The organism is Mucilaginibacter aurantiaciroseus (assembly GCF_024055595.1).
Taxonomy (GTDB): domain Bacteria; phylum Bacteroidota; class Bacteroidia; order Sphingobacteriales; family Sphingobacteriaceae; genus Mucilaginibacter; species Mucilaginibacter aurantiaciroseus.
Window position 1 is genome coordinate 57,672 of record NZ_JAMXOF010000003.1, and the last position, 461,373, is coordinate 519,044.

General features: G+C 42.6%; 406 protein-coding genes, 4 tRNA genes and 6 pseudogenes (2 of these 416 running past the window's edge). 202 read left to right on the plus strand and 214 right to left on the minus strand.

Features of this window, described 5'->3' with window-relative positions; genetic code table 11:
• On the plus strand, window positions 1-171 hold the end of the coding sequence (gene greA, locus NAF17_RS13595; protein WP_252758551.1) for a transcription elongation factor GreA. It extends 303 nt beyond the left edge of the window; 171 of the gene's 474 nt are visible here — the last part of the coding sequence; the start codon falls outside the window, past its left edge; the stop codon is at window positions 169-171.
• A 98-nt stretch (window positions 172-269) separates the two neighbouring features.
• Window positions 270-677, plus strand: a complete 408-nt coding sequence (locus tag NAF17_RS13600; RefSeq protein WP_252758552.1) for an HIT family protein — start codon at window positions 270-272, stop codon at window positions 675-677.
• A 91-nt stretch (window positions 678-768) separates the two neighbouring features.
• Here the strand turns inward: NAF17_RS13600 and NAF17_RS13605 are convergent, their stop codons facing one another.
• Window positions 769-1,704: a hydrogen peroxide-inducible genes activator gene (locus NAF17_RS13605; RefSeq protein ID WP_252758553.1), complete on the minus strand. Its 936-nt coding sequence runs from the start codon at window positions 1,702-1,704 to the stop codon at window positions 769-771.
• A gap of 91 nt (window positions 1,705-1,795) precedes the next feature.
• On the opposite strand from NAF17_RS13605, the gene NAF17_RS13610 reads away from it, so the two are divergent.
• Window positions 1,796-3,289 (plus strand): catalase, encoded by a 1,494-nt coding sequence (locus NAF17_RS13610; protein WP_252758554.1) that lies wholly within the window; start codon window positions 1,796-1,798, stop codon window positions 3,287-3,289.
• An 86-nt stretch (window positions 3,290-3,375) separates the two neighbouring features.
• On the opposite strand, the gene NAF17_RS18150 is transcribed toward NAF17_RS13610, so the two are convergent.
• From NAF17_RS18150 to NAF17_RS13625, 4 genes are all read right to left on the minus strand, one after another.
• On the minus strand, window positions 3,376-3,507 hold the full coding sequence (locus NAF17_RS18150) for a hypothetical protein (protein ID WP_256474523.1): 132 nt from the start codon (window positions 3,505-3,507) through the stop codon (window positions 3,376-3,378).
• Between the two features lie 172 nt (window positions 3,508-3,679).
• The gene (gene glmS, locus NAF17_RS13615) at window positions 3,680-5,515 is read right to left on the minus strand and encodes a glutamine--fructose-6-phosphate transaminase (isomerizing) (RefSeq protein ID WP_252758555.1); all 1,836 of its coding nucleotides are present in this window, start codon (window positions 5,513-5,515) and stop codon (window positions 3,680-3,682) included.
• Window positions 5,516-5,657: 142 nt separating this feature from the next.
• Window positions 5,658-7,028: a DUF4270 family protein gene (locus tag NAF17_RS13620; protein ID WP_252758556.1), complete on the minus strand. Its 1,371-nt coding sequence runs from the start codon at window positions 7,026-7,028 to the stop codon at window positions 5,658-5,660.
• A 15-nt stretch (window positions 7,029-7,043) separates the two neighbouring features.
• Window positions 7,044-7,868 carry a glycogen/starch synthase gene (locus NAF17_RS13625; protein ID WP_252758557.1) on the minus strand — a complete coding sequence of 275 codons (825 nt, stop codon included), beginning with the start codon at window positions 7,866-7,868 and terminating at the stop codon, window positions 7,044-7,046.
• Between the two features lie 156 nt (window positions 7,869-8,024).
• Between NAF17_RS13625 and panC the strand changes: the two genes are divergently transcribed.
• The 4 genes from panC to NAF17_RS18340 all read left to right on the plus strand — a co-directional run bounded on the left by panC (window position 8,025) and on the right by NAF17_RS18340 (window position 10,050).
• On the plus strand, window positions 8,025-8,855 hold the full coding sequence (gene panC, locus NAF17_RS13630) for a pantoate--beta-alanine ligase (protein ID WP_252758558.1): 831 nt from the start codon (window positions 8,025-8,027) through the stop codon (window positions 8,853-8,855).
• Window positions 8,856-8,969: 114 nt separating this feature from the next.
• A complete protein-coding gene (panD, locus tag NAF17_RS13635; protein ID WP_252758559.1) occupies window positions 8,970-9,320 on the plus strand; it encodes an aspartate 1-decarboxylase in 351 nt (116 codons plus the stop codon).
• Window positions 9,321-9,737: 417 nt separating this feature from the next.
• Window positions 9,738-9,941, plus strand: coding sequence for a recombinase family protein (locus NAF17_RS18335; protein WP_370341335.1), 204 nt, complete (start codon window positions 9,738-9,740; stop codon window positions 9,939-9,941).
• On the plus strand, window positions 9,919-10,050 hold the full coding sequence (locus NAF17_RS18340; RefSeq protein WP_370341337.1) for a helix-turn-helix domain-containing protein: 132 nt from the start codon (window positions 9,919-9,921) through the stop codon (window positions 10,048-10,050). Before NAF17_RS18335 ends, NAF17_RS18340 begins: the two co-directional genes overlap by 23 nt.
• Window positions 10,051-10,246: 196 nt before the next feature.
• Here the strand turns inward: NAF17_RS18340 and NAF17_RS13640 are convergent, their stop codons facing one another.
• The gene (locus tag NAF17_RS13640) at window positions 10,247-11,833 is read right to left on the minus strand and encodes a carboxylesterase/lipase family protein (protein ID WP_252758560.1); all 1,587 of its coding nucleotides are present in this window, start codon (window positions 11,831-11,833) and stop codon (window positions 10,247-10,249) included.
• 932 nt (window positions 11,834-12,765) lie between these two features.
• Here NAF17_RS13640 and carB point away from each other — a divergent pair.
• Together carB and NAF17_RS13650 are read left to right on the plus strand one after the other, a co-directional pair.
• A complete protein-coding gene (carB, locus tag NAF17_RS13645; protein ID WP_252758561.1) occupies window positions 12,766-15,582 on the plus strand; it encodes a carbamoyl-phosphate synthase large subunit in 2,817 nt (938 codons plus the stop codon).
• Window positions 15,583-15,667: 85 nt separating this feature from the next.
• Window positions 15,668-16,360 carry a hypothetical protein gene (locus NAF17_RS13650; protein WP_252758562.1) on the plus strand — a complete coding sequence of 231 codons (693 nt, stop codon included), beginning with the start codon at window positions 15,668-15,670 and terminating at the stop codon, window positions 16,358-16,360.
• Between the two features lie 201 nt (window positions 16,361-16,561).
• Here NAF17_RS13650 and NAF17_RS13655 read toward each other — a convergent pair whose 3' ends face one another.
• Complete coding sequence (locus NAF17_RS13655; RefSeq protein WP_252758563.1) at window positions 16,562-17,026, minus strand: DUF4920 domain-containing protein; 465 nt, start codon at window positions 17,024-17,026, stop codon at window positions 16,562-16,564.
• Between the two features lie 131 nt (window positions 17,027-17,157).
• Between NAF17_RS13655 and rnhB the strand changes: the two genes are divergently transcribed.
• The 4 genes from rnhB to NAF17_RS13675 all read left to right on the plus strand — a co-directional run bounded on the left by rnhB (window position 17,158) and on the right by NAF17_RS13675 (window position 20,957).
• Window positions 17,158-17,775 carry a ribonuclease HII gene (gene rnhB, locus NAF17_RS13660; RefSeq protein WP_252758564.1) on the plus strand — a complete coding sequence of 206 codons (618 nt, stop codon included), beginning with the start codon at window positions 17,158-17,160 and terminating at the stop codon, window positions 17,773-17,775.
• Between the two features lie 38 nt (window positions 17,776-17,813).
• Window positions 17,814-19,007 (plus strand): glycosyltransferase family 4 protein, encoded by a 1,194-nt coding sequence (locus NAF17_RS13665; protein WP_252758565.1) that lies wholly within the window; start codon window positions 17,814-17,816, stop codon window positions 19,005-19,007.
• A 54-nt stretch (window positions 19,008-19,061) separates the two neighbouring features.
• Window positions 19,062-20,141, plus strand: coding sequence for a glycine cleavage system aminomethyltransferase GcvT (gene gcvT / locus NAF17_RS13670; protein ID WP_252758566.1), 1,080 nt, complete (start codon window positions 19,062-19,064; stop codon window positions 20,139-20,141).
• 96 nt (window positions 20,142-20,237) lie between these two features.
• A complete protein-coding gene (locus NAF17_RS13675; protein WP_252758567.1) occupies window positions 20,238-20,957 on the plus strand; it encodes a 2-phosphosulfolactate phosphatase in 720 nt (239 codons plus the stop codon).
• Here the strand turns inward: NAF17_RS13675 and NAF17_RS13680 are convergent.
• Together NAF17_RS13680 and NAF17_RS13685 are read right to left on the minus strand one after the other, a co-directional pair.
• On the minus strand, window positions 20,944-21,879 hold the full coding sequence (locus tag NAF17_RS13680) for a DUF4349 domain-containing protein (protein ID WP_252758568.1): 936 nt from the start codon (window positions 21,877-21,879) through the stop codon (window positions 20,944-20,946). The genes NAF17_RS13675 and NAF17_RS13680 overlap by 14 nt on opposite strands.
• A 109-nt stretch (window positions 21,880-21,988) precedes the next feature.
• Entirely contained in the window at window positions 21,989-22,315 is a 327-nt protein-coding gene (locus NAF17_RS13685; RefSeq protein WP_252758569.1) for a nucleotide pyrophosphohydrolase, read from the minus strand.
• 290 nt (window positions 22,316-22,605) lie between these two features.
• On the opposite strand from NAF17_RS13685, the gene pdeM reads away from it, so the two are divergent.
• Window positions 22,606-23,271: a ligase-associated DNA damage response endonuclease PdeM gene (gene pdeM / locus NAF17_RS13690; protein ID WP_252758570.1), complete on the plus strand. Its 666-nt coding sequence runs from the start codon at window positions 22,606-22,608 to the stop codon at window positions 23,269-23,271.
• Between the two features lie 82 nt (window positions 23,272-23,353).
• On the plus strand, window positions 23,354-23,788 hold the full coding sequence (locus NAF17_RS13695) for a CBS domain-containing protein (protein WP_252758571.1): 435 nt from the start codon (window positions 23,354-23,356) through the stop codon (window positions 23,786-23,788).
• Between the two features lie 8 nt (window positions 23,789-23,796).
• On the opposite strand, the gene NAF17_RS13700 is transcribed toward NAF17_RS13695, so the two are convergent.
• Window positions 23,797-24,777 (minus strand): CBS domain-containing anti-phage protein, encoded by a 981-nt coding sequence (locus tag NAF17_RS13700; protein WP_252758572.1) that lies wholly within the window; start codon window positions 24,775-24,777, stop codon window positions 23,797-23,799.
• Window positions 24,778-24,934: 157 nt separating this feature from the next.
• Here NAF17_RS13700 and NAF17_RS13705 point away from each other — a divergent pair, with 157 nt between their 5' ends.
• Together NAF17_RS13705 and NAF17_RS13710 are read left to right on the plus strand one after the other, a co-directional pair.
• On the plus strand, window positions 24,935-26,893 hold the full coding sequence (locus NAF17_RS13705) for a beta-galactosidase trimerization domain-containing protein (RefSeq protein ID WP_252758573.1): 1,959 nt from the start codon (window positions 24,935-24,937) through the stop codon (window positions 26,891-26,893).
• A gap of 39 nt (window positions 26,894-26,932) precedes the next feature.
• Window positions 26,933-28,210 (plus strand): DUF3472 domain-containing protein, encoded by a 1,278-nt coding sequence (locus NAF17_RS13710; RefSeq protein ID WP_252758574.1) that lies wholly within the window; start codon window positions 26,933-26,935, stop codon window positions 28,208-28,210.
• On the opposite strand, the pseudogene NAF17_RS13715 reads toward NAF17_RS13710, so the two are convergent.
• Window positions 28,211-28,579, minus strand: a pseudogene (locus tag NAF17_RS13715) (DUF2569 family protein); the annotation flags it as partial.
• Between the two features lie 67 nt (window positions 28,580-28,646).
• Window positions 28,647-28,790 (minus strand): hypothetical protein, encoded by a 144-nt coding sequence (locus NAF17_RS13720; protein WP_252758576.1) that lies wholly within the window; start codon window positions 28,788-28,790, stop codon window positions 28,647-28,649.
• A 224-nt stretch (window positions 28,791-29,014) separates the two neighbouring features.
• Here NAF17_RS13720 and NAF17_RS13725 point away from each other — a divergent pair, with 224 nt between their 5' ends.
• Window positions 29,015-31,219, plus strand: coding sequence for an ATP-binding protein (locus NAF17_RS13725; protein ID WP_252758577.1), 2,205 nt, complete (start codon window positions 29,015-29,017; stop codon window positions 31,217-31,219).
• Window positions 31,220-31,337: 118 nt separating this feature from the next.
• Here the strand turns inward: NAF17_RS13725 and NAF17_RS13730 are convergent, their stop codons facing one another.
• A complete protein-coding gene (locus NAF17_RS13730; RefSeq protein WP_252758578.1) occupies window positions 31,338-31,898 on the minus strand; it encodes a biliverdin-producing heme oxygenase in 561 nt (186 codons plus the stop codon).
• A gap of 460 nt (window positions 31,899-32,358) precedes the next feature.
• Window positions 32,359-32,835: a class I SAM-dependent methyltransferase gene (locus tag NAF17_RS13735; protein WP_252758579.1), complete on the minus strand. Its 477-nt coding sequence runs from the start codon at window positions 32,833-32,835 to the stop codon at window positions 32,359-32,361.
• A 294-nt stretch (window positions 32,836-33,129) separates the two neighbouring features.
• Between NAF17_RS13735 and NAF17_RS13740 the strand changes: the two genes are divergently transcribed.
• From NAF17_RS13740 to NAF17_RS13830, 19 genes are all read left to right on the plus strand, one after another.
• Complete coding sequence (locus tag NAF17_RS13740) at window positions 33,130-35,460, plus strand: glycoside hydrolase family 3 protein (protein WP_252758580.1); 2,331 nt, start codon at window positions 33,130-33,132, stop codon at window positions 35,458-35,460.
• A 130-nt stretch (window positions 35,461-35,590) separates the two neighbouring features.
• The gene (locus NAF17_RS13745) at window positions 35,591-37,123 is read left to right on the plus strand and encodes a carboxylesterase/lipase family protein (protein WP_252758581.1); all 1,533 of its coding nucleotides are present in this window, start codon (window positions 35,591-35,593) and stop codon (window positions 37,121-37,123) included.
• A gap of 448 nt (window positions 37,124-37,571) precedes the next feature.
• Window positions 37,572-38,327, plus strand: coding sequence for an ROK family protein (locus NAF17_RS13750; RefSeq protein WP_252758582.1), 756 nt, complete (start codon window positions 37,572-37,574; stop codon window positions 38,325-38,327).
• Window positions 38,328-38,342: 15 nt separating this feature from the next.
• Window positions 38,343-40,349 carry a transketolase gene (gene tkt, locus NAF17_RS13755; protein WP_252758583.1) on the plus strand — a complete coding sequence of 669 codons (2,007 nt, stop codon included), beginning with the start codon at window positions 38,343-38,345 and terminating at the stop codon, window positions 40,347-40,349.
• Window positions 40,350-40,421: 72 nt separating this feature from the next.
• Window positions 40,422-41,120 (plus strand): ribose 5-phosphate isomerase A, encoded by a 699-nt coding sequence (gene rpiA / locus NAF17_RS13760; protein ID WP_252758584.1) that lies wholly within the window; start codon window positions 40,422-40,424, stop codon window positions 41,118-41,120.
• Window positions 41,121-41,326: 206 nt separating this feature from the next.
• Window positions 41,327-42,421: a transaldolase gene (gene tal, locus NAF17_RS13765; protein WP_252758585.1), complete on the plus strand. Its 1,095-nt coding sequence runs from the start codon at window positions 41,327-41,329 to the stop codon at window positions 42,419-42,421.
• A 5-nt stretch (window positions 42,422-42,426) separates the two neighbouring features.
• Window positions 42,427-43,050: an HAD family hydrolase gene (locus NAF17_RS13770; RefSeq protein WP_252758586.1), complete on the plus strand. Its 624-nt coding sequence runs from the start codon at window positions 42,427-42,429 to the stop codon at window positions 43,048-43,050.
• A 1-nt stretch (window position 43,051) separates the two neighbouring features.
• Window positions 43,052-44,482, plus strand: a complete 1,431-nt coding sequence (gnd, locus tag NAF17_RS13775; RefSeq protein ID WP_252758587.1) for an NADP-dependent phosphogluconate dehydrogenase — start codon at window positions 43,052-43,054, stop codon at window positions 44,480-44,482.
• 105 nt (window positions 44,483-44,587) lie between these two features.
• Window positions 44,588-46,105 carry a glucose-6-phosphate dehydrogenase gene (gene zwf / locus NAF17_RS13780; protein WP_252758588.1) on the plus strand — a complete coding sequence of 506 codons (1,518 nt, stop codon included), beginning with the start codon at window positions 44,588-44,590 and terminating at the stop codon, window positions 46,103-46,105.
• Window positions 46,106-46,195: 90 nt separating this feature from the next.
• Window positions 46,196-46,915 carry a 6-phosphogluconolactonase gene (gene pgl / locus NAF17_RS13785; RefSeq protein ID WP_252758589.1) on the plus strand — a complete coding sequence of 240 codons (720 nt, stop codon included), beginning with the start codon at window positions 46,196-46,198 and terminating at the stop codon, window positions 46,913-46,915.
• 1,621 nt (window positions 46,916-48,536) lie between these two features.
• The gene (locus NAF17_RS13790) at window positions 48,537-49,883 is read left to right on the plus strand and encodes a reverse transcriptase domain-containing protein (protein WP_252758590.1); all 1,347 of its coding nucleotides are present in this window, start codon (window positions 48,537-48,539) and stop codon (window positions 49,881-49,883) included.
• 231 nt (window positions 49,884-50,114) lie between these two features.
• Window positions 50,115-50,648 carry a YfiT family bacillithiol transferase gene (locus tag NAF17_RS13795; protein WP_252758591.1) on the plus strand — a complete coding sequence of 178 codons (534 nt, stop codon included), beginning with the start codon at window positions 50,115-50,117 and terminating at the stop codon, window positions 50,646-50,648.
• Between the two features lie 294 nt (window positions 50,649-50,942).
• Entirely contained in the window at window positions 50,943-51,278 is a 336-nt protein-coding gene (locus NAF17_RS13800) for a tRNA-binding protein (RefSeq protein ID WP_252758592.1), read from the plus strand.
• Window positions 51,275-51,649: an SdpI family protein gene (locus NAF17_RS13805; RefSeq protein WP_252758593.1), complete on the plus strand. Its 375-nt coding sequence runs from the start codon at window positions 51,275-51,277 to the stop codon at window positions 51,647-51,649. Before NAF17_RS13800 ends, NAF17_RS13805 begins: the two co-directional genes overlap by 4 nt.
• On the plus strand, window positions 51,649-52,119 hold the full coding sequence (locus NAF17_RS13810; protein WP_252758594.1) for a nucleoside deaminase: 471 nt from the start codon (window positions 51,649-51,651) through the stop codon (window positions 52,117-52,119). The genes NAF17_RS13805 and NAF17_RS13810 overlap by 1 nt, the downstream gene beginning before the upstream one ends.
• 192 nt (window positions 52,120-52,311) lie before the next feature.
• On the plus strand, window positions 52,312-52,923 hold the full coding sequence (locus NAF17_RS13815) for a superoxide dismutase (protein ID WP_252758595.1): 612 nt from the start codon (window positions 52,312-52,314) through the stop codon (window positions 52,921-52,923).
• 113 nt (window positions 52,924-53,036) lie between these two features.
• Window positions 53,037-54,035, plus strand: a complete 999-nt coding sequence (locus tag NAF17_RS13820) for a quinone oxidoreductase family protein (RefSeq protein ID WP_252758596.1) — start codon at window positions 53,037-53,039, stop codon at window positions 54,033-54,035.
• Between the two features lie 152 nt (window positions 54,036-54,187).
• On the plus strand, window positions 54,188-55,642 hold the full coding sequence (locus tag NAF17_RS13825) for an amino acid permease (RefSeq protein ID WP_252758597.1): 1,455 nt from the start codon (window positions 54,188-54,190) through the stop codon (window positions 55,640-55,642).
• A 6-nt stretch (window positions 55,643-55,648) separates the two neighbouring features.
• On the plus strand, window positions 55,649-56,671 hold the full coding sequence (locus tag NAF17_RS13830) for a ferredoxin--NADP reductase (RefSeq protein WP_252758598.1): 1,023 nt from the start codon (window positions 55,649-55,651) through the stop codon (window positions 56,669-56,671).
• Window positions 56,672-56,941: 270 nt separating this feature from the next.
• Here NAF17_RS13830 and NAF17_RS13835 read toward each other — a convergent pair whose 3' ends face one another.
• Both NAF17_RS13835 and NAF17_RS13840 read right to left on the minus strand, forming a co-directional pair.
• Entirely contained in the window at window positions 56,942-58,120 is a 1,179-nt protein-coding gene (locus NAF17_RS13835; protein ID WP_252758599.1) for a PepSY-associated TM helix domain-containing protein, read from the minus strand.
• A 2-nt stretch (window positions 58,121-58,122) separates the two neighbouring features.
• Window positions 58,123-60,546 carry a TonB-dependent receptor domain-containing protein gene (locus NAF17_RS13840; RefSeq protein WP_252758600.1) on the minus strand — a complete coding sequence of 808 codons (2,424 nt, stop codon included), beginning with the start codon at window positions 60,544-60,546 and terminating at the stop codon, window positions 58,123-58,125.
• Between the two features lie 177 nt (window positions 60,547-60,723).
• On the opposite strand from NAF17_RS13840, the gene NAF17_RS13845 reads away from it, so the two are divergent.
• Window positions 60,724-61,248, plus strand: a complete 525-nt coding sequence (locus NAF17_RS13845) for a 5' nucleotidase, NT5C type (protein WP_252758601.1) — start codon at window positions 60,724-60,726, stop codon at window positions 61,246-61,248.
• A 6-nt stretch (window positions 61,249-61,254) separates the two neighbouring features.
• Here the strand turns inward: NAF17_RS13845 and ruvC are convergent, their stop codons facing one another.
• Both ruvC and aat read right to left on the minus strand, forming a co-directional pair.
• Window positions 61,255-61,854, minus strand: coding sequence for a crossover junction endodeoxyribonuclease RuvC (ruvC, locus tag NAF17_RS13850; RefSeq protein WP_252758602.1), 600 nt, complete (start codon window positions 61,852-61,854; stop codon window positions 61,255-61,257).
• Between the two features lie 21 nt (window positions 61,855-61,875).
• Complete coding sequence (gene aat, locus NAF17_RS13855) at window positions 61,876-62,514, minus strand: leucyl/phenylalanyl-tRNA--protein transferase (RefSeq protein ID WP_252758603.1); 639 nt, start codon at window positions 62,512-62,514, stop codon at window positions 61,876-61,878.
• A 336-nt stretch (window positions 62,515-62,850) separates the two neighbouring features.
• Between aat and NAF17_RS13860 the strand changes: the two genes are divergently transcribed.
• Entirely contained in the window at window positions 62,851-63,000 is a 150-nt protein-coding gene (locus NAF17_RS13860; protein WP_252758604.1) for a hypothetical protein, read from the plus strand.
• Between the two features lie 350 nt (window positions 63,001-63,350).
• Window positions 63,351-65,201, plus strand: coding sequence for a PAS domain S-box protein (locus tag NAF17_RS13865; protein WP_252758605.1), 1,851 nt, complete (start codon window positions 63,351-63,353; stop codon window positions 65,199-65,201).
• 4 nt (window positions 65,202-65,205) lie between these two features.
• Here NAF17_RS13865 and hisS read toward each other — a convergent pair whose 3' ends face one another.
• The 17 genes from hisS to NAF17_RS13950 all read right to left on the minus strand — a co-directional run bounded on the left by hisS (window position 65,206) and on the right by NAF17_RS13950 (window position 82,508).
• Window positions 65,206-66,642: a histidine--tRNA ligase gene (gene hisS / locus NAF17_RS13870; protein ID WP_252758606.1), complete on the minus strand. Its 1,437-nt coding sequence runs from the start codon at window positions 66,640-66,642 to the stop codon at window positions 65,206-65,208.
• A 125-nt stretch (window positions 66,643-66,767) separates the two neighbouring features.
• On the minus strand, window positions 66,768-67,448 hold the full coding sequence (locus NAF17_RS13875; RefSeq protein ID WP_252758607.1) for a YiaD family glycine zipper/OmpA-like lipoprotein: 681 nt from the start codon (window positions 67,446-67,448) through the stop codon (window positions 66,768-66,770).
• Between the two features lie 206 nt (window positions 67,449-67,654).
• Window positions 67,655-68,995, minus strand: coding sequence for a sensor histidine kinase (locus tag NAF17_RS13880; RefSeq protein ID WP_252758608.1), 1,341 nt, complete (start codon window positions 68,993-68,995; stop codon window positions 67,655-67,657).
• A gap of 4 nt (window positions 68,996-68,999) precedes the next feature.
• Window positions 69,000-69,683, minus strand: coding sequence for a response regulator transcription factor (locus NAF17_RS13885; RefSeq protein ID WP_252758609.1), 684 nt, complete (start codon window positions 69,681-69,683; stop codon window positions 69,000-69,002).
• A gap of 1 nt (window position 69,684) precedes the next feature.
• Window positions 69,685-70,563: a hypothetical protein gene (locus tag NAF17_RS13890; RefSeq protein WP_252758610.1), complete on the minus strand. Its 879-nt coding sequence runs from the start codon at window positions 70,561-70,563 to the stop codon at window positions 69,685-69,687.
• Window positions 70,563-70,871 carry a hypothetical protein gene (locus NAF17_RS13895; protein ID WP_252758611.1) on the minus strand — a complete coding sequence of 103 codons (309 nt, stop codon included), beginning with the start codon at window positions 70,869-70,871 and terminating at the stop codon, window positions 70,563-70,565. Before NAF17_RS13895 ends, NAF17_RS13890 begins: the two co-directional genes overlap by 1 nt.
• A gap of 199 nt (window positions 70,872-71,070) precedes the next feature.
• The gene (locus tag NAF17_RS13900; protein ID WP_252758612.1) at window positions 71,071-72,018 is read right to left on the minus strand and encodes an FAD:protein FMN transferase; all 948 of its coding nucleotides are present in this window, start codon (window positions 72,016-72,018) and stop codon (window positions 71,071-71,073) included.
• A gap of 184 nt (window positions 72,019-72,202) precedes the next feature.
• Complete coding sequence (prfA, locus tag NAF17_RS13905; protein WP_252758613.1) at window positions 72,203-73,276, minus strand: peptide chain release factor 1; 1,074 nt, start codon at window positions 73,274-73,276, stop codon at window positions 72,203-72,205.
• A 288-nt stretch (window positions 73,277-73,564) separates the two neighbouring features.
• Window positions 73,565-74,323 carry a UDP-2,3-diacylglucosamine diphosphatase gene (locus tag NAF17_RS13910; RefSeq protein ID WP_252758614.1) on the minus strand — a complete coding sequence of 253 codons (759 nt, stop codon included), beginning with the start codon at window positions 74,321-74,323 and terminating at the stop codon, window positions 73,565-73,567.
• A 146-nt stretch (window positions 74,324-74,469) separates the two neighbouring features.
• The gene (locus NAF17_RS13915; RefSeq protein ID WP_252758615.1) at window positions 74,470-75,024 is read right to left on the minus strand and encodes a DUF922 domain-containing protein; all 555 of its coding nucleotides are present in this window, start codon (window positions 75,022-75,024) and stop codon (window positions 74,470-74,472) included.
• Between the two features lie 24 nt (window positions 75,025-75,048).
• On the minus strand, window positions 75,049-75,990 hold the full coding sequence (locus tag NAF17_RS13920) for an SPFH domain-containing protein (protein ID WP_252758616.1): 942 nt from the start codon (window positions 75,988-75,990) through the stop codon (window positions 75,049-75,051).
• A gap of 145 nt (window positions 75,991-76,135) precedes the next feature.
• Window positions 76,136-77,125 (minus strand): L-histidine N(alpha)-methyltransferase, encoded by a 990-nt coding sequence (gene egtD, locus NAF17_RS13925; protein ID WP_252758617.1) that lies wholly within the window; start codon window positions 77,123-77,125, stop codon window positions 76,136-76,138.
• Between the two features lie 17 nt (window positions 77,126-77,142).
• Entirely contained in the window at window positions 77,143-78,297 is a 1,155-nt protein-coding gene (gene egtB, locus NAF17_RS13930) for an ergothioneine biosynthesis protein EgtB (protein WP_256474524.1), read from the minus strand.
• 2 nt (window positions 78,298-78,299) lie between these two features.
• Complete coding sequence (locus tag NAF17_RS13935; RefSeq protein WP_252758618.1) at window positions 78,300-79,871, minus strand: ABC transporter permease/substrate-binding protein; 1,572 nt, start codon at window positions 79,869-79,871, stop codon at window positions 78,300-78,302.
• Entirely contained in the window at window positions 79,864-80,829 is a 966-nt protein-coding gene (locus NAF17_RS13940; RefSeq protein ID WP_252758619.1) for an ABC transporter ATP-binding protein, read from the minus strand. The genes NAF17_RS13935 and NAF17_RS13940 overlap by 8 nt, the downstream gene beginning before the upstream one ends.
• Window positions 80,830-80,835: 6 nt before the next feature.
• Window positions 80,836-82,227, minus strand: coding sequence for a mercuric reductase (locus NAF17_RS13945; protein WP_252758620.1), 1,392 nt, complete (start codon window positions 82,225-82,227; stop codon window positions 80,836-80,838).
• The gene (locus NAF17_RS13950; RefSeq protein ID WP_252758621.1) at window positions 82,227-82,508 is read right to left on the minus strand and encodes a DUF427 domain-containing protein; all 282 of its coding nucleotides are present in this window, start codon (window positions 82,506-82,508) and stop codon (window positions 82,227-82,229) included. The genes NAF17_RS13945 and NAF17_RS13950 overlap by 1 nt, the downstream gene beginning before the upstream one ends.
• A gap of 238 nt (window positions 82,509-82,746) precedes the next feature.
• On the opposite strand from NAF17_RS13950, the gene NAF17_RS13955 reads away from it, so the two are divergent.
• Window positions 82,747-82,821 (plus strand) — tRNA-Glu (locus tag NAF17_RS13955).
• A gap of 107 nt (window positions 82,822-82,928) precedes the next feature.
• A complete protein-coding gene (locus NAF17_RS13960; protein ID WP_252758622.1) occupies window positions 82,929-83,264 on the plus strand; it encodes a hypothetical protein in 336 nt (111 codons plus the stop codon).
• Window positions 83,265-83,472: 208 nt separating this feature from the next.
• Here the strand turns inward: NAF17_RS13960 and NAF17_RS13965 are convergent, their stop codons facing one another.
• The 9 genes from NAF17_RS13965 to susR all read right to left on the minus strand — a co-directional run bounded on the left by NAF17_RS13965 (window position 83,473) and on the right by susR (window position 100,945).
• Window positions 83,473-84,771, minus strand: coding sequence for a DASH family cryptochrome (locus NAF17_RS13965; RefSeq protein WP_252758623.1), 1,299 nt, complete (start codon window positions 84,769-84,771; stop codon window positions 83,473-83,475).
• An 846-nt stretch (window positions 84,772-85,617) separates the two neighbouring features.
• Window positions 85,618-87,525 (minus strand): alpha-amylase family glycosyl hydrolase, encoded by a 1,908-nt coding sequence (locus NAF17_RS13970; RefSeq protein WP_252758624.1) that lies wholly within the window; start codon window positions 87,523-87,525, stop codon window positions 85,618-85,620.
• A 46-nt stretch (window positions 87,526-87,571) separates the two neighbouring features.
• Window positions 87,572-89,554, minus strand: a complete 1,983-nt coding sequence (pulA, locus tag NAF17_RS13975; protein ID WP_252758625.1) for a type I pullulanase — start codon at window positions 89,552-89,554, stop codon at window positions 87,572-87,574.
• A complete protein-coding gene (locus NAF17_RS13980; RefSeq protein ID WP_252758626.1) occupies window positions 89,555-90,961 on the minus strand; it encodes an MFS transporter in 1,407 nt (468 codons plus the stop codon). It lies immediately after the preceding gene.
• Window positions 90,958-92,811, minus strand: a complete 1,854-nt coding sequence (locus NAF17_RS13985; protein ID WP_252758627.1) for a glycoside hydrolase family 13 protein — start codon at window positions 92,809-92,811, stop codon at window positions 90,958-90,960. Before NAF17_RS13985 ends, NAF17_RS13980 begins: the two co-directional genes overlap by 4 nt.
• Before the next feature lie 104 nt (window positions 92,812-92,915).
• A complete protein-coding gene (locus NAF17_RS13990) occupies window positions 92,916-93,977 on the minus strand; it encodes a SusE domain-containing protein (RefSeq protein WP_252758628.1) in 1,062 nt (353 codons plus the stop codon).
• Between the two features lie 80 nt (window positions 93,978-94,057).
• Complete coding sequence (locus NAF17_RS13995) at window positions 94,058-95,638, minus strand: RagB/SusD family nutrient uptake outer membrane protein (RefSeq protein ID WP_252758629.1); 1,581 nt, start codon at window positions 95,636-95,638, stop codon at window positions 94,058-94,060.
• 40 nt (window positions 95,639-95,678) lie between these two features.
• Window positions 95,679-98,690 carry a SusC/RagA family TonB-linked outer membrane protein gene (locus NAF17_RS14000; protein WP_252758630.1) on the minus strand — a complete coding sequence of 1,004 codons (3,012 nt, stop codon included), beginning with the start codon at window positions 98,688-98,690 and terminating at the stop codon, window positions 95,679-95,681.
• A 656-nt stretch (window positions 98,691-99,346) separates the two neighbouring features.
• A complete protein-coding gene (susR, locus tag NAF17_RS14005; protein WP_252758631.1) occupies window positions 99,347-100,945 on the minus strand; it encodes a SusR family glycan utilization regulator in 1,599 nt (532 codons plus the stop codon).
• A 932-nt stretch (window positions 100,946-101,877) separates the two neighbouring features.
• Between susR and NAF17_RS14010 the strand changes: the two genes are divergently transcribed.
• From NAF17_RS14010 to NAF17_RS14025, 4 genes are read left to right on the plus strand one after another with little or no spacing between them, the layout of a single operon-like run.
• Entirely contained in the window at window positions 101,878-102,624 is a 747-nt protein-coding gene (locus NAF17_RS14010) for a DUF547 domain-containing protein (protein ID WP_252758632.1), read from the plus strand.
• Complete coding sequence (locus tag NAF17_RS14015) at window positions 102,617-102,952, plus strand: arsenosugar biosynthesis-associated peroxidase-like protein (RefSeq protein WP_191165255.1); 336 nt, start codon at window positions 102,617-102,619, stop codon at window positions 102,950-102,952. The genes NAF17_RS14010 and NAF17_RS14015 overlap by 8 nt, the downstream gene beginning before the upstream one ends.
• Window positions 102,952-104,001: an arsenosugar biosynthesis radical SAM (seleno)protein ArsS gene (gene arsS / locus NAF17_RS14020; RefSeq protein ID WP_252758633.1), complete on the plus strand. Its 1,050-nt coding sequence runs from the start codon at window positions 102,952-102,954 to the stop codon at window positions 103,999-104,001. Before NAF17_RS14015 ends, arsS begins: the two co-directional genes overlap by 1 nt.
• 2 nt (window positions 104,002-104,003) lie before the next feature.
• Window positions 104,004-104,615 carry a TIGR04282 family arsenosugar biosynthesis glycosyltransferase gene (locus NAF17_RS14025; protein ID WP_252758634.1) on the plus strand — a complete coding sequence of 204 codons (612 nt, stop codon included), beginning with the start codon at window positions 104,004-104,006 and terminating at the stop codon, window positions 104,613-104,615.
• On the opposite strand, the gene NAF17_RS14030 is transcribed toward NAF17_RS14025, so the two are convergent.
• A complete protein-coding gene (locus NAF17_RS14030) occupies window positions 104,612-105,304 on the minus strand; it encodes a TIGR04283 family arsenosugar biosynthesis glycosyltransferase (RefSeq protein WP_252758635.1) in 693 nt (230 codons plus the stop codon). The two genes, NAF17_RS14025 and NAF17_RS14030, sit on opposite strands and share 4 nt — an antisense overlap.
• A gap of 73 nt (window positions 105,305-105,377) precedes the next feature.
• Between NAF17_RS14030 and NAF17_RS14035 the strand changes: the two genes are divergently transcribed.
• The gene (locus tag NAF17_RS14035; protein ID WP_252758636.1) at window positions 105,378-105,854 is read left to right on the plus strand and encodes a TlpA family protein disulfide reductase; all 477 of its coding nucleotides are present in this window, start codon (window positions 105,378-105,380) and stop codon (window positions 105,852-105,854) included.
• Here NAF17_RS14035 and NAF17_RS14040 read toward each other — a convergent pair.
• A complete protein-coding gene (locus NAF17_RS14040) occupies window positions 105,838-106,827 on the minus strand; it encodes an NAD-dependent epimerase/dehydratase family protein (RefSeq protein WP_252758637.1) in 990 nt (329 codons plus the stop codon). The genes NAF17_RS14035 and NAF17_RS14040 overlap by 17 nt on opposite strands.
• Window positions 106,828-106,839: 12 nt before the next feature.
• Window positions 106,840-107,811 (minus strand): arsenosugar biosynthesis arsenite methyltransferase ArsM, encoded by a 972-nt coding sequence (arsM, locus tag NAF17_RS14045; RefSeq protein WP_252758638.1) that lies wholly within the window; start codon window positions 107,809-107,811, stop codon window positions 106,840-106,842.
• 190 nt (window positions 107,812-108,001) lie between these two features.
• Between arsM and NAF17_RS14050 the strand changes: the two genes are divergently transcribed.
• On the plus strand, window positions 108,002-108,724 hold the full coding sequence (locus NAF17_RS14050; protein WP_252758639.1) for a sterol desaturase family protein: 723 nt from the start codon (window positions 108,002-108,004) through the stop codon (window positions 108,722-108,724).
• A 1,116-nt stretch (window positions 108,725-109,840) separates the two neighbouring features.
• Here NAF17_RS14050 and NAF17_RS14055 read toward each other — a convergent pair.
• A complete protein-coding gene (locus tag NAF17_RS14055) occupies window positions 109,841-111,067 on the minus strand; it encodes an ROK family transcriptional regulator (protein ID WP_252758640.1) in 1,227 nt (408 codons plus the stop codon).
• A gap of 341 nt (window positions 111,068-111,408) precedes the next feature.
• Between NAF17_RS14055 and NAF17_RS14060 the strand changes: the two genes are divergently transcribed.
• The 14 genes from NAF17_RS14060 (at window position 111,409) to NAF17_RS14115 (ending at window position 131,770) form a co-directional block, all read left to right on the plus strand.
• Window positions 111,409-112,548, plus strand: coding sequence for a discoidin domain-containing protein (locus NAF17_RS14060; protein WP_252758641.1), 1,140 nt, complete (start codon window positions 111,409-111,411; stop codon window positions 112,546-112,548).
• 67 nt (window positions 112,549-112,615) lie between these two features.
• Window positions 112,616-114,232 carry a discoidin domain-containing protein gene (locus NAF17_RS14065; protein WP_252758642.1) on the plus strand — a complete coding sequence of 539 codons (1,617 nt, stop codon included), beginning with the start codon at window positions 112,616-112,618 and terminating at the stop codon, window positions 114,230-114,232.
• 95 nt (window positions 114,233-114,327) lie between these two features.
• Entirely contained in the window at window positions 114,328-115,899 is a 1,572-nt protein-coding gene (locus tag NAF17_RS14070) for a discoidin domain-containing protein (protein WP_252758643.1), read from the plus strand.
• 144 nt (window positions 115,900-116,043) lie between these two features.
• Window positions 116,044-119,193, plus strand: coding sequence for a SusC/RagA family TonB-linked outer membrane protein (locus tag NAF17_RS14075; protein WP_252758644.1), 3,150 nt, complete (start codon window positions 116,044-116,046; stop codon window positions 119,191-119,193).
• A gap of 10 nt (window positions 119,194-119,203) precedes the next feature.
• The gene (locus tag NAF17_RS14080) at window positions 119,204-120,802 is read left to right on the plus strand and encodes a RagB/SusD family nutrient uptake outer membrane protein (RefSeq protein ID WP_252758645.1); all 1,599 of its coding nucleotides are present in this window, start codon (window positions 119,204-119,206) and stop codon (window positions 120,800-120,802) included.
• Window positions 120,803-120,865: 63 nt separating this feature from the next.
• Window positions 120,866-122,287 (plus strand): DUF4434 domain-containing protein, encoded by a 1,422-nt coding sequence (locus NAF17_RS14085; protein WP_252758646.1) that lies wholly within the window; start codon window positions 120,866-120,868, stop codon window positions 122,285-122,287.
• A gap of 25 nt (window positions 122,288-122,312) precedes the next feature.
• Window positions 122,313-123,500: a n-acyl-d-glucosamine 2-epimerase gene (locus tag NAF17_RS14090; protein ID WP_252758647.1), complete on the plus strand. Its 1,188-nt coding sequence runs from the start codon at window positions 122,313-122,315 to the stop codon at window positions 123,498-123,500.
• A 9-nt stretch (window positions 123,501-123,509) separates the two neighbouring features.
• Window positions 123,510-124,766 carry a sugar MFS transporter gene (locus tag NAF17_RS14095; protein WP_252758648.1) on the plus strand — a complete coding sequence of 419 codons (1,257 nt, stop codon included), beginning with the start codon at window positions 123,510-123,512 and terminating at the stop codon, window positions 124,764-124,766.
• A 626-nt stretch (window positions 124,767-125,392) separates the two neighbouring features.
• Complete coding sequence (locus NAF17_RS14100) at window positions 125,393-125,686, plus strand: hypothetical protein (protein ID WP_252758649.1); 294 nt, start codon at window positions 125,393-125,395, stop codon at window positions 125,684-125,686.
• A gap of 26 nt (window positions 125,687-125,712) precedes the next feature.
• On the plus strand, window positions 125,713-125,943 hold the full coding sequence (locus NAF17_RS18345) for an ABC transporter permease (protein ID WP_370341339.1): 231 nt from the start codon (window positions 125,713-125,715) through the stop codon (window positions 125,941-125,943).
• A gap of 304 nt (window positions 125,944-126,247) precedes the next feature.
• The gene (locus NAF17_RS18350) at window positions 126,248-126,517 is read left to right on the plus strand and encodes an ABC transporter permease (protein WP_370341341.1); all 270 of its coding nucleotides are present in this window, start codon (window positions 126,248-126,250) and stop codon (window positions 126,515-126,517) included.
• A gap of 555 nt (window positions 126,518-127,072) precedes the next feature.
• Complete coding sequence (locus NAF17_RS14105; RefSeq protein WP_252758650.1) at window positions 127,073-127,618, plus strand: helix-turn-helix domain-containing protein; 546 nt, start codon at window positions 127,073-127,075, stop codon at window positions 127,616-127,618.
• A 153-nt stretch (window positions 127,619-127,771) separates the two neighbouring features.
• Entirely contained in the window at window positions 127,772-129,769 is a 1,998-nt protein-coding gene (locus NAF17_RS14110; RefSeq protein ID WP_252758651.1) for an ice-binding family protein, read from the plus strand.
• Window positions 129,770-129,859: 90 nt separating this feature from the next.
• The gene (locus NAF17_RS14115; RefSeq protein WP_252758652.1) at window positions 129,860-131,770 is read left to right on the plus strand and encodes an outer membrane beta-barrel protein; all 1,911 of its coding nucleotides are present in this window, start codon (window positions 129,860-129,862) and stop codon (window positions 131,768-131,770) included.
• 451 nt (window positions 131,771-132,221) lie between these two features.
• Here NAF17_RS14115 and NAF17_RS14120 read toward each other — a convergent pair.
• Window positions 132,222-132,522: pseudogene (locus tag NAF17_RS14120) on the minus strand (IS630 family transposase); the annotation flags it as partial.
• Between NAF17_RS14120 and NAF17_RS14125 the strand changes: the two are divergent.
• On the plus strand, window positions 132,511-132,669 hold the full coding sequence (locus NAF17_RS14125) for a hypothetical protein (protein ID WP_252759017.1): 159 nt from the start codon (window positions 132,511-132,513) through the stop codon (window positions 132,667-132,669). The pseudogene NAF17_RS14120 and the gene NAF17_RS14125 overlap by 12 nt on opposite strands.
• 340 nt (window positions 132,670-133,009) lie before the next feature.
• Here the strand turns inward: NAF17_RS14125 and NAF17_RS14130 are convergent.
• Both NAF17_RS14130 and metG read right to left on the minus strand, forming a co-directional pair.
• Window positions 133,010-133,081, minus strand: a tRNA-Arg gene (locus tag NAF17_RS14130).
• A 74-nt stretch (window positions 133,082-133,155) separates the two neighbouring features.
• Window positions 133,156-135,222, minus strand: coding sequence for a methionine--tRNA ligase (gene metG, locus NAF17_RS14135; RefSeq protein ID WP_252758653.1), 2,067 nt, complete (start codon window positions 135,220-135,222; stop codon window positions 133,156-133,158).
• A 131-nt stretch (window positions 135,223-135,353) separates the two neighbouring features.
• Here metG and NAF17_RS14140 point away from each other — a divergent pair, with 131 nt between their 5' ends.
• A complete protein-coding gene (locus tag NAF17_RS14140; RefSeq protein ID WP_252758654.1) occupies window positions 135,354-136,271 on the plus strand; it encodes a S66 peptidase family protein in 918 nt (305 codons plus the stop codon).
• A 68-nt stretch (window positions 136,272-136,339) separates the two neighbouring features.
• Here the strand turns inward: NAF17_RS14140 and NAF17_RS14145 are convergent, their stop codons facing one another.
• Genes NAF17_RS14145 through NAF17_RS14155 form a run of 3 tightly spaced genes read right to left on the minus strand, consistent with a single transcriptional unit; the run spans window position 136,340 to window position 141,944 of the window.
• Window positions 136,340-137,263, minus strand: coding sequence for a DUF1735 domain-containing protein (locus tag NAF17_RS14145; RefSeq protein ID WP_252758655.1), 924 nt, complete (start codon window positions 137,261-137,263; stop codon window positions 136,340-136,342).
• A gap of 14 nt (window positions 137,264-137,277) precedes the next feature.
• Complete coding sequence (locus NAF17_RS14150; protein ID WP_252758656.1) at window positions 137,278-138,726, minus strand: SusD/RagB family nutrient-binding outer membrane lipoprotein; 1,449 nt, start codon at window positions 138,724-138,726, stop codon at window positions 137,278-137,280.
• Window positions 138,727-138,746: 20 nt separating this feature from the next.
• Complete coding sequence (locus NAF17_RS14155; RefSeq protein ID WP_252758657.1) at window positions 138,747-141,944, minus strand: SusC/RagA family TonB-linked outer membrane protein; 3,198 nt, start codon at window positions 141,942-141,944, stop codon at window positions 138,747-138,749.
• A gap of 185 nt (window positions 141,945-142,129) precedes the next feature.
• On the opposite strand from NAF17_RS14155, the gene NAF17_RS14160 reads away from it, so the two are divergent.
• The gene (locus NAF17_RS14160; protein WP_252758658.1) at window positions 142,130-142,468 is read left to right on the plus strand and encodes a PadR family transcriptional regulator; all 339 of its coding nucleotides are present in this window, start codon (window positions 142,130-142,132) and stop codon (window positions 142,466-142,468) included.
• Window positions 142,469-142,488: 20 nt separating this feature from the next.
• On the plus strand, window positions 142,489-144,162 hold the full coding sequence (locus tag NAF17_RS14165; protein ID WP_252758659.1) for a PspC domain-containing protein: 1,674 nt from the start codon (window positions 142,489-142,491) through the stop codon (window positions 144,160-144,162).
• A gap of 431 nt (window positions 144,163-144,593) precedes the next feature.
• Here NAF17_RS14165 and NAF17_RS14170 read toward each other — a convergent pair whose 3' ends face one another.
• Window positions 144,594-147,095 (minus strand): M14 family metallopeptidase, encoded by a 2,502-nt coding sequence (locus tag NAF17_RS14170; protein WP_252758660.1) that lies wholly within the window; start codon window positions 147,093-147,095, stop codon window positions 144,594-144,596.
• A gap of 99 nt (window positions 147,096-147,194) precedes the next feature.
• On the opposite strand from NAF17_RS14170, the gene recQ reads away from it, so the two are divergent.
• Entirely contained in the window at window positions 147,195-149,336 is a 2,142-nt protein-coding gene (gene recQ / locus NAF17_RS14175) for a DNA helicase RecQ (protein WP_252758661.1), read from the plus strand.
• A gap of 19 nt (window positions 149,337-149,355) precedes the next feature.
• Window positions 149,356-150,690 (plus strand): UDP-N-acetylmuramoyl-tripeptide--D-alanyl-D-alanine ligase, encoded by a 1,335-nt coding sequence (locus tag NAF17_RS14180; RefSeq protein WP_252758662.1) that lies wholly within the window; start codon window positions 149,356-149,358, stop codon window positions 150,688-150,690.
• A gap of 91 nt (window positions 150,691-150,781) precedes the next feature.
• On the opposite strand, the gene NAF17_RS18355 is transcribed toward NAF17_RS14180, so the two are convergent.
• From NAF17_RS18355 to NAF17_RS14190, 3 genes and pseudogenes are all read right to left on the minus strand, one after another.
• Window positions 150,782-150,913 carry a type II toxin-antitoxin system YoeB family toxin gene (locus tag NAF17_RS18355; RefSeq protein ID WP_370341225.1) on the minus strand — a complete coding sequence of 44 codons (132 nt, stop codon included), beginning with the start codon at window positions 150,911-150,913 and terminating at the stop codon, window positions 150,782-150,784.
• 34 nt (window positions 150,914-150,947) lie between these two features.
• Window positions 150,948-151,100: pseudogene (locus NAF17_RS14185) on the minus strand (DUF2683 family protein); the annotation flags it as partial.
• A 109-nt stretch (window positions 151,101-151,209) separates the two neighbouring features.
• On the minus strand, window positions 151,210-152,346 hold the full coding sequence (locus tag NAF17_RS14190; protein WP_252758664.1) for an NAD(P)/FAD-dependent oxidoreductase: 1,137 nt from the start codon (window positions 152,344-152,346) through the stop codon (window positions 151,210-151,212).
• A 487-nt stretch (window positions 152,347-152,833) separates the two neighbouring features.
• On the opposite strand from NAF17_RS14190, the gene NAF17_RS18155 reads away from it, so the two are divergent.
• A complete protein-coding gene (locus NAF17_RS18155) occupies window positions 152,834-152,968 on the plus strand; it encodes a hypothetical protein (protein WP_256474525.1) in 135 nt (44 codons plus the stop codon).
• A 98-nt stretch (window positions 152,969-153,066) separates the two neighbouring features.
• Window positions 153,067-153,201, plus strand: a complete 135-nt coding sequence (locus NAF17_RS18160; protein ID WP_256474526.1) for a P-loop NTPase family protein — start codon at window positions 153,067-153,069, stop codon at window positions 153,199-153,201.
• 72 nt (window positions 153,202-153,273) lie between these two features.
• Here NAF17_RS18160 and apaG read toward each other — a convergent pair whose 3' ends face one another.
• The gene (gene apaG / locus NAF17_RS14195; protein WP_252758665.1) at window positions 153,274-153,660 is read right to left on the minus strand and encodes a Co2+/Mg2+ efflux facilitator ApaG/CorD; all 387 of its coding nucleotides are present in this window, start codon (window positions 153,658-153,660) and stop codon (window positions 153,274-153,276) included.
• A 48-nt stretch (window positions 153,661-153,708) separates the two neighbouring features.
• Window positions 153,709-154,701, minus strand: coding sequence for a tRNA dihydrouridine synthase DusB (gene dusB / locus NAF17_RS14200; RefSeq protein WP_252758666.1), 993 nt, complete (start codon window positions 154,699-154,701; stop codon window positions 153,709-153,711).
• 41 nt (window positions 154,702-154,742) lie between these two features.
• Between dusB and NAF17_RS14205 the strand changes: the two genes are divergently transcribed.
• The 4 genes and pseudogenes from NAF17_RS14205 to NAF17_RS14220 all read left to right on the plus strand — a co-directional run.
• Entirely contained in the window at window positions 154,743-155,684 is a 942-nt protein-coding gene (locus NAF17_RS14205) for a CPBP family intramembrane glutamic endopeptidase (protein ID WP_252758667.1), read from the plus strand.
• Window positions 155,665-155,877 carry a hypothetical protein gene (locus NAF17_RS14210; protein WP_252758668.1) on the plus strand — a complete coding sequence of 71 codons (213 nt, stop codon included), beginning with the start codon at window positions 155,665-155,667 and terminating at the stop codon, window positions 155,875-155,877. Before NAF17_RS14205 ends, NAF17_RS14210 begins: the two co-directional genes overlap by 20 nt.
• The gene (locus tag NAF17_RS14215) at window positions 155,874-156,686 is read left to right on the plus strand and encodes a phosphatidate cytidylyltransferase (protein ID WP_252758669.1); all 813 of its coding nucleotides are present in this window, start codon (window positions 155,874-155,876) and stop codon (window positions 156,684-156,686) included. Before NAF17_RS14210 ends, NAF17_RS14215 begins: the two co-directional genes overlap by 4 nt.
• Before the next feature lie 26 nt (window positions 156,687-156,712).
• Window positions 156,713-157,366 (plus strand): annotated as a pseudogene (locus NAF17_RS14220) (phosphatidylserine decarboxylase family protein); the annotation flags it as partial.
• 527 nt (window positions 157,367-157,893) lie between these two features.
• On the opposite strand, the gene rplS reads toward NAF17_RS14220, so the two are convergent.
• From rplS to NAF17_RS14270, 10 genes are all read right to left on the minus strand, one after another.
• Complete coding sequence (gene rplS, locus NAF17_RS14225; RefSeq protein ID WP_256474527.1) at window positions 157,894-158,241, minus strand: 50S ribosomal protein L19; 348 nt, start codon at window positions 158,239-158,241, stop codon at window positions 157,894-157,896.
• Between the two features lie 200 nt (window positions 158,242-158,441).
• The gene (gene trmD / locus NAF17_RS14230; RefSeq protein WP_252758670.1) at window positions 158,442-159,116 is read right to left on the minus strand and encodes a tRNA (guanosine(37)-N1)-methyltransferase TrmD; all 675 of its coding nucleotides are present in this window, start codon (window positions 159,114-159,116) and stop codon (window positions 158,442-158,444) included.
• A gap of 97 nt (window positions 159,117-159,213) precedes the next feature.
• Complete coding sequence (locus NAF17_RS14235; RefSeq protein WP_252758671.1) at window positions 159,214-159,414, minus strand: helix-turn-helix transcriptional regulator; 201 nt, start codon at window positions 159,412-159,414, stop codon at window positions 159,214-159,216.
• Window positions 159,415-159,557: 143 nt separating this feature from the next.
• Entirely contained in the window at window positions 159,558-159,773 is a 216-nt protein-coding gene (locus NAF17_RS14240) for a hypothetical protein (protein ID WP_252758672.1), read from the minus strand.
• 174 nt (window positions 159,774-159,947) lie between these two features.
• Window positions 159,948-160,478 (minus strand): ribosome maturation factor RimM, encoded by a 531-nt coding sequence (gene rimM / locus NAF17_RS14245; protein ID WP_252758673.1) that lies wholly within the window; start codon window positions 160,476-160,478, stop codon window positions 159,948-159,950.
• 132 nt (window positions 160,479-160,610) lie between these two features.
• Window positions 160,611-161,162, minus strand: coding sequence for a 30S ribosomal protein S16 (locus NAF17_RS14250; RefSeq protein WP_252758674.1), 552 nt, complete (start codon window positions 161,160-161,162; stop codon window positions 160,611-160,613).
• 275 nt (window positions 161,163-161,437) lie between these two features.
• Window positions 161,438-162,415 (minus strand): 6-phosphofructokinase, encoded by a 978-nt coding sequence (gene pfkA, locus NAF17_RS14255; RefSeq protein WP_252758675.1) that lies wholly within the window; start codon window positions 162,413-162,415, stop codon window positions 161,438-161,440.
• Between the two features lie 118 nt (window positions 162,416-162,533).
• Entirely contained in the window at window positions 162,534-164,261 is a 1,728-nt protein-coding gene (locus NAF17_RS14260; RefSeq protein ID WP_252758676.1) for a protein-disulfide reductase DsbD family protein, read from the minus strand.
• Window positions 164,262-164,278: 17 nt separating this feature from the next.
• A complete protein-coding gene (locus NAF17_RS14265; RefSeq protein ID WP_252758677.1) occupies window positions 164,279-164,731 on the minus strand; it encodes a protein-disulfide reductase DsbD N-terminal domain-containing protein in 453 nt (150 codons plus the stop codon).
• Window positions 164,731-165,459 carry a biotin--[acetyl-CoA-carboxylase] ligase gene (locus NAF17_RS14270; protein WP_252758678.1) on the minus strand — a complete coding sequence of 243 codons (729 nt, stop codon included), beginning with the start codon at window positions 165,457-165,459 and terminating at the stop codon, window positions 164,731-164,733. Before NAF17_RS14270 ends, NAF17_RS14265 begins: the two co-directional genes overlap by 1 nt.
• A 92-nt stretch (window positions 165,460-165,551) precedes the next feature.
• On the opposite strand from NAF17_RS14270, the gene rsfS reads away from it, so the two are divergent.
• The 3 genes from rsfS (at window position 165,552) to NAF17_RS14285 (ending at window position 168,829) form a co-directional block, all read left to right on the plus strand.
• Window positions 165,552-165,926 (plus strand): ribosome silencing factor, encoded by a 375-nt coding sequence (gene rsfS / locus NAF17_RS14275; RefSeq protein WP_252758679.1) that lies wholly within the window; start codon window positions 165,552-165,554, stop codon window positions 165,924-165,926.
• Between the two features lie 61 nt (window positions 165,927-165,987).
• Window positions 165,988-168,096, plus strand: a complete 2,109-nt coding sequence (gene ftsH / locus NAF17_RS14280) for an ATP-dependent zinc metalloprotease FtsH (protein WP_252758680.1) — start codon at window positions 165,988-165,990, stop codon at window positions 168,094-168,096.
• A 94-nt stretch (window positions 168,097-168,190) separates the two neighbouring features.
• The gene (locus NAF17_RS14285; protein WP_252758681.1) at window positions 168,191-168,829 is read left to right on the plus strand and encodes a LutC/YkgG family protein; all 639 of its coding nucleotides are present in this window, start codon (window positions 168,191-168,193) and stop codon (window positions 168,827-168,829) included.
• A 64-nt stretch (window positions 168,830-168,893) separates the two neighbouring features.
• On the opposite strand, the gene NAF17_RS14290 is transcribed toward NAF17_RS14285, so the two are convergent.
• Genes NAF17_RS14290 through NAF17_RS14300 form a run of 3 tightly spaced genes read right to left on the minus strand, consistent with a single transcriptional unit; the run spans window position 168,894 to window position 171,224 of the window.
• Window positions 168,894-169,985 (minus strand): metallophosphoesterase, encoded by a 1,092-nt coding sequence (locus tag NAF17_RS14290; protein ID WP_252758682.1) that lies wholly within the window; start codon window positions 169,983-169,985, stop codon window positions 168,894-168,896.
• A gap of 43 nt (window positions 169,986-170,028) precedes the next feature.
• Window positions 170,029-170,508, minus strand: coding sequence for a hypothetical protein (locus NAF17_RS14295; RefSeq protein WP_252758683.1), 480 nt, complete (start codon window positions 170,506-170,508; stop codon window positions 170,029-170,031).
• A gap of 35 nt (window positions 170,509-170,543) precedes the next feature.
• Window positions 170,544-171,224 (minus strand): porin family protein, encoded by a 681-nt coding sequence (locus NAF17_RS14300; RefSeq protein WP_252758684.1) that lies wholly within the window; start codon window positions 171,222-171,224, stop codon window positions 170,544-170,546.
• A 232-nt stretch (window positions 171,225-171,456) separates the two neighbouring features.
• Between NAF17_RS14300 and NAF17_RS14305 the strand changes: the two genes are divergently transcribed.
• The 6 genes from NAF17_RS14305 (at window position 171,457) to NAF17_RS14330 (ending at window position 175,531) form a co-directional block, all read left to right on the plus strand.
• Entirely contained in the window at window positions 171,457-171,831 is a 375-nt protein-coding gene (locus NAF17_RS14305; RefSeq protein WP_252758685.1) for a lipocalin-like domain-containing protein, read from the plus strand.
• Window positions 171,832-171,930: 99 nt separating this feature from the next.
• On the plus strand, window positions 171,931-172,380 hold the full coding sequence (locus tag NAF17_RS14310; RefSeq protein ID WP_252758686.1) for a hypothetical protein: 450 nt from the start codon (window positions 171,931-171,933) through the stop codon (window positions 172,378-172,380).
• Window position 172,381: 1 nt separating this feature from the next.
• Window positions 172,382-173,023 (plus strand): hypothetical protein, encoded by a 642-nt coding sequence (locus tag NAF17_RS14315; protein ID WP_252758687.1) that lies wholly within the window; start codon window positions 172,382-172,384, stop codon window positions 173,021-173,023.
• A gap of 26 nt (window positions 173,024-173,049) precedes the next feature.
• Window positions 173,050-173,823 (plus strand): sensor histidine kinase, encoded by a 774-nt coding sequence (locus NAF17_RS14320; protein WP_252758688.1) that lies wholly within the window; start codon window positions 173,050-173,052, stop codon window positions 173,821-173,823.
• A complete protein-coding gene (locus NAF17_RS14325) occupies window positions 173,792-174,430 on the plus strand; it encodes a response regulator transcription factor (RefSeq protein ID WP_252758689.1) in 639 nt (212 codons plus the stop codon). The genes NAF17_RS14320 and NAF17_RS14325 overlap by 32 nt, the downstream gene beginning before the upstream one ends.
• A gap of 30 nt (window positions 174,431-174,460) precedes the next feature.
• The gene (locus NAF17_RS14330) at window positions 174,461-175,531 is read left to right on the plus strand and encodes a PA0069 family radical SAM protein (protein ID WP_252758690.1); all 1,071 of its coding nucleotides are present in this window, start codon (window positions 174,461-174,463) and stop codon (window positions 175,529-175,531) included.
• Window positions 175,532-175,707: 176 nt separating this feature from the next.
• On the opposite strand, the gene NAF17_RS14335 is transcribed toward NAF17_RS14330, so the two are convergent.
• The 7 genes from NAF17_RS14335 to NAF17_RS14360 form a co-directional block, all read right to left on the minus strand.
• On the minus strand, window positions 175,708-175,941 hold the full coding sequence (locus NAF17_RS14335; protein ID WP_252758691.1) for a hypothetical protein: 234 nt from the start codon (window positions 175,939-175,941) through the stop codon (window positions 175,708-175,710).
• Window positions 175,942-176,172: 231 nt separating this feature from the next.
• Window positions 176,173-176,916: a zinc ribbon domain-containing protein gene (locus tag NAF17_RS14340; RefSeq protein WP_252758692.1), complete on the minus strand. Its 744-nt coding sequence runs from the start codon at window positions 176,914-176,916 to the stop codon at window positions 176,173-176,175.
• On the minus strand, window positions 176,916-178,013 hold the full coding sequence (locus tag NAF17_RS14345; protein WP_252758693.1) for a Nif3-like dinuclear metal center hexameric protein: 1,098 nt from the start codon (window positions 178,011-178,013) through the stop codon (window positions 176,916-176,918). The genes NAF17_RS14340 and NAF17_RS14345 overlap by 1 nt, the downstream gene beginning before the upstream one ends.
• A gap of 238 nt (window positions 178,014-178,251) precedes the next feature.
• On the minus strand, window positions 178,252-178,377 hold the full coding sequence (locus tag NAF17_RS18165) for a hypothetical protein (protein ID WP_256474529.1): 126 nt from the start codon (window positions 178,375-178,377) through the stop codon (window positions 178,252-178,254).
• Window positions 178,378-178,428: 51 nt separating this feature from the next.
• Window positions 178,429-178,800 carry a TM2 domain-containing protein gene (locus NAF17_RS14350; protein WP_252758694.1) on the minus strand — a complete coding sequence of 124 codons (372 nt, stop codon included), beginning with the start codon at window positions 178,798-178,800 and terminating at the stop codon, window positions 178,429-178,431.
• Between the two features lie 136 nt (window positions 178,801-178,936).
• Complete coding sequence (locus tag NAF17_RS14355) at window positions 178,937-179,242, minus strand: DUF2752 domain-containing protein (protein ID WP_252758695.1); 306 nt, start codon at window positions 179,240-179,242, stop codon at window positions 178,937-178,939.
• Entirely contained in the window at window positions 179,232-179,648 is a 417-nt protein-coding gene (locus NAF17_RS14360) for a DUF4199 domain-containing protein (RefSeq protein WP_252758696.1), read from the minus strand. Before NAF17_RS14360 ends, NAF17_RS14355 begins: the two co-directional genes overlap by 11 nt.
• Before the next feature lie 138 nt (window positions 179,649-179,786).
• On the opposite strand from NAF17_RS14360, the gene mfd reads away from it, so the two are divergent.
• Entirely contained in the window at window positions 179,787-183,137 is a 3,351-nt protein-coding gene (mfd, locus tag NAF17_RS14365; protein ID WP_252758697.1) for a transcription-repair coupling factor, read from the plus strand.
• A 6-nt stretch (window positions 183,138-183,143) separates the two neighbouring features.
• Here mfd and NAF17_RS14370 read toward each other — a convergent pair whose 3' ends face one another.
• Both NAF17_RS14370 and hpt read right to left on the minus strand, forming a co-directional pair.
• Window positions 183,144-184,247, minus strand: a complete 1,104-nt coding sequence (locus NAF17_RS14370; protein ID WP_252758698.1) for a toxin-antitoxin system YwqK family antitoxin — start codon at window positions 184,245-184,247, stop codon at window positions 183,144-183,146.
• 35 nt (window positions 184,248-184,282) lie between these two features.
• Window positions 184,283-184,819 carry a hypoxanthine phosphoribosyltransferase gene (gene hpt, locus NAF17_RS14375; RefSeq protein ID WP_252758699.1) on the minus strand — a complete coding sequence of 179 codons (537 nt, stop codon included), beginning with the start codon at window positions 184,817-184,819 and terminating at the stop codon, window positions 184,283-184,285.
• A 60-nt stretch (window positions 184,820-184,879) separates the two neighbouring features.
• Between hpt and NAF17_RS14380 the strand changes: the two genes are divergently transcribed.
• Window positions 184,880-186,109, plus strand: a complete 1,230-nt coding sequence (locus NAF17_RS14380) for a M16 family metallopeptidase (RefSeq protein WP_252758700.1) — start codon at window positions 184,880-184,882, stop codon at window positions 186,107-186,109.
• A 21-nt stretch (window positions 186,110-186,130) separates the two neighbouring features.
• Window positions 186,131-186,703 carry a peptide deformylase gene (def, locus tag NAF17_RS14385; protein ID WP_252758701.1) on the plus strand — a complete coding sequence of 191 codons (573 nt, stop codon included), beginning with the start codon at window positions 186,131-186,133 and terminating at the stop codon, window positions 186,701-186,703.
• 210 nt (window positions 186,704-186,913) lie between these two features.
• On the opposite strand, the gene NAF17_RS14390 is transcribed toward def, so the two are convergent.
• From NAF17_RS14390 to NAF17_RS14405, 4 genes are all read right to left on the minus strand, one after another.
• Window positions 186,914-188,041, minus strand: coding sequence for a Fic family protein (locus NAF17_RS14390; protein ID WP_252758702.1), 1,128 nt, complete (start codon window positions 188,039-188,041; stop codon window positions 186,914-186,916).
• Between the two features lie 91 nt (window positions 188,042-188,132).
• Window positions 188,133-188,753: a carboxypeptidase-like regulatory domain-containing protein gene (locus NAF17_RS14395; RefSeq protein WP_252758703.1), complete on the minus strand. Its 621-nt coding sequence runs from the start codon at window positions 188,751-188,753 to the stop codon at window positions 188,133-188,135.
• Between the two features lie 104 nt (window positions 188,754-188,857).
• On the minus strand, window positions 188,858-189,136 hold the full coding sequence (locus tag NAF17_RS14400) for a NifU family protein (protein ID WP_252758704.1): 279 nt from the start codon (window positions 189,134-189,136) through the stop codon (window positions 188,858-188,860).
• Between the two features lie 88 nt (window positions 189,137-189,224).
• Entirely contained in the window at window positions 189,225-190,331 is a 1,107-nt protein-coding gene (locus tag NAF17_RS14405) for an Mrp/NBP35 family ATP-binding protein (protein WP_252758705.1), read from the minus strand.
• Window positions 190,332-190,434: 103 nt separating this feature from the next.
• On the opposite strand from NAF17_RS14405, the gene NAF17_RS14410 reads away from it, so the two are divergent.
• The 4 genes from NAF17_RS14410 to NAF17_RS14425 all read left to right on the plus strand — a co-directional run bounded on the left by NAF17_RS14410 (window position 190,435) and on the right by NAF17_RS14425 (window position 194,364).
• The gene (locus NAF17_RS14410; RefSeq protein ID WP_252758706.1) at window positions 190,435-192,714 is read left to right on the plus strand and encodes a transglycosylase domain-containing protein; all 2,280 of its coding nucleotides are present in this window, start codon (window positions 190,435-190,437) and stop codon (window positions 192,712-192,714) included.
• A gap of 2 nt (window positions 192,715-192,716) precedes the next feature.
• Window positions 192,717-193,109 (plus strand): hypothetical protein, encoded by a 393-nt coding sequence (locus NAF17_RS14415; RefSeq protein ID WP_252758707.1) that lies wholly within the window; start codon window positions 192,717-192,719, stop codon window positions 193,107-193,109.
• Window positions 193,110-193,204: 95 nt separating this feature from the next.
• Window positions 193,205-193,834: an NAD(P)H-dependent oxidoreductase gene (locus tag NAF17_RS14420; protein ID WP_252758708.1), complete on the plus strand. Its 630-nt coding sequence runs from the start codon at window positions 193,205-193,207 to the stop codon at window positions 193,832-193,834.
• Between the two features lie 164 nt (window positions 193,835-193,998).
• On the plus strand, window positions 193,999-194,364 hold the full coding sequence (locus tag NAF17_RS14425; protein WP_252758709.1) for a response regulator: 366 nt from the start codon (window positions 193,999-194,001) through the stop codon (window positions 194,362-194,364).
• Window positions 194,365-195,092: 728 nt separating this feature from the next.
• On the opposite strand, the gene ligD is transcribed toward NAF17_RS14425, so the two are convergent.
• The 4 genes from ligD to NAF17_RS14445 form a co-directional block, all read right to left on the minus strand.
• A complete protein-coding gene (gene ligD / locus NAF17_RS14430) occupies window positions 195,093-197,837 on the minus strand; it encodes a DNA ligase D (protein ID WP_252758710.1) in 2,745 nt (914 codons plus the stop codon).
• 45 nt (window positions 197,838-197,882) lie between these two features.
• A complete protein-coding gene (locus NAF17_RS14435; RefSeq protein WP_252758711.1) occupies window positions 197,883-198,299 on the minus strand; it encodes a VOC family protein in 417 nt (138 codons plus the stop codon).
• A 98-nt stretch (window positions 198,300-198,397) separates the two neighbouring features.
• Window positions 198,398-199,588, minus strand: coding sequence for a threonine synthase (locus NAF17_RS14440; protein WP_252758712.1), 1,191 nt, complete (start codon window positions 199,586-199,588; stop codon window positions 198,398-198,400).
• A 110-nt stretch (window positions 199,589-199,698) separates the two neighbouring features.
• The gene (locus tag NAF17_RS14445) at window positions 199,699-200,160 is read right to left on the minus strand and encodes a hypothetical protein (protein WP_252758713.1); all 462 of its coding nucleotides are present in this window, start codon (window positions 200,158-200,160) and stop codon (window positions 199,699-199,701) included.
• A gap of 159 nt (window positions 200,161-200,319) precedes the next feature.
• Between NAF17_RS14445 and NAF17_RS14450 the strand changes: the two genes are divergently transcribed.
• Complete coding sequence (locus NAF17_RS14450; protein WP_252758714.1) at window positions 200,320-201,186, plus strand: OmpA family protein; 867 nt, start codon at window positions 200,320-200,322, stop codon at window positions 201,184-201,186.
• Window positions 201,187-201,250: 64 nt separating this feature from the next.
• Here the strand turns inward: NAF17_RS14450 and NAF17_RS14455 are convergent, their stop codons facing one another.
• Complete coding sequence (locus NAF17_RS14455; protein WP_252758715.1) at window positions 201,251-201,931, minus strand: response regulator transcription factor; 681 nt, start codon at window positions 201,929-201,931, stop codon at window positions 201,251-201,253.
• Window positions 201,932-201,991: 60 nt separating this feature from the next.
• On the minus strand, window positions 201,992-203,254 hold the full coding sequence (locus NAF17_RS14460) for an MFS transporter (protein ID WP_252758716.1): 1,263 nt from the start codon (window positions 203,252-203,254) through the stop codon (window positions 201,992-201,994).
• Window positions 203,255-203,439: 185 nt separating this feature from the next.
• Here NAF17_RS14460 and NAF17_RS14465 point away from each other — a divergent pair, with 185 nt between their 5' ends.
• The 4 genes from NAF17_RS14465 (at window position 203,440) to NAF17_RS14480 (ending at window position 208,187) form a co-directional block, all read left to right on the plus strand.
• The gene (locus tag NAF17_RS14465; protein ID WP_252758717.1) at window positions 203,440-206,763 is read left to right on the plus strand and encodes a DUF4175 family protein; all 3,324 of its coding nucleotides are present in this window, start codon (window positions 203,440-203,442) and stop codon (window positions 206,761-206,763) included.
• Entirely contained in the window at window positions 206,741-207,184 is a 444-nt protein-coding gene (locus NAF17_RS14470; RefSeq protein ID WP_252758718.1) for an ATP-binding protein, read from the plus strand. The genes NAF17_RS14465 and NAF17_RS14470 overlap by 23 nt, the downstream gene beginning before the upstream one ends.
• Window positions 207,184-207,609, plus strand: coding sequence for an rRNA maturation RNase YbeY (ybeY, locus tag NAF17_RS14475; protein WP_252758719.1), 426 nt, complete (start codon window positions 207,184-207,186; stop codon window positions 207,607-207,609). Before NAF17_RS14470 ends, ybeY begins: the two co-directional genes overlap by 1 nt.
• A gap of 62 nt (window positions 207,610-207,671) precedes the next feature.
• Window positions 207,672-208,187, plus strand: a complete 516-nt coding sequence (locus NAF17_RS14480; RefSeq protein ID WP_252758720.1) for a glutathione peroxidase — start codon at window positions 207,672-207,674, stop codon at window positions 208,185-208,187.
• 58 nt (window positions 208,188-208,245) lie between these two features.
• Here NAF17_RS14480 and NAF17_RS14485 read toward each other — a convergent pair whose 3' ends face one another.
• From NAF17_RS14485 to NAF17_RS14500, 5 genes and pseudogenes are all read right to left on the minus strand, one after another.
• Window positions 208,246-209,040 (minus strand): MlaD family protein, encoded by a 795-nt coding sequence (locus tag NAF17_RS14485; protein WP_252758721.1) that lies wholly within the window; start codon window positions 209,038-209,040, stop codon window positions 208,246-208,248.
• Window positions 209,037-209,819 carry an ABC transporter ATP-binding protein gene (locus tag NAF17_RS14490; RefSeq protein WP_252758722.1) on the minus strand — a complete coding sequence of 261 codons (783 nt, stop codon included), beginning with the start codon at window positions 209,817-209,819 and terminating at the stop codon, window positions 209,037-209,039. Before NAF17_RS14490 ends, NAF17_RS14485 begins: the two co-directional genes overlap by 4 nt.
• Before the next feature lie 2 nt (window positions 209,820-209,821).
• The gene (locus tag NAF17_RS14495) at window positions 209,822-210,598 is read right to left on the minus strand and encodes an MlaE family ABC transporter permease (protein WP_252758723.1); all 777 of its coding nucleotides are present in this window, start codon (window positions 210,596-210,598) and stop codon (window positions 209,822-209,824) included.
• Window positions 210,599-210,673: 75 nt separating this feature from the next.
• Window positions 210,674-210,905 (minus strand): annotated as a pseudogene (locus tag NAF17_RS18360) (pirin family protein); the annotation flags it as partial.
• Between the two features lie 41 nt (window positions 210,906-210,946).
• A complete protein-coding gene (locus tag NAF17_RS14500; RefSeq protein WP_370341343.1) occupies window positions 210,947-211,186 on the minus strand; it encodes a pirin family protein in 240 nt (79 codons plus the stop codon).
• Window positions 211,187-211,485: 299 nt separating this feature from the next.
• Between NAF17_RS14500 and NAF17_RS14505 the strand changes: the two genes are divergently transcribed.
• The 5 genes from NAF17_RS14505 (at window position 211,486) to NAF17_RS14525 (ending at window position 217,917) form a co-directional block, all read left to right on the plus strand.
• Window positions 211,486-212,139: an oxidoreductase gene (locus NAF17_RS14505; RefSeq protein WP_252758725.1), complete on the plus strand. Its 654-nt coding sequence runs from the start codon at window positions 211,486-211,488 to the stop codon at window positions 212,137-212,139.
• Window positions 212,139-214,007: an ABC-F family ATP-binding cassette domain-containing protein gene (locus NAF17_RS14510; protein WP_252758726.1), complete on the plus strand. Its 1,869-nt coding sequence runs from the start codon at window positions 212,139-212,141 to the stop codon at window positions 214,005-214,007. The genes NAF17_RS14505 and NAF17_RS14510 overlap by 1 nt, the downstream gene beginning before the upstream one ends.
• A 4-nt stretch (window positions 214,008-214,011) precedes the next feature.
• Entirely contained in the window at window positions 214,012-214,257 is a 246-nt protein-coding gene (locus NAF17_RS14515) for a CBU_0592 family membrane protein (protein WP_252758727.1), read from the plus strand.
• A 38-nt stretch (window positions 214,258-214,295) separates the two neighbouring features.
• Window positions 214,296-216,158: a tRNA uridine-5-carboxymethylaminomethyl(34) synthesis enzyme MnmG gene (gene mnmG / locus NAF17_RS14520; protein WP_252759013.1), complete on the plus strand. Its 1,863-nt coding sequence runs from the start codon at window positions 214,296-214,298 to the stop codon at window positions 216,156-216,158.
• A 115-nt stretch (window positions 216,159-216,273) separates the two neighbouring features.
• Window positions 216,274-217,917 (plus strand): Ig-like domain-containing domain, encoded by a 1,644-nt coding sequence (locus tag NAF17_RS14525; protein ID WP_252758728.1) that lies wholly within the window; start codon window positions 216,274-216,276, stop codon window positions 217,915-217,917.
• On the opposite strand, the gene NAF17_RS14530 is transcribed toward NAF17_RS14525, so the two are convergent.
• Window positions 217,907-218,419, minus strand: coding sequence for a gamma carbonic anhydrase family protein (locus NAF17_RS14530; RefSeq protein ID WP_252758729.1), 513 nt, complete (start codon window positions 218,417-218,419; stop codon window positions 217,907-217,909). The genes NAF17_RS14525 and NAF17_RS14530 overlap by 11 nt on opposite strands.
• Window positions 218,420-218,507: 88 nt before the next feature.
• Here NAF17_RS14530 and NAF17_RS14535 point away from each other — a divergent pair.
• A tRNA-Gly gene (locus NAF17_RS14535) sits at window positions 218,508-218,580 on the plus strand.
• Window positions 218,581-218,595: 15 nt separating this feature from the next.
• Window positions 218,596-219,024, plus strand: a complete 429-nt coding sequence (locus tag NAF17_RS14540) for a hypothetical protein (protein ID WP_252758730.1) — start codon at window positions 218,596-218,598, stop codon at window positions 219,022-219,024.
• A gap of 9 nt (window positions 219,025-219,033) precedes the next feature.
• On the opposite strand, the gene nadB is transcribed toward NAF17_RS14540, so the two are convergent.
• A complete protein-coding gene (gene nadB / locus NAF17_RS14545) occupies window positions 219,034-220,626 on the minus strand; it encodes an L-aspartate oxidase (protein WP_252758731.1) in 1,593 nt (530 codons plus the stop codon).
• A 407-nt stretch (window positions 220,627-221,033) separates the two neighbouring features.
• On the opposite strand from nadB, the gene nadA reads away from it, so the two are divergent.
• Complete coding sequence (gene nadA / locus NAF17_RS14550; RefSeq protein WP_252758732.1) at window positions 221,034-222,026, plus strand: quinolinate synthase NadA; 993 nt, start codon at window positions 221,034-221,036, stop codon at window positions 222,024-222,026.
• 358 nt (window positions 222,027-222,384) lie between these two features.
• Here nadA and NAF17_RS14555 read toward each other — a convergent pair whose 3' ends face one another.
• On the minus strand, window positions 222,385-222,636 hold the full coding sequence (locus tag NAF17_RS14555) for a hypothetical protein (RefSeq protein ID WP_252758733.1): 252 nt from the start codon (window positions 222,634-222,636) through the stop codon (window positions 222,385-222,387).
• A 288-nt stretch (window positions 222,637-222,924) separates the two neighbouring features.
• Here NAF17_RS14555 and thiL point away from each other — a divergent pair, with 288 nt between their 5' ends.
• The gene (thiL, locus tag NAF17_RS14560) at window positions 222,925-223,971 is read left to right on the plus strand and encodes a thiamine-phosphate kinase (RefSeq protein ID WP_252758734.1); all 1,047 of its coding nucleotides are present in this window, start codon (window positions 222,925-222,927) and stop codon (window positions 223,969-223,971) included.
• Between the two features lie 14 nt (window positions 223,972-223,985).
• Here the strand turns inward: thiL and NAF17_RS14565 are convergent, their stop codons facing one another.
• Window positions 223,986-225,248: a DNA recombination protein RmuC gene (locus NAF17_RS14565; RefSeq protein WP_252758735.1), complete on the minus strand. Its 1,263-nt coding sequence runs from the start codon at window positions 225,246-225,248 to the stop codon at window positions 223,986-223,988.
• On the opposite strand from NAF17_RS14565, the gene NAF17_RS14570 reads away from it, so the two are divergent.
• Window positions 225,247-225,384, plus strand: a complete 138-nt coding sequence (locus NAF17_RS14570; RefSeq protein ID WP_252758736.1) for a hypothetical protein — start codon at window positions 225,247-225,249, stop codon at window positions 225,382-225,384. The two genes, NAF17_RS14565 and NAF17_RS14570, sit on opposite strands and share 2 nt — an antisense overlap.
• A gap of 41 nt (window positions 225,385-225,425) precedes the next feature.
• Here NAF17_RS14570 and NAF17_RS14575 read toward each other — a convergent pair whose 3' ends face one another.
• The 6 genes from NAF17_RS14575 to NAF17_RS14600 form a co-directional block, all read right to left on the minus strand.
• Entirely contained in the window at window positions 225,426-226,727 is a 1,302-nt protein-coding gene (locus NAF17_RS14575) for a tetratricopeptide repeat protein (RefSeq protein ID WP_252758737.1), read from the minus strand.
• 61 nt (window positions 226,728-226,788) lie between these two features.
• Window positions 226,789-227,037 (minus strand): hypothetical protein, encoded by a 249-nt coding sequence (locus NAF17_RS14580; RefSeq protein WP_252758738.1) that lies wholly within the window; start codon window positions 227,035-227,037, stop codon window positions 226,789-226,791.
• 2 nt (window positions 227,038-227,039) lie between these two features.
• Window positions 227,040-227,297: a hypothetical protein gene (locus tag NAF17_RS14585; RefSeq protein ID WP_252758739.1), complete on the minus strand. Its 258-nt coding sequence runs from the start codon at window positions 227,295-227,297 to the stop codon at window positions 227,040-227,042.
• A 71-nt stretch (window positions 227,298-227,368) separates the two neighbouring features.
• Window positions 227,369-227,848 (minus strand): gliding motility lipoprotein GldH, encoded by a 480-nt coding sequence (locus NAF17_RS14590; protein WP_252758740.1) that lies wholly within the window; start codon window positions 227,846-227,848, stop codon window positions 227,369-227,371.
• The gene (ricT, locus tag NAF17_RS14595; protein WP_252758741.1) at window positions 227,849-229,405 is read right to left on the minus strand and encodes a regulatory iron-sulfur-containing complex subunit RicT; all 1,557 of its coding nucleotides are present in this window, start codon (window positions 229,403-229,405) and stop codon (window positions 227,849-227,851) included.
• Between the two features lie 3 nt (window positions 229,406-229,408).
• Window positions 229,409-230,554: a DNA polymerase III subunit gene (locus tag NAF17_RS14600; RefSeq protein WP_252758742.1), complete on the minus strand. Its 1,146-nt coding sequence runs from the start codon at window positions 230,552-230,554 to the stop codon at window positions 229,409-229,411.
• 146 nt (window positions 230,555-230,700) lie between these two features.
• Here NAF17_RS14600 and ruvX point away from each other — a divergent pair, with 146 nt between their 5' ends.
• The 7 genes from ruvX (at window position 230,701) to NAF17_RS14635 (ending at window position 235,615) form a co-directional block, all read left to right on the plus strand.
• Window positions 230,701-231,111, plus strand: coding sequence for a Holliday junction resolvase RuvX (gene ruvX, locus NAF17_RS14605; RefSeq protein WP_252758743.1), 411 nt, complete (start codon window positions 230,701-230,703; stop codon window positions 231,109-231,111).
• A gap of 235 nt (window positions 231,112-231,346) precedes the next feature.
• Window positions 231,347-231,985, plus strand: coding sequence for an O-methyltransferase (locus NAF17_RS14610; RefSeq protein ID WP_252758744.1), 639 nt, complete (start codon window positions 231,347-231,349; stop codon window positions 231,983-231,985).
• 2 nt (window positions 231,986-231,987) lie between these two features.
• A complete protein-coding gene (locus NAF17_RS14615) occupies window positions 231,988-232,539 on the plus strand; it encodes a glucosaminidase domain-containing protein (RefSeq protein ID WP_252758745.1) in 552 nt (183 codons plus the stop codon).
• A 47-nt stretch (window positions 232,540-232,586) separates the two neighbouring features.
• On the plus strand, window positions 232,587-233,417 hold the full coding sequence (locus NAF17_RS14620; protein ID WP_252758746.1) for a glucosaminidase domain-containing protein: 831 nt from the start codon (window positions 232,587-232,589) through the stop codon (window positions 233,415-233,417).
• A 62-nt stretch (window positions 233,418-233,479) separates the two neighbouring features.
• Window positions 233,480-234,235: a hypothetical protein gene (locus NAF17_RS14625; RefSeq protein WP_252758747.1), complete on the plus strand. Its 756-nt coding sequence runs from the start codon at window positions 233,480-233,482 to the stop codon at window positions 234,233-234,235.
• Window positions 234,214-234,543, plus strand: a complete 330-nt coding sequence (locus tag NAF17_RS14630) for a hypothetical protein (RefSeq protein WP_252758748.1) — start codon at window positions 234,214-234,216, stop codon at window positions 234,541-234,543. The genes NAF17_RS14625 and NAF17_RS14630 overlap by 22 nt, the downstream gene beginning before the upstream one ends.
• A 43-nt stretch (window positions 234,544-234,586) precedes the next feature.
• A complete protein-coding gene (locus NAF17_RS14635) occupies window positions 234,587-235,615 on the plus strand; it encodes a DUF3078 domain-containing protein (RefSeq protein ID WP_252758749.1) in 1,029 nt (342 codons plus the stop codon).
• 230 nt (window positions 235,616-235,845) lie between these two features.
• On the opposite strand, the gene ffh is transcribed toward NAF17_RS14635, so the two are convergent.
• Window positions 235,846-237,174, minus strand: a complete 1,329-nt coding sequence (ffh, locus tag NAF17_RS14640) for a signal recognition particle protein (protein WP_252758750.1) — start codon at window positions 237,172-237,174, stop codon at window positions 235,846-235,848.
• Window positions 237,175-237,406: 232 nt separating this feature from the next.
• Here ffh and NAF17_RS14645 point away from each other — a divergent pair, with 232 nt between their 5' ends.
• The gene (locus NAF17_RS14645; protein WP_252758751.1) at window positions 237,407-239,863 is read left to right on the plus strand and encodes a DUF5916 domain-containing protein; all 2,457 of its coding nucleotides are present in this window, start codon (window positions 237,407-237,409) and stop codon (window positions 239,861-239,863) included.
• Window positions 239,864-239,954: 91 nt separating this feature from the next.
• Here the strand turns inward: NAF17_RS14645 and NAF17_RS14650 are convergent, their stop codons facing one another.
• On the minus strand, window positions 239,955-240,656 hold the full coding sequence (locus NAF17_RS14650; protein WP_252758752.1) for an alpha/beta hydrolase: 702 nt from the start codon (window positions 240,654-240,656) through the stop codon (window positions 239,955-239,957).
• A gap of 105 nt (window positions 240,657-240,761) precedes the next feature.
• Here NAF17_RS14650 and NAF17_RS14655 point away from each other — a divergent pair, with 105 nt between their 5' ends.
• From NAF17_RS14655 to NAF17_RS14665, 3 genes are all read left to right on the plus strand, one after another.
• Entirely contained in the window at window positions 240,762-242,381 is a 1,620-nt protein-coding gene (locus NAF17_RS14655) for a M1 family metallopeptidase (RefSeq protein WP_252758753.1), read from the plus strand.
• Between the two features lie 193 nt (window positions 242,382-242,574).
• Window positions 242,575-242,952 carry a hypothetical protein gene (locus tag NAF17_RS14660; protein WP_252758754.1) on the plus strand — a complete coding sequence of 126 codons (378 nt, stop codon included), beginning with the start codon at window positions 242,575-242,577 and terminating at the stop codon, window positions 242,950-242,952.
• 180 nt (window positions 242,953-243,132) lie between these two features.
• Window positions 243,133-244,671, plus strand: coding sequence for a YifB family Mg chelatase-like AAA ATPase (locus tag NAF17_RS14665; RefSeq protein ID WP_252758755.1), 1,539 nt, complete (start codon window positions 243,133-243,135; stop codon window positions 244,669-244,671).
• Window positions 244,672-244,837: 166 nt separating this feature from the next.
• Here the strand turns inward: NAF17_RS14665 and NAF17_RS14670 are convergent.
• The 6 genes and pseudogenes from NAF17_RS14670 to NAF17_RS14695 all read right to left on the minus strand — a co-directional run.
• Window positions 244,838-245,186: pseudogene (locus tag NAF17_RS14670) on the minus strand (elongation factor P); the annotation flags it as partial.
• Between the two features lie 81 nt (window positions 245,187-245,267).
• Window positions 245,268-245,888 (minus strand): ABC transporter ATP-binding protein, encoded by a 621-nt coding sequence (locus tag NAF17_RS14675; protein WP_252758756.1) that lies wholly within the window; start codon window positions 245,886-245,888, stop codon window positions 245,268-245,270.
• Window positions 245,889-245,979: 91 nt separating this feature from the next.
• Window positions 245,980-246,765 (minus strand): acyl-ACP--UDP-N-acetylglucosamine O-acyltransferase, encoded by a 786-nt coding sequence (lpxA, locus tag NAF17_RS14680; RefSeq protein WP_252758757.1) that lies wholly within the window; start codon window positions 246,763-246,765, stop codon window positions 245,980-245,982.
• Window position 246,766: 1 nt separating this feature from the next.
• Complete coding sequence (locus NAF17_RS14685) at window positions 246,767-248,164, minus strand: bifunctional UDP-3-O-[3-hydroxymyristoyl] N-acetylglucosamine deacetylase/3-hydroxyacyl-ACP dehydratase (RefSeq protein ID WP_252758758.1); 1,398 nt, start codon at window positions 248,162-248,164, stop codon at window positions 246,767-246,769.
• An 85-nt stretch (window positions 248,165-248,249) separates the two neighbouring features.
• The gene (lpxD, locus tag NAF17_RS14690) at window positions 248,250-249,296 is read right to left on the minus strand and encodes a UDP-3-O-(3-hydroxymyristoyl)glucosamine N-acyltransferase (protein ID WP_252758759.1); all 1,047 of its coding nucleotides are present in this window, start codon (window positions 249,294-249,296) and stop codon (window positions 248,250-248,252) included.
• Between the two features lie 133 nt (window positions 249,297-249,429).
• Window positions 249,430-250,656, minus strand: coding sequence for an HD domain-containing protein (locus NAF17_RS14695; protein WP_252758760.1), 1,227 nt, complete (start codon window positions 250,654-250,656; stop codon window positions 249,430-249,432).
• Window positions 250,657-250,795: 139 nt separating this feature from the next.
• Between NAF17_RS14695 and porX the strand changes: the two genes are divergently transcribed.
• The 3 genes from porX (at window position 250,796) to NAF17_RS14710 (ending at window position 254,166) form a co-directional block, all read left to right on the plus strand.
• Window positions 250,796-252,349 carry a T9SS response regulator signal transducer PorX gene (gene porX, locus NAF17_RS14700; protein ID WP_252758761.1) on the plus strand — a complete coding sequence of 518 codons (1,554 nt, stop codon included), beginning with the start codon at window positions 250,796-250,798 and terminating at the stop codon, window positions 252,347-252,349.
• Window positions 252,350-252,470: 121 nt separating this feature from the next.
• A complete protein-coding gene (gene tsaE, locus NAF17_RS14705) occupies window positions 252,471-252,890 on the plus strand; it encodes a tRNA (adenosine(37)-N6)-threonylcarbamoyltransferase complex ATPase subunit type 1 TsaE (protein WP_252758762.1) in 420 nt (139 codons plus the stop codon).
• A 49-nt stretch (window positions 252,891-252,939) separates the two neighbouring features.
• Window positions 252,940-254,166, plus strand: a complete 1,227-nt coding sequence (locus NAF17_RS14710) for an alanine dehydrogenase (protein WP_252758763.1) — start codon at window positions 252,940-252,942, stop codon at window positions 254,164-254,166.
• Window positions 254,167-254,247: 81 nt separating this feature from the next.
• On the opposite strand, the gene NAF17_RS14715 is transcribed toward NAF17_RS14710, so the two are convergent.
• Complete coding sequence (locus NAF17_RS14715) at window positions 254,248-254,859, minus strand: phosphoglycerate mutase family protein (protein ID WP_252758764.1); 612 nt, start codon at window positions 254,857-254,859, stop codon at window positions 254,248-254,250.
• A 59-nt stretch (window positions 254,860-254,918) separates the two neighbouring features.
• Here NAF17_RS14715 and NAF17_RS14720 point away from each other — a divergent pair, with 59 nt between their 5' ends.
• The 3 genes from NAF17_RS14720 to NAF17_RS14730 all read left to right on the plus strand — a co-directional run bounded on the left by NAF17_RS14720 (window position 254,919) and on the right by NAF17_RS14730 (window position 259,956).
• Window positions 254,919-255,950, plus strand: a complete 1,032-nt coding sequence (locus tag NAF17_RS14720) for a YihY/virulence factor BrkB family protein (RefSeq protein ID WP_252758765.1) — start codon at window positions 254,919-254,921, stop codon at window positions 255,948-255,950.
• A gap of 78 nt (window positions 255,951-256,028) precedes the next feature.
• A complete protein-coding gene (locus tag NAF17_RS14725) occupies window positions 256,029-257,267 on the plus strand; it encodes an aspartyl protease family protein (protein WP_252758766.1) in 1,239 nt (412 codons plus the stop codon).
• 79 nt (window positions 257,268-257,346) lie between these two features.
• Window positions 257,347-259,956, plus strand: coding sequence for a zinc-dependent metalloprotease (locus tag NAF17_RS14730; RefSeq protein ID WP_252758767.1), 2,610 nt, complete (start codon window positions 257,347-257,349; stop codon window positions 259,954-259,956).
• Window positions 259,957-260,038: 82 nt separating this feature from the next.
• Here the strand turns inward: NAF17_RS14730 and NAF17_RS14735 are convergent, their stop codons facing one another.
• Window positions 260,039-260,311 carry a hypothetical protein gene (locus NAF17_RS14735; RefSeq protein ID WP_252758768.1) on the minus strand — a complete coding sequence of 91 codons (273 nt, stop codon included), beginning with the start codon at window positions 260,309-260,311 and terminating at the stop codon, window positions 260,039-260,041.
• 204 nt (window positions 260,312-260,515) lie between these two features.
• Here NAF17_RS14735 and NAF17_RS14740 point away from each other — a divergent pair, with 204 nt between their 5' ends.
• Window positions 260,516-261,388 (plus strand): collagen-like protein, encoded by an 873-nt coding sequence (locus NAF17_RS14740; protein ID WP_252758769.1) that lies wholly within the window; start codon window positions 260,516-260,518, stop codon window positions 261,386-261,388.
• Between the two features lie 234 nt (window positions 261,389-261,622).
• Complete coding sequence (locus NAF17_RS14745; protein WP_252758770.1) at window positions 261,623-264,580, plus strand: outer membrane beta-barrel protein; 2,958 nt, start codon at window positions 261,623-261,625, stop codon at window positions 264,578-264,580.
• 61 nt (window positions 264,581-264,641) lie between these two features.
• On the opposite strand, the gene NAF17_RS14750 is transcribed toward NAF17_RS14745, so the two are convergent.
• From NAF17_RS14750 to NAF17_RS14765, 4 genes are all read right to left on the minus strand, one after another.
• A complete protein-coding gene (locus tag NAF17_RS14750; protein ID WP_252758771.1) occupies window positions 264,642-265,016 on the minus strand; it encodes a response regulator in 375 nt (124 codons plus the stop codon).
• A 134-nt stretch (window positions 265,017-265,150) separates the two neighbouring features.
• A complete protein-coding gene (locus tag NAF17_RS14755) occupies window positions 265,151-265,918 on the minus strand; it encodes an exodeoxyribonuclease III (RefSeq protein ID WP_252758772.1) in 768 nt (255 codons plus the stop codon).
• A gap of 216 nt (window positions 265,919-266,134) precedes the next feature.
• Window positions 266,135-266,845, minus strand: coding sequence for a peptidylprolyl isomerase (locus tag NAF17_RS14760; RefSeq protein ID WP_252758773.1), 711 nt, complete (start codon window positions 266,843-266,845; stop codon window positions 266,135-266,137).
• A gap of 19 nt (window positions 266,846-266,864) precedes the next feature.
• The gene (locus NAF17_RS14765) at window positions 266,865-267,218 is read right to left on the minus strand and encodes a hypothetical protein (protein ID WP_252758774.1); all 354 of its coding nucleotides are present in this window, start codon (window positions 267,216-267,218) and stop codon (window positions 266,865-266,867) included.
• 205 nt (window positions 267,219-267,423) lie between these two features.
• Here NAF17_RS14765 and NAF17_RS14770 point away from each other — a divergent pair, with 205 nt between their 5' ends.
• Window positions 267,424-267,684, plus strand: a complete 261-nt coding sequence (locus tag NAF17_RS14770; protein ID WP_252758775.1) for a hypothetical protein — start codon at window positions 267,424-267,426, stop codon at window positions 267,682-267,684.
• 61 nt (window positions 267,685-267,745) lie between these two features.
• Window positions 267,746-270,046: a TonB-dependent receptor gene (locus tag NAF17_RS14775; protein ID WP_252758776.1), complete on the plus strand. Its 2,301-nt coding sequence runs from the start codon at window positions 267,746-267,748 to the stop codon at window positions 270,044-270,046.
• Window positions 270,047-270,148: 102 nt separating this feature from the next.
• Here the strand turns inward: NAF17_RS14775 and NAF17_RS14780 are convergent, their stop codons facing one another.
• The 5 genes from NAF17_RS14780 to thrA form a co-directional block, all read right to left on the minus strand.
• Window positions 270,149-270,763, minus strand: a complete 615-nt coding sequence (locus NAF17_RS14780) for an HAD family hydrolase (protein WP_252758777.1) — start codon at window positions 270,761-270,763, stop codon at window positions 270,149-270,151.
• Window positions 270,764-271,273: 510 nt separating this feature from the next.
• On the minus strand, window positions 271,274-271,690 hold the full coding sequence (locus tag NAF17_RS14785; RefSeq protein WP_252758778.1) for a hypothetical protein: 417 nt from the start codon (window positions 271,688-271,690) through the stop codon (window positions 271,274-271,276).
• A 10-nt stretch (window positions 271,691-271,700) separates the two neighbouring features.
• Window positions 271,701-273,011, minus strand: a complete 1,311-nt coding sequence (gene thrC / locus NAF17_RS14790; RefSeq protein ID WP_252758779.1) for a threonine synthase — start codon at window positions 273,009-273,011, stop codon at window positions 271,701-271,703.
• A gap of 147 nt (window positions 273,012-273,158) precedes the next feature.
• Entirely contained in the window at window positions 273,159-274,145 is a 987-nt protein-coding gene (locus NAF17_RS14795) for a homoserine kinase (RefSeq protein ID WP_252758780.1), read from the minus strand.
• 98 nt (window positions 274,146-274,243) lie between these two features.
• Window positions 274,244-276,694 (minus strand): bifunctional aspartate kinase/homoserine dehydrogenase I, encoded by a 2,451-nt coding sequence (gene thrA, locus NAF17_RS14800; RefSeq protein ID WP_252758781.1) that lies wholly within the window; start codon window positions 276,692-276,694, stop codon window positions 274,244-274,246.
• Window positions 276,695-277,045: 351 nt separating this feature from the next.
• Here thrA and rsgA point away from each other — a divergent pair, with 351 nt between their 5' ends.
• Both rsgA and dtd read left to right on the plus strand, forming a co-directional pair.
• Window positions 277,046-277,963, plus strand: coding sequence for a ribosome small subunit-dependent GTPase A (rsgA, locus tag NAF17_RS14805; RefSeq protein WP_252758782.1), 918 nt, complete (start codon window positions 277,046-277,048; stop codon window positions 277,961-277,963).
• 99 nt (window positions 277,964-278,062) lie between these two features.
• On the plus strand, window positions 278,063-278,515 hold the full coding sequence (dtd, locus tag NAF17_RS14810) for a D-aminoacyl-tRNA deacylase (protein ID WP_252758783.1): 453 nt from the start codon (window positions 278,063-278,065) through the stop codon (window positions 278,513-278,515).
• Window positions 278,516-278,703: 188 nt separating this feature from the next.
• On the opposite strand, the gene NAF17_RS14815 is transcribed toward dtd, so the two are convergent.
• Complete coding sequence (locus NAF17_RS14815) at window positions 278,704-280,239, minus strand: Do family serine endopeptidase (protein WP_252758784.1); 1,536 nt, start codon at window positions 280,237-280,239, stop codon at window positions 278,704-278,706.
• A gap of 185 nt (window positions 280,240-280,424) precedes the next feature.
• Here NAF17_RS14815 and dapF point away from each other — a divergent pair, with 185 nt between their 5' ends.
• Together dapF and NAF17_RS14825 are read left to right on the plus strand one after the other, a co-directional pair.
• Entirely contained in the window at window positions 280,425-281,210 is a 786-nt protein-coding gene (gene dapF, locus NAF17_RS14820) for a diaminopimelate epimerase (RefSeq protein ID WP_252758785.1), read from the plus strand.
• Window positions 281,211-281,463: 253 nt separating this feature from the next.
• Window positions 281,464-284,364, plus strand: a complete 2,901-nt coding sequence (locus tag NAF17_RS14825; RefSeq protein ID WP_252758786.1) for a DEAD/DEAH box helicase — start codon at window positions 281,464-281,466, stop codon at window positions 284,362-284,364.
• Between the two features lie 320 nt (window positions 284,365-284,684).
• Here NAF17_RS14825 and NAF17_RS14830 read toward each other — a convergent pair whose 3' ends face one another.
• Window positions 284,685-285,896: a PQQ-dependent sugar dehydrogenase gene (locus tag NAF17_RS14830; protein ID WP_252758787.1), complete on the minus strand. Its 1,212-nt coding sequence runs from the start codon at window positions 285,894-285,896 to the stop codon at window positions 284,685-284,687.
• A 259-nt stretch (window positions 285,897-286,155) separates the two neighbouring features.
• On the opposite strand from NAF17_RS14830, the gene NAF17_RS14835 reads away from it, so the two are divergent.
• The 3 genes from NAF17_RS14835 (at window position 286,156) to NAF17_RS14845 (ending at window position 289,571) form a co-directional block, all read left to right on the plus strand.
• The gene (locus tag NAF17_RS14835) at window positions 286,156-287,130 is read left to right on the plus strand and encodes a lysylphosphatidylglycerol synthase domain-containing protein (protein WP_252758788.1); all 975 of its coding nucleotides are present in this window, start codon (window positions 286,156-286,158) and stop codon (window positions 287,128-287,130) included.
• The gene (locus NAF17_RS14840) at window positions 287,114-288,244 is read left to right on the plus strand and encodes a glycosyltransferase family 2 protein (RefSeq protein WP_252758789.1); all 1,131 of its coding nucleotides are present in this window, start codon (window positions 287,114-287,116) and stop codon (window positions 288,242-288,244) included. Before NAF17_RS14835 ends, NAF17_RS14840 begins: the two co-directional genes overlap by 17 nt.
• 88 nt (window positions 288,245-288,332) lie before the next feature.
• Window positions 288,333-289,571 carry a PP2C family protein-serine/threonine phosphatase gene (locus NAF17_RS14845; protein WP_252758790.1) on the plus strand — a complete coding sequence of 413 codons (1,239 nt, stop codon included), beginning with the start codon at window positions 288,333-288,335 and terminating at the stop codon, window positions 289,569-289,571.
• A gap of 79 nt (window positions 289,572-289,650) precedes the next feature.
• Here the strand turns inward: NAF17_RS14845 and radA are convergent, their stop codons facing one another.
• Window positions 289,651-291,096, minus strand: a complete 1,446-nt coding sequence (radA, locus tag NAF17_RS14850) for a DNA repair protein RadA (RefSeq protein ID WP_252758791.1) — start codon at window positions 291,094-291,096, stop codon at window positions 289,651-289,653.
• A 406-nt stretch (window positions 291,097-291,502) separates the two neighbouring features.
• Between radA and NAF17_RS14855 the strand changes: the two genes are divergently transcribed.
• Window positions 291,503-291,802, plus strand: coding sequence for a hypothetical protein (locus tag NAF17_RS14855; protein WP_252758792.1), 300 nt, complete (start codon window positions 291,503-291,505; stop codon window positions 291,800-291,802).
• A gap of 97 nt (window positions 291,803-291,899) precedes the next feature.
• Here the strand turns inward: NAF17_RS14855 and NAF17_RS14860 are convergent, their stop codons facing one another.
• From NAF17_RS14860 to NAF17_RS14875, 3 genes are all read right to left on the minus strand, one after another.
• Window positions 291,900-293,450: an Rne/Rng family ribonuclease gene (locus tag NAF17_RS14860; RefSeq protein ID WP_252758793.1), complete on the minus strand. Its 1,551-nt coding sequence runs from the start codon at window positions 293,448-293,450 to the stop codon at window positions 291,900-291,902.
• A 227-nt stretch (window positions 293,451-293,677) separates the two neighbouring features.
• Window positions 293,678-294,529 carry a tetratricopeptide repeat protein gene (locus NAF17_RS14870; protein WP_252758794.1) on the minus strand — a complete coding sequence of 284 codons (852 nt, stop codon included), beginning with the start codon at window positions 294,527-294,529 and terminating at the stop codon, window positions 293,678-293,680.
• A 5-nt stretch (window positions 294,530-294,534) separates the two neighbouring features.
• Window positions 294,535-294,837 (minus strand): HU family DNA-binding protein, encoded by a 303-nt coding sequence (locus NAF17_RS14875; RefSeq protein WP_252758795.1) that lies wholly within the window; start codon window positions 294,835-294,837, stop codon window positions 294,535-294,537.
• Between the two features lie 174 nt (window positions 294,838-295,011).
• Between NAF17_RS14875 and mutY the strand changes: the two genes are divergently transcribed.
• The 3 genes from mutY (at window position 295,012) to NAF17_RS14890 (ending at window position 298,296) form a co-directional block, all read left to right on the plus strand.
• A complete protein-coding gene (mutY, locus tag NAF17_RS14880) occupies window positions 295,012-296,055 on the plus strand; it encodes an A/G-specific adenine glycosylase (RefSeq protein ID WP_252758796.1) in 1,044 nt (347 codons plus the stop codon).
• A 23-nt stretch (window positions 296,056-296,078) separates the two neighbouring features.
• A complete protein-coding gene (locus tag NAF17_RS14885) occupies window positions 296,079-296,501 on the plus strand; it encodes a single-stranded DNA-binding protein (protein WP_252758797.1) in 423 nt (140 codons plus the stop codon).
• A gap of 259 nt (window positions 296,502-296,760) precedes the next feature.
• A complete protein-coding gene (locus tag NAF17_RS14890) occupies window positions 296,761-298,296 on the plus strand; it encodes a serine hydrolase domain-containing protein (RefSeq protein ID WP_252758798.1) in 1,536 nt (511 codons plus the stop codon).
• Window positions 298,297-298,789: 493 nt separating this feature from the next.
• Here the strand turns inward: NAF17_RS14890 and NAF17_RS14895 are convergent, their stop codons facing one another.
• The 8 genes from NAF17_RS14895 to aspS all read right to left on the minus strand — a co-directional run bounded on the left by NAF17_RS14895 (window position 298,790) and on the right by aspS (window position 304,544).
• A complete protein-coding gene (locus tag NAF17_RS14895; protein ID WP_252758799.1) occupies window positions 298,790-299,269 on the minus strand; it encodes a nucleotidyltransferase in 480 nt (159 codons plus the stop codon).
• Complete coding sequence (locus NAF17_RS14900) at window positions 299,266-299,469, minus strand: hypothetical protein (RefSeq protein WP_252758800.1); 204 nt, start codon at window positions 299,467-299,469, stop codon at window positions 299,266-299,268. The genes NAF17_RS14895 and NAF17_RS14900 overlap by 4 nt, the downstream gene beginning before the upstream one ends.
• Before the next feature lie 212 nt (window positions 299,470-299,681).
• Window positions 299,682-299,918 (minus strand): protein tyrosine phosphatase, encoded by a 237-nt coding sequence (locus tag NAF17_RS14905; RefSeq protein WP_252758801.1) that lies wholly within the window; start codon window positions 299,916-299,918, stop codon window positions 299,682-299,684.
• 83 nt (window positions 299,919-300,001) lie between these two features.
• On the minus strand, window positions 300,002-300,658 hold the full coding sequence (locus tag NAF17_RS14910) for a hypothetical protein (RefSeq protein WP_252758802.1): 657 nt from the start codon (window positions 300,656-300,658) through the stop codon (window positions 300,002-300,004).
• 1 nt (window position 300,659) lies between these two features.
• On the minus strand, window positions 300,660-301,967 hold the full coding sequence (locus NAF17_RS14915; RefSeq protein ID WP_252758803.1) for an amidohydrolase: 1,308 nt from the start codon (window positions 301,965-301,967) through the stop codon (window positions 300,660-300,662).
• 79 nt (window positions 301,968-302,046) lie between these two features.
• Window positions 302,047-302,169 carry an FKBP-type peptidyl-prolyl cis-trans isomerase gene (locus tag NAF17_RS18170; protein ID WP_256474530.1) on the minus strand — a complete coding sequence of 41 codons (123 nt, stop codon included), beginning with the start codon at window positions 302,167-302,169 and terminating at the stop codon, window positions 302,047-302,049.
• Window positions 302,170-302,301: 132 nt separating this feature from the next.
• A complete protein-coding gene (locus tag NAF17_RS14920; protein ID WP_252758804.1) occupies window positions 302,302-302,769 on the minus strand; it encodes an FKBP-type peptidyl-prolyl cis-trans isomerase in 468 nt (155 codons plus the stop codon).
• Window positions 302,770-302,789: 20 nt separating this feature from the next.
• Window positions 302,790-304,544: an aspartate--tRNA ligase gene (gene aspS, locus NAF17_RS14925; protein WP_252758805.1), complete on the minus strand. Its 1,755-nt coding sequence runs from the start codon at window positions 304,542-304,544 to the stop codon at window positions 302,790-302,792.
• A gap of 423 nt (window positions 304,545-304,967) precedes the next feature.
• Here aspS and NAF17_RS14930 point away from each other — a divergent pair, with 423 nt between their 5' ends.
• The 5 genes from NAF17_RS14930 to NAF17_RS14950 all read left to right on the plus strand — a co-directional run bounded on the left by NAF17_RS14930 (window position 304,968) and on the right by NAF17_RS14950 (window position 311,763).
• Entirely contained in the window at window positions 304,968-307,433 is a 2,466-nt protein-coding gene (locus tag NAF17_RS14930; protein ID WP_252758806.1) for a TonB-dependent receptor, read from the plus strand.
• A 3-nt stretch (window positions 307,434-307,436) separates the two neighbouring features.
• Window positions 307,437-308,051 carry a nicotinamide riboside transporter PnuC gene (pnuC, locus tag NAF17_RS14935; protein WP_252758807.1) on the plus strand — a complete coding sequence of 205 codons (615 nt, stop codon included), beginning with the start codon at window positions 307,437-307,439 and terminating at the stop codon, window positions 308,049-308,051.
• Window positions 308,041-309,138 (plus strand): acyl-CoA dehydrogenase family protein, encoded by a 1,098-nt coding sequence (locus NAF17_RS14940; protein ID WP_252758808.1) that lies wholly within the window; start codon window positions 308,041-308,043, stop codon window positions 309,136-309,138. Before pnuC ends, NAF17_RS14940 begins: the two co-directional genes overlap by 11 nt.
• A 179-nt stretch (window positions 309,139-309,317) precedes the next feature.
• Complete coding sequence (pafA, locus tag NAF17_RS14945; RefSeq protein ID WP_252758809.1) at window positions 309,318-310,976, plus strand: alkaline phosphatase PafA; 1,659 nt, start codon at window positions 309,318-309,320, stop codon at window positions 310,974-310,976.
• Between the two features lie 163 nt (window positions 310,977-311,139).
• The gene (locus tag NAF17_RS14950) at window positions 311,140-311,763 is read left to right on the plus strand and encodes a thiamine phosphate synthase (protein WP_252758810.1); all 624 of its coding nucleotides are present in this window, start codon (window positions 311,140-311,142) and stop codon (window positions 311,761-311,763) included.
• A 165-nt stretch (window positions 311,764-311,928) separates the two neighbouring features.
• Here the strand turns inward: NAF17_RS14950 and NAF17_RS18365 are convergent, their stop codons facing one another.
• Together NAF17_RS18365 and NAF17_RS14955 are read right to left on the minus strand one after the other, a co-directional pair.
• Window positions 311,929-312,087 (minus strand): GNAT family N-acetyltransferase, encoded by a 159-nt coding sequence (locus NAF17_RS18365; RefSeq protein WP_370341346.1) that lies wholly within the window; start codon window positions 312,085-312,087, stop codon window positions 311,929-311,931.
• A gap of 9 nt (window positions 312,088-312,096) precedes the next feature.
• Window positions 312,097-312,408: a GNAT family N-acetyltransferase gene (locus NAF17_RS14955; RefSeq protein WP_252758811.1), complete on the minus strand. Its 312-nt coding sequence runs from the start codon at window positions 312,406-312,408 to the stop codon at window positions 312,097-312,099.
• A gap of 62 nt (window positions 312,409-312,470) precedes the next feature.
• On the opposite strand from NAF17_RS14955, the gene NAF17_RS14960 reads away from it, so the two are divergent.
• The 6 genes from NAF17_RS14960 (at window position 312,471) to infB (ending at window position 320,797) form a co-directional block, all read left to right on the plus strand.
• Complete coding sequence (locus NAF17_RS14960; protein ID WP_252758812.1) at window positions 312,471-314,843, plus strand: S9 family peptidase; 2,373 nt, start codon at window positions 312,471-312,473, stop codon at window positions 314,841-314,843.
• A 297-nt stretch (window positions 314,844-315,140) separates the two neighbouring features.
• On the plus strand, window positions 315,141-315,386 hold the full coding sequence (locus NAF17_RS14965) for a hypothetical protein (protein WP_252758813.1): 246 nt from the start codon (window positions 315,141-315,143) through the stop codon (window positions 315,384-315,386).
• Window positions 315,387-315,433: 47 nt separating this feature from the next.
• Window positions 315,434-315,880, plus strand: coding sequence for a hypothetical protein (locus NAF17_RS14970; protein ID WP_252758814.1), 447 nt, complete (start codon window positions 315,434-315,436; stop codon window positions 315,878-315,880).
• A gap of 139 nt (window positions 315,881-316,019) precedes the next feature.
• A complete protein-coding gene (gene rimP / locus NAF17_RS14975; protein WP_252758815.1) occupies window positions 316,020-316,484 on the plus strand; it encodes a ribosome assembly cofactor RimP in 465 nt (154 codons plus the stop codon).
• 3 nt (window positions 316,485-316,487) lie between these two features.
• Window positions 316,488-317,723, plus strand: coding sequence for a transcription termination factor NusA (gene nusA / locus NAF17_RS14980; protein ID WP_252758816.1), 1,236 nt, complete (start codon window positions 316,488-316,490; stop codon window positions 317,721-317,723).
• Between the two features lie 59 nt (window positions 317,724-317,782).
• Window positions 317,783-320,797: a translation initiation factor IF-2 gene (infB, locus tag NAF17_RS14985; RefSeq protein ID WP_252758817.1), complete on the plus strand. Its 3,015-nt coding sequence runs from the start codon at window positions 317,783-317,785 to the stop codon at window positions 320,795-320,797.
• A 198-nt stretch (window positions 320,798-320,995) separates the two neighbouring features.
• Here the strand turns inward: infB and NAF17_RS14990 are convergent, their stop codons facing one another.
• Window positions 320,996-323,596: a ligase-associated DNA damage response DEXH box helicase gene (locus NAF17_RS14990; RefSeq protein ID WP_252758818.1), complete on the minus strand. Its 2,601-nt coding sequence runs from the start codon at window positions 323,594-323,596 to the stop codon at window positions 320,996-320,998.
• A gap of 210 nt (window positions 323,597-323,806) precedes the next feature.
• Between NAF17_RS14990 and NAF17_RS14995 the strand changes: the two genes are divergently transcribed.
• Complete coding sequence (locus tag NAF17_RS14995; protein WP_252758819.1) at window positions 323,807-323,977, plus strand: hypothetical protein; 171 nt, start codon at window positions 323,807-323,809, stop codon at window positions 323,975-323,977.
• A 388-nt stretch (window positions 323,978-324,365) separates the two neighbouring features.
• On the opposite strand, the gene NAF17_RS15000 is transcribed toward NAF17_RS14995, so the two are convergent.
• The 4 genes from NAF17_RS15000 to NAF17_RS15015 form a co-directional block, all read right to left on the minus strand.
• Window positions 324,366-327,230, minus strand: coding sequence for a M16 family metallopeptidase (locus tag NAF17_RS15000; RefSeq protein ID WP_252758820.1), 2,865 nt, complete (start codon window positions 327,228-327,230; stop codon window positions 324,366-324,368).
• A gap of 62 nt (window positions 327,231-327,292) precedes the next feature.
• Window positions 327,293-327,754: a DUF2059 domain-containing protein gene (locus NAF17_RS15005; protein WP_252758821.1), complete on the minus strand. Its 462-nt coding sequence runs from the start codon at window positions 327,752-327,754 to the stop codon at window positions 327,293-327,295.
• A 23-nt stretch (window positions 327,755-327,777) separates the two neighbouring features.
• Window positions 327,778-328,257 carry a hypothetical protein gene (locus NAF17_RS15010; protein ID WP_252758822.1) on the minus strand — a complete coding sequence of 160 codons (480 nt, stop codon included), beginning with the start codon at window positions 328,255-328,257 and terminating at the stop codon, window positions 327,778-327,780.
• Window positions 328,258-328,261: 4 nt separating this feature from the next.
• Window positions 328,262-330,181 (minus strand): glucosamine-6-phosphate deaminase, encoded by a 1,920-nt coding sequence (locus tag NAF17_RS15015; protein ID WP_252758823.1) that lies wholly within the window; start codon window positions 330,179-330,181, stop codon window positions 328,262-328,264.
• Window positions 330,182-330,295: 114 nt separating this feature from the next.
• On the opposite strand from NAF17_RS15015, the gene NAF17_RS15020 reads away from it, so the two are divergent.
• The 6 genes from NAF17_RS15020 to hflX all read left to right on the plus strand — a co-directional run bounded on the left by NAF17_RS15020 (window position 330,296) and on the right by hflX (window position 336,996).
• Window positions 330,296-331,486 (plus strand): anhydro-N-acetylmuramic acid kinase, encoded by a 1,191-nt coding sequence (locus NAF17_RS15020; protein ID WP_252758824.1) that lies wholly within the window; start codon window positions 330,296-330,298, stop codon window positions 331,484-331,486.
• A 38-nt stretch (window positions 331,487-331,524) separates the two neighbouring features.
• On the plus strand, window positions 331,525-331,971 hold the full coding sequence (locus tag NAF17_RS15025) for a cytochrome B (protein WP_252758825.1): 447 nt from the start codon (window positions 331,525-331,527) through the stop codon (window positions 331,969-331,971).
• Between the two features lie 221 nt (window positions 331,972-332,192).
• Entirely contained in the window at window positions 332,193-333,602 is a 1,410-nt protein-coding gene (locus NAF17_RS15030) for an anthranilate synthase component I family protein (protein WP_252758826.1), read from the plus strand.
• Between the two features lie 79 nt (window positions 333,603-333,681).
• On the plus strand, window positions 333,682-334,248 hold the full coding sequence (locus NAF17_RS15035; RefSeq protein ID WP_252758827.1) for an anthranilate synthase component II: 567 nt from the start codon (window positions 333,682-333,684) through the stop codon (window positions 334,246-334,248).
• A 162-nt stretch (window positions 334,249-334,410) separates the two neighbouring features.
• Window positions 334,411-335,193 carry an indole-3-glycerol phosphate synthase TrpC gene (gene trpC, locus NAF17_RS15040; RefSeq protein WP_252758828.1) on the plus strand — a complete coding sequence of 261 codons (783 nt, stop codon included), beginning with the start codon at window positions 334,411-334,413 and terminating at the stop codon, window positions 335,191-335,193.
• Window positions 335,194-335,811: 618 nt separating this feature from the next.
• Entirely contained in the window at window positions 335,812-336,996 is a 1,185-nt protein-coding gene (hflX, locus tag NAF17_RS15045; protein ID WP_252758829.1) for a GTPase HflX, read from the plus strand.
• A gap of 144 nt (window positions 336,997-337,140) precedes the next feature.
• Here hflX and pepT read toward each other — a convergent pair whose 3' ends face one another.
• Window positions 337,141-338,394: a peptidase T gene (gene pepT, locus NAF17_RS15050; RefSeq protein ID WP_252758830.1), complete on the minus strand. Its 1,254-nt coding sequence runs from the start codon at window positions 338,392-338,394 to the stop codon at window positions 337,141-337,143.
• A gap of 87 nt (window positions 338,395-338,481) precedes the next feature.
• Between pepT and NAF17_RS15055 the strand changes: the two genes are divergently transcribed.
• From NAF17_RS15055 to NAF17_RS15070, 4 genes are read left to right on the plus strand one after another with little or no spacing between them, the layout of a single operon-like run.
• A complete protein-coding gene (locus tag NAF17_RS15055; protein ID WP_252758831.1) occupies window positions 338,482-339,201 on the plus strand; it encodes a hypothetical protein in 720 nt (239 codons plus the stop codon).
• A gap of 1 nt (window position 339,202) precedes the next feature.
• Window positions 339,203-339,556: an MmcQ/YjbR family DNA-binding protein gene (locus NAF17_RS15060; RefSeq protein ID WP_252758832.1), complete on the plus strand. Its 354-nt coding sequence runs from the start codon at window positions 339,203-339,205 to the stop codon at window positions 339,554-339,556.
• Window positions 339,557-339,560: 4 nt separating this feature from the next.
• Window positions 339,561-341,303: a M14 family zinc carboxypeptidase gene (locus NAF17_RS15065; RefSeq protein WP_252758833.1), complete on the plus strand. Its 1,743-nt coding sequence runs from the start codon at window positions 339,561-339,563 to the stop codon at window positions 341,301-341,303.
• A complete protein-coding gene (locus NAF17_RS15070) occupies window positions 341,300-341,905 on the plus strand; it encodes a rhomboid family intramembrane serine protease (RefSeq protein WP_370341271.1) in 606 nt (201 codons plus the stop codon). Before NAF17_RS15065 ends, NAF17_RS15070 begins: the two co-directional genes overlap by 4 nt.
• Here the strand turns inward: NAF17_RS15070 and NAF17_RS15075 are convergent.
• Entirely contained in the window at window positions 341,902-342,891 is a 990-nt protein-coding gene (locus tag NAF17_RS15075; protein WP_252758834.1) for a hypothetical protein, read from the minus strand. The two genes, NAF17_RS15070 and NAF17_RS15075, sit on opposite strands and share 4 nt — an antisense overlap.
• A 55-nt stretch (window positions 342,892-342,946) precedes the next feature.
• Between NAF17_RS15075 and NAF17_RS15080 the strand changes: the two genes are divergently transcribed.
• Window positions 342,947-343,957, plus strand: a complete 1,011-nt coding sequence (locus NAF17_RS15080) for a dipeptide epimerase (protein WP_252758835.1) — start codon at window positions 342,947-342,949, stop codon at window positions 343,955-343,957.
• A 197-nt stretch (window positions 343,958-344,154) separates the two neighbouring features.
• On the opposite strand, the gene NAF17_RS15085 is transcribed toward NAF17_RS15080, so the two are convergent.
• The 3 genes from NAF17_RS15085 to dinB all read right to left on the minus strand — a co-directional run bounded on the left by NAF17_RS15085 (window position 344,155) and on the right by dinB (window position 347,200).
• Window positions 344,155-345,465, minus strand: coding sequence for an ammonium transporter (locus NAF17_RS15085; protein ID WP_252758836.1), 1,311 nt, complete (start codon window positions 345,463-345,465; stop codon window positions 344,155-344,157).
• Between the two features lie 79 nt (window positions 345,466-345,544).
• Window positions 345,545-345,886 carry a hypothetical protein gene (locus NAF17_RS15090; protein WP_252758837.1) on the minus strand — a complete coding sequence of 114 codons (342 nt, stop codon included), beginning with the start codon at window positions 345,884-345,886 and terminating at the stop codon, window positions 345,545-345,547.
• Between the two features lie 255 nt (window positions 345,887-346,141).
• The gene (gene dinB / locus NAF17_RS15095; RefSeq protein WP_252758838.1) at window positions 346,142-347,200 is read right to left on the minus strand and encodes a DNA polymerase IV; all 1,059 of its coding nucleotides are present in this window, start codon (window positions 347,198-347,200) and stop codon (window positions 346,142-346,144) included.
• A 197-nt stretch (window positions 347,201-347,397) separates the two neighbouring features.
• On the opposite strand from dinB, the gene NAF17_RS15100 reads away from it, so the two are divergent.
• The 5 genes from NAF17_RS15100 (at window position 347,398) to NAF17_RS15120 (ending at window position 351,719) form a co-directional block, all read left to right on the plus strand.
• Window positions 347,398-347,967 (plus strand): thiamine pyrophosphokinase, encoded by a 570-nt coding sequence (locus NAF17_RS15100; RefSeq protein WP_252758839.1) that lies wholly within the window; start codon window positions 347,398-347,400, stop codon window positions 347,965-347,967.
• Between the two features lie 143 nt (window positions 347,968-348,110).
• Window positions 348,111-349,238 carry a DUF6515 family protein gene (locus tag NAF17_RS15105; protein WP_252758840.1) on the plus strand — a complete coding sequence of 376 codons (1,128 nt, stop codon included), beginning with the start codon at window positions 348,111-348,113 and terminating at the stop codon, window positions 349,236-349,238.
• A gap of 150 nt (window positions 349,239-349,388) precedes the next feature.
• Window positions 349,389-349,691 carry a four-helix bundle copper-binding protein gene (locus NAF17_RS15110; RefSeq protein ID WP_252758841.1) on the plus strand — a complete coding sequence of 101 codons (303 nt, stop codon included), beginning with the start codon at window positions 349,389-349,391 and terminating at the stop codon, window positions 349,689-349,691.
• The gene (locus tag NAF17_RS15115; protein WP_252758842.1) at window positions 349,688-350,290 is read left to right on the plus strand and encodes a flavodoxin family protein; all 603 of its coding nucleotides are present in this window, start codon (window positions 349,688-349,690) and stop codon (window positions 350,288-350,290) included. The genes NAF17_RS15110 and NAF17_RS15115 overlap by 4 nt, the downstream gene beginning before the upstream one ends.
• Before the next feature lie 241 nt (window positions 350,291-350,531).
• Window positions 350,532-351,719: a class I SAM-dependent rRNA methyltransferase gene (locus tag NAF17_RS15120; protein ID WP_252758843.1), complete on the plus strand. Its 1,188-nt coding sequence runs from the start codon at window positions 350,532-350,534 to the stop codon at window positions 351,717-351,719.
• A 117-nt stretch (window positions 351,720-351,836) separates the two neighbouring features.
• Here NAF17_RS15120 and NAF17_RS15125 read toward each other — a convergent pair whose 3' ends face one another.
• Entirely contained in the window at window positions 351,837-352,313 is a 477-nt protein-coding gene (locus NAF17_RS15125; RefSeq protein ID WP_252758844.1) for an Lrp/AsnC ligand binding domain-containing protein, read from the minus strand.
• A 729-nt stretch (window positions 352,314-353,042) separates the two neighbouring features.
• The gene (locus NAF17_RS15130) at window positions 353,043-353,630 is read right to left on the minus strand and encodes a porin family protein (protein WP_252758845.1); all 588 of its coding nucleotides are present in this window, start codon (window positions 353,628-353,630) and stop codon (window positions 353,043-353,045) included.
• A gap of 124 nt (window positions 353,631-353,754) precedes the next feature.
• Between NAF17_RS15130 and NAF17_RS15135 the strand changes: the two genes are divergently transcribed.
• The 3 genes from NAF17_RS15135 to NAF17_RS15145 all read left to right on the plus strand — a co-directional run bounded on the left by NAF17_RS15135 (window position 353,755) and on the right by NAF17_RS15145 (window position 356,498).
• Window positions 353,755-353,970 carry a hypothetical protein gene (locus NAF17_RS15135; RefSeq protein WP_252758846.1) on the plus strand — a complete coding sequence of 72 codons (216 nt, stop codon included), beginning with the start codon at window positions 353,755-353,757 and terminating at the stop codon, window positions 353,968-353,970.
• Between the two features lie 78 nt (window positions 353,971-354,048).
• Complete coding sequence (locus NAF17_RS15140; protein ID WP_252758847.1) at window positions 354,049-355,764, plus strand: S41 family peptidase; 1,716 nt, start codon at window positions 354,049-354,051, stop codon at window positions 355,762-355,764.
• Window positions 355,765-355,961: 197 nt separating this feature from the next.
• Window positions 355,962-356,498, plus strand: coding sequence for a hypothetical protein (locus NAF17_RS15145; protein WP_252758848.1), 537 nt, complete (start codon window positions 355,962-355,964; stop codon window positions 356,496-356,498).
• 64 nt (window positions 356,499-356,562) lie between these two features.
• Here NAF17_RS15145 and NAF17_RS15150 read toward each other — a convergent pair whose 3' ends face one another.
• The 5 genes from NAF17_RS15150 to NAF17_RS15170 all read right to left on the minus strand — a co-directional run bounded on the left by NAF17_RS15150 (window position 356,563) and on the right by NAF17_RS15170 (window position 361,898).
• A complete protein-coding gene (locus NAF17_RS15150; protein WP_252758849.1) occupies window positions 356,563-356,871 on the minus strand; it encodes a hypothetical protein in 309 nt (102 codons plus the stop codon).
• A 15-nt stretch (window positions 356,872-356,886) separates the two neighbouring features.
• Window positions 356,887-357,081, minus strand: a complete 195-nt coding sequence (locus NAF17_RS15155; RefSeq protein WP_252758850.1) for a hypothetical protein — start codon at window positions 357,079-357,081, stop codon at window positions 356,887-356,889.
• A 215-nt stretch (window positions 357,082-357,296) separates the two neighbouring features.
• Window positions 357,297-358,982, minus strand: a complete 1,686-nt coding sequence (locus NAF17_RS15160; protein WP_252758851.1) for a sodium:solute symporter family transporter — start codon at window positions 358,980-358,982, stop codon at window positions 357,297-357,299.
• Between the two features lie 48 nt (window positions 358,983-359,030).
• A complete protein-coding gene (xylA, locus tag NAF17_RS15165; RefSeq protein ID WP_252758852.1) occupies window positions 359,031-360,359 on the minus strand; it encodes a xylose isomerase in 1,329 nt (442 codons plus the stop codon).
• 15 nt (window positions 360,360-360,374) lie between these two features.
• A complete protein-coding gene (locus tag NAF17_RS15170) occupies window positions 360,375-361,898 on the minus strand; it encodes a xylulokinase (RefSeq protein WP_252758853.1) in 1,524 nt (507 codons plus the stop codon).
• 176 nt (window positions 361,899-362,074) lie between these two features.
• On the opposite strand from NAF17_RS15170, the gene NAF17_RS15175 reads away from it, so the two are divergent.
• Window positions 362,075-362,148: transfer RNA gene (locus NAF17_RS15175), tRNA-Asp, on the plus strand.
• 251 nt (window positions 362,149-362,399) lie between these two features.
• Window positions 362,400-363,617: a site-specific integrase gene (locus NAF17_RS15180; protein WP_252758854.1), complete on the plus strand. Its 1,218-nt coding sequence runs from the start codon at window positions 362,400-362,402 to the stop codon at window positions 363,615-363,617.
• 533 nt (window positions 363,618-364,150) lie between these two features.
• Here NAF17_RS15180 and istB read toward each other — a convergent pair.
• The 5 genes from istB to NAF17_RS15205 form a co-directional block, all read right to left on the minus strand.
• Window positions 364,151-364,882, minus strand: coding sequence for an IS21-like element helper ATPase IstB (gene istB / locus NAF17_RS15185; RefSeq protein ID WP_252758855.1), 732 nt, complete (start codon window positions 364,880-364,882; stop codon window positions 364,151-364,153).
• A 14-nt stretch (window positions 364,883-364,896) separates the two neighbouring features.
• Window positions 364,897-366,465: an IS21 family transposase gene (gene istA / locus NAF17_RS15190; protein WP_252758856.1), complete on the minus strand. Its 1,569-nt coding sequence runs from the start codon at window positions 366,463-366,465 to the stop codon at window positions 364,897-364,899.
• Window positions 366,466-366,921: 456 nt separating this feature from the next.
• The gene (locus NAF17_RS15195) at window positions 366,922-368,778 is read right to left on the minus strand and encodes an AAA family ATPase (RefSeq protein ID WP_252758857.1); all 1,857 of its coding nucleotides are present in this window, start codon (window positions 368,776-368,778) and stop codon (window positions 366,922-366,924) included.
• On the minus strand, window positions 368,775-372,230 hold the full coding sequence (locus NAF17_RS15200) for an Eco57I restriction-modification methylase domain-containing protein (protein WP_252758858.1): 3,456 nt from the start codon (window positions 372,228-372,230) through the stop codon (window positions 368,775-368,777). Before NAF17_RS15200 ends, NAF17_RS15195 begins: the two co-directional genes overlap by 4 nt.
• Window position 372,231: 1 nt before the next feature.
• Window positions 372,232-375,483: a helicase-related protein gene (locus tag NAF17_RS15205; RefSeq protein ID WP_252758859.1), complete on the minus strand. Its 3,252-nt coding sequence runs from the start codon at window positions 375,481-375,483 to the stop codon at window positions 372,232-372,234.
• A 343-nt stretch (window positions 375,484-375,826) separates the two neighbouring features.
• Here NAF17_RS15205 and NAF17_RS15210 point away from each other — a divergent pair, with 343 nt between their 5' ends.
• Window positions 375,827-376,012 carry a hypothetical protein gene (locus NAF17_RS15210; RefSeq protein ID WP_252758860.1) on the plus strand — a complete coding sequence of 62 codons (186 nt, stop codon included), beginning with the start codon at window positions 375,827-375,829 and terminating at the stop codon, window positions 376,010-376,012.
• On the opposite strand, the gene NAF17_RS15215 is transcribed toward NAF17_RS15210, so the two are convergent.
• The 9 genes from NAF17_RS15215 to NAF17_RS15255 form a co-directional block, all read right to left on the minus strand.
• Window positions 375,988-376,884, minus strand: a complete 897-nt coding sequence (locus NAF17_RS15215; RefSeq protein ID WP_252758861.1) for a DUF5712 family protein — start codon at window positions 376,882-376,884, stop codon at window positions 375,988-375,990. The two genes, NAF17_RS15210 and NAF17_RS15215, sit on opposite strands and share 25 nt — an antisense overlap.
• Before the next feature lie 16 nt (window positions 376,885-376,900).
• Window positions 376,901-377,461, minus strand: coding sequence for a BfmA/BtgA family mobilization protein (locus tag NAF17_RS15220; RefSeq protein WP_252758862.1), 561 nt, complete (start codon window positions 377,459-377,461; stop codon window positions 376,901-376,903).
• A 235-nt stretch (window positions 377,462-377,696) separates the two neighbouring features.
• Complete coding sequence (locus tag NAF17_RS15225; protein ID WP_252758863.1) at window positions 377,697-378,020, minus strand: hypothetical protein; 324 nt, start codon at window positions 378,018-378,020, stop codon at window positions 377,697-377,699.
• Entirely contained in the window at window positions 378,017-378,280 is a 264-nt protein-coding gene (locus tag NAF17_RS15230; protein WP_252758864.1) for a helix-turn-helix domain-containing protein, read from the minus strand. Before NAF17_RS15230 ends, NAF17_RS15225 begins: the two co-directional genes overlap by 4 nt.
• 13 nt (window positions 378,281-378,293) lie before the next feature.
• Entirely contained in the window at window positions 378,294-378,563 is a 270-nt protein-coding gene (locus tag NAF17_RS15235; RefSeq protein ID WP_252758865.1) for a helix-turn-helix domain-containing protein, read from the minus strand.
• 173 nt (window positions 378,564-378,736) lie between these two features.
• On the minus strand, window positions 378,737-379,498 hold the full coding sequence (locus NAF17_RS15240) for a hypothetical protein (RefSeq protein WP_252758866.1): 762 nt from the start codon (window positions 379,496-379,498) through the stop codon (window positions 378,737-378,739).
• A gap of 54 nt (window positions 379,499-379,552) precedes the next feature.
• A complete protein-coding gene (locus NAF17_RS15245; RefSeq protein ID WP_252758867.1) occupies window positions 379,553-380,503 on the minus strand; it encodes a HipA domain-containing protein in 951 nt (316 codons plus the stop codon).
• Window positions 380,496-380,828 carry a HipA N-terminal domain-containing protein gene (locus tag NAF17_RS15250; RefSeq protein ID WP_252758868.1) on the minus strand — a complete coding sequence of 111 codons (333 nt, stop codon included), beginning with the start codon at window positions 380,826-380,828 and terminating at the stop codon, window positions 380,496-380,498. Before NAF17_RS15250 ends, NAF17_RS15245 begins: the two co-directional genes overlap by 8 nt.
• A complete protein-coding gene (locus NAF17_RS15255) occupies window positions 380,825-381,058 on the minus strand; it encodes a helix-turn-helix domain-containing protein (RefSeq protein ID WP_252758869.1) in 234 nt (77 codons plus the stop codon). The genes NAF17_RS15250 and NAF17_RS15255 overlap by 4 nt, the downstream gene beginning before the upstream one ends.
• 682 nt (window positions 381,059-381,740) lie before the next feature.
• Here NAF17_RS15255 and NAF17_RS15260 point away from each other — a divergent pair.
• Window positions 381,741-382,958 (plus strand): site-specific integrase, encoded by a 1,218-nt coding sequence (locus NAF17_RS15260; RefSeq protein ID WP_252758870.1) that lies wholly within the window; start codon window positions 381,741-381,743, stop codon window positions 382,956-382,958.
• Between the two features lie 212 nt (window positions 382,959-383,170).
• Window positions 383,171-384,850 (plus strand): RNA-binding domain-containing protein, encoded by a 1,680-nt coding sequence (locus NAF17_RS15265; RefSeq protein WP_252758871.1) that lies wholly within the window; start codon window positions 383,171-383,173, stop codon window positions 384,848-384,850.
• 465 nt (window positions 384,851-385,315) lie between these two features.
• Here the strand turns inward: NAF17_RS15265 and NAF17_RS15270 are convergent, their stop codons facing one another.
• The 17 genes from NAF17_RS15270 to NAF17_RS15350 form a co-directional block, all read right to left on the minus strand.
• Complete coding sequence (locus NAF17_RS15270; RefSeq protein ID WP_252758872.1) at window positions 385,316-386,707, minus strand: caspase family protein; 1,392 nt, start codon at window positions 386,705-386,707, stop codon at window positions 385,316-385,318.
• 93 nt (window positions 386,708-386,800) lie between these two features.
• Window positions 386,801-388,051 (minus strand): McrC family protein, encoded by a 1,251-nt coding sequence (locus NAF17_RS15275; protein WP_252758873.1) that lies wholly within the window; start codon window positions 388,049-388,051, stop codon window positions 386,801-386,803.
• Window positions 388,035-389,636, minus strand: coding sequence for an AAA family ATPase (locus NAF17_RS15280; protein WP_252758874.1), 1,602 nt, complete (start codon window positions 389,634-389,636; stop codon window positions 388,035-388,037). Before NAF17_RS15280 ends, NAF17_RS15275 begins: the two co-directional genes overlap by 17 nt.
• Window positions 389,637-389,672: 36 nt before the next feature.
• Complete coding sequence (locus NAF17_RS15285) at window positions 389,673-390,053, minus strand: hypothetical protein (protein ID WP_252758875.1); 381 nt, start codon at window positions 390,051-390,053, stop codon at window positions 389,673-389,675.
• Window positions 390,054-390,101: 48 nt separating this feature from the next.
• Window positions 390,102-390,539, minus strand: coding sequence for an AlbA family DNA-binding domain-containing protein (locus NAF17_RS15290; protein ID WP_252758876.1), 438 nt, complete (start codon window positions 390,537-390,539; stop codon window positions 390,102-390,104).
• A gap of 7 nt (window positions 390,540-390,546) precedes the next feature.
• Complete coding sequence (locus NAF17_RS15295) at window positions 390,547-394,326, minus strand: Eco57I restriction-modification methylase domain-containing protein (RefSeq protein ID WP_252758877.1); 3,780 nt, start codon at window positions 394,324-394,326, stop codon at window positions 390,547-390,549.
• A gap of 9 nt (window positions 394,327-394,335) precedes the next feature.
• On the minus strand, window positions 394,336-397,596 hold the full coding sequence (locus tag NAF17_RS15300; RefSeq protein WP_252758878.1) for a helicase-related protein: 3,261 nt from the start codon (window positions 397,594-397,596) through the stop codon (window positions 394,336-394,338).
• A gap of 327 nt (window positions 397,597-397,923) precedes the next feature.
• A complete protein-coding gene (locus tag NAF17_RS15305; RefSeq protein ID WP_252758879.1) occupies window positions 397,924-398,820 on the minus strand; it encodes a DUF5712 family protein in 897 nt (298 codons plus the stop codon).
• Window positions 398,821-398,836: 16 nt separating this feature from the next.
• Window positions 398,837-399,397 (minus strand): BfmA/BtgA family mobilization protein, encoded by a 561-nt coding sequence (locus NAF17_RS15310; protein WP_252758880.1) that lies wholly within the window; start codon window positions 399,395-399,397, stop codon window positions 398,837-398,839.
• A 272-nt stretch (window positions 399,398-399,669) separates the two neighbouring features.
• Window positions 399,670-399,990 carry a hypothetical protein gene (locus NAF17_RS15315; RefSeq protein ID WP_252758881.1) on the minus strand — a complete coding sequence of 107 codons (321 nt, stop codon included), beginning with the start codon at window positions 399,988-399,990 and terminating at the stop codon, window positions 399,670-399,672.
• Window positions 399,987-400,250 carry a helix-turn-helix domain-containing protein gene (locus NAF17_RS15320; protein ID WP_252758882.1) on the minus strand — a complete coding sequence of 88 codons (264 nt, stop codon included), beginning with the start codon at window positions 400,248-400,250 and terminating at the stop codon, window positions 399,987-399,989. Before NAF17_RS15320 ends, NAF17_RS15315 begins: the two co-directional genes overlap by 4 nt.
• Before the next feature lie 149 nt (window positions 400,251-400,399).
• Entirely contained in the window at window positions 400,400-401,158 is a 759-nt protein-coding gene (locus NAF17_RS15325) for a hypothetical protein (protein ID WP_252758883.1), read from the minus strand.
• A gap of 588 nt (window positions 401,159-401,746) precedes the next feature.
• Entirely contained in the window at window positions 401,747-403,297 is a 1,551-nt protein-coding gene (locus NAF17_RS15330) for an argonaute/piwi family protein (protein ID WP_252758884.1), read from the minus strand.
• Complete coding sequence (locus tag NAF17_RS15335) at window positions 403,269-404,735, minus strand: toll/interleukin-1 receptor domain-containing protein (protein ID WP_252758885.1); 1,467 nt, start codon at window positions 404,733-404,735, stop codon at window positions 403,269-403,271. The genes NAF17_RS15330 and NAF17_RS15335 overlap by 29 nt, the downstream gene beginning before the upstream one ends.
• The gene (locus tag NAF17_RS15340; protein WP_252758886.1) at window positions 404,704-405,630 is read right to left on the minus strand and encodes a DUF4145 domain-containing protein; all 927 of its coding nucleotides are present in this window, start codon (window positions 405,628-405,630) and stop codon (window positions 404,704-404,706) included. Before NAF17_RS15340 ends, NAF17_RS15335 begins: the two co-directional genes overlap by 32 nt.
• Before the next feature lie 3 nt (window positions 405,631-405,633).
• The gene (locus NAF17_RS15345; RefSeq protein ID WP_252758887.1) at window positions 405,634-406,107 is read right to left on the minus strand and encodes a hypothetical protein; all 474 of its coding nucleotides are present in this window, start codon (window positions 406,105-406,107) and stop codon (window positions 405,634-405,636) included.
• 5 nt (window positions 406,108-406,112) lie between these two features.
• Complete coding sequence (locus tag NAF17_RS15350) at window positions 406,113-406,478, minus strand: hypothetical protein (RefSeq protein ID WP_252758888.1); 366 nt, start codon at window positions 406,476-406,478, stop codon at window positions 406,113-406,115.
• A gap of 187 nt (window positions 406,479-406,665) precedes the next feature.
• Between NAF17_RS15350 and NAF17_RS15355 the strand changes: the two genes are divergently transcribed.
• The 7 genes from NAF17_RS15355 (at window position 406,666) to NAF17_RS15380 (ending at window position 418,886) form a co-directional block, all read left to right on the plus strand.
• On the plus strand, window positions 406,666-409,170 hold the full coding sequence (locus NAF17_RS15355) for a hypothetical protein (RefSeq protein ID WP_252758889.1): 2,505 nt from the start codon (window positions 406,666-406,668) through the stop codon (window positions 409,168-409,170).
• Between the two features lie 153 nt (window positions 409,171-409,323).
• Window positions 409,324-410,475, plus strand: coding sequence for a PIN domain-containing protein (locus tag NAF17_RS15360; protein ID WP_252758890.1), 1,152 nt, complete (start codon window positions 409,324-409,326; stop codon window positions 410,473-410,475).
• A 754-nt stretch (window positions 410,476-411,229) separates the two neighbouring features.
• Window positions 411,230-411,424 (plus strand): Arm DNA-binding domain-containing protein, encoded by a 195-nt coding sequence (locus NAF17_RS18370; RefSeq protein ID WP_370341290.1) that lies wholly within the window; start codon window positions 411,230-411,232, stop codon window positions 411,422-411,424.
• A 410-nt stretch (window positions 411,425-411,834) separates the two neighbouring features.
• Window positions 411,835-413,430, plus strand: a complete 1,596-nt coding sequence (locus tag NAF17_RS15365; protein ID WP_252758891.1) for a vitamin K epoxide reductase family protein — start codon at window positions 411,835-411,837, stop codon at window positions 413,428-413,430.
• Between the two features lie 422 nt (window positions 413,431-413,852).
• The gene (locus tag NAF17_RS15370; RefSeq protein ID WP_252758892.1) at window positions 413,853-415,328 is read left to right on the plus strand and encodes a TlpA family protein disulfide reductase; all 1,476 of its coding nucleotides are present in this window, start codon (window positions 413,853-413,855) and stop codon (window positions 415,326-415,328) included.
• Between the two features lie 39 nt (window positions 415,329-415,367).
• The gene (locus NAF17_RS15375; protein WP_252758893.1) at window positions 415,368-417,545 is read left to right on the plus strand and encodes a peptidase domain-containing ABC transporter; all 2,178 of its coding nucleotides are present in this window, start codon (window positions 415,368-415,370) and stop codon (window positions 417,543-417,545) included.
• 48 nt (window positions 417,546-417,593) lie between these two features.
• Window positions 417,594-418,886: an HlyD family secretion protein gene (locus tag NAF17_RS15380; protein ID WP_252758894.1), complete on the plus strand. Its 1,293-nt coding sequence runs from the start codon at window positions 417,594-417,596 to the stop codon at window positions 418,884-418,886.
• Between the two features lie 137 nt (window positions 418,887-419,023).
• On the opposite strand, the gene NAF17_RS15385 is transcribed toward NAF17_RS15380, so the two are convergent.
• From NAF17_RS15385 to NAF17_RS15395, 4 genes are all read right to left on the minus strand, one after another.
• Window positions 419,024-419,857: a TlpA family protein disulfide reductase gene (locus NAF17_RS15385; RefSeq protein WP_252758895.1), complete on the minus strand. Its 834-nt coding sequence runs from the start codon at window positions 419,855-419,857 to the stop codon at window positions 419,024-419,026.
• A gap of 1,007 nt (window positions 419,858-420,864) precedes the next feature.
• Window positions 420,865-421,056, minus strand: coding sequence for a helix-turn-helix domain-containing protein (locus NAF17_RS18380; RefSeq protein WP_370341296.1), 192 nt, complete (start codon window positions 421,054-421,056; stop codon window positions 420,865-420,867).
• A gap of 203 nt (window positions 421,057-421,259) precedes the next feature.
• Complete coding sequence (locus NAF17_RS15390) at window positions 421,260-421,952, minus strand: TonB-dependent receptor (RefSeq protein ID WP_252758896.1); 693 nt, start codon at window positions 421,950-421,952, stop codon at window positions 421,260-421,262.
• A gap of 160 nt (window positions 421,953-422,112) precedes the next feature.
• Window positions 422,113-423,972, minus strand: coding sequence for a carboxypeptidase-like regulatory domain-containing protein (locus NAF17_RS15395; RefSeq protein WP_252758897.1), 1,860 nt, complete (start codon window positions 423,970-423,972; stop codon window positions 422,113-422,115).
• 208 nt (window positions 423,973-424,180) lie between these two features.
• Between NAF17_RS15395 and rlmF the strand changes: the two genes are divergently transcribed.
• Window positions 424,181-425,092, plus strand: a complete 912-nt coding sequence (rlmF, locus tag NAF17_RS15400) for a 23S rRNA (adenine(1618)-N(6))-methyltransferase RlmF (RefSeq protein ID WP_252758898.1) — start codon at window positions 424,181-424,183, stop codon at window positions 425,090-425,092.
• 115 nt (window positions 425,093-425,207) lie between these two features.
• Here rlmF and NAF17_RS15405 read toward each other — a convergent pair whose 3' ends face one another.
• Entirely contained in the window at window positions 425,208-425,720 is a 513-nt protein-coding gene (locus NAF17_RS15405; RefSeq protein WP_252758899.1) for a DinB family protein, read from the minus strand.
• A gap of 136 nt (window positions 425,721-425,856) precedes the next feature.
• Between NAF17_RS15405 and NAF17_RS15410 the strand changes: the two genes are divergently transcribed.
• Window positions 425,857-426,012 (plus strand): hypothetical protein, encoded by a 156-nt coding sequence (locus tag NAF17_RS15410; protein WP_252758900.1) that lies wholly within the window; start codon window positions 425,857-425,859, stop codon window positions 426,010-426,012.
• A gap of 11 nt (window positions 426,013-426,023) precedes the next feature.
• On the opposite strand, the gene NAF17_RS15415 is transcribed toward NAF17_RS15410, so the two are convergent.
• Together NAF17_RS15415 and NAF17_RS15420 are read right to left on the minus strand one after the other, a co-directional pair.
• The gene (locus tag NAF17_RS15415) at window positions 426,024-426,230 is read right to left on the minus strand and encodes a helix-turn-helix domain-containing protein (protein WP_252758901.1); all 207 of its coding nucleotides are present in this window, start codon (window positions 426,228-426,230) and stop codon (window positions 426,024-426,026) included.
• Window positions 426,231-426,462: 232 nt separating this feature from the next.
• On the minus strand, window positions 426,463-426,678 hold the full coding sequence (locus NAF17_RS15420) for a type 1 glutamine amidotransferase family protein (RefSeq protein WP_252758902.1): 216 nt from the start codon (window positions 426,676-426,678) through the stop codon (window positions 426,463-426,465).
• Window positions 426,679-427,114: 436 nt separating this feature from the next.
• Here NAF17_RS15420 and NAF17_RS15425 point away from each other — a divergent pair, with 436 nt between their 5' ends.
• From NAF17_RS15425 to NAF17_RS15450, 6 genes are all read left to right on the plus strand, one after another.
• The gene (locus tag NAF17_RS15425; protein WP_370341348.1) at window positions 427,115-427,492 is read left to right on the plus strand and encodes a VOC family protein; all 378 of its coding nucleotides are present in this window, start codon (window positions 427,115-427,117) and stop codon (window positions 427,490-427,492) included.
• 43 nt (window positions 427,493-427,535) lie between these two features.
• Window positions 427,536-427,916: a DoxX family protein gene (locus tag NAF17_RS15430; RefSeq protein ID WP_252758904.1), complete on the plus strand. Its 381-nt coding sequence runs from the start codon at window positions 427,536-427,538 to the stop codon at window positions 427,914-427,916.
• 2 nt (window positions 427,917-427,918) lie between these two features.
• Window positions 427,919-428,464 carry an SRPBCC family protein gene (locus NAF17_RS15435; protein WP_252758905.1) on the plus strand — a complete coding sequence of 182 codons (546 nt, stop codon included), beginning with the start codon at window positions 427,919-427,921 and terminating at the stop codon, window positions 428,462-428,464.
• Between the two features lie 27 nt (window positions 428,465-428,491).
• Complete coding sequence (locus tag NAF17_RS15440) at window positions 428,492-428,869, plus strand: DoxX family protein (RefSeq protein ID WP_252758906.1); 378 nt, start codon at window positions 428,492-428,494, stop codon at window positions 428,867-428,869.
• An 85-nt stretch (window positions 428,870-428,954) separates the two neighbouring features.
• The gene (locus NAF17_RS15445; protein WP_252758907.1) at window positions 428,955-429,389 is read left to right on the plus strand and encodes a hypothetical protein; all 435 of its coding nucleotides are present in this window, start codon (window positions 428,955-428,957) and stop codon (window positions 429,387-429,389) included.
• Window positions 429,390-429,471: 82 nt separating this feature from the next.
• Window positions 429,472-430,047, plus strand: coding sequence for a pentapeptide repeat-containing protein (locus NAF17_RS15450; protein ID WP_252758908.1), 576 nt, complete (start codon window positions 429,472-429,474; stop codon window positions 430,045-430,047).
• A gap of 213 nt (window positions 430,048-430,260) precedes the next feature.
• On the opposite strand, the gene NAF17_RS15455 is transcribed toward NAF17_RS15450, so the two are convergent.
• Both NAF17_RS15455 and NAF17_RS15460 read right to left on the minus strand, forming a co-directional pair.
• Window positions 430,261-431,145, minus strand: coding sequence for a TIM barrel protein (locus tag NAF17_RS15455; RefSeq protein ID WP_252758909.1), 885 nt, complete (start codon window positions 431,143-431,145; stop codon window positions 430,261-430,263).
• An 82-nt stretch (window positions 431,146-431,227) separates the two neighbouring features.
• Window positions 431,228-432,475 (minus strand): DEAD/DEAH box helicase, encoded by a 1,248-nt coding sequence (locus NAF17_RS15460; protein WP_252758910.1) that lies wholly within the window; start codon window positions 432,473-432,475, stop codon window positions 431,228-431,230.
• Between the two features lie 166 nt (window positions 432,476-432,641).
• Between NAF17_RS15460 and NAF17_RS15465 the strand changes: the two genes are divergently transcribed.
• The 4 genes from NAF17_RS15465 (at window position 432,642) to NAF17_RS15480 (ending at window position 436,952) form a co-directional block, all read left to right on the plus strand.
• Entirely contained in the window at window positions 432,642-433,634 is a 993-nt protein-coding gene (locus tag NAF17_RS15465; protein WP_252758911.1) for a hypothetical protein, read from the plus strand.
• 243 nt (window positions 433,635-433,877) lie between these two features.
• Window positions 433,878-434,537, plus strand: coding sequence for a 3-keto-disaccharide hydrolase (locus NAF17_RS15470; RefSeq protein ID WP_252758912.1), 660 nt, complete (start codon window positions 433,878-433,880; stop codon window positions 434,535-434,537).
• Between the two features lie 39 nt (window positions 434,538-434,576).
• Complete coding sequence (locus NAF17_RS15475) at window positions 434,577-436,313, plus strand: GMC oxidoreductase (protein WP_252758913.1); 1,737 nt, start codon at window positions 434,577-434,579, stop codon at window positions 436,311-436,313.
• Window positions 436,314-436,319: 6 nt separating this feature from the next.
• Window positions 436,320-436,952 carry a gluconate 2-dehydrogenase subunit 3 family protein gene (locus tag NAF17_RS15480; protein ID WP_252758914.1) on the plus strand — a complete coding sequence of 211 codons (633 nt, stop codon included), beginning with the start codon at window positions 436,320-436,322 and terminating at the stop codon, window positions 436,950-436,952.
• Between the two features lie 33 nt (window positions 436,953-436,985).
• On the opposite strand, the gene NAF17_RS15485 is transcribed toward NAF17_RS15480, so the two are convergent.
• Together NAF17_RS15485 and NAF17_RS15490 are read right to left on the minus strand one after the other, a co-directional pair.
• Entirely contained in the window at window positions 436,986-437,657 is a 672-nt protein-coding gene (locus tag NAF17_RS15485; RefSeq protein WP_252758915.1) for a response regulator transcription factor, read from the minus strand.
• Between the two features lie 110 nt (window positions 437,658-437,767).
• Window positions 437,768-438,280, minus strand: coding sequence for a hypothetical protein (locus NAF17_RS15490; protein WP_252758916.1), 513 nt, complete (start codon window positions 438,278-438,280; stop codon window positions 437,768-437,770).
• Between the two features lie 350 nt (window positions 438,281-438,630).
• Between NAF17_RS15490 and NAF17_RS15495 the strand changes: the two genes are divergently transcribed.
• Both NAF17_RS15495 and NAF17_RS15500 read left to right on the plus strand, forming a co-directional pair.
• Window positions 438,631-439,374, plus strand: coding sequence for a YdcF family protein (locus NAF17_RS15495; RefSeq protein WP_252758917.1), 744 nt, complete (start codon window positions 438,631-438,633; stop codon window positions 439,372-439,374).
• Between the two features lie 4 nt (window positions 439,375-439,378).
• Window positions 439,379-440,380, plus strand: coding sequence for a glycoside hydrolase family 43 protein (locus NAF17_RS15500; protein WP_252758918.1), 1,002 nt, complete (start codon window positions 439,379-439,381; stop codon window positions 440,378-440,380).
• Between the two features lie 380 nt (window positions 440,381-440,760).
• Here NAF17_RS15500 and NAF17_RS15505 read toward each other — a convergent pair whose 3' ends face one another.
• Complete coding sequence (locus NAF17_RS15505) at window positions 440,761-442,158, minus strand: Gfo/Idh/MocA family protein (RefSeq protein ID WP_252758919.1); 1,398 nt, start codon at window positions 442,156-442,158, stop codon at window positions 440,761-440,763.
• Between the two features lie 225 nt (window positions 442,159-442,383).
• Here NAF17_RS15505 and NAF17_RS15510 point away from each other — a divergent pair, with 225 nt between their 5' ends.
• Window positions 442,384-444,285: a beta-N-acetylhexosaminidase gene (locus tag NAF17_RS15510; protein ID WP_252758920.1), complete on the plus strand. Its 1,902-nt coding sequence runs from the start codon at window positions 442,384-442,386 to the stop codon at window positions 444,283-444,285.
• Between the two features lie 110 nt (window positions 444,286-444,395).
• Here NAF17_RS15510 and NAF17_RS15515 read toward each other — a convergent pair whose 3' ends face one another.
• Entirely contained in the window at window positions 444,396-445,259 is an 864-nt protein-coding gene (locus NAF17_RS15515) for an alpha/beta fold hydrolase (RefSeq protein ID WP_252758921.1), read from the minus strand.
• Window positions 445,260-445,355: 96 nt separating this feature from the next.
• On the opposite strand from NAF17_RS15515, the gene NAF17_RS15520 reads away from it, so the two are divergent.
• On the plus strand, window positions 445,356-446,513 hold the full coding sequence (locus tag NAF17_RS15520; RefSeq protein WP_252758922.1) for an alpha/beta hydrolase: 1,158 nt from the start codon (window positions 445,356-445,358) through the stop codon (window positions 446,511-446,513).
• Window position 446,514: 1 nt separating this feature from the next.
• Here the strand turns inward: NAF17_RS15520 and NAF17_RS15525 are convergent, their stop codons facing one another.
• Window positions 446,515-447,291 (minus strand): molybdopterin-dependent oxidoreductase, encoded by a 777-nt coding sequence (locus NAF17_RS15525; protein ID WP_252758923.1) that lies wholly within the window; start codon window positions 447,289-447,291, stop codon window positions 446,515-446,517.
• On the minus strand, window positions 447,281-447,976 hold the full coding sequence (locus tag NAF17_RS15530) for a cytochrome b/b6 domain-containing protein (RefSeq protein ID WP_252758924.1): 696 nt from the start codon (window positions 447,974-447,976) through the stop codon (window positions 447,281-447,283). The genes NAF17_RS15525 and NAF17_RS15530 overlap by 11 nt, the downstream gene beginning before the upstream one ends.
• 118 nt (window positions 447,977-448,094) lie before the next feature.
• Here NAF17_RS15530 and NAF17_RS15535 point away from each other — a divergent pair, with 118 nt between their 5' ends.
• Complete coding sequence (locus tag NAF17_RS15535; protein ID WP_252758925.1) at window positions 448,095-448,604, plus strand: hypothetical protein; 510 nt, start codon at window positions 448,095-448,097, stop codon at window positions 448,602-448,604.
• Window positions 448,605-448,788: 184 nt separating this feature from the next.
• Here NAF17_RS15535 and NAF17_RS15540 read toward each other — a convergent pair whose 3' ends face one another.
• From NAF17_RS15540 to modA, 3 genes are read right to left on the minus strand one after another with little or no spacing between them, the layout of a single operon-like run.
• Complete coding sequence (locus NAF17_RS15540; RefSeq protein ID WP_252758926.1) at window positions 448,789-449,409, minus strand: ATP-binding cassette domain-containing protein; 621 nt, start codon at window positions 449,407-449,409, stop codon at window positions 448,789-448,791.
• Window positions 449,406-450,077, minus strand: coding sequence for a molybdate ABC transporter permease subunit (gene modB / locus NAF17_RS15545; RefSeq protein ID WP_252758927.1), 672 nt, complete (start codon window positions 450,075-450,077; stop codon window positions 449,406-449,408). The genes NAF17_RS15540 and modB overlap by 4 nt, the downstream gene beginning before the upstream one ends.
• A 3-nt stretch (window positions 450,078-450,080) precedes the next feature.
• Complete coding sequence (gene modA, locus NAF17_RS15550) at window positions 450,081-450,839, minus strand: molybdate ABC transporter substrate-binding protein (RefSeq protein ID WP_252758928.1); 759 nt, start codon at window positions 450,837-450,839, stop codon at window positions 450,081-450,083.
• A gap of 137 nt (window positions 450,840-450,976) precedes the next feature.
• Between modA and NAF17_RS15555 the strand changes: the two genes are divergently transcribed.
• The gene (locus NAF17_RS15555) at window positions 450,977-452,209 is read left to right on the plus strand and encodes a glycoside hydrolase family 5 protein (protein ID WP_252758929.1); all 1,233 of its coding nucleotides are present in this window, start codon (window positions 450,977-450,979) and stop codon (window positions 452,207-452,209) included.
• Between the two features lie 117 nt (window positions 452,210-452,326).
• Here NAF17_RS15555 and NAF17_RS15560 read toward each other — a convergent pair whose 3' ends face one another.
• The 3 genes from NAF17_RS15560 to NAF17_RS15570 form a co-directional block, all read right to left on the minus strand.
• On the minus strand, window positions 452,327-453,232 hold the full coding sequence (locus NAF17_RS15560) for a prohibitin family protein (protein ID WP_252758930.1): 906 nt from the start codon (window positions 453,230-453,232) through the stop codon (window positions 452,327-452,329).
• Window positions 453,233-453,302: 70 nt separating this feature from the next.
• Window positions 453,303-453,491: a DUF6358 family protein gene (locus NAF17_RS15565; RefSeq protein ID WP_252758931.1), complete on the minus strand. Its 189-nt coding sequence runs from the start codon at window positions 453,489-453,491 to the stop codon at window positions 453,303-453,305.
• Window position 453,492: 1 nt separating this feature from the next.
• Complete coding sequence (locus tag NAF17_RS15570; RefSeq protein WP_252758932.1) at window positions 453,493-453,807, minus strand: rhodanese-like domain-containing protein; 315 nt, start codon at window positions 453,805-453,807, stop codon at window positions 453,493-453,495.
• 120 nt (window positions 453,808-453,927) lie between these two features.
• Here NAF17_RS15570 and NAF17_RS15575 point away from each other — a divergent pair, with 120 nt between their 5' ends.
• The 4 genes from NAF17_RS15575 to ypfJ all read left to right on the plus strand — a co-directional run bounded on the left by NAF17_RS15575 (window position 453,928) and on the right by ypfJ (window position 459,267).
• Complete coding sequence (locus NAF17_RS15575; RefSeq protein ID WP_252758933.1) at window positions 453,928-455,046, plus strand: DUF4407 domain-containing protein; 1,119 nt, start codon at window positions 453,928-453,930, stop codon at window positions 455,044-455,046.
• 132 nt (window positions 455,047-455,178) lie between these two features.
• A complete protein-coding gene (locus NAF17_RS15580) occupies window positions 455,179-457,026 on the plus strand; it encodes a M61 family metallopeptidase (RefSeq protein WP_252758934.1) in 1,848 nt (615 codons plus the stop codon).
• Window positions 457,027-458,331, plus strand: a complete 1,305-nt coding sequence (locus tag NAF17_RS15585) for a M20/M25/M40 family metallo-hydrolase (RefSeq protein WP_252758935.1) — start codon at window positions 457,027-457,029, stop codon at window positions 458,329-458,331. It abuts the gene before it with no gap.
• Window positions 458,332-458,415: 84 nt separating this feature from the next.
• Complete coding sequence (ypfJ, locus tag NAF17_RS15590; protein ID WP_252758936.1) at window positions 458,416-459,267, plus strand: KPN_02809 family neutral zinc metallopeptidase; 852 nt, start codon at window positions 458,416-458,418, stop codon at window positions 459,265-459,267.
• A gap of 154 nt (window positions 459,268-459,421) precedes the next feature.
• On the opposite strand, the gene NAF17_RS15595 is transcribed toward ypfJ, so the two are convergent.
• The 3 genes from NAF17_RS15595 to NAF17_RS15605 all read right to left on the minus strand — a co-directional run.
• Window positions 459,422-460,159: a lysophospholipid acyltransferase family protein gene (locus NAF17_RS15595; protein WP_252758937.1), complete on the minus strand. Its 738-nt coding sequence runs from the start codon at window positions 460,157-460,159 to the stop codon at window positions 459,422-459,424.
• A gap of 45 nt (window positions 460,160-460,204) precedes the next feature.
• Window positions 460,205-460,765 carry an NUDIX domain-containing protein gene (locus NAF17_RS15600; protein ID WP_252758938.1) on the minus strand — a complete coding sequence of 187 codons (561 nt, stop codon included), beginning with the start codon at window positions 460,763-460,765 and terminating at the stop codon, window positions 460,205-460,207.
• A gap of 154 nt (window positions 460,766-460,919) precedes the next feature.
• A protein-coding gene (locus NAF17_RS15605; RefSeq protein ID WP_252758939.1) for an EamA family transporter crosses the window boundary here: on the minus strand, window positions 460,920-461,373 show its 3' end. It continues 476 nt past the right edge of the window; 454 of the gene's 930 nt are visible here — the last part of the coding sequence; the start codon falls outside the window, past its right edge; the stop codon is at window positions 460,920-460,922.

A 461,373-nucleotide genomic window follows, 5' to 3' on the forward strand; every position in this document is an offset into this window, starting at 1 on the left:
ACCATGAGCTACCAGCTGGTATCAGAAAGCGAAGCGGATATGAAAGCCGGCAAAATCTCGGTAACATCACCCATTGCAAAAGGCTTGCTGGGTAAATCGGTAGGCGAAGTAGCCGAGATAACTGTACCCGCAGGTAAAATAGAATTTGAGGTAATGGAAATTAGTAGATAGTGTATGGTTGATTGGGTGAGTGGTTCTTATTGGCTATTCACTCAATCTATTCCATTCTTTTAACTACTCACCACTCACATAATCAACCACTCAACAACATGAGCATCTTTTCAAAAATCATATCAGGCGAAATAACCGCGCATAAAGTGGCCGAAACCAACGAATTTTTGGCGTTTTTGGATATCAGCCCGCTGGCCGAGGGGCACGTATTAGTAATCCCTAAAACAGAAGTTGATTATATTTTTGACCTGGATGATGAAGTTTATATAGGCTTGCATATGTTCGCCAAAATTGTGGCAACAGGTATCAAGAAAGCCATTCCGTGCAAAAAGGTTGGCGTTGCGGTGATCGGGCTTGAAGTACCCCATGTACACATCCACCTGATACCGATGAACCGGGTTGATGATATGAACTTTTCGCGCCCTAAGCTTTCGCCAACCGCAGATGAACTTGCTGGAACAGCTTTGAAAATTGTTGAAGCATTAAGGGAAGTGACCAATAAGTAACCAGCCTGTCCCGATTGTCAAAGTGAGCCTATCGAACCATTCGCAATTGTATAAGTCTTCGATAAGCTCAGACTGACATTTGCAGCGGTTACTATATTTCCATTATCTCTTTCTTCTTTTTTGTCCGCAATCGTTTCGGTAAAAAATCTAATATCTCAACCCTCAGGGCTTCTATCATGCGGCGTTTTAAAAAGTTGCGGTGTACCACGATGCTTACTTCGCGGGCCGGTTCGGGGCTTTTAAAATAGCGTACACGGTCGCGCTGGCGGTCGCTCATGTCGGCAAGGGCCAACTCGGGTAATATGGTTGCGCCGTTGTTCATATCCACCATGCGTTTAAGCGTTTCCACGCTGCCGGTATTATACTCAAAATGCTGGAAGCCCTTGGTGGCCTTGCGGCGCTGGCAAATATTTAGCACCTGTTCGCGCATACAATGGCCTTCGTTAAGCACCCAAATCTCTTCCATATCGATATCATCGGGGGTAATGGTTTTCTTTTTGTAAAGCTTGCTATTTTTTGATGCGTAGGCTACAAAGTTCTCGTAAAATACAGGGATCTCCGTCAGGTTGCTTTCATGCAGCGGGGTTGATAGGATGCCGCAATCCAAAGTGCCCAGTTTTAACTGCTGGACGATCTGCTCGGTGGTTTGCTCCCAAACGATTAGTTTTACCTGCGGATATTTTTCGATAAAGCCGTTCAAAATCTTAGGTAATATATAGGGGGCTACTGTTGGGATGATGCCCACTTTTAACTCACCGGATAGCTCTTTTTGCCTGTCGGTAATAATTTCTTTAATCTTTTCGCTCTCGGCCAATAAAACCCTTGCCTGGGCTATAATCTCCTCGCCTATCTCGGTAGGGATAACGGGCTGATGGCTGCGGTCGAAAAGTTTTACGCCGAGGGTATCTTCCAGCTTTTGGATCTGCATACTAAGCGTAGGCTGGGTAACAAAACATTTGTTTGCGGCGGCCACAAAACTGCGGTATGTATCAACCGCTATCACGTATTCAAGCTGAGTTATAGTCATTATCAATATAATCTATCTAAAGATAGTAATTATTGATTTTTTCTATTGAAGTTTTTTATTGAAGTTTGAATTTTACAAAACTGTTACTCTCATGGAACCTATAAAAAAGAAGCTTACCACTGCATCGGGCAAGCCTTATGCAGAAAACGAGAACTCTCAAACAATAGGACCTCGTGGCCCTATCCTTCTGCAGGATTTTATCCTGCACGAAAAAATGGCCCACTTTAATCGCGAGCGTATCCCCGAACGTGTTGTACATGCAAAAGGCTCAGGCGCTTATGGCACGCTAACCATTACCCACGATATTACTAAATACACCCGCGCCAAAGTTTTTAGCGAGATTGGTAAAGAAACCCGCACTTTTCTGCGCTTTTCTACCGTTGGTGGCGAAAAAGGGTCTGCCGATACCGAGCGCGACCCGCGTGGCTTTGCCCTTAAATTTTATACCGAAGATGGTAACTGGGACCTGGTTGGTAACAATACCCCGGTTTTCTTTATAAAGGATCCTAAAAAGTTTGGTGATTTTATCCATACTCAAAAACGCGACCCATATACCAATTGCAAAAGCCCAACCATGATGTGGGATTTTTGGTCGCTTAACCCCGAGAGCCTCCACCAGGTAACTATTCTGATGAGCGACCGTGGTACGCCATATGGTTACCGCCATATGGACGGCTTTGGCAGTCATACCTTCTCCTTTATTAATAATGATAACGAACGCTTCTATGTAAAATTCCACTTTAAAACCCAGCAGGGCATCAAGAATTTCACCGACGAGGAAGCAAGCGACATGCGCAGTAAAAATCCCGATTTTGCACAGCACGATCTGCTATCACATATCGATAACGGCGATTTCCCGAAATGGGACCTGAAGATCCAGGTAATGCCCGAGGCGAAAGCCGCTACCTATCATATCAATCCATTCGACTTAACAAAAGTTTGGCCGCACGGCGATTATCCGCTGATAGATGTAGGTGTTTTAGAGCTTAACGAAAATCCCGACAATTACTTTGCGCACGTTGAGCAGGCTGCCTTTGCACCCGCGCACGTTATAGATGGCATAGGCTACTCACCAGACAAGATGTTACAGGGCCGCATACTTTCTTACCCCGACGCACAACGTTACCGCCTTGGTGCTAATTACGAGCAAATACCGGTAAACCGTTGCCCGTTTATGGTGAGCAATTACCAGCGCGACGGCCAAATGCGTGTTGACGGCAATGGTGGTAAAAACCCTAACTATTTCCCAAATAGTTTTGATGACATCCACGCCGACCCAAGCTATAAAGAACCAGCCTGGGATGTGAACGCGCAGGTTGCAGATTGGTACGATCGCAACGCCGAAGGCGAGAACGACCATTACACTCAACCGGGCAACTTATACCGCCTGATGAGTGATGAAAGCAAAAAAGATCTGATCAAAAATATTGTACATGCTATGAGTGGTATAGCCGGCCCAAAAAAGGACGAGATTACCAACAGGCAGCTTTGCCATTGGTTTCGTGCCGATATTGGATTAGGCATGGCCGTAGCACAAGGCCTACAGCTTGACCTGAGCGAAACCATGAAGCATATGCCTGCTTAAATTTAGGGTCGGGACTACAAGAATCAAGAGATAAGACAAAAAATAGTGCTGATAAAAAGCCGCCCGTTGTTTTGCGGGCGGCTTTGTTATTTCTTAGATTTTCTTTTTGATGATGAAGCTGATTTGATACAATTGGGCACTTTTTTGCCATTTTTTTTCTTCATCCCTGCTATTTTGTAGCCTGCCCAGCATGGGCCACGTTTTCCCCGATGTGCCATAATAATTAGATTTAATTTAATAGGTTATTGCAAAGATTGTTCCAAGTTTAGATGTGAGATATGAGATAGAAAACCAAAAAATCAATCACAAAAAAATGTGAGATCCGAAACCCTGTTGGTCTCAAATCTCACATCTAATATCTCATCCCGATAGCTATCGGAACTGAGTTTACTACTCTACCGTCACCGATTTCGCAAGGTTACGTGGCTGGTCAACATTACAACCGCGCATAACCGCTATATGGTATGATAAAAGCTGCAATGGTATAGTAGCCAATAACGGTACAAACGTTTCGCCGGTTAAAGGTATTTCAATAATGTAATCCGCCATCGCTTTAACTTCAGTATCACCTTCAGAAACAATAGCAATAACGTGCCCGCCTCGTGCTTTCACTTCTTGTATATTACTTACTACCTTCTCGTATGACGAATTTTTGGTAGCGATGAACACAACCGGCATATCCGCATCAATTAACGCGATAGGGCCGTGTTTCATCTCGGCAGCAGGGTAACCTTCGGCGTGTATGTAGGAAATCTCTTTCAGTTTAAGGGCCCCCTCAAGCGCAACCGGGAATGAACTGCCACGGCCAAGGAACAAGCAATTGGTAGAATCTTTAAAACGCTCGGCAATGGCTTTAACCACATCGTTACATTTTAAGGTTTGCTCAACCAAAGCAGGTATCTCGTCAAGCTCCGTCAGGTATTCAACAAATTTGCTTTGGGTAATGGTGCCACGCTGCTGGGCGATGTAGAAGGCAATAAGCGTTAACACGGTAACCTGGGCAGTAAATGCTTTGGTAGATGCCACACCAATCTCCGGGCCGGCATGGGTATAAACACCCGCATGCGTAATACGTGGGATAGATGCACCCACAACGTTACAAATACCAAATATGGTAGCGCCTTTTTCTTTAGCCAGCTCAATAGCGGCCATAGTATCGGCAGTTTCGCCAGACTGTGAAATGGCTATAACCAGATCTTTTGAAGATATGATAGGGTTACGGTACCTAAATTCAGAAGCGTATTCAACTTCAACAGGTACGCGTGCAAATTCCTCAATTAAGTATTCGCCCACCAAGCCGGCGTGCCATGATGTACCACAGGCTACAATAATAATGCGGTCTATATTCTTTAATTTTTCAATATATTCTTTTATACCACCTAAGGCAACCAAACCCTGCTCAGGATAAATACGCCCACGCAGACAATCACGTATAGAACGTGGCTGCTCGTAGATCTCTTTAAGCATAAAGTGGTCGTAGCCGCCTTTTTCAAGCATTTCCAGCTTAAGCTCAAGCTCCTGTATGTATGGGGTTTGTATAGTATTGTCGATGTGTTTGATCAACAGGTCATCGCGCCTAACGTAGGCAATTTCGTTATCGTTTAGGTAAATAACGTTTTTAGTATACTCAACAATAGGCGTAGCATCAGATGCAATGAAGTATTCACCTTTACCAACGCCAATAACCAACGGGCTGCCTTTGCGGGCCGCTATCAGTTCATCGGGCTCATCCTCGCTCATAATAACAATGGCGTAAGCACCAACCACGCGGTTTAGGGCAAGCCTTACGGCTTCGCGCAGGCCAAGGCCGGTAACGTCCTTTATCTCTTCAATAAGGTGTATTAAAACCTCGGTATCGGTATCGCTTTTAAATTCGTGCCCTTTAGATGATAGGGCCTCCTTTAAAGTTGAATAGTTCTCAATAATACCATTATGGATAATGGTAAGCTTGCTGTCACCTGATGAATGCGGGTGCGAATTTCTGTCGCTTGGGGCACCGTGGGTAGCCCAGCGGGTGTGGCCCATACCTACCGAACCGGCAAGATCTTCGCCCTCAACATGGGCTTCCAGATCACTCACCTTTCCGGCCTTTTTAAAAAGTTTTAACCCGTCATTTGCAAGGGCAATACCGGCACTGTCGTAACCACGGTATTCAAGTCTGTGAAGTCCTTTTATTACTATTGGATAGGCGTCTCTGAAACCTATATAACCTACTATGCCGCACATAAATAAATAGAATTTGTATTGTAATTAATAGAAATAGATATGCGACAAAAGTAAGTAGATAAATAGCATTATCAAGGCTAAAAATTAGATATAAAAAAAACACCTCAAATGAGGTGTTTTTAAATAATTTTAAAAAGTTTTTTTATTGATTTAGCTTGGTGTAAATAATATTAAGCTTAATATTATATAGCGCAGCATCCTTGCCGCCAACAATGCCCCTTTCGGCAAACGTTGCAGCTGGGCTGATGCTAATACCCGTGGTAATTGTAGGATCAACAGGTGAAAGGTAGGTGCCGTAATCAATAGTTTTGCCGGTTATCAGATCCTGTAGAAAAGCAGTTACTATAAAGTGGTACTCCCCTTTTGTAGCATTGTAATTACCACCAAAAACGGAAGCCCTTGGGTCGGTTGTTGATGCATCTTGTAGTGTTACACGCTGATGCGCAATATCATACTTGTACAACGTTAGCCTTTTGGCCGGCATGTAAGGGATGCCACTTGTAGGTTTTACAGTAATTACCAATTCGGCACGGTTTATTACAACTTTGTTATTCTGCGCAGCAAAAATATTCTTTACATCGGGGAACGATATCTTAGCCCTTAAACCTGCAAGCCCCTGCAGATATACTAAGTTATCTGTTGAAGTACCGGCAATTGCTGCTTTAACATTGGCTGTGTAGGTATGCTTAATTTCGGTAACCGTTGTAGCAAACGGGAGGGATACGTTAGAGGTATCTATAACACCTGCATTATTACGACGGTAATAATATTGTACCCTTGCAGAGTCGAGCCTGAAAAATACATTGCCCCCAGCCCCTGCACTCTTACTAAGTGTTAACGACAGGCCTTTAAATGTATTTTGGAAAACAGTGTTATTGGCTAATGAAGAAGGTGCTGCTTCAAAAAATTCAAAGAACATGGCATTAGGATCAAGTTTTACGCGTACTTGTGGCCTTACCTTTATAGGGGCATCAGGTTTACCTACCGTCATACTTGTTATGTATAAACTGTCGTTATAACGCGGTTTAAATTCTTTAGAACCCAAAACGGTCGGCTTTGATAGAAAGTGCTTGGTGTTATAATATGATTTTGTAGGCAAGATCCGCTCGTCAAGCTGGCGCACGTCAACTTTGAAAGTTGATGCTGTGGAATCCCCATAGAAACCATTAGCTGCATACGGCAAAACCAAAACGGCAGAATCTACTGTAATTACGCCGGATGGCACAGTATAAGCAACAGAACCGGGTAATGATAACACAGCCGCCACACCAGCCTCTGTAAGGCCAAACTCCGGGTCTTCAAAATAAGCTAATGGCGACCTGATGCTTAAATTGTTGGTGATGATAGAATCCTCGTACGCGGTAGTAGCTACTACTCCATTGTTTGTTAATAGGGTACCGTTGATCTGGTTAGCAGGGTCAACATCTAAGCCTATACCATCCTGGGTTTTACAGCTATCTAAAATAAAAAGACTTATTAACAGGGTTAATAAGCCTAATTTGTAAAATTTCATATATAATTTTAAAGCTTAAGCAACATCCACCAATTGTTCGTTGGTGATTTCTTCGTAAAAATTGTAATAATTTTCGAAATCTGAAGTGGAAACGTATTCCATAACCGATTTATTGCTGTTTTTAACATTATTTAACACATCTGCATCAATATCGGCACTGCCTAGCACAATACCATCACTATAATGGATAGCACCTGCATACATTGCTGTGTTGGTACCCTCTTTGTAAACTTCGGTGTTAGCCTCTGTCATGTCGCCCATTACGGCTTTACGCGCAAAATCGGCATCCATTTTCTCGGTAAACTCATTCCCGTAGATAGAGTAAACAACTTTCGAGTTTTTAAATGTTGGGTCGTCCTTGTATGTTGTTTTTAAATAAGCCGGCACTAAAGCGCTCATCCAGCCGTGGCAATGAATAACATCCGGCGCCCAGCCAAGTTTTTTAACGGTTTCTAAAGCACCTTTGCAGAAGAAGATCATGCGCTCATCGTTATCGGCATAAAATTTACCGTCTTTGTCGTTAAACACATGCTTGCGTTGAAAATACTCTTCATTATCTAAAAAGTAAACCTGCATACGCGCTGCGGGGATAGAAGCTACCTTGATGATCAGCGGATTGTCGTTATCATTAATAATGATATTCATCCCTGATAAACGGATAACTTCATGTAAACGGTTCCTGCGCTCATTAATGTTCCCGAAACGTGGCATCAAAATGCGAATCTCGAAACCCTTATCCTGCATAGCCTGCGGGAGTTGGCGCGTTATCTCAGCAATTTTTGTAAGTTCAAGAAAGGGAGACATTTCATGAGTTATGAACAGTAGTTTTGATTTACCCATCACTAATCTATTTATAATATGTATAAGAATTTCAAAAAATTTGAGTTTGCAAATATAAGCATTATTATATGAACCGGCAACCACTTGTACAACAGCGTTTGGTAGTTTTTAAGTAATTGTACACCTTTGCCAAATTTTTGCAATCTTTATTTTAGTTTGAAAACATTTACCACCCGCCGGGCTATCCGCGAATATTTATGTGCACAAGGCAGTGCAACCATTGGCTTTGTGCCCACTATGGGCGCGTTGCATAATGGCCACCTATCGCTAATTGCGCAGGCAAAGCAGGCTAATGATATTACCGTTTGCAGCATATTTGTAAACCCCACCCAGTTTAACGACGCCAAAGACCTTAAAAAATACCCCCGCCCTATTGAAGCTGATATGGCCAAACTGGAGCTTGCCGGGTGCGACATTTTGTTTAACCCCGCGGTTAATGAGATGTATGACGGTAATGAGCAATGGCATTTGGATGTAGGCCGGCTTGAGTATTTACTAGAGGGCGAATTTAGGCCCGGCCATTACCAGGGCGTTATGCAGGTGGTATTTAAGCTGCTTGACATAGTTAAGCCAACTAACCTATACATGGGGCAAAAGGATTACCAGCAAATTATGGTGGTTAATAAAATGATAGAACTGCTAAACATCCCCGTAAACATAGTGATGTGCCCGATAGAGCGCGAGGCCGACGGTTTAGCTATGAGTTCGCGCAATGTTCATTTAACCGCCGAAGACAGGCAGCATGCACTTGTATTATCAAAAACATTAAATTGGGTAAAGGATAATTTTGACAGACTAAACATAGCTGAGTTGCAACAGCAAGCCATGGACAAATTAGCTGCTGAAGAGGGTGTTGAACCGGAATACTTTAGGATTGTAGATGGCAAAATGCTATTACATGCCAGCGAAAACACGCAAATCATTGTCGCCCTAACCGCAGCCCGTGTAGGCAAAACAAGGCTGTTAGATAATGTGTTGATTAGATAGGTAGCAGTTGATGGTTGATGGATCATTGAACCATTATACAGATATTACAAACGCGAAACATTACCATCGACTACCAACTATGAACCATCAACCAAATATTCCTACCTTTGCACCATGATTATTGAGGTATTAAAATCAAAGCTTCATCGCGTTAAGGTTACACAGGCCGAATTGAACTACGTTGGCAGTATAACTATTGATGAAGATCTTATTGAAGCGGCTAATATCATCCCGAACGAAAAGGTACAAATTGTTAACAATAACAACGGCGCCCGTTTCGAAACCTATGTTATTAAAGGCGAGCGTGGCAGCGGTACCGTATGCCTTAACGGTGCAACCGCGAGGCTTGCCCAGGTTGGCGATATCGTGATCATCATGTCGTACGCTTACATGGAAGCCGATGAGGCCCGTGCCTACGAGCCAATATTAATATTCCCCGATGCTAATAATAAACTGATAAGGTAAAATGATAGTATCTTACACCTGCTAATAAAGCGCCTATTTCTAATTAATTTTCTTTTACTTACTACTTTTGCTTGCATTGCTCAGCGCCAGAATATCTATTTTTTTAGGATGATGGTCGGTAGGTAAAAAGCAAAGACAGTGCTAGTGAGCGAACCTAATTCAGGCTTGACAATCTAAAACGTGATTGAGTTTTACTCAACCGATTAAAAAAGTTAATTGGTACATCAAAAGTTATTGCGTACAATTATTTTAATGGCATTTGCCTGTCGTTTTACAAAAACCGAAAAAAAACAGCAGAAACCCATGTAGATGGATGGCATTTAAAAAATTACGACAGCTACTATTTAAATGATAAGTTATATATCCGTAGGAAGATCACGACTATAGAAGAGACATCTTCGAGGAAAACTCGACCAACTGGGCAGATCTTTAAAACACTTATTGGAATTGACATCTTATTTTGAGAAGAAAGGAGTCGGGCTGATATCGTTAGATGATCACATTTATACAGACACAACCCGGTCTGGAAGCAGCCCGAGCCCGTGGAAGAAAAGAAAGCAGAAGCAAAGGTTTGTCGAAAGAGGCCGAGCGTACAACCATGCTTGCACAAAGCTTATATAATGAACGAAAACCCGGAGTAGTTGCTATTGCCAAACAATTTTTGATTTCTAAAATGACCCTTTATAAATATCTAAGACCCCAAGAGGTCAAAACTCATAGGAAAGTTTAGAAGGGTTTATAGTGCCGTAAAGGCTTATTTTTAATTGCCTGATAGCGGGCTTTTATAAACGATATTGTTTTTGAACCATTTTAAAAGCTATCTGCATTTAAAGAAGACGTACCAATTTCCGCAAAGCAATTTAATCACTTTTACTTTTCTCAATTTTGGGCAATGAGTAGATGGGTTTTGGAACTTTTAAATTTATTTATTTGTCCCTTACTCCATCCCATGCTGACAGTATTTTAGCATGCGGGTTAGTTTGCAATACCCATGTTTTATTTATAAGCATAGTTCTACGCTGTTTATTGTCATAGGCTTCCCAGCCGGGGCTCCCGGTTTTAGCAAATTGAACCCATGCATCCTGCATTTTGTTAGCTAATTCTGCTGGTCCGCCATTTGGGCCAAGCATACCTCTTTGTCCTGTCACTATATCCAAATTATTAAAAACAAAAGGAATCTCTAAACCATGATAAGCGCCATATGTTCCATTAGCAACGGATGATGGCCATGCAAATTCATACATGTATGTTTTTCCTGTAAGTGCGTGCGCATTTGCGAAACGTATGGAAGGAACTTGTGCCTGATACGAGGTGAGCACCGCAGAAAACAGTTCTCCGAGGTTTTTCTCGGGATATTCATTTTTATATATCGAGATCAATTTTGCCGGTGCTGGATGTACCTTTTTGACTGCAAAATTCAATATTAAATTTAGTTTTATTTTCTTGAGCACACCCGTAGGCACCAAAAAATAATTCATCTCGTCTGTATTGTACCCAATCAATAGATTGTAATCGCTCCCAGCACCATTACGTGCATTTGCCAATGGCACTTTTGGAACGATATCCTGATCAATTACTGGAAAATAAAGACTTACCCCACCAGAAGGATCTGAAAAATCTTCCGTTTCAAGTTTTACCATTTTTGGAGTTACTTTAGGTTGGTATGCCACCAATTGCTCGGGTGTAAATTTCATGTAAGCTTCTCTGGTATTTTTTATTTGAAGCGTTGTTGCATATTTTTTCGCGATCCGGTCTGCCTGTTCACCGCTTAGTACTGCCTGACCAGATCCACTTTGCATAATAGCGTTTTTAAATAAGCCTTTGGCAGCAGGGCTTGTTACCAGTACGCCCACACTTATTGCCCCGGCCGATTCTCCAAAAACAGTGACATTACTGGGATCCCCGCCAAAAGCTTTAATATTTTTCTGCACCCATTTCAGGGCTGCTATCTGATCACGTATACCAATATTGGTAGGCACACCGTCTATTTTCAGAAACCCTTCAATGCCCAGGCGATAATTAAAAGAAACAAGCACGACTCCTTTTTTAGCAAAACTAGTTCCATCAAAAATAGGCACATTGCTTGTACCCAAAACAAATGCTCCCCCATGAATATAAACCATCACCGGGAGGCGGCCAGTTTTTACATTTGGTGTCCAAACATTCGTGGTAAGGAAATTATCACCTTTAACCCAACCCTTTCCAAATGTGGGCTTTCCATCAATATCAGCATCTTTAGGCGTAGGAAATGGAGCGGTTGGTCCGGAAGCGATTGCATCTCGTACACCTTGCCATGGCGTAGGTTTTACCGGAGCCGCAAAGCGAAGGCTACCTACGGGCGGAGCAGCAAACGGTATGTTTTTAAAAATGTAAACGCTTTTATCAAACTTGCCACGAATCTTGCCAGCTTCAATATGCACAATAGTGTTATCTGTTGAATAACTTTGCGCCTTTGCCGAGTAATAAGCAAACAGTACAAATGTGGCGATAAAAAATAAACTACTTTTTTTCATAACGAATATATTATTGTGCTTTTTATTATTTATTAATTTTTCACTGCTATTGCAGTACCAAATATAAAACAATCCTTGACGTATACCCAGTCCTTAACAAACAACGGAAATCTTTTTATTTGGGACCACCTGAATATTGAATGAACTTGCCGAAGAGCTTGTAAGGGTGTAGTCACTCTGGCCCCGTTAACAATAAAATACTTGAAGTCCGGATTACGGTTATTAAATATTTGAGGGTAACGGAAACGTGAAATAAAAAAATTTAAAATACTTTTCATGAAATTGTCTTAATTAAATTCACGAATTCGTTTTAACCGTTACACAGAATAACAATATTAAAACATGCTAGAATGGTGTATTAAAGTCCGGAAAGGCCGTAATTAATGGCGTAAGTACCACTCATACAGACAGGTTAGTTATGCCAAAATTTGTTAATAGTGAAAATAAATTCGGTTAATTTCTGGCCACGACAATTAAATATCCTGCAAAAGAGAGGGGAAAAGTTATTCAAGACCAGGTTGTTTTAAAATTCATGGTTGAAAACGACGGAAAACTCACCAATTTTATAATTCTACGTTCGCCAAATATTAGCTGCTGAAGCCATAAAAGCGCTATGACTTAGTCATGATTGGGACCCTGGCTATAGGCATGCTGTTCCGTTAAGAATAACATATGCCTTACCAATAAAACTTTAGAATGGCTAATGAATAAAACCATGCATAATGTGAACGGTTTACTTATTATTTAATTCTCTATTTAATTTATAAATTAAAATCCCCTAATCTCTACAATTTGCTATCTTTGCACCCCGACGCTGAGGTCGGGATTTTTCGCCTTTCAGCGCATAGAAATTAGTTAATTGTTGCTGGTTAATAGTTCATGGCAAAACAATCTATGAACAATGATCCATCGGCCATAACCCACAAAGTGCTATGCCAAGAGATACTTCCATCAAATCCGTTTTAATTATTGGTTCGGGCCCTATTATTATAGGCCAGGCGTGTGAGTTTGATTATGCCGGTTCGCAGGCTGCCCTTTCGTTGAAAGATGAAGGCATCATCGTATCCATCATCAACAGCAACCCCGCCACCATCATGACCGATAAGGTTATTGGCGACCATGTTTACCTGCTGCCGCTTAATGTAGAAAGCTTAGAAAAAATACTCATCGAACAGAAAATTGACGCCGTACTGCCTACTATGGGTGGCCAAACCGCGTTGAATCTCTGTATTGAGGCTGATGAGCAGGGCTTATGGAAAAAATACGGGGTTAAAATTATAGGGGTTGATATTGCCGCTATCGAAAAAACAGAGAACCGCGAAGCCTTCCGCCAGTTAATGGTTGATATAGGCATAGGGGTTGCTCCCTCAAAAATTGCCAACTCTTTCCTGGAGGGTAAAGAAGCCGCGCAAGAAATTGGTTTCCCGCTGGTTATTCGCCCAAGCTATACCCTTGGTGGTAAAGGCGCGGGCTTTGTACATAAAAAAGAGGAATTTGACGCTGCTTTAAGTCGCGGCCTGCAGGCATCTCCAACCCACGAGGTTTTGGTAGAGCAAGCCGTTTTAGGGTGGAAAGAATACGAATTAGAGTTATTAAGGGACGGTAATGATAACGTTATTATCATCTGTTCTATCGAAAACTTCGACCCGATGGGTATCCACACCGGCGACTCGATAACCGTGGCCCCAGCCATGACCCTGAGCGACCGCTGCTACCAGGAAATGCGTAACCAGGCCATCAAAATGATGCGTGCCATTGGTAACTTCGCAGGTGGCTGTAATGTACAATTTTCTGTCAACCCGGCAGATGAAAGCATTATCGCTATAGAGATCAACCCTCGTGTATCGCGCTCATCAGCATTAGCATCAAAAGCAACAGGTTACCCAATTGCCAAAATAGCTGCAAAGCTGGCCATTGGTTACAACCTCGATGAAATAGAGAACCAGATCACCAAAACAACTTCGGCTTACTTTGAGCCAACTTTGGATTATGTGATCGTGAAGATCCCCCGCTGGAACTTCGATAAATTTAAAGGCGCTAACCGCGAACTTGGCCTTACCATGAAATCGGTAGGCGAGGTGATGGGTATTGGCCGTAGCTTTATAGAAGCTTTACAGAAAGCTTGCCAGAGTTTAGAGATTGGCCGTGCCGGCCTTGGTGCCGATGGCCGCCAAAGCCGCAACCTGGACGAGATTATGCATAGCCTGGAGCATCCAAGCTGGGACAGGTTGTTCCACATTTACGATGCCATGAGCCTGGGTGTGCCAATAGAGTCTATCCGTAAGGTAACTAAGATCGACCGTTGGTTCCTGAACCAGATCCAGGATGTAGTGAATGTAGAAACTGAACTGCGCCGTTACTCGCTAAATAATATTCCAGAAGATTTCTTTTTCACCCTTAAACAGCGTGGTTTCTCGGATACACAAATTGCCTACGTTTTAGGGAATGTAACCGAAGAGGATGTTTACCAGCGCCGCAAAGCACTGGGTATAAAACGTGTTTATAAAATGGTGGATACCTGCGCGGCTGAGTTTGCTGCCAAAACACCGTACTATTACTCAACTTACGAAGGCGAAAACGAATCGATCGTATCTGATAAAAAGAAGATCATCGTATTGGGATCGGGCCCTAACCGTATTGGACAGGGTATCGAGTTTGATTACAGCTGTGTGCATGGTTTATTGGCCGCTAAAGAAAGCGGTTACGAAGCCATCATGATCAACTGTAACCCCGAGACCGTATCTACCGACTTTAACATGGCCGACAAGCTGTACTTTGAGCCCGTTTTCTGGGAGCATGTACGCGAAATCATCGACCTGGAGAAACCGGAAGGTGTGATCGTACAGCTTGGTGGCCAAACAGCCCTTAAAATGGCCGAGAAGTTGCATGAGCATGGCATCAAGATCATCGGTACATCATTTAACGATATGGATGCTGCCGAAGACCGCGGCCGTTTTAGCGATCTGTTAAAAGAATTAGAGATCCCTTACCCTAAATACGGTGTTGCTGAAAGTGCAGAAGAAGCACTGATTGTAGCGCACGAAGTAGGCTACCCGGTATTGGTACGCCCAAGCTACGTACTTGGCGGCCAGGGCATGAGCATCGTGATAAACGATGAGGACCTGGAGAAAGCTGTGGTAAACCTGTTGAAAAACTTACCTGGAAATAGGGTATTAATTGACCACTTCCTGGATCGCGCTTCCGAAACTGAGTCGGATTCTATCCACGATGGAGAGGATGTGCATATTATTGGTTTGATGGAACACATTGAGCCTGCCGGAATCCACTCGGGAGACTCTTTCGCGGTATTGCCACCATTTGATCTGAGCGATAATGTTATCCGGCAGATGGAAGAATATACTGCCAAAATAGCACGTGCATTAAATGTTCGCGGCTTGCTTAATATCCAGTTCGCAGTTAAAGAAGATAAGGTATTTGTGATAGAGGCAAACCCGCGTGCATCACGTACAGTGCCGTTTATAGCTAAGGCTTACGATGTACCTTACATCAACATTGCCGCCAAAGTAATGCTTGGCGTTAACAAACTAAAAGACTTTACCATTGAGCGCAAGCTTATAGGATATGCAATAAAAGAACCTGTGTTTTCGTTTGATAAGTTCCCGGAAATAAACAAAGAGTTAGGACCCGAAATGAAATCTACAGGCGAGGCGATCAGGTTTATACCCGACTTGCAGGACCCGTATTTTAGGCATCTGTATAAAGAAAAATCAATGTATTTGAGCAAGTAATACAAAAACTGGCATCAGTTTTGAATTTAAGGTTAGCGCCGTATATTTTTGTGGCGGCTAAATGGTTTAATTTAGTACTATAAGATTGAAAGTTAGTTTAAAGAATACGCCGGTCGTTAATCTGAGCAATATCGACCCGGAGGATGTAAGTGATGTTTTGTTAAAGATCGAAAGATCGTTCAATATCCGGTTCACAGACGAAGACCTTACCCACGTGAAAACTTTTGGCGCCATGTGCGACATGGTTGTAAATAAGGTTAAACAAGTTCAAAGTGACAGTTGCACTACCCAGCAGGCTTTTTACAAATTGCGTAATGCAATTAACGCTAAAAAACCAATTGAGAAATGCGACCTTAAGCCACAAACTAAACTGTGCGAGCTTTTCCCACGCGATAACCGCATAGAGGTTGTTGCCGATCTGGAAAACGAGATGGGTTTACACATGAACCTGTTGCGCCCCAAACCGGGTGTAGTATGGGCATTTTCCGTAGCACTTTTGGCCTCTGTTACTGTTAGCTTTATGTTTGGTATAATTGGTTACATAGGTATGGTAATTTCTATCACAGGCTTAATATTGGCAGGCAAATTTGGACGCGAGCTTAAGGTAAAAACCCTTGGTGACCTGTCAGAAAAAATTGCCCGCGAGCATTTTCTTAAATGCCGCCGCGACGCTTCAACCGTTAACCGCGCCGAAGTAGCAGATAAAGTAAAAGAATTGTTTGCCGATTACCTTCATGTTGAACCTACATCTTTAAGAAAAGAGGCAAGGTTTGCGTAAAGAATATTTAATGAATATTTGAGATAGCGATGGGTTTGATACCATCGCTATTTTTTTTTAATCGCACTCAGCGCGTCATTGCGGTGGCGATATGGACGTGGCAATCTTCGATAGTTATGAAGCAGAATTTCTATTGAATATTGCCACGCTACCCTCGTAATAACGAGCTGGGAATACGAGAATTAGATTGACCGCTGCCAACTATCTATCCACCATCAAACCCCAAACTTCAAATGTTATCCTCGCTTTGGGATTAACTTTTTCCTGATGCTGTTTACTGCCAACTACCGTATCCCCGGCAAAGTGTTGCATATCATCGGCAATTAAAGCACGCTGGGCTACGCCTTGTATAATTACGCCGCGGCCTTTTAATTGGGTTGGCAGGGTGATGTTGTAGTTTTTAAAATGTGCGGCAATGATCTTTCCGCCGCCGGCATCCATTTCAAACCAGCCACCTTTTTCTTTGGTTACACGGATGAGTGTGCCTGTTAAGGCTGTGGTTTGCCTTATTTTCTTGCCCATAAAGTCTTCAATTTTTGTGGCAGGAACGGGTGCTATACCATTTGGCTTATGGCCAAACACCATACCATGTGGCAGGTGCACATGCTTTTGAGCAAAGCCAGCAAAGCCGCAAAAAATAAAAAAGGCGAATACTATTTTCTTCATTACCCTGTTTTAACATTCTTAGTAGTTGTTAGTTTGAAATATTTAGCCTCAAGGCTTTATTTTTCAATAGCTATTGGGCACAGGCCACTTATTTTAAGATATTTGTACTACAGCAAGAAAAGAGCAAACGGATGTTATTAGCAAGTTACCAACACGAATTTATTGAAGCAGGATGTGACGAGGCCGGTCGTGGCTGCCTTGCCGGGCCTGTATTTGCTGCGGCCGTTATTCTGCCGCGCGGTTTTGACCACCATTTGCTTAATGATTCTAAACAGCTAACCGAAGACGTGCGCTACCAGCTTCGTGAAGAAATTGAAGCAAAAGCTGTAGCCCACGCCGTTGCCTGGTGCGATAATATCGAGATAGATGAGATCAACATCTTAAATGCGTCCTTCCTGGCGATGCACCGCGCTATTGATAAGCTGCTTTGCATCCCCCAGTTTTTAATTATCGATGGTAACCGCTTTAACAAATACCGCGAAACACCTCACCATTGTATTGTAGAGGGCGATGCCAAATACTTCAGCATTGCGGCAGCATCTATCCTTGCCAAAACCTACCGCGATGATTATATGAAGCAAATTGCATTAGAGCACCCCGAGTACGAATGGCACAGCAACAAAGGCTACCCAACCATCATTCACCGTAAAATGGTGTTGCAGCATGGGCATACGCCATACCACCGTAAAACCTTTAAGGTAACCCAGCCCCCGGTACGTATTTCTAAAGAGATAATTGATAAAGCTTAAAGGGTTTTATACCTTTGGTTAACCAATTACGCTAACGCTTGAGGATATTAATATTAACGCACCGCGCACCGTTCCCGCAAAATGGCGGCTACCCCATTGTGGTAGGTAATACCATAAAAGGTTTGGTAGCACTTGGGCATGATGTTACGCTGATATCCCTCAACATAAAAAAGAAAAGCGCCCCGCGGGAGCGCGATGAGCTGCTCGAAAAAATAAATTATACCGAGTACGACATTGATACCCGCGTAACCATGATAGAGGCGGTAAGCAATCTGTTCACCAATAACTCTTACAATATTGATAAGTATTATAATGCCGGGTTCGAAAAGTTACTGTTCAGGCACTTGACGGATAATAAGTACGACATCATCCAACTGGAAGGCATCTTTGTAGCGCCTTACCTCGATATCATCCGCAGGAACTCTAAAGCCAAAGTAATTTTTAGGGCACATAACATCGAGCACCAGGTTTGGCAAAAGCTTGCCCGGCAAAAAAGCGACCCCTTTAAACGATGGTACCTGAGATTACTTGCCCGGCGCATTAAAAACTACGAGCTGGAATTGCTGAATAAATTTGATGGTATAGTAGCATTTACCGAGCAGGATAAAACTTCTATACTGTCATTCGGCACTAAAATACCGCTTACCGTTTTGCCTATCGGGATAGACCTGTCGCTATACAAACCAGACCATTCTAAAGAAGACTTTCCGAGCCTTTTTTTCCTGGGCTCACTCGATTGGTTACCCAACCGCGAGGGAATAGAATGGTTTATCGATAACTTCCATAAAGACCTTACCGACGGCGACCTGAAAGCTAAATTCTATGTAGCCGGCCATAACATCCCCGAGCAGTTTGACGATTATGAGGTGCTGGGCAAGGTGTTCATTCATGGGGAGGTTGACGATGCATTGGAGTTTGTGAACAGCAAATCTATCATGATAGTGCCGCTCCTTTCGGGTGGTGGTATGCGGGTGAAGATAGTTGAAGGTATGGCCATGGAAAAATGCATCATCTCTACCTCACTTGGTGCCGAGGGGATTAACATCCAAAATGGTAAAAATATCATCATCGCTAATGATACCGACGAATTTCATAATGCCATGCGTAAATGCATTACAGATGAACATTATTGTCATGAGATTGGCCGCAATGCCCGGCGCCTGATAGAGCAGCAGCACGATGTAAATACCATAACACATCTGCTTGCCGAATTTTATCAATCAATTATATAATCTGCCTGCGTACTACAGCTATTTTGCTATTTTTGCCCCGATATAATTTTCACCATGAAAAATACAGCTTTAACACAAGTACATACCAACCTGGGTGCCAAAATGGTGCCGTTTGCGGGCTACAACATGCCTGTACAATACGTTGGCATCAATGCCGAACATGATACCGTGCGCAAGGGCGTAGGTGTATTTGATGTGAGCCACATGGGTGAATTTATTTTGAAAGGCGATAAAGCGCTTGACCTGATCCAGCGTGTTACCAGTAATGATGCCTCTAAACTATATGATGGAAAAGTGCAATACTCTTGCCTGCCAAACGAAAATGGCGGTATTGTAGATGACCTGTTGGTTTACCGCATGGATGAGAAAACATACATGCTGGTTGTTAACGCTTCAAACATCGAAAAAGACTGGAACTGGATAAGCAAATTTAATACTGAAGGTGTGGATATGAAAGATATCTCAGACCGTACTTCGTTACTTGCCGTACAAGGCCCTAAAGCGGCTGACGCGCTGCAAAGCTTAACGGACATCGACCTGGCTTCGATGGAGTATTATACTTTTACAAAAGGCAAATTTGCAGGTATTGATAATGTGGTGGTATCCGCAACTGGGTATACCGGTGCAGGTGGCTTCGAAATTTATTTTGATAACGAGCATGCCGATTTCATCTGGAGCGAAGTGTTTAAAGCAGGCGCGCCTTTCGGTATAAAGCCAATTGGCTTAGCTGCACGCGATACCCTGCGTTTAGAGATGGGCTTCTGCCTTTACGGAAACGATATTGATGATACCACATCGCCGTTAGAAGCCGGCCTTGGCTGGGTAACTAAATTCAGCAAGGCGTTTACCAATTCAGAGGCCCTGCAACAACAAAAAGCAGCAGGTGTAGAACGCAAGTTAATTGGCTTTGAAATGATAGATCGCGGCATCCCACGCCACGATTACCAGATAGTTGACGCTGATGGTAACGTTATTGGCAAAGTAACCTCGGGCACCCAATCGCCATCGCTGCAAAAAGCAATCGGCCTGGGCTACGTAAAAAATGAATTTGCCAAAGAAGGCACCGAAATCTTCATCCTTATCCGCGATAATAAAGTAAAAGCGCAGGTTGTAAAACCACCGTTTTATAAATAACAGGGCTTTGCCCGTCATTGTATCATTAGGTCATTGCGTCATTTTTTTGACCCATGACCTAATGATTTTCCAATAACCTAATGACACATTGACCCAATGACTGCGAAAGCTTTAGATGTTTGCCTTACTCCCGCCCTTATCCCATTATATAACGTGTCGGATTATGTTGTCGTGGTAATAGATATTTTCAGAGCTACGTCGTCTATTTGCTATGGCATCGAAAATGGTGCCGAAGCTATTATCCCGGTATCTGAAGTTGAAGAATGTGCCGCCTACCGCGAAAAAGGGCTAAACTACCTCATCGCTGCCGAACGCGATGGCAAAGTGGTAGAAGGGTTCGATTTTGGCAACTCTCCGTTCTCATACACTATCGAAAAGGTATCAGGCAAAACCGTGGTGCTTACTACTACTAACGGTACACACGCCCTGCATTTATCGCGCAGTGCAAAAAAGATCGTCATCGGCTCTTTCCTTAATTTAACCGCGCTTTGCAACTGGTTAAAAACGCAGCAGGAAAACATCCTGCTGGTTTGCGCCGGGTGGAAAAACAACTTTAACCTGGAGGATACCCTTTTTGCAGGTGCGGTTGTAGAACAACTAAAAAGCAGCGGCTTTATCCTCGATGATCCCGCCATTGCTGCTAACGATCTGTTCCAAATAGGCAAAAGCAATATCGGCCAATATCTCAGCAAAACATCCCACGGCGAACGCCTCAAAAAACTCGGCATCGAAAAAGATATTGAATTTTGCCTGCAGGTTGATCTGACGACTGCCATACCAGTTTTGGATGGCGATAGGCTGGTTAAGCTTGTTTAGCCAACCTCCTTTTATTTCTCCATCTTCTTATCCACACGATTATCACCGCTATTATCAATAGTAAATACCAGCTCGATAATAAACCAAAGAATAAGCCCTGTAAAGACTCCCATCCGCTTATCAAAGCACTCTTAAGTTTATAGCCAAAGCCATTACCTACGGCAACTTGCTCAGGCTGTTTAGTGTAAAATGTAATGGTTAAGGAACTATACTCAACCTGTTTACTCATGTAATTTAACTGGCCCTGTGTCGATTCTATCTCACTGCGGACCTGGGTAAGCTTTTCTTCGATATCTAACAAGTCGCGCATTTTGCCGGCGCGGTTAAGCAAGTTCAGGTAGCGTTTTTCCAGTTGTAGTTTATTATCGAGGCGGGTTTTGGTATCGATAAATTGGGTGGTAACATCCTTTATACGAATATTGCGGCTATCGATCTTGGTGGCAGTAGAAGATACCGTGCCCAAGAAGCTATCGAAATTTTTTGCCGGGATACGGATGCTGAGCGTGTATTCTTTAGTGCCATACGAACCGTCGGTTGTTTCGCTATCATCTTCGGCATAACCACCAAAGTGCTTTAACGAGCTGATGATGAGCTTGCGGGTTTCGGCAACATCGCTTGTCTCAAAACGGATATCACCTTCTTTTATGATTTTCTTTTGGATTGCCGCAGGTTTTTGTTCAACTACTTGTTTAATATCGGCGTTGCCAACGGGTTCATCGATGGTAACTGCTTCACTTACGCCAGACCCTTGCGCTTTACCGTTGACTACAACAGGAGGCGCGTACTGCTGACTTGTAACCGATTTTTCTGCTGGCGGCGGCGGCAGTATCACCTCGGTAACTTTTAATTTCTCCTCAGGCTGGTGTTTGCATGCGATAACTCCGATCGCTAATATAAATAAGATAGTAAAATACTTTTTCACAATATAGATTTGGTTAGTTAATAATAAATATACATTATTATATTTTGATTTAACAAATAAAACAGAATATTATTTTGTTTGTTATTATAGAATTATATAACGTAGATTGCTATTTCAGTTTCTCATTATTCTGGTGCCTGTCTGCATCGCGGATGCTTTTCTTTTGCATGTTTTTCTCCAGCGCGTCAGTCAGGTCTATCCCGGTTTGGTTAGCCAGGCAGATCAGTACAAACAGCACATCGGCCATTTCATCTGCCAGGTTAACTTCCTTGTCAGATGCTTTAAACGATTGCTCGCCGTATTGCCTTGCCATGATGCGGGCAACTTCGCCCACCTCTTCCATTAACATGGCGGTATTGGTTAGCTCGTTAAAATATCGTACACCGGTTGTTTTGATCCAGTTATCTACAAGATGCTGCGCTTCCTTAATTTCCATAAACAATATTACATAATTAGTAACCGAATAACATATCGCTTTGCGAGTTACTCACTCCGCGGCATTTCATGTGCGACACTCTCTGCTCCGCGAAGAGGGTAAGAGTTTTACGCCCTCTCCTTTGGAGAGGGTTGGGGAGAGGCTTTCTTCCCCTCTTTCCGCGCAGCGAAGAGAGGAGCGACCAGCGAAGCGATGTCAGGGTGAGTACATCTCAGCCCCAAAAAACCCACACACCTAATCAACCATTCTCCGCTCATCAAATCCTCAAAACCCTTATCTTTGCCCTCGATATGACGATGAGTGCGGGTACACCTTTCCAATTTTTAGATCAGGATCTTTTACTGTTACCACAAAAGGCTATTTATTGGGCGCAAGAAAACGCCCTCATCATAACCGATGTGCATTTTGGTAAAGTTGGGCATTTTCGCAAGGCCGGTATTGCTATCCCCCGCAATATGGAGCAGGATGACCTGGCCATGCTTTCCGATCTCATCCATGAGCATCGCCCCGACAAATTATTCTTCCTCGGCGATCTGTTCCACAGCGACATGAATAACGATTGGGATTGGTTTGTGCTTTGGCGGAGCCAGTTCCCCAAATTGGAGATCATCCTGATAAAGGGCAACCACGATATCATCAGCGATAAACATTATACTGCCCTGCGCGTCATTTTACATAAGAGGTTGGTTGTTGGCCCTTTCCTGATGCTGCACCACCCGCTGCCCGATCCGGAGACGAAAGAGGAAGACGGTTACGTTTTATGCGGGCACATTCACCCTGGTATTAGTTTGGTTGGCCGGGGCAGGCAGCGCGTTACGTTGCCATGTTTCGCTTTTGGTAAGCATCAAGCCATATTGCCTTCCTTTGGCAAATTTACTGGTAAAGTGGCTATCCTGAGCCGCAAGGCCGATAGGATTTTTGGCGTGCTGGCGGATAAGGTTATCGCCATAAGCTAACCGGCGCATTATTATTTTAATATAACTTATTGCTTTTCTTATAGTTATTTGTAAATTGAGGTCTCCAATAACCTCAATTTATATGAAAAGCGTAAAACACATCCTTGCCCGTAAGGGGAGCAATGTTATTGCTGTACCTGCCACAACCATTGTTTTAGATGTATTAAAGCTGATGTCCGAAAAAAATATCGGCTCGGTAGTGGTAACCGAAAATGACGAATATATTGGCCTGGTAACCGAACGCGATTACGCCCGTAAAATCATATTGATGGGTAAACACTCTGACGAAACCACCGTTGGCGAAATTATGAGCAATAGCTTCCCACACATCACGCCGGATTCTTCTGTAGATGACTGTATGCTGATCATGAGCGAGCGCAACATACGCTACCTGCCCGTGTTTGATAAGGAACAGAACCTCAGCGGCATCATTTCCATCAACGACCTGGTTTACGAAACCATACACTCGCAAAAAGAAACTATAGAGCAGCTGCAGAGCTATATTCATTCGACATAAATCCGCCTTTAAAACTTTCGAGTGAGCATAAGGAATTTTGCCATTTTAGTCAAATCTTCACGTTGCTCTTTGGTAATGCCTTCCGGATCGAAATGCATGATATCGTTTCGTATAATTCTTACTTTATCTAACATTTTTATAAAATGGGATCGTTCAAAAGAAAGGTTTAATTTTTCCCAGTAATCAGGATTGCTAAAGATTTGTAAATAATCTCCGAACGCTAAATCATCTATAAATTCAATATCTCTTTCTATATCCCCTATTTTACAAAACTCGCGCAAGTCATCGACTAAAAATTTACTGTCTAAAATTTGCCTTAAATGTTTTTCTATTTGTTCAAGTAATAAAAAAGGTTCCGTAACAGTAATAAATTGCGTGCTGATATCAGCGAGGGTAACGATACCGCTAATTGTTTTGTCATTCTTTTGAACCAAAGCAAACTCCTTTTCTATAATAACGGATATTGCCTCTAACAAAGGGGTATCGTAGTCTAATATGGCGTAATATTTTGACGTGTAATCTTTAATATCGTCAGATTTACAACCGTTTGCCAATGCAAAACCTATAGTATCCCAGTTAACTACACCGTATACGTTTCTTGTACTACTCATCACGGGTAATTGTGAATAGTTATTTAACATCATTAAAGTAATAGCCTCTTTAAGAGTTGATTCTTTTTGAACCGTTACCAATTCTTTATTTGCCGCTGGTAGTAACTTCAATCTTTGAATAGGGTCGCTTTCATTTTTAGCTTTTGCCCGTTTCCTATGCCTTAATATTATATCACCATCGAACCATCCATTTCTATAATCCGGTTCCGTCTCAAGTTGATTTTCAAATAAGTATTGGTCAACTCGAGCTTGATTGCCAGATGTTCGCTTTTCACACCAAAATGCGTCTAATAAAGTTCTTGGAGTAATCTCAAATTCTTTGTCGTTTTCTTTAATTTCATTTACGAGTTCTGCAAACTCTTCTTTAACTATTGACATCTTTGATAAGGTTTATGTGCACTAACTTACAAATTAATTATTGTATTATTTATATAATACTGTACAGCTACATCCATTCTATCTAAACCCGACTTTAAAACCATTCCTGCTTTAAAAAGTTACTCCTTTACGGTGCGTTGATGCCCGGCAGATTATTATGCAGTACACTTCCAAACAGCAGGCTACCCCTATAATGATAGGTGCCGAGGTTTTTATAGAACCCGGGCAAACACCCAAAGAAATTGACCTTTGGTTTAAACGGCTGCAGGAAGCCGGGATGACGGTTACCCGCATCCGCCTGTTTGAAACTTATATGCATAAGGCTGATGGAAAATGGGATTTTACCCTGTTTGATGAAGCCTATAAAGCCGCCGATAAATATGGCATTAAAGTTTATGGCAACCTGTTCCCGGCTACGGCGTTTACCGACTTGGGAGGGCTAAAATTCCCGAAGGATGAAAATCATCTTGTCGCTATAGAACGATATGTAGAGAATGTTATCAGTCATTTTAAACAGTTCAACTCCTGTTATGGCTGGGTACCGGTAAATGAACCGGGAGTTGGGCATTTTCCGCAAGACCAGCATGCGACCGATAAATATAGCGAATGGAAAGCCGCCCAGGCACATCCGGAATACACGAGCGGCGGTTATGATCATTTTGATTTTGCGGATGAGCGCTTCCATCTCTATTACAACACCTGGTTCCTGCAATGGCTTACGGGTGAGATCTATAAACACGACCCGGAAAGCATCATCCATGTAAATAACCACGCCATATTTAAAAACGTGGCCGAATATGATTTTACAGCCTGGCGCGATTTTTTGACCAGTTTGGGTGGATCGGCGCATGCCAGCTGGCACTTTGACAACTTTAGTCGCCAACAATATGCTTTGGCCATAGCTGCTAACTGCGAGATCATCCGCTCGGGCGCAGGCGAAACCCCCTGGTTTATGACCGAATTGCAGGGTGGTAACAATACCTACAGCGGCTTTTTAGCCCTGTGCCCCACCAAAGAAGAAATTGCCCAATGGCTTTGGATTGCCATCGGCAGCGAAAGCAAGGGCGCTATCTTTTGGTGCCTAAACCCACGTTCATCAGGTATCGAAGCCGGCGAATGGGGTATGCTAAATTATCATAACGAACCATCCGACAGGTTGCAGGCTACAACCGAAGTTATCAATACCCTTAATGAACAGATTACCTTTTTTGAGGATGCGAAGGAATTACAATCCGGCATCAACATCATTTACATCCGCGAGTCATTATGGATAGAGAAAAAGCTGCAAATGGGTGGCAAAAGCTACGAGGGGCGTGACGAAGGTGGGGTTATGAAATCGGCTATCGCTTATTTTGAGGCATTGAGCGAGGCCGGAGTGCAAGCCAATTTAAAAGAGATAAGTGAATTTGACTTTTATAAAGATGATTACATCGGGGCGGTTATTATTTTGGCGCACCAAATCTCCATTCCATCAAAATATTGGATATTATTGGAAACATTTGTACTAAAAGGCGGTAAACTAATTGCCGACGGACTAACCGGCTATTACGATGAAAATGCCGTTGGCACCATGCGCTTAAATTTCCCTTTACGTAACTTGTTTGGAGCGGATGTGTTGGAATATATAGCCATTGATGAGATGGAAGAACTGATGGCTGATGGTATTGCCTTGCCGGCCTATCAATGGCGCGGTGAGTTAAAAACCACTACAGCAACGGCATTGGCATGCCGCGGAGAAAACTTAACTGCTACGCAAAATATGATTGGCAAGGGCACAGTTTACTGGTTGCCGTCACTCATTGGTTTAGGAAGCAGGATACTGGGCGATTATAACCACCTGAACATGTTTCTTGCCAAAGCGATAAATTTGGATACACTAAACCTGCCCTTTGTTTTTGAGGAGCCGCAAAAAGGTATACTGATGAAAGTAATGGGCAATGCTACGGAATGGGTAACCATCATCATTAATAAATCAGAAACACATCGCGAATTTAAGCTGATCCTTCGGGAAGCCACCTTGCAACCCATCGTTATTTTTGCCAATAACGGCGGTAAGGTTGGCGGCAACCACATCAGTATAGAGGCCGAAAAAACTTTGGTGATCAAATGGGTGTAGGTTTATCTTTTTATATTAGCCATTCCAATATCAAAGGAAATGAAAAAACTAATGTTACTGGCTACTTTAATATATTTCAATACCGTTATTGTTAGTGCACAGTCGACAAAAGCCATTATCCCGCTTGGTGGCAATGCCTGGGCTAAAGGCGCGGCTATTGTTTCCGATGAAGGCATAATTAATTGGAAAAGCCCGCAAGATATAACAAGCATATATTTCAGGGTTTCAACGCCGCAAACTTTTAAACTGGCGCTACGCTTGCGTGTACCAAAGGGTAATAGTGCAATAAGCATTTCCTCCGGTAAAATGGTTTTCACCAAAAAGCTTAGCAATGCTGCTTTTGACACAGTAAGCATGGGTAACATATCTATACTTAAACCGGGCTATGTAAAGCTCAACCTGAAAGGCATCAGCAAAACAGGAAGTGATTATGCAGATGTTACCGACTTAATTGTAGACGGCGTAAATGCTGATAACCAACTTACCTATGTAAAACCCGGCTCATCATTCCATTTTGGCAGGCGCGGGCCATCGGTGCATTTACGGTATGGGATACCCGATAGCATTAAAAACCAGGTAAAATGGTTTTATAACGAGATAACCGTTCCGCAAAAAATGGATGTTGTTGGTTCCTATTTTATGGCCGATGGTTTTAATGGCGGGTATTTTGGTATGCAGGTAAATTCGGCTACAGAGCGCAGGGTGTTGTTCTCCGTTTGGAGCCCTTTTACTACTGATGACCCTAAGAGCATTCCCGATAGCCTGCGTATCAAGCTGTTAAACAAAGGCCCAACCGTACACGGCGGGGCCTTTGGTGATGAGGGATCGGGTGGGCAAAGCTACCTGCAGTACCCTTGGCAGGCAGGTAAAACCTACGCGTTTTTATTAGAAGCCGACCCTAATCCTACAAAAGACGCAACTATGTACACCGCCTGGTTTAAAGAGAAAAGCAGTAATACATGGTTGCTTATCGCAAGCTTTCTTCGCCCAAAAACTAACCTTTATCTAAACGACTTGTACTCCTTTGTAGAAAACTTTGAACCTGATAATGGCGACAAAACCCGCATGGCCTACTTCACCAACCAATGGCTGGGCGATACGCTGGGGTATTTTTCCGCTACAGGCAACGTCACTTACACCGGCGATGAAACCGCCCGCAAGAACTATCGTAAAGATTATTCGGGTGGTATAAAAGACGGTGTATTATACCTGCGCAACGGCGGTTTTTTTGACGATCTGGCGCCTTTAAACCAGAAATTTTCACCAAAAAACACATTTCATCCGCCTTTAATTGACTTCAAAACGCTGCCGAGGTAACTATTCGTCATTGTTCCTTTTTTCAGCTTCCTCAGGCTCTGACAGTAGTTCCACGTAGGTATAAAAAGCGTATTTGTTCACCGGGTATAGTACAATAAAAGTTTTTTGTACAAAAGTGCTTTTAATAAAATAGGGGATCCGAATGGCGGCTACAATAATTGACCGCATTAAAGCTTTACCATCATCGGTGTCAGTTTTCGCACCTGCCGATTGTAATAAAATAAGAACTAACAAATGGAACACCACCCAATACGCATTTAAGCCAATGATGAATTTGGGGAATATATCGCGCCTTTTTATCATTAGGAAAAAGCAAAAGGCGGCAAAGCATATTGTAAACACATTGCCAAATGTTTCGAATGTAAAAGCGGCATTGTAAAAAGCTTTAGAAGATCCCGGGAGTTTTAAATCTCATTTGCTCATGTCGAACGATCCGTTATTTATAACGGTAGCAAATACCTTTATCTCCAACAACAAGCGGTGCCATTTTATCGTTGCTGCCGAAACCATCCTTAAAAGAAAAGCCAATGGCGTTGAAAAATTCTCTCGAACGGTTAAGATCCTTCACCGGTAGGTTCATCCAAAGTTCTTTTGTAATGATGGTTAGTTTGATTGGTTAATAAATATAAACAAATGTATGCCGGTTTTGCAATTGTAACAGGGTGGTAATGCGACCATTTAAAGGGTAGATGCCGCCATGGCAACTCCTGCAAATATTGTTTAATATTTATATTTCACTTCAATATGCGAAAATGCCGGATAATGTTTCATATTTGTTCAAGTATTGTGCTATAAATTAATCTCATGAATGTTGATCTTACCAACTGCGACAGAGAACCTATTCACATTCCCGGTAAAATACAATCGCACGGGTTTTTATTCGTTATCAATCAGGACAATGTCATCGTTTATCACAGTGATAATATTACTGTGTTTTTACCGGATATTTCTCCAAATTTATTGGGTAAGCACATCAACATTATCGAGCCTATCATCGGTAAAAACGAGCCGCCTAACTTTATAAGTCAACTTTTATCCTTCGGAAAAATTAAAGGATTTGACCAAACCAACCCTTTTAATACGAACATACGAGGAGTTGCATTTCATTTGATCATATCTGTATCAGCGGATTTTTATTTGCTGGAGTTTGAGCCTGCGCATTCTGACAGCGCTACCGATGTGCAAAAAATGATAGGCCGGTCTATCGCGGAAATGTTGGCCGATAAAAACCTGCAAAACCTTTTAAGTAATAGTGCGGTACAGGTTAAAAACGTAATAGGGTATGATAGGGTAATGGTTTACCGCTTTGCGGAGGACGGGCATGGCGAAGTTATTGCCGAAGCAAAAAATACAGAATTACCCTCATGGCTTGGCCTGCACTACCCTGCATCGGATATCCCTAAACAAGCACGCGAGCTTTACAAACTAAATTTAACCCGCTTAATTGCCAATGTACATGCCGAGCCATCGGCTATTTTAACCATAGCAGCTAACGAACTACCGCTGGATATGACCAACTCCGGCCTGCGCGCGGTATCGCCCATCCACATTCAGTATTTAAAAAACATGGGGGTCGAATCCAGCTTCAGTATCTCCCTGATGTACAAGGGCGAGCTTTGGGGTTTGATAGCGTGCCATAATTATTCGCCACGGTTTATAGATTACAGGTCGCGGGAGTCGGCAAAATTAATAGGCCAGATACTATCGTCTGCCCTTGAGTTTAGGCAGGACGAAGAGAACCAGCACACACAAGCGCTTTTTAAAAGTGCTGTTGCCCAACTAAGCCGGTTGATGTTAAAGGATACCAATATCGATCATGCCTTAACCGCCCATAGTGTTAACCTGCTTAACGCGGTTGAAGCCCCGGGCGCGGCCCTTATCTTTGAAAACCACATACATACCCTTGGCATTACACCAACCGATTTGCAGATAACCAGTGTGGTTGCCTGGTTAAAAAATAATGTAAGCGATAATTTTTACTACACCAACCAGCTACCGGTTGAATTTCCAGAATCTGCATTATTCAAGAACGTTGCATCGGGTATAATGGTAACTACGCTATCCCGCGAGCTTGGCGAATACGTGATATGGTTTAAGCCCGAGCAACTGGAGACCATTACCTGGGCAGGCACCCCCGATAAACCGGTAGAGACAACGGTTGATGGGGTAGCGCAATTATCGCCCCGGCATTCGTTCGAGGCCTGGTCGCAAACGGTATCGGGCACATCAAAAAACTGGACTAACGAGGAGGTGAAATCTGTAATGCGCCTGCGTAGCGAAATCACTTACGCCATCAACCAAAAAGCAGGGGCCATCCGCCTGCTTAACGAAAAGCTGAAAGAGGCCTATGAAGAGCTGGATACCTTTAGTTTCACGATATCGCACGATCTGAAGAACCCGATATCAACCGTTAAAAGCTATGCGCAAATTTTGCTGCGCGATAAGGGAATGAATCCGCAGTCTGTTAAAATTTTAGAACGCATCAACAAGGGTGCCGATAAAATGAATAACATGATCAACGAGGTATTGGATTACTCGCGCATTGGGCGGTTGGAATTGACATTATCTAACATCGATCCCAAACCTATCATACAGGATATTGTGCGCGATCTGCTACTCATCTACGATTTTGATGAAAGCTGCATAACCATTGGTAAAACCCCAAGGATCCAGTGCGACCCGGTAATGATATCGCAGGTGTTTTCTAACATCATTAGCAACGCAATTAAATACTCCATGCACTCTAATCCGCCTAAGGTGACCATATCGGGTACCAAAAACAACCATGAGGTAGTTTATTCAATTACGGATAATGGCCTGGGTATAGATATTAAACAGCGGCCAAGGATATTTGAATTATTCCACCGCACGGATAATGTGGGTGATATCGAAGGATCAGGCGTAGGGCTTGCCATTGTAAAGCGCATAATAGACAAACACAAGGGCAAGGTTTGGGTAGAGAGCGAGCTGGGCAATGGCTCAACCTTTAACATCCTGTTTAATAAGTAATAACGCTTTGTCATGCTGCCGTTAGCCAACGAATCAGCATCTCTCATGCAAATTATCACCGCTAATTATCCTGCGGCATCCCAATCCGTTGGCTAACAGATCCGGATGCCGGATGCTATTATTTAGCCTTCTCAAACCATTCGCCAAACTTGAAAAAGGTTTCGTTGGCGGCAGCTATTATAACGGCTTCCTGTTCCGGGTTTTCGGCCTGGCTATCCAAAGCGTTTTTAAACGTATCCCACATGGTTACTGTGTTATCACCATAGCTGGTAAAAAACGACAGGCCTTTATCCAAACTTAATTGCTGCTGCATCATTTTGCTGATGATCTTGCCCCCCAGGGTAGATCCCTCTATTACGTACAATGCGCCCAAGGCTTCTAAATGGTTTTTAATGCGCGGCAGTGCATCACAGTCGGCTTTTGCCGGCACATCGCCGCCAAGTGCGGTTATATCATCGGCAATGGCTTGTGTTTTACGCCGCTCATCATTATCGGGCAATAGGTTTTTATCTATCGCCTGGTTTATTTTAACTTCCAGCCCCCCAAAGTAGCCGTAGAATAATTTTAAAAGGTTGGCATATTCCTGCTGCGAGCGGATGGCCTTAAGCTGGCTCACAAGTCTCTTTTCTAAGATCTGGTGATTGGCTTTAGTTTCTTCTTTTAATTTATCTGATAACATATTTCTTAATAAGCCGGCCTTTTGCAAAGCCAATTTGTTTACACAGCTTAAATAGCTGATCGCATTACTTTTTATATAAATAAAGCCGGGCCGGGTTTCCACGCTGTTTAGCATTTAATGCTACAGACCTTTTCCCGAATCCGTCAAGTTCATCCGGTGTAAATATTTCTTCGATCGGGTACATTTGATGGGTGCGCGGTAGTGTTAACGGGATATCCCGTTCATACAATTCGCTTCCCAAAAATTGAAATGCTGCCGAATCAAAATTGTTTTGGCCACTGTAAAGCCGGTTTTTTCTGCTAAAATACCCATGCTTTTTTTAGTGTGCAACACAAAATGCCCGGGCGCGTATAACTGCACCCGGTTTTCTTAGTAAATATCCCACGCCTCGCCAAGCACCGGCACGCATACCAAAAATATACCGCAACTTTTTTAATAGCCTGTGGTATTGTTCCATTTCCTATACCTGTTGATCCATATGTTCTAACACATGGTGGGTAATAAGCGCATCATACGTGTTGGAGGGCATTTCAGACAGGTCTATTTTTAATACCTCAACATTAAACCCGTGATGTATTTCGTTACCTATAAATTTATTAACGCCGGTAACGTGTTCAAAACCGAGGTTAAATAATTCGCAAATGAGCCGGCCTTTTCCACAACCAATATCCAAAATTTTTGCCCCCGGCATGGTCTTAATGGGTTTTAATAAAGCAAAAGCCCTACTGCCTGATGTTGTATGTTTTTTCTTCATCCGGATGCCGCTTATCAACCGATTTAGCAATGGCTGCCTTTTAAGCTTTGGCACAATTTGGTTAAACGATACGTAGTACGGCGGGTAATGCTTATTGATATCAACAGGCACTTCCATAATTTGAATGCAACCACAATTAAGGCACTCGCCATACCCAAACTGTTCTCGGGCCCCAAACATCATTTCTTTAAAAACGTGCTATGGCTCAACAGGAGTATTGCGTATCCTGCAATTTATTGAATTTGTCATAAGGAGGTGTAGCAAGTAGGTTTATTTTAACCCTTACGTGGTAAACTGTATGGGTATAATAATGTAACAATGTTATGTTAAATGTATTATTAAAAAACGGCATTTGCTATTTCAAATTATAATATTTAGTATTGTGTACCGATGACACAATAGCCACATATTGTGTTGATAACCAATTATAAATAGTTTATAGCCTTAACCGGACTGTATTTAATTGAAGTGATTTTTATGAGGAAAAATTATCTAATGCTGCTTGCGCTGTTTCCTGCTTTGGCATCGGCACAAACCAAATGGAGCGAAACCAAAAATGGCGACATCGCTTTTGTAAGCAACACCGGCGGGCGCAGCCTGGGTTACTCCACCACATCCGGCGTTAAAATACTTACCATTGACGGCCTGGCATTTAAAGACCTGAACAAGAACGGCAAGCTGGATAAATACGAAGACTGGCGCTTACCCATTGATGTACGCGCTAAAGACCTTGCCTCGAAACTTAGCGTTGAGCAGATAGCGGGCTTAATGCTATATAGCCGCCACCAAATGATCCCGAGCATCCCGGATGGGCCGTTCGCGGCCACTTATGGCGGCAAGCCTTTCTCAGAAAGTGGCGCAAATGCTTACGACCTGTCAGATCAGCAAAAACAATTCCTTTCCAAAGATAATGTGCGCCACGTGCTGGTAACATCGGTAAAAAGCCCCGAGGTAGTTGCGCGATGGAACAATAATGTGCAGGCATATACCGAGGGTACAGGCATGGGTATCCCGGCTAATAACAGTTCGGACCCTCGCCACGGCACGGTTGCCACTGCCGAGTTTAACGGTGGTGCGGGTGGTATTATTTCTATGTGGCCCGGCTCATTAGGTATGGCCGCGACCTTCAACCCTGCCGAAACAGAAAAATTTGGCCATATAGCCGCGCAGGAATATCGTGCGCTTGGCATTGCCACAGCGTTATCGCCGCAGGTTGATATGACCAGCGACCCGCGCTGGAACCGCGTAAGCGGTACTTTTGGCGAAGACCCGCAACTGGCGGCAGATATGGCAAGGGCCTACATAGATGGTTTCCAGACATCAACTGGGGCTAAAGAACTAGCCAACGGCTGGGGATATAATAGTGTAAACGCCATGGTGAAACACTGGCCGGGCGGTGGCGCCGGCGAAGGTGGCCGCGATGCGCACTTCGGTTTTGGTAAATATGCCGTTTACCCCGGCAAAAACTTTAACGAAGCTTTGATACCTTTTACACAAGGCGCGTTTAAGCTTGCCGGCAAAACAGGGATGGCTGCCGCGGTGATGCCCTACTATACCATTAGCTTTAACCAGGATACCAGGAACCACGAGAACGTGGCGAACAACTATAACAAATACATTATTACCGACCTGCTGCGCAACAAATACCATTATGATGGTGTGGTTTGTACCGACTGGATGGTAACAGGCGACGAAACGGTGATTAACAGCTTCCTGTCGGGTAAATCATGGGGGATGGAGAAAGCTACCATCGCCCAGCGCCATTACAAAATACTGATGGCCGGTGTTGACCAGTTTGGCGGCAATAACAATATGGCCCCTGTTTTAGAGGCTTACCAAATAGGCATTAAAGAACATGGCGAAACGTTTATGCGCGCCAGGTTTGAGCAATCTGCCGTGCGTTTGCTAAGGGGTAGTTTCCGTACCGGTTTGTTTGAGAACCCGTACCTGGATGTTGAAGTAACCAAAAAAACCGTGGGCAACCCCGAATTTATGAAGGCGGGTTACGATGCGCAACTAAAGTCGATAGTGATGCTGAAGAACAAGGCTAACGTGCTGCCTTTGCAAACAGGCAAAACTGTTTATGTGCCTAAGAAATTTACCCCGGCGGGTAAAAACTTTTTGGGCAGGCCTTATCCTGAAAAACTGGAGTACCCGTTGAATATGGATATTGTTAAAAAATACTTTAAAGTAACCGAAAACCCCGATGAAGCCGACTACGCCCTGGTATTTATTGCGAGCCCAATTGGTCACGGTGGATATGACGAGGCTGATGTGAAGGCAGGCGGCAATGGCTACTTACCGGTATCATTACAATACGGTAAATACACTGCCGAAACGGCCCGTGAAACCAGCCTTGCCGGTGGCGACCCGCTGGAGAAATTTACCAACCGTAGTTATAAAAACAAATCAGAGATCTCGACCAATGTTACCGACCTGGCAATGGTGAACGATACCTACGCCAAAATGAAAGGCAAGCCGGTTATCGTATCTATAAACGTAAACAACCCGCTGGTATTTGGCGAGTTCGAGAAAAACGCCAACGCCATCATCGCCGATTTTGGTGTGCAGGGCCAGGCAAGTCTGGATATCTTAACCGGTAAAGCAGAACCATCGGCTTTATTGCCCCTGCAGATGCCATTGGATATGAAAGTTGTAGAAGCCCAATACGAAGATGTACCACACGATATGAAGTGCTATACCGATTCTGAAGGCCATGTATACGATTTTGCTTACGGGTTGAACTGGAAAGGCGTAATTAAAGATGCCCGCACAGCCAGGTATGGCAAACCAGCTGTAAAACATTAATTTGCAATAGTTTATATTTAACCAAAAAGTACACAGAGATTTCACAAAGGGCACAAAGTGGTTCAATATCTCTTTGTGAGCTTTGTGGTTTTCCTTTGTGCTCTTTGTGGTAACCTTTTAACCTTAGATCATGAAACGCATCTTCACTTTATCCCTGTTGTTAATCACCTATTGTGCTTTCTCGCAAGAGGCCTTTAATGTTATACAAACCACTGCCGGTAAAATATCCGGCACGGTTAGCGAGGATAAAAGTGTTCAGATCTTTAAAGGCATCCCTTTTGCCGCGCCGCCGGTTGGCGATTTGCGCTGGAAAGCCCCACAGCCTGTAAAACCATGGGCCGGCGTAAAAGAATGTACCCAATTTGCCAAAAGCCCCATGCAGGCAAAGCCCAACGAGTTTGGCGTTTACACCCGCGAGTTTTTGATAAAAGATGAACCGTTGAGCGAAGATTGCCTGTACCTGAACATTTGGACGGCTGCAAAATCACCTGCCGAAAAACGCCCGGTAATGGTGTGGATCTATGGTGGTGGCTTTGTAAGCGGCGGTACCAACGTGCCTATTTACGATGGCGAAGCGCTTGCTAAAAAAGGAATTATACTGGTGAGCATCCCATACCGTGTGGGCATATTAGGTTTCTTTTCCCACCCTGAACTAACGAAAGAATCGCCTAACCATGCATCGGGTAACTACGGGTTAATGGACCAGCTTGCAGCCTTGAAGTGGGTAAAGCAAAACATTGCCGCCTTTGGTGGCGACCCAAACCATGTAACCATTGCGGGGCAATCGGCGGGTTCTATGGCGGTGAATAGTCTTGTGGCATCACCATTAGCAAAAGGCCTTTTTAACAGGGCAATTGCCGAAAGCGGTGCAAGTTTTACTACGGGCCCGTTTGGTGGTTTAACCTTACAACAGGCGGAAGAAGCAGGTGTAAAAACTGCCGAGGCCCTTGGCGCAAGATCATTAGCCGATTTGCGTAAACTGCCCGCCGAATACCTTTTAAAACAGTTTGGCGGCCGCCCAATTGTTGACGGGTATGTATTGCCGCAAAGCATAGCAGCAATATTTGTAGCAAATAAAGAGAATAGCGTACCCCTGCTTACCGGCTGGAACGCTGATGATGCCTTTATCGGCAAGTTAAAAAATGCGGCTGATTACCGCACCGATGCACAGAAAAAGTATGGTGACAAAGCGGCTGCGTTTTTAAAACTATACCCGGGTGATACCGATGAACAAGCAGCCAAATCGCAAATAGCCATCAATCGCGACCAAACCTTCGGTACGCAAAATTATACCTGGGCAAATGTTCAAAGCGCAAAAGGTAAGGCTAAAGTTTACCTGTACCGCTTTACCCGCCGCCTGCCGGCAACCGAAGCGTTTAAGAAGTACGGCGCCTTCCACACCGGCGAGGTGGCATACGTGTTTAACAACTTGAAGTTCCTGAACCGGCCACTCGAACAGGTGGATCATGATCTGGCCAATACTATATCGCAGTACTGGGTAAACTTTGTTAAAACCGGCAACCCCAAAGGTTACCAACTCCCGGCATGGCCTTCGTATAACACTACCACGGCAAAAACCATGTACCTGGGCGAAACGCCTGCGGCCAAATCATTAGTAGATAAAGCGGCATTGGAGTTTATGGTGAAGAATATAACGAAGTAGTATTTGGATCACACCGAGCTTGTTGAAGGGCGTTCGCGGGGCGGTAATGGAACGATTTGGGTATAAGAATTTATTGACACGAGGTGGTGGCACTATTTTGTCAGTAGCGCAATTTTTAAACAACTGATTGTATGGTATTTAGAAAAATTCGTGTGTGTTCACAAACGTGAACGTGAACATTTTGGGTTGTTTTTTCACCTGCGGATTGGTTTTAACTTTCTATCGCCTAAATGTCATAAAACCCAGTCTGTAAAAACTCGGCAGCTTTAAATGGGTTCATAATACAACGTGTTTGCATAAAAAGTAACACAGGCATTACACCTATATTATTCGTATAATGTTTATTTGGCGTTTAATATTATAGTTGAATAGTATCTATTTATTATTTAAAATGTGATATTTACAGCGCGATACCTGAATACATGTTCAACACATTATCACCGGTTCTATGAAAACTACTCCTTCTACGTTAAAGATCCTTTCCATTGACATCGGTGGCTCAAGCATAAAAGCTACTATTCTGAACAGTAAAGGCGACCTCACCATGGACTATAAAAAAGTAGCCACGCCAAAGCCGGCTAATCCGGATAGCGTGATCAAAGCTATTAACGGCCTTATAAAAGGCTACCCTGCCTATGATAAGGTATCGGTAGGCTTCCCCGGTTATGTACGTAACGGTATTGTAAAAACCGCCCCAAACCTTGGTAACGATTTTTGGAAAGATGTAGATTTCCGTAAGAAACTGGAAAGCGCTTTAGGCAAAGACGCAAAAGTTGTGAATGATGCCGACATGCAGGGCCTTGGCGTTGTTAGCGGCAAAGGCCTGGAAATGGTGATAACCCTTGGCACAGGCTTCGGCACCGCCCTATTAATGGACGGCCACTTATTGCCGCATTTAGAGGTATCGCATCACCCGGTGTCAAAAGGCCGCGATTACGATCAGTATATTGGTGATAAAGCGCTTGAAGAAGTAGGCGAAAAAAAATGGAACCGCCGCATGGAAAAAGTTTTTGAAATATTAAAAACTGTATTCAACTACGACTATTTATATATAGGCGGCGGCAACTCAGATCTGCTTGATTTTAAGCTGGACAAAAACATGAAAATAGTAACCAATGCCGATGGCATTAAAGGCGGGGCGAAATTGTGGCAGGAAGATAAACATCCGGTTACACACACAGCAATGGCAACCCCAACAAAATAATAATTACGCACAACAATGGAAAAAGAAAACAAAGAACTTGAAAAATTAGCGATAGATACCGTAAGGATCCTTTCGGCAGATGCAGTACAAAAAGCAAACTCGGGCCACCCGGGCACAGCAATGGCTTTGGCACCAATGGGCCACGTACTTTGGACCAAGTTTTTAAATTATAACCCTAAAAATCCTGATTTTGCAAACCGCGACAGGTTCATCCTTTCGGCAGGCCACGCTTGTATCTTACAATACAGCTTTTTATACTTAACAGGGTACGATCTTTCATTAGATGATATCAAGGCATTCCGCCAGTTAAACAGCAAAACCGCAGGCCACCCGGAATACGGATTGGCACCGGGTGTTGATGTTACTACCGGCCCGCTTGGCCAGGGTTTTGCAAACGGTGTTGGTTTCGCCATCGCCCAGAAGCACTTAGCGGCGCGTTACAACAAACCAGGTTTCGACCTTTTCAATTACAACATCTACACTATCTGCAGCGATGGTGATATGATGGAAGGTGTAACATCTGAAGCAGCTTCATTAGCAGGCCACTTACAGTTAGGCAACCTGATCTACCTATACGATGATAACCACATCTCTATCGAAGGTAGTACCGACATCGCCTTTAACGAGGACGTAAGTGCCCGTTTCCGTGCCTACGGATGGCAGGTGCAGGAGGTAGCTGACGTTAATGATACCCATGCATTAGAGCTGGCTTTGATCAACGCTAAAACCGAAACACAGAAACCATCGCTGATACGCGTTCGTTCGCTTATCGCTTACGGTAGCCCAAACAAATCGGGTACTGCTGGTTCACACGGTTCGCCGCTTGGTGCCGATGAGATCAAATTGGTAAAAGAATTTTTTGGTTTCGATCCTGAAAAATCATTTAACGTACCTGCCGAAGTATTAAAATACTACAACGAAAAAGGTGCACGTGGTGAAAAAACCGAAGCTAAATGGAACGAGCTGTTCGCTAAATACAAAGAGAAATTCCCTGAATTAGCTACCGAATACGAAGTTGCGTTTGCAGGCGAATTGCCAAAAGGCTGGGCAGATAAATTGCCGGTATTTAAAGCATCCGACCCTAAAATGGCAACCCGCCAGGCATCGGGCAAGGTATTAAATGCGGTTGCTGCAGGCTTGCCAAACCTTATTGGTGGTGCTGCCGATTTAGCACCATCTACAGAAACTAACTTAAAAGAATACGATTCATTCACATCAGAAAACCGCGCAGGCCGTAACTTCCACTTCGGGATCCGCGAACATGCAATGGGTTCGGCTTTAAATGGTATGGCTTTAACAAAAGGCCTGTTACCTTTTGGCGCTACCTTCCTACAATTTGCAGATTATATGCGCCCGCCAATCCGTTTGGCGGCCATTATGAAGATAAGCCCGATATTTGTTTACACCCATGATAGTATTGGCCTTGGCGAAGATGGTACCACCCATCAGCCGATAGAGCATTTATCAACATTACGCGCAATACCAAACGTTACCGTTATCCGCCCTGCGGATGCAAACGAAACCGCGTTCGCGTGGAAAGTAGCTATCGAGAAAAAAGGCGGACCAACTGTATTGGTGTTCACCCGCCAGGGATTACCCATCCTTGACCAGGACAAATACGGTAAAGCAAGCGGTCTTGAAAAAGGTGCTTACATCTTATCAGAAGCCAGCAAAAATGTTGACCTGATATTGATGGCAACCGGTTCTGAAGTAGCCCTGATCATGGAAGCACAAGCCAAGCTTGAGGCAGAAGGTATTTCTACACGTGTGGTAAGTATGCCATCGTGGGAGTTGTTTGAGAAACAGGATGCTGCTTACAAAGAAAAGGTATTCCCTAAAGCAAGCCGCAAACGTTTGGCAGTAGAAATGGCATCACCAATGGGATGGCATAAATACACCACCGACGAAGGCGATATTTTAGGCATGACCACCTTTGGTGAGTCGGCCCCGGCAGAAGACCTTTACAAACACTTCGGCTTTACAGTTGAAAATGTAGTTAACAAGGCGAAAGCGCTTTTGTAAGACATTAGTATCAAGTAGCACGTACATAGATTTTTCTTTGTCTTGCTACTTGATACTTGATACTAATCACAAATGGATAGTTTAATCAGTACGCTGGAGTGGTCATCACAGATCATCAACGCGGCCGGCAAACAAAAAGTAGCGCAGCAAATTGCCCAAAAGGTAAAGGATGGCGATGTACTTGGCGTGGGTTCGGGCTCTACGGTATATATGGCGCTACTGGCAATATCTGAAAGGATAAAGGCCGAGGGGTTAAAGATCCTGGCTATCCCCACGTCGTTAGAGATAACGATGTTTTGCAGTAAGCTGGGGATACCGCTTACTACTTTGTTTGAGCATACTCCCAACTGGCTCTTTGATGGCGCCGATGAGGTTGACCCTAACAACTGGCTGATAAAAGGCCGCGGCGGGGCGATGTTTAAAGAGAAACTATTGATCAGGAGCTGTCCGCTAAATTATATTATTATTGATGACAGCAAACTGGTATCAAAATTGGGTACTAATTTCCCGGTACCGGTAGAGGTTTATCCGCAGGCATTATTGCATGTAGAATCCGAACTGAAAAAGTTGGGTGCTAACAGTGTCGCTTTAAGACCTGCAAAAGGCAAGGACGGCCCAATAGTAACCGAGAATAACAATTTGATATTGGATTGTTATTTTGATGAATTAAAAGACAGCCTGGAGCACGATATAAAAAGCATAACAGGCATAATAGAGAGCGGCCTTTTTATAGGCTATAACTTGCAGATATTAACAGCGGAAAATGACTAATAATTTTTGACGTAAGCTTAACCTAATAAGGAGATTAAGATTACACTATTCGGAGCATTAAAACTGAGATTTGCGCAACAAAAATTAATACCCTGATCCTTTTGGAAGAGAGGGTTTTAAAAGTCTCCCCTTCCGGGGGAGATTTAGAGGGAGCTAAAACGAATTAAATATTAATACAATTAAAAACCACAATACATACATTTATCATGGCAAACAACGTAAAACAAATACATGATTTCGGCCAAAGCATCTGGCTTGATTTTATTGACCGCGAGATCATCGCATCAGGTAAATTACAAAAACTGATCGACGAAGATGGCGTGAGAGGCGTTACCTCGAACCCGGCGATATTTGAAAAGGCTATAACCAGCAGTTCTGATTATGATGCAGATATAAAAACACTTGGCGCTGATGCCAAAACTACAGAAGAACTGTTTTTTAAGTTAGCGATCAAAGACATCCAAGCCGCTGCCGACCTGTTTAGTGATGTATATAACGAAGGTATTAAAGGATCGGACGGTTACGTTAGCCTTGAAGTTTCTCCGTTTTTAGCTTTAGATGCCGAAGGCACTGCCAAACAAGCAGAGTTGCTTTGGAAACAAGTCGACCGTAAAAATGTAATGATCAAAATTCCTGGTACTAAACCAGGTTTAAAAGCCATCCGCGAATCTATCGCCAAAGGCATCAATATTAACGTTACTTTACTATTTGGTTTAGAGCGTTACGAAGCCGTTACCGAAGCTTATATCTCCGGTTTAGAAGACCATTTAGCCGCAGGCCATAACATTGAACACATTTCATCAGTAGCCAGCTTTTTCTTAAGCCGTATTGATGTGGTTGTTGACCCATTATTACAGGAAAAAGGCGAAAATGGCCTTGTTGGCGAAGTTGCCATCGCGTCAGCCAAAAAAGCTTATGAAATTTACAAACGCGTATTTAGCACCGAGCGTTGGAAAGCATTAGAAGCAAAGGGTGGTAAACCGCAACGTTTGCTTTGGGCAAGCACAGGTAGTAAAAACCCTGCGTTTAAAGATACCAAATACGTTGAGGCCCTTATTGGCCCGGACACTGTTGATACCGTTCCTTTAGAAACTATTGAGGCTTTCCGCGATCATGGTATAGCAGCTGATACGTTGATATTAGGCTTAGACCAGGCTACCGAAACTTTAGCCAGGTTAAAATCTTTAGGTATCGATTTGGATAAGATCACACAAGATCTTGAAGATGAAGGTATCGATAAATTTAACAAGCCTTTCGAAAAATTGCTTAAAGCTATCGAAGACCAAAAAGCTAAAGTATAACCCCTGTGGAAGCTACATCGGTAAAAGTCCTATTTTTTGACATCGGCGGTGTGTTGCTCACCAATGGCTGGGGGCATGAATCCCGGCAAGAGGCTGCCCGGCTGTTTGGGCTAAACTATAAAGAGCTAAGCGAGTTGCATACGTTTATATTTAACGTATACGAAGCCTCTGGTGTTGACCTTGACGAGTACCTGGACACCGTTATCTTTAATCATCCGCGCGATTTTACACGCGAGGACTTCAAAAACTTTATGTTCAAGCAGTCTAAAGAATTGCCTGATATGTTAAAGTGGTTAAAGGAATGGAAAAAAGATTGTGGTTTCCGCATCATAGCCATTAATAACGAGGGCAAGGAACTGAATGACTACCGTGTGAAGAAGTTTAAGCTGCATGAGGTTTTTGACGCGTTTGTCTCATCCTGTGAAGTAAAGATACGGAAGCCGGACCCCGCCATATTTAAGCTTGCTATGGGCGTAGCCCTTGCTAGCCCGCAGGAATGCGTGTATTTTGACGACCGGAAGATGTTTGCAATGGCCGCCGATAAATTAGGTATGGAGGCCCACCAGCATACCTCGTTTGAAGAAACAAAGGAAATATTAGAAAACTTAAAGAAAGAAAACCTCAAATAACATGAGCGCAACAACAGATAAATATGCTTTTGGCATGATAGGCTTAGGTGTAATGGGCCGCAGCCTGCTCCTAAACATGGCCGACCATGGTTTTGCAGTAGCAGGGCACGATAAAGATGCCGGCAAGGTAGATTCGCTGAATAAAGAAGGCAGCGACCTGAAGGTGAAAGGATTTTTAGACGTTAAAGAATTTATACAAAGCCTTACCACGCCACGCGCCATTATGATGCTGGTACCCGCCGGCAAACCGGTTGATAGCGTAATTGCAGAACTTTCTCCCCTTTTGGATAAGGGCGATATTTTAATAGATGGTGGTAACTCGCACTTTACAGATACCAACCGCCGTGTAGAAGAATTAGAGGCTAATGGCCTGCACTTTTTTGGAATGGGTGTATCTGGTGGTGAAGAAGGCGCGCGCCGCGGCCCAAGCATGATGCCGGGTGGTGATAAAGATGCCTACACGGTGATGAAGCCGATCTTCGAAGCCATTGCCGCTAAGGTTGATGGTGTACCTTGTGTAACCTATATAGGTCCCGGTGCATCTGGTCACTTTGTGAAGATGGTGCATAATGGTATCGAGTACGGTATTATGCAATTGCTTGCCGAGACCTACGAGATCATGAAAAAGGGCTTAAAGCTGAACGGTGATGCCATTGGTAAGATCTTTACCAACTGGAACAATGGCCGCCTACAATCGTTCCTTTTAGACATTACAAAGGATATTTTCGCCTATAAAGCACCCGGAACCGACCATTTGCTTTTAGACGATATTAAAGACGAAGCCCGCGCGAAAGGTACCGGTAAATGGACTTCGCAAAGCGCGATGGACCTGCAGGCACCTATCCCAACGGTAGACACTGCCGTTGCCATGCGCGACCTATCTAAATACAAAGCCCTGCGTACGAAAGCTGCGGGCATCTACAGTAAAAATGAGAACCAAACTATCGAAGGCAGCGTTGATGAATTGTTAACCGCTTTAGAGCAGGCCTTCTACTTCACCATGATCATTAGCTACTCACAAGGTATGCAAATGTTATCACTTGCTTCTGCCGAGTACAAATACGATCTGAAGCTTGACGAGATTGCCAAGATCTGGAGGGGTGGATGTATCATCCGTTCTAAATTCCTGGAGAATATTTACGGTGCTTACGGTAAAGATAAAAACCTGGAGCACTTGTTATTGGACAGCGATGTAGCCGAAATAGTTAAAGGTACGCTTCCGGGCATCCGCAAGGTGGTTTCATCGGCAGTTAATGCCGGTATTGCTATCCCTGCTTATGCGGCATCGTTAGAATACTTTGACAACTTCCGTAACGAGCGCATGCCATCAAACTTAACCCAGGCGCAACGCGACTACTTTGGCGCGCATACTTACGAACTGATAGGCAAAGAAGGCACGTTCCACACACAGTGGGCACCGGCTGGCGAATAATAGAGAGATACAAGACAACAAGATGCAAGAACCAGGACATTTAAAGAAGCTAATCTTGCTTCATGGCCCCTGAGTTCTTGCTTCAAAATATAAAACATTACTATCATGAGTAATAATAGCACAAAACCAGAACCAACCATTTTCATCATATTTGGTGGTACGGGCGATCTAAATTCCCGCAAAATTGCGCCGGCCTTATACAATTTGTTTTTAGATGGATGGTTGCCAGAGCAATTCTCTATCATTGGCACGGGCCGTACAAAACTTACCGACGAACAATTTAGGAGTAACCTACATAACGATATTAACCAGTTCTCGCGCAGCGGTAAAGCCGACGCCAAGAAATGGGCCGAGTTTGAGAAAGGCATCTACTACCAGGTTTCTGACGCTACTGATGCTGAGACCTACAAAGAGTTTGGCAAGCGGATAGATGCGCACAACGCCGAATGGAAAACCACCGCTAACGTGCTATTCTACCTTGCCGTAGCGCCAAACTTCTTCCCGATAATCGCCTCAAACATATCTAAAGCCAAACTGGCCGAGGATAAAAACAAGGTGAGGATCATCATCGAAAAACCATTCGGTCACGATTTGGAAACTGCCAAAGAACTGAACGAATTGCTTAAAAGCATCTTTGATGAGTGCCAGATCTACCGTATCGACCATTATCTTGGTAAAGAGACCGTACAGAATATTATGGCCTTCCGCTTTGCCAACTCTATTATGGAGCCGTTGTGGAACCGTAATTATATAGAGCACGTGCAGATCTCGGTTACCGAGCAGCTGGGTGTGGAAGACCGGGGCGACTACTACGATGGCTCGGGTGCTATGCGTGATATGATCCAGAACCACTTGCTGCAATTGCTTTGTACCATAGCCATGGAGCCACCGGTAAGCTTTAACGCAGATGAAGTGCGCGACCGTAAGGTTGATGTGCTGAAATCAATGCGCAAGTTTACTGCGGAGGATGTGCGTAACTCGGCCGTTAGGGGCCAGTATGGCAGCGGGTGGATGAAAGGCCGGGAAGTACCCGGCTACCGCGAAGAACCTAAGGTTGACCCGCAATCAAACACCGAAACTTTTGCCGCCATCAAATTCTTTGTGGATAACTGGCGCTGGCAGGGTGTGCCGTTTTACCTGCGTACAGGTAAGCGCATGCACCAATCGTCATCGGTTATTACCATCCAGTTTAAGGATGTGCCGCACTTGGTATTCCCTGCCGAAGCTACCGAAAGCTGGCAGCAAAACAGGCTGATCATTAGCATCCAGCCCGAAATGAGCATCCGTTTACAGGTACAGGCCAAACGCCCGGGTATTGATATGGTGCTGAACGCAGTTGATATGGTGTTCGACTATAAAGGCACTTATACCAACCAGGCGCCGGAAGCTTATGAAACTTTGATACTTGACACCATGCTGGGCGACCAAACCCTGTTTATGCGTGGCGACCAGGTAGAAGCTGCATGGGAACTGGTGATGCCTATACTAAACACCTGGCAAAACAAAAAGAGCCTGAACTTCCCTAACTATAGCGCCGACTCTTGGGGCCCTGAAGCTGCCGAGGCATTAATTGCCCGCGACGGTTATAACTGGTTTACCCTGCCGGTAAGTGGCAAAAAATAATATTGATTTGAAAATTTGAAGATGCGCTGATTTGAAAATAAGATCGGCTCATCTTCAAATCTTCAAATAACCAAATCTTCAAATTGAAGCATGAAACTGAACATATTTGATACGGATACCAAAGTACTGGCCTCATTAACCAAATACTTTGCCGATTGCGCTAAAGGAGCCATTGCCGACCGCGACCGCTTTACCGTGGCCCTTAGCGGCGGTAGTTCGCCCAAAAAATTGCACGAGCTATTGGTAAGCGAATACCGCGAAACCATTGAATGGGATAAAGTATTTTTCTTTTTTGGTGATGAGCGCGATGTGCCCCTTACCGATTCGCAAAGCAATTACCTGATGGCCAAGCAAACCTTGTTTGACCCGCTGGGGATAGATCCATCGCATGTTTACGCGGTGCAAACCGCCCTGGGTGCCGAAGAAGCCGCTAAAGATTACACCCGCCACCTGATCGGTTTTTTCGATGGCGAGAACGCGAGTTTCGACCTCATCATATTAGGCCTTGGCGATAACTCGCACACGGCTTCCCTGTTCCCGCATACCTCGGTATTGACGGACGAAAGCGCATCGGTGCAGGCTTTGTATATAGACGAGGTAAAAATGAACCGCATTACCTTTACCGCCCCGCTCATCAACAACGCGCACCATATCGCGTTCCTGGTGTATGGCGCCGGCAAGGCAGAGGCTGTAAAACACATCCTCGAAGACCCGAAAAACATCCGGGAGTACCCTGCCCAACTCATCACAGGCACCGATCTGCAATGGTTCCTCGACGAACCGGCAGCAAGTAAACTGCAAAACAAATAACCAAAAAGCCTCCGTAATTGCGGAGGCTTTTTGGTTAAATTTAAGGTGGGTTTCTACCCCAAATGTTCACGTTCACACTCGTGACACACGGCGGATATCCTCAACACGTTAATAACCAACGTATTAAGAATTTAGGTGCTGACAAAACTGCGCCACCATGCGTTATGTAAAAATTACAGTTGTTTTTACGCCCCTGAATGACTTTTAAACGCCCTTCTTTCGCAGGGGAGCAGACTATTTGCTGAGCAAAACGGGGCAATATAGGTTCTTCTATGTATGCACCCTAAAATTATATTTACCGGCTTGGTTTGGGTGGGAAATGTATTGCGTAATGCCACAAGTGGAATGCTTGCGGTAGCAGGAGGAGAAATCTTATTAGATAAGACAAGCCGCCAATCAGTTCTTCGTTAGCCGCGCCAGTAAGTAACCACCAAGCCTGTGGATGTTACTTTTCTTTGTCTTGGCCACAAAGAAAAGTAACCAAAAGAAAAGGCCAAGTCAGAGCAACGCTTCTGCCCGCCCTGCAGGTTCTTAACCCTTTCTCGCCGCATGCGCGGACTTCGACGCTAAACCCTCATTCCCGCCACCGCCGGCCCGCATGCTCTGACGTTAGGGCCAACGCTTCTAAGAAATAAAACCTTCCGTCTTTGCGAGGTACGAAGCAATCTCTTTAGGACAAGTAACCACCCTGCCACCCCGCGCGTCCTTACGAGCGATAGCGTGGCAATCCCCTACTTACAAAGCCGGATACAAGTCTATCGCTAATTAGTTCTTCGTTAGGTGCGGCAGTAAGTAACCACCAAGCCTGTGGATGTTCATTTTCTTTGTCTTAGCCACAAAGAAAACGAACCAAAAGAAAAGGCCAAGTCAGAGCAATGCTTCTGCCCGCCCTGCCGGTTCTTAACGCTTTCTCGCCGCATGCGCGGACTTCGACGCTAAACCGACATTCCCGCCACCGCCGGCCCGCCTGCTCTGACGTTAGGGCCAACGCTTCTAAAATAAAACTACCCGTCTTTGCGAGGTACGAAGCAATCTCTTTAGGACAAGTAACCACCCTGCCACCGTCATGCCGAATTTATTTCGGAATCCCACGTGTTTAGTGTGCTGCTTTGCGGTACCCAATGCCCTTGCCACCCAAAAAGTCACAATGCTTATTCCCGCTTTCAGGCGAAGCTGCTCTGCTAACGGGAAAAAAAGCATATTAAATAATAACACCGTGAAGTCATGGTTCAAATAAGAAGCTAACCTGGAATCTTACAGTACACCCAATTTAAGGTTTTAGATTTCTACGATAGCTATAATATGCTAATTAAGAAAAAGTTATATATTTGAGTACGGCTAAAGACATATGTTTAGCATGGATTGTATTTGATAACTCGAAAGGTTTGATTAGATATATTTCTATTAACCCAACCGCAGCATGTGCAATTAGTAGTACTAATCCAGTAAAGATGTATTTCATTACTTCTGATACTAAGGTACAACAACAATTTGGAAATAGGGGGAGGCGGTAGTTAATGACTACGCGACAACTGCAAGCCATGGCACAAGATTATCTTGTAAAGGAGTGCCCTCGGAAGAATTACCTTCTATCCGCCACTGGCTTTTTGTTATTCATAAAATGGATTTATTAAACTTATGGTTTAAACCTAAACCGTATATACATTTTTCTCCAAAAATTATAAAATCCGATATACGTTGGTTACAGGGTTCGTTACGCGACAGTAATTGGGTAGCTAAACATGCCTTTTTTCCATTAATTCATAAAATATTATACCAAAGGAAATTTAGAAGGCATTCTAATAAATCGATTAAACGTCGCATCAAATTAGAAACCAAAAAGCGGCATATCTATTACGCAACTCACTTAGATACGCATGTATATGCTTATTACGCTAATAAACTTAACGAATTATACATAACTGAATTAGAAGAAGACGATCAACTTTCGTCGAGTGTAATCGCTTACAGAAGAATTGCCAAAGAAAACTCAAAAGGTAATAAAAGCAATATTGAGTTTGCGCATGAGGTTTTCAAATATATAAAAGATAGCAAGCGCGATTGTATGGCTCTTACATTTGACATCAAAAGTTTTTTTGACGATTTGGATCACAAAAAATTAAAACAGGCTTGGTGTAAATTATTAGGACTTAAAAGCTTGCCGGAAGACCACTTAAATATATATAGGTCGCTAACAAATTTTAAATATGTCGAAGAGAGTGACTTACTGTTAAAATATAATATCAAGCACAGAAATGACCTAAGACAATTAAAAACAAAATCTTTAGGTCTAAACAAAGATTTCAGAGTAAAATTTGTTGATCAAAAGCTTATTAAAAGCAATAGTAAAGTCAATCCCTCAAACAAAATAATCGGCATTCCGCAAGGTACTCCACTAAGCGCATTTTTGTCTAATTTATATCTTTTAGAGTTTGATAGAGAAGTATTGAGATTTCTATCAAATTTTGATGCGTCTTTATATAGAAGATATTCTGATGATATTGTTATTATTTGTAATCCATTATCTCGTGACGAAATAGAGAGTTTTATCTATGATAAAATACACAAAGACTATAATCTAATAATTCAACCCGAAAAAACTGAATGTGTTAATTTCACGCTTTCAAACGATGAATTAGTAAGTGATAAAGCGCTCAATTATTTAGGGTTTTCTTTTAATGGTACAACAACTTTTCTAAAACCAGCAAGTTTAGCGGGCTATTACAGAACAATTAAAACTTATATTAAGCAAGCGGCGAGAAGGGCGAATAGAAGAAAGGCTGGAAAGAATGATACAATTTTTAAAAAGAAAATTTACAAACTCGGCCACTTATATAAAAGAAATTACTTCAACTATGCAAAGCGTGCTTCGTTAGTTATGGATGATGAGCAATCTCAGATTAGAGGTCAAGTTAAAAATCATTGGAAAATTATCCATAAAGAATTGGCTAAAAGAAGCAAAAGCTAATCCTCCCCCCCCTAAACCAGATAGCAGCGATACCCACCCCGCGCCCAACGCCTGTGCCATGAAGAGCATAGCGGCACTATCCTAACAAAAGCACTACTAACATTACTTTATGAAACCGTAATTCACCAGCCAACATTAAATTTTTAACCAGGCAAACCTAAATAACCGCAAAATGTTAATTTAGGCAATTACTTGTTTAACCATTACATTATAACATAGCTACCAAACCATATGCTTACAGACGAACAAATGCGCTACCCTATTGGCAAATTCGTGCCGCCGGTATCTTATACCGATCAGGACATGCGCCAATGGATCCACGATATTGCCACCCTGCCCGGCCGAATCCGCGAAGCCATCATTGGCCTCACGTACGAACAGCTGGACACCCAATACCGCACCGGAGGGTGGTCGTTGCGCCAAGTGGTGCACCACGTTGCAGATAGCCACATGAACGCCCTATGCCGTTTTAAACTGGCCCTTACCGAAGATAACCCTACCATAAAACCATACGACGAGGCTGGCTGGGCCATTCAGCCCGATTACCGCCTGCCGGTAGAGCCGTCGCTAAAAATAATCGACGGTATCCACCAGCACCTCGTAGCCCTGTTCGAAAGCTTCACCGACGACCAGTGGAACCGCACGTTTACCCATCCCGAAAGTGGCAGCGTGATCCCGCTTAAAAAGAACCTGGCTACCTATGCATGGCACAGCAACCATCATTTGGCACATTTAACGGAAACGGTGAAGAGGTTGAAAGCGTAAAGCCTCACCCAAACCCTCTCCAAAGGAGAGGGCTTAAAAAGCAGTTGCCCTTTGGCTCCCTCTCCAAAGGAGAAGGCTTAAAAAGCAGTTGCGCTTTGGCTCCCTCTCCAAAGGAGAGGGCGAGAGGAGAGGCTTCATCGGGCGGGCCGCCTTCTCCGAGCGTCATTGCGGCGATAGCGTGGCAATCCCCTACTTACAGAGCCGTATACAACTCTATCGAAGATTGCCGCGCTATCGCTCGCAATGACGCGGTGGGGACATAACACGACCATTTTTTTAAATACCTTTGCCATTATGGAAACCATAACCTGGAACGATTTTGAAAAGGTGGAACTGCGTGCCGGTACCATTTTGGAAGTGGCCGATTTCCCGGAGGCGCGTAAACCCGCTTACAAGCTGACGGTAGATTTTGGCCCGCTGGGGGTAAAACAAAGCAGCGCGCAAATCACCAGGCACTATACAAAAGAAGAGTTACCGGGCAAACAGATTTTGGGAGTAATTAACTTCCCCAAGAAACAAATCGCTAATTTTATGTCGGAATTTTTGGTGACCGGCCTTGCAGATGAGCATGGAGACATTGTACTTACCGCCATAGATAAACCCGTACCTAACGGTAGCAAACTGATATGATTTTCGTAAACTGGGTAGTAGGCCCGCACCTCATCGGCTTGATATTTATCCTGGCAGGGCTCATCCAAAAGCGCTATCCACCAAAAGAGATCAACAGCCTTTATGGTTACCGTACCGCACGGTCCATGAAAGATCAGCAAAACTGGGACGAGGGCAATAAATATTCTACCCAACTTATTATAAAATGCGGGGTGGTGCTATTCGTAACCGGGTTTATCATCATCGTAGGCATGGCACTTTTACATATAACGCCCGAGTTAAGAACGCTGATCAAAGTGATCATCATGCTGGTGGGGGCAGTCGGCACGGTTGTGGTGCTGTTTACCTTGACAGAAAAACATTTAAAACGAACATTTCCTGATACCATATAATGCGATATTACAATTTTAGCGATGAGCAGCCCGCAATCTCTCCCGACGATTTTTTTATGAACGAGGCCCTGAAGGAAGCCCGCCAGGCCCTGGCCGAGGACGAGATCCCGATTGGTGCTGTGGTGGTTTGCAAGGGGCAGATCATCGGCCGCGGCCATAACCTTACCGAGCGCCTTAATGATGTTACCGCCCATGCCGAAATGCAGGCCCTTACGGCGGCAGTAAATTCGATGGGTGGCAAATACCTGCCCGAGTGTACGCTGTATGTTACCATGGAGCCCTGCGTAATGTGCGCCGGTGCAAGCTACTGGTTCCAGGTGGGCCGGATTGTTTTTGGCGCTTACGATGTGCAGCGCGGGTTTGGCAGGCTTAACCAAAGCATTACCCACCCCAAAACGTTGATTACCGGCGGCATCCACGAAAATGAGTGCTCGCAGCTGATGAAGGATTTTTTTAAGAGTAAGAGATGATTAGTCGGGAAGTCCGATGTCCGAAAGTCCGTAGTCGATTTATATTCTTCGCATTTTCGTCTTTTCCGGCTTCCGCACTTCGCTAACTTACCGACCACTTAACAAAAACTTGACATTGATATAGAACAAAAACATACCTCAACGCTTATATTTGTTCTATCACGAAACGTTTAACCTTAAATTTTAAATATTATGGCATTTACACTACCGGCGTTATCTTACGCTACCGATGCTCTGGAACCACACATTGATAAACTTACTATGGAAATTCACCATGGTAAACATCACCAGGCTTATGTTACCAATTTAAACAAAGCTTTGGAAGGTAAACCAGAGGCTGATGATAAAATTGAGGATATTATCAAAAATATATCAAAGTTCCCTGCTGCTGTGCGTAACAACGGTGGCGGCCACTTTAACCACACCATGTTTTGGACGTTGCTTTCGCCAAGCGGTGGCGGCGAGCCTACAGGCGCGTTGGCCGATGCTATCAAAAGCACATTCGGTTCGGTTGCTGATTTCAAAACTAAAGTTAACGAAGCAGGTGCAACCCGTTTCGGTTCTGGCTGGGCATGGCTTATTGTTACTGCCGATAAAAAACTGGCGGTTACATCAACCCCTAACCAGGATAACCCTTTAATGGATATTGCCGAAGTAAAAGGTACCCCAATTTTAGGTATTGACGTATGGGAACATGCTTACTACCTAAAATACCAAAACCTGCGCCCGGCTTACCTTACCGCTATCTGGAATGTAATTAACTGGAACCACGTTTCAGAATTATACACTAAAGCTATCGCTTAATTAGCGAAACCCTTACATTAGCCCCCTCTAAATATTATCCGGGAAGGGAAACTTTATTTATAAAGCCCCCCCTTCCGGGGTAGGTTTGGGTGGGGCTTTTATTAATTTATCCCATGAAAGCCATCGTCCTCGAATCCGCAGAAAACCCTTTGGTTATAAAAGAAGTTGCCAAACCTACACCCGGCCCGGGCGAAGTATTGGTGCAAATAAAGGCCGCAGCACTAAACCGCCGCGACTGGTGGATAACCATAGGCAAGTACGCCGGCATAAAATACCCAACTATTTTAGGTGCCGATGGTGCGGGCATTGTTGCCGAAGCTGGCGAAGGCGCAAGCGATTGGCTCAACAAAGAGGTTATCATTAACCCATCCCATAACTGGGGAGAGCACCCGCAATTTCAGGGAAAAGAGTTTAAAATATTAGGCCTGCCCGATGATGGTACCATGGCAGAATATGTACTGGTTAAAGCCGAATATCTTTACCCAAAACCTGCCCACTTAACGTTTGAACAAGCCGCCGCTTTGCCTTTGGCAGGGATAACCGCTTATAGGGCCTTGTTCATCAAGGCGCATATCAAAAAAGGCGACAAGGTTTTGGTGGTGGGTGTTGGCGCGGGTACAGGTTCATTTACCTTGCAATTTGCCGTAGCAGCAGGCGCGCAGGTTTTTGTAACATCCAGCACGGATGAGAAAATTGAGCAGGCTAAACAACTTGGTGCAGCTGCAGGCGTAAACTACAAAGCGCAGGACTGGGCGCAGGAACTTAAACACCTTAGCGGCGGCGGTTTTGATATTGTGGTGGATAGCGCCCTCGGCCCCGATTTTAATAAGATCCCCGATTTGTGTAATCCTGGCGGGCGCATCGTATTTTTCGGTGGCACTGCAGGTAATATTCCCGAGCTGGATGCACGGCCTTTATTTTGGAAACAGTTACAGCTATTAGGCACCACCATGGGTACGCAGGGCGATTTTAAAGCCATGCTTGCCTTTGTAAACGAGCACAGGATTGTCCCGGTTGTTGATGAGATATTCCCGCTGGCGGATGCTAAAAAGGCTTTTGATAAGATGGGCGCGGCTAAACAGTTTGGGAAGATCGTGATAAGCCTCACCTAATCCTATCCTTTGGAGAGAACTAAATATTTTTTGCTGCCTCCCCTTCAGAGAGGGCTGGGAGAGGCCTGTCATAACCACACCCCTTTCAACTTACCTCACTATTAATTAGGGTTTAAAATTAAATCTACTAATTTTGTGGACTTTATTTAAGCATGATCAGAAAACCCATCGAACTCCTACTGAAAGAATCTGAAGAAGTAGGAGAAAACTCGCTCAAACGTTCGCTTGGCCCGGTTAACCTTATCCTTATCGGGATAGGCATTATTATTGGCGCGGGCTTGTTCTCTTTAACAGGCCTCGCCGCAGGCCAGCACTCGGGCCCGGCGGTTACCATATCTTTTTTAATTGCCGCTTTAGGGTGTACGTTCGCCGCGTTGTGTTATGCTGAGTTTTCGGCCATGATACCGGTTGCCGGCAGTGCCTACACCTATTCTTACGCCACCATGGGCGAGCTTTTCGCCTGGATCATCGGCTGGGACCTGATGCTGGAGTATGCGGTTGGCGCGGCAACGGTTGCCATCAGTTGGTCGCAATACTTAACTAAATTTTTATCCTGGTTTGATCTGTACCTGCCCCCGCAGCTTATCCTGTCGCCGTTCGAAACTTCTAAAGCGGCCAATGGCGATGTGGTGCGCGGCATTATTAACCTGCCTGCGGCTTTAATTGTGGTGCTGGTTACCAGCATTATCATCCGTGGCACAAAAGGCTCTGCACTTATTAATGCCATTATCGTAAGTTTAAAGGTTGGCGTGGTATTGGTATTCATAGCTGTGGGATGGTCATTCATTAATCCGGCAAACTATCACCCTTACATACCGCAAAATACGGGCGTGTGGGGCGATTACGGCTGGTCGGGAATATTTAGAGGTGCCGGACTGGTATTCTTCGTGTTCATCGGCTTTGATGCTGTATCTACCGCCGCGCAGGAAGCTAAGAACCCGCAGCGTAATATGCCAATAGGTATTATAGGTTCATTGGTAATATGTACCATCCTGTTTGTGATCTTCGCCCACGTGATGACAGGGATGGCCAACTATAAAGAGTTCATCGGCTCGGGTGCGCCCGTTGCCATCGCTATCGAAAAAACGCATTACCAATGGTTAAGTAAAGCTATTGTACTGGCGATATTGATTGGCTACACCTCGGTGATATTGGTTGATCTGTTGGGCCAGTCGCGCGTGTTCTTCTCCATGTCGAAAGATGGTTTGCTGCCTAAAGTGTTTTCTGAAGTTCACCATAAATTTCGCACCCCGTGGAAATCAAACATGCTACTTTGCGGGTTCATATCCATATTCGCGGCTTTTGTACCCATCCGTGTAGTGGGTGAAATGACCAGCATTGGCACTTTACTTGCTTTTGTGATGGTATGCGCCGGAGTGCTTATATTGCGCAAGCAACAGCCCAATGTGCACCGCCCGTTTAAAACACCGTTGGTGCCTTTGGTGCCGATACTGGGTATTTTAACCTGCTTTGCCATGATGACGTTTTTACCGGGCGATACCTGGTTAAGGCTCATTATTTGGCTGGCGATAGGTTTGGTAATTTACTTTACCTACGGCAAAAAGAACAGTGTGCTGGGCAAAGCGATGGCTGCAAAAAAAGAATGATCATAAATGGCAGACTTACTGCAATTACGTGTTGATGGAATAAAATGGGAACTGCCGAATACGGCTACCTTCTATTTAGTAAGAGCCGTTGGCTACAAGCCGGTTTATAAAGCCGGGCAATTTATTACGCTGGTATTTGATCATCATAACCAGGAAGTGAGGCGCTCTTACTCACTAAGCTCTTCGCCGGATGATGAGCGGCTTACCATTACCGTAAAACGCATCAGCAACGGCGAGATCTCGCGCTTCCTGCTCACCAAAGTTAACGTAGGCGATATATTGAACGTGGTTGAACCTGCCGGGGTGTTCACCGTTAAGGAATACGAGGCTGAGAAAGACCTGGTGTTCTTCGCGGCAGGCAGCGGCATCACCCCGATATTTTCGCAAATAAAATACGTGCTTAACCGCCCGGGCAAAAGCAAGCTTCACTTGATCTATAGCAGCAAAAACAAGCAAACCATTTTGTTTAATAATGAGCTGAACGAGTTGCTGTCAAACTATCCCGATAGGTTTACCGTTACCCATTTGCTAAGCAACGAAGCCAACCGCCTTACCAATATCCGGGTAGAGCAGTTGGTAAATGAGCGATTAAACTTCGATAAAAGCAAAGCCGACTTTTACCTGTGCGGGCCATTCGTGTACATGCGCATGATCCGGCTTACGCTGATGTATATGGGGATCCACCCACAACAGATCCACAAAGAAAACTTTGTGTTGGAAACGGTACCCGTTACCGGTAGCCAAACCAATTATCCGCCCAAAAATATCCGCATCAATTTTGAGGGAGCGGTACATAATATTGTTGCAGGAGAAAATCAGTCTATCCTGCAAGCGGCCTTACAAAACAAGATTAAGCTGCCCTACAGCTGCCGAAGCGGCATCTGCTCGGCATGCGTGGCTTTCTGTAAAACCGGCAAAGTAGAAATGGCGAAGAACGAGGTGCTTACAGATGAAGACATTGCCAAAGGCTGGATCCTCACCTGCACGGGGCACGCATTGACGGATGATGTGGAGGTGGAGTATAAGTAGTTTGCCGTTGGAAGTAGGTAGTTTGCAGCTTTACACGATTTGTAGAAACACAATATCTTTCGTTTCCCGCTTGCAAAGAAGATCTTGCGCTTTTACGTGCTTAAAGAAGACGCGAAGTATCGCGTGTCTACGTTTCATTATAAAAACAACCTGTAATATCAAACGTTAGTGAGAAATCTGGTTAGATAAGAATGGCGGACTTGCATGTAGCCGACTTTGTTTATCTAACCAGATTTCTCCTCGTACCTCGTTCGAAATAACATGATTATACTAAGCACCCTGCACAGCACGCCTGTGCGCTTTATGATGAACGGCGCCGCGTACTTTGGTGGTTTTTGATTTGTTCTGTTTGCGTTTGCCCAGCCAGATAATAAAGCCGGTAACCGGTAAACTGGCGCAGATCAGGCTCACCAAAAACGCGATGATCTTGGTGGTAAGGCCAAAAATCTGCCCTACGTGGATATCGTAGTTCATCTCGTTCAGCTTTAGGCCCCGGCTTTTCTTATCGTAAGCATAGGTTTTTAGTAGTTTGCCATTGTACTTGTCAAACTCGTAACCACTTGCACCGGCATAATGCATCGACTGGGGATACGCACCCACACCTATTGCACCCGATACCGCCGGATTGTTATGGATCAAAAACATTTCGGCCTTTGGCGATTGCTGCCTGGCATGCGCGAATGCGATATCGATAACAGGCTGTTTGGCAAGTCCGGCTTTCTTAAGCGAATCCGACTTGGGTTCGCTTACTTCATCTTTGTAACTGATATTAGTGCCAACGTTTGCGGTGGCGTAAATGGCTTTACTTACCGGTTCAAATGCTATGGCAAGTCCGCTTATGGCTAATATCATCGCGATAGCGGTTGCATAAAAGCCCAGTACATTATGCAGATCGTAATTAACCCTGCGCCAGCGGCCACCCCATTTTATGGTAAAGCTGCGCTTGCGGTCGGTTTTACGTTTGGGCCACCAAAGGATAAGCCCCGTAACCATAATCACCATAAAAATAATAACCGATACGCCTACTATCCACTTACCAAAGGCCGGCGGCAGCAGCAGGTAAAGGTGAATGTATTCTACAAAAATGAAAAAGTTGGTCTGCGGCTTTTCGTGGTAAGTGATCTTGCCAGTGTATGGGTCTAAAAAAACGTATTCATAACCTTCTTTACCCAGGTTAGCCAAAACACCGGCCGGGCGCCCGGCACCGTAATAATAAATAAAATCGGGGCTTGCCTTAGGGTAGGCCTTTTTAACCTCGTTTATTAGTTGCGATGGCTGTACGTATGGCTTACCTGTATTTTGCACGGTACGGTAATCGTAAATGGCATCCTGGATCTCGTCCTGGAAACAGAAGATACAACCGGTGATGCTTACAATAAACACCACAAGCCCGGAAATTAATCCGAGCCAGCGGTGGCAAAAAAGTAATACTTTTTTAAATGGGGCCATGCTTATAATTTATACGATGCACTTAACACAAACTGGCGTAACCTTTGCGGATTGATGGTTGTGAAACCTGTGTAGTAATGTTTATCAGTAAGGTTATTGCCGCTTAAACCAAAGCGGTATTTAGGCCTATCCAAATATACCGATGCATTAAGCAATGTATATGAGGGCAATTCAAAACTACCCTGGCTAACGCTGTTGATCACTTTGTTAGCGCTTGCGTAGTTACCACCAAAGCCAACACCTAAACCTTTAACCAAGCTTTGTGGTAAACGGTAGCTTACATAAAGGTTAGCTAAGTATGGCGAACCTGCGGTGTTTGGGCGCAAGCCTAAAACGTCAGGGTCGCCGGCGGTGAATTTAGAATCGTTATATGAGAAACCGGCTACTATGTTAATAGCTGATACCGGGTTTGCAACAAACTCCGCCTCGAAACCTTTACTGGTTTGTGTACCATCCTGTATCGAACCAAATACCGGCGAATTAGGAATAGAACGGATAGTGTTTGTTACCTTAATGCGGTAAACACTTAAGGTACCGTTTAACTTACCATTAAACAGTGCCATTTTTACGCCACCTTCGGCCTGGTTTGCATTTTGTATCTTTGGTATAACAGCGGTACCGTTACCATCGGTAAATACATCAGGGTTTTTAAAGCCATTTTGGTAGTTAGCAAAAATAGAAAGGACTTCTTTTATTGGCTGATAGATCAACCCTAATTTTGGCGAAAAGCCTGTTTGGGCAAATGGTTTCACGGTTTGTAAACCATCAAGGTTGTAAGTTCCTTTATTCTCAAAACGGTCTGCACGTGCACCAATAGAAGCAATTAACCTATCGGTGATGTTTATTACATCAGCCAGGTAAACACCGTAAGTATTTTTTTTGTAGATGTATGGGTAAGTGTTGGCAGATGTAAGCGGGTTAGCTGCGTTTGTTTGGTCTACCAACAATTTGTTAAATACGCTGTAATCATAACCGGGTTGGTTAATTGGCGCTATGCCGTAAGCATTACCGAAGAAGATCTGGTTTGAGTTTTGGCGTTGAAAATCTAAACCAAACACAAAGCGGTGGCGGATAGACCCTGTTTTGAAATCGCCATTGATGTTTTCCTGGATCTCGGTAGCGCCAAATTTACTGTTAGAGGTCGATTGGTCATTACGGAAGATGTAGTTGTTATTGCCCGGAGGATCTTGTATGCCCGGTGCAATTGCCTGTGCGGTAGCATCGGTAATTAAGTAATAGTAAGGGCTTGGGCCGTTAGAGAAACTGTTTGAGTTAGAGAAGATTGTTTGTGAAGTAAACTTATCAGAGATTTTGTACTTAGCCTCGGCAAAGTAGTTGATACTGCGTGAGTATGAAGTAATGTCGCCGGCTGAATATGCGTTCATGTAATCGATATTCAGATCGCTAACCTTGCTTACGCCCATAGTTTTTGGCGAATCGTAGAAGAAGAAAAATGGCTTAGCCGAGTTGCGGCCGTAAAACATTTCAGCCTCTACTAAGAACGACAATTTGTCGTTTGCTTTTATAGATAAACTTGGTGCGGCAGCAAACGTGCGGCTTTTACCATAGTTTTGGAAGCTGCCTTCGTAGTTGTAAGCCGTGTTTAAACGGAACGCCACCTTTGAACCAAGCGGGGTGTTCAGGTCAAGCGTGGTGCGGTTTAAATCATAGCTGCCTACTGTGTGGCCAATTTCGGCACCAAAGGTTTCGTAAGGTTTTTTGGTAACCCTGTTGATAAGCCCCCCAAATGAAGTTACCGTACCACCAAATAAGGTAGATGACGGGCCTTTTATTACTTCAACTTTATCAACGTTAACGGCATCGATACCGCTGGTAACAATACCGGCTACACCGTTACGTACACTTATTTGGGTTACAAAACCACGTTGGGTAAAGTAACCGCCACCATCGCCTGCGCGGCTGGTAGCATCCCACATTTTCTGGATGCCGGGGGCATTCCTTAATGCCTCGTCTACACTAAAGATCTGTTGTTCTTTAATAAGTTCGCTGCTTATGGTGGTATAGCTTTGCGCGTTTTCCAGGTTATCCAAAGGGATTCTGCCAACGTCGGTACTAACCTTGCGGGCAAAACGGTTAGATCTGTTCGCGATAACGTTAACCTCGGTCAATTGCGAAAGATTTGCGTTAATGATGATAGCAGGCACTGTAGTTACCTGATTGGATACAACAGTTACAGGCACTTCAACACTTTGTACACCTACGTATGATATTACAATGGTGTAAGAACCTGCTGGTGCTTTAAAAGAGAAATCGCCGTTATCTAAAGTGCTGGTACCTATCTTGGTACCGCTAAGCCCTATTGACACGTTGCCGGCGGCCTCTCCTTTATTGGTTGTAACTTTGCCTTGTATAGTTCCCCTGTTTTGCGCAAACAGGCTGGCGGGGTTTATCAGGGTGAGCAGCACGATGCCCGCTAAAAATATTTTAAATAGATTAGGTTGCGATTTCTTAATTCTTATTAAGACTAATTATAAATAATGGCGCAAATGTATAAGATAACATCATGTTACACAAGTTATTTAGAATAATTACAAACAACTTGCTGGTTTAAAGGGGCTATATTTGTGTATAATTGAGACTACATGAAAAGAATAGCTATTGACATGGATGAGGTTGTTGCCGATGCCCACGCACGTTTTGCAGAATGGTATAAGCGCGATTATGGCACCCTATTTACGCCCGAACAACTCCACGACCATACCTTTGAAGACTTGATAGATTCTATTCATCGCGGTATCTCCAAAAAATATGTTTTTCATGACGACTTTTTTAAAGACCTGGCTGTAATCCCCGGCTGTAAGGAAGTAATTAAGGATTTACACGAGCAATACGAGATCTTTTTCACCACAGCCGCTATGGAATTCCCCAACTCGCTGTTACCAAAACTGGCCTGGCTTGGCGAACATTTCCCTTACATCTCCTGGACCAATATTGTTTTTTGCGGCGATAAAAGCATCATTAATGCCGATTACCTGATAGACGATAATGTAAAGCATTTTAAACGTTTTATTGGGCAGGGCATTTTGTATACCGCAGCGCATAACCACCATGTGGAGTGGGATGTACGGGTAAACAACTGGGATGAAATACGTAAAATGTTGCTGTAAAGACGCTTACTTTTTAGGGGCGATGCTTACCCGGCTGGCATTATCTTTCACAAAAGCTTCCCAGCCCGAGTGGCTTTTTTTGCTGGTTACTTTGCCACCACGTGCAACCGTTATCTTTTGGAACGAATGGCAAACGGCAACAGCCAAGCCATCGGTAGCATCCAAAAATTCGGGCGTTTCGTTAAACTTCAGTATGGTTTGCAGCATGGCAGATACCTGCTCTTTGGTAGCATTACCATTACCTGTAATAGATTGTTTGATCTTACGGGGAGCGTATTCGGTAATAATGATGTTTCGGGATAGCGCTGCGGCCATACACACACCTTGTGCACGGCCAAGCTTCAGCATCACCTGGATGTTTTTTCCATAAAAGGGTGCTTCAATAGCCAGGCAATCGGGTTTGTAGTTATCTATTAGGGCAACGGTTTTCTCGAAAATACGCTGCAGCTTCAGCATGTGGTCGTCAATCTTGTCCATCTTCACTACACCCAGGCTTATCAGTTCAATCTTTGGGCCTTTCTCCAGCACAAGGCCGTAACCCATTACAGAAGTACCGGGGTCAATACCTAAAATTATGCGTTCTTTGTGGTTTGCCTGCTCTATCATCTCTGTTTACAAAACTAATGTTTAGGCAATGGTTTTTTGCAGTATGGCAATATATTCTTCGCGGGGTATCATCCGGGCGCCCAAACTCTCCAAATGTTCGGTGTAAACCTGGCAATCTATCAGCAGGTGTTTTTTGGCGTTACAAAGGTGGATTAAAGCCGTTTTTGAGGCGTTGCTTGCCGTGCTAAACATGCTTTCGCCGCAGAAAACTTCACCCACTTCCACACCGTATAATCCCCCTACCAATTTATCATTTTGCCAAACTTCTACTGAATGTGCATGACCTTCGTGGTGTAGTTTTGAGTAAGCGGCTTTCATATCATCGGTGATCCAGGTGCCATCCTGGCCTTCTCGCTTAACGGCAGAACAGGCTGCAACCACCTCGTCGAAGCAGGTATCGGTAGTAATCGAAAAAACATCCGAACGCAAAACCTTAACCATTGATTTAGAAACCCTTAACTCCTCAGGGAGCAATACAAACCGCTCATGCGGCGAGTACCACAAGATCGGTTCATCCTCGCTGTACCAGGGGAAAATGCCATTTTGATAGGCCAGTAACAAACGTTCGGTAGATAGGTCTCCGCCAACGGCTAATAAGCCATCTTCCTCCGCAAGGGCGGGGTTAGGGAATAGTAAACGATCATCAAGCCTGAATATCATCAGGGCAAAATTAAGGTTAAGCCGGCTTTGTTTCAGAAAAATAATAACCCATAGCTAAAAACACTTGTCCTTCTTAAGCGACGGGCGGGTACGATATTAGTAAACTTTTAAAATTGGTTTTTACTGCCGATTGGGTTTTATACCGATAAAAATATAGGCACCCTTATTAAATCGCCCGTTGATTTTATTGTGGGGCTTAATCGGCAGTTTTTACATCAACTATAAAAACCCCGATGTAATAATGCAGTTTGAGCGCGCTCTTGGGCAGGTGCTGTTTTATCCCCAAATGTTGCCGGCTGGCCCGGTGGCAAAAGCTGGAAAGACAGTTCATCGCCGATGTTCCGCTTAAAGATCCCATTTACCGTTTTAAATGGTGGCGAAATATATTTTAAAGGCAAGGCCGACCCGGAAGATGAGGCCTTTTTGGCCATGAACGTTAACAAACGCAAAGCTGTAAATACGCAGGTGCAATCGCAACTTAACTGAGACTTTCTCTGAATTTGGCCGCCGGGTTTAACAAAATGCCAGCAACGGTACCGACCATGGCACCGCTAATAACGTAATGATATTTGGTGGCAAGCTAAATAAGCCGGGCATTTATAACAACGCCAAACCTATCTGCCTTAGATAAAGGCGACCTTAAGTACGAGGTGGATTTTAGGGATGTGTACGCCACCCTGCTTGATAAATGGCTTAACGTTAACAACAGCCAAATCTTGAATAAGAATTTTGCGGGATTAAACTTTCTATAGCTACGAGCGTAGCGCTAACGATTATATATATTGCCAATTAATTGTATATTGGGTGGCCGTTAATAATACGCGATACTCTAATTAATGGAGAACATTTATAAGATAATCCTGGAGGAAACCCTTGCCGGTTACTGGGACTGTTATCTGCAGGAAGATAAGATGATTTTAAGTGCCGCCTTTAAGGCCATGTTTGGCTACCAGGACCACGAACTTGAAAATACCACCGCAACATGGGCCCGGCTTATTGTTCCCGGGGATGTTCCGCGTATGGATGCCTGCCTTAAAGAGCATTACGACAGCCACGGCAAAAAACCTTTTAACATTGATGTAAGGTACACCCACAAAAATGGGTCGATAGTTTGGATAAACACTACAGGCCGGGTTATTGAATGGAAAGATAACACGCCCATTCGCATGGTGGGTTGCCACATTGATATCACCGAGAAAAAACGTACCGAGCAAACGCTCGAAATAAGCGAAGAAACTTTTAGGAATGCTTTTGATTACTCGCCCATTGGTGTGGTGCTGGTATCTACCGGAGGTAAATTCCTGAAGACGAATAAAAGCATCTGCGAGATGCTGGGTTATTCGGCCAACGAATTAATGGCTAAAACCTTCCAGGAGATAACCCACCCCGATGACCTGGAGGCCGACCTTACCCTGCTGCAGCGTACCCTTGATAAAGAGATAGACTCCTACAAAATGGAGAAGCGTTACATTAAAAAGGATGGGGGCATTATTTGGATCGTACTAAATGTAGCGATTGTACGTGATAAAGCCGAAAAGCCCTTATACTTTGTATCGCAGATAAAAGATATTACCAAACGTAAACATGCCGACGAGCTATTGAGAGAAAGCGAGCGCCGCTGGATCTTCGCGTCCGAAGGTTCGGGTGGGGGTATTTGGGACTTCGACCTGGTAAATAATACCATCTTCCACTCTAAACAATGCCTGAGCATGATAGGGCTGGCGGAGCACGAGTTTAACAACGTACCCGGCCAATGGACAGCACGTGTACATCCTGAGGACAGGGAGAAATACGTTGCAGATGTTAATGCTTGTATTGCGGGGAAAACAGAAATACACTCTAACCAGCATCGTGTACTATGTAAGGATGGCACTTACAAATGGATCCTCGACCGGGGGAAGGTTATTGAGTATGATAAGGATAACAAACCAACCCGCATCATTGGTACCCACACCGATATTACCGACCAGAAACAACAGGAACAGCACTTGCGCGAAACCCTGGACGTGGTAGGCGGACAAAATAACCGTTTGTTAAACTTCGCCTATATTGTATCCCATAACCTGCGAACGCATGCCAGCAACTTTAAAATGATTATGGATGTACTTGCCGACCCTGCTATCACCGAAGATGAGAAACAGGAACTATCAGGTCTCCTAACAAAGGTATCCGACCAATTGAATGATACTATTAACAACCTGAACGAGGTGGTATCGATACAAACTAACATAGATATCCAGACATCCGAACTTGACCTGCTTAGCTATTTTAACCGCGCCACCGAATTGCTAAACAACGATATCATCCTTTGGAAAGTTAACATCGATAATCAGATCCCTAACGGTAAAACATTAATTTATAGCCCCGCTTATCTGGAGAGCATCGTGTTTAACCTGATAAGTAATGCTATAAAATACCGCTCGGTAACAGAGCATCCTACAATAACCATAAAGTATTTTGAGGAAAACGGAAGGCAAGGCTTTACAATTGTTGATAACGGCATAGGCATCGACCTGAAAAAACACGGTAGCGACTTATTTGGCATGTACAAAACCTTTAATGGTAACCTTGATGCCAAAGGCATGGGCCTTTTTATCACTAAAAACCAGGTAGAAGCCCTTGGTGGTAAAATTGACGTAGAAAGCAAGCCGGGTAAAGGCACAACGTTTAAGGTGTTCCTTACTTAAGGCTCTATTTCTTAACCCTTTTCAAAATATCATTTACAGATAGCTTTTCCTGCTCGCCGTTTTCCATGTTTTTGAAGGTAAGCAGACCGCTTTCCATTTCGTCGCTGCCTATTAACACGGTATAAGGAATCTGCTTGTTGTTGGCATACTCCATCTGCTTTTTAATTTTAGCACCTGCGGGGTAAAGCTCGGCACTGGTGTTTTGGCTGCGCAGGCTTTGCAACAGTGGCAAGCCGTATTTTTCGCCCTGCTCATCAAAGCAGCAAATAAGCACCTGGGTACTTTGCTCTGCCGATTGCGGGAACAGGTTTAATTCTTCTAAAACGTCGTAAATACGGTCGGCACCAAAAGAGATCCCGGCACCGGTAAGCCCTTTAAGTCCGAACATGCCCGTAAGGTCATCATAACGGCCACCGCCACCAATGCTGCCCATGGCAACCTCATTGGTTTTCACCTCGAAGATGGCACCTGTATAATAGTTTAACCCGCGTGCAAGAGTAATATCCAATTCCAGTTTTGCTGTTAGCGGTTTGCAGGCGGCAACATAATCAAACACAGTTTGGATCTCATCACATCCCCTTAGGCCTATCTCAGAGTTTTGCAAAGCCGCACGCAGACTATTAAGCTTTTCGTCGTTACTGCCTTCTAACAGAATAATGGGTTTTATGGTATCAATATCTTCCTGTCTAAAGCCACGCTCAAGCAGTTCTTTTACCACGCCATCAAAACCTATTTTATCAAGTTTATCGATAGCCACCGTCATGTCTATAATATTGTCGTGCTTATCTATCACCTGGGCAATGCCCGACAGGATCTTGCGGTTATTAATTTTAATGCTGAAATCTTTTAAACCAAGCAGGCAAAGGGCTTCGTCGTAGATTATAATAAACTCCGCCTCGTTCAATAACGATGGTGAGCCAACAACATCTGCATCGCATTGGTAAAACTCGCGGTAGCGGCCTTTCTGTGGCCTGTCGGCACGCCATACCGGCTGCACCTGGAAACGTTTAAATGGAAATGTTATCTCATTTTGGTGTTGTACAACGTAACGTGCGAAGGGCACGGTAAGATCGTAGCGGAGGGCCTTTTCGGAGATTTGTTTAAGCAAGCTTTTCGTGGTAAACCCCCCAAATATTTCCTTTAATCCAATGGGTTGAATATTAGCCCAATCATTAGTTTCATTTTTTGATAAAAGTTTGGCAATATCTGTTTTTTCGATAACGTCTCCACTATCCAATATCTTAAAAATCAGCTTATCACCCTCATCGCCATATTTGCCGGTAAGGGTGCTTAGGTTTTCCATCGAAGGGGTTTCTATCTGCTGATAACCGTATTTGCGGAATACACCTTTTATGGTATCGAAAATAAAGTTTCGCTTTGCCATTTCGGCGGGAGAGAAATCGCGGGTACCCTTAGGTACAGATGGTTTGATGGATGCCATGCGGCAAAGGTACAAAAAAGCAGGCCTCACCCAAACCCGCATTAACGGAGAAGGCTTTAATTAGAAAAACGCCCCCCGATGCGTCGGGGAGCGTTTTCCTGATTAACTATTAAATTATCTTAGTATTAATTAGTGGCGCTTTTAGCCTGGTTTTTCATGGCATCGTTTGCTACGATAACAATCTCAACCCTGCGGTTTTGAGAACGACCCTCAACGGTGTTGTTATCACCAATTGGCTCGCTTTCGCCTTTACCACTAGTGCTTAAACGCGAGTTACCTACTTTGTTTGCAGCAATATATGCTTTTACAGATTCGGCACGGCGTACAGATAAATTTTGATTATACGCGTCGGTACCGGTATTATCTGTGTGGCCCACAACAAGGATGTTGGTTTGCGGGTTGTTTTGTAATGATGTAGCCAGGTTAGCCAGGTTTGTACGTGCAGCCGGTTTTAAGTCTGATGAATTGGTATCAAACAGAATGCCTGAATCAAATTTCACTAAAATACCTTCGCCTTCGCGGGTTACAGTTGCACCCGGTACCGTATTTTTAATCTCAGCAGCTTGCTTGTCCATATTACGGCCAATAAATGCACCTGCTGTACCACCAACGGCACCACCTATAATTGCACCTAATGCAGTATTACCTGCGGCTCTACCAATAAAAGCACCAATTGTACCACCGGCACCGGCGCCAATTGCGGTACCTTTTTGGGTTTTGGTAAGGGAATCACAGCCCGAAGCTAATATGCCTAACGAAGCTAATACAATACTGTATGTAGCGATTTTTAATTTTAGTGTTTTCATGTTTAAGTTGCGTGTTTGTTTAATAGATTATTTGCAAAGCGAGTGCCAAAAACTAAAACTGCACATTATTATACCAAAGCCGATATTTTGAAAATCAATAAATACTATAACAACATATTTTTAAGATTTGAGAAAACAATCCTCCGTTTAACATAAAACCCTAAAATAATACGTTATGTAATGCTGCCTTTTTTTTAGTACAGCACTTAGTTAACAAACGAATTGCCGGTAACTTTTACGGGGAAGATTAAGGTAAATGTACTGCCAATCCCTTGCTCGGAATTTACAGTGATCCCTATTCTATGGAAAGACGCGATAGACTTTACAATAGGAAGCCCCAGGCCAAAGCTATCTTGCGAGAGCGACTGCTTCATCTTTTTAAACCTGTTGAATATAAATGGCATTTCTTCATTAGGGATGCCTATGCCGGTATCTGCAATGCTAATGGTGTAGCTATCTTTAACCCATAGCGCGGTAACGGTAATATCACCTTCGGGTTTGTTGTATTTAATGGCATTATTGATAAGGTTAAAAAGCAGGTTAAATAGCAGGAACTTGTTTACGCCCGTTAACTCAACATCATCGGTTATTACAATATTAAGGCTGATGTTCCTGTCCTGTAAACGAATGGAGATCTCCTCGTTAACGTCTTCTATCAGTTCTTTAACGGTTATCTTATCTTCTTTCAGGAACTGGTCGTTCTCTATCTGCGATATCAGGAGCAGGGTTTTGGTGATGTTTTTTAACCGGTTCAGGATCTTTTGCATCTCCATAAGGCGCAGCTTTAGCTCGTCGGCAATATCATCCTGCTCAAACATGTTCTCTATTTTAGATTGCAGGATAGAGATGGGCGTCATTAATTCATGCGACGCGTTCGATATAAATTCACGCTCTTTCTGGAAAGCCGTTTCAATAGTTTCTACCATCCGGTGGATGCTAAGATCGAGTTGTTGAAAATCCAGCGTACTCGTTTTTACCTCCTTGTACACCGTAAACTTCGGAAACTTATTCCCTATCAGCTTGGTGCGGATAATGATGCTTAACGGGCGCAGGATATAGGTAGAGAAGATCTGATCGGCAAGGATGGTCAGCAAGATCATCCCCAGTAAGATCTGGAAGGCGATGTTTTGCAGCGGGCCTGTGGTTTCGCCAATGGTTTCGGTACTCTTGCCAATCTCCAGCAGGTAGTTTTTTTTTCCGGAGTTAAAGGTGTGGCTTAGTATGCGATAGCCGATGGTGTCGCGCTCTACCAGACGCTGCTCGTTCTTAATAGTATCCAAATGGTAGTCGGGCTGGACTTCCTCAAGGCCAATAAATTCCTCTTTTAACGGGAGGTAGCTACCATAGCTTTGGCCATCTTCGATATAGTTTTTTATGCCTTCGTTTCGTACCTGCTGTAAAAATTTATCTTTCTGTTTTATCAGGCGGTTATCTGTATAACTTTTGTTGATGTTTTCGATAATATTGGGCAGGAGCAATATAAACAAGGTTACAATAACCAGTTTCGATATCGCATTAAACAGCGTTAATTTGGTCCTGAGTTTCAAATATCTAAACGGTTGATTTTATTCTGTAGCCAAGCCCGCGTACGGTTTCCAACCAATCGGCAGGGGCAAAAAAACTTAATTTTTTACGAATGTTTTTAATGTGGGCGTCAATAAAGTTAGAGTCATAATCATCGTTAATAAGGCTGCCCCAAATATGCTCGCTCAGTTGGGCGCGGGTAAGCGTGCGGTTCTTATGCAACAGCATGTAGGCGATCAGGTCGAACTCCTTTTTTGTAATGGTGTTAACGGGGTTAACATGGTACATAATGGTACGGTCAGTAATGTTCACCAAAAAACCATCCAGGTCAATAATATTTTGAAGCACGCCAAACTTCCTGCGGATAATAGCCTGCATCCGGCTCTGCAGCTCTAACAGCGAGAATGGTTTAGCAAGGTAATCATCGGCACCAAGGTCAAGGCCTTTAACGCGGTCGTTAACCTCCGCACGGGCGGTTAGGATAATGCAGGCAACTTCGGGATTAGCTTTCTTGGCTTCGCGCAACAGATCAAGGCCTTCATAATCGGGCAGGCCAAGGTCAAGCAAAATAAAGTCGTAAAGGTTTACGGCCAATTTCTCTGACGCGGATGCGCCGTTATAACAGATCTCGCAGATGTAGTTATTCTTTACCAGGAAAAGTTCCAGTTCGTGGGCAAGCGCCTTTTCGTCTTCTACGATCAGTATGTTCATCTTAATAAAAGACGTAATAAAAGGTGAAATTAAAAAATGATTCGCGGCGGTTTTTTAAAGCGCCTTCCACATTAACCGGGATAGAGTACTTGTATGAGGCCTCCAAAGTATAATGGGGCATGTTATAGGCCAGCGGGATCTTAAAGCTATAATTAAGCATGTTAAACTTAGCGTTTGCCCGGGCACGGCGGCCGTTCTCGTTTTCTAAGAAAATGTTATCAATTTCAACCCAGTATTGATGGTCTAAAGTATAACGCTGCACAAAATTTTGTGTGCCAAATATCAGGTTTACCGATGGATTGATAGATAGGAAATCCTGGTCGTTAAAAATATTAAAGCTGCTCTCAAAATATTTGGAGTTGCTTATTGTGGTAAAAATATCGTACGATTTACCAAAAAGATAATCTACTGTTGCGCTGGTTTTCAGGTATTTCCAATCCAGCGTGTTTTTCCAGTTGATGTCGTTAGATGCCGATGACTTAATGATGTTGGCTTCTTTATTAAATATAAAACGAGTGTAGCTTACCGTGCCGGTGAATTTTTTAGATAAGCGGTAATAGTAACCACCACCCAAATCTATCTCATCAACCAACGGTTTATAACCCAATACCTTTAATGCCGAGCCGTAAATGAAAAAGCCCGATTTTGTATTAAAAATAATATCGGTAGTCATAAACGGATACTTGATAGGCCCGGTACGGCCAAAGAACAACGCATCGCTGCCGTAAGTTACCCCGGCCGATACCGAGTTTTTGCGTACAACCGAATCTGTATCCGAAATGGCATGGGTATCCCGGTATGCCCTTAAATCCGGCTTAGGTATGGCCGCATTTACTGCATTACAGGTAAGTATAAATATCAGGGCGCTAAGGTATCTCATTAGTCGTTTCTCCTTGGTATTTCTGGCGGGCGTTCCAAGCCTTCGGGCCTGCGCTGGCGTTTTGGTTTAGCTTTTGCCGGGTCAACATTTTCTATTTTTTCGGGCTTGGGCATTTTTTTGGCCTTTGCAACCTCTTTAATTTTCTTCTTGTCTTCTTCAGATTGGCGTTGCTTACGTTTTGTTACAGTTGTATCACGCTGTTGTAACGTTAAATTGGCGTTAACTGATACAATATTAAAGGCGGGTGAAGATTTATCGCGATATGCGAAATTATTTTTAGCGTATGACAGGCGTGGCGCTGATATCATTAAGAGTACAATATACAAAAACCACTTCGTCATTTTAGAGGAAAGAAACGCTAATTATCTGCAAAGATATGCCGCGGCATTTACTTGCAATTCAATTAAAAATAAATCTATATAAAGTGCGCAAAATATCAGGGGCTTTATCCCTTTTAGCTGGCGCGGAAAAAATTATAATAGGTTATGGCTAAATATAAGCAAAAGCTTACATCATCAAACTAATATCTTTCGAAGTATAAACGCGGGCCTGGTCGTCAACTATTACACAAGCTATTTGGTTTAGTTTGTTTATTAAGTATAAGCTGCTGTTTATGCCCATGGCAATAACAGGGTTTGCCATAGCATCGGCCAGTTCTGCACCCGGGGTAATAATGCTTACGCTCTTAATTTTGCTAACCGGGAAACCATTCTCCGGATTTATATCGGCAGCTTTTATATTAAGGCTGGTGTATTTATCGCTGTTGTACGATGTAGCAACCGCCATGTTGCTGATGTTTAAATTAGCATAAGGCTGGTTTGTCAACGACGGATCTGCAGATGCGATGGTCCACGGGGTATTGTCTGGCTGCAAGCCCCAGGTAAGCAAATTGCCACCGGCATTAATAACGCCGCTGCTAATGCCTTCCAATTGTAATATATATTTAGCCCTGTCGGCAGCGTAACCGCGGCTTAAAGCGCCAAAACCAATACGCATGCCTTTGTTTTTAAGGAACACGGTTTGGGCAACCTGGTCTAACACAACGTTGGTATAGTTGGTTAACCTGATTTTCTTTTTTAGTGTTTTAACAGCAACAACTTCAACGTCCGCCTTTTCATCCATGCTAATGGTGCTTGCTGCCGCGTAAGTAATATCAAAAGTGCCGAAAGTAAGTGCCGAGATCTGCAAAGCCCTATCAATTAAACGGAAAACCTCCGTATCAACACGTACCGGTTTAATGCCCGCGTTGCGGTTAATTTGGTTAAGGATGCTGTCTTCAGGGAACGCGCTAAGAAGTTTTTCAATACGGCTTATCTCGGCAAAGGCGCTGTCTATACGTGCAAGTGCCCATACGGCATCGGTAGCTACTAAGCTTATTTCAAACCTGTTGCCCATTAAGCGCGTTTCGCGGCTGATAATGGTTGACGCCCCTGTTAAATTTTTTACTGCCAGCATAAATAATTAGCGTTACGTAATTTAAACCTGTTGTATCAAAACATTACGCAATGTAATGCCCGGGTGCAACTCCACAAACGCTAAATTAGTTGGGCAACATGAAATTGGCATGAAAAGCCATTTTCAATAAATGAAAAAAGCACCATAAAAGTGCTTTCTAATGTGTATTATTTTTAATAAAACCTTAAGCAGCAGTACCTTCCTTTAACCTTTCAGCGTTCTCGGCAAATTGCAGGGCTTCCATTATCTCTTGCAAATCGCCGTTCATAACGCCTGTAAGGTTGTAAATGGTTAAGCCAATACGGTGCTCGGTTAAACGGCCTTGCGGGTAGTTGTACGTACGTACTTTTGCACTTCTGTCACCGGTGGCAACCATGGTTTTACGTCTCTTAGATGTTTCTTCCAGGTGCTTTTGTAGCTCCATTTCGTATACTCTGGAGCGTAGAACGCCTAATGCCTTATCATAGTTTTTCAGCTGCGATTTTTGATCCTGGCACTGGGCAACAATTCCTGTAGGGATGTGTGTCAAACGCACGGCAGAATACGTGGTATTCACCGACTGGCCGCCCGGACCAGACGAGCAGAACAGATCCTTACGGATATCACTTACCTGCAGATCGATATCAAACTCATCAACCTCGGGCAATACCACTACCGATGCGGCAGATGTATGCACACGGCCCTGTGTTTCGGTATCGGGCACGCGTTGTACACGATGTACACCACTTTCGTATTTAAAGTTACCGTAAGCATCCTCGGCGTTTACGCTGAAAACAATCTCTTTATAACCACCGGCAGTACCTTCGGTATAATCAACCAGTTCGGTTTTCCAGCCGCGGCGTTCGCAATACCGCATGTACATGCGGTAAAGATCGCCTGCAAAAAGCGAAGCCTCATCACCGCCCGTACCACCACGGATCTCTATCATGGCGTTTTTAGAATCCTCAGGGTCTTTAGGTATCAGCATCAAACGGATAACTTCTTCCATCTCATCCTGTTTAACCAAAAGCTCATCCAATTCGGCTTTAGCCATTTCGCGGAACTCATCGTCCTTCTCGGTAGCTAAAATTTCTTTGTTGCTATCAATATTGCTCATAATATTCTTGTAAATATTATACTGATCAACAATTTTGGCAAGGTCTTTATATTCCTTGTTCATCTGGGCAAAACGCTTCATGTCAGCCATGGCGTCAGGGCTGCTCAGGTCGCCTTCTACGGTTTTCCAGCGTTGGTATATTAACTCTAATTTCTCTAACATCTTCTTATTTGAAAATCAATTGCAGCGTAAATGGGTGCTGCAGTCCCGCTTTTCATTCCAAGCATTTTGCCCGGCAATATCCAATCACACAAAAGCTTTTTATTACAATCGGGTTTAGGCTTGTTACTGCGCTACAAAAAACATGCAAAAATACGCATTTATCGGCACATAATAAATTCAGCTGATTGTAAAGAGATGAGGCCTCTGATATATCGAATATTGAACGCCCAATTTTGAATGTCGAAATTCACTTCACTTCATTATCAGATATTTAACATTCGGTTTTTGTTATTTCCCGTCCTTTTCAAACCACTTCAACTCCAAATCAACTCCGTCAAACATCGCGTAGGTATTGTAATTTACCCATTCGCCAAGGTTAACGTAGCGGCTGTTATCGGGCAGGGATATATCCAATGGCAGGTGCCTATGCCCAAATATGAAGTAATCGAAAGGCTGCGTTTTTAAAACTTCGAGCGAATAGGCTTCCAGCCATTCCTGCTGATGTTGGATCTTGTCGGTGTCCGTAGCGCCTGCAATACGGCTTTTTTGTGACCATTTATTCGCGATACCCAAACCTAAATTAGGGTGTAGCCTTGCAAAAAGCCACTGGCAAACCCTGCTGCGAAAAAACTTTTTCAGAAACTTATAAAGCTTATCACCGGGGCCAAGGCCATCGCCGTGATGCAGGTAGAATTTTTTGCCCCCGCGCTCAATCTCCAACTCATTAGTAATGATGGTTGCGCCAAGTTCCTGTACAAAATAATCGAACATCCACATATCGTGGTTGCCTTTAAACAGGTAGAGCTTTACGCCGGCATCGGTCAATTGTGCCAGTTTTCCCAGGAAACGGATGTAACCCTTGGGCACCACCGTTTTGTACTCGAACCAAAAATCGAACACATCACCCATTAAAAACAGTTCGGCAGCATCCTCTTTGATCAAATCCAGCCAGCGGATGATCCGGTCTTCCCGCTCGCGAGATGAGGCGTAGCTGTTGGCACCTAAATGAAAATCGGAAGCAAAGTATAAATTTTTACCCGTTGGCATATTGGTTCAAAAGTACGGGAATAATTGGCAGATGGCAAATGGGTGTTTACCGCCATAAAATACAAATTGTCAGCCTGAGCCTGTCGAAGACTTCTGCGCCTTGCCTCTAATTGGCAAATGGTTCAACAAGCTCTTTTATGAATTAATTACAAACTTGCGTTCTCTGGCATAAATTGCAGGCGCTTGGCAAAATAAATATCCCAGCTGCGTTGTTGCTGTTTATCTACCATATGGTGTGTGTCCTGGTCGTAGTTACTATTAAGCTGTTTATACTTGGCATCAATTCGGTTGAAAATATTCATGGCCTCGTACTGATAGTTAGCCGTAAAACGGGTTCGCTCAATAGCCCTTAACACTTCTTGCTGCTCTAAATAAGCAATGGTATAATGGCCCTGTTCGTGTTTTAAAATCTCGGTAAGCTGTTCATAACTGGTTATCCGTGAGCGGTCTATCCACGATTTATCGTTGTTCATAGACAGCCTTACATTGGCGTGTAGGATGTAATTGCCATCGCCGCGACTAGCCTGGTATTTAAAATCGATAGTGCAATTGGTGTAGGCGATAACGCCCCTGCCATTTGGCTGGGGCGCCCCCTGGAAATCGTTGACAGTTAGCAGCCTATGAGGTTGCGCCAAAGCCGGATTGAACGCGAAACACAGCAAAGCTATGGCGCAAATAGTGCGTAAATAGTTGAATATCATTTATGCCAATGGTAAAGTAAAACTTTACTTTTTGACTTTATCTGACTGCAAAAGGTTTAAAGCCATCATTTCTTTCATGGTATGCTGCATACCCTCGGTAGAACCATCCAGGAAAATAACGTTACCATTGGAGTTTTCGGCGAAGTGTTTGATAGATTCCGTCCACATGGTGAAGAGGATTACCGAGGTATCCATATTGGCTTCCTTCATCTCTTTGGCTGCAACCGTCATACCCTTGGCCACTTCCTCGCGGAACAGGGCTATACCTTGCCCGCGTAATTGTGCCGCCTGGCGCTCGGCCTCGGCAGAAATTTTTATGGCATTACCCTCAGCCTCAGCGGCTTTGGTTTTGGTGATCAGTAAAGCCTGGCCTTCGTTCTCGGCGGCGGCTTTCAGGTTATTTGATGCCACAACCTGGCTCATCGATTTCATGATGATGTCGTCGAACGTAATATCGTTCAGTTGAAGATCCTGCAGGTGGTAGCCCCAGCCTTCCAGTATGGTATCTAACTGTTCTTTAACATGTTCCACAATATCTCGGCGCAATATCAACACCTCACTTTGGCGTTTTGTAGCCACAAATGCACGGATAGAGCCTTCTACCGTGCGGATCAATGCCTGCATCAGGTTACGCTCATCCACAAACTTAAAAGCTACATTTTTGATGCTTTCTTCCTGCTGATCTAGCACCGAGTATAGCAGCATGGCCTTGAAATACACATTGGCCTGATCAAATGTAACCGCCTGAAATTCAAGCTCTACAGATCGGTTTTGGATTGATATTTTGGAGTAGATCTGCTCTACCAGTGGGATTTTAAAGTTAAGGCCCGGCGTAAGAATGCGGCGATATTTACCAAAAATGGTTACTACCGCTACGGTTCCCTGCTTTACGGTAACAAACGACGAGAGCGCTACAATGATGATAAAGAATACAAGCAGGTAGGCTACAATTGATGATGATGTCATTAGGCTAAATATTTTTAATAAATATAGGCTTAATAACAATAGGTGCAACAGGCAATTTTAAACTCAAAATCCGCGCATTTTTTTCACCAAAAAACGGCCTTGAATCACCATTTTTCGACAGGTAAATAGCCCGTAAAATCTATTTTTATTCCGCCGTCCAAACCGCATCCACAAACCATTTTTTGTTGTCGAAAAACCGATCCAATGGTTTAAAGCCCGACTTGCCGGCCATCTCATTTACCTGCTCCACGGCATATTTTTGCGAGATCTCCATGTAAATGTATTCATCCTTTTGGAACGATATGATTTCCTGACCGATCTTCACTTCCTGGTCGGCGAGACTAATGAGGTAACTTTTGCATGAACCGGTTTCCGGGTCGTACATGGCGTAGTGGTCAAACTGGCGGGTGTTAAAATCGCCACCAAGCTCGCGGTTAATGCGTTCCAGCAAATTGATATTAAAACGTTTGGTAATGCCTTCGCTATCGTTATAGGCAGCCAATACAGTCGCGGGGTTTTTCTTGAGGTCGACACCAATCAGCACCATATCACCAGTTGATAGGTTGTTGCGCAATTCCTTGCAAAAACCTTCTGCATCTGCTACCTGCATGTTACCGATGTTCGATCCAAGAAACATTACCACTTTGCGTTTATTAGAAATAGCCGCAGCTTTTTTCAGCATGTCAAAATACTCGCCGTTAAGGCCTTCTATTTTAATGCCGGGCAGGGTTACGGGTAACGTAATATTGAGGTACGAGATTACATTATCCGATATATCAATCGGCAGGTAGGTAAAATCGGCTTCGTTGTCTATCAGGTATTTTAGTAACTGGGTAGATTTTGTAGCATCGCCGGCACCAAGTTCTATCAGGTCGAAGGCATCTCCATCGGCAATGATCGCTTTACAAATTTCTGCCGTTTGCGAGGTAAAGATCTCCATTTCGCAATTGGTGGGATAGTATTCTTCGCAGTTCATAAGTTCCTGGAAAATCTTATCGCCCTGGGCATCATAAAAATATTTCGACTCCAGATGCTTTGGAGTGGAGGTTAAACCAGCCACAACGTCCTGTAAAAAACGATCGTCGATTGAGGTATTTGCTGTGGTTTGTTGTGTTACTGTACTGGTATATTCCATAATGTTGTATTGTGAGCTTACTTAGCAAGACGGATGCCAGTAAATTGCCAGCGCAACTCCGGCTGGAAGAAATTACGATATGTAATGCGGCTATGGTTTGGCGAGGTTACTTCTGATGCACCCCTCAGCACTTTTTGCCCTACCATAAATTTACCATTGTATTCGCCAATGGCGCCCGGTGCTTTCGCAAAACCAGGGTAAGGCAGGTAGGCGCTTTCTGTCCATTCCCAGCACTTGCCCCATTTAAATTGGGAAGCCGCGGCTTCCCACTCAAATTCGGTGGGCAAACGCATGCCTTTCCATGAGGCGTAGGCGTACGCTTCATAATAGCTAATGTGGCGCGCGGGCTCGTGCAGGTTTAGCTTCTCTAAACCATTGTAGGTGTAGTTGTGCCATTCACCCTCGATGCTATGCCAGTACATTGGGGAATTTACCTTATTGGTATTTACCCAATCCCAGCCGGCGGCATGCCAGTGGCGGAAATCGTGATAGCCGGCATCATTTATAAATTCTAAATATTCGGCATTGGTTACCAGGTCCGGACTTATCTCAAATGCATTCAGGTACACCTTGTGGCGGTTCAGTTCATTGTCAAATGAGAAACCTTCGCCCTCAAAACCTATCTCGTAAACACCTTCTTTTAACTTGATAAATGGCGCGCCCATTTTCTCTGACTTTGGCGAAATGTAACTATGCGAGTAAGCCGGGAACAGCGGGTTATTACCCAATATAAATTTTATATCGGTCAGCAACAATTCCTGGTGTTGCTCCTCGTGGTTAAAACCAAGGATCAATAATTCTCTCACATCATCACTTACATCGCCGCAGGCCAAAAAGTTGTACATGGCATCATCCACATACTTTCGGTAGCGCTTAATGTCTATTACCGTAGGGCGACTTAAATTACCACGATCCGTGCGGATAACGCGGTTGCCCACGGTTTCGTAATAGCTGTTAAAAACGTAATTGTAGTTAGTGTCAAACTCCTGGTATTCGGCAAAGTAGGGTTTCAGGATAAAAGTTTCGAAAAACCAGGTGGTGTGCCCGATATGCCATTTAGGTGGGCTAACATCTACCACGGGTTGTACCACATAATCTTCGGTTTGCAGGGGTTCGCAAATGGCGTCGGTACGCTGGCGAACTTTTTTGTAACAGTCGGCTAAATCAATCATAATTACTTCCTTTCCAAATACCTCTTAAGGTCTGATATTGTTTTAATGTGCAGCTCATTTGCCTGCTTTTGGCGCATCATTAATGCATACGCATTATTAAACCCAATTGGTTTTAGCCATTTTATCTGGTAGCGCTTCGCAAATTCATGCTGCACGTAGTTGTAGGTACTATCCTTACTCACCTGCAGCCGGGTAACCGTTTGGGGCGACGCCTTTAAAATAGCCAATAAACCTGTGCCGGTATACTCCGGGTAAAAGTCTATCTGGTCGTTCGTCATGGCGTCAAAAACTATTTTGGTTCCGCCCAAGCCTGTTTTGGTAGCTACGCTATAATTCGTATAACCTTTAATTAGCATGGTGTACATGCTGGCCAAGATGTATTGCTCACCAAAAATTTTTGAGCCGATGCGCACCGTACCTTCGTTGCCGCCACGCTCGGGTCTGTACAGTTTTTTTGAAACCAGAAAATCTTTAGCCACTCGCTCCGGCGTTTGGTGAAGGTAGTCAGTCCGGTAATTTAATTCGGTCATTACCGAGTCAGTAATTTTGCCGGCCAGCAGGTTCAGCGTTTTTTCTAGCTCAGGAAATTTTCTAAGGGCATCTTCCCTCACAATCGGCGCGGCATAATATGGCGGGAAGATCTTTTTATCATCATTTAACACCACCAGATCGTAAGCCTTTAAGCGTCCGTCCGTACTGTATCCGCTTATTACATCCAGTTCTTTTTCCTGCGCGGCCTTGTACATTACGGCATCATTTATCACAATGGTGTGGATCTTTAACCCATACTTGCTGATGAGGCCCAGGTTACCATCCTGTCTGCCCATAAACTCGGGCGTAAAGCCTGCGGTTAGTTTACTGCCATAGGCAGATGGGATAAAGTACAGGCACGATAAAAAGATCAGCAACACAGGGGCGAACTTCACCGCGCCTTTTATCTTTTTAAAATTCAGTTTTTGCAATCGCGACAGCAGGAAATCAAACAATATAGCCAGCATAGCAGCCGGGATAGCGCCTGCCAGGATCATGTTGGTATTGTTTAGCGAGATGCCGCCAAAAATAAATTCGCCCAGGCCACCTGCTGCGATGTAGGATGCAAGGGTAGCCACACCTACGTTGATAACCGTGGCTGTACGTATACCCGCTAATATTACGGGCATAGCCAAGGGCAATTCTACTTTAAACAATACCTGCCATTTGTTCATACCCATGGCAACAGCGGCTTCCTTAACGGTTGCATCAACCCCGGTAATACCGGTATAGGTATTACGGATGATGGGCAGCAAAGCATAAAGTAATAGCGCCACAATTGCAGGTTTTGCACCGATGCCTAAAACCGGGATCATGAAACCAAGCAGGGCAATACTGGGGATGGTTTGCAGGATGCCGGCAATGCCCAGCACAATGCCCGACAGCTGTTTTTTACGGGTGATGTAAATGCCCAAAGGCAACCCCACCAGCACAGCGATGAACAACGAGATAAACGTTAGCCCAATATGCTGCATGGTTTGCACCCCAAGCTTATCGGCCTGCTGCTGCATAAATTCCCATAAAGTTTGCTGATGCTCATTCATGGGATTGGTGATTTTTATATTTTGAAAACGCGGCCATCAACTGGTCGAACGTGATGGGTCTTACTTCTTTATTTTGCTGGTTTAGCACGTTAATGTTTTCCCGCGGGTAAAATTTAAAGTTCTCTAAAGCCTCCCAAACGCCGGATGATGCCGGGATTAGCGAAGTGTTTATTTTTTTACCGCCCTCCGGCAGGTACTCCCAAATATCGCTTAGTTTAATGGTTTTAAACTCCAGCTGCAGGTGCTGCTCTTTTAGGAAATTGCGCACAAAATCGTTAACCGGGTTAAACAACAGATTGGCCGGTGAGCCTATCTGTATAATTTTACCTTTATCCATCAAGGCAATGCGGTCGGCCAGTTCAAAGGCTTCCTGCACATCGTGGGTTACCATAATAATGGTTTTGCGTTTCAGTTCGTCCAACGCTAAAAATTCGCCATGAATTTTTGAACGGGTAACGTTATCTAAGGCGCCGAAAGGCTCGTCCATTAGCAATACGGGCGGGTTGGCCACCAAAGCCCTTGCCAAGCCAATACGCTGCTGCTGGCCACCGCTTAGTTCGTTAGGGTAAACATTCAGATAATTTTTATCGAGGTGGAGCTTTTCCAGTAGCTCGGCGACACGTGCTTGCGTTTTGGCCTTATCCCATTTAAGCAGGTTGGGCACAATGGCAATGTTTTCTGCAACGGTGTAATGCGGGAATAGGCCGTTGTTTTGCAGCACATACCCAATGCTACGCCGTAAGATCTCGGCGGGTTGGCCGATGATGTTTTTGCCATCGATAGCAATTGACCCGCTGTCGGGTTCTATCAACCGGTTAAGCATTTTTAGCGTAGTGGTTTTGCCGGAGCCGCTTGTACCCAAAAGTACCATATTCTCACCCTCGTTCACCTCAAAGGAAATATCATCAACCGCGTGTGTTGTGCCAAAGGTTTTTACAAGATGCTCAACTTTTATCATCGGGCGTTATTCATCTAAAGTCATGAATAAATTATTCAGCGACTCCGAATAGGTGGGGTGCGCAAACACACAATACCTGATTCTGTCGTAAGTGATGCCACCCTCCATCGCCATTTGCAATACGCTCATCACCTCGCCCCCTTCGCTACCAATGATGGCCGCGCCCAGGATCTTTTTGGTTTTGGCATCTACTACAGCTTTCATCATGCCACGGGTGTCTCCGGTCTCGATAGCGCGGGCAACGTGCGCCATAGGCAGGGTTGCTATTTTATAATCCAGCCCTTGCTCTTTAGCCTGCGCTTCGGTAATGCCTACGCGGCCCAGTTCGGGGTCGGTAAACATACAATAGGGTACTGGCCTATCGTTAATATTCAGGTTCTGTTTTTCGATGAGGTTGCGGTAAACAATGGTGTAATCGTTATAAGAGATATGCGTAAACACCGGGCCGCCTTTAACATCGCCAAGGGCATAAATGCCTTTAACATTTGTTTCCAGCTTGCTGTTTACCTTGATGTTGCCTTTATCGTCCATCTTAACGCCGGTTTTATCCAGGCCAAGCGTATCCGTTTGCGGCGCGCGACCGATAGCGATCAACACATGGCTGCATTTGATCTTTTGCTCTTTGCTACCCACGCTTACCGTAGCAGTAATTTTGCCTTTGCCCTTTGTTTTAAATTTGATGGCTTTGGCATTAGCGTGGATAGTAATATCTTCCTGCTCCAAAATTTGGGTGATCTCGGTAGAGATATCCTCGTCCTCGCGGGATAATAACCTGCTTGCTTTTTCCAAAATGGTAACCTTGCTGCCAAACCTGCGGAACATCTGCCCAAATTCCAGCCCTATGTAGTTACCCCCAATGATGAGCAGATGCGCGGGCACTTTCTCCAGGTCGAGGATAGTGGTTGATGTCAGGTAATCTATTTCATCCAGTCCCTCAATATCATTAGGGATTATGGTTTTAGCACCTGTATTGATAAAAACTAAAGGGGCCTTAAACTCCTGCGCCTTGCCCTTTATATTAGGCGTTACACTGATGGTTTTTTTATCGATAAAGGTAGCGTTGCCAAAAAGCAGATCGAGGTTTGGGGTTTCCTCTACCGCCGCTTGCCCGCCGTTGCGCGATTTCAGGACGATATCATCCTTATGTTTTTTAACCTGGCGCATGTCAACCCTGTACCCTTTTATAGTTACGCCCATCTCGGTGCATTTACCTGCCAGATACGCTACGCGCGCGCTGGCAACCATGGTTTTGGTAGGCGTACAGCCATCGTTAACACATGTGCCGCCAATGAAGCGCTTTTCTACAAGCAGGGTTTTTTTACCAGAAATAGCCAGTTTTTTGGCAAGCGGCATCCCCGCCTGGCCAGATCCTATTACTATACAATCGTATTCCTTCATTATTGGGTTATTTTAACACCTTTCCAAAAGGCTATATAATTGGTGATATTGGCGGCTGCCAATTTTGGCTTGGGGTAATACCAGGCCGCATCTTTGTTTTGTTGCCCATCCACCTCAATGGTGTAATAAGAGGCAATGCCTTTCCAGGGGCAGGTGGTGTGGGTACTGCATTCCCTCAAAAATTCGGGCTTTACGCTGTCATTAGGGAAATAATGATTGTTTTCAACTACAATGGTGTCATTGCTTTCGGCGATAATCTGGTTGTTCCAAACGGCTTTCATAAGGCTAATTGTTTATATAAAGGTACTTTATAAGTATTGGATTTATAAATAGCCAAACAGGTTTTTTGTTTGCCATATTCTAAATTGATGTGCTAATAATTAATAGACGCGCGGGGTCAAAAAACCTTTCTAAAAATTTTTGTGAAAAAATATTTTTAATTTATCCGGAAACGTATATCTTTGCAATCCCAAAATAAGGGAAAATAAATTTAAAATATCGGATTTATAACTCTAAAATGGCCCGTTCGTCTAGGGGTTAGGACGTTAGATTTTCATTCTAGAAACAGGGGTTCGATTCCCCTACGGGCTACCAAAGGAAACGTACATAATTGTATGTTTCCTTTTTTTATGCAGTTACCTTTTTGACTATGATGAAATTAGAACATTAATGTAAGCCCGAAAAAGATGTTCGATGTTTTAATGAAAATTTTTGATAAACTTTACTCTTTAAAAAAAGCTACTGCATATAATACCCATACGCTGAATAATTCAGTTTATGAACCGGTTAATCAAATTCATCAAAATCATGTTTGGGCAGGCAAGGAAATCGACAAAACGAAAGCCAATATAAAGTTCTTCCAAGCCGCCGCCGATGTGACTGGTTTGTCTTCCGTTGGAGCTGCGTACGGCAATCCTTTTGTTAACGATAGGGTTCAGGAATCCTTAGCTGGTGTAAATAAAAAATATATTGTTACACCTTTTTTTAATCTCAACTATTCTAATTTTCATAGAAAAAAAAGCATCAAAAACTCGTAAGCGGGTGTAAGCCAATGTTACATATATGTAACAAAAAATTTATCTCTGAGGCTGAATTAAACAGGGTTAAAAAAAGGTTTGAAACAGAAGTATTAAAAAAAGCGGAAGATTACGGTAAAAATCACCACTTGGCAGATTCTGTATTATATAATTTGAAATAGTATAATCATGTTGCGCACTTGTAGCCTAACCAAAATACCTGAATTTGTCATGTAAGCCAAAGGTGTTGAAAAGTATTGTCGGGGTCGTAGGTTGCTGCTTGTTTGTTTATATTGAAAACACGATTCGTCCTGGGATCGTTTCCTACGCCGGCAAGATAGGCCCAGTTTCCCCAGTTATTGCAAACATCATAGTCAATCAGCTGCTGCTCAAAATAGGCAGCGCCATAGCGCCAGTCTAAACGTAGGTTATTGCATAAATAGCTGGCTACATTTTGCCTACCCCGGTTGCTCATAAAGCCGGTAAGTTTAAGCTCTTTCATATTAGCATCTATGAATGAAACCCCGGTTGTACCGTTTATCCAATTTGTTAGCGCGGTTTCAAAATGTTCTTGACTCATTGACCCGGAAGATAAGCTGTCTGAATTCAAAAAATAACGTTTCCCATTTTTTTCCATGCAAAAACCAAAATAGTCACGCCATAGTAATTCAAACACCAACCAGTAAGTGGATTCATTGGACCCATATATTATTTCATATCTTTTTATTTCTCGATAAATTTCTTTTGCAGAGATACAGCCCAAAGCCAGCCACGCAGAAAACTTGGAAGAAAACCTTTCACCAACCATCCCATTACGTGTTTCTTTATAAGAGGATAAAGCTTGTGTTTGGAAAAAATAATACTGCAAACGCTGGCGAGCCGCTTGCTCTCCCCCTTTAAATTGTATCGAAGCCCGCTGATCTATTGATATGCTTATCGAATTTAGTTCATCAGGCAGTGTTAAATTTAACGCCGCAATTGGTGGTGATTTAATAACTGATGGCGCTGGAAATACCGGCCTTACAGCGACTGTCTTTTCTGTTATTTTTCGGAAATCAGTAAATATATCAGGTAATCGTTCGATAGAAAACGGCAAATCGGACGAGTGAAAAAGGTTACGACATTCAAACGTAGAAATAGCGCAATTTAGAATTAACAGCTCATCTGTTACTTTTTTTTGTGTGGTTAACTCTTCGGGGGCAACCTCTTTTTCTGCATATATTTTTTGGGCACCATGTTTATTTGCAAGCCAAAATATTTCCTTTTCTATCACTCCTTTTAATAATAACAGCCCCGAACCTACCCCGCGTAAATCTGAATCGAGTTGCTGCAAACTCTCCCTTAAGAATTTCAACCTAAAATCGCCCGCTTTTTTAAACCCAAACTTGGTAGTTCGCAACAATTGATCGTCCAGGCAATAAAACGGTATCACTTCATCATTTTCTGCTACTGCCCTCAACAAACATTCGTTATCGCGTAAACGGAGATTTGTTTTAAACCATACCAATGCAATTTTCTTTGTCGCCATATTTATACTACTGATATTTTGATACTTACCTAACAACTCCTCCGGAATTATAAAAACCTTTGCAGACCCCAGCGTCAGCGATTGGAAGACTTTTTAAAAACGCTGTAAATTAATATTTAATAATCATCAAAATGCGGCTAACAACTTTAAATCTTCTAAAAAGAAGCTCGAAAAGCTTCACCTACGGGGTACTAAAATCATTATAAAAACGCTGACACCCTGCAAATTAAAATTTGCAGGTGTTACTATTGGCTTAAAAACACCATATTAAGCACCGAAACGCAACAAAACCGATCGTAATTCGATGCGATTGCTGACCATCATTGTGGGAAAAGACCCACTAAAATCAAACTTGGCAACTGAGGCATTAGCATAGCCGTACTCACTATTGGTAATGGTTGTGGTAGTACCATAAGCAATATTAGGTACAGCCCCTTAGGTGTAAGCAGGCTTAGTTGGCGTTATGCCACCGCCTTGCTTGTAAGAAACGATATTATTTGTACAACTAATGGCCGGGGGGCAAGCTTAACAACTGCTTTAATGTAGTTTAATGTAGCTATGCGGTATAAATCGCAGCACGAAGCTGCGATAAGAGGGGTCGCCTAAGCTTTGAAAAGTGCCTTATTTAAACAATGTTTTAACAGAAAAATAAAGGCCGTTACGATTTCTCATAACGGCATCATTTGGGGGGGGGCAGGAGCAGGACTACTATTGAACCGTCTAATGAGGGACTTGAAAATGTTCGCATGCATTTAAACTATGATTCGATTTTAATGGAGACCACGCCTAAGAACGATAACGCCGTGATTTTTGTGCTTGTGCTGATGCCCCACCAAAGCTGGGTTATTATTTCAATACAACATTACTATAAATATGGTATTCTCCGGGTCCGTAAGTTACCGTATAAGGCAATGTTACGTTAACGGAACCACCTGTCATGTAATCGTACCAAGTACCTGCGCTTGGGAAGGCTATCGTTGCCGATTGACTGTTGACATCGAAGTTCCCGGCTACTACAACATTTTCAGCAGTACCATTTAGGTAAACCGTTTTTATAGAGCCGGATGAACTCGAGCTGATAGATGACGTTGCAAATACCGGGTTTCTGATCTTCATCCTAATTAGCCTGGCGTAGGTGGCATAAAGCCTATGCCGCAAAGGGTCTTTATTATACTCCCAATGAATCGGCTTTTCGCCTGTGCGGCCATTCTGGTCAATACTAATATCATATCCTAACTCTCCAAACTGCCAGATCATTTTAGGCCCAGGCGCCGTTAGCAGGAATGCGGCAGCGGCTTCCTCACGCGCCAATGCAGTTGGGAGTGTTTTAACGCTGTAGCTGCCCGATACATTACCATATTGCAGGTTTTTATACATCAACCTTTCCTCGTCGTGGCTCTCCATGTAGGTAACCAGGTTATCGGGCTGGGTAAAGCCGGTGTGGCTGGTAAAGTACAAGCGAGAAAAATTAGAAGTAGGCACATAGCCCATTGTTGCCTCATTAAAGTTGTAATTGATGTTACACCACAACATCATGCCCGCATCTGATAGCTCTTTTTCTTCGCGGTCGCCGCCAAAAAATTCAAGAATGTTGTAAAAGTTATTGTTATCAATACTTTTAATAAAGCTATTATATTCATTCCAAATGGCAACTCTGCTTGCATCGTAAGCAGCAAAGGATGCATCGTCGTTACTTGTTTTTTGGGTGAAGCCTTTAGCAAGGTCGAACCGGTAACCATCAATCTTATATTGCTGCATATAAAATTTCATCACGTTTTTAGCAAAGTATTTGGTAGCCGGGCTTTCGTGATTAAAATCGTAACCCACGTTGTAGGGGTGGGTAGGATTAACATTGAACCATGGGCTGGCGCTCCGCGGCTTTTGCGTTGCTTTGTCAAAATAAAGCTGCACCATCGGCGACTGGCCGAAGGAATGGTTCAGCACCATATCTAAAATTACCGCAATACCACGGGAATGGCACTCGTCAACTAAAGCTTTTAAATCGTTTTTTGTGCCATAGTATTTATCAACCGCGAAATAAAATGAAGGGTTATATCCCCAAGACGAGTTGCCTTCAAACTCGTTTATCGGCATTAATTCAATAGCGTTAATGCCTAGGTTGGTTAAATAACTAAGTGTATCTTTCAAGGTTTTGTAACTGTGGGTGCCTACAAAATCGCGCATATGAAGTTCGTAGATAACCAGCTTGTTTTTATCAGGACGCGTAAAACTAGCGTTTTTCCAGGCGTACGCCGCTTGGTTGCCCTGCATCACGCTAACGATACCCGTTTGACCGGCAGGATAGGGTTTCAGATCCGGGTAAACCGACGCAGGTATATATTTGTCGTTATCAGGATCTAACACCTTTTCGCAATAGGGATCAGCGACTTTTAAGGTACCGTCAGACAGGAATTGATACGCATATTCTTTATTAGCGTCAAGGTTGTCAATTTGCACCCACCAGTTATTGCCGTCGGGCGTAACCGTCATGGCCGTTGGCAACCAGTTATTAAATTCGCCGATTACCGCCATGGATGTTTTTCCCGGTGCGTAGATATTAAATATAGCCGAGGCACCCGAGTTGATATAAGTTACCCCATCGCCGGCACCGGCAGGCAAAGCCTTACCATTTGTAATGGGCGGAGGTGTTACTGTGCCACCACCGCCCGCCGGAGGATCTACACTTTTTTTGCTGCAACTTACGGTACCCAATAGCAGCCCAATAATTCCCGTTAATAAAATGATATTTCTCATAAATACTGGTTGTTTTTTGCAGCGCGAAGCTGGATAGTAATGCTGTTTATTGTTGATATAAAATATATGCAGTTGTAGCCGGTAAAGTAACACTGTTATTTGCCTTAGCAATGCCTTGCCGGCTAACTCTGTAGCCATTGGCAACCATTGTCCAGATACCTGCGGGCAACGTTAGTGATTGCGGAGCTGTACTGCCATTGAGGATAACCATAATTGTTTTCCACGAATCCCCGTTGGCGTTACCATTTAGGGTGTAGGCAATAAGGCCTTCGATACCTGTATTTTTAAAAACAAGATGCTGTTGGATCATCTCCGCTGTCGGCATCCGGAAAGCCGGATGGCTTTTGCGCAGGGAAATTAATCCTTTATAATAATCATAAACGCCTTTATATTGCGCTTTGCGATGCCAATCGATCCGATTAATACTATCAGGTGATTTAAAGGAATTGGCAATGCCTTTCTTTGTCCGCAAAAATTCTGCGCCGGAATGTAAAAACGCAACGCCCTGTGCGGTAAGCACTGCCGTATTGGTCAGCTTATCCATTTTAATAATCTCCGCTTCGCTGGCATCCGGGTTAGCGATTTTTAAGCGGTCGAATAAGGTATTGTCGTCATGACAAGAAGCGTAACTTATAGCCTGGCCCGGTTGTGCAGCCCATGGAGCCTTCGAGTAATTCACCTCCCGGTAATTGATTTGCGGATGCTGTACAGCCCCTGCTATACCAAACTTCACACTTTCGGCAGTGCCCGGCTGGGCGCTTACGAAACCTTTAGATTTCACATCGCTAAAACCACCTTTTAAACCGTCGCGCATGTCATCGCCAAAGGCGGCAATTTGATGCAATTGGGAAACGTGGGCCTTAGTAGCGCGCAGGCTGTCCGGTAAAACGCTGTCACCAGCAGTCCAGCCTTCGCCGTAAATAAATATCGTTGGATCATATTTGTGTAAGGCATCGCTAAGGGCATTCATGGTAGCGATATCATGCACCCCCATCAAATCAAACCGGAAGCCATCTAAATGATATTCTTTCGCCCAGTACAGCACCGACTCGATCATGAATTTACGCATCATTGGCATTTCAGATGCCGTTTCGTTCCCGCACCCCGTACCGTTTGAGTACTGCCCGTTCGCTGTTTTCCTATAAAAATATCCCGGGGCAAACTGGTTAAATACCGAGTGCTCTGTATCGTTGGTATGGTTATAAACCACATCCAACACAACGCGCAATCCGTTTGCATGCATGGCTTTTACCATCTGCTTAAATTCGCGGATACGCACGTTGCCATTGTAAGCATCGGTCGCGTAGCTTCCCTCCGGTACATTATAGTTCTGTGGGTCGTAGCCCCAGTTGTACTGCCCGTTTAACGGTTTAGTTTCGTCGACCGTTGCGAAATCAAAAGAAGGTAGCAGGTGCACATGGGTTATACCCAGTTCTTTTATATGACTTAACCCTGTAAATAATCCATCGGGGCTTTTTGTCCCGAACTCGGCAAGGCCCAAAAATTTTCCCTTGTGTTTAATGCCGGAGTTGGGATCAACAGAAATATCGTGTACATGCGTTTCGTACAAAACAATGTCGGTAAAATTCTTCAGTGCAGGCTTTTTATCAATAGCCCAGCCAGTAGGGTTGGTTTCTGACAGGTTTACTACCATACCGCGCTTGCCGTTAGCACCCACCGCTTTTGCATACATATCGGGCTTTTCCAGCAGCCATTTCCCATCTTGCATAACCTGGAAAGTGTAATAGCGGTTTTTGATGTTTTTAATTACGCTGGTTGCCCACGTTCCGTGATCTTTTTTTTCCAGATCAATGGCTTGCAGTGGTTGCCCGCCTAGGCCTGCTGCATACAAGCGCAATTTTACAGATGATGCCGCAGGTGCCCAGACCTTGAAAGTTGTTATTTTTGGCGAATATGTTACGCCGAGATCAGTACCGGTATAAACCGGGTAAACTACATCGGCCGGTTTAAAGGACGTAAGGGTGGTAGTTAGCAAGAGTATTGCTCCATAAAACTTGGGTAACTTCATCTAATCCTCTATATTGAATTTAGCATACTTCAAATCTTTGTTATCCTGCACGTAAATGACAGATACTGCCGCGCAAAGCATAAAGATGCCCGCTATTACCAATGCGTAAATGGCTTGCCCTCCAAAAATATTTTTCACTATCCATCCGCCGAAAAACCCGTTAATGATCTGCGGGAAGGTGATAAAAAAATTGAAAATGCCCATATAAACGCCCATTTTTTTAGCCGGGATTGATCCGGAAACTATAGCATAAGGCATTGAAAGTATGCTTGCCCACGCCAGGCCGATGCCAACCATGCTTATAATGAGCATATTGGGATTCGTTACAAAAAAAATAGAAATAAGCCCTAAACCCCCTGCAATCAGCGAAAACGAGTGCGCCAGCTTGCGGCTGGTTGCCCTGGCAATAGCGGGCAGGCAAAGTGCATAAAGCGCAGACACGCCGTTATAAACACCAAACATAAGCGCGACCCAATCGCCGGCTTTTGCGGCTTTTATCGATGTGGAGTCCTTAAGATCGACATGAAAAACATGCGATGCTATTGCAGGTGATGCAAATACCCACATAGAGAATAGCGCAAACCACGAAAAAAACTGCACCAGTCCCAACTGGCGCATAGCCATTGGCATGTTTTTAAAATCTTTAAATATCTCTCTTAAACCATTCCTCTGCTCTTGTTCGTCTTCTTCGAGATGAAATTTGGCATACTCAGCAGGAGAATATTCTTTAGTGCGGATAACCGACCAAAGCAAACAGACCAACATTACAACAGCGCCAACGTAAAAGGAATAAATTACGTTTTGCTGCACGTGACCTGCTTCGGCCGTTTTGATCCCCGTAAAATGGCTAATAGCCCAAGGCAGTACAGAGCCTGTAACAGCGCCAATGCCAATTAAAAATGTTTGTACCGAAAAGCCCAGGCTGCGTTGGCTATCCGGCAAATTATCTCCTATTAACGCACGGAAGGGTTCCATCGCTACGTTAAAAGAAGCATCCATGATCATCAGGACACCCGCGCCTACCATCACCGGAGGCAAAAACATAATCAGCCCGGCGTTTGGCATAAACAACAATGCCAAAGCAGATAAGACCCCGCCTACCAAAAAATAAGGCTTGCGCCTACCTAAACGGTTCCAGGTACGATCGCTGTAATGGCCAATGATGGGCTGAACGATAATACCTGTGATGGGCGCTGCAAGCCAAAAGAGAGAGAGGTGTTCTACATCGGCACCAAAACTTTGCAGTATGCGCGATGCATTACCGTTTTGCAGCGCAAACCCAAACTGGATTCCTAAAAAGCCAAAGCTCATGTTGAAGATCTGCCAAAAAGTTAGTTTTGGGCGCTCAGCAACCTTACGCGTTTTTGATGCAGATTGTTCTTTAATAGGTTCTTTTAAAGCTGTCATTTGCTTAATTCAATAATTAATGTTGTTTTTGCAGGTATAGTTAATTGATTTAAGCTACCTATTTTTAGTTTTGTTATAACATTAGTGCCGCTATTAAACCCGGCCATACGTTCGTTAAAAAAACCGGTGTTCAATACAGCTTCTTTATCGTTACCGTTATAAGCAACCATTACCGTGTTTTTAGTATCATAACGGAAGTAAGTATAGATACCGCTTCGCGGAATGTACTGCATTAATTTACCGGTTTGCAGTGCCGTGGTATTTTTGCGGTAATTGGCCAGGGTGCGCACATAATTAAACGCATCATTTTCGCTACTATCACGGCCTTCTGCGGTAAACTTATCCTTTTTATCCCCTTCAAAACCACCGGAGAAGTCCTCACGAACCAAGCCATCAGGATTAGAGTAACCCTTCATCAATATCTCATCACCATAATAAATTTGCGGTACGCCACGCATTGTAAGCAGTAAGGCCATACCCGATTTAAACTTGGTAATATCTTCATTTACTACCGAAAAGAAACGGCTCATATCGTGGTTATCCAAAAAGATGGTATTGCGGGTTACATCCTGGTACATAAAATCTTGCGCTACAATATTATACAGCCTGTATACGCCGTCAGTCCAGCCTTCTTTACCATTCAGGGCTTCGGTAATGGCCTCTTTAATTTGTGCGTCTGTAATGCCCGGCAGTTGGGTATCAAAGCCCCGGTTCACGGTATTGCCTTGCGTAAAGTAAGCCTGGTTAGCCACCGACCATACCAGCGTTTCGCCAAATATGGACAAGTGCGGAAACTCCGCTTTCAGTTTCTTTGCCCAGTCCGCCATATAAGCGGCATCATTATAAGGATAGGTATCCAAACGAAGTCCGTCAATCCCGGCGTACTCTATCCACCAAATATGGTTTTGGGTAAGGTAATTTTGTACGTAGGGGTTGTTTTGGTTTACATCCGCCATGCGCCTGTCGAACCAGCCATCCAGCATTTGCTTTTTATCTGCAGCGGCTCCGTGCGGGTCCATTACCGCAGCGTCGCGAAAGTTAGAGTTGGTGTAATTTGGCCACTGATGTACCCAGCTTTTCATCGGCATATCCTGTATCAGCCAGCTTTCGGTGCCAATATGATTGTGCACCAGGTCTTTGATTACCTTTAGGCCCATCTTGTGGCTTTTTGCCACATAAGTTTTAAACAGGTCGTTGGTACCGTAGCGGCGGTCAATCTTATAATAATCGGTTACCGCGTAACCATGATAGGAAGCACGCGGCTCGTCGTTCTCAATCTCCGGCGTCATCCAAATGGCCGTTACACCCAAATCTTTCAAATAGCCCAGATGATTGATCAACCCCTGAATATCTCCTCCATGGCGCGAATACATAGAATCGCGGTGTAAGCCTGTTTCCAGCATGCCCGGCACCACATCGTTGGATGGGTCGCCGTTGGCAAAGCGATCGGGCATCAGTAAGTAAATAAGATCCTTACTGGTTACACCCTGTGCCCATTCGGCACTTTTATTGCGCTGTTTAAGCTCGTAGGTATAAATGAGGTCTTTTTTTCCTGCCTGTTTAAAAGTAATAGGAAATTTGCCGGGACGGGTTTCGGCAGCGATGGTAAGATCGAGAAACAAATAATTGCTGTTCTCTACCTTGTGTACAGCGGAAAGCTTTACCCCGGGATATTTCAAACTGACTATGCTACCTGCAATTTTATCGCCGTGTACAATCAACTGCACTTTTGGGTTGTGAAAACCCACCCACCAAAAGGAAGGTTCTATGCGTTCCAGCGCAGGAACTTGCGCTAGCAGACAACCCGAAAGCAGTAAGAAGCCCAGTGTTAAATGTAACCTTAATCTCATAGGTGAAATAGTTGCTTGTCGCGGTTGATTGGATGCGCGGCAAAATAAACAGGATTGTAAAAATGGTCGGCGCGCTTAATAGCAGGCCGACCATTCATTTAAGGTTATTGTTTAACTAAAGTGTATGCCGCCTTAGCATCATCAGCACCTTTAAGTACAAACGTAAACTTGTAGGTGCCTGTACTTGCAACCGGAATGTTATCTGCATCACTTTTGGCTAAAGTAGCGCCATCTGCACCCGCTTTTGGCACACCGTAGCTAGTTCCCCAATCATGATTTTTCCTTACTTTGAATTGACCTGTAGAAGCCAATGAAGCCGTAATTTCCCAGATGTTGGTTCCGTTATTGTATTTCATATCCGTATCGCTGCCCCAGCCACCTGCCGTAGCATCGCCTATTATGCTGTAATATACAGCAACAGGCTCTATAGTGTAGGTATTGGCGTTCAGGTCGACAGTAATCTGGTACTGGCCTGCGCCAGGCGACGCAAAGTTAGCTCCCGATGTACTTATTTTACCCCCTCCTGCGTCACCATAGGCTACATCCCATTTTTTTTGCGGGGTTATTTTAAATCCTGTATTACCAGGTGTGAAATTGATAATCCCGGTATATACGCCGTTACCGTTTGCAGACTGCAAGCTATCGGCAGTCGGTGGGTTCCAGCCTTGGTAAGCACCGGGTACATAAATGTAAGATACCAAAGCAAACGGTGTAGCGGTTACAGTGACCACGTTTGAGTAGACAGTACCTTCGGTAGCTGTTGCACTTAATGATGATTTCACGCGCATTTCTAATTGCGCAGGCTTACCGCTTGGCAAATTTAAAGATAACAGCAGGTTATTGAAATCCTTAACGGTATAGCTTTTGCTGAGCGCTCCTGTTGCCAGGGCTACCTCCGTTGGCGAAGCAAAAGCCGTACCTTTCACAGCTATTTGCAGGGAATTAGTGGCCGCCGAAGTATAGCCGTAATTTTGTGTAGTAGCGGTAACCGTAATAGCGGTTTCCATTAAGTTAGATTTTGACAATGCCGGCGTGGTAGTTGATGCCGTTAAAGCACCGCCAGTAGCAGGCTGGGCAACCGTACGCACTTCGTCCTTTTTGCATGACGCCAATACCAGCAAGGCGAGGCAGCTAAATGCTAAAAATTTGGTCATAAAATTTTTCATTTTTTATATTTTTAAAAAATAGATACATATTTATAAATAAGATACAGGCAGGTACGCCTAAACGGGCCTGCCTGTATGTTTTAATACCCTGGATTTTGCTTTAATGTAGGGTTAGCAGTGATATCGTCAGTCGGGATTGGGTAAATATTCCTAAAATCTTCCACGCCCTTGCCATTTGCAACGCCACCCTTGAATGGCCACAGGTACGCCGCTGTAGTGAACCTGCCATAACGCACCAAATCGGTACGGCGGAAACCTTCCCAGTATAACTCGCGCGCCCTTTCGTCTAAGATAAAATCAAGTGTGATACCAGCAACATTACCGCTGACATTACCATAAGCGCGGGTACGAATATTGTTAATATACGTTGTAGCAGTAATTAAATCGCCACCGGCACCGCCGCGCAATACCGCTTCTGCGTAAATAAGGTACATTTCTGATAAGCGGAATATAGGAAAATCAACATCAGCAAAATCAAGGCTCTTGCCGGGTAAACCGTTGCGGTCTACATTGCGGTATTTGGTAACTGCAAAACCATCTGTAAAGGCACTTTGATCCTTAATTTCCAGGTTTTGCCCATTTGTATAGAACTGAGCGCGTTTATCTGCCGAGCCGGTATAATCAGGGAAAAGATTAGGAAGGTTCTTGGTGGTACGCGCACCGCTCCAGCCACCGCTGATACCAAAATTGCTGGCAGATTCGGAGCCGCCAACCGGCGCATGGGTTAAAAACGTGGTACCGCCGTAGCTTTGTGTACGTAAACCATCATAGTTGATAGTGAAAATGTTTTCACTGGTATTTTGCTGGTTATCAGCAAGCATTATCCATTTATAATTGCTTACCAACGAGTAACCTGCGCCGATAACTTTTTTAGAATAGGTGATAGCATCGTCATATCTTTTGGTGCCTGTATAAACCTCTGCGTTTAGATATAACCTGGCCAACAATGCCCATTCAGCCGCCTGATCTGCACGGCCATACTCATTAGTCCTCGGAGCTGCTAAACCTGGCTCAATAGCTTTCAATTCTGATTCAACATAGTTAAACAATGTTTTACGGTCTGCCTGTTTTGGTACAGTTACACCAATAAGGTCGGTTTCTTTAACCAAAGGTGTGCTGCCATAAGCATCAAGAAGTACCCAATATTGGAACGCCCTTAAAAACCTTGCTTCTGCGCGAAACTGGCGGATTTTATCGGCATCGGCCCCGGAAATACCACGACTGCTCAATTGGTCATCGGCAGACTGCCTGATGAATTCATTAGCCAGCGTAATTTGGTATAAACTTCGGTAATATAAACCCTTTAAAAAAGAGTTAGCCGGAGACCAGTTCATATTATGGAAATCCTGGATACCTACGTCGCCCCATGCAATTACGGCTTCGTCTGTACTCAATTCTTGCGCCTTCCAAAACAGGCGCAAAAAATCAGAAGTACCCTCATCAATCCCTTGCACATCACCATTGCCAGCCGGGCCCTGGTTGCCAGTTAAGGCAAAAGAGCCATAAACTTTAGCAAAAACTTGTTTGTAACCTTCGGCACTGGTATATACGGTAGCCGAGGTGATGTCATTTGTTGGCAGTAAATCAAGTTTCTTATTACAAGAAACCAAACTGCCGGTCAGCATTAATATTACAAATGCTTTAATAAAGTTCTTTTTCATATCGCTTTTTTTTAGCTGTTTATGTTACTATACGAATGATTTAAAATTTCAGATTTAAGCCAAGTACGTAAGTACGCGGGCGCGGATAAATATTATTGTCGATGCCGCCATTCACCTCCGGGTCTACGCCTTTATATTTAGTGATAGTAAATACGTTTTGTACGTTACCGCTAAGGCTAAGCTGGGTAGAGCCACCGAATAGTTTGCCAAAGTTATAACCAAGGCTTGCGTTATCCATTTTTAAGAATGAAGCATTTTGCACATAATAGTCAGATAAAACATTTTTATCATTACCACCTATCAAACCGCTTTCGAGTACGTTGGTTGAACCATTATTTAGATAACCAAGCGGGTTGAGGATACTGCGCTGTACACCGGTGCTGGAAAACACATTGTTGTAGGCATAATTACCTAAATTAGCACGCATCACTACGCTTAGATTAAATTTTTTGTAGGTAACGTTGCTGGAAAAACCAAAAATATATTTTGGATCGGGCTGTTTGTAAAGATAAAGATCTTTGTCATTAATAGAGCCATCGTTGTTCCTGTCTACATAAACGTTATCAAGAGGTTTGCCATCTGTGCCGTAAACTTGTTGGTAAACATAGTAAGCACCACGAGGTTGACCAACGATAAAACGCTGTACGCTCGAGCCTGTTCCGCCCGATACACCACCTGTAGACAAGCCTGTATTATTAGGGTCATTTACAAAGGTAAGTTTAGTAATCTTGTTTTGATTGTAGGTAGCGTTTAAAGCAACATCCCAGGTTACCTCTGCGCTTTTAATTAGCTGGGCGTTTAACGATATCTCAATACCCTTATTGGTCATGGTGCCTACGTTTGTGATAAAAGTATTAGAAAAGCCGCCACCTGCGGGCACGTTAACCGGAGCTAAAAGATCTTTGGTCTCCTTATAATAAGCATCGATGCTACCTGTTAAACGGCCGTTCAAGAACCCAAAATCTATACCGGCGTTTGTGGTTGCGCTTTGCTCCCACTTGCGTTTAGGATCGTAAGCAACCGGGCGGTATAACTGGTAAAAAGCATTACCAAACTGGTAAGAGGCCGTCTGAGAACTTAGCGAATAATACGAGGTGTAAGCGTAATTAGACAAGCCATCCTGCTGGCCGGTCAAACCATAACCAACCCGTAATTTAAGATCAGATAACACGGTATTATCTTTTAAGAAAGATTCTTCCTTAATCTTCCAGGCTAAAGCACCCGATGGGAATACGGCATAGCGGTTAAGCGGACTGAACCTCGAAGACCCGTCGCGGCGGACGGTACCGGTAAGTAAATACTTATTAGAAATGGTTAAGTTAAGGCGACCATAGTACGATAAAAGCCTATTTCTCGGGATATCAAAAGGATACGTAGGGTTTGATACCACCGTTCCATCCGTTGTGAGGTCGGGATAATTGGTTACGGTTGTTTTGTAATCGTAGTACGCATAACCGGCAACCGCATCAATACGTGTATTTATAGCTTTTACTTCTTTTACATAATTTAAATAACCTTCAAATGTAGTGTTCAACGCTTTGTTGTCATACTGGTTATTTACACCGCTATGTAGTACATTGTTGGCGTCTTTATACCGCCTGAAGCTTGAGGCAGCATAATCAGGCTGTACGATAGTGCCCTTACCTTCGGATGCATCGTAACCAAAATTAACATTGGCGTGCAGATCCGGCAGGAAGTGTAATTTATAATCGAGTTGCAAGTTACCGATACTTCTTTTTACATCGCTTTTATCTTCGCGCTCCTCTAATAAGCCTACGGGATTACGCGGTGCAAGTTGCTTTAGGCCAGTTGCCGATGACGGGTCACTATCCAGATATTCAAAGTAACCGCCGTAATTGCTGTTACCCGATGTTACCGGTTTTGTAGGGTCGAAGCTAACTGCAGCACCAATGGCGCCTTGGTTAGCAAAGCGTGCTTTACTTGCAGATCCCCGTACGTTCAGATCAATTTTTAAGTGATTGTCAAATAATTTTGGTGACAGGTTTATCGATGCAGATGCCCTGTTGAGGTAACCGGTTCTCAATATGCCTTTCTGATCTAAGTAACCCACAGAAATACGGTAAGGAACATTTTTAAACCCGCCCGAAATGCTAAGGTTATTGTCGTTACTGATAGCGGTTTTGTAAATCTCTTTTTGCCAATCGGTATTTTCGGCACCTAAAAGTCCCTGATAAGTGGCATTTCCGTTAGCTTTTACATAGGCGCGTAACTGGTCTGCAGACAACACGCTTACTTTTTTTGTTAATACAGCTGCTGATACCTGCGTATTTAAGTTGATGACTGGTTTGCCTGCCAAGCCTCTTTTTGTAGTAATGATGATGACACCGTTAGATGCTCTCGACCCATAGATAGCTGTTGCAGAAGCGTCTTTAAGCACGGTAAAGGTTTCAATATCGTTAGGATTGATCAGCGAAAGTGCATTTGGCGCACCAGCAATACCATCATTGCTCAACTGAACGCCATCCACCACTATCAAGGGATCATTACTGGCGCTGATTGATGCACCACCCCTAATGCGGATAGTGCTCCCTGCACCTGGTGCACCGCCGTTTGACGTAATTGATACCCCGGCAACTTTACCGGCAATTAATTGCTCGGGAGATGTGATATTACCGGTTTGAAAATCTTTTGAACTTACGGTGGTTACAGAACCGGTAAGATCTTTCTTTTTAACAGTACCATACCCAATCACCACAATTTCGTTTAGTGATTTTGATGATGATTGCATGCTGAAATTAACAGATAAAGGGCCGGTGCCCACAGTAACAGATTTTGGATCGGTGGTGTAACCTATAAAGCTGGCGGTTAAGGTGTAAGTGCCGGCTTTTACACCGTTAATTCTGTAAACGCCGTTTACATCTGTTGCGCCGGCAATTGTGGTGCCTACTACCAACACCGTTGAGCCTGGTAATGGCTGATTATTTTCATCGACCACTTTGCCGGTGATGCTTCCCGTTTGTGCTAATATCGCTTGAGATATAAATAGCACTGCAAAAAGGAGCATGAACTTTTTTAAGTAATTGTTTCTCATTTAATTAATTGGGTTAATAGTGTAAATTGGTGTTGCTTGGATTTAAGTGCTTATTTTCTTACCCTGCCCAAACAATATTAGTACAGGTTAAAATGTATTCATTATTGATTATTCCGCATTGAAAATCTCAAAATCGACTCGCTAAAACGCTCTTATCGTGTAACGTCCCGGCTTCAACAGTGCTTAAGGTTGTTTCCAGCCCTTGGTGCAAACATTAAAAAAATTCAATACAAAAAATATAATTGGTTAATTCACCGTAGCGGAGCTATGTATAAATAGATCAACGATGCTGCGAATACACAAAGTAAGGCAGCCGAACTTTTACGAACTATTTATTTATAAAAAATTTAACGAAATAGCGCTTTATTTAAATTTATGCTGTTGATAATCAAATAATTAAAATTTAAAAAAGTCCAAAAATTTAACGGATGTAGCAGGTTTTTGATACACTAAGGGCATTTATTAAGCTTTTACGCTTCAAATAATACGGCAAAAATTGGGTTTTCTGTCTGTCCGGTACCAGCCTGCCAAACAGCCGCCTTAGAGAATGGACGCTACAGGCATAACGGACATACAACCGAATTGGAAAACAGGCTTAGTGTATCAGGTACAATAAGTGTGAACTTTTTAAAGGCGGGATTAACTCATTAAAAAAATTAAGGTTTAGCCCCGATATCGACCGCTTTAATTGCCATGATGCGCTGGTCGAATTCGTCGCCATGAATGATTGCTTTGGCTTTAATACGCATTTTGTAAACGTAGATAGTTTTTTCGGAGTATTCTAATATCTTAGCAATGGCCTCTGTACCAGTTATACCCATTCGCATCAGCGCAAAAATGCGAAGATCTGTAGTGAGCACTTCATGCTCTTTGGGCCAAATCTGGTTTTCTTTCTTAAACAGCGTATTGAATTCTTCAACAAAATTGGGGAAGATTTTGAGGAAAACCTGGTCGAAAGTGTTGAATAATGTCTCCCGTTCCTTTTTAATATTGATATTATTGCCCATCAATTGGATATCATCATACTTTTTGGCCGGCAATTTTGTGTCTATAGATCGTTTAATTCGCTCCAATTGAAGGATATAGCCCGATATTACGTTAAAAAAGTAACCGATGTAATCTTCTTTTATCTTGGTGCCTTCCATCAATTTTTCGTTAACCTTTTCTATTATCTTTTCTTTTGCTTTTAATTTTTTGTTGCGTTTGTATAAAAGTATAGATACCAGGATTACTGCTGCGGTCAGTACCGTAATCAGGCTGAGGCTTCTGATGTAAAGCTTCTCCTCCCGTTCTATAAAAAGCAATTTTTCAGAAGCAACTATTGGCAGTAACGACCCGATTTGTACTTTTCTTTGCCTGGCGCCATAAAATTCAGCGTCGGCAAGCGCATGCTCCAATGCTGTGTAAGCATTTTTAATGTCTCCTTTTTTGTAGAGAATCTCGGCCAGCCAAAACAGCGCAACTGTTTCCTTTGTAGACGACCGGATATCGCTTATGGTTGCTTTTATCAGTAATTCGATACTTTTATCTGACTGTGACGTGTTTTGAAAAACGTTGCTAAGCGTAGATTCCACAATAGCGTTCTGATGTTCGGTGAGCGTTTTAAGTTTTAGCAGTTTGTAAAAAAATACTGTGGCAGCGTCATTAAAGTTGTTTTTATATTTTTTATATCCCGACAGGTAAAGGTTATCATACGAACCCGGCTTACTTAGGAGTATGGCAGAATCGATATACTTATTTGCGAGTGAAGTATAAACCGGGGTATAGTGCTTATCGTTATTGTAGGTAGCCAAATCATAATAAGCCCTCATTATGATAGAGTAGTATTCAACTTTAACTGAGTCATTCAGGCTTTGCACATTTATACCGTGAATGCTCTCGAAAGTTTCTTTAAACATTCCGGACGAAAGCAATATAAATCCCATCTTTATTTTGCTGAAATCCTGTTTAGATTTATCATGAAGGACCTGGCTAACCGATAAAAGTTTGTTGGCATAAACATAAGCAGAATCGTATTGGTAAGATTTGTACTCGTCATATAATTTGTTCCCTACCGCGAATTGGTTTTGAAGATCCGATAAGGGCAATTGTTTAAGTTCCTTTTTAAGGGCGGTGATACGCGCTTCTTTTTGATGATCGTAATCTCTTTTTTTGTCAAAAGCAACTTTCAACTCGTCGAAAAGGTCGTTTGTGTTAGGCACTGCTGCCAGCGCCAACGGTGATAAAATAAACAAAAACAAAAAAAATACTCTCATAATTAGGTAATACCAGCGTAATGGGTAACGATAAATCTGCACGAAGATATGCGGATTTTAAAAAACGAAATAAAGATAACGATATGGTGCAGCAATTATGCTGAAAACTTTAAATCAAGATTATTTTTATTGATGTCTGATACGGCGGCCAATTACCAGATGCCTGAATATTTCTCTTTTGGCAACTATATTGGCTCGTAAGCAAAGGCTTAATGGGCTGTTCCATGGTAAAGTAAATACGGCAAGGTGCACAGGTAAATTGTACTGCGTAAGCACAGCAGGTTGCTAACATAGCCCAGTTGTAGCAAACATGACCTATTGGTATCAGCTCTCAAGCTGTTTGTGCCTTGCTGACCTATAGCTGCTGGCTTAACAATAAAACCTGCGGATGGTTATTAAAAGCGGTGTTTGCGATAGCGGGATTCGGTTGCTTAAAGGCAATAGCTTCGGGCCTGTAGTTATGCTGGTATTTAGTAAACACTCAAAGGTTAACGGCGATCACCCGGTCTGCGTTCACCATTTCTTTTTGCCTGGCGATTTGTCCCCTTTACGTTTCAGCAGTAGTTTTCTCCAGGATATTGCTTTCTCTTTTCTCAAACTGCAGGTTACCATTTTTTAATAAAAAGCGCATAGGTGCTGTCCGCACTAAATAGCAACTCCAATTTAAGTTTCAGCTACAGAATGTTAGCCGGGTTTATCGGCAGCCATTTTCCCGGACAAGATTTATTATGCAGCGGAATTATTTCCTTGGTGCTTTTAGGCATGACCGTTTTATTAATAAAAAGGAACAATCGCCGCGTAAGCATGTGGATTTAGATTTCAAAATCAATTCTTATTTCAATTTCATAAAGCTGTAAGAAATTTTATTACGTAATTTATATATGCGTTTGAAATATTTTTTTAAAACAGGGTTTATCGTGTTTTTCCTGTTAATGACAGCACTTGCAAGTGCTCAGCTTAAAAGGATCAAGGCCCCGGACTATATCCAATTATCGCAAAACTTCTTATACGCAGCTAAAACAGGTGATTCCACAACTGCATTTATTAATACCTTAAAAAATGCAGATCAAAATATTTTAGCGAAACAGTTAAATAATGACCATAAAAAACTTGCATTTTGGCTAAATCTTTATAATGGTTTTACGCAGGTGATCTTAAAGAAAGACCCTGATCAGTATAAAACGCGCGGTTCTTTCTTTTCCAGTAATCAGATCTACATTGCCGGGCAGAAATTAAGCCTTGACCTGATCGAGCATGGGATATTGCGGCATAGTAAGGTTAAATGGAGCGAAGGTTATTTAGATAAGCTCTTCCCTTCCGGGTTTGAAAGAAAGTTCCGTGTGGAAACGCTGGATTATCGTATCCATTTTGCGTTAAACTGCGGAGCCAAAAGCTGCCCACCCATTGCATTTTATGAACCGGAGCAATTAGAAAAGCAATTAAATGTGGCCGTTAAAACCTATTTAAAGGGAGAAGTAACCTACGATAAAGAGCAGAATACGGTAGATTGTCCTGCGTTAATGGGGTGGTTCCGTCATGATTTTGGAGGAAAAAAGGTTATGTTGGCGCTTTTAATAAAAAATAAGATCATCCCCGAAGGGACCAAACCAACGATTCATTTTAAAAAGTACGACTGGAGTTTATATTTGAATAATTATAAATCTGAAAACAATGGCTGATCATTATTACAATGCTGAAGACCTCGGTAAATTTGGGAACATCGGGGAATACCAGAAAGAAATGGCCGATAAGTTCTTTGCCTACTACGGTGAAGTTTTTAAAGATGGCGCATTAACCGCGAAGGAAAAATCATTGATTGCTTTAGCGGTGGCCCATGCTGTGCAGTGCCCTTACTGCATAGACGCCTACAGCAGCGATGCCTATGAAAAAGGCTTTAGCGAGGCCCAAATGATGGAGGCCGTACACGTTGCATCTGCCATAAAAGGCGGCGCGGTATTGGTACATGGTGTACAAATGATGAACAAAGTGAAAGAAATTAGCATGTAATGATCAAATCTCTCAAAGTTCTGCAAAACCCTTTAGCAAATAGTGCCTATCAGCTGGATATTTTAGAATATAATCCGAAACACAAGCATGCTTCATTCCATGAAAAAGTTTCAAGCTTGGGTATGTTTCCCTTATTGACTGTTGGTGTCGAGATCTTCCAGGTGAACATGGGTAAAATGTGCAACCAGGTTTGCAAGCATTGCCATGTAGACGCCGGGCCGGATCGCAAAGAAATCATGACAAGGGACATCATGCAGCTATGCCTTAATGTGTTAGCCAATTCACCGATCAAAATAGTTGACCTGACGGGTGGTGCCCCTGAACTCAATCCTGATTTCCGCTGGTTTGTGGAGCAGATCAAAGCTTTAGGTAAGCATATTATTGTTCGGTGTAACCTGACCATTATATTGGCAAATAAACGTTTCCACGATTTGCCTGAATTTTTCAAAATGCACCGGATAGAGGTGGTATCCTCCTTACCCAGTTTTACACAAGGCAGGACGGATAAACAGCGTGGTGACGGTGTTTTTGAAGACTCCATCAAGGCACTTCAAATGCTGAATGCGGTTGGGTACGGATTAGCGGATACCGGGCTAACGCTAAACCTGGTTTACAATCCGGCAGGTGCTTTTCTGCCACCATCGCAGGATGCGTTGGAAAAAGAGTATAAGTTTGAATTGATGAAAAAATATAACATCCGTTTCAACAAACTTTTTGCTATTACAAATATGCCCATCAGCAGGTATCTGGATTATTTGTTGACAACTGATAATTACGATAAGTATATGGAAAAGCTGATCGGTGCTTTTAACCCCGCCGCTGTCAATAATGTAATGTGCCGCAATACGATCTCCGTTGGATGGGATGGCTATCTGTACGATTGTGATTTCAACCAAATGCTTGACCTCAAAGTTACTCCGCCAATTTCGCAGCATTTAGCAGATTTTGATTTGAGTTTATTACAAAACCGCGAGATTATTTTAAAACAACATTGCTACGGGTGTACAGCGGGTGCCGGTTCAAGTTGCGGCGGTGCAGTTACAGAATAATTATGAATGATATAACTCCTTTAAATACCGCTCTTGTCATATTTGTCCGCCACCCGGAATTAGGTAAAGTTAAAACCCGGTTGGCGAAGGTTATCGGCGATGAGAAAGCATTGTCTGTTTACAATTTATTATTAAGCCATACCCGCCAGATCACTATTCCATTAAACTGCCGAAAATTTATTTATTACACCGATCAGGTCATCGAACACGATCTCTGGACTTTCCCCGGCTATACCAAAAGGCAGCAATTTGGCGAGGATCTGGGCGCACGGATGTCTAATGCTTTTAAAGAACTATTTGACCAGGATTTTAAACGGGTGATGATCATTGGCAGCGATTGTTATAAGTTACAAACGACCATAGTTGAACAAGCGATAGCCGCACTGAACGATAAAGACGTAGTGATTGGGCCGGCCTTTGACGGTGGGTATTACCTTTTAGGTTCAAACCGGTATGTGCCTGAATTGTTTACCGATAAAGCCTGGAGTACAGATGAAGTTACAAACCAAACTTTAGCTACAGTTAACCAATTGGAACTAACGTATAGTTTGACCGAAAGATTGCACGATGTTGATGAGGTAGCGGATCTGGAATTAAACGGAATTCGCGTTTAACGATAGTTCAGCATCTCTTTATATTTCAAAACCATACTTTCCTGGCTTGCGCCTTTTTGATACATCCTTACAATGGCATAGTTAGCCTTTTGAACCGTAAACCAACCATTAGTATCGTATTTCCTGGCAGAGATTAGTACAGGTTTAGTAATAATCTTATATTTCCCGCGCTTCCTTGCCCTTGTGCAAAACTCAAATTCTTCCATGATCTTCATCGTTCCGTCAAAACCGCCGGTTTGTTGAAATAGATTTTTGGTAATTAAGAGTGTTTGATCGCCACCCATACCACCAAAGGTATCAAGCCTGCTTAACAAGGCATTCAGTTTCAGCAACCAGCTTTTGCTATCATAAATAGAAAGATATCTGCCCATATCATACCCGGCTTTAACTACATTTACAATATCGGTAATATAGGTTTGAGGAGGTAAAGTATCTGCATGGACAAAATAAAGCAAGTCGCCTTTTGCGAGTGATGCGCCAAAATTCATTTGTGCTGCCCGCCCTTTTTCAGGAGAGATTACTGCTACCGCACCAGCTTTTTTTGCATAAACCAGCGAATCATCGGTACTGCCACCATCAACAACGATAATCTCTTCTAAATTATCATTGCCAAATGCTGTTAAATACCTGATCAACCTGCCGATATTATCAGCTTCATTAAAAACAGGAACAATAATGGTTACTTTCATGAATAACTAATTCTCATCTGCACTGTTTAAACCTACGTATATAAATAAATAATGCATAAAATTAACAAAAGGCATGACAAATAAAATTTTATATACCATCGCTGTATTCTTGCTGTTATCATTCAACTTAAAAGCCCAGCTGGTTAAATTCATTACGGTTTCACAACTGGAAAGCCGTATCAAACAAGGGAAAGACACTACTTACGTGATCAACTTTTGGGCAACATGGTGCAAACCATGTGTAAACGAACTCCCTGAATTTGAAAGGTTTAAAATATCGGTAAAAGGAAAACCCGTTAAAGTGATCCTGATCAGCGCCGATCTGAAATCCAAACTGGAAAGCGGTGTACAGCCTTTTGTAAAAGCCCACCGGTTAACCGGCGAAGTTTACTTGCTGAATGAAGCGCCCAATTCTTATAATGAAAAGATCAGTGCTGATTGGTCGGGCGCGCTGCCCGGAACCCTCATCGTGAAAAACGGCAAAAAGAAATTTCACGAAGCGGCATTTTCTTATGATGAATTAGTGGCAGCTGTTAAACAGATTGATTAAGCCAATTAAGCGTTTTACTGACGCCTTCTCTTAAAGGAATAATAGTGTACCCTATTTCCTGCTCGGCCTTATTAGAACTGACGACCCAGTGCTTGTTGTACTTCCTGACAAATGGCGGGGTTATCATGGGTTGTTTCCCAAATAATCGAGCCATCAATAACTGTATCCGGGAAAGGAATAGCATCACCGGCAAGGGAACATTATACATTTTTCTTTTCACACCGGTAAGTTCATCCACCAGGCTAAAGAATTCATTGTAGGTTGCATTAACACCACCCAACAGATAACGTTCACCAGGTTTGGCTTTTTCCATAGCGGCTATCAATCCTTTTATCGTGTCATCAATGTAAACGTAGTTGCCGATACTTTTCCCATTACAAGGTTTGATTTTCCAATGTCCACTGATGTACATTTTCATTAAGCGCGTAAAGCCATTGCTTTCGGTTAATAATCCAGGGCCATATACCCGGCTGGGGTTGACAATAATACCCCGGATACCTTTAGGGATATAAGCTTTGAGCAGTTGCTCAGCGTCTACTTTACTTTGCTCATAAAGCGTTTCCAGTTTGGGATTAGGATTGGTCAATTCGCATACGGGTTTTCCGTCTTCGGAATCTCCGACTACTCCTGCAGTTGAGGTGAATAGCACGTCCTTGATATCCAATTTCAGGCAGGCATCTAAAACGTTCTGCAACCCTTTCACATTTATTACTTGAAAACTTTGTGGGATTTCATGCCATACCGATGCCAGCGCAGCCAGGTGGTAAACCTGATCGCAGCCTGCCATGGCATTTAATAAGGAAACAGGATCTAAAATATCCCCTTGAAATAATACAATTTTGTGATGATGTAACAGGGCCTTTCCTTTTTTTTCGTTACGAACCAAGGCATGTATAGTATGGCCGTCGGCAGCTAATTGCAGAGCCAGCTTTTGGCCGATATAACCGGTAACACCCGTGATAAATATTTTCATCGGCAAAATTAATTAGCAACAGCCACCGCCGTCATAAAACCAAGTTGAGTTTGATATAAAAATATCACCACGTTTCAATGCTGCTAAATTTCCGGCTGTTTTATCGCAAACAGCTAAAGGCTGGTTAGGCATTAAAATATGTCCTTTCTCATCATCAAAATATTCCTTTTCGCCATAATAGATCGCGGCTTTGCCTGTAAATACACAAGGACCATCGGCGGGCATAAGGTCTTTAATGGCACAAACCTCCACGCTTTCAATATAAAGCAAATCATCTGTCGGATATTGGCCGGGAGCCAAAATGCGGTATGGCCTTTTAGCTCTTATTTCTATGGTGCCAAAGCCGATATCAGTTATGCTTTTGACATAATCATTTAAGGTTAACGACCCGGTTAAGCATAAAGCCCGTAACCTGTCGTCGTTGCGTAAGGCTTCGTTCATTGGCTGGTCGCAAACCGGATCAGACATCACTAAGCGGCCGCCAGGCTTTAACACCCGGTATATCTCGGTTAACGCCTGTTTCAAGTCGTTTTCCTTAAAAATATTGAACAGGCAATTTTGCCCGGCTACATCTATGGAATTGTCCGCCACAGGAAGTGCCAAAGCAGAGCCTTTGCGCAGATCAATAAATTCCTTTTTGAACCAGGGGTTTAACTTTTCCGCCTCTACTAAATTTTCAGCGCAGCTTTGCAGCATTTCGTCCACAATGTCAACGCCTATAACGCCTTGCTCCTTTCGGTTAAAATAGGAAAATTGCAAAAGCTCCATACCCCCGCCAACACCAACATAAAGTATCGTTGGATCATTAGCGAGATCATTGGCGCTTACGATGGAACCGCAGCCATAATTCATTTCCTGCATGATCTTCGGACTTTCCAGCCCTGGAAAGGCGTTCATTGGAGTTGTGGTACAGCAAAGGCCTACATCAGGTTTTAATGCGGCATCGCGATATAGGTTGATCGTTTCATCAAGATAACTATCCATATTTCTTTATATTATAAGATATATACGTGGCTTATCGGGCGACGGCTTTTTAAATGGCCGAATCCCCTGCTATTTTTAATTGGCTAAAACTCTTTATTAGAATTTTATCGTAAATTTAGTGATTGAAGATATAGGTTAAAAATAGATTTATGAAGCAGAAAGTGATGTTCATTTACCATATAATTTTGTCATGCAAAATATAGGCTTCCAAATAAATACTATTTTACAGCCACTGGCGGTCGGATTTGTCTTTTTACTAACTTACCTTGCGGAACATCTCTTCCCGCAACGAAAAGAGTTATTACAAAACAATCATGACTTGAAAAACATCATGGTGGGCGTGGTTAATCTGCTATTTTCATTTGCAAGTGGCTATTATTTACAAAAGTTAATGGTATATGCGTCCGGGCAGAATTTTGGATTGATCCCTTTTGCCAAAATCCCTACCTTGTTATCCTTAGTGCTCCAAATAATTTGTATCGATCTTTTCGTTTACTGGTGGCACCGCGTCAATCATCATATTCCCTTATTTTGGAAATTCCATAAATTCCACCATGAAGATGAAAATATGAATACCACCACAGCAGTTCGATTTCATACCGTAGAGCTCTTTTTTGCAGTTATCGCAAAAGCGGTATTTCTTACACTAATGGGTATTACTGTTACCGGGCTGATTGCTTACGGTATTTTGTTTTTTCCGGTAGTATTACTGGTTCACTCCAATATCAGGATAAATCAAAAAACAGACTTTTTATTAAGGAAAATAATCATTAGCCCGTTGATGCACCGGATACATCATTCAAATGTTATTGTTGAAACTAACTCCAACTATGGTTCCGTTTTCCCTTTTTGGGACCGCATTTTCAAAAGCTATCGAAAAAAGCCAATTGGCAGGATCAAATTTGGATTGTAATGCCGCTTTACAATCTAAGGTGCCAGTTAATTTAAAATTTATTAGAAATACTTAATTTAACCCGCCAATCACTTCAAATATTTAAGAAAATGGTTCGAGATTATTCCCCTACGGGCTACCAAAGGAAATACCAGACAATGGTTGTTCCTTTTTGTATACCCATACATATTTGACGCACAATTGGTTAGGACCAAATCTTATTTAGTTAGATATTTACCGGTAAAATTTGTTGATTTTCTCCCCCTGGGTCCAAAAATGGTTTTAATATAGCATAGCCTGTTTTTTTCGAGTTCGATTTCCCCTTCAGGTTGTCGTATTTTCTGTCTCTTTCACGTTTGTTGGAAGTCTTTTTAATAAGGTAGAGAAAATTCAATATAATAACCGCCTCATTATCATCAACCTCGATGCTATTTTATCTAATATAGCAATAGCGCGTTTAATCGAAATTGTTTTATCTACAAAATTAGGTGTTATGTAATTCTAGTTATTCTTGATACAAGTTTAAATAACCTTTTGACGTTAGTGGATTGTACAAGGTAGCAACAGATAGCTCCATCCTTGTTTTTTAATAATTGCGAATAAAAAATCATATAAGAGTTTGGCCATTATTTATAGACGAACGCTTGTAAGTTTGCTACGTGGAAAAATACGAGGGTATAAAAAAAAGTCTATTTTTAATCATTTAACCGGTAAATAACTGGCCGAACTATCGACGAAATTTTTTTAAATTTCCAATAAAAAATCGCTGATTAAGGCAATCCGAGCTAAAAACTTCTAATAAAATAACTTATAGACTCACTGAATTATTCGTATATAAGTATATACTAAAAATAACCCTTACTGTCCAGATCTCTTCAAGTGCGCAAAGAACATCAAATATCGCCCATTGCAATATAGAAACGCCCAATTATCTTTAGTAGTGAGCAGTTTAACAATAGTGTTATAAATTATGACGTATAAGAGTGTGTATTTGTAAAACAAATTACAGATGATACGCTATACGATAAAACTTACAAAAGAGGAAGTTGAAGGGTTATACTCAATAATCAACAAAAGGTTCTTATAGTTCTCAAACATTACGGAAAGCCTATTTAAGCGTCTTTGTATTAAATTCTTTTAATGCAAAGACAATAACCTCTTTCTCACAAGCAAACAAGCCCCTATGATACCAGCATGTTTGCCTAATTGTGATAGTCTGAGTTGAGTATCATTATTAACCAAGCTTAAAGAGTATTTATTAATGGCACTTTTAATGGGAAGGCGTATATACTCGCCGGTTTGGGCCAAACTTCCACCCAATATAACTAACTCAGGATTAAATATATTAATGAGTAATGCGATACCGCGACCAATATTTCCGCCAATTTCAGCTATTAGTTCTATGGCCAAAACATCATCATTATTGGCAGCCTTTATCACATCTTCCATTTGTATCTCTTCTCCCTCGCCTTTTTCTTCAAAAAGGATTGATGAAGAGCCTTCTTGCATCTTTTGTTTAACCATTCGAGCGAGCGCCCAACCAGATGCTTCAGTTTCGAGGCAGCCTTTTTTGCCGCAGTGGCATAGTATTTCGTTATCAAATAGTGGAATATGGCCAAATTCGCCCGAATATCCCGATTTGCCATAATACAATTGCCCGTTTATTAGTATTCCCAACCCTATTCCGTAATCTATATTAAGAAATAGTACATCTTTTTCTCCTTTTACTATGCCTGAACTAAATTCGCCAAATGCCATAGCGCGCGAATCGTTTTCTAAAAACACCTTTATACCAACCTTCGATTCAATGATCTTGCTTAATGGCTCTTCGCTAAAATTAAAAAAGCTGTAGCTGTAACCAGTAGCGTAATTAACCCGCCCCGAAATATTGATACCTATACCCAGAATTTTATCCTTGGGAATAGGGAGTTCCTTTATAAAGGTATTTATCAATTGGCACAATGTTTCCAACGATTCTTTATTGTTCTCCAGCTTATAAGATATCTTTTCGGCAACTTTAACCAGATTTTTTTGCAGATCAGACAGTGCTACATTGATATATCTTTGGTTTATATCAACCCCGATAAAAAACGCGGACTCTGGCAGCAACCCAAATAAGTTTGGTTTACGCCCGCTTTTTGACTCTACCTTACCGTAATCCTGTACTATACCATCCTGTATAAGATCGTTCAAAACTGCAGTCATCTTCGGCACGCTTATGTTTAACTCTTTAGCCAGATCAGCTATCGTAGCATCGCTCACATTAGCAAAGTAACCTAATATGCTTTTTTTAAGGTTCAGATTTTTATATGCTACACCAGTAGCGCTTTCGTTATTTAACTCTTCAAAAAATGTTTTACCCATTGGTTATACTTTATTACACTGTGATAAGGTTTTTTACGCCGTAAAATTAATATAAATCTACAAAAAAGAGCTTCTATTTTTAATAGTAACCAATACCTTACAATTACTTATTAAAATATTTTAATTATTATTTGCTTATTATTAATTTTTTTTATTACTTAGTGCTTTCTAAGATACAGTACAATATCCTGTAAAATAAATCATTAGTAGAATAATGCACACGTAAAGCATTCTATTAACAAATATTAGCCTGACTTTAATCACAAAACAGGCGAATCTGTTAAATTATTTTTTTAATAAATAGTTCTTAATTAGTTAAAATATTAAATAGCCTAATAATCATGAGGAAAATTTTACTATCAACCATTATGTTATGTTTTATCATAGCAAGTTCATGCAAAAAAAACGAGGGTGCCAACCCTTATGACCCTAACACAAAAATTACAGTATCGGTTGTGCCGAAAGTTATATCGTTTGCGCCGTTAACTGGCAAAACCGGCGATATTGTAGAAATCAGCGGATCGAATTTTACAGGCGCCACTGCTGTTACTTTTGGCAACAAGCCCGCAGCCTCTTTTAAAGTGAATTCAGACACTAGCATAACTGCCGTTATTGGCGAGGGCTCAACAGGCACTGTAAGCGTAACAAATACAAAAGGCACTAAGGCACTAATTGGCTTTACATACATTCCACCTGTAGTTGTGGTTGAGAATCCGAATCTGGCACTGAATAAACCCGCAACAGCTTCGACAAGCTTTAATGATCCCGGATTGTCAGTAGACGGCAATCTTGGAACACGCTGGTCTATTGCCGCAGCAACAGAACACGAGTGGTACAAGGTTGATTTGCTAACAGTAAAAAAAATTAACAGAATTGATATAAAATGGGAAGGTGCCTACGCCACTGATTATGCCCTACAGGTATCAATTGATAACGTAAATTTCACTACGGTGTATGCAACCTCAACGTTTACAGGTGGTGACGGAAGCAACAGTTTTCCTGCGGTAAATGCCCGCTATGTTAAAATATTACTAAACAAAAGCGCATTGCCTTACCCAATGTCGTTCTGGGAGTTTGAAGTATATGCAGATGCGCCGCCGATTAATTTGGCTTTAAACAAAACAGCGACGGCATCAACAAGCTTTAATGCCGAAAGCCTTTCTATTGACGGAAATTTAGGAACCCGATGGTCGTTAGCGGCAGCTACTGAAAATGAGTGGTATAAAGTTGATCTTGGTAAAGTTGAAAACATTGGCCGTGTAGATATTAAATGGGAGGGTGCCTACGCCACCAATTATGCATTACAGGTTTCAACTGATAATGTAAAATTCACCACTGTTTTTGCAACGTCAACCTTTACTGGTGGTGACGGAAGTAACAGTTTTCCTGCGGTAGATGCGCGGTATGTAAAAATATTGCTGATTAAAGGTGCGTTGCCTTATCCAATGTCATTCTGGGAGTTTGAAGTGTATAAAAAATAGATTTAGTTAGATTAGTTTGGCATACCGCACATGAGAGCGGTATGCCTTTATTAAACACACAATCGTGATGAAAAAAAGCATCTTTACAATAATAATAGTTAGCTTGATAGGCATCGTTAATGCCTGTAAAAAAGAGCAGCATCCGGGTAAAGTCCCTATAACAGACAGCACAGTTATAAAGCCGGAAGAGTCTGTTGCCTCAAATATATATGATTCGGTAATAAATAATCAGGTGCGATATATACTTGCCGCCCAAATGCCAAGCGGTGCTTTAAAGGATAATCAAGAATCTAACAGCAGGATATGCGGATATTTTGCCAACATATCCTGCCGTGCTTTGCTCAAAAAACCTACCGCTGATAATGTTGCTGCGGTAAAAAAGTATATGGCATGGTACATGAGCAAACTTAACGGTAGCGTAAACCCCATAACTGGTAAGCCCGAAGTACCGGGCTCGGTATATGATTACTTCGCCCCCGCAGAAAGTACAAAAGGGACGTATGATTCGGTAGATTCATACGCTGCTACATTTTTATCATTAGCTAAAGAACTGGCCGCTTTATCGCCAGCTGATAAAGCCTGGGTAGCAGGGTATTCTGTGCAACTTACCTTAATTGGCTCGGCGATGGAAAAATGCATTGATAATTCGGATAATAGTATACCCATTGGATTTACCCCCGATGATAATGACGGTCTGTCGATTGATTCGTATGTTCATGGTGCTAAGTATGCTATGGATAATTCTGAAGTTAACGAAGGGCTAAAATCCATGATTTGGCTACAAGTTCAAGTATTAGGTGGTTCAAAAACCGCACATTTTCAAAACTTGTTAGATGTTAATACCAGTGCTATTGAAAGCCAGTTATGGCGTGGAAACAGGTATAACTGGAATGATGATGGCAGCACCGGTGCAAGTATTTCCAAATGGTCTAATTTTTATGCTGACGCTACCTGCCAGCTATATCCGGGGCTATTTGGTGTTATTGATCCCTTGTCCCCACGCGCAAACCTGCTGTACAGCACATTTAATGTGAATTACCCGGCTTGGTCTAACGGCACAATATACTCTGGTGCATACCCGTGGGCTGTAATATGTTATGCCGCTGCTGTGCTTAACGATAAAGCAAGGGTTGACGAATATATAAAACATATCCTGGCACTAAATAAAGCTGGTAAGCAGAAAGATAACTGGTATAATGCTGAGGCCGCGTTTGTAATACTGGCCGCAGATAAGATAAAGAACCAGGGCAATAATGCAATTTTTATCCCTACACCAGTTGCCACAGATCCACCTATTGACGATAAAGGCAATCTTGCTTTAAATAAAACAGCCACTGCATCAAGTAGCTTTAATGCCGAGAGCTTGTCTGTTGATGGTAATCTAGGAACACGTTGGTCTACTAAATTAGCTACTGATAACGAGTGGTTTAAAGTTGACCTTGGTGCGATAAAAAATATAAGCCGGGTAGATATAAAATGGGAGGGTGCATACGCAAGCGATTATGCGTTACAAGTGTCAACCGATGACGTCAAATTTATTACTGTGTTTGCAACCAGTACAAGTAAAGGCGGAGATGTAAGCAACTCTTTTGCTTCGGTAAATGCGCGGTATGTAAAAATACTACTTAACAAAGGCGCATTGCCATACCCAATGTCATTTTGGGAGTTTGAGGTGTATAAATAAATGTAATGCCGTATCGCATAGTTATCATAAAAAGTAATTCAACTATATTATAATTAATTCACGCAATATATAAAACCTTATAATACACACAAATTATGAACCCATTATTAAAAAAAACACTCACACTTGGCTTCGCCTCAAGTATGCTTCTATCCTGTCAAAAAGGGCAATTGCCGTCGGGCAAAGCGGACGTAGCAAACCAACCTGGCATCAATACTAAAACTGTTCGTTTAAATGCAACTGCGGTTAATTATTCAACTATTATTACCAAACAAATCAACTTCATCCTTGCAGGCCAGTTGCCATCAGGGGCTATGATGAATACATCGGTACCCGGCAGCAGAATATGCGGTTATTTTGGAAATATTGCCTGCCTCGGCGTACTCGAAGCTCCCACTGCCACTAATCAAACAGCCGTAAAAAATTGGATGATTTGGTATATGGGCAAGCTAAATGGCACTACAAATCCTGTAACAGGAAAATCCGAAGTAGCCGGTTCGATATACGACTATGCTGGCTCGGCCGAAACAACTAATGGCACTTATGATTCGGTAGATTCTTACGCGTCAACATTTTTAATGTTAGCAAAGCGTTATGGTGAATTGTCTGCAGCTAACAGAACATGGCTTGCGGGCTATTCGTATCAATTAACGCTTATTGGTAATGCGTTAATGGGGTGTATGGATAATTCTAGCAATAGCATTCCTACACTTTATACTCCTGACGATAACGATTGGCTTACTATTGACTCGTATGTGCATGGAGCCAAGAACTTGATGGACAATGCCGAAACGAACCAAGGGTTAAAAGCAATGGTTTGGTTACAAAGCAACGTAATTACTAATGGTAACCCTGCTTATTATTCAAGCGTTTTAACATCCAATACTAGTGGTATCGAAAGTCAGTTATGGCGCACAACCATGTACAATTGGAACGATAACGGTACCACAGGTGCAACTATGTCAAATTGGGCTACCTGGTATCCCGACGCTGTATCCCAGCTGTATCCCGCTATGTTTGATGTGATAGCACCAACATCTGCCAGGGCAGCTAGTTTATACGGTACGTTTAATACCAAATACGCCACTTGGTCAACCGGGTTTGTGAATGATCCATCCGGCTTTCCTTGGGCTGCAGTAAGCTATGCCTCGGCTAAAATGAGTGATTTTAGCCGCACAAATTCGTATTTAACATATCTGGATAGTTTTGCGGGCACTACACAGCCAAATAACTGGTACAATCTCGAAGCAGGGTTTGCCATACTCGCGGCAAAAATTGCAAGCACAGCACCGGTTAATTTAGCCCTAAGCAAAACAGCAACGGCTTCATCAAATACAACTAGTGCAGGCAACTCAAACGATGGGGATTTAGGGACAAGGTGGTCAAGCGCAGTTGCCGATAACGAATGGTGGAAAGTTGATCTGGGTTCGAACAAAACGGTTAGTAAGGTAATTATTAGGTGGGAAGGGGCTTATGATACTAACTACTCCATACAAACTTCTGTAGATGATGTAACTTATACTAATGCTTACAACACAACAATTGGCGATGGAGGTGATGATGTGATAACATTTAACGCAACTACTGCACGCTATGTAAAAATATTATGTACCACGCGCGTACAACCTTTGTGGGGATCGTCCTTTTGGGAAGTCGAGGCTTATTAAGCCTGTCTAATTCGCTACAAGCTCTGGTGTATTGAGAGAAAATAAATAATCTAATAGGTTATATAATAATTATCCATCATAAACAATATGCCAGGGCTTTAATTCTACGCCCTTTTTAATGCAAACTATTTAACATGATATGAAATGAAAGAAATTTTTACTAATAAAAAAAAACTATTGAGCTTTATAGCAGTACTACTTATGATGGTGTGCGGCCAGCAAGCAATGGCTCAAGCTCAGAATGTAACAGGCCAGGTAATTGATATGAGCGGATTGCCGCTACCGGGTGTAACCGTATCTATAAAAGGGACAACGAAAGCTATTGCCACCGATGCAAACGGCAAGTTTCAGATACAAGTAGCGCCCGGCGAAAACACCCTCTCGGTAATGATGATGGGCTTTACAAGTAAAACTTTAATCGTTAAAGGCGGGCAGGATGTAAAAATAGCTTTGGAGGTTACTATGTCTGACCTGAAAGAGGTTGTTGTTGTAGGTTACGGTTCTATAACAAAAAAGGAAATTACCGGTGCTGTATCAGTAATAAAAGGCAGCCAGGTAAATAATATGCCGGTGAGTAGTGTAGCAGACATATTGCAGGGTAAGGCAGCGGGCGTAACTGTTTCGCAAAGCAGCGGTAGCCCAGGTTCCGCATCGGTAGTGCGTATAAGGGGCATTGGCTCAATAAACGGCAGTACCGACCCATTGTACATAGTTGATGGTTTACCGCAAACAGACATCAACTATTTAAATCCTAATGATATTGAAAGTATTGCTATACATAAAGATGCATCAGTAGCTGCCATTTATGGTTCAAGGGCTTCTAATGGCGTAATTATTGTAACCACCCGGTCGGGCGCAAAAAACGAGAAAGTGGTTATTTCTTATGATGGTTATTATGGCTTCCAGTCGCCCTGGAAGCGGCCACAAATGCTAAACGCACAGCAATTTATCTCTTACAAAAATTTGGCGGCAACTAACGCAGGGGCGGTTAAGCAATTCGACTTTTCTACACAGACCAATATAGATTCGGTATTGCGTTTTGTTGGCGCAAATACCGGGCCTAACGGCACCGACTGGTGGAACGAGATAACCCGTTACAATGCTCCGGTGCAAAGCCATAATATCAGTGTAAGCGGGGGCGGAAAAGACGTTAGTTTCTTATCAAGCCTTGCATACCTCAATCAAAAAGGCATTATAGCTGGCTCGGACTATGAGCGGGTATCTTGGCGGAACAATGTAAATGCACAAGTTAGTAAACGCGTTAAGTTAAGTACCAATTTAGGTTTGATATACGAAGGCCGCCGTACTGTTGATGAAAACAACCCATTTACCGGTACCATTTTCAGCGCTATGACGGCCGACCCAATAACACCTGTATATCGCAATAATCTACAGGGATTGCCTTCGTTCTTAAACATAATTAACTCAGGTTACGAGCCTACTAATCCATTCTCGCAGTATTCGGGCCTGTTGTACTCAAATAAGCGCAACCCTGTTGCGCAGATAGAAAGGCTGCGCCAAAGTAATTTCGAGAATTTAAGTATAAAGGGTGGTATCACTGCCGATATACAAATATTAAAAACGCTTAGTTTTCAAAGCCGTGGCGGGATGGATTTGCAGCGCGCCTTATCAAAAGGCTTTTCGCCGCAGTATTACTTAAACGCGTTTGATAATGCTAACACCAATACAGTTAGTAATTACTCATACACTACTAATTATTTTGTGACAGAAAACACCCTGAACTACGATCAAACCTGGGGTAAATACCATTTAACAACCTTAGGAGGTGTATCTGCCGAAGCAACAAATGTATCGCAGTTTGGCGCATCCATACAAGGGTTTGTAAATAATGATGTTGATATGCGGGTTATAAGTGCGGGTACCATTAACCCACAGGTTTCGGGTTACCCATACGGAAATTCAATTGCATCATATTTTGGCAGAATTGGGTTTGATTACAATGGTAAATACATTGTTGCAGGTAATATACGCCGCGATGGGTCATCGCGCTTTGCCGATGGCTATCGCTGGGGTACTTTCCCTTCTGCATCGGCAGCATGGCGTTTTACCGAAGAAAATTATTTTAAAGATAAACAAAGCAACTGGTTAAGTGATGGTAAATTAAGGGTAAGCTATGGTTTAATAGGCAACCAAAACATTGGTGGTGGTGCTTATTTATCTACTTATGGTAGCAGCATTTATGATCGGTATGAGTTTGGAAACGAAAACACACCTTTCATAGGGGCCGGCCGCCAATCCACGGGTAACACGGTTTTGAAATGGGAAACTTCCAAACAATTAGATATCGGTTTGGACCTATCGTTTTTTAATGGTAGACTAAACTTGGCAGCCGATTATTTTGATAAGAAAATTGACAATATGCTACTAATAGTGCCCTTGCCAACTACATTGGGCTATCCAACTTCGCCGTACTCAAACGCTGGAAATATGCAAAATAAAGGCTGGGAATTTGAGTTGGCCTATAACAACAATATTGGTGCATTTAAGTATAGCGTAAACGGTAATATATCCGCATATCGAAATAAGGTTACAAAATTGGGTAATGGCGAACCGATATTTGCTACCGCGCACTTAGGCGAGGTATTTACCAAAACAGAAGTAGGCATGCCGGTGGGTTATTACTACGGTTATAAAACTAATGGCATATTCCAAAATGCAAAGCAAGTAGAGGACGGCCCCCAACGGGAAACCGCGTCGCCCGGAGATATCCGCTTTAAAGACATGAACGGCGATGACGTAATTGATGCTAAAGACCGTACGATGATAGGTAACCCATGGCCTGATTTTGTATACGGTTTAACCATGAACGCGTCGTACAAAGGTTTCGACCTGAGCGTATTTTTCCAGGGTTCGCAGGGAAATGACGTAATGAACATACAGCGTTACGATACCGAATCGGGCACAGGCTATTACAATGCTACCAAAGGCTTTCTCGAAAAATCATGGAGCGGCGAAGGCAGTACAGATAAGTATCATAAAATATCGCAAAAACAAGGGCTTAACAACAGCGTTTCTGACTATTTTGTTGAAGACGGCTCTTACCTGCGTGTAAAAAATGTGCAATTGGGCTACAATTTTGCCAATACTTTTTTACAGAAGCTAAAGATGAAACAGTTTAGAGTTTATGTAGGTGCGCAAAACCTGTTTACAGTTACTGGTTATTCGGGGCTCGATCCTGAGATAGGCTCGGCAGATCCTAAACTTACCGGGATAGATCAGGGATATTATCCACAAGCAAGAACATTCATGATAGGCATCAACGCAAAATTCTAATTTAAAAAAAATGAAAAAAATATTATATATCACCCTTTGCATTACCCTGCTGGCAGCCGGCTCATGTAAAAAAGATTTCTTAAACCGCCCTCCGCTAGGCGTTCAAACAGAAGAGAACTTTTATAAATCGCGAGATGCTGGTTTAAGAACTTTAGTAAAATGCTATCAGGTATTTAATGATGCATATGGGTATGAAGCGCCCCGTGCAGAACTTGGCAACATGGCTACAGACGATAGTGAAAAAGGTGGAGGAGACGCCGGTGACCGACCCTTTGTAACCGATTTGGGTTATGGCAGGGCATTGTCAAGCAATCCGTCGCTACAGTCCGATTGGGCAACACATTACCAGGGCATAGGTAACTGTAACGTAGCTTTAGAAAATTTACCTGTGAATGAATTGATAGATGCTGCCGGAGCAAAAGTAACCGCCAATACAAAGGCCCGCTACCTGGCCGAAATTAGATTTATACGGGCATACTTGTATTTTGAACTTGTAAAAACATTTGGTGGTGTCCCTCTTTTGGACAAAACACTAACCGTTAACAATGCCAATAAATTAAAACGTGCAACAGCAAAAGAGATATTTGAATTTATTGCAAAGGAGCTTGACGCTGTTGCGGCAGAAACCAGCTTGCCCGGAAAGAACGGGATGGATTATGACAAAGAAGCCGGGCGTGTTAATAAAGAAGCCGTGTGGGCTATGCAGGCGCGAGTTTACCTATATTTTGCAAAGAATGATAACGGCCTGTTTGCCAAAGCAAGGGATGCAGCCAAAAAAGTTATTGATGCCAATGTCTATTCGTTAGACAAGCAATTTCAGGATCTGTATTTAGTAAATAGTTATAAAACACAAGAGCCTATATTCTCGATCATAAAGGGCGATAATGCGGCTTCGAACATTTATGGCGCGTTTACCCCTCTTTATACTTCTCCGCGTGGGCCAACAGGTGCTTACGGATTCGACACCCCAACACAAGATCTGGTAAGTGAGTTTGAACCCGGTGACCCGCGTTTGTTATTCACTATTATTGAACCTGGGGATGCTTTTCCAAAAGCATCGGGGCAGGAAGTATTAAATTTCTCGTCGTATCCAAATACTGGTTTTCATAACCGTAAATCTTATCTGACTCCGTTAAGGCGCGGCCCTGGCTTTGGCGATGATGCCTGGACTTTTCACCTGATACGCTACGCTGATGTATTGCTAATGTATGCTGAGGCCGTATTAGAAAGTGGCGGTGATAAGCAAACTGTTGCTAATTACATTAACATGATAAGGCAAAGGGCCAGTAACTCAACCCGTACCGATGCTGAAGCTGTTAGTCGGGTTCGCACCATTGCTAACACGCCTTTACCTGATGTTACAGTAGGTGCTGACCTAAGAGTGGCAGTAAGGCACGAGCGCCGTATTGAGTTTGCAATGGAATACCAACGCTTGTTTGACCTTCAAAGATGGAACAACTATATCGAAACAATGAATAATTATGCAGGCAAACCCGGTTCAAATGGCAAAGGTGCTGCATTCAAAAAAGGCATTAACGAGTTGTTCCCTATCCCGCAAGCAGAAATCGACCGTTCGGGCGGATCAATAGTACAAAACCCAGGATATTAACATTATTGGCAGGGCGTTGCACTACTCCCTGCCAATATATATAGAGACATAATTTTTATAGATATGAATGCATACAAATTGGCAATACGGGTTATTATATTTCTCGTAGTTATTAGCACATTTGCCTTTGCAACACCGCCGGGTACTGCCAAACCCGAGATTAGCCTTACACTCATTCCTCCATCGCCGGTAACCGACCAGGTAACCCTTGATGTACGGGCTGGGATATGGAATAATACCACTGCCAAAAAAACCATATATGTTTTATTTTACCTGGATAAAGTGGCAAAGGGAAACCTGTTGCACCAACAAACCTTAATCCTTGCAGCAAAATCAAACGGCTGCGTAAAGTTTCCGTGGTCGACTCGAAATATGGCTGGTAAGCATAAAATAATATTGGTTACCAAATCGGGCAAAAAAGTTTTATGTAAGGAACGCCCTATGCAGGTACTGGCATCAAACATCCGCTCAACCCGACGGGTTGACGGGGCATGGCTGGGCTTTTATCATTGGAGCGAAGCGGAAGGTAAATTTTGGAATCCTGAGCTAAAAAAAGCAACCGATGAACAATGGGGCGAAATGATGACCGCACAACACGCGCTCGAAATGAATATAATTGTTATTCAGGATGTTGTCCGTAATCCAACTGAATATGCAGGAAAGCATAACATTGAGAAGGATGGCTACAAAGGCGTTCCTTATTACCCCTCAAACCTATTTCCAGGGCATGTACCGATAGCGGCCGTTGATCCGTTGGAAGCAGTGCTGGCAGCCGCGGATAAGAATGGCATGAATGTTTTTATAGGTGTGGGTTCGTATGCCTGGTTCGATTTTACTAATGGTTCGTTAGAATGGCATAAAAAAGTTGCCGATGAGCTGTGGGAAAAATATGGTCACCATGATTCATTTTACGGCTGGTATGTTAGCGAAGAACAGGATGGAGGACTTGGCGACGCGCAGGCAAGAAAAGATATTGTGCATTTTTTTAAAGAATTTAAGGCGTATGTTAATAAAATAGCCCCTGATAAACCGGTTATGCTCGCTACAAATTCGCATAATGTAGGCAGCGCTATCGATACTTATCGTAAACTGCTCCCTAATTTGGATATTTTGTGCCCGTTTGGATTTCACCGCATGCCCAGTACCGATTTTACTGGTGAACAATCTGCCAATAAGTTACAGGAATTGTGCAACGAAGCGGGCTCCCACCTTTGGATGGATATGGAAGTATTTGATTTTGCCGATGGCAATGCATTAGTACCGCGCCCGATCAATGGATTACTGAGTGATCTGCACCGATTCCCAAATTTTGAAAAAATAATTTGCTACCAATTTACCGGCTTGTTAAATAGCCCAACGAGTTCGATCAAACCGGGAGGCCCTAATACGGTAAAACTATACCTTGATTATAAACAATATCTCGACTCCATTACTACCCCTTTACAGAACTTAAAAGGCGGTACCAACATACCTATCCATAAATAGAAATAATACAATTTATACTGCTATAATGAACATATTTGAATACCAAGAGATATATCGCGCCAACTTATTAGACAGCGTGGTGCCTTTTTGGGTTAATAACTCAGAGGATAAAGAATACGGCGGCTTTTTTACCTGCCTTGACGAAAAAGGGGAAGTTTACGACACCGATAAATTTATGTGGCTGCAATGCCGCCAGATATGGACACTTTCCATGCTTTATAACCAAGTAGAAAAGAAACAGGAATGGCTGGATATGGCTATACGTGGGGCCGAGTTTGTTAAAAATAACGGACGCGATGCCGAAGGCAACTGGTATTTTTCACTAACCCGCGAAGGGAAACCGATTACGCAGCCCTACAATATCTTTTCGGATTGTTTTGCGGCCATGGGTTTTGCCCAGCTTTATACAGCTACCAAAAACGAAGAATATAAAGCGATTGCCCTAAACACATTTTACAATATCCTTAAAAAGCGCAACGATAGTAAGGGCATCTATAACAAGCAAGTCCCTGGTACACGTCCGCTTCAAAGTTTTTCATTACCTATGATACTGTGCAATTTGGTATTGGAGCTGGAACATATACTTAAACCAGAACTTGTTGAGGAAACCATACAACTGGGTATTCACTCGGTAATGGATGTTTTTTACAAGCCCGAATTTGGTTTGATATTGGAGAATGTTGCTCCGGATGGTAGTTTTGTAGATTCGTTTGAAGGCCGTTTGGTAAATCCGGGCCATGCAATTGAATCCATGTGGTTTATTATGGATTTGGCTTCGCGCGCGGGCGATAAGCAATTGATAAAGAAGGCTGTTGATATAACCATTGACACGATTGAGTACGGCTGGGACAGACAGCATGGCGGTATATTTTACTTCCTCGATGTAAAAGGGAATCCGCCACAGCAGCTTGAATGGGACCAGAAATTATGGTGGGTACATATTGAAGCCGTCATCAGCCTTTTAAAAGGGTATTATTTTACCGGCGACGAAAGATGCTGGCAATGGTTTGAAAAAATACATGCCTATATCTGGAAACATTTTGTTGATGACAGGAATGGCGAATGGTTTGGCTACCTTAACAGGCGTGGCGAAGTGCTGCTGCCTGCAAAAGGTGGGAAATGGAAAGGTTGCTTCCACATCCCCAGAGGGTTATATCAAGGCTGGAAGGTACTGCAGGCAATAGAAGAAAAACGTAGTGTTTTGCACCGATAGAAAAATAACATGGCTATATTACAAGTACAAACAACAGTTATCGAGGAAAGTGTTAACCAGCAAAAACAGAATTATATACCGGCGCTTGTTGCATTAGGTGTACTCTATTTTATGATGGGGCTAATCACCTGCTTAAATGATACCCTAGTGCCTTTTTTTAAGAGTGGTTTTACCCTTAGTTACGCCCAATCATCATTGGTGCAATTCTACTTTTTCTTAACTTATGGTATTATGTCTATCCCGGCAGGTAAGGTGGTTGAAAAAGTAGGATATAAAAAAGGCATGGTGCTGGGTTTCTCCATTGCAGCTGTCGGCGCTATTTTATTTTTCCCTGCCTCAATTTTGCATATATATGCCTTGTTTTTGGCTGCTTTGTTTATAGTGGCAATAGGTATTGTTATATTACAGGTGGCGGCCAACCCCTATGTTACCGTCTTAGGGCCCGCCAAAACCGCGTCTTCGAGGTTAACTATGGTACAGGGGGTCGGCTCAATAGGCACCACCGTAGCTCCAATATTAGGTTCGTATTTTATCCTCTCGCAATTAAGTAATTCACATGGTTCAAGCGAGGCTGTACGTTACCCATACCTGGGTATTGCCGTTATGCTAATACTTATTGCGTTCACGGTTTCGCGATTAAAATTGCCGATTATAAAAACACTCGGCAGCCAGCAGATAGCCCAACATGATGATCAAACTAAAAGTGTATTCTCATTTCGTAACCTAAATTTCGGAGCAATAGCAATATTTTTATATGTTGGTGCGGAGGTATCAATCGGTACTTTCCTAACCAACTACGTATCAGATATATTGAAGATAGGTATAAAAGATTCCAATACTTATGTGGCTTTTTACTGGGGCAGCATGGTAGTGGGCCGTTTGCTGGGTGCATTGCTTTTAAAAATAATTAAACCCTCTTACGTATTATCAATATGTGCAGCAATCTCAATTTTTTTAATTGTCTTTTCTGTAACAAATACAGGGCAACTTGCTATTTGGAGTATGATTTCAATAGGCTTTTTTAACTCGGTAATGTTTGCAATCATATTCTCACTATCAGTAAATGGTTTGGGTAAATATACCACGAAGGCATCAGGTATCCTATCTACAGCAATTGTAGGTGGGGCTATTATTTCCTTTACACAAGGCCTATTAATTGATCATTTTACTTGGCCAATAGCTTTTATGCTCCCTTTGTTATGTTATCTGTATATCCTGTTTTATGGGTTAAACGGTTATCGCTCTAAATACAACTCTGCAACCTGAAATTAACGATCCCTTTTAGACATGCCGTCATTTAACTAAAAATCAGGAAGGATATAGTTATTCAGAATTAACTAAGTCACGTGAAATTCATGTCGCGGCTTGAGACCGTTGCAAGTGCCATTATCGAAGCAGTTGAAAAATTATTGGGGCTTAATTTCGCTCTGTGCCGTTTCTAATTATCCGCATGCCGGTATCGGCATGCGGTATTTTCTAAAAATTCATTTTTTGGCTACGAAAGCAGAGCGGCTTTTTGCTTGTTATACTTATTCGCAACAATATAACAAACCGGCGAAACCAATGCCCCTACCCACCCCAAAACCGAACCTCCTATGTTCGCTTCCGTTACAGCAAAACATATTTATCATCGCATAATTTTGTAAATGTCAATATGTTGTAAATTTAAAATAGCCTTAGGGGAATTTGAATTACTTGAATCCTAATATATTCCATATTAACCTTTACCATGTGGCCGACATGGTAACCCTGTTTTCGGGGTTTACACTTGCGCTGCTTTTAGCATTCTCAAAAAGGGAAGGCCGAGTAGCCAACCTGTTTTTAAGTGCCGCTTTAGCTGTAATTGTACAGAAGACTGTCAGGCTTTCGCCGATTTTTTTACCGTTGCTTTTGTGCTTATTGGCGTTGCCGCCGAAGTGATGCTAAAACGGAATAGCAGTACACAACTGGCCACCCCGATAACAGATAGATATGATGCAAAGGAAAAATGCCGCAGGCTAAAAGAAGCCGTAGCCGCAAACTGCCTTTACAAGGATGTCGAACTGGTATTGACCGCCCTGGCAGTAACGCTAAATATCCATCCGCACGATTTATCGCAGATCATTAATGTGGGAATGGAAAAGAACTTCCGTTACTTTATTAATGAGTTCAGGATTCGTGAAACTGCCCGGAAGATGAGACTATAAGCGAGAATAATTGTTTTTATGCAGACATTGCATTCTTTGATGTGTTTACATTACCTATGATTGCGGGCGATGCTAAAAGTGCTTTATCACATATCCATTCGTTGGTAATTTTAGAGAAAATCGCAAGAAAATATTTTAACAGTACTGATGTGATAGGTAAAACGATGCATCTGGATAATACATCTGACTACCAAATCACAGGAGTAATCGAAAATATACCGGTACAGTCCTATTTGCATTTTGCTTTTATCAAATAAATGAATTACCGGATAGAAATTTTCCTGATTGAAGTAATGTATGCTATATCACCTATGTATTAGCAATACCTGGTGTTAATCAAAGCGCATTACACAATTCCCTCCGAGAGGCGACAAAAAAATATGCGGAACCTGTTTTGTTAAGAGACCTTCATCGTTCATTTCCGGAACTCGGAAAGAACGGCGGCCATTTTAGGAACATTACGACGCCCCTTAAAAAAATTCATCTATACTCTCTACATTAACAGATGAACAAGAGCCATCGGGTAACGCACTGTATGTCTATATATTTACGGTAATCGCCATTTTTATATTATTAATCGCCTTTATTAATTTCATGAACCTTTCAACAGCCCAGGCTGCCGGCCACGTAAAAGAAGTGGGGATTAGAAAGGTTCTGGAATCTGATAAAGCCCCGTTACTTAGCCAGTTTCTAATTGGATCATTCACAACAAGCTGCTTAGCGGTAATTCTTGCTAGCGCTTTTAGTTACTTAACGATTGGAATAAGGTATGGCTGTTCAATGGATTATAAAGTAAAATCTAAATATTTATTAACAGCTTTCTGTAAATGATTGAACTCGTTAATTTATTAATGAAGGCGCACTGAATCATTTTGATATTGATAAAGCTATTTATTATTAAGCAATCAGGCAAAAAAATGTAGTATCCTATATGAGTCGTTAGCTTTGGGGTTAATATTCCCTTTACATAAATTTTATGTTATGCGTTTTATGCCATACAAAACTTAGTCGTCAGACTACAGTTTTTAAAGTAAAAAGAAAAGCTATCGACCAGTTTGCTACCTCTTCATTTTTTTATTTTACTTTCAGCAAATAAGGGGTGAACTTTAACTTACATCTACCCAATTATTTCTTTTAAAGAATTAATATTATTTCCGCCAAAATATAATTGCTCATTACTGTTGTTTTACGGCGTATCGTGTCAAATTAAAAGCAATTTTTTTTTATTATTAAACAGTATCTATTCGCGTAAATAAGCCATTTAACAGGTTCAGGGTATTATTATCAATAAGTTATTAAAACGCTGACAGACTATTTAGCGGTAAATCAATACGGGGCACTTGCTTTGCAAGTATCATTGAGAATATGGTATTATTTATAAAAAATATGATTGGGCTTCAGTGCCGCATGTTAGCGAAAAACGAGTTAGAAAAACTTGGCATGTATTGTATTGCTGTGGAGACCGGGCAGGTAGAAGTATTGGGCAATCTTTCTGACAACCAGTTGCGCCATTTTAAAGCCGCTTTATTAAATGCCGGATTGGAATTGATTGAAGATCGAAAAAAGATATTAATTGAAAGGATCAAAAGTATTGTCCTTGATATGATAGACAACTCAGATTATCCCTTAAAAAACAACTTTTCGTTTCATTTAAGTCAGAAGCTGAACCTGGATTATACATATCTGGCCAACGTTTTTTCAGCAATGCAAGGTACTACCATTGAACATTTTATTATAGCAAATAAAATACGCCGTGTAAAAGAATTGATTTGTGTTAAGGACCTGAACCTTACCGAAATTTCCAGGAAACTTAATTATAGTAGTGTTGCCCATTTGTCAACCCAATTTAAAAAAGTTACCGGCGTAACTCCTTCCCACTTTAAGTACATTAAACTTGCCGGTACATTTCTTCCTGCAATGTGTGAATTATAGAACTTATTTAAATAATTGTATAACATATCCGGCCAATACTCCGGTAAATTTGTACTATACCAAACTCTGCCTATTAAGTTGGCGGCGCTAACAACTAATATTAAAAAAACTTTTATGAAAAAAAGAATTACTCCGACTATTTATAGCACTCAAATGCCTAAAAGCAGAGGCTATACAAAAACATTTACCGCCATGTGGGCGATGGTTTTACTGCTAACGGTATTTATTGCTGGCTGTAAAAAAGATAAATTTATAGCTGAGCAAGGCGTATGCCCCGTAGTAGTAACCGACCCCATGGATAAGGCGGTTGATGTAGTACTACCTAAAGTTATTACTGCAACATTTAATACCGATATGGATGCGGCTACTATTACTAAATCAACATTTATAATTAAGCAAGGCGCTAATGCGGTAAGCGGAACAGTTGCTGCCACTACAAACGCCCGTGTTTATACTTTTACACCAGACGTACCGCTACTTCCATTTGTAGTATATACAGGTACGATCACCAAAGGTGCTACCGATAAATTCCATACAGCCCTGGCTAATGATTACGTTTGGACATTTACTACTATTCCACAAATCACAATATCTGTGTTGCCGGCTGCCAGCGGTACAACTACAGGCGCTGGTACGTTTGCAGAAGGGTCTACTGCATCGGTAACAGCGACAGCGGCGACCGGATTCGTATTTGTTAACTGGACAGACGGTTCGACCGTAGCCTCAACCAGCCCAAGTTACCAGTTTACAGTGGCAGGTAACAGGGCGCTAATAGCTAATTTTGCCGCCATATCAGCTGGCAAAGTGGCTTTAAACTTAGCTGCAAACCCTGTAGCTGGTGGCACAGTTGCCGGGCAAGGACAATTTAATATTGGCTCAACGGTTACCGCATCGGCAACACCAAGAGCAGGATATGCATTTGTAAACTGGACTGATAATGGCACCGTGGTTTCCACGAGCTCAAATTATCAATTTGTTATAATTGTCAACAAAACATTAACGGCTAATTTTAGTGCTACACCAGTATCTCAATTTGCAGTTGTATTATCATCAAACCCGGTAGCTGGTGGTTCAACAAACGGCTCAGGTTCATTTGCAGCAGGAACTTCGGTAACAGTAACCGCAATGCCTAATGCAGGCTATACCTTCGTTAACTGGACGGATGGCGCGACAACAGCATCAACAAGCCCGGCCTATACATTCCCGTTAAGCGCGAACCGGACATTAGTTGCTAATTTCTTATTGAACACTTACACGTTAACTGTAAATGCAAATGCGTTGATGGGCTCGGTTACAAAAAATCCAGATCTGGCCGTTTACAATAGCGGAACTAACGTGCAACTTACAGCTACAGCAAAACCCGGATTTATATTCTCGTCATGGAGCGGCGATGCTACAGGATCTGTAAACCCTTTAACGGTTAACATGAACAGCAACAAAAACATTACCGCAAACTTTACAGCTGTGGTAGCGCTTGGCCCAATATTACCAAGCCTTGGTTCTGCTGCTACCTTTAGCATATTAACCGAATCCGGAATATCAACTACCGGTACTACTTCAATAACCGGTAATATCGGCGTAAGCCCGATAACATCAACAGCCATAACAGGCTTTGGATTGATAATGGATACCAATGGTCAAACATCTCATACACCCATAGTAACCGGAAAAGTTTACGCGGCTGATTATGCCGTGCCAACGCCGGGTAATTTAACAACAGCTATAGGCGATATGGAAACGGCTTATACCAATTCGAATAACCTGGTAACACCTGCACCAGTAGTTGGATTAGGCGCAGGCGATATCAGTGGTTTAACATTGCCTCCCGGCTTATATAAATGGAGTACGCAGTTATTAATAACAAACGCAGGGGTAACACTTGCAGGCGGGCCTAATGATACCTGGGTTTTACAAATAGCCGCAGATTTGATTGTAAATAATACCGCCATCATCCATTTAAAGGGAGGTGCGCAAGCCAAAAATATCTACTGGGTTGTTGCAGGCCAGGCCACGCTTGGTACAGCGGTTGACTTTAGTGGTAATATCCTAAGTAAAAACCTGATCTCTTTAAATACCGGTGCCAAGGTTACCGGCAGGTTATTGGCTCAAAAAGCGGTTACTTTAAATGCTGCTACAGTAATAATCCCTTAATATTAATCTTCCTTAAAGTACACTCCCTGTGGGAGTGTACTTACTTAATTCACTTACATTAAAAAGAAACATATGTTACTACAATATAAAATGATAAAAAGGGCCATCCTGCTTTCGGCGATGGTTATCCTTTCACAAGTTGCCGCACAGGCACAAGTTACCCCACCTACCTGGTGGTGGGGTTTATCGGGGGCTGCAAATTTTAACTTTTACGATGGTACAACCCAAACGCTTAATAGCAGCCTAATGGTTCCTACCGCTTTTCATAAAGGGTTTGGTATAAGACCATATGGCTCTGTATTGGTGGAGTACCGCCCGGCGGGTGTCTGGGGCATCATGCTTAACGTAGGTTATGATGGCCGTGGTGGCAAATTTAATGACGTTGTAGCGCCTTGTAACTGCGATGCAACCTTGCGTACCAATGCTGCCTACATCGCTGTCGAACCAAGTTTACGTTTAGCGGTACCGGCATCAAACCTATACTTTTTTGCAGGTCCGCGCTTAGCGTTCAATATCCAAAAAAGTTTTTCGTACACACAAGTTAAGCAGCCGAATACTAATGGCGAATTAAGTAATATGCGCAAAACATTAGTATCCGGACAAGTAGGCATTGGTTATGAGATACCATTGGCAGCTGCCACTAATCCTAATAAGATTAGCCTTTCGCCATTTATTTCTTACCAGCCTTATTTTGGCCAAGCGCCACGCAGTATTGAAAGCTGGCAAATAACAACTGTACGTGCAGGTATTGCCCTTAAATTCGGCAAGGGCCGTAAAAAAGTTATGGAAATACCAGCAGTTGCGATAATGCCGGCTGATGTTACATTTGCCATACGTGCCCCCAAGACGGTACCGTTAAAACGCCAGGTAAGCGAAACTTTACCTTTGCTTAACGCTGTATTTTTTGATGATGGTGCCAACACTATACCCAACCGTTACGTAGCGCTTAACAACGCGCAGGCTGGTACCTTTAGAGAAGAACAATTGCAGGCAGAACAATCAGTATCCATGTCTGGCCGTTCTGCAAGGCAGTTAAACGTTTATCATAATATCTTGAACATTTTGGGTGACCGTATGCGCGCCAATCCGGGTACTACTATATCATTAACCGGCGCTCCCGCAGATGATGGTAAAATAATGGCCGAATCAATAAAAATGTACCTGACTGGCACATTTGGCATTAATGGTTCACGTATCACTACGCTGGCCCGCAAAAAACCGGCTAATCCTTCAGAACAACCGGGTGGTAACAAAGAGCTTGTTTTACTACGTGCGGAAGACAGAAGAGTTGATATTGCCAGCACATCGCCTGAATTGCTTATGGAAGTTGGCGGCGGAATGATGAAACCTGTACATATTAACACCATGCAAACAGATCCATTGGATAGCTACGTAATCTTAAATGTTGATGGCGCTAAAAAACAGTTTAACAGCTGGTCGATAAATGCAACTGATGACAGGGGAGTAACTCAACATTTTGGTCCGTTCACCAATGACCAGGAAAGTGTGTCAGGCATAACGATGATTGGTAATAACCCTGAGGGAAACTACAAAATCACGATGACAGGCGAAACTAAAAACGGAACAATCGTTACTAAAGAAAGCACTGTTCATTTAATACCCCAGGACGCTACTATCCAAAAGGGGTTCCGTTACAGTGTAGTATTTGATTTTGATAAAGCGATAGGCATAGCATCATACAATAAATTGTTAACTGATGTTGTATCGCCTTTAATTACCGATGGATCGACTGTTATTGTACATGGCCATACCGATATTATTGGTGAAGAGGATTATAACCAAAAATTATCTGAAAACCGTGCACAACAAACACAAAAGGTGCTTGAAAACAGCTTGTCGGCAACCGGCAAAAACAATGTTAAGTTTGAAACACTTGGCTTCGGTGAAGACATCAATCATTCGCCATTTGAAAACACGTTTCCTGAAGAACGTTTTTATAACCGTACGGTTATCATAGACATTATCCCGGCAAATAAATAATATACGGGTTATTGCTCAGTATTTATAAAAGAAAAACCCACCGCTGGTGGGTTTTTCTTTTATGTTTAACTGGATATTATGAAAGCTATATAAAAAAAGTAGTTGTGGTTACTTTTATTGGCCCGACCTTGACATTTTACCTAGTTCGCCCCGTTCATTATTTCCGTGATGAATAAGGCATTATGTTTTCATATCTGTCCGATGAAAATGGATATTTAAAAATTAGTAACAATTAAATTTTAACCTTTGTAATGTTTTGCAAATTGCGAGGTAAGATTTGTAATTAATCTGCATCAAAAAGTGGTTAGTAATTCGGTGAGTAGTATATCGAAAACCATATAAAGTATTGTGAATCAATTGTATTTTAATCATGTTCAGATCCCCTGCGGGCTAAATTAAAACTGCAAAATCCCATACAAATCGTGTAAGAGAACAACTACCTATTGTTAAGTTAAACATGTAATGACGGATAAAGTCTTTTCAGTTTTATGCGCGCATCCTTATTTTCAAACTGGCTGTTAATTTTGCTATTCTTATTATTTCTGCTGTTCTGCCATGCCGCCACTTCTTCCTTGATTTTTTGCATTGTTAAAATATGCCTATAAGCATTGTCCATTCAATACATGCAATTCTATCTCGGCCATGTTTAACCAGCTGCCGTGCTTAGACGTATAAACAAACTCAAACCTATCCCATAGCCTTTTGGCTTCGGCAGGTTCAAATGTTTCGTAAAATACAGAATGACTATTCAATTTCCAGAAAAGGAAGAGGCTAAAGGAACTGTTTATTTAACCACCTATTTTCGAATGAGTGAGTTTTATGGTTTAATTGGCTTAAGTATAGGTGTAACTATTACTGTTAATGCACATAGATATTTTAATGAACCTTACTTTGTTTAAGTAAGCCTATTATGGGCACTAATGACCCTTTTAAATTATTTGATAACATGTACAGCAACGTATAATTCCAAAAAAGAATGGAATACGGCGAACAGTATCATGTAAATTGTAATCTTAAAAAGGGTTTTTAGATCAAATGGAGCACTTAAAAGAGTAGGGGGTAATTATTACTTCTGCTGTAACAACAACTGTAGGAGAAAAATTCCTTTCAAATTCAATGTCAATTGATGATTTATTTAAATATAAAAATGGCGAATAACCTTTTGTATGGAATCTTATATGTGAAAAAAAGAAAATCCGCAAAATTACGTTGAATTTCGCGGATTTCGGTGAAAGTTAGTGGTCCTGACGAGAATCGAACTCATATCTAAAGTTTAGGAAACTTCTATTCTATCCGTTGAACTACAGGACCCGTATTTTCAGGAATTGCAAAGGTGCAAATTTTGAATGAGTTAGTCAAACCAATTTGCACATCTGCATGGGCGCTTATCTAATTACCGATCCGTTGGCCATTTCATCTGCCGGGGCAACAAAACTTAGCTTGCCTTCGGCGTTTTCGGCCATCAATATCATCCCTTGCGACATGATGCCTTTTATCTCCCTAGGCTCCAGGTTTACCAATATGCTTACCTGTTTACCAATAATGGCGTCGGGCTCGTAATGCTCTGCAATGCCCGATACTACGGTGCGTTGGTCAATACCCGTATCTATGGTTAATTTTAATAGTTTTTTTGTTTTAGCAACTTTCTCGGCAGTCAATATAGTGCCGGTACGGATATCCATATTTACAAATTCATCGAAAGTAATATTGGCTTTTGCAGGTGTAATAACCGGTTGTGCAACTACTGCTGAGGCTGCTTTTTTATCGGCCAGTTTTTGGATCTGTTTTTCTATGGCTTCGTCCTCTACTTTCTCAAACAATAAGGTTGCAGGGTTAAGCTGATGGCCATTGGCAAATTCAAGTTCCTGGTCAAATGCAACCGCATCCAAATTAAGCATACCAAATATTTTGGCGGCTGTTGCCGGTAAAAATGGCTGTAAGCAGGTTGCAATATGGCCTATCAGTACTAAACTGTTATGTAAGGCTGTTTTAGCGGCCTCAGCATCACTTTTTATAGTTTTCCATGGCTCTTGTTCGGTAAGGTAACGGTTGCCAAGGCGGGCCATATCCATCACGTTCTGCAAAGCCGCGCGGAAACGGTAGCTCTCCAGGTTTTTACCCAGGTCATCATAGTATCCGCCTAACTCTGCATTGACTTTGGCATCGGTAAATTTGACAATAGCGATATCGCTTTCTACCTTGCCATCGTAATACTTGTGCATCAATATCATTACACGATTAACGTAGTTACCCAAAATGGCAACTAATTCGTTGTTTACGCGTGCCTGGTAATCTTTCCAGGTAAATTCGCTGTCACTTGTTTCTGGTAGTATCGATGTTAGTACATAACGTAACTCATCCTGCTTACCCGGGAACTCCTCCAGGTATTCGTGCAACCAAACCGCGTGGTTGCGGGATGTGGAAAGCTTATCGCCCTCCAAATTTAAAAACTCGTTGGCCGGCACGTTCTGGGGTAATATATAATCCCCATGTGCCTTCAATATCGCCGGGAATATGATGCAGTGGAACACAATGTTATCCTTACCGATGAAGTGCATCAGGCAGGCATCATCCTCGGTATTTGCTTGCTTTTTCCAGTATTGCTGCCAATCCTTCCCGTTATCAGTAGCCCATTGTTTGGTGGCTGATATGTAGCCTATCGGCGCATCCATCCACACGTAAAGTTTTTTGCCTTTGGCTTCTTTTAATGGTACGTCAATTCCCCAATCCAGGTCGCGGGTCATAGAGCGTGGCTGCAGGCCCGATTTTAACCACGAGCGGCATTGGCCAAATACATTAACCTTCCACTCGCCCTCTTTTTCGTCAATCCATTTCTCTAACCAGGGTTGATATTTATCAAGCGGTAAGTACCAGTGTTTGGTAGGTTTAAGAATCGGTTTTTTGTTACTCAGGGTCGATATCGGGTCGATAAGATCTGTCGGGTTTAAAGATGTACCACAGTTTTCGCATTGGTCGCCGTAGGCCTTATCGTAACTGCAAACAGGGCAGGTACCGGTAATATATCTGTCGGCCAAAAACTGGTCGAAATCTTCATCGTAGTATTGTTCAGAGTATTTTTCTATGAACTCACCTTTCTCGTACAGATTCAGGAAAAACTCTTGTGACAGATCGTGATGTATAGGTGATGAGGTGCGGTGGTAAATATCAAATGCAATCCCAAATTCCTCAAAACTCTCTTTAATCTGGTTGTGGTATTTATCAATAATAGCCTGTGGCGTGGTACCCTCTTTTTTAGCTTTGATGGTAATAGCTGCGCCATGCTCATCAGATCCGCAGATGTACACAACATCCTTTTTCATTAGCCGCAGGTAACGTACAAAAATATCTGCCGGCAGGTATGCGCCCGCCAAATGGCCAATGTGCAGCGGCCCGTTTGCGTATGGCAAAGCCGATGTAATGGTGTATCTTTTATATTTATTAAGTTGCGACATTAAACAGGGATGTTTATTAATTTGCAAAGATAATTTTTTTAAGTCAGAAAGTTGGGAAAGACGGAAAGTCCGCAAGACAAGAAGACAGCATTTAAATTACCTTCAAATAGTACAATTAATCTTTCGGACCTATGCCGACCAACGGACTTTCGGACTCATCCATTACCCATCTAAAAAAAGGCGACAAGGTGGCTATTACCTGCCCTGCCAAAAAGCTTCCCATCCCTATGACTGATGCGGTAAATTTGCTTGAATCATGGGGGCTCGAAGTTGTATTGGGTAATACCGTAAACGCCAGCTATCACCAGTTTGCGGGCGACGATGCCTTCCGCGCGGCAGATATGCAACGCTTTATTGATGACGATAGCATTAAGGCCATCTTTTGCGCCCGCGGCGGATATGGCGCTATCCGCATGGTTGACCTGGTTGATTTTAGCCACATGGCCACAAGCCCGAAATGGATGGTTGGCTTTAGCGACATTACTTTGCTGCATTCGCATATTATTAGCAATTATAACTTGCCTTGTATACACGGGCAAATGCCGTTAACCATACCGGATGCTTCGGCACATTCATTAGAAACTTTAAGGCAAGCCCTATTTGGCGAAGAGTTGATCTACCGGATAGCTCCTAACCATTTAAACAGATTAGGTACAAACAGTGGTATACTTATCGGTGGTAACCTTTCTCTTTTACTCGCTGTAATTAATTCGGTTAGTGATATGGATTACAATGGCAAGATCCTTTTTATAGAGGATGTTGGCGAATACCTATATGCCGTTGACCGAATGCTCCGCGCGCTTAAACGTGCAGGCAAACTGAAGAACCTGACGGGTTTAATAGTAGGCGGCTTTACCGATCTGAAGGATAACGACATCCCATTCGGACAGACCTTGCCCAAGATTGTAATGGATGTTGTGGTTGAACATGATTATCCTGTTTGTTTTGATTTCCCGGCGGGGCATGTATCTAATAACTGCAGCCTGGTATTGGGCAGGGCCTTAAACCTAAGCGTTAATACAGAAGGCGTAGAAATAAGTTACTTATAAATATAAATGACTGATTTTCTTATCGAAAACCAGTCATTTATTAACAAAGTTAACTTAAAGCTAATGTGCTATTTTTTGTATTGATCATGATTAACTCTTGATCCTGATGAACCAAGAACAGAGTATTGAAAACCATTATCGAATAATACTGATGCTTCTGCAAAGGTATACTCTTTCTCGGTGTAACCAATAATTATTGGTTGCGCCGTTATTGCAATTTTATTAGCAGCAATTCTGTCAACGTCATCTTGATTAATTGCTATTGAAAAGTGTGAATAAGTTGCACCTGAACCTGTTCCGGTTTTGGTAAAATTAACCACGTAACGTATGTCTTGAGTGTAATAACCGCCAGCAACTTCAAACTGGGTAGGTGAATCTGGAAAAAATGTTGATGATTTACCATCAGCGTAGGTATAATTACTGGTTGCTGTAGCCGGAACTCTTGTAAATTGGTGTTTATAAGCCCCAGCAAAGTCATTTCCTATAAAGTGAAAATATCGGGTATTATAAATACCACTTATAATCTGCCCACCACCATCTTTAATAGTTATCGGTAACATATAACTTTTAGAAGGATCCAATTTGCTTTTGTAAAAGGTAACCGATAATATCTGCGTACGTGTCCCTTTCGGAATAGTCACTTTAGCATCTGCAAACTTATAAGAGTCAGTTGGCAACGGTAAATAATCAACTGAACTATTCGTAGCTTTATATTTATCAATTATCGAGTTATCTACTCCTACAGTGACTACCAAATCTTGACCTAATTCAGTAGGGGAGGCAAGATTAACTGCAAATTGCTTCACAATAGTATCTTTAGAATCTGTAATAGCATCACTAGTAAAATTTGATAAACCACCTAACGGTAATTCAATGATAGGCTTAGATGCACCAAAGTCCTCAAACCTCTTATCTTTAAGACAAGAAGTTAATGAAGTTATACCTGCTAACAATATTAATACAGTTAGCTTTGAATATATTATTTTTTTCATATTGATCAGTTTAATTATTTAGCCCAAAAAATCTTGGTACCAAACGGGTTAATAATACCTTCAGCACCAACATTGTCCGGATTTTGCTGATACTCCGTAGTGGGATAAAATATCCTTGTTGGTAAACCAGTACCTATTGCCTTATTGTCAATAGATCTAGGCACACCAGCAGGATAACCAGTCCTTCTGAGTTCATTATAAGACTCTAAACTTGAATAACCTGTCAAAGAAATCCATTTTTGAGTAACAATAGCCTGCTGCTTATTAGTGCTTGCAACCCAACTAACGTTATCTTTTGCTTGCGTATAATATGTGGTAGCATTAACTGCCGTTAAACCAACCGACATAAATGATGCTGTAATACCCGATTGATACAACTGTTGTGCATCACCGGTGATAAACCCATTAGTTACACCTTCTGCTTGTAAGAACAATGCTTCTGCTGATGACATAAGCACCCCTGCCATTGTAGGATCTTTTAACAAACCGGCACCAATGGCACTTGTTCCGGAATTAGGGATTGCAGTATTATCTCCGAGAATAATTCCAACAATTTTGCCTCCAGAGGTAGTGGCGTAAAACTTTGATATTCTTGGATCACTGTAGCTATTTAACAAGCCAACTTCAAAGGCACTTGCGCGATAGTATGCGTTATTACCTGTTGGATTTCCATTTTGATCAAAACCAAAACTTCTATAAAAAGGGCTTTGCTGACCGTTAAGTGCATCACTATTAGCATAACCAGGCTGAGTTGCAGCCAAAGTAGATGCGTCAAGATAATCGGTTCCAGCGGCCGGTAGGCCGGCGACTTTAACATTTGTACGTATAGCCATACGAAGTTTCAATGTAAGGGCAAATCGCCTCCATTTAATCATATCACCTTTAAATACGATATCAGATACATCTGGGCTTAAAGCTGATGTACTACCATCAATTAAAGCAACTGCTGCATCTAATTGTTTTATCAAGTCTGTATAAATCGCTTGACCTTTATCGTATTTTGGGAAAAACGTTTTAGATTGTTGAAAAGCTTCAGTATACGGAACATCACCATAATTATCTACCAACTGCTCAAAATCATAGGCTTTCATGATTTTAGCTATCGCTTGAAATTTAGTTAAAGTGGGATCACTTTTAGCAAGAACTTCAAGATTGTTAAAGTTTGATAGATTAAGATATAATGGTGTAAACACCTGATAATTATCAGTTGTAAACTGATATTGCTGCAATTGAGGACTTGGTACATAGTTACCACTTGGAGATAACTGACCAGCCCATACACCATAATGCGCATAGTTTATATTAACTATATCTGCCGCTGTTTTTAAGGCCCCTGTTAATAAAAACTGAGGTGTAGTAACAGAAGGTGTATTTGGATTTTCCTCCAAGCTAAGGAAGTCCTTTTTACAACCGGATGTTCCGATTATAAACAGACCTAATATTATTATAATATGTTTTTTCATTTCTTTATTTTTAAAACTAATTAAAATGTTACTCTTAAATCAGCACCATAAATCCTTGTCGCCGGCGTTTGTGAAGCACTGTTTGTACCAGCATCGTTACCAACAGAATTACTAAATTCCGGGTCTCCAAATGTATTACTTTTAGGAGTCCATAAAGCAAGATTACGGCCTGTTAACGCAAATGATAAGCCTTTCATAAAGCCTGTTTTATTAATAAATTTAGTTAAATCAAATGCAAGTGCAATTTCGCGGATTTTCCAAAAGGCTGCACTTGATACTCTTGGGCCATTTGCGGTGTTATAGGGAGAACTTTGCCAAAAACCGTAATTACCATCAAGTACTGTAATATTAGTGTTAGGTGTATATACACCAGGAGCAGTTTGTATAACAGAATTGGGATAAACAAAATTTTGACGACCAGCTGCAGCTGATATTAAGGATGAACCACCAAAATTCAATGTAGATCCTACGCCGTTATATATAATATAACCGCCACGATACTCACCAACACCTGATAATGTTAAAATATCATAACTTACACCAAGGTTGACCCCTAATATATATTTAGGCGCAGTTCTGCCAAAATTCTGTTGCGTACTGTTTACGGAAGGTAATCCTGTTGAACCATTAACTACTACCCTTCCTTGTGGATCGCGAACAAGGTCAGTGCCTTTATAAATCGGAAAAGGTTGGCCAACTTCAGCAAACACACTGTTTCCAATTTGCAAAGAGTTAATGCCTGGTAACAAAGCCAGTACTTTAGAATCATTAATAGATAAATTACCGCCTAGTCTTAATCCAACTTTATTCTGTGCCTTTGTCAACACATCTCCTATTAATTCAAACTCTTTACCGGTTGATTGTATTTCTCCGGCATTAATTAGAGCTGCTGCATAACCTGTAGCAGCCGAAGTGCTAATTTGTAAAGTTTGGTTTTTACTGTTTTGTTTGTAATAGGTGCCTTTTGCAGAAAGGCGACCATTGAAGAAGGACAATTCAGCACCAAATTCAATTTCATAAATTGACTCTGGTTTTAAATTTGGGCTGTAATTTATTGAACTTGTTGTTAAAGCACCTAAAGAACCATATGGGAAGCCATTTGTTACAGAATATGTATTGTTTAGTCTATATGCACCAATAGATATATTACCTACACGGCTTACAGAACCAAATAATTTTGCATAGCTTAAAATTTTGTTGCCTTTTAAAAAGTCAATTGCTTCTGTAGGAATAAAGGAAACTTTACCTGATGGATAAAAGAAAGAACGATTTTGAGCATTTAGTCGCGAGTCTCTTTCATTCCTCAAAGTACCTTCTAAAAATAAATACTCTTTATAGCCAATGTTTAACGCCCCAAAGTAAGCTATTTGACGTATTTTGGTTTCCCCTTCGCTGGCATTAATAACACCACCAATCGTATTTATATTATAAAAATCTTTAATAAGCAAATTGTTGCTACCTGTTGATTGTCCTTTACGATATTGCTGACGTATTGTGTTACCTAAAAGCAGACTTGTTTTAAAGTCATTAAAAAAGGTATGATGAAGATTAATGATTGCATCACCTTGTAACCTTGCAAAACCATCGGCATCACCAAAATTGCTGGTACCATCTCCATATTGATAGTAATCAGATACCTGACCAGGCGCGACACCTGATTTATACGTGCTTTGTACACTTCCTGCACCAAGCGGGTCACCAATACTATAAGGAGTAAAATTAACTTGTCGACGGGTATATCGTTCCTGAGTAATACCAAAATTTTGTGAAACTGTATAACTTAGATCCATCCATTTTGTAGCCTGGAAAGATAATCTTAAGTTGGACAAGAAAACATCCCTTTGTTTGTTAATTCTCGAATTATCAGTTATCCAGTAAGGGTTAATTGCATAAGCGTCATAAAAGTCACTTGGATTAGCAAAAGTACCGTTATTAGAATCTTTAAACTTTTTAATATCTAAAAAAGATGGCCATTGAATTAAATTAGTAAATAAATTTGACCCATTATAGCCAGATCCGTATGTACTTACATCTGTTCTGGTATAACCTGCAGAAAAGTCTGCTTTGAAATTTCCATAGGTTTTCGATCCGCGAACGCTTACAGCTGTACGATTATTTTTATCACCAGGAACTACACCCTTGCTATATGCATTTTGCGCAGAAAGATAAAGTGAATTCTTTGCATCTCCCTGTGAAAAAGATATACTATTTTGTTCAATAAAACCAGTATTAAAAAAAGATTCTATAGGGTTTTTATCAAGGGCTTTATATGGCACTTTAAGTACAGGGCCGGTAGCACTACCTGCCGGGTAACCTACTGTTACGCTGTCGCCATTATATTTAGGGCCATATTGCTGATTTTCATATGGTACGTAGAGCGAAAAACCAGTAACTGGGTCAATATAAGGATCGCCTTCACCACCATACATACCAAACTGGTTTTGGAACTTAGGGAAGTAAGCAACCTGTTGAGCTTGAAACGAATTACTATAAACGATTGTTGGCTTACTACCAGATCCTCTTCTAGTTGTAATTATTAACGCACCATTTGCAGCTTCAGAACCATATAACGCCGCCGCACCAGCACCTTTCAAGATGTTAATATCGGCTATATCATTAGGATTAATAGAAGAAAGGGCCCCTCCCGGAATAGGCACACCATCTACAACAATTAAAGCAGTATTGTTTCCCAAGGCTGAACGGTTACCGCGCAAGGTAATTCTTACTTGAGGATCAATACTATTATCAATTGTTGATACTGCCAAACCCGCTACCTTTGCGGTTAAACCGTTTGCAACGTTTGTAACATTCGATTGTGTAAGATCTTTAGCACCCACCCTTGTTGATGAATAGCCAAGTTCTTTAGAGGTTCTTCGGATACCTAAAGCCCCTGTTACTACAACCTCTCCCAGTTGATTACTTGCCGTTGTAAGTACGGCGTTTACTACACCGCCAGCGCCAATTGGCTGCGCGATTGGAGAAAACCCGATAAATGAAAAGCGAAGTGATTTTGCCGATACCGGCACACTTAGGGAGAATTTACCGGATGCATTGGTTTGAACACCAATTGTGGTCCCGGCTACTGTGACACTTACTCCTGGCAACGGTAAACCGTCATCCTTTGAAGTAACTGTACCAGTAATTGTACGATTTTGTGCATACACCTGCGTTACGCATAACATCAGGAAACACAAACTTACTAGTAGAAGTTTTTTCATGTTTGTTAATAATAAGATCAGTTAATAGTTAATTAATTATAAAAGTAATGTTCCACTATCAATAAATCAAATTAAAAATTAAAAAAAAATGCTTTATCGTAAAAATAATTTGAAAAAATAAAAAATATTAATAAAAACAGTACTATGTATTGCATAATACATTCCAAAACATATATCTTTGCATTATGATTGTTGAAAATACACAAACCCAAATGAGGAAAGGCATACTGGAGTATTGCATCCTTTCTGTTATAGCAAAGGGCGAGATCTACGCATCAGATATTATTGCTGAGTTGAAGAAGGCCCGCCTGCTTGTTGTTGAAGGTACGCTATACCCTTTATTAACCCGATTAAAGAACAATGGCCTGCTCTCTTATAACTGGGTGGAGTCAACTTCCGGGCCGCCCCGCAAGTACTATGTGCTTAGCGACGAAGGCCGCAAGGTGCTACAGCAGCTCGACGGCACCTGGAAGGAACTGGCATTTGCCATAGAAACCGCAATTGGCGACAGAAACAATAAATAAACCACAAATCATCACCCATCATGAATAAGACCATCATCATAAACATAAACGGCATCGTTTTCCATATAGAGGAGGACGCTTACGAAATACTTAAAAGCTACATGACCGATGTGCAGCGCCATTTTCTAAACTCGGCCGATAGCCTGGAGATCACAACCGATATTGAGAACCGTATAGCAGAAATGTTTAACGAGATTCTGCTAAGGGAAGGCAAACAGGTTGTTGTTGAGCAAGACGTTAAAACCGTTGTTGAGCAAATGGGCTCGGTAGAAGACTTTGAGATAGAAGAGGATGGCGCAAAGCCACATGCGCAACAGGCTTTTAACTACGGTTCTGAACACCGCCGCCTATTCCGCGACCCGGATGACCACCTCGTAGCCGGTGTATGCTCGGGCATTGCCAATTACTTTGATTTTAACCCGGTTTGGGTACGCTTATTATTTGCAATAACCGTTGCTTTTGCCGGTACAGGCGCTATACTATATGCTATACTGTGGATAGTTGTACCTAAGGCCGTTACCCGTGCCGACCGCATGGCTATGAAAGGTCAGAAACTGGATTTGCAAGGCTTCAAAACAAACTTCGAAGAAGAGTTGAACACAGTAAAAGGCCACCTGCACAACTTCCAAAACGAGGCACGTCCCTTTGTATACAAAACCCGAGATTTTGCCGGAGATGTTTTTAGCCACTTCGGTAATTTTTTAGGTGGCGCAGGTAGGGTTATGGGTAAACTGGTGGCTATTGCGCTTATCGCAAGTGCTTTTGCCGGCATTATTGCCCTTGTTGTATTGGTAATATCGGCTTTTGCATACGGTAACCGTAATATGGGCATCTACCACATGTTCCCGTTCAACATTGCCGACCAGCATATTAATAACATTTTTATAGTATGCGCAACGTTAATGGGGATCATTCCGTTGCTTGCCATTATATTGACACTTATCCACTACGTGTTTCGTGGTAATGTAATAAACCGTACAGCCGGCTCGGCATTGTTAATGACCTGGATCATCGCGCTAAGTATTGTTATTTATTATACCGCTAAAACATCTGCCGACTTTAAAGAATACGCCAGCTTTAGCCAAACCATAAACATCAAACCATCTGCCGATAGCACTTATTATTTAAAGCTTAACGATATCAAATTCCTAACAAAAGAAGACAGCGTTCGCCTGCGGGTAAAAGAAGATTTTGGCAACCGGGTTATTTTGGATGACGACAATGATAATAACATGGATATGCCCGATAAAAACATTAGCATATATGTTGAAAAAAGCGATGTGAAGCAACCTGTGCTTGTAGAATCGTTCAGCGCCCGCGGCAGCGATTACCAGGAAGCGCTTTACAACGCCCGCGGCACTAATTACCAGTTTAAACAGGAAGGCAACGTGCTAAAATTTAACCGCCGTTTAGAAAAACAAATAGACAGGTTATGGCGCGCCCAAAGGTTACACCTAACGCTTAGGATCCCCCTAAATTCAAAAGTTGTAATTGATGGCCGGGTTGAACGTTTTGTGAGGGACATCAGTGTGCACGACTGTAACGAGATAAATAAAAAAGAAAATGCAGTAGCAGCAATCTTCGTCATGACAGATAACGGTTTGCAATGTAAAGTTGATACCGTGGTTATCCCACAAACACCGCAACAAAAAGCAGTAGCGGATAGCGTCGCCAAGGCAAATGCCAATCAATAATGATCGCCTTTACAAAACATATAAGCCTGCTGTTATTCAGCGGGCTTATCTTGTAAACTAACATTTGTCTGTACCCTTTTACCATCTTATACCAAAGACAACAACATGTTGGTAAATTGCCCGCATACAACATAAACCATATCCCTATGCATACAATTTCACTACTCGGATACCAACCTAAGCCTGGTGCAGAAAAACGAGAATCGTATTGCCCGCATAACCTTTACCTACAATTTTGGTAACATCAAAATAAAAGCCCGCCAGCACCAAACCGGCGCCGAAGACGAAAAAGGCAGGGTGTAAAGCGGAGATTAAGGAAGGGATACAAGATAAGACGTAAGATTTAATACAAAGAAGGCCGCCTATTACTAAGCGGCCTTCTTTATTAAATAAGCATCTTGATTTCTGATTCTAAACTTCTTGCCTCTTTTTTACTGCCCTACCATAAACACAGCATTACTAAACAGCAATTTACCATTCTCCCAAAAACTACGGAACAATGGGTCATCAACCAAATAAACTACCGAGCCGTGGCCTAAAGATTGTACGCCAAGCAACATACCGTTATTAACTTTTTGTTTGGATTTCACACCGGCAAAGCCTGCTACATAGCCATTATTTTCAATAGTGCCCACGTTCCAGTCATCATCGCCAAGTAATTCGTAAATATCATCGCTTAGTTTTAACGAGTAATAATAGTTAGGGAATCCGAAGCCAAGCGGATGGGTATTATCCATGTTCAGCTTAAATATAGCCCCCGGTATACTCGAACGGATGGCGTCGCGGTTACGATCAACATAAAGCTTGATGCTTTGTTTGGCCTTTAAATCCGGCTTATCGTCCTTTTTGCTTTCTTTCTTTTTAATGTCGAAGCCTTTTTTATCAACCAATGATGCAACGGCGTTTTCCATGGCTATAAGCTTGCCCCCGTCGCTAACCCACTTTTGCAGATTATCTGATGTAAGGTCGTTATACCTGCCGTCGGGCATGATCAATACATCATAATCTGCCAGTTTAATGCGGTTTATATCCTGGTAGCGGATCAGGTTGATAGGGTATCCGATTTGCTGCTCAAAAAAGTGCCATACCTCGCCCATTGCTTCTGAGTTGATGCCATCGCCGGTAAACAAAGCCACGTGTGGCTGTTTAATGAATTTCACATCGAAAGAGCCAATATCAGATCCCTTATCTACAAAGCCTGAAGAAAGCGGGGTGATCTCGTGACCCATATCCGCGGCCAGCTGGGTAACTACTCTGTCAAAATCTATCTTCTCGTTCCCTGCACGGGTCACCAATAAGGAGCCTGCGGTAAACTTTTTGCCCTTAGCCTCAAAAGGCAACTCGGAATAACGAACCTTGATATTCCTTTTCAGCAAGGCTGATAAAAACCTTACATCGGCAATTGATTGCCATGCAGAAACATAAGCATATCCCTTAGTATTACTTAAAGCGGCGGGCTTAACCACACTGGAGTTGGTATTGGCCGCTTTGTAAGATTCTTTTACGCCATAAGCCTTTAAACCATAAGCGTAAGGCAGCGCCCAAGCGGTAATATCATACGTAGCCGAATCAGGGATGAATGTTTTGGGCTCCAGCAAAACATGCAGTAATACCGATTTGGGCTGATAAGCATTCACCACCAAGTCATTCGGCTCTACATTATATTGCTCGGTAGCGCCGGTAAAATAGTTATATCCGGTAACCGATTTGTTAGCCAGGCCATATCCAAACTGGATACCGTTGCGGGTAAGCATTTTGGCCAGTTCGTTCACCTTTTCGTTGTTATCGTTTTTAATAACATAGGTTTTGTACTGCCCCGGGGGATTTTGGCGGCTGTTATCATAAAACTTCTTAAACTCATCAACCACCTTTTGGGCATTTGCCGATACGACCTCTACGGTGCTTAACCCTGTGGTGTGGTGGTGCGCTATCCTTTGTACTAACGTAAGCGTATCCCCGCTGCGGGTAACAACGGCAAGGCCCGCGCTGATGCCCCCCTGCTCGTAGGTCATCCCTATCGAACCGTTATAAAGTGGGTAGGTGTCACCGTATGATGGATAAAGCAGGTCAAACTCCTGTTTGGTAAAATACATCCAGCCATTCTGGTCGAAGTATTTGGCGTTGTTTTTACCTATCACCACCTGAAAATCGCGCTGCCATTGGGTAATATCTTTATGGTACGGCTCGGCAGCCGGGGCAAAATAGTACGGGTTATTATAGCCCTGCTCGTGGAAATCTACATGCACTTCGGGCAGCCACTGGTTAAACAGGCCAACACTTGCCTGCGTTTCTTTTTGTGCCTGCCATGCCCAATCTCTGTTCAAATCAAAGTAGTAATGGTTTACGCGCCCGCCCGGCCATGGTTCCGTATGCTCGCGCGATGATGGGCTGGCATCGGGCGTAACGCCGCGTACCGAGTTATAAAAGTTAACATAACGGTCGCGCCCATCCGGGTTTAAGCATGGGTCGATAACTACTACGGAGTTCTTTAGCCATTCTTTCGACTTTGCGTTTAATGGATCGGTAAGGTCAAACAATGTCCACATAGCAGCCTCGCTCGATGCGGGCTCATTACCATGCACGTTATAACTTAGCCAGGTAATTACGGGTGAGTTTGGTATAACAGCGCCGCTTTCTATCCCCGCGATGCGCAGGTTATTATGGCGGATCTCTTCCAGTCGTTTAATATTATCATCTGATGCGATGAACATTGCCAATAATGGGCGGCCTTCGTTGGTAGTGCCAAATTGCTGCAAATGTGTGTTCTTTGCGGTTTGGGCAACGTATTTAAAATACTCAACCACACGGTAATGCGGGGTAAATTTATCGCCTAACTTATAACCTAAAAATTGTTCGGGCGATTGTAGTTCCTGCGCAAAAACAGGGATGCCGCAGAGAGCGGCTATAATAACAAAGAGTAGCTTTTTTATCATGTACAAAATGCTTGTGTCACTAAAGGCTAATCTAAAATATTTTTTTGAGGTTTCATCATCAGGCTATTAATTCAAATCTGCACTTTTGCATACCACACCATGACGCCCATACAAGCACTTCAAAAATATTTCGGATACTCAGAGTTCCGGCTTTCGCAGGAAGCTATCATCGCCAATGTTCTCGACAAAAAAGATACACTGGCGCTAATGCCAACCGGGGGAGGTAAATCGCTTTGTTACCAGTTGCCAGCCGTTTTGCTGGATGGATTGACCATTGTGATATCCCCGCTGATAGCCCTCATGAAGGACCAGGTGGATAGCCTGAACCTTACCGGCATCCCCGCGGCGTTCCTAAACTCCAGCCAAAGCCCGGAAGAGCAAAAAAACATTGCCATTAAGCTAAAGAATAACGAACTGAAGTTGCTTTATGTAGCCCCCGAACGTTTGTTTGGTGCCGATAACCGTATGATGGCATTTTTGCATACGCTTAACGTAGTGCAAATAGCTATTGACGAAGCGCACTGTATCTCGCAATGGGGCCACGATTTTCGCCCGGAATATTTGATGCTGGCGGGATTGAAAAAAGAGTTTCCCGGAGTGCCGGTGATAGCCCTTACCGCTACCGCCGATAAGCTTACTCAAAAAGATATTTTAGAAAAATTAAACCTGCACCAGCCCGCGGTTTTTATCTCATCATTTAACCGCGAAAACATCACGTACCGCGTCATCCCCAAAAAAAACAGTTTTAATCAACTTTTGGGCTTTTTAGAGGCGCGTAAAGACGATTCGGGGATTATTTATTGTCTTTCGCGAAAGTCGACAGAGGCCCTTGCCGATGACCTTAAAAAAGAAGGTTTCGCAGCCGCAGCCTACCATGCCGGGTTGACCAACGAAATAAAATCCCGCAACCAGGAAGCTTTTTTAAAGGACGAGATCAAGATCATTGTGGCAACCATCGCCTTTGGCATGGGCATCAACAAAAGCAATGTGCGTTACGTGGTACATATGGATCTTCCTAAAAATATCGAAGGCTACTACCAGGAAACCGGCCGTGCCGGCCGTGACGGACTGGCTTCTAATGCGTTATTACTATACTCGCCCGGGGATGCTATTAAACTACGTGGTTTCGCCACAGTAGAAAACAACAAGGAACAAAGCGCCATAATGCTTAAAAAGTTGGACGATATGGTAAATTATTGCCAGCTACATGCCTGCCGCCGCCAGTTTTTGATGCACTATTTTGATGAGCCATTCCCCGACAATTGCGGCTCTTGCGATTTCTGCTTGAGTGAGTTTACCAAGTTTGATGGTACGCTTATAGCGCAAAAGGCATTATCGGCCGTTGTGCGGTTGAAAGAGCGTTTTGGTGCAACCTATCTAATTGATTTTTTGCGCGGTTCCAGAAGCGAAAAAATCTGGACCGAGCATAAAGCGCTTAAAACCTACGGTGCCGGTGCTGATATCAGCAAAGCCGATTGGCAGCGATACCTGCGCGAACTGATCTCGAAAGGGTTTTTGCAAAGCGTTGATGAAGGTTTCCCTACTATCCGCCTCACCTCAAAAAGCGAAGCCGTTTTAAAGGGCGATTTTAAAGTTGAGTTGATTGCAAGCCAGGTTACCGACGAGCAGGAACAGGAAGTGCTGAATTACGAAGCCGAGCTATTGGCCAACCTGCGCCAAAAACGCCAGGAAATTGCCATTGGCGAAAACCTGCCGGCATATATTATCCTGTCGGATGCTACCTTGTTGGAAGTAGCCACCTACCTGCCTCAAAAAATGGATGAGTTGAGGCTTATCTCCGGTTTTGGTGATGTTAAGCTTGCTAAATACGGCCGCGAATTTTTGGCTATCGTAAATAGTTACAGCGAGGCAAAAGGGCTGCCATCCCGCATCAAAAAAAAGTCGGCCAAGCGCGAACGCAAGGCGAAAATTAAGAAAGGGAAATTATCAGATACTTTTCAGTTTACGTATAATTTATACAAAGAGGGCAAAAGCGTTACCGAGATCTCGCACGAGCGCGGCCTCTCAGCAACCACAATTGAAGGCCATTTAAGCCGCTTTATACAAACCGGAGAACTGGATGTCTTCGAATTTGTTAATGAGAACAAGATCCCGGCTATAAAAGATGCGGTTGAAGGTTATGGTAGTGCCATGCTATCACCTATTAAAGAGGTTTTGGGCGATGCCTATACTTACGGCGAAATTAAAGCCGTTATTGCCTGGATGAACCGAGAAGCGTAATTTAGTTTACAATTTAACCATGAAAACAACCACCGAACAATTATATCAGCTATTTACACAATACCCGGTTATTAGTACCGATACCCGCAAAATAGCGCCCGGCAGCCTATTCTTTGCGCTAAAAGGCGATAAGTTTGATGCTAATACCTTTGCCGCGCGGGCAGTTGAAGCAGGTGCAGCCTATGCGGTAATAGATACCCCGGAATATGCCACCGGCGAAAAGTTTTTATTGGTTGATGATGTGCTTACCGCACTACAGGAGCTGGCAAGGTATCACCGTAAGCAATTAAGGCTCCCGGTAATTGGCCTTACCGGCACTAATGGCAAAACTACTACCAAAGAATTGATCAATGCTGTGCTATCTCAAAAGTTTAAAACGCTGGCTACACAGGGTAATTTGAATAACCATATTGGTGTGCCGTTAACCATCCTGACTATTGATAATTCGCACGAAATGGCGGTGATAGAAATGGGCGCCAACCACCAAAAAGAGATTGCATTGCTTTGTAGCATTGTGCAGCCTACCCACGGATTAATTACTAACGTAGGCAAAGCGCATTTAGAGGGGTTTGGGGGCGTTGAAGGGGTGAAAAAAGGTAAGGGAGAGTTGTATGATTATTTAGCCCAGGCCGAAAGTCGCGTTGCTTTTGTAAATAGTGATGATGCTACCTTGCTTGAAATGCAAAAAGCGCGCGTATTGAATGATGTGGTTTACTATGGTAAAAACAGCAATTCTGATAACTTAGTAAGCGGAAAGCTGGTAGAGAACTCCCCGTATTTAACCTTAAAATGGCACGACAAAGCAAGTTCATCATACAACGTAAAATCACAGCTTACGGGTTCTTATAATTTAGATAATATACTGACTGCGATTTGTATAGGCCGTTATTTCGGGTTATCATCCGATGAGATAGACCAGGGGATCGAGGCGTATCAACCTAAAAACAACCGTTCACAGATCACCAAAACGGCAACCAACACCCTCATTTGCGATTTTTACAACGCCAATCCGAGCAGCATGTTCGTTGCTATCGAAAACATGGACAAGGTACAAGCCGACCATAAGGTGATGATATTGGGTGATATGTTTGAGATGGGTGCAGAATCGGCAGTGGAACATACCGCTGTTATCCAAAAATCCATGGCCGCTAATGTCGACGAGCGAATTTTTATAGGCAAAGATTTTTCGAGCCAGCAAACTGAGGTGGATAATACAAACTTCATCAACACCACATTTTACATGACTGCCGAAGATGCCATGATAGGCCTAAAAGAAAACCCAATTACCAATGCAACTATCCTCATAAAAGGATCGAGAGGAATGGCTTTGGAAAGGTTGGTGGCATTGTTTTAGGGTACGGTTTCTAATAATGCCCTTTTAAGGAATGGATAATAATTAAGCCATTTGGTATCTCGTAGATCATTCTATGTTCTAAATTAATCCTTCAACGCCATAGACCTTTCCAATTATATTTTAATTCTTCGGGTTGCGCTACTCCAGCATAGGGGTCAATTTGTATTGCATCTATTAGGTGCGCAATTTTCTTTTGTGCCTGTATGTTTCCACTCTTTTCCAATAAGCAATATCAGATAATGCTTTATCCATATACTTTACTTCAACAGATCTTCTGTTTTGATAATAGTTCCTTTACTCGTCCTTGCCTGTTTTCGGCATTCTTCTATTTTAGCCATAAATGCCAGGTTATAAGGAGTTTCCACATCCGGTTCTACCTGATATGGTACTTGCAAAGCATCTAAAACGGCCTTAACTGCTTTTTCCTATGCTTCGTTTGCTGGGTGTACTGCGTATGTCATCTGCTAAAAAAATATATTCTAATTTACGATCATTTTTTTTACGGCTTGAGATCTAATTTTATCTTAAAGCCAACTCCGCCACTTCCTCTCCCACCAAACTACCCATGGCTACGCCCATACCATTGCAGCGCACAGCGCAAAACATGTTCGGCTCAAGCCGCTTTACAATTGGGCTTATTTCTTCATTAAACCCCATAATGCCGCTCCACCAGTAATCTATTTCCACATTTTGGCCGGGTAGGATAACCTGGTTCAAATATTTGGTTAGTTTTTGTTTTACGGCATCCGTATGGCCAAATTCAGGCGTTTCTTCAGCAGCAAAATCAAGGTTGCGACCGCCGCCAAAAAGCACCCGGCCATCTATATTGCGGAAGTAATAATATCCGCTTTGGAAATGGTATGTGCCCTTTAATTTTAAGCCAGGGATCGGTTTCGAAATCAACACCTGCCCGCGGCCCGGGGTAACTTTCAGTTCGGGGTAAAGTTGTTTGGCAAAGGCGTTGGTTGCCATGATCACCTTTTTAGCCGTAAAGTTCCCCTGCGGAGATGTCAGGTCAATATGATCTCCGTTATTATAAATGGCTGAGATCTCACATCCATTCAAAACAATTATATCCTTTTGATAACATTTATTAAGCAGCGCCCGCATCATTTTACCTGTATGTATCTGCCCCTCAAAAGCATTGTAGATCATCCGGCTAACGCCGTTAAAACCAAAACCTGCTATTTTTGCATCAGCAGCCGTATAAATGTTATGCCCATCGATAGCGGGTTTTAATAAATTATTTAGGCGGGAAATGTTGTCAATAGCTTTCTCTGCGTGTGCTTCTTCGCCGGTCATGAACAACTCGTAACCTCCATGCTGCTGGTAATCGATATTGGCATCGCCAAGGTTTTGGCGCAGGCGTTGCAAACCCCGCCATTTGTAATTAGCAAGTCGGGCAACGTCTTCTTCGGATGTATGTTTCAGGGCCTCTAAATGTTCAGAGACTGTCCCGAAACAGGCAAAACCCGCATTTTTAGTGCTTGCACCGCTTGGTAAAAAACCACGCTCTAATACCAATACTTTTAAATTGGCCTCACGGGTTTTTAAATGCAGGGCTGCACTAAGGCCCACAATGCCACTACCGATAATGATGACATCGGCATTATCAATAAACGCGGCACGCTCCCAGTAAGAGAAGTTGTTTGACATCAATTCAAATGTAAAAATTAATCCTTCAACCTTTAAAAATAAATAAATTGTTTGTAGCGTTACGGGCAAGGCCTGCGTAATACAATTGATCGTTCTATTGATTTTGCATTACAACGTATTGCATATGCCTCCACAAGATGGCCGGCCAGCTTTTTCAAAAGGCAGAATAATCTGATAGTTTGATTGTTGTTTAGAAGAGGCTGCCTTAGGGCAGCCTCTTGTTTTTAGTGGGCTACGGCGTATAAAAATTTACTGTACTCTTAAACCCTGTACTAAGATTTTAATCTTATAAATAAATAAAGCAACTAAACCTTGTACAAAATGCCTTTTAAACGCGCGCTTTTATCCTCCTTATTAGTAATTATCCGCTTATTATGCCGCGCGCAGGACAACTATCACCTAAATGTAAGGGTTACGGGCAGTAATGCCTATATACCTTCAATCCACTTCAAGGCAAATGGGTTAACAATTTAGATTGAGCCGGATTATGCAAGGTTACGATAGCCGTATATTTTATGTTGACGATGACGGACAAGACATCCACTTTAATAGCATCACCAACCTCAATGTTGAATACTACGACAATTTCGACCAGGACGAGCTTAAGGGTAAAGTAAAATAGTTAAGCGGCGTTACCATTACTTATTATAACCAGTTTGACCGGGATGAATTACTTGGCAAAACAAAATCACCTAATATGACCGGTTTGATCTTAATAGAATGATAGGCAAGCTAAAAAGCGTTGGTAATACCACAGTTACTTATTACGACAGGTTTGATAGCGGCTTTAATACCGGACGGGTTAAAGCTATAAACGGCACAACAGCAAACGTTATCTGGCATCGTCGAATTTAATTTCAAAAAAGCACCCAAAAACACTACTGGGGCCGTATATCTTAGTTCTTGAATCTTAAAATCTTGCTTCTCTTAATTCAGCCTGTAAGGCGCAATTAAATAAAACTCCGGGATCTGTACGTTAAATACGGAATTATCCAAAAGGCGCTCCATTTGGTATTCGCCTTTCATGCTGCCCATATCGGTTTTTAGATTGCAGCCGCTTACATATTCGTGTGAACTGCCTGGCTCTATAATGGGCTGTTGCCCTACTACACCTTCGCCCTCAACTTCGCGCTTTGCGCCATTAGAATCGAAAATGTACCAGTGGCGGCTTACCAAACGTACGGCATAATTGCCCATATTCTCTATACTCACCCTGTAGGCAAACATAAAGTGATCGTTCATCGGGTTAGAATATTCGGGCTGATAAATTGTTTCCACTGAAACCTTAACACCTTCAGTTATGATAGTGGTCATTTCTTATTGTCTTCGTTATATTTCAAATATATAGCATGTATACAAATATTACGCCATTTCAAAAGCATATTTTTTGTCTACCTGATCCAATATATCCATAATTTCTTCTACGGTTGCCGCGGTTACAAGTTTCATGCGGTACTCCTTAAAATCGGGCACGCCTTTAAAATAGTTACTGTAATGGCGGCGCATTTCAAAAATGCCAGTACGCGGACCTTTCCACTCCATTGATTTTTCGAGGTGGGTTTTGCAAACCTCAATACGCTCGGCAATGGTTGGTTTGTCCAAGTGTTCACCAGTTTTAAAATAGTGCTTTATCTCGCGGAAGATCCACGGGTAACCTATAGCCGCACGGCCAATCATCATGCCATCCACCTCAAATTGCGTACGCCATTCGGCAGCTTTCTCGGGGGAATCTATATCACCATTCCCAAAGATCGGGATCTTGATGCGTGGGTTCTTTTTAATATCGTGGATCAGCGTCCAGTCGGCAACACCTTTGTACATTTGCGAACGGGTACGGCCATGTATGGTTAGTGCCTTTATACCTACATCCTGCAGGCGTTCGGCAACTTCGTAAATGTTTTTGGTGTTATCGTCCCAGCCTAAGCGGGTTTTAACGGTAACAGGCAAATGAGTGGCATTTACAACCGCTTTTGTCATGGCTACCATTTTATCAATATCCTGCAAAAGACTTGCGCCTGCACCACGGCATGCCACCTGTTTAACAGGGCAGCCGTAATTTATATCCATCAGGTCGGGGCCTGCAAGTGATGCTATTTCGGTAGCCTCGCGCATGTGGTCGATATCGCTGCCGAAGATTTGGATGCCTATCGGGCGCTCGTACTCAAAAATGTCGAGTTTTTGGCGGCTTTTGGCGGCATCGCGGATCAATCCTTCTGATGAAATAAACTCGGTGTACATCATATCCGCGCCGTTTTGCTTACACACATAACGAAATGGCGGATCGCTCACGTCCTCCATCGGTGCCAGCAACAGCGGGAATTCCCCTAAATCAATATTTCCTATTTGTACAGACATGCTTATATTTAACCCTGCAAATTTACGAAATATTAAGCAATATGATGAAAAGCCCTGTAAATCAAATGTCCCCGGCAAAACAGTTCTTGCTTTTTGTGGCTGTTTTTGGAGGGATATTTTTAGCTGGCAACCTTTTAGGCTTTGGGATGATAGCCGCCATGTACGGAATAGACATATTATTGGATATAGCCAAGCTAAACTTTAGCCACCCGCAAAGTATAAATGCCTTATACATTTTACAGGTGGTTACCACCACAATCCCGATCTTTTTGGCACCGGTTGTTTTTGCAAAATGGATTGTAAGGGATACTAACGATTATATTAAACCTACTTTTCGTTTCCCCTGGCTGCTGTTTGTCATAGCCTTTTTTATAATGGCTTTAACAATGCCTTTAATAGAGTTTTTAAGTAATGTAAACCAGCAGATGATTTTGCCAAAATGGCTTGGTGGCTTAGAGAAATGGATGAAAGACAGCGAAGAAAGTGCACGCCGCGTTACCGAAGCCATCCTTAAAATGGATTCGATATGGGATTGTATAAAAAATGTATTGCTGATAGGGTTTTTAACTGCCGTTGCCGAGGAGTTTATGTTTCGTGGTGTACTGCAAACCATATTTAAAAAATGGACCAAAAACACGCACATAGCTATCTGGGTAGTCGCCGTGCTTTTCAGCGCTTTCCATATGGAATTTTATGGCTTTTTTCCGCGTACATTGTTAGGCGCAATATTCGGTTATTTTGTAGCCTACAGCGGCAGCATTTGGCCTGCGGTTTGGGGGCATTTCTTAAATAATGCAACAGCGGTGATAAGCACTTACCTATATCAAAAAAACCTTATTACATTAAACCCCGACAAAACCAACGTATTTAACACACCAGGCTACCTGTTTAGCCTGATAATTATTATAAATTTGCTGATGGTTTACAAAAAAGTAGCACAGGGCAGGCAAAAGCCCCTATTAAATGGAGAAGAACTGGGTTAAAATTTTTACATCGTCAAACTTTTATCAGTCAGAAATTGTGAAGCAGGTGCTTACCGGGTACCAGATTGATGCCGTGTTGCTTAATAAGCAGGCGTCATCTCACCAGGCATTTGGCGATATTGAAGTTTACGTGCACCAGGAAAACTTTAGCAATGCTATCGAAATAATGATATTGAACCAGATAAATTTATGAAGACACGCGCCATAACAGGCTTCTTTTTTATTATAGTGATGATCGGGTCCGTATTATTGGATCATAACGTTTTCGGGGCATTTTACCTCATCTTAAGCCTGCTTTGCCTGCACGAGTTTTATGGCCTTAATATTAAAAGCGGCATTCAGCCAAATCGTACATCAGGCTTTATAAACGCGGTTTTCATCTACTCACTTTTTGCTGTGATAGTGTACCACAACAGGCCAATTTACCATAGCCTGCTTTTTTTACTTACGCTTAGCTTTAGCGCCATTTTTATTCAGGAGCTCTTTAAGATTTCGGTGGCGCCGCTAACCAATATTGCTTATACCATATTAGGTTTAGTTTTTGTAACCGTTCCATTTACCTTTTTCCACGCCCTTGCGTTTATCAAAGGCTCCTATAATTTTCACTTCCCTCTGGCTTTTTTACTGATGCTTTGGAGTAACGATACGGGGGCATATTTAACCGGGCGGGCATTTGGCCGCATCAAACTATTTGAGCGCCATTCCCCTAAAAAAACCTGGGAAGGCTTTATTGGTGGTGTGGTTATCAGCGGCGGGGTGGGTTATATCATTAGCCTGTACTTCCCCGAGCTGGACTGGAAGCAATGGATATCTGTAGGGATACTGATATCGTTCTTTGGTACGCTGGGTGATTTGGTAGAATCGATGTTTAAGCGCAGCATAAATATTAAAGATTCGGGCAGTTTATTGCCGGGCCATGGCGGCCTGCTGGATAGGTTCGACGGATTTTTATTGGCCGCACCCATTGTTTATACATACTTGTACTTTGTTGTAAATGTTTAGTTTTGTAAAAACTTATTAGCCTATATATGACTTTTCATAAAGAAGGATATACATCACTTGCCTTAACCATACTGGTTATAGCACTACTTAATGCTGCTATATCATTTTACTTTTCCGATGCCCACGCGGTAAAATGGATAGTTTACATCCTGTCGTTTTTACTGTTTGTAACCATCGTACAATTTTTCCGCAACCCTAAATTTGTTATCACTACCAGCGAGAACCATATTTTGTGCCCTGCCGATGGTAAAGTGGTTGTTATTGAAGAGGCAGACGAGACCGAATTTTTGAAAGACAGGAGGATTCAGCTATCGGTATTTATGTCGCCCGTAAACGTGCATGTAAACCGGAACCCTATAAGTGGTGTAGTAAAGTATTTTAAATACCACCCGGGTAAATACCTGGTGGCATGGCACCCAAAATCATCTACCGAGAACGAGCGTACAACGGTTGTAACCGAGAACAGCCAAGGTGTACAAGTATTGTTCCGCCAAATAGCCGGCGCGCTTGCACGCCGCATTGTATGGTATGTTAAAGAAGGCGATGTAGTTGAGCAAGGCCAGCAGTTTGGCTTTATTAAATTTGGGTCGAGGGTAGATCTGTTCCTGCCATTGGGTACTAAGATCAATGTGGAGCTTAACCAGGTTGTTAAAGGTGGCCGTACTATATTAGCCGAACTAACCAGCATGGCTACTACTACCGAAGTATCATCTGATGTTTTAGAAGACACCCATATTCCAGATGTAGAAACACCACTATCTAACGGGCATGGCGAAGAGATATTGGTAATTGAGCATGATCTAAAGAATGAGCAACCCGTTGTAGTAAAAGCTCCCGCACCTGCCGCTGCTAAAAAACCTGCTGCAAAAGTACCTGCAAAACCAAAAACTGCCGTTAAGAAAACTGATAACAAATAACATTTTCGATATATTTAAAAGCCCTGGTGTAAACACATCGGGGCTTTTTTGTTCCTTCATGTCATTGCGAGCGATAGCGTGGCAATCTCAACATATCCGCCAGTCTCTTAAATTATTGCGCTATTATCATCCCCCGCAATAACATGGATTACTTTGTCGCAATAAAAATGGTTCAACAGGCTCACAATGACAATTCTGAGTAAAATCTCAATCAACGCAAAAAAACCCGCCCGTATTACAGGCAGGTTTGGTATGCTTTTTATGGTATCCGCCTTGCGGCGAAAAGATAATTAAACCCTTTTTGATTTGATACGAGCTGCTTTACCGGTAAGGGCGCGCAGATAGAACAATTTAGCGCGGCGTACTTTACCAACGCTGTTAACTTCGATTTTATCGATGTTTGGAGAGTTGATAGGGAATATACGCTCAACACCAATACCGTTAGAAACTTTACGTACTGTAAAGGTTTCGCTGTTACCAACACTGTTGCGTTGTAAACAAACACCCTGGTAAAGTTGGATACGTTCTTTGTTACCTTCTCTGATCTTATAATACACGCTAACAGTATCCCCAGCCTTAAACGACGGGAAGGTATTCTTAACTACTGATTGCTCTTCTACAAATTTTACTAAATCCATGATTTTTAGCCCTTAAAGCGATTTTTAACCCGTAAAAATCGGAGTGCAATTATAAGGATATTTTTTGAATTTTTAAAACCTATTTTAAAAATTTCCACAAATTGTTTTTTGTCCACACATCATGTGAGTTTTGGTTAATTATATGAATAGTTTTAAGGCGGTTAACTATACGCCACTTAACTATACAACCACAAATCCGTTTACTCCAATAGATCGGGCCGGCGGGTTTTAGTGCGCTCCAATGCTTGTTCAAAACGCCATTTTTCCACCTCGGGGGTGTTGCCGCTTAGTAAAATTGCCGGTACCTTATGTCCGTTCCAATCGGCTGGGCGCGTGTAAACGGGGGCATCCAGCATATCATCCTGAAAAGAATCGGACAGGGCCGAGGTCTCATCGCTTAGCACACCCGGTATCAGCCTCACCACGGCATCAACCAGTACAGCTGCGGGCAGTTCGCCACCCGAGACCACATAGTCGCCTATAGAGATCTCGCGTGTAACATAGATATCCCTGATGCGCTGGTCTATCCCCTTATAATGTCCGCAAAGTATAATTACGTTTTGTTTAATGGATAACTGGTTGGCTATTCCCTGGTTCAGCGTTTCGCCATCTGGCGACATAAAGATGATCTCGTCATACTCACGCTCACTTTTTAATTTTTCAATACAATCTGCAAAAGGCTGTATGGTCATCACCATTCCGCTGCCGCCGCCATACGGGTAATCGTCAACGCTTTTTTGTTTTGCTGTGGAGTAATCGCGCAGGTTATGCACCACAATTTCGGCCACCCCCTTTTTTTGGGCGCGCTGTAAAATAGAATGGGCGAACGGGCTTTCCAGCAAGCCGGGCAAAACAGATATGATATCGAAACGCATGGAGCAAAGATACTTTTATTAGACACAGGAGTAAAGGATCAAGAACCAAGACTTTTTCTCTTGCTTCCTAATTCCACCACCACCCCCGGGCCTCTGTCTAATCCCCCTCTTCAAGTTCAAATATCGCTTCTACGGGTTTGCCAAATACGCGGGCTATTTTGAGGGATAGTACGGTTGATGGTACGAATTTATTACTCTTGATGGCATTGATGGTTTGGCGAGATACGCCGATGGCCTCTGCCAGGTCGGCTTGGGTTATATTTTTTATGGCGCGTTCTACACCCAGTGTGTTTTTCATGATGCGTCATTATTTAAATTATTTCTTTTCCTGCATCCTTGTTCAGGCGAAAGATCATCCAGCGAAAACGGATGATAAAAAATATAAGGGGAACCCACACAGCTGTTAAGATAACATGTATCAATTCGTTGATATTAGTAAAATCACATAAACGGCCAGTTCAAATAACTTAAATATACCACCCATTGTAACGACTCTAATCTAATAAATGAGATATGTTCATCTTCTATTTTTTCTTTAGAAAATGCGATAAATATCAACCCAAAAAGCAATAGCAGTGCGGTAATATCATGCGAGAGTTTCATACCCGGCTCAAGGTCGTGATGTAGTTCCTGTGCAAAACAATGCGGATGCAACATTTTAAAAATGATTGCAAACAGTAAAATTGCTACAAAACAGAAGTAGCCAATACTTCGATAATAATGTGAAAACAAGAATCGTGAATTCATATTTGTAAAGTATTTTTGACAAATATTTTTCAAAATAAAAAAAGCGCTACAATGAGCGCTTTAAAATATGTTGTTAAAAGAATGCTATTCTGATAAGTAAACATCCAGCAAGCCATCCGGCAGGGCAATATAGATCTCGCCGCTTTCAACATCAATACCTTTTATAATATCCACATTTAGGGGGAACAACACTTCCTTACTTTTATAATTTACAGACGCGATCAATTGCTGCGGATATTCTACCACATCCAGTATCTCGCCAAGTTCGCCATGGTTTTCATCAACCGCAATAAAGCCTTTTACATCTTTAAGTGTAAATTCTTCCTTTTTCTTTTTAGGCTTTACCTTATTTGGCAGGTAAATATCCTTTTTCACCAGCATACTCGCCTTTTCAATGGTATCTACATCTTCGAGGTTTAAATATGCCTGGCTTTTTTGCAAATATTTGATAGAGCTAACAAAATATGGCACCAGCTTACCGGCAATGTCTATAAATAGCGATTTAATCTTGATGGCCTCTGCATCCTCAAAATCAATATAAACCTGCATTTCGCCTTTAAGGCCTTTGGTTTTCAAAATGCTGCCAAGCCTAAAATATTCTGCCGTGTTTGTCATATATAAATACGTTTAAATAACAATGGCGAAAGACACTTGTCTTTCGCCATTGTAGAATCAAGACCTCCGGATTCAGGAACCAAGACGCTTTGTCTTGTCTCTTGCTTCTTTATTTCTTGCTTTTTCTAATAATTATTCAGCTTTTTCTGCTTCGCCTTCAGTATCAGCAGCTGCTTCTTCTTCAGCTGGTGCTTCAGAAACTTCTTCTTCTACTTCTTCGGCAACAGGAGCATTTTTAGCAGCAATAGCTGCAGCTTTATCTTCTTTCTTTTTCGCTTCAGCAATTAAAGCCAATTTACGGGCTTCGTCTTTTGCAGCGTTAAGGTTTGATTTTTTACCTGTTATTTTACCGTCTTTTTGGTCTAACCACTCAGCAAATTTAGTTTCTGCCTGCTCTTCGGTTAAAGCACCTTTTTTAACACCACCTTGTAAGTGTTTTTTGTATAATACGCCTTTGTAAGATAGTATTGCACGGCAAGTGTCTGTTGGTTGTGCGCCATTGTTTACCCACTCAAGCGTTTTCTCGAAGTTGATATCAATTGTAGCCGGGTTTGTGTTAGGGTTGTATGAACCTACACGCTCAATAAAACGACCGTCTCTTGGAGCACGGGCATCTGCTACTACGATGTAATAAAAGGGCTTACCTTTTTTACCGTGTCTTTGCAGTCTAATTTTAGTTGCCATTCTTTTGTTTTTATGTATTCAACATTGTCCCCGGAGTTCTTTCTGCGGGGATGCAAAGGTATAAATTATTATTTATATTTAAAAGGCTTATAATTAATTAGGTGAAGGTTTTAAACTTGCCGAAAGCGGAGCAATGCATCAATTCCTCCTTGGGACGGGTGCGGTAGGAATGAGAAGTGGCCCGGAGGGATTAGCAGCTTTACAAGCTCATTTTGCGCTTTAAAGATAACGGCCGCTTAAATTGAGCGGCTGTTATCTTGTATATCAGTCCAACCTTAAATCGCCAGTATCTCTACTATCTTTAAAAAGTCGGGGTTAATTTCCACGTTATGCTTGCAGGCATGCTCAAACGGAGTGTATGAAATTTCGTTGTGGATAACGCCAATCATTTCGTTACGGTGCCCATCTTTTAATGCTTCAACAGCAGCAACGCCAACACGGCTTGCTAATACCCTGTCCTGGCATGACGGGCGGCCACCACGCTGAATGTGACCAAGGATAGAAACCCTGGTATCGTAATGTGGGAAACGCTCCTTAACATGCCTACCTATCTCGAACGCACCACCGGCATCGTCACCCTCGGCAACAATAACAATTTTCGATAGCTTGTCTTTACGGCCATGTTCAAGGCGTTCGCAAAGGGCATCGATATTGGTTTTACTTTCGGGGATCACAATGGCCTCTGCGCCCGATGCAATACCTGTACGCAGGGCAATTAAACCCGAATCGCGGCCCATTACTTCTACAATAAACACACGGTCGTGAGATTCTGCAGTATCGCGGATCTTATCAACAGCGTCAATAACCGTATTAATGGCCGTATCGTAACCAATGGTAAAATCGGTACCAAAAAGGTCGTTATCAATAGTACCGGGTAAACCAACGATAGGGAAATCGTATTCTTCGCCAAAAATATGCGCACCGGTAAAAGTACCGTCGCCGCCTATGCCCACAAGGGCATCAACACCATGTTTTATTAATTGATCGTAAGCCAATTTGCGGCCTTCAACAGTCCTGAATTGCTCACTGCGGGCTGTTTTAAGAATAGTACCGCCGCGCTGAATGATGTTAGAAACAGATTTCCTGTCCATGGCAAAAAACTCGCCATTTATCATCCCCTCGTACCCCCTGCGGATACCGGTAACTTCAATGCCATAATAGATTGCGGAGCGTACTACCGCCCTGATAGCGGCGTTCATACCCGGTGCATCACCACCTGATGTAAAAACTCCAATGTTTTTGATCTGCGTCATTTTAAAAGGCGCTGTCGCTTTATAAGTGAAAAAAAAAGAACTTTACAAAAACCCTGTAGGTTAGCTACATCATTTTGGTAAAGTTCCGCGAATTTACATTAATTTTTTTAGTGCCTGCCTATTTTTTGTAAGCAGCAATACCACTATCGAGGTATTTTACAAAACTTTCAATGTTTGTTGCGCCTATCGGTTTAACCAGGGCTTTGCCCTTTTCGTTAATGATCACGTAGTAGGGCTGTGCGTTTGTGTCGTACTTAGATATCTCCAGATCGAGCCATTTACCGCCCAATGTGGTTATCTCCTTTTGTTGCACAGGTGAAGTGTACTGTTCTGCTTTTGGTAATTCTGTTTTATCATCAATTACCATCTGTAATATCACAAATTCGTTTTGCAGGCGCTTAAGCACTTCCGGGTTGGGCAATACATTTTGCTCCATTTCGCGGCAATTAACACAGTTCCATCCGGTAAAATCAATCAGGATGGGTTTATGCAATTCTTTCGAAAGCTGTATGGCCTGGTCGTAATCGTACCATTCGTCCAGCCCTTTTACCTTTGGCAGGCGTTTAAATAACTCTTCGTATTTTTTTATTTTGATGCTTGATGTATTCGCCGGTGTTGCAACAGCTGTACCACCACCACCGGATATATCAAAATCCTGCGTACTCAAAGGCGGCAGTAACGCGCTAATGGCTTTTAAAGGCGCGCCCCAAAGGCCGGGGATCATGTAAACAGTGAAGGCAAACATACCCATAGCAATAAAAGTACGTGTAACAGTTAAGTGCTGCACATCGCTATCATGCGAGAATTTGATCTTACCTATGAGGTATAAGCTCATTAATATGCCAATGGCTATCCACAACGATAACACAACCTCGCGGTCAATCAGGTTCCAGTGGTAGGCAAGGTCTACGTTCGATAAGAATTTTAAAGCAAAGGCGATCTCTATAAAACCCAAAATAACCTTAACGCTGTTTAACCAGCCGCCAGACTTTGGCAGGCTTTTAAGCGCCGATGGGAACATGGCGAATATGGTGAACGGTAACGCAATTGCTAACGAAAAGCCGAACATCACCACCGCCGGCCCAAGCCTGTCGCCTTTTGTAAAAGCGCTTGATAGTACACCACCTATAGCAGGCCCAGTACATGAAAAAGAAACCACTACCAATGTAGCCGCCATAAAGAAGATGCCGGCAAGGCCGCCTTTATCAGAGTTTGCATCCAGCTTGTTGGCTAACGAGCTTGGCAGCGTGATTTCAAACGCCCCCAGGAATGAAGCCCCGAACACGATCAGCATCAAAAAGAAAAAGAAATTGAAGATGCCGTTAGTAGCCAGGCCGTTCAATGCTGCCGGGCCAAAAATGATGGTGATCAGCAAGCCAAAAACCACATATATAAATATGATGGATAAGCCATACAGGCAAGATTGCCATATCGCGTTAGCCCTTGTGCCCCCCCTTTTTGTGAAAAAGCTAACCGTTAAAGGCAGCATTGGGTAAACACATGGCAGTAAAAATGCAGCGAAACCTCCTAAAAAGCCAATAATGAACAACTGCCAAAGGCTGGCAGACGCCTCAGTTGCAGCCTCGTCTTTTAATGTGGTATTTGTATCCGCAACCGATGTTTTTGCTGAATCCCCTTTTACTTTATCAAGCGAGTCTGCTTTTTTCTTATTAGCGATGATTTGCTGCGATGCCGACGGTACATCCGTAAACTCCACATCGTTTGTAAACACGGTGTCGGCAGTTTGCGCTTTGGCTTGCTGTGGTGTTAGGGCCACAAAAGAAAACAGGATAACTAAAAATAGGAGCGCGTACTTAAAAGAGCCGAGCGGGGTAGCTGAAGTCATTTGTCTTATCTTAAATATTATTTACCTAACGGGATAGAAAACTCAACCTCGTCTGGTGGAAGACATTTGGAATCGTTACAGGTCATAAACTCCAGCTTGCCTTTAACAGCAGAAGCCTTTGGCGATTTTAATTTAATTTTTTGTTGGAATATAACCGAGTTCTCAAAATAGCCCACATTCATGTTAAACACCTTTTCGAAATGGGTAATGGGTTTTGGCTCGCTCGGTGTACCAACTATAGCATATTCTTTTGATGGCGCAAAGGTAAAGCTGGTTTTTATCGGGCCGCCTTCTTTAACGGTTTGCGAGTAAATGTGCCAGCCTTTGTCAATAGTGGCTTTTATTAAAACAACGGCTTCGGTAGCACTGGTTTTTTTGGCCGCGTATGACCATCTCACGTGCGATTCTACCTGTGCCTTGGCGGCAAAAGTGATCATTAATGCGGTAACCGCTAAAAGTAATTTTCTCATTATGGTTTATTTAAAAATTCTATTTCCTTTAAATTGTATGTTTCGTCCTTACCGTTTTTTTCAATAACCAACATCCCGGCAGGCTCAACGCTTTTTATAATACCTTCAAAAATCTCCCCGTTCGACTTAAACGCGTGCTGTTCGTTTAACCAATATAGTCGGCTTAAATATAAATTTCTTACAAAATCAACCCGGCCGGCCTTAAGGTGTAGGTAATAAGCCTCAATATGGTTACAAATTTCAGCTAATATATTTTTTAATTCATAATCCCTTTGTAATATCTTGCTGATAGATGTAGCATTAACCGCCCCCTGCGGGAAGTTTTGCTGATTTATATTCAATCCAATACCTATAACCGAGTGCTTGATCTGGCTGCCCTGCAAAATGTTCTCTATCAGCATGCCGCCAAGCTTTGCATCGCCATAATAAATATCATTTGGCCATTTTATCTTTAGGCTGTCACGCAAAAGGGGGTACAAAGCGTCATATACACCCATGCTAATGGCGCGGGTAAGGTCAAACTGCTGCTGTGCCGATAAAAAAGTGGGATTTAAAAGAATACTGAAAGTTAAATTTTTGCCGGGTTCGGCGTGCCAGGTGTTATCACGCTGCCCGCGGCCGGCAAATTGGTCTTCTGCCATAATGACCGTTCCCTCAGGTACTGGCTTGGAATTTGACAAGATATCTTTGAGAAATGTGTTTGTAGAGTCAACTTCTTTTAGTGACACTAAGTTTTGTCCAACAAATAATCCTGAAAATATGTTATTTTGCAAAGTATAATATTATTAAACCCAAAATTGACCAAAACTAAATCTTTTTAATGGTAAAAAGTAAAGTGATAAATGAATCTACCTATATTTCTGAACTTGCCATCCACGGCATGCAGGAAAAAAAAGGCAATGATCTGGTAAGGCTCGATCTCCGTAATATCAACAGTTCGGTAACAGACTACTTTGTAATTTGCCACGCCGATTCTACCACACAAGTAAAAGCAATTGCAAATAGTGTTGAAGAAGAAATTTATAAAGTTATGCAACAGGACCCCTGGAGGAAAGAGGGACTAGAGCATGGCGAATGGATACTACTGGATTATGTAGACGTTGTCATACACATCTTCAGGACCGATAAACGCGAGTTTTATGGTGTTGAAGACCTATGGGGTGATGCTGAAATAAAAAGCTACAAAAGCGCTTAAACAAAAGCGCTGGAAAACAATACCCTTTTAAACTATTATTTATAAGTTGAGCTTGTAGAACATGGAAATTAACGATAAAAAAGAATCCCAGAAACCTTTACGCAAGGTTCCGAATAAAAAAGTTACGCCGAAGCCGCCTAAATTTAACCTGATGTGGCTTTACGCCATTGCTATTATAGGAATATTGGTTGTGCCTACTTTAATGAGTGGTAACAGCGGCAAAACCATCGATTTTCAAAGGTTTAGCAGCCAAATGCTGCGCAACGGTGATGTTGAAAAAATTATTGCTTACAAAAATGGCGACCTGATAACGGCCGAGGTTTTTATTAAAAAAGGCAGTGTTGGCAAATCTGAATATGCTGATGCCAACAAAGCACAGCGCAGTTTAGGTATAGCGGCAAACGAACCGCAGTATAATTTTACGGATGCATCATACGAAAGCTTAAAACAATCTGTAGCGGCAGCACAAAAAGACATTCCTGACGCTAACAAAATTGCTATAGAATACCAGCAGGGTAAAGAAAGCCTGTTGAGCAACTGGCTTGTACAATGTGTGATAATGGCTATACTGCTTGTTGGCGTATGGTTGTTTATTATGCGCCGCATGGGCGGCGGTGCGGGCGGTGGCGCCGGTGGCCAGATCTTTAACATTGGTAAATCAAAAGCTACCTTGTTTGATAAAGAAGCCCAGGTATCAGTAACGTTTAACGATGTTGCCGGCCTGGAAGAAGCTAAACAAGAGGTGATGGAGATTGTTGATTTTCTTAAAAACCCTAAAAAATACACCAATCTGGGTGGTAAAATTCCTAAAGGCGCGTTGCTGGTAGGTTCGCCGGGTACAGGTAAAACGTTATTGGCCAAAGCTGTGGCTGGCGAAGCACAAGTTCCTTTCTTCTCCCTTTCAGGGTCTGATTTTGTGGAGATGTTTGTGGGCGTAGGAGCATCACGTGTTCGTGACTTGTTTAAACAGGCAAAGGAAAAAGCACCATGTATCATTTTTATTGATGAGATTGATGCTATTGGCCGCGCCCGTGGTAAAAACAACATGATGGGCGGTAACGACGAACGCGAAAACACCCTAAACCAGTTATTGGTTGAGATGGATGGTTTCGGTACCGACTCTGGTATTATCATACTTGCTGCTACCAACCGCCCCGATGTACTGGATAGCGCGCTAATGCGCCCGGGGCGTTTCGACAGGCAGGTATCTATCGACAAACCCGACTTGATTGGCCGTGAGCAGATCTTTAAAGTACACCTAAAGCCAATAAAACTGGCAGAAGGGGTTGATCCTAAAAAACTATCTGCCCAAACACCTGGTTTTGCCGGTGCAGAAATTGCCAATGTTTGTAACGAGGCCGCGTTAATTGCCGCCCGTAAAAACAAGGAAGCAGTTGATATGAAAGATTTTCAGGATGCTATTGACCGTGTTATTGGTGGACTTGAAAAAAGGAATACCCTTATCTCTCCCGAAGAAAAGCGCGTGGTTGCCTACCACGAAGCCGGGCATGCTATTGCAGGCTGGTTCCTGGAGCATACCGATCCTTTGGTTAAAGTATCAATCGTTCCGCGTGGTGTTGCCGCTTTAGGTTACGCGCAGTACCTGCCAAATGAGCGGTTCCTGGTTGCCAAAGAGGAACTGATTGATGACATGACACTATCTATGGGTGGAAGGGTTGCAGAAGATATCATTTTTGGTAAAATAACTACCGGCGCGCTTAGCGATCTGGAACGTATTACCCGCCTTGCTTATGGTATGGTTAAGATTTATGGTATGAACGAAAAGGTTGGCAACCTATCATTTTACGACCCGCAGGGCGAAAGCCAGTTTGTTAAACCATACTCTGACGCTACCGCCGAGTTAATAGATGCCGAGGTACGTAACCTTGTCGAGTCGGTTTACGCACGTACTAAAGACCTGCTGAACAAACACCGCGAAGGCCTCGAAAACGTTGCCATGAAATTGTTAGAAAAAGAAGTTTTATTCCAGTCAGATCTGGAAGATATACTGGGTAAACGCCCGTTTGAGCACCGTACGGCTTACGATAAGTTTGTAAATGGCGAGCCGGAATTGGTACAGGATAACAATGCTATCCCCGATAAGCTGATCAAACCCGAACTTTCTATGATAGATGTACCCAAAGAACCATCTTCAGAAAATAAACAATAAGGGGTTTATATTATTTAAGATCGCAAGTCTTTGGTCCGCATTTGTGGATAAGGCTTGCGATTTTTTATTTTATACTTATTACTTTTGAATACTAATGAGGGATATCACTACATCAAAAGAAAAGCTTTTAAAAAAGGTACGTAAAGCGCTTTTAGAGAAACGCGACAATCCCTACCCCAACCTGGAAGACCTGCCCATGTATCCGCCCAACGAGGAAATGTTGGAGGTTTTATTTGCAGAAGAATTTACCGCAGTTAGTGGCCAGTTTGTTTTTTGTGAGGATGATGTACAATTCATAGAGAACCTGCTTGAACTTGCCGAAGAACGCAAATGGCATAAAATTTACTGTTGGGAACCCAAACTGCAGGAGATCCTAAATACTTACGAATACCCTTTTTTTGAAACCGATAAGGACTTTGACAAAGCCGAGGTTGGCTTTACCCTTTGCGAGGCTCTAATAGCCCGCAACGGCACTGTATTGCTCTCTAATGGCGATGCCGCCGGCCGCAGGCTAAGCATATACCCGCCGGTGCATATTGTGCTGGCCTACACTTCTCAAATGGTGCTCGATCTTAAAGACGGGTTTAAACTATTAAAAGAGAAATACGGCAACCGCCTGCCATCCATGATTACCCACGTTACCGGCCCAAGCCGCACTGCCGATATTGAGAAAACACTGGTACTTGGCGCCCACGGGCCAAAAGAGTTGTTTGTGTTTTTGCTGGATGGGTAGGTACTCTTGTAGAAACTCGATACTTCGCATCTTTTGCATCAACCAGGAGCGAAGTATCACGTTTTTATGATAACAATTTCAAATCTTCCAACCTGCTTTCCTCCAATACAATCCTTTCGCTAACCTTTTTGTAGTAAGCCCATTTAATGAGGCGGATGCAGCCATCGGCTATTTCTATCCCGGTGATATCGCCGTCGTTAAAGCAGCAACAGCCCGTGTTAAAGTAAGTATCCAGGTAACCGTTAAAATCTGGCTGGCTATTACCTTGCAGGTGCAGGGCAGTTATCCTCTTTTCAATTTCAGTAGCCTTTGTGGTATCATTGGCTTTTTTGGCATTATCTAAACCTATGTAAAGGATCTCCAGTTGCGTTAACGATTTAAACACCGGCTGGTGCGTATGCCCGGTTATCAGCAGCATATTCTTGCGCTGGCTGCTCCATTCGTACATAATGCGGTTATGGTCTGTTTTTAGCTGATTACTGTACGCCGGTGTGTTGGGGTTATTGCGAAGGTATCCCTGCAACGGCCCCCATACATTAGACACGAACCATTTACTGAACCAGTTACCATCGCTCTGCAAATCGCCCTGGTGGCCGTGGGTCATAAAAACTTCGAGGGGCTTCCCTTTTACTGTAGTTTGCAAAACCGCACCCTCATAAACCCGGATAGCGCGCCCGTAGATCTGGAACAGGCTAACAACAGCAAGGGGGTCGTTCCCCCAATATAAGTCGTGGTTGCCAAAGATCTTCACAAACCGGTCATCATTAATAAACTGTTTCTCTTTTTCAAACGTGGCTTTATTGTGGCGCTTAACGGTCACAAACAGGTTTTCCCATAACTCTTCGCTGTCGCCAAGGTTTATGTAAATGAAATCCTCTTTGTAGTAATGATCCAGCGCGGCCAGGTAATTTTTAGCCGATTTGGCAAATATATCCGCGCCATCTCGCGCACCCTTATGCTGATCTGATAGGATAATGAATTTGTTGTTATGAGCATTAAAAGGAATTACCAGGCCCTTTTTGCCGGGTTGGGTAGTAATGCTTTTGTAGAGTGAATTTAAAGCCTTGTTAACCCTCGTTTTGTTTGGCCGAGATGAAAACCTATCGGCAAGCTGTGATACAGGTTTATAAAGTAGCTTTTGCAAAAAACGGCGCATGTGGTGTAAACATGCGCCGTTGCTATTTGTGTGAACGAGGTTGTTAATAGTTGCCGGAACCGGTCGCGGTTGTTTGCCCGTTGGTAGTTTGGTCCATCATAGTTACCGAGAACTTATAAGATTTAACGCCGGTTTTTGTAACGGAGCCACTTAAAGAGTAAAATGATGCTGACTGGTTTACTATACTTATGGCATACAATTTATCGGTGAAACCTGCATTATCGGTATCGAAATTAGAAACGTTACTTGAGCCACTGCTTGAAGTTGGCATATTATAAATGGTAAATGATGCGCCACTTTGTGATGCAATGATTACATCTATATTACCCGATACACCGCTTGTAGCCGGGACTGATTGGCACATACCACTGTAAGGGTTACCCTTTATCGTGAAAGTACCTTTGCCTGAACCCATATCGCCGCCGCTACCGCCATCGCTGTCTTTTTTACAGCCGCCTAAAAACGCTACTACCAAAATCAGCAGCAGGCTTTTAATAAAAATGCTCCTTTTTAAAGTTTTCATATCTTTTGTTTTATGTGTTTGGTTTTGATTAATTTTTAGAAAGTGAACAGGTAGCTAAGGCCTGCAAAAGTGAATGAGCCCCCGGTTACTTTAATGTAATTGTAGCTAACACCCAAGTTTGATTTTTCGCCAATGTTGATGCCTACTTTAGCTGCCAATAAAAGATTAGTGGTTGATGCGGAAATGCCGCCTTCTTCATCATCTTTAAAAGATGCGCGTAAGCTGTAAAGGCCTATTTGGGGCTCTACAAAAAACATATCGCTAAGCTTAGCCAGGTAACCAATTTTAATAGGGATGCCAGAGTATTTATAAGTTACATCTTCTTTAGCTACAAAATAGTTGTACCCAATGGTGCCTGTTACCGCGCCCGCATCGCTCAAATGGTATAGGGCTTTTAAGTTGATCCCCACACCTACCGACGATGCCTTTTTAAAATCGCCAAGCGGCAACAATACCTCCGGCTCTAAACCAAAGCCAAATGTTGATGCAGAACCATCTGCAAATGCCGCATTCTTAAAAGCTATTTTTTGATCGAAAAGGTTTTTTTCGCTCATAAGGGGGCTAACCGTTGCCGGCTTAGCTACAAACGCCACAGACGAAGTTGTTGAAGCAACCGGCTGTGTGCTACCTGCAAGGTTGTTGTCCTGCGCATTGGCTGCAAAGCCTGCGCATAACAAAGGGATAAAAAAGAATTTAGAAAAGTTAAGGTTTTTCATGTTATTAATTAGTGTTGCCTACTCTGTTTCGTTTTCGGCTTTCCCGGCCACAATTGTTTGTAATTGCTTATTACAAATCTCTGTTTGAGGCAGGTGCGTATCAACGGGCTTAACACCTTAATTCACCTGTGTTTAGGCGGTGCAAATACGGTGTTTTCACGGTAAGCCACCTTTTACATCCTCAATAACTTAGCTGCACAATAAACATCAATCACACAATAATTAAAAACTCATGAAAAAACTATTATTTATCTTATTGCTATTATCGGCTTTTACGCTGGCCTTTACCGGCTGTAAAAAAAGCGGCGAAAACCCGTCATCGGTTTCTAAAAGCCAGATCACCGGCAAGTGGTTTTATGTTAAAATTATTGAAGATGGTGATACCGAAACCTTCACCGATGGCGAGTACATCAATTTTAACGAAAACGGAACCGCTTATGACAGTATGGATAACGATAATGGGCAGTGGAGCCTATCTGGCAATAAGCTAACCATTGTATCTAATAACCAAACCAATGTGGCTAACATTGATAAAATTACCAACAGCGAATTAGTAATATCATCTACCGATGATGATAAGAAACGGACTTTGTGTCTAAAAAAGTAGGCGCGGTAGGTGATTAATATATTGCTGATTTTTTTGCTTGCCAATTTCTTAGCTAAAGCTTAATTTACAAACACTTTAAAACACTTAAATCTTAAAACTATGCTTACAAAAATTTCAAACGACCGTTCGCCCGATAAACAACTCAATGGTGACGAAGTAACAGTTGGCCAAATCATTGATTTGTCTAAAAACTATTTTAAACATTCTTATATTGAAGAAAAGGGGCACATCAGGAAAATGAATTGCGAAAATGGCCATGTACCCGAAAAAAATGACACCCGCACTATAACATTCAAAAAAAGCCGCATAGATGAGTTTTTTGCCGCAAACCCCGGTTCTGATGATTTTATAATCCATATTGGCTTACACGATAAAAAAATCTATGACGCTCACCTGCCCGGTGAATATGAGGGCAAGTTAATGGTTGTCCTATCAACTAAAGATTTACAAAAACTGGCAGAAGGGGATGTAGTGATGATTGCCGGTATTAATGGTGGCGGTATTGATAACGGAAAACTTTGCCCTCCAGATTTAACCTGCCCTGTTTAATATGCTTTTATCTGCCTATTTGTTTTTCGAATTGCTGGCTTTTATAACATCTGTTGTAAGATACAAGGCGCTTAAGCATACCAGGTATATTTACTTTATTCCCTACTTGTTTTTTATCCTGATCTATGAGTACGGATCGATAGAGAACTGGTTCATTTTTAAACAGAGTAATCTTTGGATCACCAATATTACTCTGTTTATTTTCTTTTTATTTTACAGTATTTTCGTATATGGCTTAATTGAAACTGTGAAGTTTAAAGAGTGGATAAGGCGCCTTATTGTTTTGACCATTATCTGCTCTGCGGCAAATATGGCTTTTTTACAAGGTTTTTGGGGGCTGGATACCATTACTATTTTACTGCAATTTGCAATACTGATATCCATAACCTGCCTGTACTTTTACGAGTTAATGAACCTTACAGGTAAGGAGTTAAAGGTATTGAGGCTCCCGGGGTTTTGGCTTAATACCGGGGTGCTGTTCTTTTGCCTGGGGCAGTTTTTGTTTTTTTCGTCCTTTGCTTACATGGCTTATCTGAAAATTTACCAGTTCTCTGTTTTGCACCATGTAGTCGCTAATATTGCAAATGCTATTTTATATTCCTTTTTAACCATTTCGTTTTTATGCATAAGGACGAAGAACTAATAATATTGATAATTGCGGGCACAATCATGCTTTTGCTGTTAGGGATATTTATAATTAGTTTTTTGTTTTTTTACCAGCGAAAGCACAATCAAAATTCTGTTGATAAAGAGCAATTACATGCGCGCTTCCAGCAGGAACTCCTAAAAACTCAGGTAGAGATGCAGGAGCAAACGCTAAACCACATCAGCCGCGAGATTCACGATAACGTTACCCAGGTGCTCTCTTTTGTTAAACTAAACCTGGCAATACCGGCAAAGGCCACCCGCGAGCAGGCCGAACAAAAAATAAGCGAAAGCCGTAACCTTGTGGCACAGGTAATAAACGATCTGCGCGACCTTTCCAAAAGCTTAAGTTACGAACACATACTACAGATAGGGCTGGTACAAACCATGGAGATAGAGGTTGGGCGCATCAACAAAAGCGGCATTATTAAAATAGAACTTGCCATTGGCGGCAATGCCCATAATTTGGGCGAAGAGCGCGAACTGGTATTGTTCCGCATTTTTCAGGAAAGCCTTAACAACGCGCTTAAACATTCGGGCGCCAAACAACTAAAAGTAAGTTTGGATTATTTTGAACATTTATTTAACTTAACCATCCAAGACAACGGGAAGGGTTTTTCGGCAAATGAGCAGCTTAACAGCGGCTCGGGCCTGAGGAACATTGTGAACAGGGCTGCCTTAATTGGTGCTACTGCTGTTATTGACAGCGCGCCAGGCAAGGGTTGTTGCATTAAAATAGCTATTGACCCCCTTACACAAAACCCTCATGCCAACGGAAACCACCATAGCCTTAGTTGATGATCACCGCCTGTTCAGGAGTGGGATAGTATCGTTAATAAGCAGCTTTACAGGCTATAAAATTTTGTTTGAGGCCGCCAACGGTGAAGAACTTACCCGCAAGATCTCTCCTAAGTTTAAACCCGATATCATCCTGTTAGATATAAACATGCCCGTGATGGATGGCATAAGCACCGCCCAATGGCTGCGCGAAAAATACCCGGAGATCTGCATCATCATCTTATCGATGTTTGAGGATGCCGAAAAGGTGCTCACCATGGTAAAAATGGGTGTAAAAGGCTATTTACTTAAAGATGCCGAACCACATGAGTTTGAGCAGGCGCTAAAAAAAGTATCGGAAGGCGAACTCTACTACCCCGAATTTGTGACCCGCCACCTCGTGCACAATTTTAATAAGCACACCGAACAGGTTAAACTTAACAGCCGCGAAATTGAGTTCCTGAAACTCGCCGGCACCGAACTCACCTACAAAGAAATTGCTGACCAGATGTGCATTAGTGCGCGCACAGTTGACGGTTACCGCGACCAGCTTTTTGAAAAACTGCAGATAAAAAGCCGTGTAGGCCTCGTTTTATACGCCATAAAAAATAACATGATAGAATTGTAATTTGCTAAAATAATTAGCAAATTTGTTTCTATGTCACACGCGGAGAACGATGATTTTTTTAAGGGTAGAGGGGCTCAGGTAAACACCCACAATAAGTTTTTAAAAAACAAATATGTGCTGGACCACATTGAGGGGCTGGACGAACAACTCCTTGAAAATACCCATACCCAGCTTTTTGAAGAAACACCCAAGAAGATCGTCAGCATCTCTAATAGTCCCGATCTGAGTCATTTCCACTCTATAAACCCGTACCAGGGCTGCGAGCATGGCTGCATTTATTGCTACGCCCGCAACAGCCACGAATATTTTGGCTTTAGCGCCGGGCTGGATTTTGAGCGTAAGATCATCGTGAAACGCAACGCTGCCGAATTGCTCGAAAAATATTTTAATAAAAAAGGCTACTCGCCCATACCCATTATATTATCGGGCAATACAGATTGCTACCAACCTATAGAGCGGAAGCTTAAAATTACCCGTGCATTGTTAGAGGTGTTTTTAAAATACCGCCACCCGGTAAGCATCATTACCAAAAATAACGTAGTACTGCGCGATATTGATATTTTAAGCGAACTGGCCAGTATGCGGCTTGCCCATGTTAACGTATCTATCACCACGCTAAACGAATCGTTAAGGCAAAAACTGGAGCCACGCACCGTTACCGGGATGAGCCGCCTGGCGGTTATTCAAAAATTGACAGAAAAAGGCATCCCCTGCCGGGTAATGGTAGCGCCCATTATCCCGGGGCTGAACAGCAACGAGATCCCCGACATTATTAAAGCCGCTGCCGAACGTGGCGCGGTGGATGCGGGGTTTACTATTGTACGCCTGAATGGCGCCATTGCCGAGATCTTTACCGATTGGATAAACAAAGCATTCCCCGATAGGGCTGAAAAAGTATTGAATATGATCAAAGCCTGCCACGGCGGTAACCTTAACGACAGCGAGTTTGGCCGCCGCATGAGCGGCGAGGGCCACATCGCCCAATCTATCCATCAACTATACCGCATGGCTTGCGTACGCTTCTTGGCCGGCCGCGAAATGCCGGGATATGATTTGACTTTGTTTACGCCGAAAGGCGGGAAGCAAACGTGTATGTTTTAGGGGAGTATCTTATCTCATTTTTAATCGTCGAAGTTTTCAACTTCGACCCCAAATTGCGCAAGCATTCTGTTTGCGTAAGCTGAAGTTTACTGTGTTTTAGATGCGTAAAATTGTCCTAAAGAGATTGCTTCGTACCTTGTAATGACTCGTGGAGAGAATGAAGCTGTATAAGAATCTTACATCCTCAACCTTAACGATACCGACCTGCCCAAGGCCTGCACAAATTGCGGGTCAAGTATGTCATGCTCGCCTTCCTTCTGGATCCAGATGGTGTTTTGTTTGGTAAGTTGAAGTGTCTCGCCGTTTAGCAGCAGTTCAAGTTCAGTAGTATTTTGGTTAATAAGGCGGCTGTTTACTATTTGGTAAACGTAATCCTTATCATTAAAAGTAATCCTCAGCGGTAATCCCATATCTCAAATCTTCTCGGTGGTAAAGATAACCCTTAACGCTGGTAATGGAATTTTATTTGAAAAAAACTACAACTATGTCATTGCGAGCGACAGCGCGGCAATCTCAAAGGACATGCGGATATGCTGAGGTTGCCGCGTCGCTACGCTCCTCGCAATGACATGGTTTTGATAACAAAAAAAGGCCCCGTAAACGGGGCCTTTTGAATATAAATTTATAAACGTGGTTGCAAATTAAGCGTTCTCTTCTTCAAGAGCCATTAACTCATCAACCAGGATACGCCCGCAATGCTCGCAAACGATGATCTTTTTACGTTGACGGATGTCAGACTGGCGCTGAGGCGGGATCTGGTTAAAGCAACCAGAACATGAATCGCGCTGGATAGTTACTACCGCTAAACCATTTTTAGCGTTTGTACGCAAACGATTATAAGCGATTAATAAACGCTCGTCTGTAGTAGCTGTAGCTTTTTCTGCCTGGCCGGTTAATTCGTTTTCTTCTTTTTCAGTTTCGGCAGTAATAGTACCTAACTCATCTTTTTTAGCCTCAAGGTCGCTGCGGCGTGCTTCAAGGTCGGCAAGCGCTTTTTCGTAAATGGCGGTTTTTGAAGAGATCTCAAAACCAAATTCACGAATTTTTTTCTCGCTCACTTGTATATCTAAGCCTTGTATTTCAATTTCTTTCGAAATAGCGTCATACTCGCGGTTGTTTTTAACCTCATTAAGCTGAGTTTCGTATTTTTTTGTGTTAGCCTGAGAGTCTTTGATCAGGTTCTTGCGGGTTACAATTTCGTCCTCAAGATCATCAAGCTCGTTTTTAATTTTTTGTATGCGGGTTTCAAGGCCGGCAACATCATCTTCTAAGTCAGCAACTTCCATAGGCAATTCACCTCTTACCTGGCGTATCTTGTCAATTTTGGTGTGGATGAGTTGCAGGTCGTATAAAGCTTTAAGCTTTTGTTCTATGGTTTGTTCCATTAAATAAAATATTTGACGGGGTTTGTATTCACTTTTGTTAAACGGATGGCAAAGTTAAGAAATTTTTCTTGAATAATTTCGCACAATAATTGTTGCGTAAATTGCTCACTCTCAAAATGTCCAATGTCTGCAATCACTATTTTTCCTTCGGCATCAAAAAACTCGTGGTATTTATAATCGGCGGTAACAAAAACCTCGGCACCCGCGGCTATGGCATGCTTCAATAAAAACCCACCCGAGCCACCGCAAACGGCTACTTTTTTTACCTGTTTGCCGGTAAATGCCGTATGCCTTATCACCACGCAATCCATCGCGGCTTTTACTTCGCCTAAAAATTCGGCTTCGTCCATCGGCACTTCCAAGTCGCCTATCATCCCGCTGCCTATTTGCTGGTGCTGGTTGGTAAGGTTGTAAAGGTCGTATGCCACCTCTTCATATGGGTGCGCCAATACCAGCGCCATAATAATTTTGCTTTCCAGGTTAGCCGGATAGATGGTTTCTATCCGCATTTCTTCCTCGTGATGGCGCACTCCTGGTTCGCCCACATAAGGGTCGCTATTTTCGCTTCCTTTGAAAGTGCCCGTGCCCTCCGCGCTAAAACTGCATTCGCTGTACTCACCAATATGCCCTGCCCCTGCATGGAACAAAGCTTTGCGCACCTGCTCGGCCTGTGCAATAGGCACATAAGTAACCAGCTTTTTAAGTAGGTTATGCTTGGGTGCCAGTATGCGGGTATTGGTTAAGCCAAGGGTTTCGCAAATACGGGCGTTAACCCCCGTCATAATATTATCCAGGTTGGTGTGGATAGCATAAATAGCGATGTTATTGCGGATGGCCTTTTCCACCACGCGCTCTACATAGGTTTTGCTGTTGAACTTTTTAAGCCCATTAAATACAATAGGGTGATGCGAAATGATAACCTGGCAACCGGTAGCGATGGCCTCGTCAACCACGGCTTCGGTGCAATCCAGCGAGATCAACGCCTGGCTGATCTCCATATCGGGCTGGCCGACGATCAATCCACTGTTGTCATAATCTTCCTGCAAGGCCAGCGGGGCTATGCTTTCGAGGTAAGTAGTTAGCTGTGCTAATTTCATAATTGCACTAAGGTAATAAGGTAGGGCGATGTTTGGAAGGAATATTTTAACCTTACCCGGCCCTCTCCAAAGGAGAGGGTTGTCTCTATCTTTTTTAAGCCCTTTCCTTTGGAGTGGGCTTGGGTAAGGCCAAAAAAAATCAAAACGTACAGGTGATATTTTCTTTGGCGCTAACCTTTTTTGGGTTTACCAACGCTCACCGCGTTTTGATTTTTGTATTGCTTAGATAGCTTCCCCGTTATAAGGCAGCGTGTTTTATTTGGCGGGCCTTAAGTGTTTTAAGGTCGTTCATTAAAATGCTCATTAGTTCTTTGTCAAAGCGTGACACTAATTTATGGGTTGCAGATGTTTTTAAATTTTTCATGATTGTGATATGGTTTAAGAAATTAAAATATATGTGATAAAGTTTAGGTGATTATTGTTGATTATAGATGCCCATTTTGGCTATCTGGAAACTTTCGTATGCCATTTTTTGATTATAATCGTTCGCTAACGACTGGTGGTTGATCAGGTCGACAATGGTACCGATAAGGCAAAAGCCCCCGGTGAAAAAATAAAACAAACCCATTAGCGTTTGGCCTACCATAAACCTTTGCACACCGGCAATGCCTATAAAGCCAATTAGTGTGAAAATCAGTATATCCTGCGGGCTGCGCCTTTTGCTTGAATAGATCATATAAAAGCTTTGTTTTTGCGCGTCTGTTAAGTCGTTAGTTGCTTGATGTAGTGTTGCCATTTCCTCTGTTGTGATGCCTGGCAGCGACATATAAGGATTGTAAGTGTTCATCGTTTTAGTTTTTATTGTGTGATTTGATGATGTAAAACTACTATCGAATGACAATTTTGCCTACGGCTATTAGGCAGCTTATTGTAAACCATCGGTAAGCGCGGCAATTTATTCGGCGAAATACGGGAAGTTTTTTTTACCGACGGGGAGCGGTAAACTTATATTGCTTGTTTATAGCAAGCGTGTAGATCCGGTATAGTAAAAGCAGCAAAACGGGCATGCCAAGCCAATGCGCCTGGAAAGAGCTTTTAACATAACCCCTAAACAAATAGGAAATAACATGGCCAAGGCCGCACCCCGGGCACCAGGTAATGCCAAGCAATTTTAATGGGCATAAACTAAAGTGGCTTTGGCCTGCCGGGTTTGTAAACGCCAGGCAGATCAAAGCCACAATCCAGAAGATTAATTCGAAATACCTGTTAAATATTTTCTTAATCGACACGGTTGCTTTTAGTGGTAAGCAATAAAGATACTGCAAAAGCCTCTAATACACCAACAAGCAGGGCGCCAAAAATACGGCCGCTAAAGCTTTGGAACGTGGTATCGTTACTGTCTCCATTACCCCAGTTTATAAAAACGATACCGGCAAATATCGCTATAACGCCGCCTACCATTAAAATTTTTAAGCTTTGTACCAATGCTTCTAAAAAGCCCATGTTGCCTTTAAGCTCGCCGTCCCTTAACTTTCTTACGCCAAAATATAAACCTATAAGCGGGATCAGTATGGATACATATTCGATTGGGTTTGTTTTACTGTCTGATAAATTATAACCTGTTTGGCGCATAACAAAAAGCCATACCACGCTTAAAACGCCTATTATTGATCCAAATATTACCGAGTTTTTCATGTTACGAGAGTTTAGTTCTGTGTTGTTGTTTTTAAATATCATTTAAAAGTAAACATAAACACTAATTGTTTGCTTTAATTTTAATGATATATAGTTCGGCCTGTAAAAAAAGGCTTTTTTACCTATATTTACACCGTTTTGAACATCCGTGATATATTAGAGCGATACAAGGCCGACGAACGGATAAAGGCATTGGCGCAAGCCTTAAATGCCGGTAAAAGTCCAAGGGTGCAGCTTCGTGGTTTAGTCGGGTCGGGTGATGCGGCCTTGGCGGCAGCATTATATTTTTTGCAGCACAAGCACATGGTGTTTGTACTGCCCGAGCGCGAAGAAGCCGCCTATTTCCTGTCCGACCTGGAGAATTTAACAGGTAAAGAAGTCCTGCTTTTCCCATCATCATACCGCAAGCCATTTGAATTTACCCAGCCTGACAGCAGCAATGTGCTTGCCCGTGCCGAGGTATTGAATGAGCTTAACCACGCTACCGAATACGGGCAGCTGATAGTAACCTACCCCGAGGCTTTGGCCGAAAAGGTAATTGACCGGGCATCGCTGGAAAAAAATACGCTGGAAATTTCTGTCAACAATAAACTAAGTATCGATTTCATCACCGAGTTTTTGGTGGAGTATGATTTTGACCGGGTGGAATTTGTTTACGGGCCGGGGCAGTTCTCTGTACGTGGTGGAATTGTAGACATTTTCTCTTTTTCGCATGACCTCCCTTACCGGGTAGAGTTTTTTGGCGATATTATCGAATCGATCCGAACTTTTGAAATAGAAAGTCAGCTATCGGTTGAGCAGGTGAAAACTATCACCATTGTACCTAACGTACAATCTAAATTCTTAACAGAGAATAATATTTCGCTGCTGGAATATGTGGAACCCGGCACACAGGTGTGGATAAAAGATGTGCAGTTTACGTTGGATATCATCCAAACCGGGCACAAAAAAGCCACCCAGTTATGGAAGGCTTTATCTGCCGATGAAAAGAACCAGAACCCGGATTGGATAGACCCTAAATTTAGCTTTACTGACGAGAAACTGATTGCCGACCAACTGCACGACTTTCCACTGGTTGAATTTGGTAAGCAATTTTTTTATAACGATGCAACGCCTATTCATTTTGATATGCGCCCGCAACCATCGTTCAATAAGGATTTTAGCCTGCTGATCCATAACTTTAAAAACAACGAGGCCGAAAAGATAGAGAACTATATCCTTACCGATTCGGCAAGGCAGGTAGAGCGGCTTTATGCTATCCTGGAAGACCTGGACAAGACCGTAAAGTTTACCCCGGTAAGCATCAGCATCCGCGAGGGTTTTATTGATCGCGAACAAAAGCTGGCTTGCTATACAGATCACCAGATCTTTGACCGTTATTATAAATACAAGCTTAAAAAAGGCTACCAGCGCTCGCAAGCCATTACACTTAAAGAGCTGCGCGACCTTAAGCCCGGCGATTTTGTAACCCATATCGACCACGGCATCGGCAAATATGCCGGCCTCGAAAAAGTAGAAGTGAACGGCAAAACACAGGAGATGATCCGTTTGGTGTATGCCGATAACGATTTGCTGTATGTAAACATCAACTCGCTTAACCGCATCAGCAAATACAGCGGCAAAGAAGGCACCGAACCCCGCATGAACAAGCTGGGTACCGATACCTGGGAACGCCTCAAGAAAACCACAAAAAAAAAAGTTAAGGACATTGCCCGCGACCTAATCAAGCTGTACGCTCTGCGTAAAACACAGGATGGGAATGCCTTTTCGCCCGATAGCTATTTACAAACCGAACTGGAAGCATCTTTCCTTTACGAAGACACGCCGGACCAGGAAAAAGCCACCGTTGATTTCAAGAAGGATATGGAATCTCCGCACCCTATGGACAGGCTGATTTGTGGCGATGTGGGCTTCGGTAAAACAGAAATTGCCATTCGTGCGGCGTTCAAGGCCGTTGCCGATAGTAAGCAGGTGGCTATACTTGTGCCTACAACCATTTTAGCGGCCCAGCATTACAAAACATTTAGCGACAGGCTAAAGGGCTTCCCCGTAAATATAGATTACGTAAACCGCTTTAAAACCAGCAAACAGATCAAAGATACCCTTGCGGGATTGAAAGAAGGCAAAGTGGATATCATCATCGGCACGCACCGTTTGGTGAGCAAGGATGTGAAGTTTAAGGATCTAGGTTTGATGATCATTGACGAGGAACAAAAATTTGGCGTAACGGTAAAAGAAAAACTGAAACACATGCGCGCTAATGTGGATACATTAACGCTAACGGCCACGCCTATCCCGCGTACGCTGCACTTCTCTTTGATGGGCGCGCGTGACCTTTCCATTATCTCTACCCCACCGCCAAACCGCCAGCCGGTACTTACCGAACTGCATGTTTTTAACGATACGCTGATTAAAGACGCTGTACAGCAAGAGATAGACCGCGACGGGCAGGTATTCTTTATCCATAACCGCGTTGCCGACCTGCCACAGCTTGGCGGCATGATCCAGAAACTAGTGCCAAAAGCGCGCATAGGTATTGCCCACGGCCAGTTGGAGGGCGATGCGCTGGAAGATGTGATGCTAAAGTTTGTGAACCACGAGTACGATGTATTGGTGGCTACTACCATCATAGAGGCCGGGTTGGATATCCCCAACGCAAATACTATTATCATCAATCATGCCCACATGTTTGGCCTGAGCGACCTGCACCAGATGCGCGGCCGCGTTGGGCGGAGCAACAAAAAGGCGTACTGTTATTTGCTGAGTCCGCCGCTTTCTACTTTAACCAACGAGGCTCGCAAACGGCTTAGTGCCATTGAAGAGTTTAGCGACCTGGGCAGCGGCTTTAACGTTGCCATGCGCGATTTGGACATCCGCGGCAGCGGGAACCTTTTAGGGGCGGAACAAAGCGGTTTTATAGCCGAAATCGGGTTCGAAATGTACCATAAGATATTGGATGAAGCCATACAGGAACTGAAGGAAGACGAATTTAAAGGCGTGTTCCCTGATGATAAGCCAAGGCCGTTCATCAGCTTTACACAGATAGATACCGACCAGGAGATCCTAATCCCGGATGAATATGTAACCAACATCGGCGAACGCTATAACCTGTACACCGAACTTAGCAAACTGGAAAACGAAACAGAACTGCAAGCCTTTAAACAGCAACTGCACGATAGGTTTGGCCCTATCCCGCCGCAGGTACACGATCTGTTGAACTCCATGCGCCTGCAATGGTTAGGCAAGGCAATAGGTTTCGAGAAAGTATCTTTGAAAAAGAATGTGCTGCGCGGCTATTTCATCACCAACCAGCAATCGGCCTATTTTGAAACCGAGGCGTTTAAAGAAGTGCTTGAATTTGTACAGCGCAACCCACGCCGCACCAATCTTAAGGAAGTTAAAAACACCCTCCGCCTGAGTGTAGAGCGTATTGGCAACATAGACGAAGCGCTGGAGATATTGAGTGAGATGATGGTGGTTGGGGTGTAAAAAACTTTAATCAAAATTTCTCGGCACAACAGGCAATGCGCCTATGGGAATCTCACGGTAAAGCGGTACTTGATAATTTTCGACCGTTTTTTGAAAATAATTAAACCTGGTTTTTTTTTGAATCCCCAACGTAACTGCGAATTGCGTTCGTAATGGTATACCGTATAATTTCGCGGGCACCCATTTTGGGCATTGCTCAACGGCAATTTTCAACGCACTCAGCAAGTCGTCCGAAACGGGCTCAATTGTAGTGAAATGCGTTACCTTTCCATCAGTTTCAATCTCGAAATATATCTGAACGGAGTCTATATTTACACTAAGAACTTTAGGGGCTTTCAAGTTTTTCTTTAGCTTACTTACAAAAGTTACGATATCTTTTTCATTGTGCGCCGGTATATATAAATCATTAAATGTATAAGATTTACCAGTGGTCAACTCCCGGCTATTACCAGACTGATAAACATTTTTTTTATATATTAATTGATACTTCACATCATTAATATCTCTTGAGAACCCTTCCCACACACCGTCCATTTTACCATCTTTAATAGGGCCTTTTAAAAAAACTTTAAAATCAGCGTCATATACTATTGCTTGCCCGTTGCCTTCTGTACATATCCGTATACCCGACATATCGTAAAAATCGATTATTCTAACGTCATTTGGGTAGTAGAGATAATTTATTCGGTTTTTAATAACTAAATGCAGTTTGGCATTTTCATAATATAGGTACTCTATGCCGTTTTTTACCCCGTCAGTGTATTCACAGATGCTTTCTCTTGATCCGGATGGATAAAACGCAATGCGTTTTCCATTATACTGACCAATTCCATTTTTAAGATTTATGGATTCTGCTTTACATTGTGTAGCCGATTTTAACTTCCCATCAAAATAAAATTCCTTTATTTCAACAATTTTATCATCTTCTTCAAACGGGGGCAATACACGTATAAAATTAGCACTATCAATTGTGGGCATAATCCTTTGTGCATAGCCAACAGCTCTAACGTAATAAAAGCTTGTATCACGGTTTTGCGCATTAATTATATTCCCGAGAAAGGAAAGCGCAATAAGTACGATTGACTTTTTTAAAAATCGAGAAATAATCATAACTGTGATGAGGTATTTTTTCTACCTTAAAGATATTAAATCTTTTTATAAATCCCTCTCAAATTTCTACCCAGTTCCCGGTAATCCAGTCCGTAGCCTACTACAAACTCGTTAGGGATCTGGAAGGCTACGTATTTTAGTTCTTCGATGCTGTGCTCAACCGAATCGGGTTTAAAAAGCAGGGTACAAACGGTGATGGATGCCGGGTTACGCACCTGTAATTTTTCAATAAGGTATTTAATGGTATTGCCGCTGTCGATAATATCCTCCAGAAGGATCACATCTTTACCGGTGATGTTTACGTGCAAATCAAAATCATCGCGGATGGTGCGGGTACTGGAGAGTCCGCCGAAATAGGAGGCCAACTTGGTGAAGGTAACTTCGCAGGGCACTACAATCTCTTTCACCAGGTCGGACGCAAACATGAAACTGCCGTTAAGGATGCCTACAAATATGGGCTGTCGGCCTTCAAAATCATCATTTATCTGCTGCGCCAGCTCAACAATGCGTTGCTGGATGGTTTCGTGCGAATACATTGGCGCAAATTCAAGGTCAGCTATTTGTAGTTTCATATCGTAAACATACGCAAAGCCAAACAAATTGCATGTTTATACGCTATCTTTGAAGCTTTTATGACAGATCACCAGGTTCACGCGCTGCCAAACGGCATCCGCATATTATTTAAACATTCGCCGTCGCCTATTACACATTGCTGTTTTGTGCTCAATGCGGGCTCGCGCGATGAGTTGCCCAAAAAAGAAGGTCTCGCTCATTTTATTGAACACCTGCTGTTTAAAGAAACGGAGAGGCGCAACACCCCGCAGATCCTGAACCGGCTGGAATTGGTTGGCGCCGACTTGAACGCCTACACCACCAAAGAATACACCTGCATCCACGCTTCGTTGTTAAAACAACATTTAGAGCGCACGGTAGACCTGTTCGAGGATATCCTGTTCCACTCTACCTTCCCCGAAGATGAGATGGAGAAAGAACGCGGCGTGATTTTGGACGAGATCTCGTCATACCTGGACCAGCCCGAAGAAGCCATACAAGACGACTTTGAAGAATACCTTTTTAAGGGCCACCCCATAGGTAACAATATTTTAGGCACGCCTAAGAGTGTTGGGGTATTAAATGGTGCAGACATCAAACAGTTCATCACCGCTAATAACAACACCCACCAAATGATCTTCGCCGTTTATGGCGATTACGATTTTACAAAACTTGTGAAACTGTGCGAAAAGTATTTTGGCAGCGTGCCGGAGAACACCAACCAAAAACAACGCATAGCACCCGCGCCAATAAGCCGCGGCATCTATATTTTAAAGAAACCCATCTCGCAAACGCATTGTATCATTGGCGGGCGGGCGTACCCATCGGCACATCAAAATAAATATGGCCTGTTGTTGCTAAACAACGTTTTGGGCGGCATGGGCATGAGCAATCGCTTAAACCTGGAGATAAGGGAAAAGCATGGTATCGCTTACACCATCGAATCTAATTATACTTCGCTAACCGATACCGGCATTTTTTCTATTTACTTTGGTACCGATGCCGAAAAGGCCGATAAAGCCCTGAAGCTGGTGCATAAAGAACTAAAGAAACTGCGCGAGAATAAATTGGGCGCGGTACAGCTGCGCCAGGCAAAAGAAAAGTTTATAGGGCAGATAGCCCTGGCCGAAGAAAGCCGCATGAGCCTTATCATTTCTATGGCTAAAAGCCTGATGGATTTTGGCCGGATAGATTCATTGGAAGACATTTTCGCCAAAATAAACTCGGTTACCGCCGAAGACCTGCTGGAAATTAGCAATGAAATATTTGATAATGACCGTATGATAACCTTATTATTTGAGCCTAAATAAGAAAACTTCTACCTTTGCACCATGAAATATCCTATAATAGCATACGGCGACCCTGTTTTAAGGAAAAAGGCCACGTCTATTGAGCCAGATGAGTACCCAAACATTAAAGAATTAGTGGGTAATATGTTTGATACCATGTATGGCGCGCGCGGTGTTGGCTTGGCTGCACCACAGGTGGGCATGTCTATGCGTTTGTTTGTGGTTGATGTTACCCCGTTTGATGATGAAGAGCCTGCGCTTAAGGATTTCAAAAAAGTATTTATAAATGCCACCATTTTGGAAGAAACCGGCGAAGAATGGTCTTTTAACGAAGGCTGCCTAAGCATCCCGGATATCCGCGAAGATGTAAGGCGCAAACCAAGCATCAAGATCTCTTACTACGACGAAAACTGGAAACACCATGAAGAAACCATTACCGGTATGGCTGCCCGCGTTATCCAACATGAGTACGACCATATAGAAGGTAAATTATTTACCGATAAATTAAGCCCGCTGCGTAAGCGTTTAATAGAAAAACGCCTTAACGATATCTCTAAAGGTTCTGTTGACGTTGATTACAGGATGAAATTCCCGGCTGCGAAGAAAGGACGTTAGAAGGTTGGAGATTGGTTAATTAGAGATTAGGCCCTATATGTCTCACATAAATACTATATAAACGAAAAAGCAGGATGTTGAACATCCTGCTTTTTTTATGCTTAAAAATTATATTCCTTATACACATTTTTAGTGTACATGTATAGAAAATTGCCATTTTCTATACATGTACATTTTAATATGTATAATTTTAATCTTTTTCTATATACATTATGATTGTACAATCGGATTGATGGTTTGAATTGGCGGAGCTTGTTGTCTGTATTCCACCTCGTTTTTAAATAGCCTGAATAATGGAACGTTTATGTAAAAATTACTCCTACCTATTTTCTCCTTTTTTAAAAAACCACGCTTGACTAATAAGGCTGTATATTTAGATGCGGTCAACCTTGAGATCATTAACTCTTTCATCACAAATTCAATTTTTGTGTAAGGATGTCTAAAAATGTTATTTAACAGGTCTTGACTATAAACCTTCGGCAATTCTTTACGAATACGCATCTTATAATCTTGCATTAAAGATCGCATCTGCGAAATCAATACTATAGTTTCTTTTGCCGTTTGTTCAATGCCATTTAGCATATAAACAATCCACTCTTCCCACTCACCCGTGTCTCGAACTTTTTGTAACAGTCGATAATAGTCTGCTTTATTTTTAATTATATATCCGCTTAGATATAATATCGGTAAATCGAGTAAATCATGGACAACTAAATATAAAATATTTAAAATTCTACCTGTCCTTCCATTTCCATCATAAAAAGGGTGAATACTTTCAAATTGATGGTGAATAACTGCCATCTTAATTAATGGGTCAAGGTCGCTGTCAATGCTGTCATTCATAAACTTAACCATATTGTCAATCACCTCAACTATCTTATCATATTCTTGAGGTGGTGTATAAATACTTTCTCCGGTAGCTTGATTGATTAGTTCTGTTCCCGGCACCTTTCTAAACCCGGCATCGTTTTGTTCAAGTATTTGTTGTATTTGTATAATATGATTGGTAGTGAGTATTTTATTCTTTCTAACGAGATCGAATCCATGTTTTAGCGCTTCCGCATAGTTATTAACTTCTTTTGCAGATGCATTTGAAATCAATTCCTCAAAAAGCTGTGCTTTATATAGTTCATCATGAGTAGTAATAATGTTTTCAATAGCTGAACTATCTTTCGCTTCCTGCAGCGCTAACGTATTTATTAATATGCTTTCATTGGGTATAGTAGCGGCAACGCCTTTTAGCTCTGCTAACCTTCTATGTGCAGAAGGCAGCTTTTTTAAAACTATCTTGCTTTCTAAATCCTTTTGAGGGGGCAATAATGGAATATTGTAAAACATCGATTAAATCTTAGCTAATCAAAAATACAATAATGTATTGCCAACAGAGATAAGGTTCTAATATTAATTTGGAGAATAAAATTCTTGCCTCTTACTTACTGTCCCCATCGGTTATCGACTTGATCAAACTACCCCAGGCAAGTGGGTTAAGTAAGGGGTTAACCCGAGAGTGCTGGTTAACAATGTCCTGGTGCATGTATTGCGCGTTGGCAGATTGGATCTCCTGCGCGTCACGTGGCAGGGTGTTGGCCATGGCTACTATAGAAGTGCGACTGATGTTTTTACGGGCTATCTCCAGGTCGTCATCGGCTATTTTCGCGTTCACAAAGTCCTTGCGGAACTCATCTGTTGTGGCCCAGGGGAAAACCCTAACCATTGGCAGGTTAATCATCTGCTGTCTGATAGTTACCTGTACGGTGTAGCTTTTGCTTTTAATGTTTTGGGGTATCACCACAGTAACGGGCGCAAAACCTATCGCGGTAAACTGCAGGGAATCCTGCTCGTGCACTACAAAAGAGAAATAGCCCTTATAGTTGGTGATATTTACCGTATTGTGGCTGCTTGTGTTGGTTACGGTTACGTAAGGCACAACCAAACCTGTACTATCGGCATTGTATACCACACCGGTAAACTGTACCAGCGGGTTCTCTTTTTGTTGGGAGAATGCCGATATAGACACCAGTAAAAACAATATGCCAATTAATTTTTTCATTTATTTATATAACACAAAACACCTGCCATGTTTATTAACGTTAAATAAGCGGGTAAAAATACATCATTGAAATATATCAATAACGTATTTAACACTTCTTAACACTATCTTAAGTTTTCGGGAAGCACGGCATTGGGGTCATCAATGTCGGTTAGGTTTACTGCTTCAATGCCGATAATTTCCGGTACGGCCTTTAAAATGGCTTGCTCTATTCCCGCCTTAAGCGTCATGATGCTCATAGGGCACGAGCCGCATGAACCTAATAACTTAAGCCTTACCACTTTTTCAGGAGTGATTTCTTCGATAGAAACGTTACCGCCATCTGCCTCTAAGTAAGGCCTTATGGTATCCAACGCTGCTTCCACCTGATCTGTTAAACTCATTCTAATTTAAATTATAAAGTAAAGTTATTAATAATAATCAACATCCTTATACACGCCCCCTCTAAATCTCCCCGCAAGGGAGGGCTTCTTAAAGCCCCTGCTTACCGGAGAGGGTTTGTGGTGAGGCTACATCGGCCTTTTGGGCGTTACAAATAGAAACCTGCTGGGCAACGCGCCTGGCCATTTCCATAAATGCGGTAGTCATTACGCCATCATCGTCCATTACAATTGGCCGGCCCGCATCGCCCGAATCGCTGATACCTTTTATCAACGGAATCTCTCCCAAAAAGGGCACATCTAACGTTTGGGCAAGCTTGCGGCCGCCGCCTTGTCCAAAAATGTAATATTTATTATCGGGCAGTTCTGCCGGGGTAAAGTAAGCCATGTTCTCCACCACGCCCATAATAGGCACATTAATAGCCGGCATCATAAACATCCCAATACCTTTTTTAGCATCGGCCAAAGCCACATTTTGTGGCGTGGTAACAATTACAGCGCCCGTAACCGGGAAGCTTTGTGTAACCGTAATATGTATGTCGCCGGTACCCGGTGGCAGGTCTATCACCAGGTAATCCAGTTCGCCCCAGTCGGCATCATTAAACAATTGTTTAACCGCGGTAGATACCATTGGCCCGCGCCATGGCACGGGCTGGTTAGGGTCGGTAAAGAAACCTATCGAAAGCAACTTGATGCCAAATTTTTCAATGGGCTCAATGCGTGTTTTGCCGTTCTCCTGTGTAGCTTTTGGGCGTACGCCTTCCAGGCCAAACATAATGGGGATTGACGGGCCGTAGATATCAGCATCTATCAAACCCACTTTAGCGCCCGTTTTTGAAAGTGCAATCGCCAGGTTTACCGATACAGTAGATTTACCTACCCCGCCTTTACCGGAAGCTACCGCGATAATGTTCTTCACACCCGGTACACCCGTATTACGCTGGGTGGTTACCTGCGAGGTCATGTTCACCATAACCTCTATCTCTTTGCTAATGAAGTGGCCAATGGCATTACGGCAGGCATTTTCTATCAACGCTTTAAGCGGGCATGCCGGCGTGGTTAGCACTACCGAAAAGGTTAGCTTGTTACCGTCGATATGTATATCCTGGATCATGTTTAGGGTTACCAGGTCTTTTTTAAGATCGGGTTCCTCAACATTTCCAAGGGCTTGTAAAACTTGTTCTTTAGTAAATTCCATATTTATTTCATCTCAAAAATACGAAAACAGGGGCCGGCATGCGTTTGTTATGAAAAACAATTTGCAGCTTGCAACCGTTTGCAAACATTGTAATTAATTAGTTTTGAAGCAAAATTCCTATATGCGCCGTATCAACCCCAAATATATCCGTATTGCAGGTATAACTGTTCTTGTATTAGTAGTTATTATGCTAATAGGCGGATACGTGGCCTACTCTAAGCGCGAGGTATTGCTTCAAAAAGCCATTTACAAAGCTAAAGCAAAAGCAAAAAGGGATTATAATTTAGATGTAAAAATAGGCTCGGCAAAGTTTACGGGCTTAAGTACAGTGGCTTTTACCGATATTAGTGTGATCCCTTTTCAGCGCGACAGCCTGCTGAATATCAAAAACTTTAGTGTAAGTGTTAAGCTATTCCCGCTCATATTCGGCAATATTAAACTGGCCGATGTGATCCTGCAGGATGGTTTCCTGAACCTTACCAGCATCAAAGGCGTCAAAAACTTCGATTTTCTGTTTAAAAAGAAGAAGGATACCACCAACACCGGCAATAAGGTAGACCTGTCTGTACTTTCCAATAACCTCATCAACGAGGTGCTTTACAAGATCCCCGATAACCTGTCGCTGCATAATTTTAAGATGAGTTTTGTGGACGATAGCACCAAAGTAAAGATGCTGGCTCAAACGGCTATCATTAAAGGTGGTAAGCTTGCCTCAACCATCAACGTGAATGACGGCGATGCAACCTGGCATATCGATGGCAAGATGGCACCATCCGACAAAGACATTGATGTGCACCTTTACGCCGATGGCAAAAAGGTGGAACTACCCATCATCCAAAAGAAATTTAAGCTAAAGCTGAATTTTGACACCATTAGCACCAAGCTAAGCAACGTTAAAAACAGCAGCGGCGAAACCAGGATCTACGGCTCGTGGAGTGTGCGCAACCTCTTGCTGAACCATCCGGGACTATCTGTGAGCGATATTGTGGTGCCTTACGGTTCTATTGATGCCAATGTTTTTGTGGGCAGTAACTATGTTTCGTTAGATAGTTCATCGGTTATCCACCTAAAAAAACTAACGGCTAACCCCTACTTAAAATATACCCTTAACCCGGTTAAAATTTACGAGGCAAAGGTTAATACCGGCTGGGTGAACGCGCAGGATGTTTTTGATTCGTTCCCTACCGGGATGTTCGAATCATTGGATGGCATTAGGGTTACCGGTAAGCTAAATTATAGCTTAAACATGTTCATGAACCGTGCGCACCTGGATGACATGGTATTTGATTCGCGCCTGCAAAAGGATGGCGATTTTAAGATCCTGAAATACGGCCGCGCAGACCTGGGCAAGCTTAACAGCACCTTTGTTTACATCCCTTACGAAAAAGGCAAGCCTATGCCGCCGCATACAATCGGGGCCGGGGCAACTAACTTTACGCCTTTAGAAAACATTTCGCCAAACATCCGCAACGCGGTGATGACCGCCGAAGACCCTTCATTTTATACCAATCGTGGTTTTGTGGACGAGTCTATCCGCAAATCCATCATTACGGATATTAAGGAAAATAAATTCAAACGTGGTGGCAGTACCATTTCCATGCAGCTGATCAAGAACGCGTTTTTGAGCAGGAACAAAACCCTGTCGCGCAAGATCGAGGAGATCCTGATCGTTTGGCTAATAGAGAATAACCGCCTCATGAGCAAAAACCGCATGCTGGAGGTTTACTTCAACATCATCGAATGGGGCCGGGGCATTTACGGTATTGGCGAAGCTTCAAGATATTATTTTGGCAAATCGCCGTCGGAATTAACTATTGGCGAAAGTATTTACCTGGCCAGTATAGTTCCTAACCCTAAGGCCGGCTTGTACGCATTTCAGCCCGATGGGAGCCTAAGGCAGGGCCTGCACGGCTACTTTAACCTCATAGGCAGGCTGATGGCTAAAAAGGGCCTTACCCAGCCCGATACCAACGCTTATGGCTTCTATAGCGTTCGCCTGCGCGAGGGCTTGCGCCAAACTATAGCACCTATTGATACCGCGGTTGCCGATAGCCTGATGCACCAATCTGAAGACGACGATGCTGGTGGCGTAGGTGTTGCCGCACCTGTTTTTGAAGAGCCTAAAAAACCAGGTTTCTTCCAGCGCATGTTCGGTAAAAAAGATACTACCGAGGCCAAAATGGAGAAGAGGATCGAAGAGACCAACGATGCCATTAAAGCCCGCCTTAAACTGGAAATAGAAAAGGTAAAAGCCGATTACAAATTGAAAGTGGATAACGTAGATACCGCCGGCCGTACTAAAAAAGAAATTAGAGCGGAAAAGAACCGCCTGAAGGACGAAGGCAAAGCAAAGGTTAACGAATTAAAAGACCGGATGCCTTAACCATGCAGGAAAAGTTTGATATTGCTTTACCCGGAGATCTTGCCATTTCGCTGGATAACGACGCCTTACGATCAACAATTGAAATGCTGTTCAAGCCTGGCATACAGCCCTATAATTTATTGCTTGAGGCGTTAACTGAGGAGAACCGGGACAAGTACGGCTCATCAAAGTTTGACGCGATTGCTTTCGAGGTAAAGCGTTTTGACCCCATTACATTTAAAGGCCGCATCCGCGTCAACTATAAATTACAGCTTACCTTTAGCTGCTCGGCTATTGTAAACGACCTCCACAACCAGCACTCCTACTGGAACTTTGAGATCGACCCAATTTTAAAAACCGCCCATTTTGAAGGCGAAGAATATGGCGACCTCCGCTCCACCTCCAACGAATTTTAAATTTTACCTCCTGCAATGATAGTATTTACTTATGTATGACCAATGTGCGTGTTGCAACATCTATATTTGTACCCATAACTAAATAAAGAAACAACATGTCATTAGTAGATAATTTAAAATGGCGTTACGCCACTAAAAAATTCGACAGCACAAAAAAGATAGCTGCCGAAAAATTAAAAGCCATATTAGATGCCGTGCAACTGGCACCATCATCATTAGGTTTACAACATTACCGCATATTGGTAATTGAAGATGCAGACACGCGCGAAAAATTGAAAGCTGTAGGTTACGGCCAAACGCAAATTACGGATGCCTCGCAGCTGATCGTATTTGCCGCCGAAACTAACATTAACGAAGATTTTGGCAAAAAATACATAGATAACGTTGCCGCAACCCGCAACATTCCCCGTGAAGCATTAGCTGGTTTTGAAGACATGGTATTAGGCGCTATCAACGGCCGCACACCAGAACAATTGTTGATATGGGCACAAAAACAAGCTTATATAGGTTTAGGTATTTTGGTAACTGCCGCTGCAGACCAACACGTAGACATTTGCCCTATGGAGGGTTTTGACCCAGCCGGTTTCGATGAGGTATTGGGCTTAAAAGAAAAAGGCTTAACCGCTACCGTTATTGCAACAATAGGTTACCGCGCCGAAGATGATGAGACCGCAAACGCCGCGAAAGTACGACGCCCTGCCAGCGAATTTTTTATACATATTTAATACATGTTGTGGTTATTAAACCACAATATTATCATAAGAGCGCGTAACCGGAAATCCGGTCGCGCTCTTATGCTTTATAGTTGTTTATACTTAAGATTAATATAATTGCCTTAATATTAAACGCGTTATAAATATCGGCACGGGCTTTGCAGAACCACCATATTATGCGCAAGAGAATATTAATAGTAGACGATAACGAATTGATAATAGAAGTAATGAGTTACATACTGATCAATAACGGCTACGATGTATCCTCGCTGCCGAACGGCGAACGCGTGATAGAAGAAGTGCGAAAAACCCATCCCGATCTGCTGATCATGGATGCGAACATGCCCGGCATGGATGGCCGCGATATTTGTAAGATCTTAAAACTCAATAAATCTACTATGGATACCCCGGTTATCATTTGCTCTGCAGAAGAAGACCTGGATTTAGCCATGACTCAAGAGGGCGCCCCGGATGATATTCTCCATAAACCTTTCGATATGACGGTGCTTATTAAAAAGGTGGAAGTGCAGTTAGTTGCCTAAAGCTCACACTTATGTCATTGCGAGCGTGGCGTGGCAATCTTCAATAGAACGTCGGCGATTGGTTCTCCGTTAGGAGCAGTTTTAGTTGCCGTTAAGCCTGTGGATGTTCATTTTCTTTGCCTTAGCCGCAAAGAAAACGAACCAAAAGAAAAGGCCAAGTCAAAGCGAAGCTTCCGCCCGCCCTGCCGGTTCTTAACGCTTCTCGCCGCATGCGCGGACTTAGAAGCTAAACCGACATTCCCGCCATACGCCCGGCCCGCCCGCTTTGACGTTTAGGCCGACGCTTTTTTAGCTCCTTGTCATCCTGAGCGATAGCGAAGGATCTATTATTGAACTTTGCAATCGATTATACATGGCGGCGATCAGATGCACTCCGTTGGCTAACGGATCAGCATGACAAATTGCTCAAACAATGAGCCTGATAAACAGAATGTTAGCTCTCCTAATGCGGCCTTAGCGCGTTGCGGATAGCACAGGCATTGCCTCACCACACCCTTTAACAGCGACGCGGTACAGCCGCGTGTTTTTTCTTTGGTTCTGTTTCTTTTTTGCGACAAAAAAGAAATGAACATCCACAGGCTAAAAGACACCTACTGCCATTCCTAACGGAGAACCAATCGTCGACTTGTCCTAAAGAGATTGCTTCGTACCTCGCAATGACGTTGGGATAAGGCGAACGGATTCTATTCGTAGAGACGCGATACTTCGCGTCTTTCTAAACCCTATTGTTACTTAAATATACCCTGCGCTTTTTTGATCGTCTTCTCCAGGTTTATCCCTTTACCAAGTACCCCCTTAAACAGATCGCCCTCTTTTTTGAGGCGGGCAATAGTATTATGGATGGTAAAGTGCTTCATGGTAAGGCCGGGTTTTACTTCGTCCCAGTGCAGGGGCATGGAAACGGTTGCGCCGGGTTTTGGGCGTAGCGAGTACGGGCCGGCAATGGTTGCACCGGGGCGGTTCTGCAAAAAATCGAGGTACATTTTGCCTTTGCGGTTTTTGATCATTCGCTCCAGTGAGGTATAATCGGGGATCTGCTCGTGCACGATGTTGACAATGAGGCGGGCAAACATCTGCGACTGGTCGTAATCGTACTTAGCCTCCAGCGGAATGTAAATGTGCATGCCTGTAGAGCCGGAGGTTTTGCAGTAGCTTGGAACATCAATGGCATCAAGCACCTTCTTTACTTCCTGCGCGGCTTCAATCACCTGGTCGAAGGTGTTTTTATCGGGGTCGAGGTCGATAATGCAATAGTCGGGATTATCAGGCGACTGTATCCGGCTAAACCAGGGGTTCATTTCGATGCAGCCCAAAGATGCCATCCAAAGCAAAGTGGCTTCATCATGCCCAACTAAATAATCTTTATCCTCGCCATCGCTGGTGGTATAGGGGAATGTTTTCACCCAATCGGGCGATTTGCCGCGGACATCCTTCTGATAAAAGCTTGGCCCTTGGATGCCATTAGGGAAGCGGTTAAGGGATAGCGGGCGATCTTTCAAATATGGCAGAATATACTCAGCAACCTGGTAATAGTAGTTGAACATATCCCGCTTGGTAATGCCATCCCCGGGCCAGTAAACCTTGCTGAGGTGGGTAAATTTCAGGTCATGTCCGCAAATCTTTTTTACCTGGGTTTCTTCATTAGGGTTCAGCAGCGTACGCTTAACGGCTTCTTTGGGCGCGGCAACCAATTTATGTTGAGAGGCCTTTTTTGTTTCGGTGTGATGCTCTTCCTCCTCCACAATGCCGGTGGTATCGGCTTCCGTTTCGCGCACTACCTCTTTGGCATTTTTATCAACCCGCATCCCCTCGAACGATGGGTGGCGGAACACGCCGTCGCTGGTTACCTCGGCAAAGCTTACTTCGCAAACCAGTTCTGGCTTTAGCCAGGTAGCTTTAGCCTTCGGCGGATTAGGGCGGAAACGGGATGGTTTGTTTACGTTTGGTTCGCTGGTAAACGGCACTACAACTGTTATCAATGGCTTAAACGTCGCCATCATTTCCTTTTGCAATTTGTTTGAAAAGCCTGTACCCACTTTGCCTGCATACAATAATTTGCCATCTTCGTAAACCCCTAACAACAGCGAGCTAAATTGCTTGGCGGTTCCTTCGTTTTTGGTGAAGCCGCCAATAACCACCTCCTGCCGTTTGTTGATCTTTATTTTTAGCCAGTCTTTAGAGCGGTTATCGGGCGCGTAGGTGCTGTTGCCACGTTTAGCCATAATGCCTTCCAGGCCAATTTTGCCGGCAGCCTCAAAAAATTCGGTGCCGTTGGCCTTAAAAGTTTGGCTGATGCGCACGCGGTCGTCATCCGTTGGGATCACATCGCGCATTATGGCCTGGCGATCTGTCAACGGCAGGTCCATCAGGTTTTTACCCTCGTACCAAAGTATATCGAACACGTATATTACCAATTCGCCATCGGCCTCGCTGCGCCAGTTTTGCAGGGCGCCAAAGTTAGACACGCCTTTATCGTTCAGCACCAATATCTCCCCGTCGATAACCACGTTAAGCTTCCAGCTTTCCAGTATTTTTTTTAGCGGGTAGTATTTCTCATTAAAATTCTTGTTATTGCGCGACAGTAGCTGTACCTCGCCTTTGTATATGAAGCCAAGCGTGCGGTAACCGTCCCATTTCACTTCATATACCCATTTAGGGTCGTCAAAGGGTTCGTTCACCAGGGTAGCCAGCATGGGTTTTATGCCGGTAGGGATCTTGCCTTTGGGTGCTTTCTTCAGGATCGCTTTAACGTTTATCTTCTTATCTTCAGATGCTTCCCCAGCTTCTTCTGCCAAATCTGCCACAGGCTCATGAAGTTTTTTTTTTGATGAGGCCTTCTTTGGTTTCTCTTCTTCTACATTCTGCTCTTCGCCATCCTTCCAAACCTTTTCGCTGGTTTTTTCCATCTTCTCGATAGTTTTGCCGGAGAGTACAGATTTATCTTTTTTTGTGATGTCGGCGGCAGACGCAAAATCGTCTTTATGTTTAATAAGCAGCCAGCCATTCTCACCCATGCCATGGGTTTTTACCAGGGCATATTCGCCTTCCAGTTTTTCGCCGTGAAGTTTTATTTTCAGCGAGCCGTCTTTAAGTTGTTTCAGCAGATATTTCTCCTGTGCTTTTTTGCCGCCCTTTATTTCCTCGATAGGCTCGTAGGTGCCCTCGTCCCAAACGATGACCGTACCACCGCCATATTCACCCTGCGGGATAATGCCCTCAAAGTTGCGGTAGTCGAACGGGTGGTCCTCCACCATCATGGCCAGTCGCTTATTCTTGGGGTCGGTTGAGGGGCCTTTGGGTACGGCCCAGCTTTTAAGTACGCCGTCCATCTCCAGCCTAAAGTCGTAATGCAGGCGCGATGCATCGTGCTTTTGAATCACGAACATCAGTTTAGCTTTATCCTTGGTGCTACCGGCTTTGGGTTCCGAGGTTTTTTCAAAATCTCGTTTTCGGGCATATTTCTCCAGGCTCATAACTAACTAACGTTCAGTGTTAATTATGGTTTGAAAAGAAATTAATTAGAAATTAAGCGGTTGCGGGCCGGAGTCCGGGTCAAACACAGACAGGAAATTGCCTGCCGGGTCTTTGAACCAGGCGATGGTTGGCCCACCGTTGTCTTTGGATACGCCGTGTTCGTCGGTCTTCAGGTATTCGCTGTCGTAGATCTCAAATTTTACGCCGCGGGCGGTAAACTCTTTTACGGTTGCCTCCACATCCTTCACCGGAAAGTTTAAAATGGTGTAGGTAGCCGGTTGATGGTCGGGTTTGTTGTACACCAAAATATTGTTTTGGTTGCCATCGATATGGATGGTGAGCATGCCGCCCATGTCCTCGGCCTTGTCAACTTGCAGGCCTAAAACTTCGCCGTAAAATTGGTGAGCGGCATCAACATCATTGACAGAAAACCCGCTGAACGCTTTTGAATCTTTTAACATGACGCTTGTTTTTTAATTGTATTTTACAGTACAAAAATGCAGCCAATAAAGAACAATCAGGGTCAGTTTTTGGTGATTGACGGGCGTTTTTTGGTGATTTAAATCGTTATATTTTCCAGGTATTTGTACCCGCTTCCGGTGTTTACCAAAACAATGGTCTCACCGGGTTTTATCCAGTTAGATGCTTTTAGTTTTTTATAGGCCTGCCATAATGCAGCGCCTTCAGGGGCTATCAGCATACCTTCGTGCCGGGCAATCTCCTTTACGCCGTCGTTCATTTCTATATCGCTAATGGTGAGGGCAGTACCGTTACTATCACGCAGCACTTTCAATATAATCTTATCCGCAAATGATTTAGGCACACGCAGGCCATTGGCAATCGTAAAACCTCGATCCACAAATTCTGCACTGTAATCCCCTCCTTTAAAGGCGGTTACAATACCATCGCAACTTTCGGATTGTACAGTAACCATACGTGGGCGCTTGCTACCTATCCAACCCAGCTGCTCCAACTCGTCAAATGCCTTCCAGATGCCTATAAGGCCTGTTCCGCCACCTGTGGGGTAAAGTATTACATCGGGCAACTCCCAGTTAAACTGCTCGGCTATCTCAAAGCCCATAGTCTTCTTGCCTTCAAGGCGATAGGGTTCTTTCAGGGTCGAGATCTGGAACCAGCCGTGTTCGGCAGAACCTTCGGCAACCCGCTTACCGCAATCCGCAATATTGCCGTCAACCTCCACTAAATCAGCACCATACAATCGGCATTCGTCCTTAAATACCTGCGGGGTTAGCTTGGGCATATACACGATGGCTTTAACACCGGCACGTGCAGCATATGCGGCCAATGCCCCACCCGCGTTACCCGCGGTTGGGGTAGCTATGGTTTTAATACCCAACTCTTTAGCTTTGGAAACAGCCATACCAATGCCGCGTGCTTTGAATGAACCCGTTGGGTTGCCCGCTTCATCTTTCCAGAATACCTGATTGCCGATAGTATCATGGGTAAGGTTTTTTATGGGGATAATGGGTGTAAAACCCTCGCCCATGGTAACAATATTCTCATCATCCAAGACAGGAAGTAACTCTCGGTAACGCCACATATTGGCAGGGCGTCCCATCAAAATTTCTTTACTAAGTGGCTGGCTTAGATCATATTGCGCGAAGAGTGTGCTGTTGCATCCCTCGACAATACAAAATGTATTTGGCTGGGCGGCGTCATACTCCGCACCGCAAGCCGGGCATTTTAAATTGATCAGTCTGGATTGTCCCGTTGTTGTGCTGTTAACCATGGCTTTATTATAGGCCGGCAAGATATTAACAAGCTAATATATCCGCAAATTTTTAACTATAATGTTACTACAATTTTGCCTGAAAGTGATGCTGCCAACCAATAAAAATATTAATCCTCGTCGTAAACTGTAGCGGCCAACTTTAACGCGTTAGCAGGTGTATTTGCCACGGTTATTTCGGGTATAGCTATAGACAACTGGTCTTTAACGTTAAATGAGATGGCTACATTGGCTGTACCTGTTGCAAAATCATAAGTGGTTCCGGAGGCATCGGTGGTGCTTAACTGGCATTGTTTGTCGCCAAGCGCTAAAACAGTTTTAGGCACAAGCTGGTAAGTGCCTGCTGCTGTTGGGAAAGTTTTAAAAAAAACGGTTAAAGTGCCTTTATGGCCGTCTCCGCTGTCATTAAATACAATTGTGTTGCCGCCTGTTTTAGCGGTTGTGTTAACATAATGTGTAATGCTGCCCAGTGACCAGGTATTGTCTGATGTTACTACGTCGCTGTCTTTTTTTGAGCAAGCATTAAATAATAACATGGCTGCTGCCAGCATAATTGTTAGTCCTTTTTTCATAGATAATTTTTTAGATGTACGGCAAATATGCCCTTTTTGTTAAAAATATGTCAAACCATTTTCACTTGGCACCAATACCATAACGGCCTAATTAAAACTTTATTCCATATAAACCGTTCTTATACATTACAGTTAAATTTTTTCACTAAATTTTTTTTTATGAAACTCCGAATATTGATACCGGCGTTATTTATTACAGCCGTTGTAGCCTCCAGTTGTGTAAGCAGCAAAAAATATAAAGAACTACAAGCCAACTACGATAAACTTGACAGTAACACCCGCGAAATGAAAGGCAGGTACCTGCTTACCGAACGTAACCTTGGCCTCGCAACAGAAAGAGTAAAAGGCCTTGATGAACAATTAGCATCAGAACGATCTAACAATAAACAACTACAATCGGCCCTTGATAAGTGTTTAACCTCAAGCGGACAAGGTAACTTAAACATTTCTAAACTGGTTGATGAGATCAACAGCTCTAATAAATACATTCAGCAACTGGTTAATGCCAAAAACAAGAGTGATTCGCTTAATATGGTGCTTACCAATAATTTAACCCGTTCGCTAAGTCAGTCTGAAATCCAAGATGTTGATGTGAAAGTGTTGAAAGGTGTAGTGTATATTTCCCTTTCGGATAACATGCTTTACAAATCGGGCAGTTATGACCTGACTGATAAAGCAGGTACAACCTTAAGCAAAATTGCCAAGATCATAAAAGATTACGCCAATTACGATGTACTGATAGAGGGCAACACCGATAATGTGCCGATCACCATGAAGAACATCCGTAACAACTGGGACCTGAGTGCTTTAAGGGCATCGTCTGTAGTGCTTGCATTGCAAACAACTTACCAGGTAGACCCTAAACGTTTAACCGCAGGTGGCCGTGGCGAGTACAACCCAATTGCTGATAATAGCACAGCAGCAGGTAAGGCCCAAAACAGGCGTACGCAAATTATCATCACCCCTAAACTAGATCAGTTTATGGACCTGATAGGTAAAGCACCCGAAACAGCACCGGTAAAATAATAGGTTTAAAAGTTTTTATTGAAAAGGCCTGCTCAAGTTGAGCAGGCCTTTTTTTGATGATTATTTAGATCAGATCAAATGCCCGGGCGTATTGCATCAACTCGTAAGTACCAGCATTTAGTTTCTTTTTGATGTTTTTACGATGCGTTTCGGCTGTAGTTACAGAAATAAAAAGCTCATTAGCTATATAAGCCGCGCTTTTGCCATGGGCTACCAGGGCCAGTACTTCTTTTTCGCGCTTGGTTAATTGGGAGTATTGTTTAAAGTTTTTGCGCAGAAAATTGTTGTCGGCAAGCAGCCTGTCGGCCTTAGCGTTCATGTGGTGCATGGCATCCAACGGTATCGCTACGGTAATGGTCATACTTGGTTTGCCGGTATGGTCCCGCATAAAAATTTTGGTGCTTGACATGTGCCAGGTCCAGTCGTCATTCCGCGGGAACCTCACTTGTTGGAAATAGGTTACTATCTCCTCGTTGTTGTTGTTCTCTAAAAGGGTTAATATCCTGGGTACATAATCCTGCGCATCGTCGGCATTAAAGTATCGTTTGTAATACTCTTGTGCGGTAATTGATGTGATATCTTCAATTGACGTTTGTAAACCATCCAGCCCCCGCTTAGAAATATAAACTACCGACCAATCCCGCAAGTCGTGGATAATTACCGTGCAAGGCAACAGGTTAAGCATTGTAGCAAACTCTTCAATTTTGGGGATGATCTGTTTAGGCAGGTTTAATTTGTGAAGCATACCCCAAAGTACAGGTTTAAAGAGCTGCACTTACCCCGTTAAATCACGGTATTTATTGGGTTAAACAGCCGCTTGTAAATGTTGCTCGTCAACAGCCATCACATTATCTTTCTGCTTCAGTTTCTCTTTTCGCTGATAGCGGAAATGCAGCAAGCCGATAAGTAATGCCGCGATACCTTCAAGCAAAATTGTATCCGGCGCTCCTATCCATTTAGATACCGAGCCAACAAGCAACCCACCAATCGGTTGCAAACCAAAAAACGCCATGGCATAAAAACTAATTACCCGCCCGCGCATACCCGGTTCAACTGTGGTTTGTATCAGGGTGTTGCTGATAGTGATCTGCGACATCATACCGAAACCCGTAATAGTTGCAAATACCAATGCCAGCCAATAGGTGTTCTCGTGCGAGAACAGCACCAGGCCAATACCAAATATAAGCGTGTTAACACTCAGGATCTTTTTTAAATTACTCCCTGCTTTAAGCGATGCCAAGAATATTGCCCCGGTAAATGCCCCAAGCCCAATTACGCTGTCTATTACCCCAAATGTTGTGGCGTTCCCTTTAAAAACCTCGCGGGCGTAGTATGGTATTAATGTGCTAAATGGTAATACCAGCAGGCTTATCAGTCCAAGCATCAGTATCACAAACGAAATAGATGGGGTGGCCTTCAAGTATGCAAACCCCTCACGCAACTCGCCAAATACATTTTGCTTGTGCTCTGCTTTTACATATTTGGGCATGCGCATCATTAATAACGACCCTATTACCGCTATAAAACTTGCAGCATTAAGCGCAAAGCAAAAGCCATCGCCCCAATACTCTAATATAAACCCGGCTATGCCGGGGCCAATTAAACGCGATAGATTTACCATGGAGGAATTGAGGGCCAGCGCATTAGGCAAGTCCTTTTTATCCTCTATCATTTCATACACCAATGATTGCCTTGCGGGGACGTCGAATGCATTAATGATGCCGAGCACAACGCTTAGCACCAATATCTCCCATACTTCATAATGTTTCAACAGCACCAATACAGCTAGTATAGTAGCCTGTATCATGGAGGCTACTTGTGTGGAAAGCAACACCCGGAAACGATTGTACCTGTCAGATACCACACCACCCAAAAGCGATAGTAAAAATGACGGGAACTGGCTGGCAAATAGCGTAACTCCCAGCATAAAAGTAGAATGGGTAAGCGAATAAATAACCCAGCTTACGGCTGTTTTTTGCATCCAGGTACCAATAAGCGATACGGATTGCCCTGCGAAATATAAACGGTAGTTACGGCTGTGGAATGCGTTGAAGGTGGTAATATTCATTATATATAAATTCAACGACAATAAATGCCCGCTAATTGTTTCCGGCAAACTATGTAATAATTAAATTACCATAACGTGGCATTGATGCGGGTGGATAAACACAGGCCATTTTTTAAAAGATGCCCGGCGTATCAATTAATACATTATTTTCGTTTTATTGCGTATGTTGGTAGCTTATCCTAACTATGACCCAAGCCGAAAACTATGATCTGTTGATCGAAAAAATCAACACCTTTATTCGTAAGTACCATTTTAACAACCTTCTGCGCGGACTGATATTTTTAGCCGCAGGTATATTTTCGGCCTACGTGGTGATCACATTACTGGAGTACTTCGGTAATTTTAATACAACGCTACGTACCATCCTCTTCTACTTTTTTATCCTGCTGAATGTAGGTCTGATCATCTGGCTGGTATTGCCACCGCTATTCGCCAGATTAAAACTGGGCAAAACCCTAACGCACTTACAGGCCGCCGAGATCATTGGCCAACATTTTAATGATGTGCACGATAAGTTACTGAACACACTACAGTTAAAAATGCAATCCACTGAAAATGCAGAACACCGCGAATTGCTTGAGGCCTGTATCAACCAAAAAATAGAAACTTTAAAGCCGGTTAGTTTCCCATCGGCAGTAAACCTCCGCGAGAATAGCAAATACCTAAAGTGGGTAATCCAGCCTGCGGCTGTTATTTGCATCATCGCATTCGCGGCACCATCAATTTTAACGGAAAGCACTAAAAGGCTCATTCGCCATAACGAATATTTTGCGCCCGTTGCACCATTTCAGTTTGTATTGTTCAATAAGAACCTATCGGCAGTACAGGGCGAGGATTACAAACTCGACCTAAAATTAACCGGCGACAAACTACCAAACGATATTTATGTAGAAACGGCTAACAATACATTTAAGTTAGATAAAGAGAACATCAGCCGTTTCCATTATCTGTTTACCAACCTGCAAAAAAACACGTCGTTTAAATTGGTGGGTAATGGGTTTAGCTCGGCACCATATGAGATAAGGGTTAATCTTAAGCCCGTTTTATTAAATTTTGATGCCGATTTAACCTATCCCGCATATCTCCACAAAAAAAACGAAACCATTACCAATGCCGGCGACCTTACCCTGCCTGCCGGCACTGTTGTGACCTGGAAATTCCACACGCAAAATGCCTCTAAGCTTTTGTTTAAGATTGATGGCGCTAACAAACCCTTAGCACCAACAAGCGGCAATTTGTTTGAGCATCGCGAAAGCATCCTAAAAAACACGGCTTATAGTGTTAGTCCGCTAAATAATAATGTGCAACGAAACGATTCTGCCACTTACCGCATTAATGTAATTGCAGATGAGGCTCCCGCTATTGAAGTACAGGAAAAGCCGGATTCGGTAAGTATGAAAGCCTTTTATTTTAATGGCAGGATTCAGGACGATCATGGCTTTTCGTCATTAATCTTTCGTTATAAAATTGGCGAAAAAAGAGGCGAACATTCCGTAAACAAACCGGTTAAACTGGATCTGTCTGCCACCCAATCAAATTTCTTTTATTTCTGGGATCTGAAAGAACTGGGCATCCGTCCCGGGGATAACGTTACCTACTATTTTGAGGTTGCCGATAACGACGGCGTTACCGGCCCTAAAAAAGCACGCACCCCCGAGCGCACATTGAATGTGCCTGATGCCGGCCAATTGGCCGAAGAGTTGAACAACGGCAGTAATGCAGTAAAAGAAAAAATGCAGTCGGCAGTAAAATTGGCTGCGCAGCTTGAAAAAAGCGCGCAGAAGTTGAACCAAGCGTTGTTGGATAAAAACGCCCTTTCGTTCGATGAGAAAAAGCAGGTGGAAGAGCTGCTACAAAAACGCAAAGATTTGGATGAGTTAGTAAAAGATACTCAGGCCGATAACAAAAAGAACCTTTACAACAGGCAGGAAAACCAGCAGCAAACGCAGGAACTGAGGGAAATGCAAAAGCAGATTGAAAACCTGTTTAACAATGTGCTGGATGATAAGACCAAGGAAATGCTGCAAAGATTACAACAGCTGTTGCAGGAAAGCCAAAAGGATAGCACCCGCGACGAATTATCTAAAATGCAGTTGGACAATAAATCGTTAAAGAAAGAGCTTGACCGTATCCTGGAACTATATAAAAAGCTCGATTTTGAACAAAAGCTGAACCAAAACGTAAACCAATTAAACCAACTGGCGCAAAATCAGCAAAAGCTATCAGACCAAACTCAAAAGGCTGGTAACAACAATAAGGACCTGCAGCAACAAGAAAAGCTGAGTAACCAGTTTAATAACATCAAAAAACAGCTGGACGAACTGCAAAAAGAAAACGAGAAGAACGGCAACAAACAAGAGTTTAAAAACCCGGAGGCCGAAAAGCAGTCGATAGATGAGCAGATGAACAAAAGTTCGGATGCGTTAAAAAAAAACAGCCGCCCGCAGGCATCAAAAGCGCAACAGCAAGCCGCCAAACAAATGAAGCAGCTTGCCGATAAACTAAAGAACGATGAAAGCGAAGGACAGGAGAGCGAAAACGCCGTTGATGCCCGCCAGCTGCGCGAATTGTTAAAATCTTTGGTGAACAGTTCGTTCACTCAAGAAAAAATAATGCAGCAATTACGCAATACCAGTCCTACCGATCCGGGCTATATCGCGTTAGCGCAAAAACAAAAAGATGTTAAGGATAATTTAAAAACAGCTGAGGATAGTTTGTATTCGCTTAGCCGACGCATTCCGCAGATACAATCGACCGTTAACAAAGAAATTGCTGGTATTAATGAGCAAATAGACCAATCTTTAGATAATTTAGGCGAGCGCAAAACGCCCGAAGCCCTGCGCAACCAGCAATTTGCTATGACCAGTATGAATAATTTAGCACTTATGTTAAGTGAAGCACTTGCTCAATTGCAAAAACAGCAAAGCAAAAGTGGTAGGGGCAAAGGCAAACAACCTTCGTTATCGCAATTAAGCAAGATGCAGCAGCAGCTAAATCAAAACATGCAAAAGGCGCGCGAGCAGTTGCAGAAGATGGGTAACCCTCAAACTGGCAAAACCGGACAGCAAGACCAGCAAGGCATGAGCGAGCAGTTTGCCAAAATGGCGCGCGAGCAACAAATGATTAGGCAAACGTTGCAGCAAATAAATAAAGAGAACAATAAAGACGGTACTAATGGTTTAGGAAATTTAGATAAAATTTCAAAAGAAATGGAACAAACTGAGAACGATCTCGTAAACAAGAAAATTACAAACGAAGCGTTAAAAAGGCAAGAGCAAATAAAAATACGTTTGCTGGAGGCCGAGAAAGCGGAGCAAGAGAGAGAGCAGGACCAAAAGAGGGAGAGCCGGGCGGCAAGCAACATGCCGCCGGGGTATATTAAAGCTTTGCAGGACTATGAGCAGGTTAAGACAAAGCAAACGGAACAAATAAGAACAGTACCTGCGGCGCTTAACTTGTATTACAGGCAAAAAATTAAAAAATACTTTGATCAACTTAATGGAAAATGATATGGCACAGGCGAACGTTCAAACGGAACTTTATACACTACAACTTCCGTCAAAACACGAAAGCATTACACCGCTGGAGGCTTTAATAGAAGAGGTAGCGGATAAACATAACGTAGCCGAAGATGTGTTTGCCAACATGATGACCTGCCTTAACGAGGCGGTTATTAATGCAATTATACATGGCAATAAATTAGACCCCAATAAAAAGGTTTACGTAAATGTTGAGGTTTATGGCAAACGCATCATTTGGACCGTTACTGATGAGGGTGCCGGTTTCGACTATAATAACCTGGCAGACCCAACAGCTGCCGACCGCCTGGAAGAACTTACCGGCCGTGGCGTATTTATATTAAAGCACCTTGCCGACCAATGTATATTTAATGCAAGTGGTAACGAGGTTGAACTACACTTTAAAATATAATGCCCGCAATTACTTTCCATGAGGAAGACATCAGTTATAAATTAAAAAACAAAAACGCGGTACGTAAATGGATCACCAATACCATTGTTGCCGAGTGCTATAAACTGAGCGAGCTTACCTATATTTTTTGCACCGACGAATACCTGCTAAAGATCAATCAGGAATATCTTGATCACGATACTTATACTGATATCATCACCTTCGATAATTCGTATGAAAAAGGAGTAATTGTAGGCGATATTTTTATTTCTATAGAACGCATTAAAGAGAACGCTGCCAAATTTGGCGTTACGCCGGGGCAGGAACTACACCGAGTGATCATTCACGGCACACTGCACTTATTGGGTTACCCGGACAAAACCCCTGCCGCTAAGAAAAAAATGACGCAGAAAGAGGATTTCTATTTGGATAAAAGAGGTTTTTAATACCTAATTTTACATCCGTAAATCAATCGTCCTCGTAAATCATTTATTTTCAAACATAAAACATGAAATTACTGACATTAATCTGCGCCTTGATGTTCATCACATCGGCACCTGCACCGCTTTACCGCTTCAAGCTTAAAACCATTGATGGTAACGATTTTTCTTTGTCGAAATACAAAGGCAAAAAATTGCTTATTGTAAATACAGCATCAAAATGTGGTTTTACCCCACAATATGCCGAATTACAAAAGCTTGCGGACCGTTACAAAGACAAGGTAGTTGTTGTTGGTTTCCCGGCAAATAACTTTGGCGACCAGGAGCCGGGCACCAATGCTGACGTAAAAGAGTTTTGCAAGAAAAACTTTGGTGTAACTTTTCCTTTAAGTTCAAAAGTGAGTGTCAAGGGCGATGATATAGTACCCATATTCGCTTACTTAACCAAAGAGCCAAATCCTGATTTTACAGGCGAGATCAAATGGAATTTTGAAAAATTCCTGATAGACGAGAATGGCAAACTGATCCATCGTTACCGCTCTACAACAAAACCATTGTCTGACGAAATAACTAAAGCATTATAGCAAAAAGTGGAAGCTAATTAGCTTCCACTTTTTGTTTACTCGTTGTTCTGTTCGTCGCTTAATTATCATCCTTTTTCTTAGCGGCATCTTTAGCTGCTTTTTCTTTGGCTTTTATAGCTTCTTCCTGTACTTTTTTGATAGAATCTTGTTTGGCTTTGACGGCCTTCTCCTTCTTTTTGAAGAAACCCCTAAGCAAGAAGTTATGCTGGGCGGCTTTCAAATCTTCGTTAAGGGTTGCTGTTGTACTATGCACACCCTTCATGGTAGTTTGGGCTTGTTTTACCGTTCCTTCCAGATCCCTTGCTATTTTATCGTTATTAAGCAAGCGGCCAATACTCCCTTTACCACTATTTACTTTAGCTACAATTTGTGACAGGTCGCTGGTAAGGCTTTCTGCATTGTCGGCAACCTTAATGAGTTTGGTGATGATCTTGTCCATATCAACCGGGTTAACCGATCCTAATTCTTTACCCTCGCTAATTTCAATTTGACTGGTTATCCCGCCAGGTGCAATTACTACCAATTTATCACCCATCAAACCATCACTACCAATACTCATTTTAGAATCGGTTTTGATGAATTTTCTTACCGAATTATTTAGTGTAAGGTCAACCCGTACGGAACTATCTGTTACTATGTTTATGGCTTCAACTACGCCCACATTTATACCGGCAAAGCGCACGTTGTTCCCAACGGTAAGGCCGCTAACGTTCTTAAATGTTCCGTATACTTTAAATGTTGAGCTAAACAGGCTCTTTTGGTTCCCGATATAAAATACCGCGAGGAAAAGTACCAGTAGGCCCACAACCGTGAACACGCCAATTTTTATTTTTTGTGATGATGTAGTTTTCATGTTGTTTCGTTAAAAAATGACCTTACCAATTCGTCGTCCGATTTTTTTAGCTCATTAAACGAGCCCTCGGCTATATATGTACCCTCGTTCATGATCAAAACACGGTCGGCGGTGATTTTGGCGCATTCCATGTCATGAGTTATAATTATGGATGATGTTTTATACTTTTTTTGCATGTTCAGGATCAACTCGCTTATCTCGCGCGAGGTGATGGGGTCTAATCCTGTCGTAGGCTCGTCATAAAGCATTATTTCAGGCCTTACAATCATCGTTCTCGCCAATCCCACACGTTTACGCATCCCGCCCGAAAGATCAGATGGTCGCTTGTCTATTGCGTCAGCAAGGCCTACACCGTCAAGGGCTTCTTCTACTCGTTTATCCAGTTCAGCCTGGTCAGTTATTTTTAGGATACGTATAAGCGGAAATTCCAGGTTATCGCGCACGGTCATTGAATCGTATAACGCACCGCTTTGAAACAGGAAGCCGACTTTAGTACGTAACTGTTTTAGCTGCTCTTCATTCATTTCAGCCACATCATCGCCAAAAACCTTAACGGTGCCGGTATCTGGTGTAAGCAAGCCAACAATACACTGTATCGTAACCGATTTGCCCTGGCCCGATTTACCAAGTACCACTATATTTTCGCCTCGTTTTAGCTGTAAATTGATATCTGTAAGCACATCTTTCGTCCCAAAAGATTTGGAAATATGGTCGATATCCACAACCACTTCGTTTGTAGGCTTATCCACGTCCGGCTTGTTTTGTTTAGTATCTTCCATGGTTACCTGTAAAATAGTAAGCTGGTGATTTGTACTGCAACGGCATCAATAACAAAAATCCATAAAGATGCCGTTACTACAGCCGAGTTCGCCGCGATGCCCACACTTTCAGTACCTTTATTGGAGTTATATCCTTTATAACACCCGACAAAACCAATAGCAAAACCAAAGAAAACGGTTTTAACAACAGCAGGCAGGAAGTCTATAAATTCAAGAGAAGAAATACATTTGTGGAAGTAAAGCGTAAATCTGATATCATCGGTAAAGTTTAACGCTAAAAAGCCCCCGAAAAGGCCAATAGCGTCACCAATTACGGTTAATAACGGCACCATTAAGCTGGTTGCCAAAATACGGGTTACCACAAGGTATTGTAATGGGTTTGCGCCCGATACTTCCATGGCGTCTATCTGCTCGGTAACCTTCATACTGCCCAGCTCGGCACCAATTCCCGATGCTACTTTGCCGGCGCAGATAATAGCGATAATGACCGGCCCTATTTCACGTATAAACGACACCGCAAGCGTCTTAGGCAGCATGCTTTCGGCACCCATTTCTAACATGGATGGCCTAAGTTGCAGGATAAGAACCATCCCCATAATAAACGAGGTGATACCTACCAACATCATAGAGCGGTATCCTATTTCGTAACACTGGCGCACAAACTCCGACCATTCAAAACCGCCCCTAAAAATATTGCGGAAAAAGCTTTTAAAGAATACGCCCTGCTCCCCAACGCCTTCCAGCCATTTTTTGTACCCGGTAATTGCCTGTTCTGCCATAAGTTATTATTACTTGCCAGTTATAAACAAAGTATTTATCAATTGTTTTAGGGTACAGAAATTTTATTCTAATGTTTAAAATATCATCGGTACTTTTATGATCAATACTTTTCTTTCGCTATTGGTTTCTATCGTAATTGCTTCTGTATCGTAAACGCCGATCGCATCCCTTTTGTTTAAAACCTGATTTGCGATTTTTACTTCGCCCGCAAACATAAGCACCATTTCCGGGTGTTTTAATGGTGTAAATTAACTGTTGCCCTGCATCAAAATCGCCTTGCGAAAAAGTAGCATCCTGATTTAACCAAAACTTATCATCTTTTTAACGGCGATATCATAATAGTTAACTCATTCATTATAAACATATTGCTTAAGTTTTTTTTGATCATACCTCGGTTTGATACCCCTTACTTTGGGGAACATCCAGATCTGTAAGGATTGGGTATCTTTCGATCTCGAAAGGTTATACTCCGAATGGAACACACCGGCGCCTGCCGACATAATCTGCACGTCGCCCGCTTTGATTATGCCTTTATTACCCATGCTATCCTGGTGCTCTAAGGCGCTTTCCAATACAATGGTGGTGATATCTCCATGTTATGGTATGAGTGGAGGCCGAAGCCATTTCCACGTGCAATAAAGTCGTCATTCAGCACCCTTAAAGCACCAAAATTCGTCTTTGTATCGCCCCTGAATGGCCCGAAACTGAATGAAAAATTTGCTTTTAACCAACCTATATCATTATGCCCCCTGTCGCCCTCAGTGTGAAATTCTGCTTTTTTTCCTGATAAATTAATACTCGTTATGTAATTAGATACATGTTTAAACGCTCAATATTTATTCCACAATTTATTTATGCGTAAATTTGCACGTTAAAACCTACCATAATGGCATATAAGGCAATTATAGCGGGCGCAAGCGGCTTAATTGGCAGTAATTTATTAAATATATTACTGGAGGCCGCCGAGTACAGCGAGGTTTTAGTTTTAGTTAGGAAAGAATTACCCCTTAAGCATAAAAAACTGGTGCAATTGGTTATCAATTTTGATGACCTTGATAAATTCGCGGATACCATCACCGGCCACGCCATATTCAGCTGTTTGGGAACAACTAAGAGCCAGGCACCGGATAAGGAACAATACAGGAAGATTGATTATGCCTACCCTTTGCAACTGGCACAATTAGCCAAGCAAAATGGCGTTAAACAGTTTCATGTAGTAACAGCCATTGGGGCTGACAAAAATTCGCCGGTATTTTATACAAAATTAAAGGGCGAACTGGAGGATGCATTGCTGCGATTGGGTTTAGAAACCTTGCATATCTATCAACCATCCATGTTAATGGGTGAGCGGGAAAGAAGCCACTGGTTAGAAAATTTGGCTACCGGCCTTTTCAAAATAATAGACCCGCTGCTTATTTGCGGGTTAAAAAAATACAGGAGCATCAAAGGCAGCACGGTTGCCTATGCTATGTTCAAAAAATCATTAGAGAGTGCAACGGGCACTTTTATATATACATCAGATAAAATACATACTAATTAGTGAGCACTTATATCTCGGCCGAAAATTTAGGCCACTCCTTTCATGATAACTGGTTGTTTAAAAACCTTACCATTGGCATTAACCGCGGCCGCAGGGTGGCGCTTGTTGGTGTTAATGGTGCGGGCAAAACAACGTTGTTAAAAATTCTTTCCGGTTCGTTAAAGCCAACCGAAGGTAAAGTTGCGCAAGCACGCGACCTAAACGTTGGCTACCTGGAGCAGGACCCTTTCTTTAAAAACGCGGTTACCATCAGCGATTACATATTCCATGCGGATAATATTCAGCAGCAGCTAATCCGCCGTTACGAGGAGTTGTTGGAAAACGACCCCGAGAACATGAAGGAGATGGATAAAGTGATGGAGGAGATGAGCGAAATTGATGCCTGGGAATATGAGTATAAGATCAAGACAATTTTAGGAAGGCTAGACATACATCATCTTAACCAGCACATTAACACGCTATCAGGCGGGCAGAAAAAACGGTTGGCTTTAGCTAAACTTTTAATTGAAGATCCGGAGATCTATATTTTAGATGAGCCTACCAATCACCTTGATATTGATACTATTGAGTGGCTGGAAAAATTACTGACCGAAGGAAGCAAAACCATATTGATGGTTACACACGACAGGTACTTCCTGGATAATGTTTGTAACGAGATCCTGGAGATAGACAGAGGCAAGATCATTCCGTATATAGGTAACTATGGTTACTACCTGGAAAAGAAGGCCGAAAGAGAAGCTTCTGACGATGCTACCTTCCAAAAAAACTCGAACCTGTTACGTAAAGAGCTGGAATGGATGCGCCGACAACCCAAGGCACGTGGCACCAAATCAAAATCACGTATTGATGCCTTTTACGACCTGGAAGCTAAGACTAAAGACCGTGGCGGAAAAGAAAACGTTGAGCTAAGTGTTAAGGTATCCCGCCAGGGCAACAAAATCATGGAGATGCACCATATTAGCAAAGGCTTTAATGGTAACACTTATATTAAAGATTTTAGCTACACCTTTAAAAAAGCCGACCGTATTGGCTTAGCCGGGAAGAATGGTAGCGGCAAGTCTACCTTATTAAATTTAATAACCGACGGCTTGCAGCCCGATAGTGGCGAGATCATCAAGGGCGAAACAACCGTGATTGGTTACTTTAACCAGGCGGGATTAAGTTTTAAGGAAGATGAGCGCGTTATAGATATTGTAAAAAACGTTGCTGAGTTTATTACTATGGCAGATGGCAAGCTTATCTCGGCTTCTGCTTTGCTTACCTTATTTCTATTCCCTCCTGTTAAGCAATACGGCATGGTTTCGAAATTAAGTGGTGGCGAAAAGAAACGCCTTCACTTGATGAGCATCCTGATCAAAAACCCAAACTTTTTGATTTTAGATGAGCCTACAAACGACCTTGATATTGATACCTTGAATGTATTGGAGGAGTTTTTAACCAACTTCCCGGGTATATTGATTATGGTATCGCACGACAGGTATTTGCTTGATAAACTAACCGACCAACTTTTCATTATGGAAGACGAAGGTAAGGTGCTTATTTATAACGGCAACTATACGTCTTACCGGTTGGAACTGGAAGAAGCGAAACAATTGAATAAAAAGACAACGCCTGCCCCTGCTCAAACACAAGCTGAAGCACCAAAAAAAACAAAGCTTAGTTTTAAAGAGGAAAAGGAATACGAAGGGCTTGAAAAAGAGATAGCAGATATTGAAGACAAGCTAAAAGAAACAGCTGATGCTTTAAACACAACCGATATCGACCCAAAAGATTTAACTAAACTGACTGATAAGATCACCTACCTAAACAAACAACTGGATGCCAAAACAGCACGTTGGATTGAATTAGGCGAACTTAAAGAAGCGTAACAAGATGAAAATATCAGACATTATTGCTTCTATTGGGGTTATCATCTTATTGGTTGCGTTTTTGCTTAACATGTTCAAGCAGATATCGGCGCAAACACGCCTGTACACCGGCATGAACTTTATAGGTGCGGGCATGTGTGGACTGTCGTCATACATGATTGGTTTTTACCCTTTTGTAGTATTAGAGGGCATTTGGGCGGCATTCGCTTTATACTCATTTTTTAATGTTCCACGTGGAACATCTAATTAAGAAATTTCATAATGTTCCACGTGGAACATGGAGGTTATATGTTTAAAAAATACAATGTTATAGTGGTTGGTGCCGGGCACGCGGGCTGTGAAGCTGCCGCTGCCGCTGCCAATTTAGGCTCTTCTGTTTTGCTAATCACCATGAACATGGGGACTATTGCGCAGATGAGTTGCAACCCGGCTATGGGTGGTGTGGCTAAAGGGCAAATAGTGCGTGAAATTGATGCGTTGGGCGGCTACTCGGGTATTATAACCGACAAAACGTCCCTGCAATTTAGGATGCTTAATTTAAGTAAAGGCCCTGCTATGTGGAGCCCACGGGCACAAAGCGACCGAATGCGTTTTGCTGAAGAATGGCGAATTGCTTTAGAAAAAACCCCCAACGTTGATTTTTGGCAGGATACTGTTACCTCTCTTTTAATTAAAGGAAATACTGTTGCAGGTGTAAAAACATCGCTCGATATAGAAATAGAATCGGATGCAGTAGTCCTTACCAATGGCACATTTTTAAACGGTGTTATTCATATTGGTGAAAAGAAATTTGGTGGTGGCCGTACAGGTGAAAAAGCCGCTACCGGCTTAACAGAACAACTGATTACCCTGGGGTTTGATGCCGGCAGAATGAAGACAGGAACCCCGCCCCGAGTGGATGGACGGAGCTTGAATTATTCGTTAATGGAAGAGCAATGGGGCGACGAAGAACGCGGCCGCTTCTCTTATACCGATGTAGAATTGGCAAAGGACCAACGCTGCTGTTGGATCACTTATACTAATATTAAAGTACACGAAACACTTAAAGAAGGCTTTGAAAGATCGCCAATGTTTACCGGCCGTATTAAAGGTTTAGGCCCAAGGTACTGCCCGTCCATTGAAGATAAAATTAACCGATTTGCAGAGCGAGACCGTCACCAGATATTTGTTGAGCCCGAAGGATGGAACACTTGCGAGATATATGTAAATGGTTTCTCTACTTCGTTGCCAGAGGATGTACAATATAAAGCACTTACCCAAATACCGGGTTTTGAAACGGCTAAAATGTTCCGTCCAGGCTATGCTATCGAATACGATTTTTTTCCGCCTACCCAGCTAACTTTAACGCTTGAAACAAAGCAGATCAGCAATCTTTATTTTGCCGGTCAGATAAACGGGACTACCGGCTATGAAGAGGCTGCGTCGCAAGGATTTATTGCGGGTATTAACGCGCACCAAAAAATAAATGATAAACACGAGCTGATCCTGAAAAGATCCGAATCATACATTGGTGTTTTAATAGACGACCTGGTTACAAAAGGTACCGATGAGCCATACCGCATGTTTACTTCCAGGGCAGAGCACCGTTTATTGTTACGCCAGGATAACGCTGATATCCGGTTAAGCACAATGGGCCATGAGCTTGGTTTAATAAGCGATGAGCGCCTGGACAAGGTTAACCGTAAGATCAAAAACTCGGACGAGATAGTTGCCTTCACCAGAATCAAAAGCATCAACCCATCTGAAGTAAATAGTTTACTGGAGGAGGCGGGCACCTCGCCTATCAACCAAAATGCCAAGCTGTTTAATTTATTAAGCCGGCCGCAAATAGGTTTTAATGAACTAAAGCGTGTAGATAGTTCGCTCTCAGATAAGTTATCAGATTATGATAAAGAAACTATTGAACAGGCTGAAATAAAAATCAAATATGAGAGTTACTTTATAAAAGAATTGGAAATTGTTGACCGGATGAAAAGAATGGAAGACCGGGAAATCAATCCCGAGTTTAACTATCATCAACTGGTTTCACTTTCTAAAGAAGCGCGCGAAAAACTGATGAGGATAAAACCACGAACCTTAGGGCAGGCATCCCGAATTTCGGGTGTGTCACCGTCGGATGTATCGGTTTTAATGGTACATGTATCCCGATAGTTTATAACTATCTACAAATCAGTTAATTATAAAATATCTTTTTTAAAGCATTTTTTTAGACTTTTTATATCACAGTTCAAAAAAAAGTAAAAATCGTTTATAGGGCATAAAAACAATGTTAAAACCAAAACCGGCCATTTTTAGTAAAAACATCTTCTTCACCTTTATCGCTTTATTAGTTTTTGGCTGCGCAAGCATCCAAAAACCTATGGGGGGCCCGCGCGACCTTACCCCTCCCAAATTATTGAAAGCGACCCCGGAAAATATGACCCGTAATTTTAAGGCAAAAGAGATCCGATTGGAATTTGACGAGTTTTATAAACTGAACAACCAATATCAGGAAATTACCATTAGCCCAGCACTGGAAAAACAACCTGATTACAAAATAAGCAAACGCGACCTGATCATCGATTTTAAAGATTCGCTGCAGAAAAATACAACCTACGTTATCAACTTTGGTAAAGCCATCCAGGATGTAAACGAAGGCAACATAATGGACAACTTTACCTACGTGTTTTCTACCGGGCCGCACATCGACTCGTTGAGCATGTCGGGTTTTGTGGTGAACAGCATCACCCAGGAAAAAGAAAAGGACGCCACGGTGATGATCTTCCCGGTTAAACTGGATTCATTGTTGTTCGGTAAAAAGAAGCCTACCATTTTTGCCACAACAGATTCGGCAGGAAATTTCACCCTAAACAATTTGCACGATGGCCAATACAAGATCTACGCGTTAAAAGAACCAAGCCCAAACAAAATATTTGATAATGACAAAGAATTAATCGCATTCTCTAACCGTACCATTAACTTGAACAAGGATACTTCGGGCATCAGGCTATCGCTGTTCCTGCAGATACCGCAAAAATTTAGGGTTTCCGAAAAGAAACTGACTAATGATGGTGTGCTATCTCTTGTATTTAACAAGCGTTTAACTAACCCTTCTTTAAAGATCATTTACCCCCAGGGATTAGACGAACAGAAAATAGTAGACATCAGCAAAACAAAGGATACCGCTTTAGTATATATGCGCAACATGGCCTTTGACTCGTTACGCGTAGCCATTTATGATAATAATAAGCCTATTGATACCATATACCAGTTAAAAGGCCGTAAAGAGGCCTTTACACGTGTACTTACATTCAAATACGGTATTAACCGGGATAATAAATTGAAGCCCAACACGGACCTTAGAATAACCGCCAATTTGCCTGTGGAAAATATTGAACCAGGGTTGATTTCAATTACCATAGATTCGACCAATGTGCCTAATTTAAACGTACAAAAAGACCCGGGGAACCCCCGTGTTATTATTGTAAAAAACAGGTGGCGAGCGGGTGGCAAGTACCAACTTGTATTGAACGAAGCGGCGGTTGTAGATATTTACGGCGATAAAAACAAGCGTACAGGTATAAACTTTGAGGCGGATAAACCCGACAACTACAGCCAGCTTACCCTTAAAGTTAATGTGCCGGATAGCAGCAAAAGCTATGTGATTGAATTAATGGACGAGCAAAAGAACTTGATCCACTCCGACCCTATATCGAAAAGTGGTTCGATACTTTATAAAAATTACCTAACCGGGAAATACAAGATCAGGGTAGTGTACGACACCAATAAAAACGGCCGTTGGGATAGCGGTAACGTTAAGCTTAGAGCACAGCCCGAGAATATTTGGCTATACGATAAAGAAATTACCCTAAGGGCAAATTGGGAAGCCGAGGAGCCGATAGATATCCCGAAAGAACAGATCAATCCTTAAACCAACCGGAATACATGATATAGTTTTGCGGCAGCTTATTTAATAAAGCCTTTTGCTCAACGGTAAGTGGCTTTATTTTTTTTGCGGGGTTGCCTGCATACAGGTAGCCGCTTTCGCAAACGGTGCGCTCTAATACTACAGAGCCGGCCCCTATAATCACGTATTCCTCCACCACCACATCGTCCATTAAAATGGCACCCATTCCTATTAAAACATTATCGTGTAGTGTACAGCCATGCACAATAGCATTGTGGCCGATAGATACGTTATTGCCGATATTAGTAGGTGCTTTTAGGTAAGTAGCATGGATTACGGCGCCATCCTGTATATTAGAGTTATCGCCTATTTTAATGTAATGCACATCGCCACGGATAACCGCGTTAAACCAAACAGAGCAATTATTCCCCATTACCACATCGCCAACAATGGTAGCATTTTGGGCAATAAAGCAATCTGTTCCCCATTGGGGTAATTTATCTTTTACAGGAAGTATAAGAGGCATATTTTTGGAGGTAAAAGGTGAAGAAAAAAAGGTAAAAAGCAATTTAAAATTTATCTCAAAATTTATTTATTTTTGACTTATAATACAAGCGGAAATAGCTCAGTTGGTAGAGCATCAGTTTCCCAAACTGAAGGCCGCGGGTTCGAATCCCGTTTTCCGCTCTAATTGTTTACTTCATGTTAAAGCTATTTGTTATTAGTTTCTTTTTTATTTCAAGTACTATTAACTTATTTGGTCAAACTAAAAATGATAACTTTTTTGGAAAATATAAAGTCAGTTCATTTATTGATTTATCAAGCATTAAAGCAATCGAAATACATGATTTAAATACTAATAAAACGTGGTTCATTAATCAACAAAGTTTAAGATTAGTAAAAGAGACATTAGCCACGTCTTATTATGTTAATCAACTCTTTTTAAAACCAGGACATCTGTTAATTAAATTTATCGGACCTCAGAATTTAAAGGGTTACGATACATATATGTATAATGATGGTATCTATTTTGACCCCTTTCGCTACGATAAATACGGTAAACTAATAAATAATAACAAGCCTGTTTCCATAATTTTAACGCGAACGATTGATTGGGTTAAATTAAAGTAATTGCAAATCTCAAAAAACAGTGTCCTCCAAAACCTCTTGGTGCTCCGGGTAATCTGTAGTATAGTGAAGTCCCCTGCTCTCGTGCCTGGCGGTAGCTGATTTTACCACCAAGTAACTTACCTGGATTAAATTACGCAACTCGCAAAGCTTAACAGATAGCTTGGTTTTCTTATAGAAATCTTCTGTTTCTTCATAAAGCAAACGTAGTCTGCGCATAGCCCTTTCTAAACGGAAATCGGAACGTACGATACCAACATAGTCATTCATCAGTTTCTGCATCTCGCGGATGTTGTGCGTAACCAGTATATCTTCATTGGAAAGTTGTACACCATGCTCATTCCAATCTGGGATATTGGTCGGTATCTCCAAACTCGCGAAATCTACAATAGCATCTTTATAAATGCGGTGGGCAAAAACTAAGGCTTCTAATAAAGAGTTTGATGCCAACCGGTTAGCACCATGCAGACCTGTCGATGAACATTCTCCGCAGGCGTATAACCTATTGATAGATGATCTTCCCTGGTGATCTACCAATACACCACCACACATATAGTGGCAGGCCGGTGCAACCGGGATCATATCGCGGGTCATATCTATACCTATCTCTAAACATTTGGCATAGATATTAGGGAAGTGCGCTATAATATCTTTCTTCTTTTTATGGCGGATATCCAGGTAAACAAAGTCCTCACCTGATTTTTTTATTTCGGCATCAATAGCCCTTGCCACAATATCCCTTGGTGCTAATGATTTACGCTCATCATATTCCTGCATAAATTCCTCACCATTGGTACGTCTTAATACACCACCCATACCACGTACCGCTTCCGATATCAGGAATGATGGGTACTCACCCGGGTTATATAAAGCCGTTGGGTGGAACTGGATAAACTCCATATTACGCACCTTACCCTTCGCACGGTAAACCATAGCTACACCATCACCGGTAGCAATCACCGGGTTTGTGGTCACCGAATATATATGCCCTGCACCACCTGATGCCATAATGGTTATTTTAGATTCTATCTTCTCAACCTGGTTATTCTCGGTATTAAAAGCATATATACCATAACACTTTATATTATCTGATGATTTATCTACAAACTCGCCCAAATGGTGCTGCGTTATCAGATCTACAGCAAAGTAATGTGTAAGTATCTCAATATTGGGCTCACGGTGAATTTCTTCTAATAAAGAGCGCTCAATTTCAAAGCCGGTAATATCTTTATAATGTAATACCCTAAATTCACTGTGCCCACCTTCTTTTGCAAGGTCATAAATACCTTCATTTGTCATATCAAAGTTGGTTCCGTAGTCTATAATTTCACGGATACGGGCTGGTCCCTCCTTAACAACGGCTTCTACAACAATGGGGTCACAAAGGCCGTCACCGGCAATTAAAGTGTCATTTATATGTTTTTCGAACGAATCTTCTTTTTTATCAACAACTACTGCAACGCCACCCTGGGCATACTTAGTGTTACTCTCGTCTTCGTTAGCTTTTGTAACTATCAGAACCTTACCGTGCTTTGCAGCCTTTAATGCAAAACTTAATCCGGCTATGCCCGACCCTACCACAAGGAAATCAACAGTTCTGGTCATATTTAGTTTATGTATTGTGTAAAATTAACACTAATGTTAATAAGAGGTATAAAACGTGTTAACTTTGTGTAAGTAAAAATGTACAAAATAAGCAGAACGTTGATAAGTCTGAAAATTACATTTTTTACTTTTACTTTTGAGCTATTTGTTAGACAATTTTACCACTTAATTAACATTTTATTAAGCAAGAAATTATCAACAAATAAGTTTTTAAGATAATTATTGATTCTTATAGTGATCTTAATATCAGCATTATAAAAATGCAAAAGTTGTTTATAAATGTTAATAAAAATGGATAAACAACTTTTAGGGTAAATATTATTACAACTTTTACACATAACTAACACCTTAATAACAATAGGTTTATTTATATATATAAAAAGAGTTATTATTAATTGATTTGTGGAATGGATATCTTCGAAGAAATAAAAGTGAAAGGTTTTGTAGACGAATACATCAATCCGTCGCTTGACCTTTTCGCCGAAATAGGAAAACTTAAAATAGAGAAAAATGCCGTTATACTGGCCCATTATTACCAGGAAGGAGATATACAGGATATTGCCGATTATATTGGCGACAGCCTGGGGTTATCTCAGCAAGCCGCCAAAACGGATGCAGATATTATTGTTTTTGCCGGTGTACACTTCATGGCCGAAACCGCAAAAATATTATCACCAAACAAGAAAGTACTTTTACCGGATCTAAAAGCTGGATGCTCCCTGGCAGACAGCTGTCCGCCTCACCTGTTCAAAAAGTTTAAGGAAAAATATCCCGAACATTTGGTGATAACCTATGTGAACTGCACGGCGGAATTGAAAGCTTTAAGCGATATTGTTTGTACATCGAGCAACGCGGTACAAATAGTAGAAAGCCTGCCAAAAGAGCAGAAAATAATTTTTGGGCCGGATAGAAACCTTGGTGCATGGGTAGCTAAAAAAACAGGCCGCGACCTGGTGCTTTGGAATGGTGCATGTATGGTTCATGAGATTTTTAGTCGTGAGAAAATTACGAAGATTAAAGAACGTTATCCGAATGCTAAAATACTGGCACATCCTGAATGCGAGGAAGTTATATTGCAGATGGCAGATTATATAGGATCTACCACCGGGATATTAAAGTATGCTACCAACAGTACCGAAATGGAATTTATTGTAGCTACCGAAGCCGGTATTTTACACCAGATGCAAAAGGATAACCCTGATAAATTGTTTATCCCGGCGCCACCAAATAATACCTGTGCCTGTAACGATTGCCCGCACATGAAACGCAATACACTGGAAAAGCTTTACCTGTGTTTAAAAAATGAAATGCCGGAAATAGAAGTACCTGTTCACATTATAGAAAAAGCTGTAAAACCTATTGAGAGGATGTTGGAGATTTCGGCAAGTTTGGGATTGTAACGAAATAAAAAGGCGTCAGTGCGGGCTATCCAAGCTTAGTGCCTATTACAATACGCCCTTCTTAGTTTCAACTGCATCCTGTACATTTTGCGGCAGATTTGATAGTAAGTTATAAACTAAACGCTATAACACGTGTATTGCTTGCTACACGGCTTAGGTCGCTATTCTCTGTCGGTACTATAACGGCAAATTTTCAAACATTGCTTGGCACTTTAATATGTTTTTTTTTATTTTATTGAAAGTTAATTTTGAGCCTGTGTTACTTTTATTATAATTGCCCATTATAATGTATAACTCGTTACCGGTAACAACCTGTGTATGCAGGTAATTTTCAATATTAGCTTAAGTTTGCTGATTATTATTTGGTGACTGTGGTATCAGATTTTACACCGTTTTTACCATCAGCAGCAAGTCCGTCAATTAAACTGTTGTTGAAACTCCACAAGCCGGTATTCAACTGAACATTCGCTACAGCATAAGAAGTTTTGCTGCCTGTTTCAAAACCTTCGGTAATTGAATAAGGCTTTGGTGCTTCGGGTACAACCACTACAGGAGAGGTAATAGGTTGTGTTAGATTATTTTCTTTTTTATAATTTGCAATTGCAAGCACAAAAGCTGAATAAATAAGTAATTTTCTTATTTATATATAAATATATTTATTAAAGAAAAAATAAAATATAATAATTAACCAAATATTAAATAGTTTATTTATTATAAATATTACAATAGTGGTAATAACAAGCGGATAAAGCAATTAGCTTAAGGTTATTGTATTAAGCTTTTGTATTTTTGTGATTAATGGATTACCCTGATTTTTGAAAAATGATTTCACCGGTATAGTTGGCAATTATTTTATAATAGGTGTAATCATTTTATAATCGGCGTAATAACTAATAATATGTTCGAAAACGAAGAGAAAACCAATATAGAGAACCTTGGAGAGTTTGGCCTGATAAGCCACCTCACCAAAAATATAACCCTTACCCAAAAAAGTACCGTTAAAGGTGTTGGCGATGATGCCGCGGTGCTTGATTTTGAAGGAAAGAAAACCCTGATATCTACCGATCTGCTTTTAGAAGGCATCCATTTCGACTTGGCCTATACCCCCCTTAAACATTTAGGTTACAAAGCAGTTCAGGTAAACCTGAGCGATATTTATGCTATGAATGGTACTGCAAGCCAGATCACTGTTTCTATTGGTATGAGCAGCAAATTTCCGTTAGAGGCTATTGAAGAATTATACGAAGGTATTTATCTGGCTTGCGGTAATTACAATGTAGATATTGTGGGAGGCGATACCAGTGCATCCAAACAAGGTTTGGTGATCAGCATTACATCTATTGGTTATGCCGATGAGAAGGATGTGGTATACCGTAATACTGCCGAAGAAGGCGATCTGATCTGTGTATCCGGTGATCTGGGCGGTGCGTATACCGGTCTGCAATTGTTAGAGCGTGAGAAGTTGGTTTATATAGAAAACCCAAACATCCAGCCCGACCTGGAGGGTAAAGATTATATTGTTGAACGACAGTTAAAACCGGAAGCCCGGAAAGATATTATTGACCTGCTGAAAGAACTAAGCGTTAAGCCAACGGCTATGATAGATGTATCTGACGGTTTGGCATCTGAGGTATTGCACATTTGTAAGCAAAGCAATAAAGGCTGTAAGTTATATGAGGAAAAGATTCCTATCGACCCCATGACTTACGAAACTGCCCGCGAATTTGGCCTCGACCCAACCGTGTGTGCCTTAAGCGGTGGTGAAGATTATGAACTGTTGTTCACCGTGAAACAAGCCGATTATGATAAGATCAAACATAAAATGGATTTCTCTATCATCGGTTACATTACCGAACCAAATGAGGGTTGCAGCCTGATCACAAAATCAGGAAATCAGCACGAGTTGAAAGCGCAAGGGTGGAATGCGTTTAAAAGTGCAGAATAAATAACGATTTAATTTTAAGGCGCTTCGTCCAAATACTTTCCATCTAACTGTTTATTAGCCTTAGCACCCAAACCTTTGATTTTCTCAGCTGTTTTGATTAAATTACCATTACCATCAACCAGCTTATTAAATGCACTATTATAAACCGATTGTGTTTGGTTGATGTTTTTGCCGATGCTTTCCATATCGGCTATAAAACCTACAAACTTATCATACATACTTCCGCTTAGGCGGGCAATCTCCAATACGTTACGATTCTGGCGTTCTTGTTTCCAGATGCTGGCTATGGTACGCAGGGTGGCCAATAAAGTACTCGGACTAACAATTACTACCCGCTTATCCCAGGCATCACTAAAAAGGTCCGCATCCAGTTGTACGGCAAAACTAAAAGATGACTCTATCGGCACAAAAAGCAACACAAAATCGGGCGAGTTTACCTGGTACAGATCGTGATAGTTTTTAGATGACAGGCCGTGTACATGGTTCCGTAAGGATTCTATATGCGCTTTTGAATAAAGTTTACGCTCTTCTTCCGTTTCGCAATTTACCAAACGCTCGTAAGCGATCAGCGAGACCTTAGAATCAATTATCAGATGTTTATCGTCCGGAAGGTCAATTATTACATCGGGCTGCAACCTGCTGCCATCTGTGTGGTTCAGGCTGGCTTGTACCCGGTACTCCCTGTCTCGTACAAGGCCGCTACGCTCTAAAACCTTTTCTAAGATCACTTCACCCCAGTTGCCTTGCTTTTTGTTATCGCCTTTTAAAGCCTTGGTTAAGTTGGATGCCTCGGTACTGATGAGTTTGTTCAGGTCCATCAGTTGGGTAATAACGCCTTTTAGTGTATTGCGCTCGGCGGCTTCCATGTTGTAAACCTTATCTACCTTTTCCTCAAATGCTTTTATGTTTTCTTTAAGCGGGTTTAGGATGGTATCGATGCTCAACTTATTTACGTCTGTAAACTCCCGTGATTTTTCCTTCAATAACCTCTCGGCCACATTCTCAAACTCGCGCTGAAAATGCTTGCGGGTATTTTCTATATCCTCTTTTTGCTCGGCAAGTTTTTCCTGCTGCGCCTTAAAATATGACCGGGATGATTCTAATGATTGATTGGCTTGGGCCAGTTGACCGCGCTCGTATAAAAGTTCATCAAGTAAACGGTTCTGCTCATCTTTTAAAAGTTTGGTGATATTCTCCTTTTCGGATAATAAGCCGGCGGCTTTTTGCTCGGCTTGTGCTACAGTAATTTTTAAAGAATCATTTTCTGTTTTTAACATGGAAAACTCATCCGCAGAAATGCCATTTGAGGCAGGCCGCTTCAAAAAAACAAAGATAGCGATGAGCAATATAACTATAGAGGCACTTAAAACTACAACAACCATTTTGATAAAAATATTAGCAAAACGAATGTAGTAATTTTACTATTAAAATAAAACGCTTAGTAATTTACTTACTTAGTGGCACATGTTTATGGAGTTTTCCATAGCAGCCTTATTACCCATTTGCGCGGCTTTATTAAAGTCGTGACAGGCGGCCGCATCATTTTTCATAAGGTGCTTAACAAGGCCTCGGTTGTTATAGGATTGACTGTTTTTAGGGTTAAGCGCTATAGCCTTGGTATAGTCATCAATAGCTCCCATAAAATTATTTAGATAACGCTTGCTAAAAGCCCGGTTAAAATAGGCCTGTGCATTTTTATTATCGATTGCTAAAGCCTTGTCGTAACCTTCTATTGCGTTTTGATAAGAGGTTAGTTTAAGATATGTATTCGCAAGGATGAAATATGCCCCGGCATCGGTGTTGTTTTTTGTAAGATATGCTGTAAGGTCAACGATAGCTTCTTTATTATGGTTTAATCTTTCATAAGCAAGCCCTCTGTTTAATAAGGCCGATGCATCGTTTGGGCTTGCTGCTAATGCGATATTGGCATCAGCTATTGCACCTGCATAATCTTTAAGGTCGTATTTGGCACCGGCGCGGTTACTAATGGTCTCCGTAAGCGTTGGCTTTAATTTTAAAGCCACGTCAAAATCGGCTATAGCACCTTTAGAGTCGCTAAAATTGCGCTTGGTGTTTCCCCTGTTATAATATGCTTCGGCATTATTGGGCGGGCTTATTAAAAACGATTGGTTAAAATCTGCCAGGGCGTCCTTATCATTATCAAGCATGATATTAACTATTGCCCGTTCGTAATAAAAAACGCTATTTTTGGAATCGATTTTAATCCCCATACTTATATCGCCCAAAGCCCCGCTCAAGTCGGTAAGTGTTTTTTTAACCAATCCCCGCTGCAGATAAAAATACCCGTTTTTAGCATCTAAGGCAATTGCTTTGGTATAGTCATCAACAGCGGCGGCAAAATTATTTAACCTAAAATTTGCTAAGCCCCGGTTGTAATAAGCAACTCCGGTTGGCTTAACCATTATAGCCTGGTCATAGTCGGCAATAGCGCCGTTATAATCGTTTAATTGGTCTTTTAAACGGCCGCGGTCAACATAGGCTATTTCGTTATTGTAATTTAATGCAATGGACTTATTCAGATCTGCCAGGGCACCGTTAAAATCTTTAAGGATTAATTTAGCCCGTCCACGTTCAAAGTAATATTCAGCATTGGTGGGATTGTAGGGGATCAGCTCATTAAAATAATCGAGCGCCTTGACGCTTTTCAAACTGTCCCCGGCAGAAACTTTTTCGGTTACATTTTGCGCAAAACAGGCAATTGGTAAATAAAGAAACAGGAATAATAATTTCCGCATTTTTCAGGGTATTAAATTTCATCCAAAATAGAATAAAAATCGATACGCGAGCAAATAAGATTTACGGATTGCTTTTCAAAGTGTCTTTAGGTGCATTAGTATTGCCGCTTCCATTACCACTGCTATCCTTTCCGCCTGTTTCTGTAGGCGTTGTGGGCAGTTTATTACTATCTGCCGGGCTTTGGTTGCCTACGTGGGTTTGGCCGGAATCTGCTGTTGTTGTATCGCCGGAATCGCCTGTTGTTTTTCCCTTACAAGCAGTTATGGCTATAATAGCTACCGCAAATAAATATATGATGCGCTTTTTCATAATTATTTAGGATTGGTTTTTAGCGTGTCTGAGGTTGGGTTGGTTGTTCCTTTTCCGTTTCCGCTGGTATCAGTACCGCTTGTGCCTGTTTGGGCCGGGGTTGTTGCTGTTGATACGGCTGCAGATGTATCTGCCGCGCCCGAGCTACCCACATTTGTAGCGCCCGAATCGGCATGGTTGCCGCCTGTTTTGTTGTTACCTGTGCAGGCCGATAAACTTAATGCAGCTGCCGCGAATAGATAAACAAATAACTTTTTCATAGTTAAGCAATTGGTATACATTAACTACAAACAGAGCTATTACAGGTTTTAATTATTTGGAATGAAGAGGGTTACTGCGCTTTCTCTACCCTTAAACCGGCATCAATAACCTCGTGGAGCGGATTATCGCGCATGTTTTGCTCCACCTCAAAATGGTAAACCCCCCTTGCCGGGAACTTATAATTGGTGCGTAAAGGCAATTGGTAGCTGTATAGATTGCCGCTGCCGCTTCCCAGCCACTCGCCATCTTTGGTAGCCAGTTTAAACTCGTAACGGGTGGTATGGGTTTTTTTGCCCGGCGATGTCTGGAAAAACAATGCGAACATATTGGAGTACTTGTAACTGCCACTAACCCTTACATTAAAGTACAGGTTATATGGTACGCTGATATCATCTATCTTAACATCAAACTTAACCCGGTTAACATACGCCCAGTTGTGGTTGGCTACCTCCGTGTTCTGATCAATAACCATGTTAGGGTCGGTGCAGCCTTGTGCTGTGAAAAGCACAAGGGCAACTAATCCACCGAAAAGATATTTTAAAGCATTCATTTATTCTGCTGCACTACCGCCGCCTGGGTTATCGGTACGGGGTTGGTTGTTGTTTGGGTTATTTGGCCTAGGGCGGTTGTTGTTGCGCCTGTTATTATTACGGTTACCCTGCGGGCGATTTTCCTCACCCCCTTCAGGTTTTAATCCGCCCGCCTGTTGCCCTTCGGGGCGGTTAGCGCTTTGTTGGTGTTGTTGGCGGTTGCCATCGGGTCTGCTGCCCTGCTGGCGATTGCCTCCTCCTTCGGGCATTGGCGGCCCATCGGTACCGTTACCGTCCTGCTGTTGCTGCTGGTGGTTGCCTTGCGGCCTGTTCCCACCATCGGGCCTGTTGCCCTGCGGGCGTTTGCTTCCACCTTCCGGGCGCTGGGCTCCAGCTTGCTGGCCATCGCGGCGCCCTTCGCCACCACGGCGGTTACGGTCACGGGTGTTATTGTTGTTATTGCTCTTATTGCGGTTCTGGTTGCGGCGGTCGTCCAGGCGGGTTAAGCTATCCTGGCCAACAACGTTTTCGTAATCAAGTGCTTTTGCAGCTGTATTTTCCAACTCTACCATTTCACCCAAATCGGCAGGGATAATACCCTCGCGGTTCAGTTGTTGAATTTCTTTTACCTTGGCAATAGGCATAGGTACCCATGCTTCTTCGCGCGGATAGCTAAACCACATTATCTTTTTAAAGATGTCGGTTTTTTGCAGGCGCGCATCACCTTTTTCGGTTTTAAGTACGTTCACATTATCGGGGATGTGCTTAAGAGCATCCATATATGTATCCAGCTCGTAGTTTAAACAGCATTTTAATTTACCGCACTGGCCGGCAAGTTTAAGGGTGTTTAACGATAGGTTTTGATAGCGTGCGGCAGAGGTAGAAACCGTTTTAAAATCGGTTAACCAGGTGCTGCAGCAAAGCTCGCGGCCGCATGAACCAATACCGCCAAGGCGGCTTGCTTCCTGGCGCATCCCTATTTGGCGCATCTCAATCCGGATGCGGAAACTCTCCGCCATTTTTTTGATCAATTCCCTGAAATCTACGCGGCCTTCGGCTGTATAATAAAAAGTGGCTTTTGTTTTATCGCCCTGGTAATCTACATCGCTTATCTTCATAGATAACTTTAGTTCCAGCGCCAGCGTGCGCGATTTATGCATGGTTTCCCATTCCATATCCTTAGCAAGCTTCCACTTGTCAACGTCAGCAACGGTAGCACGGCGATAGATCTTTTTAACAACGTCGGCCTCTTTTACGCGGCGCTTGGTCATTTGCATGCGCACCAGTTCGCCGGTGATAGAAACGTGGCCAATATCATAACCACCCGTGGTAGTTTCAACGGCAACAAGGTCGCCGGCCTCCAGGTAAATATTGTCGTTATTATGATAAAACTCCTTACGCGAACCCTTGAATTTTACTTCGACTATTGAGTAAGGCTTATAGTTGGTTGGCATATCCATATGTGATAGCCAATCGTGTACATCTAATTTGCTGCAACCATTTGTAAGGCAAGAGCCATTACTTTTGCAGCCTGCAGGCGAACAACCGCCGCCTGTTGAGCAACTTCCGCATCCCATAATTTAATTCGGTATATAATGAGTCCCCGTGGGGGTAATTTTAAAACTTAGTGTCTTTATAATTTGTAAAGATACGTCTAAAAACAAGATTTTAGGGTTAGCATTACGTTCTATATGATAATGAGCCTTTTCCAGCTCAGTAATAATGGTTTGGGCCTGCGCATTGTTGATCACCGCCGACATCTTTTTGGCGGTTTCCATTTCCTGTTCAGGCAGTTTTACAATGCGTTCGGCACCGGCACGCAGCAGCGTGCACTCGCGGATAAAACTTATGCCGTAACGTAAAAAATTCTTTTGGTTTTCGCGGCCCATCTTGGCCATTTGGTCAACAAAACTCAAAATATCCAGCCCTTTATTGCCAAAACATAAACGCAGCCATTGCACAAATAGCTCGTGGTAGCTTTTGGTATCGTGTTGCAGCATGGCCAAAGCATCGGTCATGTTGCCATTGCTTAAGTAGGCAATTTGCGATGCGGCGGTTTCCGTTTGATGATGTCTGCTAATTAGCTCCTCTTTAATATCCTCGTAATTTAAACAAGGGATCTTAATTAGTTGCGTGCGCGAAAGAATAGTGTTCAGGATCTGGTCCTGGTTTTGGGCCACAAGTATGAATAACGTGTTTGGCTGTGGCTCCTCTATCATTTTTAGTAATGCATTACCTTCTTTATCCAGGTATTCGGGCAGCCAAAGGATTAGGATCTTGTAAGCTGATTCAAACGGCTTAAAGCTAAGTTTTTTGATGATCTGATGGCACTCGGCAATGTTGATATTCGCTTGTTTGTTCTCAGCCTCCAGGTATCCACGCCAAATATCAAGACTTAAATAAGGGTGAGCCGTAAAGGCATCACGCCATTGTTCAATAAAGGTAAGCGCGGTATCATCTTTATGCTTGGCGAAGAAAGGGTAAGAAAAATGCAGGTCGGGATGCATCAGTTTTCGATACTTGCGGCATGATGAACAAACCCCGCACGAGTCGTTGGCCTGCTTATCCTCGCACGATAAATATTGCGCGTAAGCAACTGCCAATGCCAAACCACCCGCACCTTCGGGGCCCAAAAACAACTGCGCATGGCTTACCCTGTTCTCGTTTACCGATGTGATCAGCCTTTGCTTAATTGCCCATTGCCCTATAATATCCTTAAACTGCATTTGGTGCAAGGTAAAAATTAGATATGAGATTTTAGATATGAGATTTTAGACAGGGGGCAGATTAAGCTATCTTTGAATTAAACAGCACCATTTTTAACCATGCGGCATCTCAAATCTCAAATCTCATATTTCATATCTGCGAAGCTATGCGCATAATGGCTTTCGATTACGGTACAAAGCGCATCGGCATTGCCGTTACCGACCCGATGCAGATCATCGCGACGGGATTGGATACCATCCACCCCCTAAAAATCATCGATTACCTTAAAAAATACCTGCAAACTGAGCAGGTAGAGCTTTTTGTGCTCGGCGAACCCAAGCAGATGGACAACACCCCCTCGCAATCTGCCATGCATGTTAAAGGGTTTGCCAACCTGCTTAAGCGAACTTTCCCGGAGATCCCGGTAGAAATGTTTGATGAGCGTTTTACTTCCAAAATGGCATCGGCCACCATCGCCCAAAGCGGCATGGGCAAAAAAGCCAGGCAGAATAAGGCGTTGGTGGATACCATATCGGCGGTTATACTGTTGCAGAGTTGGATGAGTAAATCATTTTGAACCATGATTAGCCTGATTATAGGATTTCCTGATTGTTACCAATTTTAAGCTTCTCATTGACGGTTTTGTTCACGTTCGCGATTGTGAACACATGCTAATGTTTTTAATTTGCTTAAAATCAATAATTTGCTTAAAATCAATAAATTGATTTAACAAGTACTGAGAAAAGCAAGGCTCAGGTAATACCTTAATCAAGCAAATTAAGCTCAAAAATAATTTTCTTACCTTTGCGGCTATGGAAATTCTTGATCCGGCCTTACAGGCTTACCTTGATAGCCATTGCGACCCGGAGCCCGAGGCGTTGCAAAAAATAAACCGGGACACTTACCTGAAGGTGCTTAAACCGCACATGCTGTCAGGTCATTACCAGGGCCGCGTGCTGAGTATGCTCAGCAAAATGATCCAACCAAAGCTTATTTTAGAGATAGGGACATTTACCGGTTACTCGGCCATTTGTTTGGCAGAAGGGCTGGCAGAAGGCGGCGTTTTACACACCATTGAAGTTAACGGAGAATTTGAAGAAATGCTTAATTCACATTTTGCTTCAACAAATGTGGATAAAAAAATTAAACTTCATATTGGCCCCGCAGAGGCTATAATTGCTGATTTTGAGGATATTATCTTCGATTTGGTTTTTATTGATGCGGACAAACGAAATAATTTTAAGTACTTTGAGTTAATAATTGACAAAGTAAGGCCCGGAGGCTTAATAATAATTGATAACGTTTTGTGGAAAGGAAAGGTGTTTGGCACCGAGAAAGACGCCGATACCGAGAGCATCCGCAAACTAAATGAGCAAATAGCTGTTAACACACAGGTCGAAAAGTTTATTCTGCCTGTACGAGACGGACTACTGATCATCAGAAAAAAATAATTATGAAGAAACTCTTAACTGTTACATTTTTTTCAGTTTCGGCATTGTTTGCCTCAACAACAGTAGTGTTAGCCCAGAGCGCAGCACAATCATACATAGAGAAGTTTAAAGATAATGCCATTCGCATTATGCACGAAACCGGCGTACCTGCAAGTATCATATTAGGCGTTGCCATGCACGAGAGCGCAAGCGGGAAGAGCGCTATAGCTCAAAATTTAAACAACCAATTTGGCGTTAAAGGCGGCGGTGGCGCAGTGTATTATAAAGGCAACAAAAGAGTAAGATCTTCATATAAAAAATACGATAATGTAATGGCATCGTTCCAGGATTTTGCCCGTATCATGACAGAGCGCAAGCAGTTTAGCCACCTGGCAGATAAACTTTCCCAGTACGATTATAAAGGATGGGCAAAAGGCATACAGCGTGGAGGATACGCAAGCAGCAAAAAATGGTCGGCACAGGTATTAGGTATCATCAATAAGTATGACCTTAACGAGTTTGATGACGATGCGGAGGCTAACCCAGCCAAAGACGAATTAGCGGATAACAATTAATAATTATATTTTTAAACTTAAGTTTGGCAGACCAAAGCTGAAACTGCATGCGTAGGATATATACATTATTAGTTGCCGTATTGTTATTTACATCGTGCTCGGCCCACAAAAGCGTTATTAGCCGCAGAAAAGCATCCAAAAACAACAAAACCATTCAAAAATGCAACCGCGGATCCATAGCCGGGCACCGCGATTTTACCTCCCTTGAGTATATAGATCGTTTTAAAGCTATTGCCATACAGGAAATGAATACTTATGGCATACCCGCTAGCATCACCATTGCACAGGGCTTGTTTGAAAGCGGCAGCGGAAACAGCGACCTGGCGGTAATTGCCAACAATCACTTCGGTATAAAATGCGGCAGCACCTGGGCGGGCGAAAGCTATTATAAGAATGATGATAATGTAAACGATTGCTTTAGGGTATATGCCAACCCGGAAGAGTCTTTCCGCGACCATTCCGAATTTCTAAAGAAGAAAAATTACGCCCGCCTTTTTGAGCTGGATAAGAACGATTTTAAAGGATGGGCATATGGTCTTAAAGCCTGCGGGTATGCCACTAATCCTAAATATCCCCAGTTGCTGCTTAATATCATCAATAAATATCAGCTTGATCAGTACGACCGGCCGGAGGGTGAACTTGCCAAAATAAAACGAGAAGACCGTGTATTGGGCGAGATAAACGAAACCATAAATCAGCCCCGGCAGGATAGTATTTCCAAGACCCCGCCCGACGATAAAATTTATACCGTAAAGCAGGGCGACACACTATACAACATATCTAAACGTTTTGGTATCACTGTTGATGAATTAAAAGCGCTAAACAAACTATCTGACTACGGCATTAAGCTTGGGCAGAAACTTGTTGTAGTGAAATAGTGTGTTAAAGATTGTTAAAGTATAGTTTATCCCTCCCCAAACGTTTAGCTTTAAACTTTATAATGAAGTTGTGGCTTTCCTTTTTCTTAAGCATTTTATGCGTTAACACCTTTGCACAAACAAAGGAAGTTACCGGTATTGTGTTTGATAAGGATAGCAAGGCGCGCGTGGCTAAAGTAAGGGTGTTAAACGCTACATCAGGTAAATCAGCCTACAATAACTTTAAAGGTGAATTTAACATTGTTGCCAGGCCCGGCGATATGCTGATATTCTATAAGCAGGATCATTATAGCGATACGGTTAAAGTAAAAGACTATACCGCACTGGCCATTTATTTAAAACCCAATGCAATAGCACTGCGCGAGGTAACCATCCGCGATAGCTTTATAAATCCGCAAAAGCGCCTGGCTAATACACAACGCGAGTTTAGCAAGATCTATGGGTCGCAATACAATTCCGATTTGCTGAGTATTGGCTCTGGCGGCGTAGGGTTTGGTATTGATGCCCTTTATAATGCCTTTAGTAAAAGCGGCCGCAATGCCGAAAAGTTGCGTGGTATTATAGATGCCGAATACCGGCAAAACATTATTGATTACCGCTTTAACAAAGCGTTTGTACAAGGTATAACCCACCTGGAAGAACCCAAGCTTACCGATTTTATGCACAAGTACCGCCCGGGCTACTACTTAGTTACCTCGGCAAGCGATTACGATTTTATAGATTACATCCGCAAGAATTTAAAACGCTACCAACGCCGGCCAAGCGCATACGACCTTGCCCCCTTACCACAAGTTAAATGGGAGCCGGATACAAAATAATTGTAACGCCTTTTTTAAAGGTAAACGGTATGGCGCTGTTTCCTTTCATTTTGCTGAATAACAAAGCGCTGTTGAATGATGAGGTTATGATAAATCACGAACGGATACACCTGCGGCAACAGGCCGAGCTGCTGGTTATCCTCTTTTATATTTTGTACCTGCTAAATTACTTTGTTAATCTTATCATTTTTCGCGAGCATAATAAAGCGTACTTAAATATCGTTTTTGAGCGGGAGGCTTATGAAAAGGAAGCAGATATGGCGTATCTTAAACAGCGTAAATGGGTTGGCTGGATGAAGTATTTTTAATTAAACCATAGAAATAACAGATTTTTACTTTTTATTTGTGGCTATGTTGAAAACCGGTACCAGACTATTCTTCTTACTGATGTTTACAGCGGCGCTTGGCACAAACGCGCAAACCACCGATACCGTAAAAAAAGACACGGTAAAAATTGATACCACCATTCTTAATAAATACCGCATTCAAACAAAAAAGAATGCCATACCGGTACCGCCAACCCCTATCCAGATACAGCAGGAACTGATACCGGTTACTATGTTGGACTATAAAATAAGCTACTGGCGCAAGTACATCACGTTTGGGTTAAACTTTAGCCAGGCCGCCTTTAGCGATAACTATGCCGCTGGTGGTGTTACAGCGGTGGCCTTAACATCCAACTTTATTTACCGGATAGAGTATAATAAAGCTCCATTCAGTTATACCTCAGAATTGAACCTGCTTTATGGTAAATCAAAAAACAAAGGCCAGTCATCCCGCAAAAGTAACGACAGGATCTTTTTTGATAATAAGATAGCTACCCAAATGTCCAAGCACTGGTTTTTCTTTGGGTCTTTAACGTTTGAATCTCAGTTTGATACCGGGTACCAGTATGACGGCGCCGGTGTGAACCCGCCGATATTGATATCGAATTTTATGGCGCCGGGTTACTTAACCGAATCAATAGGTTTTGAATATAAGCCTACGAGTTATTTTGATCTTCGTTTAGGTACCGGTACCGCAAGGCAAACCTTTGTGCTTGATGATAACGTTTTTAACAGCCTGGCACCGGGTGTAGATGAACTTTACGGGGTAAAAAGGGGCAAAAGCATCCGTACAGATATCGCGTTCCAGATGGTAGCCATATTTGATAAGGATATAGCAAAAAACATGCATTTAAACGCCCGTTATGATGTATTTGTACCTTACGGACAAGACCTGAGCTTTACCCGCCACCGCTTTGATGCCATACTGGCTGCCAAGGTAAACCGCCTGGTGAACGTTTCTATCAACGGAACGATATTGTTCGACAAAAAATCTAAACCCGGCGTACAGGCTACAGAGGGTTTAGCGCTGGGGGTGTTGTATAAGTTTCCTTGATACCCCGGTTGATTTATAACCTTATTTTAGTGCTAATATTATCACGAAATTACGCACCAAAAAGGGGATAATTACCGTCTTAAAAACACATTTTTTCGACCTCAAAACGCCAAAGTTTTACCTTGGTTTACTATCCCGAGGTCGCCGGTATCCACTAGCGTTTTTGCAAGAAATTGGAACAAAAAACCCCAACATTCGTCAGGGCTTTTTCTATTTGTTTTATGTTTTGGTTACATCTTTGGCATCCTGCGCATCATGTTGGCCATGGCCGCGGGGTTGCTCATTTGTTTCATCACTTTACGCATATCGTCAAACTGTTTCATTAGGCGGTTAACTTCCTGCAGGTCGGTGCCCGAGCCTTTGGCAATACGGTTGCGGCGGCTTGGGTTGATCAGGTCGGGGTTTTCTTTTTCCTTTGGCGTCATCGAGTTGATGATGGCTTCGATACCTTTAAAAGAATCGTCGCTTACTTCAACATCTTTCATCATTTTACCAACGCCCGGTATCATACCCATCAGATCCTTCATGTTACCCATTTTTTTGATCTGCTGTATTTGGCTATAAAAATCGTTAAAGTCGAATTTGTTCTTGCGGATCTTGCGTTGCAGCTCGGCAGCTTCCTTCTCGTCAAACTGCTGTTGCGCGCGTTCAACCAATGAAACCACGTCACCCATGCCCAGGATCCTTGATGCCATACGATCCGGGTGGAAAACGTCAAGCGCTTCCATCTTTTCGCCGGTACCAATAAATTTTATGGGCTTGTTAACAACGGATTTGATTGATAGCGCCGCACCACCGCGGGTGTCACCATCAAGCTTGGTTAAAACAACACCGGTAAAGTCAAGGCGATCGTTAAACACCTTGGCGGTGTTCACAGCATCCTGGCCGGTCATGGAATCTACCACAAACAATATCTCGTGTGGGTTCACAGCGGCTTTCACCTGCTCTATCTCCACCATCATGGCCTCGTCAATAGCTAAACGGCCCGCGGTATCAATAATTACCACGTTGTTGCCGTTTTGCTTAGCCAGGGCAAGACCCTCGCGCGCAATGGCAATTGGGTCTTTAGATTCCAGGTTGGCATAAACGGGTACACCGATCTGCTCGCCTAAAACCTGCAATTGGGTAATAGCCGCGGGGCGGTAAATATCACCGGCAACCAATAATGGTTTTTTGCCTTTTTGTGTTTTAAGGTAATTGGCAAGCTTGCCGGTAAAAGTGGTTTTACCCGCGCCGTTCAAGCCCGCTATCAGGATGATGGTTGGCGATGCTTTCAGCTCCAGTTCGGCAGTGGTGCCGCCCATAAGAGCGGTAAGCTCGTCGTTCATCAGCTTGGTAAGCAACTGGCCCGGCGAGATCGACGTTAATACGTTTTCGCCCATGGCCTTTGTCCTTACATCATCTGTAAAGGTTTTAGCTGTTTTATAGTTAACGTCGGCGTCCAAAAGAGCTTTGCGGATCTCTTTCATGGTTTCGGCCACGTTTATTTCTGTAATTGATCCCTGGCCCTTTAGTGCTTTAAACGCCCTGTCGAGTTTATCCGATAAATTTTCAAACATTATAAATTCCTAATTTTTGAGGACACAAAGTTAAGATTTTGAAGTGATTTGGCTAATATATCTGAAAATGACATGCGCGGTTTTTATCCCCTTATTTATACCAACTAAAATAAATATTGCCGCGCAATTCCCTCATTAACAAACTTTAACACTTGTTAACCAATTTTTAACATAATATCCTGTAACGTTTTGCAAATTTCGAGCATCTAATCGAAACTGTTAACCAACCCGAATGAGAGTTTTTTTACTTGCCATATTACTATCTGCTATAACACTAAATACTTTTTCGCAAGAAAAGAAGAAAACCCTTGTGGCTATAAAAACCCAGGCCGCACCCAAAATGGATGGTGAACTTGATGACGCCGTTTGGCAAAAGGTACCATTTGCTACCGATTTTGTACAGTTGCGCCCCAATGCAGGCACACACGAAAACGCTGCCGACCGCACAGAAGTAAAAATAATTTACGATAACGAAGCCGTATACATTGGCGCCCGCATGTATGAGAAAGACCCGGCCAAAATTGCCCGTGAATTTGCCACGCGCGACCAGATAGGTAATGCCGATTTCATCGGAATTATATTCGATACCTATAAGGATGGCATCAATGCAGCCGGCTTTTTTGTAACATCAACCAACGGGCAGTTTGATGCCAAGTACGCCCTGCCAAATTCGGAAGGCAATAGCGAAGACCCTACCTGGAATGCCGTTTGGATAAGCAAGGTAAAAATTGACAGCCTGGGCTGGACTGCCGAGATAAAAGTACCCTACTCGGCACTCCGCTTCGCTAAAAAGGATATCCAAACCTGGGGCATGAACATCATCCGCAAACGCCAAAATACGCAACAGCAATTATTTTGGAATGAGCTTGACCCCAAGCAAAACGGGTTCATTAACCAGGAGGGCATCCTTACGGGGATAGAAAAGATAGTTCCGCCGGTGCGTTTAGGCTTTTACCCATATTTTTCTACCTATGTAAACCATTACCCATACAATATGGCAGGCGTCCCAAACACCAAAGCATCTGTAAATGGTGGCATGGATGTAAAGTACGGAATTAACGAAAGCTTTACGCTGGACCTTACGCTGATCCCCGATTTTGGGCAGGTGCAATCAGATAATAAGATTCTAAACCTTACGCCGTTCGAGGTAAAATATAACGAGAACCGCCCCTTTTTTACCGAAGGTACCGAGCTGTTCAATAAAGGTAATTTGTTTTACACCCGCCGCGTTGGCGGGCAGCCCCTTAACTATGGCAAGGCTTATGATAACCTGCAACCGGGCGAGGCTGTAGTGGGCAACCCTACCGAAACCAAACTGATCAACGCTTTCAAACTATCGGGCCGTACGTCAAAAGGGTTAGGCATTGGTGTTTTCAACGGTATAACTAATACGGCTTACGCTACGGTGGAAGACGCGGCAGGCAACCAGCGCCAGGTAGAAACAAGCCCGCTAACCAACTATAACATTTTGGTTTTCGATCAAAACCTGAAGAACAACTCGTCGGTAACGCTTATCAACACCAATGTTAACCGTTTCGGTAAAGACTACTCTGCCGATGTGGGTGGCCTGGTGTGGAACCTTAACAACAAAAAAAACTCATATAACCTTTCGGGCTACGGATTAATGAGTAACAAGTTTTACAGGAGCCAGCAAACCGTTACGGGCTACAACTACAATGTTACTTTTGGCAAAACACTGGGTAATTTTACCTGGAGCGTATCTGAAGATCGTGTAGATAAAAAATATGACCCCAATGACCTCGGCATTTTGTTTAACAACAACTATTTAGATCATAACCTAAACCTTTCATACGCTAACTACAAGCCCAAACACTTTTTCACCAAGTGGGATGTATGGACAAATACCTATTCATCGTACCGCGTATCGCCATATAGCTACCAATACTTTAACCAAAACTTTGGTGCCGGGGCGAATTTCAAAAACTTTTGGTACGCCAACTTTAACGGGCACATCCGCATGAGCGGGAACGACTTTTACGAACCGCGTGTGCCGGGCCGGGTATTTAAAACGGCCGAAAGTTTTATATTCAACCTAAACCTGCAAACAAACCAGGCTAAACCTTTTTCGGTTGGCATCTTTTACTCAAACGCGTGGCTTAACCGCTTTAATGGTAAAGGCAACGATTTGAATGTGTTTTACAATTATAGGGTAAGCAACAAGTTTTCTGTTGGTGGCGATTTTATGGTTAGTCCGCGTATTAATTACATCGGATTTGCTACCGTAGCAAATGATAACGTAACCCCAATAGTTGGCTTGCGCGATGCACAAACCGTACAAAACATTTTTAATGTGAAGTACACCTTCAGTAATATAATGGGCTTAACCTTCCGCTTAAGGCATTACTGGAGCAAGGTAAATTACAAACAGTTTTTTGACCTGGCCCAGGATGGTGCGCTGGCAAACTTAACCACTACTGATTTTAACCACAATGTTGACCAAAACCTAAACCTGTGGAATATAGATATGATATACGTTTGGCAATTTACACCGGGCAGCGAGATAAGCCTGGCCTGGAAGCAATCGGCACAAAGCTATACCAATTTAGGCACTCAAAACTATTACAACAACTTTCGAGACACCTACAACCAGCCGCAGAACAACAACGTTTCGGTTAAGGTGCTTTATTATATTGATTTCCAAAGTTTAAAGAAACACCGTAAAGGATAAGGTCAAAATATTAGAAAGGGCTAAATGCCCCTTATTTGGTAGTGTCTCAGTTTGACCAATGTTTGCCAAATTAATGAACAAGTGCCTAATATTAAGTGGTAACAAACTGAGCAATATTTCTTGCCAAATCTACCAAGAAGACCTCTCGGTTGGATTGCGAATCCTCAATTTGAGGGGGAAGTTCATCCATGTAACTAAAATGGCCGGCTTCCTCATCCAGTAAAAAATCTACATGCCCTTGTTTTTCCAATATTTGCTTTAATAATAATGCTTTGGAAGGAGGAGTAACCGTATCCTTCCTTCCGTTACGCAGATAAATTTGTGTATTGACTGTTTGTAGTGCTCCAGGGTGCAAGAAAAAATCAACTGATGGTGCCAAAAGGGCAAGCCGTTCAAACTTCCAAATTGAATGAGGGCCAATACCGTGCCCCGAAAATGTTAATGCTTTTCCTCCGGCAAGTGCAAGCAACAATGTAGCTCCGATAGAATGCCCTAAGCCTATGAGCGTTTGATGCGAATGTGAATAATCTCTCAAAACAGTTTCAAGCTGCTCAATGCGCGCATTCAGTTCCTCTTTTGTGGGTGTTAAAGACGGCAGCATTTCAAAATGAGGAGCAATTACGGTGCATCCATGTTGTGCGACAACCCTTAGTAACGGAAGGTGTCGAACTGGGCTTCCACCACGCCCCGCTACAAAAATAACTACGCATAATGCCTGCGTGGCTTCCAATATGGTTATAGTAAATTCCTTTTTGTTATTCTGTATCGACTGTGTAATTTCAGAAAAATCCATGGTCTAAGATAGTTTATAAAGTTAACGATGATACGAGCTTCATAAAATTTCAAACTGAGACACTACCCCTTGTTTTAGCTGTGGTATTTTTTGTAATATTACCACATGCGTAAAAAAATCTACCTATTGCTTGCCGCGCCGCTAATAGCAGCTTTATCTGCCAATGCCCAGGCGCCCGGCGCTAATGTTGATGTACAGCATTACCGCTTCGCCATTACCTTAAATGATGCCGATAACGTGATCAAAGGGCAGGCAACCATAACCGCAAAGTTTCTTAAACCGGCCACCACGTTAGCGCTCGATCTTTATAAGAAAAACAAAGATGGCAAGGGTATGATGGTATCGGCCATCAAAGAAAACAACCTGCCGGTAAAGTACACGCAGGACAGCGATAAGCTGGTACTGAACATCAAAGCGCTCAAAGGATCGACCCATAACTATGTAATTATCTACAAGGGTATCCCTACCGATGGCTTGATCATCTCCACCAATCAATATAAACACCGCACTTTTTTTGGCGATAACTGGGCTACCCGCGCGCGCTACTGGCTGCCTTGCGTAGATGACCCCGCCGACAAAGCTTCGGTTGAGTTTTTGGTTACAGCACCTGCAAAATATAAAGTGGTTTCCAACGGCTTAAAAGTTATTGAGAAACCCTTGCCGCTAAACAAGAAGCTAACCCATTGGAGCGAAACCGCGCAGCTGCCAACCAAAGTAATGGTTATAGGTGTGGCCGATTTTGCGATAGCCAACCCCGGCAACCCCGGCGGCACTCCTGTTTACAGCTACGTATTCCCGGAGGATAAGGTAGAGGGCTTAAAGAACTATGCCGTTGCTGCTAAGATACTGCCGTGGTTTGTAAAACGTATTGGGGCATTCCCGTATAAAAAGCTGGCCAACGTGCAGTCTAAAACCATTTTTGGCGGGATGGAAAATGCAGGGGCGATATTTTATTATGAAAAATCGGTAAACGATAATAAAGGCATAGAACCCTTAATGGCGCACGAAATAGCCCATCAATGGTTTGGCGATGCCGTTAGCGAGAAAACCTGGTGGCATGTTTGGTTAAGCGAAGGCTTTGCCACCTACATGACCAACCTATACATGGAAGGCACCTACGGGGCAGATACATTAAAAAGCCGCCTTGCTACAGATCGCGACATGATATTTGGATTTGAGAAAAAGTACCGCGCGCCTGTTGTAGATTCGGCCTACAAGGGTCAAATGATAGGGATGCTTAATGCCAATGCCTACCAAAAAGGCGGCTGGGTGTTGCACATGCTGCGCCGCAAAATTGGCGACGACGCTTTTTGGAAAGGCATACAAGCCTATTACAAGCAATACAACGGCAGCAACGCCAATACTAACGACCTGCGCCTTGTGATGGAGAAAGTAAGCGGAAAAGACCTGAACCCATTTTTTACCCAATGGCTGCGCGATGCCGGGCACCCGCAACTAAAAATAACCTGGCATTACCAGCAGAAAAACAAGTCGCTTACGATACACATCAATCAGTTGCAAGAAAAGCCATACCAGCTTACGGTAGAATTTATGGTTGATGGAAAGCTGTATAAATCTGATGTAAAAGGCGTGGCGTATACTATTACCGTACCGGTTGCATCGGCTACGCCGGATGTAAAGGCCGACCCTAACGTAAATTTACTGGCAACTTTTGATACAACAAATAAACCATCGGATACAAAACCTGTCGAACCTACAAATTAACAGCTTGCTAAATGTTTAAACCAATTGTAATTTAGTTTCGATATTTGCAATTTGGCCTTATATAATTTTGATAATTAAAAAAAATCAAAACATTATATCTTTTTTAAATGTTTTTCGTATTATTGAACTATATAACAACCCGGTGAGGTTGTTGTGAGAATTAACCCGATCTGTTCACTTAAATTTTAACACCATGGCAAAAGCGTATCAATCCATTTATGTAATGTTTTACAGGTGGAGCTTCAAAAATTTCGGTCAGGGCTCATTGCCCCAGTTTAAATCGTTGTTTAACGTAAGCTTTTTGCTAATTGTGGTGTTAACAAACGCCATGCTGTTTACCAAGCTTTTGGTTAAAGCGCAATGGTTAACTTTAAACACTTCAACTTACATAGCTATCTTATTTGGCGCCGTAGGTTTTTTGCTTATCAATCATTTTATACTGTTAAACAACAGGATGTTTAAAAGCTTGAACATGCGCCTGGCAACCATAAGCGCACACAATAAAAACCTGTTTTCGGTGGTGTTACTGATAAATGTAGTATTTGCCTGCAGCCTTTGCCTAATCAGATAAAGCACTTAAAGTGCAAATTCTTACCAAACCCGTATCCATAGGTACGGGTTTTTTTGTTGCCGTTTTTTGGCAAAGCAGATAAGATCAGGGCTCTTCGTTTTCTTTGGGCGCAAAACGAAAAGTATTCGCCCGTTCCCTCAAATAAAATCTATATCTTTCGCTTAACAAAAAATCTATCACGTGTTAGTTAAGACCTTTGGAAGTGCAGTTTATGGTATACAGGCAATTACCATTACAGTTGAAGTGAATATTGCGCCGGGCACCAAATATTTTGTGGTTGGCCTGCCGGATGTAGCCATTAAAGAAAGCTATTTCCGCATAGATTCCGCACTTAAAAATTGTGGTTATCGTATGCCCCGCCAGCAAGTGGTGGTTAATATGGCCCCTGCAGATATTAAAAAGGAAGGCTCGGCCTATGACCTTACCATCGCTACCGGTGTTTTAGCTGCATCCGGCCAAATAGATGTAGAGAACCTGGACAAATACCTTATTATGGGCGAGCTGTCCTTAGATGGCGGCCTGCAGCCCATTAAGGGCGCTTTGCCTATTGCTATTCAGGCGCGCAAGGAAGGGTATAAAGGCTTTATCCTGCCAAAGCAAAATAGCCGCGAAGCCGCCATTGTAGATAACCTAAAAGTTTACGGTGTTGAAAACATCAAACAAGTTGCCGACTTTTTTAACGGTACGGCTACCCTGGAGCCCGAAGTTGTAAATACCCGCGATGAATTTTACAACTGCCTTACTGCCTATGATAGCGATTTTAGCGAAGTGCGTGGGCAGGAAAATATAAAACGAGCCTTAGAAATAGCCGCCGCGGGTGGCCATAATGTAATATTGATAGGCCCGCCAGGAGCAGGTAAAACCATGCTTGCACGGAGATTGCCTTCTATTTTGCCACCATTGAGTTTGCATGAATCGTTAGAAACCACCAAGATCCACTCCGTAGCCGGGAAACTCTCTGCAGCGGATGCATTGGTTACTACCAGGCCATTCCGTTCTCCGCATCATACAATTTCAGATGTAGCCTTAGTTGGCGGGGGCAGCAACCCACAGCCCGGCGAGATCTCGCTGGCACATAACGGCGTTTTGTTTTTAGATGAATTGCCGGAGTTTAAACGCAGCGCCTTAGAAGTCATGCGCCAGCCCTTAGAAGAGCGGAAAGTTACCATCTCCCGTGCTAAGTTTACGGTTGATTACCCAAGCAGCTTTATGCTGGTAGCCAGTATGAACCCATGCCCTTGCGGTTATTATAACCACCCCGAAAAGGAATGTATTTGCCCGCCGGGAACGGTGCAGAAATATTTAAGCAAGATCTCGGGCCCGTTGCTGGACCGTATAGATCTGCATGTGGAGGTTACGCCGGTAAATTTTAGTGAATTGTCATCCGACCGGTTGGCCGAGAAAAGTGAACTGATTCGCAATAGGGTGATCAAAGCCCGCGAACTGCAGATAGAAAGGTTTGGCGAACGCCCTGACCTGCACGCTAATGCCCAAATGAGCCCGCAAATGGTGCGCGATGTTTGTAAAATTACAACCGCAGGCCAAACCTTGCTAAAAAAGGCCATGGAAAAGCTTGGTCTTTCCGCCCGTGCTTACGACCGTATATTAAAAGTTGCCCGTACCATTGCCGACCTTGCCGGCAGCGAAGAAATCTTGTTAGAACACCTTGCCGAAGCTATCAATTTCCGCAGCCTCGACCGTGAAGGCTGGGCGGGGTAGACAGAATAAGCCCCTGTTCCCAAAGGCCGTTTATTTTTATTGTCAAAAGAGGAATTAGCCTGATAATTAAATTTTTAAGTGTTCACGTTCACGCCGTGAATACCCGTTGAAAATCGCAATCGCCTTAAAATTAAAAGATTGAATATATTGGCGATGATCGTCAAATTTAGGCCTTTAAATGCTCTACATAAGCAGCCGTAGATGTATCCACTTTGGCCCTATCGCCTATGTTGATGAATAAAGGAACTTTAATTTCTGCACCGGTTTCAACGGCCGCGTTTTTAAGGGCACTTGTGGAGGTGTCGCCTTTTTACAGCGGGCTCGGTATAGGTTATTTCTAACTCGGCAGAGTTTGGTATAAATGCCATGATGGGCTCGTCGGTTTCAAAGGCAACTACTACGTTTATGCCCTCTTTCAGGAACCTTACAGGGGCGCCAAAAGGCGTTTTGGGTACGTTGTGCTGGTCGTAAGTTTCGTTATCCATGTTCACCAGGGCATCGCCATCTTCGTAAAGCGAAGCACGTTGCCATTTTTTACATCAGATGCTTTTGCCAAGCCGACAAAGTTTTGTAATTGATTTGAGATTTTGTTGATTTTAACCCTTGTAATCGGCTATGCTTAACCTGTTTTCGCAAAAGCTGTACTCGTGCTCTTGATTTGAGCAAACGATGGTTAGGCGGTTCTCGCTAAATTTTTCTACGAGGCTCAGGTACCAGTCGATGCCCTGGGTATCCAGGTTAGAGGTGGGCTCATCCAGCATCAGCATGGGGGTATCGGCACAAAAAGCAAGCGCTAGTTTAAGGCGTTGTTTCATGCCGGATGAAAAGTATTTGACCAGTTTATTGCGGCTGCCCTCCAAATTCAGGATATCGGCAACGGCATTTTTATCTATCCCGGCTTTAAATTTTTTGAACTTAAAGTGAAAGTCGATCATTTCATTTAGTGAGAAATCTTCAATAACTTCGAGATATGGGGCCGCTAAACTTAGGTAGTTGAAGACCGTACCGGCTTCAATTTCTTTACCGGCGTCTTCATATTTAAGCACGCCCACAGATGGCACAAGGCTTCCGTTTAATACCTGCAGCAGCGTTGATTTCCCCGAGCCATTTGCACCCAGCACGGCGTACTTGCCGGCATTTTCAAAGGTATAATCTATACCCCTGAAGATCCATTCACGGTTAAAGCGGCGGCCTATGTTTTGGAGGGTGATGTTCATGCGGGTGGTTCATAATTGATAGTTCATGGATCATGGAATTAGCCGCTCGATTCTGACTATGAACGTTCATCCACGAACTAATAACCAATTCTTAGCTGCTACCAAATCCCTTCATGATGCCGCGTTGCGAGTTCTGCACAAAGTTGATGATCTCGTCGCGTTCAACGGTTGGGTTAAATTCGGCTTCGATAATATCTAAGGCCTTGGTCATATTATATTTTTTCAGGAAAATGATCCTGTAGATCTCCTGGATCTCGTTGATCGTTTCAGCACTAAAACCCCTGCGGCGTAAACCTACCGAATTTATACCAACGTAAGACAATGGCTCTCGCCCCGCCTTAGTAAACGGCGGCACATCCTTACGCACCAGCGAACCGCCGGATATCATGCTATGCGCCCCTATTTCTACAAACTGATGCACCATTGAGCCGCCACCTACAAAAGCATAGTCATAAATGTTAATATGCCCGCCTAATTGTACTGAATTAGCAATGATAACGTTATCGCCAATAACACAATCGTGTGCTACGTGTACATAAGCCATCAACAGGCAATTTTGGCCTATTGTAGTAGTATTTTTATCGAGCGCGGTACCACGATTAAGAGTTACGCATTCGCGGATAATGGTATTATCGCCAATGGTAACAGTGCTGGCTTCACCTTTATATTTCAGATCTTGCGGCGGTGCAGATACTACAGCCCCCGGGAAAATACGGCAATTTTTACCAATACGGGCGCCATCCATAATTACGGAGTTTGAGCCCACCCAGGTGCCTTCGCCAATTTCCACATCTTTGTGGATAGTTACAAACGGCTCGATAACCACGTTATCGGCAATTTTTGCCTGTGGGTGTATGTATGCTAAAGGCTGTATCATATTATTTATATCTAACTATTTGTGCCATTAGCTCGGCCTCTACCACAATTTTTTCGCCAACCATGCCAATACCTTTCATTTGGGCAATGCCACGGCGGATGGGCGCTATCAGGTCGCAACGGAATATTAATGTATTGCCGGGTAAAACCTTGTCTTTAAACCTTGCATTTTCAATTTTAAGGAACAATGTCAACCAGTTTTCAGGATCGGGAACGGTGTTTAACACCAATATACCGCCTGTTTGCGCCATCGCTTCTATCTGCAATACACCCGGCATAACAGGTGCGCCGGGGAAGTGGCCTACAAAGAACGGCTCGTTCATGGTTACGGCTTTTAAACCAACCACGTGGGTTTTGGAAAGCTCTAAGATCTTATCTATCAGTAACAATGGCGGGCGGTGCGGCAATATGTTCATGATTTGAACAGTATCGTAAACCGGGGTCATGTTAGGGTCGTAAACCTTAACGTGTTTGCGGCTGCGTTCTTTTTTGATAAGCGTTTTTATCTTTTTTGCAAAGGCAACGTTTGCCGCGTGGCCCGGCCTTGCAGCCATAATATGCCCTTTAAGCGGCACACCAACCAATGCAAGATCGCCAATCATATCCAGCAGTTTGTGGCGTGCCGGCTCATTCTGGTGACGAAGCTCGATGTTATTTAAAATCCCTTGTGGGGCAACATTTATATCTTTACGGTTGAATAGTTTTGCCAGATTGGCAAGCTCTTCTTCGTCAACTTCTTTATCAACAACAACAATGGCATTGTTTAAATCGCCGCCTTTTATCAAGTCGTGCTTAACCAGCATTTCCAGTTCATGCAAAAAGCAGAAGGTACGGCTTGATGCGATCTCTTTTTTAAATTCAGACAGGCTTGAAATAGTTGCATGCTGGCTACCCAATACCTGCGAGTTATAATCAACCATACAGGTAAAACGGTAATCATCATCTAAAGGCATGGCTACCATATCAACCTTACGGTCGGGCTCCGAGTAGTGGATGTTATATGGGATGTGGTAATATTCCCTATCGGCCGCTTGTTCTTCAAAACCGGCTTTTTCAATAGCGTCAATAAATTGTATCGAGCTACCGTCCATGATAGGAGTTTCGGGGGCGTCCAAATCAATCAGCACGTTGTCTATCTCCAAACCAACTAAGGCGGCAAGCACATGTTCAACTGTGCTAACACTCGCTCCGTTTTGGGTTAATGTTGTACCTCTTGAGGTATCGGTAACGTTATCCACATCGGCATCAATAATTGGCTGGCCGGGCAAATCAACCCTGCGGAACTTATAACCATGTTTCTCAGGTGCGGGGTTAAACGTTAGGGTAACGCTTTGCCCTGTGTGTAAACCTGTGCCAGAAACTGATACGGGCACCTTAATAGTTCTTTGTTTTACATTCATGTTGTGATGCTCATTGGTTCATCGGTTCAATGGTAAATCGTTTATTATATAGCATACATGCTTAATAAACTAATAAACAATTGAACTAATAAACATCTCTATTCTTAAGTTCTTTTATAATCTTTTCCAGTTCGTTAACTCTTCTTTCCAGTTCGGGTAGGCGGCTTACTACTACGTTCGAACGCATATCGGCAGTGTAAGCAATAGCGGGCGACCCCGCCCAGCTTTTTCCTTCCTCTTTAATCGTGCGACCAACCCCAGATTGTGCCTGTATCTTGGTGCCCTTTGCAAGGGTAATGTGGCCTACTACGCCCACCTGGCCGCCAAGCATTACGTTTTGGCCCAGTTTGGTGCTCCCGGCAATACCCGCCTGGGCAGCAATTACGGTGTTTTGGCCTATGTCAACATTGTGAGCTATCTGCACCAAATTATCCAACTTAGCACCCTTGCGCACATAAGTTGAGCCCATGGTGGCCCTGTCTATAGTTGTGTTAGCGCCCACTTCAACGTTATCTTCAATAACAACGTTACCTATTTGCGCTACTTTGGTATAGGTTCCATCTGGGTTGGGTGCAAAGCCAAAACCGTCGCTGCCTATAACAGCCCCTGAGTGTATTACCACATTATCGCCAATAATACAATCAAAGTAAACCTTTACACCGGGGAACAAAGTTACATTATTACCCAGCTTTACATTGTCTGCAATGTAACAGCCCGGATAGATCTTGCATTTATCGCCCAACACTACATCTTGGCTAATATAGGCAAATGCGCCGATGTAAGGGTCTTTACCAATTTTAGCCGATTTATGGATAAAATGAGGTTCCTCTACGCCCGATTTATTTAGTTTGATGGTATTATATTGTTCTAGCAGCAGGGTAAATGAAGAGTAAGCATTCTCAACCCTAATAAGGGTTGCTTTTACCGGCGCGGTTAGTTGCAGGCTGTTATTTACAATTACAACCGAGGCATTGGTAGTATACAGGTATTGCTCATATTTAGGGTTAGCTAAAAATGATAAAGAACCGGTGCCGCCTTCTTCTATTTTGGCCAGGTGATTGGCCTCCACAAGTGGATCTCCTTCAACTGTTCCATTTAGCATAAAGGCTATATCCTTTGCGGTAAATTGCATCGTACAAATTTAAATGTTAAAACCATAGCAACAAATTATTAAATATAAGTACCAAAAGAGTTTTTTTAAGTAGCCAATATTAACTAACTCGCCAATAAACAACTCTCTTCCAGTTAGTTATAGGAACACCACACTAAAACAGTTCTTTGGCATAGCAAAGTATATATTTTTTTACAGTTTTTGATAAAGCCTCCAGGTTTGAATTATCGCTGGCGAGGGTAATATCTGTAATCTCGCCGTTCTTTTTCAGAATATGAATGTTGCCATCACCCTTATTATAGGCGTTGTTTCGGATGTCATCATCAAATACAAAATAAGAAGCCTCGTGTTCGCTAATGTTATATTTTTTCATAGCGCTGGCGGTCAACTGTTTAATAAAATCAGCGTTTGGTACTTCATTAGTAATGTCAACGTGGTAAAGCCTGCGGTTTATTAGGTTATGGCAAAGTTTAGATAGTACAAAATCCGGGCTATCGGCCCATATCTTTACCGCGGCCATCACGTCTGTATCATCAAGCAAAGCGAAGGTTTTTAAATGCTCGCCGCTCGCCATAAATTCTGTCTTGGTTATAAAATTCTCCAGGAAATAGCTTAAGGCCGGTGTTAGTGGGAAGCGTGTCCCTTGCAAAGCCAGTTCGCGGCTACGGGTAAATATTTTGCAAAGTAATTGCTCTGCAGCTATTACGGTTTTGTGTAGGTAAACCTGCCAGTACATTAGCCTGCGGGCGATCAGGAATTTTTCTATCGAGTAAATACCTTTCTCCTCCACCGCAATGCTGTCATCCTTTACGGTAAGCATTTTAATGATCCTGTCGGAACTGATAACGCCTTCGGATACGCCGGTAAAATAACTATCCCTGTTCAGGTAGTCCATCCTGTCCATGTCCAATTGGCTGGATACTAACTGGTGCAAAAAGTGCTTGGGGTAACTGCCTGTAAATATGCTGATGGCTAATGAAATGTTGCCACTAAACTCCTCATTTAGCTTATTCATCAGCAGGATAGAAATATCCTCGTGGTCTATTTCATCAACAATGGTATGCTCCAAAGCGTGCGAGAATGGCCCGTGCCCAATATCGTGCAACAGAATGGCTATCATCAAACCTTCTTTCTCTTCAGGCGAGATCTCCGCGCCTTTATTGCAAAGAGTTTCTATAGCCATGCTCATTAAGTGCATAGCGCCTAAAGCATGATGGAAACGGGTATGCAAAGCGCCGGGGTAAACCAAATGGGTCATCCCCAGCTGTTTAATGTAGCGCAGGCGCTGAAAGTATGGGTGGTCTATCAGGTCATACACCAGTTCGGTTGGTATGCTGATGAACCCGTAAACCGGGTCGTTTATGATTTTCTTTTTGTTCAAAGTAGCTTTTAAGAATACAAAAGTGTTCAATTATGACAAAATAAGCACGGTCTATTTGTTAATTAATGTTAATCCTTTGTATATTTTTACAACAAAACATACCCGCTAAAGGTTATAAAAGGGTAAAATTAAATATATTATGCAGGATACTACTATATTATGGGCCGATGACGAAATTGATCTGCTGAAACCACACGTTTTATTCTTAACCGAAAAGGGATATAAAATAATAACCGTTACTAACGGCAACGATGCCATTGAGGAATTTAAAAAGCAGTATTTTGACCTGGTTTTCCTGGATGAGAATATGCCCGGCCTAACCGGACTGGAAACACTACAACAAATAAAGAACATCAATAACGATATCCCTATTGTACTGATCACCAAAAACGAGGAAGAGTATTTGATGGAGGATGCCATTGGGTCGAAAATTGATGACTACCTGATAAAGCCCGTACACCCTAAGCAGATACTGCTTACGATAAAGAAACTCACCGAAAATAAAAAGCTTGTTGGCGCTAAAACCACCATGGCCTATCAGCAGGATTTCCGTAACCTGGGTATGACGCTTAACGATAACCTGAGCTACCAGGAATGGGTTGATGTTTACAAAAAACTCATTTATTGGGAACTTGAACTGGAAACCCTGGAGGATGCCGGGATGCACGAGATACTGACCTTGCAAAAAGCTGAAGCCAACGTACAGTTTTGCAAGTTTGTAGAACGCAATTATTTGAGTTGGATAAAAGACCCCGAGAACGGGCCAACATCATCACCGCAGTTATTTAAGAAAAAGGTGTTCCCTAAGCTGGATGGCAAGGGCCCGGTTTTCTTTATATTGATCGACAACCTTCGCTACGATCAGTTTAAGATCATTAACCCTATTATATCAGAATACTTTAGGTTAGAGGAAGAAGATACTTATTACAGTATATTACCAACGGCTACACAATACGCGCGTAACGCTATTTTCTCGGGCTTAATGCCATTGGAAATGGAAACCCGTTACCCACAAAAATGGCAAAATGACGAGGACGAAGGCGGGAAGAACTTGTTTGAAGCCGATTTTGTTGCCGACCAGCTGAAACGTGTTTTGCGCCGCGAGGTTAAGCACTCTTACCACAAGATCCTGAATATTGATGAAGGCCGTGCCTTGAATGAATCGGTAAATAACCTGATGAATAATGAGCTGAATGTGGTTGTTTACAATTTTGTGGATATGCTTAGTCATGCCCGTACAGATATGCAGATGATTCGCGAGCTGGCGAGTGATGATGCGGCCTACCGCTCACTAACACTCTCATGGTTTGAGCACTCGCCGTTGTTCGACCTGTTGAAATTCCTGGCATCAAAACAGTTAAGGGTGGTTATCACAACAGACCACGGTACCATTCGTGTTAAAAACCCCAGCAAGATCATCGGCGACCGTAATACCAACACTAACCTGCGTTACAAACAAGGTAAAAACCTAAATTATAACGCCAAAGAGGTATTCCATATCCGTAACCCGCATGATGCCATGCTACCAAAGCTGCACGTAAGCAGCAGCTTTGTATTTGCCAAGGGCGATAGTTACTTTGTATACCCTAATAACTATAACCACTTTGTTAATTTTTATAACGAGACCTTTCAGCACGGTGGGATCTCGTTAGAAGAAATGATTATCCCGATAGTAACCTACGGGCCGAAATAGGAATTGAAATATTAAATTCACCCCGTTATTGCGATGTACGAAGCAATCCCCTACTTACAGAGCGGCTCTGTAAAGCAAAGAGATTGCTTCGTACCCCGCGATGACGTTAGGGGATTAAACTATGGACTTACACATCACATCAACCGCCGAACTACCCCAGGTAGCATCGGATATATTAAACTTCGCCGGCGATACCCGCATTTTCCTTTTTTACGGAGATATGGGTGCGGGCAAAACCACGCTTATTAAAGCGCTTTGTTTACAATTAGGCGTTTTAGATGCGGCTACCAGCCCTACGTTTTCTATCGTAAACCAATACGAAGGGCAGGATGGCCCGGTTTATCATTTTGATTTTTACCGGTTAAAAGATCAGAATGAGGCGCTTGATATGGGCTACGAGGAGTATTTTTACTCGGGCAATTACTGTTTTATAGAGTGGCCGGAAAAGATTGCTAATCTTATTCCCGATAGCTATACCGGTGTGCGCATCCATGTTATAGATGCCACCAGCAGGCAAATAAGCGTTGAAAACATTTCATAAGCAATCCTGTTTTTTTCTTATCTTCATCATCCGGAAAAAATAATGTAACATGAGTACAGGGAAATACAGCGGGTTTTCAGATGTTGCCAGGCAGGCAATGATGCAACCCCAGGAATCGATGCTGGAAGTTAAGAGCAAAAAAGACAAACTTTATATTGGCATCCCCAAGGAGGTCTCCTTCCAGGAAAACCGGATCCCGCTTACCCCGCTATCGGTAGCGTTGCTCATCAACAACGGCCACGAAGTGATGCTGGAAAGCAACGCCGGCCAGGCCGCCAACTTTACCGACAACAATTACAGCGAACAAGGTGCCCAGATTGTTTACGACACCAAAAAAGTTTACGAAGCCGATATCATCATTAAAATAGCCCCGCCTACTATGGAGGAGATAGAAATGATGAAGCCCGGGCAACTGCTTATATCTGCCCTGCAGCTATCAACCCTAAAGGCCGATTGCGTGCACGCCCTGATGAAGAAAAAGGTTACCGCATTATGTTTTGAGCATTTAGAGGATGAAGGGGGCTCCTTGACTGTGGTTCGCGCCATGAGTGAAATTGTGGGTGCAACATCCATACTCATCGCTGCAGAATACCTGAGCAATATTTTTGAAGGTAAAGGCCTAATGCTGGGCGGCATCACCGGTGTACCCCCAACAGAAATTGTGATAATTGGCGCAGGTACTGTAGGCGAATACGCAGCGCGTACCGCCATTTCTTTAGGTGCACAGGTTAAGGTTTTTGATCCGTCTATTTATAAGCTTCGCCGTTTACAAAATAATATTGGCACACGGGTGTTTACATCGGTGGTGCAACCCATTGTATTAGAAAAAGCCATCACCACCTGCGATGTTGCGATTGGTGCCATCAGGGCCGATGACGGGCGCAGTCCTCAGATCGTATCTGAAACTACAGTAAGCAAAATGAAACCAAACTCGGTGATTATTGATGTGAGTATTGACCAGGGCGGCTGTTTCGAAACATCAGAAGTTACCAACCACACGCACCCGGTTTTTCGCAAGTACGATGTGATTCATTATTGTGTTCCTAATATTGCTTCTCGTGTGGCACGTACCGCAACATATGCGCTAACCAATATATTTGCACCTATCTTATTAGATATTGGCGAAATGGGCGGGCTAAAAAATGTGATCTGGCAAAAGGCAGGCATCCGCAAGGCGGTATATATTTACCAAGGGCACCTCACCAGCAAACACATGGGCGAGCGTTTTAATATCCCTTGTAAAGATCTTGACCTGCTGGTGGTATCAAATCATTAAGGGAATCAGGATAATAAGAGTCAAAAGACAAGCCAAAAAAGGATATTGCTCGTTTCTTGACTCCTGATTTCTTGCCTCTATTTAGTAGTTGGTAAACGGCCTTACGGCTTCCGGATGGTTAATCTCCGGCTGATATTTTTCAGGGATTTCATTCGTGTGGTGTTTTTCGCCATAGTAATCAATAGCAAGTTCTCTCTTCCCGTTATCTTTTATGGTTATTTTAAAAAGCATATCGTAATCTTCCTCATCCAATGATGAAGGAAAAGGTACATCGGCACCAAAAGCTTCTAAAAGTTTCATTACCGTGTTAGAATGTCCAATAACTAAAACATTTTCGCCCCTAAAATTTTTGATGATGGCTTTGGCAAATACATTTAAGGCGGTATCTACATAAACGCGCGGCAATATTTTGGCTTTATAAGCCAGCGGTCGGGCGGTTAAGCCAGTTCGTTTATACTTGGTTACGTATATGGCTTTAATGTGTTCACCCTTTAATTCCTTAGCTAAAGCTTCGGCGCGTTTGGTGCCTGCCGCGCTTAAAGGAGGGTCTTCATCTTGCTTAATATGGGTCACTTCTTCGGCATGGCGAACGATCCAAATAGTGGTTTTTTGCGCCGAGGCACTAAAAGTGCTTAGCAACAAATAAATAAACAATACCCTTAAAAATTTAGCCGGCATCATTACAATTTTCATAAAATGGTGTTATATGTTTTTATAATACAAGGCGCTAACAAATATATTCGATTTTTGATATGAAATTTTTCAGTAAAGAGTATTTAAAACAACTGTGGAAAGTATTAATGGCCACCTTCAGTGGTTTTTCTGACGATAATGGTTTAAAACTAAGTGCGTCATTAGCATATTATACCGTTTTTTCATTAGCGCCTTTGTTGTTATTAATACTTGCCCTTGCCGGGATATTTTTAAAAGACGGCAGTTATCGCCAGGATTTTTACGACCAAATCCAGCATTATATTGGTAAACAAGGTACGTTGCAAATCCAAAGCACTATAAAATCGCAGGATATTACCGGCAAAAGCGGGATTGGTTTAGCCATAAGCATCGCTACATTGTTATTAGGTGCCAGCAGTATTTTTATCGAAATACAAGACTCTCTTAACACCATATGGCGCGTTAAAGCCAAACCTAAAAGGGGGTGGGTTCAAATGCTCAAAAACAGGTTCCTTTCTTTTTCGCTGATCGTTAGCCTTGGCTTTTTATTATTGGCTTCTTTACTGGTGAACATCATTATAAGTGCCGTTAGTGATAAGATAGTTACATTCTTACCTAAACTATTGGGCAAAGAAATTGCCGGGGTTGTTGGTGAAACATTTTTATTTACAGTTAATTTTGGTATCACGCTCTTGGTTATTTCTGTTCTTTTCGGGGTTATATTTAAAGTGCTTCCGGATGTTAAGATTAAGTGGAAAGATGTACGTTCGGGAGCAATATTTACGGCCATTCTTTTCATCATTGGCCAATATATTATTAGTTTATATATACAATATACAGCGCAGGGGTCGGTATATGGTACCGCCGGGGCGCTTATCGTGATCCTTGTGTGGATCTATTACACCGCCGCTATATTATATATCGGTGCCGAATTTACCCAGGTTTACGCTGAAGCGCAGGGTAGCCGTATTGAACCTGCGGCATATGCTGTTGTTGTACAACAAACCGAGGTGGAAAGAAAGCTCACTACGCTGCCACTGCAAAACCCAGAACTGCGCGGAGCCCTAAAATGCGACGACGACAAAGACGGGAAAAAGCCGGAGGGCTGTTAGTGCAGGTGACTGGGGGGCTAAACTATTGTGTTATTTTTTATAAAATAAACTGTAGATTTAGCTTCCAATCCAAACCAGGTGTCAGCCGGCCTATACAAATACTCAACGTTTAAACAGGTATGGCTCTTCGTCATATTAAATTGCCTTTTCCTATCGGCAAATGCCCAATCATTTGATGTCGACAGCACCCACAAGTATGTAGACATACCCTTTAAGCTTGTCCGTAACATGATGATCGTCAAGATCAAAATAAACAACAAGGGCCCCTTCAATTTTGTTTTGGATACAGGTGTTGGGTTGATGATCATTACCGAGCCTAAGCTGGTTGATTCTATCGGTCTCGCATCAAAACGCACCATTAAATTAGCCGGGCTTGGCGAGGGCGATGCTTTTGAAGCATATGTTACCCCGGCATTAAATGTTGGCATCCCCGGGTTGGTAAGTGATAATGTTTCTGCAGCTATTTTAAAAACAGATTACTTTAACCTCTCCGGTTATGTTGGCATGCCCATTCATGGCTTGTTGGGGTACGAGTTTTTTAACTCGCTGGCGGTAAAAATAAATTTTACCGATACAACCATGAATGTTTGCCGCCCTAAAGACCTTAAGCCATTTAAAAAAAGCCAGAAGATCCCTATTAGTATAGAGGATAAAAAGCCTTACATGCAAACTAATGTTAGTTTCCCGGATGGTACAAAAGCGGTAAACAAATTTGTGATAGACCTTGGCGCAGGGCACCCCCTCTCTATCGAGAATATGGTGCAGAAGCATGGTTTGCCAAAAAAGGCTATTCAGGCAAATTTAGGTGTCGGGCTTAATGGACCAATAACAGGTTACCTAAGCCGCGTTAAAGAGATTGATATGGCCGGGTATAAAATCAAAAATATCATTACATCTTTCCCCGATAAGGATTATGTGCAGCGCACGGCAAGTGTACCACGTGACGGTAACCTTGGCATTGGGATCCTCAAAAGGTTTAACCTGGCTTTTGATTATACAAACGGATTGCTTTTTATTAAATCGAACGAAAAATTCAATGTGCCGTTTGAGCATGACATGAGTGGGATAGAGTATTTTATGGCCGGTGAAAATTATTTGCACCTGATTGTTGGCCGTATTGCACCCGGCTCGCCGGCTGATGAAATTGGCCTGATAAAGGATGATGAAATTACCTCCATTAATTTTAAACCGATATCAAAAATGACTGCGGAGGAGATAGACGGATACTTTAAAACTACCGAGCGGAGCCTGCTGCTGGAGATCTATCATGATAAAAAATACGACCGCGTTATCATCAATTTACGCCGGCGCATATAATTTGCATGTAACTAATATGTTGCGATAGGTTTCTAAAAAAATTATTCCATATTTTTAGCCTTTACTAATTAACTTAACGATGAATACACCTTTACGGGTAAATACTTACCTGGGCATTGCATTTTTTGCTATGGCAACAATTGCAAGTTCATGCGCCACTAAAAAAGCGGCAGACAGTACGGTTACGCTTAAAACCACAACTACCCCGGGGGGCTCTACCGCCACCGCAACAATTGGCGCCGCAAAAAAAGAAAGCATCAAAAAATTCAGCGATCTTATTGGAAAAGCGAAAGCCGATAGCGGCCTTTTCAATACTTATAAGGTGGATGGTAAATATTACTTTGAAATTCCTGATAGCCTGTTGAGCCGCGAAATGCTGGTAGTTACCCGTTTTGTAAAAACGCCAACCGGCTTAAAATCTTTTGGCCAGCAGTATGGCGGTGAAGAGGTTAACAACCAGGTTTGGAAATGGGAGCGCCACGATAAGCAAGTTTTTATACGCGTACCAAGCTATTCGGTAAGGGCCGATAGCACCAGCGATATGTACCAATCGGTAAAAAACTCGAACCTTGATGCCGTGCTTGCCGCTTTTGATATTAAAGCATACAATAAAGATACTACAGGGGTATTGGTTGATGTAACCGACCTTTACAATGGTGATGTTGCGGCAATAGGCTTGCCCGAAAACATCAAAAAAATGTACAAGATAAGCGCGCTGGATAATACCCGCTCGTATATTGATACCATGAGGAGTTTCCCGATCAATATCGAGACACGCACTCTTAAAACTTATCGCGCTACAGAGTCGCCAACGGATAATACCAATGCTGCGGTAACATTTGAATTAAATACCTCGATGTTGCTGTTACCAAAAACGCCAATGAAAGCGCGTGTAATGGATGCCCGTGTTGGCTTTTTTGGCCAGCAACAAACAGATTATGGTACCGATGCCCAAAAAGCTGATGCAACCGCTTACATTCACCGCTGGAAACTTGAACCTAAAGACGAAGCTGCCTACGCCCGTGGCGAACTGGTTGAACCCAAAAAACAAATTGTTTACTATATAGACCCTGCTACGCCTAAAAAATGGGTGCCATACCTTATTGCCGGCGTTAACGACTGGAACAAGGCTTTTGAAGCCGCTGGTTTTAAAAACGCTATTGTTGGTAAAGAAGCCCCAACTAAAAAGCAAGACCCTGAATTTAGCACCGAGGATGCGCGTTACAGCGTGTTACGTTACTTTGCCTCAGATGTTCAAAATGCATACGGCCCGCACATCTCTGACCCTCGCAGTGGCGAGATCCTGGAGAGCCACGTTGGCTGGTACCATAACGTAATGAGCTTATTGCGCAACTGGTTCTTCATTCAAACGGCGGCGGTTAACCCTAACGTGCGTACGGCTAAATTTACCGACGCGCAAATGGGCGAGTTGATCCGTTTTGTGTCATCGCATGAGATTGGCCACACCTTAGGCCTGCCACACAACTTTGGCTCGAGCTATGCTTACCCGGTTGATTCGTTACGTTCAAAATCATTTACGGATAAACACGGTACTGCACCATCCATTATGGATTATGCCCGCTTTAATTACATAGCACAGCCCGGCGATGGCGTTACCCACCTTTACCCTCAAATTGGCGAGTACGATCTATGGTCGGTTAAATGGGGATATAGCTTCTTCCCCGGAAAGAAAACCGCAGCGCAGGAAAAAGAAATGTTAGATGTTTGGACTAAAGAAAAAGCCGGTAACCCGCTTTATTACTTTGGCCGACAAGGAACCTCTATCGACCCGCGTTTACAAAACGAAGATTTGGGTGACAACGCCATGAAGGCAAGCACCTACGGTATTGCCAACTTAAAAAGGATCCTTCCTAATATCGAAAAATGGACGTACCAAAAAGGCGAGGACTATGATGATCTGGTAACTTTATACAATGAGGTTATTGGCCAGTATAACCGCTACATAGGCCATGTTACTACGAATATTGGTGGCATGAACGAAAACTATAAAACATACGATCAAAAAGGTGCCGTTTACGGCTTTGTAAACAAAGGCCTGCAGCACGATGCGGTTATGTTTTTAAACCAACAGGTGTTTACTACACCAAGATGGTTAATTAACAATGCCGAATTAGCTAAATTTGATAATGGCGTTGTTATTGGCCGCATCAAATCACTACAGGTAAACGCGGTTGCCAATGTTGTTAACCCATCGCGCATGGCGCGGATGTTTGACAACCAATCAAAAAATGGTGCTACAGCTTATACAGTTGCCGATATGTTTAATGACCTGCATACAGGAATATTTGCTAAAGGAACGCCTGATGAGTTTAAACGCAACCTGCAACGCGGCTATGTAGATCGTTTAAAAACACTGTTGAACGATGATGCAAGCGCAAGCTTACCGATTGCTACATCAGCACAACTTGCAAGCTTTGGATTAACACCTATCAACATTGCACTGTCAGACATTAGGCCGATGGTGCGTGTAGAACTTGCCAAAATTAGCGCAAGCCTGCCTAAAGGCGGGGATGCGTTAACCACGGCACATTATGCCGATTTGCGTTTACGTATTAAAGAAGCCTTAAATCCAACCCGCCCAATTGTTAATGTTAGCGGTGGCGTACCGGGCCGTTTAACAGACGAGGTTTCCCCTGCTGACGATAGCTGCTGGCCGGCAACAAAATAAAATCTGCTTAAAAAATCACAAGCCTCCCGATGCAAATTGGGAGGCTTTTTTATTGCCTCATTTTTAGAGAATAAATTAAATATTATTTAAGCTGACTTATGTTTTCAAAAAAAGCGGTTTGCAGGTCAAGCAAAGTTTTAACGCTTACCTTTTCACCATAGGTATCAAAGCAAAGGAATTTTGCTTTTGCATGGTCATTATCTTTCCACTTTTCAAAAAAGTTGAAAGTTTCAAAGAAATAATGGTTGGTGGTTATCTTGCTTTTTTCACTTGTTTGCGATGTATTTAGCCTGAAACCAAACGCATCTATCCATTTGTGCACTTTATTGTGCAGGGTACCGTTAAAATTATTCATAGGTTAAATATTTTTAATGTTTAACGAAAATATCATGCCAAAAGCTACACTTTAAACGAAATACTTGTTAACAAACGTTGAGTGTTGATGTGGATATCTATACGTATAATCAGGCGCATTTTAAAGATATTTTATTCCACATTAATAAATTTTGAAACCAAATGTTAATAACTCCGTACAACACCCTACACTCACAAAAAAAATATGAAAAGAAACAGACTTTTATTAGCAACTATAGCACTTAGCCTATTAACAGTAGGTGCGTGTAAAAAATCTACAACTCCGGGCCCTCCGGGTGTAAAGGGCGAAAGCGGAGCAACTGGTGCTACAGGTGCTACCGGAGTTGGAGGGCCACAAGGCGCTACGGGCGCAACCGGCGCTACAGGAGCAACGGGTGCAACCGGCGCTACAGGTACAGCGGGCCCAGCAGGGCCACAAGGCCCGGCAGGCCCGGCAGGAGGACCAGTTGGCCCAACAGGTGCAACTGGTGCTACCGGCCCTCAAGGGCCTCAGGGAGGAACGGGAGCCATAGGTGCCACAGGCCCTGCAGGTACAAATGGAGCTAATGGTACCAACGGTGCAACAGGTGCTATTGGCCAAGCAGGTGCTGTCGGTCAAACAGGCGCTACAGGTGCTACAGGTGCACAAGGCCCCGCAGGCGCAACGGGACAAACCGGTGCAGCCGGCCAAAACGGCCAAAACGGACAGGACGGCAATGCTAACGTGCAAAGCTTTTTATTACCAAGCCGCTCGGTAACATTAACAGGTTTAACGAGGTTAAATGTACCTGCAATTACACAAAGTGTAGTTAACCAGGGTTTGGTTTTGGTATACTTTAGGGTTACCGGATCTGGAACCGGTTATTACGCGCTGCCATACAGCGAAAACGACCGCAATTTAAGCGTATCTAACTACGGTGTTGGTTATGTAGATGTTAAAGCAAACTTTACAGCAACCGGTTTAGACTTTAGGGTTGTGGTTATAGCAGGCACATCATTAACAACATTATCATTAACACACCCGGGCCTAAACGTGAGAAATTTTAACCAGGTAGCTTCTATCTTTAGGCTGCAATAGCCACAAAATATTTGCGTATAAATTTATACGACACATTTAAAATTTTTTTACAAAGCCCTCCCGACAACTGTTGGGAGGGCTTATATATTTTTGTACTGTAACAATCCTATTGTTAGCATATTAAAATATGTAACAATGCTATGATTATTAAATATATAAACCGAATAAAGTGAACATTTGCGTATTAAATGTGTCTATACGATACTGTAACAGCCCCTTACGTATAAAAAGATTATGAAATACCTTTATTTAATATTCGTAGTAGTTTGTTTAAATACCTTTAATGCGTCCGCGCAGCAAAGGTCAATAAGCGGTACTATTATCGATTCTACCAAACTATCCCTGCCGGGCAGTAATATCAAATTACGTAACGAACTTGGCGATAGCACCGTAACCATAGCAGATGTGAATGGCAAGTTTACCTTCCCATCGGTAAAGGGCTCTAAAATAACGATTGTTATCAGCTCAATAGGTTACGATGGCCTTATCAAACACTATAATCTTCCTGCGGATGGTAAAGCCATAGTGCTTGATCCTATATTGCTGAAATCATCTGTCAGGCAACTTGGGCAGGTTACCATTGTAGGTATTAACCCGGTTGTTTTTAAAGAAGATACGGTGCAATATTCAGTATCGGCATATAAAGTGCGCGAGAACGCCCCTATTGAGGATGTTTTGAAAAAGATCCCGGGCCTTGATGTTGCCAAAGACGGTACAGTATCATCGCAGGGAAAGCAAATAACAAAAGTGCGCGTAAACGGTAAAGACTTTTTTGGCGGCGACGTGCAAAGCGCTACCAAGAACCTGCCTGCTGATGTAATAGAGAGTGTACAGATTATTGATGATTACGGCGACCAGGCAAACCTTACCGGTGTTAAAACCGGCGAACCGGCCAAGATCTTGAACTTTACCATCCGTAAGGATAAAAACTTCGGTTATTTTGGGCAAGCAACAGCCGGCGAAGGCCGCGATTGGTTGCCTAAGCAAGATGGCGCAGATGTTAAAAACGATAATCGATACATAGGCCTTGTAAACTTTTTTAAGTTTAAAGGCGACCAGCAGATCTCCGTTTTAGGTAACCTTAACAATACTAACGTAAACACATTTAGCTATGGTGCCGCAACAGGCGCAGCAACCGGTGGCGGTGGTTTTGGCGGCGGCGGCGGCGGGGGTGGCGGCGGTCGTGGAAACGCGGCACGTGGCGGTTCATCGGGTTCTACAACCAACGCAAATGGTATTACCAATGCACGCTCAATAGGTTTAAACTTTAGGGACCAATGGGCTAAAACATTGTCTGTATATGGTAGCTATAGTTTTAGCAACAATACTACCTACACAAACTCTACAACGTTGCAAAACAATAATTCGGAAATAAACTCGAGCCAAAGCACGCAAAAGAGTCAGGAAACAAGTATGCCAACAAACCACCGGTTTAACTTTAACCTGGAATGGAAGCCAGATACGCTTAACTATTTAAAAGTAACCCCAACGTTTACCTACACAGGTACTAATGTTACCAGCATCGATGACCTGTCGTTATCAAGGAAGGGAATCACAAGCCTTGCGTATACATCAAACTCGGTTAGTAATTCAACCGCGCCAAGCTATGGCCTAAATGGTTTTTTTAATCACCGTTTTAAAAATAGCAAACGTAATTTGTTATTTGGGTTTAATGTAAGCACCAATAAAAGTTCGCAGTTTGATAACCCTATAAATGATTATACCGTTGGTGTAACTAACTTGCCGAAAAACCAGGTTATCTATACCGATACCCGTACCAATACCTATGGCTTAAACATGTCTTACCAGGAACCTATAGGTAAAGTTTCTTTCCTGGAGCTTAATTACGCCTTTAACCACAACTTTACATCAAGCGATAAAGAAACGGATACGCTATACACCAGTAACCCCGACCTTTACCACAATTATGCATTATTAAGTAACAACTATAATTATACTTTTACTACTAATCGATTTGGCCTTAACTACCGCGTGGTAGAAAAAAAGTATAACCTAACATTGGGTGTAGGTGCGCAACCGGCTAAGCTTGACGGGATCAATTTAACCAATAACGTATCTACAAGCGTATCCACATTTAACATCATCCCGGCGGCAAGTTTCAATTATAACTTTAGCAGGAGCCAGGCTTTGCGTTTTAATTACAACGGTAGCAGCAACCAACCAGCGTTTAATCAGTTACAACCGGTACTTGATTTCTCGAACGCTTCATACCCGGTACAGGGTAACCCCAACTTAAGCCCCGAGTTTGCAAATAACCTTTCTTTAAGATATAATGCGTTCAGTTTTCAAACTGGTAATATATTCCTGGTTGGCGTAAACTTTTCGCAAACTGATAATAAGATAGTACAAAACATTATCAATTATGCCCCGAATTTTACCGCAGCCGCAATAGCAGCCGATCCAAGCCTGATAAATTTCAGGAATACTACACTTGTTAAATACCTTAATACAAGTGGTTATTATACTGCCGGTGCTAATTTAATTTACTCTAAACCCTGGAAAGAGCGCCGCTACACTTTAACATTTAATGCTAATGCTACTTATACCAATAACATTGGTTTTTCGCAAAGTGTAGATTCTTTAAACGTGATGACGCCTATAGCAAAAAATATTGCCAAGACCATCAGCTTAATCCCGCGTTTAGGTTTCAGGACTAATATTACCGATATAATTGATGCAGAGTTATACGGTAGATATACCGTGAGCAAAACCAATAATTCGTTAACTACATTAGGCAACCAAAACACAAATATCCGCTCAGTTGAATTAGGCTTAAACGGTAAAAACTATGTTTGGAAAGACTGGACAATTAGCTACGATTATACCAAAACATTAAACTACGGTTACGATGCGGCCCTTAATATTAAAAACCCTAATATTTTAAATACTTATTTAGAGCGCAGGTTTTTGAAAGATCACCGTGGTACTCTGCGTTTGGCAGCATACGATTTATTTAACGAGAACACAGGTTTTGCTACCACTACCAACGGGAGCACTGTTACACAAACTAATGTGAACAGGCTTGGCCGTTACTACTTGCTAACCTTTACTTTGCGCCTGCAAAAATTTTCTGGCAAGGCCCCTACAGCTGACCCTAGCCGTGGTATGAGAGATGGCGGTAGCAAACCAGGCGGAATGGGTGGCCCTGCTCCGGGCGGTGGCCCAATCTAATTTGTTATAAAACAAAAAACCCATCCGTTTGGCGGATGGGTTTTTTAATGCTTTAATGTTTTTAGTTTTTTATAAGTACCGAGTTGACCACCTTTTCCAACTCTTCCAAATCAAAAGGTTTGGCCAAATAAGTTTCGGCACCGGCGTGGTCAGCAAGCAATTGGATGTCACTATTGGCAGAAAAATATACAACGGGTATGTTTTTAAGCACCTCGTCTTTTTTAAGGGTTTGGGTAGCAATAATGCCACCCGCATCGGGGATCCAGTTGTCCATCAATATCACATCAGGGGATATCCCGCTAACTTTTTCAGTAATATCGTTGCAATCTGTAAAGGTAAAAACCTCCCAGCCTTGTTCTTCTAATATGTAACTACAGATCGATAGAATGTCTTCATCATCGTCAAAAATGATGATCTTTTTTGTTTTGTCGTTCATGTGTAAGTAGAAGCGTGAATCTATACATAAGTTTTAAAAAAAGCAAATTTTTTAATTTGAAATACAAGGCAAAATCAAGCATTATACAACGATGCTTTTTAGTTCCGAAAAAGACCCCCTATGCTTGGATTTTCCTAAAACTCCAGCTCCAGCAAAACCGGGCAATGGTCCGAGTGCTTTGCTTCGGGCAATATCGCGCAACGCTTAATATTATCTTCCAATTCTTTACTCGCCATGGCGTAATCAATACGCCAGCCCAGGTTTTTACCGCGCGCTCCCGAGCGGAAACTCCACCAGGTATAATTGTGCGGCTCTTTATTTACATGGCGAAATGTATCTACAAAGCCCGACTCCACAAAGTTCTCCATCCACTCTCGCTCCTCCGGCAAAAAGCCGGATGAGTTAGCATTTGATTTTGGGTTATGGATATCGATCGGTTTATGGCAGATGTTATAATCGCCGCATATAACCAGTTTGGGATGTTCAACTTTTAGTAAGGTTAGGTATTTGCCAAACTCGTTCAGGAAACGGTACTTGAAGATCTGCCTTTCATCGCCGCTTGAACCTGACGGGAAGTAGGCGCTCATTACAGAAACTTCGTCAAAATCTACCCGTATACAACGGCCTTCACGGTCGAAATCGGGAATACCACAGCCGTATTCGATGTGATTTGGTGTGATTTTGCTAAATATCGCAGTGCCGCTGTACCCTTTCTTCTCGGCCGGGAACCAATAATGTTTATAGCCTAATGCATCAACCAGCCCCAATTCTTTTATTACCTCTGGCGTTGCTTTAATTTCCTGTAAACATACCACATCGGCATCGGTAGCCTGTAGCCAGGCCAACCAATCTTTACTAATGGCAGAACGGATGCCGTTAACGTTATAAGTTATGATCTTCATGGTGTTTATATATTACGGTGATCCTGTATTTTTCCATTTAAAAATGGTGGCAGCATTTTGTCACCACGTCAATTTAAAAGAATTTGATTATGAGGCAATTACAAATGTTTTCGTGTGTTCGTTATCGTTAACGTGAACATTTGGCCCTTTTTAATGTCGCACCAACCAGGGTGAATAAGAATATTATGGTGAGCCTGACAAACCATTGTTGCTATCCTATTTTACTTTAGGCCAAAGTAACTCGTCCATTTGTTTACACTCCTTTTTGCTTAGTAATTCAACCGTCATTGGGATGTTGGTATCCGGCCTGTCGTTACCATCTTTTTTAACTGCAGCTATTTGGTCTACCATATCTATCCCGGTTACTACCTCGCCATAAACAGTATAGTTTTGGTCAAGGTGCGGTACACCACCAACCGTGGTATAAATATCGCGCTGCCATGTTGGGATCTTGCGGCCTTTTAGGCGGGTCATCTCTAAAGTATCCAGCTTGCCGCTTGTAAAGCGCTTGCCTTCTACAATATAAAACTGGCAGGCACTCGATGCTTTTTTAGGGTTATCATCGCGTGCCGCGGCTAACACACCTCGTTTGTGGAATAAGCTATCGCGAAACTCGGCAGGCACTGTATATTTTAGATCGCCGTTGCCCAATTCTGCACCTGCTTTATTCTTTGCCGTATCGCGAGAATCAGGGTCGCCGCCCTGGATCATAAAGTTTTGTATCACCCGGTGGAAAAGCGTTCCGTTATAAAAGCCCTGTTTGGCAAGTTTTATAAAGTTATCGCGGTGCAGCGGCGTTTGATTATACAGGCGGATGATTACGCTACCATAGGTGGTCTTGAGGCGCACGTACTGGTTCTTAGGTGGTTTGGCAAAGGCCATGCTTATGGTAAGCAGCAACAAGCAAATGGTAAATAACTTTTTCATATTGTTTTGGTTCGTCAGTTTAAAATTCCCACTCCATTTCCGATTCAAAATAGTCAATTATCAGCGATTTTATCAGCATCTCCTGTTCTAATATGGTATAATTAGGTACGGTTTTTACCAGCTTCCAGTGCGGCCAGCCATCCTGGTCAAGCCCTTCCAATTCGTAAAAACCCATTTTGCTGAATAGTTTGCAATTGGCAATGTGCATCAGTTCTTCCTTTTGCCTTTTGCTAAATTTTTTAGGTCCCTGGCCCAACTCCTGTACACCAATTAAAAACATTACCACTTTAATATCGGGTTTCTCGTTATCAAATTCAGTAGAAATGCGTTCTTGCAGGGCGGTCCATTTCAAATTAATTTCTGCAGGTTTCATACGGGCAAATATACTGATGTGGCGCGGTTATAAGCGTTTATCCTGACATCCAATTAACAACATTGTTACGTATTTTAAATATGATTAGCATTTTATTAACTACTTTTGCGTTGTATTGCCATATGTATAGCTCGTATTGAAAAAAAGCACTTTTCATATTTTTTGCGCATGGGCGCTGATGCTCTGTTTTATAATAGGGCAGTATATGGTTTTTGCCCATCAGCATAACATCACCAAAACTATACACGCTAAAAACTGCACTGACTGCCATAACAACTCAAAGCAGGACGTTAAAGAAAAATGTCAGCTTTGCGATAGCATGCACCATACCTATATGGAGCTGCCGGGCAATAGCCAATACGCGTTATTTACGCCTGCTGATCATACCTTCATCACCTTTGAGTATGATTTCAAGAGCCTCACCCTCGTACTATCTCAAGGACGTGCTCCACCTGTAGTTTCATAATACTACCCATCTTTTTAACGCTGCATTACGTGGCATTTTCTTGTATTTTTAACTTATTGTTATGAAACTTAAGCTTATATATTGCTTTATATTTTTATTCGTTCAGTTTTCTGCATTTGCAGGTGTTATAGATTTTAAGGGTAAAGTTGTTGATGCTAAAACCAAAGAGCCCTTAATTGGCGCAACGGTAAGCATCCCCGATCTTCGCCTTTCTGTTGCCACCAATGGTAACGGCGAGTTCTCCTTTAAATCGATCCCGGCAAAGGGCCGTTTTGTGGTGCAGGTACAATACCTAAGCTATAAAACGATAACCCAAACCATAGATTTTTCATTTGGCGAGCCATTGGTTTTCGCCCTGCAGCCCAGTGTTATCGAATCGCATGAGGTGGTTATAACAGGCACGCCCATAACATCTGGCAGCCGCAGCAACAGCACATCGGCATCGGTAGTTACTAAAGAGCAACTGCAGGTATCATCCACAAACCTAATTGATGCGTTGGCAAGGCAGGTACCGGGCGTAAGCCAGATAACCACCAGCCAGGCCATTTCAAAACCGGTTATTCGTGGTTTAAGTTACAACCGGGTGGTTACCCTAAACGATGGCGTTAAGCAGCAAGGCCAGCAATGGGGCGATGAGCACGGTATAGAAATGGACCAGTTTGCGGCAGGCCGGGTGGAAGTATTGCGTGGTGCTGCATCATTGCAATATGGTTCGGATGCATTGGGGGGTGTTATTAACGTAATAGACCCGCCAACACCATCAGAAGGTAATATTGTCGGCGAGGTTTTAACCAATTACTCTACCAATAATGGGCTAAGCAATACATCGGTAATGCTTAGCGGTAACGAAAATGGTTTTGTATGGAGAGGCCGTGGTACATACCAAAATGCGTACTCGTTTAATACACCCGCGGGCCGTTATATAAACAGTGGGTTTAACCAAACCAATGCGAGCGGTATGTTTGGGCTTAATAAGTCATGGGGCTACTCGCATTTAAATTTCTCTTACTTTAAAGACAATATTGGTTTTTATGGTGCCGAGCCGGGCGACCCGCTTTACAACGATAGTAAAAGCCGCACTATTGATTACCCGCGCCAGGACATCCGCCATTATAAAGTAGCGTTAAACAATAACTTTCAGTTTGGAGGCAGCTCTTTAAAATTAGACCTCGGGTACCAGAAAAACCAACGCCGCGAGTTGGAGGATAAGCCTACGCCAAACCTTTTTTTCGACATGAATACTTACTCGTTAGATGCTAAGTATTACCTGCCCGAAAGTAACGGATGGCACCCTGTGATTGGTTTAAGCAGCAGCCTAAGCCATAGCGTTAACCTTGGCAAGGAGTTATTGATCCCTGCATACGATGAATACAGCACCGGTGCATTCGTTTATGCTAAAAAGGTATGGGGACAAAATACATTTAGCGCAGGTGCCCGTTTCGATTATATCAAAAATAAAGGGAAAGCACAAAACGATGAGGCCGGTGACCCGGTATTTGTTGGGTTTGATAACAAGTTTTCTAATGTGAGTGCCGCTTTAGGTTACACCCACATCTTTAACGATGTATTAAGCTTTAAGGCAAATGCGGGTTCTGCTTTCCGTGCGCCAAACCCTGCCGAGTTGGGTTCTAACGGTGTACACGAAGGGACAAGCCGCTATGAAATTGGAGACGCTAACCTAAAGCCTGAAAAGAGCTACCAGGCGGATGCGACATTAGAATATGGCTCGGGCTTTGTTACCGGTAGTTTTGGGATCTATGAAAACTACATACACAACTTTATTTATGCCTCAAATACCGATAAAGAGCAAACTACGGTAATTGACCCGGGTACCGGCTTGCCTCGACAATTTGATACCTACCGCTATGGCCAGGTAAATGCTAACCTTTACGGCTTTGAAGGTAACTTAACCCTGCACCCGGTATCATTCATCCATTTCGAGAATACGTTTAGCTATACCGAAGCAAGGAATACCACGTTCGACAGGCCATTGCCTTTGATCCCGGCAGGTACGTTGCATAATACCCTACGTTTCGAGCCCAAAGTTAAAGGAATTAAAGACTTTTACTTTTACGCCGGTATCGACAACTTTTTTAAACAAAACCGTGTTGACGCCACCTTTGAAACACCAACAGATGGTTACACTTTGCTTAACGCGGGCATAGGCGCAACATTTAACCTTGGTAAGCAGCCTTTTAAACTTTATGTATCGGGCACCAACCTTACCAATAAAGCATATTACGATGCCCTTAGCCGTTTAAGGCCGGGCCGATACAGTCAGGAAGACCCAACCTACGGGGTTTACAACATGGGCCGTAACATAACCTTTGGGGTTTACATACCATTTGGAACCAATAAATAAGTACAATTAGTTTAGTTAGAAAATGAGCCCCGGATTAGACTGCCCCCAATAAGTTAGACACTTATTGGGGGCAGTTTAGAGTAATACCGGGGCTTTCGCTTTTTATTGGGCCCGGTTGATTCCTAATATCTCCAAATCTCTCTTTAACTTTTCGGGCGAGGTGAAATGGATGGATTTGATGCCCAGCTTTTCTGCCGCTAAGATATTGCGTAGATTATCGTCAATAAATAATGCCTTATTTGGCGAAACATGATACCTGTTCAACAATAACCGGTAAAAGGAAGGCGTAGGTTTACGCATTTTCTCAGTTCCGGATACAACTATGCCGTCAAACCAATTCAGGAAATCGTAACGTTTTAAAGCGACCGGGAATGTTTCTGCCGACCAATTGGTGAGCGCGTAAACTTTGTACTTATTGCTGTCTTTTAATTGTCTAAAGATCTCCACCGTGCCTTCAATTGCATCGCCAAGCATTTCGTTCCAACGGCCATAAAACGCGCGGATGTGTTCTTCATGCTGCGGATGTTGGGCTACCAGCAGATTGGTGCCTTGCTGTAAAGAGCGGCCTGCATCCTGCTCTTCGTTCCAGTCGGGTGTTGCGATATTAGCCAGGAAATCTTTCATTTCCTGTTCTTCAGTAAATAAATTACGGTATAGGTAGTGCGGGTTCCAGTCGATAAGTACCGCGCCAAGGTCGAATATGATGGTGTTGATCATGATATTAAGTTATAGAAACACTTTAAATTAAAATTAGCGTTTAGTATATTCATATAAAATTAAGAATATGCTAACGAGAGACCTGAGGAATTTAGTCTTTACGAAATTATATACAGATTATTGTTGTTAGATAAAATTGACACCGGGTTAAAGCAATCTTATAACAATAAAACAGTTTTATCAGACGAATCCCGGAAACAACTTTCTAAATTGCTAAAGCAAAGGGAACAAAACAGGCCGTTAAAGACAGTGATAAAATAGCCGAATTTATCGCAAAGGACTCTGAACATTATGCTAAAATCCAGATGCCCGGTTTTTTGATGCTATTAAAGTTTTAAAAAAGCATCCGCTTTCAGGGAAAATGGTGCCAGAAAGGCAAGACCAATTAATTAGAGAAATTCTCTTGGGAAATTATAGAATGACATATAAAATAATTTCCGAATAAATAATCGACGTTATTACTGTGCATCACAGCAAGCGATTGTTGGCTAACAATAGAAACATACAATGTTATTTCTTCTCCGCTTTCTGTTTTTCAAACTTCAGTTTAAGCTTTTCTTTATTGTTTTTCTCGGGCACTTTATAATCGCTTACAACCGAATCCTGATTCAGGTAAAGCACCAGGCTTTTGGCATAAACTGTGTCAATCCCATCCATCTTTCGGATAATCTCGTATTCAAAGTTCTTTTCGGTAACACCGTTACGCTGCGGGTATTTTAACAAACCCAAAGCCTGTTTGTAGGTAAGCCCTTTTAACTTACGCGTAGCCAGTAGGTCATCTATCATCCCGGCTCGTTTTGGGAAGGTGATGCCATCGCCTTCGTCCCAACCTTCGGTGGTAAATTTTTCCTTTTTTACATCACAGCCGGATAACGCAACTACAAACGAAACAACAGTAATAGCCTTTAAAAGAGCACTTTTTAACATGGTAATATTGCTAAGCATTATTTAGCAAATATCCTTTAAATTCTGCAAAGCTAGTACCTAAACTTGTTGCGTGATGCGCTTTTTGCTGCAGGTCGTTTACCTGCTCCGGGATATTGATCTTGTCTGCTTGCTCCGGCGTAAAAACATCAGGGAACTTGCACGGATGAGCGGTTGATAAAAACACACCTGCCGTATCTTTAGCACCATGTTCCTGCTGATAAGTTTTCAACGCTTTCCATGCAATGGCGGTATGCGGGCAGGCTATGTAATTGTATTCTTTAGATATAGCTTCTATCGATTGCACAGTGTCTTCATCGCTATAGGTATAGCCAACGATCAGTTTTTTTAGTGCTTCAGGCTCTTTTTTAAACAGATTGGCTATGCGTACCCAGTTGCTTGGGTTACCTACATCCATGGCGTTTGATAGGGTTGCTACAGATGGCTTTGGCTGATAAACCCCTGTCTTTAAAAACTCGGGTACGGTATCGTTGGCGTTGGTGGCGGCAATGAATCGCTCAACAGGCAGGCCCATTTTCCAAGCTAACAAACCCGCGCCGATATTGCCAAAATTGCCACTTGGAACGGCAAAAACCACCTTGCTAATGCCCTCGCGAAGCAATTGCGCATAAGCATTAAAATAATAGAACGTTTGCGGTATAAGGCGGGCGATATTGATAGAGTTAGCCGATGTAAGGCGTAATTTCTCATTCAACTCGTTATCTGTAAAAGCCTGTTTAACCAATGCCTGGCAATCATCAAACGTGCCGTCAATCTCCAGCGCGCGGATGTTGTGGCCGTTGGTGGTTAATTGCAATTCCTGTACCTGGCTTACTTTGCCTTTCGGGTATAAAATAGTCACCCGTGTATTCGGAACGCCTAAAAACCCAAGGGCAACAGCACCTCCGGTATCTCCCGATGTGGCTACCAGTATGTCAAGCTGTTTTTCGCCTTCCTCTAAAAAGTAGCCCATTACGCGGCTCATGAAGCGTGCGCCGAAATCTTTAAACGCCAGTGAAGGGCCATGAAAAAGCTCCAGCACGTAAAAATTCTCTTCAAGCTTAACTACAGGTGCGTAAAAGTTGATCGCGTCATGGATGATGGCTTTCAGATCATCCGCAGGGATATCATCACCCAAAAAGTTTTGTGCCACGTGGAACGCTATCTCGGGCAGGGTGTACTGGCCCAGGTTGTTCAGGAATTTATCATCAAGCCTTGGGATGCTAACCGGCATGTATAAACCCTTATCCTGCGGCATGCTGTTAAAAACCGCCTCTTTAAAACCAACCCTCAGGTTTGTATTGTTAGTGCTGTAGAATTTCATTTTGTTTATTTTCTCCGAGCGTAATTGCAAGCGATAGCGTGGCAATCTTCGATAAGCAGGTTGCCTGCTTTTCTATCGAGGATTGCTTCGTACCTCATTATGCCGCGCGTTTTTTGACTTTTAATTTTTTTTTATTTTGACTTATCACTATCCCAAAATCTTTGGCCCGGCATCATTTATAGTTGATACGTAACCGTTAGAGCCTATTTTAATATTAGTTAAATGTTGCTGTAGTTTCTGAGTGATACGTTTGGCGGTTTCCTCATTGCGGGTAAAAGCGAATACTGAAGGGCCCGAGCCGGAAATACCGAAGCTTATAGCGCCGAGCTCCATTGCCATTTCGCGCATCAGGTAAAAATCGGGGATCAGTATGCTGCGTACGGGCTCTACCAGTACATCTTTCATGCTGCGCCCTATCAAGTCAATATCCTCCATAAACAAACCACTAACCAAGCCGGCAATGTTGCCCCATTGGGTTACCGCATCTTTCATTTGGATGTTTTTGCGGATGATTTGCCTTGCTTCCCTTGTTGGCACATCCACGTCAGGGAATACGATGGCGCACCATAAATTGGCCGGGTGCGGTAAACGTACAACATCTAAGGGCTCATAACTGCGAATTAGCACAAAGCCACCAAGCAAAGCCGGCGCAACATTATCCGCGTGCCCATGACCACAGGCCATTTCTTCACCCTTCATGGCGAAGGGTAGCAGGGTTGATGGGTCGGTATCGTCGCCTAATAATGTCTTTATCGCAAATAAACCCGCAACGGTACTGGCCGAACTGGAGCCAAGGCCACTACCTATCGGCATTTTTTTATGCAGTTCGATGTCGAGACCGATATCCAGCCTGTCGATACTGCGCAGGTAATGCTCCACACTTACGCTAACGGTATTTTTTGCCGGGTTAAGCGGCAGTCTGCCGTCATCCCCGGTAATTTTGCTGATGGTGATGCCTGGTTTATCGGTTATGCGCATAATTACCTCGTCGCCCGGTTCGTTCACCGCGAAGCCCAGTACATCAAACCCGCAAACTACGTTAGCAACGGTAGCAGGAGCAAAGACGTGGATGCTATCCAATGTTTTTGCTCCTGCTGCTGCCGGTTGCTTTAAATCTTGTATATCGTTACTCATATTAATCCTATTCATTAACACACTCCTGCCCTCTCAAGAGGGGAACCTGTGCTTTGTCTTTTTTATCTTGTCTCTTGATTCTAAAAATCATGCCTCTCTTAATTAGCCCCTACATTTATCAGATCGGCAAATACGCCGGCGGCGGTTACTTCAGCACCGGCACCGGGGCCTTTTACTACTAACGGGCGTTCTTTGTACCTATCGGTAGTGAATGAAATAATGTTATCGCTGCCGCTGAGCATATAGAACGGGTGGCTTTCATCAACACTTTGCAGGGTGATGGTTGCTTTGCCGTTTTCCAGCTTGCCTATGTAGCGCAATACTTTTTTATCTTTTTCGGCCTGTTGTTTCAGGTTGGTGAAGAAGGCATCTTCGGCTTTAAGGGCCGCGTAAAAGTCATCTACGGTTTGTGCTTCTAAGCAGGCTTTTGGCAAAACGCTTTCTATCTGCACATCGGCTTCTTCCATTTCGTGGCCGGCATCGCGGGCCAGGATCAGGATCTTACGCATAAAATCTTTACCGCTCAGGTCATCCCGGGGATCCGGTTCGGTATAACCCTTTTCCTGGGCTTCTTTCACCACATCGTGGAAATTGGCATCGCCTTTAAAATGATTAAAGATGAAAGATATGGTACCCGAAAGGATGGCCTCGATCCGTTGGATGCGGTCACCGCTGCTCATCAGATCTTTTAAGGTGCGGATGATTGGTAGGCCCGCACCCACGTTTGTTTCGTAAAAGAAATCAACCCCGTGGCGGCGTGCGGTATCCCTAAATGTTTTGTATTGGGCAAACGACGCCGAGTTGCCTATTTTATTACAGGTTACTACCGATACGTTTGCTTTAAAAATATCCTCGTAAAACGCGATAGGCGCAGGGCTGGCGGTATTATCAATAAACACACAATTCGGCAGGTTCAGTTCTTTTATTTTGGCGATGAAAGCCCCTAAATCAGCTTTATGATCTGATGCCTGCAGATCGTCCTGCCAGGTATCTAACGACAAGCCATCAGCATTAAAAACCATTTTGCGGGTATTGCTTATACCAACTATCTTCACTTGGATGCCATTATTCTTTTGCAGGAAATCTTTGTGCGCGTTCAATTGGTTGAACAAGGTTTTACCGATGTTACCTGTACCCAAACAGAAAGCATGAAGGGTTTTAGTCAGTTCGATAAAGAAGGCATCGTGCACGGCATTCAGGGCTTTAGCCAGATCGTGCGCCGAGATGATCACCGAGATATTATACTCTGATGAACCTTGTGCAATTGCCCTAACGTTTACACCATTACGGCCAAGCGCATGGAACAGCTTGCCGCTCATGCCCGGGGTTTGTTTCATGTTCTCGCCCACTACGGCTAATATGGCCTGATCTTTTTCTACCACCAATGGCTCCAGTTTATTGGCCAATAGCTCCAGTTCAAACTCTTGTTCTATTAAAAGCTTTGCTTTATCAACCTCGTTTGGTTGCACTGCAAAGGTGATGCTGTGTTCTGATGAGGATTGGGTAATGAGGATGATATTGATCTGCTCTCTCGCCAATAGCGAAAACAACCTGCCGCTAAAGCCGGATTTACCCACCATGCCGCTGCCCTCTAAATTAAGGATGCTGATATTATTGATAGACGAGATTCCCTTGATAGGCAAAGTAGATGCTTTACAATCATGACGGATAACCGTTCCCGCGAAAGCAGGTTCAAAAGTGTTTTTGATAACGATGGGGATCTTTTTCAAAAACGCCGGGATCATTGTTGGTGGGTAAATAACCTTCGCACCGAAATATGAAAGTTCCATCGCTTCGGTATAAGTAAGCTCCTCCAACGAAAATGCTTTTTGCACCATCCGCGGGTCGGCAGTCATCATCCCGTTTACATCCGTCCAGATCTGGATCTCCTCGGCATTTAAGGCCGCGCCAAATATCGCCGCGGTATAATCGCTGCCCCCACGGCCAAGGGTTGTTATTTGACCGGCGTCGTTACCTGCAATATAGCCGGTAACAATTAGCAGCTTATCGCTATTTTCTCGATAAAAGGTTTTTATAAGCAGGTCGGTTAGCTCGCTGTTCACTTTGGCGTTACCAAATGAATTGTCGGTTTTGATCAATTCTGATGCATCAACAAAAAGCACATCTTTAAAATGTTGTGCTGCTATTTTGCTCACCATAATAGATGAACAACGCTCTCCAAAGCTTAGGATCTGGTCGCGGGTTTTGGGGGTAAGTTCGCGCAGGGTAAGTACGCCCTGCAGCAATTCCTCTAACTGGTTAAAGTGGATTTTTAAACGGGTATAGGCCGGGTTTTGGTTCTGCACATCAAGCAATGTTTTAACGGCATCAAAGTGGCGTTTTTCCAACTCGGCCAATTGCGCGGTAAATTCTTTGCCGTTTGCAGCATCCTCGGCCATCGATACCAGCAGGTTGGTTACCCCACCCATGGCAGATAATACCACTACCGGGCGGCTGCCGGGTTTATCCTCGTCCTTTAAAATATCCAGTAAAGTTTTGATGCTGTTTACCGAGCCTACAGACGTGCCGCCGAACTTTAAAATTTTCATTTTTAGTATCTAATTAAATGCTACCGTTAGCCTCATCTAAATCCTCACCAAAGGAGAGGGTTTTTAAACTTCCTTCACCCCCCTCCTTTGGAGAAGGCAAGGTGAGGCTATGAGGCCAAAAAAAAGCCTTCCTCTTTTCGGAGGAAGGCTTTCATTTGGTTTTGTTTATGTTTTTACACCATACGATTATCTTCCTCCGAAATATATCCCGGTGGTAATAATGGTTGTAATGGTGAAGTTGTTAATTATCATATATATTATGTCGGTAAAGTAAGTAGATTTTATTTTAAATACCAAATGTAAATTGGTTTTATTTTTTGAATGGCGTTTATCTTCCTAAATTGCGGCCGTATGCAGGGACTGATAACAAAATCAACCGGGAGCTGGTACCAGGTAAGAAGTGGCGACGAAACCATCGATTGCCGGATCAAGGGCAAATTCCGGATCAAGGGGATTACTACCACCAACCCGTTAGCGGTTGGCGACGTGGTTGATTTTGATATGGAGCCCGAGCAAGGCACCGGTGTTATTACCAATTTGCATCAGCGTAAAAACTATATCATACGTAAGTCTATCAATCTTTCCAAGCAAGCGCAGATCATCGCTTCTAACCTGGATAGGGCCTTGCTGGTAGTTACCCTTGCCTCACCCCGCACTTCTTTGGGCTTTATAGACCGCTTTTTGGTTACCGCCGAAGCCTACGATGTGCCCGCCTGTTTAATATTTAATAAGCTTGACCTGTTCAGCGAAGAAGGTTTAGAGATCCTGGCCGATTACCAGGCCATTTACGAGAATATAGGTTATCCGTGCTATTCTGTTTCGGCCCTGGAAGGGACAAACATCGACCACGTACAGGAATTACTGAAAGATAAGGTGACGCTTTTCTCAGGCCACTCGGGTGTTGGTAAATCAAGTTTAATAAACCGCTTACTGCCCGATCTTGACCTGCGCACCCACATGGTATCTGAATGGAGCGACAAAGGCATGCACACCACTACCTTTGCCGAAATGTTTGAACTGCCGCAGGGCGGATTTATCATCGATACCCCCGGCATCCGCGAGTTAGGTGTGATAGACATAGAAAAAGAGGTGTTAAGCCATTTCTTCCCCGAAATGCGCCAGCGCATGAACAAATGCCGGTTCAATAACTGCCGCCATATAAACGAACCAGGCTGCGCCGTGTTGCAGGCGTTAGAAGATGGCGACATCTCCTTATCCCGGTATGACAGCTATTTGAGTATTTATAATGGGAACGATACACGTGCGTAAGCGAGCAGGACGGTAAGAAGCAAGAGACAGAAAAAAAAATATCTAATAACATTAACACATGGTCTTGATTCTTATGTCTTTACTTCTTGATTCTATTCTATGAGAGCAGTAATACAACGGGTTTCAGAAGCATCATGCAAGGTTGATGGTAATATTACCGGGGAAATTGGTATTGGTTTTTTGGTGTTGGTGGGTATTGAAGACGCCGATACAGACGAAGACCTGCAGTGGCTTGCCCAAAAGATAACCGGCTTGCGTGTGTTTAGCGACGAGAATGGGTTGATGAATAAAGCACTTGCTGATATTAACGGCGATATCCTGTTGATTTCCCAATTTACGCTGTTTGCGCAAACTAAAAAAGGTAACCGCCCCTCATTCATCCGCGCGGCAAGGCCGGATAAGGCTATCCCGATGTACGAGCAAATGATCAAAACGCTGGAAACCATCTTAGGCAAAAAAACAGCTACCGGTATTTTTGGTGCCGATATGAAAGTTAGCCTGGTAAACGACGGGCCGGTGACCATTACGATTGATACAAATAATAGAGAGTAAACGTCTCCGAATACTCCTTATCATGCTGAACGATAGTGAAGCATCTAATCTTCGCCCCGCAAGTTAAATAGGCAAAGTTCAATAATAGATCCTCCGCTATCGCTCAGGGTAACAAAAGGGAAAATATATTCTACAAAAAAAGGCCGGAGCGTTCGCCCCGGCCTTTTAAATAATACTAATTTTTATAACTATTGAACCATAAAAACATTGCTGAAGCTGCCGCCATCAGGGTAATAACCGGTGATGATCAGTCGGCCATTTCTCAGACTGGTGATCACCCTGTCCATATCGGCAACGCTGCTGATAGGTTGCTTGTTGATAGACGTGATAACCGAACCTACCGGAATCTCGGTATCATCAAAAATACCGCCTGCGCGTACCTGGGTTACTACAACACCGGTGGTTACTTTAAACTTAGATTTTTGTGCGGCATTTAACGGCTGGAAGCTTGCGCCCAGTTTGTTGAATAACTCGGCTGCCGATTTTGAAACCGCCGCGGTTTTATTTACCGGTGCATCTGCCTTAAGGGTAATGTTGAAGTTCTTTTCAACCCCTGCACGTAAAACGGTGATGTTAATTTTATCGCCCGGCTGTAAACGTGCAACACGCTCCTGCAGGTCAGATGATTCGTAAACCGGGTTGCTTTCAACTTTGGTGATGATGTCGCCGGTTTTAACACCTGCTTGCTCAGCACCGCCACCTGTTATAAGGCTGGTTACGTATAATCCGTTTGTTTTGTCGCTGTTAACTTGTTTAGCCGCTTCCGGGTCGCTTAGGTCGGCAAAGCCTATACCTACGTAACCACGTTTAACCGAACCGTATTTTTTAATATCGTTCAGTACCTTTTTAGCCAGGTTGATAGGGATAGCGAAACCATATCCTTCGTATGAACCCGTATGCGATGCGATAGCGGCGTTGATACCGATCAGTTCGCCTGCAGTGTTTACTAACGCGCCACCACTGTTACCGGGGTTGATAGCGGCATCTGTCTGGATAAAAGATTCGATACCTTTTCTAAGCGTAGGGTTGTCCTGCTGCCTAACCGGGTATGGGCTGTCCTCGTCATCTTCGCGGCCTATGATATTGATGCTACGGCCTTTCGCGCTAACGATACCTGCTGTAACAGTTGAGTTAAGTTTAAAAGGGTTACCAACTGCTAATACCCACTCGCCAACACGTACCGCGTCAGAGTTACCCAATTTTACAATTGGCAGGTTGTTGCCGTCAATTTTGATCAAGGCAAGATCTGTATTTGGGTCGGTACCAATCACTTTTGCTTCAAAGCTGCGGTGATCATTGGTAACGATGGTGATCTTCTCCGCTTTAGCAACCACGTGGTTGTTGGTAACGATGTAACCATCAGGAGAAATAATAACCCCCGAGCCTGAAGCCATTTGCGGGCCTTGGGGGCGCATGCGCTGCCCAAACATTTGCCCAAACATTTGCTCTAACTGGTCCTGCTGGCCGTTTCCTTCCGATTTGGTTGAATACGTTGTTCGGATATAAACCACCGCGGGTGTTACATCTGCCGCTGCCTGTGTAAAATCTACCGAACCGGCAGACGAGGTAACAGGCGCATTTGAACGGTTGCTGGCGAAGTAAACTTTTTGTTTATCCTCTAAACTCATGCTGTCGGCATACTTGTTTTCTACAAGTTTGTATACGCCTAACGCCATGGCACCACCCACAAAGGCGGTTAATAATGTTAAACCAATTTTTTTCATATTTTTATTCACTTTTCTTTTACGTTATTAATATTGGAGTTCAAATTTAATACCATATATACGATATAATCAATAATAAGGTATATGTAACTTTGTTAAAAATTGTTAAATTATGAGTGTCATCGGGCTATATTTGTCATATATAGTTATACTTTAATATTTAACGACTAATATAAGCAACCATTGTGCAAATAAATTTTTATAAATACCAGGGAGCAGGCAACGATTTTGTATTGATCGATAATCGCGACAGTACCATAAAAAACCTTGACAAACAGGCTGTTGCAAAACTATGCGACAGGCGTTTCGGCATTGGTGGCGATGGCCTGATGCTGCTGGAGAACGAACCCGGGTTCGATTTTAAGATGGTTTATTACAATGCCGACGGCAACGAGGGCAGCATGTGTGGTAATGGCGGGCGTTGCATCGTGGCTTTTGCCAAACACCTGGGCATCATTACCAATGCGACAAAATTTCTGGCTACGGATGGTGTTCATCATGCCAAAATTTCAGATGCGGGCAATTGGGTTAGTCTGCAAATGATTGATGTAGCCGATATTACTAAAGATGGCGAGGATTATGTGTTAAATACCGGCTCGCCACATTATGTAAAATTTGCCACCAATTTAGAGGTTAAAGATGTTTATAATGAAGGTTACGCCATCCGCAATAACCCCACCTACAAACAGGATGGCATCAACGTAAATTTTGTAGAAAAAAGCGGCGAAGGGTACTTTGTACGCACCTTTGAGCGTGGCGTAGAGAACGAAACTTATGCTTGCGGTACGGGAGTTACCGCTGTAGCACTGGCTATGGCTAAACATAATCACCAAACAGGCTCCGTTACCACCCCTATAAAAGTATTAGGCGGCGACCTCAACATCCGCTTTGATCACGATGGCAAAAATTTTAGCAATATCTTTTTAGAAGGCCCCGCAGTGCTGGTTTTTGACGGGGAGATAGAGCTGTAAAGAACAATGCCTCTTCGCCCATTATTGAGCGATAGCGTGGCAATCCCCTACTTACAGAGCCGTAGACAAGTCTATCGAAGATTGCCACGCTATCGCTCGCAGCAATGACGTTCGGATAAGCCAATCACTATTCCCCCAATTTACCACTCACTAAAATATTTATACCCTAAAATTTTAGGGTATAAATATTTTATATTACGTTTGGATTTTTTCTCAGCGTAACTTCTAATAATTTTTTATCTATTAGGAGTTAATGTTACGCGTAGACAGCACCAAACCTTGCCAAATAATTTATGCCATTGCCCGGCACGATTACCTGTCGTACGTTATAGAGCCGCAGATTGTTCAGCTGAACCCAAACGGTGAGTTTTCTTTTACCCACCAGCGCTTATTCTCAAACACGGCCGAGGAGTTTACTCATTGTATTGATGATACCGATCGCAAACTCATTAAAATACTGGAGGAAATTGAGCAGGGTAACATCATCAAAAAATATTATAAGAAGCCCATTCGCCCGTTCGAGTTTTTCGCGAAGGTATTTACCGACCAGCTTTTCGATTCCATCCGCCCAAAAATCGAAAAGAAACTGGTAGAGGCATTGGCCCTGATAGGAAGCGGCAACAAGCAAATTTACCTGATGAGCAAGGAGGGCTACCCAGCCGGCCGTAAGGTGCATATTGCAGATGATCCTGCTTCGGTGCTATTCCACTTTAGGCGCAACGAAGAGGAGATCCGCTACTTCCCTACCATCAAATACCAGGGCATGCGTATCGAATTTATGTTTAAAGATGCCGAGGTTATTTGCAACCACCCTGCCTGGATGCTGTTGGACGACACGCTGTATTATTTTGATAAAGAGATAGAAGGTAAAAAGCTACAGCCTTTCTTGAACAAGCGCTTTATATCCATCCCAAAATCATCCGAGCAATCATACTTCGAAAAGTTTGTTGCCCCGCTGATAGAAAAGCATAACGTTTACGCCGAAGGGTTTACCATCAATACCGAGAAGCATGACGCAACCGCTTTCCTGAAACCTATTTACGTAGAGGGCGGCACCTCGCAGCTGCAACTATATTTTAAATATGCCGGTTATATTTTCCCTTACGGGGATGGCAGGACAATTTCAGTACGCATGGAGAAAACAGGCGACGATTACCTGTTCCATCGCATCAAACGGTCAGTAACCTGGGAGAAAGGCAAATTGGCGCAGTTAGAAGCTATGGGGCTAAAAACCGTTTCATCTTTATTCCAAAATTTGGAAGTTGCCAACCATCACGAGGAGGGCGACCGCTCGTTTCCCGTTTTTGAGTGGCTTAACCAGCATCACGACGCGCTAATTGAAAAAGGCTTTGAACTGGAACAACCCGATGGCCAAAAGCGCTACGTATTCGGTAATACCAAAATAGACCTGGAGATAAGTGAGAGTAACGACTGGTTTGATATCAACGCCGTGGTTTCCTTTGGCCCGTACCGCATCCCATTCATCCAGCTAAAAAACCATATCCTAAGCCATAAAAAGGAGTTTATACTGCCATCGGGCGAGATAGCCGTTATCCCCGAAAGCTGGTTCTCGCAATACGGCAACCTGCTGCATTTTAGCGAGGGTGGCGATGAATTAAAGCTCCGAAGGCACCATATAGGTTTAGTTAATGACCTAAACGACGGCGAAATGGCCGAAGTTGCCATGACCCGCAAGTTGCAAAAACTTACCGATTTTGAAGAAACTGAAGATGTACCTATGCCGGTAAATTTTGCCGGTAGTTTGCGCCCGTATCAAAAGGCGGGTTACAACTGGTTCCATTTTTTAAAGGAATACCACTTTGGCGGATGCCTGGCGGATGATATGGGACTTGGTAAAACCATCCAGACACTTGCCCTGCTACAAAAACATAAGGAAGATACTGAGGAAGTAGGAAGCAAAGCCACATCGTTGGTGATCATGCCAACCTCGCTGATCTATAACTGGCTTAACGAGGCTAAAAAGTTCGCGCCGCAATTGAGGTTGATGGTGCATACCGGGGCATTCCGTTATAAATCTGCAGAGGTTTTTGCCAATTATGATGTGGTAATCACCACTTACGGCATCAGCCGGATAGACATCGAAATGTTTAAGGCCTACTTTTTCGATTATGTAATATTAGATGAGAGCCAGAACATCAAAAACCCGTCATCAAAATCATTCCAATCGGTAAGGCAATTAAAATCTCGTTTTAAACTGATCTTGAGCGGTACGCCTGTAGAGAACTCGGTGAATGATCTTTGGACACAGATGTCGTTCATTAACCCCGGCTTATTAGGTACGCAGCAGTTTTTTATAAACGAATTTGTTACGCCGATAGAAAAGAAGAAAGACGAAGACAAAGCCCGCAAGCTGCAGGCCATCATCAAGCCTTTTGTATTGCGCCGTACTAAGGAGCAGGTAGCCACCGAGCTTCCTCCAAAAACCGAAACCTTGCTATATTGCCAAATGAGCGAGGAGCAAGCCGAGGTATACGACAAAGTAAAATCGGAATACCGGAATGAATTGCTACGCAGCATTGAGGATGGCACCTACGCCAAAACCCAGATTCAGGTGTTGCAGGGACTAATAAAACTACGCCAGATTGCAAACCACCCATCCATGATAGATGCGGACTACGAAGGCGATAGCGGCAAATTTGAGAATGTTACCCATACCCTTACGAACGTTTTAAACGGCGGGCATAAGGTGCTGGTGTTTTCGCAGTTTGTAAAGCAGTTGACCATCTACCGAAACCATTTTGATAAGGAAGGCATCCCATATGTTTACCTGGATGGCAGCACGCAAAACCGTGGCGACGTGGTAAAACAGTTCCAGGAAGATAAAAAGACGAGGGTATTCCTCATCTCGATAAAGGCAGGTGGTGTAGGCCTTAACCTTACCGAAGCCGATTACGTTTTTATCCTGGACCCATGGTGGAACCCGGCGGTAGAGCAGCAGGCCATCGACCGCACCCACCGCATCGGGCAAACTAAAAACGTTTTCATTTATAAATTCATCACTAAAGACACCGTTGAAGAAAAGATCCTGGCCCTGCAGCAACGCAAACTAAGCTTGTCCCGAGCGTTGATCACCACCGAGGACAGTTTCATCAAATCGCTTTCCGCGGATGATATTAAGGAGATCTTGGGGTAGTACTTAAGTCAATTTCTGCGCCCGGCTTGTGCCAAATGTTCACGTTCACGATTGTGAACACAGGGTGTACTTTATAAATAGCTCATTATCAATGATTCTGAAATTTACCTACTGACAAAATCGTGCCACCACTGTGCGTTTAAATTATATTATATTCCCTCCCCTAAGAGGATTAGAGAGAGTTTTCTGCGCCTTGTAAACGGCCTTTAAACGCCCGTAGAAAACCCTCCCTGCCATCGCACCTTTCCACAAGGGAGGGAATAAAACGATGCGCCAACAAAAAAAGGCTGATGAAAACATCAGCCTTAATCATATCTAAATTATTTTTTCCCTATCCTGTAAAGTTTCCCGCTATCGGTCAAACCGTACAATGCACCATCTTTACCGGTTACCAGGGCACGCCAGCGTTCGTTCTTATCTTTTAGCAAACGCTCTTCGCCAACTACTTTATTAGCGCGGATAACCAGCCTTGCAATGTGCTGGCCGCTTAAGCCACCCACAAACAGGTTGTTTTTCCATTCGGCAATATTGCCGGTGTAAAAGGTGATGCCGCCCGGCGATATGGTTGGGTCCCAATAATAAATGGGTTGGGTAACGCCTTCTTTTTGCTTGATGCCGTCGCCTACCTTCTCGCCGCTGTATTCTATACCATAGCTAACCACAGGCCAGCCAAAATTACGCCCCGGTTTTATAATGTTGATCTCGTCGCCGCCGCGTGGGCCAAACTCGGCTTCCCAAAGTTCGCCGGTTGTAGGGTTCCAGGCCAGGCCATTCGGGTTGCGCATACCGTAGGCATAAACCTCGGGCAGGGCATTGGCTTTACCCGCAAAAGGGCCACCTGCAACGGCTTTACCTGCTTTGGTAATGTGGATGATTTTGCCGATGCCCGCGCTCAGGTCCTGCGCTTTCATGCGGATATCGTTGCCGCTGCGTTCGCCCGTACTGATAAACAGGTTGCCTTGTTTATCAAACACAATGCGGCTGCCATATTGTAAGGTGCCGTTATATGCAGGTGTAGCACGATAGATCACTTCTACATTCTCCACCTTGCTTTCATTGGCCGATAACTTCCCTTTGGCTATAGCCAGTATCGAGCCACCTTCGGCTTGTTCCGCATAGCCCCAGTAAATCATTCGGTTTGCGGCAAATGCCGGGTCGATAGTTACATCCAGCAAACCGCCCTGGCCTTTAGCAACTACCGCGGGTAAACCCGCTATTTGTTTATCAAATTCGCCGGTTGCTTTTAATATGCGCATAGTGCCGCCTTTTTCGGTTATTAAAAAGCGGCCGTCGGGCAATACGTGGATGCCCCATGGGCTTTTTAAAGTGCTGTTGATAATGGTTGCGGTGTATGAGGTTTTTGTTTTTAGGCCGCCTATCCGCGTTTGCCCGCGAAACGCAGGTTTATAAGTACTGTTTGGGTTTTGTGTTTCTACCGGTGCAAGCGTGGTATCGCGCTGCGCAGCATAACCTGCCGATATAGTGGCAGATAAACCCATCAGCAATAAAGCTTTTTTATAATGCATCATCATAAGTAAATAGTTTTAAAGGTATTACCATATTAACACGCGTTTGGTTTTAATGGCATGCGTTGGTAACAAATAAAATACCTTTTAGGGGTTAAGGCGGGTGTAATATATCAATTCATTTTCTTTAGGCATGGCTACAAACAAAACTATTTGCCGCCTGTATTAACAGCGTATCATCACAATTTTAAAAGCATGGTTATAATTACTACCCATTACTCCCCGCTTATAGCTTGCTTTTTGTAACATTGCACAAATTTTAAGATTGACAGCCTCCGCAAAAAAAACAGTTTCGTACCTTATTAAAGCAACTATACTTGTTTTAGCAGGCCTGTTTATATACAATAAGTTTTTAGGAAAAAACCACAGCTTTAAACAGTTCGAGGCATTAATTGCTGTCATCAGCCGCAACCAGGTTATTTATACGCTTTCGGCGGTGGTACTGCTTATGGCTGTAAACTGGTTCCTGGAGAGTTTGAAGTGGCAGTACCTTGCTAAAAAGCTAACAAACATTTCCATTTGGGTTGCTATTGAAGCCGTTTTTTGCGGGTTAACCTGGGCCGTTTTCACCCCAAACCGTATTGGCGAATATGGGGGCCGCGTAATGTTCCTCCCAAACCGTAAACGTATCCACGGGGTGTTTGCCATGGCCGTTGGTGCGTTCGCCCAAAACGTCATCACCAACCTCGTGGGCATAACCGCTTCTTTATGGTTCATTTATTATTTTTTGGATGTTAACCTTTGGCTTTACCTTTTGCTTTTGGTGCTATCTACGGTATTTTTGAGCCTTTTTTTGGTGTTTTATTTCAATATAAAATGGCTTGTTGATTTGCTGGACAAAATTGGGTTCCTAAAAAAATATCATCGCTTTTTTGAGATCATGGGGCGATACAATACGAACGAACTTTTGACTGTGATTGGATATAGCCTTGCCCGTTTTTTTGTGTTCTCTTTCCAGTATTACTTGATCATCCACTTGCTGTTGCCTGATATCCCCTTTGTAGAGATGATGTTAACGGTGTTTGTGTTCCTCTTTATCCAGTCGGCCATACCATCGCATGATCTTTTAGATATTGGGGTACGAAGTTTTACGGCTATGCACCTGTTTTTATATATAACCAACCAGCAAATAGCTATAATTGCAGCGGTATCGTGTATTTGGTTAATTAACCTCATCATCCCTGCCATAATAGGTTCATTATTTGTTTTTAAAATGAAATTTTTTGATCGCACTGTATAGCATTGCTTCTTTATTACTTGCGGGCTTGTACCTGTTAGTTGTTGCCTACCTCATAAAGGGATGGGCCGCGTTAAAACGCCCGCTCATCAGCACAACCGGCTTTACAACCAAAGTTACTATCCTTATCGCCGCGCGTAACGAGGCCGCACGCATTCGCCTAACCATAGACGATATCATTGCGCAGGATTACCCTAAACAGCTTACCGAAATTATTATCGTAGATGACCACTCTACTGATGATACAGCTAACATCATTCGCAGTTATGCCGCACAGGGCGTAAAACTTTTACAGCTTAACGAGGATAAACCACTAAACTCTTATAAAAAAAAGGCCATTGCCGAAGCCATTGCCCTGTCGCAAGGCGAACTGATGGTTTGTACCGATGCCGATTGCCGCATGGGTACAAAATGGCTGTCATCTGTAATTGGTTATTACGAAATGCACCAGCCGGTCATGATCTCGTCTCCGGTAACTTACTTTGAAGAGAAAAGCTTGTTCGAGCTTTTACAAACCCTGGAGTTTTCATATCTGATAGGCATTGGTGCGGCTTTTATAGGTAATGGCCGTGCATCAACCTGTAACGGGGCTAATTTTGCTTACCGTAAAGATGTGTTTTATGAGGTTGGGGGCTTTAAAGGGATAGATGACCTTGCCTCCGGCGATGACGAGTTGCTGCTGCAAAAGGTGGCAGAGGTTTATCCGCAAAAGATAGCGTTCTTTAAAAACCGGGATGCGGTGGTATTTACCCATGCCAAATATACCTTGCAGGGTTTTCTGCAGCAAAGGCGCAGGTGGGCGTCAAAATCTACCCGTTATAAAGATAAAAAGGTGGTGGCGCTGGCTGTTTGTATCTGGCTGTTCAACCTGTCGCTGCTGGTAAATGCGGGATTAAGCTTTTACAGCCTTGTTTATCTGAAGCTTTTTTTGGTGCAGTTCCTGTTAAAGTATTTGATAGAGGTGGCTTTTTTATTACCGATCACAGCTTTTTTTAAGCGCTCTAATTTAGTGGGCCTGCTTATATTACTTGGCCCCATCCACATTATTTACTTTGTATATGTAGGCCTAATTGGCAATACCCGCAAATATGCCTGGAAGGGGCGTATTGTTAAATAGCAGTGGCAAATTTTCCATCGTTTAAAAAAAGCGATACATATCCTTTAAAAATGGAATATTTCGCTATTTTACGCTACCTAATTTAATAATGCTAAATAACAACGATACTTCTGGTGAAGATGAATTGATCAGACTGCTGCTTAAAAGGCAGTCGGAGTTGAATTCGCTTTTGGAAGTAACAAGGGCTATAAACAAGAACACCTCAACCCCAACATTAATTCAAATGCTGGAGGTTATCCTCAAAAACTATTTACAGGTAGGAAAATTCCGTTTCCTGATAGAAAAGGACGGCGTATACAGCTGTATCTCTAAATATGGCGGCGAGATTGAAAGCGCCGTTACCCTAAACCATACCTGGGCGCACTTAAGTAAAATTAAAGCCCCTGCCGAGCTTACCAGCCATGCCGATAAGATATTAAGCAGGTATAATTATTTTATCCCTATTTACCACAAAAACAAAGCTTTAGCGTTCGCGCTCATCGGAGATTTTAATACCTCGGGCGATATGTTGAACAATGACCTGAACTTTATCCAGACATTGATCAACGTTATTGTGGTGGCGTTAGAAAACAAAAAACTTTTTCGCGAACGCCTGCAAGCCGAGCGTTTTCAGCGCGAAATGGAACTGGCTGTTGAAGTGCAGAATATGCTGATACCGCTTAGGGAGCATAAAGAAGACAGCGTAGAGGTTGGTGCCCGTTACCTGCCCCACCAGGACATAGGCGGCGATTATTTCGATTTCTTCCGCATTAACGAAGCCGAATTTTTATGGTGCGTTGCCGATGTATCAGGCAAAGGTATTTCTGCTGCGTTGCTGATGGCAAATTTTCAGGCAAGCCTGCATGGCCTGACGGCGATAGAAGAAGACCTAACTACGGTTGTGGAGCGGTTAAACAAAATTATGATCAGGAATACCAAAGGCGAGCGTTTTATAACGCTGTTTTTGGCCAAGTATAACGAGCGCACCCGTAAGCTTAACTATATTAACGCGGGCCATAATCCAACTATATTATATTCGAACGGGGAAGCCATCCCGCTGAAACTGGGTACCACCATGATTGGCGCCTTTGATGAATTGCCATTTTTAAACGAAGGCGAACTTGACCTGGAGCCGGGCAGCCTGCTGTTTAATTATACTGATGGTTTAATGGACCACGAATCGCAAAACGCCAAAAACTGGAGCGAGGAAAAGCTACTTGAATTTGTGATAGCCAATGGAGAACTTACCCCCGACGAGTTTAACGAAACCCTGATGAACCACATTAACCAGGTTGTAAAAGGTAAACCCATTGATGATATTACGTTGCTTACATTAAGAATTTCGTGAAATTTTTCTCCTTATGTCATTTCGAACGAGGTACGAGGAGAAATCTGGTTAGATAAGACACGTTGTTGAGCGCTGAGTATTACCCGAACAACAACCCAAACACCTCCTCTATCCTGCCTACAACTTTCACATCGATGGTATAACGCGATAGGTCGAGCCGTTTTTTATCTTTCGCGGCGGTTGGCATATTGTATTTAGAGATAAAGATTTGCTCGAAGCCAAGCTTTTGCGCTTCGGCTATTCGCTGTTCCACGCGGTTAACGGCACGGATCTCGCCAGATAAACCTATCTCACCCGCGAAGCAGGTTTTTGCCGGAATGGGGATATCCTCGTGCGAGGAGATAATTGCCGCGGCCAGGCCCAGATCAATAGCGGGGTCCTCTACACGGATCCCGCCGGTGATATTCAGGAACACGTCTTTAGCGCCAAGGCGGAAACCACAGCGTTTTTCTAATACGGCCAGCAACATGCTCATTCGTTTGGTATCAAAGCCCGTAGCGGTTCGCTGGGGCGTTCCGTAAGCGGATGTGCTCACCAACGCCTGGGTTTCTATCAGCATTGGCCTCATGCCCTCTAACGTGGCCGATATGGTGATGCCGCTTAAGGGTTCGTCCCGTTGGGATAATAAGATCTCTGATGGATTAGACACCTCGCGCAAGCCCTCGCCCAGCATCTCGTATATACCGATCTCTGATGATGAACCGAAACGGTTTTTGATGGTACGCAATATGCGGTAAACATGGTGGCGGTCGCCTTCAAACTGCAGCACGGTATCAACCATGTGCTCCAATATTTTTGGTCCGGCTATCATGCCATCCTTGGTGATGTGGCCAATTAAAAATACCGGGGTGGACGTCTCCTTAGCAAAACGCAAAAGTTCAGCAGTACATTCCCTCACTTGTGATACACTGCCCGGGGTAGATTCTACATGCGATGAATGCAAGGTTTGGATAGAATCTATCACCAAAATATCCGGCTGTAACGCCTCTATCTGTTTAAATATGTTTTGGGTTGAGGTTTCAGTCAGGATAAAACAACCTTTGCCAAATTCATCCTTTAATTCTTTGTTCTTCGCTCTTTCCTGTTGGGTATCTAACGACACCAAACGCTCCGCACGCATCTTTATCTGGTGGTCGCTTTCCTCGCCCGATACATACAACACTTTTACATTTGGCATATTAAGCGCCAGTTGCAGCATCAGGGTAGATTTACCGATGCCCGGTTCGCCTCCTATTAAAACTAACGAACCGGCTACAATGCCACCACCTAATACCCGGTTAAATTCTTTATCGGGCGTAAGCAGGCGGTGTTCTTCCTTAAATGTAATTTCGCCCACCTCAACAGGTTTGTTAGCCCTTTGGGATGATGCAGGGCTCGCCTTCCAGTTGGGTACAGATGCGTTCGATTTCTCTAAAATTTCTTCAACAAAGGTATTCCATTGCTGGCAGCTTGGGCATTTACCCAGCCACTTAGCAGATTCGTAACCACAGCTTTGACAGAAATAAGCGATTTTAGATTTAGCCATTTGTTTGATATGCAGAATTGCTGCGGATAAATTTAAAGATAATATACCAAATGCTAAAATTATTAGGATTTTATGGTTAAATAGAATTAAATTGCATTATATAAATACGAAGTATAACCCCGGCAAATTCTTTTGACATATTTTAAACCGATACAATAAGAATTATCAGTAAAGACAAAGGCAATACTTTTCTGACATTAAAAGCACATGTAACTTCTGACAAATAAATTAATATGAATTAGATGTTACTATTTTTGATGGAAACTTCATTGAAAGAGATTCGCCTAACAATCGCACAAAATTTTATCTAATACTTGAAGCAATTTATCCTAATGGTTTAACACCAATACCAGCCCATTATATTTTAAAAGTTAGTAAAACAACGGCAATTTATTAAGGTAGTTATTTGAAAAATGTTTATAATTTGAATGGGCAAAATATTCGTGTGTATAACAACTCAAATGAGCATTCAACTCCTCATTTAAATGAGGAGAGTGAAAGCGGGTTTAATTTGCTTAAAGGCGTTAGAGATAATAAAATAACAGATAATGAAAAACGTTTGGTTCTTTTAGAAGAAATGCACCAATCAAAAGGGAGCGGTAATTACTTAGCAAAGAATACAAATTTTATAGCTAATTCTACTAATTATATGACGTTAATAAGCCCATTTATTCCAGCCCGGACAGCCCTTATATCTGGGCACTAAGTATTTTAGTTGATTTTCTGTCCAACATCTGCCATTAACAAAAAAGAGCAGATGCTTTTTAAAACATCTGCTCTTTCTATATCTGCCTTAAGGCGTCTTACAACTTAATCTCTTCGTCTTTCGCAGAGAAGAAATGGAACTCGGTGATCTGGTAAGCGGGATTGCTCCTCATTTTTATCCACTGGTTGTATTTAAAGTACCATTTCATTTGGCGGTTAAATAACCCTTTTTTAATGTATGCCTCAATGTACGGGTGTACACAAAGTGTAATGTTTTTCTCGTTTTGCTCTTCAAGTATGTAATTGAAGTTTGTTTCAATATCATCTATCAGCAATACGGTTGGCCTTATAGTACCGGTACCGCCACAAGCAGGGCAAACCTCGCTGGTAACAATATTCATTTCGGGCCTTACACGCTGGCGTGTAATTTGAATGAGGCCAAATTTGCTCGGCGGCAAAATGGTGTGCTTGGCACGGTCATCCGCCATTTGGGCTTTTAGGTAATCAAAAAGCTCTTTGCGGTTGGTTGGCTTGTGCATGTCAATAAAATCGACAACCACTATACCACCCATATCGCGCAGGCGCAACTGGCGTGCTATCTCTTTGGCCGCTTCCTTATTTACCTGGTACGCGTTCTCTTCCTGGTTCTCCTTATTAGCTGTACGGTTACCGCTGTTTACGTCAATAACGTGCAGGGCTTCTGTATGCTCAATAACCAGGTAGGCACCGCCGGCAAGGTTTACCGTTTTCCCAAAGGTCGATTTTATCTGCTTATCCACACCATGGTGCTCAAAAATAGGCTCCTTGTGTTTATGTAAGCGTACAATGCCCTCTAAATCGGGAGAGATCTCGTGTATGTACGACCTAACCTCTTCATACATACTCTGCTCATTCACATAAATATTCTGAAAATCGGGGTTTAAGATATCCCTCAGGATGGTAGATGTACGGCCAATTTCACCTAAAACCTTTTTAGAAGGTTCGGTGCCATGCAGCTTGGTAACAAATGTTTCCCATTTGGATATCAGGTCTAACAGATCCTTCTGCAACTCGGGCACACCTTTACCTTCAGATACGGTGCGTATAATAACGCCGAAATGCTTAGGTTTAATGCTTTCAACCACCTTGCGCAGGCGGTTGCGTTCCGTATTGCTCTTGATTTTTTTTGAGATAGATATCACCTCAGAAAAAGGCACAAGTACTACATACCGGCCAGCTATAGAGAGGTCGGAACTTAAGCGGGGGCCTTTTGTTGAAATTGGCTCCTTAGCTATTTGTACAGGTACAAGCAGGCCTTTTGATAATACATCAGAGATCTTGCCCCCTTTGTTAATATCAGCATCCGGCTTAAAGTTATCTAAAAGCTTCGATTGGTATCCACCGCTACGTACTTGTTTTGTAAGCTTAAGCAGGCTTTGTACCTGCGGCCCCAAATCAAGGTAATGCAAAAAGGCATCCTTCTCATAACCTACATCCACAAATGCGGCATTCAGGCTCGGCATAATTTTTTTAATGCGGCCTAAATATATATCGCCAACAGTATAATTGTTAGTGATATGCTCTTTGTGGAGTTCTACAAGTTGTTTGTCCTGTAATAATGCAATAGTAGCCCCGTTGGGGGATGAATCGATAATTAATTCCTTTATCAATTGCTACTCCATTTCTTAAAACGGTGCAAAATTGCACCGCGAGTTAATAAGTGGGTAAAAAACTCACATAAAAACCCCGGCACAAGCCGGGGTAATAAACTACCTAAGCAGCCTATTTTTTCTTATGTCTGTTTTTTCTTAAACGCTTCTTGCGTTTGTGGGTAGCCATTTTATGTCTCTTACGTTTTTTACCGCTTGGCATAGTAATAATGTTTAAATGTGATTATTTATTTCTTTAATTCCTTTATATACTCATCAATGCGCTGCCCTGCAGAAGGGTCGCCCATAATATCTTTGCATTTTTCATAAGCGGCAATCGCTTCTTTCTTTTTACCCAGTTGCTTATAGCTTTCGGCTAAATAAAAGTATGGTTCAAGTTCTTCTTTTTGCGCAATAAGCGTTTTAAACCTTTCAACCGCTTTTTCGTACTGGCCGCTCTTCATGGCAAACATGCCTAAATTTAGCAGCGCGTCGTGGTTGTTAGGGTCTTGTTTTACTACATCAAGCAAAAGTGCAATACCCTGCATTGGCATAGCGCCGCCGTTTACATAAGCAACACCTAAACCTGTCTTAGCCTCAAGGCTGGCAGGCTGTAGTTTGATAGCATTTTTGAATGCGTCAACGGCATTTACTATATACGTACCCTGTGCCGATGTATCTTGCGATAACTTGTAAGCAGCATTAAAACCTTTTCCTGCGTCTAACCAATCTGCTATGGCATTGCTTTTATGGGCAATATCCAGGTAGTAGAAAGCTGCCGGGGCGGGCTGTGCAACGCTAGCCCATATTTTGGCTATTTGCCTTTCCAGGGTAGCTTTGTCAGCATCGCCTGCTGTTTTAAGCTTATTTTCAAGTGTGCTTATTTGTTTTGCAACAGAAGCATCAATATTGACCTTGGCCGATGCTGATACTGTAGCCACATTTATATTAGCGTTTGCCTTAACCATTGGTGCAGCGCCCGCAGCAGCCTGGCCACGTGTTGCAGCTTTGGCTTGCGACAACCCTTTTACCGGTAACGAATACAAATAGCCCATAATAGCAACTACTGCTACACCTACGACTATCTGTTTAACTTTCATACTAATTATTTGGTTGCGTTAGTTGTTTTGTTGCCGCTTCTTACTTTCTCAACAAAAGTTTTAGCCGGTTTAAAACTTGGTACAAAATGCTCAGGGATTATAATGGCAGTGTTTTTTGAAATGTTACGGGCTGTTTTTTTAGCTCTCTTTTTAACTACAAAGCTACCGAAACCCCTAACGTATACGTTTTCGCCGCCAACCATTGAGGTTTTAACTACTTTGAAAAACGCCTCAACAGTTTCCTGCACGTCCACTTTTTCTATTCCTGTTTTAGATGAGATTTCAGCTATAATTTCTGCCTTGGTCATATCTTGTTTCCTTTTATTTAAATGTATAAATACTTAACTGTTTTGGGGTTGCAAAAGTATCGCTTTAAAATTAAAGAATAAAATAAATAGCAGATTTTTTTTCGAAGGGGGCAAAATGGGCATTTTTCAACCACAATTATGATACTCAGATGATAAGGCGTTACTTTGCAGAAGATGGATTTTAATGCCGAACTGGTAAACTGGTATAACAATAATAAACGCGATCTGCCCTGGCGCAATACTACTGATGCTTATATAATATGGCTATCAGAAATTATATTACAGCAAACCCGTGTAAAGCAGGGTATGCCCTATTTTTATCGCTTTGCAGAAAGATACCCAACCGTAACTGCCTTTGCAGCAGCGCACGAGGACGAAGTGTTACGATTATGGCAAGGACTGGGTTATTACTCGCGAGGGCGTAATATGTTAAAGACGGCGCAGCTCGTTCAGGAAAAATACAATGGGGTATTCCCGGTAAAATATGATGAGCTGATAAAACTTAAAGGCATAGGCGAATACACAGCTGCCGCAATTTCCTCATTTTCGGCTAACGAAGCGAGGGCGGTTGTAGATGGTAACGTTTATCGGGTGCTGGCGCGATATTTTGGGGTTGATGAGCCGATAAATTCGCCAAAAGGCAAAAAAATGTTTCAGCAAATGGCGGATGGGCTGCTTAATAAGGAGCAACCGGCAGCGCATAACCAGGCCATGATGGAGTTTGGGGCGATGCTGTGCAAGCCAAAAAATCCGGCCTGCGGTATTTGCCCTTTAAGAGTAGGGTGTGTTGCTTTCAAAACAAACGCAACTGGATATTTGCCTGTGAAATTAAAGACGGTTAAAATCCGCAAAAGATTTTTTAACTACATGTTAATTTCTGACGGTAAAAAGATTTTGATTAAAAAGCGCGGCGAGGGCGATATTTGGGCAAATATGTACGATTTGCCATTGATTGAAACGCCTGAATTAATGGAGGCCGTTGAGGTTTTAGCCCTGCCGCAGATGAATGTTTTTGGACGTAATGTTGCTTTAAAGTACAATTCGGCTGTAATTAAGCATGTATTAACACATCAGCATTTATTTATCAGATTTTTGGTACTGAAAGATTTTCCCGAAAAATTGCAGGAAAGTTGGGTTATTACAGGCGTGGAAGAGTTGGAAAACTTAGCGCTCCCAAAAGCTATTTTTATATTTATAAAATATTTTTTTAATTTCTAAACAATTCTTCGTTATTTTATAGTATGTCTGGAATTAATAAAGTAATACTGGTTGGGCATTTGGGAAAAGACCCTGAAGTACGCCATTTAGAGGGTGGGGTTGCAGTGGCAAGTTTCCCGCTAGCAACGTCTGAAACATTTAACAAAGATGGCCGTAAAGTTGAACAAACCGAATGGCACAACATTGTAATGTGGCGCGGCCTTGCTGATGTTGCAGCTAAGTTTTTACAAAAAGGCAAACTGGTTTATATAGAAGGTAAGCTGCGTACACGCTCTTTCGAAGACAAGGAAGGCATTAAAAAATACACTACCGAAGTAGTTGCTGAGAACTTTACCATGCTGGGCCGCAATACCGATTTTGAGAATGATAGCTCTGCTAAACCGGCCCTTAAAACATCAGACACCGACGGTTACCGCAACAATGATGCAGACGACCTTCCATTTTAACCAATTATAATTCTGTTCATAATTTTAAGCCCTGCCGGTAACTAGACTGCCTCTGGGCTTTTGTTTTTGATAAAATAACGAATATCGAATTTCTCGCAGTTGCCTGGTTTCACCAAGTGTTCAAAAAGGGGTACGCCGTTCTGAATATCGAATGATGAAGTATGAAATTTATTGATCGATACCCTCTTTTTACAAATAAATAAATCCGCTTTAAATTTTTCGTTAAATTAGTACCTCAAAGCCTGTAAAAAAAACCTGCATGAAAAAATTATCTCTTCTTATTATCGCTCTTGTTTGCTTTACTACCGTTAACGCCCAAAATATCGACAGGAGTAAATTTATTAAGGACAGTCTCGATCTATACATTAACAAAGCCCTTACCAACTGGCGCATCCCGGGCGTAGCGGTTTGTATCGTAAAGGATGGCAAAATTATATTGATGAAAGGCTACGGTATTAAAGAGCTTGGCCTACCCGGTAAAGTAGATCAGAATACGCTATTCATGATAGGCAGCAATACCAAGGCCTTCACGGCAACTGCATTAGCTATGCTACAGGCCGAAAAGAAGATCTCCCTTGATGAAAAGGTAACCAAATATATCCCGGAGTTTAAGCTGGATAACAAGCCTGCAGGCGAAATGGCCATAGTAAAAGATTTGCTGAGCCACCGGTTGGGTTTCCGCACCTTCCAGGGCGATTTCACCTTTTATAATACCAACTTAAACAGGCACGAAGTAATAGAAAAGCTGGGCAAAATGAAGGCCACTTACCCCTTCCGTACTACATGGGGATATACTAATTCGGCATTTTTAACAGCCGGCGAGATTATACCGAGGGTTACCGGCAAACAATGGGAAGTGTTTTTAAAGGAAAGCATTTTTGCCCCGCTTGGGATGACCAATACTCTTGCCCTTACTGCCGAAATGCCCAAAGCGCTTAACCGCACTGTTCCGCATACCTTAATTGATGGGCGACTATCTGCTATACCGTACTGTAATATTGATGGTTTGGCGCCTGCGGGTAGTATCAGCTCATCTGCAACAGATATGGGTAAATGGGTAATGGCCTTGCTTGATAATGGAAAGGTGGGCAATAAACAGGTGATCCCCGCCGCTGCAATTGCGGCTACCCGCCAACCGCAGGACTTTGTAAGCAGCGTAAGCCACTTAAACGGAGAAATAGGCTTTGAGCTGTACGGCCTTGGCTGGCTTTTGCAGGATTACAGCGGCCGCCGCCTGGTAATGCACGATGGTGGTGTTAACGGCTATGTGTCATCGGTTACGTTGGTACCTAAAGAGAACCTGGGCATCGTTATCCTAACCAATACCGACCAAAACGCCCTTTACGAAGCTATGCGTTGGGATATTTTGGACGCTTTCTTTAAAAACAAAAACAACCATTACAACGACACTTATTTGGGATATAATAAAACGAATACAACCAACTTCCAGGCTATTGATAAAAAGATGCGCGACAGCACTTTGCTGAACCTGAAGCCGCAACTATCTACAGGCAAATACAGCGGCAAGTACGTGAACGACCTATACGGCAGCCTGGAAATTACCCCCGGCGATGCCGGTAATGACCTGGAGATCCGCTTTGAGCACCACCCAAAAATGTTTGCCCGTTTGCAGCCCCTTGGCGCTAACCGCTTCTACGTAACCTTCTCCGATCCGGTATTGGGTAAAGCCATATTTCCATTCACAGTTGTGGATGGCAAGGTAACCGGGGTACGCGTTAAGGTAGCCGACTTTGTAGAGTACAACGCCTACGATTTTAAAAAGGTGGATAAATAGACGCCCATGGGGATGATAAAATGTTCACGTTCACGGTATGAACACATACACTAATATTTGTAAATAACAGATAATTAGATATTTAAATATTTGGTTACTGACAAAACAGCGCCACCATTTACTATTAATTTTTTCAGGGTAAAAATTAATAATTAAACCGGCCTGCACCCGCACTTAAAACGACCTCGGGTGATACCCTGATAGTGACCAATTACAACCAATCCGCCAATCCCAATTTTAAGATCTCTATTAATTCCGGATCGTTAAATTGATAATCGTCCGGCGACTGGTATTTAAACCATCGGACCGAAGAACAGCTATATCGTCTTGCAAGGCAGGCAGGATATGATCAACTAAACATTACTGTTGGGCGAGAGCCAGAAAACGTAAATCCATTTCTCCACTTGAGAAAATAGCACATTCATGACTGTCATAAATCAGCTAACCACAAGGAATTTAAACTAAGAAAAAAAATGATTATAATGGTTAATGCTTATGTAGTGCTCCCTTTTTCTTGTTGTATTTTTTGTAATTCTTCTATATCCGCTTTATCCTTTAATCTACCAGTGTTAAATTTCGACAATACAAGGTCGCTTAAGTGAAGGAACGGAATTTTTACGCCATCAATATCTGCAATAATTTTTCTCTGATCTGCTTGCTCAAACTCAATCATGCTAATTCTGGTCAGGAAATCTACTTTTTCCGGTTCGTCCCACATCGAAAAGACAATATGTTTTTTAAAATCCAGTTCAGCAATATGCAGTATGTCTTCTTCATCAAAGTTCATTTGTCTTAGAACATCTAACAATTTCAACTTATTTACATTATCTGGTCTTAGCCACAAATCCACATCGCCAGTGCTTCTTGCATAGCCATGAAATATTACAGAATAGCCACCAATTACAATAAAATCAACTTTCTTTAATAAAAGCTCCTTTAGTAAGCCTTGATGTTTTTCAATAAACAGGTTCATCCAGCGGTGATTATTCTAATTTTACCTGTTGCAGTTCTACTCTTTAGGTCTTCCCGGCTTACTTGATATACACGTAAAATAAGTTCAACAGTATGTCTTAAACGATCAATAGGTGATTGCTTGATGATATTCTGAATTTCAGTTGCTTTAGCTTCTTCAAATGAGTCGAAAATTCGTATCCTGTCTTTTGTCTTATTCATCACAATACCATTTAGTAAAATATATACAGCTATCAGTATACTATTTGTTTTCCCGGGCCTTCAATAAACACTTGTAAAACACTTCTTTTTCCGCATAACGCTTCTTAAGTTTTTCTACTTTGTTTGTTGTAATATTTCTATAGCTTTAATTAGAATCAAACGTAAATATATGTATTTCCTGAATGATATTACGGATTTTAGCCCCATATCAATTACAACCAATCCGCCAATCCCAATTTTAAGATCTCTATTAATTCCGGATCGTTGAATTGATAATCGTCCGGGATGTTTAGAACGATGAGTTGCTTCTGGTGGATGTCAAATCGTTGTTTGACGATGTCCCGGTGTTTATAGTCCATCACAAAAACCACATTGGCCCAATCCATTAATTTTTGGTTGAGCTTAATGCGCGCCTTATCACTGGTACCTGCGCTGCGCGCATTGTGCAATTGATGGCCTTTAAACAGCAGCTCGGCAGTGGGGCTACGCCATTGGTTTTACTGCAGATGAAGAGAAGGTTGGGCACGGAGTATTAACTAACTACTAAAATACGTATTGCGGCGGTTGCTATTAAAACCATTATAGCAAGATAGAAAATGATTCTGCCTTGCGCCCTGTCACTTTCAATATAACTGTAAACCTGCTCGCCATTGGGCAATGTTTTTTTACTGCTAAATAAGTGCCAGCCAATAAACGCGCCTAAAACACCACCAAGCAAAGCAAAAATATAACCGATTATGATCCATGTTCCCTGTGGCTTTTCGGGTTCTTTTAAATCATCCAGTCGTTTGTTATTCAACTGCTTTACGGTTTCGTCTGTAATATTAACACCCCGTTCCTGGAGGATCTTAACAGCCAATAAATTATCAAACAGGCTCCATTCGTCAGGTTTAGAAACCAGTTCTGTAAGTTCTTCGTTGGTAAAGGCGTATAAATAATGGTCTGTATCAGTGGCGGCAACGCTTTGGCTTTCCTGGGTTTTTAGGATCTCATTTAACTTTGTAAAATCATCAGCACTAATTTTAACAGCATAATCTTTTGCTGTTTCGTCAGTATAAAATGTGGGGTTAAACAATGTTGATTCTTCCTCAATTTTGTAAGGGATGTTATTTCTCTCTAAAACGTTAGCAAGGTCGCTTGCCAATGCCTCATCGTTAAACTTTTTATAGGTTATTAGTTCAGTGTTCATCTTATTTCCCATTCCCCGCCATATAATCCAGTGTCAAATTACACAAGGCTTTTACACCAAGCGTAAAGCCGCTTTCATCCAGATAAAAATCGGGCGTATGGTGCGATGGCGCTGTTAAGCTATTGCCGCCTTTTGGCATCCCTCCTAAAAAGAAGAATATGCCGGGCACCTTTTGCTGGTAAAAGCTAAAATCCTCCGCACCGGTAACGGGTGGGCGCAGCAATACGTTTTCCTTGCCTGCGGTAGCTTCCAGCGTAGGCAGCATTTTGGCGGTTAAGGCTATATCATTAAACGTAACGGGATATTTATTACTAAACGGGATCTGTACCTCGGCTTTGGCGCCGTATGCTTCGGCGGTTTTGGTGGCAATACGTATTACGTTATCGGTGATCAGTTTTTCATCGGCATCGGTAAAGTATCGTACCGTACCTTGCATTTTAACACTCTCGGGGATGATATTAAAGCGCGAGCCGCCGTTTATTAAACCGATGGTAACAACAGCCGGGTTTTCGGTAACGTTGATGTTGCGGCTTACAATGCTTTGCAGGCTGCTGATGATTTGTGCCGATACCACAATTGGGTCAACACTGCTCCACGGGTAAGCCCCGTGTGCCGAGCGGCCTTTTACAATGATCTGCAGGTCTTTTACGCCTGCCATGGTACCACCCGGGCGATAAACTATTTTACCCACTTCGGTTTGCGAATTGATGTGCAGGCCAAATATTACATCAACCTTTGGGTTTTCCATTACGCCCTGTTTTACCATTTCTTCGGCACCGCCTTTTTCACCAAGGGGTGCACCTTCTTCGGCCGGCTGAAAAATGAATTTCACCGTACCATGCAGGTCTTTTTTCATAGAGGATAGCACCTCGGCAACCGCCATCAGGATAGCCATGTGCGAATCGTGCCCGCAGGCGTGCATCACGCCAACTTCCTGCCCGTTATATTGTGTTTTTACTTTTGATGCGAAGGGCAGGTTTACCCGCTCGGTAACCGGCAGGCCATCCATATCTGCCCGTAGTGCAACAACAGGGCCGGGCAGGCCGCCTTTTAAGATGCCCACCACACCGGTAGTGGCAATGCCTGTTTTAACCTCGATACCTAACGATTGCAAGTGTTTGGCAATAATTACCGATGTGCGCACCTCGCGGTTGCCCAGCTCCGGGTGTTCGTGAAAATCGCGGCGCCAGGCAATTATTTTGCTTTCCAGCGCATCGGCCTTAGTACCGATCGTTTTTTTTGTGGCTGAGTTTTGGGCAAAGCCCTGTAGAACGGAAATACAAAAAAGAAGGGTTAAAAGCTTTTTCATTGCTGCGGGTTTTGTGCAGTAAGATAAACCTTTAACCCTAAAATATAAAATAGGATAATGTAGATGCCTGTTTATAAAATTAAATAGGCGTAACGACAGTACTGTCTACTGCCTTAACGGTAATGGTAAATATCAGTACCGAATTAGGCGGGATAGGGCCATTTGCATATTGCCCGTAAGCGAATGCCGATGGAAGTATCAATTTTAGCTTGCACCGCGGTATCAAACGGTGGTGTTACCTCTTTTAAGCATAAAGCAAAGCCCACTTCCAATACGCTTAGTATAAATAAGTATTTTTTTATACGGGTAGCCGCTATGGGTGTTTTTTATAATTTTAATTAAAGCTTAACAAATCAATAGTAAACACCAATACTGAATTAGCAGGTATTGCTGTGCCGGGAGATTGGTTGCCGTACCCTAAAACTGATGGTATAATTAACAGGATGCGACCGCCTTTTTTTATTTTCGGGATTCCTACTTGCCATCCCTTTATTAAATTCGATAATTGACTGGTAAGGTTGGCCGGTTGCGCAAATACACTTCCATTTAAAAGTTTGCCTGTATAATTTACGGTAACGCTACTTGTAACAATAGGGCTGGTACCCGTGCCTTCGGTTAAAACCTGGTAATATAACCCGCTGTCATCTTTTGTAGCAGTAATACTTGGGTTGGCCTTTAAATAAGCCTGGATGGCGGTTTCATCTTTTGCGGCCTGTGCAGCAGCATCAAAGGTATCTCCTTGCTTTTTGCATGATGCAAAAACGGCAACAAATAAACTTAGTATGAGTATGGTTTTTTTCATGTTATTAATAACGTGTAAATTTAAGCAGGTGATACAGTTGTTTTAATTTTTAATTCGTTTAACTGTGTATCAGCAATGGTTGACGGCGAATCGATCATCACATCGCGGCCCGAATTGTTCTTAGGGAATGCGATCACATCACGGATAGAATCGAGGCCTGCGAAGATCGATGTCAACCTGTCGAAACCGAACGCGATACCCCCGTGCGGAGGTGCGCCGTATTCAAAGGCATCCATTAAAAAGCCAAATTGCTTTTGCGCTTCTTCATTAGAAAAACCAAGGTGCTTAAACATCAAAGCCTGTAATTCACGGTCGTGGATCCTTATAGAACCACCGCCAATTTCGGTACCGTTTATAACTAAGTCGTAGGCGTTTGCACGTACGTTTTTAGGGTCGGTATCCAATAAGGCGATATCTTCCGGCTTAGGTGAAGTGAACGGGTGGTGCATGGCATGGAAACGCGAGGTTTCTTCGTCCCACTCTAGCAGCGGGAAATCTAACACCCAAAGCGGCGCGAATTTATTTTTATCGCGCAGGCCTAAACGCCTGCCTATCTCTAAACGCAGCTCGTTTAATTGCTTGCGTACTTTATCGGTTTCGCCGGCTAAAATTAATATCAGATCGCCTTTTTCTGTTTCAAGAGCGGCGCTCCATTTTGCCAGTTCTTCTTCGTTATAAAATTTATCTACTGATGATTTTAGGAGGCCGTCCTCGTTATGGCGGGCGTAAATTAAACCGGTAGCGCCAATTTGCGGGCGTTTCATCCACTCGGTCAATTCATCAATTTGCTTGCGGGTATAGTTGGCGCAACCTTTAGCATTGATACCAACAACCAACTCGGCATTGTCAAAAATGCTGAAGCCCTTGCCTTTAACCACATCGTTCAGTTCAACAAACTCCATCCCAAAACGGGTATCGGGTTTATCTGAACCGTATAAACGCATAGCATCGGCGTATTGCATGCGAGGGAAATCGCCAAGCTCCAATCCTTTTACGTTACGGAACAGGTGGCGGGTTAACCCCTCAAATATATTCAGGATATCTTCCTGGGTAACGAACGACATTTCGCAGTCTATCTGGGTAAACTCCGGCTGGCGGTCGGCACGCAGGTCCTCGTCCCTAAAACATTTCACGATCTGAAAGTAACGGTCAAAACCGCTTACCATCAGTAATTGTTTAAAAGTTTGTGGCGATTGCGGTAGGGCGTAAAACTCGCCCGGGTTCATTCGACTTGGCACCACAAAATCGCGCGCACCTTCAGGGGTCGATTTAATAAGCACCGGGGTTTCTACCTCTATAAAATCCAATCCATCTAAATACTTACGAATCTCTTGTGCCATTTTGTGGCGCAAAACAAGGTTGTTGCGGATAGGGTTACGGCGCAGGTCTAAGTAGCGGTACTTAGCGCGCAGTTCCTCGCCGCCATCGGTATCATCCTCAATCATAAACGGAGGGATCTTGGATGAATTCAATATCTCCAATTCGGTTACGGTAATTTCTACCTCACCGGTTGCGATCCTGGTGTTTTTGTTAGAACGCTCTACCACGGTGCCTGTAACCTTAATTACAAACTCGCGGCCCAGCTGCTTACCGGCTTCACGCAGGTCGGCGTCGGTATCGGTATTTAAAACCAGTTGGGTTAAACCATAACGGTCGCGCATATCTATAAATGTGGTGCCGCCCAGGTCCCGAGATTTTTGAACCCAGCCGCAAAGGGTTACCGTTTCACCTAAATTGCTGATATTTAATTGCCCGCAGGTGTGTGTTCTAAGCATAATTCCTTCTTTTAAAAGTTTGCAAAAGTAGGTTTTTAGACCGAAAGTCCGAAAGTTCGAAAGACAGAAAGTGTTTAAAGTACAACAATCATATTGTTTTCTTGCGGACTTTTCCCGACTTGCCGACTTGCGGACATCAAAATAACATATATATTTGCCCCATAATTCTCAAGGGGTGCCTTGCTTTGAGCAATCAAACTGAAAGACAGGCTGAGATCAAACCCATTGTTTTTTAAAAAGTTAAAAGTCAAATTAATAAGTCGCGAAGTGTGCACGCTTTAGATTTTTGATAGGCTTCCAACTTTAATAAAAGAACATGCACCTGATCCGGGTAATGCCGGCGTAGGGAGAGGTAACAAGTTAAGTGTACTGCCATGATACCCTGATGAGCAGATGGTTTAACTAATTTTATTATTTAACAATTTGAAAAATTTATTTGCGGCGCTTATCGCCCTGCTGCTGCCTGTTCTGGCATCGGCCCAATTTTCCATCAGCGGAAAAGTAACTAATCAAGCCGGCGAAGCTTTGCCCGGCGCAACGGTAACCATTACCAACCCGGCCATCAACACCCAAACGGATGTTAAAGGCAATTATCAAATTGGCGACCTGCCCGCAGGCTCCTACACCATTAAAGCCAGTTATATTGGCTACCAAATTTCTACGCAAACTGTTAATTTAGCGGGTAAGCAGGTTATTAATTTCTCGCTTACCAATGCTGTTTTCAGTGCCGAAGAGGTAACAGTTACGGCCACCCGCGCGGGCAAAAACTCACCAACGGCATTTACCAACCTCAGCAAAAAGGACATCCAAAAAAATAACTTTGGGCAGGATCTGCCATACATGCTAGCCCAAACACCGTCGGTTGTGGTAAGTTCTGATGGTGGTACCGGCATCGGTTATACCGGCATCCGCATCCGCGGTAGCGACGGTACCCGTATCAACGTTACCGTTAACGGTATTCCCTTAAATGATGCCGAAAGCCAGGGCTCGTATTTTGTGGATCTGCCCGATCTTACCTCATCTGTAAATAACATACAGGTGCAGCGCGGCGTGGGTACGTCCACCAATGGCGCGGGCGCTTTTGGCGGTAGCATCAACATACAGACTAATACCCGCAGGGATACAGGCTTTGCCGATATCAACAACACCGTAGGTTCTTACGGTACGGTAAAAAATACCGTAAGCCTGGGCACAGGTTTGTTAAACGGGCATTTTAGTTTTGATGGCCGGTTATCCAGGATCCGTTCTAACGGGTATATCGACCGTGCATCATCAAACCTGCGTTCGTTTTTTTTGAGCGGAGCTTATTACGACCAGAAGAGTACGTTAAGGCTGAATGTATTTTCGGGCGTGGAGCGTACCTACCAGGCTTGGAACGGAGTGCCCGATTATGTTATTGGCGACCCAACCCGCAAGGATAGCCGCACTTATAATGAACTTGGCCTGATGCCCGACGGCACGTTTTATAAAGACCAGGTGGATAACTATCAGCAGAACCATTACCAGTTATTATACGATAGGAAATTAACCGATAAACTGGCCTTTAGCGGCGCGCTTCACTATACTAAAGGATTTGGTTATTACGAGGAATTTAAAGCAGACCAGGCTGTAACCAAATATAAATTAACACCGGTTGTTGTTGGCGGTACGCCTATTACCCGTACCGATCTTGCCCGTCGCCTGTGGTTAAATAATGATTTTTACGGCGTTACATACGCTTTAAAATACCAGGCACAAAGTAACCTGAACTTTACACTTGGTGGTGCATATAACCGCTACACCGGTGCGCACTATGGGAATATCATTTACACCGCGCAAAGCGCAGGAATTACACCAAACTATGAGTACTACCGCGATAACGCCAAAAAAACCGACTTCAATATTTTTGGCCGTGGCGAATACAAATTGGGTGATGTAACCCTGTTTGCGGATCTGCAATACCGCCGGATCGATTATTCCTTCTTAGGTTTCGACAGAAATTTGAATAATGTGCAGCAGGACGCCAAGCTGAATTTCTTTAATCCAAAAGCAGGCATCACTTACGAAATAGACGAGCATAACAATGTTTACGCATCATTCGCCGTGGGTAACCACGAACCTAACCGGGATGATTATACCAACTCTACCCCGGCCAGCAGGCCCAAGCCGGAGAATCTTAAAGATTTTGAGGCCGGTTACCGTACCAGCGGCGATGTATTTAAAGGGGGTGTAAACCTGTTTTATATGTTGTACAAAAATCAGCTGATATTAACCGGAGCCCTAAACGATGTAGGTTCGGCAACGCGCATCAATGTGGACGATAGCTACAGAGCAGGTATTGAGGTTGACGGCCGCGTGAAGATCACCCAACAATTAAGCTGGGCGGCAAATGCCACTGTAAGCACAAATAAGATCAAAAACCTAAGCCGCACCCTAGCCAGTTATGATGACGGCTATAACCCGTTAACCCCGGTAACGCAAACATTTAAAAAGACGGATATCGCGTATTCTCCTTCATTAATAGTAGGTAGCGAAATAGCATATTCGCCAATACCAAATGGCAGCATCGCCTTTGTAAGTAAGTATGTAAGCAGGCAATTTTTAGATAATACGGGCAACGTTAACCCAACAGGTATCAGTACCTCGCCGGATGTTGCCAATAACCCATACGCGGTTAACCGGTTGCTGAAAGCCTACTTTGTTAATGATGTAAGGCTGAGCTATAACATCCACACCAAAGCCATTAAAAACATTGGTTTAGGCTTATTGGTAAATAATATATTCAGTAAAAAGTACGAGGCCAATGGCGCTACCTATCCCGAGGTGGATAGCGGCGTACTGGTTAATTATAACTACTACTTCCCGCAGGCGCCGCGCAACTTTTTGGCATCTGTTAGCTTAAGTTTTTAAGTTATGCAAAGCTGGGTAGACTTGTTTATAAACCAGGTAAAAGCAACTTCCTTATTGGAATGGACAGCCGTTATTTTAGGGGTGGCCGAAGTGCTGCTGGCAAAAGCAAATAAAGTGTGGCTATACCCAACGGGTATAGTCGCTACTTTAATATCCATATACCTGTTGCTCAACTTCGGGCTTTATGCCGAGTGCCTGCTTAACGGTTACTATGTAGTCATGAGCTTTTACGGGTGGTACTACTGGATAAAAAAGAAAAACGAACCGCCTGTTAAAGTAAGTTACGCCAACGGGCAGGAGTGGATAATTACCTTACTTATTGTATTTGTAGGATGGGGCGTTTTATACCTTATCCTCGTAAAATTCACACCATCTACAGTCCCTGTTTGGGATGCATGGGTATCATCGACCGCTTGGGCAGGCATGTGGCTTTTAGCAAGGCGAAAAATAGAGAACTGGGTGCTGCTGAACGTAAGCAACCTGTTTGCTATCCCGCTGCTTTATCATAAAAACCTGGCCATGTTTGCTGTGCTAACCCTGATATTGTTCATCGTAGCTATCTTCGGTTATATTGAGTGGAGAAGGATAATCAGAAAGGAAGCTATAAATGCCGGTTAATATAAAGCATCCATCAGCATTACTAATGCCCGGGTGGGTAGAAACCATCCGCAAGAACGCGCCTGAGGCCGAAAAACTTGGCAAGCTACACCCTGCGCAATTAGAGCTGGTTTACCAGCAACAATGGTTTAACCTGCTCTCGCCCAAACAATACGGCGGACTGGAAACCCCTTTACCCAAACTCATCAAAACAGAAGAAGCCTTGGCTTGGGCCGATGGCAGCCTGGGTTGGGTAGTTACCTTATGCTGTGGCGCGGGTTGGTTTGGCGGTTTTATCGATCCAAACATCGCGCAGCAGATTTATAGCGACAAGCAAGCGTGCCTTGCAGGTAGTGGCGCACCTACGGGTACAGCCACAATTACCGGAGAGGATTACATAATTAACGGTAGCTGGAAATATGCCAGCGGGGTGCACCATGCCACCTATATTACGGTTAACTGCAATATCATAGATGGCGATAAGCCCATTTTAGATACAGACGGCAACCAATTGATATTGCCGTTTGTATTAGACAGAAAAGATGTGCAGCTACAATCCGGCTGGAAATATATAGGGATGATAGCTACCGGCAGCGATGCCTACTCGGTTAGCGATTTATACGTGGATAAAAGCCGTTGCTTTAAAATAGACGCTAATGCCGCGGTGATCGATTCACTACTTTATACCTATCCGTTTCTGCAACTGGCCGAGGCTACCCTTGCCGCAAACCTATCTGGTTTGGCGGTACATTTTATCGACCTCTGCAAGCCCGCTTTCGACTTTAAAGCGACCAACATCCGCCGGGTAGACGCCGCCAATGTTTTAGTGATGGATGAAGCTTTAAAATTGGCCACTGAATTGCTTAATCAAGCAAGGGCAACCTTTTTTGCTACCGTAGAAACATCGTGGAACAATCCGCAGGACGATGCGTTGTTAAAAGAGGTAAGTAATACCAGCCGGGTATTAGCGAAAATAGCCCGTGAAAGCGTTGACGGACTTTTCCCTTATTGCGGCTTACTGGCAGCATCGCCCGATACCGAAATTAACCGCGTTTGGCGCGATCTGCATACGGCCAGCCAGCATAGTTTGCTTACGTTTTTAGAGTAGGCCTCATCCCAATCCTTCTCCAAAGGAGAAGGGCTAAAAAAGCACAAAGTTCAATGATTTAAGACCTCTACTTTGGAGAGGATTTAGGTGAGGTTACTTGCTTTTAATTATATGGTAACGCAAATATCACATTGTTTGTAAATTGCATTTGTGATATTTGCGTTTTAGCATCTACCCTCATGAAGATAAAAGTACTGCTTACGTTAACGTTTGCTATCGCTGTATTTAACTTATCCGCACAAAACAAAAAAACAACCGTTTCAGCTTCAACTACACTTCCCCGCCCTAAGTTAATGGTAGGTTTGGTGGTAGACCAAATGCGCTGGGATTACCTGTACCGCTATTATGACCGCTACCAAACAGGTGGTTTTAAACGGATGCTGAACGAGGGCTTTACTTGCGAGAACACACTTATTCCATATATTCCAACTGTTACTGCCGCCGGCCACACCTGTATTTACACAGGGTCGGTACCCGCTATACATGGTATTGCAGGTAATGATTTTGTGGTTCAAGCTACCGGTAAAACGATGTATTGTACGGATGATAGCACGGTAGTGGCAGTAGGCAGTAACTCTATCGCCGGTAAAATGTCGCCACGCAATATGCTGGCAAGCACCGTTACAGATGAATTAAGATTAGCTACAAATTTCCGGTCGAAAGTTATAGGCATAGCGCTAAAAGACCGCGGTGGAATTTTGCCCGGCGGCCATGCGGCAAACGCTGCTTACTGGTTTGATGATGCCAATGGTGCTTGGATCAGCAGCACTTATTACATGACCGAGTTGCCTGCCTGGGTTAAAGCGTATAACGCTACCAAACCGGCCGAGGCTTACCTAAAAAAGGACTGGAACACCCTTTACCCGATAAATACTTACGTGCAAAGCGCGCCGGATAACAGCCCGCGCTACGAAGGTAAATTTAGCGGTGCTGAAGCCCCGACCTTCCCGATAAAAACATCGGAATTATACAAAGGCAAAGCCGGCATGATCCGCTCTACCCCTTATGGCAACAGCATGACGCTGGACCTGGCGAAGGCCGCTATTGAAAACGAAAAACTTGGTGCCGGTTCAGTGACCGATTTCCTGGCCGTGAGCCTTTCGTCTACAGATTACATTGGTCACCAGTTTGGCCCTAACTCGGTTGAGGTAGAAGATACTTATCTGCGCTTAGATAAAGACCTTGCCGCGTTCTTTACTTATTTGGATGGAAAACTGGGTAAGGGTAACTACAGTGTGTTTTTAAGTGCCGACCATGGCGCGGCGCATAATCCAAACTATTTAATTGACCACAACATCCCCGCCGGCGTTTGGAACGAGGGTAGCGTGCTTACGCGATTAAACAAAATGCTGGAAGATAAATACAAGGTGAAAAACCTGGTAATAAACCTTGGCAATTATCAGGTTAACTTTAACAACACCGCCATTAAAAAAGAAAACCTGAGCAGCGACGCGTTAAAACTTGAAACTATCCAGTTTTTACAGAACGAACCCGAGATTGCTTACGCGGTTGATATGCAGCGCGTTCAATTGGCAACCATCCCCGAAGACCTTCGCGCCCGTATCCAGAACGGGTATAGTGCCGAGCATAGTGGCACTATCCAGATCATCCTGAAACCGGGATGGTACAGCGGCCACGGCCAAACAGGCACCACCCACGGCACCTGGAACCCGTACGACGCGCACATCCCACTGGTATTTATGGGCTGGGGTATCAAACATGGCAGCCTAACCCGCGAAACCCACATGACGGATATTGCCGCTACCATTGCCCAGCTATTACACATCCAGGCACCGAATGGCAATGTTGGTACTGCTATTGGCGAAGCGCTGAAGTAGGTTTAGTTGGAAAAGACCGGAAGTCAGAAAAGACCGGAAGTCGGAAAGACCGAAAGTCCGAATGACGGAAATGTTGTGTTACTTTTATAAACTATTACCGCTGGTTAACCCGGCGGTTTTTACTTTCGGACTTTCACTCTTTTCCGACTTACGGACTAAAATCATGAAAAAATACATCTCTAAATTCCATTATCTCACACAGGACCTGCCCAATCGTACGCACATAGAGCAAGCCCAAACTGCCTGCGAGGCCGGGGCGAACTGGCTGCAGTACCGGTGCATGAGTAAAGGAGATGAGGAGATGATTGCCGAACTGCACCAGATAGCCTCCATTTGCGATGACTGGGGCGCAACGCTGATCCTTGCTAACCATTACCACCTGCTTAATAAGGTAGATGCGCAAGGCGTACACGTCGAAGACCTAAATGCAGATTTCGCTGCAATCCGCGAAGCGATAACTGATGAAAAAACGTTAGGCGCATCGGCCACAAATATGGAGGGGTTATTAAGGATCCAAAACAGCGGCATGGTAGATTATTGCGGTTACGGCCCGTTTGCACACACCACTACTAAAGCTAATGATAAACCTTTATTAGGTTACGAAGGCTACCGCCAGTTAGCACAACACCCTATTGACATCCCCGTAATTGCTGTGGGCGGTGTTCAACTAAAAGATATTGACTTACTGATGCAAACCGGTGTGTACGGCATCGCGGTTTCATCGGCAGTAAACCTGTCGCCTGATCCGGGTGCTATGGTGAAAGAGATTTACAGGAAGATTTATTAGATTTTACACGTTTGTTATCCCGATCGTTAGCGAAGGAACTATTATTGAACTGTGCATAAACGATTTGCATGGTGGCGATTAGATGCTTCGCTAACGCTCACATTACAAGGGTGATTATTATTTTTATAAGCCACATAAACAGGCTCATTCATCACTTCCCCGGCTTTAACCACCGTTTGTTTTAATACCTCCTTCAATATATCCGGCTTTTTCCAACACCCGCATAGATGCCTTGTTTTTACCGAAGATAAACGCCGGGATGCAAATAATATCAAAGTTTGTGAAAGCGTATTCAGTAAGTAATTTAACCGCTTCGGTAGCAATGCCGCGGCCTCAATATTGCTCGCTGAGCCAGTAGCCAATCAGCGGCGATTTCCGGTAAACATCAGCCCTAAATTCTAAACTAATACCATCGGCAATCTCGCCGTTTATTTCTACAGCAAAGTTGGTAACGGTTAGCTTGCTGATCATAAGATTGATAAAAGCTCCCGCATCATCTAAAGAATGTGGCGACGGGAACCTGTCCAATAAATAAGCCGGCACCTTTGGATTATTGGCGTGTTTTTGCAGGGCAAGTGCATCCGCAAGGCCGAATGGGCGCAGTATAAATGGGTTTCCTTTTATTTCCTTTTTGTAACAATCCAAACGTTAAAAACAGTAATATTAACTAAACTGCTAAATTGCAACGCCTAACAGCATTTTGTGATATGAAAATACGCTTTACCTTATTGTTAATTTGCTTCGGTTTTGCCGCAACAGCTCAAACCCTTGGTCCGCTTACTGTAGAAAAAATCATGCGCGACCCAAAATGGATGGGTACATCGCCAAGCAACATCCGCTGGAGCGACGACAGCAAAAAGATTTATTTTAACTGGAACCCAAACAAAACCGAGCGCGATGAACTTTTCTTCATCACCACCAATAACACAAAACCGCAAAAGGCGGGTACTATCGAGCGCCGCGACATGGTGCCCGAAAATGGCAAGTGGAACAAGGCCCGCACCCTTAAAACTTATGAGGAAGATGGCGATATCTACGTATGGCGGGCAGGCAGCGGTAAAATTGTACAGCTAACCCACACCACAGGCCGCGAAAGCAACCCAACCTTTACCGGCGATGAAGGCAGCATTGTTTACACCTGCGATAATAACCTTTACCAGCTTAAGATAAGCAAAGGCGAACTTACCCAGCTAACCAATTTTGTAAAAGCCACATCTGCAGAAAAGAAACCCGCAAAAGATACCGAGCAAGCCCGCTGGCTTAAAAAGCAGCAAGCAGAAATGTTTGATATTGTTAAAGTAAACGACAAAGACCGCAAGCTGGATTCGGCAGAGCGTGCGCAAGATAAACCTGTTAAATTAAAAGAGATAGCTTTTGGCGATAAGCGTTTGAACGGCGTACAGCTTAGTCCGGATGGCAGGTATATAACCTACAGGCTGATCAAGGAGGCAGAAGTGGCAAGGGCGGGTATCGTGCCCAACTATGTAACCTCATCCGGCTACACCGAAGATATCCCTAACCGTACCAAGGTGGGTGCCCCACAGGCTACATCAGAGAGTTTTATATTTGATACGCAACGCGATACGGTTTATGCCATTGCCACCAAAGACATCCCCGGTATAAAAGATATCCCCGCGTTTTACAGCGATTACCCTAAGGAATTAGAAGCCCTAAAAAAGGCAAATGCCGACCGTAAGGTGGATATAACCGCCCCATATTGGAGCCCCGATGGTAAGTATGCGGTTGTAAATGTAGAATCGCAGGATAATAAGGACCGCTGGCTGATGAAACTTGATACCGCGACAGGCAAACTTACTTTATTAGACCGCCAGCACGACGATGCCTGGATAGGCGGCCCCGGTACCGGTGGTTTTTTTGCCGATGGCAGCCTGGGCTGGGCAGATAACACCCACTTCTATTTCCAGAGCGAAGCGAGCGGTTACTCGCACCTGTATATGGCCGATGTAATGAGCGGAAAGAAAAAGCAACTAACATCCGGCAAATGGGAAGTGCAAACCCTGCACCTGTCGAACGATAAAAAGACCTTTTACTTTACCGCTAATATCGAGCATCCCGGCGTAAAGCATTTCTACCGTATCCCGGTTACGGGTGGCGCACCTGTTAAAATCACCTCGATGAAAGGGGGTAACGAGATCGACCTTTCGCCCGATGAAAAATGGCTGGCAATCCGCTACTCATACTCCAACAAGCCGTGGGAGCTTTACGTGCAGCCAAACAAGCCCGGTGCAAAAGCAGTGCAGGTAACCAATTCGGTTACAGAAGAATTTAAATCGTACCCATGGAAAGAGCCGGAGGTGATCAGCTTTAAAAACCGCTATGGCAAGGATATTTACGCGCGGTTGTATCAGCCTAAAAACCCCGACCCGGCAAAACCAGCCGTGGTATTTGTACACGGCGCGGGCTACCTGCAAAACGTGCATTACTGGTGGAGCAGTTATTTCCGCGAGTATATGTTCAACAATATGCTGGTTGATAATGGCTACACTGTTATGGATATTGATTATACCGCAAGCTCCGGCTATGGCCGCGATATTCGTACCGGTATTTACCGCCACATGGGCGGTGCCGACCTTACCGACCAGGTAGATGGGGTAAAACTATTGGTTGAGAAATATGGTGTAAACCCCAAGCATGTTGGTTTATACGGCGGTTCGTACGGTGGCTTTATAACATTGATGGCCATGTTTACACAGCAGGATGTTTTTGCTTCAGGCGCGGCGTTGCGTTCGGTTACGGATTGGGCGCATTACAACCACGGTTATACCTCCAACATCCTTAATGAACCTTTTAACGATGAGAAGGCCTACCGACAAAGCTCGCCCATTTACTTTGCCGACGGCCTAAAAGGCCGCCTGCTGATGCTGCATGGTATGGTAGACCAGAACGTGAACTTCCAGGATATTGTAAGGTTAAGTCAACGCCTGATAGAGCTACACAAAGAGAACTGGGAACTTGCTCCGTTCCCGGTAGAAGACCACGGCTTTGTGCAACCCAGCAGCTGGGCGGATGAATATAAACGAATTTATAAGTTGTTTGAGGAAACGCTGAAAGGTAAGTAAAATAGAATGCATATGTGATGAAAGGTTGTTCTCAAACAAAATTGACGAATTGATACAAGAATTAAATCTAATGAGACCTCTTAAATGAGGTTTTTTATTTAGTTTAGTTTACTAAACAAAATAAAAAAAGGTTATGATAATTGCCGGGATAGTAGTATTCGTTATTGGTGTAATGTTGATTAATTTTCTAAATCCTAAAGAAGATGTTAGGGGTATTCAACTTATGCTTTGGCCCAAGATTTTAGCCTTATTAATTATTATAAGTGGGATCGTGGTTACAATAATTGGTTTTATACAATGAAAAAAGTATACTATTTTCTGTTGGGTATTCTATTGGTGCTGATCGTAACCAATCCGAGTTTAAAAGACTTTAAAGAAAATCAGGGGCATGAAACCTATGAAGGATTGACAAGGGATACTAACTTTTTTGTTTGTAGCATATATGTATCATCAGGTTATAATCCAGAAGGCACTACTTATTATGGGAAATACTTTGGGATATTAGGTAATTTTTTCTTTATAAGAAGTAAGAATTCAGACTAACAATTTGTAAAAATTCGACTGTGCTTTTGTCATATTACTTTTAATTAATGTATCCAAAAACCACAGGTTTAAAAACGCCTATATACATAGCGCTAATTGTTCTTTTCTTTGTTGCCTGCACTTCCGCAAAGCACCCGGCGCAAGTGCAAATTTCGCTCATCAATAACGGCCAATCTATTCAATTTAAAGGGCTGGATTATGTTGTGATGCAGGATATAGCCCGCGATAGCGATAAAAATGTGTGGCAAAACCTGGTGCCGGTTTACCGTATGCCTGCAGATACGGATATGAAGAATTACCAACCCGTGCAACCGGGGCGCTACCAGTTAAAAGACAGCGCGGTTGTTTTTACACCCGATACCTCATTTATAAAAGGGCAAACTTACTTTGTACGCAACTATCGCCTGGGCGAGGGTGCCACACTGATGGATTACATTAAAGGGCACTCCCAACCCGGTAAAGTGCATTTTATCGATTTGGTTTTTAAGCAATAAGCTTGCTAAAATCAAAAAGATATCTTACATTTGTATTTAAATAAAGAAAGAGGGGGCATTTGTCCCCTCTTTTATTTTATCAATCAAATTATCAACCGCCCTGTTAGCTATCGGGGGCAACCGGTAAAAACATACGATAATGAATATTGAAAAAAGAACAATAGAGCTGGTAGAGGAAAAGATTGCCGATATGCCAAACTTGTTTTTGGTGGATGTTAAAATGCATTCGAACGGCAGCCTTATTGTGCTGGTTGATGGGGATAACGGGATAGGGATTGCGGATTGTGTTGCCATAAGCAGGCATGTAGGCTTTCACCTCGAAGAAGAGAACGTGGTAGATACCCCATACAACCTGGAAGTTTCATCGCCGGGTATCGATACACCGCTAACGCTTAAAAGGCAATATGCTAAAAACATAGGCCGCACGTTAGCTATAAAGATGGACGACGGTGTAAAACGAGAAGGCATATTGAAAGAGGCCGGCGACGGCCACATTATAATAGAAGAAACAATAAAAGAAAAAGGGAAAAAGGCTGTAACTGTTGAAAGCACTATCCCGACAGATAAAATAACAGAAACAAAAGTTTTAATATCATTCAAGTAGAAGATGAGCAATATTAATTTAATTGATTCTTTTCAGGAATTTAAAGATTTCAAGAACATTGACCGCCCAACCATGATGAGCGTTCTGGAAGACGTTTTCAGAAGCATGATCAGAAAAAAATACGGTACAGATGAAAATTGTGACGTTATCGTTAACACCGATAATGGTGACTTAGAGATCTGGCGCACACGTACGGTTGTTGAGGATGGTTTTAGTGAAGATGACGACCTGGAGGTTGAATTGGCCGAAGCCAAAACAATTGATGCCGACCTTGAAATTGGCGACGAGCAAATTGAGCAGGTTACTTTAGAGAGCTTTGGCCGCAGGGCTATCCTTGCTGCCCGCCAAACCCTGGTATCTAAAATTTTAGAACTGGAGAAAGACGAGATCTTTAAGAAATATAAAGACCGCGTTGGCGAGATTGTTACCGGCGAGGTTTACCAGGTTTGGAAAAAAGAAACTTTGGTATTGGATGATGAAGGCAACGAGCTTTTATTGCCAAAAACTGAGCAAATCCCTGCCGATTACTTTAAAAAAGGTGATAGTGTTAGAGCGATAATCAGCAAGGTTGATATGTTAAATAGCAACCCTAAAATTATTATATCACGTACCGCGCCAGAGTTTTTACAGCGTTTATTTGAGATGGAAGTTCCCGAGATCTTCGACGGACTGATCACCATCAAGAAAATTGTTCGCGAACCGGGCGAGAGGGCTAAAGTTGCTGTTGAATCTTATGATGACCGTATCGATCCGGTTGGTGCCTGTGTGGGTATGAAAGGTTCACGTATCCATGGTATCGTTCGCGAGTTAAAGAATGAGAATATAGATGTAATAAACTTTACTAATAATATCCAGTTATACATCCAGCGTGCATTATCGCCTGCCAAAATCACTTCTATTAAGTTAGATGATGAGAAAAAGACAGCGGCAGTGTACTTAAAGCCAGACCAGGTATCATTAGCTATTGGCCGTGGCGGCCATAACATTAAACTGGCAGGTAAATTGACAGGGTATGAAATTGATGTTTACCGCGAGGCCGATGAGCATGACGAGGATGTGGATATCGAAGAATTCTCAGATGAGATCGATAGCTGGATCTTAGACGAATTTAAACGTATTGGGCTTGATACAGCGAAATCTGTATTGGCACTTTCTGTGGGCGAATTGGTTAAACGTACCGATCTTGAAGAAGAAACAATAAAAGAAGTTTTATCAGTTCTGCAGGCAGAATTTGAATAAACGTAGAAACAAGAATTAAAATCGTATTTTTGCGATAATTAGCAGAGAAAATTTAATAAATGTCAGAAGACAAATCCATAAAATTAATAAAAGCAGTAAAAGAACTGAACATTGGTATGGGTACCATTGTCGATTTTTTAGCTACCAAAGGCTATAAGGTTGAAAAGCAACCTATGGCTAAGCTGGATAACGATATGTACACAACCCTGTTAAAGGAATTTGCTGTAGATAAAATTATTAAGGAGGAGGCCAAGCAGATCAAGATAGGCAACATCCGCAAGGAAGAAGGTGTGCAAACATCTGATAAACCAGCAGAGCAGCCGCGTCGTTCCCGTGATTTCGAGAACGAGGAGATCCTGATTAAAAACACCGGCCATTTTACTTCGTTGCCGGCTGAAAAGCCAAAACCAGCCGAACCTGTACAGGAAAAAGCCGAAGAACGCAGCCACGAGGGATTACCGGGTGTAAAGGTGATTGGTAAAATAGACCTTAATAATCTTAATGCGAAACCACCGGTTGAAGAAAAAGCAGCACCTGTTGTTGCCGAAACCCCCAAAGCACCGGAGCCGGTTGCAGAAAAACCTGCACCAGTGGTTGAAGCACCCAAAGTAGCCGAGCCTGTTATAGAAAAACCTGCACCGGTTGTTGAGGCGCCAAAAGCACCTGAACCTGTTGCAGAGAAACCTGCACCTGTTGCAGAAGTGCCAAAAGCACCAGAGCCTGTTGCAGAGAAACCTGCGCCGGTTGCTGAAGTGCCAAAAGCACCGGTAGCTGAAATTGCCCCCGAGGCAGCAGCACCCGCAGCAGAAGCCGAAGGAGACGACGTTATCCGCGCGAGCGCAGAGCGTTTAAGCGGGCCAAAAATTATCGGTAAGATACAACTGCCGGTTAACCAGCCTAAACGCGGTGGCCCTGTTGCGTCTTCATCAAGCGCTGCAGGCAGCGCTGCAGATCTGAAACGCAAACGTAAACGTAAAGATCAGCAAGGCGGCCCGGGTGGTGGTAATGGCACAGGCCAGCAAGCCCCGCCAAGCGGCATTATCAATCCAAACCGTCCCGATTTCAGGAACAGACCAGCAGGCCCTCCGGGTGGCGGCGGTAACCGTCCTGATTTTAGAGGAGGAAGGCCTGCTACAGGCGGCGGCCCTAAAGAAGAACCTACAGAAAAGGATATACAAGACCAGATCAAGGCTACACTTGCACGCTTGAGCGGCGCGGGTAAGTCTGGTAAGTTTGCACAGCGTGCCAAATTCCGCCGTCAAAAGCGTGATGATGTTGCCGCCAATGCGGATGAACTGGCAATGGAGCAGGACGCGATGTCTAAAATTATTAAGGTTACCGAGTTTGTTACAGCAAACGAGTTGGCTTTGATGATGGATGTATCGGTAACACAAATTATCTCAACTTGTATGAGTTTGGGTATGTTTGTGTCTATCAACCAGCGCTTGGATGCCGAAACCTTAAGCATTGTTGCTGATGAGTTTGGCTACCAGGTTGAGTTTGTGAAACCACAGGATGAAGAGTTTATACTTGACCAGCCTGATGAGCCGGAAGATCTTATTCCACGTGCACCTATCGTGACCATTATGGGCCACGTCGATCACGGTAAAACATCGTTACTGGATTTTATCCGCAAAACAAACGTAATTGGTGGTGAAGCCGGGGGTATTACCCAGCACATTGGCGCTTACGAAGTTACCCTGGCGGATGATAAGAAAATTACATTCCTGGATACACCGGGCCACGAGGCGTTTACCGCCATGCGTGCAAGGGGTGCACAGGTAACAGATATTGTTATTGTAGTAATTGCTGCTGATGACAGCGTGATGCCGCAAACCCGCGAGGCCATAAACCACGCGCAGGCTGCAGGCGCACCTATCATTTTCGCTTTTAACAAAATTGACAGGCCGGGTGCAAACGCCGATAAGGTACGTGAGCAACTGTCAGCCATGAATATTTTGGTTGAAGAGTGGGGCGGTAAATACCAAACACAAGAGATATCGGCTAAAACCGGTTTAAATATCGAACTTTTGTTAGAGAAAGTATTGCTTGAGGCAGAATTGCTTGAGCTTAAAGCTAACCCTAACAAACGCGCCGTTGGTACAGTAATAGAAGCAGCCTTAGATAAAGGCCGTGGTATTGTTACCACCATATTGGTACAGGCAGGCCGCCTAAAAGTGGGCGACGCGATATTAGCGGGTTGTTACAGCGGGCGTGTTAAGGCCTTAACTAATGAACGTGGCCAAAGGGTTGAATCTGCAGGGCCATCTACACCGGTACAGGTGTTGGGTATGCAGGGCGCTCCTACAGCCGGCGATAAATTCAACGTATTAGATACCGAGCCGGAAGCCCGCGAAATTGCGAACAAACGTTTACAATTACAGCGCGAACAAGGTTTACGTACCCAAAAACACATTACACTTGACGAGATTGGCCGCCGTTTGGCAGTTGGTAACTTTAAGGAACTTAACATTATTGTTAAGGGTGACGTGGATGGTTCTATCGAGGCGTTATCAGATTCGTTGCTGAAACTGTCTACCGAGCAGATTCAGGTGAACATCATATCAAAGGCAGTTGGTCAAATCTCCGAGTCGGATGTATTGTTAGCTTCTGCATCAGATGCGATCATCATCGGTTTCCAGGTACGTCCTTCGGGAAGTGCGCGTAAACTGGCCGAAGCCGAGCAAATTGACATCAGGTTGTATTCTATCATCTACGATGCTATCAACGAGATAAAATTGGCGATGGAAGGTATGCTTGCACCAACGTTTGAAGAGAAAATTGTGGCTAACGTAGAGATCCGCGAAACCTTCAAGATAAGCAAGGTTGGTACAATTGCAGGTTGTATGGTGTTAGATGGTAAAATTAACCGTAATAGCAAGATCCGTATCGTTCGTGATGGTGTGGTAATTCACACAGGCGAACTGGCCTCACTAAAACGTTTTAAAGACGATGTGAAAGAAGTTGGAACCAATTACGAGTGTGGTTTGAACATCGCTAACTACAACAACATCGAAGTAGGTGACATTGTAGAAGCATACGAAAACGTAGAAGTAAAACGTAAATTAGCTTAATCGTTTAAGACGCGAAGTATCGCGTCTCTATTGAATATTTTAAAAGGACGGCTTATTGGCTGTCCTTTTTTTGTTTATACCGGTTAAAGCGCTATTGCAAGCTTTAGGGGGCAATATTCGATAGAAGAGTCGCCGACATCCCTATCGAAGATTTCCACGTCGCTATCGCTCCTCGTAGTAGCGCGCGGTTTATATTTTCTAAAACCCTTTCTTCCTCGTAGCCCCAACCTTCCTGCTCCTTGGTGATGGTTTATCCGATTCCTCATCAACATCATATCTGCGGGCCATTTTGGCGATACGTTCTTCCATGGTTTCGGTAGTGAGGCGTTCGCGGCCAAGGCTGTCTACCAGTATCGGGAAGGCGAAGGGTGTTGGCCGTTCAATAACTTTTAAGACGATACTTTGCGTTTGAATGCGCTGTAACGCCGCACGTAGACGGAACTCCTCTAATTGAAAAGCAAGTGCCTCGTTATTGGCCTGGCGAATGAGCAGGTTATCGGGCTCATATTCGTTAAACACCTCAAAAAGCAATGACGTAGAAGCCTGTAAGTGTTTATTCTTCACCTGCTGGCCCGGATAGCCGGTAAACACCAATCCACCAATATGCGCGATATCCCTGAACTTGCGCCGCGCCATTTCATTGGCATTTAAGCTATTTTGGATGTCATCTATCAGGTTATTGATGGAGAAGAAATCGGCATCTTCCAAAGCTTCCTCAATGGGGATATCCTCGTCGGTCAGTAACTCAAAACCATAATCATTCATGGCGATGGAGAAACTGGCGGGTTTGATTTTAGAGATCCTGTAAGCAAGCAAACTCGCCATACCCTCGTGTACCAACCGCCCTTCGAAAGGGTAAAACAACAAATGGTGGCCCTCGCGGGATTTAAAAGATTCAATCAAAAACTCGTGGCTCTGCGGCAGGTGAGATAGTTTGGCTTGCAGATCAAACAGCGGTTTAAGCGCTTTTACTTCAATATCTGTTTCTATCCCTTGGGCCACCTCATCCAGTTTATCGCGAAACACTGCGGATAACTGCGAAGATAATGGCATGCGGCCACCGGCCCAACTTGGTATCAGCCCTTTGGTTTTGGTTGATTTTTTGACGTAGGCAGTCATTTCCTTCACCTTAATAAACTCCAGGCTGCGGCCGGCAAACCAAAACGTACTACCCGGTTTAAGTTTCGATATAAAGCTTTCCTCCAAGGTACCCAGGCTGCCGCCACTTAACCACTTCACGCGGATACTTAATTCGCTCGTTATGGTACCGATGCTTAGTCGGTGCCGCATGGCTACCCGGCGGCTGTTTACTTTAAAAAGGCCGTTCTCTACCTCTACCTTTAAAAATTCATCGTACTGGGCAAGGGTTTTGCCGCCGTTGGTTATAAAATCTAAAAGCTGGTTAAACTCATCACGGCGCAGGTCGGCAAAGGCAAAAGTGCTTTTTACCTCGCGGAACAATTCATTGGCCCTGAAACCATCCGATACCGCCAGCGTAACCATAAACTGGATGAGCACATCAAATGTAAGCAGCATGGGGTCGCGGCTCTCGAAAACACCTTTTTTGATAGCGCTTTTTAATGCGGCACCCTCCAATAGTTCCAAAGAGTGGGTAGGCACGAAGTATGCTTTTGAGATCGCCCCGGGATGGTGCCCGCTTCGCCCTGCGCGTTGCATAAACCTGGCGACACCCTTGGGGCTTCCAATCTGCACAACCGCGTCTACGGGCCTAAAATCGACCCCTAGGTCGAGGCTTGAAGTACACACCACCACTTTAAGCGCTTCGGCATGTAAGGCTTGTTCTACCCAGTTACGGATCTCGTTATCCAGCGAGCCGTGATGCATGGCCATAATGCCGGCATACTCGGGGTAATTATCTATAATGGCATGATACCAAATCTCGCTTTGCGACCGCGTATTGGTGAAAATTAGCGTGGTTTTGCTTTTAGCGACGATCTCCATCACCTGCGGCAATAGCTTTACGCCAATGTGCCCGGCCCAGCTGTAATTCTCAATGTTTTCGGGGATGACGGATTCTATCACCAGCTTTTTATCTATATTGGCCCTAACCATTTTAATCCGCTCCGGTGGGAAATCGTTACCTAATAAAACTTCGGCAGCTTGTTCCAGATTGCCTATGGTTGCGGAAATACCCCAGATACGAAGATGTAAGATATTAGATATTAGATTTAAGACAGGCTCCTTTTCCGCTCCCCGCACTTCTTTCTCCGTACCTAAACCTTTCAACCTGCTTAACCCCAACTCAACCTGCACACCACGTTTGGTGCCCAGCAACTCGTGCCATTCGTCGCATACCACCACCTGCAACCCTTTAAAAACTTTGTCGTATTCTTTTTGGGCTAGCATCAGGTGCAGGCTTTCGGGGGTGGTGAGTAGTACTTCGGGCAGTTTGCGTTTAAGGGCGGCTTTTTCTGCTGTGGAGGTATCGCCCGTGCGGGTCATAATGCGCCATGGCAGGCCTACGTCATCGCATACTTCCTGCATAGCTTTGCGGATGTCGTTGGTAAGTGCGCGTAATGGTGTTATCCACAGCATCAGCAATCCGTTGTCCTTTTGAGTGGTATAAGTGTCCGGGTATTTATTAATAAAATCGGCAAGGAAAGGCAGAAAAAGCGCGAAGGTTTTACCACTGCCAGTGGGTGCGTTCAACAAACCCGAAAAGCCCGACAGGTAGGCCTCTTCCATCTCTTTTTGAAACGGGAATTGCTTCCATTGCTTTTGCCTGTACCATTCCCGAATTACTTTTTGTCCTTTAGATGCCATTGTTTTTGCCAACATAACCCGCTTTTACGGGTTATGTGTATCAACTGTAAATTAAACAAATTGTTACAACAATGAACATCTCATAATATTTAATTATACTAGGTATGCTGTAGCAATTACAGCATACCAGCAAAATAAAGCACCAAAGCGGCAGATACGGTTACTAAATCTGATACCATAGCAACTACAGATGCCATTAAAACTACCGATACTACAACAGTTGATATGCCCGGCTATAAACCTGTGCCACTGGCGCAATTGGTAGTACCCGGAATTAGTGTTGGGCAAACCGCTATTAACCAAAGCGGCGAGGATGTACATAAAAAGGAAGGAACCCCTGGCGGTTGCGATGCGGCAATGGGTAAAAGGTATTTCGACATGGTATGCCAACCATGATACTATGGGCTTCGTTACCCAAATGTAATTTTCGCGCGGGCGGGGCGACGAGATTAAGCGTGTTAAACAGATCAGTGTTACCACGCCATTTTTTAAGATCAATAGCAAAGTATATACAGGAACTCATTTAAAAAGCATGTGGTAAGCTTATAAATTAAAAAAGGCAGCCACATTCACCGATAAAGGCTAAGCGCGTTCAATGTGGATGATAAAGATATCATCACCTGTATTACCGTGCATGAGCCCGGCCGCGGGGCGGTATCAACTTATCTGCCCCTCTTCTCCGATCTAAAACCATGAATTGTCCTGAAATAAGATCCAACTTAAATAAAATAAGCCTCCCAATGCAAATCGGGAGGCTTATTTCAGGACGATTCATAAGAGATGGTTATTTCTTCTCCGGCATTAAAATAACCTTTGCCAGGTTGGCATTGTTTAAATATTTGTTGGCCGCATCTTTGGTGCTTTGCACGGTAACTTTCTCCAGGTTTTTAACGTGGCTAAGAATGTCATCCGGGTTTTGGTCGTTTTGTATGGCACCGGCAAGGTAACCGGCCCAGGCTACGTTTTGTTTAAGCTGTACCTGGGTAGAACGGGCCTCTTCAGCTGCAAATTTTTGAATGTCGACAGGTTGTGCACCTGTTTGTTTTATCTTACCGATCTCTTCAAGCGTAGCAGCTACCAATTTATCAACGTTTGCCGCGGCACAGGTGAACGCGATAGTTATGGTGTAGCGGCCTTCGGGATTTTTAACATAATTTGCCCTGATGCCCGGCGCGTAAATGCCGCTTTCCTGCTCGCGCAGGCGTTCAACAAGTTTAATGTTCAGTACTTCTTCCAGCGCATCTAACTGCATGTTGTTAGCTTCGTTAAATTCGTAAGCGCCGCTGTAAATCATTTGCACGTTGGCTTTGTCATCAATGCCCTTATAAACGGTTTTGGTAAGCTGGCCTGCTGCCGGGTACATTTTCAGGTTCTTAAAAGTTTCTTTTTTGTTGGTTGATGGCAGGCCACCAAGGTAAGTAGAAAGGAAAGGTTTGATCATCTCCACATTAAAATTACCTACTAAAACAAAGGTAAAATTACTTGCATCGGTAAATCTATCTTTATAAAAACTGAAAGATCTATCAAAATTTGCCGTGTTTAAACGCTCTAATGTAGTAGCGCCAAAACGGAAATTATTATTGCTCAGCACAGAAGATAGCGTATCCTGGAAAACACTTTGCGGGTCGAGCCCGCGGTTAGCCAATAGTGCTTTGGTTTGCAACATGGTGCCTTTCCAAATATCGGCATCTTTGCGTGGCTGGGTAAAGTAAAGATAGATGAGCTGCAATGCGGTCTCAAAATCGCGTGGTGAAGAACTTGCCCTAATGCCCTGGGTTAATTCACTAATGTATGGTGTTACATTAACATCTTTACCGGCAAGCATTTTATCCAGCTGGCCCTGGTTAAATTCGGAGATGCCGCTACTGCCCACAATAGAGCCGGCGAAACTTGCAGAGGTGTAATCGGCATCGCTGGCAAGGGAGGTTCCACCAAAGCCCGAACCATTGATCAGGATCTGGTCGTTTTTAAATTGGGTTGGTTTCAAGATTACCTTAAGCCCGTTCTCGAATGTTAAAGTAGTTGTGCCGATAGCCTCGTCTTTTAACTCAGACACAATTTTAGAGCCCTGCGGCTCTTTATCCATCAACGGTTTGCTGGTAACGTTATCTACATAAGCGGTAACACCGTTCCCGGCGGCGCTTATCCAGCTAAGAATAGCTTTTTCATCGGGTAGTTTATCTTTATCCTTTTCCGGGCCCTCAACCAGTATTACACGGTTTTGGTCGCTGATGAACTGGCCTGCAAGGGCGTTCATTTCGGCAAGCGTAATTTTGCCGACGTTGCTTATATAAAAGTTATATTCAAAATCGATCCCCGGTATAGCTTCGCCGGTTAAGAAGTTTTTAGTATACTCACTTACGTAATTAGCGGAGTTGGTTTTGCTTTTTTCGTAAAAAGCATTTTGGATACCTACCAAACCCTGCTGTTTTGCGCGTTCCAGCTCGGTTAGGGTGAAGCCAAATTTGCGGGCACGTTCTGTTTCAGCAACGGCGGCCTTAACGGCGGCTTCTAATCCATCCGGTTTTGATACCACTATTGATGAAAATGCATCCTGTTTTCCAATTAGCGGGGCGTAACTTGTACTTGCGTACAGGAATGGCGGTTCTGGTTTTTGCTGCAGTTCGCCAAGCCTTTGGTTAAGCATAAAATTGAACAGCGATATGCGGATGCTTTGCAAGTAACCCGTAGTGGTACGCACAACTGCATGGGGGTGCTTAACAATGATTTGTGCAAGGGTGTACGGAAATTCTTTATCCGTAACCACTTTTACAACAGTACCGGGTGTTGGCGCTACGTTAAAATCCGGACGAGGTTTTTTAGCAATAGGGTTTTTTAAACCCGAGAAGTTTGCTTTTATTAAAGCCTCTACACGTTTCACATCAAAATCACCTACAACAATCACCGACTGTAGGTCCGGCCGGTACCAATCGCTGTAAAAACTTTTAATAGTAGCCGCATCAAAGTTTTTTATAATAGCCTCCTGGCCAATTGGCAAACGGGAGGCGTATTTCGAATTATTTAACAGAACAGGCAGCGTTAACAGGCTTAAACGCTCCTGCGCGTTTTTACCACGCAGGCGCGCTTCTTCCAAAACAACGCCGCGTTCTTTATCTAACTCGGCCTGGTCAAAACTTATGTAGCCTGCCCAGTTAGCCAAAATGTTAAAACCTTTTTCAAAAACAGCGGCGCTATCTGTAGGTAATGGCAGCTGGTAAACGGTTTCGTCAAAAGAGGTGTATGCGTTTAGGTCGGCACCAAACTTAACGCCCGATTTTTGCAGATAATTAACCAATGTATTCTTTGGAAAATCGCGCGTACCGTTGAAGGCCATGTGCTCGGTAAAGTGGGCAAGGCCTTGCTGGGCGTCGGTTTCCAAAATAGAGCCAACTTTATTTACTAAGTATAGTTCAGCGCGTTTTTGAGGCTGCTCGTTATGGCGGATATAGTAGGTTAAGCCGTTTGGCAGTTTGCCAATAATAACGTCTTTATCTACCGGCAATACATTTGGCGGGGCAATTGCCGCCGCGGCCGATGTTGGTTTGTTTCGTGGCGATGGGGTTGGCTTACGTTTTACCTGCGCATTTGCACTGCCCGATGCGATGAGTAAGGCAAGCGCGGCTACATATAAAGTTCTGTTAATGTTCATATTTAAATTAAAAAGTGAATATATTATTAAGATACTCAACGAATATCTTAGTTACAAATTGTTTATGGCGTTTTAAATGCTTCCTGCATCATTTGCTGCAGCTCGGCCTGGTGGCTTTGCACAGCTTGTTGCCCAATAGCTGCACCTTTTTGAAATAACGCCGGTTGCTTTTGATTGAGCTTGGTGCCTAATGGAGAGCGGTAAAATGTGGCAAGATCTTTCAATTCTTTTTCGGTAAACTCTTGTACATATAAGGCGGCCATCTGGTCTTTTATCAAATCCCAGTTCATGTATTTGCCCATAAAAGTATTCATGATCTCGATGAACTTTGGCTTTTTATCCTCAGGAACATTGGCGCTGGCCTGCGTTACCATTGCCGACATGTTTTCTTTTAACTGCTTACCCGCCCCCGACGCTAAAAGTACATCTTCGGCTGCTTTTAAATGTGACGGGGTGATTGCAAGAGTTTGCGCTTTTACCGCGCCGCATATTAGTAATGCGATGATTAAGAATTTGTATTTCATGTGTTTGTGATAAAAAGATATTATTATTCAGCTTCATCATAAATTCTGGTGTAATCCGCGAATTCAGAGTTAATTAAGGATTGTTCTAATAAGTTTTTGGCTATTTCGAAATCCACCACAAAACAACAAACTTCCATCGTTCCGCTCCCGGCACTTCCACCATCGCAATGGCCGAGACCTGTCCAACCAAGTAAATCATCCATTTTATTTTGAAGCCTTGTTCTTTTCTCAAGATCCGCAAGTGTTCCCATCCCATCTATTTCATATTCAATTAACAGAGTAATGTGGTCATCTACATCTATTTCCCTAAAGCCGTCGTTTGTGTTTTCAATGATCTCTTTTTGTATTTTACTTTTAAAGGGTTTAAACAATCCCGGCTTAACTTCTTTACTTTCACCTTTTGAGCCTATAATTCCCCAGTGAACTATACCTGTACCCGAGTCTTTATCCCAAGTTTCCCAATAATGTAGTTCGTTATTTGTTCTGCGATATAATTTGATCATGGGTTTAAAATTTGTACCTCACAAAGGCTTCCATGGCAGCATATTCTGCCATACCTAAGCGGTCGTAATTTTGAGCGGTTTCGCGGTTGCGGTCTTCGGCGCGTACCCAAAACTCGCGTGCATCATCCCCCGGGAAAACGGGTTTATCCTTTTGCGACTGGTGTTTAAAAATAGCACTGCGTTTGCGCAACACTTCGGCCGGCGAAAGCGGTACAGCCATTTCAATTTCATAAGTAGGGAACTCCTGCCACGCGCCGCGGTACATCCAAACCCAGCAATCATTTACCCAAGCCTCGGTTTTGCGCAGGCGGCGTAAAGATTCAATGATGATATTAAAACATACAATGTGCGTACCGTGCGGGTCGGCAAAATCGCCTGCGGTGAACACCTGCTGTGGCTTTACTTTTTGCAGCAACTCCATCGTTTGTTTAATATCTTTTTCACCAACCGAGTTTTTCTGGGTTTTACCCGTCTCATAAAAAGGCAGGGCCTGGAAATGGATATTACTATCCGGCAGCCCGGCATAGCGCGCACCTGCAATGGCTTCTGTTTTACGGATAAACCCCTTTACATCGCGAATTTCTAACGAATCGATCTGGTTAGGTTCCTTGATTGCCATAAACTGGCGCATATCATCATAAATGCCTTTCATTTTTGATGCGTCTTCGCCAACGCTTTTCTTAAAATCGATGGCAAACTCCACAAAGCGCAGTACATCATCATCCCAAACGGCGGTGTTGCCGGATGTTTGGTAAGCCACATGCACGTCATGCCCCTGGTCAACCAGGCGAATGAATGTGCCGCCCATCGAGATCACATCATCATCGGGGTGCGGAGAGAACACGATAGATCGTTTTTTTGCAGGCTCGGCACGTTCGGGGCGCTGGCTGTCGTCGGCCCCCGGTTTACCACCTGGCCAACCCGTAATGGTGTGCTGTAGCTGGTTAAATATATTAATGTTGATCTGGTACACCGGCCCTTGCTCTACGGCAAGCTGCGCCATGCCATTGCTGTTATAATCTTCTTCGGTTAGTTTTAGAATAGGTTTGCCAACGGTATCTGATAGCCAGATCACCGCCTTTTTGATCAGCAAGTTTTCCCAAACGCAATCTTTCACCAGCCATGGGGTATCAAAACGGGTAAGGCCGGATGCGGCATCAATGTCCAAAACAAACTCAACATTATCTGACAATTGCAGGAAGGTGGCCGGGACTTCGCCCGAAATTTCGCCTTCTACCGCTTTACGGACAATCGGCGCTTTTTTGGCGCTCCAGGCCATCAAAATAATTTCGCGGGCTTTAAAAATGGTGCCCACACCCATGGTAATGGCTTTGGTGGGCACGTTTTGTTTACCACCAAAATCGCGCGAAGCATCACGGCGGGTAAGGTCATCCAAAGTAACCAAACGTGTGCCCGAGTTTGGTGCAGAGCCCGGCTCGTTAAAGCCAATGTGACCGGTACGGCCAATACCTAAGATCTGCAAGTCTAAACCACCAAGTTCTTCTATCTGTCGTTCGTAGGCTAAACAAAAATCGGCAACCGCATCCTGTGGTAAAGTGCTATTGGGGATGTGAATGTTAGCTTTTTTGATATCTACATGGTTAAATAAATTCTCGTTCATGAAGGTAACGTAACTTTGTACCGCGTCAGGCTTCATAGGGTAATATTCATCCAGGTTAAAAGTGATCACGTTTTTGAACGATAGCGCTTCCTCTTTATGTAGGCGTACCAACTCGGCATAAACTTTTATGGGGGTAACACCCGTTGCCAGGCCAAGCACAGCCTGTTCGCCGGCAAAATCCTTTTTGCGGATCAGGTCGGCAATTCGTTTTGCAACGGCTACGGATGCCGAGTTTTGGTCGGAGTATACCGTAACGGGTAGTTTCTCGTACCGGGTTTCTTCTAATAAATTTAATCTGGCCATGGGCTTAGGGTTGTAATTGGTGTACAATTCTGCTAAACAAATATATAGGATATTTAGATACAGGCGGTTAAAATTTAACTTTTGTGGCGGGCTATAAAACAGGTAAATTAGCGCATGCCTGCACTCAACAAAAACCTGCAAAAACTATTTACCATGGCCCAAAAAGAAACAAAGTTGGGCATTGGGCTAATGTCGGGCACCTCGCTCGATGGGCTGGACATTGCACTTTGCAAGTTTAAAGGTAGCGGTACTAATACGGCATTTGAGTTAATCCATTTCATCACTATGCCATACGAAGAAAAGGTTAAGCACGAAGTACAGGACGTTTTTGCCAAAAAGCAGGTAAGCCTGGAGAAGGTTACTTTACTGAACGCTTATATAGGTAATTTTCATGGTGAATTGATCTTGCAGGCGCTAAAGCAGTGGGGCATTAACACTGCCGATGTTGATTTTATTGCCAGCCACGGCCAAACCATTTACCATGCGCCAAAGCGCCTGCATAAGCAGCCGGGCTATAGCAATGCTACCCTGCAAATAGGTGACGCCGACCACCTGGCTGTTAAAACCGGCATTTTAACCATTAGTGATTTCCGCCAGAAACATATTGCGGGGGGCGGCGAGGGCGCGCCATTAGCTTTATACGGGGATGTGCTTTTAGGAAGCAAGCTGAGCGAAAACCGCATCCTGTTAAACATTGGCGGGATTGCTAACCTTACCTTTTTGCCTGCAGATGCCGGTGCAGAAGTTTTATGTACCGATATCGGCCCGGGCAATACTTTGATAGACGCCGCTTGCCGCGAGTATTTTGATAAACCTTTTGATGAGGATTCGGCGATTGCCAATTCGGGTACGGTGAATGATGTTTTGCTGGATGCCCTGTTTGATCATCCATTTTTTAGGGAAGCCGCGCCAAAAACCACCGGCCCCGAGTTGTTTAATTTAGAATTTGTTGCCGATGCTCAGCAGGGTGTAAGGCTATTCAATATCAACAAAACCGACCTGGTAACTACATTAAGCGCCTTCACCGGCCAGTGTATAAGCAACTTTATCAAAGCCAATTTCAACCTGCCCGATCTTAAAATATTTGTTAGTGGCGGTGGTGCCAGGAACCCTTACGTTATTAATTATCTCAAAAACACCTTGCCCGATGCGATTATTGCTGACACCGGCGAGTTAGGTATTAACCCGGATGCTAAAGAGGCGATCCTTTTTGCGTTGTTGGGAAATGAAGCGCTTTGTGGTGAGCCGATGGCTATTGGTAATAATCCGGCCGTGCTGATGGGGAAGTTAAGTTTTCCGCTATAACTTTTTTTGTTTGTATATTCGTGTCAAAAATTAAACGTATGAACGCTTATAACTTTTTCAAGTACTTTCACTCCGGTTTCAGGTACATTGTTATTATCCTTATTTTACTGGCCATATTTCAATCGTTAGCGGGTTGGCTGGGTAAAAAAGCATATACCGAAGGCAACCGAAAAATCAATTTATTTGCCCTGATATCGGCACATACTCAATTTTTGTTGGGGCTGGTGCTTTACTTTTTAAGCCCGATGGTAAGGTTTGGCGCAGGCGTTATGAAAGATGCCGAAGCACGTTACTGGACGGTTGAACACATCACTATGATGCTGTTTGCCATTGTGTTAATTACCATTGGCCATAGTAAATCAAAGAAAATTGTATTGCCCGAGAGCAAACATCGCACTATTGCTATTTTTTATTCGCTGGCATTTTTAGTGGTAGTTATAGCTATAATTCAAAGCAAAAGAAGCTTTTTTGGAATATCCCACTAAAAAAGTCGACAAAAAATTTGTTAATTCAATTTTTTGTATAAATTTGTTGCCACGATATGAAAAAAACTAACCTTAATACCAATTGGTGGCACTATGTGAAAACATGGCAGGCCGGATAGTTTTTGATATGCAGTACTAATCAAATGTAAACCTAATTTGAAACCCGGCGAACGCTCAATTCGCCGGGTTTTTTTGTTTAATGCACTCTGAGATAATCACTAATGAAAAAATATAAAATTACAACCACCCAAAAAAAACTGCTTGCAGATACCACTACACCGGTGAGTATTTACCTGCGCTTAAGGGATGTTTTCCCCAACTCGCTGTTGCTGGAAAGCTCGGATTACCACAGCCGCGAAAACAGCTTAAGCTTTGTGTGCTGCGCGCCTTTTAGCGGGTTGGTTCTTGATAATAATACCCTTAAAAAGAAGTTCCCGGATGGCAGCGAAGAAGTAAGCAACCCCGGCGAATTTGATATTACCGACGAGATAAACAATTTTACCGCCCGATTTGAGGTGGAGGCAAATACCTCCAAGATATTGTCAAACGGCTTATTCGGTTATTTTACGCATGAGGCGGTTGAGCATTTCGAAACCATCCACCTAAAAGAAAGCACCGATACCGCCCGCAAAATCCCGGTGATGCAGTATCATATTTACAGCTACATTATCGCGATAGATCACTTTAAAAATGAACTTTTCATTTTCCATAACCAGGTAGAGGGACAACCACAAACCAACGGACTGGAGAAAATTGAAGACCTTATCAAAAACAAGAATTTCCCCGAGTACAGTTTTAAAAGCAACGAGGCAGAAAAATCTAATCTCACTAATGAGGAGTTTATTACCATCGTGGAAAAGATGAAGCAGCACATTTACCGTGGCGATGTGTTCCAGATAGTGCCGTCGAGGGCATTCTCTCGTAAGTTTTTGGGCGATGAATTTAATGTGTACCGAGCTTTGCGTTCCATCAACCCATCGCCGTACCTGTTTTATTTTGATTACGGCGATTTCAGGATCTTTGGATCTTCGCCCGAGGCACAGATCACCATTAAGAATAATGTGGCCAGTATTTTCCCTATCGCCGGTACTTTTAAACGCAGCGGCGATGATGAGAAAGATGCAGAGCTGGCCCGCCAGTTAGAAGCCGACCCAAAAGAGTCTGCAGAACACGTGATGCTGGTTGACCTTGCCCGTAACGACCTGAGCCGCCATTGCGAGCAGGTGAGCGTTAAGGCCTTTAAGGAAGTGCAATATTATTCGCACCTCATCCATTTGGTATCTCACGTAAGTGGTAAACTAAAACCGGGCACCACATCATTTAAAATTGTGGCTGATACCTTCCCGGCAGGTACGCTTAGCGGTGCGCCAAAATACCGCGCCATGGAGATCATTGATGAGAATGAAAAAAGCAAACGCAGCTTTTACAGCGGTGCTATAGGGTACTTTGGCTTTAACGGCGACTTTAACCACGCCATCATGATCCGTTCGTTCCTTAGCAAAAACAATATGCTTCATTACCAGGCAGGCGCAGGCATCGTAGCAGGTTCTATAGCCGAAAGCGAATTGAAGGAAGTAGATAATAAGATAGCCGCCCTACGTAAAGCAATAGAGTTGGCGGAGGAGCTGTAAGTAGGGGTTAGTGATTGGAGAATATAGATTAGTTAAACGATTTTAGTTCCCCTATTGAGAGGGGTTGGGGTGTGTAAAAATGAAAATATTAATAATAGATAATTACGATTCTTTCACTTATAACCTGGTGCATTTGGTAAACGAGTTAGGTTTGCAATGCGAGGTTTGGAGGAACGATCAATTTAAAATAGAGGATGTTGACGCGTTTAGTCACATCATCCTGTCGCCCGGGCCGGGCATCCCATCAGAGGCAGGTTTGCTTTTGCAGGTAATAGAAAAATATGCGCCAACAAAAAGTATTTTTGGCGTATGCCTTGGTCAGCAGGCTATTGCCGAGGTATTTGGCGGCAAACTTTATAACCTGCCGCAGCCTATGCACGGTATTGCTACACCCATTAAAATAACAGATGTAAGCGAACCCCTTTTTGCAGGCTTACCGGATACTTTTAAAGTAGGCCGTTACCATTCCTGGGTGGTTGAAAAGGATTTGCCTGCCGTGTTAGAAATTACGGCTATTGATGAAGAAGATGGCTCGGTTATGGCTTTAAGGCATAAGGAATACAACGTGCGCGGCGTACAGTTTCACCCCGAATCGGTACTTACCGAGTACGGTAAAGAAATGATGCAGAACTGGTTAAAAGCATAAAAACCCCGCCCTGTCATTTCGAACGTTAGTGATAAATATTGTTAGTTATTGCAGTTAGCAAACTTTTCATAACTAACAAGATTTATCTTCGATGAGCTCCCTTCGGTCGGTTCTCCTCGTATTTCGTTCGGAATGACAGGCGTTTATTTTAGATTTGAAACAATGAACATACTCGATAAAATAGTTGCTTATAAAAAGATAGAAGTAGAACGCGATAAGGTGCGGACCACCTATACGCAGTTAGAGGAGTCGGAATACTTCCACCGCGAAACCTATTCGTTTAAAGATTTTTTGCTGGCACCAGATCGTACCGGCATTATAGCCGAGTTTAAACGCAAGTCGCCTTCAAAGGGAATTATTAATGATGATGCGCTGGTAAAAGATGTGACCAAAGATTACGCGGATGCAGGTGCTTCAGCATGTTCGGTATTGACAGATTATGGCTTTTTTATGGGCCGTAAAATGGATGTTACCCGTGCGCGCCGCGCTACCCAGATCCCCATCCTTCGTAAAGATTTTATGATTGATGAGTACCAGGTTATCGAAGCAAAAGCATTAGGTGCGGATATTATTTTATTGATAGCTGCGATACTTACCCCTGCCGAGATTAAAAACCTGGCGGGCCTTGCCAAAAGCCTCGGCCTAAATGTGCTTTTAGAAGTGCATAACCTGAAAGAACTGGAACGCAGCATTGATACTAACCTGGATGCCATCGGTGTAAACAACCGCAACCTGGCCGATTTTACCGTAACGGTAGAAAACTCTTTTAAGCTTGTTGATCAGATCCCAAGCGAGTTTATGAAGATCTCGGAAAGCGCCATCAGCGATACCGAAACTATTAAACAATTAAAGGCAGCAGGCTTCAACGGATTTTTAATAGGCGAGAACTTTATGAAACAGCAGGACCCCGGTGCTGCCATGCGCGAATTTGTGAAGGGTTTGTAATAATTACCATGAAGCAGATAATTGTAAAGTTTATTATTCCTCTTACCGTTATTTCTTTTTCGATAATTACTATGGGATCAATTGCATTTTAGATGATATTGAGTCGATAGATTTTATAAAGTTTCCCTTTCTTTACACGTGTAAAGGGGTATCATACGTATATGTCTCAGTAATCCTTTTTACAACCCTTATTTATCTATTTTATAGTTTATCTATTAATTTAGTTTGTCATCTTTTTAATTCTTAAAAACTTTATAAACTTAAATAAGGCACCCCGATTTATATCAAGCGTCTTAATAATAGTCTTGATGGTGTTATGATTGTGAAGGGTTTGTAATTAGCCCTTAATTCAATATCTTTGTACCATTATGTTAATGTAATACTCTCCCGCACTGTAACTTTCCATTTTGCTACCCATTGTCGGAATGTGCCGGAATGTTTTGTTATGAACCTATCTGTTTATAACCCCCTTGTTAACCGCTTCTTAGTGTAATTGTGTGGAAGCGAAATTATTAATACAAAACAATTGCGTGCCATGTGAACATAACACCATATAGTGAGTTATATTGGAGGTAACTTAATGTTTACCTTTATACTTTAATTGTTAATCATTTTTAAATGAAGCCAAAGTTTTTTGATACTGCTGTGAAGCAGGAAAAAGTGGTTTTGGTTGGTGTGATTACACCAAACGAAACCGAAGAACGTGAAAAAGAATATTTAGAGGAGTTAGAATTTTTGGTGGAGACTGCCGGCGGCCTAACCGTTAAAACCTTTACCCAAAAACTACAGCGCCCCGAGCGGTCTACCTTTGTAGGTACCGGTAAGCTGGATGAGATAAAAGAATATGTAATTGCCGAAGAGATAGACATCGTTGTTTTTGACGATGAGCTTACACCATCGCAAATGCGTAACATTGAGCGCGAACTGAATGTAAAGATTCTTGACCGCAGCAACCTGATATTAGACATATTTGCCGGCCGCGCCCAAACAGCGCAAGCCAAAACCCAGGTAGAGCTTGCACAGCTGCAATACTTACTGCCCCGCCTTACCCGCCTCTGGACCCACTTGGAGCGCCAAAAGGGTGGTATCGGTATGCGTGGACCGGGCGAGTCGCAGATTGAGACGGATAGGCGTTTGATCCTGAACAAGATCTCGTTACTGAAAGAACGCCTAAAGTTAATAGACCGCCAGAACGAAACGCAACGTAAGAACCGCCAGCAACTCATCCGTGTGGCATTGGTTGGATATACCAACGTTGGTAAATCTACAATCATGAATATGTTGTCGAAATCGGAAATGTTTGCCGAGAACAAGCTGTTTGCAACGCTAGATACTACGGTTAGGAAAGTGGTGATAGAAAACGTGCCATTCCTGCTATCAGATACGGTTGGGTTTATCCGTAAGCTTCCTCACCACTTGGTAGAATGTTTTAAATCGACCCTTGATGAAGTTCGCGAGGCTGATATTTTGATTCACGTGGTAGATATATCGCACCCCAGCTTTGAAGACCAGATGCGCACGGTTAATGAAACGCTAAAGGAACTTGGCGCTATCGACAAAACCATGATAACCGTGTTTAACAAAATAGATGCCTTTGTACCCGAGCAACACCACGTTGATGTTACCGAAGAGCCGCTAACCCTTGATGATTTTAAACACAGCTGGATGGCCAAGAATAACAGCCCTGCCATATTTATCTCTGCAACCGAAAAAGAGAATGTAGATGAGTTTAAAGAGTTGCTTTACGAATATGTGAAGAAAGTGCATACGGAGCGGTATCCGCATGATAGTTTGCTTTATTAAGTAGCTTCTCCCCATTCCTCTCCATATTAGAGGGAGGAATAGTTTGTCATGCTGGCCGTAGTGAAGCATCTATTCGCCGCCATGCAATCGTACGCATAGTTCGATATTAGATCCTTCGCTATCGCTCAGGATGACAAATTTGTTTTAGGAGTTCTCTTCCCAAACCATACATAAATGCAGAATGGTATTAACCGCTTTTTGCATATCCTGTACCGACACCCATTCTTGTTTGCTGTGGAAAGCATGTTCGCCGGCAAAAATGTTTGGGGTGGGTAAACCCATAAATGATAACCTCGAGCCATCTGTACCACCGCGGATGCTGCACAGCTTTGGCTGTAACCCGGCGCGGCGCATGGCTTCCATGCCGTAATCAACAATTTGCGGTTGTTGGGCAAGCACATTCTTCATGTTGCGATACTGCTCGTGGGTTTCCAGCGTATAGGTCGAATTTGGATAGTTCTGCAATACTTCATCAGCTACATTACGGATAACATCCGCATGCTTTACCAAATTCTCTTCCTCAAAGTCGCGGATGATGAAATCAATCACGGCAGTCTCGACATGCCCGCTAACGTCCACCGGGTGTACAAAACCCTGCATACCGGCAGTGTGTTCGGGCGATAAGCTATCCGGCAGGGCCGCAACAATCTTAGCCGCGATTTTTATAGCGCTTTCCATTTTGCCCTGTGCAAAGCCGGGGTGCGAACTTACACCTAGTATGGTAAGCTTTGCACCGTCGGCGCTAAAGGTTTCGTTCTCCATATTGCCCACACTTTCACCATCCATGGTGTAAGCCGCAAACGCGCCAATTTTGGCTATGTCAGCTTTATCAACCCCTCGCCCAATCTCTTCATCGGGTGTAAATAAGATCTTTATAGTCCCGTGTTTTATTTCGGGATGATTGATCAGCTGGTAGCAGGCATCCATAATTTCGGCAACGCCTGCTTTATTGTCGGCCCCTAACAGAGTTGTGCCTGATGCGGTTACAATATCATTACCCAACTGGTTCTTAAGGTCGGGGTGCTCTTTCAGTTTTATTATTTGCGTGGCATCATCCGGCAGGTTAATATCTTCGCCTATATAATTTTTGTGGATGATAGGTTTAACGCCCTTGCCGCTACAATCGGGTGCGGTATCCATGTGCGAGCAAAAACAGATCACCGGGATATTGGGCTTATCGGTATTGGCGGGTATAGTCGCGTATACATAGCCGTATTCGTCGAGGTGGGCATCGCTAACACCTGTTTCCAAAAGCTCGGCAACCAGCAGGCGGCCAAGATCTTTTTGTTTCGCTGTTGATGGTGTGGTTGGCGACGTTGGGTCTGATTGTGTGTCTATCTGCACATAGCTTAAAAACCTATCAGTAACAGTATAACTTAACGGTGTATTAAAATCCATAGAAATCCTATATTAGTGGAAAAATTTTATTTGTCCGGTTGTGTTTTAAACCGCAAGCTAATTTGTAAATATCAAACATAAAATCAATTGAAAAAGTATCTTTTATTTATTGTATTGGCACTGGCTTTTGTTAAAGGTAAAGCACAGGGTAGTTTAAACTACGCCACTTACGGTATTGGCGTAAGCGCGAGTTTAAACCGCCCGTATGCCGATCTGAAAAAAGAGTACGATAATAAATCATTCGCGGTAACCTTCAATTACTTTTATACCCCATACGTGCCTATCGGCCTGGAGTTTCAGCTTGGTAAACTTTCTGGTGGGGGTACCGATCTGAAGATAGATAAAGATGGCCGCCAGTTTGTTAATAATTACAAGGCCTTAATATTACACATGGATGTGCAGGCGGGCGAGGTTATAAATTACCAGGGGAGCACGGTGCTGAACGTGTTAAAAAACTTTTACCTGGGTGCCGGTATTGGTGGCATAGCTAACAGCGTTGTAACCCAACGCACAAGTGTTATCGACCCAACTTATACCTTCCCCGGGAAGGATAACGGAATAAATTTAATTGTACCGCTGCGTTTTGGTTACGAGTTTAAGTTTTATAATGAGTACGATCAGCCAAACATCCGCCTGGATATTGGTTACCAGCATAACTTTACTTTTGGCGAGGGCATTGATGGTTATTCCGATCCATCAACTAAATTCAAAAACAACGCGGTTGACCAATACAGGCAAATTACCATTGGCATTAAGGTGAACTTTGGCGGCCAAAACTCATACGATAAAGAGATTAGGGGGTACTAAATTGAACATAGAAGAACTGCGCGACTATTGCCTAAATAAACCCGGCGTTACCGAAAGCTTCCCGTTTGGTGAGGAAACACTTGTTTTTAAAGTGGCCGATAAATTGTTTATGCTCACCGGCCTTGGTTCGCCAAGCTTTAATGTAAAATGCGGCCCTGAAAAAGCCGTTGAATTGCGCGAACAATACAGCGAAGTACAACCCGGCTTCCACATGAACAAAAAGCATTGGAACACGGTGCATACCGATGGCTCGCTTACCAACAAACAGATCCGCGAGATGATAGACCATTCATATGACCTGGTTTTTGCAAGTTTGCCCAAGAAACTGCAGGCCGAAATTGCCGACAGTAAATAACATCATGAAAAGAAATCTTGTTCTGCTGCTATCCTTTTGTTACTGCCTGCAAAGCTACGCCCAGCTTACTCCATTTGAGCAAAGCAAAGACAAAAGCTATACATCAACCTACACCGAGGTTATCAGTTACTATAAAAACCTGGCTAAGCAACAGTCACAAATGCGCCTGTTTAATTATGGCTCTACCGATATTGGCAAGCCATTAACATTGGTGGTTTTATCGAAAGATAAAGTGTTCGACCCGGCGCAGATCAAAAATCAAAATAAGCGGGTATTGCTGATCAACAACGGCATCCATCCTGGTGAACCCGAAGGCATCGATGCCAGTATGATGCTGGTGCGCGATCTGTTAAAAAAGAACCATTTGCCAAAAGATGTGGTGCTTTGCTTCATTGCTTTGTATAATATTGACGGAAACATGAACAGAGGGCAGTCGCGCGTGAACCAAAATGGCCCGCGGGCATACGGTTTTAGGGGCAACTACCGCAACCTGGACCTGAACCGCGATTTCATCAAAGCCGATAGCAAAAATGCGCTTGCCTTTACCCAGATCCTGAACACCTGGCAGCCCGAAGTTTTACTGGATAACCACACCAGCGATGGGGCCGATTACCAGTACGTGATGACGCTGATAGAAACCCAAAAGGATAAACAAAACCCCGTATTGGCCGCCTACACTGATAAAACCCTTACCCCCGATCTGTACAAAGGAATGAAGAAAAACGGCTATGAAATGATCCCTTACGGTGCCGGCGAACAAGGCCTGCCCGATAGTGGCATAGTGAGTTTCATGGAAACGCCGCGCTTTTCTACCGGGTTTGCAGCACAGCATAACATCATCAGTTATATGACTGAGACACATATGCTTAAGCCATTTGACAGCCGTGTTTGGGCAACCTACGCCTTTATGCAAAATCTAATAAGCATTTGCCAGCGTGACGCCAGGCTATTAGGCGCCATGAAAAAGCAGGTAGACGCTGATGTAAGCAAACAAAAGACCTTTGCCCTTAATTGGGCGCTTGACGAAACCAAAGTAGATACCATCACTTTTAAAGGCTATGCCGCGGGGTACAAAACCAGCGACGTTAGCGGCCTTAAAAGACTTTTTTACGACCGTGAAAAGCCCTACAGCAAACCTATAAAGTTTTATAATACCTACAAAGCAAGTGCTACCGCCGACAAGCCGGTTGCCTACATTATTCCGCAGGCATGGGGTAAGGCTATAGACCTATTTAAATTAAACAAAGTTGCCATGAGCCGCCTGGCGCATGACACTACATTGAGTTTGCAGATGTACTACATCGGCGATTACAAAACCGGCACAAGGCCTTACGAAGGGCATTACATCCACACCAATGTTAAGCTAAGCCCGGTTGATGCAAAAATAAAATTTTACGAGGGTGATTACGTGGTTTATGTGAACCAACCTATCAATCGCTACATTGTAGAAACGCTGGAACCACAGGGCGTAGATTCCTTCTTTGCGTGGAACTTTTTTGACAGCGTGCTGGGCCAAAAGGAATACTACTCAGATTACGTGTTTGAAGATATTGCCGCGCAACTGTTAAAAAAAGACCCCGACCTTCGCAAGAAATTGGATGATGCCAAAACGGCCGATCCAAAACTTGCTGCAAGTGCCGGCGGGCAGTTAAACTGGGTGTATCGCAACTCGCCATATTTCGAAAAAACTTACCTGCGCTACCCGGTGGGCAGGTTGCTAACCAATACTAAACTCGATTTGCAATGATGGAAATTTTCCTGGCGACACCCGTGGCGTCAATCATATTTGTAATTACACTGGCCACATCGCTTTGGGCGTTCTCTAACGAGAACATCTATGGCGAATTTATACTGAACCCCTACAACGTATCGCGCGGGCACAAGGTGTACACAGTTATCACCAGCGGGCTAATCCATAAGGACTGGAACCACCTGTTCTTTAATATGCTGTCGTACTATTTCTTTGCTTTCCAGTTGGAGGCGTTGTTGGGCCACTGGCAATTTGGTTTGCTGTATGTGTTAAGTCTGATACTAAGCGACCTGCCATCCATCCAAAAACATAAAGACGATATCTGGTATAACAGCCTTGGCGCTTCGGGTGCTATTAGCGCGGTGATATTTAGCTTTATTATGTTTAACCCAAAAGCGCAAATGGGGCTGATGTTTATCCCGATCCCAATCCCCGCCTGGATCTTCGGGGTCTTGTATCTGGTCTACTGCCACTTCGCATCCAAACATGCGCGCGATAACGTTAACCACGATGCCCACTTATATGGCGCGGTTAGCGGGGTGGTAATCACCTTCGCGCTTCATCACGAAGTCATCAACGAATTTATAAGGCAGTTTTAATTAGGCAGGTCGATGCTTTCCCGGCTTATTTTGTTGCCATCGGCATCAAACAAAAAGCTCATAGGCTCATTTGGGTTTTTGATGATTTCTAATAACAGGAAGCCCCAGTTTTTCCAGAAGTTTTCCAATACCTGTCCGTAGGTTTTGTTGGTCCACTCATCGAAAAGCGGCTTGCTGCTAATGCCGCGCAGGGGCATATCCTCAATATACACATCCTCGCCAACGGGTAAAATATTATACTCGGGCAGGCGGTTAAAAAGGTAGTTACTGTAGAATACCTTGCCGCTAAATTCTTCGAATTGGATAGGGTGCAGCACGTCGTCTTTTAGCTGATTGTATATCTTGTGGTGGTAACCAAAGTTGGCGTTGTTATCCTGCAGGCATATCACCATACCGAAATCTTTTATCCGCAGGGCGAATGTTTGGGTGTTGATCTCATCGCGATAACCAAACTCTTCGGGCTTGTTATCACCCTTAAATAAGAATAAACTAAAAGGTTTAAATTCTTCAAAATGGATAGGTAGGTTAACACTTTGCAGCATTAAATGCAGGTGGCTAAATTTATGGATAATGGCCTGCGAAATATTAAATTCCTCGCCCTGCGCATGCATCATTTTTATGCCAGACTGGATCTCGTTAAAAACAATGCCGTACAATAATTTGCTGGCCCATTGGAAAAGTTTAAACTCATCTAATGCCTTTACGCCTTCGTATCCGCCGGCAAATGCGGCGGCAATTTCCAGTTCCAGAGGTTCTAAATACTCATCGTTAACAACAGCCGAGCATGGGATCTTTAGGTCTTTATAGGTAGCGATACTTTCGTCGAGCAGTTTAAAGGGCTGGTCTTCTAAATTATACAGGCTCATAAGCCATTGCGGAAAAACCTGGATCTTTTCTTCCTCGCTTTGTAAAACAGTTCCCGTTAAAAAACAGTTACGGTTACTAAAGTTAAATTTTTCGAACGGTGCGTAAATTTCTGCCGGCATAGCTGTAAAGATAAGCAGGAATTTAACTTAATGTTTTAGCTTTGATATTATTGACATGCAGCTTACTTATCAACCCTTCGAGCTCCAACTAAAGCATACCTTTACCATCGCCAAGTTTTCGCGAACGAGCACCCCTTTGATGCTGGTGCAGTTAACCCACGAAGGCCAAACCGGCTTCGGTGAGGCATCAATGGTACCCTACATGGGCGAAAGCCACCAAAGCGCCACGGAATTTTTGAATAAAGTTGATGTAAGCCAGTTTAAATACCCTATTGATTTTGCAGCTATCATCCATTACCTGGATAGCATCGCACTTGGTCAGCCGGCCATAAAAGCCGCTATTGATATTGCCCTGCATGATTTGGATGGCAAACTGAAAGGCAAACCCTGCTGGGAAATCTTTGGTAGCGATCCCGCAAATATGCCGGTAACCAGTTATACGATTGGCATAGACACCAAAAACGTCATCCTGCAAAAAGTAAAAGAAGCCAAAGGCCTTAAAGTGATAAAAGTTAAGCTTGGCCGCGATAGCGATAAAGAGCTGATCCAAACCATCCGCTCGGTAACCAATGTGCCGCTTTATGTAGATGCCAACCAAGGCTGGACAGACCGCAAACAAAGCCTCGACCTGATCTATTGGCTGCAAGAGCAGGGAGTGCAATTGATAGAGCAACCCATGCTTAAAACGGACATAGACGGCAACGCCTGGATAACCGAACATAGCCCTATCCCCATCATCGGCGATGAGGCGGTGCAACGCCTTGGAGATGTTACGGCAGCTAAAGGCGTTTACCACGGCATCAATATCAAACTAATGAAATCGGCAGGGATGTACGAGGCCAAACAAATGATAAACAAAGCCCGCGAACTGGGACTTAAAATCCTTATAGGCTGCATGAGCGAAACCAGCTGCGCCACCCTTGCCGCTGCCGTCCTTGCCCCACAATGCGATTGGGCAGACCTTGACGGGCCATTGCTTACGATTAATAACCCCTACCAAAATCCGGATATGGTTAATGGTAAATGGGTGTTAAATAAAAAAGAAGGGTTGGGGTTAGACGTGTAATTAAGCACAAAGAGCATAGTTTTTTTACCAAGAGCACCGAGATAAGCAAAGGTTTGTGCTCTTTGTGGCTAATAATTTAGCCATTCCTATGTGTTCTTTGTGGTTAAATAGAAGACAAAAACTCCTTAAATCAAAAAAGGGATGCTTTCGCACCCCCTTTTCTTCGTTAGTTAATTTAGTCAGTTATAGTGTTGTTATTATAGTTCTTCGTCGTGTTGGCTCATGTCCAAACCTGCAATTTCCTCTTCTGCAGTAACACGTAGCGGGCTTATCAGGTCGGTAATTTTAAGTAGTACAAATGCACCTACAAAAGCAAATACCGATACTGCTACCAATGCAATAACGTGTTTAAAAAACAAGGAGGTTTCGCCATATGCTAAACCATTTGCACCTGCGCTGTTAACAGTTTTGGTAGCAAAAATACCCGTCATTAACATACCTACCATACCACCTACACCGTGGCAAGGGAATACGTCTAAGGTATCATCAATGTTGGTTTTGCTTCTCCAGATAACTACCAGGTTGCTTATAACCGCGGCAACTATACCCACAATAAGCGAGCTTGATACGGTGATATAACCTGCAGCAGGTGTAACAGCAACCAAACCTACAACAGCGCCAATACAAGCGCCCATTGCCGATGGTTTTTTACCTCTAAGGATGTCAAAGAAGATCCATGACATAGCGGCAGCGGCCGATGCGGTTGTTGTTGTAGCCAAAGCAGTAGCAGCAAGTTCGCTTGAGCTTAATGCAGAACCCGCGTTGAAACCAAACCAGCCGAACCAAAGCAAGCCAGTACCCAATATTACGTAGCTGATACGTGCAGGTGTGTGGATCTCTTCTGCACCGGTACGTTTTTTAAGGTATAATGCTGAGGCAAGCGCGGCCCAACCGGCAGACATGTGTACAACAGTACCGCCTGCAAAGTCTAACACGCCCATTTTAAAGAAGTAACCTTGTGGGTGCCAAGTTGCGTGAGCTAATGGGATATAAATTACAATGATGAACAGTGTAATGAAAATTAAGTAAGAGTTGAAACGGATTCGTTCTGCAAATGCACCGGTAATAAGCGCAGGTGTAATAACCGCGAATTTTAACTGGAACATAGCAAATAATATTACCGGGATAGTTGGTGATGCCGCCCATGCCACACCTAAAGTGTTTTGCATCATAAAAAATGATTTTGGGTTACCAATTAAGCCCAAGCCGCCAACATCATTGCCAAAGGCCATGCTAAAACCAAATACTACCCAAATGATAGTGATAAGGCCCATACATACAAAGCTTTGCAGCATAGTAGAGATAACGTTCTTTTTACGCACCATGCCGCCATAAAAGAAGGCAAGGCCGGGTGTCATCAATAATACAAGGGCTGTAGAGATCAGCATCCAGGCAATATCAGCACCTACGTAAGTTGTTGCCGGTTTGGCAGCCGCTGTAGCGCCCGGGTACATCAGTGCCAGGATTACTACAATAACGAGAATTCCAAAGGGTACAATTTTTTTCATTGTTTTAGTTTAAGGGGATAAGTTTAATTAATTAATAGTCAGTATTATTTGGAGGTTAGTATTTTGAGAAGGGTGCTGCTTATAAGTTAGCCCTGTGTTTTCGCCCTAGGTGCCGAGGCAACAGCATCAGCCCAGAGTACAACCTGTAAGCTGATGCCGGTTTAATTAAATCATAATTAGAACCATTTATATAAACTGTCGCGGTGTTTAATCCAGTTTGGGGAGTATTTTTGAAAAAAAGAAGATCTCTTTCGTCTTTTTTATTATTTACGATGCCTTTAAGCGTATAAACTTCGGTGAAGTTTAAATTTTTAGTGTTTTTTATACCATTAGTGAAAGCAAAAGCACTTAATTTGTAGGTAATATATCTAAAAGAAGCAGAAATTAAATCGTTTATCGACTTAATTTTGTTAATAATCATTAAAATAAGTTTTAATTTTGTCAATTGCATATGCTAAAATAACAACATAAAAACCATATTGTCAATAAAATTCGTAAATTTTTATAAATTTCTTTAAAATATTGTATAATAAATGAAAAATCAATCTTATTTATTAAGATAGGTTAGCATAAAAGCCCTTGTTTTATCATTTGATGGCATATTTTTAAAATATAGCCCGATAAAATATATTTTTTTAAGATTTTTCAGAAAATCAGCGTCGATTATTGAATTATTTCAAAAATCGAAGAGTGTGAGCTGATTCGTTTGCGGTTTCGCCTTGGTTTCTATAGGCAAAAAGTTAGACACCGTAATGCCCAATAACCTTATCCGGCTGTTTTCGGTGTCTGTAACGGCCAGCAAAGTTTTTGATACGCTTAATATGGTATCAATATCGTCTACGTTATCCGGGATAGTGCAGCTGCGGGTTATCTGCTTAAAGTCGCTATACTTTATTTTGAGGGTAATGGTTCGGCCCTTTAACCGATATTTCAATAATCGTTCGTTTACGATCTTAGCTATCTTCTCCAGTTCGGTGTGCATTTCCTCTTCGGTGGTCAGGTCATAGGCAAATGTATCTTCGGCCCCCATTGATTTTGTTTCGCGGTGGGGTTGCACATCCCGGTCATCAATCCCACGTACTATCATGTAATAAAACCCGCCTGCTTTTCCAAAGCGGCCGGTCATATCCTCTTCGCTTAATTTCTTCAGATCGGCACCGGTAAAAAGGCCCTGCTTTTTCATTTTTTCGGCAGTTACCTTACCTACGCCATGGAATTTCTCTACAGGCAAGTTCTCCATAAAGTTTTCTATAGATGACGGGCCTATGAATGTTAAGCCATCCGGCTTTTTTATATCAGATGCAATTTTGGCTACAAATTTATTAATGGATACCCCTGCCGATGCAGTAAGGTTCAGCTCATCTTTAATAGCCTGTTTTATTTGCTGCGCGATCTCGATAGCCGAGCCGATGTTCAATTTGTCATTAGTAACATCCAGGTATGCTTCATCCAGCGAGAGTGGTTCTATCAGGTCGGTGTATCTCCCAAAGATCTCGCGGATTTTTTGCGAAACCTCTTTATACGCAGCAAACCTTGGCCTAACAAATATGGCATGCGGGCAAAGCTGCAGTGCCTGCTTTGATGACATGGCCGAGCGGATGCCGAACTTGCGCGCCTCATAACTTGCGGTAGCTACCACACCACCGCGCCCTTCGGGCAGGCCGCCAACTACAAGGGGTTTGCCACGGTATTCGGGGAAATCGCGCTGCTCTACCGACGCGTAAAATGCGTCCATATCAATATGGATTATCTTCCGCTTTATCTGAACTTCGCTATCTGCCACTTTATGCTAAACTTTTAAAGCCCCCTTAAGCCTCCTCTAAATCTCCCCCGGTAGTGGTGGCATTCTTTCCTGCTCCCTCTCCTTCGAAAAGTTGGGAAGAGGCTAATTTAATTTACCTTTGATAAAATTACTCAACTGTATATAATATAATGTCATCCCACCACATTGTACGCGAAAAACAGGAACCCGCCCTGCTGTTATTAAGCCTCGGTAACTTCTCTGAAGAATTACTGGGCCAACTGCTTGAGTGGAGCCCAACGGTGATTGCCACGCCGCTTATTGCCGAGCAGATGAACAGCTACGAAATAAAGATAGACATTATTGTAGCGGATGAAATTGATAAAACGCTACAATCCTATATCAGGCAGATCCCGCAGGCAGGTGCATCGCAGGTAGAAGCCGCCCTCAACTTTCTTATCCAAAATGAATACAAAGCCGTAAATGTAGTGGCCGATGATGTAAACTTTAATGAATTTACCACATTCGCTTCCAAAATCAACATTGTAATATATAGCGGAAACCAAAAAATTTACGCGGTTAACCCAGGCTTCAGCAAGTGGAAACCAGCGGGCGAAAGTATCCGCATCTTATCCTTATATTTAAATCTGCAAACCAATGGATTAGCTGATAAAGGTAACGGTGATTTTGTCACCACAACCGACGGCTTCATCAGCCTGAATTTCGACGATGGGTTACTGTTTATAGCTGAAGAGATCTGATTAGGATACAAGCCTGACAAACAGGGTAATTAGCGGCTCATTTTTTGTCTAAATATAATTATACATCAATTAAACCGTTGATGTGTTTCGTAGTCTTAATACATACATCGGCTTTGATATACCGATCAATTATAAATTTCAAGATGAAAACAGAATATAGAAAATTATTAAGTATTGCCTTAAGCGGGGTGTTGCTCATGTCTTTAGGCCTAAACGCCAATGCGCAACGTGGTAGCAGGGGTGGTGGTGGTGGCGGCGGCGGTTTTAGCGGCGGCGGTAGTGTTAGTCGTTCATCCGGTGGTGGTGGTGGTGGTGGCTTCAGTCGCCCATCAAGTGGTGGCGGCGGCGGTTTTAGCCGTCCGTCTGCCGGTAGCAGCGGTGGTTTTAGCCGTCCGTCTGCCGGTGTTGGCGTAAGCCGCCCTTCCGGGGGTTTTAACCGTCCATCCGGCGATGCAAGTGTAGGCCGTCCGTCAGGAGGGTTCAACCGCCCGTCAGGTGGGTTTAACCGTCCCGGCACATCAGTTGGCGTAACCCGAGGCACAAATGGTTTTAACCGTGGTAATACATCTGTTTTAGGCAATCGTGGCACTTACGGCGGCAGCCGTGGAACTTATGGTGCAGGCGTAAGAGGTGGTTACCGTGGTGGTAATTATGGCCGTTATGGCTACGGTTACAACCGTGGTTATTATGGTGGCCCGAGTTACTTTAACCGTGGTTTTTATAACAACCGTGGTTTTTATAATTCATACTATTTGCCACGCATTGGTTTTAGCATAGGTGTACTGCCATTTGGTTATTATCCGTTCTATTACGGCGATTACCAATATTACTATAGCGATGGTTTATACTATCAGCAATACAATAACCAGTATACAGTGGTTGAACCACCGGTTGGTGCCGCGGTAAATTCATTACCATCAAAGGCCGAAGCTATTACCATTAATGGAGAGCAGTACTACGAATCTAACGGTGTTTACTACCGCGCGGTTACTAAAGATGATGGCAGCGTAGTTTACGAAGTTGCCGGTAAAGATGGCGAACTGAACACCGCTAATGGTGGTGGCGATGGCGGCGAGTACGACCAACCCTATCAGATTGGTGATGTGTTAACCACCTTACCACAGGATAGCCGTAAAATTAAAGTGAACGGCGAAAAATTATATGTAGCGCCCGACGGAACGTATTTCCAGGAAACCCGCGACAATGATAATAACAAAGTGTACAAAGTTGTAGGCCTTGCAACAGATGAGCCAGAGGACAACAATCAATAATATTTAAGTATAATAATTAAAGGCGGATGCTGCAAAGCATCTGCCTTTTTTGTGCGTTATAATCCCGGGGAAGTAACACGCTTTTAAATTATTCAAACAATTTCAACTTAAATACATTAATTATTAAGTTGAACTTAATAGTTGAAGTGTATGAATGATCAGGAATGGGGAATAATACTAAGATTGTGGAGTTGCGTAAGGGCTTGTAAGGAATGTATTAAAGCTTGCCTTAACGAAAGGGATAATGTACAATTTAAGTATTGCATAAAGTTGTTTAAGGATAATATTGATGTTTGTGTGCAAAGCGACAGGCTGCTACAACGCGGATCAGAAATAGCTTACCAGTTTTTGGCGCTGTGTGAGAATGTTTGCCTTAAATGTGAAAAAGTTTGCCTGGCCTGCGCCTATATCTGCCATGATTACCACGAACCGTTGCAACTGAAATACGTATGAAAGCCCTGATATTAAACTGTACGCTTAAACCATCGCCCGCGGCATCTAACACCGAAGCCCTGGCAAAGGAGTTTGTTGCCGAGCTGGATCGGCTTGGCGTAAAAACCAGTATGATTCGTGTGGCAGATCACAATATCATCACGGGCATAAAATCTGATCTGGGCGAGGAGGATGCCTGGCCTGCTATATTAAAAGAATTGCTCGCATCAGAGATACTCATCATAGCCACCCCAACCTGGATGGGCACCATGAGCAGCGAAGCATTGAAAGTTTTAGAACGCATAAATGGCCTTTACCCCAAGCGCGACGCACAAAACCGCCCGGTTACTTTTAATAAGGTAGCAGGCTTTGTAGTAACGGGTGCCGAAGATGGAGCACGCCACGTGGTATCGGAAATTGCCGGTGCGCTAATGGATGTTGGCTTTACCATTGCGCCGCAATCATACACTTATTGGAATAATGGCCCCGGCCCCGGGGATAATTACCTGGAAAGCGATTACCGCAAAGATTGGTCGATAGAAACCGGTAAAGCCGCCGCGGCAAATGTGGTAGCCGTTGCCAAGGCCTTAAAAAACACACCCATTTCCGGTAGGGAGTAATGCTCAATATATTTTGGCTACAGCCGTCGTCTTTGTCTTTATATCTGTCCCATAAATGGAATGGATATAATTTAATCTATCTTAGATTTGTTTATTAGCACATTGCCGTTCGGCTTTAGCCAACGGCTAAATTAAACTGTTTAAAATGGCTTTAGCCCAAGCTTTAAGTAGGTTTAATATGAAGTTCCTACCCATCTCCGGCAACGAATAACATTGGCGCCGATATTATTACCTTTGCGGTATGATTGACGTTGTATTAAAGAAAGGAAAAGAGAAAGCCGTATTGCATAAGCACCCCTGGGTATTTTCGGGCGCGATAGAAAACGTAAAGGGCAAACCTGCCAATGGCGAAATTATCCGCCTGCTGGATAGCAAAAAAGATTTCATGGCCTACGGTTTTTACAACGATCAATCGCGCGTTGCCGTAAGGTTATTGGAGTGGGACGAGAGCGTTGCTGTTGATGACAACTGGTTTCGCGAAAAGGTACAGGTAGCTGTTGCCGGCCGTGCCCATATACTTGCTGATGGTACAACGGATACCTGTAGATTGATTTTTAGTGAATCTGACTATCTGCCCGGCCTTATCGTAGATAAATATGCCGACCATTTAGCTGTACAAGTGCTAACATCTGGCATGCAAAACGCCATGCCTGTTATTATAGATGAACTTAATGCCTTGCTAAAACCACAAAGTATATTCGATAAAAGTGATGCCACCTCCCGCTTGCACGAGGGATTGGAAACTACCAATATATTATTGGCTGGTAACCAGCCTCCCGAATTGGTGATGGTGAAAGAGAACGGCATCAGTTACGGCATCAATATCGCCGAAGGCCAAAAATCTGGCTTTTACTGCGATCAGCGTTATAACCGCCAGCTACTGGCAACCTACGCCAAAGGCAAAACAATGTTGGATTGCTTTAGCTACACAGGTGGTTTTACGCTAAACGCGTTTAAAAATGGTGCAATATCTGTAACCAGTGTGGATAGTTCGGCATTGGCATTGGAAACTTTAGAAGAAAACATCCGCCTGAATAAATTTGAGGGCACGGAGCATAACGCTATAAAATCTGACGTAAATGTGCAGTTGCGCAAATTTAGAGAAGAAGGTGCTAAGTTTGATATCATCGTGCTCGATCCGCCAAAATATGCGCCATCACGATCAGCTTTGGATAGGGCATCACGTGCTTATAAAGACCTGAACCGTATAGGTATGCAATTGCTAAACAGCGGCGGTTTGCTGGCTACCTTCTCCTGCTCGGGTGCTATGGATATGGAAACCTTTAAACAGGTACTGGCCTGGGCCGCATTAGATGCCGGTAAACAGGTGCAATTCATATACCAGTTTCACCAGCCGGAAGACCATCCTGTTAGGGCATCCTTCCCTGAAGGGGAATACCTGAAGGGGCTTTTGTGCAGGGTTTGGTAAAACCCACACCTCAACAACAAAGCAACCTTTAAGCCATGCAGTATGCATAGTTTAAAGGTTGCTTTGTTCCGCGCTATTAACGGCGGTTATACTATTGGCAGGAAACCTAAGTAAAATTTAATCCAAAGTTATTTGCCTTTTGATGCTTTCTTCAAGGGAAATAAATGTTTCGGTGCGTTGGATGCCTTTTACGCTTTGTATATTTTCGTTTAATACCTCGCGCAGGTGGTTGGTATCGTGGCAAACAATTTTTGCGAAGATGCTATAGCTGCCGGTAGTGTAATGCAGCTCTACAATTTCTGGCACTGCCTTCAGTTGTTTTACGGCATCATTATACTGCGATCCTTTTTCAAGGAATATACCCAGGAAAGCGGTTACATCATAACCCAGCTTTTGCGGGTTTACTTCCAGGCTGGCACCTTTAATTACACCCATCTCCTCCAGCTTTTTCATCCGCACGTGTATGGTTCCGCCCGAAACGATCAATTCTTTTGCGATTTCTGTGTAAGGTGTAGTCGCATTTTTCATCAATATTGATAAAATCTGAATATCCAGATTATCAATTTCTAAATTTTGAGGTTTCCTGTGAGGCATAATTTTAAATATCTATATTCAAATACAAGTATAATTATAATAAAAGTAAAAATAAAAATATTTTGTTGAAATATTTGCAAGAAACTAACAACTCTGTTAGATTTGTATACAGCAAATGACAATTGCTTTATTGTTCTTTAAAAACAAACATTGTTGGGTGGTGAAATTTTTGGCAGACACACCTCCTTGTCCCGGTGGCGGAGAATATGGGAAACCCGAAGCGGGCTAACCACTCTGTGAAGGTTCGACCCCTTCCCCAACAGCTATTAAAACCGAAAGGTTTAATTATCATCCTGTAGGATGGTGAAATTTTGGCAGACACACCTCCTTGTCGCGGTGGCGGAGATAATGGGAAACTCTTAGCAATAAGAATAACCACTCTTTGAAGGTTCGACCCCTTCTCCTACAGCTCTTCTCATAATTTAGGTTTATAATTGGTTAGTAAAGGCCCCTGCCCATCAGGGGCTTTACTTGTATAAGAGACTTTTTTTTCGGGCCGTAATTCTACAAATAAATGAACGTTAGTATGTCATTGCTAGCGATAGCCCAGCAATCTCAGCGTATCTGATTGTCCTTTAAAATCGCCACGTCACTACGTTCCTCGCAATAACACAGGGCCTTTTTCCTTCATTATTTATAATTCACATTCGGTGTTCAATATTCTTTTAAACAAAAGATCCCGGCTGTTCACCGGGATCTTAGCATTGTTTGAATTTATTAGATTGCTTGTTAAAAGAACTTGAAGCCTACGCTTAACGCCCAGATATTTTGGCGTTGGCCGTAGCTTTCGTTTATTTTGGTTAGGCCGCCCTCGTAGCGCAGGTCGGCAGTAATATGGCCTATGTCAACCCCGCCACCAACCTGGTAGCCCAGCGTGCTTTTTTTATAGTTGCCAAAATCGTTATAAGCACCGCTTACATTATCACTAAAGTTTTGGTTCTTATCCATCAAATAGCTGTAAACAGGTCCGGCCATTATCCTGAAATTCAGGTTTTCGCCGCCAAAACCTTTACCTAATAATAGCGGTACGTTAATGCTGGTAAAGGTTACCTTACCGTTTGAGGTTACGGTACCGCCGCTATTATTAAAATCGAATTTACCGCCACTGCTTGCTACATAAAGCTCGGGCTGCAGGTAAAGGCTCTTGCCAAAACGAGCAAATAAGCCTGCCTGGTAACCAGCCACGGTAGATTCGCCTACGTTATTGGTACTTATCTTGGAGAAATTGACGCCCGCCTTGGCGCCCAGCGAGAATTGTGCCTTGGCACTAATTGCCGCCATAAATAGTATGGCAACGCTTAAAAAACATTTTTTCATGATAGTAATTTATTTAGTTAATAAAAACGTTAGAGGCGCAAGCTTATTAAAAGTTTAACACTCTGCAACATATTAAACGCCTGTAGCAGGTATTTTTTATATTTTTGCTCAAATATATTATTATATGGCAGAGATAACGATAAGCAACAAGGATTGGGAACGTATAAAAATTAAGGTGCAGCGCAAGTATAACCACCTTACCGACGAGCAATTGCAGTACACCGAAGGCCAGGAAGATAACCTGATAACCCGCATTATGGACCTGGTAAACCGCGACCGTAAATACGTGGTGTTCACCCTTACCAAAGCATTGGTGAACATGGATACTAACCGCCTTTAAATTCAGTTTATTATTAAAAGCCGTTTGGCTTTTATATATTTATAGTTCAAGAGGTTAAGGAGCATGGAAAAAAGTGTGATGAGCAGACACAGGAAACCGGCATTATATATTGGCGGGCTTGCAATTGCTGTAAGTTTATGGAGCTTTCAGGACGATCTTTTCCAGATCTCTAAAAACCTGGATGTTTTTGCATCGGTATATAAAGAGGTTAACATTAATTATGTTGATGATATAAACTCGGCCAAGCTGGTTAAAACAGGTGTAGATGCTATGCTGGAGGGCCTTGATCCTTATACCGAGTTTGTGCCCGAATCTGAAATTGAAGATTACAAACTGCACTACGTTAGTACCCAATACGGCGGCATAGGTGCAAGCATTTTTTTGCGAGATAACAAAATATACATATCTGATGTGTTCGCCGGCTTCCCGGCCCAAAAGGCAGATGTTCGCCAAGGCGACCAAATGCTGAAGATAAATGATATTGAACTTGCCGGTAAAACTAACGACCAGGTAAGCCAGTTGCTTAAAGGATCTAAAGGCGCGGTTATTAAACTATTACTGAAACGCGATGCGGATGCCCCGGGTGTAAAAACTCTAACGCGCGACGAGATTAAGCAACCCAATGTAGTTTACACGGGTATGGTAGCCAATAATATGGGCTACATTAAGCTGAACAAGTTTTTAGAGAACTCGGCTCAGGAGGTTACCGATGCGCTTATCGCCCTTAAAAAGAATAACCCTAACGGAATCATTCTCGATTTGCGGTCAAACGGCGGCGGCATCCTGCAGGAAGCCGTTAAAATTGTTAACCTTTTTGTGCAAAAAGATGTGCAAGTGGTATCGCAACGCGGAAAAGTAAAAGAAAAGAATTTCACCTATAATACCGTATCAACGCCGTTAGAGCCGAATCTGCCGTTGGTTGTTTTGGTGAACAGTCGCTCTGCGTCAGCATCAGAAATTGTTGCCGGCGCCTTGCAGGACCTGGACAGGGCCATTATTATAGGCCAGCGCAGTTATGGCAAGGGCTTGGTGCAGCAAACCTTTAACTTGCCGTATAACAGTTTAGTTAAGGTGACGGTTGCTAAGTACTTTGTGCCATCGGGCCGTTGTGTGCAGGAATTGGATTATACCCACCGTAAGGATGATGGCAGCGTTATAAAAATGGCCGATTCGTCTATCCATGAGTTTAAAACCCGTAATGGCCGCTCGGTTTATGACGGCAGCGGAATTTACCCGGATATTTTTATTAAGCAGGACAGGTTTGCTAACATCACCCAAACGCTGGTAAGCAAGCTATTCGTTTTTGATTACGCTACAAAATACCGTAACACCCATCCCCAACCTATCGACCCAAAATCGTTTACATTGACCGATGAAGGGTACGCCGATTTTACTAAATACCTGGAAGGCAAAAATTACACCTATAACACTATATCTGAGAAAATGCTGAGCAGCCTAAAAACGGAAGCTACCAAAGAGAAGCAGTTTTCCGGGATACAGGCCGAGTACGATGCGCTTAAAGCTAAAATGACCACCAGCAAAAAGAATGACCTGCAATTGCATAAGGAAGAAATTAAGCAGGTGTTGGAGAACGAAATCGCATCGCGCTATGGTTACGAAAAAGGCCGCTACGAGGCTAACTTTAAATACGACAAGGAACTTGCCGAAGCCGTTAAAACCATGCAGGATAAAACCCAGCTGGCATCTATACTTAAAGGCGTAGGCGACTACAAAACAATTGGCAAGCCGGTATTTGCAATGGCCGGTAAAAAAGAAGATAACGATAACGATTAAAATAGAATCAGGAGTCAAGATCAGATAATATTAAATAGCATTTTCAATTCTGAAGGGCTTTATTTATTGTCTTTATTCTTGTATCTTAACTCTAGGCTCCCGCGTTTCTACTGTAACATCCCTGCTGTAACAGTTGTTTAATTAAACTATAGTTAATAATATCTGTCATACCTGCATAAAAACATAAAAACAACACTATGAAAAAGACAATCATCACCGCAGCGATATTTTTAAGCTGCGTAGTATACCAATCTGCCAGTGCGCAAATTAGTTTAAGCCTTAACATTGGTAGCCAACCAGAGTGGGGCCCTGTAGGTTACAACCATGCAGATTATTACTACATGCCCGATATTGCTACCTACTACGATGTGCCTGCCCACCAATACGTTTACCTGGAAAATAACAGATGGGTACGCAGGGTAAGCTTACCATCAAGGTACAGCAACTATAATTTGTACAACGGCTATAAAGTAGTTGTAAATGAACGTAACCCATGGACCCGTGACAATGTATATCGTATTAAATACGCTAACTACAAAGGCCGCAGCGGCCAAACCATCATCCGCGATAGCCGAGATGTTAAATACCGTAACCATTGGGGTAGTAATAACAACAACCGCCCTATACGTGTTGAAGAACGCGAAAAGGGTGTTAAATACAAAGGTAATAATGGCAACCACGGCAATAACGAAAAGCATGGTGACAAAGGTAAAGACCATGGCAAAGACCACTAATAATAGCCGATACCAAAAACAAGAAAGCCCTGCAAAATGGACTTTCTTGTTAAAATTCATTACTTTATTTGTCAAGTATCCCGGTAACCAACGCCTTCCATTGCGGGCCGTAAAGCCCGTTTCTTGCCAATAGTGCTATAATGGTGTTGCGTGCCGTTTCATACAGGCCGGTATCCTTGTTGTTTGGTGTTTCGTTACGGCCATAAGCGGCAGCGCTAACGTGATTTAGGTAGGGCTTTACAATAAAGGTATTTGTACCGTTATGGCTGAAGAAATGGGCTATAGATTTTTCGGGGTGCCTTGGTTTTGCTATTGGCCTTATGGCCATGGTTAGGTATTCGCTTTCAGCAGCTACGTTATCAACCTCTTCCATGGTTTTAATCCGCACTCACTCCTTACCGTCACCTGCTAAAGACCTTGGTGAGGACAGCGGCAGGTTGATGTAAAACAGATCGCCCTTCCCCGCCATTTTGTAGATCTCTGCTCCCTGTGCCTCAGCGATCGCGAACTTTGCCGGGTGCGGGCCGGTAAATGTATGCCATTGCGAGATATCCTTCAGCCCGTCTTTGGCCAAAAGTAACAAATTGTGGTCTTCCTCAACATTAGCGCAATCAACAAAATGTATAAAGTAGTTGTGTTCGCCTTCTGTTTATGGTGGGATGTTGTCGGCTGCGTAGTGCATTTTATACTGGGATACATAACTACAACCTAATAATTTATCAGGTTTTTTTTAAAAATAGGGCACAAAAAAAAGCGGACTTATTAAGGCCGCTTTTAATATTTAATACAGTTTATATCCTACCAGAAGAATGAATACAACGCCACAATAATACCACCCACAATTAATGCACCGGCAGTGAACGCGCGCGATGGTTTAAACATTGAAGCATCAATTTCCAGCCCATTGGGTTTAACGCCTTTAGCCAGGTCAATTTTTGAAATTATCCACATGCCCAAAACGCACAGCAGGAATACAAAACCCATCCTGTCTATAAACGGGATCTCGTAAACACCTTTATCATTTAGTTTTGAGAAACCGAATTGGTTAAGCCACTCCAGGTTGGCAAAGCGTGGTAAAAACTTAAATAACACCGAGAAGCAGAAACCACCGATGGTTGCAAACAATGCACCGTTTGAAGTAGCTTTCTTCCAAAAGAAGCCTAAGATGAACATGGCAAAGATGCCCGGCGATACAAAGCCTGTGTATTCCTGAATGTATTGGAAGCCCTGCTTGCCCTCGCCCATTAATTGCTCGCCAATTAATAAAGACATGATTACACCAAGCGCCATGGCCACCACTACCGACCATTTACCAAGCTTAACCAGGCTTTTTTCGGTAGCCTCGGGGTTAATTGCTTTTTTGTAAATATCCAGGGTAAATATGGTTGCAATACTGTTTGCCTTGCCTGCAAGCGATGCCACAATAGCTGCTGTAAGCGCTGCGAACGACAATCCCTTTAAATAGGTTGGCAACAGGTTTAAAAGAGATGGATAAGCCTTGTTAGGGTCCATAATGCCTTTAGAGCTCATCATCTCCTGGTGGAACATTCCTTTTTGGTAAAGCAGGTAAGCCGCTATACCCGGCAATACCACAATTACAGGCATCAATAATTTTAAGAATGCCGCGAAAAGAAGGCCTGCACGGGCAGTTTTCAGATCGGCACCTAAAGCGCGTTGGGTAATGTATTGGTTACAGCCCCAGTAGTTAAGGTTCACGATGATCATACCACCAATTAGTACAGACAGACCCGGCATGTCCATGTAGTTAGCATTGTCCTTTTTAAATATCATGTGGAAGTGGTCTGCAGCTTCGGTACGCATAATGGTAAGGCCGTTCCATAAACCGGTAGTGCCAGATTTTTCGCTGATGAGGTTTAAAGCCAAGTAAGTAGCAACCAAACCACCCAATATTAGCACAAATACCTGTATAACATCAGTATAACCAATAACCTTCATGCCACCCAATGTGATGAAAACGGCAAATATGGCCAGCAGGGTGATACATACCGTAATGTCAATTCCCGAGATTCCGCTAATTGCCAAAGCTCCCAGGTAAAGGATAGACATCAGGTTTACCACAATGTACAATAACAGCCAAAATATAGCCATAACCATAGCTACCGTGCCGTTATACCGCTGGTTCAAAAACTGCGGCATCGTGAAGATCTTATTCTTCAGATATATAGGGATGAAGAACACCGCTACGATAATCAAAGTCGCGGCTGCCATCCACTCGTAAGTGGAGATAGCCAAGCCCATTTTAAAGGCCGAACCGCTGGTGCCGATGAATTGCTCGGCAGAGATATTTGATGCGATAAGCGATGCCCCAATGGCCCACCAGGTAAGCGACCCCTCGGCTAAAAAGTAATCTTTAGAGGTCGCGTCGGCATTATGTTTACGCTTGTATATCCAATACCCGTATAAGGATACAATGATAAAATAGATAAAAAACACGACATAATCGCCGTTTGATAAGGTATTCATTTAAGGACTTGGGTTAAAAATGGTTTATAATAGGGAATTTAATATTAGTTATATATATCGGTTAATCAAATTCTCCAGGTATTCTTGTTTGCCGCTGCTTACAGCCGGCTCGCCGTTTTCGCCGGCGTATTTGCGCAGGTCCTCTAAAGACAGTTTACCCGCTTCAAAGTCTTTACCTGCACCGCTGTCGAAAGAGGCGTAACGGTCGGCGCGGATCTTTTTATAATCGGATTTTTGGAGGATTTTATCCGCGGCTACCAATGCCCTCGCAAAAACATCCATACCGCCAACGTGCGCGTAGAACAAGTCTGCCGGGTCTGTAGAGTTACGGCGGATCTTGGCATCGAAGTTTATCCCGCCACCTGCAAAGCCACCGGCTTGCAGAATGATGAGCATGTATTCGGTAACCTCGGCCACATCGTTCGGGAACTGGTCGGTATCCCAGCCATTTTGCTCGTCGCCACGGTTAGCGTCAATTGAACCTAACAAGCCGCTATCTGCCGCAACTTGTAATTCATGCTGAAAGGTGTGGCCGGCTAATGTAGCGTGGTTAACTTCCAGGTTCAGTTTAAAATCGCCCAGCAGATCATACTTCTGCAAAAAGCCCAAAACGGTAGCTGCGTCATAATCGTACTGATGCTTGGTTGGCTCGCAGGGTTTTGGTTCGATGAAAAAAGTGCCTTTGAAGCCCTGTTTGCGGGCGTAGTCTTTTGCCGTATGTAGGAATTTTGCAAGATGTTCCTGCTCGCGTTTCATGTCGGTGTTCAGTAAGGTCATATAACCTTCGCGTCCACCCCAAAAAACGTAGTTCTCGCCACCTAAGGCAATAGTAGCGTCTATAGCCGCCTTAACCTGCGCCCCCGCATGTGCCAGCGCATGAAAATCGGGATTGGTAGATGCCCCGTTCATGTAGCGCGAATGGCTGAATACGTTGGCCGTGCCCCAAAGTAGTTTTACACCGCTGGCGTCCTGCTTTTGTTTTGCGTAATCAACCATGGTTTGCAGGCGTCGGTCGTTCTCGTTCAGGTCATTGGTATAATCCACAACATCTACATCGTGAAAGCAATAGTAAGGCAAATTCATTTTAGTGATAAACTCAAAAGCGGCGTCCATTTTATCTTTAGCGCGCTCAATGGCATCAGCCTTTGCATCCCATGGAAAAATATGCGTAGCGCCACCAAACGGATCGGCACCGGTGCCGTTAAACGAGTGCCAGTAGGCGCATGCAAAGCGCAGGTGGTCCTTCATGGTTTTACCGGCCACTATCTTATCTGCATCGTACCAGCGGAAAGCCAACGGGTTATCCGATTGTTGCCCTTCGTATTTAACCTGGCCTATGCCTTTAAAAAACTCTTTTTCTCCTGTTACAATTCCCATGGTATATTTATTAAGTTATTGATTATCCAGTCCTTTCTTTTGCTTCTTGATGTCTTGGCTCTCTTCCAAATGCTTTTCAAGGATGGTTTTCCAATCCCGGTAAATAGCTTCGAATGTTTCGGTATCTGTAGGTTCAACATATCCTACGCGTTCGGCCTTGCTAAAAGCCTCCGCTAGCGACGGGTAGATTTCTGCCCCAATGCCGGCGCCTAAGGCAGCACCAAGGCTGCCATCGTTGTTATAAAGCTCTACAGGCACACCAGTTGCATTTACAAATGTTTGGGTGAACAGGTCGCTCAGGAACATATTTGTTTTACCGGCACGGATCACGGTTGGGTTCATGCCATTTTCGCGCATAATATCTAACCCGTATCTAAAGGCGCATGCTATACCCTCTTGCGCCGCCCTGAATATGTGGGCAGGTGTATGCAAATTCAGATCGATGTTATGCAGGTGAGCGCCAATTTGTTTGTTGTTTAGCATCCGCTCGACGCCGTTACCAAAAGGTAAAATACGCAGCCCGTTGCTTCCAGCGGGCGCTTTTGATGCCTCGGCGTTCATTTGTTCATAAGTAAGCGATGCACCAAACGTGTTTTTTATCCAGCGGTACAAACTGCCCGTGCCATTGATGCAAAGCAATACGCCAAGGCGTATACGCTCATTAGTATAGTTAACATGCGCGAAGGTATTTACGCGCGATTGCGGGTCGTAAGTTAAATGATCGCTTACACCATATATAACACCCGAGGTGCCTGCCGTTGCAGCCACCTCGCCGGGTTTAAGTACATTTAAGGATAAGGCGTTGTTGGGCTGGTCGCCGGCTTTATAAGTAACCGGGATGCCTGTTGTTAAGCCTAAAACAGATGCAACATCGGCCGTTACCCGGCCATGGGCAGAAAATACCGGCTTAATCGTTGGGAACAGCTTATCGCTAAAACCGAAATAATCTATAATGTCTTTAGACAGGCCGTTGAACTGGAAGTCGAAAAAGATGCCCTCTGATAAAGCGGAGGCCGAAGTGGTGATCTCGCCCGTTAGTTTCATGGCGATGTAATCACCCGGGAGCATGATCTTGTCTATCTGATCATATATCTCCGGTTCGTTTTGTTTTACCCAGGCCAGTTTTGATGCGGTAAAATTTCCCGGCGAGTTTAGCATATGCGATAAACAGGTTTCGTTGCCGATGTCATTAAATGCTTTATCGCCTATTTTTACGGCCCGGCTATCGCACCAAATGATGCTGTTTCGAAGCGAATTTTGGTGTTTATCTACCAAAACAAGGCCGTGCATCTGGTAGGCGATGCCAATTGCAGAAATATTTTTTGCCTCGAAACCACCTTTTTTTACGCACAATGTCAGCGCTTGTTGCGTTTGCTGCCACCACATATCCGGCGATTGCTCTGCCCAGCCGGTTTGTAGCGAAATAATGGGCGATTCCGTATCCGGGTATTGCGCGGATGCGATAATGCTTTGGTTTTCAGCATCAACAACGCATACTTTTACCGACGAGGTGCCTATATCGATGCCTAATAGCAACATGTTTTTATTCTTTAAGGGGTTACGAGAGCCGTTAATAATTGGTATGAAAAAACGAATTTAGCGTAATTTTTGAAAAAGTGTCTACGTGACGTGAATTAGGACAAAACAATAAAATTGAGAAATTTTAAAAAAGAGTTGTGTAAAACAAAAAGGTGCGTATATTTGCAATCCCAAACGGAGTGGTAGTTCAGCTGGTTAGAATGCCTGCCTGTCACGCAGGAGGTCGCGGGTTCGAATCCCGTCCATTCCGCTGAAAACAATGTCAAAATTGACTAAAAGCCTGTAAATCATTGATTTACAGGCTTTTTTGTTTGCTCGAAAACACCAAATTATGCATGTTTTACCATATAAAAGGTGAGCAATTCGGTGAGCATATTTGAGGAAACAGGATGCTCACCAGAAACGCCATAAGTAACTGATTGGCAAGATGTTCAATGGCTGAACATCTTGTTTGCAAGTGATTAAATAAACAATTTTGTTTCACTATTTAATTCATTTGTAATGAGAACTAACATCAATTTGCTTTTTTATTTAAAGAAGCGCAACACCTACACAAGTGGCCCGGTTGCCATTTATTTGAGGTTTACTGTTGACGGCCACCGTGCGGAAGCATCAACTGGAAAAGTTTGTGACCCTGTTCGTTGGAATACGCAGGCAGGTCGCGCCATTGGCACAAAAGAAGATACACGAACGTTAAATGCTTACCTTGACACACTACATTCCCAGGCTCAGGAATTTCATCGCTGGATGACTGCAAATGATGAAATGGTTACTGCCGAAAGTTTAAAGAACCGATTTATCGGGAAAGTGGATAAGGTGCGAACACTTATAACCGTTTTTGAAGATCATAATCAAAAAATGAAAAGCCTGGTAGGGCAGGAATTTGAGAAAAGCACCTTGCAGCGTTACGAAACCGCCTTGATGCACACAAAAGACTTTATGCAATGGCAACATAATGTATCGGACATACCTATTACAAAAATCAACTTCGCTTTCCTAAATGATTTTGAATATTACCTGCGGAGTGTACGCAAGTGCGCCAATAACTCTGCAATTAAATACATTAAAAACTTGGGCAAAATTGTCCGCATCTGTTTAGGTAACGGCTGGCTTATTGTTGATCCTTACCTTAATTATAAACCTAAAACAAAAGCTGTTCACCGGGATGTACTGACTAAAGAAGAATTAGACAGGCTTATCAAAAAGAAATTCGACATTGAGCGGCTGAATGTGGTTAGGGATGTATTTGTTTTTTGTTGTTACACGGGCCTTGCTTATGTTGACGTACATAAATTAAAACGCTCCGAATTGGTTAAAGGCATTGATGGTGATTTATGGATTTATACCAGCCGTAAAAAAACAGACACTTTATCAAGGATTCCCGTTTTACCTACTGCGTTATCAGTTATTGAATCCTACAGCGATCATCCACAATGTATAGCAGAAGATTCTTTGCTGCCGGTAATGAGCAATCAAAAGATGAATGCCTACCTAAAGGAAATTGCCGACCTCTGCAAGATCAATAAGCTTTTGACCTTCCATATTGCACGGCATACATTTGCAACTACTGTAACGCTTAATAATGGCGTTCCTATTGAAAGTGTAGCTAAGATGATGGGGCATACCAGTATCAAGACTACTCAAATTTATGCTAAAGTTATGGATCATAAGATAAGTTCAGATATGCAGCTATTGAGAGAAAAGTTAGCATTTAGTTAATCTGTTGCAAATCAAATTTACGGCAGTAAATCATAAATATTGCCGTAAATTTGAATCCCCCCGATTACTATTTACTGCTTCTTTGTTTGATGTGCAATGCAGTTAAACCGAAACGTTATAAGGAAATGTATCACCACCAACCTGTCTGAATAAACCATCCCATATTTACCGCTTAAGCAACCAAAAGCGAGAGCCGGGTAAATAGTCAAGGCCGGGCCACCGCTAAAAAACAAAATTAAAATGGCCCGCTTTGCATGGCCTTTACTTTTTATCCCGGCGGTGGGCTATATTCGCGAGTGCGGTGAATATGGGAATTTTGTATGCAAAGCAGATTTATTAATACAAAATCAGGAACAGAAGTATTCAACTGCATCACCAATTAAAAATACACAATTATCAACCTCTTTACTTTGTCTTTGTGATTATTCCGGGGAAAGTATACCACCATTCCGCTGCAAAAGGGGCCAGGGATTTGAGGTGTAAACGAGTAGTCAGAACTCCATCACCACTAAGCAGTATGATGTGCAGTAAACTTAGTGATTTTTCTTGTTTCTCATAGATTTACCCGTTAAAGCAATTCTGTGCGCAGAAGCTGCCAATCTGTCCATGATCGCATCGGCAAGCGTTGGCTCATCAATAAAGTTATACCAGTTATCTACCGGCAGTTGGGATGTGATTATCGTAGAGCCATTACCATACCTGTCTTCCAGAATATCGAGTAAAGCGATCCTGGCATCATTCGATAATGCCTTTAACCCGAAGTCATCCAATATCAGTAGCTTGTTACCGGATATAGCCCTGATCCATTTGAGATAGGTGCCGTCCAGCCGGGCCTGGGCCAGTGATTCCAGGAACTTGTTCATGCTATAGTAAAGGGTTCGGTAGCCCAGCAAGCAGGCGCTGCGCCCCATAGCACACGCCAGAAAGCTTTTACCACAACCGGTCGCACCGGTGATCAGGACATTTTCACCTTTTGCAATAAACATTCCATCAGATAACCGCAGCACCTGTTCCCGGGTGATTCCCCGGTCAGGCGTGCAAAGAATATCCTCGGGTAAGGCATGGTACCGGAGCTTACTGTAGTTCAGGTACTTTTGCGTTCGGGCGTGGTCACGGTATTCAACCTCTGCCTGTGTGAGCATCCCGACAAGGGAGTGTACGTCCTGAAGTTCCTGTACGGGAAGCAATAGTGTCGCCTCATACCGGTTAGCCATACCGCTTAGTTTAAGCGATTTCAGCTGGTCTAATGTGTTTTGTGTGTTCATTTGATCATGGGTTTTTAGTTTTCATTGTATGCCTCCGGGCCTCTTAAGTTGACATGAATGGGGATCCGGTATTCTTTGGTAGCTTCTTGTTCCATCAGGTCCATATTGTTTGCCAGGATGTTTTTAATGGCTGTATAGCTAAACTTACTGCCGCTTAATCCTCGTGTGCAAGCCGCCTCCATCCGCACCGGGCCATAGGCACTAATCAGCCTGAGCAAACCCAGGCAGGAGGTATAAGACTGTTCAATAACCTTTTTGCTTTCCATCAGTTTTTGAAAGAAGGCATGGGTGCAGGGTCCGACCTCCGTTGCCTTTTGCAGGTAATATGCCGAACTGAAGCCCCTGGTTGCCAGATGAGCCTGATGGCTGGCGGGCATATGCTCTAAGATGGTCGTGTATTTATGGTTCCTGTAATCCCGCTTATGCAGGGCGATGCGCTGGTTATTGTAATAGATCTCCACTGTGTCCAGGCAATAGATGAGCCGCACCTCCTTGCCGATAAAGCGGAAAGGAACACTGTAGTAATGCCAGTCTTCACCGATCAGGACATGGTAGCTTTTCTGAACTTTAGCTTTGGTATAGTGCCGGATATAATAAGCGGTTTCAGGCATCGGTTGTAGCAAGGCTTTTTCCTGCCCGGTGAATAACTCCTGGCGGCTGAAGGTCTTCTTCTGGAAGTTGATCTGGTGATGCTGGTCCAGTTTGGCCCATATGGCCCGATTGAGTTCAGCCAGGCTATGGAACGTTTCGTTCCTTAACTTGGCGTAAATGCGCATGTAGGTGATCTTGACCAGGCCCTCTACCGCAGGTTTATCTTTGGGTTTGTAGGCCCTGGCAGCGAATAAGGCAATATGGTTATGGTTAGACCATTGCTGAAGCATTTCGGTAAACTGAGGTTCGTACCGGCAGGTCTTAGATACCCACTGCCTCATGTTGTCTGACTTAACTCCCAATGGCACCCCGCCAAGGTAATCCAGGGTATTGTTGAGGGCTTTCACTACCTGAGGCAGTTTGGCGTTAGGCAGGGCCTCTACATAGCCATAGCCGCTAAAGGGAAGCACGGCAATAAACACAGGGCAGGCAATTAGCTCGCCGGTGGACAGGTCAACATAGTGAAGCGGTGTCCCGGCGAAATCTACTTGCAGGAGCTTACCCGGCTGATGCTCGAAGTGCATTACCGCACTGTTCAGCTTCTGTTGCTCTTGCAGGAGTTCACAGAACCTGGAATACTGAAACCCTTCCGGAAAGTCCTGGATATATTCCTCCCAAAGTAGTAAACGGGTAACGCCTTCTTTGGCCAGCTCATGCCTATGAAGCTCTATCAAGCTGTTAAAGTGAAGCTTGCGCGGGTCTGTTTCTTCCGCCTGGGCTTTGGCCAACCCTACGATCTCATCGAGTTTACGGTCGTCCAGGGCCAGCAGTTCGCTAAAGCCCAGGCCGGTTTGACCAAACTTACCAAGGTAGGTAGCGATGGTTTTTCTGTTCGTTCCTGTTTCCCTTGCTATGGATCTTTGTGATGCTCCACGCTCCAAAAACAGGAGTATTTGTCGTACTTTATTCATATTAAGCAGCTTGTTTGCCATTCCATTTGGTGATTAGTGTGACCTGATCAAACCTATGATTAATGGCAGGTTAACCTGCTTAGTGGTATACTTTGGAGCGGAATAAGTGGTATACTATTGCCGGAATGTCAGCTTTTTTACCGGCTCAACGAAGAAGAAAATCTTCCCCCTCACGCAATCTTCAGCAACTCCTTATCCATGACTGGCCCCTTTTGCAGCGGAATCACTGGTACCTTTTGCGTCGGAATCACTGGTATACTATGGAGCGGAATATCCAGTCTTTGATAAACATAATCAACAACGTGATCTACAAATACTGTGGTTTTGCCGACATAAATCGCATCGTAAGATTTTGACAAGTGACCGCAATGAGAATTTATAACTAAATTTTTTATCTCTTCTTTTGTTTCATATGTAGGTGGGAATACGTTAGGCTGGTTAAAAAATTCGATAACTAAATGGATAAATGCGAATAATTTATTTTTTACTATCGTCCATTATGTCGAAAAGAGTTTTTCCAGCCACAGTCAGTGCACTTAAAAGGTCATTACCGGTTATTTCAGCTATTGCTCTATCTATGTAAGTTACATTTAAGCCATGTACTGCTTTATCAAGGGTAAAAGGGCTTTCTTTTATTTTCTCTAATCTTTCAGCCCCAGTGATTGCTATTGCTGGAACTCCTTTTGGCGAAGCAAATTCGACCCCTTCCCTAATCCATGTTTTAAATAAAATAATAATCGGGCTTATAGTTTTAGCCCCGGAACTTTCAACTATATAAACGTCTTTTGCGATTTCAATAATCGCCGTATAATTTATTGCAGCCAAAACAAGATTAAAAACAGCTCCCTTATCAATTAAAACTTTCCTTGTTGGCAGAGAGATTGTTTTTAAATCATCAATTGTTTTGAAGGCCAAGTCTAAGTCATTTCTATAAATAGGACTTTCAATATCGCTATGTGACATTGGATTAAAAAGAATGCTTTTATAATTTTGCAAACTTTCAATTAAATCTATAGGTGGTTCTACACCTAAATCTTCGTAGTAAATCCTCAATCGGTCTATTAACGTGTCAAGTGTAGGTGCTTTTATCAAGCCTTTAATACCGTCTCCGAGCGTGTAAGTTTCAGGTAACTTGTCCTTTAATAATCGTTCACACTCTTTTCGTAGATAATTTGCACATGCTGGAAAGTCGAATGCTTTATAATAGGACGTTGCTTTTTCAAGAAAGGTTCTATTGTCGTGTATGATTTGTGGTCCGTTATCACTTTTATAAAATTCAATAAACTTCCATCCCGTTAGATTTAATTTTGCTACTTCAAACCAGTGTCTATCGTAAGTCGTGATAAAAATTTGAAAATCTTTAAAAACTTTATTCGCATCAGCCACACCTTTTTCTTGCAAAAGATGAAGTAAGCGTAGGCGATTTTCATTATCAAGCCCAATTAAAATATCGTCTAAAAATAAGGGCTTTATTTCTGGCGAAAACGTACGCTGCCTAACTATCGAACCTAAAAATATACTTATAGCAATGGCCGATAGCTTCGCTTCATTCAGCGAAAATTGAGGAGATTTTGTATTTAAAGAATTTCCATTGTATTGCACTTCAAGTACAATTTTGGGCATAGAGATATATCCATTCTGATTTACTGTAACAGAATGCCTCGTAAATTCTATTGTTAATCCAGGTGATAGCTTTTGCAATATTTTATTGACATCGGGAGCTAAATAATCTGGATTACCAGTTAAAAATAGTCTATTTAATGCGTTATTGAAAGGCAGCGCTTTACTCTCTACGGAAGCTTTTTTCTGCCTGGCGTAATAAAACTCTTTACCAGACCCAAAAGGTTTGTTCGCTTCCTTAGCCAAATCTTGCCAGAGCGATCCAAGTTCTATACCGTTAGTTATCGTTGATGATTTAAAATGCTTAAGAACACCATTGATAGTAAGTTCAAACACATCGAGTTCGTCAGATACCTTCACGTTGTGAACTCCTAACAAATGTTTGTACGTAAGAAAGCTTTTTAACCTATTGGCATCTATTATCTGTGGAGTATTGGTATTCCTTGTAATCTCATTTACAATATTTTTAACACCTCCGTCAAATTCAACTTCAATCGAGCAATCGTTACCGCCATCCGTTAAATTGAAATTTCTAAGTGATGCCATATCAATAGGCTCAACGCTGCTTTGAAAAAAATCCTTTAATGCGTAGTAAAAAGAACTTTTGCCACTTCCGTTCTCGCCATAAATGAAAACATTGCTACCTCCAATAGGTATCTTTTCTTCCTTTGTGAATGCTTTAAATTTATTAATAGTAATATTTTGAATCCTCATCGTTTTAAAGCTTCTTTAATTATTCTAATGTCCTCCACACTATCCAAAGTTTCAATAGCAACACGAATAGGATGATTGGGGTCATACAAACGCATGAACTCACTTTCTATGACAGTCAACTTTTCCTCTTCGCTCATGTCGTTGGTAATCGCTTTTAAATTGCCTAAATGTTTTAAAATTTCTTTTCCCGCAGATTTAATTTCTTTCGGAAAATAAAGTTCGTAAACAATACCATCCAGGAGAGTTTTAAAAAAGTTTAAACTAATGGATTCAGAAATGATTGAATAACCTGTTTCTAAGTAAAATGAAATAACACTTATGTTGTTATCATCTAGATACTTAAAAGGTAATTTTTTAATATAAGTGGTTTTAACCTGACTAAAAGCTCTCCCTTCGCCTTCTTGAGAAATCTCGCGATAAAGGAATAAAAATAGTTCACTATTTAATAAAGTTGCTACAATATTCAAATCGTAACTGTTTCCTTTTTTGTTGACAATTACGTGCACGGTCTTGTCGCAAAATTGTGATTGTCTATCTACTGCTGCAATTATTTTATTAGCCGTCTGCCTATAACAAATCTTGGGATTAACATCTAAAATGTCTTTGCTAAATCTAAACGTATCAATGTCAGGATCTAAATAATCTTGATAGTTATATCTTAAAAAGTTAGAAGCTTCCTCAATATAAAACGGGTGAAGTTGTGTGCCTTTTAGATAGGGTATATCATTTTTGTTTTCTTTTTTCTTTAGAAAAACTCTTTTACCTATTGAATTTAAACTTCTAGTTTTTTCAGCGCCTTGCGACCAATAGTTAAACCCAACATCTTTAATTAAAAACAAATCATCAAATTTTACTTTTATAGCATTACTAATTTTATTGTAAGCAGGGTGTTTAGGGATAAATGAAGCTTGTGTATCAACGTTTGAATGAATTTCTTTAAATTCAATAATTGGAAACTCTCCACTAAAGATTTTAAACTTTTGTATCTGATTGTTTTTTGATTTAGAGATATGGCTTATCGAAACAAAAACAGTTGGATCACTAAATACGGGATGACTTTTAAAATCTATTATTTCTATAATTCCAAAATTTTTAGAAATATGACTTCTCAATCCATTAAAGTAGTCACCATTTAAAAATGTGTTCGGCGTTATATAGTTCAAACTGCCGTTTTGCCCCAATAGGTTTAAGCCCTTGTGAAAGAACGCGACGTATATGTCGTTGTTTCGCTTAAAAGTTAGATAAAGTTCCTCGTATATATTCTTGAGATTTTTATCATATTCTATCTTGTATGGTGGATTCCCTATAACTACATCAAATCCACCTTTTTCACGCCATACTTCTGAGAAAAAAAGTTTAAAGTCAAAGTCTATTTTGTAGCCGCCAAACTGTTCCGCAGAATTTAAAAGTTCTCTTATTTTTGAATTAATTTGCTGGCGCAAAGCCTTCTTTTTTTCTTCGTTCGTCTGTCCGTAGAATGATTCTTTCAAACTTTCAAGTTCTGCTTCCACATGTAAATCACGCATTGCATTTTCAGCCATTCCAATCAAAGAGCTCCCGCAAACAATTTTATAATCTAAATTTGGTAATGTTTCAATCGGATCTAAATCATCTTCATCTACGACTAAAGAAAGCCATAAACGTAGACGGGCAATGTCAATGGCACTTTCATCAATGTCAACTCCATAAATACTTTCTTGTATAATGTGACGCTTTAGACGATAGATATATCTGCTTTCATTTATACTTTCCCTTTCTCTAAAACCAAACTTATCTAATTTTCTTTTTAGATAATTCAGGTCAAAATGTGGTTTTAACACCATTTGAGCATTTACTAATTCATGTAGTAATCCAACCGGAAATGCACCTGACCCTATCGCCGGATCACAAATACGTATTTCACTGAGCGTTTTGTCAATTAACGCTGCATGTTGTCGCACACTTTCGGGTAATTGATACTGATAAGTTTTTGTTTCGCCCTTGTTTACCACTCGTTGATCATTTTCCAAGGCGAAGTGACCTTCGCGAATAAATAGTTCAAGATCTTTTTTACTTACTAAAGGATTGCTATCGTGTTCAATTTCTAATTTACCTTGCCCGTTTTTGTTTTTAGCTCCGCCAAACAATGCTATTTGGTCTGTATCCAACGCTTGAAAACTTTCGGCCTTGTTATTGAGTACATTGTCCAAATAATTTATCAAACTTTCTTGACACATATAGTGTACTATTTCCCTGGGAGTGTAGAAAGCCCCTTTGCTTTTACGCTCAGTTACTTCAAGCATATTTTCAAAAACCTTGCCTAACATCTCAGGATCAACCGCTACCTCCTTGTCTAATGGTTCATCTTCTTTAATGGTAAAGTTGTAACGATCAAAAACATCTAATGCTCCTGTTCCAATGTCGCCTGCTTTATTTTTTTCCTCGTTTCTAAATAATAACGTGGGAATGGAGATATTTGCAGTCTGCCAGTGGTAATCCGCTTCGAAAAGACCTCCATTTAAAAATGGAATCCTACAATCTAATTTAGCGTAATATGAATTTTCATTGTCACGTTCTTTTGCCAACGCTTCATAAAATAGGTATTGTAATTTGTCTTTAAAGAAATTTACATTTTCGATTTCTGATTGATTAAACAATTCCTGTACAAAACGCTTTTTACCTGAGCCCCATTTAGCATTTTGAGCTACCCCAAGCCAACCCTTTTTCTGCAAGAAGTATAAGAATACAATTTGTCCTAAAAGTTTTTTCGTAAATCTTGCATTGTCAATATTGGATTTTTTTAATTCTGCTTTAACATTCTGATCATTTTCAAAATGTTCTGATAATTTGATATATAAGTCTTTATATTGATTAAAGAATTCGTCGGTAACCTTTTCTATACTAAAAGCGCTTTCCAAATCTCTTATAGACGGGTTGTTTACAATGTTTTGCAACAATGGTAACAGCTGATTTTTTGCGGTATGTGCTTTCTCATATTTGCCAACTAAAAATGAGTACCTCTTAGCAGGTGTGAACTCTTTTTTAGTCTTGACTTTGCCTTTTTCTTCATCAAATTCCGAATGATACTCCAACTTTATAAATGAAAATCGCCAATCATCACCATTATCTTCTTTTGAATAGAAAGCTACTAAAGCGTAATCCTTTTCAAATTTGCTTAAGTGCTTTATGACGAAGTTCCGCAACACGGTTCTTGCTTTTTCAAGTTTGCTTATGCTCTTGACCTCTACAATTAAAACATCCAAAGCTTCGCCTTCAGGGTCAATATATTTTCCTATTCGTTTATAGGAGTTAATGTGCTCTTTATAATCGTCCCACAGTAAGTTGCCGCTATAAATATTGTTTTTCGGTTCCAGGTCATTCAATAAGTTTTTGACAAACAGGATAAACTGCTCTTCATTGAAAGATTCATTAAAAGTCCTTTCTATAAGTGATTGGGCTATTTTCTTATCCATATTACTTTATTAAATACCCTGATAGTATAACTTCACGCTTTTGAAATTTCTTAATTTCTTTAGTACCTTCAATTGCTATTAAACGAATGTGTTTTCTAAGAATATTCAAAGTTTCTAAAGGGTCTAAGGTTTTTTCTAAATCGTTTTTAATGAATTGTGTAGTTTTCTTTGCAATGGTGCCCTGAGTAAGCATTTCTCGAACTCCGGTAATAAATTCATCATCGTAATCGGTAAACCCCTTGAAATTTCTAAAAGATTTATCTTTTAGCCGTGTCTCGATATATTTAGCGTTTGATCTACCTCCAGAACCTTTTTGTTCTTCATCGCTAACATTTGTATCTAATTCAAAGCGGGTTTTATTGGTTTGAAGCAGATGGTAATAGTCGTTAGGAATTGATGCCCTCTTTGTTTCGGGTCTACATTCTAACTCCTTTACTGCGTCAAAAAAGGTGATTTCTCCAGAATCTCCTTTTAAGTTCAAATAAAATTTCTTTAGTTTCCCAATTCTAAAAAAAGTAACTAAAGAATCATTTTCAAGTTTTTCCTTTTGAAAACCTGAACGAGCTTTTTTAGGCAGGTTTTTAATTTTATCAAATAAATCAGGATTTTCATCCCTTATTTTTCGCATTAATTCTAAATACTTTAATTCGGAATCGCCCTCACCATCTTCTCCTGTGTATGCGGTTTTGCTATTTAAGGTGTTAAACAATTCTTGACTTCCAAATTCCTCTCCATCACTTAGGTATTTTGCATCTTCCCCCAATATATCGTGAAACATTTGAATTTTATTAGTGATGTTAACCTCTAAGCCTAAGTGTTCATCTGATTGAGTAGTTGGAAAGAAGTTATAAATGTGAACTTTATCAAATGAACTGCCCAAACGATTTACACGACCCGCCCGCTGCAAAACACGAGTTGGATTCCAGGGCAAATCATAATTAACCAATACATTTGAACGATGTAAATTAATTCCTTCTGCTAAAACATCAGTGGCGATCAATATTTTTAATCGATTTGACTTGTCTTTATGCTTTGGGTCAAAATTGGAGGTGATTAAATCTCTTGAAATGATATGATTTGAGGTAAGTTGTTTATCCGTATGTCTTCCTCCTGTGCTAGAATAAAACATCACTTGATCTGGAAATTCGTCAATTAAAGCTTTATAAATATAATCTCCCGTTTCTTTTGATTCGGTAAACACAATTAATTTATTGCTTTTTAAAGCTTTTTCATTTTTAAGGCAATGGATAAACTGCTCCAATTTTGGATCTGAATTTACCTTAGCCCAACTACTTTGAATGTTTTTCAGAATTTCTAAATCAAATTGAAGCTTAGTAATAAAGTCTTTTTTAAAATCTTTGGCATCGTATTTATGCGCTTTGTCTTCATCAACATAAGCTTCTAACTTTTCTATATTATCGCTTGCTAATAAATCATAAACATCTATTTTCTTACTTATATAGACAAATTGTTGAGTCTGATACATGTCAATAAACTTTTCATAAGAAGTAATGAATCTATTAACGCTTTGTCGAAACGCATAAAAACTACTTTCAAGGCGTTTTACTAATATGCCTTTCATAAAACCACCAACATTTCGTTGCTGTTGCTTTTCAAATTCACTAAGTGTTTTGTTACCTATATAAAAGAGTAACGGAGTGTAACGGGCATATGTGAATTCTTGAAGTTTTAAAATAGTGTCCTTAAAAACAACTTCCAAGTCGCCCTTGTACTCATAGACGATTTTTTGTGGATTATCCAATTCGGGGAATTTTAATCCCTGTTTATTCATATCAGCTTTAAAATATGTCATTACGTCCTTCCTCGTTCTGCGAACCATTACATAACGTAAAATACTGTTTCTTATAGAGTCCGAAACTTCTTTCATCAAAAACTTATACTGAGAATCAGTTTTTTCAAGCTTCGATAATTTAGATTTTAACCCTGCAAAGAATTTTTCAAGGTTAGGCACCCCCGGAATTGTTGAATTTTTAGGAGGTTGAAATAGCTTTAGTTGTGCAAAAATATCATCGACAGTATTATTTAAGGGTGTAGCAGTAACTAAAATAACTTTTTTGCCCCTACAAATATCTAACAGATTAGCATACGATTGCGTTCCTTCATTTCTGAACCTATGGGCTTCGTCAACTACTATATAATCGTATTTCTCAATCCCCTTAACTAATAAGTGTTCTAGTTTTCCCAACGATTCTACCTCAAAACTTCTAATCCCAAAATCAAAAAGTGAGTCTTTCCAATACTCCTTTAATACTGGCGGACATATTACCAAAGTTCTACCTTGAATTTGCTGTAGTAACAAAGCCGTAATAAAAGTTTTTCCTAAGCCCACTACATCGGCCAAAAAGACACCGTTGTACATATCAAGAATTTTTTTTGCTTGAATTGCAGCTTGATTTTGATATTTCAATCTCATAAAGCCATCAGGCAAAAACGGTTCAAACTCGTCTGCGAGATTTATATCTTCTTCTAAATATTCATAAATGAGTTTTAGATAAAGTTCGTAAGGAGAAATTTGATCGTTCAACCATGTTTTTGTTGTGATTGTATCGATAAAATCATCTGATATATCAACAGACTCCTTCCATAAGGTATTAAATTGATCTTCTGCAAAGAGCACGTCTCTCTTACTTCTAAGTTCTACGTTAAATTCTCTATTAGCAACAAAACCCGATTCTGAAAAATTACTCGATCCTGTAATAACAAAACCATAATCTCGATCCTCTGGTTTAAATTTGCCTATGTAAACTTTTGCATGTATGTTTTTTGAGGGATATGCTCTTATTTCCAGCTTTCTACCATTCCCATTAAATGCTTTGTCCATCTCTGGGTCTTGGCATTGAGTTTGCAAAAATTCAATAAATTTTCGTACACCAGTTTCGAGTTTACTATCAACCTCTTCGCTGGTTTCTATTTCAATTTTAAGATTTTGCTGAAATCTTTTCTTTGTACGTTGATGAGATTCAAAATCGATAATGCCCAATTGTTGATTATATTGCATCATATCATAGGAATCCCGATCAATACTTAATCCAACTAAAATTCTAATTTTTTCTACAGGTTCAAGCGCATCATGTAATTGATAAAAGCCACTGGCTCTAAAATAACCAACTAAAACGTCGAAGAGTTGCGTATCCTTTAAGGTAGATTTAAACCTACTTAATAAGCTATGTCCTTCTTCGTTTGTAAAAAATGTCAAATCAGTTTGGTCAATTTTGTTTTCTGTTCCGATCATAATAATTTTTAAGGTATTTGATTGACCTATTCCTTTTAAAGCTATTTGATAATTCTTTTAAACCACTAAAGTTAAACAAATAGCCACTTTATTTGACTGTGGAAAAGGTATTGTGTGTTTTAATAAAACAATCAAAATATTGTAAAAAATACAATATGAGTACTGTTTCACAACTTTTGAATTTTTAACATTATTCTCAATTAGTAAAACTGGAACAAAATGCTTTACAATATTAAAGCAATATCTCATTAAATTTTAACCATATATCATTAATGAGTCTTATAACTATTCACAAGACAAGAAATCTACGCTGTTGCGACTTCGGTATTAAACAAAACATCTTATGCCTGATTTGGCCGAAAGCAGGTATGATATGAGCGACAGCGAATTTCATTCCTGCTTGTGCGGCAGCGAGGCTGGCGGCGAAATGCGACCCGCCGCGATAGCGTGCGTGGTGAATGCAGCCGCTTGCCGCAGCTGCATGGGCGTTCACTTAAAATCAACTTACATACCCAAACCCTGGCTTTGATCGGGCCTCTTTTTTCTTTTCCTGTCTTCCGGGATGTTTGGCATATCTTTTTCTGCCCCCTTGCCTAATAACGTATCGAATATACTCCGCTGCTGGTGAGATTGTTGGCGTTCTTGTTTTGTGATTTGTTCCTCCTGCCGCTTTTCTTTCATTTCCAGCCGTTGCTCATAGTCTCCATGTTTTAAGGTATTGGCATATTTAAAAGTTTCTTTTAATTCACGCTCATAACTAAACATTTTATCAAACCGTTTTTCAGTTGCCTGTTTGAACGCTACCCGGTCAAACTGTCCCACCTTTAGGCTGTGCGCCTGGTTTTTACCCCTTGAATTATTTAGGGGACTAAGTTTTATGCTGTTACTCGCATCTTTCCGGCTGACAATAATTTGGACGTGCATCTGTTCGCCTGGTTTCTGATCGCCTTTTTTTGCATGGCCGTTTTTTACTTCTTCATCTTTGTAGGTATAGTAACGGTGGTTTTCCAGCTTACCAAAATATACCAGGTCTTTATTTCCGTTAATATTGTTCCGCTTAAAATTTAGGGCGTAATCATCCATCACTTGGTTAGCGTATTGTTTTAAGTGCTGTTTAGCTCCATCTTCACCATACCGTTCCTTTAAGTAGCTAATTTCCTTTTCACTTGGACTGATATTGATTAGAAAAAACTTGGTTTCATCTTTAGATAGCTTGGCGATGTTATTATCAATGGTATATCTCACATCATAAGGCTGTATATTATTTCGCTCCTGGTTGAACCAGTATTCCGGCTCATTTAGCTTTTCGGCGACATGGTTTTCTTTTTCCAAATAAGTAACAAGCTGCCCACTACTGCCTTTATTGTTACCGGTCTCGTTTTGTGTGATGTTGATATACATTGGTATAGCTATTATATTATAAGTTCTTTACCTGCTGCCGTACATGGCTGGTAAGTTCCTCTTTGTCCGCTTGTTTACTGAAGCCGCTTATTTGCTCCCGGCTTTTAATATAGTATTCCAAAAGGTCGGAGAATTTAGCTTTCAGGATTTTTTTATCATATTGTGATGTATCTAACTTTTGAAGAAATCCAACTATTTGACTAACGTTGGTTGACTGCGTTTTAGAAGTTGCTTTTTGCTCGTCGTTGTGCTTAATGATATTTTCATTAAAAAAGGTGATGATCTTTCCCTGTGCTGCAATCATTCTTTCGCCGTCTTTCTTTATCGGCCTTAATAGTTCTTCTTCTTGGGTTCTTATAAATCCTATGATGTTATCGGTCTTTTTATTCAGCTCTTTCTTTAGCAGTTCATCATTGAGATCCCGTGGGTCTTTCTTGGACTTAAAAAAATAATCTACCATCGCGATAAAGAAATCCAACTTGGTCAGCCCGGATTTAAGGGCGACTTTTTGCAATTTCTCATCCACACTTATAGAAAATCTTAGCGTTTTTATTTTATGGCTTCCCTGTTCTTCCATTGTCATATATCCTAATTTCTAAAATCTAACATACCGCCGGGTATGTTAAAATCGGCCTTTAAACGGGTTAGCGGGGGGCAAAACATACCGTCGGTATGTTGTAAACGGCCTTGCCCCGCAGGGCAAGCGGAAAAAGTCGGGTGCGCCCGACTTCCGCTTGCTCCTCCCGCTTTCGCGGTTGGACCTTGCTTTGTTACCAAGCTGCTTATTTTGCCAGTTATACTGATAGCCGATTTCATTCGGCTTGCAATCTCCACCCGGCAGGCCAATATGCCAAGCTGCCTAACTTCGGATGATAGCTTGGCTGGTAACGGATATACCCATACTCTTCCAGTTCCCTGATGCATTTGTGATAAGTGGCTACCGATGCAATCCTGCTATACCCCATTAACTCCCGGCGATTGAAAGAAAACGGGCTGACGAAGCCACCACGCTGCCAGCATACAAATAGCGCGGTAAACAAACTGATATGTGTTGCATAAAGGCGCTGGTCTTTACCCATTCGCCGGATTAGTTTACCATAACCCGCTAATTCCTGGGCAACTAATTGGGTTTTCATTGCTGGCTTCCCTCTAACAGTTTGTGGATGTCTTCCAATTTGTAATACATCATGCCGCCAATTTTGGAATAGCGTAGTGTGCCGTTTATCCGCAAGTTTTGTAGTGTGCCTGGTGAAATGTTTAGTAGCTTTCTGACCTCTACACTTTTCAGCCATTGTTTGCTTTGCCCTTGCCCCGGCTTAACAATTTGTTTGATTTCGGTTAACAGGTCGTTTTTAAACTCCCGTAAATCTTGCTTGGTGATTAATTCCACATTCATCTTTCGTCCTCCTTTAGTCTTTAATTTTTGTTGTCATGATTTTGAGCACTTCGCTCTTTTTGAAGTAAACCCGTTTGTGCAGGCGCAAAAATGGCAACCCCTTTTTCATCCAGTCGGTGAGTGTAACCAGCGACACACCTAATTCGGCGGCCAATTCTTGTTTAGACAAAAGCCGTTCTTCCTGTGGTGGCAGTGTGCTGCCTGTTCTGAAATGTTCCTGTAGTTCTGCCCTGACGGCTTCCCGGATGCACTGACTTAGCGCTTCGTTGTTAATGATTTCCATAGCCTTTGATTTTGGCTCAAAGGTGAGTTATGAAGCAATAAGAATATGACCACTCAAATCTGAGTGGTTAAAAAGGAGGTGTTTATGGCAAGTTGAATTATGGTGTAAACAATTCAATATCAAATTGATACTGCGTTTGCGAATTGGTTATGGTTAAGCTGGTGTAGAAAAAATTAACTATACTTTTTGGCCTGGCCGATATGATAGAGCTTGGATTTTGCAGGAATTGGGGAGTGCTTATCGCCAGGTTCTCGTTTATCACCGGGAAAATAACGACGTATTGTTTCAAAATTAATCTCTTGCTCGCCCTCCCGGAAATACTTGCAAATCATCTTCATCCATACACTTTGTGTTTGTGATAACAATAATTCTTTACCGTTAGGCAGTTTGATTTCCTGTAACTGCAAATACAAATCTAAGAGGGTATTTCGGTAACCATCTGCGATATTGATGTAGTCCGAAGTTTCCAATTTACGGGCATCCTTTAATTCTTGTTTAGCTTCGCCTAATTGGTTTTTAAGCTTTAGGATTTCTTCCTGTTGTTCGGCTATAATGGTGTCTTTGGATTTATCAGTGTTCCATTGGTCAATGGACTTCATAAATTCCGTAAATCCTTTTAGTACCTCCTTATTTTTAACATCGGTACCATGATTTGAATTGTAGCGATCTTTTACTTTTAGTCCACCCAGCTCATCTGAAACGATACCATATAAGTGCTGAAAAAACTCTTGCTCTTGGCCATTTTCATTATGGTTGAAAAAATAGTCTAAGTGGTATTTATAAAAAGTTGGATAATCGCTTTCTTTAAGATGATACAAGCGGTAAAGCACATGGTTATCTTCAAACTCTTTAGGCCAAAACAGCGGTCGACCTACGTCGAATGTGTATTTTGTAAAATCGAAACGGTGGCGGTGTTTGAAGTAAGTGCGTTTCATAGTTGATTGTTTTTAAATTCAAACCCCTATTCAACTACTTTGTTTAAACGTTGGCTATCCCAGGATAGTGTATCGGTTGTCCATCAAGGTTTTATAGGCCGTTTTGTATTCATCGGATAGAAATGATCGTTCCAGCCATTCATAAGCTATTTGGCGATTTTTGATAAATCGATCAAAAACATTTCTAATCTGCATTGAGTTCAATCCAAGTCCTTCGGCCAGGTGTATGAATTGTTCCAGCTTTAACTTCTTTTTTTTGCCTTCAAGTGTTAATGCCAACTCTTCATCATCAGCGGGATTTACTATGGCCACGTTCAGCAGGTCGTAAGCTGGTGCCAAAGTCCAGTTTCCTTTGCCATTGATCATGGAGAAATTTTTTAAATGCATATCGTTGTTACCGGTAAGGTAACTAAATACAACAAGTTCGAAATAGTAGGACTGGTCGAGTAAGGTATTATTTGAATAAGTACCCAGGGCTTTACCGACGCGTTCCATTGAGCCTTTGTATTTATCAAATGCTTCCAGGATTTGGAACATATCAAGCATGTGTATTTTCCCCCCATCATTGGTACGGTCTATTCGCTTAGTTATATAAGCCAGTTCTCCCGATGCCAATCGAATCAAACTGGAGGGTACAGTACGAATGCTAAAAGCCTCTTCTGCTATTCGCATTGTAGCATGTTCATTTTGGGGCATTTCCGGGTAATCAGGGGATGGTGGTTTGAATATGTAATTACCGCCTAATGCGCCTACAACTGTCAGTCTGCCACCCGGGCCGTTATCTAAAGCTTCCTTTACAATAGTAAGTGATAATTTGGGCTGTACGCCAGGTACGGCTACGCTACGTTCCACTACATTCTTAGCCAGTTCTGTCATTTGGTCTAAGGAGTAATTAAAAAGTGGCGGGGTTTTGCTGCCAAAAAATTTCAGGCTGCAACGCTCATGAAAATCACTGGTATCCGCTTTATCAAGCGGTTCGTAGCAGTATAGGCACTTTTTACTCATTTTCATCATGGATAGGTATAACACTTACTGCACCAATACAATTTTGACAACAGGCCAGTAGTAAACCCATACGGTCATTTGTATTGATTTTCCAACTTTTTGAAGCGATGTCCAACAGCCATCCTTCGGGTATCAGTCCTTCAAAAAACGGGAAAAGCCTTTTATCTGTATAAGGCTTGCCCGTTACCGGCATAGTGAAGGTAATGAATTGACTGGGGTAAGCCTTGACATAGGAATCCAAATATTGAAATACGTAGATTCCTTCATCGGTTTCCGTTAGCTTACCGGCTTCGGTGTCCTTATAATATATGGCTGCTTGTCTCATGGTCTAAAGTCTTTGTCAGGTGGTGACAATTCTTTGCTATCGGCTGGAGCCAGCTCGTGTCCGAACATTTTCAACACCTGATTAGCTTTCTCCAGGTTAAGGTTTCCCTTTCCTTGTTCAATCTTGCGAATAACTGTTAGTGCTACGCCGGCTCTTGCGGCGAAGTCTTCCTGAGTTAATTCCGCTTCCTTTCTTTTTTGCTTTACAAATTCTGCCAGCGATTTCATCATAATACTATACTATATGCAAATACATATAACAAATCAAATATAGACATAATTATATGTATTTGCATATAAAAAAGATTTAACAATAAATTTATATGTAATTGCATATAAACCACTAATAGTTTATATTTTATATGTAAATGCATATAACTGAATGGTCTTAAAACTCCTAAAAGTGCGTGCGAAAACTATAATAAAGCTGTGAGGTAAAACTATAATAAAGAACGATTTTAGTTTAGTCCTATGATTGAAAGACCTTTTTAAACACAAATCATTATGCTATAAATGATATATTTTGTATATTTGATGTATATCATTTGCACTCAATTAGTTGCAAAAAAATGGTGAGCCTTTGGTGAGCAGCCGGTTTTTAGAAAGTAAAAACATTGATTTTCAACGATATAAGGCATAGGTTCGAGTCCCGTCCATTCCGCTTTTTCAATAGCAAAATTGACAAAAACCCCTTAAATGATATCATTTAAGGGGTTTTTTGTTTTTAGAACATACCAAAATATGCATCTTTTAGCATCCTAAAAGGGAGTAATTCGGGAGTTCGTTGCCAGTCTGCTGCTAACTCCCGAATTAGCTCATAATAAATTGATTTACAACGTGTTCAACCATTGAACATCTTGATTTGAGATGATTAATTAATCACATTTGTTTCACTATTAATTAGTCAATTATTATGAGAACTACACTCACATTGCTTTTCTCCATGAGAAAGCCAAAAAATTATCAATCAGGCGACATGCCAATTTACTTGCGCATTACTGTTGATGGTAAACGCGCCGAAGTCGCTATAAGTAGAAAATTTGACCCTTCACGATGGGACACACACTTAGGCCGTGCTATAGGCACCAAAGCGGATGCGAAAGCTTTAAACTCTTATTTGGAAGGCGTACAAGGCAAATTGCATGAGTTGCACCGCCAAATGACAGAAGCGGATGCAAACACAACCGCAGAAACTTTAAAAAACCGTTTTATCGGAAAGATTGAAAAGGCCAGGACACTTATAACCGTATTTGAAGATCACAATCAAAAGATGAAAAGCCTGGTAGGTCAGGAATTTGAGAAAAGCACTTTGCAGCGTTATGAAACCGCCTTGATGCACACAAAGGACTTTATGCAATGGCAACATAGCGTTTCGGACATACCTATTACAAAGATCAACTTCGCTTTCCTCAATGATTTTGAATACTACTTGCGGAGTGTACGTAAATGCGCTAATAACTCTGCAATTAAATACATTAAGAACTTGGGTAAAATTGTTCGTATCTGTTTAGGGAATGGTTGGCTTACTGTTGATCCTTACCTGAATTATAAACCTAAAACAAAAGCTGTTCACCGGGATGTGCTGACTAAAGAAGAATTAGACAGGCTAATAAAAAAGAAATTCGACATTGAGCGGTTAAATGTAGTAAGAGATGTATTTGTCTTTTGCTGTTACACCGGCTTAGCCTATGTTGATGTACATAAATTAAAACGCTCAGAACTGGTTAAAGGCATCGACGGCAATCTATGGATTTACATCAGCCGTAAAAAAACAGACACTTTATCAAGGATTCCCGTTTTGCCTGCTGCGCTATCAGTTATAGAGTCCTACAACGATCATCCTCAATGCATAGCAGAAGATTCTTTGCTGCCCGTAATGAGCAATCAAAAGATGAATGCCTATTTAAAGGAAATTGCCGACCTCTCCAAGATCAATAAGCTATTGACTTTCCATATTGCCCGGCATACGTTTGCAACCACTGTAACCCTTAATAATGGCGTTCCTATCGAAAGTGTGGCCAAGATGATGGGACATACCAGTATCAAAACCACGCAGATTTATGCTAAAGTTATGGATCATAAGATAAGTTCGGATATGCAGCTATTGAGAGAAAAGCTTATTACAGGTTAATCAAGGATTATTCAACTGTCATGGAACTTTTGATTGGCTCTCTAACTGGCAAAAAGCAATAATTCGAAAAATCCGAATTGTTGCTTTTGTTATAAGCTATAGATTTGCTATCATGCATAACATTTTAACACTCTTACTTAATATGGTACATTTGTATATTCAGGAATCAATATAAAATATTTACACTAATACTATAATGTGTTTTCCGTAATATGGAACAAAGAGAGCTTTTAAAAATATTAAGCGATTTAAGATCACTACCAGCGGAAACGGAGGTTGTAGAATTTAAGGAAGCTAAAAATGATTTTCATTTCGATAAAATTGGAAAATATTTTTCGGCATTGAGTAATGAAGCTAATCTTTATGGTAAACCATATGCTTGGTTAGTCTTTGGTATAGAAAATAACACAAGAAAGATAGTATCCAGTAACTATAGAAGTACAAGTAGAGCCGCCTTAGATAGCTTAAAAGGGGAAATAGCGAATAAGACTACTAATAGGATAACATTGATTGACATACATGAATTACAAATAACGGAAGGTCGTGTTGTTATGTTTCAAATTCCAGCTGCGCCACAAGGAATTCCTATCGCATGGGAAGGACATTATTATGGGCGGGATGGCGAAGAATTATCTCCTTTGAACCTTGAAGAAATTGAACGAGTAAGGAAACAAGTGCAACATATTGATTGGAGTGCCGGTATTTGCGATGGTGCTACAATCGATGATTTAGATACCCGTGCCATCGCGATGTCACGTGAGGTTTTTATAGTAAAGAATCCGCGTTTGACTAATGAGGTTAATCAGTGGGATGATGTTACCTTTTTAAATAAAGCAAAAATCACCATAAAGGGAAATATTACAAGAACAGCTATAATTCTTTTGGGGAAAACAGAGTCAGAACATTTTATTGCTCCGGCTATTTGTCGAATTACGTGGATATTAAAGAATAAGGAAAATATAGAACGCGATTACGAACATTTTACTTGCCCTTTTTTAATTACTGTTAATGATGTTTACCATAAGATCAGAAATCTTAAGTATCGTTATATTAAAGATGGGACACTTTTTCCTGACGAAGTTGACCAATACGATCCGTTTAATATTCGAGAGGCTTTAAATAATTGTATTGCACATCAAGATTATGTTTTGGCAGGAAAAATTAGTGTAGTAGAGACCGAAGATGCACATTTAACCTTTACAAATCTTGGTGAATTTTTACCTGGTTCTATTGATAGTGTAATTGAAAGTGATGTACCACCCGGCTATTATCGCAATAATTTTTTAGCCCAGGCAATGGTTAATCTAAATATGATCGATACTGTTGGTAGCGGTATAAAGCGTATGTTTCGTTTGCAAAAAGAGCGTTTTTTTCCTATGCCTGATTATGATATAACGAAAAGGCAAGTAAAAGCTACTTTAACAGGTAAAGTTTTAGATGTTGAATTTGCACGCGTTTTGGCAAAAAATCCTACATTAAGTTTAGAGGAAATTATCATGCTTGATAAGGTTCAGAAACGTAAGCCAATAACAGATACCGAAGCAAGAGTATTGAAAAATAAAGGACTTATTGAGGGAAAAAGGCCGCATTATTATATCTCAGTTAGCATTGCTCAATCTACAGGTCAAAAAGCTTCGTATACCAGACATAAGGCTTTTGATACGCAACAATATTTTGATTGGATAATTAAAGGAATCGCAGACCACGGCTCATTAGGGAGACAGGATATAAATGACTTGCTTTTGGGCAAGCTTTCAGACTTATACGATAACAAGCAAAAGAATATTAAGATTAATAATATAATTGCCACTTTAAGACAAAAGGGAGTGATTAAGAATATAGGTACCGACTCTAAACCAAAGTGGGTTCTAATTAAAGTAGTTGATAAATAACAGTTATTAGAGATGCTATTAGAGAAACATGAGTAGAAGCATAATAGTCAAGCTGTTATCTCTAATAGATATAGAGATAAGGCATTGGTTTAATTAGATAGGTATTAGAACAAGTAACTGGAACAAGAGGACTTAGATAAATTAAAGAAGAAAAATCAGATCTTTCAATTAAGCGATTACAGCGCTTTTTATAGCTTTTCAAAAAAGACTAAATCAGTTGTGGTAAAAAGTGCAACAACTCGAAAAATTCGAACAGTTCAAAGAATTGGTATTACCGTCACAGCGTCTGAATATACCACCCCATATTTACCGCTTAAGCAACAAACAGCGCGAGCCGGGTAAATAGTCAAGGCCGGGCCACCGTTAAAAAACAAAATAAAAATGGCCCGCTCTGCATGGCCTTTACTTTTTATCCCGGCGGTAGGCTATCTTCGCGGATCTGGTGAATATGGAATTAGGTTTTTGTTATTCGTTATAAAATTCAACTGAAATCCATTCATCTGCTTCGTACATTTTTATTGCACTTTGCACATGCTCAACTATCCAATCACCTTCCAATAGTTCAAATATTATCTTTTTTCCAAACCTCTCCGCTTCATTTTTCAATTTTTCCATAAACATATAAGCAAAGCTTACATATATCCCGTATTCAACGAATCTTATCCTATATTCAGTACACGAACCATCAATAACAATTTCCTTAGTCAAATAGGGTTTCATTACATTAAAAGACACATAAAGTGTACAAATTTCTTTATCAGATAGCTCATTAAAAATAAACTCATAAGTATTTAAACCATCAATGCACTGAGCTTTGTAAGAAAACTTGTCGCCAAAATCCCTATTGAACTTTTTTGCTGTAATTATTCCGCCTCGACCAATAATACCTTCAGGGGGATTAAAAAGGTCAAAGAAGTTTCCATCTTCGCAAATAAGTACCCTATTTTTTGTAATTTCAATAGATTGGTTTTTCGCGTTACCCTTAGAAGGGTCTAATCCGTTATTGAGAAGCTCCCTCATAAGCCTCAAAAATTCACCTTTTATTTTAGCGGAAGTTTTAAGATATGTATTAAGTGCTAAAATAAATTCGTCCCAGTCGAAATCCTCCTGGCCACAATAATCAAATCTTTTGTATAAGTATTGTTCTTTTAAAGCAGTAGCTAATGGATAACTACCGAGACTTTTAATCTGTAAAAATGGGTTTTGTTCGTACGAAGGATTGTCAACAAAAAAAGCATTTATTTTGCTAAATATTGTGTTTATATCCAAGTAAGCATCTTTGTTATAGCTTTGCAAATCCGCTAAAATTTTAATTAAAAATCCGGTGAACCTTCCGTTCCCCATCGTGGTCGATTCTTTTGATTTTTGATCAATTGAAGCAGCACAAAGAATACTATAACCCGTAGAAGATTTTTCTGCCTGAATAAGTTCAATCGCTGACCGCTCAATATCTTCCAAGCCGGCTCCAGAATGGCAGCTATCGAAAAAAAGTACTTTCGATCTAGGATGTAACTCATCCAATTTTGACATAATCTCAAAAATTGATTTATTTTCCTTTTTAAAAACTATGGTGGTTTGGTCGGCTTTGAGACCATGGCCTGCAAAATAAAAAAATATGTCATCTATACCCGCTAAGAACTCTGATTTGAATGTTTCGATTATACTGCAAAACTCTGCCCAAGGGTCACTTACAGGTTTCTTTGTTGTACTTGTTACTAGTTTTAAATTACCTTCTTTTACATTACAAAAATTATGGAATGCCACACTAATATCCTCTGCATCTTTTTCACAAAACGACAATTCTCTCAAGTTGGGATAGTCATTAATCCCTACCAATATGGAAAACCTTTTACTCATTAGCTTATCCTCTTTATATCAACAACTTAACTCTTTATTGATTTCAACTTACTTTTTTGTGCAAAACCTATTATTTAATTTAGTAGCCTATTATTAAAGAATGGCGCTTATTCTATTTGATATAGTTTTTTGCCATTCATAAATAAGTGAAGAGGTGTCCATTGCAATTCTCAAAACCGAACAGGGATAGTTATTGCCACCGTCAACCTCGCTAAAAAAATAGCCACTTATAAACTCATCGCTGTTTCCGGGGAAACATAGTATGGTATGGTCAGATTTAAAATATTTTGTGTAAGCATACATTTGCTGTAAATCGCCATATCCAGGTTTGTTGTTATTTGGCAACTTCCATTTTGTATCCAATACGTATCTACATTCATTTTTGATGATTACAACGTCGGGTTTTATATTAACAGCACGTTTACCGGTCAATTTCCAATATGCCTTTTTAAGTTGAGGTTCAACTTTACCTTCTTTAAAGTACTTTTGTAAGCTCACATATACAAACCTTTCCCATAGCAAATTCATGTCAAACATTAAAGCTAAAACATGATTTCTACCTGAATTTATATCAGGATGGTAGTTTAGCAGTAACAATCGAGAAATCAATAATGCCTGGCGATAGGATTCGTTTTTCCTATTATAAACCACATTGGTAAATAAATCCTCGGAAGCCTTTATATCCGGCATTTCAGGAAAATTAAGTAGTATAGTGTTTACTTTGCTTTGTAAAATTGAAGTAGTAGCAACAGTTCTAATTAATTGAAGTGTTTTATAAAGTATTTGATTTAAAACATGTTGATGGTCATAAACCGTGTACTTTACAAAAAACCGTTCTTTGTGGATGATGTTTTTCGATATATGTTTTGAGAATACGATTTTACCTTTTAGGGCTGTACAATTTGCTTCGTTCTTTCGGTATTTTTTAATTAGTCCCTGATGAATTAACTTTTCAACTTGAATAAGGAAAGCTTCAATATATAGATCAAGAATGCTATTTTTTTTTATTTTGAGGTTGGTTTCGCTACTTACAGACACTTCGAATGTACCGACCTTTTTCAGCATATCGATCAATATCTTTTTCCAATGGTCTTTGTTTTCATCGCTTCCTCTATCAATCTTTGGCAATACTTCAATAGTTAGTTGCCCAACTTGCAATACACCAACATACTCGCAAAACTTAACCCCGTTATGAATCAAGTTAAAGTAAGGTACACCTTCGTTGCCGCTAAATTTTTGTAAAGCTTCAAGTTGAGTTGGCGTGATTTTACATTGCCCCTTATCGTTGGTACGAATGGCTTCATGCTCAAAAACCGTGATGATATTCTTATTCGGGTTTTTCAACTTTGTTGTTAAGTAAAAGATTTAAAGCTTTTTGGAAATCAACTTTTTCATTTTTGCTATTTATATCAATATCAAAAGGTTGTTTTAGCCTGTGGTCTAATATTTCGTACACATCCTTATCTGGGATAGCATCCGGGTCATGGTCCCATTGTGCAAAATCATCTTCGGCATGTTGCTTAACCCTAATAAAGCCTTTTCCTAAAACTAAGCCTATCTTACCAAAATCCCCGTAAAAATACTCCTGAAGTAGTGGAATGATTTTATTATATATAACCTCCATTAGGTCATCTAAACTACATACGGACATAAAATAAGAATGGCCGATAGTATGATCTGGAGACAGCAGCTTTTCCAAACGATTATTGATCTTTCTTAAAATTAATTCCAGATTCCAACCGGTAAAACTTAGCCCATTAAAAACAGTACTCCCCAATTTATTATCATACATTTTGTTCCAGAGAGTATCCTTGTTTTCATCTGACATGCTTATTAAACTTTCAGCCTCCAAAAGTTCGAACAGATTTTTTTCATCCGAATAAAATGGTTCATCTTTCCATTCTTCCGTTTTTTCATAATTCCACCATAATTGCCAAACCAGTTGTTGAGGTGATAACAGTTCTGGCCTTGAGGGCATTTCGATAAAGCTAAAACGGCGTCTTAGTGCCGTGTCTAAAGCTTCAACACTTCTATCTGCGGTATTCATTGTGCCTATCAAATAGAGATTGGGAGGGACTGAAAATTGTTCTTTAGAATAAGGCAACGTTACTTCCAACGATTCATTTTGACCGGCACGCTTGTCTTTTTCAATTAGTGTTATTAATTCACCGAAAATTTGGGATACATTACCACGATTAATTTCATCCACAATCAAGACATAGTTTTTATTCTTTTTATTGTCTACGTGATTTTTAAGCTTCTTAGCTATTTTGTAATCCTTAAAAGCTTTTAAAACCGCCCAATAATATGTGTGCGCCACGCCCTTTACGGCGCTTCTAATATCTTCTACAACATTATTAATATTTTCAACTGATTGAAAATGAGCATCTAATATTAATAACTTATCTTTTGATACGGTATAATTTCTATAAGGCTGGTCGCTTATAACAGGAGAAGCATAAATCAATTCATCGTCCGCAATATTGTGAATGATAACATCTGTACCTGATTTGCTTTTTAAAACAACCTTTCCGTCAGTTTCCATTTTTAAGGAAAGCTCTTGAAGGAAGTCTGAGTAAGTTTTGTTTTGTAAAGGAACCTCAACCCCTTGTAATGCTCTGTTAGCGTCTTCGCAAATTCTTTTAAACAATCCAGGCACAACGTCGTAAGTCACATCGTTAGTTTCAGAACTTGGTTTTAGGGGCTTTAAACCTTCAATAAAATCTTCGTATGACAAACTTTGATGAAAGGTGCAAAACACAATTCGTCCATCTTTTACAAAATCATCAAAATCTCTTTTTATGGCAGCCCGGCTTCTGTTTTCAACCTCAACGCCTAAAATCTCCAACGACTTATTTATTGTGTGAAATGTTTTACCAGTACCCGGTGGCCCATAAAGTATTTGATTGAGGGGAATATGTTCAAACATATTACTATCTGATAAAGGGGGCGGTTCGGTAATATTTTAATTAAGGCCAAATATATCTTTAAGGTTATCCGTTTTATGAACCTCACTAATGGTTGATCTATATGCACCTTTTCCATCTAATTTATATTTCACAAAATCCTTTTCCCACTCCACTTTTAATGAACGGCCGTCTTTAGGATTGTTTACCACAGTCCCTATGTTATGAACTTCTAAAACAGAAACGGTTTTTCCATTAACTTTTCGGGTGTACGCTGTCTTTGCTGCCAGACGGGAGCCAATTGCAACATTATTAATTTTACCAACGTTTTTACCGTCGTTATCATCTTCCCAAATGCCGTCTTTAATAAAGCGAGGTAATTGGCTTTCCGAGTTATTTCCCCAAGAAAAGCCTACGCAATAATATTTTGTGTTACTCACGATCTTATGTTTTACTGTGATAAAGTCCGGTTAATATTTTTCTTCAAGTTATCCCCACTTCTGTTTAATATAAGCAACTGTTTCTTCAGCGTCTAACTCCACTGTGCTGCCGTTTCGGCGGATGTAAAATTGCTTACGGTTATTATCGGTCTTGTTTTTCATAAATACGTGAGTGCTTGATGTACTCACATCAATTATTGCAACAGCTTTATTCTCTATAAAAGCAAAATCTAATTTGATATTTGACATCAAAGCGTTGCCAAAAGCGTGACCGGTTATATTATCAAAGTGCTTTACCCATTCGTCTTGATAGTTTTTGTTTTTGCCAAAAGTCGAGTAATCATGTTCTAAACCTAAGATATTTCCATCATCTTCGACACCGACCAATAAAGTACCACCATCACTATTTAAAAATGCTGCAATTGTTTTTAATACACCATGCTCGATGGTTTGTGGAGGCCATTTCTTTTTTAAACAGTAGCGCAAAGTGCTTTTATATGTTTTCCCCTAATTCAATAAGTTCACGTACACGCTTAGCATACAGGCTTTCGTTTGCGATTTCCTCGGCTAATTTCTCAACAATTTCATCTTGGCTAACCATGTCCGCATATTTAGCCATTTTGGGGTAGCGACGTGCATACCACGTTTCTACTTCATTTATATCGGCTTTGTTCAATCCATACGCATCATAAACTAAAGCGTCTATTTTCTTTTGCTCATTACCTTGATAATCATAGCGAAGACTTGCATTCTGCTTGTTTATAATCGAATTAAGTAAGTCAAGAAAATTGATTTCTTTAATATTCAGTGGTGTTTCTTTTAACTCGTCTACTTGAGTGTGGATAGTATGGCCTAAAAAATTCTTGAGCAAGTACTTATTTAATTTTGAGCATAACACGCCGATGTAATTTTCAGGACTAAAATCTTTGGAGAAGAAAATTGTTGATCCTTCTGTATCGTATACTGAGTGTGAACTTAATCTAAAAGTTGGGGCATAAACTCCGGTTCTTGAAAATGAAACTCCAGGTTTAAAATAGGTATCTCTACTTCTGATAACCGCACAAGTAGTGCTTTTGTATCTTTCTGTAATCTTTTTTGACTCCTTATATTCTTTGATTCTTTGGGCAATAGTATATGTTTCTAATCTTTTAATCGCTTGGGTACTCCAATCAATAAAATAATTTGTTGGTACATAATAATTCGGTAACCACCCAGTATCAGTGTCACTCTCTCCCCCTTTATCATAAGGCACAATATATTTACCATCAACCCAGCGATCTATGTCAAATTCAGGCTCGTCTTTACTTTTATGAAAGCCTTTCTCCACAATTTTTAACCGAATCTTTTCATTCTTACCAATATTTCTTATATCGGAATTAGTTAATAAATAGTTACTGAATTGATTAATGTCTTTATAAGAACCACGAGCGTCCGGGCTTTGGTAGATATAATAATGATTGTCTCCAGTCGCTAGGCCTTGTTTAATTTCGGCGATATCTCCAAATCTAACGAGCTCAATTTGTTTATCATTAACCTGCACTAATCGAACGTTTAACCCTTCTACAGTGCCTTCATTCTGTTTCTTTATGGGACATGTAGTATCATTCATCAAAGTAAATAATTTAGGGCTTGCTACAAAAATTGGGTGATTAGTATTAATACTAATCAATTGCTGCGGATATTGATATACAGCAAAGTCAAGGGTATAAATTCCAATATATTTCTCTAGATTAAATAAAGTATCTCTAAATTCTGGTAATCTTTTTTGTGGACTTAAATTAGTCAGGTCGGCAGCAATTAAAAGAGACTTCTCATTTTTGGCTGAATTGCTTTGAATATAAATACATGTATTTACCATTGCGCCAAAAGTATCGGCAGGCAACCGTATAATTTTGTGTAATTGTTTTTCTAAAACTAGTTCCCTTAAGGGTAAATGACTCTTAATAGTTAACCAGGTATCGCTTACAATAAATGTACAAGTCCCATTAGGTTTTAAAAGATGTTTTATAGCATGAGCCATGAAAATACCATAACTATCTTTACTGGCAAGTTCGTATTGGTTTTTTAATTCGTCTGAAAAAGAAACACCATATGGTGGGTTGCCAATGACAATATCAAATCCGCCATTATCAAAAACATCTTTAAAAAACAGGTGCCACAAAAAATATGGGCGCTCTGTTTGATTAACTATTTGGTGCAAACGATGATCTATTCGGTCTAAATCGACAAGCTTATTTTGCCATAATGCCAAACTGTTAGCCTCTTTTCCGGAGGCGAAACGTTCTAATTGTATGTCGGTTTTTAAATTTGATTTTGCCAGATCGTAAACCTTTTGAGCGGTTTGTTCCTTTTCGAGCAATATCATTCTGTACTCAGCACAACGCTCCTCAATGTGCTTCAAAACATCATTATCTATTTCATTATGCTTTTTGCGCTTCTCATCACTATCGTCAATCTTAAAAAAATCGCGCACTTTTTCTTCTAAAGCTTCAGTATCAAAAGGCGCAGAATTAATAGTAAGTTGGGCATTTTTGATGTTACCAAATAAGTCCCTTTCCGGCTCAAAAACTTTAATGTTTTTCGCTTTTGTTTTTACTTTGGAAAGATCAATATTTTCGAAACTTTCCATCATACTATCGCCCTGCATAATTTTGTAGTCCAGGTTCGGTAATGGGCTTGGTTCTTCCTCATCTACAATCAAAGAGAGCCAAAATCGCAATCTTGCTATATCAACTGCGCCACTATCTATATCAACGCCATAGATGTTATTGCGCATGATATTTAGCTTCTCGTTACGGTAGCTAAAATTTTTCTGTTTGCTTAAATGGGGGAATATTTCTTTACGGATGCGCAATATTTCAAAAAGGATGCCTAAAGGAAAAGCGCCTGATCCTATAGCTGGATCGCATATTTTAACTCTATCCAATTGGCGCTGAATATCATCTGCGTGGGTCTTTATAAGTCCAGGCGTATCCGCATTTGTTTGTTTAATAAAGCTGTCTAAAACTTTAATCTCTTCAGCATTTAACTTATCGCTCAGTTGCTTTTGCAAATAAAGGCTCAAGCTCTCTTTGCACATGTAATGCACTACTTCTTTAGGCGTATAAAAGGCCCCTGTTCTTTTACGGTTTTCCTCCAATAGGTTTTCAAATATCAAACCTAACATCTCCGGGTCAATACCTATATCTAAATCGTCGGGGCTATTTTCATCGATGGTGAAATTATAGTTATTGAAAAACAGGAATAAGTCTTCAAAAAGTTGCGGCTCAAACTTTATTTCCGTGGTTTCATTGGTGATCTTATCGAACAACCCCCCATTTAAAAACGGCACTTTGGTGCCTGTAAGTTTAAATAAATTGTCTGCTCGCTTTTTATTTAGCGTTTCAAAAAACAATGGAACAAGTGATTGTTCGTAAAATGAGTTCTTGTCTTCACAGTCGTTAAAAAGTTTCGATACAAAATCACGCTCCCCATTTCCCCAGGGTTCATTTTTGGGAACGCCCAACCACCCTTTTTTTTGCAAAAAATAAAGAAATACAATTCTGCCTAAAAGCTTCTTTGCAAAATTGCTAATGTTGCGCTCAGTTTCTTTTTTCTGCTCATCTTCTGTTAGATCTTTTCCTTCGGGAGTGAAAAGCTCTCTGTACGTGCGTGTACCTAAAAATTCAGCGAACGCCTGGTAATTCCTCTTGTATTCATCAAAAAATTCTTTAGATATTTTTTGAACTGAAAAGGCCCTCAATAAATCTTCAATACCGATTACATGGCCTTGGGTAACTAACTTTATTAATAATTGTATCCGCTGTAGGGCTGTTTTGATGCTTTCATTTTTGCCCAAAACAAATGTGTATCGTTTAGGATGGGTTTCTTCTTTCAATAGCCCCTGTTCATCATCCCAATAAGCTTTCTTTGAAATAAAACTTAACCGCCAATCATTAGTGTTTTTATTATAATAGGTCGCAATTACTCCATCTACTAAACCAGAGATCACATAATTGTGTAAAAGATTTCTTAGGCCAACTCTATTACGCGTTACCGACTTTCCGTCTTGTAATTCAACCTCATATAAATCAATGGTTTTACCGTCGCCTAAAGTTATGGTACCATACCTATAAATATTTTTTGCATCCTCTTCTTTACTCTCCGGAAGCTCCATTAATTCAGGGGTTTTGAAAAAAGAAACATGCGGGAATATTTTTAATAAAATATCCTTCCAATTTCCTGTATGATAATCCTGCTTGAAGGTTTCTTCTAAAAACGAATGATTCTGCATGGTTTAAGGTTAGGCTGAAAAGGATTCTGAAATTATGATTAATGGTTTAGGTTGTTCAATAATTGGTTCCTGTGACTCATCTTCCTGCACAGCTTCCACATGGGCTAAGGTTAACGGATACTTTTTTAGAAGCTTAATTATGGCTTCCAGCTTTTCGGACTTGTTAAATGCCGACTTGCCAAATTGTGTTACCAAAGCATTAATCTCTCTGTGAAGCTTCTGAAAAACACCTCTTCTTATAGATTCGATGGCGAAAACTATCAGGTCTTTTTCTTCTTCATTAATATCTGGAAAATCCTTGAATGTACTTAAATAAATTACGGCTTTGGCTTCATTTGGCCCCAGCTTAATTCCTTTAGTTTCTGTGACAGTTTTTATGGCTGTTTCATCTTCAAATGCTCTTACAGCTAAACTTACTTGTTCATGGTGTAAATCATGGCGGGCGACTGATCTTTCTGTAACTTCAGCTTTAAAAATCCGGGCAGCCTCAACAAAAGTTAGTTCGTCGTAAGAACCGTCATTGTTAATGTAAGTGAAACTGTCTCGGGTTTTATTTTTTAAAAAAACTATAGTTGATTGTATTCGCGATTTATCTTTCCGGCCAGTACGTGCCCGTTTAGGAATGTTTTTTATACGCTTAAAATCATCAGAATGATCAATTTTAAATTTACGTATTTTCTCTAACAGTATTTGGCGCTCATCTTTGTCCTCTTCGGGTATTTGTTCAAATAGTCCAAAAGTGCTGTATTCCTCATCATTTGAATAAATCTGACTATCTTCTCCTAAAGCAGAGTGGAATGCCTGTAATTTGATGTAGGCCTTTTTATTTAGCTCAATCTCATCATCCGTACGCTGGGTTGGGAAAAAATTATAAATAAATATGTTATCCGAAGTTGTCCCAATTCGATTAACACGTCCAATACGCTGCATCAATCGTGTTGCATTCCAGGGTACATCATAATTTACAATAACATTGGCTTGATGTAAGTTTACCCCTTCGGCAAGTACTTCGGTGGTAATCAAGATGGGATATTCATTGCTTTTTTCAAGCTGCGGTATATTCGCATCAAAATTAGCCCGGATAATATCAGCGTTGTCGCTTTGGTTACTACTATCTATAGCTAATACATTCCTGTGTTGTAACTTTCCAATTTTGTCAGCCAAATACTGCGTGGTTTCTTTTGACTCTGAAAAAATTACTAATTTCCCATTATCATTTAAATTGGGGTCAAAGAAGATTGCATTTAACTGGCGTAAAAACTCATCTAATTTAGGGTCGTTTGTAACTGTTTCCCAGGCAGTATGCAATCCCTTTAACAACTCGAAATCGTGGTATATTCCTTTGATAAATTTCTCGTCAAAATCGTCTACAGCGTATGCCCGGATTAAATCGGGACGCTCTTCTAACATCGATTCTAAAGTTGCTTCATCTTCGGTTAAAATAAACTCATTTACTTTCAGTTTAGGCGCTATGTAAACACGGTCAGCTTCAATCATCCTAACCATTGCATCATTCGCATCTAAGAACCGCTTTAAGGTTTTTTTAAAAGCATGAAAGCTACTATCTATACGCTTAACCATCAAGGTCTTCATAATCCGGGCCAAGGATTCCGATATATTATCGGCGCCAGTACCATAAACTTCCTTCTTTATTTTCTCAGGTAAATATTTTATGGCTTGGTAACGCATGTAGGTTAATCCTTTATCACCACCTTTTAATATTTTTAAGGTGCTATCATATAAACTATCAAGATTATTATCTAATTGATACAATATTTGCTTAGGAGGGATAATCGATGGAAACGATAGCCCTTGTTCGGTTATGTCTTTCCAATATGTTTCAGAATCTCTAATGTCGGTACGTGTACGCCTAACAATTATAGGCTCCAAGACTTTGATTCTTATTTTATCGTAGATTTCTTTAATCCCTTTTGCCAGGTTTTCTTTGCTAATATGTTTGTCTTTTCTTAACTTATCATAACGCTCAATCAGTTCTCTAAAAAAATGCTGGATATTACCTACATCAAGATTTGATATCTTAGAATCTAAAAATAAGTAAAGCTGATTTCGTATATCAGCAGGTCGATTATTTAAAGGCGTGGCGGTTACTAATATTACTTTCTTTTCATATTTACCATCTGTACCAGGCCGTTTTCGAGGTGTTTTACAAAGCTTTTGCAACTGATTAAACATCTCGGATTCATCGCTTCTAAATTTATGAGCTTCGTCAACAATAATTAGGTCGTAGTCTTCTGGATGTTTAATTTTATGTAATGAACCATTAGATATAAAATCCACGTTAGGAATTTCGAAATCCCTGATAGTTTTAGTCCACGAGGGTTTTAAGGCAGGCGGATGAACAACTAATGTTTTGGTGCGGTAACCATTGGTAAAGTAAAACTTTTTAGCAACGATAGTCGCTATAATGGTCTTTCCAAGTCCTACAACATCGGCAAGTATAAAACCATTATATTTTGCAAGCTTGTTATACCCGTCATTAACGGCATCTACTTGATAAGCTAATTTTCTATACCCTTTTGGTAAATCGGTAACAGACTCAGGATCATAGTCTATGCTTTTATCAAAGTAGTCAATCAGAAACTTTATATAAATATCATGTGGGGTATAGTCCGTATTAATATAGGTTTGCTTTGGTATTTGCTGAATAAATTCGTCAGTAATATTTACGCCCTCCAGCCAAAGTTTTTCAAAAGTAGCTTGAGCAAACTTCACGTCGTCGTGATCACGTAATTCTACATTAAATTCAAAATTACGCTCAAGGCCGTTTTCTGTTAAATTGCTTGACCCTGTGATAACAGATCCCCAGCCAGCATGTTCGTGTTCTTCCTGCTGCCTGAAAATATATATTTTAGCATGAAGTTGCGTAGAAGGGTGTATTTTAATCTGAAGTTTACCTGATACAATATCCGCTATAAACGCATCTATGCCTTCTTCAACATCCTTTTTATAGTCTGATTCCTGAATATCTTTAACAGCTTTTTTTAGGAATTCATCTCTTGCTGTGTCAGCATTAAAGTTTATTTCTAATCCTTTATTTATTGCTTTCTTAGCCCTGTTATCTAAATCAATACCTACTAATATCCTAATTTCTGAAACATCATTTAAGAATTTTCTAATTTTAAAATAGCCTGAAGAATAGAAATAGCCGACTAAAATATCTAAGTAGTAAACATCGGTATATTTAAATATACCCTCAAATTTATTGAATAAGGTGTTTTGATCGGCGTTGGTAAAAAACTTAGTTGACATTAAAAAAAGCGGTTTAACTTACACTCAAAGGTAGATATATACCTAAGTGTCATGGTAAATTTATTAAAGAATTGTTCTAATACAGTATTTTTAAAACATTCCTATTAATTGTATGCAATAAAGATATTCTTATTTAAATGAATTTTGTAAAACGCTTCATGGTTGGGTATAAGGAAACTAAAAAAGCAGGTATGTTATGAGCGATAGCGAATTTCATTCCTGCTTGTGCGGCAGCGAGGCTGGCGGCGGAATGAAACCCGCCGCGATAGCGTGCGTGGTGTAATGCAGCCGCTTGCCGCAACTGCATGGGCGGTCACATAAACCAACTTACATACCTAAACCCTGGCTTTGATCAAGCCTCTTTTTTCTTTTCCTATCTTCCGGAATGTTTGGCATATCTTTTTCTGATCCTTTACCCGATAAGGTGTCAAATATACTCCGGTGATTGCGAGATTGTTGGCGTTCTTGCTTTGTGACTTGTTCCTCTTTTCGCCTTTCTTTCATTTCCAGCCGTTGCTCATAATCTCCATGCTTTAACGTATTAGCAAATTTAAAAGTCTCTTTCAGTTCACGCTCGTAACTAAACATATTATCAAACCGCTTTTCAGTGGCCTGTTTGAATGCTACCCGGTCAAACTGTCCGACCTTCAGGCTATGGGCTTGGTTTTTACCCCTGGAATTATTCAGGGGACTAAGTTTTATACTATTACTGGCATCTTTCCGACTGACAATAATTTGAACGTGCATCTGTTCGCCGGGTTTCTGATCGCCTTTTTTTGCATGTCCGTTTTTTACTTCTTCATCTTTGTAGGTATAATAACGGTGGTTTTCCAGCTTACCAAAATATACCAGGTCTTTATTGCCGTTAATATTGTTACGCTTAAAATTAAGGGCGTAATCATTCATTACCTGGTTAGCATATTGTTTCAATTGCTGTTTGGCCCCGTCTTCACCGTACTGCTCTTTCAAATAACTGATCTCCTTTTCACTCGGACTAATGTTTATTAGAAAAAACTTTGTTTCATCTTTGGATAGTTTGGTGATGTTATTATCAATTGTATATCTTACATCGTAGGGCTGTACGTTGTTTCGTTCCTGGTTAAACCAGTATTCAGGATGATTAAGCTTTTCGGCAACGCGGTTTTCCTTTTCCAAATAAGTAACAAGCTGCCCGCTACTGCCTTTATTATTGCCCGTCTCGTTTTGTGTTATATTGATATACATGGTTATAGCTGTTATGTTATAAGTTCCTTACCTGCTTCCGTACGTGGCTGGTAAGCTCATCTTTCTCGGCTTGCTTAATAAAGCCACTTATTTGCTCCCGGCTTTTAATATAGTATTCCAGTATTTCAGAAAATTTGGTTTTTAGAGAGTTCTTATCATATTGAGCATGATCTAATTTTTTAAGAAATCCAACTATTTCACTAAGGTTGTTTGACTGCGTTTTAGAAGTTGCTTTTTGCTCGTCGTTGTGCTTAATGATATTTTCATTAAAAAAGGTAATGATCTTGCCTTGCGCTGCAATCATCCTTTCGCCGTCTTTCTTCATCGGCCTCAATAATTCTTCTTCCTGGGTTTTAATAAATCCTATAATGTTATCAGTCTTTTTATTGATTTCCTTTTTAAGCACTTCATCATTGAGATCCCGTGGGTCTTTCTTGGACTTAAAAAAATAATCTACCATTGCGATAAAGAAATCCAACTTGGTCAGCCCGGATTTAAGGGCGACCTTTTGCAATTTCTCATCTACACTTATAGAAAATCTTAAAGTTTTTATTTTATGGCTTCCCTGTTCTTCCATTGTCTTATATTCTAAGTTCTAAAATCTAACATACTGCCGGGTATGTTAAAATCGACCATTAAACACGTTAGCGGGGGGCAAAACATACCGTCGGTATGTTGTAAACGGCCTTGCCCCGCAGGGCAAGCGGAAAAAGTCGGGTACGCCCGACTTCCGCTTGCTCCCCCCGCTTTCGCGGAAGGACGCCAAGCGGCCTGACTTGTTATTAGATACTTGATTACATAGCTGCGTAGATACGCAGCTATCCAGATACTCCGCTGTAAAGTTATTTTTCATCCCGCTACCTCCCATCCGGCAGGCCAATAAACCTGACTGCCGAGCTTTGGATGATAGGACGGCTGGTAACGGATATAACCAAATGCATCCAGTTCCCGGATACATTTGTGATAGGTCGCAATTGATGCGATCTTGCTAAAAGCCATCAGCTCACGTCTTGTTACCGCAAAAGGACTGGCGAAGCCATTCCTTCGCCAGTAGACAAATAGTGCTGTGAACAGGCTGATATGCGTGGCATTCAGCCGAACATCACCCCGCATGCGTTTAAGCAGTTTGCCATACCCGGCCAGTTCCTGCGCTGAAAAAGAAGACCTCATTGAAGGCCTCCTTCCAGCAGCTTGTTGATATCTTCCTGCTTGTAGTATAGAAGACTGCCTATCCGCGTAAATCGTAGCGTGCCATTGATGCGCAGGTTCTGCAACGTCCCTGGTGAGATTTTCAATAGCTTCCTCACTTCAACACTTTTGAGCCATTGTTTGGATTGCCCTTGTCCGGGTTGCATCAGCTGTTTAATCTCGCTGAGCATCTCATTCTTAAATTCTTTCAGATCTTCTTTGGTGATCACTTCCAGGTTCATCTTTCCCTCCTTGTTTTTAGTCCAACATATTACCCGTTCAAAGGCGGCATAAAACAAAGCCGCCTGAACAATCTGGAAGCAAATGTCAAGGTGAAAGGATAAAAATGAATGACCAATGGAGGCGTTTGGTCACAAGTGGTGGGGTAGTTCTATTTCTTGTCTTTGGGAATTATCTTAAACAGCTTGTCTTCTTCGGATATATTCAGGTACTTGGATGGCTTATCATTTTTCCGGGCAAGAAAATAGTTACGTGCCGTATCAATAGAGATCGGTTTGTCACCATGCATAAAGTATTTGGCGATCATTTTATACCAGGGACTTTGCCCCTGCGAGGTCGCGAGTTTTTTATCGCCCAGGCTCAATCCCTGCACCTGCTCTATCAGATCCATGAATGCTGCGATATAACCGTTCGTGATCACGATCTTTTCATTAGCATCAAATTCTTTAGCCTGTTTTAGCAGCAACTCCAGTTGTGCAACCCGCTCTTTTAGTTGGTCAATTAACTTATCCTTTTCTCCAATAACCGATTCTAAGGGTTCAACTTTGTGCCAGCGATCAATCGTTTTTAAAAACTCTAAGAATGCTTCAAGCTTGCGCGTTTGTTCTATACCGGAGGCGTATTTACCAGAGAACGGGTCTTGCCGTTTGAAGTGCCGAACCCGGCTTATTACAATATCGTAAACATGGTTAAAAAATTCTTCTTTTTTACCTGGTTTAGCTTTTAAATAAAAACCTAACTGGTACTCATAAAACGAACTATATTCAGTTACATCTATTTCGTAGATCTTCAACAAAAAGAAGTTGTCTTCCAACTTCCTGTTGCTAAACAACGGCCTGCCAATATCATACCGGTGAGGGGAGAAATCAAAGCCGCTGCGAAATTTGAAATAATTGTTTTGAGGGGACATGACAGCGTGTTTAATTAAAAACGTCTAAAAAGATAATAACGTTTGAGATAATTTCCAACTGCCTTCCAGAAATTTATAGCTATTAGCATCCTTTTGAATACACAGACAGAATTAATTACATAGCGATTTTGTTGTGAAAATTAGGTTGAAAACATACCTTTTCTTAACATAATTAGGTAGTCAGAAACGTTTATACGGCAAGGTTAACGATAATAAATAGCTATCTTCTATTGGTTTATGTGTTACATTATTCTTGTTTGGTTAACAATTTTAAAACTGGGGAATAAATGAAATCTTTTAGCTCCGGCTTTATACCTATAAACCGTTTTGCCTAAGTCAAAAAATATCTTATCTCATTCAGGTAATAGAAACAATTATTATTTCTAATTAAATTATTCGGAAGCCTTTTACTTTAGTCTTTAGCAAGCGGTGTATATGGGCTTAAAACAAACCTATAATCATAGTTATGATTTGATAAATTAAACACCACTACCTTTCTCTTTTAAATGACGAACAGCATCATATACTGATCATTTGCAGGCCGAGGCAAGTGGAGCGGCTGTATTTATAGCTAACCTGTTTATCTTCTTAAATGTAATATCTGAAAGGCAAGGCAGGTTTGAGCCCATCTAAATTCCCTGCGGTAAGTACCTCACCAATAACATTGGCAAACTTAAGCGTAACAGGTAGTCCATCACAAAAGCGGCAGGAATTGTAGTTGAGTTTCGTGAGGGCAAGGATATCCTTACAAACCGTTTCAATTTTAACGTTACCTTTTCCGCGGGTGATTTGGATGGTCAATGGGTTTGGAGTTTCCATGCCGAGGGGTTGCTGGAGGCGGGGAATGAAGCCTTTCGTCCACAGGAACGCATTGTTTTCATCTTTCACGAGGTAGCTGCCCCGCAAAATTGGAAAGTTTTTATCCCGGTATAGTTTAAATACTTTTTCGTCTTTAATACTGACGCCGACGAGGTTAATCTCCAGCTCTGCAACCGCATCACAAAAGCCCGCCCATTCTTCATTGTTGAAATGTGTGCGGCCGTGAATGAATATTTCTTTCGGTAATTGCTGTTCGTTTGATTTTTTAAATGATTGGATGGCTTTTGTCAACAGGTCAAGGGCGGCTTCCCGGGTCAGGTGATATTCCCTAGTGTCTTCGTTGTACCATGGCCCTACCGCACCCTTGAATACCATTCCATCGCCGGAATCCAAAAACATCTGCGCCGCACAGCAGGCGTATTTACTTTTCTTTTGTCTTTCGTCGATCTTGAAGACCATACCTATATAACAAACATCCTTGCGGATGCCGCCCAATTTCCAGGGCAGGCCGCCAATTTTGTAATAGGTAGAGGTCGCGATATTCCAGGCCACATCAGTTTCCATATGCGACAGGTCCCTTTTAGGTTCCCGGTTTTTTTTAAGAAACTCATCTTCCAGATATGCCACGGTAGATTCGCGGATAATCTGGGTCAATATTTCGTGTTTAAGCAATTTTAGTTTTAATTGATTATGAAAGTTGTTGTCATAATCATAAGCTTTTTTCAGTTTGGCATATTCCGGTTCAATCTCATCAAATAAGCCGGGATTGGAACGCTCGTATTTGTTTTTGATACCGATCTTGATGGGGTCGCCAAGTCCCTTGGATTTGATGCGGCCGTGCTGATAGACCTGATCCGGGATGACAACGAACCAGAGATTCACGGGCGGCCGATCGTCATCGGTCTTATATTCGATCAGTGAATCCACATAGAGGTCTACCATGCTAGCCACCCGGACGTGATTATCGGTGTAGCGGTAATATTCATTCAATTTCGTTTCGTCTACTTTGAGCTCAACTGTTGAATTGAGATTGATGGTGATACCGAAGATGGCTTCAAAGCCTGGATAGAACGGCTTGGCGTAATCCTTTTTTAGCGGCATCATGGGTTTCAGGAACTTGTTGATCCATTTTTTCATCCGCGCGATGCCTTTTTCGGTGCCGATCAGTCCTACAGAAAAGTTATTGATCTTGTTTTTGTTGAATGGCCCAAATAAAGTCAGGCCATCTCGTGGATCACTAACTTTCTGATCGTGGTTGAAGAGCAGCAGAGGTTCCGCAATATGTTTGAGCTCAAGCACTGTTACCTCCTTCTTCGTCATCGTAAAATTCTTCTTCGTCCAAATAACTGTCGATCGGCTTCAGTCTTTCCTCGTCATTAGGCTCGAAATAGCTGAATTTGGCCTCAAAAGTGATCGGGGTGGTAGAAAGCGTGATCGTTTCTTCTTCGGCGACGGTCAGGACGATCTCATCGGCTTCCGTGTTAGAAAGGCGGGACAAAAACGCAAGCAGCTGGTCGCGCCACTCTTTATTGTACATTGTTTTTCCTTTGTTTCTCCGGGCGCTGTGCATCTGTTTTTTATCGGTCCAGGGTTTGATGCCGTCATCAGTGAAGATGATATGGCTTTTAAAACTGAAACAAAGTTCAGGATAGAGCATTGGGCGGAAGCTGATGCCGAAATGCCAGAATCCATCATAATACTTACCGGATACGCCGATGTTTTTGGGCTTACCGTTCAGCATGAACCGGCCCTTCGCCTTATCTTCTTTATGTTCAAAGAAATAACAGTTACTATTGGACAGTTCATAGATCTTCAATTCCATTTCTTTCAGGTAGCTTTCCAAGCACTCGCGTAGTAACCTTACCAGTAAACGCCGGAAGTCGTGATATTCCGGAAAGGAATCGGATTCGTACCATTGCAGCGCATCCGAGCTGTCCTTTACCAATTGCTCAATAGGCTGTACTTCTAAATTTTCATCAGCCAGAAAATAATTGAGCGTTTTTTGAAATGTGACGATCATGTTACCGTGCCGGTAGCCGGGATAAACCAGGTTCTTTACGACGGCCTTTGCCTGTTCATCATTATAGAATTTATAAAAGTGGACCTTTTTTGGAAGGACCGGTATTTTTAGCCAGTTGGAAAAGAAGAGGTCTTTCTCTTTGTATTCTATGCCGGAATAGGTGGTGTAAACATTATCATACCAATCCATAATAGAGTTGGTATTGGCCGCTACTTTGGGCACTTTGTCAAAAGCCAATTTGCGCAAAAGCCTTTTGAGTCCTTCGCCCCAGTTATTTTCAAAGGAGATGATGTTCTTGCGGTTGAGTCCGATACGGGCATTATAGGGACAGTTATCAACCTTCACCGGGATGATAAAATCTTTTAACTGGTATTGCCGTTCGATGCTTTTGCAATGTTCCCATTCATCCAGCACCCCGCTTTTATTAAAGGTCACACCGGAAACGACCAGTATATATTTGATGCTTTGATATTCCAGCAAGTCTTGCAGATTCTTCCAGTAATCGGCCTCCCCACCCAGTAAGAAAGACAAGTCGCATTCACAGTTATACCCTTCATTTTTCAATTTGGATTGAAGCCAAAGCGTAAATTCGTTATCCTCCGGGGTCGCGTGGCCAATAAATAGAATATCTCTTTTCAATACTTCCAAATCAGTTTTAATTAAGGGATCAGGTAAAAATACGGAAGTCTGTTCATATTGTCCAGGGTCAGATATCAGAACCCCTATCCCAATCGACATCTACGATCGTATAATATTGCACAGGCGGTAATTTCCTATCCGATGATTCTTTTAATTCGCCTTTGGCTAGCTTGGTGTACTCGCCGCTCTCGATCTTTGCTAAAAGCTCTCGTTCAAACTCCGAGCCTTTGTCGTGTAACCTTCGTGCCGATTTGCCGAGGATCTTGCCGAGGGTAAGTGAATCGCCAACGGTAAGTTTGGTCATGGCTGTGCTGAGCAAGGTTCGGAATCCATTGAAGTCTGTAACCACTTTTTCAAGACCGCCTTTGATCTGCTGATCGATGATGTACAGGTTATTCAAAAGGTGGTCGACTATATTCAATACGATGTACAGATCGGCTTCTTTGGGAACGATCATGTCGTGTGCGGAGTCATTGCCCGAAAAGCGGATGGTATGCAGTCTTGCCGCTTCGCGTGGCGTAATCAGCTTTTTGATCACCATTTTGTCGATTTGCGGTTTGAGGTCTTCCATCTCTTTCACTTTGATGCCCTGATCGATGCAAATGGCTTCTATTATTGTCCTGAAACCGATCGCTGTTAGCAAATGTGATTTAGCGGTGAATGCCCTGAGTGTGTCCTCATAAACAATACGGATCTTATCCGGCAAGAGCGCGGTTTCCAGTTCGTTCCGGTGAAAATCAAGGGTCTGCGGATAATAGACAATGGTCGTTGTCGGGAAATGGTCGTTTTCCTGCTGATCATAATACATCATTTCATAGTCCTCGGTGGTGGTCCGGTAGGAAACGGCTTCGCAACCGTCGCATTGGACTATCGCATAATAGTGAACGACCTGGTAATGCCACGAGCCGTCGATCTTTAAAAGTTCTTTTACGGTATGATTCGTGTTCTTAAAGCAATCCCTGCAATAATTATCAATCTTTTGTCCTTTATCCATGAGTTATTTATCCTTTTTGCCGGCCATATTCAAAAAGTACCAATCCGCGATCTTTTTGTTATTGAGCTTGCCGCTGGTCAGCGATGCCCAGCTTTCGGCAACGCCGATCCATCCTGCTTTACGTTCCTGGAAATTATCCAGCATCTGGTCTACGGCTCCCGGGTCTCCCTGTTCGGTGAATTTGGTGCGCATGTAGAGGAGTTTGTCCAGCGTTTCTGCCCAGTCTTGCTCGGTAGCTCTGCCTGATAAGGTAAAATCGATCAGCTTGATCATATAAAGTGTTTTCTGCACCACTTGCTTCGGACCCATCCCATCGCTATCTAGTTGCTTCGCAAAATTCGTAATCCGCAATAGCGGCGTTCCGCTAAAGGGCTCCGGGTCAAGAAGGAAATGGCTGGCCAATGCCCCAAGATCATCCTGGTGCGTGGCTTCCAGGCTCAGGTACCATTGCTGGATCTGGTCCAAAGGAGTATCCATCGTATTTATATGCGTGTAAATGGTGTCAAATAAGTAAACAGGTCCCGTTGCTTATTTTTTAGGTCCAATAGCTTGGCGATCGTCCCATTTAACTCGTCGCCCTGGTAGGCAGCCACGCGCGCACTGAGTTCCTCCCAGAGCTTGTTGATGATCCCTTTGTCCCCAGCGGCCATACCCAGCGTCTGTACTTTTTCGAGGATATTCAGGTCAGCAAAAAGCTTCAGCAACACCGTTGAGATTTCGGCATTGATATCGTGGTAAACTTTTTTGTGGTCAGATTCTTCAATGCCTTTGTCAGTAAGCAGCGTAGTTTGCGCATCCAGGTCTGTGACGACCATCAAGAGTGCGGGCATAAATTGATTTGCATTCATATAAAAGGATTAGGGTATTAATAATGAGTATCAAAAATACATAATATTAAGTTCTAAATAGCCGTGGCTCATATTCTTCAATGCTGCCTAAATGCGTATTGTGGTATCAGCGAAAAGGCGCTGGCTATTGGTTGTGGATCGGGCGGTAAAAAGCTAAGTTAAAAAAATACTGCTAACTTCGGCTTAGATGAGCGCGAGGAAGGAAACCCCGATACGTTTAAGTCCTTCTAAAGAGACCTTGAACCGGCTTTTTGCCGTATCGGGGAACGTATGCTCCTTTCCAGGCTGCGACCACCCGGTCTTCGATGAAGACTTTGAACTGGTGGCGCAGGTCTGCCATATCGAGGCAGCGATGCCGGGAGGTGAGCGCTTCAATACGGAATCCAATAATGAGGACCGCCGCAAGCAGGAGAACCTGATGGTGATGTGCCTACGGCACCACGTGAAAACGAATAACGTCTTAGTCTATACGACCGAAAAGCTGCGGGAAATGAAACGCGACCATGAGACCCAGTTCCTGGAGAGAGACAAACAGGTGCCGATCCCGCCGATGGCCGTGGATAAGGCTTATGACGAGATCAAAAAGATCTCCGAACAGATCTTAACGACGGTACTGAGTACGGATGCTAAGGTCGACCGACTGATCGAGCAAAACGAACAGCTGACCGCGCTGGTGACGGCCCAATCGGCCGGGCCGGCAGACTCCCCATTCAAATCCGAAATCGACCGGATCATGTCGCTGCGGGATACGTTCAATCAGCAGAGCGCTATCAATCTCTTCACCAAATTCCGCGAAGATAACTGGGACAAGCTTACGTCGAACGAAAAATTCCGCACGCTGGCGAACCTGGCCATTTGTTATTTGGAAATCAACAGCGACGGGGAGGCGGCCGACTTGTTCATCGAGGCGCTCGAACACGAACCAAACCTGGTGAAGGCTCTTGGACTGGCGGCGCTCGGCTACACCATAAAGGAAGACAGCGCACACGCTGAAGAAATGACGGCCAGGGCGCTGGTGCTGGACCCGCTCGACATCAATGCGTACCAGGCGGTCATCCACACGATGGGGCTGAAGGGCGAAACTTTCGGAACGATCCTATCGGCCATTCCGGAAGCAATCCGCCAGCAGCACGAGATCGCCTACGCGCTGGCTTATGTAGCCCGGGAACGCGGTCTGCTCAATGATGCGCTGACCTGGTTGCAGATCGCATATGACCAGACGGAAGGACAAAAGGCAGACCTCACGGCGGCTATTGCCAACGTGCTGCTGGAAACCATCAATGCCGAATCCTTCCTGCTGAACGGCATCGTTGACCAGGATGGTAAAAATAAGGCGCGGCTTGCGCTGCAATATTATACTGAGGGGTGGGCCGCCATCGCGGCGTCCACCTTACGGCCTTCAAGGTCGTGGTGGCTGGTCAACCGTGCCGTTGCCAAAAAGTTCCTCGGCGACAAGCAAGGTGCCTACGACGACGTACTGGCGGCCTGGGAATTGAACAGCGATTTTTGGACCTCGCGGCACCTGGCCGTAGCTGCCCTTGACGTCCGAGATTTCGAACAACTGCACAAAGCGCTGGCCCGCATGAGCGAAACGGCCACGGATGAGGATGAAAAGACACAGACCACGCTGTTTATAGCCGAGGTCGACGTATTGGAGGGGCGCCGGGAGCAGGGTGTCGCCGTCATGGAAGGGATGCTGAAGAACGGGCTCGGCGAAAAGGAAACGATCTATTTCCGCAACAAGCTGGTCGAACTATACAGCACGGCCGGCGATACGGCAACTGCCGAAAAACTGATCGCCCAGATGGTTACAGAGCATCCGGATGCAGTGCGCACTTATATTACGCAGGCGCAGTTCCTGAACCTGACCGGACGCAGCAACGAAGTCAGGGCAAGTCTGGAAAAGGCGAAAGCGTTGATCAATGACGATACTACTGCCCGTGACATGCACGAACTGGCGGAGTTATTTTATCTGAGCGGCGAGCGCAAGATCGTGGCGAAGCTCTTGGAACGGATCGCCAATCCCGGGATCTATTCCAAGATCACCCGGCAACTGCTGCTGGCCTACTATGAAGCCGGCGAACATGCGAAGCTGATCAAAACCTGTGAGGGGCTGCTGGCAGCTTACGGGCCGATCGATATGGTGACCGAAATGCTCTCCTGGGCCTACGAAGGTTTGGACGACCTTCCGGCGGCGGTCGAAGTTTTGACGGATTACCTGGAGATCTATCCCGCAGACCAATTGATTCAGTCCAGGCTGGCCTTCGTATATTACCGGCAACTGGGCAAAGAAAACCTTGCTAAACTATTGGCCACCATCGATCATATCGACCAGACCCTGCCCATGGAGACTCAATTCAAACTGGCGCGGATGTTCGAATACATAGGCGATCTGAAGAACTTTAAAAAATTCAGTTATGAAGTGCGCCGCAACTTTTACGAGCAGGCACAGGCGCATGATACTTTTGTGTCGATGTTTACCGAGTTCACGCCCAATGAGGCGCCAGCCAGCAAACCAGTAGCGGCGGCTTTGCATACCGCTGTCACCGTTAAATTAAACGATGCCCACGTTACTTACATCATTGAAGACAGGGATCATTATTTCAAGACACGGGGCGAAATAAGCCCGCAGAGCCCGATGGGTGCCGCGCTTATGGGAAAAGCAGTCGGTGAAGCATTTGTACTGGAGTAGGACGGACTACAGCAGGAATATGAGATCGTCCATATCGCTGACAAGTTCAGCTTTGCTTTCAATGAAAGCTTTTGTCTGCTGACCACTAAGTTCGTCGGCGAAGCCAAGACCAAAAAGATCACCATTCCGCAAAAGGAAAATGGCGAACTGGATTTGGAAGCGTTTTTCGCACCGCTGAGATCCGGCGTAGACGACGACCGGTATATTGAAGCCATCTACCGCGAGCGAAAGCTACCTATTGGCGTGGCGGCAAGTTTTAAAAGGATCTCGCCGATCCGCTCTTGGGCACATTACATGGCAGACCCGGCACTCGGCGTATTCACGACAGGCCCGAATGAGGAACTGCTTATCGCCGAAAGGCTGATCCGTGCAGGAAAGCCGCTGGTGCTGGACATTCTGGCGATCACCACGCTGTCCAGTCTTGACGTGCTGGATGACCTGAACAAGCTTCCCAATCAAAAGATCGTTACCCGTTCTACGCTGGAAGAACTTTACGACCTGCTCAAAGAGCAGCAGCGCAGCAGCCAGAGCGGCACTTTTACAGTAGGCTATGCAGACGGACAGTATCTTAAACAGGTGCTCAGCCCGGAAAATATCCAGGCGCAAGTCAGCCACTTGCAGGGACTGGCGGATTGGGTGAACACTCATTGCCAGGTCGTGCCGGTGACTGCGGCGCTGAAACTGAACGCCCATAAAAAGCAGGACCTCGACGGCAAGATGGGAAAGAGTTTTGTTGACAGCATCCTGACCGCCCAGGATCAAAATGCAGTGCTTTATGCCGAGGAAATGCCGTTGCGCGGCTTTGCCTTTGTGAATTACCAAGTCAACGGCTGCGCGACGTTCATCCTGCTCCGGGTGCTCCGCGACCTGAAGCTGATCGATACAGGAAGGTTCCGGGACAAAACCCTGCACTTGATGGGGATGAACTATAAGTTCATCCCCGTCGACGCTGATATCCTTTACCTGGCCGCCACAAAATCGAAATATACCACAGGATTCCCATTTAACGTCGCCGTCAACGGGTTGATCGCGCCACTGATGCTCCAAGGTTTTGAGACCGCAGAAGCGGTTAAATTCTTCTACAAACTCTATAGGGAAAAGCTAACCGTGATCCTCGACTCTGGTAACATCAATCATATCCAAACCCTGCTACATGCTACCCTCAACACCTTATGCAAACTTTTCCCACCAAGGCTGTTGGAAGAAGACCTGATGCGAAAGATTGACCGAGTGTTTATATACCTGCCGGTTCAGCAGCACGAACTCCGCAATATAATCAGGCAATATTTCAGCAAAGCAATATAAACGCTCATGCCCCGCTTCACACTGTGTAGCCCACGGTCAACCAGGTGTTTTGCACTTCGTACTTAGTTGCTAATACGGTTGCGTATCAATTTGTCGAACGATATAGCACAATTAAGATATTGGGTTCTCCAACTTATAAAAAATTAACTTATAGCATTTTATTCAATAAAGGATAACTGAACATTATCATTCGTTGGAATAAGCGAGTCCTGTTTTAGTCGTAAATAGGGTTTAAGCTATTACCTTTTTTACGACGTTTGAGGAAATTACTCTCAACATATATTGCAGCAATCGACATTAATCACTATTTTACTTAGGTCATTAGGAATCAATCTGTATCAAATCAAACGTGGAAAATTCGGGAATTACCACAGCTTGAAGATTATAAATTATTGAAAATAAGGAGTGTACTAAACTTGGTTCGAATCCCGTCCATTCCGCTGAAAACAATGTCAAAATTGATTAAAAGCCTGTAAATCATTGATTTACAGGCTTTTTTGTTTGCTCGAAAACACCAAATTACGCATGTTTTACCATATAAAAGGTGAGCAATTCGGTGAGCATATTTGAGGAAACAGGATGCTCAACAGAAACGCCATAAGTAACCGATTGGCAAGATGTTCAATGGCTGAATATCTTGATTCCAAGTGATGGACTAATCAATTTTGTTTCACTATTTAATTCATTTGTAATAAGAAATAACATCAATTTGCTTTTTTATTTAAAGAAGCGCTCTACCTACTAAAATTGCACAGTGGCTATCTATCTTCGGGTTACTGTTGACGGCCAAAGACCGGAAGCCTTAACAGGCAAAACTTGCGACCCTTCCCGCTGGAATACACAAGCGGGTCGTGCTATCGGCACCAAAGAGGACGTTCGCAGCCTAAACTCTAACCTCGACACCTTACAAGACCATCCGTCAACTTATTTCAGAACGATTCAAAATTAGTTGTTTTATGCATCTTTTTTCGTTGTTTTGATGAATTTTAGCGCGTGTTTTCACCAATTGCTAATTTATAACCTCTTTCTTATCTAAGTAGAAAAAATGCTATAGATAAGGCGAAAGGTCTATCTGTGTGCATATTTTGGTCGATGGAAAGAGGAGTGAAGCAACTATCGGTCGGGGAGTCGAACAAAGAAAAGAGGATATTTAAGATATTGAGAATCTTTACTTGAATTATCTTACAATACAACAGACCGACAGGCATTAATTCATGCGATTTAAATTTTATTTTAACGAATTAAAATTCTTTAAATATGCTAATCAACAGGCTCAAATCGCGTAAAAATACCTGTTTCGAAAACAATTCTTGCATTTTTTCTTTTTAGTAAATAGATTTATTGCAATAAGTTAAACCTATGCCATTCTTTTCTAAACCTAACAATGCCGATTCAGTACTGATCGACTTGATCAAACTTATAAACCCTGATATTACCGCAGAACAAGTAACCGATGAGCTAAATATTCATCCCGATTATCCCAATCTGTTAGCGCTTAATGACGTGCTAAATAATTTCGGTATCGAATCGGCTGCTTATCGTATCGATAGCGAGGAGTTACCAGAGGTTCCCCTGCCATTTATTGCCCATACCAAAATAGCAGGCTCAGAATTTTTGCTGGTGACTGGCTTAAACCAGTTTGAAGTTACCGTTACAGATCAAACCCATAAAAATTATACATTATCGCTTCATAGCTTTACCGCCATTTTTAACAATGTTGTGCTGGCGGTAGAAGGCAACGGGCAACCGTTTGCAAAAGCAAGCGCCGGGTTTAAATTATCTGATAACGACACACGCCTTACTCTGGGTTTAGGTTTATTGATATTTATAGCTGTTGCAGGCATTATTAGCATAGCACCGGTTTTTACAATCTGGCACATCATTTTGGCCTTGCTGTTTAAAACTGCCGGGGTAGCTGTTTCTGTGTTATTACTTATACAAAGTATAGATCGAAACAACCCGCTGGTGCAAACCCTTTGCGGAGGTGGCGGCAGAACCAATTGTAATGCCATACTCACATCAAAAGCGGCCAATGTTTTTGAAGGGCTAAGCTGGAGTGAAGTTGGCTTCTTTTATTTTACGGGTACCTGGCTGGCACTTTTATTTGGCGGTGGCAACGTTGCTCTGTTACAAGTGTTAGCCATACTAAATATAATTAGTTTGCCTTATACTATCTACTCTATTTATTACCAGGCGCGCGTTGCCAAACAATGGTGTATATTTTGCTGCATGGTACAGGCACTGCTTTGGCTGGAGTTTATTCCTTTTGTAGGTTTTTTTAAAAGGCCTTTCCAAGCCTTAAGCGTTACGGCATTAGCGGGTTTATTAATATGCCTCGCTTTGCCTGTAGCCATTTGGTTACTGTTTAAACCTTTATTTTTAAAAGTACAGGAAGCCAAATCGCTTAAATATCAGTTGCACAAGTTTAAGTATAATAGTGATCTATTTAATTCTTTATTGAAAGAACAAGCTAAATATGCCATGCCTGCAGATGACTGGAGCATTGTTTTGGGTAATGTAGAGGCCGAAAATATAATTACCATGGTAAGTAACCCATATTGCCAGCCATGTGCCGTTACGCATAAGATTTTAGATGAGTGGCTAAACCGCAACAAGGACATACAATTGAGATTGGTATTTACCGCGAATAATAAAGAAGAGGACATTAAAACTCCGGTTACCCGCCATTTGATGGCATTGAACGAATTGCCGGATAAAAGCAAGGTGAAAAATGCCCTGCGCGATTGGTACGAGCAAAAACAAAAAGATTATAAAGCCTGGGCTAATGTGCACCCTGTTACCCTTAACGAAACAAAATATTACAAGCTGGAAAAACAAGAAGAATGGTGCAAAATGGCCGAAATAAAAGCCACGCCCACCATATTGGTAAACGGTTACCGATTACCGGAGGTTTACCGGATACAAGATATTAAATACCTGTTGGTAGAGCAATAAAGAAACTTCTCGAGAAAGTAAAGGAGCATGCACTTTATATACATGCCGCCAAATTGCCGGGGCGTGGTTACGGCAAAAATAACAAATTTTAAATTTTATTTTAAAACTTAACAAACTCAGCAGAGTTGAGATGAAAAGTGTTTTTGGTGGTTTGAGTCAAGTAGGGTCTACTTGCACTTGGACTTGGTCTGGCGGTTCAGGCTGTGCCTCAGGAACAACTGTTCAAAGCTGTTCAGGTACGGCTGCTTCCTGCCAGCAAGGTGCAGATAACAATTGCAACAACAATGATTGTTGTAGCGATGTAGATTGTCGTTAAAATAGATGAGTCCGGCATAAAGCTGCTTATGCTTTAAATTTCTGTAAAAGGACTATTAGCCGTTGCCGGGCTCTTCACAACTTATATAATTAACAACATTATGCATATGAAAAAATTTAGCTTCATTTTTTTTTCATTAGTAAATTTCTGGGTTTTAGTATTTGCTCAAAAGACAACAATCATTTTTAGGTATCACGCTGATTCTCTTCAGAAAGATTCTTTTTATCTATCAATAAAAAAGCCCTTTGATTTGAGGTCTTTTGGTGAAGATTACCATTATCAGGAAAAAATAATTTCCGTAAAACATCAAAACGGTTTTATTGAAACAACCTGTCAGTATGTTATTCCAAATCTATCGTGTGGTTATTTGAGCTCGGGTTTTGGCTATAAAACGTTTATAATACCCGGCGACAGTATGTTTGTAAACATTAACAGCTCTCCAAAACCTGCGATAAAACTAAACGGTAAATATTCCCGGCCATGGTTTGAAGACCTAACTATAAAAGGCAAAAACAATTTCGTTTACGCTCTCTTCGATTCGCTGGCTATAAAGTATGGCGCATTAGGCTGGAGCAGCAGCTTAACTTATAAAATAACAGCAAACCTTGGTGACTTTTGTGCATTAGCGGGCGAAAATTACTCAGTTCGATTAAAATATTTAGATAACTACGTTAAAGAGCATAATATCCCTAATATTTATAAACACCTTGCGCAATCAGAAATATATGCGAGTTATATAAATGATCTTCTTAAGCCACTTGCTAAGGGAGTAAGTTTGAAGGCATATCCAGAAAAGCACAAGATGGCATTACTAACGGCCAATTTTAATGACCCCGAATTATATTTTAAGACAAGTGACTACAGCTCAACTGCATACTCATACACATCTGCAATTTCTCGCGAAAAATCAAAAGGAAAATCCTTTAGTAATGACGATTTTATCGAGATTTATAACCTTATCAAAAAAACATATACAGATACGATAAAAAATCATTTATTAACACAGCATCTATCTTGCTTTTTAGGCAACCCTCAATTAATATATCCATCTTTTGATTCTTTGCTAAATGATTATAAATCTTTTTGTCATAATAGATTATTCAAGAATTTTATAGATTCCTCGTATGCTGTTAAAAAGAATGAGATTTTTAGGAAGTATAATATCGATGACGCAATGTTGTCCCCCTTATTAATTTATAGTAACCGGTCAATTGCGATTAAAGATTTACTTAAAGCGAGACCTGTTCTTATAATTTGTTGGGCAAGTTGGTGCCTTCCATGTATCAAAGAGGTTCCCTCTGAAAAAAAGCTTCAGAATCAATATAAAAATAAAATTGATTTTGTTTACTTATCCTTTGATAAAGACAAATCTGCATGGGAAGACAAAGCGAGGAGTTTAAATATTACTGGAAATAACTATTTACTTTTGAATTATTTTAAATCAGATTTAGCGCATTTTTATCAAATAACCTCACTGCCGTTTTACTTGCTTTACGATAAAAAAGGGCAACTTGTAGAAACGAATGGATTGAGGCCGTCAGATCCAAAATTTAAGGAGATACTTGACAAACTAAATAACTAATAATTATATCTGTTTTTAAAACAATCTATCAATACTGCCATGCCATTCCCATACTATAAACAACCCGATCAAATGGACTGCGGCCCCACCTGCCTGCGCATGGTGGCAAAACATTTTGGCCGTAATTTTAAAGTACAAACCCTAAGGCAACTTTGCGAGATCAACCGAGAAGGGGTTTCACTTTTGGGCATAAGCGATGCTGCCGAGAAAATTGGGTTCAGGTCGTTGGGGGCCAAGCTAAACATAGCCGATTTAAAGGAAGCCGAACTGCCCTGTATTTTACACTGGCGCCAAAACCACTTTGTGGTGCTTTACAAAATAAGCAAAGGCAAATACCACATTGCCGACCCTGGCCAGGGCTTAATAAAGCTAAGCGAACAGGAATTTGCCGCCAACTGGCTGTCAGATACAGAAAATAGCGAGGGCATTGCTTTACTGCTTAGCCTTACACCATATTTTTACGAGCAGGAAGATGAAAAAGGAAGCGAAATAAGCTGGGGCTTTTTACTGCGTTACCTGGTTACATACCGCCAATTGGTTATACAATTACTGTTTGGTTTAGGTATTGGCACCTTGCTTCAATTGGTTGCACCATTCCTAACCCAGTCGGTAGTAGATATTGGCATCAATACCCGCAACCTTAATTTTATTTACATCATTATTATTGCCCAGGCGGCCCTAATCGTTGGCCGGGTAAGTGTGGAGTTTATCCGGTCGTGGATACTGCTGCACATCAGTACCCGGGTAAACATATCTATCCTAACCGATTTTTTGATCAAGTTGATGAAACTCCCCATGAGTTTTTTCGATACCAAAATGACTGGCGATATTATGCAACGCATGAGCGACCAACGCCGTATTGAGAGCTTTTTAACGGGCTCTACACTAAGCACGTTATTCTCCATGTTTAATTTGGTGGTATTTTCTGTTGTGCTTGCTTACTATAACATTGTTATATTCTTTACTTATGTGGTAAGTAGTGTATTGTATCTCACCTGGATATTCGCTTTCCTAAAAAGGCGCCGCGAGCTTAACTATAAAAGTTTTGAAATCTCGTCAAAAAACCAAAGCAGTATTGTACAGATGGTTACCGGCATGCAGGAGATAAAACTGAATAATTGCGAACAGCAAAAGCGCTGGGAATGGGAGCACCTGCAAGCTCGCTTATTTAAATTTAACGTAAAAAACCTTGCACTTAGCCAGTACCAGCAGGGCGGCTCTACTTTAATAAATGAATCTACCAACCTGCTTATAACCTTTTTAAGCGCCAAAGCCGTAATAGACGGGCAATTAACCCTTGGAGGGATGATAGCTGTGCAGTATATAATAGGGCAGTTAAATGGGCCTATACAGCAATTCCTGGGCTTTGTACAAGGCTTTCAGGATGCTAAAATAAGTTTAGAAAGATTGAACGAGATCCATGAAATGGATGATGAAGAACCATTGGAGAAAGAGTATAATCATTCGTTGCCGCAAAACCGAGGTTTAAGTTTAACCAATTTAACCTTTAGGTATCCGGGTGCCGGTAATGAGGCGGTGTTGGATAACATTAACCTGGAAATTCCGCAAGGCAAAACTACCGCCATAGTGGGTATGAGCGGGAGCGGTAAAACAACTATACTAAAATTATTGCTCCGGTTTTATGTGCCCGAAAAGGGGGATATCAAAATAGGCGGTCAGTCGCTTGCAAGCATCGGATTTAAAACCTGGCGCGCGCACTGTGGCGTTGTGATGCAGGATGGTTTTATATTTTCTGATTCGATAGAACGTAACATAGCCGTTGGGGACGATTATCTTGATAAAGAAAAACTGCGCCATGCCATCCACGTGGCTAATATTCAAGATCTGATAGAAGGCTTGCCGCTTGGCCTCAAAACCAAAATTGGTGCCGAGGGTAATGGTATTAGCCAGGGCCAGCGCCAAAGGCTGTTAATTGCCCGTGCTGTGTACAAAAACCCCGAATATATTTTGTTTGATGAGGCAACTAACTCGCTCGACGCCAATAACGAACGGGTGATTATGGATAATATGGCCGAGTTTTTTGCAGGCCGTACAGTAGTGATAGTTGCGCATCGTTTAAGTACTGTTAGCAATGCCGATAACATTATTTTGCTTGATAAAGGCTGCATTACTGAGCAAGGCACGCATCAGGAATTAACCGCCTTAAAAGGCGATTATTATAAACTGGTGAAAAATCAGTTAGAATTAGGCGCGTAGACGCAATTAAAAAACATTAATTAATATTGATCACTATTTATATTTAACATGCCTTCAAATCTCAATACGAATCACCAGGCCAGGCATAGCGATGATATGCAGGACATTATAACAGTTGTACCTGCGTGGATCTTACGTTGGGGTATTACGCTGTTTTTTTGCATCCTGGTGCTCTTATTAAGTTTATCGGCTTTTATTAAATACCCTGATATTGTAAAAACGCAGTTAAAAATTTCGTCACCTAATATAGCAAAGCCTATTATACCTAAAGTAACGGGTAAAATTGATAAGTTGCTTGTAACCAATAACCAAACAATTACTACAGGCCAACCCCTGGCTTATATAGAAAGCACTGCAAACCATGATGAAGTGTTAACACTTTTAGCAAGTTTGTTAAAACTACAGCAGGCATCGCCGGGCGGGCAAATTGACGACGCCTTTTTCAATAAAACGGCAAATAATAACCTTGGCGAATTGCAGGTGGCCTACCAAGCTTTCATCCAATCCTACCTGGCCTATAAAGCATCTGTTGAAAATGGTTTCCTGGTAAAAAAGCGCACCTACTTATTGCATGACATTGAGGGCCTTAATAAACAAACCGGGCAACTACAGGCCGAAAAATTATTACAGCAACGGGATGCCGACCTGGCAAAAGAGGAGTACGAAATGCACCAAAAGCTGGAAAAGCAAAAAGTAGAGACGCCTGCAGAATTGCGCCAGCAAGAGAGTAAATATCTATCTCGCAAAGCACCACTGATACAAACAGATGCTTCTATAATTTCTGCTAATAGTAATTTGCTTGCAAAGCAGAAAGAAATACTTGAGCTTGATAACCAGGTTGCCGAAGAAAGGTCAAAGTTTTCGCAGGCTTTAAATAGCCTGATAAGCCAGGCCGACGACTGGAAGAATAAATATGTGTTGTACGCTTCGCAAGCAGGAAGAGTGACCTTTGCAGGTAACATTCAGGAAAATCAGGTAGTTAGCCCCGCACACGAGGTTTTTTATGTAAGTAATGGCAATGAAAAGTTTTTTGGCGAAATGAAAATTCCGCAAGATAATTTTGGCAAAGTTAAACAAGGGCAAAGGGTGCTGGTTAAGCTTAGAAGTTACCGTTTTGAAGAATTTGGTATGTTGAATGGCAAAATAGCATATATAGCCGACGTCCCTTTTAATGATAGCATCTTTTTATCAAAAGTGGTGTTCACATCTAAAGCATCCGACATGAAAAAGCCCATGGTACTTAAGCAGGGAATGATTGCCGATGCTGAAATTGTTACCGAAGACGCCACTATTTTACAACGATTGACCCGTAGCGTCATCAAAGCGATGAAGAGTAATTAGGGTAAGTATAATAGCCTATTACATCCTTCTAACATAAATTAATCTTTTTTATAACAATCTTTAAGTCATTTATATATCTAAATAAATAAAGACGTAAAAGGGGTTTAATTTAGCACTTTGATCTTATAATTTAATAATCACTTCAAGGTATGATCAAGCGTTTTTGTTAGTTCAGATTCATCATTATTGAGGTTATTGGATGTATACAATATTTTACCTTGTTGGTCAATTAAAAAATAAGTAGGGTATGCGGTAACCCCATATAATTTAGAAATATCTGTTTCTTTATCGAAGTATTGAAACCAGTTTATTTGCAACTCCTTTATAGTGCGTTTTAATTTAGCGTAATCCTTATCGACACTAATACCAATAATTACCAGTTTATTTTCCGAATATTTTTTTGTTAAAGATTTTACAAAAGGAATCTCTTTCATACATGGCACACACCAAGTAGCCCAAAAGTCCAAGAGTATTACCTTTCCTTTCAAATCATTCAATTTAAGCTCTTTTCCACCAATAGTTTTTATTAAAAAGTTTGGGGCATCATTACCTTTTTTCAAAGGATTGAGTTCTCTCTTAAAGGATTTTATCATTTCTTTTCCTTCAAAGCTGTTAGTGAATTTTTTAGGAAATGTGGACTGAAGATAACTCAATTGTTCTCGCAATATTGCGGTATCTTGACTAGCAGTCCCGAGTGAAGTTGCAATTTCGTGTTGAAAATACCAGAATGAAAAATAGTCAGCCGCATGATCTTTTAAAAAGTTTAGGGTGCGACGATTGACTGACCGTAACATTTGCAAATAAACTTTTTGCAAAGAATCACTTGCTTTTAGCTCCGATTTATTCCGCTGTGTAAAATTATACACCTCCAAATTTTCTTTTCTATTGTAATTAACTAATTTCCGATAAGTTTGATTTTTGGAGGCGTCGTAAACTGCGCTGGCATTTACAAGACGCTTATTTAATAGCAATTAATCAAGATTGGGTTTATAGTACAAATCAATTTCTGACGGTTTGTTTCCAATCAAATATTTACTAAGGTAGAAGGTATTATCTGTGTTAACATAGATGATATCTAATGTTGCAAACGTGCTGAAATACTCTCCTCTAAAAACGACGTTTGTCTTTTTGCTGATTGTGTCACTCAATAAAATAATTCTCTTTCCATTATCATATTGATACCTAACCTTTTTTCCAATAAGGCTGCTATCTAGCTTTATGGAAACTTGAAAATGTTGTTGGGCCGATGTGCGATCTGATAGGATTACAATTGCGAGAAAGGTTAAAATGAATTTTATCATTAGAATTATTTAAAGTGAAAATAACTCCCGTTCATAGATGATAAACGGGAGTTATGTTTAATTAGGGCGCTTTAGCTATGGAACAAGTGTTAGAAGAAGTAGTGCCGTACAAATCACAGCTACAAAGACTACCTGAACAGCCGCCAGACACGGAGTGAGTACCTGTTGGGGTGCTAACGGGTTGTGAACAAGCACCAGTACATTTTGGGCCTCCCGGCTCTACAAGTCCCCCGAATACGATTTTCATTTGATTACGGGTAAAAACCTTTAAAAGTTCATTAGCCATAAATATATTGACCACCCCATGCCTTACATACTTATAATCTACTCTTGCCTCCTGACAAGGTTTCATAGCTTGGGAGGGTTGCCTTTCTTCTATTAATTGTTTGGGCGACTCGTCCATACATACAACCGGAAATCCCTCATCATAAGGCTTTTTGTATACATCTAATAACCGTTTCATGTTGGCTGCAAATTCACCGTTTTTTTCAGGTGATATAACCCTGCCGTTTACTTTCCAAGGCTTAAGTTCGTTTTTTTAAGTACGCTTCTTACCGTCACATGCGAAATGCTTTCTACGTATTCCAACTCAACCATTTTATCAGCAAGTAACCTTAATGACCATTTAGCAAACCCTTTAGGAGGCTCACTACAACATAAAGTTACCAGTTTCGTTTCTACATCGCTATCTGATTTTGTTTCATACACACACGGTTGCTGGGACGACGATCTAAAACACCTGCAACCCCATCTTTAACAAACTTTTTCTTCACCCGGTCTATCGTACCCATTCCTACTTTCAGAACTTTGCTGATCTGTTCATTGGTTGTTTTCTCCGCATATTCCCCTTCATCACAATTCAGAAGCATATAGGCTGTCCGGAATGTTTGAGAACTATGAGAGACTTTGTTGATTATTGAGTATAACTCTTCAACCTCCTCTTTTTGTAAGGTTTATCGTATAGCGTATCATCTGTAATTTGTTTTACAACTATACATTCTTATACGTCATATTATATTTAGCTTAACACTAGTTAAATAAAAAACACTATTGTTAGCGTTGTTATTAGCCCTCAGTTTACAATTATTTCAAATGTTTTTCGTGCCAGTTTACCATTTGTATTTAGGCCTTCAGTAATAATGTTGTAGGTGCCTGCTTTATCTGCAGTGTAAAAAGACACCTCGGCATTACCCCTTTCATTGGTTATTACGTTTGGCTGCCAGTAAATGGTCGATCTGAGATCTGCTTTATTCTTGTTGTCATCTGCATCATAAACAGGAGCATAAAATTCACGTTGGGTACTGTAGCCCGATAAGGTAATTCTGTCGAGGTAAGATTTTGGTTCTGCCAACCTATGTGAAGGGCCTTTTTTTGTAGTAACTAAAATAACCCCCCAGTAACCCTGGCTCCCATAAAGTGCCGTATTTGAACCGGATGTTAAAATTTCTACGCCCTCGACATCTGATGGCGGGAGTGTGTCAAGCAGATCCAAATTAATTTGTGATCCGTCTAATAAGATCACCATAGGCTCGACTTCAGCATTGCTTAAACTTATCGTTCGGCCTATACGATAAATGCCACCTTGTTTAACTATTATACCGGGCAAACCATAAAACGCTTGCAAAATAGTGGTATAGGGCGTAAACCTATCTGCTTTTAAAACAAAATCAGCCTGGCCGGAGCCTAATTTTGAAGAACCTTTTACTGTATTATTAGCCTCGTTACGTGAAATACGTGAGTCTTTAACATTTACTTGCTGCAACATAATTGTTTTGCCGGGGATGTTATAAAACTGATCAAATCTTTTTTGGGTGTTTTGCAAATAAGCAATAAAATCAGCTGTATTTAGTCCCTCCCGTAATAGTTTAAAATTAGCAGATGGTTTAGTCTGTTTATCCAGTTGTATTTTAACATTGTTTTTGTTGTTAGCATTTTTTGGCCCTTACTACAAATGTTACATCATTGTTAAAGTCGAGATCATCAAATACAAAATGTCCGTTTGCATCAGCAATGGTATCAATTACAACAGGCCCATTTTTCGTTTTTCCAAGTAAAACTACTTTACCGCCTGCTACTGGTTTATTACTTGTAGTAGATACCTTACCGGTAACGGTTAAGGTTTTTTGCGGTTGATACTTAAGTGTATTAAACTTATTCTCTTTAACATCTATCCAGCTAAAGCGCCGCCATCCCTGGGTTAGTAATAACAAATCAAGATATTTAGTTCGGTATTTATTAATCTCGTTAAAATAATAATTAGGCTGTTCTATATATCCCTTAAGGTCTGATGTTAGAAGCAAATCAGCTAATATTCCGTTTCCGTCATCGTTGGTTTCTTTAACCCCTTCTTCATCCGTTACAGCAACAGAAAAACTACCCTGTACTATGTCCTTTTCAGCAAGGGTATTTATTGTCAATTTAACTTTCTCATGTTTGTTATATGCGGGTTTGTCGCTGGTTATATTTAGTTTTAGTTGGTCGTTTCGGTTAATAAATATAAGCCGCTCCGCTAACGGGGTACCGGTTGAAGAAAATAATGTAAACTGCGTAATGCCGGTATTAAAGCGCGCCTCCGGTAGTTGGGTTACAATTACAGATTTGTCCATTTTTACTTTAGCGGCATATTTTACAACACCGTTTTGCTGCGCAATTATTCCCGCCTCCTGGCCATTAATTAAACCCGGGCTGGCTGTGATCCTGATAGTCACACTATCATTACCGATGTGGTTTACGGCAAGTAGATAACCCTGGCTATCTGGTATGGGCAGGGCGTACCTGCTTTCTACACCCGAAGAATTATTAACCACCGCGGTGTATTTATTGCCGGTAACAGGCTGAAATGCAAACGAACCCATACCCGCATGCTCGGTAGCAAAATCGATAATGCGATTGTTGTTTTGATCAACAATGTAGCCTTTTGCGTTTACGCCATTACCACCAGGTTGGGTTACTTTAAAAGCTACCCTTGATCTAAGATCATTTACCAGCCTGCCGCCTTCCGGGAAAAACTGAAAGTCAATTTTTTCGGAATCGTCCGTTACGGCAAAATCACGTTTAACGTTGAGGATTTTGCTAACTGCTATTTCTGTTTGTAGATATAAGTCGCTCTTGGTGTACTCTTTTTTCACCGGGATAGAAATGGTTGTAATATCCGCGTCATTAGTTATCGCTTTGCCTGTGTAAATAACATTGTTTTTGTATAAAAGCTTGTACCTGATGGGTTTGTTTGTAACCGGGCTTTTATCTGCCAGGTTATAATATTTAAGTTGTGTATTAAGTTTAGTAGGCTCTTTATAATTAAAATTAGCGGATGCAACTATGCTTGTGGCTGTACGTGCGTCGCCAATTAAAATAGTCTTACTAAAAATAAAATCCGGGTCAAAATTTTGCATCCAGCGCGTATATGCATTTATGTGATACGTACCCGTAGTTACAAGCGAATCTGTTAGTTTAAAATCGCCCTTACCTAACCCATTCTCAATAGGTACAACCACTGTTTGATGCACTGAGTCCCTATCATCAAGCAAGTCGACATACAGCACCTTACTTAAGGCAGATAATTCATGGGTTTCGGTATTAACTAAATATGCTTTAAACCAAATGTCATCGCCAATACTATAAAAGGGCTTGTCGAAGTGAATGTGTACCTTTTCTTGCGGATAATCTTCGCGCCATTTATTCAGGTTTGTAAGAAGGGCCGAAAGCCAGTCTCCGTCACAAAAAGCGCTTAAAGAAACAGCTAAAAAAGATGTAGCTGCGAATATTAATGCTTGTTTTATTTTCATAGAGGCAACGGTATGCCCTAAGATATAAAATCTTAACTACAGTTAAATTTTATTTAATGAAGCTAATAACAAAAGTATCCATCCTAAAGTAACTAAAAAGTTATTTACGGTAAGTCATCAATATAATTGCCCGATATAGCTTATATTATTGAGTGTTACCATGCGCCTTTGAGGATTGCCAATATACTTACTAACTTTGCAACCTATTATGGCAGATAAACAAAACGCAGCATCCGAAGAAAAAACCATCCTTCACCCCCGCAATGCACACCGCAGCCGGTACGATTTTCAGGCTTTGATAAAGGCTTTGCCTGCCCTGCGCAATTTTGTTTCGCAAAACGACCACGACGAATTAACAATAGATTTTACCGACCCGGAAGCGGTAAAAACGCTTAACCAGGCATTGCTTAAAAAACAATATGGTATTAATATATGGGATATTCCCGAAGGCTTCCTTTGCCCGCCCATCCCCGGCAGGGCCGATTACATTCATTACATAGCCGATGTACTTGCAGAAGTTAACAAAGGCGAAGTGCCAACCGGAAGTAGCATTAAAGTACTGGATATAGGCGTTGGTGCAAATTGTATTTACCCGCTAATTGGCCATAAAACATACGGCTGGAATTTTGTTGGCAGCGAGGCCGATTACATCGCCCTTGCATCGGCAAAAAAGATAGTGGAAGATAACGGATTGACCGGCGTTATCGACATCCGTAAACAAACCACCTATGCCAATATTTTTGACGGTGTGATAAAACCCGGAGAAAAGTTTGACATTACTATGTGCAATCCGCCTTTCCATTCATCATCAAAAGAGGTGAAAGAAAAATCGACCCGAAAGTGGAAAAACCTTGGGCAGGACAAAGGCGCCGAGCTAAACTTTGGCGGCCGCAATAACGAGCTTTGGTATGAGGGCGGCGAACCCCGTTTCCTGAACAAGATGATCACCGAGAGTAAGCAGTACGCCAAATCATGCAAATGGTTCTCGTCCCTTATCTCTAAAAAAACCACGTTGGATGGCTGCTATAAATCCCTTGACTATTACAAAGCTGCTGATGTAAAAACCATCAGCATGTCGCAAGGGCAAAAAACCAGCAGGATACTGGCCTGGCGTTTTTAACCATCTCTTAAATAAGTATATCATCGCGAGCAATAGCGTGGCAATCTCATAGGCATATCGGATATGCTGAGATTGCCACGTCTTTTCACTTACAGCAATGACATGGGGTTTTTAATTAAAATCTATCCCAAAATGCAGGTGGCTCAATACCCAGGGCGCGCAGGTAAACGTAGCCCTGGCCACGGTGATGGATCTCGTTATCTACCAGGTAAAGGATGGTGTTTATAATAGTGTTTGGGTATTGACCAAAGGCAGCCTCGGTTTGCTGGAAACGGTCGGCAGGGATCTGCGGCCACAATACTTCTATCTGTTCTGTCACTTCGTCCCAGGCTGCTAAAAATTCGGCTTTGGTAGTAATGTGGATGCTTTCGTTAAAATGATCCAACGCCGGGGTGGTTTCCCATTTGCCGGTTGCAACGCCGTTGATGCCAGCGCTTGCAAGGCCAAGCATCTCTCCGGCCAGTACATTATAGGTGCGCATGCCGCCAATGCTAAATTCGTATAAGTCTTTCTCCGGGAAGGTAGCTAAAACCTTGCGGCTTAAGGTACGGTGGTCCTGCCAGTGTTTTAAAAGTTCGGCCGATGTAATTACCGGGGTGCTTTTTGTTGTTGCTGTTGTGCTTGTCATGATATTTAGTTTTAATTTGTTTAACAAAGAAACAACGGGGAAATGACAGCAGTATGTCAGCAGGATTAACAAAAATCAAGTAAATTATATTTTGTTAAATACTGTCTTTAGGCACGTTCCTTGTTGCCATAACTATATGCAAATCAATTATTTCACATTAGGTGTAGTGTTATTGGTGCTATTAGCACTGGTGATATGGCTCGTGCTGCGTAACCGCAAGGACGAGCAGGACTTTGAAAAGGATGATATCGACCCTTCGCTTGTAGAGCCAAAAGAACCGGATAAAGAATAATAATTATTTTCTTACTCCCTCTCCCTCGGAGAGGCATACGCCGCCTTATCCTTACTATATTTATTCCTATCCTCCACAGGTGACACGCCGGTTATCTTTTTAAATATCACCCTGAAGGCTTTGATGTCGGTATAGCCCACGTTGTACATTACCTCGTTCAGGTTCTCGCGGATGGTTTCCAGGCTCATTTTGGCGGCTTCGATACGTACACGTTTCATTTACTCTACAACGGTATTTGATGTGACCTTTTTTAAAGCGTCGTTCCAAATGGCGGCGGCTTAGGGCCAGTATAGATGCCAGGCTATCTACCGTTATCTTTTCCCGGTAATTATGCTCTATAAAATGCTGCGCATTTTTAATCACATCGTCCTCATGGTCTTTTTGCCCGTAGAAGATAATAAACAGCGGCTGGCTGTTGCGTTCGATATCAATCTCGAAGATCTTAGACAATTAATAGCCATATCCCTGCCCGCAAATTTCTCTATTAGGTAAAGCAGCAGGTTTAATGATGAGGTCGGTTTTAGACACTTCATCAAAGGCAAGTTCGGGTTTAATAGTGAACAACCATTTTGTTAGCTCCGCTTCTTTACTTAAACCTATCAGCTGTATCTTAAACAGCGGCGCCCTCCTCATCCGGTCGAGCGTTTGGTTTACCATCGAGAACATCTTACAGGTAGACTGATGTTGCTAAACCTGGTTTCGCCTTGCGGTATAAGTATTGATATGTGTTACATAATTTCAAAGTTAGGTGGTATTACTGTCGCAATCAACCCCTTACATTGTCGTTATTACACCCTTGTAAATATACAAAAGCCCCGCACCTTTGTATTGTATCAACTAATTAACTTTATAATGATCGAGATCTTTTAGACAAATGTGCGGCAAAAACGGATCTCGAAGATGCTTTAAAAATCCCTTTTGGAGCAGTTCCCCGCCAGCAAAATAAATTTCGATCTGGACGATTGCGATAAGATACTTAGGGTGGAGGAAAGAGATTTTGCCCGCATCGCATCATAGCACTGCTTAAATTAAAGGGTCATTATTGCGAGGTGCTTACATACCTTAAATTATAAACCTATTAAAAATTAAAACCCTTTCAAAGATTAGCGCTTACATCAATTTTAAAAACAACCAGTATGCCCAAGCCATGACCTTTTATCAAAGCGTATTAGGCGGCGAATTAAATCTGATGCCGGTAAAAGATTCGCCCATGAAAGATAATTTCCCTGCAAAGGCACAGGGCGGAGTTTTACACGCCGACCTTCCCGGCAGCAATTTTAACCTGCTGGGTGCCGATATGCCGAACCCAAATATAGAGGCGGTTGTAGGGCTGGTATCGTTAACCATTACCTGCGCTACCAAAGCAGAGGTTAACGAAAAGTTTGCAAAACTGGCCGGGGGTGGCAAAGATGTACACGAGGTTATGACCTTTTTTGCCGGTACCATGGGTAACGTAATTGACAAGTATAGCGTTGGCTGAGGCGTATTTACCGATGAATAATAAGCAATAGAATTTAACTATCATGAAAGCAAAAACTATAAGAATAATCTATTGGATGTTAACGGCGTTATTTGTGTTGGCGATGCTGCCCGACGGCGCGGCAGGGATGTTGCGCGAAAAAACAGGGCAGGAAGTTATGCGCCATCTGGGTTATCCAATTTACATCATGGTAATAACGGGCGCCTTTAAAATCGCAGGGGCAATAGCCATCGCCCAAAACAAATACAAAGTAGTTAAAGAATGGGCTTTTGCAGGCTTCTTTATCAATTTTATTGGTGCATTTGCTTCACGGGCCTTTGTTGGCGATGGCATCGGTCTGCTAGTGCCGCCTTTGATAATGATGGGGGTAATGTTTAACTTGCACTACTTCTGGAAACGTTACCAAGCCATTAACAACCTATAATCATGAACGATACGGTAATGACCATCATTGGGATCTTCGCGGTGATAATTGCAGTAGTGCTGTTACTCGCAGCAATTGCACCTAAAGGCTACAATATCCAACGCAGTATTATCATCAATAAACCACGACAACTTGTGTTCGATTACGTAAAATACCTGCGAAATATGGACAACTACAGCAAATGGGTAATGATGGACCCTAACAAGCGAATGACTTACATCGGTACTGATGGCACCGAAGGGTATAGCGCCGCCTGGGATAGCGACATAAAACAGGCAGGTAAAGGCAACCAAACAAAGGAGGCAATTGTGGATGGTGAACGTATAGACATCCGCGTGGTGTTTATAAAACCATTTTCCGGAGTGGCCGGTACTTATATTGCTACGCAGGAAGTTACTGCCGATACTACAACCGTAAAATGGGCTTTCACCAGCAAAATACCTTTCCCCGTGAATGCGATGCTGTTGTTCATCAACATGGAGAAGATGTTGGGCAACGATATGGAAGAGAGCCTTAACAACCTGAAACGGGTTTTAGAAAAATACTAGAAACTTTTAAACCTAAACCTAAATAGTATGAAAATTGCGCTGATCATTATCCGTACACTAATGGGGCTTTTCCTTTTGTTTGCCTCGGTAAGCTATTTCTTTAACCTCATGAAAGTACCTGCAGTAATGCCAGAGCCGGTACTAATCTATAACAAAGGTATTGCTGTGGCGCATATTTTAACAATTGTAAAAAGTATCGAGCTGATATGTGGATTGCTATTGGTTATGGGCCGTTTTGCAACGCTTGCAACAGTAGTTATATTCCCTATCACCATAAATATTATTTTGTTCCATGCTTATGCAGATCCTGCGAATATAGGCGGTGGCATACTACTATTAGCTTTAAACTTATTTATGGCCTATTACTATCGTAAAAACTACGTATCCCTATTCTCGGTTAAGTAATCTGAAATGGTAACCACAAATACTTTCACAGAGGGCACAGGGATTTATTCTTTGTGCCTTTTATGTTTAAGTGATAAATTAGCACATGCAAAAACTGGCTTTTATTCTGTTATTTTTCTCGTTTATCGCCTCTGATCATACAAAGCAAAAACTTGTTGGTGATAAGATCCCCGCCATGTTTAAAGGCAATTTTGTAGATGACTACGGCATCCGTTACACCGTTAACGACTCCCTGTTTATGCAGTTGCCACGCACAAAATACCATATCATTAAATGGAATGTTAAAGACCAGTACATTGTTGCCCGTAACGACGACCAAAACCCTGGCGAGGGCGGCCTGTACACCCGCATAGATTACATGCAGTTTAGCAATATGGACCCGTGGATGTGGGGCTTTTGCCTCAGTGTTTACAACGCTAAAACTGACCGTATTGCCGAAGTAACAGCCAAGGCCGACAGGCAAAACCCCATGAAAGGCTGCAACGGGTTCCCTTTTTCGAGGATGAAGAGAAAGGAATAGTAGTTACCCTGTGTAATCTAATTGTGGAAATTTTAAGGTTATTTCCGGCAGCTCAAATTGATCAAAATCCTAACTTTATCCCATGTTCGATCAGCCTGACTACGACGATAAAACTTTTGAAAAAGTAATACTAACTGATGGCATCACCCGCCATAAGGAATTTCAAAGCTGCACGTTTCGCAATTGCGACTTTAGTAACAGCACTTTTACACGCTGTAAATTTTTGGATTGTGTTTTCGAAGAATGCAACCTGTCTATGGTCAATCTGGAAACATCAACCATGAATGATGTTGTGTTTAAAGGCTGCAAGCTGTTGGCCGTAAACTTCAGCAAATGCGAAGATTTTTTGTTCGGCGTTGGCTTTGATGGCTGTATCCTGGATTATGCTTCCTTCGCCGGCAAAAAGATGGTGAAGACAAAGTTTAGCAGGTCTTCACTTAAAGAAGTTAGCTTCAGCCAAGCTAATCTTACAGGTTCCGTATTTGAGGAATGTAACCTGCTCGAAACCGTTTTTAACCGCACCGATCTTACCTCCGTAAACTTTACCACTGCTTACAACTACATCCTCGATCCGGAACTGAACACGCTTAAAAAGGCGGTGTTTGCTACTGTAGGGTTGGAGGGGTTGTTGACTAAGTATGGGATAAAGGTGGTGTAGAAAACGGCACTTTTCACCACCTCGTTATTTCGATAAGGGCTAAAGACGTGACCAATCCTCGATAGACTTGTCTTCGGTTCTGTAAGTAGGGGATTGCCACGTTACACCCGCAATGACGCGCGGCGGGAAACGCGCGGAAAATAAACAGGAAAAGCCCGACTGCTTACGCAACCGGGCTTTTCCTGTTTATTGCTTCTTATCGTCCTGCGGCCCTTACACGTGCAAGTTATTCGCTTTTATGTAATTGTAGCTTTGGGTAATGCTCACAAACGGATCGCCGGGGCAAATATCCTGTTCGTTAAAGAAGTATTTTAAACCAGCCTGTTTAGCATGCGGGAAAATAGTTTTGAACGGGATAACACCGTTACCTACTTCGGTAAACATTTGTTTTGGCGTTTTATCCATATCCTTTACGTGCCATAGCGGGAAACGGCCCGGGTGTTTCTTAAACATCGCGATGGGATCTTGCTTGGCTTTGTACATCCAGTAGATGTCCATTTCCATTTTCACCAGGTCGGCATCGGTGCTGTTCAATAATATATCGTACGGGTATTTACCATCTTGCGATGCAAATTCAAAATCGTGGTTATGGTAACAAAGCTGGATGCCTGCCTTTTTAGCTATCTCGCCTGCTTTATTCAACTTATCGGCAGTTTCTTTATAATGGTCAAGCGTACCGCGCTCGCTGTCTAACAAGTAGGCGCAAACCATGTATTTTAAACCAACTGCAGCAGCGTCATCAACGGCTTTTTGCCATTCGTTGCTGATGGTCCCTTTTGCATTTGGCATGCCTTCGCCCAGCATAAAGTGGCCGCTCGGCATGATCAGGCCGTTATCGCCCAATACCTTTTTAAATTCGGCAGGCTCCATTCCATAGAACTTTTGGGTGCCGGTATAAGTAGCACCTTCAACCGAGTTAAAGCCTACTTTAGCAACTTTAATTAAGGTAGCAACAGGGTCTTTAGCCATTGCATCACGTACGGTATAAAGCTGTAAGCCTACATATCTCTTTTTATGGGCTGCAAATAATTCGGGGGCCATTAACAGGCCGGCCGAAAGCACCGCCGTGCTTTTCAGGAACGAACGTCTTGATGTCATTATCTGGTTAGTTTAATTTGGTTTGTGTAAATGTAACGCATTGACTATATAAAACAAATAGACCACATAACTATTACAAGGTTTAATTTGAAGCCGGGCGTGGTGGTTTGTTATTGCCAAATCGTTTTGGGTTGCGTTTACCATCCCTGCGCTGGCCGGATGCAGGGCCGTGTGGGCGGTCCTCTCTTGGCGGCGCCTCAATGCTTTGCAGCACTTCGGGCAATTCTTTAAGGGCTATAGGTTTCTCTATCAGGTCCTCAATGCTCTTTAAACGTTTAAGGTCGCGGTTGTTCACAAAAGTTATGGCTGTACCTTTTGAAGCGGCACGTGCGGTACGGCCAATACGGTGTACATAATCCTCCGGGTCGCCGGGAACGTCGTAATTAACAACCAGGTCAATACCCTCTACATCAATACCGCGCGATAATGCATCGGTACCAATAATTACCGGTAGTTGCTTGTTTTTGAATTTTAGCAGGATCTCTTCGCGCTCGTTTTGTTGCAGATCCGAGTGGAAAGCGGCCACATTAATATGTGCTTGTTTTAATTCTTTATAAAGCGATTTTACAATTTCCTTACGGGATGCAAAAATGATAGAACTTAGGTAACCACCATCTTTCAAAAGCATTTTTAGCAATGGCGTTTTTTGGCCATCGTGTAGTTTGTAGATTTGTTGGTCAATCCCCGCTGCAGGTTGCGATATGGCAATGTTTATCTGCTGTGGGTCAGTCAAAATAGCTTTAGCCAGCGTGCGGATCCTGCCCGGCATGGTAGCCGAGAATAAAAGCGTTTGGCGTTTTTTAGGCAGATAACCAATAATACGCATAATATCGTCAGAGAAACCCATGTCTAGCATGCGGTCGGCCTCGTCTAATACCAAATGGGTAATATCATTAAACTTTAACACACCCGATGTAAGATGGGCTATAAGCCTGCCCGGGGTAGCTATAATGATGTTAACGTTGTTTTGGATGCCGCGGCGTTGCTGCTCGTACGCCATACCATCGCCACCACCAAAAACCGCCTGCGAGCTTACGCCCGTAAAATAGGCAAGGCCTTCTACCTGCTGGTCTATCTGCTGGGCAAGTTCGCGCGTTGGCGCAAGTATAAGGGCAGTAGTTTGATGCTTATGTGTGTTACATATATAATTTAGAACCGGCAGCAAATATGATGCTGTTTTGCCGGTACCTGTTTGTGCACAGGCAATAAGGTCGTCGCCATTTAATATAACCGGTATGGCCATTGCCTGGATAGGAGTAGGAGTAGTGTACCCCATGCTCAAAACGCCTTCTAAAAGTTGTTCGTTGAAATTAAAATCCTGAAAAGTCACTTATGTTATTAAAGATGAGCATGCAAGGTAAGCAATTTTGTGGTTTTATACATGTTTACTTTATAATGATGTACAATCATGTAATATGAAACCGAATAAATAGAACTCTAAATTGCTATTAAAGAAAACTATTTTCAAACTAAATCATTTATAAGGTTTCGTTCGTATGTTTAAACACTGCACTAAAATACTGCTTCTTTTTGTTTTCCTGTTTGTTGTAACGCCGGGTAAAATTTATGCCTCTGTTATTGATACAACAGTAGCTAAACCTATCGATACCGGCAAGGTTGCAACGCGCATCATTAACCGGGCCTTCAATAACATTTACGTTCAAAACCTAAAGCCATCCTTCTTTGGGCAAGAGCTTTTCCAACCGTTCAAAACCTTGCTGGTGGGCGATATCAACGGGTATTTTGTATTGTTAAATACCCCAAAATCGCGTTTTTTTTTCGATGTATCGGCAAGGGTGAAATTGCGCCTGTTAAAATCCTACGGCGAACCGGTAAAATCACCAAGTTATATGCCAAGTGGTAACCTGTATTACCGGCTAAACCGCGACCTATACCAACCGCAGTTCCTGCAATTATCATTTATCCACCATTCAAACGGCATCCGCGGGCCAACTATGAGGCCCGATGGCAGTTTTAATCGCGATAGCGGAAAATTTAGTACCGATTTCCTTTCAGCTAATTACACCATTGGTAAACGAATCGATAAGGCCAATACCATTGATAATTATTACAGCACATTAGGTGTCGAGATCCACCGCGGATTGTTTGGTCAGTCGGGTACGGCTAAAGGCTTGCCGCGGCATTACGGTTTTGTGCGGGTGAACGGCGGTTATATCTACAACATCGCGAAAAAATATCAGGACGATATCGACCCTAAAAAATTCGATTTCAAAAACTGGCAACGCATTCAGTTCGATTTTACCTATATCGCCGATAAATATAATGGCTATGGTGCGCTCGATCTTAAGAAGCGTTTTAACGCCAGCATTAAATACTATTATCAGTTTCCATTTATGCAAAATGTATCATTTATTGTTGGCGGCGGTTACCGCGGGCAGGATGATTACAACATCTACTTTGAGGACAGTTATGCCTACGTGCAGTTCGGGATAGCATCGGGGTTGAATTTTCTTTTCCATAAGGATTAGGCCTTTTATTATTCCTCATCTTTTCACTTTACCCCTTTTGAAGATGTTGCAAGTTACAGTACGTGTATCTACCCCTTTCTGTAAAAACTACAGGCAGTGCTTTACCGTTGCCTTTAATAAGGGGTAAACTTGTAAAATTTTCGATGGATGTTTACGTTCCTACAGCATCAATAAAAATAAATCCTACATTTAACTTTCTAAATTAAACATGCATGCGCCCCTACGCTGCTAAACCAACATCTGATGAAAAAACTAATCTTGAGCGCACTTGCTGTTGCAGCTTTACAGTACACCACCATGGCACAAACCCAATTATTTGATGGCAAAACAACCACTGGCTGGCATGCTTATTTACAAAAAGACGCGGGCCCATGGAGCGTTGTTGACGGCGCTTTGCAGTTTGACCCTAAAGCACCAAATTCAGCTGATCTGGTAACCGATGGCGAGTACGAGAATTATGAGCTTTCTGTTGATTGGAAAATTGCCGAAGGCGGTAATAGCGGTATTATATTCGGCGTGCATGAAGACCCTGCCTTGGGTGCTACTTACCTATCCGGTATAGAAATGCAGGTTTTAGATAACGTGAATGCCGAAGACAATAAAAAACCAAGCCACCTTGCAGGCTCATTATATGATTTAAAAGCAGCCCCCGCTGATGCAGCAAAACCTGCAGGCCAGTGGAACACCGCCAAGATCCGCAAGGATAAAGGCCGCCTAACTTTTTGGCTTAACGGTAAACAAACTGTTGACGTACAAATAGGCGGCCCCGAATGGATAGAAATGCTGAACAACAGCAAATTTAAAACCTGGAAAGATTTTGCGGCTTATCCAAAAGGCCGCATCGCTTTACAATCGCACGGTGCGGTGGTGGCATATAAAAACATCACCCTGAAACAACTGTAAATCATCAACATAAATATTTTATAGTTCGACATATAAATAATGGAAGAGTTACAGATCAAGAAAACAACCGAAACCTATGACGTAGTTGTTGTGGGCTCGGGCGCAGGCGGCGGTATGGCCGGCTACGTTTTGGCAAATGCAGGCATTAAAGTATTAATGTTGGAGGCAGGCGCCTACTTTGACCCCAAAACAGATTCGCACCAGTTAAAATGGGCGTGGGAATCTGCACGCCGTGGCGCAGGCACTACCCGTCCTTTTGGTGATTTTGATGCTGCCTATGGCGGCTGGGAATTGGAGGGCGAACCTTACACCCAAAAAGAGGGTACCGAGTTTGCCTGGTTCCGTTCGCGGATGCTGGGTGGGCGTACAAATCACTGGGGGAGGATCTCGTTACGGATGGGCCCTGAAGATTTTAAACCTAAAGACGGGTTAACCGACCCATGGCCTATAACCTACGATGAGTTGAAACCCTACTACGATAAGGTTGACCGCATGATAGGTATTTATGGCACGGTAGAAAATATCGAAAGCGAACCGGATGGTATCTTCTTACCTCCGCCAAAACCACGCTTGAACGAACTTTTTATTAAACAAGGTGCAAGCAAAGCAGGTGTAAATGTTATCACAGGTCGTGGTTCGGTATTAACCGAGGCCTTGCCAAATAACAAAGACCGTGGCGCTTGTTTCTTCTGCGGGCAATGTGGCCGCGCATGTAAGGTTTACGGCGATTTCTCGGCATCATCATGTTTGGTTATCCCGGCCATGAAAACCGGCAATTTAAAAGTAATTACCAACGCCATGGTGCGCGAGGTAATTACCGATAAAAATGGTGTTGCAACCGGCGTATCATACGTAAATAAAGATGACTTACAGGAGTACCAGGTAAACGCCAAAACGGTGATACTGGGTGCAAGCGCGGGCGAATCGGCAAGGATTTTATTAAACTCAAAATCGGCCGCCCACCCGGGCGGTTTAGCTAACAGTAGCGGTGTTGTTGGTAAATACTTGCATGATTCTACCGGATCAGGCGCAGGTGGTTTCCTTCCGCAACTGATGGACCGCAAGCGTTATAACGAGGATGGTGTGGGCAGTGTGCACATTTATTCGCCGTGGTGGCTTGATAATAAAAAATTGGATTTCCCGCGTGGTTACCACATTGAATATGGCGGCGGCATGCACATGCCATCGTACGGTTTTGGTGGTGGCATACAGGATATGAACGGTGCTGTACCGGGCCGCGATGGTAAAAAGAAAGACGGCGGCGGTTACGGTGCCGGCTTAAAAGACGATTATCGCCGTTTCTATGGCACACAGGTTGGCATGGCCGGCCGGGGTACTGCCATAGCCCGTGCAGATAATTATTGCGAGATTGACCCTAACGGTGTGGTTGATAAGTTCGGTATCCCGGTGTTGCGTTTCAATTATAAATGGACTAACGACGAGATTAACCAGGCCAAGCACATGCAGGAAACCTTTGAAGAGGTATTGCATAACATGGGCGCTATTTATGGCACCATGCAGGGTAAAGACACTAACTACGGTTTAGAAGCCCCGGGCAAGATCATCCACGAAGTGGGTACCGTGCGTATGGGCGACGACCCAAAGAAATCGGCATTGAACAAATGGTGCCAGGCGCATGATTGTAAAAACCTTTTTGTGGTTGATGCTGCGCCTTTTGTGCAGCAGGGCGATAAAAATGCTACATGGACCATTTTGGCCCTAAGCATGCGCACCGCAGAATATATTATTCAGGAACGTAAAAAACTTAATGTATAAGGCATCATGAACAGACGCGACTCCCTAAAAGCAATAGGTTTAGGCACACTATCAACCAGTTTATTCCTTGGTGGGTGTAAACCGGGCGATAAAAAAGTTGAAACAGCTGCCGATGCGAAAACCGCAGCAGTACCCGGCCGCCAGCCCTACGAAGTAGAGCGGGAAAACAAATTATTGGCCGAAAAGTATTTTGATGAGCATGAAATGGCTACCATTACCATGCTGGCAGATATTATTATTCCTAAAGATGCGCACTCGGGCAGTGCATCAGACGCTAAGGTGCCCGAGTTTATTGAATTTATTGTAAAGGATATCCCAAGCCACAAACTGCCCATGCGTGGTGGTTTAAAATGGCTGGACATTCAATGCCTTAACCGATACGGCAACACGTTTATTAAGTGTAACAGTACCCAAAAAACCCAGATATTGGACGAGATCGCTTACCCGGCTAAAGCCAAGCCAGAAATGGCACAAGGTGTAGCCTTCTTTAACCGCTTGCGCGATCTAACGGCCTCCGGCTTTTGGAGCAGCGAAATGGGCACTAAGGATATTGGTTATGCCGGTAATACCCCTAACAAATGGCAGGGTGTACCCGCGGATGTGCTTAAGCAATACGGTATGGAAAACGTTAAAGTTTAATTGAAAACGCTCCTGAAAAGGGGCGTTTTTTGTTTAACTGAACCACCTTTTACTGGTGGCCACTTTTATAGCCGACGCCTTGTTGCTTACATGCAGCTTATCATAAATATTGGCGATGTGCTTGCGTACGGTATGGGGGCTGATGAATAAACGCTCGCTTATTTCCTGGTAGTTGAGGCCATCGACTATGCGGTTCAGGATTTCCATTTCGCGGGATGATAGAGTATGGTCATCTTCGGGTTTAAGTTCTTCTACAACATCTGGTTTATTTCGCAATAGCGCCAAGGCCTTGCGGGCTATGCGTGGCGACATCGGTACACCGCCCTCGTGTACAATCTCGGCAATGGCTTTTACAATGTTAGATACCTTTTCGTCTTTAAGCAAGTAACCGCTTGCACCGGCTTTTATGGCTTCAAACAGTTTATCGTCGTCATCAAAAACGGTAAGCATTAAAAAATGCATGTCGGGGTATAGGTCTTTGGCAATGGCTACCGCTTCAATACCATCCATCACGGGCATTTCAATATCCATTAGCACCACCTGGGGGCGCTGTTTGGGACTGAGTTTTTTTAGGGCATCTAAAAATTCCGAGCCATCGCAGGCCTGCAGCACTATGTTTATCTCTCTGTAGTACGAAATATTATTTAATAAGGCTTCGCGAAGCAATCGTTTGTCATCAACAATAGCAACTGGTATTGTGCTCATAACCTATACATTATCTCCAATAAAAATAAGTATTATAAATCAATAAAGCCGCTCAGGTTAATAAGCGGCGTTATTAAATGTTTATTTTAGATTTGCCTGTAGCTACTCTATTAGAAGTTAAACCCAATGCGCAGGCCCATAAAGCCCTGGCCCTGGTAGCCCTCGTATCTGATGCTGGCATCAAAGCCACCCAGGTCTACACCAATACCCGGTGCATAAGTAAAATGTGTGCTGCCAATAGATTGCAGATTGCCGTTGGCATCGCTAAAGTACGATCTTATAATAGTTGCACCAGCCTCGGCAATGCCATAAAAAGGACCGCCGAATTTGTATTTGTAACCTGCTTTAATTGGAATATTTAACTGTGCTTTGGTATCAAGGCCTACATTAGAAAGATCTTTAGGGATAAAGGCGATAGCACCTGTTGTTATGGTAACAGCGCTTGATGCATCAATGCCAATAGCACCACGGATGGTTAAGCCCGCACCTACGTTGTAGTAGTCTTTTAACGAACCTAATGGCAAGGCGCCTTCAAGGGCTAAACCAAGTTTGAAACCCTGCGCGTGCGACTTTGTAGCAAAACCAGCCAGGATGATGAATGCGATAGTAAAGATTTTTTTCATTGTGTTTAATATTTAGTTGTTAATTATTATTGTTAGGTTTTTGATATAGCTTAAGAACAATAATAATTACGGGCATAAATACTAAATATGCGGTATTTATGCCCGTAATTATGCAGATAAAACATTTTAAATCAATATAATAAATAATATAGTTATAGCCAAACACCCGGGAGGTATTTAAAATAATAATTGGGATTGTTTTTTTAGCCGGGCTATCTAACAAAAACCCGGTTATAATTAAATATCACGGGCCTATCACCAGCACAAATTATTTGACGCGTATAATAATACAGGGGTTACACCTGCCATGCTAAAAAATTGAATTAATTTGCGCTAACATTAATTTACAAATGGTTTACATTCTTTCGAAAGTGCTGTATGTGTTTATTTTACCGCTTACCTGGGTGTTTTGCCTGTTGCTTTACGCCGTGTTCGCAAAAAACAGGGGCCGCAAGCGTAAGGTGCTAATTTTTGCTATCGTGATGTTCTGGTTTTTCGGGAGCAGGTTTACGGTTAATTTGATGGCAAGTATCTGGGACATTGAACCTAATCAGGCATCTGCACAACAATATAGTGCTGCCATACTTTTGGGTGGTTTTGTATCTGAAGGCAAAAATAGCGAAGGCCATTTTAATGCCGCTGCCGACCGGTATAGCACCGCTGTAAAGTTGCTTGAACAAGGCACGGCCAAACACTTGCTTTTTAGTGGCGGCAATGCTGATATAAACCCCGATGGTTTTACAGAGGCCGGTTTTGTTGCGCAACAATTGAAAAAGACAGGCATTGCCGATAGCCTGGTGCTTTTAGATAGTAAGGCACGTAATACTATGGAGAACGCCGCGTTTTCCAAGAAGTTATTGCAAAAAGCAGGGTTAAAGCCGCCATATTTGCTGGTAACATCTGCTTACCATCTGCGTAGGGCCATGCTCATTTATAAAAAGGCCGGGCTGCTTGTTGTGCCTTACCCTTGCGATTACATTACCGGTTACGATGCCATTATGCCAACGGATCTTGTACCAAACACGGATGCTATTGGTAAATGGAATACGTATATTAAAGAAATGCTTGGCTATATTGTGGCCTTGTTTTACTAAGTTTATGAAAAAATCTATTATACTATTACTGCTGCCCGCTTTTATATCGCAGGCCACGTATGCTCAAAAATCAACTAAAAAAGCATCGGGTAACCCAATAGCACAGGGCTGGTACGCCGACCCGGAAGCCGCCATATTTGGCAAGCAATATTGGGTTTACCCAACCTACTCAGATAAATATAACAAGCAGGTGCATTTTGATGCCTTTTCATCGCCCGACCTGGTGAACTGGACCAAACACGATAACGTGCTTGACTCATCAAACGTGAAATGGGCAAAACGGGCCATGTGGGCGCCTGCCATTGTACAAAAGGAAGGCAAATATTATTTCTTCTTCGGGGCGAATGATATCCAAAGTGATAAGGAATACGGCGGTATTGGCGTAGCCGTTGCTGATAAGCCCGAAGGCCCTTTTAAAGACTACTTAGGTAAACCACTTATTGATAAGATAGTGAACGGCGCGCAACCTATAGACCAGTTTGTATTTAAAGATACCGACGGCCAATACTATATTATTTATGGCGGATGGGGCCATTGCAATATCGCGAAGCTCAAAAGCGATTTTACAAGTGTTGAACCTGCTGCCGACGGTAAGATTTTTAAAGAGATGACCCCTAAGGGTTATGTTGAAGGCCCTATTATGTTTATCCGCAAAGGCAAATATTACTTTATGTGGAGCGAAGGCGGCTGGACAGGCCCGGATTATCAGGTAGCCTATGCCGTTGGTAACAGCATAAACGGCCCTTTCAAAAAAATTGGTGTGGTATTAAAGCAAGACCCTGCCATGGCTACGGGCGCAGGGCACCACTCGGTGATACAGGTGCCGGGTAAAGACAAGTGGTATATTATTTACCACCGCCGCCCCCTTACCGAAACAGACGGCAACCACCGCGTAACCTGTATAGATAAAATGATCTTCGATAAGGATGGATGGATCAAGCCCGTTAAGATGACCAATGAGGGAGTGAGCGCTAGTAGGATAGTGAGGGCGAGTAGGATAAAGTAAAAATCGTATTGCGAGACACATGCGGCACGCGTGCCGCCAGCTGAGGTACAATCATGAACTTTACCAATGCGGCCCGGGCCGAATGAAAGTCGAAAAAAGAGCGTAAAAAAGTCATTAAAAAGGGTGTCCCATTCCGTCCCGTTTATAAGCGAGTAGGACACTCTTCAAAAATTATAAATAATTAGTAATCAAAGTATTACAATTAAAATTGACTGTATTATTTAGAAAGTAAAATCCGTAACCAATTAACTATTATTATATTAAGCAAAAAAATCTTATTTGTAATATATTTAGTGGGACACCCCATTAAAAAGCCGCTGAATTATCAACGGCTTTCCTATTATTCTTGTCTCTTGATTCTTACCTCTTACCTCCAAACCCTAACCAACTATCTTCATATTCTCCGCATCCCAATGGATCAGTTTGTTTTCAAAGTAACTGTCGTTACAAGCTAAGGCAGGTGCTGCAGCCCTAAAACCAAAAACAGCATCTTCTACAACAGGCTTGCCCGTGCGTACCGATTCCATAAAGTTGGCGAAGTGGTCGTTAGACGCGTTGTAACCGTCAGGCGCGCGGTAATTTATTGGCTGGAATTGTGGCGTGGTCTGCTGTGCTTTTGTCCACCGTATGTTATAATCGTCCATCAGTGCTTTTTGCTCACTTTCTGTATAGGTAGATAACGAGTCCCAGCCACCGATACCAGGGGCATCAGGCATTTTATTTTGGTGAATAGTGAAAGCTTCGCCCTCACCCCCAATATCCATAACGCCTTCCGACCCTACAATTTTGGTTATTGTTTTGTCACCTTCACCACTAATAAAGTTTACACGCAAGGTAACCTGAAAAGCCGGGTGCTCTTTAGTTTCGCCATAGCGTACAATCGCGCTCATTACATCGGGCACGTTACGGCCATCTTTCCAATAGTCCAAATCGCCAATGGAATAAATGCTTTCAGGGCCCTTAGAGCCGGTAATAAAATGAATACCGCTTAACAAGTGAACAAATAAATCGCCGGCAACACCGGTACCATATTCCCGGTAATTCCTCCAACGGAAAAACCTGTTTTTATCAAAATCGTGCTTAACACTTGCGTTGCTCTGGTAGCGTGCCCAATCTACGTTTTGGATGTTACCGTCGGTAGGGATGGTATATTGCCATGCGCCTAAAGCGCTTTGGCGGTTAAATGATGCTTCGATAGAATTGATCTTTCCAATAGCGCCCGATTCGTACATTTCCTTGGCTTTGCGGTAAGCAATACTGCTTACCCGCTGGCTTCCCACCTGGAAAACCATCTTGGTTTCTTTTTGCACGCGAATCTCTTCCAGCCCCTGGCTAATTTTGTGGATCATCGGCTTTTCGCTGTAAACCGCTTTGCCTTTTTTCATGGCATCTATGGCTATCTGGCTATGCCAGTTATCGCTGGTTGCAATTATTACAGCGTCAATATCTTTGCGTTCCAGTATCTCGCGGTGATCCATGGTGGTGAACAGGTTTTTGCCGTACACTTCTTTAGCATGTGCAAGGCGGCCTTTATAAAGGTCGCAGGCGGCAACCATCTCTACGCCGGGTACTGATAAAGCGGCATTAGTATCGTTAAAGCCCATGATACCCATGCCAATGGTGGCTATCCGTATTTTATCATTAGGGGTTACGCGCTTTTCATCGCGCAGTATCCTTACTTCATTTTCTTCTTTGGCTGCTAAACTGGTGAGCGATGCCGAAGTAAGCAAAACGGATGTACCCAAGTGCTTCAAAAACTTTCTACGGTCGGTTGACATGGTGTAATTTAAATTAGCTTAAAAATTGGTTAATAAATTGCAGGCGCAATTTGTGGTTTATGTCGGGCAATTTAATAAAAAAACGATAACGATAATATGTTTCCCGATATTAATATTTAGCCAGTTACAATCTTTAATTTAAAGTGGGAAAAACTTATTAATATTATTTAAAAAGTTATAAATTGCATGTCGTTACTCCAATAGTAAAAACCTCAATTATACTCCATGAAAAAACTATCCTTATTGGTATGTTCCTGCCTTGTTGGAACGCTTGCCTATGGCCAGGCCGACGCTAAGCTTGCCATCATCCCCGAACCGGTTAAAATCACCGAACACCCAGGCACTTATACTTTGCCAAAAATCCTTACAATACAGGCAGCGCCGCAAGCCGAAATGACGCCGATACTGGACCTGATCAAAAACAAGTTTAGCACCGCTACCGGCAAGATCATCAAAGTAAAACCCGTTGCCGCCGATGCCGCCATTAAACTGGTGCTTAACAAAACCATGGATAATGTAATTGGTAAAGAGGGTTACTACCTATCTGCAAAAGCCAAGGGTGTTACCATCAGGGCCAATACCCCGGCAGGTTTATACTACGGTGTACAAACACTTTTGCAACTGTTGCCAAACGAGATTGAAGGTAAGGTAATAGCTAATGTAAAATGGACCGTACCAATTGTTGATATTACCGATTATCCCCGCTTTGAGTGGAGGGGTTTAATGTTTGATGTATCGCGCCACTTCTTCACCAAAAAAGAGGTAATGAGCTACATTGATAACATGGCTAAATATAAACTTAATCTGTTTCACTGGCACTTAACCGATGACGAGGGCTGGAGAGTTGAGATAAAAAGCTACCCAAAACTGACCACCGTTGGTGCTTACAACGTTAAACGCGAAGGCAGCTTTGGAGATTTTACGCCACCAAAACCTAACGAGCCACGTAACTACGGTGGTTTTTACACCCAGGATGATATCCGCGAAGTGATCAAATATGCTAATGCGCGCTTTGTAAACATTTTGCCCGAGATTGATGTGCCCGGCCATAGTCTTGCGGCTGTAGCGGCATATCCGGAATTATCGGCTACTGCCGGTGCCGATAAATATGTGGTACGCTCAGGCGAAAAAATAATGGATTGGAGTAAACCCGGCCACCCGGCAATGGTTGATAATACACTAAACCCGGCAGGTGAGTTCACCTATACCTTTTTAGATAAGGTAGTTGGCGAGATTGCAGAGTTGTTCCCGTTCCCGTACATCCACATGGGCGGCGATGAGTGTGCTAAAAACTTTTGGGAGCAAAGCGACCAGGTGAAAGCCCTTATGGCGAAAGAAAACCTGAAAACACAGGAAGAAGTACAATCTTACTTCGAAAAACGTCTTGAAAAGATCGTTGAATCTAAAGGTAAAAAATTTATGGGATGGGATGAGATCCTGGAAGGAGGCATTGGCCCCAACGCTGCATTAATGAGCTGGCGTGGGGTTAAAGGCGGCATCGAAGCTGCTAAGCTTGGCCACGAGGTAGTAATGAGCCCTACAACCTTTGTTTACCTTGATTATATGCAAAGCGACCGTGTAATGGAGCCGCATGTATACGCCAGCTTGCGTTTGAGCAAAACTTACGAGTTTGACCCGGTACCGGCAGGCGTTGATGCCAAAATGATAAAGGGCGGACAAGCCAACTTATGGACAGAGCAGGTATACAATATTCGCCAGGCGGAATATATGACTTGGCCGCGTGGTTTTGCAGTAGCAGAAAGCGTATGGTCGCCGGCATCTAAAAAGAACTTTAATGCATTTTTTACCAAGGTGGAGAAGCATTTTGACCGATTTAACCAGGCCGAAGTTAAATATGCCCCAAGCGCGTACGACCCGGATTTTAAACCGGGCCGTAATGTTGACAGCACTTTAAATGTTACCCTAACTAATGAGGTGCAAGGGCTTGATACTTACTATAGTTTTGATAATTCATACCCCGATTACTTTTATCCGAAATATACCGGGATTCTTAACATCCCAATAGATGCCACACAAATGAAGGTTATTACCTACCGGGGTAAAAAACCTGTTGGCCGTATGATCAGCATGCCTATTGATGAGTTAAAAAGCAGGTTAGGAAAATAGTTGCCTCTATTAGTTTGCATAAGAAAGCCGCGCCATTTTGGTGCGGCTTTCTTATGCTATAACGATTGGTATAGTGTGTTATTTAAAGTGCTTTGATACGCATAACCGGGTTACAAAGCCTCATTTACCTTATCTGCCACATCTGCAATTAACTCTGCCGATTTAATGATGCGCTCGTGCCCGGCACCGCTGTAATTTTTGGTTTTGATGGATGGGTGGGCTTGCAAAAAAACTTGCAGGTAGGCATCGGGCAGCATCGTGTCCAGTTCATCATAGGCCAGCCAGTGGTTTAGGGTATCATCAAACTTATAAAGCTTTTGCATAGCGTACTCTGATGGGTATATGCCGTAGCGCGATTTGAAATCGTCCAGGAAAGCTTGCTGCGCATCGGCTGGTACGCCAACGGCTGTCATACTTCTGATGAAGTTTTCCTGTAGTAAAATAAACGGTGCGATACTAATGAGCAATTTTGGAGTGATACAGAGATCTGTTAATGCCGATACGTTAGCCATAGTACCAAACGAATGTCCGATAGCAATATCAGGCTCGCCTTTTGCCGCGATTACTGCTTTAACCGCATTTGCAAATAACAGCAGATTAGACAAGTCACCTTCCGAACTGCCGTTAGCAGGCGCGTCAAAAGCTATGATCTGCAAATTAGGGTTTTCCTTAAGCGCATTTATCAAACCGTCAAAATCCATCGCTTTGGATCCCCAGCCATGGCTTATTAACACTCGTGTGCTGCCGTTGCCCCACTTAAAACAGTTTACCTGTAATCGTTGATTGGTGAAGTATGGGTCATCCACAATAACACTAAAATTTTCGGCCTTTGCCAAAAGCTGCTCCTGCTGCAAACGCAAAGGGATTTTTGGTGGGTAGCAAATCAATTGCCAAAGCAGGGTGTTCAGCTCATTTGGCATATTTTCGGTTACAAGGGTTTTAACATCCTGTACAATTCGCTTCAGTTTTTTCATATGGTAGATAGCTATTCAAAGCTAAAAATTAAAATAGAGCGGATAGTGGTAAATTATATAATTTTACACTGTATCAAACAAGCCGGTTTTATGTATATGAAGCAAATGTTAAAAATTGTGGGTGTTATTTTGCTGGCATTTCTTGTTTTGTTATTTTTTGCTTCGCTATTAACAGTTTTTAAAGCGCCTACATATCATTTATGGGTGCTGGCTATAGCTGTATCCGAATTTCCGTTGATATTTATTGGCTTAACAGGCTTGCTATTAATAGGCTGTTTTTGGGTGGAAAAATTCCAGTCGGCCTCAATACTAATAGGTGTTTTGGCTTTGGTTTTATTCCTTTCGCCTGTTGCGAGGGCTTACCTGGTAGCATCAACATTAAAGCAAAATTTCAATACCGCCTTTGGCCCGGGCAGCACCATTATCAATGGTGATAATACTCAGCCGGTATTTAGTTTCATAAAACTATTTAAAGGCGCGGGGAAGCAATTTGCCTATCAGACAATAACTTACAGCGAAGCTCATAAGTTAACCCTTGATTATTACCCTGCGCAGGTTGGCGGTAAAAAGCCTTGTGTGGTAGTGGTTCATGGGGGCTCCTGGAGCAGTGGCGACAGCCAACAATTGCCCGAACTGAACAGCTACCTTGCTACCGATGGCTATAATGTGGCATCCATCAATTACCGTTTAGCACCGCAGTACAAAGCGCCGTTGGCAATTGAAGATGTGGATCAAGCATTAGCATACCTTCGCAAAAATGCGGATAAATTAAACATCGATACCAATAATTTTGTGCTTTTGGGCCGCTCGGCGGGGGCACAAATTGCCCTTTTATCGGCCTACAATCGCCCGCAAAACGGACTGAAAGGCATCGTCAATTTTTATGGCCCGGCAGATATGGTTTGGGGATATTCGAAACCGGCCAGTAAGTTGGTGATGGACTCGCGCGGGGTGATGGAGCGCTACCTTGGGGGCACCTATAATGCTGTGCCCAATAAATATTTTGCCAGTTCGCCAATTGAATTTGTTAATAAGCAAACCGTGCCTACGCTCATTATCCACGGAGAAAATGATGTGCTGGTATCGCCCATACACAGCCATAAACTGGACGCGAAGCTGACCGAGAATGGTGTGAAACATTACTACCTTAACCTGCCATGGGCAACCCACGGGTTCGATTATAATATCAACGGTCCAGGCGGCCAGTTATCAACCTACGTGGTAGAACGTTTTGTAAATACCGTTTGTAAGTAAACTACAAGCCCGAGTAATAATCGTATCCTATCTCGGCCCAGTAATCGGGTGGGCGCTGGTTGCTGAACACCATGCTGCCAATACACTTTAAGTTTTTGATACCATACTTTACCGGGATGATGAGCCGCAACGGTTCGCCATGCTTGGGAATCAGCGGCTGGTCGTTCATCTCATAGGCCAATAAGGTTTGGGGGTGCATGGCGCTTGGCATATCGATACCTACGTAATACTTTTTATCTGGCGTAGCCATGCCTACGTAATCCAGGTTGGCTTGGTCGCCCAAATTAAAGTGTTCTATAAAATCGCTGAATTTTACGCCACCCCAGTGCGAGATCTGGTCCCAGCCTTCTACACATTTAAAATCGAAGATCAAGTCTGTTTTAGGCAGGGATTTGATCTGATCCAGGGTAATGTTCATTACCTCGCCCGATTGCTTTTTTACCTCCAATTTCCAATTTTCCACATTGGATTTTGGCTGCAGGCCAATGGCGCTATTATAGCGCACCGTTTTGGCAGCGCGGTCTTTTGGATAGGTTTTAACGAGGTTGTTGTTGCTGTATAATCTGCGGAAAGCAAGTTCTGTTTGGTTTAATGCCCGGCGCAAAGGTGCTTTGGCTCCCGCCGTAACCGTGCGTACTTCCTTTGGCGAATTTTTTAGCCAGCCCCATCCTTTGTAAGCCGCAGCCGACAGCACCGCGAACGTACCAAACGAAATAAATGTGCGCCGGTTTATTTTCTGCTCGATGGTGAGCGGCTTTTTTGGCTTTTTACTTTTCATCGCTCGATATGGGTTTAATAATGCGGTTGGGCTGATCATCCGTCACCTCGAACCCGGTGATAACCGATTGGAAATTACGCCACCCGGCAAGTACAACCTGCACCACGTGGATGATAAAGAAAAACACGTAGCCAATGGTCAATACAAAATGTTCTATCCGCGCGGCGTGGTACCCGCCGCAAAGCCAGGTTAGTGTATTAAACTGTACGGGTTTATAAATAGCCAACCCGGTAATGAGCGAGCCAAAGCCCATGATGATAATGGCGGTATAAGCTATCCGCTGCGCGGCATTGTATTTCTTTTGAGGCGGCGCCATTTTACGGACATGCAGATCATGTAACAGCACCTGCCAGGCCTCTTTAAACGAATTCCAATTGGGTGCCAATTCCCGCCACTCGCCAGAGAAGAGCGTGTATAATATATACACCACACCGTTGATGGTAAAAAACCACATAAACAAAAAGTGGAAGGCCATCCCTTCGGACAGGCGCTTTGGAATGTTTAAAGCGATATTAAACCAATCGGGGAAAAACCTGAAAAACGTATGCCCAAACAGGCCAAAGGTATACGTATCGTTAGCCCAATAAATAAGCATCCCGCTCCAGATCATAATGGTGAGGATCGGGAAGTTTACCCAATGTGTCCACCGCATAGCTAAAGAATGTTTTTCTTTTATGATTTTCATTAACAAGCGCTTATATGGTGAAGATAGCTGTTTATATCTATATACGCATAATACAGCGCCGTGGCTTTAATTTGCGGTTTTGATTTCAAGAAATTCATATATTGGCATATAATTTATCATGAAAAATTTAATACTACTATTATTACTGTACACAAGCGCCGCCACCGCGCAGGAAAAAAACCAGCAAACCCTAAAATTTGCCATCACCGGTGAAGTGGTGAAAGAATCTGTCATCACCCTCGATTCGCTAAAGCAATACACCATTAGCCCACTTGGCAATATTAAAGTTACCGATCATACCGGCGCGTTCAAACACCAGGACGATGAACTGAAAGGCATCCTGCTGAAAGATGTGTTATCGCATACCAAATTCAAAACTACAAGCCCGAAGTTGATGAGCCGGTTTTACTTTGTTTGTACTGGTGTTGATGGCTACAAAGTGGTGTATTCGTGGAATGAATTGTATAACACCGAAGTTGGTAACCATGTGTACATCATTATGGAAAAGAACGGCATCAAAGCAGATAAAATGCCCGAGAGCATGCAAATGACATCAGCCATCGATTTTAAAACCGGCCGCAGGTATTTGCATAATTTGGATAAGATTGTGGTATCGCAAGTACAATAGTTAAGTAAAAAGTTGGTCAAAATAGGCTTTCTGAAGAGAGAGATAACTTCATTGCCGTTGGTTTTAGCCAACGGATCAGAGTAGAAAGTAACCGGCTTTAGCCGAACCTTTCAAACTATTTTGGCTAAACCCATCCCCTGTAAATTGGTAGTCCGCCCTGTAAATGGGGTGGTAAAGATGAGGGCTAGTCGCCTATTTCTAACTCAGCGGTACTTATCCCATCCAGCTCTTGCGGGTTATGGCTAACAATAAGCGCGGTTGCGCCGAGCCCAATAAACAATGCTTGTAACTCCTTTATCAACGCCGACTTCATCTTAATATCCAGTGCCGAAAATGGCTCATCCATCAATAGCAATTTTGGTTTGGTAGCAAGTGCGCGAAGAATAGCCAGGCGCTGTTGCTGCCCGCCGGATAGGTGGTTGGGTTTGTGATTAGTGAAGGTTTCCAATACGCCGATGCTTAAGAGGCGATTTATCCAGGCGGTATCGTTTGTGGCATATTCCAAATGCTCTTTCACCGTCATATTTGGGAATAGCGCGTAATCCTGAAAAACGAAACCGATACGCCTTTTCTGAGGGGATAGGTTGATGTTTTGTGAGGCATCGAACCAAATAGTATTACCTGCTTTTATTGTACCGCTGTCAGGATTTATCAACCCCGCCAACATTTTTAAAAACGTGGTTTTGCCCGCGCCGGATGGGCCGGTAATACGGGTGATACTGCCGGGAATAAATTGCTTTTTTATCAGCAGTATCTGTAAGCCTTTGTAAGCTTTTAGCTTTTTTTCAATTTCAACTGCTATCATTCTAACGGGCTTTTTGCCTGGTACTTATTATAAATAAAAACGCTTAACACCATCACAAATGTAATAGTAAACAGCACCAGCGAATAGTTATTGGCTGCAGTGTAATTCATCTGCTCTACCGAGTCGTAAACCGCAATGGATGCCACCCGTGTAACGCCGGGGATGTTGCCGCCTATCATCAGCACTACCCCAAACTCGCCAAGCGTATGGGCAAAGGTAAGCACAGCCGCAGTTAATAATGAGGGTTTGATATTGGGCAGTAAAACGTACCGGAAGGTTTGCCATTGGCTTTTACCGAGCGTATATGATGCCTGCGATAGTGACTGCGGCAATTGCTGAAACGCTGATTTTACCGGGCTGATCATAAACGGCATGCTGTAAATGACAGATGCCAGCACCAGGCCCTGGAACGAGAATACAAACTGCACATCAAACGTTTGCTGCAGCCAATGCCCCAACCCGCGCTGCGGACTAAACGCCAGCAACAAATAAAACCCCAGTACAGATGGCGGCAGCACCAAAGGCATGGTAATAATAGCCTCGATTATGATTTTTACAAACGACCGCTTTTTGGATAACCACCAGGCCAATGGCAAGCCGATCAGCAGCAATATCAGGGTGGTGATAGCCGCTAATTTTAGGGTGAGCCAAATGGGTGTAAGGTCCATGCGTTATAAGGTGTGGTAGCTGTAAGCTTTAAATATTTTTTTTGCCGGCGCGCTTAATATGTACCGATAGAATTTTTCGGTAGCGGGTTTACCCTTCGCGTTTTTAAGCACTACCATGGCCTGTTCTATCGGTTCGTAATCCTTTGGGTTGATGATCTTATAGTGCAACGATACTTTATTGTTAGCATCTTTTATTAATGACAAAGTAGTGAACCCAACCGGCACAACACCCGTAGTGATATAAGTATTAACCTGCGTAATGCTTTCGCCAAAAACGATCTTGCTTTTCACCTTGTCATAAATACCGGCTTTGGTTAATGCCTGCTGCGCGGCCTTACCGTATGGCGCAATGGCGGGGTTGCCGATAGCTATCTTACTGATATTATCGCGAAGCAAAAGCTTGTTCCAACTATTAAAATTTAGGTTTTGAGTGCTGGCGATAATCAGTACACCTTGCGCATATACCACCGAGTTTTTAAGGGTAAGTCCATCTTTTTGCAAAGCCTCGGGAAACGCCTTGTCTGCCGACATAAACACATCATAGGGCGCGCCGTTACGGATCTGGGTGGAGAGGTTGCCCGACGAGCCGGAGATAACATCGATATCTATTTTGGTCCGTGTTTTAAAATCATGCTGCAAATCTTTCATTACCGGTTGCAGGTTTGCAGCAATAGCTACCGTGATTTTTTGCGCATGGGCGGCAACTATAAAAAAACTCCAAAGGATGAAAATTAACGGAAATATTTTATTGGATAGTTTCATCGTTAGTGGTGTTGAGGCACAAAATACGCATTATTGCAACATCGGTACAAATGTTAAATGATAATGTAAATACCTTACATTTGTTTAGCGTTGGCCGCCAGTTGTAAACGCTTTCTGTAAACCATCATAAATTAAAAATGAAAAGGATCATCGCACTCCTGCTGATTATTGCTGCCGGCATATTTAATTCCAGCGCGCAGGCACCAAAGTTCATCACCGTTAAAGGCAAAGAAATTGTAGGTGCCGATGGCAAGCCATTTTTGATGCGCGGTACAAATCTGGGTAATTGGCTGGTGCCCGAGGGTTACATGTTCAAGTTTAAAAAGATCAACTCGCCCAAGATGATCAACGAGGCATTGACCGAACTGGTTGGTCCCGAAGAAATGAAATTGTTTTGGCGCAAATTCCAGGATACCTATGTTACCGAAGCGGATATCAAATTTCTGAAAGCATCGGGCATGAACTCCATCCGCATCCCGTTCAACTATAAACTGTTTACTTACGAGGATTACATGGGCCAAAACAACCCAAACCGTGGTTTCGAACTGCTGGATAGGGTAATAGGCTGGTGCAAAAAAGAAAACCTTTATGTAATATTAGATATGCACTGCGCACCCGGCGGCCAAACCGGTGATAATATTGATGATGGCAATGGTTTCCCGTTCTTGTTCACAAGTGCATCAAGCCGTAAACTTACTGCGGATATCTGGCACAAAATAGCCGGCCATTATAAAAATGAAACTATTATAATGGGTTACGATCTGTTGAACGAACCTATTGCCCATTATTTTAAAGTTGATGAACTAAATCCGCATTTAGAGCCAACCTTTAAACAGATAACAGCGGCGGTGCGTTCAGTAGATAAGAACCACATCGTGTTCCTGGGAGGTGCGCAGTGGGACAGTAACTTCAAACCCTTCGGCAAGCCATTCGATAGTAAAAGCGTTTACACCTTCCACAAATATTGGACGGAGCCCGTGCAAAATGTGATACAGGATTATATAGATTTCCGTGATAAATACAACGTGCCAATCTACGTTGGCGAAACCGGCGAGAACGAAGACGCCTGGGTAAAAGACTTCCGCATCCTTTGCGAAAAGAATCGCATTGGCTGGCATTACTGGCCATACAAAAAGCTGGACAATCTGAAAGGCATCATGAGCTTTAATGTACCCGATGGTTACGAAGACATCATCAACTACACCGAAGCCCCGCGCGGCACTTTCGAGGAGATTCGCAAGGCCGCCCCTGCCGATAGGGAAAAGATTCGCAAAGCCCTATGGGCATTTTTAGAGAACAGCAAGTTTGTGAATTGTATCCCTAATAAAGGATATATCGAAGCATTAGGGCTAAAGTTGCCGGTGAAATAAGCCCTTCTTCCTATATGTCATTTCGAACGATAGAGAGAAAACTTGTTACATAAGCCCAAGTTGGCTACTAACAGGATTTCTCTTGGTACCTCGTTCGAAATGACTGGGATTGAGAGCTTACTTATCACTCAGCATTATCGGGTTGCCTTTACCCCCACCAATAATAATAACCTTAGTGTTTGGCGATAGGGCGATTTCCTTTTGGGCTTTAATAGTTTCGTATTGCAGTTGCTTATCAGACAAGCCGGTTGACAGGATCTTCTGGTAATCGGCAATACCCTGTGCTTCCACGCGTTTACGGTCGGCTTCCTGACGTTCTTTTTGGAGCACAAAGGTCATTTTCTGGGCTTCCTGCTCGGCGTTTATTTTCGATTCGATACTCGCCTTAACAGATGGTGGCAGGGAGATATTACGGATCAGGATCTGTTGCAGATCGAGACCGCGCTTTTCAAAACTTAAAGATATGGTACTATTTATTTTATTTTGAAATTCCTGGCGTTTGATGGAGTAAAGATCTACGGCGGCATAGTTAACCGCGTTATCGCGTATGGCGGTACGGGCAACGGTACGTACTATCTTATCCACGTAATCCATACCAATGTTCTGCATAATAAAAGGCGCTTTATTGGCATTTACCTTGTACAGAACGGTAAGGTCAATAGTAACTTCCAATCCGTCTGATGATAGCACGCGGATGGCATCATCACCCTGCACTTCACCTTCGCTGTGCACAGCGCTCATGGTGTAGTTTTGGGTTTGGGTGTTAAAGATGGTCACATCAACCAGCGGGTTTATAACATGCAGGCCGCTTTCCAGTACATCATTTTGTACTTTACCAAACAGAACCTGTACACCAACTTTACCGGGATCTATCACCTTGAAAACTGAAAATAGCAAGCTAATACCCGCTATCGCTATACCTATAATGCTGATAATACCGCCAAAGCGGTTAACGGGCTCATTAGAACGCTTTATTGTTATACCTACAATAAGCACAACAATACCAACAATTATTAAAAACATTTTATGTTTTGGTTAAAATTATTTGGGTAGTTTTTAGAAATTAAATATACGGATCTGTTTATTGTTACAATTACTTGTTGTTCTGCATTTCCCTGATCTCTTTTATCAGGCGGATCTTTAGCGTAATGATGATACCGGCTATAAAAGCGCAGGCCAGTACGTACTCCCAGCGTGCCGCTTCAACCGCATTCCATACAATTACGATACACAAAAATATCGCGATGTTGTAGAACACGTTTAGTGCTACCTTTTTGCCCATTTTAGTAAACGTTAAGTTCCGGGTCTATTTCTGCTTTCCAGGCTAAAATACCACCTTGCAAGTTGCTAAGGTTAGTGTAGCCCTGCTGCTCTAACTGCATAATGGCTGCCATGCTGCGTTTACCGCTGCGGCACATTACAACAACAGGCTTATCTTTCTCTACCTTATCGGCTTCAATCAATATGCCGCCAAGCGGGATAGATAATCCGCCGATGTTTGATGTTTCATATTCAAAGTCCTCGCGAACATCAATCAGTTGAAGATCTTCGCCTTTATCTAATTTTTCTTTAAGTTCCAGTACGCTTATTTCTTGCATGGTAAATATAATTAACAGCCAAAGGTATGTTTTTCTATATCAAATATTTGTAGTCAATCTGTAACAATCAGTACCTAAGTGCGTTTTATGGTTAAGTGTATATTATTACGCTATTCCTGAATGAAAAAAGTAACCAGGTTTTTTTGGTTCTGTTCCGGCGCGCACGTGGGCACACTAAAAAAATACCCGATAGAGCATAATAAGTATGTGGGCATTGGTGCCACCATATTTTTCACCGCGCTTTTTGCCTCGCTATCCGGCGGGTACGCCATGTACTTTGTATTCAGCGGCAATGCATTTGCCGTTGGTTTAGCCATCCTTTTCGGTTTGATATGGGGCACCGCCATTTTTAATATGGATAGGTACATCGTATCCAGCATCAACAAAGAAGGTAGTATGAATCAGCAGATCTTACAGGCCACGCCTCGTATTTTATTGGCCATAATGATAGGCGTAGTAATATCGCGCCCGCTGGAGCTGAAGATCTTTGATAAGGAGATCAGCACCAAGCTAAAAACGGCTTACCTGAAGGGACAGCACAGCAAGATAGATACGCTTCAAAAAACCTATCAGCAAAAATACGGGCAGGAACTGGTTAAAAATACCGATCTGAAGAAAGAGAAGGACTCGCTGGAACGCGATATTAACCGTTCGCGCTACGAGTTGAACCAGGAAGTTTTTGGTGATAAAACAAACCAAACATCGGGCATAAACGGTTATGGTACGTACGCGAAGCAAAAAGCCCAGGTACTTCAGGAGAAAGAGGACAGGCTTAAAACGGTTACCGAAAACTTGGGCCAGATGGACCAATACTTAAGTAAACGTAAAGATTATGAAGGGCTGAATGCTGCCCGATTATTTAGCGAAAAGCAACTGGACAGCCTATCAAACGTAGCTGGTTTTGCAGATCGTAACTGGGCATTGGGCCAGTTATCTTACAATGTTGATGGCACGCGCGATCTGGATACCTATATGGCTATCTCATTTATTGGCTACCTGTTTATCCTGTTTGAATGTTTGCCGGTTTTTGTAAAGCTGATGTCGCCCAAAGGGCCTTATGATATGGCTTTGACTAAGATCGGCGAAGCGAACATCCACTTTGCCAATAAGGATAAAGACCGGGATATTGCCGTTACCGATAACACTTACGATCATAATCTGGATGCCGATATAGCCCGGCGAAAGCAGATCATCACCGCGCAATCGGAATATGACCTGGGCAGGCATAGTTATGATTAACCTCTTCCCCGGCCAGAAGAAATTTTAAGGCCTCTGCTTTAAAAAGAATTTAGGTGAGGTTTTGTAAGAAAATTGATAGATACGAATTATCTGATTTATTGGTAATTTCAACACCTTAATCATATCATCACAATGAAGAAAATATTACTCCTTACAGCTGCCGTTTTTTTCGCGTTTGGCGCTAATGCACAAATTAAAGCACGCAACGGGCTTTACTATGCTGTATCGTTCCCTAACGCTGCCCACCACGAGGCCGAAATCACGATAACGGTTCCTGAAATAACCGAAAACGTGCCGTTAAGAATGCGGATGAGCCGCTCATCACCAGGGCGTTATGCCACGCATGAGTTTGGCAAGAATATTTACAATGTAAAGGCATTTGACCTGAGCGGTAAAGAATTAGTTATAAAACAGGTTGAGGGCGATGTTTACGAGGTGGCAGAACATGGTTCGGTAGTGAAAATAAGCTATACCTTATTTGGTAACCACACCGATGGTACTTACGTTGGTATTGATGCCAGCCATGCGCACCTGAATATGCCTGCAGCGTTTATGTGGGCAGTTAATAAAGATATTGTTACCCGCCCGATAAAGTTTGAATTTAACGATTTGGATAAATACGGCTGGAAGGTTGCTACCCAATTAAAGCACGAAGGCGATAATGTTTACAGCGCGCCCGATATGCAATATATGATGGATAGCCCTACCGAACTATCTAACGTTAAAACCAATTACTGGGATGTGGTTAACACTAACGGCAAAAAGCAAAAAATGGGTATTGCCGTACACTCCGATGATGACCAGGCTACCATAGACAACTTTGCCCAAATGGTAAAAAAGGTTGTCCTTGAAGAAAAAGCCGTTTTTGGCGAACAGCCGGATTATGATTACGGGAGCTATACATTCCTTGACGATGTACACCCAAACAACTTTGGCGATGGCATGGAACACCGCAACTCTACTTGTATTGTTGACGGATCAGATAAAGTTGCTGGTAACGAGAAAGACCTGTTAGGCACCTACTCGCACGAGTTTTTCCATAGCTGGAATGTGGAGCGCATCCGCCCAAAATCGTTAGAGCCGTTTAACTTTGAGCATGCCAACATGAGCAACGAGCTTTGGTTTGCCGAAGGTTTTACGCAATACTACGGCGAAATGCTATTGGTACGCAGTGGCTTTAATTCAGTTGAGGATTATACCCGCACCGTTGCAGGTTTAGTTAACTCGGTTTTAGCAGACCCAGCCCCGGCAAAATATCCGCCAACACAAATGAGCCGTTACGCGGTATTTACAGATGCTGGTGTAGCAGTTGATGCTACTAATTATGGTAATATTTTCACAAGCTACTATGTTTATGGCGGCGCTACAGCTTTAGCCCTTGATCTGCGTTTACGCAGCGAATTTAAGATTACCCTTGACGATTACATGCGCCAGGTTTGGTTAGCTTACGGTAAAACCGGAAAGCCATATACCATACCTGATCTGCAAGCCACGCTTGGTAAGGTTACTAACCCTAAATTTGCGGCATCATTTTTTGCAGATTACATCTACGGTTTAAAAAAGAACAATTACGAAGCTTTATTAGCTAACGCAGGCTTGATATTGCAAAAAGCAGCGCCTGGTAAAGCATGGATAGGCCGTATAGCAAGCAAACCATCAAAGGGTGGGCTAACTATCACAAACGCTACCGTGTCAAATACCCCGTTTTACAAAGCAGGACTTGATGCAGGTGATACCATCCTGCAAATTGATGGTAAGGAAGTAAAGGCAGCAACCGAGATCGCTGATATTATTAAAGATAAAAAACCGGGCGATAAGCTTGCCGTAACCTACAAAAACCGCACAGGCAACCACGACGGGATCATAGTGGTAGAAGAAAGTCCTGCCTTTGAAGTAGTAACCTTTGAAAAAGCGGGTAAAACATTAAGCCAACAACAAAAAGATTTCCGCGGCAGCTGGTTATCATCAAAAGTAAAATAAATGAAATTTAAATTTTTAATAGCGATAACCGCCTTAGCAGCAGCGCCGGCCATTGGCTTTTGCCAGGATGTAAATAAACTGATAAAACAGGATGATGTAGAGCGCATCATTAAAACCCTTAGCGCCGACGATATGGAAGGCCGCGGTACTTTTACAAAAGGTATCGAAAAAGCTGCCACATTTATAGAGGGTGAACTTAAAGCCGCGGGTTTAAAACCCTTTACAGGCAACACCGGCTTCCGCCAGAATTTTAGCATGGTTAGTACCAGCCCTGTAAGTTCAAAAGTTACCATCAATGGTGCGGAGGTATCGGCAGCTAACATAGCCATCAGCGCATCCGGCTCGTTCAATTGGGCAAGTACCGATGGCGTGGATGTTGTTAAAATTGGGGCCGGTAAAGATTTTGCCACCGAGTATCGCGCTATTTTTAGCGGTGGTAAAAAGCAATTAGTATTGATAGATACCAGCTTTACCAAAAACTTTAACAGGTTGGCTAACCGTTATAAAAGAGACGGTATAAGCTTTAAAGAAGCGGATAACACAGCGCCAATCATCGTATTTTTACTTGGGGGCTTTGGCGATTTCAAATCGGCATCGGTAAAATACGAAGTTAAATCAACCGAGAAACCATTATTTAATGTGGTGGGTATTATCCCCGGTAAATCAAAACCTAATGAGTATGTAGTATTCGGCGGGCATTATGATCACCTGGGCATTATGACCAAAGCCATGGATGGCGATAGCATAGCCAACGGCGCCGATGATGATGCATCGGGTACTACAGCGGTTATAACCCTTGCCAAGTATTACAAAAAGCTAAATAACAACGAACGTACGTTAGTATTTGTAGCCTTTACTGCCGAAGAGATCGGTGGTTTTGGTTCTCAATATTTTTCTAAGCAGTTAGACCCTGATAAAGTAGTAACGTTGTTTAATATTGAAATGATCGGTAAAGCCGCTAAGTTTGGCGAAAACTCTGCCTTTATCACCGGCTTTGAACGTTCAGATTTTGGGACTATCCTGCAAAAAAACCTGGAAGGTACGGCCTTTAAGTTTTACCCGGACCCATACCCCGAGCAAAACCTGTTTTATCGCAGTGATAACGCGACGCTTGCCGCTTTAGGCGTACCGGCGCATACCATCTCTACCGACCAGATCCCGACGGATAAATTATACCATACAGTAAAGGATGAGTACGCCTCGCTTGATGTAAATAACATTGTGGCAACCATCCGTGCTATTGCGCTAAGCTCGCGCAGTATAGTTGCCGGTAAGGATACCCCAACACGCATCCCGAAAAAATAAAGTTTTCCTCATAACCACAAATTTGTAAGGCCCAAACAATTGTTTGGACCTTACTGTTTAGTTGCCAAACAAAACAGTAATATTATGCAATGGATGGGCAGGCGCGAAAGCAGTAATACAGAAGATGGCAGCAGCGGCCGAGGCGGCCGCGGGTTGGCCCTTGGCGGCGGCGTGGTAGGCATTATAGCTGCCGCGATATATTTCTTTACAGGCATCGACCCATCTGCTGTGCTTAACCGGGTGAATAGCGGCGGTGCCCCGCAAGAAAACAACCAACAAGCCATCCCCGATACCAAAGAGAAAAAATTTGCCAAGGTTATTTTTGCCGATACCGAGGATATCTGGACCAAACTGTTCAGCGATATGGGTAAAACTTACGAGCAGCCCAAACTACATTTTTTTATAGATGCTGTAAATACCGCCTGCGGACAAGCTGGTGCCGAAACAGGCCCGTTCTATTGTCCGGGCGATCAAAAAGTGTATCTCGATCTGTCATTCTTTGATGAGTTATCAAATAAATTTGGCGCTGCCGGCGATTTTGCTCAGGCCTATGTAATAGCCCACGAGGTTGGCCACCATGTGCAGGACCTGCTGGGCGTATCAGCCAAAATGGACCAGGCAAGGCAGCAGTTGAGCCAGGAGGAGTACAATAAGCTATCTGTAAAGCTGGAGCTTCAAGCTGATTTTTATGCTGGTGTTTGGGCTTACTATGAGAAAAACCAGAAAAATGTGCTTGATCCCGGTGATATTGAAGAGGCATTAAACGCCGCTCATCAAATTGGCGACGACCGCCTGCAGAAAGAATACCAGGGCGAAGTGCACCCCGATAGTTTTACCCACGGCACCAGCGCCCAGCGCATGTACTGGTTCAAAAAAGGTTTTGAAACAGGTGATGTAAGCCAGGGAAATACTTTTGCAGCGGGAGATCTGGAGTAGATAATTTTAGGCGAAATGTTCATGTTCACGATTGTGAACACACGTTTCTTTTTGCAATTTGCTTATAATCAGATGATTGATTTTTTAATTGGTGGCAGAATTGTGTCACCAGTTTATTGAATAGAATTGTTATGAGCGGGTCTAAAAAGATAGATTAATTTGGGTCTACAATCGCCCTTATTCGCCCTTCAACTTCCTGTATTAATTCATCTACGGGTGTAGTGCCCGGCTCAATAGGTTCTAAAACTTCCCATTTCATGGGGGTAAAAGTGTTCATTGGATATATGCCATATTGGATCATCTTCCAGCTTTCGCTAATAGCAACAGGAACTAAAAGTGCTTTAGGGCATTTTTTTAAAAGCGTAGCAATACCCGCAGATTGAAACTTTTTTACCTTGCCGTCCTGCGATCGTGTGCCTTCTGGAAAAATGATAGCACTCCAATTACTGTCTTTCATTCGCCCGGAAAATTTCACCAGTTCTGTAATAGATTGGCGGGGATCTTTACGATCAATATTGGCACCACCACCATATTTTAAATTAAAGGAGATAGATGGGATGCCTTTTGTAAGCTCCACCTTAGAAATAAACTTCGCGTGATATCTGCGCAGATAATAAATCATTGGTGGGATATCAAATAAGCTTTGATGATTAGCAATAAAAATGATAGGCCTGTTAAGCGGTAAGTTTTGTTTATTGATAAAGGTTACGCTGTTGCATAGTATGTACGCAGTATGCACCAAAAAAAAATTCAGGAGATCTACCACACGTTTATGCACTACATAACCGCCTGCTTTAAGGGCAAGCCATTGTATAGGGTGAAATATTACCAATAGCAGGAAGAATGCTAAAATTGCAAATGGGGACAGGATATAGCCTAAAAACTTTTTCATCAAGGGCGCAAATTTAAAATTTTTTGCGGAATGATAATCGCGATTTTATAAAGTGTTCTCTAACTGCATTAAGCGGGCTTTAAGCACGGCAGCCACCGCTAACGAATCGGTTATTTCGCCGCTACAAACCATCCTGTAAACGTCCTCAAAAGGGACTTTTTTTACAATAAGTTGCTCAGTATCCTCCGGTTCGGCCTCGTGCTGTTCCAAGCCGCGGGCAATGTACAGGATGCAAAGTTCATCACTTACCGAATTAGACAAGTGCATTCGTTGGATCTCCGTCCATTGTGAGGCCTTTAACCCCGTTTCCTCTAACAGTTCGCGCTTTGCGGATTCTAACGGATCAACGCCGATAATGCCACCGCCCTCGGGCAGTTCCCAGCTGTATTGTTTTAGGGTGAAACGGTACTGGCCCACCAGGTAGGTGTTCAGGTCCTTATCCAAAGGCAAAATACCAATAGCGATATTTTTATAATGCACCTGCCCGTAAATACCCGGGTTGCCCGATGGGTTGATTACCTGGTACTCGGTAACATTTATCCACGGGTTATCGTAAATGTCTTTTTCTGATGTTATTTTCCAGGGGTTAGCTTCGGGGTGTTGCATGAGGTAAAGATAAAATAATTTACGCCACGTTATTATGAAGCCCCCCCCGTAATTGTAAGGGGCATTTTACTGGCATTGCATAAGGGAGACTCGAAGGATCGCTTCTCTACAAGATAATTTTCGTAAAGAAGCGACCCTTCGAGTCTTAGATAATTTACTCCGCTAAACCCCGGTTCCTCCTCAAATACCCCGGCACATTAACCAGCATTATCCCAATCAATATCACAAACAGGCAGATCAGCTGCGCGGAGTTCACTTGCTCATTTATTAACAGCCACCCTAAAAATACTGCAACAACGGGGTTTACATAAGTATGGGTGCTGATGATTGCCGGAGGTTTGATGCTGATAAGCCAGACGAATGAAAGGTATGCCAATAACGAACCAAATACGATGAGAAATACCAACCCGCCCCAGGCTTGCCAGCTTACATCCGCGAATGCGAAACCCACCTGCTCGCTTTTGGCGAAGGCGATGATGGCGCTTGCTACACCGGCCGCTAATAACTGGATGCTTGCATTCATGGTGGAGGTGCTGTTGCCCTTATTGTCTTTGATCATTAACGACCCAAGCACCCAAAGCACCGCGCTAAATAACACTACCACACTT

Coding starts and splice junctions, on each gene's coding strand:
- NAF17_RS13600 (WP_252758552.1), top strand. CDS start 270: ATGAGCATCTTTTCAAAAATCATATCAGGCGAAATAACCGCGCATAAA.
- NAF17_RS13605 (WP_252758553.1), bottom strand. CDS start 1,704: ATGACTATAACTCAGCTTGAATACGTGATAGCGGTTGATACATACCGC.
- NAF17_RS13610 (WP_252758554.1), top strand. CDS start 1,796: ATGGAACCTATAAAAAAGAAGCTTACCACTGCATCGGGCAAGCCTTAT.
- NAF17_RS18150 (WP_256474523.1), bottom strand. CDS start 3,507: ATGGCACATCGGGGAAAACGTGGCCCATGCTGGGCAGGCTACAAAATA.
- glmS (WP_252758555.1), bottom strand. CDS start 5,515: ATGTGCGGCATAGTAGGTTATATAGGTTTCAGAGACGCCTATCCAATA.
- NAF17_RS13620 (WP_252758556.1), bottom strand. CDS start 7,028: ATGAAATTTTACAAATTAGGCTTATTAACCCTGTTAATAAGTCTTTTT.
- NAF17_RS13625 (WP_252758557.1), bottom strand. CDS start 7,868: ATGGGTAAATCAAAACTACTGTTCATAACTCATGAAATGTCTCCCTTT.
- panD (WP_252758559.1), top strand. CDS start 8,970: ATGATTATTGAGGTATTAAAATCAAAGCTTCATCGCGTTAAGGTTACA.
- NAF17_RS18340 (WP_370341337.1), top strand. CDS start 9,919: ATGCTTGCACAAAGCTTATATAATGAACGAAAACCCGGAGTAGTTGCT.
- NAF17_RS13640 (WP_252758560.1), bottom strand. CDS start 11,833: ATGAAAAAAAGTAGTTTATTTTTTATCGCCACATTTGTACTGTTTGCT.
- carB (WP_252758561.1), top strand. CDS start 12,766: ATGCCAAGAGATACTTCCATCAAATCCGTTTTAATTATTGGTTCGGGC.
- NAF17_RS13655 (WP_252758563.1), bottom strand. CDS start 17,026: ATGAAGAAAATAGTATTCGCCTTTTTTATTTTTTGCGGCTTTGCTGGC.
- rnhB (WP_252758564.1), top strand. CDS start 17,158: ATGTTATTAGCAAGTTACCAACACGAATTTATTGAAGCAGGATGTGAC.
- gcvT (WP_252758566.1), top strand. CDS start 19,062: ATGAAAAATACAGCTTTAACACAAGTACATACCAACCTGGGTGCCAAA.
- NAF17_RS13675 (WP_252758567.1), top strand. CDS start 20,238: ATGACTGCGAAAGCTTTAGATGTTTGCCTTACTCCCGCCCTTATCCCA.
- NAF17_RS13685 (WP_252758569.1), bottom strand. CDS start 22,315: ATGGAAATTAAGGAAGCGCAGCATCTTGTAGATAACTGGATCAAAACA.
- pdeM (WP_252758570.1), top strand. CDS start 22,606: ATGACGATGAGTGCGGGTACACCTTTCCAATTTTTAGATCAGGATCTT.
- NAF17_RS13695 (WP_252758571.1), top strand. CDS start 23,354: ATGAAAAGCGTAAAACACATCCTTGCCCGTAAGGGGAGCAATGTTATT.
- NAF17_RS13700 (WP_252758572.1), bottom strand. CDS start 24,777: ATGTCAATAGTTAAAGAAGAGTTTGCAGAACTCGTAAATGAAATTAAA.
- NAF17_RS13705 (WP_252758573.1), top strand. CDS start 24,935: ATGCAGTACACTTCCAAACAGCAGGCTACCCCTATAATGATAGGTGCC.
- NAF17_RS13710 (WP_252758574.1), top strand. CDS start 26,933: ATGAAAAAACTAATGTTACTGGCTACTTTAATATATTTCAATACCGTT.
- NAF17_RS13720 (WP_252758576.1), bottom strand. CDS start 28,790: ATGAACCTACCGGTGAAGGATCTTAACCGTTCGAGAGAATTTTTCAAC.
- NAF17_RS13725 (WP_252758577.1), top strand. CDS start 29,015: ATGAATGTTGATCTTACCAACTGCGACAGAGAACCTATTCACATTCCC.
- NAF17_RS13730 (WP_252758578.1), bottom strand. CDS start 31,898: ATGTTATCAGATAAATTAAAAGAAGAAACTAAAGCCAATCACCAGATC.
- NAF17_RS13735 (WP_252758579.1), bottom strand. CDS start 32,835: ATGATGTTTGGGGCCCGAGAACAGTTTGGGTATGGCGAGTGCCTTAAT.
- NAF17_RS13740 (WP_252758580.1), top strand. CDS start 33,130: ATGAGGAAAAATTATCTAATGCTGCTTGCGCTGTTTCCTGCTTTGGCA.
- NAF17_RS13745 (WP_252758581.1), top strand. CDS start 35,591: ATGAAACGCATCTTCACTTTATCCCTGTTGTTAATCACCTATTGTGCT.
- NAF17_RS13750 (WP_252758582.1), top strand. CDS start 37,572: ATGAAAACTACTCCTTCTACGTTAAAGATCCTTTCCATTGACATCGGT.
- tkt (WP_252758583.1), top strand. CDS start 38,343: ATGGAAAAAGAAAACAAAGAACTTGAAAAATTAGCGATAGATACCGTA.
- rpiA (WP_252758584.1), top strand. CDS start 40,422: ATGGATAGTTTAATCAGTACGCTGGAGTGGTCATCACAGATCATCAAC.
- tal (WP_252758585.1), top strand. CDS start 41,327: ATGGCAAACAACGTAAAACAAATACATGATTTCGGCCAAAGCATCTGG.
- gnd (WP_252758587.1), top strand. CDS start 43,052: ATGAGCGCAACAACAGATAAATATGCTTTTGGCATGATAGGCTTAGGT.
- zwf (WP_252758588.1), top strand. CDS start 44,588: ATGAGTAATAATAGCACAAAACCAGAACCAACCATTTTCATCATATTT.
- pgl (WP_252758589.1), top strand. CDS start 46,196: ATGAAACTGAACATATTTGATACGGATACCAAAGTACTGGCCTCATTA.
- NAF17_RS13790 (WP_252758590.1), top strand. CDS start 48,537: ATGGATTTATTAAACTTATGGTTTAAACCTAAACCGTATATACATTTT.
- NAF17_RS13795 (WP_252758591.1), top strand. CDS start 50,115: ATGCTTACAGACGAACAAATGCGCTACCCTATTGGCAAATTCGTGCCG.
- NAF17_RS13800 (WP_252758592.1), top strand. CDS start 50,943: ATGGAAACCATAACCTGGAACGATTTTGAAAAGGTGGAACTGCGTGCC.
- NAF17_RS13805 (WP_252758593.1), top strand. CDS start 51,275: ATGATTTTCGTAAACTGGGTAGTAGGCCCGCACCTCATCGGCTTGATA.
- NAF17_RS13810 (WP_252758594.1), top strand. CDS start 51,649: ATGCGATATTACAATTTTAGCGATGAGCAGCCCGCAATCTCTCCCGAC.
- NAF17_RS13815 (WP_252758595.1), top strand. CDS start 52,312: ATGGCATTTACACTACCGGCGTTATCTTACGCTACCGATGCTCTGGAA.
- NAF17_RS13820 (WP_252758596.1), top strand. CDS start 53,037: ATGAAAGCCATCGTCCTCGAATCCGCAGAAAACCCTTTGGTTATAAAA.
- NAF17_RS13825 (WP_252758597.1), top strand. CDS start 54,188: ATGATCAGAAAACCCATCGAACTCCTACTGAAAGAATCTGAAGAAGTA.
- NAF17_RS13830 (WP_252758598.1), top strand. CDS start 55,649: ATGGCAGACTTACTGCAATTACGTGTTGATGGAATAAAATGGGAACTG.
- NAF17_RS13835 (WP_252758599.1), bottom strand. CDS start 58,120: ATGGCCCCATTTAAAAAAGTATTACTTTTTTGCCACCGCTGGCTCGGA.
- NAF17_RS13845 (WP_252758601.1), top strand. CDS start 60,724: ATGAAAAGAATAGCTATTGACATGGATGAGGTTGTTGCCGATGCCCAC.
- ruvC (WP_252758602.1), bottom strand. CDS start 61,854: ATGATAGAGCAGGCAAACCACAAAGAACGCATAATTTTAGGTATTGAC.
- aat (WP_252758603.1), bottom strand. CDS start 62,514: ATGATATTCAGGCTTGATGATCGTTTACTATTCCCTAACCCCGCCCTT.
- NAF17_RS13860 (WP_252758604.1), top strand. CDS start 62,851: ATGTTCCGCTTAAAGATCCCATTTACCGTTTTAAATGGTGGCGAAATA.
- NAF17_RS13865 (WP_252758605.1), top strand. CDS start 63,351: ATGGAGAACATTTATAAGATAATCCTGGAGGAAACCCTTGCCGGTTAC.
- hisS (WP_252758606.1), bottom strand. CDS start 66,642: ATGGCATCCATCAAACCATCTGTACCTAAGGGTACCCGCGATTTCTCT.
- NAF17_RS13875 (WP_252758607.1), bottom strand. CDS start 67,448: ATGAAAACACTAAAATTAAAAATCGCTACATACAGTATTGTATTAGCT.
- NAF17_RS13885 (WP_252758609.1), bottom strand. CDS start 69,683: ATGAACATACTGATCGTAGAAGACGAAAAGGCGCTTGCCCACGAACTG.
- NAF17_RS13890 (WP_252758610.1), bottom strand. CDS start 70,563: ATGAGATACCTTAGCGCCCTGATATTTATACTTACCTGTAATGCAGTA.
- NAF17_RS13895 (WP_252758611.1), bottom strand. CDS start 70,871: ATGATATCAGCGCCACGCCTGTCATACGCTAAAAATAATTTCGCATAT.
- NAF17_RS13900 (WP_252758612.1), bottom strand. CDS start 72,018: ATGCTGGCAGTAAAAAATTTAACAGGGGCGTCAACCATTATCAGCCGC.
- prfA (WP_252758613.1), bottom strand. CDS start 73,276: ATGTTAGAGAAATTAGAGTTAATATACCAACGCTGGAAAACCGTAGAA.
- NAF17_RS13910 (WP_252758614.1), bottom strand. CDS start 74,323: ATGCCAACGGGTAAAAATTTATACTTTGCTTCCGATTTTCATTTAGGT.
- NAF17_RS13915 (WP_252758615.1), bottom strand. CDS start 75,024: ATGATATTCAACTATTTACGCACTATTTGCGCCATAGCTTTGCTGTGT.
- NAF17_RS13920 (WP_252758616.1), bottom strand. CDS start 75,990: ATGACATCATCATCAATTGTAGCCTACCTGCTTGTATTCTTTATCATC.
- egtD (WP_252758617.1), bottom strand. CDS start 77,125: ATGGAATATACCAGTACAGTAACACAACAAACCACAGCAAATACCTCA.
- egtB (WP_256474524.1), bottom strand. CDS start 78,297: ATGATTGATTTAGCCGACTGTTACAAAAAAGTTCGCCAGCGTACCGAC.
- NAF17_RS13935 (WP_252758618.1), bottom strand. CDS start 79,871: ATGAATGAGCATCAGCAAACTTTATGGGAATTTATGCAGCAGCAGGCC.
- NAF17_RS13940 (WP_252758619.1), bottom strand. CDS start 80,829: ATGATAAAAGTTGAGCATCTTGTAAAAACCTTTGGCACAACACACGCG.
- NAF17_RS13945 (WP_252758620.1), bottom strand. CDS start 82,227: ATGAAGGAATACGATTGTATAGTAATAGGATCTGGCCAGGCGGGGATG.
- NAF17_RS13950 (WP_252758621.1), bottom strand. CDS start 82,508: ATGAAAGCCGTTTGGAACAACCAGATTATCGCCGAAAGCAATGACACC.
- NAF17_RS13960 (WP_252758622.1), top strand. CDS start 82,929: ATGAAAATTTTTGATAAACTTTACTCTTTAAAAAAAGCTACTGCATAT.
- NAF17_RS13965 (WP_252758623.1), bottom strand. CDS start 84,771: ATGGCGACAAAGAAAATTGCATTGGTATGGTTTAAAACAAATCTCCGT.
- NAF17_RS13970 (WP_252758624.1), bottom strand. CDS start 87,525: ATGAGAAATATCATTTTATTAACGGGAATTATTGGGCTGCTATTGGGT.
- pulA (WP_252758625.1), bottom strand. CDS start 89,554: ATGAAGTTACCCAAGTTTTATGGAGCAATACTCTTGCTAACTACCACC.
- NAF17_RS13980 (WP_252758626.1), bottom strand. CDS start 90,961: ATGACAGCTTTAAAAGAACCTATTAAAGAACAATCTGCATCAAAAACG.
- NAF17_RS13985 (WP_252758627.1), bottom strand. CDS start 92,811: ATGAGATTAAGGTTACATTTAACACTGGGCTTCTTACTGCTTTCGGGT.
- NAF17_RS13990 (WP_252758628.1), bottom strand. CDS start 93,977: ATGAAAAATTTTATGACCAAATTTTTAGCATTTAGCTGCCTCGCCTTG.
- NAF17_RS13995 (WP_252758629.1), bottom strand. CDS start 95,638: ATGAAAAAGAACTTTATTAAAGCATTTGTAATATTAATGCTGACCGGC.
- NAF17_RS14000 (WP_252758630.1), bottom strand. CDS start 98,690: ATGAGAAACAATTACTTAAAAAAGTTCATGCTCCTTTTTGCAGTGCTA.
- susR (WP_252758631.1), bottom strand. CDS start 100,945: ATGAGAGTATTTTTTTTGTTTTTGTTTATTTTATCACCGTTGGCGCTG.
- NAF17_RS14010 (WP_252758632.1), top strand. CDS start 101,878: ATGACAGCACTTGCAAGTGCTCAGCTTAAAAGGATCAAGGCCCCGGAC.
- NAF17_RS14015 (WP_191165255.1), top strand. CDS start 102,617: ATGGCTGATCATTATTACAATGCTGAAGACCTCGGTAAATTTGGGAAC.
- arsS (WP_252758633.1), top strand. CDS start 102,952: ATGATCAAATCTCTCAAAGTTCTGCAAAACCCTTTAGCAAATAGTGCC.
- NAF17_RS14025 (WP_252758634.1), top strand. CDS start 104,004: ATGAATGATATAACTCCTTTAAATACCGCTCTTGTCATATTTGTCCGC.
- NAF17_RS14030 (WP_252758635.1), bottom strand. CDS start 105,304: ATGAAAGTAACCATTATTGTTCCTGTTTTTAATGAAGCTGATAATATC.
- NAF17_RS14035 (WP_252758636.1), top strand. CDS start 105,378: ATGACAAATAAAATTTTATATACCATCGCTGTATTCTTGCTGTTATCA.
- NAF17_RS14040 (WP_252758637.1), bottom strand. CDS start 106,827: ATGAAAATATTTATCACGGGTGTTACCGGTTATATCGGCCAAAAGCTG.
- arsM (WP_252758638.1), bottom strand. CDS start 107,811: ATGGATAGTTATCTTGATGAAACGATCAACCTATATCGCGATGCCGCA.
- NAF17_RS14050 (WP_252758639.1), top strand. CDS start 108,002: ATGCAAAATATAGGCTTCCAAATAAATACTATTTTACAGCCACTGGCG.
- NAF17_RS14055 (WP_252758640.1), bottom strand. CDS start 111,067: ATGGGTAAAACATTTTTTGAAGAGTTAAATAACGAAAGCGCTACTGGT.
- NAF17_RS14060 (WP_252758641.1), top strand. CDS start 111,409: ATGAGGAAAATTTTACTATCAACCATTATGTTATGTTTTATCATAGCA.
- NAF17_RS14065 (WP_252758642.1), top strand. CDS start 112,616: ATGAAAAAAAGCATCTTTACAATAATAATAGTTAGCTTGATAGGCATC.
- NAF17_RS14070 (WP_252758643.1), top strand. CDS start 114,328: ATGAACCCATTATTAAAAAAAACACTCACACTTGGCTTCGCCTCAAGT.
- NAF17_RS14075 (WP_252758644.1), top strand. CDS start 116,044: ATGAAAGAAATTTTTACTAATAAAAAAAAACTATTGAGCTTTATAGCA.
- NAF17_RS14080 (WP_252758645.1), top strand. CDS start 119,204: ATGAAAAAAATATTATATATCACCCTTTGCATTACCCTGCTGGCAGCC.
- NAF17_RS14085 (WP_252758646.1), top strand. CDS start 120,866: ATGAATGCATACAAATTGGCAATACGGGTTATTATATTTCTCGTAGTT.
- NAF17_RS14090 (WP_252758647.1), top strand. CDS start 122,313: ATGAACATATTTGAATACCAAGAGATATATCGCGCCAACTTATTAGAC.
- NAF17_RS14095 (WP_252758648.1), top strand. CDS start 123,510: ATGGCTATATTACAAGTACAAACAACAGTTATCGAGGAAAGTGTTAAC.
- NAF17_RS14105 (WP_252758650.1), top strand. CDS start 127,073: ATGATTGGGCTTCAGTGCCGCATGTTAGCGAAAAACGAGTTAGAAAAA.
- NAF17_RS14110 (WP_252758651.1), top strand. CDS start 127,772: ATGCCTAAAAGCAGAGGCTATACAAAAACATTTACCGCCATGTGGGCG.
- NAF17_RS14115 (WP_252758652.1), top strand. CDS start 129,860: ATGATAAAAAGGGCCATCCTGCTTTCGGCGATGGTTATCCTTTCACAA.
- NAF17_RS14125 (WP_252759017.1), top strand. CDS start 132,511: ATGACTATTCAATTTCCAGAAAAGGAAGAGGCTAAAGGAACTGTTTAT.
- metG (WP_252758653.1), bottom strand. CDS start 135,222: ATGTCGCAACTTAATAAATATAAAAGATACACCATTACATCGGCTTTG.
- NAF17_RS14140 (WP_252758654.1), top strand. CDS start 135,354: ATGCCGACCAACGGACTTTCGGACTCATCCATTACCCATCTAAAAAAA.
- NAF17_RS14145 (WP_252758655.1), bottom strand. CDS start 137,263: ATGAAAAAAATAATATATTCAAAGCTAACTGTATTAATATTGTTAGCA.
- NAF17_RS14150 (WP_252758656.1), bottom strand. CDS start 138,726: ATGAAAAAACATATTATAATAATATTAGGTCTGTTTATAATCGGAACA.
- NAF17_RS14155 (WP_252758657.1), bottom strand. CDS start 141,944: ATGAAAAAACTTCTACTAGTAAGTTTGTGTTTCCTGATGTTATGCGTA.
- NAF17_RS14160 (WP_252758658.1), top strand. CDS start 142,130: ATGATTGTTGAAAATACACAAACCCAAATGAGGAAAGGCATACTGGAG.
- NAF17_RS14165 (WP_252758659.1), top strand. CDS start 142,489: ATGAATAAGACCATCATCATAAACATAAACGGCATCGTTTTCCATATA.
- NAF17_RS14170 (WP_252758660.1), bottom strand. CDS start 147,095: ATGATAAAAAAGCTACTCTTTGTTATTATAGCCGCTCTCTGCGGCATC.
- recQ (WP_252758661.1), top strand. CDS start 147,195: ATGACGCCCATACAAGCACTTCAAAAATATTTCGGATACTCAGAGTTC.
- NAF17_RS14180 (WP_252758662.1), top strand. CDS start 149,356: ATGAAAACAACCACCGAACAATTATATCAGCTATTTACACAATACCCG.
- NAF17_RS14190 (WP_252758664.1), bottom strand. CDS start 152,346: ATGTCAAACAACTTCTCTTACTGGGAGCGTGCCGCGTTTATTGATAAT.
- NAF17_RS18155 (WP_256474525.1), top strand. CDS start 152,834: ATGCAAGGTTACGATAGCCGTATATTTTATGTTGACGATGACGGACAA.
- NAF17_RS18160 (WP_256474526.1), top strand. CDS start 153,067: ATGATAGGCAAGCTAAAAAGCGTTGGTAATACCACAGTTACTTATTAC.
- apaG (WP_252758665.1), bottom strand. CDS start 153,660: ATGACCACTATCATAACTGAAGGTGTTAAGGTTTCAGTGGAAACAATT.
- dusB (WP_252758666.1), bottom strand. CDS start 154,701: ATGTCTGTACAAATAGGAAATATTGATTTAGGGGAATTCCCGCTGTTG.
- NAF17_RS14205 (WP_252758667.1), top strand. CDS start 154,743: ATGATGAAAAGCCCTGTAAATCAAATGTCCCCGGCAAAACAGTTCTTG.
- NAF17_RS14210 (WP_252758668.1), top strand. CDS start 155,665: ATGGAGAAGAACTGGGTTAAAATTTTTACATCGTCAAACTTTTATCAG.
- NAF17_RS14215 (WP_252758669.1), top strand. CDS start 155,874: ATGAAGACACGCGCCATAACAGGCTTCTTTTTTATTATAGTGATGATC.
- rplS (WP_256474527.1), bottom strand. CDS start 158,241: ATGGATTTAGTAAAATTTGTAGAAGAGCAATCAGTAGTTAAGAATACC.
- trmD (WP_252758670.1), bottom strand. CDS start 159,116: ATGCGTTTCGATATCATATCTGTTTTGCCCGGCTTGCTGGAAAGCCCG.
- NAF17_RS14235 (WP_252758671.1), bottom strand. CDS start 159,414: ATGAAAAACACACTGGGTGTAGAACGCGCCATAAAAAATATAACCCAA.
- NAF17_RS14240 (WP_252758672.1), bottom strand. CDS start 159,773: ATGTTGCATCCGCATTGTTTTGCACAGGAACTACATCACGACCTTGAG.
- rimM (WP_252758673.1), bottom strand. CDS start 160,478: ATGACAAACACGGCAGAATATTTTAGGCTTGGCAGCATTTTGAAAACC.
- NAF17_RS14250 (WP_252758674.1), bottom strand. CDS start 161,162: ATGGCAACTAAAATTAGACTGCAAAGACACGGTAAAAAAGGTAAGCCC.
- pfkA (WP_252758675.1), bottom strand. CDS start 162,415: ATGACGCAGATCAAAAACATTGGAGTTTTTACATCAGGTGGTGATGCA.
- NAF17_RS14260 (WP_252758676.1), bottom strand. CDS start 164,261: ATGACTTCAGCTACCCCGCTCGGCTCTTTTAAGTACGCGCTCCTATTT.
- NAF17_RS14265 (WP_252758677.1), bottom strand. CDS start 164,731: ATGAGAAAATTACTTTTAGCGGTTACCGCATTAATGATCACTTTTGCC.
- rsfS (WP_252758679.1), top strand. CDS start 165,552: ATGGTAAAAAGTAAAGTGATAAATGAATCTACCTATATTTCTGAACTT.
- ftsH (WP_252758680.1), top strand. CDS start 165,988: ATGGAAATTAACGATAAAAAAGAATCCCAGAAACCTTTACGCAAGGTT.
- NAF17_RS14285 (WP_252758681.1), top strand. CDS start 168,191: ATGAGGGATATCACTACATCAAAAGAAAAGCTTTTAAAAAAGGTACGT.
- NAF17_RS14290 (WP_252758682.1), bottom strand. CDS start 169,985: ATGCGCCGTTTTTTGCAAAAGCTACTTTATAAACCTGTATCACAGCTT.
- NAF17_RS14295 (WP_252758683.1), bottom strand. CDS start 170,508: ATGAAAACTTTAAAAAGGAGCATTTTTATTAAAAGCCTGCTGCTGATT.
- NAF17_RS14300 (WP_252758684.1), bottom strand. CDS start 171,224: ATGAAAAACCTTAACTTTTCTAAATTCTTTTTTATCCCTTTGTTATGC.
- NAF17_RS14305 (WP_252758685.1), top strand. CDS start 171,457: ATGAAAAAACTATTATTTATCTTATTGCTATTATCGGCTTTTACGCTG.
- NAF17_RS14310 (WP_252758686.1), top strand. CDS start 171,931: ATGCTTACAAAAATTTCAAACGACCGTTCGCCCGATAAACAACTCAAT.
- NAF17_RS14315 (WP_252758687.1), top strand. CDS start 172,382: ATGCTTTTATCTGCCTATTTGTTTTTCGAATTGCTGGCTTTTATAACA.
- NAF17_RS14320 (WP_252758688.1), top strand. CDS start 173,050: ATGCTTTTGCTGTTAGGGATATTTATAATTAGTTTTTTGTTTTTTTAC.
- NAF17_RS14325 (WP_252758689.1), top strand. CDS start 173,792: ATGCCAACGGAAACCACCATAGCCTTAGTTGATGATCACCGCCTGTTC.
- NAF17_RS14330 (WP_252758690.1), top strand. CDS start 174,461: ATGTCACACGCGGAGAACGATGATTTTTTTAAGGGTAGAGGGGCTCAG.
- NAF17_RS14335 (WP_252758691.1), bottom strand. CDS start 175,941: ATGGGATTACCGCTGAGGATTACTTTTAATGATAAGGATTACGTTTAC.
- NAF17_RS14340 (WP_252758692.1), bottom strand. CDS start 176,916: ATGGAACAAACCATAGAACAAAAGCTTAAAGCTTTATACGACCTGCAA.
- NAF17_RS14345 (WP_252758693.1), bottom strand. CDS start 178,013: ATGAAATTAGCACAGCTAACTACTTACCTCGAAAGCATAGCCCCGCTG.
- NAF17_RS18165 (WP_256474529.1), bottom strand. CDS start 178,377: ATGAAAAATTTAAAAACATCTGCAACCCATAAATTAGTGTCACGCTTT.
- NAF17_RS14350 (WP_252758694.1), bottom strand. CDS start 178,800: ATGAACACTTACAATCCTTATATGTCGCTGCCAGGCATCACAACAGAG.
- NAF17_RS14360 (WP_252758696.1), bottom strand. CDS start 179,648: ATGAAAAACTCGGTAATATTTGGATCAATAATAGGCGTTTTAAGCGTG.
- NAF17_RS14370 (WP_252758698.1), bottom strand. CDS start 184,247: ATGATTATTTCTCGATTTTTAAAAAAGTCAATCGTACTTATTGCGCTT.
- hpt (WP_252758699.1), bottom strand. CDS start 184,819: ATGAAACTACAAATAGCTGACCTTGAATTTGCGCCAATGTATTCGCAC.
- NAF17_RS14380 (WP_252758700.1), top strand. CDS start 184,880: ATGACAGATCACCAGGTTCACGCGCTGCCAAACGGCATCCGCATATTA.
- def (WP_252758701.1), top strand. CDS start 186,131: ATGAAATATCCTATAATAGCATACGGCGACCCTGTTTTAAGGAAAAAG.
- NAF17_RS14390 (WP_252758702.1), bottom strand. CDS start 188,041: ATGTTTTACAATATTCCATTATTGCCCCCTCAAAAGGATTTAGAAAGC.
- NAF17_RS14395 (WP_252758703.1), bottom strand. CDS start 188,753: ATGAAAAAATTAATTGGCATATTGTTTTTACTGGTGTCTATATCGGCA.
- NAF17_RS14400 (WP_252758704.1), bottom strand. CDS start 189,136: ATGAGTTTAACAGATCAGGTGGAAGCAGCGTTGGATACCATAAGGCCT.
- NAF17_RS14405 (WP_252758705.1), bottom strand. CDS start 190,331: ATGGAATTTACTAAAGAACAAGTTTTACAAGCCCTTGGAAATGTTGAG.
- NAF17_RS14415 (WP_252758707.1), top strand. CDS start 192,717: ATGCAGGAAAAGTTTGATATTGCTTTACCCGGAGATCTTGCCATTTCG.
- NAF17_RS14420 (WP_252758708.1), top strand. CDS start 193,205: ATGTCATTAGTAGATAATTTAAAATGGCGTTACGCCACTAAAAAATTC.
- NAF17_RS14425 (WP_252758709.1), top strand. CDS start 193,999: ATGCGCAAGAGAATATTAATAGTAGACGATAACGAATTGATAATAGAA.
- ligD (WP_252758710.1), bottom strand. CDS start 197,837: ATGAGCCTGGAGAAATATGCCCGAAAACGAGATTTTGAAAAAACCTCG.
- NAF17_RS14435 (WP_252758711.1), bottom strand. CDS start 198,299: ATGTTAAAAGATTCAAAAGCGTTCAGCGGGTTTTCTGTCAATGATGTT.
- NAF17_RS14440 (WP_252758712.1), bottom strand. CDS start 199,588: ATGGTTAACAGCACAACAACGGGACAATCCAGACTGATCAATTTAAAA.
- NAF17_RS14445 (WP_252758713.1), bottom strand. CDS start 200,160: ATGAAAAAAGGACTAACAATTATGCTGGCAGCAGCCATGTTATTATTT.
- NAF17_RS14450 (WP_252758714.1), top strand. CDS start 200,320: ATGAAACTCCGAATATTGATACCGGCGTTATTTATTACAGCCGTTGTA.
- NAF17_RS14455 (WP_252758715.1), bottom strand. CDS start 201,931: ATGCTTCACAAATTAAACCTGCCTAAACAGATCATCCCCAAAATTGAA.
- NAF17_RS14460 (WP_252758716.1), bottom strand. CDS start 203,254: ATGAATATTACCACCTTCAACGCATTCCACAGCCGTAACTACCGTTTA.
- NAF17_RS14465 (WP_252758717.1), top strand. CDS start 203,440: ATGACCCAAGCCGAAAACTATGATCTGTTGATCGAAAAAATCAACACC.
- ybeY (WP_252758719.1), top strand. CDS start 207,184: ATGCCCGCAATTACTTTCCATGAGGAAGACATCAGTTATAAATTAAAA.
- NAF17_RS14480 (WP_252758720.1), top strand. CDS start 207,672: ATGAAATTACTGACATTAATCTGCGCCTTGATGTTCATCACATCGGCA.
- NAF17_RS14485 (WP_252758721.1), bottom strand. CDS start 209,040: ATGAAAACTACATCATCACAAAAAATAAAAATTGGCGTGTTCACGGTT.
- NAF17_RS14490 (WP_252758722.1), bottom strand. CDS start 209,819: ATGGAAGATACTAAACAAAACAAGCCGGACGTGGATAAGCCTACAAAC.
- NAF17_RS14495 (WP_252758723.1), bottom strand. CDS start 210,598: ATGGCAGAACAGGCAATTACCGGGTACAAAAAATGGCTGGAAGGCGTT.
- NAF17_RS14505 (WP_252758725.1), top strand. CDS start 211,486: ATGGCATATAAGGCAATTATAGCGGGCGCAAGCGGCTTAATTGGCAGT.
- NAF17_RS14515 (WP_252758727.1), top strand. CDS start 214,012: ATGAAAATATCAGACATTATTGCTTCTATTGGGGTTATCATCTTATTG.
- mnmG (WP_252759013.1), top strand. CDS start 214,296: ATGTTTAAAAAATACAATGTTATAGTGGTTGGTGCCGGGCACGCGGGC.
- NAF17_RS14525 (WP_252758728.1), top strand. CDS start 216,274: ATGTTAAAACCAAAACCGGCCATTTTTAGTAAAAACATCTTCTTCACC.
- NAF17_RS14530 (WP_252758729.1), bottom strand. CDS start 218,419: ATGCCTCTTATACTTCCTGTAAAAGATAAATTACCCCAATGGGGAACA.
- NAF17_RS14540 (WP_252758730.1), top strand. CDS start 218,596: ATGTTAAAGCTATTTGTTATTAGTTTCTTTTTTATTTCAAGTACTATT.
- nadB (WP_252758731.1), bottom strand. CDS start 220,626: ATGACCAGAACTGTTGATTTCCTTGTGGTAGGGTCGGGCATAGCCGGA.
- nadA (WP_252758732.1), top strand. CDS start 221,034: ATGGATATCTTCGAAGAAATAAAAGTGAAAGGTTTTGTAGACGAATAC.
- thiL (WP_252758734.1), top strand. CDS start 222,925: ATGTTCGAAAACGAAGAGAAAACCAATATAGAGAACCTTGGAGAGTTT.
- NAF17_RS14570 (WP_252758736.1), top strand. CDS start 225,247: ATGGAAAACTCATCCGCAGAAATGCCATTTGAGGCAGGCCGCTTCAAA.
- NAF17_RS14565 (WP_252758735.1), bottom strand. CDS start 225,248: ATGTTAAAAACAGAAAATGATTCTTTAAAAATTACTGTAGCACAAGCC.
- NAF17_RS14575 (WP_252758737.1), bottom strand. CDS start 226,727: ATGCGGAAATTATTATTCCTGTTTCTTTATTTACCAATTGCCTGTTTT.
- NAF17_RS14580 (WP_252758738.1), bottom strand. CDS start 227,037: ATGAAAAAGCGCATCATATATTTATTTGCGGTAGCTATTATAGCCATA.
- NAF17_RS14585 (WP_252758739.1), bottom strand. CDS start 227,297: ATGAAAAAGTTATTTGTTTATCTATTCGCGGCAGCTGCATTAAGTTTA.
- NAF17_RS14590 (WP_252758740.1), bottom strand. CDS start 227,848: ATGAATGCTTTAAAATATCTTTTCGGTGGATTAGTTGCCCTTGTGCTT.
- ricT (WP_252758741.1), bottom strand. CDS start 229,405: ATGGGATGCGGAAGTTGCTCAACAGGCGGCGGTTGTTCGCCTGCAGGC.
- NAF17_RS14600 (WP_252758742.1), bottom strand. CDS start 230,554: ATGCAGTTTAAGGATATTATAGGGCAATGGGCAATTAAGCAAAGGCTG.
- ruvX (WP_252758743.1), top strand. CDS start 230,701: ATGCGCATAATGGCTTTCGATTACGGTACAAAGCGCATCGGCATTGCC.
- NAF17_RS14610 (WP_252758744.1), top strand. CDS start 231,347: ATGGAAATTCTTGATCCGGCCTTACAGGCTTACCTTGATAGCCATTGC.
- NAF17_RS14615 (WP_252758745.1), top strand. CDS start 231,988: ATGAAGAAACTCTTAACTGTTACATTTTTTTCAGTTTCGGCATTGTTT.
- NAF17_RS14620 (WP_252758746.1), top strand. CDS start 232,587: ATGCGTAGGATATATACATTATTAGTTGCCGTATTGTTATTTACATCG.
- NAF17_RS14625 (WP_252758747.1), top strand. CDS start 233,480: ATGAAGTTGTGGCTTTCCTTTTTCTTAAGCATTTTATGCGTTAACACC.
- NAF17_RS14630 (WP_252758748.1), top strand. CDS start 234,214: ATGGGAGCCGGATACAAAATAATTGTAACGCCTTTTTTAAAGGTAAAC.
- NAF17_RS14635 (WP_252758749.1), top strand. CDS start 234,587: ATGTTGAAAACCGGTACCAGACTATTCTTCTTACTGATGTTTACAGCG.
- ffh (WP_252758750.1), bottom strand. CDS start 237,174: ATGTTTGAAAATTTATCGGATAAACTCGACAGGGCGTTTAAAGCACTA.
- NAF17_RS14645 (WP_252758751.1), top strand. CDS start 237,407: ATGAGAGTTTTTTTACTTGCCATATTACTATCTGCTATAACACTAAAT.
- NAF17_RS14650 (WP_252758752.1), bottom strand. CDS start 240,656: ATGGATTTTTCTGAAATTACACAGTCGATACAGAATAACAAAAAGGAA.
- NAF17_RS14655 (WP_252758753.1), top strand. CDS start 240,762: ATGCGTAAAAAAATCTACCTATTGCTTGCCGCGCCGCTAATAGCAGCT.
- NAF17_RS14660 (WP_252758754.1), top strand. CDS start 242,575: ATGGCAAAAGCGTATCAATCCATTTATGTAATGTTTTACAGGTGGAGC.
- NAF17_RS14675 (WP_252758756.1), bottom strand. CDS start 245,888: ATGAACATCACCCTCCAAAACATAGGCCGCCGCTTTAACCGTGAATGG.
- lpxA (WP_252758757.1), bottom strand. CDS start 246,765: ATGATACAGCCTTTAGCATACATACACCCACAGGCAAAAATTGCCGAT.
- NAF17_RS14685 (WP_252758758.1), bottom strand. CDS start 248,164: ATGAATGTAAAACAAAGAACTATTAAGGTGCCCGTATCAGTTTCTGGC.
- lpxD (WP_252758759.1), bottom strand. CDS start 249,296: ATGCAATTTACCGCAAAGGATATAGCCTTTATGCTAAATGGAACAGTT.
- porX (WP_252758761.1), top strand. CDS start 250,796: ATGCAGGATACTACTATATTATGGGCCGATGACGAAATTGATCTGCTG.
- tsaE (WP_252758762.1), top strand. CDS start 252,471: ATGGACTTACACATCACATCAACCGCCGAACTACCCCAGGTAGCATCG.
- NAF17_RS14710 (WP_252758763.1), top strand. CDS start 252,940: ATGAGTACAGGGAAATACAGCGGGTTTTCAGATGTTGCCAGGCAGGCA.
- NAF17_RS14715 (WP_252758764.1), bottom strand. CDS start 254,859: ATGAAAATTGTAATGATGCCGGCTAAATTTTTAAGGGTATTGTTTATT.
- NAF17_RS14720 (WP_252758765.1), top strand. CDS start 254,919: ATGAAATTTTTCAGTAAAGAGTATTTAAAACAACTGTGGAAAGTATTA.
- NAF17_RS14730 (WP_252758767.1), top strand. CDS start 257,347: ATGAATACACCTTTACGGGTAAATACTTACCTGGGCATTGCATTTTTT.
- NAF17_RS14735 (WP_252758768.1), bottom strand. CDS start 260,311: ATGAATAATTTTAACGGTACCCTGCACAATAAAGTGCACAAATGGATA.
- NAF17_RS14740 (WP_252758769.1), top strand. CDS start 260,516: ATGAAAAGAAACAGACTTTTATTAGCAACTATAGCACTTAGCCTATTA.
- NAF17_RS14745 (WP_252758770.1), top strand. CDS start 261,623: ATGAAATACCTTTATTTAATATTCGTAGTAGTTTGTTTAAATACCTTT.
- NAF17_RS14750 (WP_252758771.1), bottom strand. CDS start 265,016: ATGAACGACAAAACAAAAAAGATCATCATTTTTGACGATGATGAAGAC.
- NAF17_RS14755 (WP_252758772.1), bottom strand. CDS start 265,918: ATGAAGATCATAACTTATAACGTTAACGGCATCCGTTCTGCCATTAGT.
- NAF17_RS14760 (WP_252758773.1), bottom strand. CDS start 266,845: ATGAAAAAGTTATTTACCATTTGCTTGTTGCTGCTTACCATAAGCATG.
- NAF17_RS14765 (WP_252758774.1), bottom strand. CDS start 267,218: ATGAAACCTGCAGAAATTAATTTGAAATGGACCGCCCTGCAAGAACGC.
- NAF17_RS14770 (WP_252758775.1), top strand. CDS start 267,424: ATGGTTTTTGCCCATCAGCATAACATCACCAAAACTATACACGCTAAA.
- NAF17_RS14775 (WP_252758776.1), top strand. CDS start 267,746: ATGAAACTTAAGCTTATATATTGCTTTATATTTTTATTCGTTCAGTTT.
- NAF17_RS14780 (WP_252758777.1), bottom strand. CDS start 270,763: ATGATCAACACCATCATATTCGACCTTGGCGCGGTACTTATCGACTGG.
- NAF17_RS14785 (WP_252758778.1), bottom strand. CDS start 271,690: ATGTTAAAAAGTGCTCTTTTAAAGGCTATTACTGTTGTTTCGTTTGTA.
- thrC (WP_252758779.1), bottom strand. CDS start 273,011: ATGAAATTCTACAGCACTAACAATACAAACCTGAGGGTTGGTTTTAAA.
- NAF17_RS14795 (WP_252758780.1), bottom strand. CDS start 274,145: ATGAGTAACGATATACAAGATTTAAAGCAACCGGCAGCAGCAGGAGCA.
- thrA (WP_252758781.1), bottom strand. CDS start 276,694: ATGAAAATTTTAAAGTTCGGCGGCACGTCTGTAGGCTCGGTAAACAGC.
- rsgA (WP_252758782.1), top strand. CDS start 277,046: ATGCAGGGACTGATAACAAAATCAACCGGGAGCTGGTACCAGGTAAGA.
- dtd (WP_252758783.1), top strand. CDS start 278,063: ATGAGAGCAGTAATACAACGGGTTTCAGAAGCATCATGCAAGGTTGAT.
- NAF17_RS14815 (WP_252758784.1), bottom strand. CDS start 280,239: ATGAAAAAAATTGGTTTAACATTATTAACCGCCTTTGTGGGTGGTGCC.
- NAF17_RS14825 (WP_252758786.1), top strand. CDS start 281,464: ATGTTACGCGTAGACAGCACCAAACCTTGCCAAATAATTTATGCCATT.
- NAF17_RS14830 (WP_252758787.1), bottom strand. CDS start 285,896: ATGATGATGCATTATAAAAAAGCTTTATTGCTGATGGGTTTATCTGCC.
- NAF17_RS14845 (WP_252758790.1), top strand. CDS start 288,333: ATGCTAAATAACAACGATACTTCTGGTGAAGATGAATTGATCAGACTG.
- radA (WP_252758791.1), bottom strand. CDS start 291,096: ATGGCTAAATCTAAAATCGCTTATTTCTGTCAAAGCTGTGGTTACGAA.
- NAF17_RS14870 (WP_252758794.1), bottom strand. CDS start 294,529: ATGAAAGTTAAACAGATAGTCGTAGGTGTAGCAGTAGTTGCTATTATG.
- NAF17_RS14875 (WP_252758795.1), bottom strand. CDS start 294,837: ATGACCAAGGCAGAAATTATAGCTGAAATCTCATCTAAAACAGGAATA.
- mutY (WP_252758796.1), top strand. CDS start 295,012: ATGGATTTTAATGCCGAACTGGTAAACTGGTATAACAATAATAAACGC.
- NAF17_RS14885 (WP_252758797.1), top strand. CDS start 296,079: ATGTCTGGAATTAATAAAGTAATACTGGTTGGGCATTTGGGAAAAGAC.
- NAF17_RS14890 (WP_252758798.1), top strand. CDS start 296,761: ATGAAAAAATTATCTCTTCTTATTATCGCTCTTGTTTGCTTTACTACC.
- NAF17_RS14895 (WP_252758799.1), bottom strand. CDS start 299,269: ATGAACCTGTTTATTGAAAAACATCAAGGCTTACTAAAGGAGCTTTTA.
- NAF17_RS14900 (WP_252758800.1), bottom strand. CDS start 299,469: ATGAATAAGACAAAAGACAGGATACGAATTTTCGACTCATTTGAAGAA.
- NAF17_RS14910 (WP_252758802.1), bottom strand. CDS start 300,658: ATGAACACTGAACTAATAACCTATAAAAAGTTTAACGATGAGGCATTG.
- NAF17_RS14915 (WP_252758803.1), bottom strand. CDS start 301,967: ATGAAAAAGCTTTTAACCCTTCTTTTTTGTATTTCCGTTCTACAGGGC.
- NAF17_RS14920 (WP_252758804.1), bottom strand. CDS start 302,769: ATGAAAAAAACCATACTCATACTAAGTTTATTTGTTGCCGTTTTTGCA.
- aspS (WP_252758805.1), bottom strand. CDS start 304,544: ATGCTTAGAACACACACCTGCGGGCAATTAAATATCAGCAATTTAGGT.
- pnuC (WP_252758807.1), top strand. CDS start 307,437: ATGCAAAGCTGGGTAGACTTGTTTATAAACCAGGTAAAAGCAACTTCC.
- NAF17_RS14940 (WP_252758808.1), top strand. CDS start 308,041: ATGCCGGTTAATATAAAGCATCCATCAGCATTACTAATGCCCGGGTGG.
- pafA (WP_252758809.1), top strand. CDS start 309,318: ATGAAGATAAAAGTACTGCTTACGTTAACGTTTGCTATCGCTGTATTT.
- NAF17_RS14950 (WP_252758810.1), top strand. CDS start 311,140: ATGAAAAAATACATCTCTAAATTCCATTATCTCACACAGGACCTGCCC.
- NAF17_RS14960 (WP_252758812.1), top strand. CDS start 312,471: ATGAAAATACGCTTTACCTTATTGTTAATTTGCTTCGGTTTTGCCGCA.
- NAF17_RS14965 (WP_252758813.1), top strand. CDS start 315,141: ATGAAAAAAGTATACTATTTTCTGTTGGGTATTCTATTGGTGCTGATC.
- NAF17_RS14970 (WP_252758814.1), top strand. CDS start 315,434: ATGTATCCAAAAACCACAGGTTTAAAAACGCCTATATACATAGCGCTA.
- rimP (WP_252758815.1), top strand. CDS start 316,020: ATGAATATTGAAAAAAGAACAATAGAGCTGGTAGAGGAAAAGATTGCC.
- nusA (WP_252758816.1), top strand. CDS start 316,488: ATGAGCAATATTAATTTAATTGATTCTTTTCAGGAATTTAAAGATTTC.
- infB (WP_252758817.1), top strand. CDS start 317,783: ATGTCAGAAGACAAATCCATAAAATTAATAAAAGCAGTAAAAGAACTG.
- NAF17_RS14990 (WP_252758818.1), bottom strand. CDS start 323,596: ATGTTGGCAAAAACAATGGCATCTAAAGGACAAAAAGTAATTCGGGAA.
- NAF17_RS14995 (WP_252758819.1), top strand. CDS start 323,807: ATGCCCGGCTATAAACCTGTGCCACTGGCGCAATTGGTAGTACCCGGA.
- NAF17_RS15000 (WP_252758820.1), bottom strand. CDS start 327,230: ATGAACATTAACAGAACTTTATATGTAGCCGCGCTTGCCTTACTCATC.
- NAF17_RS15005 (WP_252758821.1), bottom strand. CDS start 327,754: ATGAAATACAAATTCTTAATCATCGCATTACTAATATGCGGCGCGGTA.
- NAF17_RS15010 (WP_252758822.1), bottom strand. CDS start 328,257: ATGATCAAATTATATCGCAGAACAAATAACGAACTACATTATTGGGAA.
- NAF17_RS15015 (WP_252758823.1), bottom strand. CDS start 330,181: ATGGCCAGATTAAATTTATTAGAAGAAACCCGGTACGAGAAACTACCC.
- NAF17_RS15020 (WP_252758824.1), top strand. CDS start 330,296: ATGCCTGCACTCAACAAAAACCTGCAAAAACTATTTACCATGGCCCAA.
- NAF17_RS15025 (WP_252758825.1), top strand. CDS start 331,525: ATGAACGCTTATAACTTTTTCAAGTACTTTCACTCCGGTTTCAGGTAC.
- NAF17_RS15030 (WP_252758826.1), top strand. CDS start 332,193: ATGAAAAAATATAAAATTACAACCACCCAAAAAAAACTGCTTGCAGAT.
- NAF17_RS15035 (WP_252758827.1), top strand. CDS start 333,682: ATGAAAATATTAATAATAGATAATTACGATTCTTTCACTTATAACCTG.
- trpC (WP_252758828.1), top strand. CDS start 334,411: ATGAACATACTCGATAAAATAGTTGCTTATAAAAAGATAGAAGTAGAA.
- hflX (WP_252758829.1), top strand. CDS start 335,812: ATGAAGCCAAAGTTTTTTGATACTGCTGTGAAGCAGGAAAAAGTGGTT.
- pepT (WP_252758830.1), bottom strand. CDS start 338,394: ATGGATTTTAATACACCGTTAAGTTATACTGTTACTGATAGGTTTTTA.
- NAF17_RS15065 (WP_252758833.1), top strand. CDS start 339,561: ATGAAAAGAAATCTTGTTCTGCTGCTATCCTTTTGTTACTGCCTGCAA.
- NAF17_RS15070 (WP_370341271.1), top strand. CDS start 341,300: ATGATGGAAATTTTCCTGGCGACACCCGTGGCGTCAATCATATTTGTA.
- NAF17_RS15075 (WP_252758834.1), bottom strand. CDS start 342,891: ATGCCGGCAGAAATTTACGCACCGTTCGAAAAATTTAACTTTAGTAAC.
- NAF17_RS15080 (WP_252758835.1), top strand. CDS start 342,947: ATGCAGCTTACTTATCAACCCTTCGAGCTCCAACTAAAGCATACCTTT.
- NAF17_RS15085 (WP_252758836.1), bottom strand. CDS start 345,465: ATGAAAAAAATTGTACCCTTTGGAATTCTCGTTATTGTAGTAATCCTG.
- NAF17_RS15090 (WP_252758837.1), bottom strand. CDS start 345,886: ATGATTATTAACAAAATTAAGTCGATAAACGATTTAATTTCTGCTTCT.
- dinB (WP_252758838.1), bottom strand. CDS start 347,200: ATGGACGCATTTTACGCGTCGGTAGAGCAGCGCGATTTCCCCGAATAC.
- NAF17_RS15100 (WP_252758839.1), top strand. CDS start 347,398: ATGTCATCCCACCACATTGTACGCGAAAAACAGGAACCCGCCCTGCTG.
- NAF17_RS15105 (WP_252758840.1), top strand. CDS start 348,111: ATGAAAACAGAATATAGAAAATTATTAAGTATTGCCTTAAGCGGGGTG.
- NAF17_RS15110 (WP_252758841.1), top strand. CDS start 349,389: ATGAATGATCAGGAATGGGGAATAATACTAAGATTGTGGAGTTGCGTA.
- NAF17_RS15115 (WP_252758842.1), top strand. CDS start 349,688: ATGAAAGCCCTGATATTAAACTGTACGCTTAAACCATCGCCCGCGGCA.
- NAF17_RS15120 (WP_252758843.1), top strand. CDS start 350,532: ATGATTGACGTTGTATTAAAGAAAGGAAAAGAGAAAGCCGTATTGCAT.
- NAF17_RS15125 (WP_252758844.1), bottom strand. CDS start 352,313: ATGCCTCACAGGAAACCTCAAAATTTAGAAATTGATAATCTGGATATT.
- NAF17_RS15130 (WP_252758845.1), bottom strand. CDS start 353,630: ATGAAAAAATGTTTTTTAAGCGTTGCCATACTATTTATGGCGGCAATT.
- NAF17_RS15135 (WP_252758846.1), top strand. CDS start 353,755: ATGGCAGAGATAACGATAAGCAACAAGGATTGGGAACGTATAAAAATT.
- NAF17_RS15140 (WP_252758847.1), top strand. CDS start 354,049: ATGAGCAGACACAGGAAACCGGCATTATATATTGGCGGGCTTGCAATT.
- NAF17_RS15145 (WP_252758848.1), top strand. CDS start 355,962: ATGAAAAAGACAATCATCACCGCAGCGATATTTTTAAGCTGCGTAGTA.
- NAF17_RS15150 (WP_252758849.1), bottom strand. CDS start 356,871: ATGGAAGAGGTTGATAACGTAGCTGCTGAAAGCGAATACCTAACCATG.
- NAF17_RS15160 (WP_252758851.1), bottom strand. CDS start 358,982: ATGAATACCTTATCAAACGGCGATTATGTCGTGTTTTTTATCTATTTT.
- xylA (WP_252758852.1), bottom strand. CDS start 360,359: ATGGGAATTGTAACAGGAGAAAAAGAGTTTTTTAAAGGCATAGGCCAG.
- NAF17_RS15170 (WP_252758853.1), bottom strand. CDS start 361,898: ATGTTGCTATTAGGCATCGATATAGGCACCTCGTCGGTAAAAGTATGC.
- NAF17_RS15180 (WP_252758854.1), top strand. CDS start 362,400: ATGAGAACTAACATCAATTTGCTTTTTTATTTAAAGAAGCGCAACACC.
- istB (WP_252758855.1), bottom strand. CDS start 364,882: ATGAACACACAAAACACATTAGACCAGCTGAAATCGCTTAAACTAAGC.
- istA (WP_252758856.1), bottom strand. CDS start 366,465: ATGGCAAACAAGCTGCTTAATATGAATAAAGTACGACAAATACTCCTG.
- NAF17_RS15195 (WP_252758857.1), bottom strand. CDS start 368,778: ATGAGGATTCAAAATATTACTATTAATAAATTTAAAGCATTCACAAAG.
- NAF17_RS15200 (WP_252758858.1), bottom strand. CDS start 372,230: ATGGATAAGAAAATAGCCCAATCACTTATAGAAAGGACTTTTAATGAA.
- NAF17_RS15205 (WP_252758859.1), bottom strand. CDS start 375,483: ATGATCGGAACAGAAAACAAAATTGACCAAACTGATTTGACATTTTTT.
- NAF17_RS15210 (WP_252758860.1), top strand. CDS start 375,827: ATGCCTGATTTGGCCGAAAGCAGGTATGATATGAGCGACAGCGAATTT.
- NAF17_RS15215 (WP_252758861.1), bottom strand. CDS start 376,884: ATGTATATCAACATCACACAAAACGAGACCGGTAACAATAAAGGCAGT.
- NAF17_RS15220 (WP_252758862.1), bottom strand. CDS start 377,461: ATGGAAGAACAGGGAAGCCATAAAATAAAAACGCTAAGATTTTCTATA.
- NAF17_RS15225 (WP_252758863.1), bottom strand. CDS start 378,020: ATGAAAACCCAATTAGTTGCCCAGGAATTAGCGGGTTATGGTAAACTA.
- NAF17_RS15230 (WP_252758864.1), bottom strand. CDS start 378,280: ATGAATGTGGAATTAATCACCAAGCAAGATTTACGGGAGTTTAAAAAC.
- NAF17_RS15235 (WP_252758865.1), bottom strand. CDS start 378,563: ATGGAAATCATTAACAACGAAGCGCTAAGTCAGTGCATCCGGGAAGCC.
- NAF17_RS15240 (WP_252758866.1), bottom strand. CDS start 379,498: ATGAAACGCACTTACTTCAAACACCGCCACCGTTTCGATTTTACAAAA.
- NAF17_RS15245 (WP_252758867.1), bottom strand. CDS start 380,503: ATGAGTAAAAAGTGCCTATACTGCTACGAACCGCTTGATAAAGCGGAT.
- NAF17_RS15250 (WP_252758868.1), bottom strand. CDS start 380,828: ATGAGACAAGCAGCCATATATTATAAGGACACCGAAGCCGGTAAGCTA.
- NAF17_RS15255 (WP_252758869.1), bottom strand. CDS start 381,058: ATGATGAAATCGCTGGCAGAATTTGTAAAGCAAAAAAGAAAGGAAGCG.
- NAF17_RS15260 (WP_252758870.1), top strand. CDS start 381,741: ATGAGAACTACACTCACATTGCTTTTCTCCATGAGAAAGCCAAAAAAT.
- NAF17_RS15265 (WP_252758871.1), top strand. CDS start 383,171: ATGGAACAAAGAGAGCTTTTAAAAATATTAAGCGATTTAAGATCACTA.
- NAF17_RS15270 (WP_252758872.1), bottom strand. CDS start 386,707: ATGAGTAAAAGGTTTTCCATATTGGTAGGGATTAATGACTATCCCAAC.
- NAF17_RS15280 (WP_252758874.1), bottom strand. CDS start 389,636: ATGTTTGAACATATTCCCCTCAATCAAATACTTTATGGGCCACCGGGT.
- NAF17_RS15295 (WP_252758877.1), bottom strand. CDS start 394,326: ATGCAGAATCATTCGTTTTTAGAAGAAACCTTCAAGCAGGATTATCAT.
- NAF17_RS15300 (WP_252758878.1), bottom strand. CDS start 397,596: ATGTCAACTAAGTTTTTTACCAACGCCGATCAAAACACCTTATTCAAT.
- NAF17_RS15305 (WP_252758879.1), bottom strand. CDS start 398,820: ATGTATATCAATATAACACAAAACGAGACGGGCAATAATAAAGGCAGT.
- NAF17_RS15310 (WP_252758880.1), bottom strand. CDS start 399,397: ATGGAAGAACAGGGAAGCCATAAAATAAAAACTTTAAGATTTTCTATA.
- NAF17_RS15315 (WP_252758881.1), bottom strand. CDS start 399,990: ATGAGGTCTTCTTTTTCAGCGCAGGAACTGGCCGGGTATGGCAAACTG.
- NAF17_RS15320 (WP_252758882.1), bottom strand. CDS start 400,250: ATGAACCTGGAAGTGATCACCAAAGAAGATCTGAAAGAATTTAAGAAT.
- NAF17_RS15325 (WP_252758883.1), bottom strand. CDS start 401,158: ATGTCCCCTCAAAACAATTATTTCAAATTTCGCAGCGGCTTTGATTTC.
- NAF17_RS15330 (WP_252758884.1), bottom strand. CDS start 403,297: ATGACGAAGAAGGAGGTAACAGTGCTTGAGCTCAAACATATTGCGGAA.
- NAF17_RS15335 (WP_252758885.1), bottom strand. CDS start 404,735: ATGTCGATTGGGATAGGGGTTCTGATATCTGACCCTGGACAATATGAA.
- NAF17_RS15340 (WP_252758886.1), bottom strand. CDS start 405,630: ATGGATAAAGGACAAAAGATTGATAATTATTGCAGGGATTGCTTTAAG.
- NAF17_RS15345 (WP_252758887.1), bottom strand. CDS start 406,107: ATGGATACTCCTTTGGACCAGATCCAGCAATGGTACCTGAGCCTGGAA.
- NAF17_RS15350 (WP_252758888.1), bottom strand. CDS start 406,478: ATGAATGCAAATCAATTTATGCCCGCACTCTTGATGGTCGTCACAGAC.
- NAF17_RS15355 (WP_252758889.1), top strand. CDS start 406,666: ATGAGCGCGAGGAAGGAAACCCCGATACGTTTAAGTCCTTCTAAAGAG.
- NAF17_RS15365 (WP_252758891.1), top strand. CDS start 411,835: ATGCCATTCTTTTCTAAACCTAACAATGCCGATTCAGTACTGATCGAC.
- NAF17_RS15370 (WP_252758892.1), top strand. CDS start 413,853: ATGAAAAAATTTAGCTTCATTTTTTTTTCATTAGTAAATTTCTGGGTT.
- NAF17_RS15375 (WP_252758893.1), top strand. CDS start 415,368: ATGCCATTCCCATACTATAAACAACCCGATCAAATGGACTGCGGCCCC.
- NAF17_RS15380 (WP_252758894.1), top strand. CDS start 417,594: ATGCCTTCAAATCTCAATACGAATCACCAGGCCAGGCATAGCGATGAT.
- NAF17_RS18380 (WP_370341296.1), bottom strand. CDS start 421,056: ATGCTTCTGAATTGTGATGAAGGGGAATATGCGGAGAAAACAACCAAT.
- NAF17_RS15390 (WP_252758896.1), bottom strand. CDS start 421,952: ATGTTGCAGCAAGTAAATGTTAAAGACTCACGTATTTCACGTAACGAG.
- NAF17_RS15395 (WP_252758897.1), bottom strand. CDS start 423,972: ATGAAAATAAAACAAGCATTAATATTCGCAGCTACATCTTTTTTAGCT.
- rlmF (WP_252758898.1), top strand. CDS start 424,181: ATGGCAGATAAACAAAACGCAGCATCCGAAGAAAAAACCATCCTTCAC.
- NAF17_RS15405 (WP_252758899.1), bottom strand. CDS start 425,720: ATGACAAGCACAACAGCAACAACAAAAAGCACCCCGGTAATTACATCG.
- NAF17_RS15410 (WP_252758900.1), top strand. CDS start 425,857: ATGCAAATCAATTATTTCACATTAGGTGTAGTGTTATTGGTGCTATTA.
- NAF17_RS15415 (WP_252758901.1), bottom strand. CDS start 426,230: ATGAAACGTGTACGTATCGAAGCCGCCAAAATGAGCCTGGAAACCATC.
- NAF17_RS15420 (WP_252758902.1), bottom strand. CDS start 426,678: ATGTTCTCGATGGTAAACCAAACGCTCGACCGGATGAGGAGGGCGCCG.
- NAF17_RS15430 (WP_252758904.1), top strand. CDS start 427,536: ATGAAAGCAAAAACTATAAGAATAATCTATTGGATGTTAACGGCGTTA.
- NAF17_RS15435 (WP_252758905.1), top strand. CDS start 427,919: ATGAACGATACGGTAATGACCATCATTGGGATCTTCGCGGTGATAATT.
- NAF17_RS15440 (WP_252758906.1), top strand. CDS start 428,492: ATGAAAATTGCGCTGATCATTATCCGTACACTAATGGGGCTTTTCCTT.
- NAF17_RS15445 (WP_252758907.1), top strand. CDS start 428,955: ATGCAAAAACTGGCTTTTATTCTGTTATTTTTCTCGTTTATCGCCTCT.
- NAF17_RS15450 (WP_252758908.1), top strand. CDS start 429,472: ATGTTCGATCAGCCTGACTACGACGATAAAACTTTTGAAAAAGTAATA.
- NAF17_RS15455 (WP_252758909.1), bottom strand. CDS start 431,145: ATGACATCAAGACGTTCGTTCCTGAAAAGCACGGCGGTGCTTTCGGCC.
- NAF17_RS15465 (WP_252758911.1), top strand. CDS start 432,642: ATGTTTAAACACTGCACTAAAATACTGCTTCTTTTTGTTTTCCTGTTT.
- NAF17_RS15470 (WP_252758912.1), top strand. CDS start 433,878: ATGAAAAAACTAATCTTGAGCGCACTTGCTGTTGCAGCTTTACAGTAC.
- NAF17_RS15475 (WP_252758913.1), top strand. CDS start 434,577: ATGGAAGAGTTACAGATCAAGAAAACAACCGAAACCTATGACGTAGTT.
- NAF17_RS15480 (WP_252758914.1), top strand. CDS start 436,320: ATGAACAGACGCGACTCCCTAAAAGCAATAGGTTTAGGCACACTATCA.
- NAF17_RS15485 (WP_252758915.1), bottom strand. CDS start 437,657: ATGAGCACAATACCAGTTGCTATTGTTGATGACAAACGATTGCTTCGC.
- NAF17_RS15490 (WP_252758916.1), bottom strand. CDS start 438,280: ATGAAAAAAATCTTTACTATCGCATTCATCATCCTGGCTGGTTTTGCT.
- NAF17_RS15495 (WP_252758917.1), top strand. CDS start 438,631: ATGGTTTACATTCTTTCGAAAGTGCTGTATGTGTTTATTTTACCGCTT.
- NAF17_RS15500 (WP_252758918.1), top strand. CDS start 439,379: ATGAAAAAATCTATTATACTATTACTGCTGCCCGCTTTTATATCGCAG.
- NAF17_RS15505 (WP_252758919.1), bottom strand. CDS start 442,158: ATGTCAACCGACCGTAGAAAGTTTTTGAAGCACTTGGGTACATCCGTT.
- NAF17_RS15510 (WP_252758920.1), top strand. CDS start 442,384: ATGAAAAAACTATCCTTATTGGTATGTTCCTGCCTTGTTGGAACGCTT.
- NAF17_RS15515 (WP_252758921.1), bottom strand. CDS start 445,259: ATGAAAAAACTGAAGCGAATTGTACAGGATGTTAAAACCCTTGTAACC.
- NAF17_RS15520 (WP_252758922.1), top strand. CDS start 445,356: ATGAAGCAAATGTTAAAAATTGTGGGTGTTATTTTGCTGGCATTTCTT.
- NAF17_RS15525 (WP_252758923.1), bottom strand. CDS start 447,291: ATGAAAAGTAAAAAGCCAAAAAAGCCGCTCACCATCGAGCAGAAAATA.
- NAF17_RS15530 (WP_252758924.1), bottom strand. CDS start 447,976: ATGAAAATCATAAAAGAAAAACATTCTTTAGCTATGCGGTGGACACAT.
- NAF17_RS15535 (WP_252758925.1), top strand. CDS start 448,095: ATGAAAAATTTAATACTACTATTATTACTGTACACAAGCGCCGCCACC.
- NAF17_RS15540 (WP_252758926.1), bottom strand. CDS start 449,409: ATGATAGCAGTTGAAATTGAAAAAAAGCTAAAAGCTTACAAAGGCTTA.
- modB (WP_252758927.1), bottom strand. CDS start 450,077: ATGGACCTTACACCCATTTGGCTCACCCTAAAATTAGCGGCTATCACC.
- modA (WP_252758928.1), bottom strand. CDS start 450,839: ATGAAACTATCCAATAAAATATTTCCGTTAATTTTCATCCTTTGGAGT.
- NAF17_RS15555 (WP_252758929.1), top strand. CDS start 450,977: ATGAAAAGGATCATCGCACTCCTGCTGATTATTGCTGCCGGCATATTT.
- NAF17_RS15560 (WP_252758930.1), bottom strand. CDS start 453,232: ATGTTTTTAATAATTGTTGGTATTGTTGTGCTTATTGTAGGTATAACA.
- NAF17_RS15565 (WP_252758931.1), bottom strand. CDS start 453,491: ATGGGCAAAAAGGTAGCACTAAACGTGTTCTACAACATCGCGATATTT.
- NAF17_RS15570 (WP_252758932.1), bottom strand. CDS start 453,807: ATGCAAGAAATAAGCGTACTGGAACTTAAAGAAAAATTAGATAAAGGC.
- NAF17_RS15575 (WP_252758933.1), top strand. CDS start 453,928: ATGAAAAAAGTAACCAGGTTTTTTTGGTTCTGTTCCGGCGCGCACGTG.
- NAF17_RS15580 (WP_252758934.1), top strand. CDS start 455,179: ATGAAGAAAATATTACTCCTTACAGCTGCCGTTTTTTTCGCGTTTGGC.
- NAF17_RS15585 (WP_252758935.1), top strand. CDS start 457,027: ATGAAATTTAAATTTTTAATAGCGATAACCGCCTTAGCAGCAGCGCCG.
- ypfJ (WP_252758936.1), top strand. CDS start 458,416: ATGCAATGGATGGGCAGGCGCGAAAGCAGTAATACAGAAGATGGCAGC.
- NAF17_RS15595 (WP_252758937.1), bottom strand. CDS start 460,159: ATGAAAAAGTTTTTAGGCTATATCCTGTCCCCATTTGCAATTTTAGCA.
- NAF17_RS15600 (WP_252758938.1), bottom strand. CDS start 460,765: ATGCAACACCCCGAAGCTAACCCCTGGAAAATAACATCAGAAAAAGAC.